This is a genomic window from Dactylosporangium vinaceum, assembly GCF_019904175.1.
GTDB lineage: Bacteria > Actinomycetota > Actinomycetes > Mycobacteriales > Micromonosporaceae > Dactylosporangium > Dactylosporangium vinaceum.
The window spans coordinates 1,551,271-2,012,643 of record NZ_CP061913.1; the positions used below are offsets into that span (position 1 = coordinate 1,551,271).

Genomic DNA, 461,373 nt, shown 5'->3' on the forward strand with positions numbered 1-461,373 from the left:
TCGTCCCACACGAACGCGGCGCCGTCGGGGTGCTCGCACCAGCGCTGCAGCCGCTCGGCGATGTTGGTTTCCGCCTGCGGATGACCGTCGCTCTCCAGGAGCCGGGCCACCTGGTCGGTGTCGTCCGGCGCGAGCCTGCGCACCCCACGGGCCACCTGCTGGCGGTAGCTGTGCAGAACATCAGCGGTCATGAGTGCACTGTAAAACCGCAGGGGCGGACCGTGCCTGCCGGAAAATAGTCACTCACGTTCACGATGGTCTATCCACCGCTTGACTGTGCGCCCGTGGGGCCTAGAATTTGCCGCCGCTCAGATCGCGCACGAGTCGTCGGTGCACTCGCCGGCGGCCGCGCTCGCGGTGCCCTCCGGCGCCCGCAGGAGCGTCAGCGACGACTGGGCCAGCGCCTGCTCGAACACCTCGAGCGGCTGCGCGCCGGAGACCCCGATGCGCTGGTTGAAGACGAAGAACGGCACGCCGCTGATCCCGTACGCCCGCGCCTGCGCGATGTCGGCGTCGACGTCCTCGGCGTAGGAGCCGTCGGTCAGGGCCTGCTTCGCGGCGACCTCGTCGAGCCCCACCTCGGCCGCGAGGCCCGCGAGCACCGTGTGGTCGGCGACGTCGGCGCCCTCGGTGAAGTACCCCCGCATCAGCCGCTCCTTCAGCTCGCCCTGCCGGCCGTGGGCCTTGGCGAAGTGCAGGAGCCGGTGGGCGTCGAGGGTGTTGGCGGTGCGGGCGCGGTCGAAGTCGAAGTCGAGGCCCTCCTGCGCCGCGATCGCCGTCACGTTGGCGAACATGCCCTTGACCTGTGCGGCCGTGAACCCCCGGCGCGCGGCGAGCGACTCGCCGACGGTCCGCGGGTCGCCGGTGGGCGTCGACGGGTCGAGCTGGAAGCTGCGCCACTCGACGGACACCTCGCCCGGAAACTTCGCCAGGGCGCCTTCGAGCCGGCGCTTGCCGATGTAGCACCACGGGCAGACGACGTCGGACCAGACCTCGACCTGGATCATGTGCACTCCCTCACCGCTGTTTGACGCTTCAACAATAGCGGCGGCAGAAGATCTGACAAATGCCCGATTATCTGGTACTTCGACAACCCTCGATATCATGAAATGGCGCTACAAGTCCGGCGACACGAAGCACGCAACGCCGGACTTTTCGTGAGGAACAGCACCGGTCGGCAACGTCACTCATGTGGAGTATGCCGTTACGGTGTGATGACCGTCGTTGGGGTGGAGGGTGCTCGGTGGACGCTGAGTTGGTGGCGCTGGCGACGAACGCGGCGTCGGCCGTGGTCGGTGCCATGGCCACGGACGGATGGCAGGCCCTGCGATCGCGGGTGGCCCGGCTGCTCGGGCGCGGCGACCCGCGGGCGGAGCGGGACGCGCTGGAGACGCTCGACGAGGACGCCGCCGGCCGGACCCCGGACACCGAGCGTGACCTGGTCGCCGAGTGGAGGGGCCGGCTGCGCGACCTGCTGCGCACCGACCCGGCCGCCGCGGCGGCGCTGCGCGAGCTGCTGCAGGACGCCCGGGTCGCCGGCCCGGCATCCGGCTCCCTGGTGGCGGCGAGCCACATCGGCGCACCGCTGACCACCGGGTTCCCTACGCCGCCGGGAACGGATCGGGTCTGACCGTTCCCGGCGTACTGCCGAGACCACGTCCGGGCGATGTGGTGGCCGATCACGGTGGGGTGGCGGTCGGCACGCTGCTGTATCGGCGGCGGGTGGCCGCCGGGGAGCCGCTGCGCCTCGATCCGCGGCCGGTGCCGGTGGTGGGCCGGGAGAAGCTCCTGGGCAGCATCGCCAAGCGGTCCACAGTCGTGCTGTGCGGGCCCGGCGGCGTGGGCAAGACGACGGCCGCCCTGGAGTACGCCTACCGCCACCTCGACGAGTACGCGCTCGTCTGGATGTTCCGCGCCGCCGAGGCCACCGCGCTCCTGGCGCAGTTCCACGAGCTGGCCGAGCGGCTCGACCCGACGGGCATCGGGGAGCGCGCCGACCCGGTCGCCCGCGTGCACGCCGCCCTCGCCCGGCAGCGCGGGTGCTGGCTGCTGATCTTCGACAGCGCCCGGGACCACGCCGCGGTCCGGCGCTGGCTGCCGCCGCAGGGCTCCGGCGACGTCCTCGTCACCACCCGGGACGGCCGGTGGCCACCCGGCCGGACGCTGCCCGTCGACGGCCTGAGCACCGACGTGGCGGCGCAGTTCCTGCTGAACCAGACCGGCGAGTTCGACACCGGGTCCGCGGAGGCGATCGCGCGGCGGCTGGGCGGCCTCCCGCTGGCCCTGGCCCAGGCGGCCGCGTTCGTGGCCGGGACCGGCGGCACCCTGGCCGGCTACCTGCAGCTGCTGCGCCGGGAGCGCCCCGGGCTGCTGCCGGCCGCGGCGACCTGGCGACCGGCGTTCGACGACCTGCGCGCCGCCGGCCCGGGGCCGATCGCGCTGCTGCGGCTGCTGGCCTGCCTGGCGCCCGAGGACATTCCGGTCCGGGTCCTCCTGAGCGCACCGCTGCCGGCCGCCGTCCCGGAGGAGATCCGGGCCGAGCTCCGGCCGCTTGTCGAGCGCCCCTCCGGCCTGGACGCCGCCGCCCTGGAGCTGCGCCGCTATCACCTCATCGGCCCGCCCGGCGATCTGGTGTCGGTCCACCGGCTGGTCCAGGCGGTCACGCTCGACGCGCTGGAGCCGGGCCGGCGGGCGGCCTGGCGGGCGGCCGCGGCGGCGCTGGTGGAGGCGGCGGTCCCGGCCGACGTGACGGTCGGCGAGTCCTGGCCGGTGTGTGCGCTGCTGCTGCGGCACGCGCTGCTTGTCGTCGACCCGCTCAGCCGGTCGATGGGGCGGCTGGCCCGCTCACCGGGCCACGCCGGTGACTACGCCACCGCCCGGGGTCTCTGGCAGATCCTCGCCGAGTCCCGCAGTGCCCGCCTCGGCCCCGGGCACCCGGACACGCTCGCCGCCCGGGACGGCCTCGCCTACTGGAGCAGCGTCGCCGCGGGGCCACATGGCGACCGCGACGGCGCCGAAGACCAGCAGCAGGGCGGCTAGCACCCGGTAGCCGATCGCGATCCCGGCGGTGAATGAGGTCGTGGAGTTCAGGACCGAGCCGATCACCGCCACGCCCAGCGCGGCGCCCACCTCGCGGGCCGCCGAGTTGAGGCCGGAGCCCAGGCCGGCCCGGGCCGGGGGCAGGCCGCGCAGCACGCCGGTGGTCAGGGCCGGCGCGCACAGGCCGAGGCCGGCCGCGGTGACAAGCAGGCACAGGGCGTACCACGGGTACGGGGTGCCGGCCCGCACGAACGACAGCAGGACCAGGCCCAGCGCGATCAGGCCCATCCCGGCGGCGATCGTGACGCGCCCGGCGCCCGTGCGCCCGGCGAGCGCCGACATGACGAGCATGCCCACGGCCAGGGGGAGGATCGCGAAGCCGGTCAGCAGCGGGGAGTACCCCTTCACGTCCTGCAGGAACTGCGCGTTGACGAAGAACAGGCCGAACAGCGCCAGGAAGCTCGCGGCCACGCCCAGGGTGCCCGCGCGGACCGACGCGATCGCGAACACGCGCGGGTCCAGCAGGGGGCTGCGGCCGTGCCGGCCGCGCCACACGAACGCGGCCAGCAGGGCCAGCGCCAGCCCGAACGCGCCCAGGACGGGGCTCGACGCCCAGCCGTGCTCCGGGCCCTCGATGATGCCGAACAGGAGGGCGAAGAGCCCGCCGGCGAGCACGACGGTGTCCACCGCGGACGTCCGGCTCGGGAAGCGCGGCACCTGCGGTACCAGCAACGCCGTCAGCACGAGGACGACCACGGCGGCCGGCACGAAGGCCCAGAAGAACCAGGGCCACGCCGCCGAGCGCAGGACCGCGCCCGCGATGAGGTTGCCGGCGACGCCGCCGACGCCCAGGGCGACCGTCCACAGCGTGACCGCGCGGGTGCGGGACTCCTTGTAGACGGCCAGCAGGACGCCGAGGGTCGCCGGCTGCGCGAGAGCGGCCGCGGCGCCGCCCAGGGCGCGGCCGAGCTGCAGCGTGAGGACGTTCGGGGCCAGGGCGCTGATCGTGCAGCTCGCCGCGAACAGGGCCAGGCCCCAGACGACGGCGCGCTTGCGGCCGATGCGGTCGCCGAGGGCGCCGAGGGGGATGAGGAGGGCCGCGAACACGAGCACGTACGCGTCGACGACCCAGACGAGGTCGGTGTGCGACGGGTGCAGGCCGCCGGCGGCGAGCGACGGGATGGCGAGGTTGATCCCGGCGACCATGGCCTGGATCAGGACCACGGTCAGCAGCATGAACAGGAGGGTCACCCCTCGATCGTGCGGGCCGGGTCAGCTGACTTCAAATGCATAGTTCGTACCGGAATAATGCGCCCCATGCATCTGGACCTGAACCTGCTCACGGCGCTCGACGCCCTGCTGGAGGAGAACAGCGTCACCGCGGCGGCGGCCCGGCTGCACCTGTCCGAGCCGGCCATGAGCCGCACCCTCGCCCGCATCCGCACGGCGCTGCACGATCCGGTGCTGGTGCGCTCGGGGCGGCGGATGGTGCCGACCCCGCGCGCCGTGGCGATCCGGGCCGAGGTGCGCGAGCTGCTGCACCGGGCGCACGCCGTCTTCGCCGCACCGGCCGAGCCGGACCCGGCCACGCTCGAGCGCACGTTCACGATGCTGGCCGGCGACCTGGCCGTCTCGGTCGCCGCGCCGCTCATCGACCGGATCGCCGCGGAGGCGCCCGGCGTGCGGCTGCGCTTCCTCGGCGAGACCCCGCAGACCGACACGCCGGCCCTGCGCTCGGGCGAGGTCGACCTCGACATCGGCGTCGTCAACGACCCGCCGCCGGACATCCGCACCGAGGTACTGCTCCGGGAGCGCCTGGTCCCGATCGTGCGGGCCGGGCACCCGCTGACCCGCGGGCGGCTGACCCTGCGGCGCTTCGCCGACGCGGTCCACGTCAGCGCGTCGCGGCGGGGCCGGCTCACGGGGCCGATCGACGACGTCCTGGAGCGCCACGGTCTGCGGCGGCGGGTCGCGCTGTCCACGCCGACCTTCGCGGCGGCGATGCTCATGGTGGCCCAGACCGACCTGGTGGGGCTGGGCGCCGAGCGGTTCGGCCGGTCGACCGCCGCCGCGCTGAACCTCGTCACCCTCGACGTGCCGGGCCTGGACCTGCCCCCGATCGAGCTGGCCCAGGCCTGGCACGCGCGGTTCGACGCGGACGGGGCTCACCGCTGGCTGCGCACCCGCGTGAAGGAGGTCGTCGTCACCAGCCTGAGTTGACCCCGCCCGTGCCGAGGATCACCTGGTCGTAGCCGTTGCCGTCGCTGTCGTCGGTGTACGCGACCGAGAACCCGCCCCACGGGTCGACGGCGACCCCGATCTGCTCCTGCCGGCCCGTGGCCACCTGGCTGCTGCGCTGCGCCGGGAAGCCGCTGCCCTGCGCCCAGACGTCCTGGCCCGCGGTCCAGGCGACGACGGAGCCGTGCTGGGCGTCGACGCCGATCGCCGGGTTCGTCCCGCCGTCGGCGACGAGGGTCTCGGGGCCGCGGGCCACGGCGCCGGGGGCGAAGGAGCGGGTCCAGACGCCCGCGGTACCGGTGTGGTCGGACTCCCACGCCACCGCGAAGCCCCCGGTGAAGTCCTCCGCGATCGCGGCGTGGCGCTGCTGGCCGTCGCCCAGGCTGTTGGCGGTGCGCCGCGACAGGTTCACCGCGCCGTTCGCCCTGGCCAGGCCGACCAGCCCGATGTTGTAGTAGCCGTTGGCGTCGGCGTCCTCGTCCCACACGACACGAGCGTCGCCTGACGCGTCGACGGCGACGTCGGGCCGGTGGTGCTGCCCGGTCTGCTGGGACGCGAAGACCTCGTACGCCTTCGTGGCCGGCCCGGTGTAGCCGGCCGCCTTGACGGTGTACACACCGCTCTGCACGTCCTCCCACACCACCGTGAACGCGACGGCGCCGCCGGCCGGGGCGCCGTCCGGGTCCACCGCGACCTTCGGCAGGATCTGGTCGCCCGCGGGGCCGGCGTTGGCCCGCCCGGACGCGGTGACGGTACCGGCGGGAGAGATCACCCGGTACTGGATGTTGAACACCCCGTTGCCGTCGCCGTCCTCGGCCCAGACCACCACCGCGTTGCCGCTGTCGTCGATCCCGACGTCGGGCGTGAGGTGGGTCCAGTTCGCGCTCCCGCCGGCCGAGAGCTTCGTCTCGTACTTCGCCGCGCCGTTGGTGAACAGCCGGATCCACACGTCGTCGTGCAGCCCGTCGCGGTTGTCCTCCCACACGACGGCGGTCTGGCCGTAGCGGTTGGTCGCGATCGCGGCCGTGTCCTGGTCGCCGGTCGCGGTGGAGTTGGCCGTCGTGAACGTCAGAGAAGCCGCAAGTGCCAGTGCCAGTGCCTGCATGGGTACTCCTAGAGGCTCTGGAGGCCGGGACGGCCGTCGAGGACGGCGAAGGACTGCAGCGTGCTCGCGGCCGCGCCGTGCTCGGTCACCGTGGCCACGCCGCGGAAGTCGGCCGTCACCCGGGCCGGCGTGATGCTCGTGCGGACGTAGCCGCGCCGGTTGGAGTAGAAGCGCAGATGCGGGTTCGTCGCGGCGTTGGGGATCGTCGTGTCGGCGGTACCGTTGCCGCCTGAAGTGATGGACGTGCAGACCAGCTCCGTGCCGATCACCGCCGAGTCGGGGTCGGCGTAGTCGGCCTTCAGGTTGTTGGCCCACGCGGCGTGCACGTCGCCGGTGAGGATCAGCGGGTTGCGCACGCCCCGGTCGACCCAGCCCTGCTGGATGGGGGCCCGCGACGCGCGGTAGCCGTCCCAGGCGTCCATGTTGCCCGCCCCGGCCGCGTCGAACTGGCGCGCGAAGAACACCTGCTGGCCGACGATGTCCCACTTCGCCAGGTGCTGCCCGAGCCCGTCGAGCAGCCACGCCTCCTGCGCCGTCCCGGGCAGGCTCCGGGTCGCCAGGTCCGCGTCCGCGCACACCTTCCAGCCGTCGCCGCACGCCTGATCGTTGCGGAACTGCCGGGTGTCGAGCATGTGGAACACGGCCAGCTGCCCCCACTGGACGCGCCGGTAGAGCGGGATGCTGTTGCCGCTTCCGGCGTTGGCCGGGCGCAGCGGCATGTTCTCGTAGTACGCCTGGTAGGCCGCCGTGCGCCGGGCCGTCCACTGGGCGGTGGTCAGCGCCGGGCTGCTGTCGGCCCGTACCATGTTCGCGTAGTTGTTCTCGACCTCGTGGTCGTCGGGCACCACGAGCCAGGGCGCGGCGGCGTGCGCGGCCTGAAGGTCCGGGTCCGACTTGTACTGCGCGTAGCGGCGCCGGTAGTCCGCCAGCGAGACGATCTCGGCGCCGGCGTGCAGGCGCACGGAGCCGGCCGTGGCGGCGTCCTCGTAGATGTAGTCGCCCAGGTGCAGGATCAGGTCGGGGCGGTCGTCGGCCATGCGGCGGTAGGCGGTGTAGTACCCGGACTCGTAGTGCGCGCACGAGGCGAACGCCATGACGAAGTCCCGGCCGAGCGTGCCCGGCGCGGGTGCGGTGCGGGTCCGCCCGACCGGCGAGATGTGCCCCTGCGCGCGGAAGCGGTAGGAGTACTCGGCGTCGGGCTGCAGCCCGGCGGCGATCACGTGCACCGAGTGCGCGGCGGCGTAGCGGGCCGTGAACGTGCCCGACGCGACGAGCGTCGCGAACGTGTCGGTGGCGGACACCTGCCAGTCGACGGCCACGTCGGCGGTGGCCATGCCGCCCTGCCCGTCGGCGTTGAGCGGGGCGGGTGCGAGGCGGGTCCACAGCACGACGCTCGTCGCGTCCGGCTCGCCCGAGGCGACGCCGAGCTGGAACGGGTACGGCACTGCGGCGCCGGCGCGCTGCAGCGGAGCGACGGCGGCCCCGGTGGCGGCGAGCCCGCCGAGGACGAAGGTGCGGCGGCTGAGCCTGTTCATGGGGCCACCTTCGGGTCCGCGCATGAACACCGCATGGCCGCCCCTTGTATAGATCTCTACAAATGTGTACGGACCTGGCTGGGTGTCTGCCCGAACGCCCGCCGGAACGCGCGGTGGAAGCTCGCCACGTTGACGAAGCCCGCCTCGGTGGCGATGTCGATGACCCGCAGGTGTGACAGTGCCGGATCGCGCAGGTCCCGGGCCGCCTTCTCCAGCCGCAGTCGCCTGACCGTGCTCGTGTAGGACCCGGGGCTCTCGGCGAACAGGCCGTGCACGAATCGGACCGACACGCCCAGTCGCTGCGCGGTCGTGGCCGGGCTCAGGTCGTCGTCGCCGAGGTGCTCCTCGATGTCGGCCAGGGCCGCGGCGTAGGTCCGGGGCGCCTTCACCGCCCGGTCCGGGCGCAGGATCGCCGGGTCGAGGGCCACCGCAAGCATCCCGGCCGCGTGCACCGCGAGCCGCTCCGGTCGCCGCAGGCCCGGCACCGACTCGAGCGCCAGCCGCACCGCCGCCCCCACGCCCGCACGCGTCGCGACGGCGGCCGCGGTCGGCACCGGCCCCGGCAGCAGGGCGCCCGGGATGAAGAACGAGAGCTGCTCGAAGTCCGACCCGAACGCGAAGCGGAACGGCCGCGTGGTGTCGACGAGCCCCAGCTCGCCGGGGTGCAGCAGGGTGGTGCGGTCGCCCTGGGCCATCACGCTGGTGCCGCGCACCTGGAGATTCGCGTAGTACCCGTGCACGGGCGTCCGCGCGATGTCGTCCTCGGTGCGCCGCACGGTCTGGCGCTGCGACGCGATGCGGGCCAGCGCGAGGCCGCCGAGCGGCCACTGGGTCACGTCACCGGCGAACCGGCTCCTGAGGTCCGACTCCGGCGTCAGGGCCAGGAACGCCGTGCAGATGAGCTCCCGCCAGTAGGCGAACTGCTCACCCGGCGCCTCGTCCCGGGTCGACCAGTGCGTTCGCTTCGGGTTGTCCGCCGGCTGATGGTTCGCGTCTGCCGTGGGCCGGTCCATCGGCCCCCTCCTGTCGGGTTCCTGCCTCTGCACGCAATGCAACGCCGCCCTGCACGGTGGGCAACATGGTTGCGACGGTCTTCCGACACGGTTGACCCATGAGGACACGATTCACCGAAGCGTTCGGACTGACCACGCCGATCGCCCAGGCCGGGATGGCGTTCGTGGGCATGACCCCGGACCTCGCCGTGGCCGTCAGCAACGCGGGCGCCCTGGGCTCCCTGGGCGTCGGCCTGATGCCCGCGCCCGCCCTCACGCACACGATCGGCCTGATCAAGGCCGGCACCACCGGCCCCCTCAACGTCAACTTCATCACCATCTTCACGACCGACGAGCAGATCGACGCCGTCTGCGCCGCGGGCGTGGCCGTCGCCTCCTTCCACTGGGGCCACCCGCCGCAGCAGTGGATCGAGCGCCTCCACGCCGCCGGCGTGAAGGTCTTCGAGCAGGTCGGCTCGGTCACCGCCGCCGTGGAAGCGGTCGACGCCGGCGTGGACGTCGTCGTCGCCCAAGGCCTGGAGGCCGGCGGCCACAACTTCGCCACCCTGCCGCTCTTCGCCCTGCTCCCTCTGGTGGCCGACGCCGTGGGCGACCGCGCCCTGATCCTGGCCGCCGGAGGCATAGCCGACGGCCGCGGCCTCGCCGCCGCGCTGCTGCTCGGCGCGGACGGGGCCTGGGTCGGCACCCGCCTGGTCGCGACCGAGGAGTCGGCCGCCCACCCCGGCTACAAGGACCGCCTGGTGGCGGCGGCCGCGGAGGAGACGGTCCGCACGTCCCTGTTCGGCCCGGAAACCCCGACCTTCAACCCCATGCGCGTCCTGCGCAACCGCGTGGTCCGCGAGTGGGCCGGCCGCACCGCCGACATCCCGGACACGCCTCTACCGCTGATCGGCGAGACGATCCTGGGCGGCGAACGCGTCCCGATGCACCGCTTCTCCAACCTGGTCCCGATGCGCGACGCCACAACCGGCGACCTGGAGGAGATGGCCCTGCTCTCCGGCCAGGGCGTGGGCCTGGTGACCGAGGTCCTCCCCGCCGCCGACGTCATCGCCCGCATGACGAAGGAGGCCGAGTCCCTCCTGGCCGCCGCCGCGCCGCCCGAGGGAACCGCGTAACCGCCGCTCTCGCATGCCTGCGTCGGCCACGACCGCCGCGACATCGAGCCCCACAGGCCGCTTCGCAACACCGTCGACGGCCGGCCGTAAGGAGATCCGGGCCCGGCCCCAGCGGCCGGGCCCGGTTTGCCTGCCGCCGCCGGCGAGCCGGCCGCGAGTGGGAACCCCCGCCCCGCGGCTGCGCGGAGTCAACCCTGTGCGCCCGGTAGGACTCGAACCTACGACCTTGGGATTAGAAGTCCCCTGCTCTATCCACTGAGCTACGAGCGCATGTCGTCGCACAGGCTACCTGCATCCTGCGCAGCCTTGCTTGAAGACCTGCCTAAGAACAGCATGCGGCCGGGGAGTGGGCAACCGGGTTGGCGGCGGGCCGGGGCTTCGGGTCGGGGAAAACCCCCGCGCCGGCCCGCCGCCGGTGGTCAGACGCCGGCCGGGATGCGGGGTCTCGGGCGGCGTCTGCCCCGCGGGCCCGCGGGCTCGTCCGGCCGCGCTGTTGTTGCGGCGGCGGCCTGTTCCTCGTCGTCCTCCAGGGCTTCGAGGGCCTCCTCGGCGTCGGGGTCGGGTTCTTCGTCGCCGGTCATGGCGGTGGCGGTTTCGAAGGCGGTCTTCAGCTCCTCGTTGTTCAGGGCCGACAGGATGTCCTCGGCGAAGGGGTCGCCGTCGTCGACAAGGGTGACGACGCCACCGAGCTCCTCGTCGTAGGACTGGCGGCGGGGCAGGTTGTTGATCTCGTCGACGGGCTCGGTCGGGGCGTCGGCGATGTTCAGGTCGGCCAGTTCGTCGTCGATGGCGGTGGTGCCGGTGATCGCGCGGATGCGGGCGAACTTGCCGCGGCCGCGGGACAGGTCGTGGCCGACCGCGTGGGCGTCGAGCTCGTAGCTCACCCGGCGGACGTGGTCCTCGCTCTCCCAGTCGCGGCTGTACAGGCGGCCGGTGATGATGACCGGGTCGCCGACCTGGATGCTGCGGGCCACGTTCTCGGCGAGCTGGCGCCAGCAGTTGACGCGCAGCCGCAGGCTGTTGCCGTCGACCCAGTTGCTGTCGTTCCGGTCGTACCGCCGCGACGTCGACGCCACCTTGAACGTCGTCACGAGCGTCTGGGTGCCCACGAGCCGCCGGCACTCCGGCGCGTTGAGCACGTTGCCGATGATCGTGACCTTGGTCTCGAACATTGTCGATCTCCTCCCGGGTTGTGCTTGTGCGTTCGGGAGGAAGCGTGCACCGGATCGGCTGCGGGCCGCGGCGGCGAGGGGCCGGATCTGTGGATAACCATGTGCTTGTGGACGGGGTCGCGTACCACCGGATGATCTGCTAGGGGCCCACCTCTGACCTGGACTGATGGCCGACGGTCCGGGACCGCCCCGCAGGGCGGTCCGTAGCAAGAAATCCGCTACCGCCCCCGGACGGTGAGGCCACGGGAGTGACGGTCCGGACCACCGCGGACGCCGCGGGAGCCCGCCTGCAGCTTCGGCGGTCGCGGTGAAAGGCCCGGAAAAAGTATGGAGACCGGCATCCACGGGGGAAGATGCCGGTCTCGGGAGAGATGTTAGTTGCTCACGCAGCTATCCGCCAGACCCAATTCGAGTAGGTGGGCGGGCGTGAAAGGTTCGGTCCGGCGGGGCTGACAAAGCGGGGCGAGCCGGGCGGTGGCTTGCCCGGTGGGGGCGGATCGGACGAGCTTGCCGATCGAAGCGATTCACTTCCTCGACTGAGAGGTCCGCCATGCCCCAGGGTTCAGTGCGCCGCGCCGCTGGTGCGCTCGCGCTGTTCGTCGCGGCCGGTGCGCTCGGCAGCATGCCGCTGTCCGATGCGTACGCCGATCCCGCCCCCACCAACGTCACCGTCAACACCAAAGCGGGGCTGGCCACCGTCGCCGACACCGCGCTCGGCGTCAACCATGCCATCTGGGACTCGCAGCTCGGCACGCCCGCCGTGTCCGACCTGCTCGGCGCGGCCGGCGTCGGGATGCTGCGCTACCCCGGGGGCTCCTACGCCGACATCTACCACTGGCAGACGCACACGGCGCCCGGCGGGTACGTCGCGCCGAACACCGACTTCGACACCTTCATGGCCGGCGCCCAGCGCGTCGGTGCCCAGCCGATGATCATCGCGAACTACGGCACCGGTACCGCGCAGGAGGCGGCCGACTGGGTGCGGTACGCCAACATCACCAAGGGGTACCACGCCAACTGGTGGACCATCGGCAACGAGAACTACGGCAACGGTCACTACGGCACCGCGTGGGAGGCCGACGACCACGCCGACAAGAGCCCGAAGCAGTACGCGCAGGAGGTCGTCGCGTACGCGCAGGCGATGAAGGCGGTCGACCCGAACATCAAGGTCGGCGCCGTGCTGACCACGCCGGCGAACTGGCCGGACGGGCTGGTCGGGGCCGGTGACGCCGGCACCTGGAACCAGGTCGTGCTGTCCATCGCCGGGCCGTCCATCGACTTCGTCGACCTGCACTGGTATCCGGGCGGCGGCAGCGAGGCCGACGCGCTCGCGAAGCCGGCCCAGATCGACGACATCATGTACGTGGTCAAGGACCAGATCGCGAAGTACGCCGGGGCCGGCTCGTCGCGCATCGGCATCAGCCTCACCGAGACGAACGTCGGCGTCGGGCAGAACACCCAGCCGGGTGCGCTGTTCCTGGCCCAGACCTACAGCAACATGCTGGAGAACGGCGTCTTCACCGTCGACTGGTGGGACGTCCACAACGGCATCGGCACCGTCTCCACCATCGGCGGCCAGACGGACTACGGCGACTTCGGAATGCTGTCGAGCGGCAACTGTACGTCCGACGGCACGGTCTGCCAGCCGCCGATGAACACCCCGTTCGCGCCGTACCACGCGCTCAAGCTCATGCACTCCTTCGTGCACCCCGGCGACCAGCTGATCCGGGCGGGCACCGACAATCCGCTGGTCGCCGCGCACGCCGCGCGCCGGGCCAACGGGGATCTGACGGTGCTGCTGGTCAACATGGACCCGGCGGCGAGTCACGCGGTGAAGATCGCCTATGACGGGTACACCCCCAGCACTGCGGCACCGGTGGTCGAGACGTTCCTCAACGGCGCCGCGGGCATCACCAGCGCCCAGTCCGGCTCGGCGGCGGCGCAGAGCCTCGCCCCCTATTCGCTGACGGTGCTGACGCTGCACCCGGCCACGTCGGCGTCGGGTGCCCCCAAGGCCCCCGGCCGCCCGTCGGTCTCCGCGGTCACCGACCGCACCGCCACCCTGACCTGGCCGGCCTCGACGACGACAGGCGTCAAATATGAGGTGTACCGGCAGGTCGGCGCCCGCAGCGAGCAGCTCGGCGAGACCACCTCGACGTCGTTCACGGCGGGCAACCTGACGCCCGGGACGCGGTACACGGTCACCATCGTCGCGCGCGACGGCTCCGGCCGGGCCAGCTGGTCCTCGCCGCCGCTCACGTTCGCCACGGGCTCGCCGGCCACGAGCACGTGCAGTGTCCGCCTCACGGACACCAACGACTGGGCCAGCGGGTACGTCGGCAACATCGACATCACCAACACCGGCACCGCCGCCATCAACAACTGGACGCTGACCTTCACCTGGCCGACGCCCTGGCAGAGCCTCAGCTCCGGCTGGAACGGCACCTGGACCCAGACCGGCGCCACGGTCAAGGTGACCCCGGCCGACTTCAACACCAACCTGGCTCCGGGCGCCACCGCGAGTGTCGGGTTCGTGGGGGCGTACAGCGGACCGAACATCCTCCCGGCCGCCTTCACCCTCAACGGCAACGTCTGCACTGTCGCATAGTTTTTCGAGCAACAAGCAACGGCCCGCGGTGGTACTGCCCACCGCGGGCCGAACGCGCTGAGCCGGGCGGAGCCGTGATCGGGCCGCGGGTGGTCTCGTCCGGCCCGCTGGACCGGGTCGTGGTGAGATCGCGGGTGGTCTCGTCCGACGCGCTGAACGGGTGGTGATCGGGTCGCGCGTGGCCGGGCCGGAGGGTCACTGTCGCGTCGCGGCCTGGCGGGTCAGTTCGGTCAGGCGGGTCCATCCCGGGGAGTTGAGGCCGGCCGCGGCCGAGACCAGCTGCGCGATCGCCGGGTCGAGGGTCGTCGGCCGCTCGGGGCGGCGGCGCAGCCAGGCGGCCGTGCGCTCGGCGAGGGCGGGCAGCCGGGGATCGTCGGGGCGCCACAGGAAGGCGGCGTCGTAGTCGACGTAGATGGCCCGGAATTTGGGGTCCGCGAACGAGTCGAGCTTGTCGGCCAGCCAGGTCCGCGCCTCGCCCGGCTCCACGGACTGCAGCAGGATCCAGATGTCACGCTCCATGTGCACCGTGCGCTCGCTGACGCCGAGCTCCAGCAGCGACTCCAGGAGCCCGGCCACCTCCGCGGACACGAACAGCCGGTCGCCCGACCCGAGCCGCCCGATCCGTTCCCGGGCCCGCTGGAGCTCCAGCTGCTTGCGCTCCAGGCTCCGGTCGATCTCGGCGATCGCCTGCCGGAGCTGCTCCGGATCGGCCGCGAGCAGCTCCTGGATGCGGGCGAGCGGCACGCCGGCCTCGGCCAGGGTCCTGATCTTGACGAGCGCTATCGCGTGCTCGGCACCGTAGCGCCGATAGCCCGAAGCGTCCCGCTCGGGCTCCTCCAGCAGGCCGCGCTCGTGGTAGTGGCGCACCGCTTTGATCGTGACGCCCGCGTAGGCCGCGAGCTGCCCGATGGTGATCAACGCTTGCGGGCCCCGCCTTTCGCGTCGGCCCGGCCGTCCAGGCTCGCCCGGCCGTCCAGGTTCAGGGTGTCCGTCGGGTCGCTGTGGACTCCGCCGGACCCGACGTGCTTCCCGGGGATCTTCGCACCGTTCTTGATCACATGCACCAGCGCCATCGCGTGCCCGCGCCCGACGCCGTAGTCCTCCCGCAGCCACTCGATCACCCCGGCCGCCTTGACCTGCGGCCCCTCGAACCCACGCGCCGCCGCCGCCGCGAGCAGCGCGCGCGGGGTCATACCGGTCTTGATCTCGAGCGCGTCGATGTACGCCTGGAACGACATGGCCGTACTCCTTCGTCTGGGCCTGCCTGCTTGCTCTCACCCCTGCGTCGAGGACCGGTCGCGCGCTTCGACAAACACGCGCAAAGATTTTTCCGCCCGTACTGTTGGCACCATGGACGAGCGCCGCCTGGACGACACCCGCAACGCGATAGGCGTGCTCACGCTGCTGTTCCAGGCTCCGCACGACAGCGAGACGCGCAGCGGATACCTCCAGCAGATGATCGGCGACGACGACGCCGTCGCGGACGTCGGCCGCGCCTTCACCGGCATGACGAACCTGGCCGCCCTGGTCCTGCTCGACCACTCCCGCCGCACCGGCGAGCCGGTGGCCGACATCCTCCGCCGGATCGCCGCCTCGCTGGCCACCTGAGGGTTGTATCCCGGGCTTTCGCGATGTGCGCACAGGCGGGGTCGGGGCCCGGCGCAGGCCGGCAGTGATCGGGTCTAGGGGATGGTGAGGCCGGCCCGGATCGCCATGACGGCCAGCTGGGCCCGGTCGCGCGCGCTCACCTTGAGCATCGCCCGCCCGACGTGGGTCCGCACCGTCGCCGGGCTGCACGCCAGCTCGGCCGAGATCTCCTCGTTTGACCGCCCCGTCGCCACCCAGGCCGCAACCTCCCGCTCCCGCTCGGTGAGCAGCTCCATGCGCGCGTCGTCCGGCTCGGCCCGAGCACCGTGCAGCCGCCCGATCACCCGCCGTGTCACCGACGGCGACAGCAGCGCCTCACCCCCGGCGACGACCCGGATCGCCCGGATGAGCTCGGCGGGCTCGGCATCCTTGAGCAGAAACCCAGCCGCCCCCGCCCGCAGCGCCGCGAACACGTTCTCGTCGTCCTCGAACGTCGTCACCACCACGACCCGGGTCCCGGCACCGGCCGTCGACCTCGCGAGCTCCCGGAGCACCCCCAGCCCGTCCAGCCCGGGCATCCGCAGGTCGACGAGCGCCACGTCCGGCTCGACCGCCCGGATCAGCTCGAGCGCCGCCTCCCCGTCGGCCGCCTCCCCGACCAGCTCCAGATCAGCCTCCCGGGCAATGAGCAGCCGCAGCCCCCCGCGAATGAGGGCCTCGTCGTCGACCACGACGACCCGGATGCGCCCACTCATCGCGGAACCCGCGCTTCCACCGTGAACCCCCCGTCGACACGCACCTCGAACACCCCGCCGGCGCTCTCGACCCGGTCGCGCATCCCCTCGATCCCACGCCCCGGCCCGTCTACCCCGGGTGGGCCCGCACCGTCTGCCCGATGTGTCCCCGGACCGTCTGCCCGATGCGGGCCCGGACCGTCCTCCCGGTGTGGCCCCGCATCTTCTGCCTGTTGGGGCACCTGATCATCTGCCCGGTGCAGGACCGGACCGTCCTGCCGGTGCGGGCCTGCACCGTTGCTGACCAGCACCGCCACGTCGGCGCCGGCCATCCGGACCGACACCCGGGCGCCCGCGCCGGGCGAGTGCTTGACCACGTTGGTGAGCGACTCCCGTACCACCTCGAACGCGATCCGCCGCTGCCGTTCACTGGCCTCGCCCAGCCCGTCGTACTGCAGCTCCACCACCACGCCACCGGCCCGGGCCTGCTCGACGAGCTTCGCGATGTCCGCGGGAGCGTCGATGTTCTCGATGACCGCCCGCAGCTCGTCGAGCGCCGCCCGGCTGGTGTCCCGGATGGCGGTGAGCGCCTCCCGCGCCTGCTGCGGCTGCTCGTCGAGCACCACCAGCGCCGCCCCGGCCTGCATGGCCACGACCGCGAACCCGTGCCCGGCCACGTCATGCACTTCCCGCGAGACCCGGATCCGCTCCTCGAGCAGCGCCACCCGCACGATCTCCCGCCGCTCCCGCTCCAGCGCGAGCCTCCGCACGTACACGAGCGCGCCGAGCGACCAGGGCACCGCCAGCCACCAGACCCCCCACAACACGAGCCCGAGCGCCAGCAGCTCAAGATGCCCGCCGACCCGGGGGAGCACCGCGAGTCCGGCCACGACAGCACTGACCCCGAGCGCGACAGCGGAGGAGCGCAGGGGCCGGCGCCGCGCGTACTCGAACATGGCCCACACCAGCGTCAGCAGCACGGGTCCGAACGGGTACCCGAGCAACAGGTACACCGAGCTGCCCCCAACCGCCCCGACAAGCGGCAACACCGGCCGGCTCCGCCTCCACCCGAGCGAGAGCGCCGCCACCCCCATGAGCGCAAACCCGCCGGCGTCAAGCCCCCGCGGCGCCTCCTGCACCAGCCCCGCCAGCCACCCACCGACGGCCACCCCGCCCGCAAACAGCCCCGCCAGCAGCCAATCCCGCCGCACACCCAGATCGTAACGGCCCAGGCCCCCCGACCCCCGCCGTCGCACAGCCCCCACTCAGCTGCCACCGCTTCGCGCCCGGCCACCCTTGCCGCCCGGTCCGTCGGAGGCGGGCCGTGTGGCGACCGCGCTCGCCGTACGTTGAGCGCCGCCGTGTGGTGGGCGTAGTCATGTGGCAAATGCTGCCGAGTGGCGTCGCGGTGCCGTGGCTTCGGCGGTGTCAGCACGTGCGCAATGGCTCGGTGGTGACGTCGCGATGCCCAGGTTTCCGCGGCGGGTCGGTTAGAAGAGGGTGCTGGAGTACTCGGCTTCGGGGGTGCGGGGCTGGTTGGGGACGTACGGCTCCCAGATGCCCCGGCGGCGCACGAGGAGCTTGCGGGACAGGAGGTGGCGGTCGCCGGCGAAGAAGACGCGGTCGACGGCTCGGCGGACCTTGGCCAGGCCGGGCGGGGACTGGGAGCCGGTGACGATGACGACGTCGCGGGCGGGGACGCCGACGACGAGCTCGCCGGGCACGGAGCGCTCAAGGCTCGCCCACAGGCCCTCGGCGAGGAGGAGGGTGGAGGCGATGCCCTCGAAGTTGAGCATGAGCGCGGGCGGCTGGCCGTGAACGCCGACGGCGTCGAGCCGCGCGTCGAGGTTGTCGGCAGCCTGGCGGCGCAGCACGCGGCGGGGAAGCTCCATGCGCTGCAGATCGGCCCATGTCACGAGCCGCTGACCGTACGGCGGGCCGTAGCTGTAGCCGACTCCCAGCCCACCCAGGAACTCATCGAGCACAGGCGAATGCACATCGTCGCGACGGAACTCGCGGAGCGATGTAAGCACGGGTAGGAGCGCGAGCGGCACGAGCAGAAACTAAGTCTCTGACTGATGTGAGACAAGCTCTTGTTTTTGCGCCATCTGCTTGCTAGTGGGCCATCCACCGCACCGTCCCCCGCTCACGTCCACTCATATGTGTCCATATTCACCTCCGTCGCCGCGCTCCGTATTCAAATTGTGTCCTTCGGTCGCCGGCCTCTCACCTCGGCGCGAACCCCGAGCCCACGCCCGTCGACCGCCCACGCCCGTCGACCGCCCACGCCCGTCGACCGCCCACGCCCGTCGGCCAGTCGCGTCCGTCGGCCAGCCGCGCCCGACGGCATGATTGGCCGGCGACGTCATCTGGCCGATGCGGTCGCATTGGCGGCGTGGCCACTAATCGCTGCGTTGTCGGCGGTGCGTGGCGTGATCGCGGTCGGGAGTGCGTGGTGTGGTCGCGGCTGACGGTGAGTGGCGGGCGGTGTGTGCCGTGATCGCGTTCGGCGGTGCGTCGCGCGGTCGCGGCCAGTAGCGAGTGGTGTGGTGCGATCGGCGGTGAGTGGCGTGGTCGCGGTGGGTGGCCTGGTTGGTGGGGTTATGTGGTCAGCGGCGGATGGGTTTTCGGCGGCGGCGGGTCGTGGCCAGGCGAACCGCGACGGCCAGGGCTGCTGCGGCGGCGCCTACCGCCGTCGTGAGGGTGGCGGCCCGGCGGACGTCGGCCGGGGTCGGGGGCCGGCCGTCGCCCAGGTGCGGGCGCTGCTCGACGCGGGTGCCGTAGACGTTGCGGCCGCCCAGGCGTACGCCCAGGGCGCCGGCGGCGGCGGACTCGCACTGGCCCGAGTTGGGGCTCGGGTGGTGGCTGCCGTCGCGGCGCCAGATGCGGAAGGCCTCGGACGGGCGGCCGCCGACCAGGGGGGCGGCGGCGACCGTCAGGGCCGCGGTGAGGCGGCTCGGGATCAGGTTCGTCGCGTCGTCCAGGCGGGCACTGGCCGTACCGAAGCGGGCATATCGGTCTGAACGGTGACCCACCATGGCATCGAGTGTGTTCACCGCCCGGTAGCCGACGATGCCCGGCACTCCGGCCACTGCGGCCCAGAAAAGTGGGGCCACCACGGCGTCGGAGGTGTTTTCGGCCAGGGATTCGACGGTGGCCCGGGCCAGTTCGGGAGGCCCGAGGGCGGAAGGGTCGCGGCCGCACAGGTTCGGTAGTTGGGCACGGGCGGCGGACAGGTCGCCGGCGGATAGCCTGGCGGCCATGACGCGGCCCTCGCGGGCGAGGCTGGTGCCGCCCAGGGCGGACCAGGTGGCCGCGGCCATCAGTGCTGTCCTGGCGATCGGGCGGTCGCGGGTGAGGCGGGTGGCGGCCAGTGCGGCCAGGACGGGTGCGCCGACCGCCACGGCCGTGAACTTGGCGCCGGAGGTGCGGTTGTCGGCGTAGAGGCGGCGCTCAAGTGCGCCGGCGAACCGGCCGAAGCCGGCTACCGGATGCCAGCGCCGCGGGTCGCCGAAGAGCGCGTCGAGGACGGCTCCGAGCGCGATCCCGATGGCGTCGGGGCGGGTGGCGGCCAAGGTTTTCATGGGGCCGAAGGTACCGGGAGGCTCTGACACTTTTCGGGGCGGCTACGAATTCGTGACGCTGCGAAGTTTTTCGACTACCGATTGCCGTCGAGCGGATTTTCTGTCGTACCGCCGGGCCAGAATGGCGGCGTGGAACGAAACGGTGGTCTGCTCGTCGCGGGAACGACGTCGGATGCGGGCAAGAGTCTGCTGACGGCGGGGATCTGCCGGTGGCTGCATCGGCGAGGGGTGAACGTGGCGCCGTTCAAGGCGCAGAACATGTCGAACAACTCGGCGGTGGCGATCGAGCCGGACGGCACCGGCGGCGAGATCGGGCGGGCGCAGGCTTTACAGGCGGTCGCGTGCGGGCTCGCGCCGAGTGTGCGGTTCAACCCCGTGCTGCTGAAGCCGGGGTCGGACCGGCGCAGCCAGGTCATCGTGCTCGGGCAGGCGGTCGGGCACATCGGCGCGGCGAACTACGCGGAGATCAAGGACCGGCTGCGCGGGACGGTGCTGGAGACGCTGGCGGACCTGCGGCGGCGGCACGACGTGGTGATCTGCGAGGGGGCGGGCAGTCCGGCGGAGATCAACCTGCGGGCGATGGACCTGGCCAACATGGGGCTGGCGCGGGCGGCGAACCTGCCGGTGATCGTGGTCGGGGACATCGATCGGGGTGGAGTGTTCGCGGCGCTGTTCGGGACCGTGGCGCTGCTCGACGCGGAGGATCAGGCGCTGGTCAGCGGGTTCGTCATCAACAAGTTCCGCGGCGACGCCGGGCTGCTGCGGCCGGGAGTGGAGCAGTTGACGCAGCTCACGGGGCGCCCGACGTTCGGGGTGCTGCCGTGGTCGTATGACCTGTGGCTGGATGCCGAGGACTCGCTCGCATACGACGGTCGCGTGCTGGGGCGGCCCGGACCGGCGCGGGGGAGCCAGTGGCTGCGGGTGGCGGTCGTGCGGCTGCCGCGGCTGTCGAACGCCACCGACGCGGAGGCGCTGGCGTGTGAGCCGGGGGTGCAGGTGCGGCTGACGGTGGAGGCGGCCGACCTGGCCGACGTCGACCTGGTCGTCATCCCGGGCAGTAAGTCCACTGTGGACGATCTGGCCTGGCTGCGGGAGCGCGGGCTGGCCGACGCGATCGTCCGGCACGCCAAGGCCGGGCGGCCCGTGCTGGGGATCTGCGGCGGGTTCCAGATGCTCGCCGAGCGCATCGACGACGAGGTGGAGAGCCGGCGCGGGACCGTGGCCGGGCTCGGGCTGCTGCCGGTCGACATCGCGTTCGCCGAGCGCAAGACCCTGGCGCTGCCGGAGGGGACGGCGTTCGACGGGGTGCCGGTCAGGGGCTACGAGATTCATCACGGGCAGGTGACGCGGGGTGCGCAGCAGCCGTTCATCCGGCTGCCGGACGGCACCGGCGAGGGAGCCGTGGCCGAGAACGTGTCCGGGACCCACTGGCACGGGGCGTTCGAGTCGGATCAGTTTCGGCGGGCGTACCTCACCGAGGCGGCCCGGCTCGCCGGACGGACCGGGTTCCAGGTGGCACCGGACACGTCGTTCGCCGCGCTGCGGGAGCGGACCGTGGACGTGCTCGGTGACCTGGTCGAGGAGCATCTCGACACCGAGGCGCTGTGGCGGCTGATCGAGGACGGCGCGCCCGCGGGGTTGCCGACGATCACGGCGGGGCTGCGATGAGCAGGGGGACCTACGAGGAGCTGGCCGCGCTGGTGCTGGAGCGGCCGGCCCGGCTCGGGGCGGTGCGGCTCGTCGGAATCGACGGGCGGGCCGGGTCCGGGAAGACGACGTTCGCCGGGCGGCTGGCCCGGGCGCTGGGGCGGACCCGGCGGGTGACCGTACTGCACACCGATGACCTGCTCGACGGCTGGTCGAAGCTGCTCGCCTGGGAGCCACGGATGCGCGAGTGGGTCCTGGAACCGCTGCGCCGGGGGCAGGCGGGGGCTTACCGGCGGTACGACTGGGAGCTGCAGCGGCTCGTCGACGAGTGGACGCCGGTCGAGCCGCCGGACGTGCTCGTGATCGAGGGCGTGGGCAGCGCGGCGGCCGGGATGCGGGCCGACCTGACGCTCGGGGTGCTGGTCACGGCGCCACGGGACCTGCGGCTGCGGCGGGGTCTGGAGCGCGACGGCGAGGCGCTGCGGGGCGAGTGGGAGCGGTGGATGGCCGCCGAGGACGGGCATTTCGCCGAGGACCGGACCGCGGAGGCCGTGGACGTGCTTGTCGACGCGGCGCCGGTGGAGGTCCATGATGCAGAGATTGAGTACATCACCGGCCCGGGCGGGTTGTCGGCCCGCGCGACACTGGAAGACGATCCGGTGAGCGGGCCGGACGGGGAGGAGCAGAGCGAATGAGCACTGACGAGGCGCAGAGCGGCAATCCTCCGGCCCGGCGGCGGGTCGTGCTGACCGGGATCAGCTCGCGGGCCTGGGAGCACCCGGCCGACCGGGGCGCCCTGGTCGCGCTGCGGGAACTGCGCGGGTTCGACGACGTGCTCAAGTCGCTCCACGCGCTGTGGAACGAGCGGGCGTGGCGGCTGCAGTTCCTGGGCAACGCGATCCGGGTCGACCACCGACAGTATCCGCGGGTGCACCGGCTGCTCGCCGAGGCGGCCGCGTCGCTGGACCTGGCCGAGCTGCCGGAGCTGTTCGTGCAGCAGGACCGGTCAATCAACGGCATGTGCATCGGCATGTCGAAGCCGTTCATCGTGGTCAACTCCGGCTCCGTCGAGCTGCTCGACGACGACGAACTGCGCTGCATGCTCGGGCACGAGCTCGGGCACCTGATCAGCGGACACGCGGTGTACCGGACGATGGTCATGATCCTCACGGACTGGGCGATCCGGCTGGCCTGGCTGCCCGTCGGCTCGATGGTGCTGCGGGCGATCGTGGCCGCGCTCATGGAGTGGTGGCGCAAGGCCGAGCTGTCGGCCGACCGGGCCGGGCTGCTGGCCTGCCAGGACCCGGCGGCGTCGCTGCGGCTGGCGATGAAGCTGGCCGGCGGCGGTGATCTGTCCGAGGTCGACACGACGGCGTTCCTGGAGCAGGCGGCCGAGTTCGACCGGGCCGGCGATCTCCGCGACAGCCTAATCAAGATCCGCATGGTGACCGCCCGGTCTCACCCGATGCCTGTCGCGCGGGCCGCGGAGGTGCGGGCGTGGATCGACAGCGGGGAGTATGCGCGGATTCTCTCGGGCGACTACCCGCGCCGCGACGACGACGGCAGCGCCTCGGTGACCGAGGAGATCAAGGCGGCGGCGGCCTCGTATCGGGAGTCGTTCAGCCGGTCGCAGGATCCGCTGGTGTCGCTGCTGCGGAAGCTGGGGGACGGGGCGGCGGACGTCGGCGGATGGGTCGGCGCGGGAGCCGGGCGGATGCGCGGCTGGATGCGCGGGAACGGGTCGGACGGCTCGGACGGCGAGAACGGGCGGACCGCGCCGGCATGAGGCAGGCTGCGCCGGAATAGGTGGACTGCGCGGGCCGCGCCGGGCTGGGCGGTTCGCGCCGGGCTGGGCGGACCGGTTCGACCATGGACGGGCTGCGTCGGCATAGGTGGGTCGCGCTGCCCAATAGTGGGTCGTGCTGGCCATGAGTGGGCTGCGCCGACCATGAGTGGGCTGCGCTGGCCATGAGTGGGCTGCGTTGGCGGCGAGTGGGCTGGGGCGGCCGAAAGAGCGGGCTGTGAGGCTGATCGGGGCTGTCGGGACGGGGGAGGGGGATGCGCAGTAAGTTCTGGCTATGACAGTGCGAAGTGAGGAAGAGCTCCGTGCCGCGATCCGGCGCGAGATGCCCGGTGTGCGTGCCGATCTCGAGGCGCTCGTCCGGATTCCCGGGATCGCGTTCGCCGGGTTTGACCACAGTCACGTCGAGCGGTCCGCGGAAGCCGTGGCGGAGCTGCTTCGGAGGGCTGGGCTGCCGGACGTGCGGATCGTGCGCAAGGGCGGGCAGCCGGCGGTCATCGGGCGGAAGCCGGCGCCGGCGGGGGCGCCTACCGTGCTGTTGTACGCGCACCATGACGTGCAGCCCGTCGGGGACCTCGGGCAGTGGCGCAGCGACCCGTTCGAGCCGGTCGAGCGGGACGGACGGCTCTACGGCCGGGGCGTCGCCGACGACAAGGCCGGGGTGATGGCGCACGTTGCGGCGCTGCGGGCGTTCGGGGACGAGCTGCCCGTCGGGGTGGTGGTGTTCATCGAGGGCGAGGAGGAGTACGGGTCGGAGTCGCTGGAGGATCTGCTCCGGGAGTACCGGGACGACATCGCGGCCGACGTGATCGTCATCGCGGACTCCGGGAACTGGGACATCGGACAGCCGGCGCTGACGACCGGTCTTCGCGGCATCGTCAACGGGTTCGTCGAGGTCCAGGTGCTCGAGAACGCCGTGCACAGCGGGCAGTTCGGCGGGGCGGTACCAGATGCGCTCATTGCACTGTCAAGGCTCATCGCCAGTCTGCACGACGACAACGGGGACGTGGCCGTCGACGGGCTGCTGCGCACGCCCTCGGCGCCGCTCGACTATCCCCTGGAGCGGTTCCGGGACGAGGCCGGGATGCTCGAAGGGGTCGAGTTCATCGGGTCCGGGCGGCTCGTCGAGCGGCTCTGGACGCGTCCGTCGATCTCCATTCTCGGGATCGACGCGCCGGCGACGGCCGGGGCGCCGAACGCGCTCATTCCGCGGGCCAAGGCGAAGTTCAGCGTGCGGATCGCGCCGGGCGACTCGGCGCAGCGGGTGTACGAGGCGGTCAGCGACCACCTGCGCCGGCACGCGCCGTGGGGCGCCAAGGTCACCATCGAGCTCGAGCAGCTGGGCGAGCCGTGCACGATCGATGCGACGGGGCCCGCGTACGACGCCGCCCGCGCCGCGTTCACGGCCGCCTGGGACGGGGCCGAGCCGGTGGACATGGGAATAGGGGGTTCGATCCCCTTCATCGCCACGTTCCAGGAGATGTTCCCGAAGGCGGCAATCCTCGTGACAGGCGTCGAGGACCCGGACACGACCGCGCACGGGCCGAACGAGAGCCTGCACCTCGCCGAGTTCGAGCGGGTCTGCATCGCCGAGGCCCTGCTGCTGGCCAAGGTCGCGCAGCTCACCGCGTAAAGCGAAAAGGCCCCGAACCGGGGCCTTTTCCGCGGACCACGCAAATCCCCCGGCGGGGTATAAGTCCGAAATGTCGGGCCTAGCGAAGCGGCCCGACATTTCGGACAAGGCACCCACGCCCGAATCAGCCAGGGGGCCGGCGAAGTAGCCCGGCGTCCCGTAACAAGGGGTGAACAGGTCAGCTCCGGGGCGGCAGTTTCACGACGGAGACGAAGAACTCGTCGATCTGGCGTACCACGGCGATGAAGCTGTCGAAGTCGACAGGCTTCGTCACGTAGGCGTTCGCGTGCAGGGAGTAGCTGCGCAGGATGTCCTCGTCGGCCTGCGAGGTGGTCAGGACCACGACCGGGATGCGGCGCAGGTCCTGGTCCTCCTTGATGACGCCGAGCACCTCGCGGCCGTCGACGCGGGGCAGGTTCAGGTCCAGCAGGATCAGGTCGGGGCGGGGGGCGTCGGCGTACTTGCCCTCGCGGCGCAGGTACGCCAGGGCCTCCTCGCCGTCCTGGACCACGTTGAGCTTGTTGCGGACCTTGTGCTCCTCGAACGCCTCCTGGGTCATGAGCACGTCGCCCGGGTCGTCCTCGACCAGCAGTACCTCGATCGGCAGGGACGACTCGATGGGCGCGGTCATGCGGCGGGCTCCTCAGCAAGGGCGGGAACGGGGGCGGGCACGGGCAGCGTGAACCGGAACAGCGTACCTTCGCGGTGGTCCGGATCGATCCAGATGCGCCCGCCGTGGTACTCGACGATCTTCTTCGCGATGGCCAGGCCGATGCCCGTGCCGGGGTAGGTCTCCTTGGCGTGGAGGCGCTGGAAGATCACGAAGACCTTGTCGGCGAACTCGGGCTCGATGCCGATTCCGTTGTCCTCGACGGAGATCTCGAACTCGCCGTCGTCGAGCGGCCTGCTGTCGATCACGATCCGGGGCGGCACGCCGGGGCGGCGGAACTTGATCGCGTTGCCGATGAGGTTGCTGAACAGGGCGCCGAGCAGGGGCTCCTCGCCGCGCACGGCCGGGAGGTCGGTGAAGATGATCTCGGCCTCGGTGGCTTCGCGCTGGGCGTCGAACTGCCCGGCGGCGTCGAGTACCACCTTGTTGAGGTCGACCTCGGTGAACCCGTTGGTGAGGCGGCCGATGCGGGAGAACGCGAGCAGGTCGTTGATCAACCGCTGCATCCGCTGCGCGCCGTCCACCGCGAAGCCGATGTACTGGTCCGCGCGCTCGTCGAGCTGCCCGGAGTACCTCCGCTGCAGCAACTGGCAGAAGCTCGCCACCTTGCGCAGGGGCTCCTGCAGGTCGTGGCTGGCCACGTACGCGAACTGCTCGAGGTCCCGGTTCGACCTGGTCAGCTCAGCCGCCTGCTGCTCCAGCATGCGGTTGGCCTCCTCGACCAGCCGCCGCGCCTCCTGCACGTCGGTGAGGTCGGCGTTGATGCGGCGGCGCATCGCATCGACGTCACCGGCCAGTTCCGCCAGCTCCGGGGGTCCGGCACTGCGGATCTGGTACTCGTAATCGCCGCCCGCCACCCGCCTGACCTCTCTGGCCAGGTCGGTGACCGGGCGGGTGACGAGCCGCCGGAGCAGCAGGGCCAGCATCACGCCGGCCACCACGACCACGACGGCGGCGAAGATGAGCAGCAGCACCAGCAGGTTGCCGGACGTGCGGACCTGGCCGGCGACGTCGTCGCGGCGCTGCGCGATCCGCTGCGACAGCGCGTTGATCCGCCCGGCGGCGTCGTTGTAGACGGCCCGCGCCTGGTCGGTCGGCGCCGCGGTGTCCTGGTTCACGCCGTTGGCCCGCGTCTGGGCGATGAGCGGCTCGGTGACTTCGCGGCGGTACCGGGCCGTGGCCGCGGCGATGTCCTCGACGGCAGCGAGCAGCCGGGTCTCGCCCGTGAGCTGTCCGCGCGTCTCGGCGAGGATCGCGGCTTCCTGACTCTGCGCGTCACGGTAGCTGTCGAGATCCGAGTCCTTGCCCGTGAGCAGGTACGTGCGCACGCTCGACTGCTGGCGCAGCAGCTGGGAGTACAGCCGCTCGGTGTTGGCGAGGGCGGGCGTCAGGCGGTCCATCACCTGGGTGGTCTCGCTGCGGTTCGCCGCGGCGGTCCCGGTGGCGCCGACCGCGATCACCACGAGCAGACCGGCGACGACGGCGCACAGCATGGTGATGCGCCGCCAGAGGGACCAGCTGGACGGGTTCATGAAGTCCTCGGGGGAGTGGTCGGCACGAGCCCGGCGCACCGGCGTGCGGGCGGCCGCGTGGCGGAGGTCATGCGGTCTGCGGTGACGGGGTGAGCACGAGCACGGCGATGTCGTCGGAGACCGGGCCGCCGTTGTGGGCCTCGGCCTGCAGCGCCAGCCAGCCGGGCAGGTCGCGGGGCTCGGCGCGCACCGGGGTCTCCAGCACCCGGCAGAGGCCCTCGACGCCGAGGCGGTCGCTCGGGTCCGCGTTCGGGCCGGCCATGCCCTCGATCAGGCCGTCGGTGTACATGAGCAGCGACCACTGGCCCGCCGGACCCAGCGGCACCTCGGCGGCCGGGCGGGACATGCCCGGGATGACGCCGAGCACCAGGCCCGGGTCGACGTTGCACGGCACCGCGCGGGCGCCGGAGAGCAGGATCGGCGGCGGGTGGCCGGCCAGGCGGATGCGGGCCGTGTTGGCGTCGAAGTCGACGGTGGCCACGGCCACGGTCGCGAACAGCTCATCGGTGCGGCGCTCGGCTACGAGCACCTGCTCCAGCGAGTCGAGGACCTGGTCCTCGGGGACGCCGGCGAGCACCAGGGCCCGCCACGCCACCCGCAGCGCCACGCCGAGCGGGGCCTCGTCGACCCCGTGGCCGCAGACGTCGCCGATGAGCAGGTGCAGGCGCCGACCGCCGTCGACGCCGATCGCGTCGAAGAAGTCGCCGCCGAGCAGGGCCCGGTCGCGGCCGGGCCGGTAGATGTTGAACAGCTCGGCCGGCACGTCGCGCATCAGCGGCTGGGGCAGCAGGCCGCGCTCCAGGCGGGCCGACTCGGCCTGGCGCATCTCGGACTCGCGCAGGAGCCGGGCCTGCTCGTCGGCCCGCTTGCGCTCGACGGCGTAGCGGACGGCGCGGGCCAGCCCGGCCCCGTCGACCGAGCCCTTGACCAGGTAGTCCTGCGCGCCTTCGGCGACGGCGGCGGTGCCGAGGTGCTCGTCCTCCAGGCCGGTGAGGACGCAGACGGCGGCCCCGGCCACGTGCTGGAGCACCTGGCGCAGCCCGTCGAGGCCGCTCGCGTCGGGCAGCCCCAGGTCGAGCAGGATGCAGTGCACATCGCGGAAGCGGGCCCGCGCCTCGCGCATGGTCTGCGCGATCTCCACGTCGAAGGGCGCGTCGGCCTCCGCGAGCAGCTCGCGGACCAGGAACGCGTCACCCGGGTCGTCCTCGACCAGCAGCACACGGATCCGCTCACCGGCGAGCGGCCCGATCCGCCGGCTGCGAAGATCCACGGTCGTGCTGACGTCGGCCATGCTCACCGCCGCCCGGTGGGGGCAGGAATTTGCCGCGCGGCACACATGAGGCTGATCCTCCCCTACGTCGCGGCTGGCTGCATGTGCGGGTGAAGTCTCTCAGGCCCGCAGGGGTGAACGCACGCGAAGGTCACCCCTGCGCACGGCTGCGCACCGCCCCGCGTGTCGCGCGCGCCACGCGGGGCCGGCGTGCGCGATCGCCGGCCCCGGCGGCCCTGCTCCCACGCGGCCGGCCACCTCCCGCGCCGGCCGCCTCGGTCAGCCGGGTGCCCGCCCGGTCACCGCCCGGCCCTCGGGCCGCCGGCCGCAACTCGCCATGAGGGGCGCCCGTGTGACGGGGGCGATGCTCGGGGTTGTGGTGGGCGTCACTCGTCTCGGTGGCGGTCGGCGGCGTGGATAAGCTTTCGCGCGTGCACGGGCTCGAGAACATTGTTGGACTCATCGCGGTGGTGGTCGCCACCTCGGTTCTGGCGCGGCGGATCGGGGTGCTCTCGCCGATCCTGCTTGTCGTCGTCGGGATCGGGATCTCGTTCGTCCCGGGGCTGCTGGAGATCGAGCTCGACCCGGAAGTGGTGCTGCTGGGAATCCTGCCGCCGATCCTGTACGTGGCCGCGCTGGAGACCTCGGTGCCGGCGTTCAAGTTCAACCTGCGGCCGATCCTGCTGCTCGCGGTCGGGCTGGTGCTGTTCACCACGGTGGCCGTGGGGTTCACGCTGCGGATGTTGCTGCCGAACGTCCCGCTGGCCATGTGTTTCGCCCTCGGCGCCGTCGTCGCGCCGCCGGATGCGGTAGCGGCCACTGCCGTTGCGCGGCGCATCGGGCTGCCGCGGCGGGTGGTGACGGTGCTGGAGGGGGAGAGCCTGATCAACGACGCGACCGCGCTGGTGACGCTGCGGGTGGCGGTGGCGGCCGCGGTCGGTGAGGCCATGGACGGGTGGTCGATCGCCCGGACGGCGTCCATCGCGGTGATCGGGGGCGTGGCGATCGGGGTGGCCGGTGGGCTGCTCATCGGGTTCGTGCACAAGCGGGTCAGCAATCCGCTCATCGACAACGCGGTGTCGCTGCTCACCCCGTGGGTGGTGTTCCTGCCGGCCGAGTCCTTGCACGCCTCGGGCGTCGTGGCCGTCGTCGTCTGCGGGCTGTCGCTCGGCCACCGGATGCCGACGCTGATGTCGGCCGCCTCGCGGCTGCAGATGGACGCGTTCTGGCGGATGGTGAAGTTCCTGCTGGAGGGGTCCGTCTTCCTCCTGGTCGGGCTGCAGCTGCGAGCGCTGCTCGCGGACGTGGAGCGCCCGTTCGCGTTCACCGCGGGTGCGCTGGCCGCTGTCGTCGGCGTGGTGATCGTGGCGCGGATCGTGTGGCTGTTCCCGACCACGTACCTGGCCCGGCTCATCCCGCGGGTCCGCCGGCGGGACCCGTCGCCGTCGCTGGCCGGGCCGGCCGTCATCTCGTGGGCCGGCATGCGGGGCGCCGTCACCCTGGCCGCGGCGTTGGCGCTGCCGGCGACGCTCGCGAACGGAAGGGAGTACCCCCGCGGGCTCTTCGTGATTCTGGCTTTCGGGGTCATCGTGGCGACACTCGTGCTCCAGGGCGCGACGCTGCCGACGGTGGCGCGCTGGCTGAAAGTGCCTGGCGACGACCGGACCGAGGACGCGCTGGCCGAGGCGTCGGTCCAGCACGAGGCGTCACGGGCGGGCAAGGCGCGACTGGAGGAGATCGCCGGGGACGCGCCCGACGGGGTGGTGGAGCGGCTGCGGCAGATGGCCCTCTCGCGCTCGAACATGGCCTGGGAGCGGCTGGGGCGGGCCGACCGGGAAACGCCGTCCGCCGCGTACGCCCGGCTGCGCCGCGAGATGCTTGACGCCGAGCGCGAGGTTTTCCGCCAGGCGCGCGACAGCGGCCGAATCCCCGAGGAGACGCTGCGCCAGGCGCAGCGCGACATGGACCTGGAAGAGTCGTTGCTGGAGCGAGGAGACCTGTGAGCTGCGTGCATCTGTCGGCGGCCGAGACGCTTTCGCCGCCGGTCGTGGAAGGCTGCCCCGAGTGTCTGGAGGGCGGGTTCACCGACTGGGTACACCTGCGGCAGTGCCTGGCCTGCGGCCACATCGCCTGCTGTGACTCCTCGCCGCGCCGGCACGCGACCCAGCATTACCTCCTCGAGCACCACCCGGTGATGCAGTCGATCGAGCCGGGTGAGGCGTGGCGGTGGTGCTTCGTCCACGAGACGCTCGGCTAGTCCTCCGACGTTTCCCACCTGCGGGTATGCGTGTTCACAGCATGCTCAAAGGAGACCCGGGACACAATCGTCTCCAGTTGGGCATGCAGTGGGGTGCAGCCGTGTTGCCATGGTCAACGGGGGAAATGTTCGTTCGGGGGTAGGGAGCCGGCCATGGCGAGTCCCAGATGGTGAGCGCGGTGCTGGATCTCGTGTCCACACCGGGCGTGCTCTACGCCACCGTGCTCGTGCTGCTCACCATCGACGCCTTCATCCCGGTCGTGCCGGCCCAGGCGCTCATGATCGGCGGAGGCATCCTCTCCTCCTCCGGGCACGTCGAGCTGGCCCTGCTCGTGCTGTCCGGTGCGGTGGGGGTGGTCGCCGGCGACCTGCTGGCGTTCCTGGTCGGGCGCCGCCTGGCCCGGCGGGGCGCGCCCCGCGCTCGCACCTCCCGGCTCTCGCGGCGGGCGGCGAAGGTCACCGCCCGGCTCAACGACGCCATGCAGCGCCACATCTTCCTCGCCGTGCTGTTCTGCCGGTTCGTGCCGGCCGGTCGCATGATCACCGCCGTCTACGCCGGGCGTAACGGGGTCTCCACGCGCCGCTTCGCCACGTATGACGTGGTCGCGGCGGTGCTCTGGGCCACGTACGGTGCGCTGCTCGGCCACTTCGGCGGCGAGGCCATCGCCGACTCGTCGTGGCTGCCGCTGCTGCTGATCGCGGCGGCTGCGCTGCTGTTCGTGGCGGGGGCGCCGCTGCTGGGGCTGGTGTCAAGCCTCCGCAAGCGCAGCGCCGCCGCGGCCGCCGGCGCGTCGGTGGCCGCGGCCGCCGAGGACGACGTCGCCGTCGTGGTGGCCGCGCCGGCGCCCGTCGCTATGGGCCCGGTCGCTATGGGCCCGGTCGCTGTGGCCCCGGCGGCCCGGCGGCCCATGCGGATCTGCCGGCGCCGCTCGGCCATGGAGACGCTGGCGGCGGTGGAGCCGCTGGCCGCGATCGAGGTCATGGTGGCGGCGGAGGCCGTGGCGGCGGCTGAGTCGGTGGTGGTCCAGGTCAGCGGGCTGGAGTCGGCCGCGCAGTAGGGCGGCGGGGATCGGGCCGGCCGGTCTCATCATGGGGCGACCGCGCGCCCCCGATTGCCGAGGAACCGACTTGTCGGATGCCTGATCGCTCTCGAGTGACGCCTGCGGGTCAGGCGGAGACGGGGACCGGCAGCGCCATCTTGTGGGCGCCTTCCCACGCCTCGACCACGTCCGGGGTGACGTGGGCGCGGAAGTAGTCGTTGGCGGTCAGCCGGTTGGTGACCTGCTCGTCGCTCTCCGCGAGCAGCAGGCCGCACACCAGGTGTGCGCCGTTCTGCACCGCGGCACTCAGCCGGCGGTGCCCGTCGATCACGTAGTAGTCCTGGCCGCAGTGGCCGATCGTGAGGGGCTCCAGATCGGCCGGGGCGGCCCCGGCGAGCTCCTGGGCCAGGGTCTCGTCGGCGTAGTCGATGCGGCGGGTCGGGTACACCCGCATCGGGTCCAGCAGCAGCAGCGGCGGGCGCTCGCGCAGGATCTCCGCGCCCAGGTGGCCCTCGAAGGCGGCCTGGACGGCGGAGACGACCTCGTCGGGGGTGGCCCGGGTGCTGTCCGCGACCAGGTCGTAGTTGCGCAGCTTGTACTTGTCCGCGCCATACCTGGTCAGGAAGCGCATCCGCTCGCTCTCGCTGCGGCTGTGCAGGTTGCGCTTGGCCTCGTCAAGCGAGGCGTAGTTCTCGACATCGGAGTGCGGGCGGCCCAGGACGCGGCGGGCGGCCTCGGTGGGCTCCGTGATGAGGTGGACCTTGAACGCCTCGTGGAAGAAGAACCAGGCCAGCCGGCTGTCGACGATGAGCTGCTCACCGGACTGCGCGATCTCGGTCTGCAGGTTGTCCACGGCGCTGTCGATGGCGTCGTCGAGCTCGGCGTGGAGGTTGAGCTGCAGGGCGGTCATGCCGCGGCGCTGGGCCATCTCCCGGTACATGTCACCGACGCTGATGCGGCGCAGGCCCAGCCGGGTCGCGAGCTCGACCGACACGGTGGACTTGCCGCTGCCGAGGTCCCCGTTGATGACGACCGACCGGTGATTGCTCATGCGCCAACTCTCCAGGTAGTGAGGCGTCGCGAGCCTAACACGCCCTTGTTGCACCGGCTTTTGCCGTTCAACCCCGAGAAGTACGCATCGGATTCACCCGAATGCGCTGCGCGGGGCGGTAATCCCCAGGAAACATCACAGTGGCACGATCGGCCGCCATCGCCTCGAACGGAGGTCCCGTTGTTCCTGACCCGCCACGAACAGGAGCGCCTGCTGATCCACGTCGCCGCCGACGTGGCCCAACGCCGCAAGGATCGCGGGCTGAAGCTGAACTACCCGGAGGCCGTCGCCATCATCACCGCCTTCCTGCTCGAGGGCGCGCGGGACGGGCGGACCGTTGTCGACCTGATGGAGGCCGGGCGGCACGTGCTCGGCCGCGCCGACGTCCTGGAGGGCGTCCCCGAGATGCTGGTGGAGGTGCAGGTGGAGGCGACGTTCCCGGACGGCACCAAGCTCGTGACCGTCCACCACCCGATCCCGTGATCCCCGGCGAGGTGATCCCCGGCGACGGGCCGGTGGAGATCAACCAGGGCCGGGAGACCCGGACGATGGCTGTGCGCAACACGGGAGACCGGCCGGTGCAGGTCGGCTCGCACTACCACTTCGCCGAGGCCAACGACGCCCTCGAGTTCGACCGCGAGGCCGCCTGGGGCCATCGCCTCGACATCCCGGCCGGCACCTCGGTGCGCTTCGAGCCCGGGGTGGAGCGCCAGATAGCCCTCGTCGCGCTGGCCGGCAATCGAATCGTTCCTGGTCTGCGCGGCCGGGCCGGGGGAGCGCTGTGACACAGATCGAGCGACGGCGGTACCAGAACCTCTACGGGCCGACCACGGGCGACCGCGTACGGCTGGCCGACACCGACCTGTTCATCCAGGTGGAGGAGGACCACTGCGCCGGCGGGGACGAGGCCGTCTTCGGCGGGGGCAAGGTCATCCGGGAGTCGATGGGCCAGGCCCGGGCCACCCGCGCCGACGGCACCCCCGACACCGTCATCACCGGCGCGATAATCCTCGACCACTGGGGCATCGTGAAGGCCGACGTCGGCATCCGCGACGGCCGGATCGTCGGCATCGGCCGGGCCGGCAACCCGGACATCATGGACGGCGTCGATCCGGCGCTCGTCATCGGCCCGTCGACGGAGATCATCGCCGGGAACGGCCGTATCCTCACCGCCGGCGCCATCGACTGCCACGTCCACCTCATCGCGCCGTTGATTCTGGAAGAGGCGCTGGCCAGCGGCGTCACCACCATCGTCGCCGGCGGCACCGGCCCGGCCGAGGGCAGCAAGGCGACGACCGTCACGCCCGGCGCCTGGCACCTGGCCCGGATGTTCGAGGCGCTCGACCCGTGGCCCATCAACGTGCTGCTGCTCGGCAAGGGCAACACCGTCTCCGAGGAGGCGATGTGGGAGCAGCTGCGCGGCGGGGCCGGGGGCTTCAAGCTCCACGAGGACTGGGGTACCACCCCGGCCGCCATCGACGCCTGCCTGCGGGTCGCGGACGCCTCCGGAGTGCAGGTCAACATCCACACCGACACGCTGAACGAGGCCGGCTTCGTCGAGGAGACGCTGCGGGCGATCGGCGGGCGGAGCATCCACGCGTACCACACGGAGGGGGCCGGCGGCGGGCACGCACCCGACATCATCACCGTCGCGTCGCACCCGAACGTGCTGCCGTCCTCGACGAACCCGACCCGCCCGTACACCCGCAACACCCTCAGCGAGCATCTCGACATGCTCATCGTGTGCCACCACCTGAACCCGAGCGTCCCCGAGGACCTCGCGTTCGCCGAGAGCCGGATCCGGCCCTCGACGATGGCCGCCGAGGACCTCCTGCACGACCTCGGCGCGATCTCGATCATCGGCTCCGACTCGCAGGCCATGGGCCGGGTCGGCGAGGTCGTGCTGCGGACCTGGCAGACCGCGCACGTCATGAAGCGGCGCCGGGGTGCCCTGGCCGGGGACGGGGCCGCCGACAACGAGCGGGCGAAGCGCTACATCGCGAAGTACACCATCTGCCCGGCCGTTGCTTCCGGCATCGACCACGAGGTCGGCTCGGTCGCGATCGGCAAGCTCGCCGACCTGGTCCTCTGGGACCCGGCGTTCTTCGGCGTGCGGCCGCACGCGGTGGTCAAGGGCGGTGCGATCGCGTGGGGCGCGATGGGCGACGCGAACGCCTCCATCCCCACCCCGCAGCCGATCCTGTCGCGGCCCATGTTCGGCGCCTACGGGGCGGCGGCGCCGGCGACGAGCCTCGCGTTCGTCGCCCCCGCGGCGATCGAGGACGGCCTGGCCGACCGGCTCGGCCTGCGCCGCCGGCTCGCCGCCGTCGGCAACACCCGCTCGATCGGCAAGGCCGACCTCCCGCGCAACGACGCCACGCCGCGCATCGAGGTCGAGCCGGACACCTTCACCGTGCGCATCGACGGCGAAGTGGTCGACCCGGACCCGGTCGAGGAGCTTCCAATGGCGCAGCGGTACTTCCTGTTCTGAGCCATGCACACCAGTCTTCTGCTCCTGGCCGACGGCCGCTTCCCCTCCGGAGGCCATGCGCACTCCGGAGGGCTGGAGGCCGCGGTGGTCCGCGAACGCGTCCGCGACCTCGACGACCTGCGCGAGTTCCTGCGGGGCCGCCTCCGCACGGCCGGACTTGTCACAGCCGCCTTCACGGCGGCGGCGTGCGCGCGCCCGGAGGACATGGAGCTCCTCGAGGCGGAGCTCGCCGCCCGGACCCCGTCCCCGGCACTGCGCCTGGCCGCGCGCCGGCAGGGCCGCTCGCTGTGCCGGGCCGCGCTGGCGATCTGGCCCGGGGAGTACGTCGCCCGGGCCGACCGGCTCCGCGTCTCCCAGCCCGTCGCACTCGGGATCGCCGCCCACGCGGCCGGGCTGCGGGCCGAGGAGGCCGCGCAGATCGCCGCCTACCACGCGATCTCCGGCCCGGCGAGCGCGGCCGTCCGCCTGCTGGGGCTCGACCCGTACCGCGTCCACGCCCTCCTGGCCGACCTCGGCGCCGAATGCGACGAGGTGGCCCACGAAGCCGCAACATCCGCCCGTGGCCCGGCGAGCGACCTGCCGGCGGCATCGGCGCCGCTGCTCGACGTCTCCGCCGAGGACCACGCATCATGGGAGGTAAGGCTCTTTGCCAGCTGAACATTCGCACCCGCATCCCCACGACGACCCCCACCACCCGCTGCCGCAGACCCGGCGCGCGGTGCGGATCGGGATCGGCGGCCCGGTCGGCTCGGGCAAGACCGCACTGGTGGCCGCGCTGTGCCGCTCGATGTCGGCGGATCTGCGGCTGGCGGTGGTGACGAACGACATCTACACCACCGAGGACGCCGACTTCCTCCTGCGCAACGGCGTGCTCCCGGCCGAGCGCATCCGCGCGGTGGAGACCGGCTGCTGCCCCCACACCGCGATCCGCGACGACATCTCGGCCAACCTCGACGCCATCGAGGAGCTGGAGGAGAGCCTGGGCCCGCTCGACGTGATACTTGTCGAGAGTGGCGGCGACAATCTCACCGCCACTTTCAGCAAGGGCCTCATCGACAGGCAGATCTTCGTGGTCGACGTGGCGGGCGGCGACAAGGTCCCGCGCAAGGGCGGCCCCGGCGTGACCTCGGCCGACCTGCTCGTCATCAACAAGACGGACTTGGCGCCGCTTGTCGGCGCCGATCTGGGCGTGATGGAGCGCGACGCCGCCGCCCGGCGGGGTGACCTGCCGACGGTGTTCTTGTCGCTTGTCGAGGACCGCGCGGCCGGGCCGGTGCAGGACTGGGTCCGCGCCCTGGTACCCGGCGCTGCGGCGTCCGGCGCTCTGTCGCCCGCTGCTGCGGCGTCCGGCGCTACGGCGTCTGCTGTCGCGGCGACTCCCGACTCGGACCCCGACCGGCGGTGAAGGCCGCGGCCCGGATCGTCGCCGAGCTCGAGGCCGGCCGTACGGTGCTGCGCGTGCTCAAGGGCGAGCCGCCGCTGCTGCCGCGACTGACCGGCCCGGGCGAGGTTCACCTCGTGGGCGGCGCGGCCGGCCCGCTGGGCGGCGACGAGCTGAGCCTGGAGATCGAGGTGGGCCCGGGCGCGGCTCTCTGCATCCGCACCGTGGCCGCCTCGATCGCCCTACCGGCCCGCTCAGGCGCCGAGTCGATGCTGACCGTGCACGCAACAGTTGCGGAAAGCGCTTTCCTGGCCTTCCTGCCCGAGCCGATCGTCGCCGCCGCGCGCTGCCACCACCACAATGCGTCCATTGTGGACATTGCCGAGGATGCGGGCCTGGTGTGGCGCGAGGAGGCGGTGCTGGGCCGCTTTGGTGAGGAGCCGGGCCGGCTCCGCCTGTCCACAACGGCCCGCCGCGCGGACCGCCCGTGGTACCGCAGCGACGTCACCGCCGCCCGCAGCCCGGCCGAACTGGGCGACGCCCGCGTCCTGGCGTCCCTCCTGACCACCGCGCCGGCCGACCCGTTCGCGACCACCGCGGGCGACCCGTTCGCGACCACCGCGGGCGACCCGTTCGCCATTTCCGCAGGCGACCGCGGGCGCGACGCTCGACCCAGCGAGCCGTTCAACGGACGGCCCGGCGAGCCTTCCAGCGGACGGCCCAACGGACGGCCCAGCGAACCGCCCGGCGAGCGGCCGCCGGGCGGCGGAGACGCGACGACGGCGGCGACGATGGGCCGCGGTGTCCAGGCCCGGACGGATGCCCAGCTCACCGGCGACCAGCGCGCCATCCCGCCGGGCGACCGCGGCCGCCTCGCGCCGGGCGGCGGGGTGGGGGCGGCGACTGTGACGGCAGCGGTGGCAGCGACGGCGACGGGCCAGGGTCGGATCGCCGCGCCGGTGGACGACCGGGGGTCAGGCCAGGCTCGGACCGCCAGCCCGGGAGCGACCGCCGGCCTGGGAGCGCGGGCAGCAGTCATGGCCCTGGCCGGCGGTGGCGCCGTGGCGACGGCGCTGGGGGCGGATCTTGCGGAGACCCGGAAGGTCACGGATTGGCTGGTGCCGCCGGCGCTGCTCCTGCCGCCCCGCTGACCGACCGATGCCGGCTCAGTGACCGACCAATGCCGGCCCACTGGCCGACCGATGGCGAGAGGTGTGGGTGTGGGTGTGGGTCGACACGGACTGGCGGTCTGCGCGGCCCCCTTTTTCCCTACCTAATCTTACCCTCCGCCTCCTAATCGATCACGCTTCGACGAGCTTGATCGGCTACCCGGAGCGACGGCAACGTGACGGAGTGGCTCGCTAGCGGGACGACAGGAAGAGTGCGCTGATGCGGGGGAGGTGTTTGCGCACGTCATCGTCGTTCTCGTCGTCCCAGTCGTCTTGCAGCTGCGGGGCTACCTGGCCGGTCCGGGCGCGTAGGAGCATCGGGTAGTCGTCGGTCTCGCCGTACAGCTCCTCGGCCAGGTCTTCCACTTCGCGGGGGGCCAGTTCGTGGGCCGGGAGGTCGCCCGCTGCTACCGCGCGTACCGCTGGGTCGTCGGCCAGGGCGTCGGGGTCGGCTACGGCGCGTTCGTAGTGGTCGCGGCCGCGGGCTATCAGGCCGTCCACGAACGCGTCGGCGTAGCGGGCCACGACGCGGCCGGTCGCCCACATGGCGGAGGAGTTGGCGCGGGCCTGGAGGCGGGTGCGGTGTACGTCGAAGTCCAGCAGTTCGCTCTTGTCGAGGGCGGCCAGTCGCATGCGCAGGGCGGCCGTGAACCGTCCGGCGAAGCCGGGCGTGACGCGCTCCCCGGCGGCGGACCGGGCTCCGTCGATGATCGACCAGAAAGTATCGCTGTCCACGGCCACGAAGTCTTTCATCCCGATGCACACCGCGGCCACAGGCAAGCCGAAAGCGACGCCGGGCAGCGCGGCGGAAAACGCCGCCCGCGAGCGCAGCGGCCGAGCCGAAAACGGCGCCGGCGGGCTCAGCGGGCGGGACAAGAACGGCGGCAGAGGCGCAGCAACGGCGGCAGAGGGCTCGCGGCGGCAGTGGCACGTTTCCGGGATTCGACTCGGGGCGGGCGACCGTAACGTTCTCGGTGCAAGGCCAACCACACCACATCCCAAGGGGAGAGCATCATGAGCGACTACGACACCGGCGACACGGGCTACGAGGCCGGCCACGACGGCGGCAACGACGTCGACTACGGCCACTACGAGGCCGGTCAGCAGCACGACGGTCTCGACCAGCTGCACCAGGCGCACGGCAGCGAGGCCGACGCGCAGTCGCAGTTCGGCGTCTACGAGAACGACCACCACGCGCAGGAGTCGACCGACTTCTCGCAGGGTCACCACGTCGAGTACGACCAGCCGGCCGCCGTGCACTACGAGTCGGACGACTACACCAACTACAACCACGACGCGTCCGTCGACGACCACGTCTTCGCCGCCGAGGGCAGCGAGTCCTCGCACCAGGCCGAGTTCAGCGAGCTCGACGCCCTCCAGCAGCGCTTCGACGCCGCCTTCGCCGAGGGCACCCAGTACCACGCGGGTGGCGGCGAGGCCGAGATCGCGTCCAAGTAGTACCGAACTTCTACCCCGGACGAACATGGTGTGGCTTCGGCCGGCCGGCGGATCAGCCCCGCCGGCCGGCGCCCCACCCACACACGTACAGATCAGCCCATACGCGAAGTGCGCGACGCACTCGGTTGTTCGACTTCGTCCGGGTGTCCGGGACCGTCCGGACGTTCCCGGCCGCCCGCGCGAAGTCGGACATCCGGGTGCGTTTTCGCGTGCCTGAACGACGTCATGAGCACCAGCGCGCCGACGGCCAGGGCGGCGGCGACCACATAGGGGTGGCCCGCGGCGACCAGGACGGCCAGGCCGAATGAGCCGCCGAGCCACTGCACGGTCTGCAGCACGCCGGACGCCGACCCGGCCGAGGCGCCCTCCACGCGGGACAGGATCAGCGTGTAGATCGGCACGAACGACAGGCCGCCGCCGATGCCGACGAGGGCCAGCGGGCCCAGGATCGCCGCGTACGAGGTCGCCGGGCCGACCCGGGACAGCAGCAGCTCGGCCGCGGCCAGGCCGACAAGCGCGCCGCCGATCACCCGGCGGGAGCCGAACCGGCCCAGGAGCCGGGCGACGGTCCGGGCCGCCGTGAACAGGCCCAGGGTCATCGGCAGGAACGCCAGGCCGGTGGCGACCGGGCCGAGGCCGCGGACCTGCTGCAGGTAGGTGGTCAGGAAGAAGAAGGGCCCGATCATGCTCGGGCCGATGAGCAGCAGCGAGACGTACCCCGACGCTCGCGCCCGGTCGCGGAAGAGCCCGAGGGGCACGATAGGTGCCGCCGTGCGCCGCTCGATCAGGACGAACGCGACAAGCGCCGTCAATCCGGCGGCCAGCCCGGCGAGGACCCTGGTGTCGGTCCAGCCGGCGGTGGCCGCGCGGATCAGCGAGTACACGATGCCGAGCATGCCCAGCGTGCCGGTGAGCGCGCCCGGCACGTCGAAGCGGGCGAGCCGCCGCCGGCCGGCTGCGTCGACGAGGCCCGTGTCGCCGGCAACGTGGCGGGGTGTCTCCGGGAGGTGCCGCCGGGCCAGCAGGACGATGGCCGCCCCGATCGGGACGTTGACCAGGAACACCCAGCGCCAGCTGACGGCCGCGGTCACCACGCCGCCGAGGACCAGGCCGAGCGAGGCGCCGCCGCTGATCACCGCGGAGGAGATGCCGAGCGCGCGGTTGCGCGGCGGACCCTCGGCGAACGTGGTCGTGATCAGTGCGAGCGTGCTCGGGGAGGCGAGCGCGGCCCCGATGCCCTGCACGGCCCGGGCCGCGAGGAGCTGGCCGGGGTCGCGGGCCAGGGCCGCGGCCAGGGAGGCGGCGGTGAACACGAGGACGCCGGCGATGAAGACCCGGCGCCGTCCGAGGGCGTCGCCGAGACGCCCGCCGAGCAGGAGCAGACCCGCGAAGGTGATGGTGTACGCGTTGAGGACCCACGCCAGCCCGGCGGCCCCGAAGTGCAGGTCCCGGGCGATGCGGGGCAGCGCGACGTTGACGATCGTGCTGTCGATGCCGAGCAGCAGCTGGCACGACACGATCAGCGCAAGCGCTAGTCGAAGCCGTCGCCGGCCTGTCACGCCGCTACCGGCGAGGGCGGTGTCGCTTGATTGCCGGGGCATGGTGAACGTGCCTCTCTACGAGCGAAGGCTAAAGTGGAGGATGTCTCCGTTCTTGGACGACGATACGGAGACAGTCTCCGGTACGCAACACCCGGGAGGATGCATGCCGCCACCGCAGCGGGCCGACGCGCGCCGCAACTACGCGCGGATCCTGGCCGTGGCCGGGGAGGCAGTGGCCGCGAAGGGCGCCGATGCGTCGCTCGACGACATCGCGAAAAAGGCCGGCGTGGGCCCGGGGACCCTCTACCGCCACTTCCCGACCCGCCAGCACCTGCTCGACGCGGTCTTCCACGACCGGATCGTCCGGCTGCGCGACGAGGCCGCCCGGCTGCTCGACGAGGAGCCCGACCCGGTGACCGCCCTGGCCGCCTGGCTGCGCGCGTTCATCCGGCACCTGCAGCAGTACCGTGGCCTCTCCGACGCCCTCAAGGCGATCTACGACCACGAGGACCAGCTCATGATCGAGAGCCGCGACCTCCTGCGCTGGTCGGTCGGCGAGCTGCTGGGCCGAGCCCGGGCGGCGGGCCGGGTGCGCCCGGACATCGACGCCTCCGACCTGCTGCGCCTGGGCCACGGCGCCGGCATGGTGTGCGAGCCCGACGCGGAGGGCGACGCGCGCGCGGAGCGGTTCGTGAGCCTGCTCGTGGACGGGCTTACGGTCAGAACCGCGACCAATCCTTGATCACGGGCGGTGGTGATGGTCCACAATCACCGCCATGGGTCTCGGCGAGTACGTCGGCATGTGGCGGGCGCGGCGGCGGCACCGGCGGATGCAGGAGCAGCACAACCGCCGGCGGCGCCGCGACAGCGACTGCCTGCCGGACTGCGACTTCTGCGACTGTGACTGCAGCCCGTTCATGCTGGGCTCGCTGCTGTCGCTGATGGCGATCCCGGCCCCGCGCCGGGCCCCGAAGCCGAGGGCGACCGGGCCGGGGCGGGCGGGCATCGCGGCGATCCGGGGCTACCAGCGCATGATCTCCCCGCACCTGCCGATCCGCTGCCGCCAGGTGCCCTCGTGCAGCAACTACGGCCTGGAGGCGGTGCGCCGCTACGGCCTCGTCGAGGGTTCCCGGCTCACCGCGGCCCGAATCCGGCGCTGCAACCCGTCGACCCCGCGCGGCACCGTCGACCCCGTGCCGTAGTCACCCTGTGGTCGTGGACGCGGCGCGCACGCAGCGCAGCCCGGAGTACACCATCCAGGCGGGTAGTGACAGCGTGACCGCCGAAGCGGCAATGGTCGGCGCCGAGCCGGTGCCGCCGGTGTGCGGGCTGAACAGGGTCAGCAGCGTGCCGCCCGCGATGAAGAAGGCGACGACCGCGATCGCGCCGAGCCCGGTGGCCCGGACGAACGCCCGGCCGACGGCGACGTAGCGGCTGCCGATCCCGCAGGCGACCGCCGCGAGCAGCGCACCGAGGACGGCGGCGTAGCTGGCGTAGTCGACGGCGCCGGCCAGCCACAGGTAGGCCCGGCTCGGCTCCCAGTTCCAGCCGGGGGCCGCGCTGCGCCAGGCGACCTCCGAGATGATCGCCTGCGTCGCCACCCCGGCCGCGATCAGGAGCCCGGTGCGCCGGCCCTGGGCCAGAGCCAGTTCCCGCTGGTACTCCGGCGCGAGCGCGGCGACCGGCCCGAACTCGGCGACCGCGGCCCGCTCCGCCTCGACCCGGTCCAGACCGTCGGACTCGTAGTGCTCGGCCGCGTCGATCAGGCCGTCGCGGGCCTCGGCGACCAGGTCGGCCTTGGCCGCGCGGGGGCCGCGCAGCGCGCCACCCAGGGCGGTGACGTAGACGTCGATGGGTCCCACCGGCCCAGTTTTGCGCAGGCGGCGGCCCCGGGCAGTCGGGGGTGACCCTGAGCTTTCCCGGGGTTCGCGCCGCGGGCCTGGCGATCCAGGCCTGGCCCAAGGCAGCCTACATGTAGTCGTTCTACATGTAGGGAGACACAACGTGCGCAAGTGGCTGCTGGGTGGCCTGGCCTTGGTGCTCGTGCTGTGCGGGGGCGGAGTCGCGGCGCTCGTGTACTACTTCGCCCGGCCGCCGCTCGATGTGCGGGTGGTGTTCGACCGGGCGCTGCGGGTACCCCCGATCGCGGCTTCCCGCCCGGACGAGCAGGGCCGGCGCGTCTTCGAGCTGCAGGCCCGGCCCGGTGACTCCGACTTCGGGCACGGTGCGACCCGGACGTGGGGCTACAACGGGGCCTACCTGGGGCCGACGCTGCGGGCGAAGCGGGGCGAGGCGGTCGCGGTCAATGTGCGCAACGCGCTCGGCGAGACCACGACCGTGCACTGGCACGGCATGCACCTGCCGGCCGCGATGGACGGCGGCCCGCACCACCCGATCGCTCCCGGCGGCTCGTTCCAGGCGGCGTGGACCGTCGACCAGCCGGCGGCGACGCTCTGGTACCACCCGCACCCGAGCGAGCGCACCGAGACCCAGGTGTACCGGGGCCTGGCCGGGCTGTTCATCGTCGACGACGACGAGCCCGCGCAGCGGGCACTGCCGCACGACTACGGCGTCGACGACATCCCGGTGCTGGTGCAGGACAAGCAGTTCGACGGCGACCAGCTGAGCACGGGCGAGCGGTTCGGCAGCGACATCGGGGTGCTCGGCGACGAGATCCTGGTCAACGGGACGCCCCGGGCCTACCTCGACGTGCGCTCCGAGCTCGTCCGGCTCCGGCTGGTCAACGCCTCGACCGCGCGCATCTACAACTTCGGGCTGGCCGACGGGCGCCCGTTCGCGCTCGTCGGCACCGACGGCGGGCTGCTGGACCGGCCGTACATGACCGATCACGTGCGCCTGTCCGTCGGCGAGCGGGCCGAGATCGTTGTGGCGCTCGAGCCGGGCGAGCGGCTGACGCTGCGCAGCGAGCAGGCCCTCGGCGGGGATCTGGAGAGCAAGTTCAACGGCGGCCGCGACGCGTTCGACATCCTGCAGCTGCGCGCGGGCGCGTCGCTGACCCCGGCGACGCTGCCGAAGACCCTCGTCGCCACGCCCCGGCTCGACCCCGAGCGGGCCGCGCAGACCCGCAGTTTCGTGTTCCAGGGCCGGGAGATCAGCGGCCGGGGGATGGACATGAGCCGCGCGGACGCGGTGGTCGTGAAGGACACGATCGAGGTCTGGAACGTCGCCAACGGCCACGACACGCCGCACAGCTTCCACATCCACGACGTGCAGTTCCAGGTGCTGCTCGTCGACGGGCGGGCGCCGCCGCCGGAGCTGTCCGGGTGGAAGGACACCGTGTTCCTGGCGCCGAAGCAGCGCTACCGGGTGATCGCGCGGTTCGCCGACTACGCCGACCCGGCGACCGCGTACATGTTCCACTGCCACGTCCTCAGGCACGAGGACGAGGGGATGATGGGTCAGTTCGTCGTGGTCGAGCCGGGCCAGCAGCCGCGACTGCACGGGTGAGAGGGTGCCGGGCCCCCCGTGGCGGCGCGGGGCCCGGCACGTCTCGCAAGCGTTCTGTTGTCCCCGTACAACTCAACGAGAACGGCTCTGTGACGGGCACTACACATCGATCAACGCCCCCATGTCAAGGGGTCGGCCAGCCGGGGGTGTCCGGGATCACCGAGGGTCCCCGAGGTCCGTGCGCAATGCAACGGCAAGGTCTCCCTCGGTACCCGTCCAGGCCCGATAGCCGTCGGGACGCACCAGGATGCAGCGGTCGTGCCGCGCGTGCACGAGGCGGTCCTCGTACCCCCGTGGCGCCTGCGGTGCCAGCAGCGCGAAACGGCCGGTGCGCAGCAGCTCGTAGAGGCGCCCGGAGCCGGTTTCGACGTCCGCCTGGCGGGGCGCGTGCGGGTAGTCGATGCCGATCCCCGACACCGTCCCGGTCAGGGCGCGCTGGGCCGGTGGCAGGTGCAGGGCGAGGTTCGCGAGCGCGTCGCGGCCGAGGCGGGCGGCCCGGGACTGCAGCAGTGCCAGGCGGATCAGGCCGCCGCTGGTGCGCAGCACGAGCTTGCCGACGGCGTGGCGCTCGGTGTGGTACGTGTCGAGCAGGCCCGCGGGGGCCCAGCCGGCCGCCGCCGCGGCGAGCTTCCAGCCGAGGTTCGCGGCGTCCTGCAGGCCCGTGTTCATGCCCTGGCCGCCGGCCGGGGAGTGCACGTGCGCGGCGTCGCCGGCGAGGAAGACGCGGCCGGTGCGGTAGCGCTCCACCTGCCGCTCGTCGCTGTGGAACCGCGACAGCCAGCGGCACTCGCCCATCCCGAAGTCGGTGCCGAACGCGGCCCGCACCGTGTCGCGCACCTCGTCCAGCTCCAGCGGCGTGTCGTCGGAGACCTGGTGGCCGCGGTTCCAGGCGAACACCCGATACCACCCGTCGCCGAACGGCGCGATGAACGCGAACGCCGCCCCGACCGCGTTGACGGTGATGGCGTCGGCCGGTGGCTCGGCCATCCGCACGTCGGCCAGCATCAGCGAGCGGACCGCGCCGCGGCCGGGGAAGTCCAGGCCCAGCGCCTGGCGCACGCCGCTGCGGGCACCGTCGGCCCCGACGAGGTAGTCGGCGGCGTAGGAGCCCTGATCGGTGTCGACCGTGACGCCGCGCTCGTCCTGGCGCAGGCCGGTCACCGCGGTGCCGCGCACGATCCGGGCGCCCGCCTTCACGGCCCGCTCCTCGAGGATCCGCTCGACGTTGTACTGCGGGGTGATGAGCACGTAGTCGTACCGCGACGGCAGCGCGCCGAGGTCGACCGAGACGTGGCCGAACAGTCGCAGCCGGGTCACCCGCGTGCCTGTCGCGATGACCTCGTCGGCCAGGCCACGGGCGTCGAGCTGCTCCAGCGTGCGCGCGTGCACGGCGAACGCCCGGGTCAGGTTGGACTCCCCGGCGCGCCGCTCCAGCACGGTGACCTCGACGCCGGCGGCGGCCAGGTCCCCGGCGAGCAGCAGGCCGGTCGGCCCCGCTCCGGCGATCACGGTCTGCATGGGCTTCCTCCTCGCGCGTTTGCCAACATGTGTTGGCAAACAATTGTTGGCACGCAGTCGAGCCGATGTCAACGGGTGCTGAAATACGGCCTCGGCTTGACCTGAACACGTGTTGAAGTGCGAGGTTGGCGGCGTGGAGAACCGACGCACGCTCACCGCCGGCATGGTGACGCTTGTCACGCTCATCGCGTTCGAGGCGGTCGCGGTGACCTCGGCCATGCCGAGCGTCGCCCGGGCCCTCGGCGGGCTCGCGCTGTACGGCTTCGCCTTCGGCGGCGCCCTGGCCACGAGCGTGGTCGGGACGGTGCTCGGCGGCTCCTGGTGCGACCGCGCGGGCCCGGCCCGGCCGACGGCTGTCGGGGTGGCGCTGTTCTGCCTGGGGCTGCTGGTCGCCGGCCTGGCCCCGCAGATGTGGGTGCTCGTCCTGGGTCGGCTGGTGCAGGGCTTCGGCGGGGGCCTGGTGAACGTGGCCCTCTTCGTGATCATCGGGCGGGCGTATCCGGCGTCGCAGCACGCGCGGGTGATCTCGTTCATCTCGGCGGCGTGGGTGCTGCCGGCGATCCTGGGGCCGGCCGTCGCCGGCCTGATCGTGGACACGCTCGGCTGGCGCTGGGTGTTCCTGCTGGTCGTCGTGGCCGCCGTACCGGCGTTCGCGGTCATCTGGCGGCCGGTTGCGGCCATCTCGGTGCTGGCGGGGACGCCGGCCTCCGCGCGGGCGTGGTGGGCGGCCGGGGCGGCGGTCGGGGCACTGGTCCTCTACGTCGGCGGGCACTGGGCCCTGCTCGTGGCCGGCTTCGCGATCGTCGCGGTGTGCGGGGTCCGGCTGCTGCCCCGCGGCACGCTCACCCTCGCCCGCGGCCTGCCGGCGGTCGTGCTCCTGCGCGGGCTGGCCGGCGCCGCGTTCATGCAGGCCGACGTGTTCATCCCCCTGCTGCTCACCCGGGAGCGCGGGTTCAGCCCGGCGCTGGCCGGCCTGAGCGTCACCGTCGGCGCGCTGTTCTGGTCGGCCGGGTCCTGGGTGCAGGCGCGGCAGGGCCAGCGGCTCTCCGACCCGGCCCGGCTGCGGATCGGCGCGGCCTCGATCGCGGTCGGCGTGCTCTCGGCGATGGCCGTGACTGCCGCGGCGGTACCGGTATCCGTCGTCATCGCCGGCTGGTGCTTCGCCGGCCTGGGCATGGGCCTGGTCTCGCCGGGCGCGACGACCCTGGTGCTGCGCCTGTCGCACCCGGCCGAGCAGGGCGCGAACAGCTCCGCCCTGTCGGTGTCCGACGCGCTGCTGACGACCGTCGCCCTGGCCGCCGGCGGCTCGCTGTTCGCCGCGCTCGTCGACAGGGGTCCGGTCGCCTACCTCGTCGCGTTCGCGGTGGCGCTCGTCCCCGCGGCCGCCGGGGTGCTCGTCGCCGGTCGTACTTTCGGCGGATCTGCCGGGCCGGAGGCCCCCTTAGCATTGGCGGGTGAGCGTGCGGGTGCTGGTCGCGGATGATCAGGAGATCGTCCGGACCGGGCTGACGATGATCCTCAACGCCCAGCCCGGCATCGAGGTGGTGGCCGAGGCCCCCGACGGGCGGCGCGCCGTCGACCTGGCCCGGCAGCTGCGCCCGGATGTGTGCCTGCTCGACGTGCGCATGCCCGAGATGGACGGCCTGGAGGCGACGCGGCTGCTGGCCGGGCCCGACGTCGCCGACCCGCTCGCCGTCGTCGTCATCACCACGTTCGACCTTGACGAGTACGTCTACGCGGCCCTGCGCGCCGGTGCCCGCGGCTTCCTGCTCAAGGACGCCGGCCCGGCCCTGCTGTCCCAGGCCGTCCACGCGGCCGCGAACGGCGACGCGCTCATCGCCCCGAGCGTGACCACCCGGCTGCTGCGCACATTCGCCGACGCCGCCCCGGCCCGCCCGCCGCGCCAGCCGGTCGATCCGCTCACCGACCGCGAGGAGCAGGTCCTGGCCCGGGTGGCCCGGGGCCGCACCAACAACGAGATCGCCGACGAGCTGTTCATCACGCTGAGCACCGTCAAGACCCACGTGACAGCGCTGATGCTGAAGCTCGGCGTGCGCAACCGGGTAGAGATCGCGATGTGGGCGTACGAGACGAACCGGGTGCGGCCGGGCGCCTGAGCCGGCCCGGTCGTAGGCGGGAGCCGGACTTTCGGCCGGTTCGCGAGCCGGTCCGCGGACCGATGTGCCGGGCCCGGCCGCAGCCGACCATCGATGCCATGACGACCGTTACCGCACCGAAGCAGCGCCGCCGCCGCCGCGACTGGCCCATCGTCGGCGGCCTGATCCTGCTGGCCTTCGTGCCTTCGATCGCCGGCGCCCTGCGCGTCGCCCAGCTCACCGGCGGCGTCGAGCGCACCGCCGGCAACGCCCGCTTCGTCGACATGCCGGCCCCGGTGATCGTCCACATCGTCGGCGCCGTCACCTACGCGATCCTCGGTGCGCTGCAGTTCGCCCCCGGCTTCCGCCGCACGCACCGCCGCTGGCACCGCATCTCGGGCCGGGTCCTGGTGCTCGCCGGCCTCGCGGTCGCGCTCTCCGGCCTGTGGATGACGACCTTCTACGACCTTCCGGACACCGACAACGCGGCGACGAACGCCACCCGCTATGTCGTTGGCGTCTTCATGGTGGTCGCGATCGTGCTGGGCTTCACGGCCATCCGCCGGCGCGACTTCCACGCGCACCGGGCGTGGATGATGCGCGCCTACGCGGTCGCCATGGCCGCCGGGACGCAGGTCGTCACCAGCGTGCCGCTGCTGCTGCTGCCGATCGAGGCGGGCACGCCGGCGTTCGCCGCCTGGCGCTCGGTGGCCATGATCGGCGCCTGGGTGCTGAACCTGGCGATCGCGGAGGTCATCATCCGCCGGTCCGCGCCGCCCCGGCGGCCGCTTGTCGGTGCGGTGTAGCTGCCGTGTCAGCGGTACCCCACAGCCTTGCCCTCATGAGTTCGCAACTGCCCACTCCAGTCACCATCGTCGGCGCCGGCCTCGGCGGTCTCACCCTGGCCCGCGTCCTGCACGTCCACGGCATCGCGTCGGTCGTCTACGAGGCCGACGCCTCACCGGCCGCCCGCGCGCAGGGCGGCATGCTCGACATCCACGACTACAACGGCCAGGCCGCGCTGGCCGCGGCCGGCCTGGCCGACGAGTTCCGGGCCATCGTCCTGCCCGGCCGCGAGTCCATGCGCGTCATGGACCCGGACGGGACCGTCCGCTTCGACCGGGCCGACGACGGCACAGGCGGCAGCCCCGAGGCGCAGCGGGGCGCGCTGCGGCAGATGCTGCTCGACTCCCTGCCGCCCGAAACCGTCAAGTGGGGCCACCGGCTCAGCGCCGTGCGGCCCCTCGGCGCCGGGCGCCACGAGGTGACATTCGCCGGCGGCACCGTCGCCGTCACGGACCTGCTCGTCGGCGCGGACGGCGCCTGGTCGCGGGTCCGGCCGCTGCTGAGCGACGCCACGCCGGCGTACGCGGGCAACGGCTCGTTCGAGACGTTCCTCCTCGACGCCGACCGCCGTCACCCGGCCACCGCGCGGGCCGTCGGCGGCGGGTCGCTGTTCGTGTTCGACCGGACCGCGGGGAAGGTGTTCCTGGCGCACCGGGAGAGCGACGGGAACCTGCACACGTACCTGTGGCTGGCCCGCCCGGCGCAGTGGTTCGCCACGGCGGACCCGGCGGCGGAGGTGTCAAGGTGGGCGCCGGAGCTGGCCGCCCTGATCACATCGAGCGACACCGAGCCCGTCCACCGCCTCCACCACACCCTGCCGCCCGACCACCGCTGGCCCCGGGTCCCGGGCGTCACCCTCCTCGGCGACGCCGCACACCTGCAACCCCCCAACGGCGAGGGCGCCAACCTGGCCATGCAGGACGCCGCCGAACTCGGCACGGCCATCGCCGCCCACGCCGGCGACGTCGAGGCCGCCCTCGCCGCCTACGAGCGGGACATGTTCCCCCGCAGCGCCGCCGCCGCGGCCGCGGGCGCCGACATGCTCGACCTGCTGCTGGGCCCCGACGGCGCCGAGAACCTGCTGGCCACCTTCGCCGGCTCCTGAGCCCGGCCCGCATGCACCGCCCGCCGCCTGGTTCCCGGTGCCCGGGCGGCGGGCCGGGGAGGGTGAGCGATGATGGGGCGTGCGGATCACGACGCTCGGGGCGCTGGCAGTCGACGGGCGGCCGGTGCGGGGTGAGCGGCTGGCGGCGGTGATCCGGGAGCTGGTCGAGGCGCGGGGGCGGACGCTGACGACCGGCGCGCTCGTCGACGCGGTCTGGCAGGGCGCACCGCCCGAGGACGCGGCAGGGGCGGTGCAGGCGCTCGTGTCGCGGGTGCGGCGGCTCGGGCTGCCGGTGCTGGCGGCACCCGGCGGATATCGCATGCCCGTCGACGCGGTGGAGATCGACGCTGTCACCGTGCGGGAGCTGGTGGACCGGGGGCGGCGGGCGCTGCTGGACGGGGACGCCGGCCGGGCCGGTGGGTGGGCGGACGAGGCGCGGGCGCTGTTTCCGCAGAGCCCGGAGCTCGTCGATGCCGGGCCCGCCCGGCTGTTCGGTGACGTGGTGGCGCTGCGGGCCGAGGCGGCGCTGGCGGCCGGCGGGCCGTTCGAGGAGGCGGACCTGCGGCGGCTGGTCGCCCGGGTCCCGCCCGATGAGCCGGCCGCGGCGCTGCTCGTGCGTGTGCTCGCCGCGCAGGGGCGCGACGCCGAGGCGCTCGACCTGGTCGAGCGGGTGCGGGTCGAGCTGGCTGAGCGCTACGGTGCCGACCCCTCGCCGCGGCTCGTCGAGGCCCACCTGGCGCTGCTGCGCGGGCAGCTCAGGGCACCCGCGCCCCCGGCGGGGCCGCGCGGCGCTGTGCCGGCCGCGTGGCGGCGGGCCCTCACGCCGCTGGTGGGGCGCGGCGATGAGCTGGCCGCCCTGCGGCGGGCGATGGCGCAGGCCGCGCTGGTGACGGTGGTGGCGATCGGCGGGGCGGGCAAGACGCGGCTGGCGGCCGAGATCGTGCGCTCGCTCAGCGGGTCGCGGCCGGTCCGGGTCGTCGAGCTGGCCGGCATCCGCGAGCCGGCCGAGGTTCGGCCCGCCGTGCTCGCCGCGTTCTGCGCCGACCATCCGTCGGGCCCGGCGAACCGGGTCCAGGACGTGAGCCCGGCGCTCGACGGGCTGCTGGTGCTCGACAACTGCGAGCACGTGCTCGCGGCCGTGGCGGATGTCGTGGGCGAGCTGCTCGCGCTGGCGCCGGCCGGGTTCGGGGTGCTGGCCACCAGCCGGGCGCCGCTGGGGCTGGTCGGGGAGGTGGTCCACCGGCTGGCGGCGCTGCCTGACGACGAGGCACTGGGGCTGCTCGAGGGGCGGGTGCGGGCCGGGGGCGGGGTGGTGGCGGGGCCGCGGGAGCGGGTGTTGGAGCTCTGCCACCGGCTCGACAACCTGCCGCTGGCGCTCGAGCTGGCGGCGGCGCGGCTGCGGCACATGCCGATCGACGACGTGCTGGGCGGGCTCGGTGACCGGTTCGGGCTGCTCGACGACGCGCTGCGGGGGCTGCCCAACCGGCACGCGGGGCTCTGGGCGATGGTCGACTGGAGCCGGGAGCTGCTCGAACCAGGCGAGCAGGAGATGCTCGAGCGGCTGGCCGTCATCCCGGGGCCGTTCACCGCGGAGCTGGCCGAGGCCGTGTCCGGGCGGGGGCGGCGGGATCTGGCCGGGCTCGTCGAGCAGTCGCTGCTGCGGCTGGAGCCGGGGGACGGCGGTGCACTCGGAGCCGAGCCGGCGTCCGCGGGCACGGCGCGGTATCGAATGCTGGAGACGGTCCGCGAATACGGGGAGGCTCGGCTCGACGCCGCCGGAGGGCGGGCGGGTGCCGTGGCCGGGCTCGTCGGCTGGGGCGCGCGGCATGCGGTCGATCTGGGCGCCGCGTTCATCGGGCCCGGGCAGATCCGGGCACTGGAGTCCATCGCCGCCGACCAGGACAACCTTGTGGCGGCGCTGCGCTGGGGGCAGTACAGCGGCGCGGAGGCGCAGGCCGTCGACATCGCCCTGGCGCTGTTGCAGCTGTGGACGGTCCGCGGTCGTCACCTCGAGGCCAATGCGGTAGCGGGCTCGCTGCTGCACGCCGACGACCCCGGCGCGCGGCGGCGCTCGGCGATCCTGCACGGACGGGCGGCCGGGCAGGCGCTGCCGCACGCCGATCGGCTCGCGTGGCTGTGCATCCTGATCTCGGTGAACGCCGGCAACGGCGGCTCCATGCGGCTCATCGCCCTCGCCCGGCGCGCCCTGAAGGCGCTGTTCGCCGAGCGGGCGGCGGAGGTCTCGGCCCGCAGCACCGCGCTGGCCGCGGCGCTGCCCGGGCTGGAGCGGGCCGATCCCGACCGGAGCCTCGCCGACGCGGCCGTGCTCGTCGCCCACCCCGACCCGTACGTGCGGGGCATGGGCCACTTCATCCGGGCCGTCCTCATCGACAGCGCGACCGGCCGGGCCGATCCGTCAGGCGACGCCGAGCTCGCCTACCGGCTGTTCGAGGCCGTCGGCGACCACTGGGGCATGGGCATGGCGGCCCACGCCGCCGGGCACTCGAGCGCCGCCGGCGAGTGGCTGCGCCGCAGCGAGCGGCACCTGGAGCTGGTCGGCGCGGAGCAGGACGCGCGCACGACCCAGGTGCTGCTCGACATCCACCTGGCCCAGTCCGGCGATCGGGAGGCGGAGCGCCGCCTGCACGCGGCCCTCGCCGCGGAGGACATCGACACCGCCGGCCAGGCGCGGCTGGGCCTGGCCGAGCTGGCCTGGCGCCGCGACCGGCCCGAGGAGACCCTGGCCCACACCGAAGCGCTCATCGGGGCGATCGCCGAAGCCGCCCCGGACCGGCCGGTGGCCGTCCTGCGCGTCGCCGTGGCCGTGCTGCACCTGTGGGCCGCCGACGTCCAGCCACCCGGCGCGGCCGCGGCCCGCGCCGCGGAAGTGCTGCGCCGGTCCCGGCCCGAGGTGCTGGCCGCCCACGACCGGCCGCTGCTCGGCGCCTGGGCCATGGGCGGCGCCGAGCTGGCCGCCACCCGTGGGGACGTGGCAACCGCCCGGGAGCTGTGGGCGCTGGGTACCCGGGTCGGCGCCGCCATCAGCCGCTTCTTCCCCGCCGGCCGGGGCCCCCGCCTGACCGCCGCCCTCGGCGACGACGAGGCCCGCGACCGCCTGCTGGCCACGGCCGCCGCCCTCTCCGGCCCGGTCATCCACAGCCGCGTCACCGCCCTGATGGCCGACCTGCTGGCCCAGGTGCCGTGACCCGTGCGGCGGCCCGGCCGAAGCCTCCGACCGCCGCGCCGCCGGTGCCGGGTCGTGGGCTGCGCCGATGCGGTCGGCGCGCGAACGCGGTGGGTGCCGGGCGAGGGCAGCGGGTAGCGTCTCGATCATGTCGAGCCTGACGCGCCGGGAGGCGGTGGAGCGTGCGCGGCTGGTCGCCGTGCGCTCCTACGTGATCGAGATGGATCTCACTGCCGCCGATTCGTTCACCTCGCGGACGGTTGTCGAGTTCTCGTGTACCGAGCCCGGCGCCGAGAGCTTCGCGGAGCTCAAAGGGGCACAGACGGCCCACGTGACGCTCAACGGCGCCGACGTGCCGGTCGTGGACGGGCGGGTGAAGCTGGCCGGGCTGGCAGCCGAGAATCGGCTCGAGGCCCGGTTCACCGCGCGGTACTCCCCGAGCGGCGAGGGCATCCTGCGGTTCGTCGATCCCGAGGACGGCCAGACGTACCTCTACGGCCAGGCGCCGCTCGACGACGCCCAGCGGATGTTCGTGTGCTTCGACCAGCCCGACCTGAAAGCGCCGATGACGCTCACCGTGCACGCGCCCGGGGAGTGGACGGTCCGCGGGAACGCGGCGGTGGCGCGGCGGGACGGGGGGCGGTGGGAGTTCGCGCAGACGCCGCCGCTGTCGACGTACCTGTTCAGCTTCATCGCCGGACCCTGGCACCGGCTGGAGCGCGAGCACGACGGCATCGCGCTCGGGCTGCTGTGCCGGCGCAGCCTCGCGGCCGGGCTCGACGCCGACGCCGACGCGCTGTTCGCGGCCACGGCGGCCGCGTTCGACAGATACCACGAGCTGTTCGGGGTGCGGTACCCGTTCGGCAAGTACGACCAGGCGTTCGTCCCCGGCTTCGCCGGCGGCGCGGTCGAGAATCCGGCGCTCGTCAACTACCGCGAGGAGTTCCTGTTCCGGGCCGGGGCCACCGACAGCGACAGGCATCGGCGCTTCGTCGTGATGGCCCACGAGATGGCGCACATGTGGTTCGGCAACCTGGTGACGCTGCGGTGGTGGGACGATGTCTGGCTCAACGAGGCGTTCGCCGAGCTGATGGGCTGGCGGGTGGCCGGCGAGACCGGGCGGCACCCGGCCGCGGCCGCCGACTTCGCGATCTGGCGGGAGCGCTGGGGCTACCTCGCCGACGAGCGGCCCTCGACGCATCCCGTCGCGCCGGACGATATCGCCGACGCCGCCGTTGCGTTCCAGAACTTCGACGGCATCTCCTACGCCAAGGGCGCCGCGGCGCTGCGCCAGCTCGCGGTGCACCTGGGCGATGAGGTGTTCCTCAGCGGGCTGCGCGAGTACTTCCGGCGCTACCGGTTCGGCAACGCCGCGCTCACCGACTTCCTCGCCGTCATCGGTGACGCGGCGGGCCGCGACCTGACCGGCTGGGCCGAGCTGTGGCTGCGCAGCACCGGCGCCAACACCCTGCGGCCGCTGCCCGCGCGCGCGGCCGGCGGGCCCGCGGGGCTCACCGTCGAGCAGTCGGGGCGGCCACTGCGACCGCACCGGCTGACGGTCTCGGCGTTCGCCTCCGACGGTTCGGTACTGCGGGTCCCTTTCACCATCGACGCCGCCGCGACGACAGTCCCCGGCATCGCCGCCGCCCCGGCCGGCACCGTGCTGCTGCTCAACGACGGCGACGACACGTACGCGAAGGTCCGCTTCGACCCGTTCAGCCGCGCCGCCCTGCCCGCCGTGCTGCCCGATCTGGAGGACCCGCTCGCGCGGGCGGTGATCTGGGCATCGGTCATGGACGCGGTGCGCGACGGCGGCGAGATCCCGCCGTCGGAGTTCCTCGCGCTGCTCGTCGCGGCGCTGCCGGCCGAGCGGCAGGAGGGCATCTTCGAGGAGGTCCTGACGTTCGCCCGGGAGTCGCTGGCCCAGCGCGGGCTCATCCCGTTCGGGCCGCTGGCCGAGGTGTGCACGGCCGCTCTCGCTGCCGCGGCGCCCGGATCGGGCCGGCAGCTGGCGACGGCGCGGGCCCTGGCGGGCGTGGCTGGAGTACCACTGCTGCGGTCGTGGCTCGGCGACGACGCACCCGAAGGACTGGTGATCGACGCCGACCTGCGCTGGTCCCTGCTGCTGCGGCTCGCGGCGCTGGGCTCGGCCGACCCGGACGAGATCGCGGCCGAGGAGCGGCGCGACCCGAGCTCGACGGGTGCCGAGCGGGCCGCCGCGTGCCGGGCCGCGTTCCCGTCGGCCGAGGCGAAGGCGGCCGCCTGGGAGGCCCTCGTGCACGATTCGAACCCGCGCCTGGCGATTGCCAACGCGGAGGCGTTCTGGCAGGCGGGGCAGGAGGCGCTGACCGACGGCTACGCCGAGCGCTACTTCACCGACGTCCCCGCCATGCTCGAGGGCCGCTACCTGCCGGCCGCGCTCAAGGTGGTGCGGTTCGCGTTCCCGGTGTACAGCCCGCGCGCCCTCGCCTCGGCCGACGCCCTCCTGCGCACCGACCTCGACCCCCTCCTGCGCCGCGAGATCGCCGACGGCGCCGACGAGCTGCGCCGCTGGAGCTAGGCCCCGTCCCGGGCCAGCGCCTCCAGGCGGCCGACGACCTCGTCCGGGGGCGGCATCGACTCGGCCTCCTCGCGCAGGGCCGCGGCGTTCGCCGCGAACGCGGGGTCGGTCAGGACCGCGTGCAGGGCCGCCTCCGCGTCGGCCGGCGTCGCGTCCACGGCGTCCAGCACCAGCCCCAGGCCCAGCTCGGCGACCCGGTCGGCGTTGGCCGGCTGGTCGGCGCCCATCGGCACCACCACGAGCGGCACCCCGTGCGCCAGCGCGCCGATCACCGTACCCGAGCCGCCGTGCGAGACGACTGCCGCGCAGCCGGGCAGGAGCTCGGCCTGGGGGACGAAGCGCTCGACCCGCACGTGCGGCGGCTGCGGGCCCAGCTCGGCCGGGTCGATCGCGGCGCCGACGGTCACCACGAGGCGGACCGGAAGCCGGCGCAGCCCCGTCAGGAGCCGGCCGAACAGGTCCCCGGACTCCGTGTTGAAGATCGTGCCGAGGGTGAAGTACACCATCGGCGGCTCGGTCTTCTGCCGTGGGACCGGCGGCATCGGCCGCATCGGCGCCCCGCCCGGGCGGAACGTCGGGGGGACGGGGGAGATCACCAGGTGGCGGTCGAGCATCCCGAGACCCGGGTCGGGCGGCAGGCCGTGCAGTGCCCGGGTCTCGTCCAGGAGCAGCGCCAGACCCGCGGGCCTTCCGAAGGTGCCGGCGGCCAGCACCACGACCGAGACGTGCGGGATGCCCAGGGACTCCGCGGCGATCATGCTGCCGAAGTCGGCCTCGTCGCACACGATGACGTCCGGGCGCCACTCGGCCGCGGCCGCGCGCGTGCTCGCGGCCCGCTCCCGCGCGATCCAGCCGCCGAAGCCGTGCAGGAAGTCGTGCTCCTCCCGGGCCCGGTCGAGGCGCTGCAGCGGGCGGCGCTCGCCGGAGTCGTCGGCGCCGGCCGGGAAGCCCGGGAAGCCGGCCGGCAGCCCGCCCGGGCGGCCGGTGAACGCGACGTCGTGGCCGCGCGCGGTCGCGGCGCGGGCCAGCGGGAGCAGCGGCTCGAGGTGGCCGCGGCCACCGGCGAACCCGAACAGCAGGCGCATGGAAACAATCTCCAATGGGTCTGTCGAAGACGTCGAGGCTCGCTCGACGCGATAGTGAAGGCACCCAGCAACCGGCCCGGGGCCAGCTCTGAGGAGGACTCGCAATGCGGTACATGATGATGCACAAGCTGAACGACTCGAACCCCGCGCACTGGACCCCGACGCCGGAGTTCTTCGCGAAGTTCGCAGGCTACATGGACGCGGTCAACAAGGCCGGTGTCCTGCTGGCCGCCGAGGGCCTGCTGCCGAGCTCGGCCGGCGCGGCCACGATCACCAAGCGCAGCGGCGAGACCACCGTCGTCGACGGCCCGTTCGCCGAGGCCAAAGAGGTCATCGGCGGCTTCGGCATCGTGCAGGTCCGCGACCTCGCGGAGGCCGTCGAGTGGGCGAGCCGCTTCGCCGAGCTGTTTGACCACGACATCGAGATCGAGGTGCGGCGGGTTTCCGAGTACGAATAAATTGCATGGGTGACTGATGCCCACGCCGCGGTCGAGGCGGTCTGGCGGATCGAGGCGGCGCGCGTGATCGCGGGCGTCGCCCGGCTCGTCGGCGACGTCGGCCGGGCCGAGGAGTTGGCGCAGGACGCGCTTGTCGCCGCGCTGGAGCAGTGGCCGGCCGAGGGCGTTCCGCGCAACCCCGGCGCGTGGCTGACAACCACCGCGAAGCGCCGGGCCATCGACACGATCCGCCGCCAGCAGGTGCTGCAGAAGCATCTGCCGCTCCTGGCGGCCGACGACCGGCTCGACGATCCGGCGTTCGAGCTGGTCCTCGACCAGGAGCCGATCGAGGACGACGTCCTGCGCCTGATGTTCACCGCGTGCCACCCGGTCCTGAAGCCGGAGGCCCGCGTCGCCCTGACCCTGCGCATGCTGGGCGGCCTGTCGACCGACGAGATCGCCCGCGCGTTCCTGGTCCCCGACGCCACCGTCGGCCAGCGCATCAGCCGGGCCAAGAAGTCCCTCGCCGACGCCAAGGTCCCCTTCGAGCTGCCCGTCGGTGCGGCCCGCACCGAGCGGCTGGCCTCCGTCCTGGAGGTCATCTACCTGATCTTCAACGAGGGGTACTCCGCGACGGCCGGCGACGACTGGATGCGCCCGGCCCTGTGCGAGGAGGCCATGCGCCTGGGTCGCGTCCTGGCCGCCCTGATGCCGGCCGAGCCGGAGGTCCACGGCCTCGTGGCCCTCCTGGAGATCCAGGCCTCCCGCGCGGCCGCCCGCACCGCCCCCGACGGCTCCCCGATCATGCTCCTGGACCAGGACCGCCGCCGCTGGGACCGCCTGCTCATCACCCGCGGCCTGAAGGCGCTGGCCCGGGCCGAGGAGCTGGGCGGCGGCCCGTACACCCTGCAGGCCGCGATCGCCGCCGGCCACGCCCGCGCCCGCACCGCCGCCGAGACCGACTGGTCCGACATCGCCGCCCGCTACGCCCAGCTGGCCGCCCTCACCCCGTCGCCGGTCGTGGAGCTCAACCGCGCCGTGGCCGTCGCGATGGCCGACGGCCCGGCCGCGGGCCTCGAGGTGCTCGAGCCCCTCCTGGAGGACAAGGCCCTGCGCGGCTACCACCTCCTGCCGTCGGTCCGCGCCGACCTCCTGCTCCGCCTGGGCCGCCGCACCGAGGCGAAGGCCGAGTTCACCCGGGCCGCCGACATGACCCGCAACGAACGCGAACGCACCCTCCTGCTGACCCGCGCCGCCGCCTGCGACTGAGCGCCGAGCGGACAGGCGCACGCCGTCGGGGATTCAACCGCGGGCGGTAGCGTCGCCGGGTGCACCACGTGGACGGGTACTGCGAGCGCCTCGGGCCGGGGATCTGGGCGGAGCCGTTCAACGCCGTGTCCAACGTGGCGTTCCTCGCCGCCTGCGTGCTGCTGCTGGTGCAGTCGCGGCGGCGGACGCTGCCGGTTCGTGGACGGGCTGCTGGCGCTGGGCGGGAGGGAGTACACCCTGGGCGGGTATCTGCCGGCGCTGCTCGGGCTGGCCGGGTTCGCCGTCGCGCTGCGGTCGCGGGACCTGGTGCTCGCGGCCGTGGTGTTCGCCGTGTCGCTCACGCTGCGGACACTCGACGGGCCGCTCTGCGCGTCGGTGCCGGTCGGGCTGCGCTGGGGGTGGCACCTGCTGAACGCCGTGGTGCTGTACCTCGTCGCCCGCGACGTCGACCGGCGGATTCGGTAAAGGTTGTCGCATAGGTCGGCGTCGACGACCGGACCGGCGACGTGCGCATCGGTGCGCGACTTCCTCACCGGGCCGCGCTGACCCGCAGCGCCAGGCGGGCCGCGCCCAGGGCCGGGTCGGCCGCGGTGCCCACGGTGGTGCCGCGGCCGGTCAGGTGGTCCAGGACGGCTCGGCGGACCGGGGTCTCGGCGGTCAGCAGGCCGCCGCCCAGCACCACCGGGGCGGCGGGGGCGTTCAGCTCGTCGAGGGTGGCGACCAGGCGCCGGGCCGCCTCGGTGACGATCGCCGTCGCGTCCGGGTCGCCGGCCTCGGCGAGTGCGCAGACCATCGGGGCGAGGGCGCCGAACGGGGGGAGCGCCTGGGCCCAGCGCACGAGCGCGTCGGGGGTCGCCGCTGCGGCGTGCGCGGCGACGCGACGGCCGAGGGGCGTTTCGAACCTTCGAGCCGCCTGTCGTACCGCCTGCAGCCCCAGCCACAGCCCGGAGCCCTCGTCGCCGAGGAGCCATCCGAGCCCGTCGGCCACGCGGACGACCTCGAGCCCGTCGACGAGCGCCGCCACCGCCCCCGTACCGCTGATCAGCACCGCCCCCGCCGCCCAGTCCCCGCCGGCCGCGAACGCCGTGACCGCGTCGCCGACGATCCGCATCGGCACCCGCAGGCCCACGGCGTCCCACTGCGCCGCGAACGCCGCCGCGATCGCCGGGTCGGCCAGGGCGCTGGCTCCGGCGACGCCGACCACCCCAGAGGTCACCGCCGCCGCGTCCCGCACCCCGGCCGCCCCCAACGCCGACCGCAGCGCCGACCCGATGGCGCGCACGGCCGCCGCTCCCGTGGCCGACGGGTTGCCCGGCCCCGCCGCCCCGCGACCCAGTTCCCGCCCCGCCGCGTCCAGGACCACGGCCTTCGACGCCGTCCCGCCCGCGTCCACACCCACTACGACAGCCATGGCACCGCTCCCGGATCGCGCCCGCCGGCCGGGGTGCCCGGTGCCGCGGGCGCGGGCCACCGGGCGAGGCCGTCGGCGCGGCCATCGACGCTTGTCGCGGCCCGCGGCGGGCGGTCGCCGGGTGCGCGTGCGGAAGCCACCACAACCATGGCGTCGATGGAAACATAGAAAGTTCTTATTGACTAGAAGTTGAAGTGGTCGTAATTTTCATCGCCAAGGCGGAACGATGAAAAGGATGACCGACAGTGACAGGTGAGAGCGGCGGGCTGCTCGGCCGGCTTCGCATGGAAGGCCCCAGCATGCCGGAGGCCCTGGCGAAGATCGCCGAGACGATCCTCGAGGACCCCGAGACGGCGGCGCACGCCAGCATCGTGGACCTCGCCGAGCGTTCGGGGACCTCGACCGCCACCGTCACGCGGTTCAGCCGCACGCTCGGCTTCAAAGGGTACGCGAACCTGCGGGTGGCGATCGCCACCGAGACCGGGCGGGCCGAGCAGGCGCGGTGGGAGACCGACATCAGCGGCGACATCGCGCCCGGTGACCCGCTCACCGACGTGCTCGGGGTGATCACCGCCGCCGACACGCGGGCGATCCAGACGACCGCGGCCGGGCTCGACGTCGCCGCGGCCGAGCGGGTGGCGGCGGCCATCGCCGGGGCCGGGCGCGTCGAGATCTTCGGTCTGGGCTCCAGCGGTACCGCCGGAAGAGAAATGGCTTTTCGACTGGAACGGATCCGGGTCCCCGTCTGGTACCGCTCCGACAGCCACACCGCCCTCACCAACGCGGCGCTGCTCGGGCCCGGGGACGTGGCGATCGGCCTGTCGCACTCCGGGCGCACCCGCGAGGTCATCGAGACGATGGCGGAGGCGGCCGATCACGGGGCGATGACTGTCGCGGTGACGTCGTTCGGGCGCTCGCCGCTGGCCGAGATCGCCGACGTCGTGTTCACCACCTCGGTCCACGAGACCACGTTCCGGGTGGCGGCCCTCTCCGCGCTGCACTCGCAGCTGCTGGTCCTGGACCTCATCTACGTCGCGGTGGCGCAGCGCACCTACGAGCGCACCGCCGAGGCCCTCGAGCTCACCGTGCGCGCCGTCGACGCGCACCGGGTGCCCGACACGAACAGCAACCGCAAGCGACCACGGAGGGAAAAGCCGCTGTGACCATCAGAAGTGCCGACTACGTCGAGGTGATCCGGGCCGCGATCGAGCGCGTCGGGACCACCCAGGGCGACCGGGTGGCGCACGCCGCCGACCTGATGACCGCGACGATCCAGGCGGGCGGAGTGATCCAGGCGTTCGGCTGCGGGCACTCCGAGGCGCTGGCCATGGAGATCGCGGGGCGGGCCGGCGGGCTGGTGCCGACCAGCCGCATCGCCCTGCGCGACATCGTGCTCTACGGCGGCGAGCCGCTCAGCGCCCTGGCCGACCCGCAGCTGGAGCGCACCCCGGCCGTCGCGCACAAGCTCTACGACCTGGCTCCCGTCAAGCCCGACGACACGTTCGTCATCGCCTCCAACTCCGGCGTCAACGGCGCTGTCGTGGAGATGGCCCAGCTGGTCAAGGACCGGGGCCACGCGCTCATCGCGATCACGTCGCTGGAGCACTCCGGGCGGGTGGACTCGCGGCACGCGAGCGGGCTCAAGCTCAGCGACCTCGCCGACGTGGTGCTCGACAACGGGGCACCCTACGGCGACGCGTCGCTGCCGTTGCCGGGGGGCGGCGCCGTCGGGGCCGTCTCCTCGATCACGGCGGCGCTGCTGGCCCAGCAGATCGTCACCGAGGTGGTGGCGCGCCTGCTGGCGCTCGGCGTCACGCCGCCGGTCTACCTGTCCGACAACGTCCCGGGCGGACGGGAGCACAACGCAGCACTCGAGGCGCGGTACGCCGGGCGCATCCGGCGTACCGCATAAAAAGAGAGCGAGCCCCTTTATGCCAACCTATCCCAGCCGTCGCTCCCTATTACAGGGGGCCGCCGGCATCGCCATCGCCGCGCCCCTGCTCAGCGCCTGTGTGACAAGTGGTGGCAACGACGACAAGCCGGCCGCGAACACCGGCAACAAGAGCGCCGACAACCCGCTCGGGGTCAAGGACGACGCCCCGCTCGAGGTCGTGATCTTCAAGGGTGGGTACGGCGACGACTACGCCAAGCACGCCGAGGACCTCTACAAGGGCAAGCACGCCAAGGCGACGATCGACCACAAGGGCATCCAGAAGGTCGGCGAGGCGCTGCAGCCCCGGTTCGTGGCCAACACGCCCCCGGACGTCGTCGACAACACCGGCGCCGGCCGGCTCGACCTGGCGACGCTCGTCGGCGCGAAGCAGCTGTCGGACCTCACCGAGCTGCTCGACGCACCGTCCTTCGACGACGCGAACACGAAGGTCCGCGACACGCTGCTGCCCGGGGTCGTCGACGACGGTACCTTCGACAAGCAGGTCCTGACCCTGAACTTCACCTACACCGTGTGGGGTCTGTGGTACTCCAAGCCGCTGTTCGCGAGCAAGGGCTGGACGTATCCGAAGACCTGGGACGAGATGCTCGCCCTCTGCGCCACGATCAAGGCGGCCGGCATCGCGCCCTGGACCTACCAGGGCAAGTACCCGGAGTACATCAACGACCCGCTGCTGAGCATGGCGGCCAAGACCGGCGGCGAGGCGCTGCTCAAGAGCGTCGACAACCTCGAGCCCAACGCGTGGAAGTCCGACGCGCTCAAGGCCGCCGCCGAGGCGTTCGCTGAGCTCGCGGCCAAGGGCTACATCATGAGCGGCTCCGAGGCGCTCTCCCACACCGAGTCCCAGGCCGCCTGGTGCCAGGGCAAGGCCGCGTTCATCCCCTGCGGCTCCTGGCTGGAGAGCGAGCAGAAGGGTGTCGCGCCGAGCGGCTTCGACATGGCGATGGGCCCGGTCCCGGCGCGGACCTCGAGCGACAAGATGGGCCCGGCCGCGGTGCAGGCGGCCAGCTCCGAGTCGTTCATCGTGCCGGCGAAGGCCAAGAACGTCGCCGGGGGCATGGACTATCTGCGGATCCTGTTCTCCAAGCAGTCGGCGAAGGCGTTCGCGCAGTCGGCCGGCACCCTGCCCGCGGTGGCCGGCGCGACCGACGGGCTGACGCTCAGCAGCGGCCTCGGCTCCACCCGCGACGCGATCAAGGCGGCGGGCAAGGAGGCGTTCACGTTCCGGTTCCGCACCTGGTACGCCGAGCTGGCGAAGGCCGTCGACGACGCGACGGGCGAGCTGGTGAACAAGCGCGCCACCGCCACCGAATGGGCCGACCGCATTCAGAAGGCGGCCGATGCCATTGCGAAGGACTCCGGCGTCAAGAAGTACACCCGCTGATGAAACACGGTCGGCTCCGGTTCCTTCTCGGTGCGCTCGTGCCCGCACTGGTGCTGCACGTGCTGTTCGTGCTGTCCCCGTACGCGCAGGCGTTCTACCTCTCGCTCACCGACTGGACCGGCGTGGCCGGCGAGGCGCATTTCGTCGGGGCGGGCAACTACGCCCGTCTCGGCGGCGACTCCCTTTTCCTGGACGCGGTGCGCAACAACGCGGTCATGCTCGTGGTGATTCCGCTGGCCACCATCGCACTCGGGCTGTTCCTCGCGAGCATGCTGCACCTGGGCGGGCGCGACGGGCGTCGCGGGATCGCGGGCTCCAGGGTGTACCAGATCGTCTATTTCTTTCCGCAGTTGCTCTCGCTCGTCGTCATCGCCGTGCTCTGGCAGTTCATCTACAACCCGAACAACGGCCTGCTCAACGGGGCGCTGCGAGCGGCCCGGCTGGGGTCGCTGGCCCGCAGCTGGCTGGGCGAGCCGGATCTGGCGCTGCCGTCGGTGATGGCCGTGCTCGTGTGGTCGTCGGTCGGGTTCTACATGGTGCTGTTCAGCGCGGCCATCGACTCGATTCCGAAAGAGCTCTACGAGGCGGCGCTGCTCGACGGCGCGAGCAACTGGGCCACATTCCGCAAAGTCACCCTGCCGCTGGTGCGAGACACGGTGCAGGTGGCTTTCGTGTACCTCGGGATCGGTGCGCTGGACGGCTTCGCAGTGGTGCAGGTGATGACCGTCGGACCGGGCGGCCCCGACGGCGCGACCGAGGTCATCGGCCTTTCGCTGTACCGCAACGCCTTCACCTTCGGCCGGTTCGGCTACGCGTCCGCCATGGGTGTCGCGCTGTTCTTCGCGACGCTCACCCTCGCCGTGCTCGCCCTGCGCGCCGGCCGCAATGAGCGGGTGGAGCTGGCATGAGCGGTACGGAGCGAAGCGGAGTGGCCGCTCATCGGAAGTGCAGGGTGGGGTTCGTGCCGGCGCCGGAGCTTGCGGAGGTGTCGGCATGAAAAGGGTCCTGCCGCATTTCGCGATGCTCTGTTGGGGTGTCGTGACCGCGCTGCCGTTGCTGTGGGCGGTGATGAGCTCGTTCAAGACGGACAACGAGATTCTCAACTCACCGTGGTCGCTGCCTTCTTCACCACAGTTCGGCAACTGGTCGCGGGCGTGGAATCAGGCGGACATCGGGCGGTACTTCCTCAACAGCCTCATCGTCGTGGGCGGCGCACTTGTCGTCACGATGCTGCTCGGCGCGCTGGTGTCGTATGCGCTGGCGCGGTACGAGTTCCGGGGCAACCGCCTCATCTACTACGTGTTCGTCGCGGCCATGTTCTTCCCGGTGTTCCTGGCGCTCGTCCCGCTGTTCTTCGTCGTGCAGCAGCTGCATCTGCTCGGCACCTATCAGGGCCTGATCCTGGTGTATGCGGCGTACGCGATCCCGTTCACCGTGTTCTTCCTGCACTCGTTCTTCCGCACGCTGCCCGGCGAGGTCGCCGAGGCCGCGTTCATGGACGGGTGCTCGCACGCGGGCGTCTTCTTCCGCGTGATGCTGCCGATGGCCCGCCCGGGGCTGGTCGCCGTCGGCATCTTCAATTTCCTCGGGCTCTGGAACCAGTACCTGCTACCGCTGGTTCTCAACCCCGACCCGGACCGGTACGTCCTGGCGCAGGGATTGGCCTCCCTGTCGGTCAGCCAGGGGTATCGCAGCGACTGGAGCGGTCTGTTCGCCGGCCTCACGATTGCCATGCTGCCGGTGCTCATCGCCTATGTCGCGTTCCAACGGCACATCCGCGCCGGAATGACCGCCGGCGCGGTCAAGTAACCCCTCGTTCGTGCATTGTGGGGAGGGCTCCATCCATGTCCATCGGTAAACGTCGATCAATAGTGATCGCGTCCGCCATCGCGTTGGCCGGCGCGCTCGGCGGCGTCGCACTCACCGCGGCCAGCGTCGGCACGGCCAGCGCCGCCGCGAACAACTGCGGCTACCTGTTCGACGACTTCAACTACAGCTCGTCGAGCGACTCGTCGCTGACCGCCCACGGGTGGGTGCCGCGCACCTACTCCGGCGGCCCGGGCGTGCCCGGCGCCACCTGGTCGGCCAACAGCATCTCCTTCCCGACCAACGGCGGCCAGAAGGTCATGCAGCTCACCGCGTCCACCGACGGCACCGGCGGCGGCACCAACCAGGCCGAGCTGTACACGGCGCAGAAGCGGTACCTGGAGGGCACCTACGCCTCCCGGATCCGCTTCACCGACACGCCGACCGGCGGCAACGACGGCGACCACATCAACGAGACGTTCTTCACCATCAGCCCGCTCAACGGCGATCTGGACCCGACGTACAGCGAGCTGGACTTCTCGGAGTACCTGCCGAACGGCGGCTGGGGCGAGACCGGCCCGATCAACTACCAGACGACCTGGTACACGTACCGCAACGACCCGTGGTACGCCGACAACGTCCACTCGGAGGAGCGCCAGAGCTTCGACGGCTGGCACGACCTGGTCGTCACCGTCTCCGGCGGGCACGTCATCTACTACATCGACGGCCAGCAGGTCGGCGACCACTCCGGCAAGTTCTACCCGCGACAGACGATGACCATCAACTGGAACCTCTGGTTCATCGACACCGCGGCCCACTCCGGCGGCCTCTCGACCTACATCCAGCAGGTCGACTGGGTGCTGTACGCGAAGAACCAGGTCCTCACCCCGAGCCAGGCGACGGCCCAGGCGGCCGCCTACCGCGGCGCGGGCAACGCGTTCACCGACACGGTGGACTCGTCCGGCCCGTGCGTGACCCCGTCCGGCTCATCCTCGCCGTCGCCCTCCGCGTCGGCCTCGAAGTCCCCGTCGTCGTCACCGTCGCCGTCGACCTCCACGCCGCCGGCCACCAGCTGCGCGTCCGCGCCCGAGTGGTCGATCAACGGCATCTACACGACCGGCCAGACGGTCAAGCACGAGAAGAGCGCCAACGGCAACCCGAACGGCCCGGGCTCGGGCCAGGGCAAGCATCTCTGGCGCGCGAAGTGGTGGACGCAGGGCTCCGAGCCCGGCTGGACCGCCAACTGGGAAGACCTCGGCCACTGCTGAGCCGCTTCCGCTGCACCCGGCGCCCCCGTCGCACCATGACGGGGGCGCCGGCCTCGCGATCACCCAATCGCACCCGGATGCGGCCAGAAGCTGACCGCATCCGCCGTTACCGTCCTCGGCGTGCGGATCACCACGCGAACCCAGAACCGGACATACCTGCGCCGGCAGCTCCTGCTCGACGGCGGCGCAGCCGCGGGTGTGGCCGACGTGGTGCGGCGCGTAGTCGCGGTCCAGGCGCAAGACGCCGACGCCCCGTACATCGGCATCTGGGCGCGCTCCCGCGAGTTCGCCCACGATGACCTCACCGCGGCGCTCGAGGACCGATCCCTGGTCCGCGGCGCCCTCCTGCGCGGCACGCAGCACATCGCGTCCGGCGCCGACTACCGCTGGCTGCGCCCCCTCATCAGCGCACGCATGGGCGCCACCGGGCTCTCGCCCTTCCGCCGCCAGCTCGACGGCATCGACCTCACCGAACTGGCGGCCGCGGCTCGCGACGCCCTGCACGGCACGACAATGACACGGCCGCGCCTGGCCAAGGCGCTCGGCGAGCGCTACCCCGGCCGGGAGTCCATCGCCCTGGCCTGGGCGGCCCAGCATCAGCTGGCCCTCATCCACCCACCGCCGACCGGAACCTGGCGGCGCCGCGGACACGTGCACGTCGCCCTGGCCGACGAGTGGCTCGGGGCCGCGCTCGAAGAACCACCCACAATCGAAAGGCTGCTTCGGCGGTACCTCGAAAGCTGCGGCCCGGCCTCGATCGCGGACTTCCAGAACTGGTCAGGGCTCCGGCGGCTACGTCAGGAGGTGGAGGCGCTGCGCCCACAGCTTCGCACCTACATCGACGACAGCGGACAGGAGCTCTTCGACCTGCCCGAGCTCGAACTCGCCGACGCGGAGCTGGACGCGCCCGTGCGGTTCCTGCCCGCCTTCGACAACCTGGTCCTCAGCCACGCCGACCGGTCCCGCATCATCGCCTCCCCGGCCGACCAGGCAATCATCTGCCCCGGCCTGTCCGCCGTCCTGCCCACCTTCCTGGAGGACGGTTTCGTGGCCGGCACCTGGGAGGTCCGCCCCGGGACGCTGGAACTGTCACCCTTCCGAAAACTGCGCAACCCGGCCGCAGTCCACACCGAGGCCGAGCGACTCCTGACATTCCTACAACTGCCGAGCGCCACCACCATCAACCTCTGAACACCCCCAAAGTCCTTTGGGCGCCGCAACCATCCCCACGACGCCGAGCGGCCAGCACGCCGCCGAACCCCGCCGCGCTCGCGCGCCTGGGGGCTGGCGCGACCTCGGGCGGTGTGCGAGCGGGCGTTTTGTGGTGTCGAGCGGCCAGCACCGACGTGGAAGCTCGTCGCGTCCGCGCGCTTACGGGCTGGCGCGACCTCGGGCGGTGTGCGAGCGGGCGTTTTGTGGTGTCGGGCCGTCAGCACGGCGTCGAAGCTCGTCGCGTCCGCGCGCTTGGGGGCTGGCGCGACCTCGGGCGGTGTGCGAGCGGGCGTTTTGTGGTGTCGAGCGGCCAGCACGGCGTTGCAGCCCGTCGCGTCCGCGCGTTTGAGCCAGCGCCAGCGGCGCCCGAGCGACGCCTCGGCGCCCGGCCCACACCTGTCCGCAGCGTCCCCGGCTCCCACCCGGCCGCCAGCAACCTGCTAGCCGTCAAGACGAATCACGGAGGCCCCCGACGCTCGGACGCGACGACTCCTTCGCGGCCCGGCCCAAACGCAACGCGCAGCGTCTACAGTCCCGCACGCGGTCGCCGGCGCAGATTCTCCAACGCTCGGATGCGACGGCGCCTCCGTGCCCGACCCACGTCCAGCCGCCTCGTCGCCCGCGCCCGCGCGTCTGCGGGCCTCAGAGTCCCCCGCGCTCGGATGCGACGGCGCCTCCGTGCCCGGCGCACGTTCAGTCGCAACGTCGCCTGCGCGCCTGCGGGTGGCCGCGTCCGCGTCCGCGCGCCTGCGGGTGCCCGGCGCTCGGACGCGATGACGCCTCCGTGCCCGGGCACACGTTCAACCGCAGCGTCGTCGGTGCCTGATCCGCGCCTCCGCGCCTCCGCGCCTCCGCGCCTCCGCGCCTCCGCGCCTCCGCGCCTCCGCGCCTCCGCGCCTCCGCGGCGCTCGGACGCGGCGACGCCTTCGCGCTGCGCGCGTCGCCGGCTGCGGACTCCTCAGTGCTCGGGCACGGTGGCCGTCGCGCGGTGTCGGGGCTGTTGGGGGTGATGTCGCACGCGTCCGCGCGCCCGACCCCCTCAGCGCGGCCGGCGCTCGAAGGCGGCCGTAACTCAATGCGCGGGCTCAGCGGAGCGTGCGGAAAGCGGCGCGCACCTCCGCGACCCACAGTTCCGGGCGTTCCAGTGCGGCGAAGTGGCCGCCGTGGGCGGGTTCGCCCCAGTGGACGATCCGGGGGTACCGCCGCCGGGCCCACCGCTGTGAAGGGCGCGGCAGATCGCGCGGGAACACCGTGCACGCGGTGGGCACCGGGACGGTGTCGGCGGTGGACGTCGTGAACCACGCCTGCACCTGGCGGAAGCTCTCCCAGTACAGCCGCGCGCTGGAGGTGGCCGTGCCGGTGAGCCAGTACAGCGTCACGTTGTCCAGCAGCGCGTCGCGGTCGATGCGGGCCGGGTCCTCGCTCCACGCGACGAACTTCTCGGCGATCCACGCGCACAGGCCGACCGGCGAGTCGTTGAGCGCGTAGCCGATCGTCTGCGGCCTCGTCGACTGGACGAGCGAGTAGCCGTCGCCGTCGCGCTGGGCCGCCTCCAGGTCGGCCAGCGCCGCGCGCTCGGGCGCGGTGAGGTCGTCGTCGAGGACGGGCGCGGCGATCGGCGGGCAGACGTGGATGCCGGCCAGGTGCCCGGTGTCGTGCAGGCCCATGGCGGTCGTGACGCTCGTGCCCCAGTCGCTGCCCATCGCGCCGTAGCGCGCGTAGCCCAGCCGGTCCATCAGCTCGGCCCACGCGCGGGCGATCCGCTCCACGTCCCAGCCGGGCTCGGCCGGCGCGTCGCTGAAGCCGTACCCGGGCAGCGACGGCAGGACGACGTGGAACGCGTCGTCCGGGTCGTCCGGATGTGTGAGCGCCGCGACGACACCCAGGAACTCGACGATCGAGCCGGGCCAGCCGTGGGTGACGACGATCGGCAGCGCGCGCGGATGCGGCGACGGCGCGTGGACGAGGTGCACACCGAGGCCGTCGATGGAGGTCCGGAACTGCGCGAAGCCGTTCAGCCGCGCCTCGAAGCGCCGCCAGTCGTAGCCGTCGGCCCAGTACGCGCACAGGTCCCGCAGGTACCCCTCCGGCACGCCCTGAGCCCAGCCGGGCACGGGCGCGGGGCCGGGCCAGCGGGTCGCGCGGATGCGGCGCCGGAGGTCGGCCAGGGCCTCGTCCGGCACCGCACACTGGAACGGGGTCATGTCAGGTCGTGGCCGGCCGTGCTGTCGACGTGGGCCGGGATGTCGCCGGCCGTCGCGTCGCCCGTCGTGAGGGTGCCGCTCGGCTCGAACATCAGGATCGAGCCGCCGGGGGAGGAGGGTTTGTGCTCGGTCCCGCGCGGCACCACGTACGTGTCGCCGGGGTGGAGCACGACGGTGTGCTCGTGGCCGTCCGGGTCGCGCAGGGCGATGTCGAAGCGGCCGTCGAGGACGAGGAAGAACTCGTCGGTGTCGGCGTGGGCGTGCCAGACGTGCTCGCCGCGGGTGTGGGCGACGCGCACGTCGTAGTCGTTCATGCGCGCGACGATGCGCGGGCTGTACACCTCGGTGAACGACTGGAGCGCCTCGGCGAGGTTCACGGGCTTCGCGGTCATGGCCCGATTGTCGTCCCCATCGCGTCCGCGCGCATTGTACAAATTGCACATGGAAGAGCGATGGCAGCTGGACCCCGACCCGGCGCTGCGCCCGGTCGCGCGGACGCCCGAGGTGCGGTTCGACTCACAGGGAGTACCACTGCTGGGTGTGTTGCACCTGCCGGCCGGGCCGGGGCCGCATCCGGTGGTCGTCCTGCTGCACGGCTTCCCGGGCAACGAGCGCAACTTCGACCTCGCCCAGGCGCTGCGGCGGGCCGGATACGCGGCGCTCGTCTTCCATTATCGCGGGTCGTGGGGGGTGGGCGGCGCGTACTCCTGGTCGAACGTCCTCGCCGACGCCGCCCGCGCGGTCGCGGTGGCCCCGCGGCTCGACCCGTCGCTCGACGCCGCGCGCGTCGCGGTGGTCGGGCACAGCCTCGGCGGGTTCGCGGCCCTGCACACCGCCGCGGCCGACCCGTCCGTGCGCGCGGTCGCGGCCCTTGCCTCCTTCGACTTCGGTGCGACTGCCGAAGAGCCGGCGGATGTACTGCAGCAGGCCCGCGCGATGTTCGCCGGCGATCTGCTCCCGCTGCAGGGCACCAGCGGTGACGCGCTGTTCGAGGAGATGATGGCCAACGGCAGCGCGTGGCGCCTGGCCGACCTCGCGCCCCGGCTCGCGGGCCGCCCCGTGCTGCTCGTCGCCGGCGAGCACGACACGGTCGCGCCCCCGGCCCGGCACCACCGGCCGCTTGTCGAGGCCTACCGCCAGGAGGCGCTGACGTTGCCGTCCGACCACGCGTTCTCCGGACACCGGATCGCACTCACCCGCGCGGTCATCGAGTTTCTGGATCGCTCCATGTAGGCGCGCGGTGGCGGGCGGGGCGCTCCAGGCGGATGGTGCCGTCGGGGTTCTCGGCCGCCGGGACGTAGCCGGCGTGGCGCAGCGCGGCGAGCGTCTCGGCCGGCGGGAGCGCGCTCGACAGCACGGTCGGGGCCAGCTCGGTCAGCTCCAGCGGGGCCAGGCTGCGCACCCGCTGGAGCTCGCCCAGCAGCGCCCGGTCGGCACTGTGCAGCACGCACCCGACGGTGCGGACGCGGACGCTGCCGTGCCGGCGCCCGACGTCGGCGATCAGGTACTCCACCGGCTGCGGCACCCGCCCGCCCGCCGCCGCCGCGCGGACGCGGGCGAGCAGCTCGTCGGCGCTCGTGCCGGCGTCGAACGCCCGGCGTACCGAGGACTCGGTGAACCGCCAGGTCGAGCCGCCGCCCCGGGACTCGCGGTCGGCGGCCAGGTCCAGCAGCGCGCTGAGTGCAGCCGAGGGGGTGCCGGTGGCGATCGCGGTGAGGTCGCCCTGGAGCAGTACCGTCTCCACGGCCGCGGGCACGAACCCCTGCACGACGTCCAGGAGACGCCGGCGGTCACCGGCGGCCAGGGCGTGGCACAGGGCCGTGGGGGCGAGGTGGGCGCCGACGCCCATGAGCTCGTACTCGCGCCAGATCGCGGTGGCCAGCGGTACCACCTCATCGGCGTCCCCGGCGATCAGCGGGCGCAGGTAGGCCAGCATGCTCGCCAGCCCGGCCAGGCTCGCCGCCCCGCGCCCGCGCGGCAGCGACGCCAGCACCGCGGCGAGGGTCGTGCGCAGCATCGCGCTGCCGGCGTCGTGCTCCGACCCGACGAGCGCCGGGCGGCCGTCGAGCAGCAGCGGCGCGGCCGGCATCTGGAACCAGCCGTCGAGCAGCCAGCCGAACTGCCCGGCCGGCTCCAGCTTGAGCCAGTTGTCGAACTCGGTCGACGGGGCCACCCGATCGCCCACGATGCCCAGCAGCCCGTTCATGCCGGCGACGGTGAGCCAGAACCGCACGCCCTCCTCGTCGGAGTCGATGAGCCGGGCCAGCTTGCGCAGCTCCCGGGCGCTGATGCCGCCCGCCTTGAGGATCGGCACCGGGGTGCGGCCGCACTCGTCGAGCAGCGTCTGCACGGACGCGATGGCCGCCCCGGCCGCGGCCGCGCCCCCACGATCGACCGCCTCGACGGGCGCGGCGAGCGTCGGCGGCGCGGGCGGGACCGGGTCGAAGCCGGCCGTGAACCCCTCGCGCAGCGCGACTCCCACCTCGCTGGGCATGGTGATGGTGCCGTAGTAGGCGTTGAAGACGAGCAGGCCGCGGTCGACGGCCCAGCGCAGCGGGGCCCGCCGGTTGGTGCGCAGGGCGAGCGAGAGGTCCGGGTCCGACAGCTGCGGCGAGCCGTCGGCCATGCGCTGCATGACGTCCTGGGCGGGCCGCGGGGCCTGCCGGAACAGCGTGCGGACCAGGTCCGGGTCGGCCAGGGCGGTGCTGATGTGGCGGATCAGCGCCTGCTGGGACTCCTTGTAGCTCGGCAGGCCCAGCTCGCCGGCGATGCGCTGCAGCTGCTCCAGCGGGATGAAGGTCAGCTCGTGCGCGGCGACCCGCCCGAACCCGTAGGTGTTGGCCAGCGCCTTGTTCAGCTCGACGGTGCGGACCCAGTCGCCCTCCGGCCGGACCAGGCCGGCCTCGAACAGCACGCGCAGCGCATCGGTGAGGTTCGGGTCGTCGGGCGCGACATTCAGCGTGCGCGCCAGGTCGCGCAGCCGCGTGCCCGCCGCGCGCAGTGACAGGACCTCCGCGACCTGTATCTGCGGGAGCGTGAGCAGCGACGCGAGCTCCAGAATCCGCGCCGTTTCCACCGGCGCGATCCTAATGCTGCAATTCCGGTAACGCTTTCGTGACGCTCTGTGTTGTATTCGCGCAGCCGGAACTTCTTCTTATGGTGTAACCGGTTCACGCCATCGAGTGATTAAGGGAAGCATAGATCTTCATTATTTTCGCGGACGATTTGGACATATGCCACCGTTTTGGAAAATTTCACGGTCCTACGACTGTCGCGCGACAAGTAATCGGCTCTATCTTGTGTCGTCGCTAAGTTCCACCCTGTAGGAGACGACGTGAAGAACCCGCTGTTCAGGAGGGCTGCCGTCGGCACTTTCGCCGCGGCCGCCGCCATCGGCCTATCGACCCTCTTCGTTACACCGGCCAGTGCGCACAGCGCCGGACCCGCTGGCTCTGCGGATTGTGGCGATAACGGGCAGTACACGGTGACCTGGACGGTTAAGAACGACTTCAACAAACCGGTCACACTCAGCAACATCAAAATCACGCCGAATGCCGGAAACGGCAATGTCCCGGCGACGATCCAGCTCCAGGCCGGCGCCGGCAGCTCCTTCAAGACGACGTTCGCCGGCACCACCAAGGCCGACCTGGTCCTCAGCGTCGACGGCCTCTGGCAGGACGGGCCGGGCAAGACGTGGCCCGACAACGGCAAGCCGAAGACCTTCACCAGCGAGCCGGTGAAGCTCAAGGGCGACTGCAAGCCGACGGGCTCCTCGCCGTCCCCGTCGCCCTCCCCGTCGCGGTCCGCCTCGAAGCCCCCGACCCCGGAGGCGTCCCACCCGGCGACGCCGACGCCGTCGCAGTCCTCGACCCCGGGTCTGCCGGTCACCGGCTCCAACACCACCCTGCCGATGGTGGGCACCGGTGCAGCCCTGGTCGCGGGCGGCGCCGCGCTGGTCTTCACCCTGCGCCGCCGGCGGCGGGTGACGTTCACCGCCGAGTAGGTCACTGCTCCAGGAGGCGCCCGCCGGTTCACGCCGGCGGGCGCCTTCGCCGTTCTCGTAGGCTTCTCGTCGTGCTCCCACCCGCGCTGCACGTCGGCTGTGCCATGTGGACCCTCAAGCCGTGGCAGGGCCGCTTCTTCGAGCACCCGCTCCCGGCCGGCCGGCGCCTGCACGCCTACGCGGGACTGCTGAACGCGGTGGAGGGCAACACCACCTTCTACGCCACACCGTCGCGCGCGACGGCCCAGACGTGGGCCGACCAGACCGAGCCCGACTTCCGGATGGTGCTGAAACTGCCGAAGCCGGTCACCCACGAGCACCGCCTCACGGGCGCCCTCCCCGAGATGCGCACGTTCCTCGACGCCATCGAACCCCTGGGCCCGCGCGTGCACGCCCTGTGGGTCCAGCTGCCGGCGTCGTTCGGCCCGGAAGACGTCCGCACGCTTGCCCGCTTCCTGCGGCGCATGCCCGCGCACTACCGCTGCGCCGTCGAGGTCCGCCATCCCGCGCTGTTCACAGACCCTGACCTGGAGGGGGTACTCCGCGCAGCCCGCGCCGAGTGGGTCCCGTTCGACACCACCGCCTTCTTCGCCGCGCCTCCGACGAGCGACGCCGAGCGCGACGCCTGGGCCAAGAAGCCCCGCACCCCGCGGCGCGCCGAGCCCCTGACGGCGCACCCGATCGTCCGCTACCTGGGCCGCGACAGCGAGGCCGAGACCGTGGCCGGCTGGCAGTTCTGGGTGGAGCGGGCCGTCACCTGGCTGGGGGAGGGCCGCAGCCCGACGTTCTTCATCCACACCCCCGACAACGCCGAGGCCCCGCGCATGGCCCGCGCCTTCCACGCCGCCGTCCGCGCCCGGGTCCCGGCGCTGCCCCCACTGCCCGAACCACCCCGGCTGACCCTCTTCTAGCGCGGCCGCGCTCAGTCCTGCAGGTGCCGCTCGACGCTTGTGACCTTGCTGTCGAGCCGGCCGAGGGGACCGTCGCGCCAGTCGACCTTGATCACGGTACTGGTGCGGGGGCTTCGGCTCTGCACCACCGCGACGGCCGCCTGGACGACACCCATGACCTCCTCCCACGTCTCGCCCTCGACGGTGGTGAACATCGCATCGGTCCGATTGGGCAGCCCGGAGGCTCGCACCACCCGGACCGCCGCGGCCACGAGCTCCCCGACATCCGGCCCGCCACCGAGCGGCGTAACGCTGAACGCAACAAGTACCGACATGAGGCCTATTCTCGCCTCGTGCGATTGCTGATCACCAACGACGACGGCATCCGGGCCCCGGGCCTGCGCGCCCTGGCCCTCGCCGCCGCGCAGGCCGGCCACGACGTGACGGTCGCCGCCCCGCACCAGGAGCAGAGCGGCGCGGGCGCGGCGCTGTCGGCCGTCACCGACCAGGGCCGCGTGATCCTGGAGCCGGTGCCGTTCGACGGGCTGCGCGCGTTCTCGGTGGCCGCCTCCCCGGCGTACATCGCGGTCCTGGCCGCCCTGGAGGTCTTCGGGCCGGCCCCTGACGCGCTGCTCTCCGGCATCAACCGCGGCGCGAACGCGGGCCACGCCATCCTGCACTCCGGCACCGTCGGCGCCGCCCTGACCGCCGCGAACGAGGGCCTGCGCGCGCTGGCCGTGTCGCTCGACGTCCTGACCTCGCTCCCGAGCGCCTCCCAGTCGGTCCAGGAGTTCTTCCGCGAGCGCGAGGGCGAGGTCCTGCACTGGTCCACCGCCGCCACCCTGGCCGTCCGCCTCCTGCCCCGCCTCGCCGCGGCACCGCCGTCGACGGTGCTCAACCTGAACGTCCCCGACCGCCCGCTGCCCGAGCTGCGCGGCCTGCGCCGGGCCACGCCTGCCCCGTTCGGCCAGGTCCGGATGGCGGTGGCCGAGGCCGCGGCCGGCTTCGCCCGCATCACCGTCGAGGTCCGCGAGGACGCCTCCCCGCCCGGCACCGACCTGGCCCTGCTGACCGACGGCTACGCCACCCTGACCGCCCTGCGCCCACCCAGCGAGGACCCGGACCTCCTCGTTGTGGAGGACCTCGGCGACGGGCAGGCAAGCGGCCGTCCATGACGGGACGAGGGCGCCCAGCACCGCGGTCCCGACGCCGGCCAGGGCCACCAGCGCCACCGCGCCCGGGTTCCCGACGCGCAGCAGCGCCGCCGCATTGCCGAGCAGCGGCCGGGCCAGGCGCAGGCCGGGCAAGCGGTGGCTGCGACAGGCACATACCCGCCGAGCAGCACCTGGCAACACGCGCAGACCTGCCGAGCAGCGGCTGCGACAGCCACGGACCCGCCGGCCTGCTGCACCCCCCCCGGACCACTCAGTCAACGAGTAGCGAACGCCGGACCCGGCCTACCGGGCATCCAGCCTCAACACCGCGTTCGTCGTATGCCGGCAACTCGTCATGGACCCCGGACCGGCCCCGCGACCTTCGAATATCGACTCGCCCCTCACCATGCCCACAGCCTAGGTTCGGGGTACGACAAAAATCGGGGGTGCACTGTGGACGATCTGCCGGTGTTCGAGCTCGGCTTCCCGGGGCCGCTGCGGGATCGGCTGGTGGCGGCCGTGCTCGACGGCAGCAAGACGACGACCGCGGGCCTGGCGCAGGACTACGAGATCGAGGGGGAGCCGTTGCCGGTCCCCGGGCGGCGGGCCGCGGTCATCGACTCGGCCGGCGCGCGGGTGGCGGTCATCGAGATCGTCGACGTGCGCGTGGTGCGCCTCGACGCGGTCGACCTCCGGCACGCCATCGACGAGGGTGAAGGCGACGAGTCGGTGGCGGACTGGCGGCGGGGGCACGAGGGTTTCTGGCACGGCGCGGATTACCGGGGCTGGCTCGGCAACCCCGAATTCACCGTCGCCGACGACACCCCGGTGGTGCTGCAGCGGTTCCGCGTCGTCGATCAGACGCCCGAAATCAGGGAGTGACCGCCCACCGCCGCGGCCGTCGCTGAAGCCAGCGCAGGAATGTCGTGCGTCGACAGCGAAGAAATGGTGATACGAATTGCCGGTGGTGTCGCCAGGCGATACAGCGCGCCCGGCGCCACCGCATATCCGGCCTCCCGCAGCCGCGCCACCGCCACCGTTTCGTCAGGCACGGCGACCCACACATTGAGCCCGGTGCGCCCGGTGACCGAAAGCCCGGCACTGCGCAAGGCAAGAACAAGGGCCGAGCGCCTTCTCTCGTACTGCGCTGAAGCCGCCGACACCGCCGAGGCGACACGAGGATCGGCCCACATATCGGCGACGAGACGCTGGAGGACGAGCGACACCCAGCCCGTGCCGAGTCGCTGCCGGCCGGTGAGCCGCCCGATGCTCGTCGCGTCACCGGCGACGACAGCCAACCGGAGATCCGGTCCATAGGGCTTGCTGACCGAGCGGACGAAGCCCCACGCGCGTGTGGTACCCCCCAGATGGAAAAGCGGTTGCACCGACAACTCGGCGGCGTGGTCATCCTCGATGACCAGGACGTCGGCCTGGGCCTCGAGCACGGCCCGCAATTCCGACGCGCGATCGGCGGTCACGCTCGCGCCTGTCGGATTCTGCGCGCGGCTCGTGAGCACAAACGCCCGCGCGCCGGCCCGCAATGCGTCGGCCAGCCGCTGCGGATCGGGGCCGGATTCGTCGACGGGCACCGGAACGGGCCGCAATCCCAGCGCCGCCACGAGATCGAGCAGATTGGCCCATCCGGGGTCCTCGACCGCGACCCGATCACCGGGCAGCATGTGCGCATTGAGGAGCCGCTCGATTCCGTCGAGCGCACCCCCGGTCACCGCCAGTTCGGAAGCGTCGACACCATCCCGCTGCAATGCCGCCCGCGCGGCGTCGAACAATGGCGGAAAGCCGGCCGCTGCCGCATATCCGGTGGGCACCGAAGTCGCGGCGATCCGAGCCAGCCCGGGCCCGACATCCGGCAGCAGCCGCGGATCCGGCCCGCCCGTGGCCAGGTCGAGCACCCCATCCGGCACCTCGAGCCGAAACTGCCCGCGCGCCGGCGCCACCGCCGGCCGCGGCCGCACCCGAGTGCCCTGCCGCCCGGCCGACTCGGCGATTCCACGCTGCCGCAGCGCCTGGTACGCCGCCGCGACCGTCGCCGGGCTGACCCCCAACTGCGTAGCGGCCGTCCGGATCGGCGGCAGCGCGGCGCCCGCCGGCAGCGCCCCGGAGCGCACACCCGCCTCGACGACGGCCGAAATCTCATTCGCCGTCCGCCCCGCCAGCGCAAAGCCCGAATTCACCCTACGACCCTAAGCGACACTCAGACGAGATGAGTACAAGCGCGGATGCCCGGGTGGCGCCCGTACAGGACCCTGTATGACATGCGTGGGACCAAATGGTGGTCGGTCGTGGTCGTCGGCGCCGCGATGGTGTTGTTGTTCGCCTGGCTGGGCAAGCTGGCCGGCGTCTCCATGGAACTGCTCTGGACGGTGGCCGCCGCATTCGGCGCCCTGACGTGGACCGTGATTCTCGTGTCCGGCCCCTGGAACCTGTACTTCGGCGCCCGGCAGGTCGTCGCCGACATCGCGATCTCCCGCGAGCGCGGCATCGCCGTGAAGGAAGGCCACGAGTCCGAGGCCCGCCGCATCGCCGCACGAATGCTGCTCTTCGCCATCGGCGGCCACATCACCACAGCGACCATCGCCGCCGTAGCCGGCGCGGTGACCGGGCGGGTAGTCGGCTACTACGTGGCCGGCTTCTACCTCCTGACCATCCTGCTCCGCCCGGCCGCCGCATACTTCGCCCGCCTACGCCACCGCATAGCAGCCATGACCCGCGAGGTAACCCACCCCCGCGAGGACGTAGTCACCCTGCGCCAGGCCGTCAAACAACTCCAGGACCAGGTAACCGCCCTGCAACAACAGGCCCAAGAAGCCCACACAACCGCCGACACCGACCGCACCGCCGCCCGCCAACGCGACGACGCCCTACGAACCTCAATCGACCGCATGATCCGCCGAATCGACGAAGCAGTCGACGGCATCAGCGACCACCAGGATCTGATCAAAGGTCTACGAGCACTGACCCGAATGCTGAAAACCGACCCCGACTAACACCAAACCCGCACCACTGGAGCCACGCTTCTGGTACTCACGGCGTTTCCGAGCGGGTACGGCGATGTTTGGGCGCGGCATATTCCACCGACCAACGGCGAAGGAGTTAAGTGTGCAGGAGGCCGCAAAGTCGTCCTGCTCGTCTGCGCGGTTATCGCGGCGACCGCACTCATTTGCTGCGCAGACTCGGCCGCGTACCGGTTGATGTTCCAAGACGGTCCGTTCGCGCGAGGCCCTCGTCCTGCAAACAACAAGCCCTGGGCCGCATCACTGCCGGTTCAAGGCTTCGTTTTGGCTGGTCAGAGATGATGCTTCCGGGCCGGATTCGAACCTGCGCCCCCGTCTCGACGGCGCGGAGCCCTACGCGGGCAATGAGTGGACCGACAGCCGAGAACCGCGATCGCCGCCGGCTCACGCAGCGCGAGATCGGCGAAAGCCGTCCCGTGCCGTGCCGTGCCTCCGGAGCTGACAGCAAATAATCCATGCCCATATCCGCGAGTTCAGCGTCGGACCTGAAGGTCGTATCTTCACCGGGGAGTGCAACGGCAACGAGATGCCAAAGCCTACGATCGTGCGCGTGTAGAAGCGTGCTCGCATAAACATCTTTGCACAGGACGTTGTCTCGTCGGCGCTGGCGGAGCGACCTTACGACTTGCGCCATGCGGCTGTCTCAACCTGGCTCAACGGTGGAGTACCAGCGACGCAGGCAGCCGAGTGGGCGGGGGCAATCCGTCGAGGTTCTGCGGATCTATGCCAAGTGCCTCGACGGCGGGGCAGCGCAGCTGCGTCAACGGATCGAGATGGCACTCGGTGGATAATATCGGGCCACTATGGTTGAGTCGAAATAGAGTTTCATTTTCTGGCAGTGTTACTAGGCGCTGATGTCCCGTTGGTCGCGGGTGGAGCATCGATAACCGGAGTAAACGAAAAGCTCGCCACAGATTCTTCGTCGAGTGTGCCGTCGGTGAGCAGAAGGGATAGAAGCTTGCCGCGGATCTGTTCATCGGCAAGATTGGCAGGACGGGGAAGGGAGAGGCTATCCCATACTTTTAAATGATGAAGATCGAACATCACTGCGAGAGATATACAAAAACGACGAGCGCCGGCGACTGCGGACTTATACGATAGCCACGCAAATATGTAGCATGCCACGGGAACGAAGAGCCAGTAATCGTAGCTTATTAGGAGGCCAATGGTAATGGGGACCGCGGCAAGTCCAAGGGCTGCCATGCGCAGAGACGCATCCATCTGGTTGCGAAGATCCGCCACCTGGGATCGGTCGGCCTCTGGTAGAACCCGAACAAGTCGTGCCCAGACGGCTTTGGTGTTCATCCCGTAACGCTGGCCCGCGCGGTCTTCGCCAGATCTCATTGTGTTGCCAAATGCGGTGGGGAGTACTAACCGTGGGTCTCCTGGAATCCATCGGATTTGCTCGTATGCTGCTTCAATCGTCGGTGCTGGGACGCCTTTGCGCAACCCATGAATGAGCAGCCACTCGAAGTGTTGGCGCCGCAGCCGCTCGTTGTGTATTGCGGCCTCACGAATGCCATCCATGAATGGAAGACTAAGCCAGTAACCTTCAATCATTTGAACCATTGCGTAGTTCAGTGGATAGGTGGCTATTGAGAAAGCTCCAATACTTGCTATCACTAATGCCATGCCGCTTAGAGATAGGCCGCCGATGTTAGCCTCAAGAATGTGTAGAGAGGGTCGCTGACCCGGTGCTCCGGCCGCAATGGGTAAGCCTACAATCCCGGCGAAGATCAAATTTGGTACGAGTGTAACTATAATTATCCTTGTGCCGATGCGAATTGATAAAAGGTCAGTAGGCATAAATTTTCCGCTACGGGATGAAGACGTCGATGTCGGGCGAGTTGTTCGGATCAATTAAATCTGCGAGTGCCATTGGCGTTGGCGTGTGGCCGGTACGACAAGAAAGCTTGCCGCTAGAGGCCCATGCGTGGCGATGACAGCGAGGGCAGGTGAAGGAGTTCCAAGGCACACCGTCGCCATTGGATGTACTGGGATCATCGTCCCAGATCCGTACGGTCATCCCAAGGGCAATGATCAAAAGAAAGAGTTGCAACTGAGGCCGCTGAAACCGGCGCAGCGCCATGGCGAATCCCTCCGCTGGGTACCGTCATGGTAGGCGCGACGTCGCCGGAATGTAATCGGATGACCCGGTCGTGTTGTCGATACTGACGCGTGTCGCTACGTGGTCCCCGCGAGGCCGCCGTGCAGGATGAGACTCATGCCACTCGACGACGGCAGCCAATCCCCGCGAGGTCGCCTCTCTCCCTGGTTGATCGGGTTCCTCGTGGTGGGCTCTCTGGTCGCCATGGCGGTCGTCTACCCCGACACGCGACTGGTGTTAGGGGTTTGGGTCCTGACTGTCATCTCGGTATTGCTTATGGTGCGTCGCCGACCGGGCGGGCAAACCCGTCGGCCGCTCGCCGTTGAGGCTTCCACCATGGCCGAAAGCCCGCCGACGGGAGCTAATACTGCGATGGTGGCGCCGTCGAGCGGTGTGGTCGGCGGAAGGCTGCCCGACGTGATGACACTTGAAGAAGTCGCTGAGTTGCTTCGCGTGGACCCGGATCAAGTGACCAAAGCGATCGAGGATGGGCTGCTTCCCGGTAACCGTATTGGTGAACACTGGCGTGTGAGAAGCGAGTCGCTGTTGGCCTGGCTTGATGGGCCATACAGGTCTGCCGCAGTTGGCACTGCCAGGACGGCGCGGCGTGGTGCGACAACGCGGGCGCGTACCTGACCCCAACATGGGACCAGGTGGGGAACGGATAGCCGATCAAGGCCATTGGGGGCGGGCGACGGCCAGACGCTACAAAGAAGCCCCTGACCGCGTTCACGCTGGTCAAGGGCTTGTTTTGGCTGGTGCCCCCGGCAGGATTCGAACCTGCGCCCCCGCCTCCGGAGGGCGGTGCTCTATCCCCTGAGCTACGGGGGCCTCTCGTACGGCCACGCAAAGACTAGCAGAACCCCCCGCCGCCCCGCGCACTGGTTCCCCTGTGGCGTCTGTGGCTGCCGAGATGCGCCCATAAGAGGTGCCAGAACCAGGTCAGACCAGGTGCGCGATGGTCAGCAGAGGCCCGGGCGGGAACCGCCCGGGCGAGGCGCAAGGAGGCCGACCCAATTGGGCCTGAGCCCAAGGCGCAGCTCATGAGGGGGTGCGGGTGGAGGCGAAGCCTCCCCCGCCGCGAGCCTGCGAGCCATTAAATCGGCTTCGCGCCCAGGTCGGTCAGTTTTTCGGTCAGCTGGGAGATGTCGTAGGACTGGGAGACGCGGATCTTCTCGGCGGCGTCGCGGACTTCCTGGTCCTCGGCGTCCTTCGCGGCGATCTCGGCCATGTGGATACCGCCCAGGTGGTGGCGGAGCATGAGCTGGCACCACAGGATGTCGAAGTCCTTGCCCGTCGACGACTTGAGTCTCTTGAGCTCGTCGGCGGAGGCCATGCCGGGCATGCGGCCGTCGGACTGCAGGGTGTTCATGCCCGCGGGCATCCAGGCCATGGGGTGGTTGGAGGACGAGGGGGACAGGTGCCACTGCGTCAGCCAGGTCTGCATCTGCCCGATCTGCCACTGCTGGCTCGCGGCGATGTCGTAGCCCAGGGTGCGGATGTCGTCGGTGGTGCCCAGGCGGTACGCGAACATGCCCATCTCCACCGCCTGTGCGTGGTGGACGCTCATGTCGCGGGCGAAGCCGGCGTCGATCGAGTCGTCGCCCGGGCGGTTCAGCGTGGGGATCAGGTAGCCGATCGCCACGCCGGTGACGAGGAGGAGGACGGCGGCGAGCACGCCCATGGTGAGGCGTGCCCGCCGTGAAAGTTGCGCGAACACGGGGCTAGTTGCCCCCGCCCATCTCGGTTGCCGAGCCGTCCTTGCCCAGGTCTCGCGGCGTGGTACCGGTCTCGGTGATGATGTCGCCGCTGGAGCAGGGGGTGCCGGCCTCGAGGCTGGCGTTCTGGCGCAGCGCCTTGATGAACTCGTCGATGCGGCTGTCATCGGCGTTGTCGACCTTGAGCTGGAAGCCCCACGCCTGGAGGGAGATGGGCTTGTCCAGCTTCTCGAACGGGCTCATCAGCATGTAGTCGTTGCCGCGGACCCGCTTGGCCAGCTTCTCCACCTGGTCGGCGGGGAGGCTCGGGTTGTACGTGATCCAGACGGCGCCGTGCTCCATGGAGTGCAGGGCGTGCTCGCTGGCGATCGGGGCGGTGTAGACGTCGCCCAGGCAGCGCTGCCAGTTGGCGTTGTGGTTGCCGGCGACCGGGGGGTTGACCTTATAGGTCTGCGGGCCCCACACGTGCTCGCGCTGGCCGACCATCGCCTTGTCGATCTTGTAGTAGTCCTGGATGCCGCTGATCTGGTCCGCGCGGTCGTGCCAGCCCAGGCCGTTCTCGTAGACCTGGTAGCCCGCGAAGCCCACGATCCCCAGGGCCAGCACGCCGACCGTGGCGAACAGGGCGATCGGGCCCCAGGAGACGCCCTGCTTGACCTTGACCGGGGCGATCTTCTTGACGGCCGGGCGGGTGGCGGTGGCGGGCCGCTTGCCGGCGGTCGTGGTCTTGCGAGCCGGGGCTGACTTACGGGGATTCGCCTTGGGCTTCGCGGTCCTGACCGGAGCCTCGGCGGCGTCGTCGTCCTCGACCGAGGAGTCGACGTCCTCGACGGAGGAGTCCTCCAGGAGGTCGGCGTCCTCCACGGGGTCCTCGTCGCCGCCCTGCTTCGGCTTCGCGCCGGAGACAGCCTTGGTGGACGGCTTACGGTTGCCGCCACTGTGCTGGGTGCTCATGCTCATCTCGTCGCCTCGCAACGCTCAGCGTTGTGCTCGCTCATCGGGCCTCGTCTGGTCAACGGTCGGGGGTCGCGGCAGGTACTGCTCCAGCGGGTCGCAGCCGGAAGCAACTCCCAGGAGGGAGCGGCCCCGAAATGAGACCCCGCCGTCCCGCATTGTGACCAGCACAACGGGCCGCCGCCAAGTACCGGAGTCTACCCCCGATAGCATTTGTCGGTGACTCCCGCTGAACTCGCCGTAGCAGTCCTCGCCGCCGCCCGGGCGGCCATCACTGAGCGTGACCTCGATGTGTCAGCGCTCCCGGCGACGACCAGCGTGGAACGACCCAGAAACCCGGAGCATGGTGACTATGCGTCCAATATCGCCCTGCAACTGGGCAAGAAGGTCGGCCTGAATCCGCGTGATCTGGCCGCCGCGGTCGCGAAAAACTTGCAGGAAACTCCCGGGATCGCGAGCGTGGAGATCGCCGGGCCGGGCTTTCTGAACATCCGGCTCGCGGCCGGGGCCGTGGGCGAGCTCGCCGGGCTGATCCTGCGGGCCGGCCGGCAGTACGGCCGCAGCGAGACCCTGGCCAAGGAGAAGATCAACCTGGAGTTCGTCTCGGCGAACCCCACCGGCCCCGTCCACCTCGGCCACACCCGCTGGGCGGCCGTGGGCGACGCGCTGGGCCGCATCCTCTCCGCGGCGGGCGCCGACGTGACCCGCGAGCACTACATCAACGACGCCGGCGTGCAGATGAACCGGTTCGGCGAGTCGGTGATGGCCGCCGCGCACAACCAGCCGACCCCGCCGGACGGCTATCCCGGCGAGTACGTCCAAGATGTCGCGAAAGCCGTAGTCGCCGCGAATCCCGGCATTCTGGACCGGCCGGAGAGCGAGCAGAAGGACAGGTTCCTGAGCGAGGGCTACAAGGCCATGCTCAAGGAGATGCAGGACAGCCTCGAGCGCTTCGGCGTCCACTTCGACGTCTGGTTCTCCGAGCAGACCCTGCACGCGGGTGGCGCCGTCGAGCACGCCCTCGACGAGCTGCGCAAGCAGGGCCACGTCTTCGAGCAGGACGGCGCCGTCTGGCTGCGCACCACCGACTTCGGCGACGACAAGGACCGGGTGCTGATCCGCTCCAACGGCGAGAAGACCTACTTCGCCGCCGACGCCGCGTACTACATCAACAAGCGCGAGCGCGGCTTCGAGCGCTGCATCTACATGCTCGGCGCCGACCACCACGGATACATCGGCCGGCTCAAGGCGATCGCCGCCTGCGCCGGGGACGACCCGCAGCGCAACATCGAGGTGCTCATCGGCCAGCTGGTAAGCCTCCTGCGCGGCGGCGAGCCGGTGCGGCTCAGCAAGCGGGCCGGCACGCTCATCACCCTCGACGAGCTCCTCGACGCCGTCGGCGTGGACGCGGCCCGCTACTCCCTCGCCCGCTCCTCCACCGACTCACCCCTGACGCTCGACATCGACGTCATCACCCGGCAGAAGAACGACAACCCGGTGTTCTACGTGCAGTACGTCGGCGCCCGGATCTCCTCCATCGCGCGGAACGCGGCCGACAAGGGCTTCGAGCGCTCCGAGGCGTACGACGCGGCTCTGCTGGTACACGAGAAGGAACTGGATCTTCTGAAGGCGCTCGGAGACTTCCCGGGTGTCGTCGCCACCGCGGCGGAACTGCGCGAACCGCACCGTGTCGCCCGCTACCTGGAGGACCTGGCCGGCGCGTACCACCGGTTCTACGACAACTGCCACGTGCTGCCGAAGCTCGGCGACGAGGAGTTCACGGAGACGCACCGGGCCCGGCTGTGGCTCAACGACGCCACCCGGCAGGTCATCGTCAACGGCCTGGACCTGCTCGGCGTCTCGGCGCCCGAGTCGATGTAAGGGAAACGATCATGCGCGCACACGAGGCTGGGGCGCTCCACGCGGACCTCGGCTCCAACGGCCCGTCCTGGCTGCGGACGCCGGCCGACGTCAACGCATTGGTCCCGATCCTGTGGCCCTCCACCGTCAGAAGGTCGCAGCACGGAGCGCTCGAGGTCGGCGGCGTCGACGTGCACGCCATCGCCCGGGACCACGGCACTCCCGCCTACGTCTTCGACGAGGAGGACTTCCGCCGGCGCTGCCGCACGTTCAAGGCGGCCTTCGGCGGGGCCGAGGTCTATTACGCGGGCAAGGCCTTCATCGCCACAGCGGTCGTCAAGATTCTGGTCGAAGAAGGACTGAGCCTCGACGTCTGTACCGGTGGTGAGCTCGCGATCGCCATCAGGGGCGGCATGCCACCGCAGCGCATCGGCCTGCACGGCAACAACAAGTCGGCCGAGGAGCTCACCGCCGCGGTCGAGCACGGCGTCGGGCGCATCATCGTCGACTCGTTCGACGAGATCGAGCGACTCACGCGGATCGCCCGGGAAACCGGGAAGCGGCCGAGCGTCATGGTCCGGGTGACTGTCGGCGTGGAGGCGCACACCCACGAGTTCATCGCCACCGCCCACGAGGACCAGAAGTTCGGCTTCTCGCTCTCCGGCGGCGCCGCGGCGGAAGCGGTGCAGCGAATCCTGGCCGACGGCGTCCTGGACCTGCGCGGCCTGCACTCGCACATCGGCTCGCAGATCTTCGACGCGGCCGGGTTCGAGGTCGCCGCCCGCCGCCTGCTGAAGCTGCACGCCGAGATCGCCGAGCGGCACGGCCGGGAGCTGCCCGAGCTCGACCTCGGCGGCGGCTTCGGCATCGCGTACACGACCCAGGACGAGCCGGCCGACCCGCAGGAGCTCGCCGGCGACCTGCTGCGGATCGTCAAGCAGGAGTGCGCCGCGCTGCACCTGAGCGTCCCGCACCTGTCGGTCGAGCCCGGCCGGGCGATCGTCGGCCCGTCCATGTTCACCCTCTACGAGGTCGGCACGGTCAAGGACGTCGACGGCATCCGCACGTATGTTTCAGTCGACGGCGGCATGAGCGACAACATCCGCACCGCGCTCTACGACGCTGCGTACTCGGCCACGGTGGCCGGCCGGGCATCCTCCGAACCGCCGATTCTCGCCCGCGTGGTGGGAAAACATTGTGAGTCCGGGGACATCGTCGTGAAAGATGAATTCCTGCCGGCCGACGTGAAGGCCGGAGATCTTCTTGCGGTCCCGGGCACCGGTGCCTACTGCCGCAGCATGGCGAGCAACTACAACCACGTCCCCCGCCCGCCGGTCGTGGCGGTGGCCGACGGCGCCTCGCGCGTCATCGTCCGCCGGGAGACCGTGGACGATCTGCTGAGACTGGACGTGGGGTGACAGATGCCGCAATCGGTGAAGGTAGCGCTGCTGGGCTGCGGGACCGTCGGTTCTGAGGTGGTCCGCCTGCTGCACGAGCAGGAGCACGACCTCACGGCCCGCATCGGCGCGCCGCTGGAGCTGGTGGGCGTGGCCGTGCGGCGGCTCGGCCGGGCCCGTGAGCTGCCGATCGACCCCGGCCTGTTCACGACCGACGCCCTCGGCCTGGTCGCGCGCGACGACGTGGACATCGTGGTCGAGGTCGTCGGCGGCATCGAGCCGGCCCGCACCTGGCTGCTCGAGGCCCTGCACGCCGGCAAGAGCGTGGTGACCGCCAACAAGGCACTGCTCGGCGAGGACGGCGCCACCCTGCACAAGGCGGCCGCCGACTGCGGCGCGGACCTCTACTACGAGGCGTCGGTCGCCGGGGCCATCCCGCTGCTGCGCCCCCTGCGCGAATCCCTGCACGGGGACCGGATCACCCGGGTGACCGGCATCGTGAACGGCACCACGAACTTCATCCTCTCCTCGATGGACGAGACCGGGGCCGGCTACGCCGAGGCCCTGGAGGAGGCGACCGCGCTCGGCTACGCCGAGGCCGACCCCACGGCCGACGTCGAGGGCTTCGACGCCGCCGCGAAGGCCGCGATCCTGGCCTCGATGGCGTTCCACAGCCGCGTCACGTCGGCCGACGTCTACCGCGAGGGCATCACCGAGGTGACCGCGGCCGACGTGGCCAGCGCCAAGGCGATGGGCAGCACCATCAAGCTGCTCTGCATCGCCTCCAAGGCCAACGGCGCGGTGTCGGTACGCGTCCACCCCGCGATGATCCCGCGGACGCACCCGCTCGCCGGGGTCAGCGACGCCTTCAACGCGGTGTTCGTCGAGGCCGAGGCGGCCGGCCAGCTCATGTTCTACGGCCGCGGCGCGGGCGGTGCCCCGACGGCGTCAGCGGTGCTCGGGGACGTCGTCGCCGTGGCCCGCAACCGCCTCGCCGGCGTGCGCAGCGCCTCCGAGTCGGCCTACGCGGACCTGCCCGTCTCACCGATCGGGGACGTCCTCACGCGGTACCACATCAGCCTGGACGTCTCCGACAAGGCGGGCGTTCTCGCGGCGGTCGCGGGTGTCTTCGCCAAACACGGCGTCAGCATCGCGACGGTCAACCAGTCGGGCCGCGGCAACCAGGCCGTGCTCGTGATCGTCACGCACGCCGCGCCGGATCGGGCCCTCGCCGCGACCGTCGCCGAGCTGCGGGCTCTGGACATTGTTCGCGCTGTTGCCAGCGTCCTGCGGGTCGAAGGGGAGTAAGGCGCCATGTGGCGTGGGTTGATCGAGGAATTCCGGGACCGCCTGCCGGTCGGGGCGCAGACGCCGGTGGTGACGCTGCACGAGGGCAACACGCCGCTCCTGCCGGCGCCGGAGCTCTCCGCACGGACCGGCTGCGACGTGTACCTCAAGGTCGAGGGGGCCAACCCCACCGGCTCCTTCAAGGACCGCGGCATGACAGTCGCCGTCTCCAAGGCCCTCGAGGAGGGCTCCAAGGCGATCATCTGCGCCTCGACCGGCAACACGTCGGCGTCGGCCGCCGCGTACGCCGCCCGCGCCGGCATCACCTGCGCCGTCCTGGTCCCGACCGGCAAGATCGCTCTGGGCAAGCTGGCCCAGGCCCTCGTCCACGGCGCCCGCCTGCTGCAGGTCAGCGGCAACTTCGACGACTGCCTGGCGCTGGCCAGCAAGCTCGCCCTCGACTACCCGGTGTCGCTCGTCAACTCGGTGAACCCCGACCGGCTGCAGGGCCAGAAGACCGCCGCGTTCGAGATCGTCCAGGCCCTCGGCGACGCCCCGCACATCCACTGCCTGCCGGTCGGCAACGCGGGCAACATCTCCGCGTACTGGATGGGCTACCAGGAGGACCACGCGGCCGGCAACGCCACCCGCAAGCCGCGGATGTTCGGCTTCCAGGCGTCCGGCGCCGCCCCGATCGTCAACGGCGCCGTGGTGCGCGAGCCCAGCACCATCGCCACCGCCATCCGCATCGGCAACCCGGCCAGCTGGACCAAGGCGACCGACGCCCGCGACGAGTCCGGCGGCCTGATCGACGCCGTGACCGACCGGGACATCCTGCAGGCGTACCGGCTGCTGGCCCGCTCGGTCGGCGCCTTCGTCGAGCTCGGCAGCGCCGCGAGCGTGGCCGGCCTCCTGCAGGCGACCGCCCAGGGCCGCATCGACCCGGGCCAGACGATTGTCTGCACGGTCACCGGCCACGGCCTCAAGGACCCCGAGTGGGCGATCTCCACCGCCCCCGCGCCGACCACCATCCCCGCCGACCCGCTGGCGGCGGCGAAGGCCCTCGACCTGGCGTAGCCGGGGCCGGCCTTCCGCGTCCGCGGTGCGGCCGGAGAACGCATCAGGCGACCGCGGCAGCCGCCTTCAGTACCACCTCGGCCACCTCGGCCGGGCGCGAGACGGTCAGCGCGTGCGAGGCCCCGGCCAGCTCCACCGTGTCCCGGGCGCCCGCCCGCGCGGCCATCTCCCGGTGCATCGCGACCGGGATGTTCAGGTCGGCGTCGGGGAACACGAACCACGACGGCAGCGACGGCCAGGACGGCGGGCCCGATGCCTCGTTGAGGGCGACGTCGCGCAGCGGCCGCTGGGTCGCCGCGAGCACCGCCGCCTCCGCCGCGGGCACGTCGGCGGCGAACTGGGCCGGGAACAGCTCCTGGCGGATGTACAGGTCGGTGCTGCCGTCCGGCAGCGGCACCGGGTGCAGGGTCCCGCCCAGCGTGCTGCCCGGGAGGCGGCCGCTGAGCTCGGCGATGCTCTCACCCTGCGCCGGCGCGAATGCGGCAGCGAACACCAGGCCCCGCACGTTGTCGCCGGAGGCGTTGCTGATGACCGCGCCGCCGTAGGAGTGCCCGACCAGCAGGACCGGCCCGGAGATCTCCCGGACCACGGCCGACACCGCCGCCGCGTCGCCGGACAGGCTGCGCAGCGGGTTGGCCACGGCGACCACGGTGTGCCCGGCCGCCCGCAGCGGCGGCACGACCCCGGCCCAGCTCGCCGACTCGGCGAACGCGCCGTGCACCAGAACAATCGTGAGATCAGACATGGGGTGACCGTATGCGCCGCCCGGCCCGGGGCGCTTGCGTCAATCGACGTAACGCAGCAGGCGATCCACTACGGTGTGGAACGTGCCACCTGCCCTTTCGGTCCTTACCCGCAACCGCGACTTCCGCAGCCTTTTCACCGCTGACCTGATCGGCCTCGGGGCCGACTGGTTCGTGATGATTCCGCTGCTCACGCTACTGCCGCAGCTCACCGGCTCGGGGCTGTGGGGCGGGCTGGCACTGGCCGCGGACCAGGGGCTGATGGCGCTGCTGCTGCCCTACACCGGCACCATCGCCGACCGCTTCGACAGGCGCCGGATCCTCATCGTCGCCGACCTCGCCATGGCCGCCTGCGCGCTGCTGCTGCTCCTGGTCCGCACGGAGGCGACGGCCTGGATCGCCCTCGTCGCGGTGGGGGCGATCGCGGTGGCCAAGGCGTTCTTCAGCCCGGCCGCCCAGGCCGCCCTGCCCAACGTCGTCGACGCCGAGGACCTCCCGGCGGCCAACACCCTGGCCGGCTCCGCCTGGGGCACGATGCTGGTGATCGGCGCGTCGCTGGGCGGCATCGCGTCGGAGGCGTTCGGCGCATACCCGTGCTTCGCCCTCGCCTCCGCCCTGCTGCTCTTCTCCGCCGTCCAGGTGTGGCGGGTCCGCCGCCCCCTGCAGGCCGAGCGCACCGGCGTGCCGGCCCCGGCGTTCGCGGCGATCGCGGAGGCGCTGCGCTACATCCGCCGCCACCCGCGCATCGCCTCGCTCGTCACCGTGAAGTCCGCCGTCGGCCTGGGCAACGGCGTCCTCACCGTCTTCCCGCTCCTGGCCCCGCTGCTGGGCGCCGGACCGCTCGGCACCGGGCTGCTCTTCGCGGCCCGCGGCCTGGGCGCCCTGATCGGCCCGATCGTGCTGCGCCGGGCGCTGTCGCACCGGGCGTGGCTGCTGCCCGGCCTGGCGGTGTCGATGTCGCTCTACGGCCTGGCCTACCTCGGCGTCAGCCTGGTCACCTGGTTCCCGCTGGTGCTGGCCGGCGTGGTGCTCGCCCACCTGGCGGCCGGGGGCAACTGGATGATGTCCAACTACGTCCTGCAGGCCGAGGTCCCCGACGAGCTGCGCGGGCGCGTGTTCGCCACGGACTTCATGCTGGCCACCCTCTCGGTCGCGGTGAGCCAGCTGGCCGTCGGCGCGTTCGTCGACCGCATCGACCCGCGCGTCCTGATCGCCGCCTGCGGTGCGGTGACACTCCTGTACTCCGGCGGGTGGGCCCTGGTGGCGCTGCGCCGGCCGCCGGAAGTGGAAGTTTCGCGGGGTTGACGCCCGGGGCTATCGTAGTGATATCACTTAGATAGCCCCTCAAGGAGTAGCCATGGAGCGACGGGCGTTTCGGATCAACGGGTTCTTGATGCTGCTCGTGCTGCTCGCCCTCGTCGCCGCGGCCGTCGGGCTCGGTGCCCGCCTGCAGGAGGGGCCGGCCTCCGGCGCGATCGGGCTGGTGGTGCTGGCCGCGGTCCTCGTGCTCAGCGGGTTCGTCGTGGTCAACCCCAACGAGGCGCGGGTCATCCAGTTCTTCGGGCGCTACGTGGGCACGGTCGCCGACGCCGGCTTCCACTGGACGGTGCCGCTGAGCAAGAAGCGGGGCCTGTCGCGGCGGGTGCGCAACTTCGAGACCGAGCGGCTCAAGGTGTCCGACGCCGACGGCAACCCGGTCGAGATCGCGGCAGTGGTCGTATGGCGGGTCGTCGACACGTTCAAGGCGTCGTTCGGGGTCGACGACCACATCTCCTACGTCGCCGTGCAGTCCGAGGCGGCGCTGCGGCACCTGGCCACCAGCTACCCGTACGAGTCGCACGGTGACGGCCGGTCCAGCCTGCGCGAGGGCAACGTCGTGAGCGAGGAGCTGACCACCGAGCTGGGGGAGCGCATCGCGCTGGCCGGCGTCGAGGTGCTCGAGTCGCGGATCACCCACCTGGCCTACGCGCCCGAGATCGCCCAGGCCATGCTCGCCCGGCAGCAGGCCAGCGCGATCGTCGGCGCCCGGTTCAAGATTGTCGAGGGGGCCGTGGGCATGGTGCAGAACGCACTGGAGCGCCTGGCCGAGCTGAACGTGGTCGAGCTGGACGAGGAGCGCAAGGCGCAGATGGTGGCCAACCTGCTCGTCGTGCTGTGCGGCGACCGCAACGTCCAGCCCGTGGTCAACACCGGCACCCTGTACGCCTGACGTCGTGCCGGAGCGCAAGAAGCTGCTGCTGCGGCTCGACCCCCAGGTCTACGACGCGGTCGCGCGGTGGGCCGGCGACGAGCTGCGCAGCGTCAACTCCCAGATCGAGTTCGCCCTGCGCCTGGCGCTGCGCCAGGCCGGGCGCGAGCCGAGACGGGGCCGGGAGGACGGCGGCGCGGCCGCGGGTGACGGTGCGGACGAGCAGGACCCCAGTCCCGAGGACTAGGAGCCGCCGTCCTCATGGTGAGATGTCGGGCATGGCCTTCCTGCCCTCTCCCGTCGTCGTGCGCGTGCCGGCGACGAGCGCCAACCTCGGGCCCGGCTTCGACGCGCTCGGGCTCGCGCTGACGCTGTACGACGTCGTCGAGGCGCGGGTGACCGGCGGCGGGGTGAGCGTCGAGGTGAGCGGCGAGGGGGCCGGTGACCTGCCGTCCGACGAGAGCCACCTGGTCGTGCGGGCCATGCGCCGGGCCTTCGAGGTGCTCGGCGAGCGCCCGGCCGGGCTGGCGCTGCGCTGCCGCAACGGCATCCCCCAGGCCCGCGGCCTCGGCTCCTCCTCGGCCGCGATCGTCGCCGGGATCGTGCTGGCCCGGGGGCTCGTCACCGACGGGGCCGCGCGGATGGACGACGCCGCGGCGCTGGTGCTGGCCGACGCGATCGAGGGTCACCCCGACAACGTGGCGCCGTGCCTGCTGGGTGGCTTCACGATCGCCTGGACCGGGGAGCGGGGCGCGTCGGCGGTACGCCGCGAGCCCGACCCGCGGATCCGCCCCGTCGTGTTCGTGCCGGAGGAGCGCGGGCTCACCGAGACCGCCCGGGCCGCCCTGCCCAAGACCGTCCCGCACGCCGACGCCGCGTTCAACGCCGGGCGGGCCGCGCTGCTCGTCCACGCGCTGACCGGCGATCCGGACCGGCTGTTCGCGGCCACCGAGGACCGGCTCCACCAGGACTATCGCGCCGACGGCATGCCGTTCACGGCCGACCTGGTGGCCCGGCTGCGCGGGGAGGGCGTGGCCGCCGTCGTGTCCGGGGCCGGGCCGAGCGTCCTGGCGTTCGGCGTCGACGGCCGGACCCCGCCCGCGGTGCCGGGCTGGCGGGTCCTGCCGCTTGACGTCGATGTCGTGGGCGCCCGCCTCGGCGGCGCGGCATGAGCATCCCGCGGCTCGCGGCGGGGCCGCTCGGGCGGCGGGGCAGCGTGTATGTCGGCACCGTAGGTGCCTTGGGGATGCCGGCATGAGGTACGCTGGAACACGCCGAGCGGGGCCCTGTTGCCGCTGGCTGGCGGAGTTGATTACTCTCTAGTCTTAAGCAGCCGCTCTGTGCGGCGATCTCATGCGGGTCGGCGTGCTCCGAATTCCGTGGCACCCCTTGCGCACGCCCGGCCGCCAACCCGCGTTTCCTGTGGTCGCGCGCGCACGGCTGGGCCCGAGACGCAAATTGTGGCGTCGAGGCCCACCGGCCCGGCGCTGCACACCTCCCTCGCTTCGCACCGTCGATGTGAAGTGAGACGCACAACCCCCGGCTTCCGGGGCGCACGACCCCCGAATCACAGGCAGGACCGGGGAAGCACAACCTTCCGCGTCGTACGACGAGGCGGAAGTAGCCGTGGGCCGCCCGGCCACCGACTGTCGAACGCGGGCCGGCTCCGGACCTAACGAGGGAAGGAATCCATTGAGCGACACCACCGACGTCACGTCGGATGTCTCAACCGATCGCACCGCGGTCGAGGCCGACGGCGCCGAGGCCGGCGCGACGCGTCGGCGGCGCTCGGGCACGGGGCTGGCCGGCATGCTGCTTCCCGAGCTGCAGAGCCTGGCCGCCTCGTTGGGCATCTCCGGAACCGCCCGCATGCGCAAGGGCGAGCTCGTGACCGCGATCCAGGAGCGGCAGGCGGGTGACGCGCGCCCCGCGGCCGAGCCGAAGGCCACCGCGGCGGCGCCCGCGACCCGCACCAGCCGCGCCCGCAGCACCGAGACCCGCGCCGCCGAGGCCCCGGAGGCCGAGTGGCCGTCGGCGACCGAGGTCACCGAGGCGCCCGTCCGCTCCCCTCGTCGGGCCACCCGCGCCGCCGGTCCGCCGGAGCCGCGGGCCGCGCGCGAGGAGACCGCCGCACCCGCCGCCGAGCCGGCCGCCCAGGCCGAGACCGCGGTGGCGGAGCCGGTCGCCGAGCGGGCCGAGCGCCCCCGCCGCGAGCGCGGCGAGCGCACCGAACGGGCCGAGCGCACGGAGCGCGCCACCACCGACCGCGCGGAGCGCGGCGAGCGGGCCGAGCGCTCCGAAGGCGGCGCCCGGACGGAGCGGACCGAGCGCAGCGACCGGACCGAGCGGGCCGAGCGGCCGGAGCGGGCCGAGCGCGGCGAGCGCACCGAGCGGGCCGAGCGCACCGAGCGCCCGGAACGGGCCGAGCGCGGCGAGCGGACGGAGCGCGGCGAGCGCTCCGAGCGCAACGACCGGGGCGACCGCGGCGAGCGCACCGAGCGGGCCGACCGCAACGACCGGGCCGACCGGACCGACCGCGGCGACCGCAACCAGCGCGGCGGCGGCGGGTTCGCCGACGACGAGGACGACGACGGCACGGGTCGGCGCGGACGGCGCAGCCGGTTCCGCGACCGCCGCCGGGGCCGCGACCGCGACGGCGTCGAGGCGCCGGCCGGGGCCAGCCGGGGCAGCGAGCCGCAGGTCAACGAGGACGACGTCCTCGTGCCCGTGGCCGGCATCCTCGACGTGCTCGACAACTACGCGTTCGTGCGCACCACCGGCTACCTGTCCGGCTCGAACGACGTCTACGTCGCCATGTCGCAGGTCAAGCGCTACGGCCTGCGCCGCGGTGACGCGGTCACCGGGGCCGTGCGCCAGCCGCGCGACGGCGAGCAGCGGCGGGACAAGTACAACCCGCTGGTCCGGCTGGACACCGTCAACGGCATGGACCCGGAGGAGGCCAAGCGCCGCCCCGAGTTCTACAAGCTGACGCCGCTGTACCCGCAGGACCGCCTCCGCCTGGAGACCGAGCCGCACATCCTGACCACGCGCGTCATCGACCTGGTGATGCCGATCGGCAAGGGCCAGCGCGCGCTCGTCGTGTCGCCCCCGAAGGCCGGCAAGACCATGGTGCTGCAGGCGATCGCCAACGCGATCACCCGCAACAACCCCGAGTGCCACCTCATGGTCGTGCTCGTCGACGAGCGGCCCGAAGAGGTCACCGACATGCAGCGCTCGGTGAAGGGCGAGGTCATCGCCTCGACCTTCGACCGGCCGCCGACGGACCACACGACCGTCGCGGAGCTGTCGATCGAGCGGGCCAAGCGCCTGGTCGAGCTCGGTCACGACGTGGTCGTGCTGCTCGACTCGATCACCCGGCTCGGCCGCGCCTACAACAACGCGTCGCCCGCCTCCGGCCGCATCCTGTCCGGCGGTATCGACTCGACGGCGCTGTACCCGCCGAAGCGCTTCCTCGGCGCGGCCCGCAACATCGAGAACGGCGGCTCGCTGACCATCATCGCCACGGCGCTCGTCGAGACCGGCTCCACCGGCGACACGGTCATCTTCGAGGAGTTCAAGGGCACCGGCAACGCCGAGCTCAAGCTCGACCGGAAGATCGCCGACCGGCGCATCTTCCCGGCGATCGACATCGACCCGTCAAGCACGCGCAAGGAAGAGATCCTCCTCGCGCCCGACGAGCTCGCGATCGTCATCAAGCTGCGCAAGGTGCTGCACGCCCTCGACTCGCAGGAGGCGCTCAACCTCCTGCTGGACCGGCTCAAGAAGACCCGGACCAACGTCGAGTTCCTCATGCAGATCGCCCAGACCACGCCGGGCGAGTAAGCACCCCGCACCACCTGGACGCCCCCGGAGCCGCGTGCTCCGGGGGCGTCTGCCGTCAGGCCCCGCGGCGACCGGCCGGGCCCGTGTCTCCCGGCCGCGGCTGGGTAACCGGAGGTCATGAAGAACTTCCGGCGCGGCAACAAGGTCCGGTGGCGCTCGCACGGCGTCACGGTGCAGGGCACTGTCGAACGCAAGCTGACCCGGCGCACCGAGGCCGCCGGCCGCACGGTCGCCGCGTCGAAGGACGAGCCGCAGTACCTCGTGAAGAGCGACAAGACCGGCCGCGAAGCCGTGCACAAACCGGAGTCGCTGCGCTAGCGGCCCCGGATCAGGCGTCGACGTCCGGCGGCTCGAGGATCTCGAAGATCTCCACCATGCCGCTCGTGCGCAGCAGCCGGTACACGCCCGGGCCGGGCTTGGCCAGCAGCACCCGCACCCCGGCGCCCAGCGCGTACTTGTAGCCGCTGATCAGCACTCCGAGTGCGCTGGAGTCCAGGAAGGACACCGCGCCCAGGTCGATCACCACCCGGGCCGGGCGGCCGTCGACGGCCCGGACAATGGCCTCGCGCAACGCGGGCGCGGTGGCCACGTCGACCTCGCCCTGCACGGCGAGGACCGCACCGCCCTGGAAGTCGGGCAGCACGCGGATCGGGAAGTCCGCCACACCAGCAGTATCGGGCGTCTTGTCCACTACGGCCAATCGGGGTACGTGTCTGACTTTTGCGGACTTTTCGCGCCTGGCGAAAGCGCCAGCGGGTTTCCAGTGACGCATCTCTGGCGTACGGTGACGCAGATCAGTATGGACGCCCCTGCCGGGTCGCCATGGCCTGCGCGCAGGTCCGGACCCGGCGCCGCGGATGAAGGGCAGGCGCGGCCGTGAGCATGCTGGGCGGATCCGTCCTGTCGGCGATGGCTGCGGCCCTGGAGGGCGAGCGCCCGGACGTGCCGTCCCTGCGGACCGCGGTGGAGGCCGAGCTGGGCCTGCCGCTGGCCGCGCCCTCCTCCGGTGAGCCCGCGGAGCTGCTGCGCCAGTGCGCGGAGGTTCCCGGCGCGCTGCACGTCCTGGCCGAGCTGCTCGGCCCCGGGGCCGCGGACTTCCGGCGGCAGTTGCGGGCGGTCGCAGTACCACTGCTGCAGCCTTCGGAGCGCCGGCGCCTGCTCGCGCTGATCGCCCGGGCGAACGACCTGCCGGCCGCCGGGCCGTATCGGGCCGCGGTCGGCGCGGCCGGACCCGGTGATCCGGTCGGCGGGGTCGACGCCGCGCTCCTCGTCCACCTGGAAGGGCTGCTGCGCCCGCCCGAGCAGCCACCGGCGCTGCTCGCGTTCGTGGCCGCGCTGGCCGCCGAGGCCGGGGCCGGGCTGCGCGGCGAGCTGCGGGCCTGGCTGGAGGAGCACCTCGAACGCACGGACGCGCCGGCCGACTGGCTGGCCGCGCTGAGCCCGGGTGCGGCCCGCGGGTCCCGCACGATCCTGGTCCTGCGCATCGAGCCCGACTGGGCCGGCGACGGATACCGGGTCTCCGCCTGGTCGCAGGCCGAGATCCAGGCCGGTGACGACCCCGGCCTCGCCCTCGCCGCCGCCGAGACCGCCGTCGCCGCGGCCGACCTGCCGGCCGAGGTCGACCGGCACCTGGCCACCGTGCTGGCCGCGCACGCCTCCGACGCCAACGACGTGCTCGTCGAGTGCATCCTGCCCAAGACGCTCGGCAACCTCCCGGTCGACCAGTGGCCGGTGGGGCCCGCGCTGGGCGCCGAGCCGCTCCCGCTCGGCGTCCGGCACTCCGTGGTGCTGCGCTCGTGGGAGCGGGGGGTGGAGCGGGAGCTGCGGCCGTACTGGAGCCGCAAGTCCAAACGCCTGCGCGCCCACGGCCACCTCAGCGACGCCAAGGCGGTGTTCTTCCTCGACCGGCCCGAGCCCAACCTCGCCGCGCTCGGCGCGCAGCTGTGGGAGGAGCCGCGGATCTGCTTCATGCAGGAGTTCCCGCCCAGCGAGGAGCCCGGCCTGGCCGCCGACGAGCTCGGCGTGGCCCTCACCATGGGCCTGCCGGTGGCGGTCTGGTGCCGGCCCGGCTTCGACCCGCGGACCGCCGGCCGGCTCGACGAGATCCTCGACGTCTCCAGCGTCGCCGAGCTGCCCGGCCTGGTCCACCGGCTGCGTCGCGAGGCGTTCGGCGGCGGTGAACACCCCGGCCGCCACCTGGCCCTGCTCTGGGACGAGGCCGGTCGCTGGCCCGACGACCCCGCGGCTCGCTGGCGGGCCCCCGACGCCGAGGACCGGGGATGAACCGCGCCGACCTGACACCGCTGGCCGCGCTGGGCTTCGACGAGCTCACGCTGCTCGTCGACCCCGGCCCGTCGATGGCCGTCTGGGAGTCCGCCCTCGCCGACCTGCGCGCCGCGGCCGTCGCGGAGCACCCGCTCGCCCCGGACCTGGACCTGCCGCCCGCCCACCGCCTCACGCTGATCGTCACCGACGGCGTGAGCCCGGCCTGGGAGGGCGCGTTACACCCCCTGCTGGAGCGGCTGGGCGCGGCCGGTCCGACGGCGATCCTGCAGCTCCTGCCGTCGCGCATGTGGCGACGCACCCGCCAGCCGCTGGAGCGGGTCGAGCTGAGCGGGCCCAACACGGCACGCGACGGCCGCCCCGCGATCCCGGTCCTCGACGCGCGCTGGGTCGCGCTCGTCGCCGGTGCCGCCGACGGCCCGATCCCCGTCGCCGCCCTGCTCCCCGGCCGCCCGGCGCCCGGGCCCGCCACCGCCGACCCCCCGCCGCCGCTCGCGCCGCTGAGCGCCGACCGGCGGGTGCGGGCGTTCCGGTCCGCGGTGTCGCCGACGGCGTACCGGCTGGCCGGCCTCCTCGCCGCCGCCCCGCTCACGCTGCCGGTCATGCGGCTCGTGCAGGCGGCCCTCCTGCCGGACTCGCGCCCCGACCACCTGGCCGAGGTGTTCCTGGGCGGGCTGCTGCGGGAGGCTCCGGCCGGCTTCGACTTCCACCCGGGGGTGCGCGAGGCGCTGCTGCCGTCACTGCAAACCGCAGAAGCCTTGGCGGTGGTACGTCTGGTCGCCGATCACCTCGCCGGAGCCGACCTCGACCAGGCGGTCGTCGCGGGTGACCCGGCCCCGCTGAGCCCTCTGGGCCCGGCGTTCGCCGCGGCCACCGCGCCGGTGCTGCGAGCCGTCGGCGGCGCGCACGCGGAGCTGGCCGAGGCGCTGAGCGGGGCGGCAAGCGCGGCCGATGGTTCTGGCCCTCTGGCCGGAGGCGGCGCGCCCGACGGTAGCGGCAGTGTGACCGAGGTCGATATTGCGGAACGGTTCGCCGGGCCGGGGGCCGAGCGCGAGGGGGACGGTACAGCTGGTGGCGGGGCAGCAAGCCGCGGTGATGCGGCCGGGGAGCGACACGTGCAGGTGAGAACGCCACAACAGGTGCGCAACGCCGTGCCGCCGCGCAACTCCGGATTCATCGGGCGCGACACCGTGCTCGACGAGATCGGGCGGAAGCTGGACTCGGGCATCGTCACGCTGCTCCCCGACGCCAAGCACTCCCTCGGCGGCACCGGCAAGACGCAGCTCGCGCTGGAGTTCATGCACCGGTACGCGGGGGAGTACGACCTCGTCTGGTGGGTGCCGGCCGAGCAGGTCGCGCCGATGCGGGTGGCCCTGGCCGGGCTGGCCCGGGCGCTGAAGCTGCGGGAGAGCGGCGACCTCAACCGCACGCTCCAGGCGCTTCGCGAGACTTTGGAGCGGGGCTCGCCGTACCGACGCTGGCTCCTGATCTTCGACAACGCGAGCCGGCCCGAGGATCTGGGCCCCTACCTGCCCCGCGGCACCGGCCACGTGCTCGTCACCTCCCGCAACCCGCGGTGGGCCGACATGGGCCACACCATCGAGATCGGCGCGTTCACGCGGGCCGAGAGCGTGCTGCTGCTGACCCGGCGCACGCCCGCCGTCCGCGGCTCGCAGGCCCACACCCTGGCCGCCCGCCTCGGCGACGTGCCGATGGCGATGGAGCAGGCCGCGGCCACCCAGAACGCGACCGGCTGGACGGCCGCGGAATACCTGGAGCGCTACGACGAGCTGCGCCGGGGCATGGGCGGCACGGCGGACCGGCCGGAGTACCCCAGCCCCATCGTGGTGACCTGGAACCTCGCCTACGCCGAGCTGGCCGAGCGCAACCCCGGCGCGGCCCGGCTCCTCGACGTCTGTGCGTTCCTGGCCGGTGAGCCGGTCTCCTGGAACGTGCTGTGGGAGAGCCGCGGCGCCGGGCTGCCGGCCCCGCTGGGCTCCCTGGTGCGCGTCGAGAAGGCCCTGCGCACGGCGCTGCGGGAGCTCGCGCAGTTCGGGCTGGCCCAGGTCGATCCGGCGCTGCAGTCGGTCCAGGTGCACCGCCTCGGCCAGCTGCTGCTCCTGGAGCGGTTGGGGGTGAAGGAGTACCCCATCTATCAGCAGGCCGCCCACGACGTCCTCACCGCCGCCGACCCGGCCATCCCCGACGACCCGGCCTCGTGGTCGCGCTACGAGGAGCTCAGCGCCCACCTGCTGTACTCGGACCTGCTGGCCGGCGCGACCGACGAGTCCCGCCAGCTGATGCTGCACTACGTCCGCTTCCTGTTCGTGCGCGGCGACCACGACAGCAGCCGGACCGTCGCCCAGCACGCCTTCGACCGCTGGCGGCTCAGCCTCGGCGAGGAGCACGAGGACACCCTCGCCGCCGCGTATCACCTGGCCAACGCCATGCGCGCGGGCGGCGACGCGGGCGAGGCGGCCAAGCTCAACCAGCAGACCCTCGCCAGTCTCCGGCGCGTCTTCGGCGACGACGACGAGTCCACGCTCATGACCGCCAACAGCGTCGGGGCGGACCTGCGCCTGCGCGGCGAGTTCGTGGCCGCCCGCAACGTCGACCTGGACAACCTGGACCGCTACCGCCGCCTCTTCGGCGAGGCGTATCCGCGGACCCTGCGCTGCGCCAACAACCTGGCCGTCGACATGCGCCTGCTCGGCGACTTCAAGCAGGCCCGGGTCATCGACGAGCAGACGCTCATGCACCGCCGCCGGGTCCTGCCCAACCCGCACCCGGAGACGCTGTGGTCGCTGATCTCGCTCGCCCACAACCGCTTCGGGCTCGGCGAGCACGAGGTGGCCATCGAGATCCTCACCGGCGCGCTGCCCGGCTACGCCGACGCGTTCGGTGAGGACCATCCGGGCGTGCTGACGGGGATGCGGTACCTGGCCATGGCCCTGCGCCGCGCGGGCGCCTACCCGCGGGCCCGCAAGGAGGCCGAGGCGACCATGGCGCTGTGGCTGGAGAAGTACGGCGACCACAGCGCCGACTCCCTCTCCGCCGTGCTCACCTACGCCAACTGCATCCGCGCCTGCGGCGAGTTCGCCCTGGCCCGGGCGGCGGCCCAGCAGGCGGCGGACGGCTTCACGACGATCCTGGGCGAGCGCCACCCGTTCACGCACGCGGCCCAGGCCGCCCTGGCCGCCGCCCTGCGCGCCGAGGGCGACGCGTCGGCGGCCGCGGAGCTGGACCGCCACGCCCTGGTGGGCCTGGCCCACTCCGTCGGGGCGGAGCATCCGTTCGCGGTGGCCTGCGCCATCGGCTACGCCTCCGACCTGGCCATGGCCGGGCAGAGCGCCGGCGCCGTCATCGCCTCCCGCGACACGGTGCGGGTGGCCCAGGCGTTCGGGGCGGCGCATCCGGCGCTGCTCGTCGCCTCGTTCAACCACGCCCTGGACGTGCGGGCGGCCCACCCCAACGGCGACGACCGCGGCACGGTCGCCGCGGCGGCCGAGGCCCTGCGCCGCCGCCTGGGCGACACGCACCCGGCGACGCTGACGGCCTTCGGCGGGCGGCGCCTGGAGTTCGATGTGGAGCTGCCGGCGACCTGAGGCTTCGCCCCCGGGCCGGCTCGGGTGGCTTACGGCCGCGCGTACTGGGTGCGGTGGGCGGCCAGGGTCTGCCGGGCGCGGTGGTCGGCGTCGGCCGGGACGTGGTCGGGCAGCCACGAGTCGAGGCGGGCGCGCATGCCGTCGACCAGGCGCTGACCGGCGGGGCTCAGGGAGTCGGAGGCGTCGAGCGTCTCCAGGGTCTCGGCGACCGCCACGCGCCAGCGGGTGAACTCGACGGCCGAGAGGTCGTCGCCGGTCCGGATGAACTCGGTGCGCCAGAAGTCGGCGATGGCGAGGTGGGCGTAGCAGCCGTGCAGGAGCGCGCCCGCGGGCCGGGGGTCGGTGCGCCACGGGGCGTAGTAGCGGCGGGCCGGCGGGTCCGGGCGCAGCATGTCGTGGAACAGCAGGAGCGCGTTGAGCTTGCCGTGCTGCTGCTCGTGGACCAGGCCGGCGGCCAGGCGCCGGGGGTCCGGCGGGCGAGCCAGGGCGGCGGCGCCGAACGCGTCGCGGGAGGTGGCGCTGCGCCCGGCCGCGGAGAGCGGCACGACGGAGGTGAGGCAGCGGGACATCGACAGCGTGTGCCAGGGGTGGTGGGCGGCCAGCAGGGCGCCGGCCGCCGCCGTGTCGGCCCGCCAGTGCTCGGCGTCCTCGGGGGACAGGCGCCCGGTCAGCTGGAGGTCGTAGACGTCGCGGTAGGGGTCGAGGTCGTCGAGGTACAGGCGGGTGTTGCCGGCTTCCAACGACCGCAGGCCCAGCCAGCCCGGCCCGTCCTGGGAGGGGTCGGCCGGGACGTCGACGGCGCCCGCGCGGATGCGCCCGTCGCGCACGGACACCGCCACGGCGGCCCCGCGCTCGACAAGTGCTGTGCCGAGGGCCGGGATCGGGAGGCGGGGCCGGGGCAGTCCGGCGGCCCAGCTCGCGTCGAGGCCGGCCCGGGCGGCGGCGGCCGCGGCGATGCCGTGCAGGTGATCGAGGTCCTCGGGGGTGACGGCGCCGGTCAGGCAGTGGATCGCCCAGGCGCCGATCTGCGGATGGCCGAGCAGCGCCCGGGTGGCGGCCGGGTCCTTGGCGTCGGCGGCGGCCAGCACCTCGACGGCCGCGGTGACCCGGCCGCGGGCGGCGTGGGCGACCTCGCGGACCAGCAGAACGTGCTTGGTGATCTGACCGGCCCGCAGCGTGTCGAGCACCCGCTCCCCGCCGCGGCCCGTGGCCAGCTCGTCGAGGTCCTCGGGGCCGATCACCAGCGACTGACGGCCGGCCCCGGTCTCACCGGGCCGGGCCGGGCCGGGGTCCGGGCGCCGAGGCCGCGGCGCGGTCGGAGCCGGCCGGGGGGCCGCGGCCGGCGGGTGGGGTGCGGGCGCGGTCGTGGGGCGAGGCTCGGGTGGCTGGGCCTGTGTGTCCAGGGTCGGCTCAGATGCTCGAGTTGAAGCCGGCGACGGTTTCGTGGGGCTCGTCGACCTCGCCCAGGACGCGGCGGATCGTGTGAGCCAGGACACCGTCACCCAGGGCGGCCAGACGGGACGGATCGCGGAACGCATCGACGAGCGAGTCACTACGCTCCGCAATCAACGTGATCGTGGCGGAGTCTCGTGGACCGTGCGGATTGTCCGAAAGATCGGTTAATGCCGCGTAAAGACGGTCCAGAGTGTCCGATTTGCTGCCATCCCCCACAAGGCCTGCCTTCACTGGGCGTCACCTATGTCTATCATCCGCGGCGCCGGCCCGCGCGCCCGCGGTGGGCGTCAGGGCCCGAGGATTGTGCACGAACGGGCCTTCCACAGCAATTGATGCACGTTGCCACCAGCGGTTGTGCCAAAAAGCTTAGAGCCCGGCAACAAGAAGTCGCCCCCGGCCGCGCGGCGGGCGCGGCGGCCGGAATCGAACACCTACCGGGAAGACCGTTCAGCGGCACTGTGACGTTGTCCCCGAGCGCCTGGGAGATCGCTGAGAAATTGTGCAGGACCGTCTTAAAAGTCGCCCTCGGCCACCTGGAACACCGTCAGGCCGAGCGCCCGCCACATGCGCACGACCTGCTGGCGGTCGTCGAAGACGCCGATGACGTGGTACCGGCTGCGGATCTCCTTCTCGAAGATCTCGGCCTTCACGACCGAGTCGCGGCGCACGTCGCCGAACTGGCGCATGAACAGCGCGCGGTACGGCACCCCGACGTGCTCGGCCAGCCAGGCCTCGGTGGCCTCACGGGAGTCGTCGCTGCGCCCGGAGCAGAACACGATCTCGTGGCCGGCCGCGTGCATGGCCCGGACGGCGGCGATCACCGGCTCGTTGGGGCGGTCCTCGCCGACCCGGGACATGTCGTAGGGGCTGCGGCCGTTGAAGAGGGCCACGGTGCCGTCGATGTCGACAAGGACGGTGCGCGGCGCGTCCGGCGGCGGCTCGTAGTTGACGCCGGTGGTCTCCTCGATCACCGGCAGGGGGAGGGGCAGGGCGCGGCCGGCGAGGTACCGCTGGTGCATCGAGCGGATCGCCTCCTCGCCGACGTGCCCGTCGCCCGTGCGCTGGGCGTCGCGGCGGATGCACTCCTCCACCGGCACGTCGGTGAAGTCGCGCACGGTGAAGTGGGCGCCGCAGCGGGCGGCGATCTCGGCGAACTCGCGCACGACGCGGCTGCGCAGGTTGGTGTCGTCGCAGACCACCGACGCGCCCGCGCGCAGCAGCGCCTCGACCGCGGCGTGGTGGGCCACCGTCACCTCGCGCTCGGCCCGGCCGCGCTGCTGCTCGTCGGCGACCCGGCCGCCGTGCATCATGCGGCGCAGGTCGTCGCGGTTGACCCGGGTCAGGTGCGGCTGCTCCTTGGCCCAGGTGGTCTTGCCCGACGCGGGCAGGCCACGGGTGATCGTCAGGGTCGCCGTCACGCGGCCTCCTCGTCGTCGCGCGGTGTGCTCACCGCGGGGCGTACCTGCTGCCAGAGCAGCGGGGTGTAGTCCTTGTCGTCGAGGCGCAGGAACAGGCACCCGCGCCGCGGGCTCCCGGCGACGGCCAGCGCGAAGTCCTTGCGCGTCCAGCCGGCGGGCAGGGCGGCGACGACGCCGGCGTACTCGCGCTCGACCGCCGCGGCCAGCCCCTCGACCTCGGCCCCGAGCTGGGCCGCGATGCCTGTCGCCCAGGCGTGGAACTCGTCGGGCAGCGGCTCCAGCAGCTCGTCGAGCCGGCCGGCGAGCAGCGCCTCCCACACCACGCGGGCGTTGAGGCCGGTGACGATGCGGTGCAGGCGGACGTACTCGCTGTACTTGATCTTCAGCCGCGCGTCCGACGCTGTGAAGTGCACCACCAGGCCCTCGCGGTTGTCCCGCGGCGGCGCGGCCAGGGCCTCGGCCAACGTGGCGTACGCGAACGTCTCCACCACGGGCCCCGGCCAGCCCGGCACCGCGGACGGCCCGTGACTGCGGCCGGTCGCGATGTCCACCGCGCCGAGCAGCACGAGATCGTCCAGGTCGCCGTAGTCCAGGACGATCCGGTTCTCGGGATAGATGATCTCGAAGAGCGGGGTCAGCCCGGCCGGCGGCTCGAAGCGATGGGCGTACCGCGAGCGGAACACCTTCGTCGCGTGGCGCGCCTGGTCGGAGTCGAAGGAGCCGCGGGTCGCCACCGCCCAGCCGTCAGGCGTCGGGAAGAGGATCCCGAGCGAGCCGTCGGCCTTGTCGGTGACCGTGACCGGCCCGTCGAGGTCCAGGTCGGGGGCGCCCGGCTGGCCGTGGTTGAAGAACTTCGCGAACGGCCGGGCCAGCACCCGCCCCTCGGCGGACACGACGAGCCCGCGGCACGCGAGTGTCGCCGCGTTCCACACGCCCTCGTACTGCGTCTTCTCCGTGTAGTTGTGGATCAGCAGCGGCAGCGAGGGGTGGGTCTGGGTGCGGATGTACCCGCCGGTGACCATGTCGGCCAGCAGCTTCGGGTCGCAGAGTTCGTCGATGTGGAGGCTCATAGCGCCGATCAGCGTAAGCGAGCCGCGCTCGGGAATGCAGTCGGTTTAGTCGGCGTTATGCAGGCCGGTTGGGTCACCAGGGCACGCTCATGGCAGACTTGACCGACGGCCAGACAGGTTCCGGTTCACGTCCACGCGACGACCCGGCGACCGACGAGGGAAAGGACCAACGGCCATGAAGCCGGACATTCACCCGCAGTACGCGACCACCGAGGTCACCTGCTCCTGCGGCAACTCCTTCACCACCCGCAGCACCGCCAAGGGCGGTCAGATCCACGTGGAGACGTGCTCCGTCTGCCACCCGTTCTACACGGGCAAGCAGCGCGTGCTCGACACCGCGGGCCGGGTCGCGAAGTTCCAGCAGAAGTACGCGAAGGCCGCGGCCAAGAAGGCCGAGTCCGGCAAGTAGCTGCGCTTCCGGCGCCCGCTCCGCGCCTCCTCCGGGAGGCTGCGGGCGGGCGCCGATTTCGTGTGCCGGGACTTTTGCAGGAGCTTTCGCAACCAGGAGGGGACATGACCGCCGACAACCGGCTCGCCACGCTGTTGGCGGAGTACAACGAGGTCGAGCAGATGCTCGCCGACCCCAGCATCCACGCTGACCAGGCCCTGGCCCGCAAGACCGGCCGCCGCTTCGCCGAGCTGTCGCCGATCGCGAAGACGTCCGGCGAGCTCGACCAGGTCCGCGCGGACCTGTCGGTGGCGCGCGAGCTGGCCGCCGAGGACGCCGCCTTCGCGGCCGAGGCCGACGAGCTCGAGGAGCGCATCCCGGTGCTGGAGGGGCGGCTCGCCGAGCTGCTCGCACCCCGCGACCCCAACGACGCCAAGGACGTGATCCTGGAGGTCAAAGCGGGCGAGGGCGGCGAGGAGTCGGCGCTGTTCGCGGGTGACCTGCTGCGGATGTACCAGCGCTACGCCGAGCGGCACGGCTGGGCCACCGAGATCCTCGACTCGCAGGAGTCGGACCTGGGCGGCTACAAGGACGTCGCGATCGCCATCAAGACTCGCGGCATCCCCGACGGCGGCAACGGCGTCTGGTCCCGGCTCAAGTGGGAGGGCGGCGTGCACCGCGTCCAGCGCGTGCCGGCCACCGAGTCGCAGGGCCGCATCCACACCTCCGCGGCCGGCGTGCTCGTCACCCCCGAGGTCGAGGAGGCCGGCGACGTCGAGATCGACCAGAACGACCTGCGCATCGACGTGTTCCGCTCCTCCGGCCCGGGCGGCCAGAGCGTCAACACGACCGACTCCGCGGTGCGGATCACCCACCTGCCCACCGGCATCGTGGTCTCCTGCCAGAACGAGCGCTCGCAGCTGCAGAACAAGGACCGCGCGATGCGGATGCTGCACGCGAAGCTCGTCGCCCTGGCCGAGGAGCAGGCAGCGGCGGCCGCCGGAGACGCGCGCCGCTCCCAGGTCCGTACGGTCGACCGGTCCGAGCGCATCCGGACGTACAACTATCCGCAGAACCGCATTTCGGACCACCGCATCGGTTACACGGCGTACAACCTCGACATTGCTCTTGGCGGTGAGCTGGACAGCGTCCTGGACGCCCTGGCCGACGCCGACCGCAAGGCCCGCCTCGCCGGCGAGGACCAGCTCAGCCGAGGGTGACGGAGGTCTAACGCCGATGTCACATCCCGGAAATGGTGCAGGGGCACGCTGGGTTCCGGTAGCGTTTCGCGCGAGCGAGATTGCACCCAGCGTGATCGCCACCACACTCGTCTCCGGGAAAGGCAGGACCGCCATGCCGTCGACGTCGTCCGCCGTGGACATCTCCGCCGCCCCCCGCGCCGTGGTGAGCACCGCCGCCGAGCTGATCTACAAGGTGGGCCGTTCGGTGCTGGGCGCCGACCGCGTCCCGACGGCGAAGGCGAACGCCTGGGCGGCGGTCTGCGCCGACCAGGAGCGCGCCCGCATTCGCGAGGAGAACGCCCGGATCATCCTGGCGCCGGAGCTGTTGACGCGCGGTAGTCGTACCATCATCAAGGCGTGACATAAGATCGTCAGATTTGAATGGCCGTGGTAAGCTAGGTCAGGGATAAAACGGGGCGGCCGGCCGACTCCAGGCTCGTATTCGGCCGTTGCGGTTCGTCCGTCTTGTTGTGCCGCTACTCCCGGCTCGTCTCGTCTCGGGTCGTCTCGGGGTCGGGTCGTCGCCAGCCGGTCCATCGCCACCGGGTTGAGTGCCGATCGATGTCGACCAGTGGTTCGATCTTGGCAAGGATGGGCTGGAACGCGGCTTCCTGCTGGTGAACATGGTTGTTGTTCGGCGGGAGACGTACGGTCGCTGGCTAGGGTCTGTGCTGCCGATCATGAAAGCCACATGATCGCGGCGATGGGCAGCCGGCTTGCTTGGTAGATGGCGGCGCGTTTGGCGTAGCGGGTGGCTAGGTCACGCCATTGCTTGAACCGGTTGAAGCAGCGGTCCGCGACGTTACGCCGCTTGTACGCGACGCGGTCGAAGGCCTAGAGGTCGGTGGGCGCCCACCGTTGCTGCCCTTGGCGGCGCGGCGGGCGACCGCTGCCATAGCGCGCGGCGTGTCGAGTCGTGGGCGTAGCCCTTGTCCGCGATCGGCAGGTCCGGTCGCTTGCGCGGCGCACCAGGCTCGGTCGGGTTGATCGCGATGTGGTCCAGCAGCGCTGGCAGTTGCGGGTTGTCGCCGGCCTGACCTGGGGTGAGCAGGATCGACAGCGGCCGGCCGTGGCCGTCGACGGTCAGGTGAGGCTTGGTGCTCAGCCCGCCCCGGGACCGGCCGATCGCCTCACCGATCTGTGCACTCACCGCCGGGCCGGCGCGATGACCGGCTCCTGTAACGAGTCGACACTGACCACCCAATCCACCGGCTGGCCGTCGTCATGGACCTGGACCGCGGTCAGGATCCGCTACCAGGTGCCGTCAGCGGTCCACCGCCGCAGCCGCTCATGACAGGTTTTCCACGGCCCATACCGTTCCGGCACATCGCGCCACGGCGAGCCGGTGCGCAGCTTCCACAGGATCCCATTGATCACCTGCCGGTGATCACGCCATCGTCCCGAACGCGACCCAGCCTCTGGCAACAACGTCCGGCAGTTTTAGACCTAGCCGGCGGCATGCGGCGGCGAGTTTTGCAGGAAGCGTATCCTCCGCGCTCGGCCGGTCTAAGCGTGGTCGCGGCTGTCGGTGTCGTCGGCGGTGATCGTTTCGGCCCGGGTCGCCTTGGCCTCGGCCTCAGGGGCGGTCTCGGCGTTGTTCGGGTCGGACGGATGCTTCCATGGCCCTCGACTGCTTCTTCGGCCCTCGACGCGGTGGCCGTGAGCAGGCCGTAGATGGTCGTGAATGGTCGCGAACGCCACGGCTGCGCGCGGCCCTGCGCGGCGGCAAAGTGGCTGCTCGGCTTGGGTGTAGGCGTCGGGCGGTGGGCGGCGAAGGGCACAGCAGGGCGGGGACGGGCGGGTGTGAGGTCAGGACGCTGCGCGGGGGCGGGGGGTTTTGGCCCTCAGCATGGCGTGGTCGGCGGCCTCGAAGGCTTCGGCCACGGTTTGGAAGTCCTCGCCCGACAGGCCGGCCCAGCCGATGGTGACGCCGACCGGTGTGCCGGGTACCAGGGACTGCCAGTCCTCGCCGGCGACGGCGGCCTCGATGCGGCGGGAGATTTCGCGGGCCTCGCCGGGGGCGGTTGTCGGGAGGACGACCACGAACTCGTCGCCGCCGTAGCGGGCCACGAAGTCGCCCTTGCGCATGACGCGGTTCAGGACGCCGGCCACGCGCTGGAGGACCAGGTCGCCCGACAGGTGGCCGTGGATCGTGTTGACCTCCTTGAAGCCGTCGAGGTCGCAGACGCCGATCGCGGCGTGGTTGCCGGCCGCGACGAGCTTCGTGATGTGCTCCTCGAGGTACCGGCGGTTCGGCAGGCCGGTCAGCGGGTCCGTCTGGGCCTCGCCGCGGTGGAAGTCGACCTTGCGGACCAGGTCCTCGTGGTCAAGCAGCGCGGCCACACCGTCGACGAAGAGGTCGCGGAGCAGGTCGAGCTGGGTGTTGGCGGCGCGGTAGGCGAGGCGGTCGGCGTGGTACGCCGAGCGGTAGTCGGCCGCGCCCAGGTGGGCCAGGGCGCGCAGGCGGGGCAGCTCGGCCGGGCCCAGCGAGTCGTCGCTGACCCGGGCCGTCTCCAGGCGGGCCACGGCCTCGATCGGGCGGCGCTCGGCGATCGCCTGGCAGGCCAGGCCCAGGGTGCGGAAGTCGGCGGCGCGGCGCGACGGGCCGGCCGACTCCAGCAGCGGCCACGGGTCGACGTCAAGCGGGGCGCCGCCCAGGGTGCCCAGGCGGACCAGGGCATACCCCATCGCGCCGCGGGCGATCGGGCGCAGGCGGCCCACCTCGTCGTCGGCGACGCGGCGCACCAGGTCGGCGCCGATGTCGCGCAGGATGCGCAGGCAGCCCTCGCTGTCGCCGCGATGGTCGAGGTCGACGGCCAGGCGCAGGCGGATCTGCGGCGCGGCGAAGTCGGTGCCGGCCGTGGGCACGCCGACCTGCACCGCGACCTCCCGCGCGCGCTCCACCGCGCTGAGGGCGTGGCCGTGGAAGCCCGTGTACGAGTACGCCATCGCCAGGTTGTGCCAGCCCCACGCGGTCGTCTCGCTCAGCAGCTCGACCGCGTTCAGCGCGCGGGAGCCGTGCACGAGGGCGCGCACGCAGCGGTCGAGGGAGCCCGCCCGCAGCGCGACGATCGCGGCGAGCGCCTGCAGCTCGCCGTACTGCCCCGGGTCCTGCAGCACCCGCGCCGCTCCCAGGCCCGCGTCGAGCGCCGCCGCGTACTCCTCCGGCCGCCCCAGGTTGATGAGCGTGATGAGCCGCAGCTTGAGCGCCTCGACCCGCTCGGCCGGCGAGACCGACGCCTGGCTGCCCGCGAGGACGCGCTCCACGAGTGTCAGCGCCTCGTCGAGGCGGTCGTCGAAGATCAGCCGCCGGGCGCGTATCAGCGCCGACGAGTGGTCGCCCACCGGCCTTCGCCCCCCTTCCAGCGCGCCCCATGATTATGAGGTGCACCGACTCGAAGATGTCACGCCGGAACGCGAACTGCCCACGCTTTCCACGTCCCTCACCGCGGCGACCGGCGAGCTGGCGTCGGCGGGCGTGGCCTCGCCGCGGGTCGATGCCGAGCTGCTCGCCGCGCACGTCCTCGGCGTGCCCCGGTCCCGCCTCGTCGGCAAAAGCCTCACCCGGGAGCAGCTGGGCATTTTTCACGATCTGGTGCAAAAGCGAGCGCTGCGAGTACCGCTGCAGCATCTGATGGGGACAGCGCCGTTCTACGGCCTGGACCTGGCGGTGGGCCCTGGGGTCTTCATCCCGCGCTTCGAGACCGAGCTCCTGGTCGAGTGGGCCCTGCAGCAGCCGGCGACGACAGTCGTCGACCTGTGCAGCGGCTCGGGCGCCATCGCCGTGACCATCGCCGCACGGCGCGCGGACGCGACGGTCGCCGCCGTCGAGCGGTCCGAGGCGGCCTTGGTCTGGCTGCGGCGCAACGTGGCCGCGCTGGCCCCGCAGGTCCGGGTCGTGAAGGGCGACATAGCCGATCCGGGTGTACTCGCAGAGCTCAACGGCACCGCCGACCTGGTCCTGTGCAACCCCCCGTACGTCCCCGAGGCCGCACCCGTCGACGTGGAGGTGGCCGAGCACGACCCGCGCGAGGCGGTGTTCGCCGGCCCCGACGGCCTCGCCCTGATGCCGGCCGTCGCGAGGACCGCCGCGCGCCTGCTGCGCCCGGGCGGGCGGCTCGGCATCGAGCACGACGACACCCACGGCGAGACGCTGCCCGCCCTGCTCCGGGCCACAGGCGACTTCGACGGGATCGAGGACCGCCGCGACCTGGCGGGACGCCCGCGGTTCGCGACCGCGCGGCGGGTGGCAAACTAGCTCCTCGTGATGCTCTACGACTGCAGCGTCCTCGCCGAGCGCGAGCGCGGGATCGCCGCCGCCATCGAGGCGGTGGGGCGCGGCGACCTCATCGTCATGCCGACCGACACCGTCTACGGCATCGGCGCGGACGCGTTCAAGTCCTGGTCCGTCACCGCGCTCAACAACGCCAAGGGCCGCACGACGCCGGTGCCGGTGCTCGTCGGCTCGCGGCACACGCTCGACGGGCTGGTGTTCGGGCTGCCCCAGAGCGCGCGCGACCTGGTCGACGCGTTCTGGCCGGGCGCGCTGACCATCGTGGTCGAGCATGCCCCGAGCCTGCAGTGGGACCTGGGCAGCACCGACGGCACTGTCGCGGTCCGCATGCCGCTGCACCCGATCGCGCTGGAGGTGCTGCGCGAGACCGGGCCGATGGCCGTCGCTTCGGCCAACAAGGTCGGTCAGGCGCTGCCGCAGACCGCGGAGGAGGCCCGCGACCAGCTCGGCTACTCGGTGAGCGTCTACCTGAGCACGCCGGCCGAGCTCGACAACGTCACGAGCACGATCGTCGATGTGACGGGCCCGACCCCGCGCGCGCTCCGCCTGGGCAGCATCGGCCTCGACCAGCTGCGCGAGGTCGCCCCCGACATGCAGGGCCCGGCCGAGCAAGGGTGAGCGGCGCGATGGCGGCCTTCGCGAAGACCGGTGCCCACGAGGGCCCCGGGCGCATCGTCGCGGCCGACGCCGAGGGCATCCGGCGGGCGGCGGAGCTGTTGCGGCGCGACGCCGTGGTGGCGTTCCCGACCGAGACCGTCTACGGGCTCGGCGCCAACGCCCTGTCGGCCGCGGCCGTGGGCGAGATCTACCGGCTCAAGCGCCGCCCGGCCTGGAACCCGCTCATCGCGCACGTGCCCGGGCCGGACGAGGCCCGGGCGCTCGTCGACGAATGGCCGGCGACCGCGCAGGATCTGGCCGATCGCTTCTGGCCGGGCCCGCTCACGATCGTCCTGCGGCGCTCACCCGCGGTGCCCGCCGCCGCGGCCGCCACGACCGAGCTGATCGCGATCCGGGTCCCGGCCCACCCCGTCGCGCTGGAGCTGCTGCGGGCGTGCGGCCTCCCGCTCGCGGCGCCGAGCGCCAACCGGTCGGAGAGCGTCTCGCCGACGACCGCCCAGCACGTGCTGCGCAGCCTGCCCGACGTGCCGCTGGTCCTCGACGGCGGGAGCTGCCGGCTCGGCATCGAGTCGACGATCGTGGACCTGTCGCGGCCGCGGCCGCGGCTGCTGCGCCCCGGGGCGCTTCCGTTGCGGGCGATCCGCGCGGTCGTCGGCGAGGTCGACCTGCCGCCGTTCGACCTCGACGGTGCGGTCAGCGCGCCCGCGCCCGGGATGGCGCGCCGGCATTACGCCCCGCGGGCCCGCCTCCTGATCCAGGACGAGCTGGACGTGGCCGCGGCCGCCCGCCCGGTCGGTGTGCTCGCCCATCGGACGCCGGCGCCGGTCGCCGACCACGTGGAGCTGCTGCCGAACGATGCGGCCGGGTACGCGGCCGACCTGTACGCGGCGCTGCACCGGCTCGACGACGCCGCCGTGGCCACGATCCTGGTCGAGCGGCCACCGCCCGGCGAGGACTGGATCGCCGTGCACGACCGGCTGAAGCGAGCGGCGGCGTGAAGGCCGCCCCGTTCAGCGTGCTCTGCGTGTGCATGGGCAACATCTGCCGGTCGCCGATGGCGGAGCGGCTGCTCGTCGCCGACGCGCTGGCGCTCGGCGGGACCGCCGACGACCTCTACGTGCACGGCGCGGGCGTCGGCGGCTGGCACGCCGGGGAGCCGATGGACGCGCAGGCGGCCCGGCAGGTCGTGGCCCGGGGCGGCGACGTCGCCGGGTTCAAGGCGCGCAAGCTGCTGGCCGAGCACGTGGACGCCTCCGACCTGGTGCTGACCGCGACGATCGAGCAGGTCGACTACGTCGCGGAGCTGCGCCCGGACGCGTCCGCGCGCACGTTCGTGTTCGGCGAGTTCGGGCGGCTGATCCGCGACGTCCGGCTGCCGGGCGACCTGGCCGATCCGTACGCCCGCGGCGTCGCCCTCGTCGAGGCGGCCGACAGGCTCAGGGCGGGGGAGCCGGCCCGCGACAGCGACGAGCTCGACGACCCCTGGGGCCGGCCCGACTCGTACTTCAGCCGCGTCGCGGACGAGATCCACGCGACGACGCGGCCACTGGCGCAGGCACTCTTCGCACGACAGCGGTAGCCATCCGCCCGAAGACCCACCGGTGCAGCGGCGCGACGGCCCGCCAGTACAGGTGCCCGGCCAGGCCCTGGGGGCGGAACACGACCCGCTGCTCGTAGACGGTGCGCTCCTCCTCGTCGACGGCGCACCACAGCTCCAACCACGCCTGCCCGGGGATGCGCCGCTGGAGCCGCAGCCGGACGACCTCCTCCGGCACCACCTGCTCCACCGCCCACGTGTGCCGGTGCGCGGCGTCGACGGTGTCCTCGATGGCCAGCCAGAGCCCCTGCGGGGTGCCGTCGACGTAGTGGGCCCGCTCGTCGCGGTACGCGGTGGCGCCGGACCACCGCGGGTCGCTCGGGAGCGGGTCGCTGGGCGCGGCGCCGGACCAGTGGGTCTCGACGTCGGCGTCGCGGATCCGGCGCAGGGCCAGGCGCACGGCGGCGTCGAAGCCGGTCAGGCCGTCGTGGGGGTCGGGGACGTATCCCGCGATGTCGTGCTCGGCGCAGACGGCGGCCCGGCACAGGCCGCCGACGAGCGGCCGGGCGACGCGGCCGGGGAGCGGGGTGACGAGGCCGATCCAGTGCGACGAGAGGGCCGGGGCGGCGGCGGCCACGGGCACGAGGACCCGCCGGGGCAGGCCGGCGATCCGGGAGTACCCCTGCAGGAGCTCGTCGAATGTCCGCACGTCCGGCCCGCCGATGTCGAAGGCCCGGTTCACCGGGGGCGGGAAGACGGTGGCCGCGGAGACCAGGTAGCGCAGCACGTCGCGGATCGCGATCGGCTGGACGCGGGTGCGCATCCAGGCGGGCGCGAGCATGGCCGGGTGCCGCTCGGCGAGGTGCCGCAGCAGCTCGAAGGAGGCCGACCCGGAGCCGATGATCAGCCCGGCCCGGAACACTGTGGCCGGCACCGCGCAGCGCAGGAAGATGTCGCCGACCTCGCGCAGCAGGGGGCCGCCGAGGTGCACGATCCGGTCGACACCGGCCGCCTCGGCGGCGATGGCGAAGTTGAGCGCGCTGAGCCGGTCGGCGTCCTCGAAGTCCTCGCCGCCCTGGGCGTGCACGAGGTAGTACGCGACCTCGACGCCCCGCAGCGCGTCGGGCAGCCCGGTGTCCTCCAGGACGTCGCCCTCGGTGATCTCCACCCGGCGGGCCCACGGGACGTCGCGCAGCCGGCGTGCGTCGCGGGTCAGGCAGCGGACCTCGTGCCCGGCCGCGAGCAGGCGCGGGACCAGACGGCCGCCGACGTAGCCGGTCGCACCGGTCACGAGACAACGCATGACTTCATGCTTACCCTGCGCAATCGGCCCCTAGACTCATTTCATGGCCGACACGTACTGGGGGCCCGACTTCGACGCGCTGCGGGAGACCGATCCCGAGATCGCCGACGTCGTCCTCGACGAGCTGGCACGCCTGCGCGGCGGGCTCCAGCTGATCGCGAGCGAGAACCTGACCTCCCCGGCGGTGCTCGCGGTGCTCGGCTCCGCGCTCACCAACAAGTACGCCGAGGGCTACCCCGGGCGCCGGTACTACGGCGGCTGCGGCGAGGTCGACCGGGCCGAGGCGCTGGGCATCGAGCGGGCCAAGGCCCTGTTCGGCGCCGAGCACGCCAACCTGCAGCCGCACAGCGGGGCCGGCGCCAACCTGGCCGCCTACGCGGCGCTGCTGATGCCGGGCGACACCGTGCTGGCCATGGAGCTGCCGCACGGCGGGCACCTCACCCACGGCAGCAAGGTCAACTTCTCCGGGAAGTGGTTCGACACCGTCGGCTACCCGGTGCGCAAGGACGACGAGCTCATCGACTACGACGAGGTCCGCGACCTGGCGCTGCAGCACCGGCCCAAGATGATCATCTGCGGGGCCACCGCGTACCCGCGCCTCATCGACTTCGCCCGCTTCCGCGCGATCGCCGACGAGGTGAGCGCGTATCTCATGGTCGACGCGGCCCACTTCATCGGCCTGGTCGCGGGCGGGGCGATCCCGTCGCCGGTCCCGCACGCCGACGTCGTCTGCGCCACGACGCACAAGGTCCTGCGCGGCCCGCGCGGCGGCATGATCCTGTGCCGGGAGGGCCTGGCCCAGCGCATCGACAAGGCCGTGTTCCCGTTCACGCAGGGCGGCCCGCTCATGCACGCGGTCGCGGCGAAGGCGGTGGCGCTCAAGGAGGCGGCCCAGCCCGCGTACGCCGACTACGCCCGGCAGGTGATCGCGAACGCGCGGGCGCTCGCCGCGGGGCTGGAGGGCGAGGGGATGCGTCCGGTGTCCGGGGGTACCGACACCCATCTGGCCCTCATCGACCTGCGGGCGCTGCGGATCACCGGTCGGGAGGCCGAGGAGCGCTGCGACGCCGCGGGCATCACGCTCAACAAGAACGCCATCCCGTATGACCCGGAGAAGCCGATGACCGCGTCCGGCATCCGCGTCGGCACACCGTCGGTGACCACGCAGGGCATGAAGGAGCCGGAGATGCGGCGGATCGCCGCGCTCATCGCCGCGGCGGTGCGGGGCGAGCCGGTGGCGGAGCAGGTGCGCGAGCTCACGGCGGCGTTCCCCGCGTATCCTTCCCCGTGATGAAGAAGCGGCTGAACCATCTCCCCGCCCAGCTCCTCGCGATGGTGATCGTGCTGGTGGTGACCGTCCCAATCGCGCTGTGGCGCGACGGCGGCACGGGTGCGGCCGCCGATGTGGCGGGCGTGGCGCTGGTGACGCTGAGCTATGTGGTGTCCAGCCTGGTCATCGCCTGGACGGACCTCAAGAACCGCCAGCTGCTGCTGCCGGTGGCGCTGGGGACGTACGTCATCAAGTTCACGATCATCGGCCTGGCCATGTGGGCGGCGCTCAACACCGGGTGGGCCGGCCTGCCGTGGATGGGCGTCGCGGTCATCGTGGCCGTGATCGCCTGGATGACCGCGCACGCCGTGTGGGTCTGGCGCGCCAAGATCCCCTACGTCGAGATCCAGTAGGAGCGCGGGACGCGGAGGGTTCCGCCGCCCGCACCCGCGCTCGCCAGGTCGCCGGCCGCCGCGTGGCCGGGTGTCACCGGCACGGATTGCGACGCTCCGGGCCCAGCGCCGAGCCGGTTCGACCGCCGTTCACCGACCATTCCGCAGCTGTTCGATATGCGCCGTCGGCACAGGCCGCCGAGACCTGCCGGCTCCGCTGAGCTGCGGGTACGGAGCGCAACGTCTCGCCCTTCGCCGCGGTGAAGGTCTGCTCGGCGACGGATTTCCAGCCGGCATCGGTACTGTGCTGCAGCCGGACCGTCAGCGCGAACCGATCGGGGCCGGGCGGGTCGCAGTGGAACTGCGCCGCGGCGAGCAGTTTTCCGCTACTCTCGGTGACACGCTGCGGTGATATGGAGCACAGTGTGCCCGTGATTCCGCTCACGGGCCGTGGTGTCTGGTCGCGGCCGGTCTTCGTGACGACGACGGCCGCCAGAATCAAGAAGAAAGCGATGACGGCGTTGCGCAAGGTCATCACCCCTACACGGAGGGTTAAGCTGGGACATTCAGCTAACGCCCAGGGGGTGACCGTGCGCAACATTCACTCACGAGTCAGTCGTGTAGTTGACCCTCCGTGGGCATTCGGAGGAGTAGCGTTGTCGACCGCCGGTTGATGGCCCCGGCCCGATAAGCAACCCCCGCGCGATGAGCACGCGGGGGTCGATGCACGGGTGCTCCCGGCAGGCTGATATGGTCACCGCGTCATGGCGGACAACCAGACACCCAAGCAGTCCGGTGCGGCTGGCGCCAACACAGGTTGGGCCGCCGTCGGATACCTCATCTCGGGCATTGCCGTATGGGGCTTCGTCGGCTGGCTCATCGATCGTTGGGTCGGCTGGGACGGATACGCCACCGGAGCGGGATGTGTCATCGGCGCGGCCGGCGGCATTTATCTCGTCGTCAAGAAACTCGGCGCCTGAGTCGGTGGCATCGACATATATTTCGAAGGGAACACGGTGAGCGGTCAGGTTCTGGCGGAGGTGCCTTTCCCGCCCAGTGTGGACGACATCTACCCGCCGGCGCTGGTGGGCGGTGCGGAGTGGCTTACCAAGTTCAGCCTGTTCCTCTGGCTGGCCGCGCTGATCGTCATCGTGTTCTTCCTGGTCGCCTACCGCAGCCCGAAGATCGTGCCGACGAAGGGCCAGTGGCTCGCGGAGAGCATCTACGGCTTCGTCCGGGAAGGCGTGGCCAAGGACGTCATCGGCCACCACGGCCTGAAGTTCGCGCCGTATCTGGCCAGCCTGTTCTGCTTCATCCTGGTCGGCAACATCTTCTCGATCGTGCCGTTCATCCAGGTCTCGCCGATGGCCCACATCGCCTTCCCGCTGATGCTGGCACTGTGCACGTACTTCCTGTACCTGTACCAGGGCTTCAAGAAGCACGGGTTCTTCGGCTACCTGAAGCACGCGACCTACCTGCCCGCGCCGTGGTACATGCAGCCGCTGCTGCTGCCGATCGAGGCCCTGCAGACGTTCATCCTGCAGCCGGTCACGCTGGCCCTGCGACTCTTCGCCAACATGTTCGCCGGCCACATGCTGCTGCTGGTGTTCACGCTCGGCGGCTTCGCGCTGCTCAACGCGGACAGCCTGTTCCTCAAGCCGATCTCCATCGTCTCCTGGGTGATGACGATCCTGCTCACGTTCTTCGAGCTGCTGATCGCCGCCCTGCAGGCGTACGTCTTCACGCTGCTGACGGCCAACTACCTCGCCGGCACCCTGGCCGACGAGCACTAGCCGCGGGCGTCCACTTCGTCACCGACCAATTCGTCACACCCGCGCCACCCCGCTTCGGTCTTCGAAAGCGTTGCCGCTCCACCCTTTTCAGTTGTCCCGCGTGAATCGGTCACGCGAGATCCCAGGAGGATTCACAAATGGCTCTGGCAGAGATCACCGGTTCCATGGCCGCGGTCGGTTACGGCCTCGCCGCGATCGGCCCCGGCATCGGCGTCGGCATCGTCTTCGCCTCCTACATCCAGTCGACCGCTCGCCAGCCCGAGTCGGCCGGTCTGACCCGTACGTACATGTTCCTCGGCTTCGCCGTGGTCGAGGCGCTCGCCCTGCTGGGTATCGCCTTCGGCTTCGTGTTCGGCAAGTAGCCCTCCCTCCTCCGATTCAACCGGGAGGTTTCCCATGCTGAATTTTGCTGCCGAGGCAGAGCACAACCCGATCATTCCGATCTGGCAGGAGATCCTCGTCGGAGGCATCGCCTTCGCGATTCTCGTGTTCGTACTCGTGAAGTTGGTCTTCCCGCGCATGGAGGAGACCTTCCGGGCCCGGGTTGACGCGATCGAGGGCGGCATCAAGCGTGCCGAAGAGGCGCAGGCCGAGGCGAACAAGCTCCTCCAGCAGTACAAGGAGCAGCTCGCGGAGGCCCGCACCGAGGCGGCCCGCATCCGTGACGAGGCGCGCGCCGACGCGACGGGCATCCGCGAGGACATCCTCGCGAAGGCCCGCGAGGAGAGCGACCGCATCATCGCCGCGGGGCGTGAGGCCCTGCAGACCGAGCGGCAGACCATCGTCCGCCAGCTGCGGGCCGAGATCGGCTCGCTCGCGGTGGACCTGGCCGGCCGGATCGTCGGTGAGTCCCTCGAGGAGGAGGCCCGCCGCCGTGGCACGGTCGAGCGGTTCCTCGCGGAGATCGGCGAAGGCAACGGCGACTCGGCCGCCGCCGGACGGCGCTGATGGACGCACTCTCGAACAACGCCAACCGCCAGGCCTACGGGGCCGCGACCGACAAGCTCGCCGAGTCCTCGGCGAGCGCTGACGTCGCTGCGATCACCACCGTCGCCGAAGAGATCCTGGCGGTCGCCGGCCTGCTGCGGCGGGAGCCGCGGCTGCGCCGGGCCCTCGCGGACCCGGCCCGCTCGGGCTCGTCGCGCACGGAGCTGATCAGCTCGATCCTGTCGGGCAAGGTCAGCGCCGCCACGATCGACCTGCTCGGCGTGCTGGTCTCCGGGCACTGGTCCGGTCCGGGCGCGCTGCTCGACGGCGTCGAGCGGCTCGGCGTCGACGCCCTGCTGACCGCGGCCGACCGCGGCGGCGACCTGGCCGACGTGGAGGACGAGCTCTTCCGCTTCAGCCAGATCGTCTCCGGTGACCCGCGGCTCGCGGGCGCGCTCGGCGACTCGACGGCCCCGGTCTCCGCCCGCTCGGAGCTGGCCGCGAACCTGCTCGCAGGCAAGGTCAAGCCGGCCACGCTGGGCCTGGTCCAGCTGGCCGTCGCCGGCTTCGGCGGGCGCGGCTTCGACAGCTCGCTCACCCGCCTGGTCGAGCTGGCCGCGGCGAAGCGGGACCGGTCGGTGGCCTACGTGACCACCGCCGTCGCGCTCACCGACGCCGAGGAGCAGCGGTTGGCCGACCGTCTGGCCGAGCTGTACGGTCGGAATGTCTCCATCAAGGTGGACGTCGATCCGCGCATCATCGGTGGCGTGCGGGTCAAGGTCGGCTCCGACCTCTACGACGGCACGGTCGCCCGGCGTCTCGCCGAGGCGAAGACGGCGCTCTCGAAGTAATTACCCCGAAGCTTGATACTCCAGATAGAAGGTTGAGGATGGCCGAGCTGACCATCTCCTCGGACGACATTCGGGGCGCGCTCGAGCGCTACGTCTCGTCCGTTGACGCAAAGGTCTCCCGTGAGGAGGTCGGCGTCGTCTCGTACGCCGGCGACGGTATCGCCCAGGTCGAAGGCCTTCCCTCGACCATGGCCAACGAACTGCTCGAGTTCGAGGACGGCACGCTCGGTCTCTCGCTCAACCTCGACGTCCGCGAGATCGGCGTCGTCGTGCTCGGCCCGTTCGCGGGCATCGAGGAGGGCCAGCAGGTCAAGCGGACCGGCCGCGTGCTCTCGGTCCCGATCGGCGACGCCTTCCTGGGCCGCGTGGTCAACCCGCTGGGCCAGCCCATCGACGACCGCGGCGACATCGCCAACGAGGGCTTCCGCGAGCTCGAGCTCCAGGCGCCGAACGTCATGAACCGCCAGCCCGTCAAGGAGCCGCTGCAGACCGGCATCAAGGCGATCGACGCCATGACCGCCATCGGCCGCGGCCAGCGCCAGCTGATCATCGGCGACCGCAAGACCGGCAAGACCACCGTCGCGCTGGACACGATCCTCAACCAGCGTGACAACTGGCGCTCCGGCGACCCGAAGAAGCAGGTCCGCTGCATCTACGTCGCCATCGGCCAGAAGGCGACGACGATCGCCGCGATCCGGGGCACCCTCGAAGAGCAGGGCGCGATGGAGTACACCACCATCGTGGCCTCCCCGGCGGACGACCCGGCCGGCTTCAAGTACCTCGCCCCCTACACCGGCTCGGCCATCGGCCAGCACTGGATGTACGGCGGCAAGCACGTCCTGATCGTCTTCGACGACCTGACCAAGCAGGCCGAGGCGTACCGCGCCGTGTCGCTGCTGCTGCGCCGCCCGCCGGGCCGTGAGGCGTACCCGGGCGACGTGTTCTACCTGCACTCGCGGCTGCTCGAGCGCTGCGCCAAGCTCTCCGACGACCTCGGCGGGGGCTCGATGACCGGTCTGCCGATCATCGAGACGAAGGCCAACGACATCTCGGCCTACATCCCGACGAACGTCATCTCCATCACCGACGGCCAGGTCTTCCTCGAGTCCGACCTGTTCAACCAGGGCGTCCGCCCGGCGATCAACGTCGGCACCTCGGTCTCCCGGGTCGGCGGTTCGGCCCAGGTCAAGGGCATGAAGGACGTCGCCGGCCGGCTCCGGCTGGACCTGGCGCAGTACCGCGAGCTCGAGGCGTTCTCCGCGTTCGCCTCCGACCTCGACAAGGCCTCGCGCGCCCAGCTGGACAAGGGTGCCCGCCTGGTCGAGCTGCTCAAGCAGCCGCAGTACTCGCCGTTCTCGGTCGAGGAGGAGATCGTCTCGGTGTGGGCCGGCACGACGGGCCAGCTCGACGACATCGCCGTGGGCGACATCCGCCGCTTCGAGACCGAGTTCCTCCAGCACCTGCGCTCCAGCCGCAAGGAGCTGCTGGACGCGATCGCGGAGAGCAAGAAGCTGGAGCAGTCGACCATCGACGGGCTCACCGACGCGATCAAGAACTTCAAGCAGGTCTTCTCGGCCAAGGGTGACGAGGTCAAGGTGAACGAAGCCGAGGCCAAAGCCCTCGAGGGGGAGCAGCAGCGCGAGACCGTGACCCGCCAGGTCCGGAAGTCGGGCTGACGCATGGCCGGTCAAGTACAGGCACTGCGCCGCCGGATCCGGACGGTCAAGTCGACCAAGAAGATCACGAAGGCGCAGGAGCTGGTCGCCACGAGCCGCATCGGCAAGGCGCAGGAGCGGGTCGCCGCCGCCCTGCCCTACGCCGAGGCGATCACGGACGTGCTGACGGCGCTGGCCAGCAACGCGAACGTCGACCACCCGCTGCTGGTGCCGCGCAAGACGGTCCACCGGGCCGGCGTGCTCGTCGTCACCAGCGACCGGGGGCTGTGCGGCGGCTACAACGCCAACGCACTGCGGACCGCCGAGCAGCTGATCGCGAGGCTGCGCGGGGACGGCAAGCAGGTCGCGCTGTATGTCGCCGGCCGCAAGGGCGTCGCGTACTACCGGTTCCGGGGCCGTGAGGTCGCCGGGAGCTGGACGGGCTTCTCCGAGCAGCCGCGCTACGAGAACGCGTCGGACATCGGCGAGGCGCTGATCGAGGCGTTCGTCAACGGCGCCGACGACACCGCCGACGGCCCCGGTGCCGACAGCGTGCACGGCATCGACGAGCTCTACATGGTCCACACGCAGTTCCGCTCGCTCATGACCCAGACCCCCGTGGCGCGCATCGTCGCGCCGATGGAGGTCGAGGAGACCGAGGTCAGCGGGCCGCTGCCGGCCTACGAGTTCGAGCCCGACGCCGAGACGCTGCTCGAGGCGCTGCTGCCGAAGTACATCAACTCGCGGATCTTCGCGGCGCTGCTGGACTCGGCGGCAAGTGAGTCGGCCGCCCGCCGGCGCGCCATGAAGAGCGCCTCCGACAACGCCGACGACCTGCTCAAGCGGTACACCCGCGAAATGAACTCCGCACGGCAGGCGGCGATCACCCAGGAAATCAGCGAGATCGTCGGCGGCGCCAACGCGCTGGCGGCGGCGGGAAGTGATGTGTGATGACTGCACCAGCAGACACGAAGACCGCGGTCGGCCGCGTGGTCCGGGTCATCGGCCCGGTCGTCGACGCCGAGTTCCCGCGCGACGCCATGCCCGAGATCTACAACGCGCTCCACGTCGACGTGACCCTCTCCGAGGGCACGAAGACGCTGACGCTCGAGGTTGCGCAGCACCTCGGCGACAACATGGTGCGCGCCATCTCCATGCAGCCGACCGACGGCCTCGTCCGCGGCACCGAGGTGCACGACACCGGCTCCGGCATCTCGGTGCCCGTCGGTGACGTCACCAAGGGCCACGTGTTCAACGCCCTCGGCCAGGTCCTCAACGCCGACGAGTCGACGCTGGAGATCAAGGACCGCTGGGAGATCCACCGCCCGGCGCCGAAGTTCGCCGAGCTCGAGCCGAAGACCGAGATGCTGGAGACCGGCATCAAGGTGCTCGACCTGCTCGCGCCCTACGTGCGCGGTGGCAAGATCGGCCTGTTCGGCGGGGCCGGCGTGGGCAAGACGGTGCTCATCCAGGAGATGATCACCCGTGTCGCCCGCAACTTCGGTGGTACGTCGGTGTTCGCCGGCGTGGGTGAGCGCACCCGCGAGGGCAACGACCTCATCCTGGAGATGGAAGAGGGTGGCGTGCTCGACAAGACCGCCCTCGTGTTCGGCCAGATGGACGAGCCGCCGGGCACCCGGCTGCGCGTCGCGCTCTCCGCGCTGACCATGGCGGAGTACTTCCGTGACGTGCAGAACCAGGAGGTGCTGCTCTTCATCGACAACATCTTCCGGTTCACGCAGGCCGGCTCCGAGGTGTCGACGCTGCTCGGCCGTATGCCGAGCGCCGTCGGTTACCAGCCGACCCTGGCCGACGAGATGGGCCTGCTCCAGGAGCGCATCACCTCCGTGCGGGGCAAGGCCATCACCTCGCTCCAGGCGATCTACGTGCCCGCCGACGACTACACCGACCCGGCGCCGGCCACCACGTTCGCCCACCTGGACGCGACGACCAACCTCGAGCGGTCGATCTCGGACAAGGGCATCTACCCGGCCGTCGACCCGCTGGCGTCCTCCTCGCGCATCCTGGCGCCGGAGTTCGTCGGCATCGAGCACTACACCGTCGCGCGTGAGGTGCAGCGGATCCTGCAGAAGTACAAGGACCTGCAGGACATCATCGCCATCCTCGGTATGGACGAGCTGTCCGAAGAGGACAAGGTCACGGTCAACCGGGCCCGCCGGATCGAGCGCTTCCTGTCGCAGAACACCTACGCCGCCGAGCAGTTCACCGGCGTCGCGGGCTCGACGGTGCCGCTCAAGGAGACCATCGAGTCGTTCAAGAAGATCAGCGAGGGGGAGTACGACCACTTCCCCGAGCAGGCGTTCTTCATGTGCGGCGGCCTCGAGGACCTCGAGAAGAAGGCCCACGAGCTGATGAAGGACTGACGTTCGTCGGTCTTTGGTCGGTTGCTTGGAAGGGCGCGCCGCTCACGGGTGGTGCGCCCTTTCTTTTCGTTACGGGAATCTGAAATTTTCGGCAAAGACACTGCGCGGGGCGGTGACGTGGGTCACGCTCTGAAGTGTTCGGACCGAGGTGGCGCGTGCGGCGCGATCGGCCTGTTCACCAGGTGTGCCAACGTGGTGAGGCCCACTGCTCCCCGCGCCCGATGATTGACTAGACTCGTCCAAACCGGATCGCGCACACGAGGAGTAACTAGCGTGGCGAGGCAGCTGAACGTCGAGCTCGTAGCCGTCGAGGAGAAAGTGTGGTCCGGCGACGCGGACATGGTGGTGGCGCGCACCACCGAGGGTGAGCTCGGTGTGCTCTACGGCCACGAGCAGCTGCTCGGCCAGCTCGCCGAAGAGGGCCAGGTGCGCATCAAGCAGGGTGGCCGGGAGATCGCCTACGACGTGTTCGGCGGGTTCATTTCCGTCACCGGCACCGGCGTGACGATCCTCGCCGAGAGCTGCACCCCCGCCACCGCCTCCTCCGCAGCCCACTAAAGCGACCGGGCGGCGCAGGTGAGGATCGTCGAGGGCATCGGCATCGCGGTCCTGGTCCTGCTCGCCGCCCTGGCGGTGCTGTTTCTGCGCCGTCTCGTGATCGCCCGGCAGGGCGGCACCATCGAGCTCGGCGTCCGCCTGAGCACCATGGTCCCCGGCCGCGGCTGGTCCGCCGGCCTGGCCCGGTTCGCCGGCGACGAGCTGCGGTGGTATCGCATCTTCAGCTTCTGGCCGGGCCCGCGCCGGGTCCTGACGCGGCGCGGGCTCGCCGTCGAGCGCCGCCGCATCCCCGACGCGGCCGAGCTGCTCGTGCTCCCGCCCGACTGGGTGATCGTCCGCTGCATCAACCGCCAGGCCCCGGTGGAGATTGCCATGGCCGAGCGTGCGCTCACCGGCTTTCTGTCCTGGGTCGAGGCCGCGCCTCCAGGAGAGTCCACCCCGGAGACGCGGCCCTATCGCTACAAGACGGGCTGACCGCCCGGCACCCACTTGACGTCGCCCCCTGGGTTTGCGGACCGGCACAGAATGAAGAGCAGGTCCGAAAGCCGGTTGAGGTACTCCAGCGCGACGACGTTCGTCCGGTCCGCGTCGACCTCCCACAGGGCCCAACCGCTGCGCTCCGCGCGCCGGGACACCGTGCGGGCCACGTGCAGCAGCGCGGCGCCTGGGGTGCCGCCGGGCAGGATGAAGGAGTCCAGCTTGGGCAGCTCCGCGTTGAACTCGTCACACCACTGCTCCAGCCGGGTCACCTGCTCCGGCGTGACCCGCAGCGGCGGGTGCGGCGGGTCGGCGGACACGGGGTTGCACAGGTCCGCGCCGACGTCGAAGAGGTCGTTCTGGACGGCGCGGAGCACCGCCGCGATCCGCTCGTCGAGCGCACCCAGCGCCAGCGCGGCGCCGATCGCCGCGTTGGCCTCGTCGACATCGGCGTACGCGACCAGGCGCGGGTCCGTCTTGGACACGCGCGAGAAGTCGCCAAGTCCAGTGGTACCGGTGTCGCCGGTCTTCGTGTAGATCCGCGTGAGGTGAATGGCCATGGTTTTCACGGTACGGAATCCCCCTACGATGACGGACGTGGACGTGATCCGTGTGATGGGCGGGACCCGGCTGGCCGGGGACGTATCCGTGGTCGGGGCGAAGAACTCGGCCCTCAAGCTGATGGCGGCGGCCCTGCTGGCCACCGGCCGCAGCGTGCTGACGAACGTGCCGCGCATCACCGACATCGCCATCATGGCCGAGGTGCTGCGCCGCCTCGGCTGTGACGTCGAGCAGGACGAGGACCGCGTCGTCATCGACGTGCCCGACGAGCTGGGCACCGAGGCCGACTACGACCTGGTCCGCCGCCTGCGCGCCTCGATCTGCGTCCTCGGCCCGCTCGTCGCCCGCCGCGGCCACGTCCGCGTGGCGCACCCCGGCGGCGACGCCATCGGCTCCCGCGGCCTGGACATGCACGTCGAGGGCCTGCGCCGGATGGGCGCCGACGTCTCCGGCGAGCACGGCTTCGTCATCGCCACCGCCCCCAAGCTCCACGGCGCCACCATCTGGCTGGACTTCCCGAGCGTCGGCGCGACGGAGAACCTGCTGATGGCCGCCGTCCTCGCCAACGGCCGCACCGAGATCGACAACGCGGCCCGCGAGCCGGAGATCGTCGACATCTGCCGCATGCTCACCGACATGGGCGCCGACATCGAGGGAGCCGGCTCCTCGCGGCTGGTCATCCAGGGCGTCCCGGAACTCCGCCCGGTCGAGCACCGCACCATCGGCGACCGCATCGTGGCCGGCACCTGGGCCTTCGGCGCCGCCATGACCCGCGGTGACGTGACGGTGCACGGGATCGACCCGGCGTTCCTGGAGATCGCCCTGGACAAGGTCGTGACCGCCGGCGGTGAGGTCACCACCAACCCGGACTCGTTCCGGGTGGTCATGCCCTCCCGCCCGAAGGCCGTGGACATCGTGACCCTCCCGTTCCCCGGGTTCGCCACCGACCTGCTCCCGATGGCGGTGGGCCTGGCCGCGGTGAGCGAGGGCTCTTCCCTGGTGACCGAGAACATCTTCGACGGCCGCTTCATGTTCATCAACGAAATGTCCCGCCTGGGCGCCGACATCCGCACCGACGGCCACCACGCGGTCGTCCGCGGCAAGGACCGCCTGTCGGGCGCCCCGGTGACCGCCACCGACATCCGAGCCGGCGCGGGCCTGGCGATCGCCGGCCTGTGCGCCGACGGGATCACCGAGGTCCGCCACGTCCACCACATCGACCGCGGCTACCCGAGCTTCGAGTCCGATCTGCGGGGCCTCGGCGTCCAGGTGGAGCGGGCCGTAGCGCCACCGGACCAGTTCGACTTCTGACCCCGGGCCCGGCCCACCCGGGCGCCGAACGCGAGAGCGCGGCCCGGGTGGGTGGGGGTGACGGTCTGCCCCGTCGGGGTCAGGGGGCCGGGCGGTAGCCCTGGGCGGCGGCCCACTTCGCGGCGGCCTTCTCCTCCTTGCGGCGCTTGCGGCGGCGCATGAGCCAGCCGAACGACACGAAGATCAGCAGGACGAAGAGCAGGACGATCAACGGGAAGACGATGGCCAGCACCGACAGGGCCACGCTGAAGAAGTCCTCGATGGTGCTCACGATCGGGGCGCCGACCCCGACTGTCGTCGCGTTGATGACCGGGCGGGCCGCGGCCTTCATGCCGTGGACGCCGAGCGATATGGCGCCGCCCACCACTATGGGTACCCATTGATGGCTCGTGAAAAATGATCCCGGGTCCGTCACCGTGACCGTCTCCGAGCTCGACGCGGCGCCGAAGGCCAGACCGCCCGCCGTGGGGCGGATGAAGGTCTGGATGACGTCGTTCACGTGGTCGAGCATCGGTATCTTGTCCGCGACGAACTCGATCGCGAGCAGGACCGCGACGATCGTCAGGGTCCAGCCGTTCTCCATCCACGCCCAGTTGGACGGCAGCGTGATCAGGTCCGAGTAACGCGCGAGCAGGCCGATGGCCATGAGCGGGATGTACGCGTTGAGCCCGGCCGATGTGGCGAGGCCGAGACCCGTCAATGACTCCAACACTCCTAAAGCATGACATCGGGGTGCCAGTCCCACAGCCTGGGCGGTTAGGCTGTCCGCCGTGCGTCTCGTCATCGCCAAGTGCTCGGTCGACTACATCGGCCGGCTCACGGCCCACCTCGCGCCCGCGACCCGCCTGCTGCTCATCAAGGCGGACGGGTCGATCTCGATCCACGCCGACGACCGGGCGTACAAGCCGCTGAACTGGATGTCCCCGCCCTGCCGGCTGGAGGAGACCGAGGGGCTGTGGCGGGTCGTCAACAAGGGCGGCGAGGAGCTGCGGATCACGATCGAGGAGATCCTGCACGACAGCTCGCACGAGCTGGGCATCGACCCGGGCCTGGTCAAGGACGGTGTCGAGGCGCACCTGCAGGAGCTGCTGGCGGCCGCGCCGGAGACGCTGGGCAGCGGGTTCACGCTTGTCCGGCGCGAGTACATGACCGCGATCGGGCCCGTCGACCTGCTCTGCCGCAACGGCGAGGGCGCGACCGTGGCTGTGGAGATCAAGCGCCGGGGTGAGATCGACGGCGTGGAGCAGCTGACCCGATACCTCGAGCTGCTCGGCCGCGACCCCCTGCTCGCCCCGGTGTCGGGAATCTTCGCGGCGCAGGAGATCAAGCCGCAGGCCCGCGTGCTCGCCGAGGACCGGGGCATCCGCTGCGTCGTGCTCGACTACAACGCCCTGCGCGGGGCGAAGAAGGACGAGCTCACGCTGTTCTAGCCGCGCAGATCACGCTCACCAGCTCATCGATCACGTCCGTGATCGCGAAGTCCTTGGGCGTGAACACCCGGGCCACCCCGGCGGCCAGCAGCGTCTGCGCGTCGGCGGGCGGGATGATGCCGCCCACCACCACGGGCAGGTCGGCGAGCCCGGCCGCGCGCAGACCCGACAGCACGGACTCCACCACGGCCAGGTGCGATCCCGACAAGACCGACAAACCTACTAGATTGACGTCCTCCTCCACGGCCGCGGCCACGATCTGGGCCGGCGTCAGGCGGATGCCCTGGTACACCACCTCGAACCCGGCGTCGCGGGCCCGCATGGCGATCTGCTCGGCCCCGTTCGAATGCCCGTCGAGCCCCGGCTTCCCGATGAGCAGGCGCAGCCGGCCGGTTCCGAGCTCCGCGGCGGCCCGGCGGACCCGCTCCCGCACGGCGGTCAGGTCGCCGGCGGGGACGGATGACGTGTTCCCCAGCCCGGTCGGCGCTCGGTACTCCCCGAAGACCTCCCGCAGCACCCCCGCCCATTCGCCGGTCGTCACACCTGCGGCAACGCAGTCGAGCGTCGCCGCCATCAGGTTCGCGTCGCCGGCCGCGGCCGCCCGCAGGGCCGCGAGCGCCGCCGTCACGTCGCCGCGCGCCGCCCGCCAGGCGACGACCGAGTCGACAGCCGCCCGTTCGACACCGGGGTCGATCAGCTCGATGCCGGCCGCGGTCAGCGGCGACGGCTCCGTCTCGGTGAAGCGGTTCACCCCGACCATGACGTCCTCGCCGCTCTCCAGCCGGGCCCGCCGCGCGGCCAGCGACGCCACTAGCGAGCGCTTGAGATACCCGGACTCGACGGCGGCCACCACCCCGCCCATCGACAGCACCCGGTCCAGCTCCTGCGAGGCCTCGGCCACGACCCCGTCCACCAGCGCGGTCATCACGTGCGAGCCCTCGAACAGGTCTGGGTACTCCAGCAGATCCGACTCGAAGGCCAGCACCTGCTGCATGCGCAGCGACCACTGCTGGTCCCACGGCCGCGGCAGTCCAAGTGCTTCGTTCCAGGCCGGCAGCTGTACCGCCCGAGCCCGCGCCGACCGCGACAGTGTCACGCCGAGCATCTCCAGGACGATCCGCTGGACGTTGTTCTCCGGCTGGGCCTCGGTCAGGCCGAGCGAGTTGACCTGCACCCCGTAGCGGAACCGGCGCGCGGCCGCGTCCCGCACCCCGTAGCGCTCGAGCGTGATCCGGTCCCAGAGCACGGTGAACGCCCGCATCTTCGCCGTCTCCTCGACGAAGCGCACGGACGCGTTGACGAAGAACGACATCCGGGCCACGACCGACGCGAAGCCGGAGTCCGGCACCTGGCCCGACGAGCGCACCGCGTCCAGCACGGCGATCGCCGTGGCCAGGGCGAACGCGACCTCCTGCACGGGCGTCGCCCCGGCCTCCTGCAGGTGGTACGAGCAGATGTTCACCGGGTTCCAGCGCGGGCAGTTCGCGACCGTCCAGGCGATGGTGTCGGTGGTGAGGCGCAGCGACGGGCCGGGCGGGAAGATGTGCGTGCCCCGGGACAGGTACTCCTTCACGATGTCGTTCTGCGTGGTGCCGGCCAGGGACGCGAGGTCGACGCCCTGCTCGCGGGCGCACGTGACGTACAACGCCAGCAGCCACATCGCCGTCGCGTTGATGGTCATCGAGGTGTTCGCCCGCCCGAGGTCGATGCCGTCGAACAGGGCGCGCACGTCGCCGAGGTGCGCGACAGGCACGCCGACCCGCCCGACCTCGCCGCGGGCCGCTTCGGCGTCGGGGTCGTAGCCGGTCTGGGTCGGCAGGTCGAACGCCACCGAGAGGCCGGTCTGCCCCTTGGCCAGGTTGCGGCGGAAGAGGGCGTTGGAGGCGGCCGCCGAGGAGTGGCCGGCATAGGTGCGCATGACCCACGGGCGGTCGCGTTCGGGGAGCCTCTCGGTCACCATGCGAGTACCCTACTGAACGGTAACTAGGGGAACCCGGTGAAAGTTGTCACCGCTCTATAGTGAACGCCGTGGCGGATGCGATCACGGTGCGCGGCCTGCGCAAGGCGTACGGGAAGGCCTTCGCCGTCGATGGCGTCGACCTCGACGTCCGGGTCGGCGAGGTCTTCGCGCTCCTCGGGCCGAACGGGGCCGGCAAGACCACGACGGTGGAGATCCTCGAGGGCTTCCGCCGCCGCACGTCGGGCGAGGTGGCGGTGCTGGGCCTCGATCCCCAGCGCGCGGACAAGGCGTGGCGGGCCCGGGTCGGAGTGGTGCTGCAGAGCACCGGCGAGTTCGACGACCTGACCGCCCGCGAGGTGGTCCACCACTTCGCGAACTACTACCCGGGCGCGGCCGACCCCGACGAGATCATCACGCGGGTCGGGCTGGCCGAGAAGCAGCACGACCGCACCCGCACCCTCTCCGGCGGCCAGAAGCGCCGCCTCGACGTGGCGCTCGGCATCGTCGGCCGCCCCGAGCTGCTGTTCCTGGACGAGCCCACGACCGGCTTCGACCCCGAGGCGCGGCGCGAGTTCTGGGCCGTCATCCGCGACCTGCGCGGCGCGGGCACGACGATCCTGCTCACCACCCACTACCTGGACGAGGCCGAGGCGCTGGCCGACCGGGTCGGCGTGCTCGCCGGCGGCCGGCTCATCGCCGTCGACACGCCCGCACAGCTCGGCGGGCGCGGTGAGGGCGGCGCCACCGTCGCCTGGACGAGCGAGGACGGCCCGAAGAGCGAGCGCACCGACGCCCCGACCGCGCTCGTCGCCCAGCTGTCCGAGCGGTTCGGCGGCGAGGTGCCGGGCCTGACCGTGACGCGACCGAGCCTCGAGGACGTATACCTGCGGATGATCGGCAGCCCCGAAGAAGTGACAGCGGCATGAACACCCTGCGGCTCGGCCTCCTGCGCGGCGGCCTCGAGATCAAGCAGTTCCTGCGCAGCCGCGAGTCGGTGGTCTTCACCCTCGCGTTCCCGCTGATCCTGCTGTGCGTGTTCGGCGCGGTGTTCGGCGGCGAGATCGCGCCAGGTGTGACCTTCACGCAGTACTTCGCGGCCGGCATGATCGCCGCGGGCCTGCTCTCGACGGGCTTCCAGAGCCTGGCCATCCAGATCCCGATGGAGCGCGAGAAGGGCATCCTCAAGCGCCTGCGCGGCACGCCGATGCCGCGGGCCGCCTACTTCATCGGCAAGGTCGTCATGGTCCTGGTCATCGGCCTGGTCGAGACCGTCCTGCTGGTCACGGTGGCCGCGCTGTTCTTCGGCGTGAAGCTCCCGGCCACCGGCGAGAAGTGGCTGACGTTCGTCTGGGTGTCGCTGCTGGGGATCACCGCCTGCACGCTGTGCGGGATCGCGTTCTCCTCGCTGGCCAAGACCGGCCGCAGCGGCCCGGCCGTGGTGACCCCGGTCGCGATCGTGCTGCAGTTCATCTCGGGCGTCTTTTTCCAGTACTCCCAGCTGCCCGACTGGATGCGCGGCGTCGCCTCGGTCTTCCCGCTCAAGTGGATGACCCAGGGCATGCGCTCGGTCTTCCTGCCCGACTCCTTCGCGATCCGGGAGACCTCCGGCGCGTGGCAGCACGGCACCATCGCGCTCGTCCTGGGCGGCTGGATCGTGCTGGCCCTCGCCCTGTGCCTGTTGACGTTCCGGTGGACCGAGCGCGACTAGGAGTACGACCGAAGGGGCTCCTAGGAATTGATCAACCGCCGGGCCCGGTCCAGCTCGTCGGCGAAGACCAGGATGCGCACCATGCCGTCCGGCCCGGTGGCCAGCGTCGCGCGGACGCCGTTGGAGCGCAGCCGGTCCCGCACCTCGCGGGCGAACGCCAGGTCGCCCACCATCGACACCGAGCGCAGCAGCCCGTAGTCGGGCGTGCCGGGCGGCGCCGGGGGCAGTGCGGTGCCGTACTTCAGCAGACGGATGATGAGCAGCAGCGCGGCCAGCACACCGGCCGAGGCGGCCCATCCGGCAAGGTACATGAGGGGCACGTTGACAGTCTGCCACCAGTTGATCACGCGGTGGCGGCTTCTACACGTACTCGTGGGCGTCCACGGCCGCCGGCACCACCGGGACCGCGGCCGGGATCGTGAAGCTGAACCGGCTGCCCCCGCCGGGGTTGTCGGTCACCGCGATCGTCCCGCCGTGCCGGTCCACGATCCGACGGCAGATGGCCAGGCCGAGGCCGGTGCCACCGTAGGACTGGCCGGCGTGCGCGCGGTGGAACGACTCGAACACGTGGGCCTTGTCGGCGTCCGGAATGCCGATCCCGCGGTCGGCGACCTCGACGCGGACCCAGCCCGGTCCGGCCGTGTGCGCGCTGATGTCGATCTTCGGGACGCGCCCCGGCCGCACGTACTTGAGCGCATTGCCGACCAGGTTGTCCAGCACGTGGCGCAGCATCGCCGGGTCGGCCTCGACGTGCGGAAGCGCACCGATGTACACGTCCGGCTGCACCCGCAGGTGCCCGACCCGCTCGGCGACGACGTCGGCCACGAGCCCGGCCAGGTCGACCTCGCCGGGCTTCAGGGCGGCGTCGCGCGCGGTCACGTAGGCCAGCAGGTCGTCGATCAGCCGCCGCATCCGCACCACGCCCGACCCGACCCGCTCCAGGCTCTCCAGGGCCTGCTCGGGCTCGTCCGGCAGCGCGTCGCGGGCCATCTCCGTGTGGGCGCCGATGACGGTCAGCGGGTTCTTCAGGTCGTGGGCGACGATCCCGGCGAACGCCGCCAGGTCGGCCTCGCGCTCCCGCGCCTCGGTGATGTCGTGGAACACCACGATCGCCCCGCGCTGCCCGTCGTGGTCGAGCGGCCGCCCGCTCACCGACAGCAGGACGCCGTTGATGACCATCTCGACCCGGTCGGTCGACTGCCCGGCCAGGGCCCGCACCATCGGCTGCTCGTGGTTGGGGAACGGCGTGACGCCGTCGGGCAGGTAGACCTCCTCGGCGCCGAGCATCGCCTGGGCGGCCGGGTTGTGCACCAGGAAGTGTCCCTCGCCGTCGACCACGCCGACGCCGTCGCTGATGCGCTCCAGGATGCCGTTGAGCAGCGCGACCTGGTGGTCGGCAATGCGCCTGGCGGCCCGCAGCCCCGCGGTCGCGGTGACCACCTTCGCCTCCGCGCGCCCGCGCGCCCCGGCCAGCGCCCACAGCATCGCGCACACGAGCAGCGTCAGCAGCGTGCCGCCGAGCCCGACCACGAGCGGCAGGGCGGGCGTCGACCCGCCGAGCCGAGCCGCGTCGGCCGACACGACGAGCCGCCACTCCCGGTTGGCGATCGCCACGTGCAGGTCCCGGTGCAGATCCGGATGCGTCCCGGCCTGATGCAGCCGGGCCACCCGCGCCTCCACCCCGCCGCCGTTCTGCGCCCACAGCTCGGCGTCGGCCTGGCCCTGGGTCGCGCGCGTGAGCACACCGCCGAGGAAGTCCTGCCCCCGCAGCCCGAGCACCACCCAGCCCTTGAAGTCCCGCCGCCCGTCCGGCGTCGGATCGCCGTAGGAGGGTGCGGCCAGCACGAACGACAGCTGCTGCTGCCCGGCCGGCAGCTTCCGGTCGCGCAGCAGCACGTAGGTGTCGGAGGCCGCCGCCTCCCCGGAGCGCCGCGCCTCCCACAGCGCCGCGGTCGGCTCGGCCGCCTGCGACAGGTCGGTCCCGGCGGGCAGGACCGCGGTGTCGTCGAGGGGCCGCGTGAAGATCGTGAAGAGGTGCTCGCGCCCGGTGCCCATCGGCTTGAGCTCCAGGCCGGCGACGCCCTGCCCGCGCCAATATTCCTGTGTGGCCGCCACCTGCGAGTCGTCGGCCGCCACCAGGAACACCAACGACGTCGCCCCGACCAGCCCGGCCTCCCGCAGCGGCGCGGTGGTCGACGCGAAGTCCTCGGCGGTCAGATCGCTCTGCGCACCGACCGCCGCCGCCACCGTGCGCAGCGTGTCGAGGTACCGGTGGATCTCCGAACGCACCGACGCGTCGGACAGCCCGGCCGCCCGGTCGAGCACGGCCTGCGCCCGATCCTGCTGCCCCTGCCGGATGGCGTGCGCGGCCTGCCAGGACGCCCCGAGCCCGACCGCCAGCACGACCGCGATGGCCAGCGCACCGGCCCAGCCGACCTGGCGGACCGCACTGCCGAGCCGACCCGTCACCCAACGCTGATCGGCAGGAGAGATTCGAGATTAAGGACAAAGGCCGTGACTCGGGTCCGCGCTGCTTGCGGTCCGCTCCTCCCGCGAGGCACCGGTCGGCGCCTGGGGCGCCTCCCTTCGGCGTCCGCGTCGTGCAGCGCCCTGTCGTGCCTGGACGGATTGCGCGCGGATGTGTCGTGCCCCGGACGGGTCGCTCGGATGCGTCGCGCTCGGACGCGTGGCGCGGATGCGTGGTGCTCGGATGCGTCGCGCTTGGACGCGTGGCGGTGGATACATGGTGCTCGGATGCGTCGCGCTCGGACGCGTCGCGCTCGGATGCGACACGCTTGAATGCATCGCGCGGATCTGTGACGGTCAGACGCCTCTCAGATCGCTCGGGCGGGTCGCGCTTAGATGAGGTCGCGCTCGGACGCGTCGTGCTCGGACGCGACGCGCGGACGCGTTGCGCTCGGACGTGTTGCGCTCGGACGCGTGCGGGATGGTCCGCCGGGCATCGGGCGCTGGCGGGCATTGCGTTCCGTCCGCGGGGCCATGAGCGTGCGCGCCGGGCGTTCAGTCACATCGCCGGCCCGCGCGCGCCCGGACGCGTCTCAGGCTGGCCGCTCGGTCGCGCACCGATTGCCTTGCACGCGCGGACGCGAATTGGGCCGGCCGCTCGGTCACGCATCGCCCCCTCACGCGCGCGGACGCGTATCGGGGTGCGGCTCGGCCGCGCGTCGCTGGTCCTGCGCGCGGACGCGTGGCTGCCGGCTTCGGCCGTAGTCCTGCGCGCGGACGCCTGCCGTCGTCCCACTCGCGGACGCGTGCCGGCCGTCGTCCCACTCGCGGACGCGTGCCGGCCGTCGTCCCACGCGCGGACGCGTGCCTGCCGTCGTCCTACGCGCGGACGCGTGCGTCCGGCGGGCGGGCGCGGACGCGGCTGTGGCGCGCGCGGCGTGTGCGTGAGCGGGGTTGCGGTGACCTGATGACGCTGGCGGTAGTGGCTACTTGGAGCGGCCGTGGACCAGGCGGACCACGCGCAGCATCTGGGAGATGGTCTTCTCGGTTCGGTCGAACGTCGTGGCGGCCAGCAGAGACGGAGCGCGGCGCTTCACGATGGACTTCGGGCGGGTGAACTCGCGCAGGCCGTCGTCGCCGTGAATGCGGCCGAAGCCGGAGTTGCCGACGCCGCCGAAGGGGAGTGCGGGCATGCCGGCGAAGGTCAGGGCCGAGTTGACCGATGTCATGCCCGAGCGGACCTGGCGGGCCAGACTGAGGCCCTGAGACTTCGAGAAGATGGCGCCGCCCAGGCCGTAGCCCGTGCTGTTCGCCAGCCGTACGCCCTCGGCCGCGTCGCGGACCCGGCTGACGGTCAAGGTCGGGCCGAAGGTCTCCTCCTGGACGGCGGCGGCGTCCTCCGGCACGTCGACCAGGATCGTGGGGTTCACGAACGGTGGCTGGACCGCCTCCGCGCCGCCCAGCACGGCGCGGCCGCCGCGGGTGAGGGCGTCTTCGATGTGGCGGCGGATGATCTCGATCTGGGACGGCATGGTGATCGGGCCGATGTCCGAGGAGGGCTCGGCGCCCACGGTGAGCTTGGCGGCGCGGGCCACGACGCGGTTGAGGAAGTCGTCGAAGATCGGCTCGGCGACGTACACCCGCTCAATGCCGACGCAGGTCTGGCCGGCGTTGGTCAGGCCGCCCCAGACACAGGCGCTCGCGGCCTCGTCCAGGTCGGCGTCGGCCGCCACGACCATCGCGTCCTTGCCGCCGCACTCCAGCAGCACGGGCGTGAGGGACTCGGCCGCCACGGCCATGACCTTCTTGCCGGTGGCCGTCGAGCCGGTGAAGGCGATCTTGTCGACCCCGCTGCGGCAGAGGGCCGCGCCGACGTCGCCGAGGCCGTGGACGATCTGCAGGACCGGGTGCTCGGGGACGACCTCGTTGAAGCGGTCGACAAACCATTGACCCACTGCCGGTGTGTACTCGCTGGGCTTGAACACCACCGCATTGCCCGCGGCAAGCGCGTAGGCGATCGACCCCATCGGCGTGAGAATCGGGTAGTTCCAGGGCCCGATCACCCCGACCACGCCCAGCGGCAGATATTCGAGGAACGCCGCGTGCTCCTTCAGCAGCAGCGAGCTCCCGACCCGCCGGCGCCCGAGCACCTTGCGGGCCCGCTGCGCCGCCCACGCGATGTGGTCGACCGCCGCGATCGCCTCGACCAACGCGTCCGCGCGCGGCTTGCCGCCCTCGCGGTTCATGAGCGCGGCCAGCTCCTCGAGGCGGTTGGTGAGCACGCTGCGGAACGCCAGCAGGCGCTGCTTCCGCCCGGAGAATCCGAGTCCGGCCCACCATGCGGCCGCGTCACGCGCCCGGGCGACGGCGGCGGTGAGAGAATCGGTGGAGGCGACCGGGAAGCGGCCGACCTCCTCGCCCGTCGCGGGGTTGGTCGAGATCAGCGAGCCCTCGTCGATGGCGGGGACGCCGGGCGTTCGCGTGGCGGTCATGGCGCGAGTGTAAACCCGGAAATTACTCACGAGTAAGCCCCGAGCGGCCCCGCGATGTCGAAAACCCGGTGCGCACTCCGACCAGTGGGTGGACACAGGCCCAGGAGGAACGGATGAAGATCGAACAGCTCAAGGTGCCCGGCGCGACGTTGCACTACGAGGTCCGCGGCAGCGGGCCGGTCCTGCTGCTGATCTGCGGCGGGATCTACGACGCCGAGGGGTTCGAGGCCCTGGCCGATGAGCTCGCCGGTGAGCGCACCGTGGTCACCTACGACCGGCGCGGCAACTCCCGCAGCCCCCTGGACGGCCCGCCGTCCGAGATCATCCTGGAGGAGCAGGCCGACGACGCGTACCGGCTGCTCGGCGCCGTAGGCGTCACCGAGGACGAGCCGGCCGACGTGTTCGGCAACAGCTCGGGGGCGGTGATCGCGCTGGAACTCGCCGCGCGGTACCCGGGCATGGTCCGCACCGTCGTCGCGCACGAGCCGCCGCTGTTCGAGCTGCTACCCGACTTCGACCGCTTCCGCGCGGTGTTCACAGAGGTGGCCGCGGCGTACCGCGAGCACGGCACAGAGGCCGCCATGGGAGTCTTCGGCGCGGCAATGGCCATGCACGGTGACGACGACACCCCGAGCGCACCGCCGACGGCCGAGTCCGGGGCGCGGATGCAGCGCAACATGGAGTACTTCATCGCGTACGAGGTGCCGCCCATCGCCGCGGTCGTTCCCGATCTCGAGGGCCTGCGCTCAGGGACAGTGCGAATCGTGCCGGCCGTCGGCGCGACGAGCGCGGGAGAGCCGCCGAACCGCGCCGGCCGCGAGCTGGGAGCGCGGCTGGACGCGGAGGTCGTCGAATTCCCACATGGGCACGGCGGGTTCGGAGACGCCGGCCCCTTCGCGGCGAAGCTGCGCCAGGTGCTGGCCGCACCGTAAAGCACACGCAGACCAACCGAGCCGCAAGCCCAACACCCACACGCGCGGACGCGTGCCCGCGCCCGCGCGAGGCCGTGCCCGCGCGAGGCCTGGCCCGCGCCCGCGTCCGCGCGAGACGCGGCACACGCGCGGACGCGGGCGGCTGGCATGCGCGGACGCGGGCTGGCCCATGTGCCCCCGCTGACGTGGACACGCGGGCGAGGCGCGGCACACGCGCGGACCCGCGAAGCGCGGCACACGCGCGGACGCGGGCGGCTGGCATGCGCGGACGCGGGCTGGCCCATGTGCACACGCTGACGCGGACACGCGGGCGAGGCGCGGCACACGCGGGCGCGGACCCTGCACATGGCCGGATGCAAGCGGGCGTACGTGCTGGCGCGGCTCCACACACGCGCGGACCAGCCCACACACGCGCGGACGCGAGCGCGGCGCACGCGGGCTTAGCTCACGCACACGCGCGGACGCGCCCACGCACACGCACACGCACGGACGCGAGCGCGACGCATGCGGGCTCAGCCCAGGTACACGCGCGGACGCGAGCGCTGGCAGGCGCGACCGCTCCCTGCCCGGGGCGGAAGCGAAGTGGCCAGGAACCCGGAAGCTCGTTAAGAGGCGTGTTCCTTGAGGATGCGCTCGGCGACCGCGAGAGGATCGGCGAGGCGCCCTTCGGCGTGGGCGTCGACCCACCGTTGCCGGCCCGGGAAGTAGGCGCCGGACGTGGCGGCGCGGCGGATGTTCTCCTGCATGCCGGTGTCCATCTGGCCGGGGTCGACGTTGGTGATCGAGATTCGTTCGTCCTCGCGGACCTGGGAGGAGAGGACGTCGAAGAACGTCTCGCCGGCGGCCTTCGTCGTGCAGTACAGCGCCCAGCCGTCGATGACCCGGTGGGCGGCGCCGGAGGAGATGAACAGGATGCGCATCCGCGCGTCGGGCGGGGCGGCGCGCAGGAATGTGTTGGTGAGGACCACCGGGGCCGTGAGGTTGACCGCGATCGAGTTGGTGATCGCCTGGGTGGTGAGGCGGCCGATCTCGCCGATCGGCTCGACGACTGCCGCGTTGTGGATCAGTACCACGTCGTCGGCGTCGCGCAGGAACGCGCGCAGCGTGTCGTGGTCGGGGAGCCAGTGGGCGTCCGCGAGGTCGGTGGAGAAGAGCGTCACGTCGCCCGGGTGTTCGTCGCGGAGCTGCTGTTGTTCGGGGCTGAAGTGCCGGCCGACCGCCAGGATCCGATCGCCGCGTGTGGTGGACACGTCGAAGAGGGCGGCGCCCAGGCCGCGGGAGACTCCGGTGATCACGACGGCACGCATGGGGTCACTCTATTCCTGTGCCGGGATCATTTATATGGCCCGTGTGCCGCCCGCGGGTGGTCCCTTCGGCGCACCCGGGCACGAGTCGCCGAGCTTCCCCGCGACGGCCTCGAGCGCGTCGGCGAGGGCGGCCGTCTGCGCCTCGTCGAGGTGGTCGAAGATCAGCCGGCGGACGTCGGCCACGTGCTCGGGCGCGACGCGCTCGGCGAACGCGCGGCCGGCGTCGGTGATCCGGGCGATGCTGACCCGGCCGTCGCCGGAGTCGGGGGCGACGTCGACGTACCCGAGCTCGACGAGCTTGCGCATGCGGTGACTCAGCCGGCTCGGCGACATGTTCATCTGCCCGGCCAGGTCGGACAGCCGTAGCCCGTCGCCGGCCTCGCTGAGGGCGGCCAGCAGCCCGTATTCGACGTGGACCAGGCCGTGCGGGCGGAACGTGCGCTCCAGCTCGGGAAACCCGACGAGCACGACGGCCAGCAGCGACAGCCAAGCCCGGCGCTCGGTGTCGTCCAGCCATCGCGGCTCGTCCGTCATGCCCACCACAGTAAGTTCAGAATCGGCCGATCGCGATGATCACCGCGAGGGCGCCGAGGACGAGGTTGACGACGATCATCGGGTACTCCTTCGCCCGCGCGTGATCGACGATCGCCAGCAGCATGATGATCGCCAGGCCGACAGCGGCGAGCGGGGTCAGGATCGGTGCGATCCCGGTCGCCCACGGCAGGATCAGCCCGAGGCCACCCAGGATCTCGACGATGCCGATGAACCGGACAGTGCCCTTGCTGTACCGCGGCACCCAGGTCATCTTCTCGGCCAGCTTCTCCACCGGCTGGGTCGCCTTGGTGACGCCGGCGCCCACGAATGCCACGCCCAGCAGGCACTGCAGTACCCACAGAAAAATATTCATGGCCCGAGACTGTACTTGAAGCTTCAAGTTTCTAGAAGGCACCCGGCGCGGGCGAGGGCCGATCATTCGCCGGGCGTCGATCGTGCAGGGTATGGAGACCTTCCGGCGCCCGTTCGGGGCCAGCCTGATGATCGTCATCGGCATCTTCCAGGTGGTCGTCGGGCTCACGGCGATCTTCCAGCGGGCCTTCTACATCCTGGCCGGGAGCTACCTCTTCGGCTTCTCCGTCGTCGGCTGGGGCTGGACCCATCTCGCGCTCGGCGTGCTGCTGCTGCTAGCCGGCGGGGCCGTGCTCGCCGGGCAGCTGTGGGGCCGGGTCGTCGGGATCGTGCTGGCTTCCCTGAGCGCGGTCGCCAACTTTGTGTTCCTGCCGTACTACCCGCTGTGGTCGATGCTGATCATCGCCGCTGACGTCGCGGTGATCTGGTCGCTGACGAGGTATGGCCGGGAGGAGGCCGTGCTGCGCTGAAGGTGTGTGGGCCGCCCACATGTGACAGGCCCACAGGCGGTGCGACCATGCGGTGATGCACGTCACGACCCAGGGGCCGGACAGCGGCCCGACAGTACTGCTCATTCACGGCAACGTGTCCGACTCGACATATTGGGAACCGCTCGTCCGGCACCTGCCGCCGCATTGGCGCGTGGTCCGGCCCGACCTGCGCGGATTCGGCAAGAGTGAGGCGCTCGGCATCGACGCCACCCGCGGGCTGCGCGACTTCGCCGACGACCTCGAGCCCCTGCTCGGTCCGGACCCGATCACGGTGGTGGGCCACTCGATGGGCGGCGGCGTGGCCATGCAGCTGCTGCTGGACCACCCCGAGCGCATCGGCGCCTTAGTGCTGGAGGCGCCCGTCTCGCCGTACGGCTTCGGCGGCACCCGCGACCTCGACGGCACGCCGACCACCGCCGACCACGCGGGCTCGGGCGGCGCGTCGGCGAACCCCGACTTCGTCCGGCTCCTGCAGGCCCAGGATCGCGGGACCGCAGAGCAGGCCAGCCCCCGCAACGTGCTGCGCGCCTTCTACGCCGCCCCGGGCTTCGACTTCGGTGCGGACGAGGACCTGCTCGTCGACAGCATGCTGTCCACGTCGATCGGCGAAGATCAATACCCCGGCGATGGTACGTCCAGCCAGCAGTGGCCGGGCCTGGGCCCCGGCACCAAGGGCGTCCTCAACACCATGTCGCCGCGCTGGCTGGACCTGTCCGGGATCGCCGACGTGCCGGTGAAGCCGCCGATCACCTGGGTTCGCGGCGACCAGGACGTGATCGTGTCGGACGCGTCGCTGTTCGACCTGGCCCAGCTGGGCAAGCTCGGGCTCGTGCCCGGCTGGCCCGGCGAGGAGGCGTGCCCGCCGCAGCCGATGATCGGACAGACAAGGGCGGTCCTTTCACGGTACGCCGACCGCGGTGGCTCCTACCGCGAGGTCGTCTGGACCGGCGTCGGGCACAGCCCGCACGTGGAGCGCCCGCTCGACTTCGCCGCCGTCCTGCGCGAGGTCGTCGGCGCGTGATCGGTCCGTCCGGAGCGCCGCGAACGGGCGTGGGCGGATGCGCCGGGCCGCCGCGTGCTGCACAGTGTTGCGTGTGAATGTGACCGACAGCGGCGGCCTGGTCTCCATCATCGCGCCGATCTGCGTCGTCGTGGGCATCATCGGGGTGCTGGTCCCGATGATCCCCGGCCTCCTGCTGTGCTGGGCCGGCGTCGCCGCGTGGGCGGTCTTCGGCGGCCACGGCGCGACCGGCTGGGCGGTCGGGATAGCGGCGACGGTGGTGCTGGCGCTGGGCTTCGTCGCGAAGTACCTGGTGCCGGGGCGCAACCTGAAGCGGGCCGGCGTATCGAACCTGACGCTGTTCCTGGGCGGGGTCGGCGGCATCATCGGCTTCTTCGTGATCCCGGTCGTCGGCCTGATCGCCGGGTTCATCCTCGGCATCTACCTGGTGGAGCTGGCCCGGCAGTCGAACGCCGCGAGCGCCTGGCAGTCCACGAAGCACGCGCTGAAGGCGGCGGGCCTGTCGATGCTCATCGAGCTGGCCACGGCGTTCATCATCGCCGGGATCTGGATTGCCGGAGTTTGGCTCGGTTAGCCCCCTCGTCGCCCTCCTCGTCCGTCCGGTAGCCGTCTTTTTTTGTCGTACCCCTGTGGCACTGTGTCGGCATGGAGATCGGTCGGCATGTTGACGCATTGGAGCGCGCCGGACTGGATCTCGTCGATGCCGCGGAGAAGGCCGGCTTCGACGCCCCGGTTCCGACCTGCCCGGAGTGGACCGTCCGCGAGCTGGTGCAGCATGTCGGCTACGTCCATCGATGGGCCGCCGCCTACGTCCGCACCGGCCGCTCGGCGATCCTGACCGACGACGAGGAGGCCGACGCGGTCGGGCCGTTCCCCGAGGACCCCGCGCTGCTCGACTGGTTCCAGGCCGGCCACACCGCGCTCGTCGACGTGCTGCGGGCGGCCCCGGCCGACACCGCCTGCTGGCACTTCCTGCCGGCCGAGTCCCCGCTCGCGTTCTGGGCCCGCCGCCAGGCCCACGAGACCACGATCCATCGGGCCGACCTGCAGGGCGCGGTCGGCTCCATCGCCGGTGTGGAGGCCGATCTGGGGCTCGACGGGATCGACGAGCTGCTGATGGGCTTCTACGGCGCCCGCGGCCGCCGGCTGCGCAGCGAGGTCGACTGCACGCTGTCGGTCCACGCGACCGACGGCGCGTCCGCCGACGGGCCGCACGCGTGGACGGTGACCATGACCCCGGTCGGCGCCACCATCGTCCGCGGCCTCTCCGACGACGCCGACTGCACCCTGCGCGGCCCGTCGAGCGCGCTGTACCTGGCGCTGTGGAACCGGCGCACCACCGAGGATCTCGACGTGCAGGGCAGCGCGGCGGTGCTGGAGGTGTGGCGGGACCGGGCGACGATCCGCTGGACGTAGGTAGCCGCCACGATCGCCGGCGCGGCGCGGCGCGGCGCGGCGCTGCGGGGCAGGGCGCGGCGGGCAGGGCGCTGCGGTGCGGGGCGCTGCAGGCAGGGCGGTGCAGTGCGGTGCGCTGCAGGCAGGGCGGTGCAGTGCGGTGCGCGGCGGGGCAAGGCGGTGCGCGGCGGGCAGTGCGGTGTGCGGCGGTGCAGTGCGGTGCGCGGCGGGGCAAGGCGCGGCAGGAGAGATGCTCGGCGCGGCAGGGCGGCAGGGCGGCGGGGCAAGGCGCGGCAAGGCGGTGCGCGGCGGGGCAGTGCGGTGTGCGGCGGTGCAGTGCGGTGCGCGGCGGGGCAAGGCGCGCCAGGAGAGATGCTCGGCGCGGCAGGGCGGCGGGGCAAGGCGCGGCAAAGCGGTGCGCGGCGGGGCGGTGCAGTGCGGTGCGGTGCGCGGCAAAGCGGGCGCGGCGGTGCGGGGCAGGGCCGGGTATGGCAAAGCAGTGCGGAGTGGTGCTGGGTGGCGGGGCGGGGTCGAAGGGGCGTGGCGGAGCGTAGGAGCCGGGGCCGGTACACCATGGGCACAGGGGCATTTGCCACAGGGCGGGGATCGATGGGGGTCGGCGTGGCAGACTCGCCCTTGGCCTGAATGAGCGTTTAGGAGGGGTGGCGATGGGGCGCGAGTTTGCATCCGTGGGCGTGGTGGGGCTCGGGACCATGGGCGCCGGCATCGTCGAGGTGTTCGCCCGCAACGGGATCGCCGTCCTGGCTGTCGAGATCAACGAGGCGGCGCTGCAGCGGGGCCGGGACAACCTGCGAGGGAGCGTCGACCGGGCGGTGCGCAAGGGGAAGCTGTCCGAGGCGGACCGTGACGCACTGCTGGAGCGGGTCACGTTCGCGGTCGGGCTGCCGTCACTGCACGCCGTCGACCTGGTGATCGAGGCGGTGCCCGAGCAGCTCGAGCTCAAGCAGCGGCTCTTCGCCGACCTCGACGGCGTGTGCAAGGCCGACGCCATCCTGGCCACCAACACCTCGAGCCTGTCCGTCACCGAGATCTCGGTCGCCACGGGCCGGCCCGACCGGGTCATCGGCATGCACTTCTTCAACCCGGCCCCGGTCATGAAGCTCGTCGAGGTCGTCCGGACCGTCGTCACGGCCGATGACGTCGTCACCGACATCGAGGGCCTGTGCGCGCGGCTCGGCAAGGTCGACGTCACCATCGGCGACCGGGCCGGGTTCATCGCGAACGCGCTCCTGTTCGGGTACCTCAACCAGGCAGTCTCGCTGCTGGAGGCCAGATACGCCTCGCGCGAGGACATCGACGCGGCCATGAAGCTGGGCTGCGGGCTGCCCATGGGCCCGCTCGCGCTGCTGGACCTGATCGGGCTCGACACCGCCTACGAGATCCTCGACACCATGTACCGCCGCGGCGGTAGGGACCGTCGCCACGCCCCAGTGCCGCTCATCAAGCAGATGGTCACCGCCGGGCTGCTGGGGCGGAAGTCGGGCCGGGGCTTCTACGCGTACGAGAAGCCCGGCTCACCGGTCGTCGTGGACGGCGTGGCCGCGACCGCGACGGAGTCCGAGGCGCGGACGATCGCGAAGGTCGGCGTGGTCGGCTCGGGCACCATGGCGACGGGCATCATCGAGGTGTTCGCCCGGGCCGGGCTCGAGGTCGTCTCCGTCACCCGGGGCGCCGAGCAGTCGGGCCGCACCGGGGAGGCGCTGAAGACGTCGCTCGACGAGGCGGTCGTGCGCGGCACGCTCGACGAGGCCGCCCGGGACGCGGCGCTCGGCCGGGTCACCTGGTCGGCCACCATCGAGCACCTCGCCGACGTCGACCTGGTCGTCGAGGCCGTGGTCGAGGACCTCTCGGTCAAGAAGGCGCTGTTCGCCGCGCTCGACGAGACCTGCAAGCCCGGCGTCGTGCTCGCCACCACCACGTCGAGCCTGCCGGTCATCGAGCTCGCGGTCGCCACCCGGCGCCCGGCCGACGTGGTGGGGCTCCACTTCTTCAACCCGGCCCCGGCGGTGGGGCTGGTCGAGGTGGTCCGCACGATCCGTACCTCCGACGCGACGATCGCCACGGCCACCGCCGCCGCCCGCGCCGTGGCGAAGCACCCGGTCGTCTGCGCGGACCGGTCGGGCTTCGTGGTGAATGCGCTGCTGTTCCCGTACCTCAACGACGCCGTCAAGATGGTCGAGGCCTCATACTCGACGGCCGACGACATCGACGCCGCGATGAAGCTGGGCTGCGGTTACCCGATGGGCCCGTTCGAGCTGCTCGACGTCGTCGGCCTGGACGTGGCGCTGGCCATGCAGCGGAAGCTGTACCTGGAGCTGCGCGAGCCCGGCTTCGCCCCGGCCCCGCTCCTGGAGCAGCTGGTCACCGCCGGCTACCTGGGCCGCAAGGTGGGGCGCGGCTTCCGTGACCACTCGGAGCGCTGACCTCGTGAGCGTTGCGGCGCGCCCGCTGCTGGGGCGCCTGGTCACCGTCGGCCGCGGGGGCCGCAAGGTGGGGCGCGGCTTCCGTGACCACTCGGAGCGCTGACCTCGTGAGCGTTGTGGCGTGCTCGCTGCTGGGGCGCCTGGTCACCGCCGGCCGCCTGGGCCGCAGGGTGGGGCGCGGCTTCCGCGGCTACTCGAAGTGCCTGCCACGTTAGTCTTGGAGCGTGTCCCCCCGGCGCAACCACCCCAAACGCGACGAAGACCCGCCGCCGCTCGATCTGGACCGGATCAAGCGCGGCGTCGGCAGCGTGCAGCAGTGGAGCGACGGCGAGTGGCAGGTCCGCAACATCCCCGCCGGGGCCGCGACGAAGGCGTACCGATGCCCGGGCTGTGACCAGGAGATCGCCCCAGGCGTGCCGCACGTGGTCGCCTGGCCCGCCGACGAACGCGGCGACCTCACCGACCGCCGCCATTGGCACACAGGCTGCTGGCGCGCCCGCGATCGCCGCGGTCCCAACACCCAGCGCAGCCGAAGCGCTCCTCGCTACGGCTGACCTCGCTCCGCCCAGCCACCGCCGCGGCCCATCCCGCTGCCCCTCCGCGGCGTCGCAACCCACACCCACCGCCGCGGCGCCGCCCGCAAGCTGATCCGCCGACCGGCCCATCGAATCGTGGTGCCCGTCCGCCGGCAGCGAAGCCGCGCCGGCACCTTCCCCAACAGTGCATTCCCGCGCCGTCACACCGCCGCGCCCCTCACACCCCGCGCTGCGTTGACCTGGCCGATGCTGTTGCGGGCAGTGGGTGGTCGGTGGCGGCGCTATGGCTGGGAGAGGTCGCGGTGGAGTGCGGGGGTGCGGCTCTTCTGGGGCGGGACGAAGGGCATCGGTTCGGTGGTGTCCAGCCAGGACTCGCGGCGGCGCCAGATGGAGAGCCAGGGCTCGCCAGTGGCCGAGCGGAGCCAGGCGGCGGCGGTCAGGATCAGCCCGGCGGCCCGCTCGCGGGACGGGGTGAAGTGGCGGTGGGCGTAGGCCATCCGCTCCGTCAGCAGCGCCGTCGTCACCAGGCGGGCCGGCGGGCGGGGGAGCTCCGGTGCGGCATGGCGGCCGGTCGGGCGCTCCGGTGGGATGGCGGCCATCTGCGCGTCCGGGACAAGTGTCGGGCGGGCTCCCAGGGCCTTTGCGCGCACCGACAGGTCGGCCGTTGGCAGGCGCTCGTCGAAGCCGCCCAGGCGGTCCCACAACGCGCGCTCGATCAGCAGCATGCGGGGAGTCAGGGCCGGTACGGCGCCGCCGATTGCGCGGTCCAGCCGGGGGAGGCGCTCCGGGTCGAAGGGGAGGCCCGCGGCCAGGCAGACGGTGCCCAGCAGGGTCGGCGGGGACTCGATCGTGCGGCCGTCGTCCACTCGGCCCGTCGCCGGGCGGCGGCCGGTGGGGATGAGGCGGTCGCGGACGGTGCGGATGACGCGGCGTGCCCGGCGGCCCGTATGGGGCCAGTAGTACGGCCGCGGAGCCAGGCGGTCGCGCAGCGTACGGCCGGTGCAGAGGCGGTCGGACGGGTGGGAGCCGGCGTGCTCGACAAGGGTGCGGATCGTGTCGCCCAGCGGCTCGAGGCCGGGGTCCAGGAACAGCAGCCACGGCGCCTTCGCGGCCGCGGCGCCCAGATTGAGGGCGGCGGGAGCGGGCAGCGGCTCGTCGCGGCGGATCACGTTCACCGCGCGGAAGGCGTGGCGGACCGCGGCGGCGGTGTTGTCGGTGGAGGCGTTGTCCACGACGATCATCTCGGTCGGCACCTCGGTGCTGCGCTGCACCGCGGCCAGGCCCTTGAGCAGGCCCTCGCGCGAGTTGTGGGCGACGGTGACGATGCTGACGACCGGTCCTGTGCTGTGGCTCACGAGGGGCTCCCACGGCTGCTCGTGCCTGCTCCGGCTCCAGCGGCGGGGCTGAAGCTTCCCGGATAGTACCGGCGGTCGGGGTGAATGGACCGAAAGTACCGGGTGAAGTCCGCCGAGAGGCCACCGCAGAACCCGACCAACGGGGCCTGCGAGCTGCGAAAACGATCATTCCGGACATGAACTGACCTCGGATCCGCCTGCCGCCAGGTGGCCCTGCGCTGCTATCCTCTCGTCGGCGGAGCAGGAAAGCCCGGACAGTTATTTGCGCACATGCATTGAAATGTTCCTCGCACCATTGCCGAGTGGCCCCGAAATCGGGCAGTGCTCGGATAGCGGGGACGACGCAATGGGCGGAAGTGGCCGGGGGCGGCGGCTTGATGGTGACGCTCGGTTTTTGCTCCTGCGGTGAGTGACGAAGATCGAACGGACGGTGATCATGCCGGTGTCCTCGGCGATCAAGCGTTCGACCTGGCTGGACCGGTCGGGCCCGATTGACTCCTGTCACTCCATCAACTTTTAAGTCCGGCATAGAACTTCATTAAGGCGACGCAGCGTGATATTCGACAAGGATTTTCGAACGCCGCGCCGTCTTGTCCTTTTTTCCCTTATTCGACGACGCTTTGCGCAAAGGTGCAGCACCGTGGGTGTCAATAGCACCTTCAGCCACGTCGGAAATGCGGCACGACGCTACCGGCCAAACTTCGCACCCGGTACCTTACCGCCGGGGTTCGACTGTGCACGGGCAGTCGCGGCCCCGCACAACACCACATTTCACCTTCGATAAGTGGATCTGAGCAGCACGTAAGGGGGTTGGGATGGTTCTGGCGGATTCGGCCACGGTCGAGACCGCGGTGATGGCGGCGTTCCCAGGGGTCCAACGACGCCGCCTCAGGTCGACCGGGCGCAATCTGTCGGTCGCCTTTCTCGGTGACGTCCTCGCCGTGACGATCGCCATCATGACTGTCGTCCTGTTCATGGCCGGCGATCTGATGGGCGGTGCCTTCGTGGCGCCCGGCGAGGGCGTGCGGCCCGCCTTCTCCGTCATCACGTTCGGCCTGTTCTGGCTGCTGCTGCTGGCCGGCAGCCGGATGTACGACCGCTGGTTCCTGGAGAACCGCACCGGCATGATCTACCGGAGCCTGCGCGCCGCGGTCGTCGCGGTCGCGATCCTGGCGCCGATCTGCGTGCTCTTCGACATGCTGTACCTGCTCAAGCCGATCATCGTCGCGGTGCCCGTCGCCGCCGCACTCACCATCGCGGGCCGCTACACCACCCTGGCCGTGCTGCGGACCGTGCAGCGCGAGTACGTCCGCCAACGCGCCCTGGTCATCGGCCCCGCCGACTCGGTCGTCACGCTGCTCACCGCGCTGCAGCGGGACCGCTCCTACGGCCTGCGCGTCGCCGGCGCCTGCATCACCGACCTCGACCAGGCCCGCAAAATCACCGCACAGAACATTCCGGTGTACGGCGATCTCAAGGACGTCGCCGGGACCGCACTCGGCGCCGGCTGCACCGCGGTGCTCGTCGCGCTGCCGCTGGAAATGGACCCGTACAAGATGCGCCGGCTGGCCTGGGAGCTGTCGGACAACGACATCGAGCTCCTGGTCGCGCCGGCGCTGCCCGAGGTCGCGCCCGAGCGGGTCGCGGTGCTGCCGAGCGGCGGCGGCCCGCTGCTGCACGTGCGCGCCCCCGTGCTCACCGGCCCGCAGCGGGCGGTCAAGAACGTGCTCGACCGGCTGCTGGCCACGATCCTGCTGATCCTGGCCGGCCCGTTCATGATCTTCACTGCGATCATGATCCGGGTCACGACCCCGGGGCCGGCCCTGTTCCGCCAGCCGCGCGCCGGGATCAACGGCAAGGAGTTCACTGCTACAAGTTCCGCACCATGGTCAAGGATGCGGACAAGAAGCGGCAGGAGATCGAGCACCTCAACCAGAACGCCGACGGCCTGCTGTTCAAGATGAAGCGGGACCCGCGGGTGACGAAGGTCGGCTCGATCCTGCGCCGCACCTCGCTCGACGAACTTCCGCAGCTGCTCAACGTCATCAACGGCACGATGTCGATGGTGGGCCCCCGCCCGCCGCTGATGTCCGAGGTCGCCGGATACGACGACGACGTGCGCCGCCGTCTGCTGGTCAAGCCGGGCATGACCGGCCTGTGGCAGGTCAGCGGCCGCTCCGACCTGTCGTGGCAGGAGTCGGTGCGCCTCGACCTCAACTACGTCGACAACTGGTCGCCGCTGCTCGACCTGCGCATCCTGGCCCGCACCGCCAACGCCGTCATCCGCGGCACCGGCGCCTACTAGCAGCACACCCCGACAACGGACATCCCCCGCAACGAACAACGCCCCGCACGGACAGCGCCCGCAACACGGACAACGCCCCCGCAACGACAGCGCCCCGAAACGGACAACGCCCCGCAACGACAGCGCCCCGGTGAGGTTTTCACCGGGGCGTTCTTATTGCGCGAAAACGGTCACAGCAATTTGTTCACGATGGGCGCGACCGCGAGCGGGTTGCCGCCCAGGTGGATTTCGGAAATGCCGGTTTCGTCGCGCAGCTCCAGCAGGACGTCGGCGCAGCGGGTGACGTCGCCGTCCAGGGCCAGCGGGGACCTGTCGTAGACGCCCTCGGGCAGCCAGCTCAGCAGGCCCGAGGACCAGTGGTGCTCGGCGATCCGGACGTCGAGCATGCTGACCTGCAGCCGCAGCTCGTCGGGGTCGCGGCCGGCGGCTGCGGCGGCCGTGCGGACCAGCTCGACCTTCTCGCGCAGGCCCTCGCTGCTGAGCTCGTGCTCGATCCGCTCGATGGACAGGTCCTTGCTGAGCCGCGGGTTGATGTTCACGACGTCGGCCTCGCGGGCAGCCAGCTCCAGCATCCGCCGGCCGCCGCCGCCGATCATGATCGGCGGGTGCGGGCCCTGGACCGGCCGGGGTGCCCCGGTCAGGCCGCTGATGCGGAAGTGCTCGCCGGCGAAGTCGAACCGCTCGCCCGCGAAGAGGCCCTTGAGCACCGCGATGGACTCGGCCAGCCGGGCGATGCGCACCGGGGCGGGGTCGAACGGGACGCCGGAGACCTGGTAGTCGGTGAGCCGGTAGCCGGCCCCCAGCCCCAGCGTCACCCGGCCTCCGGAGAGCACGTCGAGGTTGCTTATCGAACGGTGCAGGTGGACCGGGTGGTAGAAGTCGTTGCACAGCACGCCGGTGCCGACCCGCAGGGTGGTCGTGGCCTCCGCGGCGCTCGCCATCGTCAGGAGCGGGTCCATCGACCAGCCGTCGCCCAGGTGGTCGGAGACGGCGACGGCGTGAAAGCCGAGGTCCTCGATCTGCCGGAGCCGGTCCCTCCAGCCGGCCAGTGGTGGCCGCAGCACGGGCATCCCGGTAATGAAATGAAACGGGCGTGTTTGCGCGGTCACATGACCCCCCAAAAATGGTCGTGGCCGTCGGACGTCCGGTGCCGAACTTAACTGATACCCTCGGACCCGAAAAGAGGCGTCATAAATCTGTCATATTCCTCGGCGGCGCTCTATGGTTGCGTAGAGTACGCGCGTCCGGGGAGTCGGATAAGAGGCGGAGTGTGCAATGGCGGGCATGGGCGGCGGATCGGCAAGAGCGGCAACGATGCCGTTCGGGCGGCGCTGAAATGCCGGATTCCGCATTGTCCGTCAGTTTTGGTGGCACGGGCTTGCGGCAAACGACCGCAACTGTTCACCGCGAGGTGAGCGAGTGGTCGCGGGCCGTGGTCCCAGGGCGGGGTGACATGGCCGGGAAGCGGCCGTGAGCAGGGCGATCGCGAAAGTTACAAGGTCTGTTCAGTAGGGGTAGTGCCGCGGCGCGCCGCGAGCAGCTGACGGAGGCAGTCTGACGTGCAAACGCAATCCACCAAACAGGGCGAATTGCTTGACCTGAAGACCGGCGACCTGGTTGAAGTGCGCAGCGAGGAGGAGATTCTCGCCACACTCGACGAGCAGGGTGAATTGGATGCGCTGCCATTCATGCCGGAAATGCTGCAGTACTGCGGCAAACGTTTCCGAGTGTACAAATCGGCACACAAGACGTGTGACACCATGCAGCGCTCGGGCATGCGGAAAATGGAGCACGCGGTCCATCTCGTGGGCCTGCGCTGCGACGGTGGCGGCCACGGCGGATGCCAGGCCGGCTGCCTGCTGTTCTGGAAGACGGCCTGGCTGAGCAAGGTCGACCCGGCCGACGCGGGGCAGGCGACACAGGCCACGACGGGAACGATGCAGTCGGCCCGCGGCGGCTCCGCTGATGATCCCGCCCCGGTCGTCGCCGCCCCGGCCGCGTCCCGGCTGCTGCCGCTGGTCGTGCGCAACGCCCAGGGCCCGGCCTTCGAGGACGGCACCGAGCGGTTCCGCTGCCAGGCCACCGAGCTGCTGCGCGCGGCGCCCGAGGTGCTGCCGCTGCTGGAGTTCGGTCAGTTCAGCAAGGACGTGCGGACCGGCAACTTCGGCGTCGGCTGGACCGCGCGGGCGATCGGCGTGGGCGTGTACAACCGCATCCAGCGCGCCTCCAACAAGACCCTGCCCCGCTGGGCCCGCATCCGGGGCGGCAAGGACTGGGGCTACCTGCGCGGCCGGGCCCAGGGCAAGACGCCGACCGGCCGCACCGGCATCGAGGTCGGCGACCTGGTGCGGGTCAAGTCCCGTAAGGAGATCGAGCCGACGCTGAACGAGAACCTGCTCAACCGGGGCATGGGCTTCGACGCGGAGATGGCCCGGTTCTGCGGCAAGACGGCCCGGGTGCTGCGCAAGGTCGACCAGATCATCGACGAGTACACCGGCAAGATGATCTACATGAAGAGCCCGTGCCTGGTGCTCGAGAACGTGGTCTGCGAGGGCGCGTTCAACGCGAACTGCCCGCGGGCGATCACGCCGTACTGGCGCGAGATCTGGCTGGAGAAGCTCGAGGACGGCGCCGAGGGCCGGCCCCAGACCCCGGCCCAGAGCGCGGCGAACTGACCTTACGCAGCGTGACGAAAAAGGCCGCCGCACCTGGGTGCGGCGGCCTTTTCAACGCGCGAATTCATCTGGTCGTCATATGCGGCCCGGCCCGCACAACGCTTTGATGACAAGGGCTCTATCCGGTGGGTACCGCCTCAGGACCGCCCGAACCGCCCGGCCAGGCTGTTACCCATAGACAGCAGCTCCCGCAGCTGGGTGCGGTGGGCCACGCGCAGCACGGCGAGGGCGGCGGCCACGGCGGCGATGAGGCCGGCGATCAGCACGATCAGGTCGTGCCCGTCGATCGCCACCGCGATCGCGAGGTAGACGACGACCATCCAGAAGCCCACGTGCAGCCCGGGCCCGAGGGTCGCGATCTGGCTGCGGACCGTCATCCCCACCAGCCGGCGGCGGACCACCCACTCGACCGGGACCAGCGCGACGGTGGCGATCGTGTAGCCGATGGCCACGCCGATCGCGCCGAACGGCAGGCCGGCCACGATGCCGACCGTCGACACGATCGTCGTGAGCCAGGCCAGCTTGAGGTTGAGCCCCGCCTCGCCGAGACCCAGGACCAGCGGCGCGTGCGACGGCGTGTAGATCGCCTGGAACGCCCCGGCCGTCGCCAGGACCTGCACGATGGGCACCGCCGGCAGCCAGTCGTGCCCGAACAGCAGCAGGACGATCTGGGGTGCGGCCGCGGCGACCAGGGCCATCGCCGGAAGTACCAGTGCCGCCAATGCCCGTGTTGCTTTTGCCGTTTCCGACGCGAGCGCCGTCAGGTTGCCGGCCAGGCGGGAGAACGCCGGGAAGAGCACGGTGCCGATCATCGTGCTGGCCAGCTGGACCGGCAGGAGCAGCAGGCGGTAGGCCAGCCCGTAGAACGCGAGTTGCTCGGGGCCCTGGAACCGGCCGACGAGCACGTTGTCGATGTTGCGCGACACCGAGTTGATGAGCAGGCCCGCGGCGAACGCCCGCCACGAGAAGCCGGCGATCTCCTTGAGCCGGTGCATCCGCAGGTTTGGCCAGCGGCCCGCGCCGGCCAGCAGCATCACGACGGCCAGCACGATGTCGGTGGAGAGGATCTGCGCGACGAGGGCCCAGTAGCCGCCTCCGAGCGCCGCGTAGGTGACGCCGACCGCGCCGCCGAGGGCCGCGCTGGTGATGTCGGCGATGCCGATCTTGCGGAACTCCATGCCGCGCAGGAGCATCGCGCGCGGGGTGATGGCCAGGGAGCGGATGAACAGCGTCGGAGCCAGCGCCATGAGCACGCCGGTCAGCGCCGGGGTCTCCATGAACAGGGCCCACGCGGGGGCGATCGCGACGGTGATGACCGCCAGCAGCGCGCCGATGCCGAGGTTGACGGTGACGACCGCGCCCGGCATGTCCTTCTCGACGATCGGGCGCTGGATCAGGGCGCTGGAGAAGCCCTGGTCGAGCAGGAGGCCGACGACGCCGATGTACACGGTCGCCTGGGCCACGATGCCGAACGAGTCGGGCCCGACGATGCGGGCCAGGACGATCGTGAACAGCACCGTGAAGACCTGGCGGCCGGCCATCGAGATGCCGCTCCAGCGCATCCCGGAGGAGAGGCCGCCGCCCTGGGGGGCGCTGCCGGTGACCGTCGCGGGGTCGATCTCGACGGTGGGCGAGTCGTCGGCCGGTCGGCGCTGCTCGACCGTCGGCGAACCGTCGACGTCCGCGCCGCCGATGACCGAGGACTCCGCGCCGGTCTGATACCGCCGGTGCTCCACGGTCGGGGAATCCTCGATTGACACTGGTCTCCCTGCCGCTGGCGCCATCGGGTATACCGAATATTCGGACGAATGAGTCCGGCGGCGGCTCGCGCGCGCGTTACGGAAATGATCACCGAAGGCCGACGCGCAGGCAGAGTAACAAACGCGCCAACGCTGTGTACAGGTCACTCCAGGAAGTCGGACAGTGACGGTTCTTCCACGTATTTCGGCGGGTTCGAACAATGATCCGCTGTGGTAGCGTGCAGCCCGTCCGCGGGGCCGAGGCAGGAGAGACCGTTGACCCACAAGGCTGATGTCGTCTTCACATTTTCGTACGAAATGTTCGAGGACTCCGTCGCGCGTGAATTCTGTACGCCGGCCGACCAGACGCTGCTCGCCCTCGCCGCCGACGACCGCATCGGCAATCTGGTGGTTTCCGACCCCTTCCGCTCGTATGTCCTGTCCGCCGCCCGTGGCCGCACGACGAGCCTCATCGAGCCGTTCGAGGTCGGCGGCCGCACCGCGATGCGCGCCCGTCCGCATCGCCTGCGCCGCCACGATGCGACAGACGTGGCGACGGTGGAGAAGGCGTACCAGAAGTTCGGCGAGATCCTCGGCGACGCGCTCGCCCAGACCCGCGGCGAGCCCTCGCCCCGCCCGGACTCGGCGACCCTTGTGACGTACCACCCCTTCGCCGCCGCCTGGTGCGACGCCCCGTGGATCAGCAAGATCGTGTACTTCGGCCAGGACGACTGGGCCACCGGCGAGGGCGTGCGCCGCTGGTGGGACGTGTACAAGGCGGCGTACCAGCGGATGGAGGAGCGCAAGGTCGAGATCTTCGCGGTCTCCCAGGAGCTGTGCAACCGCATCTCCCCGCGCGCCCAGGTCGTGCCCAACGGCGTCATCGCCGACAAGTGGCGCCCGCTGCGCCCGGCGCCGGCGCGGATCGCGGAGCTCCCCGGCCCGCGCGTGATCTACACCGGCTCGATCGGCCCGCGCCTCGACAAGGACCTCGTCGAGCTCACCGCGAAGATGGCCGGATCGCTGATCTTCATGGGCCACTTCGGCGACGCCGGTGTCATCTCCTGGCTGCGCACCCTGCCGAACGTCCACGTCTTCGACCGGGTCGGCCAGGAGGAGCTGGCGGCGACGACCCAGGCGTGCGACGTGGGCGTGATCCCGCACCGCGACCAGGCGGGCATTGCGGCCATGTCACCGCTGAAGCTGTACGAGTACCTCAGCGCGGGGCTGCCGGCGGTGGTCATCGACCTCCCGCCGATGCACGGTGTGGACGACGAGCGCGTGCAGATCTGCTCGCGCGACAAATGGGCGGAGGGCCTGCAGCGGGCGCTCGCAATGGGCCGGGCCGACGAGCAGCGCCGCCAGCGCTTCATCGACGAGGTGTCGTGGCAGACCCGCATGGCGCCGGTGGTCGAGGCCTCCGTCAGCTGAGGCGGCCGCACACACTTCGGCCGGTTGGCCCGGGATCAGCACCGGCCGCGGCCCCCTCTACAGGAACCAGCGCGTCGTCGACGTGCGGATGGTGCGGGCCGGGTGGGTCAGGCGCCAGACGGTGCCGCACAGGCCGCACATCAGGGCCAGGGTCATGACGTACGTGCCGTAGCTCAGGCTCATCGAGTCGAACGTCGCCGAGACGGCCAGGGCGATCAGCTGCGTCGAGATCAGCGCGGCGCACAGGTGGCGATCGGCGCGCTCCGTCGAGCGGCGCAAGGCCAGGGCGGCCAGCCAGATCCCCGTGATGTGCAGGAGCGAGATGGTCGCCGCGCCCACGTAACCCGTGCTGAGCAGGGTGATGAGCCACTGGTTGTCCATGACCTGGTACTGCGGGGGAATCCAGGTGCCGGTGCCGCGGCCGAACCAGGGGCGCTGGGAGATGTAGTGGAAGGCCATCGGGTAGCGCTCGGTGCGGGCGTTGATCGACGAGTTCTGGTCGGCGTTGTCGAACAGGCCGAAGATGGTGCGCACCAGGCCGGAGCTCACCGCGCCCAGGCCGGCGATCAGGCCGATCGCCATGACGCCGATGTTGAAGCGGGTGCGCCACTTCCAGACCGGGAACAGCGAGACGAAGACGATGCCGACGGCGATGATGCCGGTGCGGGAGAGGGTCACCATGACGCCGGCGGCGATGATGACCGAGAAGACGGCCGAGGTGCGGCGGCGCTGGGGGGTGCCGGCGAACATCGCGAAGTGGATCGCGAAGGGCAGGACCATGGCCAGGAACGCGGCCAGCTCGATGTAGTGGGTGGTCGTGCTGGCGACGCGGATGCCGCTGCCGCGGACCTCGAAGCCGACCTCGGGGTTCTTCACCTGCAGGCCGGGGATGTTGAGGTACAGCGTGTAGTCGACCTTCGTGACGTACTGCAGCAGGCCGATGAGCGCGACGACCGCGGCGCACGCCACGAGGACCTTCAGGACGCCGCGCATGCGAATCCAGTTCGGCACGCCGTCGGCCGCGGTCAGCAGGACGCCGGAGAAGGCGGCCAGATACAGCATCATGCGGTCGGCACCGTTGGACTCGATTGTCGTCAGCCCGCGCATGAAGCCGATGGCGTAGGAGATGAGCGCCGAGACCAGGAAGATCATCAGAGCCCAGCGCATCGGCTGGGGGCCGGTCATCGACAGGCTCGGGGTGAAGCGGGCCAGCACCCACCACAGGAACAGTCCCAGGGCCAGCACCAGCCCGGGCCGGCCGACGTCGGTCATGCCGGGCACGATCAGGCGGGCCGGGATCACGGTGATGAGGAAGATGGTGATGCTGAGCATCACCGCCGCGTCGATACGGGTGACGCGGCGGCGCGTGACGTAGGTCTTACCCGAGACGTACGACGGTTCCAGGTCCGCGGAGATGTACTCCTCGGTCGCGATCGTCACCGAGCTGCTCCAGCGCTAATGGTTCTTGCCGCGCTTGGCGGAGGCCGGCCGGGGCGGCATCGCGGCAAGCGGGATGACCACCGTCGACTCCGCGTCCGGCATGATGATCGCGGTCTCGTCGCCGGAGGGCTTGCGTTCGCCGGGCTTGGTGTCCTTGCCGCCGGCCGTGGCGCCGGTCGCCGGTCGCTGGTACTCCACCGTCAGCCCGTGTGAGTCGGCCCCCGTCACCACCGGCACCGAGCGGTGGATGGTGCCCGCGTTGACGGCCCCGGCGGCGGTGCCCGGGCGGCGGTCCATGCCGCGCTGCGCGGTAAGCGGCGCGGTGGCCGCGGTGTCGTCGGCGGCGTCGTCGAGCAGCGGCTCGCCCGGCTTGCGGCGGCGGCGCAGCCAGGCGTCGACGCCGATCGTCGTGCCGGCGGTCAGCAGCAGCCCGGCCGCGGCGACCGCGACGAGCGCGCGCTTGACCTTCGAGCTCGACTTCTTGACGTTGCCACCGGCGTCGAGGCGGGTGCCGGTGATCATGATTGCCTTGTTGCTGACGCCGTTGTCCTTCTGGAGCTTCTCGACGCTGTCGGTGAACTTGGTGACGAGCGCGTCGGTCGTCTCCTTGGCCTGGGCCTTGGAGGAGCCGGTGACCTCGAACGTCACGAGCGGCGTGCTCTCGCCCATGGTCACCGTGTAGGTCTCGGCGTAGCCGTTCTTCTTGAACTCGTCGGCGACTGTCTGGTCCATCACCTGGACGATCGCGGCGTTGCCGAGCGTCTGCAGGCCCAGGCCGATCCACTGGTTCTGCTGGTCGGGCGTGATCGCGCCGGGCTCACGGTTGCCCGCGTTGGGCGACACCAGCTGGACGTACGCCGTCGCGACGTAGTCCGGCTTCACCTGGCTCATGGTGACGGCCGTGATGATGACCGACAGCAACAGCATCGGGAGCGCGATCTGCCACCGCCGGACGAGCAGCTTCGTGATGTCCCAGAAGTCCAACGTCGTCCTCTCGATGACCGCTTGGCCGGCGCCGCCACTGTACTGTCTCGAAGCTTCGCAGCCTATCGGCCGCAGCGCCTGCAGCGAACTCCAGAAGAGCTGAAGAAAACCTGAAAAAAGTACGCTTGTCCGGTAGTAGACAATACCTCTGCCCATTCAACCGATGACCTCGGCCGTGGTGGCCATAAAAGATCCCAGGCGTCAACAACGGGAGGACAGGCCGGCATGCCGACCTCGGTCGTCAACATCAACGTGCACGGAATCGGATCGGCCGCTGCGTGCCCACGCCCGCTCGATCCGGGCGAAGAGCACATCTGGGTCAGCGTCGAGCAGTTCGAACAGGTGCTTGATGCCGCAATGGGCCGTGACGACGTCCGGATCACGTTCGACGACGGCAACACCTCGGACGTCGAGATCGGGCTGCCGCGGCTGCTCGAGCGCGGCCTGAAGGCGCACTTCTTCATCCTGGCCGGTGAGCTCGGCGCACCCGGCCGGCTCGACCGCGACGACGTGCGCGAGCTGCTCGGGGCCGGGATGGCTGTCGGCTCGCACGGCTGGGCCCACCGTGACTGGCGGCGCCTCACCGACGCCGAGGCCGAGCAGGAGATGGTCGACGCGCCGCGGGTCATCGGCGCGCTGACCGGCGAGCCGGTCACGACCGTCGCGATCCCGTTCGGTTCCTACGACCGGATCGTGCTCAATCGTTTGCGAAAAGCCGGAATGCGCCTGGTGTACTCCAGTGACGGCGGCCAGGCCCATACGGGCCAATGGCTCCAGGCCCGCAACAGCGTCAACAAAGACACCGACGCCGAGTGGATTCGCAATACCCTCGCCGGCCGGGCAACGCCGGCTGTCCAGGCCCGCCGTATGGTCGCCCGCCGCGTCAAAAAACTTCGTGGAGCGCCGTGAACCAGCCTCGCATCGCAGTCGTCATCGTCACCTACAACAGCGCGGATGTGATCGGCGGAGCCCTGCGCTCCCTGGTGCCGTCCGAAGGGGTCGAGATCTCGGCAGTTGTGGTGGTGGACAACAACTCCAGGGACGACAGTGTCGCCCTGACCAAGGCCACGGCCGACGTGCTGCCGGTGCAGTCGGTGCAGACCGGCCGCAACGCGGGCTACGCGGCCGCGATCAACGCGGGGCTGGTCGCCCTGCGCGAAGTACCCTATGACGCCCTTTGGGTCATGAATCCGGACGTGCGGATGCGCCCGGACACGCTCGCGGTCCTGTACAAGGAGCTGCAGGCGCCGGGGCGCGGCATGACGGTGCCGAAGATGCTGAACCCCGACGGATCGCTGCAGCCGTCCCTGCGCCGGATGCCGACCGTCGGGCGGGCCATCGCCGAGGCCGTCATCGGGGGCCGGCGGGCCGGCCGCATCGGGAGCCTGGGCGAGCTCATCACGGACCCGGCCGACTACGAGCAGGCCGGCGAGTGGGCGTGGGCCACCGGCGCCGCGCTGCTCATCGCGGCGGACGTGGTCCGCGCGCTCGGCGACTGGGACGAGTCGTTCGTGCTCTACTCCGAGGAGACCGAGTACATCCTGCGCGCCCGCGACCACGGCTGGCGGCTCTGGTACACGCCGGATGCCGTGGTCGAGCACATCGGCGGCGAGTCGGGCTTCAACCCCACGCTCGCCGCGCTCGTCACCCTCAACAAGGTGAAGCTCTTCCGGCGCCGCCGCGGTGCGGTCGCCGGCGCCGCCTACTACGGCGCGGTGCTGCTCGGCGAGTCGGTGCGCGCCGTGGGGGGCAAGCAGATCGCGAAGGCGTCGTTGGCGGCGCTCATGCACCCGTCGAAGCCGCCGCGGCTGGGCGACTGATGGAAGCCGTCCCGTTCGACAGGCTCGGCCCCGAGCACCTCGACGCCTGGCACGCCCTGCGCAACGCCAACCCACTGCTCGACAGCCCCTACTTCCACCCCGGGTTCGCCGCGGCCGTCCACACCAGCGGAAGAGCTGTGCAGGTGTACTGCGAGCGCAGCGCGACAGGCGCGATCGCCAGCCTGTTCCCGGTGGTGCGCGAGGGCTCCCTGCTGCGCCCGGTCGGCTGGCCCGGCGCCGACTTCCAGGGCCCGATCCTCGCCCCGGGCGCCGCCTACCCGGTCACGAAGCTGCTCACCGGCGGCGCGACCGCGCTCGAGTTCGACCACCTGCTGCCGCTGGCCGGCGAGTTCGAGGAGTGGACGGCCACGACCCGCGAGTCGCCGTTCGTGGACACGACGGGCGGGATGGACGGATACCTCGCCCGCGCCTCCAAGTCCGGCCGGGACAACATGGGCCAGGCCCGCCGCCGCACCGCGAAGGCCGAGCGCGAGATCGGCCCGGTCAAGTTCGAGGCCGACGTTGTCGACGAGGCCGCGCTGGCCGAGGTGATCCGCCTCAAGCGGGCCCAGTACGCGGCCACCGGGGCCAGGGACTACTTCGCCGAGCCCGACCGCGAGCGGCTGCTGCGGGCGCTGCTGCACACCCGCGGTACCGACTTCGCGGGGATCCTGTCCACTGTGTACGCCGGTGACCGATTGCTCGCGGCGCACTTCGGCATCCGCTCCGGCCCGGTGCTGCACTGGTGGTTTCCGGTGTACGATCCGGCCCACTCGGCGCTCGCCCCGGGCTGGATCCTGCTGCGGGAGCTGGTCATGGCGGCGCCGCAGCTCGGGTTCACCCGGATCGACCTGGGCCGGGGTGACGACGAGTACAAGCGGCGGGCGAAGACCGGGGAGACGTTCGTCGGTCAGGGCCTGGTCACCCGCAGCAACACCCGGCTCGCGGTCCGGCGGGCCCGCGAGCAGCTCGTGGCCGCGGCGAAGGCGTCGCCGCTCGGCCCGCACCTGCGCAAGGTCGTTCGCCGCTTGCGTTCGAGATAGAAGGAGGCGTCAGGAATGGCCGGCAGAAGTGCACTCATTCTGGTCGAGAATCTCTCAGTCCCGTTCGACCGGCGGGTGTGGCAGGAGAGCCTGGCGTTGCGGGACGCGGGCTGGGACGTGAGCGTGATCTGCCCGCAGGGGACCAAGCGGGACACCGAGTCCTACGCGGAGATCGACGGCATCAAAATCCACAGGTACCCGCTGGAGGCGGCGACCGGCGGCCCGCTCGGCTACGCGAAGGAGTACTCGTCGGCGCTGCGGCACACGCTGCGGCTGGCCAAGCAGGTCGGCCCGGTCGACATCGTGCACGCCTGCAACCCGCCGGACATCCTCTACGTGGTGGCCAAGCGCCTGCGCAAGCACGGGACCCGGTTCATCTTCGACCAGCACGACCTGGTGCCGGAGCTGTACCTCTCCCGCTTCAACCGCGGCAAGGACCTGCTCTACCGCGGGGTGGTGCGGGCCGAGAAGGCGACCTACGACGCGGCCGACGTGGTCATCGCCACCAACGAGAGCTACCGGCAGGCGGCGCTGACCCGCGGCGGCAAGCGGCCCGAGGACGTGTTCGTGGTCCGCAGCGCGCCGGTCGTCGAGCGGTTCCACCACGTGCCGCCGGACGAGTCCATCAAGCGGGGCAAGCCGTATCTGCTGTGCTACCTCGGCGTCATGGGCCCGCAGGACGGCGTGGACTACGCCCTGCGCGCGCTGGCGAAGCTGCGCGACGAGGTCGGCCGCACGGACTGGCACGCGGCCTTCGTCGGCGCCGGCGACACCTTCGAGCAGATGCAGCAGCTGGCCGTGGAGCTCGGGCTGGGCGACTCGGTCACGTTCACCGGGCGCATCCCGGACGAGGACCTGCTGCGGTACCTCTCCACCGCCGACGTCTGCCTCTCGCCCGACCCGCTCAACCCGCTCAACGACGTCTCCACGATGAACAAGATCATGGAGTACATGGCCATGTCGAAGCCGATCGTCTCCTTCGAGCTGCGCGAGGCCCGGGTGTCCGCGGGGGAGGCGGCCGTCTACGCGCCGGCCAACGACGAGTCGGCGTTCGCGAAGCTGGTGTCGGCCCTGCTCGACGACCCGGACGAGCGCCGGCGCATGGGCGAGCTCGGGCAGGCCCGGGTCAGCGGCCCGCTGTCGTGGGAAAACTCGAAGATCAACCTGATAGCGGCCTACGAGCGGGCCTACGCCAAGAAGCTCGGGACCTCAATCCCCGCTCAGCGCACCGGTGGCGCGGGAGCTGGCGTCACTGCCCCAGGCGTTGTCATCCCGCCGCAGCCGGCTCGCGGCGCGGTCGATGACCAGGACACCGAGGAACGCGGTGGCGTCAACGGGGCTCACGGACCGGCTGCGCACTAGCCGCACGAGCGCGCCGAGGCCCAGCGGGGCCTCGGCCGCACTGCCCTGCATCGCGGCCAGCTGCCGGTTGCCCCGGCGCACCCGGACCCGGCGGTTGAGATGGGCCTTCAGCGTGCGGGCCGGGCGCACCAGCGAGCGCGCGCCGGCCACCGCGACGCGCTCGTGCGGCCCGAAGCTGGCGTGCACGTAGCCGTCGTCGGAGAGCACGTCGGGCATCGGGAAGACCCGCGCGTGCCCGGCCTCCGTGAGCATGTAGACCCCGGCCCCGGCCAGGACCCGGCTGGGCGCCATGAGCCGGTCGTGGACGCGGTGGACCCGGCGGACGATCCGGCCCACCTTCGCCATGTCCAGCTCGGGCACCGGCGAGCAGGCCAGCACGCCGGGCTGCGCGCACGCCGCGACGAGCGCGCGCACCGAGTCGGCGGTGAGCTCGACGTCGGCGTCGAGATACATCCGGGGAAACGTCGTGCAGTGCTCGTCGCCCAGCCGCATCGCGGGGACCTTGCCCGCCACCGCGGACTCGACGACGCGCACACCCGGCACGGCCGCCGCGACCGCGGCGGTGTCGTCATTGCAGGCGTTCGGCACGACGATGACCTCGAACTCGCCCGGTGCGGTGCCGGCCAGCAGCTTTCGCAGGTTGTGCCCGATGACCGCGGCCTCGTTGTGGGCCGGGACGACAATGCTCACGATCGGGATCCGCACGGCGCCACGATAGCGTGAAGAGACGCGAAAACGGTTGACGGATAACCGATCGACCTATTGGTACCGCGATTGTGGGCCCGATAGGTTCGGGCTCCTATGAGCGCCTTTCTCGCGGTCTCGATCGCACCAAACGCAGCCGAGCGTCTGCGCCACCCGGTCGAGGCGGCGATCGCGTGCCTCGCCGACGGCGGCTCCGTCGAGCACCGCGACGTCGCCGCGGACGGCTGGATCGCCTCCACCGAGCCGGTCGGCCCGGGCGCCTTCACCGTGTCGCTCAGCAGGCTGCTGCGCACCCGGGACACCGACCTCAACGCCGCCGACCTGGTGCCGCTGCTGGCCGGGTCGGGCTCGGGCCTGACCGACCTGCTGCCGCCCTTCGCCGCGGCCCACCGCGCGCACGCCGGCGGCCCGATCACCGTCGCCAACGACTGGCTCGGGTTCCGCCAGCTGTTCTGGTGGCGGGGTGACGGCGTGGCCGCCGTCTCGACGAGTGCCCGAGCGCTGGCCGTGCTCGCGGGGGCCGGACTGGACCTCGACGGGCTCGGCACCCAGGCCATGATGGGTTGGCAGATCGCCGACCAGACCATCTATCAGGGCGTCCGCGCCTGCCCGCCCGCCACGATCGCCACGCTGTCCGGAGGGTCGCTGGAGATCCGGCAGTATGCGGCGGACGTCAGCCAGGCCGGCCCCGCCCCGCGGCTGGAGGACGCGGTCGCCGAGATGGCCGACATCCTGGCCCGCTGGCAGACCGCCTACATCGAGGCGCACCCGGAGTCGGTGCTGCAGCTGACCGGGGGCCACGACTCGCGGATCCTGCTCGGCGCGACGCCGGAGAAGCTGCGCAACGGCCTGCGGGCGCTGACCCTCGGCTCCGACACCAGCCCCGACGTCGTCATCGCGGCCCGGCTGGCCAAGCGGTACGGCATCCGGCACGAGGTGTACCGCCTGGACGAGCACGCCCCGCCGTCCCCGGCCGCCGCGCACGCCCTCGCGCTCGAAGCGGCCAAGGCGCTGGAGACGCTCGGGAGCCCGATGGCCCTCGCGCCGCTGCTGAGCGTCGAGGCGCAGCTCGACCAGGGCCACCGGCTCTCCGGGCTCGGCGGCGAGGTGGCCCGCGGCTTCTACTACGCCGGGCAGCCCGTCGGCGCGCAGACCACGCCCGCGCTCGTCGACCGGCTGGCCCGCTGGCGGCTGTTCAGCAACGAGTCGGTCGACGCGGCGGCCCTGGACAAGGACTTCCACGCCGCGGCGTCCGCGCACACGCACGCGACGCTCAAGACGCTGTTCCCGGCGGGCGACTGGCTCCGCGCGACCGACCACTTCTACCTGTACCACCGGATGCACCGCTGGTCCGGCGCGCACGGGACGGCCGCCGCGGTGCGCCGCCACTTCGTCAACCCGATGTTCGACAGGCGCTTCATCGAGCTGTCGCTGGGCGTGGCCCCGGCCGACAAGCGCGACTCGCTGCTGCTGGGCCGGATCATGAGCCGCCTCGACGCCGAGCTGGCCCGCATCCCGCTCGACACCGGCCTGGTGCCGGCCCGCCTCGGCACCCGCAGCGTCGCGACGCGCGTCACGGTGGCCACGGCGACGGCCCGCAAGGTGGCCGGGAAGGTGCGCCAGCGGCTCACCAACGCCCGCCGCCCGCAGCTGGGCGCGGCCGAGTTCAGCGACCTGGTGGTCGAGCACTGGCGCAGCGACGCGTCGGTCTGCGCGCCGCTCTACGACATGCCGGTCGTCGACCGGCAGTGGCTCGACGGGCTGCTCAGCGGCGCTCACGGGGCCCCGGCCACGACCGTCACGTTCCTGGTGAACCTGCTGGTCGTGGCCGAGCGCCGCTAGGCGCGCACCCGCCGCCGGCCGCGGCCGGCGGCCACCGACCGGGCCTGTGTCGCCCGGCAGAACAACGCCCAGCAGTTGTAGACCCAGCCGGGCTGCCTAGCCGGGCTGCTCCGCCGTGTTGCGGCCGCCCAGGCCCACCACCTGGGCCAGGCGGCGGCCGCGGCGGCTGAGCACGATCTGCTGCCGGTCGAGGTACCACTTGCGCACCGCGGCGCGGGCCTGCCGCCGCTGCTCGGGTGTGAGGTCGGCGCCCTCGTTGACCCAGCGGAGCATCTCCCGCCCCTGCAGGGTGTTGGCCGCGCGCGCCGTCCAGACCGGCACGCCGAGGCGCCGGGCCAGCTGCGGGCGGCGCTCGTCGCGCTGGAATCCGCGGCGGTACAGCACCTCGTTCACGTGGCCCCACGGGCCGGCCAGGGCCAGCTTGGACGAGTACACCTGGTCCTCGCGGAGCATGTTCTTGCGCGGGATGCCCACGATCGCCTCACGGCGGATGACGCCGTAGAGCGGGTCGAGGAGCAGGTAGCTGTCGTTGAGCAGGCGCAGCATCTCGGTGAGCCGGACGATGGGATCGTCGGAGAGCAGTTCCTCGCGGTGGTACTCCGACGTCCGCACGACGCCGTCGTCGCCGTGGAACTCGCACGCCGCGGTCACCATGATGAGCCGGGGATCCTCGGCGAACCGGTCCAGGCTCCGGGAGATGCAGTTCGGCTGCATCGCGTCGTCGTCGCCGATCCACCGCATGTAGGTGCCGGTGGCCCGGTGCATCGCGGAGACGAAGTTGTTGAGCAGGCCCACGTTCTCCGGCTGCCGGTAGTACTTGACGCGCGGGTCCTCGGCGGCCAGGGCGCGGGCCACCTCCTGCGTCTCGTCGGTCGAGGCGTTGTCGGAGATGACGAGCTCGAGGTCGGTGTGGTCCTGGGCCAGCACGGAGCGGGCCACCGCCGGAATCCGCTTGGCGCCGTTGCGCACCGGGAGACAGACGGAGACGAGGACGTCCTGCATCGATGAACTCCAGATTTCAGTTCTCCGGATTGACCGGAGTGCCGTCTTCCCAGGTGTTGTTGTGCCAGACGTTGCCGGAGCCGTTCACGTTGAACCCCGCGACCGCACCGTACGCCGCGCACTTCTTGTTGGTGCCGAGCGCGAACACGTTGTTGATGATCTGCACCTTGTTGGCGTTCGGATACGGCTTGCTCTTCGTGTCGCCACCGTAGAGGCAGTACGACGAACCCGTGTTGGCGCCCAGGAAGTTGCTGTCGACGACGACGTCGGAGATGACCGCGAAGTCGCCGAACAGGTTCAGGTCGCCGGTGCAGCCCTCGCCGGCCGAGTTGACCGGGGCGTCGCAGACGATCGTGTTGTGCTTCACCCGGATGTTGTGGCCGCCGTTGGACAGCAGGCCGCCCAGGTGCCAGTTCGCGTTGTCCGGGATTCGCTGGCCGTGCAGCCACGAGTCCTGGATGGTGCAGTACGAGCCGCTCTCGCCGCACTGCACGCTTGTCTGGCCGCCGTGGATGTTGCTGCGGATGATCGTCATGTTGCCGTAGCTGACGGCGGCGTTCTGCCGGGTTCCCGCGTCGACCTCGGAGTCGGACAGGGTGTAGGACCAGCTTCCGGAGCCGGACTGGTCGGTGTCCAGGACCACCGCGCCATTGATCTTGCTCTTCTGGATCTTGACGTTCTTGGCCTTGATGCCCAGATCGCAGTTGACGGTCTTCGAGTCGATGACCGTGTTGTCCTTGTCGATCGTGCAGGGGCCGCTGTACGCCGTGAGCGTCGTCCCGCCCGGCACGCCCGTGCTGCCGGGGCCGGGGAACCCGCCGGGGACGCGCCCGGGGATGTTCGCGGTGCTCTTGGCCGCCGCCGAGGGGTTCTTCGAGGCCGATGCGGAGCCGGAGGGGCCGGCGCCCAGCCCGGCGTTCGGGTCGACCTCACCCATGCCGCCGCCGTTTTCGCCCGCCTCCGGGGCCGTGCTGGTGGACGCCTCGTTGCCGGCCGCCTGCGGGCTTCCGGCGCGCACCCAGCCGATCACGAAGACCGCCCCGACGAGCAGCACGATGACGGCGGCGCCGACCAGCCAGACCCACGGCCGTCGCCCGGCGCCGCGCGGCGGCGGCACCGGCGACAGGGCCGGCGCCGGTGGCCGGGCCGGGCGCTGGAACTGGCCCGTGTCGCGGATCTCGCCGGTGTTGCGGATCGCGCCCGTGTTGCGGATCTCGCCCGTGTTGCGGATCTCGCCAGTGTGGCGCTCGGGCGCCCGGAACTCGCCGGTGCGCCGTTCGGCGCGCTCGGCCCGGGACAGGTCGCCGGTGGAGTCCTCGGGCCACACCGGCGGGCGGAACTCGCCGGTGGGGGGACCCTGGCGGGGGTTGCGCGGCGGAGGGGTGGGTTCTCCCTCGGACCTCGGCCGGTCCGGCGGGCGAATCGCGGGCATCTTGCTCCTTCCTCCGTGAAGCTCCGAAGTCCCGATACGACCCCGAACACCTCCTGAAAGTCAGCGCGCTTCACGGACGTTACCGAAGTCGCGGTGACGGCGGCAACCGACGTCCGGACTACGACAAAACGCCGCCCGGGTTGATCCCGGGCGGCGTTTGTGCCGTTTTCAGTGGACGATTCCGGTCAAAGCTCGGGCCTTTACTCAGGCCGGTGGATGGAAAAGCACCCCGGTGCCATTTCTGATCACCGGCTGATTCAGTGAGTATTGCAACGCCACCGTGCCGGTGGCGTTCTCGATACCGATTGTCGCCGACGAGCCCTGCTCGAAGGTCGTGCCGTCGACGTCGGCCCAGGCGACAGCGATGTCGCCGTTCTCGGAGAACACCACCTCGAACGACGCGCGGGCGGTCGTGTCCTCGAAGAACTGGGCGTTGCGCCACTCGATGACGAACTGCCGGTTCGGCGCGCTGCCCGTGACCGCGGTGCGCACGCTTGCCGACGCGTCGATGTTCAGGTCCTCCCAGAACGGGTAGATCGCCGCGTTCGCCTTGTTGGAGGCGGCCGCCGACGGGATCGCCGAGTGGTTCCAGGCCGAGCCGGTCGGCTGCACGAACGTCACCACGCCGTTGGTGTCCACCCACGCGGTCGTGTAGGTGGTGCCGTAGAACTTCACCGGGAACGGCAGCGTGACCTGCTGGTAGTAGTCGTCGCCGGTGAGGCTCAGCACTGTCTGGTCGGCCCGGATGAAGCCGCGGGCGCCCGGGGTGGCCGTGTAGCCGAAGGAGTCCTGCAGCGGGACCCCCAGGTTGAGCGTGGCCCCGCCCGAGCCGGTGAGCACCGCGTTGCCGGTGGCCACCTGGCCGCCGGGCGCGGTCGCGGTGACCGCGTAGGTGCCGGCGGCCAGGCCGTCGATGCGGTAGGTGCCGTCGGCGCCGGTGACCGCGGTGGCGGTGCCCGGCGACAGGGCGATCCGGGTCCCCGGCAGCGCCGCGCCCGAGCCGGACGCGCTCACCTTGCCGGTGAGCGTCCCGCCGGTGGGCGGGGGCGGGCCGGACGGCGGGTGGAACAGCACACCGTTGCCGCTGCGCAGGGTGGGCTGGTTGAGCGAGTACTGCAGCGCGATCGTCCCGGCCGCGTTCTCGATACCGACCGTCGACGCGGAGCCCTGCTCGGTGGCCAGTGTGTCGATGTCCTTCCAGGCCACCGCCACGTCACCGTTCTCGCTCAGGACCGTCTCGAACGACACCCGCGCGTTCGCGTTGTCCCAGAACCGCACGTTGCGCCACTCGACGACGAACTGCCTGTCGGGTGCCGACCCGCTCAGCTGCGTGCGCACGCTCGCCGAGGCGTCCACGTCCAGGTCGGACCAGAACGGGTACACCGAGGCGTTGGGTTTGTTCGCCGCCGGGGCCGAGGGGATCGCCCCGTGGTTCCACGACGAGCCGTTGGGCGCGGTGAAGCTGAGCACGCCGTTGGTGTCGATCCAGGCGCTGCTGTACGTCTGCCCGTAGAACGCCATCGGGAACGGCAGTGCCACCTGCTGGAAGGCGTCGTCGCCCTTGAGCGTCAGCACCGTCTGGTCGGCCGGGACGAACGTCCGGGGCCCGGCGCTGCAGGTGTACCCGTACGCGTCCCCGCACGCCGGTGCGCTGCCCGTGTACGTGGCCGTGTACGTCGTGGCCGTCGCGGGCGCGGTGATGACGTGGGTCTGGGCGCCGGCGTCGGACCAGGACGTGAAGGAGTACGACGTCGAGCCCTGGGATTGTGGCGTGGGCGCACTGACGGAGTTCGTCGAGCCCTGGATCACGGTGAGGCTGAACGGCGTGGTCTTCGTCGCCGAGCCGACCGTCAACTGCAGCCCGGCCGGGCTGGAGGTGAACGCCAGGTTCACGGTCTTGGGCTGCACCGAGATGCTCGACGTGCTCGTGAGGCCGCCGGAGTCCGTGGCCGTGAGCTTGAACTCCACATAGGACGGATACTCGTGGTCGGGCGCGGTGATGGAGCCGCCGGCCACGCCCGTGAAGGTGTTCATCGGGTGCTCGTGGCAGTTGTCCGGCGTGATGCAGTGGTGCAGGATCACCTGCCAGCTCAGCGCCGAGGCCGGCAGCGCACCCTGCTGCGGGTCGGTCGCGTGGCCGGAGAACGCGATGGTGTCGCCGGCCGCCCACGTGGCCGTGGCCGCCGGGGTGTCGATGAACGCCGTCGGGGCGTCGTTGCCGGCCGTGATGGTGACCGTCTTGCTGTTCGTCGCCCCGGCGGTGTCGGTCACGGTGAGCTTGGCCGTGTAGGTGCCGGCCGTCGCGTACGTGAAGTTCGCCGTCACGGCGGTCGAGTCGGTCGTGCCGTCGTTGGTGAAGTCCCAGGCGTACTTCAGCAGGCCCGCGTCGGCCGGGTCGGCGTCGGAGGACGTGCCGGCGTTGAAGCTCACGGCCAGCGGGGAGCTGCCCGACGTCGGCGTCGCGGTGAACGCGGCGACCGGCGGCTGATTGTTCGGGTAGTAGCGGATGCGGCGGATCTGGTTGCTGCCCAGGCTCACGTAGTACAGCTCCCCGCCCGGGCCCATCTGCAGGTCGGCCGGGCCGCTGGCGCCGCCGTCGAACGTGATGATGTTCGCCGGGTCCGGCAGGCCGCCGGCGCCGGGCATCATGGCCCAGATGCAGTTGCGGCTGTAGTCGGAGAAGAACAGCGCCCCCGCGTAGCCGGCCGGGTAGGAGCCGCCGGTCGTCGGCGCGAAGGCCAGGCCGGAGATCGACGAGCCGCCGGACGGGCAGCTCTCGCCGGCCACGACCTTGGCGCCGTGGTTGTACGTGTAGTACGGGGCGCTCTGCCCGGCCCCCGCGTACAGGTTCTCGCACAGCGGCCGGTCGGCGCTGTCGTACCCGCTCTGGCGCGCGTTGCCCTCGTAGCACGGCCAGCCGAAGTTGGTCGGCCCGGTCGTCGGGGTGACGACCCGGTCGATCTCCTCCCAGGTGTTCCAGCCGACGTCGCCGGCCCAGATCTCGTTCGTGCCCGGGCGGACCGTCATGCGGAACGGGTTGCGCAGGCCGTGGGCGACGATCCGGCGCGCGTTCGCGTCGGGCGAGGCGGCGAGCGGGTTCGTCGGCAGGGCCGCGCCGGTGTTCGGGTCCAGCCGCAGGATCGAGCCGTTGAGCCCGGTCGGGTCGGCGGTGGTGAGCACGTCCTGGGAGCGCAGCGCGCCGCCCTCGTTCGCCGGGTCGCCGCAGGGGTTGGCCGGCGAGCCGAGCTGGCCGTAGTCGACGACGTTGAAGCTCGCGCCGTCGCCGCCGGAGACGTAGAGCGCGCCGTCGGCCCCGAACTTCAGGTCGCCGATGGAGTGGCTGGGGTACTGCTGGCACCAGTCGGAGATCAGCGGCTGCTCGGTGCCGGTCATCTGGTTGCCGGCCGCCGTGAGCTTGGAGAGCCGGGCCGAGACCACGCACGCCCCGCCGTTCGCGTCCGCGCACACGTCGTTGTAGACCGGGGCGGTCTGGCCGAGCTTGGCGTCGTACGTGTACAGCACGTAGACCGACGGATCGGTCGGGAAGTTGGGGGCCAGCGCGAGCCCGAGCAGGCCGCGGTCCCACTGGTTGTGCACGGCCACGGACAGGTCGGCGAACACGTCAGGGGTCGGGTCGGCGAGGTTGTCGAAGACCTTGATCTTGCCGCCCTTCTCGGCGACGAAGATGCGGCCGTCGGGGGCGAACTCGATGTTCGTCGGCTGGCTGAGCCCGCTGAAGACGACCTGCTCCTGGAATCCGGTCGGCAGGGCCGCGGTGGCGGCCTCGCTGCCGGCGATCGGCGTGATGACCGCGGCGATGAGGCTCGCGACCAGGGCCGACCGCAGTGCGCTTTTGGAGCGCGACATACGGCCTCCAATGTGGGAATTTTGGCGGCGGGGAAGCGTCTGGGTGGTGGCGTCAGAGTAGCCAGTGACAATGCATTTGGATCTGTCGCGTTCCTGACGGCTTCCCGGCATACGAAAAACCCCGGCATCCATACGGATACCGGGGTTTTTGCGGTTTTTCAGGCGACGAGGATTTCCGCCGTCACGCCCAGATCGGCGAGCGATTTCCCGATTTCTTCCCGGTACGCCGGGTTCGTGATGATCACGGCCTTCGGCTGCAGTGTGGTGAGCGTCGACGGCGGCTCCACCCGGTGCCCGGTGACCGGCAGGAATCGGCCCCACTTGCGCGGGTTGAGGTCCACGACCCCGGCCAGCGCCAGCTCCCGGTCGGCGAGGGTGAGGAACTGCACGCCGCGCGACCCGGCGCCCCACAGCACCGGCTTGGCGCCCTCCGCGTCGAGGCGGGCGATGGTGTCCCGCCACCGCTGCCGCTCGGCGTGGTGGCGTTCGGCGAAGCCGGCGATGGCGGCCAGCTGCTTGTCCCGCGCCCGCAGTGAGGGAAGCTCGCCGGTGTACGCCGCGTGCCCCTGCGAGCGCGGGCGGTTCGCCGACACCTCGATGTAGCGGAACATGCCGGAGAACAGCGTGCCTGTCGACTCCACTGTCCAGCCGGCCCGGCTGAAGATCATCGCGAGGCTGTACGCGTCGAAGTACGACACGTGCGGGTAGATGACCTCCCAGCCGGCGGTGGCCAGGTCGTACACCGCGTCGGGCACCTCGACGTAGCCGAACACCTCGCGCCCGTTCGCCTGCTCCCGCAGGTCGACCAGGAACTCGTAAGGGTCGTCGATGTGCTCGAACCAGTGCCGGGAGGTGAAGAAGTCGTACGCCGGCAGGCCCGACCCGCGCGGCGCGAACTCGGCGTGGAACGTCGCGCCGTCCTGCTCACCCTCGACACCCGCGTACATGGCGTCGTAGCCCACCCCGCGCCCGCCGCTGACGTGGACGAGCTCGCGCAGGAACTCGCCCTGCCCGCAGCCGATGTCCAGGACCAGCTTGCCGGCCAGGTCGTACCGGTCGTTGAGGCTCTCGACCAGCTCGGCCGAGAACTTCTGGAACGCGGGGGAGAAGTGCAGGTTGGTGTCCATCGTCGTGTCGTAGACGAGCTTCTCCGGCTCGAACGCGACGTTGCGCACGTAGGCGCAGCGCGGGCACGCGGCCAGCTCCATCCGCCCGACCGGCGAGGCGACCGCGTCGCCGTGGGCTTCCCAGTGCACGCCGCACAGCACCGGGATCTCGCCGAGGTCAGCGAACGGGACGAGCCGGTCCTCGCCGCAGGCGTCGCAGAGCCGGTGGTCCTGCTGGGCGTTCACGCGTTGGTCCAGCGCAGCTTGTCGTCCAGCTTGCCCGCGTCCATCAGCGCCTGGATCCGCTTGATGCGCTGGTGGGTCTGGCTCTTGAACTGCTCGATCGTCAGCCCGTAGCGCTGGTAGTTCTCGACCAGCTGCTCCACGCCGAGCTTCACGTTCCACTTCGGCTGAAACTCGGGGATCTCGCGCTCGATCAGGTCGCACGTGACCCGGTAGTTGCGCAGGTCGGCCCCGGCGCCCTCGGCGAACGTCGGCACGCTGCCCGGCACCGCCTCGGCGACCAGGCTCGCGACGTCGCGGATGAGGTAGTTCTCACTGGTGCGGCCGATGTTGTAGGCCTTGGCGTGCATGCGCTCGCGGTCGACCTCCAGGAACGCCAGGAACGCGGCCGAGATGTCCTCGATGTGGATCAGCGGGCGCCAGGCCATGCCGTCGGAGAGCAGCACCACCTGGCCGGTCAGCAGCGCGTGCGCGGCGAAGTCGTTGACGGCCAGGTCACCGCGCAGCCGCGGGGAGAAGCCGTAGGCCGTGGAGTTGCGCAGGAACACCGGCGAGAAGTCGTCGTCGGCCAGCTCCAGCAGGCCCTGCTCGGAGAGGATCTTGGACTCGCCGTAGGGCGTCACCGGGTTGAAGCCGGCCGTCTCGTCGAGCGGGGTGTCGTCCTCGCCCTTGCCGTACAGCGAGCAGGACGACGAGAACAGGAACCGTTCGACACCGGCGGCCTTCGCGGCGCGGGCCAGCCGCAGCGTCGAGCGGTGGTTGATGTCGTAGGTCAGGTCGGGGTCGAGGTTGCCGAGCGGGTCGTTCGACAGCGCGGCGAGGTGGATCACCGCGTCGAAGCCCGTCACGTGCTCGGGCTCGACGTCGCGCAGGTCGACGCGGAGGGTCTTCACCTCCTCCGGCGCCGGACCGAGGATGCAGTCCGCGAACAGCCCGGTGTCGAGGCCGACGACCTCGTGCCCGGCTTCGCGGAGTATCGGCACCAGCACGCTGCCGATGTATCCGTCGTGGCCAGTGACGAGTACGCGCATGAGCTAGCTCCCGGACGTTCGGCGGGTGGAAGACGAGTCTAGAAGCCGCGAATTTCGGCCCTGGAGTCGTCTGTCGGACTTTTTACTTTGTCGTTTACCGTCGGGCGCGACGAGCCGCTAGTTTCTTTCGCGTCGCAGCTAAGCTTGCGCGTCGCACGGGGTCGTTTGTCACGGCGCTTGGGTTGTGCTGTCCGGCGTGCAGCCTAGCGCGACCGACTTTGAGGGGGAACGCATGTCCGCTGTCTCGTGCCGCCTGTGTGGGGCGGAACTCACCGAGACCTTCGTCGACCTGGGGATGTCTCCCCTCTGCGAAAGCTACGTACCGGCGGACAAGGTGGACGCGGCGGAGACGTTCTACCCGCTGCACGTGCGCATCTGCACGGAGTGCCTGCTGGTCCAGCTGCCGGCGTACGTCGCCGGGGAAGCGATCTTCTCCGACTACCTGTACTTCTCGTCGTACTCGACCTCGTGGGTCGAGCACGCCCGCCGCTACGCCGTCGCGATGACCGAGAAGCTCGGCCTAACGGCCGACAGCCTGGTCGCCGAAGTGGCCAGTAATGATGGGTACCTTCTGCAGCATTTTGTGGCCGCCGGTATTCCGGTGATCGGCGTTGAGCCCGCCGGAAATGTCGCAGCGGTCGCCCGCGAAAAGGGCGTTCGGACGGAAGTGTGTTTCCTCGGGCCGGACACCGGGGCGGCCGTCGCCGACCAATACGGACGGGCGGATCTGGTCGCCGCCAACAACGTCTACGCGCATATTCCGGACATCATCGGGTTTTCCCAGGGCCTGGCCAACCTGGTCAAGCCGGACGGTCTGGTCACGCTGGAGTTCCCCCACCTCCTGCGGCTCATCGAGCGGCGGCAGTTCGACACGATCTACCACGAGCACTACCAGTACCTCTCGCTGCTGACCGCCTCGCGGGCGCTGGCGAAGGGCGGGCTCACCGTTGTGGACGTCGAGGAACTGGCGACGCACGGGGGCTCACTGCGGGTACACGCGAAACACACCGAACAGGCCGGGGAGCCGTCGCTGGCCGTCAAGGCGCTCCTGGAGGCCGAGGCCGCGGCCGGTCTGCACACGTTCGAGGGCCACAAGGGCTTCGCCGACGAGGTCTTCACGATCAAGAAGGACCTGCTGACCTTCCTCATGCAGGCCCGCGCCGAGGGCAAGCGGGTCGTCGGCTACGGCGCCCCGGGCAAGGGCAACACGCTGCTCAACCACTGCGGCATCCGCGAGGACCTGGTCGAGTACACAGTCGACCGCTCGCCGCACAAGCAGGGCATGTTCCTGCCGGGCACGCACATCCCGATCCACGCGCCGGAGCGCATCGAAGCCGACCGGCCCGACTACGTCCTGGTCCTGCCCTGGAACCTGCGCACCGAGATCAGCGCGCAGCTGTCCTACGTGAAGGACTGGGGCGGCAAGCTCGTGTACCCGATCCCCGCACTCGAGGTAGAGGGGTAAACCCGGCCATGAAGGTCGTTCTGTTCTGCGGTGGCCTCGGCATGCGCATGCGCGAGGGCGGCAGCAACGTCCCGAAGCCCATGGCACTCATCGGCGACCGGCCGCTGCTGTGGCACGTCATGCGGTACTACGCGCACTTCGGACACACCGACTTCATCCTGGCCCTCGGCTACGGCGCCGCGGTCGTCAAGGACTACTTCCTGCACTACGACGAGACGCTCTCCAACGACTTCACCCTCAACGGCAGCGACCGCGACGTCCAGCTGTTCTCCACGGACATCACCGGCTGGAACATCACGTTCATCGACACCGGCCTGAAGGCGTCGATCGGGGAGCGCCTCATGCGCGTGCGCAAGTACGTCGAGGACGAGCCGATGTTCATGGCCAACTACGCCGACACCCTCACCGACGCGCCGCTGCCCGAGATGGTCGAGCGCTTCCGTGCGTCCGACGCGACGGCGAGCATGCTGGCCGTGCCCACCGTCTCGACGCACCACGTCGTGGAGATGGACCCGGACGGCGCGGTCACCCAGGTCCGCGACTTCAAGGAGCTGCTGACCTTCGAGAACGGCGGCTACTTCATCATGCGCCCGGGCATCTTCGACGTCCTGCGCGAGGGCGAGGACATGGTCCCCATGGCCTTCGACCGCCTCATCCCGGAGCGCAAGCTGCTGGCCCAGCAGTACGACGGCTTCTGGCGCGCGGTCGACACCTTCAAGGACCGCGCGGAGATGGAAGAGGCGTACAACAGCGGCGACTGCCCGTGGATGCTGTGGGACACCATGCGGGGCCCGGCGTCGTGATCGGCTTCAACCTGGCCGGCGTGCGGTCCGTCGTCGCCCTGGGCGCCCACCCGGACGACATCGAGATCGCCGCCGGCGGCCTCCTGCTCTCCCTCCCCGCCGGCGTCACCGTCGACTACGTCCTGGCCACCGGCGCCCCCACGCGCCAGGCCGAGGCCCGCGCGGCCGCGTCGGCCTTCCTCAGCCAGGCCGCGGCGCTGAACTTCCACCTGCACGCCCTGCCCGACGGCCGGCTCCCGGCCCACTGGAACGAGACCAAGGAGATCGTCGAGGCGGCGGCCTCCCTGGGCGTACCTGACCTGGTCCTCGCGCCCGCAACCGACGACGCGCACCAGGACCACCGGCTGCTGGCGACGCTGGCGTCGACGGCCTTCCGCAACTCGCTGGTCCTGCACTACGAGATCCCGAAGTGGGACGGCGACCTGGGCCGGCGCAACATCTACGTGCCGCTGACCCCGGACCAGGGCCGCCGCAAGGTCGCCCTGCTGCACGAGCACTTCCCGTCCCAGAAGGCCCGCGACTGGTGGGACGACGAGGTCTTCCTGGGGCTGGCCCGGATCCGCGGCATGGAGTGCCGGTCGCATTACGCGGAGGCGTACACGGTGACCAAGGCCGTACTCGCGTTCTAGCCGCTGCTTCGCTGTTTGTCCTTGTCCGGTCCTGCTGGTGGCCCGGCTCGTCTTTTCGGCGGCCGGGCTTCTTGCTGCTGTCGTTGGCCACTGTTGCCGGCTCGGTTGTGGGCTCCGAAAAATCATGACTCGTTCCTCACTACGATTTTTCGGATTTATACCTTATTTCGGGTTTGCTGGATTGCGCGGCTATTGGCAGAGGGGCGTGATATCGCCGGTGCATGCGCATCGGACTGGTGCGTAACAAGCCTGGGCCAACGCAGCGCGTGACGAGCCGGTGATGACGAGCGACGGCAGGCATCGATCCAGCGCCCCACCAACGCGACAGCCATCCCCATGCGGACAACACGCACCCGCACACTTGCTGAACATCAACCGCGGGCGTGCGCGCGCCTGTGTGCTGCTTGGATGCCGCCGTGTGCCCTATGTCGTGGGCCGTGCGTCGTGTGCCGTGCGCTCTGGGCAGCGCGCCGTGGAGGCTGTGCGCTCTGGGCAGCGCGCCGTGGGGGCCGTGCGCCGTGGAGGCCGTGCGCTGCGGACCGTGCGCCTGCGCGCTGCCGGATGTCATCGCGGGCTGTGGGCCTTTGTGCTGGCGGATGTCGACGCAGGCCGCATGCGGATGCGGCTGGTGACGCGGGCGATTGCTGGAAGCTGCCTCGCGCGGACGCGGCTGGTGGTGCGGCGGTTGGTGGGCGCTGCCACGCGCGGGCGCGTGCGGCGGATCGAGCAGCGAGGTGGGTTAGGACGAGGGAGCGCCGGTCTGCGATGGGTGGCCACGCGTGGGGCGGAACTCGGGATTGGAGCGCGGGGAGAGGCTGAGCCGGCGCCGGGCTGTGTTGTGGACACGCGCGGGGGCGGGGAGGTGTGTCTGTACGGCGACGGCCGCGGCGCGGGTGCGCGGCGGCCGTCGGGAGTCTTTGGCGGGCTTGTGTCCGGTGGGTGCCGGAGGTGGGTCAGCGGGTGCCGTTGGCGGTTGCTGTGGTGAGTTCCTCGCTGGCGGCGGGCGGCTCGGGGTCGGTGGCGTCCGGGGCCGTTGTGGTCGCTGCGGTGGCCTGCTTCGTGGGGGGCTGGGGCTTCGCTTTGGGCTTGCCGCCGTTCGCGGTGACCTTGGCCTCCACGTTCTCGACCTTCGCCCCGTCGACCTTCGCCCCATCGGCTTTCGCGCCGTCGACCTTCACGCCGTCCGTCTTCGCTCCATCGACCTTCGCGCCGTCGATCTTCGCTCCATCGACCTTCGCGCCGTCGATCTTCGCCCCGTCGACTTTCGCGCCGTCGATCTTCACCGCGTCGGTCTTCGGCTCGGCGGGCTTTGCGTCCGCGGGCTTGTTGGCCTCGGCGGCCTTCAGGGCTTCTGCGGCCTCGGTCTTGGCCAGTTCCAGGGCGGCCTGGGCGGCGCTCGACTCGGCTTCCAAGGTGGCGATCCTGGCCTTCAAGGTCTCCGCGTCGGCCTTGGTGGTCTCGGCGTCGGCGGCGCTCGACTTGGCCTCGGCCAGCTCGGCCTCCAGCGTGGCGACCTTGGCCTTCAAGGTTTCGGCCTCGGCGGCGGTCGCGCGCAGGGAGTCGGCCTCCGCGGCGGTGGCGCGCAGGGTCTCGGCGTCGGCCGCGGCGGCGCGCAGGGAGTCGGCCTCGGCCTCCAGGGCGGCGATGCGGGCCTTGAAGGTCTCGGCCTCCTGGTCCGCGGCGGCGCGGATCTCGGCGGTCTCGGCCTCGGCGGCGGCCCTCGCGGCCTCGGCGGCGGCGCGGGCGGCGTCGTCCTTCGCCTTCGCCTCCGCGCGCAGGGTCTCCGCTTCGGTGGCAGCCTTGGTGCGCAGGTCGTCGGCGTGCGTGGCCGCCTCGGCGCGGACGGACTCGGCGTGGGTGGCCGCCTCCGCGCGCAGGGAGTCGGCCTCGGTGACCGCTGACGTGCGCAAGGTCTCGGCCTCGGTGGCGGCGGTCGTGCGCAGGGTCTCGGCCTCGGCCGCGGCGGCGGCGCGGAGGGAGTCGGCCTCGGTCGCCGCGGCCGCGCGCTGCTCGGCCAGCTCGGCCTCGTGGGTGGCGCGGAGCTCGGCGAGCTGCTGCTGGAGTGTCTCGCGGTGGGCGGCCACCTCGGTGTCGGCGGCCTGCTTGGCGACGGTGGTGTCGGCCTCGAGCTGGAGGCGGGCCTGCTCGGCGGCCTCCGCGGCGGTCGCCTCGGCCTGGGCGATCAGGGCGGCGGCGGCCTCCTGGGCCTGCTTGGCGATGGTGGCGGCGTGCTCCTCGGCCCGCTTGGCGACCGCCTCGGCGGCCTCCTGAGCCTTGGCCGCGACCGCGGCGGCGGTCTGCTGGGACTGCGCGGCGAGCGTGTCGGCCTCGTGCTTGGCCTGGGCGGCGAGCGTGGCCGCCTGCTCCTGGGCCTGCGCGATCAGCGCGGCGGCGTGGGACTTGGCGCCGGCGGTCTCCTGCTCGGCGGCCGCGCGCACGGCGTGGGCGTGCTGGTCGGCCTCGGCCTTGACGGCGGCCGCGTGCTGCTCGGCGGAGGTGCGCACGCTGTGTGCGTGCCGCTCGGCGTCGGCCCGGGCCTGCTCGAGCTGGGCGTTGGTGGTCTGCGTGATGCGCTGGGCCTCGGCCTGGGCGGCGGCGATGAGGCGCTCGCCCTCGGCGCGGGCCTGGGCGGCGCGCTCCTCGATGGCGCGGGCCTCGGCGTCAAGCGACTGGCGGCGGTGGGCGACCGAGCGCTCCTCCTCGGACCGCCGGGCGGCCAGGGCGAGCTCGAAGTCCTCGTTGGCCTTGGAGGCGCGGCTGCGGGCCTCGGCGAGCAGCCGCTCGGCCTCGGCGCGCAGGCCGGAGATCTCCTGGACGGCGTTGCCGCGGATGTCGGCGGCCTGGTCCTCGGCGAGGGCGAGGATCTGCTCGACGCGCGGGCCGAGGTGGCGGAACGAGAGGACCTCGCCGCGCCCGGGCGCGTGCCGGCGCAGCTCGGACAGCTCCATCTGGAGGTCCTGCACCTGGGAGGCGAGCGCCTGGACCTGACCCCAGACCTCCTCGTTCTCCACCTTCAGCGCGGCGATCTCGTTCTCGGACTGAGTCCAGTACTTATCGACCTGGTCGCGCCGGTAGCCCCGGATCGCCGTCTCGAAGTCGGGTTCCGAGGACACGCCCGTGCCCGAGTTGAAGAGGTCGCCGTCTGACATAACACCTATCCTCACACGCAACGTCCCGCCACGCGCAATTACACACTGCGCGTGACGGGACCTGCGATCGAACTCCCCGTGAACCAGCTATGAATCCGCGCCGGACCTGAACGGTCGTTACGCCGTGACCTTCTCGCCGTCGCCGGACTTGCCCTTCTTGGCGTCGCCGCCGCCCTGGGCCTGCCCGACCGTCGGCATGATGCCGGCGAGGCCGGAGAGCATCTGCCCGAGCTGCGACGTGACCGCGTCCTTCTGGCGCGTGAGGTCCTCGACCTCGCGACGGGCCCGGTTCGTGGTGTCCTCGGCCTCGGCCCGGGCCTCGCTGAGCTGGCGGTGCGCCTCGGCGCGGGCCTCGTTGACGGTCTTGTCGGCGAGGTTCTTGGCCTTGTCGATGGTCTCGGCGGCGGCCCGCTCGCTCTCGACCCGGCGGGTCTCGGCGCGCTGCTCGATCTCCTTGGCCCGGTCCTCGGCCGCCCGGGCGCGCCCCTCGGCCTCGGTGACCAGCTTCTGGGTGGCGGCGACGGCGGAGGCGTGGCGAGCGGACTCCTCGCGCTCGGCCTTCTCCTGCCGCTCGGCGATCTCCAGCGCGAGGGACTGCAGGTCCTTGTCGCGCTTGTCGCGGGCGTCGGTGAGCAGCTTCGTCGCCTCGGCGCGCTTCTCCTCGGCCTCGCGCGCGGCCTTGGCCCGCAGCTGGGTGATCTCCCGCTCGGCGGTGGCCCGCAGCGTCGCGACCTCGCGCTCGACTGTCGCCTTGAGCTCGGCGACCTCGTGCGCGGTGGCGGTGCGCAGCTGCTTGGTCTCGCGCTCGGCGTCGGCCCGCAGCGTGTCGGCCTCGCGCCGGGCCTGCACCCGGACCTCGGCGGCCTCCCGCTCGGCGGCGGTGCGCAGGTTGCCCGCCTCGCGCTCCGCGGTCGCCTTCATCGCGGCCGACTCGGCGCGGGCCTTGTCGGTGATCTCGCGGGCCTCCAGCCGGGCCGCGGAGATGATGCCCTCGGACTCGCGCTTGGCCTCGCCCCGGTGGTCGTTCGCCTGCTCCTCGGCCAGGCGCAGGATCTGCTCGACCCGGGTGCCCAGGCCCGACAGCGTCGGCCGGTTGTTCTCTTCCAGCTGCTTGTTGGTGTCGCTGAGCTTCTGCTCCATCGAGCCGAGCCGCTGCTCGGCCTGACGGACCCGGCGCTGGGCCTCGGCGAGGCGGCCCTCGGCCTCTTCGCGGGCCTGACTGGCCTGCTGCAGCTGCGCGTTGAGGCGCTGCAGCTTGCTGTCGACCTGCTGACGGTCGTAACCGCGCAGGACGACACTCAGCTCTTCGTGATCAGAGCCGTTCTGGAAGAAATCAACCGAGGACTGCTGCTGGGGCATTGGCACATACTTGCAGACCACCCGGGGGAGTTCGCAAGGGTGGAACGGCTATCTTCCGTACGGCTCTCATGGTCAACTTTCCCTGGCCAGGACACGCCGCGTTTTTGTCACGCTTTATGGGCGTGTCGGTACACCCGGACGAACGGTCCCTAACGGTTTCGAAACCGGTTGATCGCGGCCTCGTGCCGGGCCCGCAGCTGTGGATCACGAACGCCGAGGCCCTCGGCCGGGGCCAGGCCCAGGACGCCGACCTTGCCCTGGTGCAGGTTCCTGTGCACGTCCGACGCGGCCTGGCCGGTCTGCTCGAGGCAGTACACCCGCGAAAGCGTCGGGTGGACACGACCGCGCATGATCAGCCGATTGGCCTCCCAGGCTTCCCGGTAGTTCGCGAAGTGGCTGCCGATGATCCTTTTGAGGTGCATCCAGAGATACCGGTTGTCGTACTGGTGCAGGTACCCCGACGTCGAGGCGCAGGTCACGATCGTGCCGCCGCGCTTGGCGACGTACACGGACGCGCCGAACGTCTCCCGGCCCGGGTGCTCGAAGACGATGTCGGGGTCCTCGCCGCCGGTCAGTGCCCGGATCTCCGCGCCGAACCGTTTCCACTCCGACACGTCCTGGGTCTGCTCGTCGCGCCAGAAGCGGTACCCGGACCTGTCGATCACCAGCTCGGCGCCCATGGCCCGGCACAATTGCGCCTTCTGGGGGCTCGAAACCACACAAACGGGGGTCGCCCCACCGTTGAGTGCGAACTGCACCGCGTAGGAGCCGAGGCCCCCGGAGGCGCCCCAGATCAGCACGGTGTCGCCCTGCTTCATCCGGGCGCCGTGGCGGGAGACGAGCTGGCGATACGCGGTCGAGTTCACCAGCCCCGGGCACGCCGCCTCCTCCCACGACAGGTGGACCGGCTTGGGCATGAGCTGGTTGGCCTTGACCAGGGCGAGCTCGGCCAGGCCGCCGTAGTTGGTCTCGAAGCCCCAGATCCGCTGCTGCGGGTCGAGCATGGTGTCGTCGTGGCCGGCCGCGTCCTCCAGCTCGACGCTCAGGCAGTGCGCCACCACCTCGTCGCCGGGCCGCCATCTGGTGACACCGGGGCCCACTCGCAGTACCACTCCAGCTGCGTCTGAACCGACGACGTGATAGGGGCGATCATGCCCCCGTCCGTAACGGCGCAGGAACGCGAAGGTCGGGACCGGCTCGAAGATCGACGTCCAGACGGTGTTGTAGTTGACGGCGGAGCCCATGACCGCGATCAGGGCCTCGCCGGGCCCGACCTCTGGTGTGGGGACCTCCTGCACATGCAGTGACTTGCGCGGGTCCTTCTCCCGGGTGTCGAGCCCGTCGAACATCGCCGCCTCGGCGGCCCGCACGACGACACCCCGATAACTCTCGGGCACCGGCAGCGCGGCCACCGCCCGGAGCTCGGCCGCCGGATCGGCCGCCCCCTCCGCCTGCATGATCGCATCGAGAATCTTCTGCATGGGCCGGAGGTTACTGACCGGTAGCTTATCGGCGGAACGGCCTAGTGAGAAATTGCATCAGCGGGCTGGACCAGCTCGACAAGGACCCCTCCGGCATCCTTGGGATGCACGAAATTAATGCGACTTCCGGCTGTACCGCGACGAGGCGCGTCATACAGCAGCCGCACCCCGCGTTCACGCAGTGCTGCGCACGTGGCATCGACATCGGTGACCGTATAGGCGAGCTGCTGCATCCCCGGCCCGCTGCGCTCGAGGAACTTGGCGATGGTCGAGCTCGGCGACAGCGGCGCCAGCAGCTGCAGGCAGCCGCCCTCCGTGGTCGGGCCGACGGAGAGCATGGCCTCGCGCACGCCCTGCTCCTCGTTCGTCTCCTCGTGCACGCAGCGCATCCCGAAGACGCGGGCGTAGAACTCGATGGCCTCGTCGAGGTCGGCCACGGCGATGCCGACGTGATCGATCCGCTGGATGCCGATGGGTGATATATCCAACTTCGGGGCGGCGGTGTCCATGGCGATATTCTGGGCTTATCCAACGTTCAGGTCGCGACGAGGCGGCTGTGAACCTTCTCTCGGAGGCCCTTTAGCGATGATTCAGTCGGTGATTGTCAACGGCGCCCGCACGCCGATGGGTCGCCTGCTCGGTGCCCTGAAGGACTTTCCGGCCACGAAACTGGGTGAAGTCGCGATCCGGGCCGCGCTGGAGCGCTCCGGGGTCGCGCCGGAGCAGGTGCAGTACGTCATCATGGGCCAGGTCCTGCAGGCCGGCGCCGGGCAGATCCCCGCGCGCCAGGCCGCGATCGGGGCGGGCATCCCCATGAGCGTCCCCGCGCTCACGATCAACAAGGTATGCCTGTCGGGCCTCGACGCGATCGCCCTGGCCGACCAGCTCATCCGGGCCGGCGAGTTCGACATCGTGGTGGCCGGGGGCATGGAGTCGATGACAAACGCGCCGCACCTGCTCCTCGGGCAGCGGCAGGGGTACAAGTACGGCGACGTGGTCGTCAAGGACCACATGGCCCTGGACGGGCTGACCGACGCGTACGACCAGGTGTCCATGGGTGAATCGACCGAGCGGCACGTCGCCCGGCTCGGCATCACCCGCGAGGCCCAGGACGCGTTCGGCGCGGCCAGCCACCAGAAGGCCGCGGCCGCGCAGAAGAACGGCCACTTCGCCGAGGAGATCACCCCCGTCGCCATCCCGCAGCGCAAGGGCGAGCCGTTGCTGGTGACCGAGGACGAGCAGATCCGCCCCGAGACGACCGTCGAGACCCTGGCCAAGCTGCGCCCGGCGTTCACCGCGGACGGCACGATCACGGCCGCCACCTCCTCGCCCATCTCCGACGGCGCCTGCGCGGTCGTCGTGATGAGCCGGGCCAAGGCCGAGGAGCTGGGCCTGGAGTGGATCGCCGAGATCGGCGCCCACGGCAACGTCGCCGGCCCCGACAACTCGCTGACCAGCCAGCCCTCCAACGCCATCAAGCACGCCCTGACCAAGGCCGGCCTGGGCGTCGAGGACCTGGACCTGGTCGAGATCAACGAGGCGTTCGCGGCCGTCGGCGTGCAGTCCACGGCCGACCTCGGCATCGACCCGGCCATCGTCAACGTCAACGGCGGCGCGATAGCCCTCGGCCACCCGATCGGCATGAGCGGCGCCCGCCTGGCCCTCACCCTGATCCTGGAGCTGCGCCGGCGCGGTGGCGGCCTGGGCGCGGCGGCCCTCTGCGGCGGCGGTGGGCAGGGCGACGCCCTCCTGTTCCGCGTACCCAAGCGGTGACCCTCCGCCGCTCCCGCGACGTACCCACCCTGGTCGCCGCCGCCCGCGACGGCGACCCCAGGGCGGTGGCCCGGCTCATCAGCCTGGTCGAGGACGGCGACGAGGCCCTGCCCCGCATCGCCGCCGCCCTCGCCCCGCACACGGGAGCCGCCGCCGTTGTCGGCCTGACCGGCGCCCCCGGCGTGGGCAAGTCGACGACCACGAACGAGCTGGTCACCGCGTTCCGCAAGGCCGGCCGCCGGGTGGGCGTCCTCGCGGTGGACCCCTCGAGCCCCTTCACCGGCGGCGCCATCCTGGGCGACCGCGTCCGGATGCAGGACCACGCCACCGACCCGGGCGTGTACATCCGCTCCATGTCCAGCCGCGGCCACCTGGGCGGCCTCTCCGCCGCCACCCCCCAGGCGGCCCGCGTCCTCGCCGCCGCCGGCTGCGACCCGGTCGTCATCGAGACCGTCGGCGTCGGCCAGGCCGAGGTCGAGATCGCCGGCCTGGCCGACACCACGGTGGTCCTGCTGGCCCCGGGCATGGGCGACGCCATCCAGGCCGCGAAGGCCGGCGTCCTGGAGATCGCCGACATCTTCGTCGTCAACAAGGCCGACCGCGACGGCGCCGACGCCACGTACCGCGACATCCAGGGCATGATCGGCCTGGGCACCCGAGCCCCGGGCGACTGGCGCCCTCGCGTGGTCCGCTGCGTAGCCGCCCGCGGCGAAGGCATCGCGGACCTGGTCGCCGCCATCGACGAGCACCGCGCCCACCTCGCCGCTTCGGGCGCGCTGACTCTGCGCCGCATCCGCCGCGCGGAGGCGGAGATCGAGGCGATCGCGCTCGGCGTCTTGCGCGCGCGGATGCAGGACCTGCACAGCGGAGACTCACTGACAACCCTGGCCCGCGAGGTGGCGGAGGGCCGGACTGATCCGTACGCGGCGGCCGACACCCTGCTGGCGCAGCTCAGCTGACTTCCGCGCCCGCGCGGCCCGAACCCTGCGCCCGCGCCGCTCCGCATCCCGCACCCCGCGCGTCGTCCTCCCTTTCCACGCGCAGGTTGCCGCTCTCGGCGCCCGCTCCCCGCCTCGCGCCCGCGCGTGGCCTCGCGCCCGCGCGTGGCCTCGCGCCCGCGCCCGCTCCCCGCCTCGCGCCCGCGCGTGCTGTTTCGCCGCGCCCGCGCGATGACGTGCTTGCTTGCACCCGTGCGTCGCGCCCGCGTCGCGGTTGTTGGCGCGTCGCGGTTCGTGCCGCGCCCGCGCGCTGCGAAGCCTTGCCTGCGCGTCCGCGCGATGACGCGCTTGCTCGCGCCCGCGCGCAACTTGCCGCGTCCGCGCCGCACCGAGCCCATGTCCGCCCTAGGCCCGCTCCAGCCTGCGCCCGGCCCGCGCCGTGCCCGTGCCCGCCCGTCGCCTCGCTCCCGACTGTCCGCGCCCGTGCCCGTGCTCGCCCGTCGCCTCGCTCCCGACTGTCCGTGCCCGCGCCCGCGCCCGCGCCCGCGCCCGCGCCCGTGCCCGCGCCCGCGCCCGTGCCCGCGCGGTGCTGCTTGCCTGCGCGTCCGCGCGATGACGGGTTTGCTCGTGCCCACGCGCAGTTTTCCGCGTCCGCGCCGTGCCTGCGTCCACGGGTCGCCTTGCTCCCGCTGTCCGTGCCCGCGTCCCTCCCGGTGACGCTTGCGTGCACGCCCGCACGATGAAGCGCCCCGTGCGCGCTGTTGTGCTGCGCCCGTGCGCCGTGAAGCTTGCCTGCACGTCGGCGCGATGACGCCCCCGAGCGGGCCCGCGCGCAGCTTTCCGCTTTCCGCGCCCAGGTATCGCATCGCGCCGGCTGCTCGTGCCGTGCCCGCGCGCTGACGTGCATGCTTGCGCGCCCGCGCGATGACGCTCATGCGCCGCGCCCCGCGCCCGTGCCGCGCCTTGCGTCCGCGCGATGACGCTCGCGCGCCGCGCCTCGCGCCTGCTGTTCATGCCGCGCCCGTGCGCCATGGCGCCTGCCTACGCGCCCGCGCGATGACGCGCTTGCTTGCACCCGCGCGTCACGCCCGCGCCCGCGTCGCGGTTCGTGCCGCGCCCGTGCGCCATGACGCCTGCCTGCGCGCCCGCGCGATGACGCGCTTGCTTGCACCCGCGCGTCGCGCCCGCGCCCGCGTCGCGCCCGCGCCCGCGTCGCGCCCGCGCCCGCGTCGCGCCCGCGTCGCGGTTCGTGCCGCGCCCGTGCGCCGTGGCGTCTGCCTGGCGCCCGCGTGCGCTGTTGTGTCGCGCCCGTGCTTGGTGACGTTCGCCTGCGCGTCCGTTCGATGACGTGCCCGCGCGCGGCTTTCCGCTCTCCGCGCTCGCGTGCGTCGCCTCGCGCCCGCTGTTCGTGCCGCGCCCGTGTGCGATGACGCTCCCTGCGCGTCCGCGCGATGGCGCCCTGTGCGCGCTGCTGTGCCGCGTCCGCGCGCTGTGACGATTGCCTGCACCTCCGCGCGATGACGCGTCCGCGCGTCTGTGTACTGCTCTGCGTCCGCGCGTCTGTGTGCTGCTCCGCGTCTGCGCGCGGTTACGTTTGCCTGCGCGACCGTGCGTGGTGATGTTTGCCTGCGTGTTCGTGCGATGACCCGCTTGCTCGCGTCCGCGCGCCGCTTGCCGTCGCCTCCTGTGTTCGCATGCGTGCCGTGTGTGACGCGACCGCGCTTGGTTTTTTGTGGCCGAGGGAGCGTTCGCTCCAGTGGTGCGCTTGTGGGTGATGCGCGTCCCTGCGTCTGCCATGGCGCGGCCGATAGCGCGCTGGTGCTGCCCGAGACTGCTCAGAGCGCCCTCCGCTGGCATCGGAGGATTGGGACGTCCTGCGTTTGCCTTGCGCACTGGGCCGGCGCGCTTACGGGGTGCTTCCTGCCGGCATCGCTTGCTGTCCGCGCGCTGCTTTCCTATCCGCGCGTCGCTTGCTGTCCGTGTGTTGCTTCGCGTCCGCGCGTTGCTTGCTGTCCGTGTGTTGCTTCGCGTCCGCGCGTTGGTCGGGGGCCTGTCGTCGCGCAACCTCGGGATTGGCCCGGTGCGTGGTTGTTTGGGCGGTTCTCGACGCGTCCGCGCGTGGAGGTGTGGTCGCTTTGTGCGGGCGTGGGAAAACGGCGCCTCCCCGCTCGCTCCAGGAGGGCTCCAGCTCAGACCCCCTATACGGCCGCGCCCCGAACCGGCGTCGAGCGTGGGCCGGTCCCGTTTGAGGTGGCGACCCGCTGGTGTGGTCCAGGACTCAGCGCATTCGTAGCCATAACTCCCCCGGCCGGATTGGAAGGGGGCCCAGAGAAGGGCGTCGGCCTCTGGCTGGTGTTAAAGAAGCACAGCTCAGCTAAGGTCTGCGCGTCAACCTTCCGGCTTGATCAGCAATTGGGGGCAGGCGTGACGGCGTGGACCGTCATGTTGCGTGGCATCAGGTATCGGGGCGGGCGGTCGTTCGTGGTGTTTTTGCTGGCCGTCATGGCCACCACGGCGGCTGTGCTCGTGCCCGCGTACAGCAGGGCTGCGCAACAGTCCGTGCTCACCGACGGGCTCGCGGCCGCGTCCACCGACGCGACCGGGCTCACCGTGGGGGCTACGGGCACGAAAGAGAGTGCCGCGTACATGGACCTGGCCGAGATCCGGCTGGCCGTGAACGCCGCCCTCGACAAGGACGGCCGGCTCAACGAGCGGCTCGACCGGCCCGTCGCGGCCATGGACACCGAGGTCACCTACGCCGAGGCCGGCGGCAAGCTGGCCTTCCGCCAGGACGTCTGCCGGCAGCTCGAGATCGACGGGGCCTGCCCGGACAACCCGGGCGAGGTCGTTGTCAGCCGCCGGACCGCCGACGCGCACCATCTCAAACCCGGCGAATTCGTCACCGTCCACCTGGGGCCGGTCACGGGTGGCAAGGACAAAAGCTTCAAGATCTCCGGTTTGTACTCCCCAAAAGCCCCCAACTCCCCCTACTGGGGACGCACCGCCTACTTCAGTGCGGGCGCCGACAGTGAGGGTGAGCGCGCGGACGCGCTGTTCAGCCTCACCGAGGACGATCTGCGCGCCGAGCCGACGGCGACCCTGGCGACGCGGCTCGAGTACCCGCTGCGAAGCGACCGGGTCCACCTCGATGATGTCGCGGGGCTGCGGGTGGACCTGCAGGCGCTCGCGGACAACTTGCGCGGGCGCGAGCTCGAGGTGACGAGCGCGCTGCCGTCGGTCCTGCGCGATATCGACCTGGATCAGGGGGCCATCGCGCGGACGGCGCCCGTCATCGCGGTACCGACGCTGCTGTTGTGCTGGTTCGTGCTCTTCCTGCTCGTCGCGTCGCTCACGGAGGAGCGGGGGCCGGAGATCGCGCTGGCCAAGCTGCGCGGGTATCCGGCCGGGCGGGCGGCGCGGTTCGGGCTCGGGGAGATCCTGCTGCTGACGGCGGCGGCGGTGCCCGTCGGGCTGGGGGCCGGGTTCGGGCTCGTCGAGCTCGCGGCGCGCACCCTGCTCGCGCCCGGGGTGCACGCGGAGGTGCGGTGGCCGGTGTTCGCGGCGGCCGGGATCGCGCTCGTGGCCGGGGTCGTCGCGGCGCTGCTGGCCGCGCGGCGGACCCTCGCGCGGCCGGTTCTGGGGCTGCTGCGGCGAGTGCCCGTGCGCGGTGGCTGGCGCGCGGGCGCGGCGGAGGGGGTGGTCGTGGCGCTGGCCGCGGCGAGTCTCGTCGCGGCCGCCGGAGACCGGGCCGCGCCGCTGGCGCTGCTTGCCCCGCCGCTGCTGGCCCTGGTGCTCGGGATCGCGTCCGCGCGGCTGCTCGGGCTGTGGTCGGCCGCGCGGCTGCGGCTGGCCCGGCGCAGCGGGCGGATCGTGCCGCTGCTGTCCGCGGCGCAGCTGTCGCGGCGGCCGGGCGGGCAGCGGCTCGTCGTGGTGGTGACCGTGGCTGTCGCGCTGCTGGCGTTCGCCGCGACCGCGTGGGACGTGGCCGCGCGGGCGCGGGGCGACGTGGCCGAGGACGCGGTCGGGGCCGAGCGGGTGTACACGGTCAACGCCGCGCACCCGGGCGCGCTGGAGGCGGCGGTGGCCGCGGCTGACCCCTCGAAGCACTCGATGGCGGTGGTCCGGGCCAGCCAGCGCTTCGACAACAGCCCCGTGGAGCTGCTCGGCGTGCAGGCCGACCGGCTCGCCGACGTCGCGGCCTGGCGCGGGCACGCCCGCGAGCAGGTGGGCGGCATCGCGGCCCGGCTGCATCCGGCGGCGGCCGAGCCGCTCACGCTGGGCAAGGACCTCAGCGCCGAGGTGACAGTCGACGCGCTGCCGGCCCGGCCCGCGCTCCGCCTGGCCGCCGTGGTGGCCGACCCGGGCCGGCCGCCGCGCACCGTGACGCTGGGGGCGCTGGCCAAGGGCACGCGGACGTACCACGCGGCGCTGCCTGGATGCGCCGGTGACTGCCGGCTCATCGGGCTGGCGGTCGGGCGGGCGGCCGGCGGCAGCGACCCGTATGCGGTCACGGTGGCCGTGCGCTCCCTCGCGACGGGCGCCGGACCCCTTGACGCCGGATTCGACGTGGCCGGGCGCTGGCAGGCCCGGCCCGCGGCGGCCGGCGCGACAGTCGCCGTGCGCGCGGGCGCGGCGCTCGGCGTCGACGTCTCCGGGGCCGACCCGGCCGACGCCGTGGTCGAGCACGTGGACACGCCGGACGCGCTGCCGGCGGTGCTGGCGGGCGGGGCGCCGACCGACGATGCCCGCGCGGTCGCGTTCAAGCTGCCGGGCTTCTCGGACCAGCCGCAGCCGTTCACGGTCGCGGCCCGCACCGACAGCCTCCCGCGCGCCGGCCGCCGCGCGGTCATGTTCGATCTCGACTACGCCACTCGGATGGCCGAGCGCGGCTCCAGCCTGGCCGACAATGGCTCGCTGCGCTACGAGGTGTGGGCGGGCGCGGGCGCGCCCGCGGACCTGGCCGCCCGCCTCGGCACCCAGGGCATCCAGGTGCTGCAGACGGAGTCGATCGCGGGCGTCACCGACCGGCTGGCCCGGCGCGCGCCCGCGCTCGGCCTGTGGCTGTATCTGCTGGCCGGGGGTGCGGCGATTCTCCTCGCGCTCGGTGTGGTGCTGCTGAGCGCGTACGTCGGGGTGCGCGCCCGCCTCTACGAGATGGCGGCGCTGCGGGTCGCCGGGGTGCGGGCCGGGCAGCTGCGGCGGGCGGTGCTCCGGGAGTACCGGGCGCTGCTGGGCCTGCCGCTCCTGGTCGGCCTGGCCGCGGGGATCGCCGGCGCGCTCGTCATGCTGCCGGGGATACCGCTGGTGACGGTCGGCGAACCGGCGGGCTCGTTCTCCTACGAGCCGGCCCTCGGCGCACTGCCGGTCGCCGTGGTGCTGACGGTGCTCGGCCTGTCGCTCACGGTGCTCTTCGTCCTCCGGCTCTTGAGCCGGGCGACACCGCTGCGGCTTCGCGACGGTGCGCAGTGACGGCGGGGCTCAGCGTGGTGTGCCGGGGGCTGGTGTACATCTATCGGCTGGACGGGTACGACATCGTGGCGTTGTCCGGGGTTGATCTGGACATCTCGGCCGGCGAGTCGGTGGCGTTGCTGGGGCCGTCGGGCTCGGGCAAGTCCACGCTGCTGGCACTGCTGGCCGGGCTGCTGGCGCCGTCGGCCGGGCGGCTCACCGTCGGCGAGCACGACCTGGTGCGGGCCACTGCGGCCGAGCTCCAGGCGATGCGGGCGGCCGATGTCGGGGTGGTGCTGCAGGGGGCGGGGCGTAACCTGCTGCCGTACCTGACCGCGGAGCAGAACGTGCGCTTCGCCCAGCGCGGCGTCCCCGCCGAGCGGCGCCGGTCGCTGCCCGACCCGCGCGAGGTGCTCACGACTGTCGGCCTCACGGGGCGCGGACGCAACCGGCAGCGCCCGCAAAGACTCTCTCCTGGTGAGCGTCAGCGGTTGGCGCTCGCCGTGGGACTGGCCGGCCGGCCGGGCCTGCTGCTCGCGGACGAGCCGACCAGCCAGCTCGACACCCGGGCGCGCGACGAGGTACTGCTGGCCCTCGACGCCGTCCGCCGGGCGGGCACGACCGTGGTGGTCGTGACCCACGACCCGGACGTGGGGCGCCGGATGGGCCGGACGGTCACCATCCGCGACGGCCGGGTCGGAGCGGAAGGGCGCCGCGGAGAGGACTACGCGGTCGTGGGCCGCGACGGTACGGTGCATCTGCCGCAGGACGTGCTGCGCATGTTGCCGCCGGGCACGCTGGTGGGCGTCGAGCCCCAGCCCGACGGCACGGTGCTGCTGGTCCCGGCTCGAGCCAACGTGGAGGGTGTGCAGTGAAGACGCTGACGGTCGACGGGGTGACGGTCGCGTACGAGCGGGACCACCCGGTCCTGAACGACGTGTCGGTCGTGGTGTCCCCGGGCCAGATCCTGGCCGTGACGGGACCCTCCGGCGCGGGCAAGACGACGCTGCTGTGGGCGATGGCGGGCCTGCTGCGCCCGGCCGCGGGCAGCGTCTCGGTCGACGCCACCCCCCTGCGCGACCGCGATCACGCCGTGGCCGAGCGGGTCGTGCTGATCCCCCAGGACAACGGCCTGGCCGCGATCCTCACCGCCCAGGAGAACATCCAGGTCGCCATGATCGCCGGCGGCTCGCCCCCGGCCGACGCCCGCCGCGCCACCGTGGCCTCCCTGGAGCGCCTCGGCCTGGCCGGCCAGGCCGACCAGCTGGTCGAGGAGCTCTCCGGCGGCCAGCAGCAACGCACGGCGATCGCCCGCGGCATCGCCCTGCACGGCGACATCCTCCTGGCCGACGAGGTCACCAGCGAGCTGGACGCCACCAACCGCCAGAAGGTCATGGAGCTCCTGCAGGAGGAGGCCCGCCGCGGCGCCGCGGTCGTCTTCGCCACCCACGACCCCGAGGCCGCGGCCGCCTGCGACCGCGAACTGCACCTCTCCGACGGCACCGCCGAGCTGATCCGCGGCTGAGGCCGCACGCGCAGCCGGTCGACCGCGCGTCCGGCATTGCCGCGGTCGACCGGGCCGGTGGCCGGGGCCGGTGGCTGGGGCCGCGGGCCGGACAAGGCCCGCGATCCGGGCACCGGGGGACTTCTCGGGAGCAATCACAGCGTATGGTGAGCGACGTTTGTGAATGCCTGAAACGGGAGGTCCGGCATGCGGAAACGGATGTTCGTCGCGGCTGCGGTCGCCGCGCTGGGGGTCGGGGTCGTTGCGGTGCCGGAGGCGCTGGCGGCGGCCGGGCCCGCGGTGCTGCCGGCCGGGCAGTTCACGCTCGCGGCCGACTACCACAGGTACGACGAGCTCAACAGCGCGCTCGTCGCCAAGCTGGGGACGGCGGCCGTGCACACGGTCATGGACAACGCCAACCACGACCGTGGTGCGATCACTGACTCGCTCGGCGTGGCCGGATACCAGACCGGGTTCACGTTCGACAGCGGCGACAACAGCGACTGTGCCAACTACCCGCAGGGCATCACCACCAGCCGGGATGCCGTCGGCACGGCGAACGGTGGCAACTACGACGGGCATCAGCTGGTGCTCGTGAGCTGGTACACCAAGGACGGCTGCGACGGCGCGTCCGCGCGCAGCCGGATCACGCTCGTCGACTGGGACGCCACCTACCCCAACAAGTACCGGAAGATCCTGCTCGTCGAGGCGACCGGTACCGCCGCCGCGCCGAACTTCCGGGACGTCAAGGTCCATGCCGGCGGGGTGTCGTGGTACGGGGACTACCTGTACGTCGCCGACACCGGGCACGGGATGCGCGTGTTCGACATGCGCAAGATCCTGAAGACGGACACCGGCGGGAGCGCGGAGCAGATCGGGCGGCAGGCGGACGGGTCGACGTACTACGCGCACAACTACGCCTACGTGCTGCCCCAGGTCGGCACCGTCACCGCGGCCACGACGTCCGGCACGCCGCTTGCCTGGTCGAGCATCTCGCTGGACCGGGTCAGCCGGTCGATCGTGATGAACGAGTACACGTGCGCGTCCGGCTGCACCGACTACCCCAACCGGGCGCCGCGGGCCGTGCGGTTCCCGTTCGCGGCGGGCGCGACGACCTTCGCCGCGGCCACGAGCGCTTCGGAGGCGCTGCAGCTGCCCTGGTACAGGCTGAACGGCGTTGCTTCACACAACGGTCGCTGGTGGTTCAACTCCTCGGGCTCCAAGCAGCTGTACTACTGGACGCCGGCCGACGGGGCGCACACGTACGCGTGGGTGAGCGGCGGGGAGAGCATCAGTTACTGGGAGGATGCGGACTCGGCGGACCTGCTCTGGTCGCTGCAGGAGAGCGTCGGGCACCGGAATGTCTTCGCTGTGACTCAGGCGACCTACGGGGCCTGATTCGCGAGTACGCTCGCGTCGTTTTCAGGACCTGGGTGACGATGGGGAGAGAACGGCATGAGCGAGACCACGGCCGGGTTTCCGGCCCGCACCGACATCGACGATCCCGATCTGACCGGTGACGCACTGTCCACGGTCGAGCCGGCGTCGGGTGTGACAGTACCGTCGCAGGGCGGCGCGCCCGAGCAGGAGCAGTCGCGCTTCGACGAGGCGGCGGAGAAGGTCGGCGCGTTCGCCTCCACCACCGCGGACCGGGTCGGGGAGTTCGCGACGAGCACCGCCGCCGCGTCCGGGCGGGTCGCGTCGCAGGTCGTCGACCGGCTGCGCAACAACGCCGAGCTGACCGCGGATCGCGGCACCACGACGATCGCCGACGAGGTCGTCGAGAAGATCGCCGGCATCGCCGCGCGGAAGGTCGAGGGCGTGTACGACCTCGGCGGCGACGTCGCCCGGGTGTTCGCGGCCGTGCGGGACCGGATCGGGCTCGGCGACGACGAGAAGGAGAACGGCAACCGCGGCGTCACCGTGCGTCTCGAGGGCCGCAACGCGACCGTGCGGGTCACGCTGGTGATCGAGTACGGCTACGTCGTGTACTCCGTCGCCGAAAAGGTCCGGGCCCAGGTCATCACCTCGGTCGAGAACCTCCTCGGACTCGAGGTCACCGCGGTGGACATCGTGGTCGACGACGTGCACGTGGACGATGAGGACAAAGAGCCGAAAGCCGCCTGAGGGGGTACCGCACGCGCCCGCGCCGGGGATCCGGCGCGGGACCTTAGCGATCGTTCAGGTGGACCGCTAGCATCGTGGGTATGGACGCCCACGACATCGCCGCGGGGCGCGCCCGCTGGCAGCGCCGATACGACGATGCACGCAAGCGGGACGCCGACTTCACCACGCTGTCCGGCTCGCCGGTGGAGCCGGTCTACGGGCCGCCCGAGGGCGTCGAGGTGCCCGGGTTCGAGCGGATCGGCTGGCCGGGCGAATACCCCTACACCCGCGGCCTGCACCCGACCGGCTACCGCGGCCGCACCTGGACGATCCGCCAGTTCTCCGGGTTCGGCAACGCCCAGCAGACCAACGCGCGCTACAAGATGCTGCTCGGCGCGGGCGGCGGCGGGCTCTCCGTGGCCTTCGACATGCCGACGCTCATGGGCCGCGACTCCGACGAGCCCCAGTCGCTGGGCGAGGTCGGGCACTGTGGCGTGGCGATCGACTCCGCGGCCGACATGGACATCCTCTTCGACGGCATCCCGCTCGCCGACGTGACCACCAGCATGACCATCTCCGGGCCGGCGGTGCCGGTGTTCTGCATGTACCTGGTCGCGGCCGAGCGGCAGGGCGCCGACCTGAGCAAGCTGGACGGGACGCTGCAGACCGACATCTTCAAGGAGTACATCGCCCAGAAGGAGTGGCTCTTCCCGCCCGAGCCCCACCTCCGGCTCATCGGCGACCTGATGGAGTACACCGGAGCGAACATCCCGCGCTACAAGCCGCTGTCCGTGTCCGGGTACCACATCCGGGAGGCGGGCTCGACCGCCGCGCAGGAGCTCGCGTTCACCCTGGCCGACGGGTTCGGGTACGTCGAGCTCGGCCAGTCGCGGGGCCTTGACGTCAACGCGTTCGCGCCCGGGCTCAGCTTCTTCTTCGACGCCCACGTCGACTTCTTCGAGGAGATCGCCAAGTTCCGGGCCGCGCGGCGGATCTGGGCCCGGTGGCTGCGCGACGTCTACGGCGCGACGAACGAGAAGGCGCTGTGGCTCAAGTTCCACACGCAGACCGCGGGCGTGTCGCTGACCGCGCAGCAGCCGTACAACAACGTCGTGCGCACCGCCGTGGAGGCGCTCGCGGCCGTGCTCGGCGGCACCAACTCGCTGCACACCAACGCGCTCGACGAGACGCTGGCGCTGCCGACCGACGAGGCGGCCGAGATCGCGCTGCGCACCCAGCAGGTGCTCATGGAGGAGACCGGGGTCACGAACGTCGCCGACCCGCTGGGCGGCTCCTGGTACGTCGAGGCCCTCACCGACCGCATCGAGGCTGAGGCCGAGGCCATTTTCCAGCGGATCCGCGACATGGGCGCGAACGACACCAACGGCGGCGGGACGATCACCGCGGGCATCCTGCGCGGGATCGAGGACGGCTGGTTCATGAGCGAGATCGCCGACTCCGCCTTCATCTACCAGCAGGCCTTGGAGAAGGGCGACAAGCGGGTCGTCGGCGTCAACGTGCACACCGGCTCGGTCACCCGCGACCTCGACATCCTGCGCGTCTCGCACGAGGTCGAGGTCGAGCAGAACCGGCTGCTCAGCGCCCGCCGGGCCGGCCGCGACAACGCGGCGGTCAAGGAGCGGCTCGAGCGCATGGTCGCGGCCGCGCGGGGCGGGGAGAACATGATCCCCGCGATGCTCGACGCGTGCCGGGCCGAGGCGACCCTCGGCGAGATCTGCGGTGCGCTGAAGGCCGAGTGGGGCATCTACCGCGAACCCGCCCGTTTCTGAACCATAACCGCGTTACAGAACCGCAATACAAGACCGCAACCGGCTTCACCCCCCGCTGGTCTTCTAACGACGACCTTGACCAACGGGGGAGGGGCTTTGCTGGCTCTCGTGCTCGCAGCGTTGCGTGCCCGGCGCGTCCAGGCACTGACGTTGGTGCTGCTCAGCACCCTCGCCGCGGCCGCTGCGGCGGCGTCGCCCTGGTATGTGCTGGCCTCCACCGAGCGGATCGCCACGCGGCACGTGGAGAGCGCCCCGATCCAGGAGCGGTCCCTCGAGGCGATCGGTGAGGGTGTGGTCGAGGGTGGGTCGGTCGAGGCGCAGCTGGACGCGACCGCCCACCTGACCCAGCGCATCGTGGGGCTGCCCGGCTTCGTGACGTACACCGAGGCGTACCTCTCCGGGCAGGCGACCACCGGCAGCGGCAAGTCCAGCGGCGGCGCGGCCACCGGCGGCACCGACGCCCGCAGCACCGACTCCCAGCTCGTGGCCCGCACCGACGCCTGCACCCACGCGACCTTCGAGGGCCGGTGCCCGGCCGCCGCGGACGAGGTCGCGGTCAGCTACCGCACCGCCCGCTGGCTGCGGGTCAAGGCCGGCGACACGCTCTCCTACGCCGCGTCGGGGCTGCCCCGGCCGCTGGAGCTGAAGATCGTCGGCGTCTACCGGCCCGACAACGCCAACGCCCCGTTCTGGACGAGCAACAACGACCTCGTCGCCAAGTCGCTGCCGACGAGCGCCGCCCCGGAGATCACCGAGCCGGTCGACGACGCCATGCTGTCCGCACCCGCGCTGTTCGACAAGAGCCTGGCCACCGTCTCCATCCGCACCGCCGTCGACATGGTCGCGCAGCCGTCGCTGCTCGTCGACAACGCACCCGAGGACGTCGCCGCGCGCATGGCCGGGGCCACCGTCGAGGCCGGCAACAACCGGCTGACCCTCAACACCCAGCTCCCGGCGACGATCGACAAGGTCGAGCGGGACCGCCGGCTCGTGTCGCTGGGCGTGCCCGTCGGCGCGTTCCAGCTGCTCGTGCTGTGCTGGTTCGCCCTGTATCTGGCGGTCAAGTACACCGGCGAGGAGCGGCGCCCGGACATCGGGCTGGTGAAGCTGCGCGGCGCCACCCGGCTGCGCACCTGGGCCCTGGTGAGCGGGCAGAGCGCCCTGCCGATGCTGGCCGGGGCGGTGCTGGGGCTGCCGATCGGGTACGCCGCCGCGACCGCCGTCACCGGCACCATCAAGGACGCCGGCGTCAACGCGCAGGCGGCCGAGCTGTCCGTCGGCGCGGCCGCGGTGGCCGTGCTCGGCGCGCTGCTGGCCGCCCTGCTGGCCGAGCGGCGCGCGCTGTCCTCCAGCGTGTCCGAGCTGCTGCGCCAGGCCTCGGCCCGCTCCCGGGTCTGGCGCGACCTGTTCGACCTGCTGCTCGTCGCGCTCGCGATCGTCGCGGTCTGGCAGGTCAAGAACCGCGCGTCGGGTGACGCGGCCGGCCTGGCGCTGCTCGCGCCCGGGCTCGCCGCGCTGGCCTTCGCGCTTGTCGCGGCCCGCGTCATCACGTTCAGCGCGAGCCGGATGGTCGAGGGTGCGCTGCGCCACGGGCACCCGGCCCGCGCGCTCACCGCCATCTACCTGGCCCGCCGCCCCGGCGTCCACCGGCTCGCGGCGCTGATGATCGCGACCGTGGCCCTGCTGACCACCTCGGCCCTGACCTGGAACACCGGGCGCGTCGCCGGCGAGACCCGGGCCGAGATGGAGGTCGGCGCCGACCGGGTGCTGACCGTCCGGGCCGAAAACCGTCTGGCCCTGCTCACCGCGGTCCGGGCGGCCGACCCGGGCGGTGAGCACGCGATGGCCGCGGTCGAGTCGGTGCTCAGCGGCAACGACCGCGTCCTGCTCGTCGACAGCCCGCGGCTGGCCAAGGTGGCGACCTGGCGCCCGGAATACGGCCTCAGCGCCGAGCGCACGGCGGCGCTGCTGCACCCCGAGGCGCCCGCCCCGATCACCGTGACCGGCGGGGACCTGTCCGTCGATCTGACGACGCACTTCACAACGACAGAGGCGAGCCGTCTGGTGTACCTCGATGTCGTGCTGGCCGACCCGAAGGGTGCGCGGGTCGCGGCGCGCCTCGGCCCGCTCGCCGAGGGGCAGCAGACCCTGAAGGCGTCCCTGCCCGGCTGCGCGGCCGCGCCCGGGTGCCGGCTCAGCTCGCTGCAGATCACGCAGACCACCCAGGACCAGAAGATCTTCTTCGCGGCCCGGCCCGGGGTCGACCTGACAGTGCACGCGATGACCGCGGGCGGCCGGCCGGCGCTCAGCAAGGAGCAGCTTGTCGACCGCACCCGGTGGCGCCTCGGCGTCAACGGCAACCCGCCGAACCTCATCGCCGGCCCGGCCGCCGACGGGCTGCAGTTGAGCGTCGCCCCGATCCGCAGCAGCGGCATCAGCGACCCGGGCGTGTACCCGATCGACACCCCGGCCCCGCTGACCAGCCTGCGCGCCACCAAGTTGCAGACGCGGCTGGTGGGTGACCAGCGGGTCAGCTTCGGCTCCGTCTCGATGTCCGAGCAGATCGCCGGCATCGTCCCGGCCCTGCCCCGGCTGGGCACCAAGGGCGTGCTGCTCGACCTGGAGTACGCGGACCGGCTCGGTGCCGACTTCGGCGCCGGGGAGTCCCTGCAGGTCTGGCTCAACGCGGGCGCACCGGCCGACATCGTCAAGCGGCTGCAGGACCAGGGGCTGCTCGTGCTCGGCGACGATTCGATAGCCGGCGTCACCAAGCAGTACGCCTCGTTCGGCCCGCCGCTGACCCTGCAGTTCATGCTGCTCTCGGCGATGGTCGGGCTGATCCTGGCCATCGGGACCGTGTCGGTCGTCGCCGCCGTCGAGCGAAGGCCGAGAGCCCGGGAGCTCGGCGCGCTGCGGGCCCAGGGCGCCCCGGCCCGGCTGGTCGCGCGGGTGGGCCGCGAGGGCTACCTGGTGCTGGCGATCACCTCGCTCGTGTTCGGCCTGATCCTGGCCGCCGTGATCCGCGCCTACATCGGCGACGTCCTGCCCTACTTCGCCGACGGTTGGAGCAAGCCGTGAGGGGTTCCGAGCGCAGCGAGGAGGCCCCTCACCAGGGACACAGTTGGGTGCTCGCGTCGGCACCGGAGCTTGCGGAGGTGGCGGCGTGAGGGGTTCCGAGCGCAGCGAGGAGGCCCCTCACCAGGGACACAGTTGGGTGCTCGCGTCGGCACCGGAGCTTGCGGAGGTGGCGGCGTGATCGGGCTCGTGCTGTCGATGGTCCGGGCCCGGCCGGGGCAGGCCCTGACCGCGTTCCTGCTGTCGGTGTTCGCGCTGGCGGCGGCCGTCAGCGCGCCGGTGTACTCCGCGACCGCCGACCGGGCCGTGGTGCACAGCGAGGTCCAGTCCGCGCCCGTCGGGGACCGGGTCGTGCAGGCCCGGCGGACCTCGCCGTCGCCCACCGACCGCGACTTCGAGAACGTGCTGCCCCAGCTGTTCACCGGCAACGGGTTCAGCAGCGTGTTCAGCACCGAGTTCGACACGCTCATCGAGCCGGCGGCCCCGGACGGCGCGGAGATCGCGCCGCGGTTCGTCTACCGTGACGACCTCTGCGCGCACGTGCGGATGACCGCCGGGCGCTGCTTCATCAGCGAGACCGAGGTGATCCTCAGCCCCGCCCAGGCCGACAAGCTCAAGCTGCGCGTCGGGGCCACGTTCCCGGCGACGTTCGCGAAGATCTCGGGGGAGGGCGACTACGTCGCGGCCGGGCCGCCGCTCGTGCTGACCCTCGTCGGCACCTACGAGCCGCTGAACAAGTCCGAGCAGTACTGGTCCGACCTCGACTACTTCAACCCGCGCGCCAGCAACCGCTACACCACCGAGCCGATGTTCGCCGGCCGGCTCACGCTGGAGGCGGTGCCGCAGCACGGCCCGGAGAAGCAGGCCCTCGACGTCGTCATCGACGACTCGGCCATCAGCCGGGAGTCGCTCGACGCCATCAACGCCCAGGTGCAGACCGGCAAGGAGAAGCTGGAGGCGCTGCCCGGCCGGCCGGTCGTCAGCACCGGGCTGCCCAACCTGCTCAAGCGGATCGACGGCGACCGGAGCCTCGTCGCCCAGGTCGTGCCCGTGGCGGCGGTACCCCTCGTGCTCCTGTGCTGGTTCGTGCTCTTCATCGCCGTGGCCGCCGCGACCCAGGAGCGGCGCCTGGAGCTGGGCCTGTTCTCGCTGCGCGGCATCACCGTCTCGCGGCGCTGGTGGCTCGCGGCCGGCGAGAGCATCGTGCCGATCCTGGCTGGCGCCGTCGCCGGCTTCTTCCTCGGGCACTACCTGGTCCGGCTGGCCGCGTACCTGCTGCTGAGCGCCTCGTCCGACGTGCCGATCGGGGCCGGCCTCAACCTGTGGGCGTTCGTCTCCCTCGCGGGCGTGCTCGTCGCCGCACTGCTGGCCCAGCGGGCCGAGCTGGTCAAGCGGACCGTCGACCTGCTGCGCAACGTGCCGAGCCGGGCCTCGCGCTGGAACGCGCCGGTGTTCGAGGTCGTCGTCGTGGTGCTGGCCGTCGTCGCCGTCGTCCAGCTGCGCCGGGGCGGCGGCGGGCTCACCGGGTTCGCGCTCGTCGCCCCGTCCGCGGTGGTCATCGCGGTGGCGCTCGTCGCGGCCCGGCTGGTGCTGCCGATCGCCGAGGTGATCGGCCGCCGGGCCGCGCGCCGCGGGCGGATCGGGCCCATGCTGGCCGCCTACGCGCTCTCCCGGCGCCCCGGCACCCAGCGGATCCTCGCCCTCTTCGTCGTCGCGATAGGCCTGACCGTCTTCGCCGCGACGGCGGCCGGCGCGGCCGGCGACGCCCGCACCCGCCGGGCCCAGGTCGAGCTCGGCGCGCCGCGGGTGCTCAGCGTCGACCCGCTCAGCCGGTCCTCGATGCTGGCCAAGGTCCGCGCGGTCGACCCGGACGGCAAGTTCGCGATGGCCACGGCGATGCTGCCGGTCTCCGAGGACAACGTGCCGCCGATGCTGGCCGTGGACAGCCGCGCGCTGGCGTCGGCGTCGCTGTGGAGCGACCCGAAGATGTCCGCCGAGCAGGCCCACGAGCTGCTGCACCCGGGCACGCCGCGCGACTCGATAATCGTCGACAACAAGGAGCTCGCCCTCGACGTCACCATCACGAGCCTCGGCGACGCGTTCCGGGTGCACTGGGTCGCCGTCGTCGTGCCCGAGGACGGCACCGGCGTCGGCCGGGTGGACCTGGGCAAGGTGGTCGCCGGGCGGCAGACGTACGTGCGCAACCTGCCGATGTGCGTCAACAAGTGCCGGCTCGCCGCGCTGGAGCTGGAGCAGCCGGAGGGCCGCGGCTTCGACGCCGACATGGTGGTGCACAGCCTCAGCCAGCACGGTGACAAGCTCGTCGACGAGGCCGCGTTCGCCCGGGCCGACGACTGGCGGGTGCCGGAGACGCCCGGGCCGAAGCTCCTGGTGCCCGAGCTGGCCGGCGTCCAGGACGGGCTGCGGGCGACGATCTCGGGGTACAAGGGCGCCGACACCGCTTTCAAGATCTTGCCGACCGACGTGCCGAGCCCGCTGCCGGTCATCGCGGCCCGCACCGCCGGAGTCGGCGACCACATGACGGGCTTCGACGAGTCGCGGCAGGCGATCGACATCGTCGGCGAGGTCGAGACCGTGCCGCGGCTGGGCTACAGCGGCGGCATCGTCGACATGGAGTACGCCGAGCGGCTGTCCACGGACGGCGGTGACACGGAGTACGCCCAGATCTTCCTCGGCCCGAACGCGCCCGCGGACGTCGTGGACCAGCTGCGTAAGCAGGGCATCACGGTGAGCGGCGACCGGTCGATCGGGCCGGTCCGCGACGTGCTCGACGAGCAGGGGCCGGCGATCGCGCTGCGCTTCCACGAGATGGCCGGCATCCTCGCGGTGATCCTGGCCGTCGGCGCGCTGTGGCTGGTCTCGAGCCTCGACCGGCTGCGCCGCGCGGGTGAGCTGCGGGCGCTGCGGGCCCAGGGCATCGCCCGCCGCGACGCCGCGGCCAACGGATATCTGGCGCTCGTCGGCACGGCCGCGGTGCTGGCACCGTTCGCAGCCCTGGCGAGCTGGCTCGTGGTGCGCGAGTATCTTCCGGTGTTCAGTGACAACCCGGAGGGCTTCACGGCGTCATACTGGCCGTCACCCCTTCCGGTCGCCGTCGCCTGGGCAGCGGGCTCGGCGCTGCTCGTCGTCGCGGCGGTCGTCGCCGGGATACGCCTGCGATCCGCGACACAGCGCCGGCGATAGGGGCGGGGACAATGGGCCGGTTCACCGGGGAAGGCGCGACACCCACCGCGGCGTCGCGCCCGCGCGGCGACCGTCCCGGCGGGGTGGTCATCGCCGATCGTGTCGAGGGTGAGGCGGACGTGGTGAGCGCCGAACGCCGGCGATCGGTGAGGCTGAGCGAAGCGATGAGGGCTGAAGGGATGGGGACGCGGTGAACGGATTGGCGGTCGCCTGCCGGCGGGTCGTGCACATCTACCGGGCCGAGGCGGGTGACGTCGTTGCCCTGGCCGGTGTGGACCTGTCGATCGGGCCGGGGGAGACGCTCGCGCTCGTCGGGCCGTCCGGCTCGGGCAAGTCGACGCTCATCGCGCTGCTCGCCGGGCTCATGCGCCCGTCGGCCGGCCGGGTCAACATCGGCACCTACGACATGGGCAAGCTCTCCGACGGCGAGATCGCCCGGCTGCGCGGCACCGAGATCGGCGTGGTCCTGCAGGGCGCGGCGCGCAACCTGCTGCCCTATGCGTCGCTGCACCGCAACATCTGGCTGGCCCAGCGGCGGGCCGCCCGCACCGAGGGCATCAAGCTCGACGACCCCGACCGCATCCTCGACCTCGTCGGCCTGCCCGGCCTCGGCCGCGCCCGGATCGACGAGCTGGCTCCCGGCGCCCGGCAGCGGGCCGCGCTCGCGGTCGGCATCGCGGCCGGCCCCGGCCTGCTCCTCGTCGACGAGCCCACCAGCCAGCTCGACACGCACGGCCGCGACGAGGTCCTCGAGGCCCTGGAGACGGTCAACCGGGAGCGCAACACCACGATCGTCGTCGTCACGCACGACAGCGACGTCGGCACCCGGCTCGGGCGCGCGGTGACCATCCGCGACGGGCGGGTCGGCGCCGAAGGCCGCGACGGGCAGGACTTCGCGGTGGTGGCGGGAGACGGCACGGTACAGCTGCCGCCGGAGGTTCTTGGAGACTTCCCGCCGGGAACGCTCTTCACCGTCGAGCACATCGACGGGTCCGTGACACTGGTGGCGGGTGGATCCGACCGGTCGCTTGCGGCAGATCACCACGGGCACGTGCAAAACTAGGGCCATGACCGACCCACGCCAGTCTCAGTCGATCTTCACCCGCGGGGCGGTGGACCTCGGCGCCCTGGCCGCGAGGAACACGGCCGCCGCGCAGCGGCCCGCCCCGTCCGATACTCCGGCGACCCCTGCGGGGGCCAACGTGATCGAGGTCACGGAGGCCACCTTCCAGGCGGACGTGATCGAGCGTTCGCTCACGGTGCCGGTCGTCATCGACTTCTACGTCGCCGGCAGCGCGCCGGATCTGCAGTTCTCGCCGCTGCTGGTCAAGCTCGCGACCGAGAGTGCGGGAGCGTGGGTGCTCGCCCGGGTCGACGTCGAGACCAGCCCGCGGCTGGCCCAGATGTTCCGCATCCAGAACATCCCGTTCATCGTGGCGATCGTCGGCGGGCAGCCCGTCGACGCGTTCAACCAGGCACTGCCCGAGCCGCACCTGCGCCAGTGGATCGACGCGGTGCTCAAGGCGGCCGGCGTCGAGGTCGAGCAGCCCGAGGACCCGCGGATGCTCGCGGCCGACGACGCCATGGCCGAGGGCGACCTGGAGGCGGCCGAGGCGGCCTACCGCAAGATTCTCGACGAGACCCCCGGTGACATCGTCGCCGAGTCCGGCCTGGCCCAGGTCGGCCTGCTGCGCCGCACCGACGGCGTGGACATCGCCGGCGCGCTCGGCGCGGCCCAGGCCGCCCCGGACGACGTCGCGGCGCAGCTGCTCGCGGCCGACGTCGAGGTCCTGACCGGCGAGGCCGACCAGGCGTACGCGCGCCTGGTCGCCCTCATCCGCCGCACGGCGGGCGACGACCGCGAGACAGTGCGCAAGCACCTCGTCTCGCTGTTCACCGTCGCCGGCCCCGACGACCCCGCGGTCGCCAAGGCCCGCCGGGCTCTGGCGAGCGCGCTCTTCTAAAGGCGCCCGCCGTGCGCCGGATCGCCGTCGTCGACGCGCCGAGCAACCTGGGCCTGCGGCCACCGACCGCGAGCTCGGTGCCCGGCTGCGCCAAGGCGCCCGGCGCACTGCGCGACCACAACCTGCTGGCCCGCCTCGGCGCGCGCGACGCCGGCTGCATCACCCCGCCGCGGTACGACCCGGCGGGGTGGCAGCCGGGCGACGGTGTGGCCCAGTCGGCCGAGATCGCCGTCTTCGTCAAGCGCCTGGCCGACCGCATCGGCTCGGTGCTCGGCGCCGGCGACTTCCCGCTCGTGCTCGGCGGGGACTGCTCGATCCTGCTCGGCGCGGGCCTGGCCATGCGCCGCTTCCAGCACGAGGCCGGCGGCCGGATCGGCCTGGTCTACGTCGACGGGCACTCCGACTTCCGCCACGAGGGCAACGCCTCCTACGTCGGCGCCGCCGCGGGTGAGGCCCTCGCCCTCGCCACCGGCCGCGGCCAGGCCAACCTCGCCTCGATCGAACAGCGCCGGCCGTACTTCCGCGACGTCGACGTGGCCCTGCTCGGCATCCGCACCCACGACGAGTACCGCCTCGACCTCCAGGCGGCCGGCATCGTCGCCCGGGCCGTGCCGGAGCTCCGCTCGGACGGGGCCGCCCGGTCCGCCCAGTGGGCCCGCGACCAGCTGCGCGACTGCGCCGGCTTCTGGGTCCACATCGACGTCGACGTCCTCGACCCGGCCGTGATGCCCGCCGTCGACGCGCCCGACGTGGGCGGCATCGCCTACCGGGAGCTGGAGATCCTCATCTCCGGCCTGGTCTCCGACCAGCGCTGCCTCGGCGCGCAGGTGACGGTGTTCGACCCGGACTACGACCCCGACGGGCAGTACGCGGCCGAGGTCGCCGACGTGCTCGTCGCCGGGCTGGAGCCGCTGATCACGTCATCGGCCCTGGTCGCCGCCTCACCCGACCCGGTGATCTCGGCGCCGCCGTTCGCGGCTCCGATCTCGGCCCCGCCGATCTCCGCACCGCCCCTGTTCACCCCCATGGCCAGACCGATACCCCCGACCGTCGCCCCACCCCGACCGGCACCCGAGCCCGTCACGCCGCCCGAGCCTGTCACGCCGCCCGCGCCACAGCCCGCCACCTCGTCGCCGCCTCAGTCCGGCACGCCGATCGAGTCGCCACCACAGCCGGCCACCCTGTCGCGGCCGGCCCCCGAGTCCTTCACGCCGTCGTGGTCGGCGCCCGCGTCCGTCCGGCCGCTGGAGCCTGTCGCCCCGTACGAGCCGGCACCGGAGCCGGTCACGCCGGCCGAGCCCACGCTGAGGGCCGTTCCGCCGCCCGCCGCGCCGACGCCTACCGCCGCACCCGTTGCCGCGCCTGCGCCGGTTTCCGCGCCGTCGTCTCCCGGGCCCGGTGCTCGGTGGCGTGAGTCGTCTGCGTCGAGCGAGGAGGGGGATGACTCGGTCGCGCCAAGTGCGGCGTGGGGCGAGTCGTCCGCGTCTGCGCCGTTATCTCCTGCGCCCGGGCTGCCGGCGTCCGATGCGGAGCCGGACGAGTCGTCTGCGGGCGGTGTCGAGCACGATGGGTGGTCTGCGTCTGGTGCCGAGCACGATGGGTCGCCTGCGGGCCGGGCCGAGCAGGACGAGTGGTCTGTGGGCGGTGTCGAGCCCGACGAGTCGTCTGTGGGCGGTGCCGAGCGCGGTGGGTGGTCTGCGGGTGGTGGTGAGCGGGGCGAGTCGCTTTCGGGTGGTGGTGAGCAGGGTGAGGCGGGGTTCTCGGGCGGGCGCGAGGAGTCGGCGGCGGGCTTCGGCTTGCGTGGTGGCCCGGGCCCTGGTGAGCCGGCGGGTGCCGGGCAGCCCGACGAGAACGACATTTCCGAATTGTCGGGCATCTGGATCGCCGATCAGCCGGCGCCGATCGAGGTGGAGGACGACGAAGCCGACGGGGCTGAGGCTGAGGAGCTCGGGGTCGACGAGTTCGCGGTCCTCGACGGGCGGGGTGGGGCCGACTTCGGGGTTGTCGGCTCGCTCGATGATGTCGAGCCGGCGCGGGATGGGCCGGTGCCGAGGGCTGAGAAGCCGGCGTGGTTCCTGAGGGGGTACAGCCGGAACAGCGCCTTGTCCTTGGACGGGCTGCCCAGGGACTCGGTCGGGCCGGGCGGGCTCGGGCCGCGCAACGGGGCGTTCGTGCCCTCGCAGGCGGCTCGGCGGGACGGGGCGGAGCTGCCCGAGTCGCCGTTGACGGATGTGGTGCCCGCGGCCCGTACTCCGGTTGAGGAGGACGAGACCGCGGGCTGAGCGTGAGGGTTGGATCAGCCGGTGGTCTGGAAGAACTTGCCGGCGATCGGGACGGCGGCCGCGGTTGAGGCGCCGCCGTTCTCGACGAACACGCAGAAGGCGATGTCGCCGCGGTAGCCCATGAACCACGAGTGGGTGTGGGCCGGGTCATTGTCGTACTCGGCCGTGCCCGTCTTGCCCCGCAGGTCACCCGGCAGGTTCTTGAGCTGGCTGGCCGTGCCCTCGGTGACGACCTCGCGCATCATCTGCCGCAGCGCGTCCAGGGACGCCTGGTTGAGCTGCGGGCCGTCGGCGGCCGGGCTCTTCGGCGCGGGTTCGAGCACCAGCTGCGGCTGCTTCCACTGGCCGCGGGCGACGCCGGCCGCCGCGGCCGCCATGACGACCGGGGAGACCAGGTTGGTGCCCTGGCCGAACGCGGCCGCCGCCTGCTCGGACTTGCTGCCGTTCACCGAGATCTTGCCGGTGAACACGTCGGCGCCGAGGTCCCACGGGATGCCCAGGCCGAGCGTGGCCGCGGTCTTGCCGAGGCCGTCCGGGGCGATCTGCGGTGCGAGCGAGGCGAACGCGGTGTTGCACGACTTGGAGAAGTCGGTGCGCAGCGGGACGTTGCCCAGCTCCTCGTCATGGGAGTTCTTGAACGTGCGGCCGTCGACCGTGAGGTTCTTCGGGCAGGCCACGACGGACTCGCCGGTCATGCCCTTGTCCAGCACCGCGAGGGCGGTGACGGTCTTGAGCATCGAGCCGGGCGGGGTCTGCCCGACGAGGGCGAAGTTGTTCGGCGCCGCGCCCGGGCCGTTGGCCACCGCGACTATCGAGTTGGTGCTGACCCGGATGGCGACCAGGGCCGAGCGCCGCTGCTCGCCGGCGAGGGCCTGCTCGGCCGCGTTCTGCATGCCCTGGTCGATAGTGATCTTGATGCCGGTGCCGGTGGTGGGATCGGTGGTGAACAGCTCCTTGTCGGGCGTGCCCTGCGGCATGGAGACGATCACCTTCACACCCGGCTTGCCCTGCAGGACCGAGTCGTACTTCTGCTGGAGGCCGGCCAGCCCCACGACGTCCCCGACCTGGTACTTGCCGGGGTTCTTGTCCATGATCTCCTTCGTCACCTCGCCGGTCGTGCCCAGCAGGGCGCGGGCGAACTGGGCCGAGGGGGCCAGGGACTGGGTCGACTTGCGGGTGATCACGCCCGGCGTCGAGTTGAGCTTGTTGGCGATCTGGTCGTAGACCTCCTGACGGAGGGTGACGATCTGCACGAACGCGTCGGGCGCGGCCGCCTTCACCTTGGCCGGCAGGCCGGACACGTCGACGTCGACCTTCGCCGCCGAGAACGCGTCTGTCAGATTTTTGACCACGATGTTGATGTCGGTGATCGAGCGGGGCTGCACGCCGACGATCACGACGGGCTTGCTGCTCACGATCGGCTGGCCGGAGCCGTCGAGGATGCTGCCGCGGGCGCCGGCCGTCTTGCGGATCGAAAGCTTGTCGGTGGCCTCAAGCTTGGGATTGATGGTCTTGGCGTCGAAGACCACCGTCCACTCCTTGTCGACGCGCTTGGCGTTGACGGTGGTGTCGTACTCCCAGGACGAGTCCGCGACCGGCCAGGCCACGTGCACGACCGACGTGCTGTTGTCGTCCTTGACCACCGGCGCGCCCTTGGCGGTAAGCGTCGGCGGCTTGGCCGCCAGGTCGCCCGCGACAGTCGTCCACAGCTTCTGCGCCGCGTCGCCGGAGAGCGCTTTACCGTCCGGACTCAGGAACTTCAGGCCGGCGATGTTGCCCTTCTGCCAGGCCTCCAGGAAGGTCTTGAGTGAGTCGTCCGGCGGCTTGCTGGAGCACGCCTGGAGCGTGCCGAGCATCGCCAGGGCGGCGACGAGTGCGGTGACGCGACGGATTGAAACGGCCATGTGGGCGATTCTGCGCCATGAAAGCACGGAACCGCATTCCCAAGATCGCAACAAGTAGGACAATTCTGTGCGCCGATCTCCGCTTGATCGGGTACACGACGATGGTGAACCGGACTGAGGCGGTCCCCCCTCCGGCATTTTCTGGGCGGACTAGCCTGGCGCATGGACAACCCACAACGTCGTGGGCGAGGGGAGAACAACCGATGAATCGGCCTGGGGCAACCCCGGTGAAGGACGGCACGCAGGGTTTACGCGACGGGCGGAACCCGGATGCGATCGAGGACGACGAGCTGGAGCAGTCAGTGCCCAACGCGGAGCATCTCGTCGCGGAGGCGGTCGTACTGGCCACCGCGCAGAACGCCGATCCGGAGCTGGTCGCGGCCTACTGGCGCCTGGTGCCCGACGAGGAGCTGGCGGGCTGCAACGTCGTCAAGATGGTCGCGGCCACCCAGTCGCACCTCGAGCTCGCCCAGCAGCGCACCCCCGGCGAGCTGAAGCTGCGCCTCGGGCTGAGCGTCACCGGCGGCACCTCGGTGGAGATCGTCACCGACGACATGCCGTTCCTGGTCGACTCGGTCACCAGCGCGCTGTCCTCGCGCAACATCGACGTCAACCTCCTCGTGCATCCGCTGGTGGTCGTGCGGCGGGCCCCGCTCGGTGCGCTCGAGGCGATCCGCATCGGCGTCGAGCCCGAGGACGCGCTGCCCGGTGACGTCGTCGAGAGCTGGATCCGCATCGAGGTCGACCGCATCCGCGACGAGGCCGAGCTGGAGGAGCTGCGCACCGACCTGACCCGGGTGCTCGTCGACGTCCGCGAGGCCGTCGAGGACTGGGGCAAGATGCGCACCCAGGCCCTGGCGCTGGCCGACGAGCTCGGCTCCGCGCAGCTGCCCGTCCCGGACAAGGACATCACCGACTCCGTCGAGCTCCTGCGCTGGCTGGTCGATGACCACTTCACGTTCCTGGGCTTCCGGCAGTACAAGCTGATCAAGGGCGAGCACGGCGAGGAGCTGCTCCAGGCGGTCCTGGGCACCGGCCTGGGCATCCTGCGGGCCGACCAGGTCAGGCCGCGGGCGCTGTCGTCGATGACGGCCGAGGCCTACGCGAAGGCCCTGGAGAAGCGGCTGCTGATCATCACCAAGGCCAACTCCCGGGCGACGGTGCACCGCTCGGCGTATCTGGACTACATCGGCTTCAAGATGTTCGACACCGACGGCAACGTGATCGGTGAGAAGCGCTTCCTGGGGCTGTTCTCGTCCGCGGCGTACCGCACCAGCGTCCGCGACCTGCCGGTCGTCAAGCGCAAGGTCGCCGAGGTGGTGGAGCGCTCCGGCCTGTCGCCGCGCTCCCACTCCGGCAAGGACCTGATGGAGACGCTCGAGACGTATCCGCGCGACGAGCTCTTCCAGATCGGCACCGACGAGCTCTACAAGGCCGTCATGGGCGTGCTGCGGCTGGCCGGCCGCCGCCAGCTGCGGGTCTTCCTGCGCCGCGACGCCTACGGCCGGTTCATCTCCTGCCTGGTCTACCTGCCCCGGGACCGGTTCACCACGGCCAACCGGCTGCGCATCCAGCAGATCCTGCTGGCCGAGCTCAACGGCGTGGGCGTGGACTACACCACCCGGGTCAGCGAGTCGAAGTTCGCGCGCGTGCACTTCATCGTGCGCACCGAGCCCGGCAACCCGCCCGGCTGGGTCGACGTCGACGACCTCACCGAGCGCCTGTCCGAGGCGACCCGCCTGTGGGACGACGACTTCCGGCTCGTCCTGGAGCGCAAGCTCAACGACGAGCACCAGGCCAAGGTCCTCTACCAGCGCTACGGCGGCGCGATCTCCGACACGTACAAGGACGAGCACACGCCCTACGAGGCGGTGAAGGACGTCGCCAAGCTCGAGCTGCTCGACGAGCCCGGGCAGCTGGTCATGCACGTCTACCGCCGCCGCCAGGACGAGTCGGACATCCGCTTCAAGGTGTTCCGCTACGGCGAGCCCATGCTCCTCTCGGCCGTCCTGCCCGTGCTGCACTCCCTCGGGGTGCGGGTCACCGACGAGCGCCCCTACGAGGTCGTGCGGGCCGACGGGACCATCTACCTGTACGACTTCGGCCTCCAGCTGCCGCCGGACTCGCGGGCGATCGCCGACGTGCGGCCCCACCTCGAGAACGCGTTCTCGGCGACCTGGCGGGGTGAGGCCGAGGTCGACAACTTCAACTCCCTCGTGCTCAAGGCCGGCCTGACCTGGCGCGAGGTCGTGGTGCTGCGGGCCTACGCGAAGTACCTGCGCCAGGCCGGCACTGTCTTCTCGCAGGACTACATGGAGACGACGCTGCTGGCGTACCCGGCGATCGCCTCCAAGCTCGTCGCGCTCTTCGCGGCCCGGTTCGACCCGCGGCTGCAGCTGTCCGAGGCGACCCGCTCGGTGCAGTCGAAGGAGCTCGTCGCCGCGATCCACACCGAACTCGATGAGGTCACGAGCCTCGATCAGGACCGGATCCTGCGCTCGTTCCTGCACCTGATCCAGGCGACGCTGCGCACGTCGTTCTTCCAGCGGGGCGACGGCGGCCGGCCGAAGTCCTACACCGCGATCAAGCTCGACCCGCAGTCCATCCCCGACCTGCCCGCTCCCCGGCCCCGCTTCGAGATTTTCGTGTACTCCCCCCGCTTCGAGGGCGTGCACCTGCGCTTCGGCTCCGTGGCCCGGGGCGGCCTGCGCTGGTCCGACCGGCGCGAGGACTTCCGGACCGAGATCCTCGGGCTGGTCAAGGCGCAGATGGTCAAGAACGCCGTGATCGTGCCGACCGGTGCCAAGGGCGGGTTCGTGCTCAAGCAGAACCCGGGCGACCGCGACGAGGCCGTGGCCTGCTACCAGCTGTTCATCTCGGCCCTGCTCGACGTGACCGACAACCTCGACGGCGGCAAGATCGTGGCGCCGCCGGACGTGGTGCGCCACGACCCCGACGACCCGTATCTCGTGGTCGCGGCCGACAAGGGCACGGCGACGTTCTCCGACATCGCGAACGAGATCTCGGTGCGGTACGGCTTCTGGCTCGGCGACGCGTTCGCCTCGGGCGGGTCGGCCGGCTACGACCACAAGAAGATGGGCATCACCGCCAAGGGTGCCTGGGAGTCGGTCAAGCGGCACTTCCGCGAGCTCGGCGTCGACACCCAGACGACCGAGTTCACAGTGGTCGGCGTGGGCGACATGTCGGGTGACGTGTTCGGCAACGGGATGCTGCTCTCGGAGCACATCCGCCTGGTGGCCGCGTTCGACCACCGGCACATCTTCATCGACCCCTCGCCCGACGCGGCCACCTCGTTCCAGGAGCGGTCCCGGCTCTTCGCGCTGCCGCGATCGTCCTGGGACGATTACGATAAATCGCTCATCTCGCCCGGTGGCGGCATCTTCTCGCGCGCGGCGAAGTCCATCGCGCTGTCCGACGAGGCCCGGGCCGCGCTCGGCATCACCGCGACCGGCCCGCTCACGCCCAACGACCTGATGCACGCGATCCTGGCCGCGCCCGTCGACCTGTTCTGGAACGGCGGCATCGGCACCTACGTCAAGGCGACGAGCGAGTCGCACGTCGAGGTGGGGGACAAGGCCAACGACTACATCCGGGTCAACGGCCGGGAGCTGCGGGCCAAGGTCGTCGGCGAGGGCGGCAACCTGGGCCTGACCCAGCGCGGCCGCATCGAGTACGCCCTTAACGGCGGCCGCATCGCCACCGACTTCATCGACAACTCGGCCGGCGTCGACTGCTCCGACCACGAGGTCAACATCAAGATCCTCCTCGACCGCGCGGTGGCCGCGGGCGAGCTGGCGTCGGCCGACCGCAACCCGCTGCTGGCCGAGATGACCGACGAGGTCGGTGAGTTGGTCCTGCGCGACAACTACGACCAGGCCACGGCCTTGGGCAACGCGCGCGCCCAGTCTCGCTCGCTGCTGCCCGTCCACAAGCGGCTGATCGCCGACCTGGAGCGCCGCGGCCAGCTCGACCGCGCCCTCGAGGGCCTGCCGACCGACGAGCAGCTCGACGAGCGCGCCGCCACCGGCGTGGGCCTGACCTCGCCGGAGTTCGCGGTCCTGCTCTCCTACGTCAAGATCGTCCTGGAGCACGAGATCCTCGACTCGGAGCTGCCGGACGAGGCGTGGACGACCGAGGTGCTCGTCGAGTACTTCCCGACCGCCCTGCGCGAGCGCTTCGCCGAGGCGATGGCCGAGCACCCGCTGCGCCGCGAGATCGTCACCACCGCGGTCGTCAACGCGGCAGTGAACCGGGGCGGCACCTCGTTCTTCCACCGCGCCTCCGAGGAGACCGGGGCGGGCGCGGCCGACATCCTGCGCGCGTCGGTCGTGGTCAACGAGGTCTTCGGCCTCAGCGAGCTGCGCCGCGCGGTCGAGTCGCTCGACAATGTGATCCCGACCCAGTCGCAGACCGCCGTCTACCTGGAGATGCGCCGCCTCCTGGACCGGGCGGTGCGCTGGCTGGTCTCCAACCGCCGGCTGCCGATCGACGTCCCCGCCGAGATCGCCCGCCTCAAGCCCGGCATCGCCCGGCTGCTCCCGCAGCTGGACACCCTGTTCCGCGGCCGCGAGCGCGACGCCCTGCGGGCCAACGCGGAAGGCCTGCAGGAGCTGGGCCTGCCGGAGGAGATCGCCGACAGCACGACCCGCATCATGTACGGCTTCGGCCTCCTCGACATCGTGGAGGTCGCCGCCACCACGGGCCGCGACGTGAACGAGGTGGCGACGGTCTACTACCTGCTGTCCGAGCGGTTCCGGGTCGACGACCTGCTGTCGCGCATCTCGGACCTCCCGCGCGAGGACCGCTGGCAGACGCTGGCCCGGATGGCACTGCGCTACGACCTGTACGCCGCGCTGGCCGCCCTGACCGCCGAGGTCCTCAACGCCACGTCGCCGGAGCTCGACACCGAGGCCCGGGTGCACGAGTGGGAGCAGAGCAACGCCACGTCGATCGCCCGGACGCGCAACGCGATAGGCGAGTTCGGCGAGTCTCCCGGTGATCTGGCCGCGCTGTCGGTGCTGCTGCGGCAGATCCGCACGCTGGTGCGGGCGTCGGCCGCGTAGTCCGGTGACGGCCCCGGCGCTCTCTGGTGCCGGGGCCGTCCCAGGCCGGCTCTCCGGTTGCCGCGGTTTCGGCTCCTCCGGTCGTCGCGGTTTCGAGTGCTCCGGTCGTGGCGGTGCCGGGTGCTGCGGCTGGAGGGGCACCGCGTTGTGGGCTCGGCCGATGGGAACCACCGGATTAGCGTGGGCGCGGTCGTAGTCTGGCTGCGGTGCATCGGCAGGGTTCCGTGGGCCGGCGGCGGGTCCGTCGTGGTCGTCATTCGGTGGTGCCGGGCCGCGGCGCCTGCGGCGGCAAAGGAGATTCCGGCTCGTTGTCGGTAGCGTTTCGAGCGCCTGGAGGCACAGTTCTTGGAACAGTCCGAGGATTGTCGTGCCGGCGGCGCGCGCAGGAATTTTGCGGCCCGAACCGAATAGGAAACCGTACGCTGCTTGTATCGCCGCAGGCGCCCACGAGCCATTGCCACCGAACGATGACCACGGCGGGCCCGGCACGACCCCGCCGACCCCTGCCGATGCGCGGCGACCGGACAACGGTCCGGACCACGCTACCCGGTTCTTGGCCCGCGCGGACGTCACGTTTTGCGGTGCCGGTCCGGCCGGGCTCTCTTCTCGCGCGAACTCGGCATCCGGTGCAGGCGCGGCAGCAGCACTCGGCGCCTCGGTCGGCGAAGGCGAAGCATCACGGAGGCGCCGGAGCTCGGCCCCATGCCGCTGCGCCGGCTCCCAGTCCCGATGCCAGGCATGGTCCCGGCGAAACTCCTTGTGCAACGGAGAGCCATTCCGCGCCCGAGTGCGGTCGCGCAGCAAAGCGGTTGCCGCCCGATCGAACAAACTCAGCTGCCCAGCCACACGGCAATCGTCGCAGCCCCGATGTTAACCGGGCGTTAGCGAAGTTTGCGCCATTGCAAATGGCGCAAGCCTTATGCCTTAAACCTTTTTCACTACGGACGCCGAAGGGAGGCGCCCCAGCGCCGACCGCTTCGCCTACTCTGGCTCGATGGGCTTCGCATTGACCGACCCAGAGCAGGCGCTGACGGGAGCAGCGGACCGCAAGAACCGCGGACCCGAGTAAAAATCCTTCGCTTGCTCAGGCCGCCAGGCCAAGCGTTTCAGCCGCTGCGCGGCCGTTCGCGTGGCTCGCCCCCCACGTGGTGATGAAGGCGCGCGCCCCCGCCGGCCGCCACGAGGATGGCCAGCCCATCTCGACCACCGTCACCGCGTGGGTCGAGGCCAGCGCGTCGACGAGCGTCCGCGCGCCCGGCAGGCGGTGGACGTTGCGGCCCACGACCACGATCGGGCGGCTGCCCGCGCGGGTGCGCAGGGCAGCGAGGTCGGCCTGGGCGGCGACGACGCGGATCTGCTCCGTGCCGTTCACGTGCGGGCCCAGGCCCCACGGCACGCGGCCGGCGGCGATCGAGGACTCGGACTCCAGCTGGACGATCAGCGGGGCGGCGGCGCGGTCGTGGCTGCCCTCGATGCGGACGGCGCCGAGGGCCGCGGGGTAGCCCAGGCCCGGCTCCTCGCGGTCGGTGCGGTCGCCGCTGGTGGTCCAGGCGGCCAGGTCGGTCACGCGGGCCACGGCCTCCTCGACGCGGGCCAGCGGGAGGCGGCCGTCCTGGACGGCGGTGACGATCGCGTCCGCGCAGGCGTTGGTGACGGCCTCGTCGATGTCGGCGCCGATGCAGAGCAGGTCGGCGCCCGCGGCCAGGGCCAGGACGGCGCCCTGGGGGATGCCGCCCGCATACTTGGCCGCGCCGACCATCTCCAGCGCATCGGTCACGACGACGCCGGTGAAGCCCAGCTCGCGACGCAGCAGGTCGTCGAGGACGCGCGGGCTGAAGGTGGCCGGGGCGTCGCCGGTGAGCGCAGGGACGCGAATGTGCGCGGACATGATCGACTTGGCGCCGGCCTCGATCGCGGCGATGAACGGGGGGAGCTCGCGGCTGCGCAGTTCCGCGGCGGTGATGTCGACGGTCGGCAGTTCGCGGTGGGAGTCGGCGAGCGTGGCGCCGTGGCCCGGGAAGTGCTTGGCGCAGGCGGCGACGCAGGCTCCCTGCAGGCCCAGGACGGCGGCGGCGGTGTGGGTGGCGACGACGATCGGGTCGGCGCCGAAGCTGCGGGTGCCGATGATCGGGTTGTCGTCGGCCGTGTTCACGTCGACGGTCGGGGCGAGGTTCAGGTTGATGCCCAGCGCTTCGAGCTCGGCGCCGATGGTGCGGTACACCCGCCGCGTCACCGCGGGATCGCCGAGCGCGCCCAGTGCGGCGTTGCCGGGGTAGGGGCTGCCCGCGCGGTGGGCCAGGCGGGTGACGTCGCCGCCCTCCTCGTCGATGGCGATGAGGACGCCGTCGCGGGCGGCGTGCAGGCTCTTGGTCAGCGCGGCGACCTGCTCACGCTCGACGATGTTGTAGCCGAACAGCACGTGGCCGGCCATTCCCTCGGCGAGGAGGTCCACGGCCCAGGCTGGGGCCTGTTCCCCGCGGAAGGCGCCGAGCAGCGTGCCCAGGGCCAGGCGGCGGAGTCCGGGATCGGTCGACACGTTGTTCCCCCCTCAGCCCGTCCGATCGCTACCACGATCGTAGGAGCTTCATGACCGGTTGGGCGTAGGCCGACCGGTTGCTCGGCCGTACGCTCTGTCCTAATAGGTTGCGAGTGGCACGCTAATAGGAAAGTTTCCTAAATACTAGGGGTCTTCGTCACCATGAGTTCCACCCGACTGCCCGGCACGCCTCGCCTGCTGCGCGCCCTCAACGACCGTGCCGCCCTGGAGCTGCTGCTCAGCCGCGGCCCGCTGACTCGCGCGCAACTGGGCGAGCTGACCGGGCTGTCCAAGGTCACCGCGTCCCAGCTTGTCGAACGGCTGGAGGAGCGCGGGCTGGTGACGCGCGTCGGCGAGCAGGCCGGCGGCCGCGGGCCCAACGCGCAGATGTATGCGGTCGTGCCGGCCACCGCGTTCGTCGTCGGCGTTGATGCCGGGCCCGGGCACGTGGTGGCCGGCGTGGCCGACATCACGGGCAACATCGTCGGGCGCACCGACGTCGCCATCGGCGAAGGCGACGACCCGGTCAAGGTCGTGCACGCCGCGGTCGTCGAGGCCGCGGGCGCCGCCGGGGCCCCGATCGACCGCATCCGCCGCATCGTGCTCGGCACCCCCGGCCTGGTCGACCCGGGCAGCGGCGAGATCACCTTCGCCTGGGACCTCCCGCGCTGGCACCGCGGCCTGCTCACGGCCCTGCGCGACGACCTCGGCCGGCCCGTCATGTTCGAGAACGACGTGAACCTGGCCGCCATCGCCGAGCAGCACTCCGGCGCCGCTGTCGGGACGAAGGACTTCGTGCTGGTCTGGCTGGACCGGGGCGTCGGCACCGCCGTCGTGCTCGGCGGGCGCCTGCACCGGGGCGCGGCCGGGGCGGCGGGCGAGATCGGGTACCTCCCCGTCGCCGGCACCCAGGTCAGCCGCGACGTGTCGCGCCGGTCGAAGAACGGCTTCCGGACCCTCGTCGACGCCGCGGCCGTGCGCGCGATCGCCAAGACCCACGGCTTCAAGTCCACCGGCGCGGCCGACGCGGTCCGGGCCGCCATCGCCGCCGGCACCGCGGGCAGCCCGTTCCTGGACGAGCTGGCCCGCCGGATCTCGCTGGGCGTGGCCTCGGTCGGGCTCGTGCTCGACCCGGAGCTGGTGGTCCTGGCCGGCGACGTCGGGCAGGCCGGCGGGGCGGACCTGGCCCAGCGGGTGCAGCACGAGGTCGCGGCGATCGCCGTCGTCTCGCCCCGCGTGGTGCCGACCGAGGTGGGCGCGGAGCCGGTCCTGCACGGGGCGATCCTGACCGGGCTCGACGCCGTCCGGGAAGAGGTGTTCGGCTCGACGGCGTGAAAGTTTCGGGTTCTACCTCGCGTCGCGGCGGTTCATGGCGAGAAATGCGACGGCCGCGACGGCGAGCGCCGCGAGCGCGATCACCGCGCCGGACGCGCCCCAGCTCGGCTCGAACCGGGGCCGCAGGGTGCCGCCCTCCACGTTCTGCGTGACCTTGTCCAGGCCCATGCGCAGCCAGGAGTGGGCGTAGGTGGACAGGCGGTACGGCTCCGCGTAGTCCCGGGGCGTCTGGACCACGGTGAAGACCAGGGTGCTGCCGAGCTCCCACAGCAGCAGGTACGAGATCCCGACCCCGAGCGCGGCCGACGTGTGCCGGCCGATCGAGGCGATCGAGAAGCCGAGGGCCGCGCCCGCCATCGCCAGGAGGATCACCCGCAGGGCGGTCAGGGCCAGGGAGCCGAACTCGCCCGCCGTGAACCCGGCGGCGTCGCCCGCGGCCGCGATGGCGATGAAGGCCACGGTCCACAGGGTGAGGTACACCGCGGTTATGGTGCCGACCCCGGCCATGGCGGCCAGCAGCTTCGCCCCCAGGACCCGCGAGCGGCGGGGCGCCCACAGCAGCAGCCCGGCCATGCCGCCGGAGCTCCACTCGACGCCGACGAACGACGCGCCGAGCACGAACCCGGCCAGCGTCAGCAGCAGCGCGGCGCCGTAGAACAGCGACGGCCACTGGCGCTGGAACGAGAAGCCGTAGTCCAGCAGCGAGTCGCGGGTCGGGCGGGGGCCGTAGTCGCAGTTCCTCGGCAGGTCCTCGTTCGGCCCGGCCTGCTCCAGGCCGCTCTGGACCTTGCCGCAGTGGTCGGTGCGCTGGTCCCACAGCTGGCCCAGGCTCACCGCGCGCTCCGCGGCCCTCGCCTGCTCGGCCGGGGTGGGGGAGCTGCCGGTCAGGGTGTATCCGAACGTGAGGAAGGCCAGGGCCGTGCCCACCAGGATGAGCGTCACGAGCGTGACCCGGCGGCTGAACAGGCGGGTCCACTCCGCGGCGAACAGGTGCGTCATGATGCCCGGTGCTCCTCGGGGGTCCAGTCGGAGTTGTCGACGGGGCGGAAGGCGCCGGGGCGGGGGCCGCCGCCGGTGATCGTGAGGAACGCGTCCTCCAGCTGGGCGACCGGGGCCAGCTCACGCACCCACATGTCGTTGACGCCGAGCGTGTGCGACACCCAGGCCGGATCGGCCAGGTCGTACACCACGATGTGGTCGCCGGCGACGCTCACCTCCGCGCCCGCCCCGGCCAGGATCTCCGCGGCGCGCTGGTGGTCGTCGACGCGCACGCGGTACGCCCCCTTGTCGGCGACCGCGAGGACCTCGGAGACCGGGCCGGCGGCGACGGTACGGCCGCGGGAGATGATCGTGACGGTGTCGCAGATCTGGTGGATCTCGGCCAGGATGTGGCTGGAGATGACGACCGTCTTGCCCCGGTCCGCGTGGCCGCGCAGCAGATCGCGCATCTCCCGCACGCCGGCCGGGTCGAGCCCGTTGTTCGGCTCGTCCAGGATCAGCAGGTCGGGGTCCTTGAGCAGGGCCGACGCCACCGCGAGCCGCTGGCGCATGCCCATGGAGTAGGACCGCACCAGGTCTTCGGAGCGGTCCGACAACCCGACCTGATCAAGAACAACCCCGACCCGCTGCTTCGGTACCCCACCCGCCTTCGCCAGCAGCGAGAGCGTCTTGTACCCGCTGAAGTTGCCGAAGAACGCGGGCGCCTCGACGATCGCACCCACCCGCGGGGCGACCTCGGCCTGCCTGCGGGGCACCGGCTCGCCGAAGATGGCCATCCGCCCGCCGTCGGCTCGCAGCAGCCCCAGCAGTGTCTTGAGCGTCGTGGACTTGCCGGAGCCGTTCGGGCCGAGGAAGCCGTGGATCTGCCCCGGCTCGACCACCATGTCCAGGCGGTCGAGGGCGGCCCGTGGCTTGCCGAACACGCTCTGGTAGGTCTTGACCAGACCGTCGATTTCCAGTGCCGGTGTCATCGCAGCGCACAATACGTCCTCGCCCACGCGCGCGGGGCCCCGGCAGCCGTCGATATCTCCGGCGTGGTTGGATTGGCATGTGTCAGATGACCTTGTCATTGCGGTGGAGCACGCGACCGTCACCCGCAACGGCAACCACCTCATCCATTCGGTGAGCTGGCAGGTCGAGCTGGACGAGCGCTGGGTGATCCTCGGCCCGAACGGCGCCGGCAAGACCACGCTGCTCAACCTCGCCGGCGCGCGCCTGCACCCGACCCGCGGTACCGTCGACGTCCTCGGCGAGCGCCTGGGCCGCACCAACATCGCCGAGCTCCGGACCCGCCTCGGCTTCACCTCCAACGGCCTGCCCCTGCCGGCCGAGGAGACCGCCCGCAACGTGGTCATGACCGCCTCGTGGGGCGTGGTCGGCCGCTACCGCGAGCGCTATGACCGCCTGGACGAGGGCCGCGCGCAGGCGCTCCTGTCGCAGCTCGGGGTCGCGAACCTGGGCGACCGCCTCTACGGCACCCTCTCGGAGGGCGAGCGCAAGCGGGTACAGATCGCGCGGGCCCTCATGACCGACCCCGAGCTCCTCCTGCTGGACGAGCCCACGGCGGGCCTGGACCTGGGCGCCCGCGAGGACCTCGTGCGCCGCCTGTCCGAGCTGGCCGAGGACCCGGACGCCCCCGCCATCGTCCTGGTCACCCACCACGTCGAGGAGATCCCCCCGAGCTTCACCCACGCCATGCTCATGCGCGACGGCGCCGTGGTGGCCCAGGGGCTCCTGCGCGACACGATCACGGCCGACAACCTCTCGACGGCCTTCGGCCTGCCGCTGAAGCTGTCGACCATCGACGGACGGTTCCACGCCCAGGCGGCCTGATCACGAGGGGGAGGCTTCGCCTCCACCCACACCCCCTCACGATCTCCGCCGGCAGTTCCAGGCCGCAGAGGTCGTCCTGCTTGCGCATCGCCTAGGCGGGAGGTGCCACGGGCGGCTGCGCACCATTGTGATTTCGGAGCTTTTGGAACAGCGGTGAGCGCCTTCCGACGCCGAAGGCGTCATACACGTCATTCAGAACCTTCTCGCTGTAGCAGATCATCACTGACGCATCGGCCACCACGATGACTGCCGCGGTCGTGAACGTGATCCATGGCCCGAGGCTGTGGGGACGCTCCCGTCAGTGCGAACGTCGCGAAAGCGATCCACCAGGCGACCGGGCGCTGCAGAAGGTAGGCCGGAACGATCTCGGCCACACCGAGAGCGAATGGTATGGCGGTGTCGCGAAACGTCGGCGCCCATCGTGCGATCGTTGTGAACCACAGATATTCGTACGATACGATGATCAGCCCGGCTAGGTTCAGAGCCGACTGTGCAAGGGCAGGCGCCATCGCCGTCGGTGAAATGGAACTGATGTACCGGGTGGACTCGCTGACGATCGCTGCCAGTGCTACGCCCTGAATGATGCTGATGATCATCAGGTAGCCCTGTGGGAAGATCTCGATCGAGCGCCGCACCAATGTGTCGGTATCGAGGGGTTCGAGGATGCCGGCCCGGATCCGATCTGCGGGCTGCTGCTCGGCTTGCCTCATCGCAGTTGCGATGGACTCCGCGCTCGCCGCCGGCGGTGCCGTCTTGACGCCTTGGGCGCGATAGGTGGGGTATCCACCCGCGGACCACGAGCTCAGTAAGGAGAATGCGGCGACCGCGGTCAGGCTGACCGCCGGCACTGCATCACTGATGTGATGATCGCTCGAGGTCAAGGTGATCTGGGCGGCGGCGCCGATCAGTGAGATGAGGGCGAGCCCGATGGCAAGCTGGGTGATGACACGAACGCTGGCGGTGCCGGCTTGTCGCTTGATGGACCGGACCTTGCGGATGGTCAGAGCCAGGATTGCAACCGATGTGAGCACACTGGCGGAATACCAGTCGAGCCATTGATGGAACGGGCTCGACTCCTGATGGTTCTGATGCAGGTGGTCGGCTACCCCCGCCCACATCAGGAGGACGACGAGTGGTGGCAGTACCCAGACGAGGATGTTCCGGAGGAGCTCAACTGACTCTGATCCGATGTCGTTCGCCCAGGTGTCGTCCTGCTGGAGGTCGGCCATCAGCGCCAACATCGAATAGAAGAGCATGATGCCGGCGACCGAGAACCCCAGGCCTGCGGTCGTCTGGAGCGACGCAACGCGCGATGTGCCCTGCGGCTCACCGGAAAGCAATGCAAAGTCAAGACTGGAAGCAACTAGCCCGACGAAAGCGCCGAGCAGAGGTGCGATGCTGCGCAATGGTTGCCGGCCGGCCCGGTTGCTGCGGCGTTGCATCGTCAGCAATGCAGTGAGGCCCGCGAATGAGAATCCGGCCAGAAGGCCGGCCAGTTGAGAATAGTAACCGGCGACCTGCGGCAGATTGTTCGGAGGATCGAACAGCAGAAGCTCGCGCACGGCCGCCTCGCCTCGTGTCACTGCTCAGAATTTCGACACGCATCAGAACCATCACCTCTGGCGAGGCGTTGTCCGCTATAAAGGTATCGAAATACGTGCTGGAATCCGTCCTCCTGATGGTCGACGGTGCTCGACTGTACGTTTGGATCCGCTCCCGGCATCGAGTGCTCCGACGAGCGCAAAGCTTGGGCACGAAGGCGGGACCGCCCGAGGCGAGGCGCGGCCTCCCGCCGCGAGCGATCCCGCCGCTGGCGGAAGTCTCAGCGGCCCTTGAAGGTGGGTTTGCGCTTCTCGACGAAGGCGCTCATGCCCTCGGCCTTGTCCTCGGTGGCGAAGAGGCCCGCGAAGAGCTGGCTCTCCCAGGTCAGGGCCGAGGCCAGGTCCATCTCCAGGCCGCCGTCGACGGCCAGCTTCGCCGCGCGCAGGGCCAGGGCCGGGCCGTTGACGTAGGGGCGGACCAGGTCCACGGCGGCCGCGTACACGTCGTCCTTCGGCACGACGCGGTCGACCAGGCCGATGGCGAGGGCCTCCGGGGCCGCGACGAAGCGGCCGGACATGATGAGGTCCTTCGCGCGGGCCGGGCCGATGAGGCGGGACAGGCGCTGGGTGCCGCCGGCGCCCGGGATGATGCCCAGGGTGATCTCGGGCTGGCCGAGCTTGGCGTCCTCGGCGGCCACTCGCCAGTCGGCGGTCAGGGCCAGCTCGCAGCCGCCGCCGAGGGCGAAGCCGGTGATCGCGGCCACCACCGGCTTGGGGATGCGGGCCACCGCGTCGAAGGCGGAGGTGAGCCGGCCCGCGCGGGCGGACATCTCGGCGTAGCCCATGCCGGCCATCTCCTTGATGTCGGCGCCGGCCGCGAAGACCTTCTCGCCCCCGTAGACGACCACGGCGCGCACGTCGTCGCGCGCGGATGCGTCCTCGGCGGCCGCCCGCAGCTCCTCCTGGAGCTGGATGTTCAGGGCGTTCATCGGCGGCCGGTCCAGCCGGATGGTGCCGATGCCGTCCGCGACCTCCAGCCGCACGAGCGGGGTCTTCGAGTCCACGAGTGTCTCCTCAACGTCGTTGTCGTTGCCCGGAGCGTATTCCGCTGTACCTTCAGAGGTGCCATGGCCACCACGTACTACCGCGACAACGTGGTGCACATCAGCTCCGGCGGTGTGCGCGTCGCTGAATCCTGGTATCCCCTCGACAGCCTCACCTACATCTGGCACGAGCGCACGGGACGGCTCCGCCACGGGTTCTACATGCTCGGCACGCGCGGAGGCGCCATCCTGCTGGTGCTCGGCCTGCTGGTCGCGGCCGGGATCTTCGCCCGCCGGCTGGACTTCAGCGGCGAGAAACGCACCATGTACATCGCGGGCGGCATCCTCGCCGTGGTCGTCGTCGGCGGCATCCTCGCCTTCGCCCTGGAGGGCCTGCTCGACCTGCTCGATCGGGCCCATGACCACGGCAAGGGAGTACACGAGATATGGGTCCGGACCACATCGGGTGACGCAATGATCTATTCGACGACGGATTCCCCCAAGTTCGGGCAGATCTATCGCGCGCTCCAGCGGGCGGTCGAGCAGTCCGCCTAGACTGCGGCGCATGGTGGCCTTAGGGGTGGACTTCGGCACGTCACACACCGTGGCGGTGGCCCGATGGCCCGACGGGCGGGCCCGGCCGCTGCTGTTCGACGGCTCGCCGCTGCTGCCCTCCGCCGTGACGCTCGAGGAGCAGGGGCTGGTGGTCGGGCGCGATGCCGTGCACGCGGCGCGGCGCGCGCCCGAGCGCTTCGAGCCCAACCCCAAGCGGCGCATCGACGACGGTGCGGTGCTGCTCGGCGACAGCGCGGTACCGGTGCCGGAGATGGTCACAGCCGTGCTCCGGCGGGTGCTGGGGGAGTTCACCCGGACCGCCGGAGGTCCGCCCGACGCGGTGACCGTGACGCACCCGGCCGGGTGGGCCGCGACGCGGCGGGCCACGCTCGCCGAGGCGGTCCGGCAGGCCGGGCTGCCCGCGGCCGCGCTGGTGCCGGAGCCGGTCGCCGCGGCCACGTACTTCGCGCACGTCCTGCGCCACCTCGTGCCCGTCGGGTCCGCGGTCGTGGTGTACGACCTGGGCGCGGGCACGTTCGACGGCAGCGTGGTCGCCCGCACGGACGCGGGGTTCGACGTGCGCGCGGTCGGCGGGCGGGACGATCTCGGCGGCCTCGACTTCGACGAGCTCGTGGTCGGCCTGATCGCGAAGGCCCTGCCCGCGGCCGACTGGGCTCGCGTGAGCGGGGATCCGCGTGTGTACCGCCAGCTGCGCGACGAGGCGCGCGAAGCGAAGGAGCGGCTGTCCCGGGCCGCGTCAGTCACCGTGCTGGTGCCGGGGCTCGATGTGGACGTACAGCTGACAAGGGACGAATTCGAGGCCTCCGCGCGCCCGCTCGTCGAGCGCTCGGTGGCGTCGCTGGCCGAGACGTTGCGGCTGTCGCGGCTGACGTCCGAGCAGGTCGCGGGGATCTTCCTGGTCGGCGGGGCGAGCCAGATGCCGCTTGTCGCGACCGAGCTGCACCGCGAGTTCGGGCGGGCGCCGGTGACGATCGAGCAGCCGGAGCTGGTCGTGGCCGAGGGCAGTGTGCTCGTCGCCGCGCCCGCGCCCGCGCGTTTGCCCGCGCCCGCGCGGGCGCCCGCGCCCGCGCGGGCGCCCGAGCCGAGGACCGCTCCGACGCAGCCGGTCGCCACCCCCTCCGGCACCACGCCGTCCGTCGCCACGCCCTCCGTCTCGGCCCTGCCGGTCTCGCCGGGGCCCGTCGCGCCCGTGAGCCCCCTGCCGGTCAGCCCGCCGATGCTGCAGCGGCAGCCCTACCCGGTGCCGTCGCGGCCGGTCTACCTGCCGCCACCGCCGCCGCCTCAGGTCCTGTACTACCCGGTGGTGCCGCCGCCGATGATGCCGATGATCCCGCTGCGGAAGGGCCCGTGGTCCATCCGGTGGCCGGCCGGCTTCATGACGGCGTACGCCGTGGTGCTGTACGTCGGCGGCGGTCTGCTCCTGCTGTTGGCGGGTGTCCTGAACCTGTTCAACCCGCCGCCGGACGAGAACATCAGCGCGGAGGACATCGAGCGGTTCAAGGTCGACGGCCTCGAGTGGGGCGCGATCGGGCTGGTGGCGGCGACGCTCCTGATCAACGCGGCCGCGCGGGCGCGCCGGCCGGCCCGCGGGCATCACTGGTATCCGCTGGCGCTGTGCGTGATCGTGGCGGTCAGCAACCTGGCGCTGTCCGCCCAGACCCGCCAGGCCGGGTTCCTGATCGCCGCTGTGATCTTCATCCTGTCCACGGCGATGCTGCTGCTGCCCGGCTCGCGCCGGTGGATGCGCCGCCCGCCCAGGCCGCCGCAGGCCCCGGCCCGCTCGTAACGGCCGCCTAGACTCTGGGCCATGCCTACGCCAGGAATCCGGCTCGGGGTCGACTTCGGGACCTCGAACACCGTCGCCGTCGTACGGTGGCCGGACGGGCGCTCCCGGCCGCTCGTCTTCGACGGGTCGCCGCTGCTGCCCTCGGCCGTCTACGCCGAGCCGGGCGGGGCGATCATCGTCGGCCGCGACGCCGTGCACAGTGCCCGGCTCGAGCCGGCCCGCTTCGAGCCGAACCCGAAGCGGCGCATCGACGACGGAACCGTCCTGCTCGGTGACCGTGAGATCCCCGTCGGTGAATTGATTGCGGCGGTACTGCGGCGGGTCCGCGACGAGTGGGCGCGCAGTGTGGGCGGGGCCGCACCGGACGTGACGATCACCGTACCGGCCTCCTGGGGCGCGACCCGGCGCCTCCAGGTCGCCGACGCCGCGGTGGCCGCAGGCCTCGGCCAGGTCCGGCTGGTCCCCGAGCCGGTCGCCGCGGCGGCCTACTTCACCCAGGTCCTGGGCCACGACGTGAAGGTCGGCTCGGTCGTCGTCGTCTACGACTTCGGCGCCGGCACGTTCGACGCCAGCGTTGTCGCGCGCACCGCCGAGGGGTTCGAGGTGCTCGCCGTCGACGGGCGCGACGACATCGGCGGCATCGACTTCGACAACGCGGTCGTGAAGCACATCGGCACCATCTGCGAGCCGCGGGCGCCGCAGGAGTGGGGCCGCCTGATGAACCCGCAGACCGTCGAGGACCGCCGGCACCGCCGCCTGCTCTTCGACGACGCGAAGGTGGCCAAGGAGCGCCTGTCCCGCCAGCCGGCTTCGGACCTGACGATCCCGCTGCTCAACTTCGACGTGCACCTGACCCGGGAGGAGCTCGAGCGCCTGGCCCAGCCGATGATCGAGCAGACGATCCGGGTGACCAAGGGCGTGATGCGCTGGGCCCAGCTGAGCGAGGGCGCGGTCGCGGGCGTGTTCCTGGTCGGCGGCTCCAGCCGGATGCCGCTCGTCGCGACGCTGCTGCACCGGATGCTTGGCACCGCGCCGACCGCCATCGAACAGCCCGAGCTCGTGGTGGCCGAGGGCAGCATGCTGGCCGGCTCCCGGCCCACGCAGGCGACCGCGAAGCCCGCGCCCGGGCCGGCTACCGGCGTGCTGCCGCAGGTGCCGGGCTTCGAGTGGCAGCGCCCGGAGCCGGGTTCGGCCCCGCCGGTTTCGGCGCCGCCCGTGTCCGCGCCGCCGGTGTCGGGGTCTCCGGCCTTCTCCACGCCTCCGCCGAGCAGCCGGTTCGGCTCGCCCGTCTCGGCTCCTCCGGTCTCCACCCCTCCGGCGTCCACCCCTCCCGTCTCCGCCCCTCCGCTCTCCGCCCCTCCTGTCTCCACCCCTCCCGCGAACGGCCCGGTGTGGCCGCAGCACCAGCAGGCGGTCGCTCCGGTGTCCGTCCCGCCGCCGGTGTCCGCGCTGCCGCCGGTGTCCGCGCCGCCGGTCTCGGCGCCCCCGAACCGGCCGGTCAGCAGCGGGCGGGTCTACCAGAGCACACCGGAGCCCTCGACCCGATACGACGAGTACGGCCGGCCGTTCAATGCCGACGCCGCGTCGCCTCCGCGCGCGACGCCGCCCACGAGGCCACCGGCGAGGCCGTCCCAGGCCGCGACCCGCCCGATGCCGCCGCGGTCCGAGCCGCGGGTGCAGGCGCCGCCGCCCGCCGACTACGCGAAGGTGTACGAGGGTGGCCGCCGCCCCGGCCCGGGCGTCCGCGCGCTGCGAACGCTGCTCGTGATCGTGCTGCTGGTGACCGTGCCGCTGGCCGCCGGCATCGTCTCGTTCTACTTCACCACCGACCACTGGCCCGCGTTAGTCCAGGACTGGCTCGGCGGCAGCACCCCGTAGCACGGCAAAACGTGAGTAGGATTCGCGCATGACGACGATCGACGGGCACGGCGGGGATCTCGCGCTGGCGGCGCTGCGCGGCTTCGGGGTCAACGAGATGTTCACGCTCTCCGGCGGGCACGTCTTCCCGCTGTACGACGCGGCCAAGCGGGCCGGCGTGCGCATCGTCGACGTGCGCCACGAGCAGTCCGCCGTCTTCGCCGCCGAGGCGGTCGCCAAGCTGCAGCGGCGCCCCGGCCTGGCCGTGCTCACCGCCGGCCCCGGCGTCACCAACGGCGTCTCCGGCCTGACCAGCGCCCTGTTCAACGGCGCGCCGGTCGTCGTGCTCGGCGGCCGCGCGCCGCAGTTCCGCTGGGGCTCCGGCAGCCTCCAGGAGATGGACCACCTGCCGATCGTGCGGGCGGTCACCAAGCATGCCGAGACGATCTTCTCGACCGACGAGGTCTACGCGCGGATGCGGGCCGCGGCCCTGACGGCGCTCACCCCGCACCGCGGCCCGGTCTTCGTCGACCTGCCCCTCGAGGTCGTCTTCTCCACTGCCGACGGCATCGAAGTGCAAGACGCAGCGGTGGTACCGCCACAAGAAGCGGACCCCGACGAAATCCACCGCGCGGTGAGTCTGCTGGCCGCGGCCGAGCGCCCCGTCATCGTGGCCGGCTCGGACGTGTGGGCCGGCGACGCCACGGCCGCCCTGCGCGAGGCCGCGGAGGCGCTGCGCATCCCGGTCTTCGCCAACGGCATGGGCCGCGGCTCCCTCCCGCCGTCACACCCCCTGGCGTTCGCGCGGGCGCGCAAGCCCGCCTTCGGCGGCGCGGACGTCGTCGCGGTCATCGGCACGCCGCTGGACTTCCGCCTGAACTTCGGCGACTTCGGCGGCGCCCAGGTCGTCCACGTCACCGACGCCCCGTCGCAGAAGGCCGGCCACGTCACCCCCGCCGCCGCGCCCGTGGGCGATCTGCGGCTGGTGCTGTCGGCTTTCGCGGGGTACACCGGGATGATCGCGGACCACGAGGAGTGGATCGCCACCCTGCGCGCCGCCGAGAACGCGGCGAAGGGCCGCGAGACGGAGGCCCTGGAGGCCGACACCGACCCGATCAAGCCCAGCCGCATCTACGGCGAGCTGCGCAAGGTGCTGGCCGAGGACGCGGTGACCATCGGCGACGGCGGCGACTTCGTGTCCTACGCCGGCAAATACCTGGAGCCGTCCCGCCCCGGCACCTGGCTCGACCCGGGCCCGTACGGCTGCCTCGGCACCGGGATGGGCTACGCCATGGGCGCGCGGGTGACGTACCCGGACCGCCAGATCTGCGTCCTCATGGGCGACGGCGCGGCCGGCTTCTCCCTCATGGACGTGGAGTCCCTGGTCCGCCAGAACCTGCCGGTCGTCATCGTCGTGGGCAACAACGGCATCTGGGGCCTCGAGAAGCACCCGATGCGCCAGATCTACGGCTACGACCTGGCCGCCGACCTGCAGCCCGGCCTGCGCTACGACGACGTGGTGAAGGCGCTCGGCGGCGCCGGAGAGACGGTCGAGAAGCCCGGCGACCTGGCCGGCGCCCTGGGCCGCGCCTTCTCGGCCGGCGTGCCCTACCTGGTGAACGTCCTGACCGACCCCGAGGACGCCTACCCACGCTCGTCCAACCTGGCCTGACCGCCAGCTCCACCCAGACCCCGCCCCGACGCTGTCCCTAGGACGCCTGCGTCCCGACCTGCCTCCCGCCGCCGGACAGCACAGTCACGACGCGACGCGGACGTCCACCCGCCTGGGCGTCCGCACGTTCGCCCGCGCGTTTGTGCGCCCGCCCGCTACGCGTCCGCCCGCTACGCGCCCGCCCGCTACGCGTCCGCGCGTTCCCCCGTGCTTGTGCGTCTGAGTGCCTCGCGTCCGAGCTGCCTCGCGCGCTACGCGTCCGCGCGCTACGCGTCCGCGCGCTACGTGTCCGCGCGCTACGTGTCCGCGCGCTACGTGTCCGCGCGCTACGTGTCCGCGCGGCGTCTGCGTGCCTCGCGTCCGGGCGTTCCCCCGCGCTTGTGCGTCCAAGCGCGTCGCGTCCGTGCACCTGGCGTCCGTGCACCTTGCGTGGTTCGCCCGCCCGCTTACGCGTCCGCGCGCTACGCGTTTACGTGCCGCGCGTCCGCGCGTCCCCCCGTGCCTGTGTGTCCGAGTGCCTCGCGTCCGAGCGTCCCGCGTCCGAGCGTCCCGCGTCCGTGCGCCTCGCGCGTTGATCCGCCCGCATACGCGTCCGCGCGCTACGCATTCGCGCAGCATCTGCCTGCCTCGCGTCCGCGCGCATCGCATCCGCGGGCTACGCGTCCGTGCGCCTCGCGCGTTCGTCGTCCGAGCGCTCGCGTCCGTGCGCCTCGCGCGTTCGTCGTCCGCGCGCTACGCGTCTGAGCGGCGTCTGCGTGCCTTGCGTCCGCGCGCTACGCGTCCGAGCGCTCGCGTCCGAGGGCCTCGCGCGGTCGCCCGTCCGCTTGCGCGTTCGCGCGCTACTCGTCCGCGCGTTCGCGGGGTGCGGGTGTTGTTTCTTCGGGCGTGCGCGGTTTGGCGTCCGCTTGGCTGGTCGTCGCGCGTCCGTGCGGTTTGGCGTCCTTATGGGGCGGGCGTGGGGTGTCGCGTGTTCGGGTGCCGGCGTGGTCGGGCGGCTGCTGGTTGGGCTACTCCAGGCCCAGTAGGCGGGGTAGGGAGCCGATCGAGCCGATGACCTCGTGGGCGCCGGCGGAGTGCAGGGCCTGGCGGTCGCCGGCGCCGGTCAGGACGCCTACCAGGAGGCCCGCGCCCGCGCGTTGGCCGGCGATGAGATCTAGGGGAGTGTCGCCGACCACGACCATGCGGCGGACGTCCTCCACGCCGAGTTTGAGGGCGGAGACCAGCATGAAGTCGGGGAAGGGACGGCCGCGACCGGCGTCGGCCGGGGACAGGACCAGGTCGACCTGGCCCCACCAGCCCAGGGCGTCGATGATGGCCTCCTGGGTGGCGCGGGCGAAGCCGGTGGTGAGAGCCACCTTGATGCCGTTGGCGCGCAAGGTCTTGATGGCCTCGATGGCGCCCGGGATGGGCAGGACGGCGCCCTCGTCGACCAGCAGGCCGTACGCCTCCTCGAACGTCTCGTTCGCGGCCTGGGCCCGCTTCTCGTCGCCGTCCAGGAGGAGGCGGAACACCTCGATGCGGCTCTGGCCCATTGTCTTGCGGACTACGGCGAGCATGCGCTCGTGCTGAGGGGTGCCCGGAGCCACGCCCTCGCCGGCGAACGCCACTGTGAATGCCTGCTCGACAAGGCCTTCATCACGCACCGTAGTGCCTGCCATGTCGATGCAGGCGAGTTGCCACGCGGTCATCACGCGATATGAGCACGGCCAGAAGACCGGAGAGTGAACGGCACAAAACCGTCAGAATTCATCGGTTCGCCGCATGGGGCGCGGCCGGCCGTCGGGGTCGTGGACGAGGCGGTACAGGACCCCTGACCACTGGCGGGTCCACCAGGTCAGGCTGGGTGCGTCGTACCGCAGCACGCGGCCGGGTGGTCGATCACCTACCTTTCCGGCGGCGTACCAGTTGGAAAGATTCGCGGCCGCTTGCTCGAACGCGGCGATGAACGTTTCGGGGTCATCATCATCAATGTCGATACCGAGGTGCTCGCGCGCGAGGCGGCGCCGCAGTGACCGTGTGTACTCGCCGGTAGGGTCGGCGACGGCGCAGGTGAGCTCCGAGTCGTGCGTCCACGAGCGCAGGCTCACGTTGTCGGAGCCCACGGTGGCCCAGGCGTCGTCGGCGATGCAGACCTTGGCGTGCACGTAGATCGGTGTGCCGTGGGCGTTCTCGGGGCTGAAGACGTGCACCCGGTCCCCGCCCGCCGCGTTGATCATGGCGAGGGCGCGCTCGCGGCCGTACAACTGCGGCGTCTTGGCTATTTTGCCTGGCGCGTCGGGATGGCGCGGGACGACGGCGACCAGGTGCAGGTCCGGCGACGTGCGCAGGGCGTCGGCGAAGCACTCCGCGACCTGGGGTGACCACAGGTACTGGTCCTCGACGTAGATGAGGCGCCGCGCGCGTCCGAGCGCCTTGCGGTAGCCGCGGGCGACGGTGCGCTCGCCGTCGGGGGCGAACGGGTACGCGCCCGTGCGGCGGTGCGGATAGGTGCGTAGCAGCTGTACGGCCAGGTCACCCGCGGGTGGTGGGTCGGGGAGCTGCTCGGGGAGGGGGTCGGCGTGCGTGTCCTCGCGGTAGATCAGGTCGTGCAAGCGGAAGAGCGGGTTGCGCGACAGCGGCGTCGGGTCGGTCCAGCGCTCCCGGAAGGTTGCCTCGACCTGCCCGACCGCGGGGCCGCGCAGCTCGACCTGGACGTCGTGCCAGGGCGGGCGCGGGCCGTACACGGGCGCCATGGGCACTGCCTGCGGGTCGCCCTCGTGCTCGCTGGAGTCGCCGCGGCCGTGGCAGAGGTCGATCCCGCCGACGTACGCGACGTCGTGCTCGGGGCGGCCCGGGTGGCGCAGCACGATGAACTTCTGGTGGTGTGAGCCGCCGGTGCGCACCCGCATGTCGCGCAGGCACTCGCCGCCCGCCTTCTCGATCTCCTCACCCAGGTGCTGGTTCTCCTCCTCGCTGAACTGGAGCCGGTCGAGGTGCGAGCGCCAGATGAGGCCCTTGACGATGACGCCCCGGCGGGCTGCGTCGCACAGCACCTCCCGGATCTCCGTGCCGGGGCCGTCGAGGCGCTGATCGGGGTCGCCGCGCCAGTCGGTGAACAGCAGTAGGTCACCGCGCTGCATGCGGCGTACGGCGGGCAGGAGCGCCCCGTAGTACTCGCGGCCGTCGATCAGGGGCCGCGCGGCGTTGCCTTCGGTCCAGGCTTCGAGCTTCGAGTGGGGGTTGCCGCGCTCCCGCGCGGTCAGGAACCAATCGGTCATGGAGCGATCACCGCGTTCGGGCTCGGGTTCGGGCTCGGGCTTTGGGCCGCCCTTGTGGTCTCACTTGGGCTCGGACTTTGGATTGTGCTCTCGCTCGGGCGCGTCCGCGCGGGAGCGGGCTCCTCGGCCAGGTCGTGGTTGGGGCGCAGCAGCCACCAGGCGGCGAACACCCAGAGGCCCGCGAGGACGCAGCTGCCGAGGATGTCGGTGGGGTGATGCATGCCGCGGTACATCCGCGAGACCGCCACCCACAGCGGCATCAGCACCGCCGCCGCCACGGGCAGCCAGCGCCACCACGCGCGGGTGCGCGGCATGACCAGCACGGCCGCGACGAGCCAGATGCAGATGGTGGCCGCGACGTGCCCGGACGGGAAGCTCGACGTCGGCATCGGCCCGTCCATGTTCTCCACGTCCGGCCGGGCCCGCCCGACGATCGCGGCGCTGCCCAGGAAAAGGCTGAGCTCGCCGAACATGACAGTGACCAGAAAGACGACCGGCCGCCAGCGGCGTATCACGGCCAGCGCCAGGGCCCCGATCGCCAGGCCGATGGCGAGGATGGCATGGGTGTTGCCGACCTCGCTGCCGACGATTGTGACGTGTCCGAGCGCGTCCGTACGGTGCCCGGCGAACCAGTGCGGGATCGTGCTGTCGCCCAGAATGTTGCCGTTGCCGGCGCGGTAGCGGGCCAGCGGGACGCCAAGCCCGACGAGCGCGCCGAACGTCAGCACCCATGCCACGCCGAGCCCGGCAACAATCCACCCCCGCCCACGCCTGCTCTCGCTTCCGCGCGGCGTGCCGCTTCCGCGCATGGGGTCGCTTCCGCGCGTGGTCGCCGCGTCGCCGTCCGTGCGCGCGGCGGCGAGGTCGCTTCCGCGCGGCGTGCCGCTCCCGCGGGTCAGGCCGCTTCCGCGCGGCGAGTCGCTCCCGCGCGTGGTCGCCGCGTCGCCGTCCGCGCGCGCGGGAGCGTCGTCGCTTCCGCGCGAGTGGAGGAGCGGCAGCTCACGCTCGGGGATGGGCGGGTGCGACGAGGTCAGCTGGAGGTCGTCGGCGGCCTCGGGCGCCAACCCCACGACCAGCGGCGCGGTGACCTGCTCGCCGCGCTCGTACCGCCACAGCTCGAACGCCCCCGCGCACAGCCCCACCCAGGCCACGGCCAGCGACCAGCCGCCCAGGACGTCGGAGAGGAAGTGCACGCCGAGCGCCAGCCGGCTGAACCCGATGAGGGCCACCAGCGCCCCCACCGCGATGAGCAGCGGCCGCCGCCACCGCGCGGGCAGGGCCGGCAGGAAGACCAGGACCAGCGCCGCATAACAGATGAACGAGTTCAGCGAGTGGCCGCTGGGGAAGCTGTTGCCGCCCCCGTGCGCGACGGGCTGCTCGACGACGGGGCGCAGGCGGCCGACCGCGATCTTGAGTACCGGGTCGAGGACGAGGCCCCCGAGCGAGGTGGCCAGCAGGAAGAGGGCCAGGCGGAATTGTCGGCGCACCAGCAGTACCACCGAAGCAATGGCAATGAACCAGCCGAGCACGCCGAAGCTGCCGAGCCGGCTGATGCCGCCCATGAGCTGGACGAGGGCGTCACTCGGCGCGACCAGGCGATTCAGGCTGTTCGCGACGCCGCGGTCGATCGACTCCATCGGCACCCAGCGCACCCGCACGGCGATCACCAGCACGGTGAACAGCAACGCCGCGGCGCTGAACGCGGAGATGCGTAGAAGTGTCGCCTTGTCACGTCTCACGTTTGATGGCATGCCCAACCTGGGGATTGGCAGAACATGAGGAACAACGATCTGCTCAAGTACCTGACAAGGGTGGGGTTCACCGGCTATGGGCTCTTGCACCTCGCGCTCGCCTGGGTCGCCGCGCAGATCGCGTTCGGCGGCGGCGGCGAGGAGGCGGACCAGTCGGGTGCCTTCCAGAAGCTCGCCGACCAGCCGTTCGGCGCCATCCTGCTGTGGTTCGTGATCGTCTGCCTGGTGGCGCTCGCGGTGTGGCAGGCGATTCTCGCCATTTGGGGTCATACGGACTCGCACGGCAAAGAGCGCATTTTCGAGCGGGTCGCCTCCGGCGCTCGCGTGATCGTCTACTGCGGCCTCGCGTGGACGGCCGGCAAGGTGGTCCTGGGCACGCCGTCCTCCAGCGCCCAGCAGCAGCAGGACGCGGCCGCGGGCATCATGGCCAAGCCGGCGGGGGAGTGGCTCGTCGGGCTGGCCGGTCTCGTGGTCATCGGCTTCGGCATCGGCATGATCTACTACGGGTACAAGAAGAAGTTCGAAAAGAAACTGCAATTTGCTGCGGGGGTACGTCACCAGGCCGCCGTCCGCGCGGGCCAGATCGGCTACGCGGCGAAGGGTGTGGCGTTCGGCATCGTGGGGTACCTGCTGCTCGACGCCGCGATCACGAACGACCCCGGCAAGTCGCGGGGCCTGGACGCGGCGCTGCACACCCTCGCCGGGCAGCCCTACGGCAAGTTCCTGCTGCTGGCGGTCGCGCTCGGGGTGGCCGCGTTCGGCGTGTTCTGCTTCTTCCAGGCGAGATACCGCAAGGTGGGGTCATGAGCGACGCCGGCGAGCCCGGGGTGAAGGCCGCGACGACGCGGGCGGGGGTGCCGGCGTGACCGTCAAGTCCGCGATCGTCATCAACCCGTCAAAGGTCCTCGATATGGACGAGCGGCGGCGTGAGCTGTTCGGCGCGGTCGCGGACGCGGGCTGGCCCGAGCCGCTCTGGCTGGAGACGACGCCCGAGGACCCCGGCTGCGGCATGGCCCGCGCGGCCGCGGCGGAGGGGGTCGAGGTGGTGCTTGTCTGCGGCGGCGACGGTACCGTCATGGCCGTCGCCGGCGAGCTGGCCGGCACGGACGTCGCCGTCGCGCTCATCCCCTCCGGCACCGGCAATCTGCTCGCCACCAACCTCGGCATCCCGCGCGACGTCGCGGAGTCGGTCGCCGTCGCCATCACGGGCAAGCGGCGCCGGATCGACGTCGGCGAGGTCGACGGGTGCGGCATCTTCACGGTCATGGCCGGGATGGGCTTCGACGCGGCGATGGTGGGCGACACGCCCGACTCGGCCAAGGCGAGGTTCGGCTGGGCCGCGTACGTCGCGACCGGGCTGCGCAACCTCACCCGGCGCCGCGCGTCGGTGCGCATCCGGCTCGACGGCGGCAAGTGGCTGCACCGGCGGGCCAGCACCGTGCTGGTGGCGAACGTGGGGCGGCTGCAGGGCGGCCTGCCGCTGCTGCCGGACGCCGAGCCGGACGACGGCTGCCTGGATGTGGCGGTGCTGACGCCGCGCCATGTCGGCGACTGGCTGCGGCTGGCCGGAGGGGTACTGCTGCGGCGCGGAAATGATACTCACGGACTGGAGACGTTCCGGGCGCAGTCGGTCGAGGTCCAGGCGGCCCGGGACGAACCGCGGGAGCTCGACGGGGACGTCATCGCGCCCGCGCGGCAGCTGACCGCCCGGGTCCGGCCCGGGGCGCTCGTCGTCTGTGTGCCTGCGGACTAGGGCTCAGGGCGGCGGCGCGGGCGCGTCAGCTATTTGCCTGGATTGTCATCATCCGGGCGCTTCAGGTCTTCTTCCCAGCTGCGCAGCAGCTCGGCGTCGCGGCGCGACTGCGCGGTGTCGATCCCGCGCAGGAAGTCCGGGTCGTCGTCCGGCGCCGTGACCTTCTTGCGGCTGCGGCCGCCGGCGACCACGCCCGCGCGCTGCTCCAACGACACCGGCCGACCGGCGAAGAACCAGGCCACCGGGCCGATGACCGGCACGAGCAGGATGATCAGAACCCAGACGGTCTTGGGCAGCCCGCGGATGTCCTCGCGCTCCGAGGACAGACAGTCGATCAACGCCAGCAGCGTCGCGACAAGCACGATCAAGAAGGGCAATGCACGTCCCATGGCGCAATGATGACTCAGCCGAGGGGGTCATGACACCAGCAACAGGGTGCCCATCGCGCAGTACAGCAGGATGAGCCCGACCAGGGCGGGCAGTTCTCGCCCGACGGGGGTGGTCATGCGGCTCGTCCGGTGCCGGCTGAGCGCGACCGCGCCCGCCCACACGAGCCCCGTGGCGGCGACGACGAGCCCGGCCGCCATCGACTCCAGGTGTACCGCGGACAGGCGGGCCAGCAGCAGCGCGACGACGGTCATCGAGATCAGCGTGCGGCGCCACGAGAGCTGGGTGCGCTCGGTCTGGGTCTCCTTCACGCGAGCGTGGCGATCAGCAGTGCGACCGCGCCCGCGGTGATCACGAGGGCAAGGGCTGCGGGGAAGCGGGACGGGGGCAGCGCCGCGCCCGTGCGCATCGCCTTCTCCGAGCGAGCCCAGTGATCGACCGCCCGGATTGCGACGAGGGCGCCGAGCGCAAGGAGTGCCACCGCGATCACGACGCGTAACCGGTGCTCAGGAAGGAACTGCGCGACCGCGAGACCACCGCCGATCAGCGCCAGCGCGGTGCGCAGCCAGGCCAGGAAGGTGCGCTCGTTGGCCAGGGAGAAGCGGTAGTCCGGTGTGGTCCCGACCGAGCGGACCTCGTCAGGGTCGAACCAGAGGCGAACCGCGGACCACATGGACATGAACTGTCAGACTCCCTCAGTACTCTCGGCTCGTGCTTCGAACGACGCTCGCCGGACTGCGTGCTCACAAGGTACGTCTTGTGCTGACCGCCGTCGCCGTGATGATCGGTGTGGGATTCCTCGCGGGGACCCTCGTCTACGGCGACACGGCGCGCGCCGCCTTCTACGACGACCTGGCCCGGGCGGCCCGCAACGTCGATGCGTCGGCCGGGCCGGAGCGGGTGCCGTTCGGCGACCAGACATCCGGCTTCACCGAGTCCAGCCGCCGCCTCGGCTTCGACGACCTCGACGCGGTCCGCGGCCTGCCGCAGGTGCTGCGCGCGGACGGGCGGATGGCCGAGCGGCTGTCGATGCTCGACCCCGGGGGTCGCCTGATCGCTAACTTCGGCAAGGTCGGCTGGGCCGTGTCCACCCCCGGCGATCACGCGCTGAGCATGTTCGACACCGCGACCGGGCGGCTGCCGCAGCGGGACGGCGAGATCGCCATCGACTCGGTGACGGCGGAGGTGTACCACTTCGGCCCCGGCGCGTCCGTCGACGTCATCGGACCGGACGGCCGCCAGGTCGCCCTGACCCTGGTCGGCACCTTCGACCTCGGCGCCAACAAGCGCTTCGCCGGCCTGAGCGTCGCCGCCCTCACTCCCGGCGACATGCGCGCGGTCGCGGGCGCGACCGGCTACGCCGAGGTCGTCGCGTCGGCGCGCCCGGGCGTGACCGAGGCCGCCCTCGCCGCTGCGATGCGAGAGCGCCTCGGTGCCGGCCCGCGCGTGCTGAGCGGCGAGCGGCTGCGCGGCATCTACGCGACGGCGGCGGCGAAGTACGTCAACGGCTTCCTGGTCGTGCTCTTCGCATTCGGCCTCGTCGCGCTGGCCGTGTCGGTCTTCGTGATCGCCAACACGTTCGCCATCCTCGTCGCCCAGCGGGTCCGCGAACTGGCCATGCTGCGCTGCGTGGGCGCCTCGCGGACGCAGCTGTTCGGCTCGGTGGTCCTCGAGGCGTTCGTCGTCGGCCTCGTCGCGTCCGTGGGCGGCCTGGTGGCCAGCGCCGGGGTCGGCTGGGTGCTGCTGGTCGGCCGCGACGCGCTCGGCAAGTCCATCCAGATCGACCGCCTGGTCGTCGCGCCCACCACCGTCGCCGTCGCCCTGACCGCCGGCACCGTCTGCACCGTGCTCGCCTCGCTGCTGCCCGCGCTGACCGCGAGCCGGGTCCCGCCCATGGCCGCGCTGTCCGCCGCGCCGGTGGAGGCGGTCCTGCCGGGGCACCGCCGGCTGCGCCTGGGCGGTGCCTGGACCCTGGCGGGGGCTGGCGCGCTGCTCATCGCGGGCGGCACGCAGGCCCCGGGCTTCTTGGGTGTACCCGTAGTGTTTCTCGGCGCCATCTCGCTCTTCGCGGCCGCGGTCGCCGCCGGCCCGTTCGTCATCGGCCGGGTCACCGCGTGGGCGGGCTGGCTGCCGTCCCGGCTGTTCGGCGCGCCCGCGCGGCTGGCCGTCCAGGGCGCCCGGCGCAACCCGAAGCGCGTCGCCGCCACCACCGGGGCGCTGGCGGTCGGCCTGGCGCTGATGAGCCTGTTCGCGGTACTGCTGGCCACGACCAGGGCCCAGTCCGAGCGCGAACTCGACGAGAACTTCGCGGTCGACTACGTGGTCACCGGCGGCTTCGTCTTCAACGAGCGCACGCCGGCCATCCCCGCCACCGTCGTCACCGCCCTGCATGCCCGCACCGAGTTCGCCGCCGTGTCCGGCGCCCGCAGCAGCCGCACCGACGTGGACGGCCGCCCCACCGAAGCCTGGTCGATGGAGCCGGGCGCGCTCGGCACCGCGCTGCGCCCGGAGGTCATGCGCGGCTCGGTCGCGCAGTTCGGCCCCGGCGACGCGGCCCTGAAAGGCTCCCTGGCGTCCGCCGTGGGCGCCGAGGTCGGCTCGAACGTCACGCTGGAGGGCCGGACGCTGCGCGTGGTGGCCATCTACGACGACGCCCCGTCAACCGGCGAGATCCTGCTGGACTGGACCGACTTCGCCACCGCCTTCGGCGCCCGCGGCCCCGACTCGGTGCTTGTCAAGGCCGCGGAAGGCGTTCCGTCGCAGACCTCCCGGGCCGCGGTGGACGACGCCGTACGCCAGGAGCCGCGCCTCCAGGTCTCCAGCCAGGCCGAGTGGCGGGCCAAGGTCACCGAGACCCTCGACCGCCAGCTCCTGGTCTTCTCGGCCCTGCTGGGCATGTCGATAGTCATCGCCCTGACCGGCATCGCCAACACGCTGGCCCTGTCGGTGCTCGAGCGCTCCCGCGAATCGTCATTGCTGCGAGCGCTCGGCCTGTCGCGAGCCCAGCTGCGGTGGACATTGATCCTGGAGTCGGTCCTGATGGCCGTCGTCGGCGCCGTGGTCGGCCTCGGCCTGGGCGTGGTGGCCGGCGCGGCGGCGGCGGTCGGCCTGATCCGCCAGTACGGCCACGGCTACCCGGTCATCCCGGTGGGTCAGCTGGCGCTCTACGCGCTGCTGGCCACGGCGGCCGCGGCCCTGGCTGCCCTACCCCCGGCCCGCCAGGCGATGCGAACAACCCTGCCGTGACGCTCCCGGCGACGCATCCGCGCGGCTCAACGCAGGGCCGGTGGGCGGCCCGCTCAGTGAGATTCGTCCAGGTGCCAGAGTTCGCGGATCGTGTCGGAGACGCAGGCCTCGCGGGGTCGTCCGCAGGTGCAGAGGTGCTCGTCCGGGTGGTCGCGGCGGCGGTGTGTGACCAATTCCGCAGCGTGCTGGGCGACCGCAGCCGACAGCGGACGCTGGACCTCGATGATGACGGATTTTTGCGACAATTCCTCCACCCCCGCGTCTCATCGTGCGCCCGGTTCGTGATGCTTTTCACCGCCATCCTGAACCTACTCCTGAGTAACATCGTGGAGGCGAACCTGTTTCGGCTCGGTGTGAGCCGTAACGTGGGGCGCATGTCGCCAGCGACGGCGCGGTGACTGTCAAGCAGGAGGACCTCGGACCACGATGAAGATCGTCGTACTCGTCAAGCAGGTGCCGGACTCCGGCGCGGAGCGCAACCTGCGCAGTGACGACAACACCGTCGACCGCGCGTCGGCGAACAATGTGATCAACGAGATGGACGAGTACGCCATCGAGGAGGCGCTGCGCCTCCAGGAGGCGCACGGCGGCGAGGTCGTCGTCCTGACCGTCGGCCCGGACCGCGCGACGGAGTCCATCCGCAAGGCCCTCTCCATGGGCCCGGACTCGGCCGTCCACGTGACCGACGAGGCGCTGCACGGCTCGTGCGCGGTCGCGACCTCGAAGGTGCTCGCCGCGGCCATCGGGCAGCAGCAGGCGGACCTGATCATCTGCGGCGCCGAGTCGACCGACGGCCGCGTCCAGGTCCTGCCGCACATGATCGCCGAGCGGCTGGGCATCGCCGCGCTGACCGGCGCCCGCAAGGTCACCGTCGAGGGGTCCCAGCTGACCATCGAGCGGCAGACGGATGAGGGCTACGAGGTCGTCACCGCCGCGACGCCGGCGATCGTGAGCGTCTGGGACACGATCAACGACCCGCGGTACCCCTCCTTCAAGGGCATCATGGCCGCGAAGAAGAAGCCGCTGCAGACCCTGTCGCTGGCCGACCTGGGTGTCGCGGCCGACAAGGTCGGCTCCGCCGGTGCGACGAGCGCCGTCGTCGAGCACAGCAAGCGGCCGCCGCGCCAGGCCGGCAACAAGGTCGACGCGGGCGACGACGGTGGCGTGAAGCTCGTCGGGTACCTCGCTTCCGAGAAGTTCGTGTAGGGGAGACGTCACTCATGGCTGAAGTTCTGGTCGTTGTCGAAGCCTCCTCGCAGGGCGGCATCAAGAAGGTCACGCTCGAGATGCTGACCCTCGCCCGCACGCTGGGCGGCGACGTCTCGGCCGTCGTGTTCGGGGACGTCTCCGCGGTCGAGGCCAAGCTCGGCGAATACGGCGCCACCAAGATCTACAACGCGACCGGTGCCGACCTCGACGAATACCTGGTCGCGCCGAAGGCCACCGTCCTGGCCGCGCTCATCCAGCGGGTCTCGCCGTCGGCGGTGCTCGTCGCCTCCTCGCAGGAGGGCAAGGAGATCGCGGCCCGGGTCGCGGTCAAGCTCGACAACGGCATCCTGACCGACGTGGTGGCGCTCGACGCCGACGGTACCGCCACGCAGGTCGTCTTCGCCGGCTCGACAATCGTGAAGTCCAAGGTCACCAAGGGCCTGCCGATCGTCACGGTGCGCCCCAACTCCCTCACCCCCGCGCCCGCGCCCGCGACCCCCTCGGTCGAGGCGGTCGAGGTTGCCGTCGAGGACAAGGACCGGCTGGCGAAGGTCGTCGAGCGCAAGGTCGAGGCCAAGGGCGCCCGCCCCGAGCTGGCCGAGGCGTCGATCGTCGTCTCCGGCGGCCGCGGCGTGGCCAGCGCCGACAACTTCAAGCTCGTCGAGGAGCTGGCCGACCTGCTCGGCGGCGCGGTCGGCGCGTCGCGGGCCGCCGTCGACTCCGGCTTCTACCCGCACCAGTTCCAGGTCGGGCAGACCGGCAAGACGGTGTCGCCGCAGCTGTACCTCGCGCTCGGCATCTCCGGCGCCATCCAGCACCGGGCCGGCATGCAGACCTCGAAGACGATCGTGGCGGTCAACAAGGACGCCGAGGCGCCGATCTTCGAGCTGGCCGACTTCGGCGTGGTGGGTGACCTGTTCAAGGTCGTCCCGCAGGCCGCCGAGGAGATCCGCAAGCGCAAGTAGTCGCGCACGCTCGGAAGCGCCCGCCCGGTCCCCGGCCGCGGCGGGCGTTTCGTTTACAGCAGCGTCCGTGCGTCCGTGGCGGGCCGGAGTGGGGCTTCAGCGGCTCTTGGTCGCCGCGCGATGGGCCCGCTCGACCCGCGCCCGGCAGGGCGGCCACCAAGGCGTCCACGTCGGCCGTAGTGGGCCGGAGTGGGGCTTCAGCGGCTCTTGGTCGCCGCGCGATGGGCCCGCTCGACCGCACCCGGCAGGGCGGCCACCAAGGCGTCCACATCGGCCATCGTGGAGGTGTGGCCGAGCGTGAAGCGCAGCGACGAGCGCGCCCGCGCGTCGTCGGCGCCCATGGCCAGCAGGACGTGCGACGGCTGCGCCACACCCGCCGAACAGGCCGAGCCGGTCGAGCAGGCGATGTCCTGAGCGTCCAGGAGGAGCAGCAGCGCGTCGCCCTCGCAGCCCGGGAAGGAGAAGTGGGCGTTGCCGGGGAGGCGGTCGGTGGGGTCGCCGTTGAGGATCGCCTCGGGCACCGTGGCCCGCACCCGCGCGACAAGCGCGTCGCGCAGCCGGCCGATCCGCTCGGCCGACTCCCGCTGCGTCTTGACCGAAAGCTCCAGCGCCACCGCGAACGCCACGATCCCGGGCACGTCGAGGGTTCCGGAGCGTACGTCGCGCTCCTGCCCCCCGCCATGCGCCAGCGGCGTGCAGTCGACCTCACGGGCGAGCAGGAGCGCGCCCGCGCCGATCGGACCGCCGAGCTTGTGGCCGCTCACCGTGAGCGCGGCCGCGCCGCTGGCCGCGAAGTCGACAGGCACCTGGCCGACAGCCTGCACGGCATCGGTGTGGAACGGCACCCGCGCGGCGACGGCCAGGGCGGCCAGCTCGGCGACGGGCTGGATAGTGCCGACCTCGTTGTTGGCCCACATGGCGGTGACCACCGCGACGTCACCCCCGGCCAGCACCTCGGCCAGGGCCTCCGGGTGCACGCGCCCGGCCGCGTCGACCGGCAGCCAGGTCACAGCGGCGCCCTCGTGGGACTCGAGCCAGGCCACCGAGTCGAGGACGGCGTGGTGCTCGACCGAGGTGGCCACGACACGGTTGCGGGCCGGGTCGGCGGCGCGGCGGGCCCAGAAGATGCCCTTGACGGCGAGGTTGTCGCTCTCGGTGCCGCCGCCGGTGAAAATCACCTCCGACGGCCGGGCCACAAGCGCGGCGGCGATCCGCTCCCGCGCCTCCTCGATCCGGCGACGGGCGTGGCGCCCGGGTGCGTGCAGCGATGAGGCGTTGCCGACTTCCCGCGCGGTCGCGGCGTAGGCGTCGAGCGCCTCCGGAAGCATCGGCGTGGTGGCAGCATGGTCGAGGTACGGCATCGGGGCCAAGCCTAACGGCCTGCCACCCCTTACCACCTCTCCGGTATGGCAGCGTTCGCGCCACTCCCGAACCCACCGGGTCCATGACCGCACCGGTGACGGCACCGGGCGTAACGGGCGTGCCGCAATCATCGGCCGGCAGCGATACTGGTCGGCCTGCCGAAAGCGCCCGGGCACCGCCATCCGCCCACTACTGAACGTGATTGCGTAGGGGCGATGTGCCACGTTCCTGAAAATGTCCGATGCGGTGCGCATCGACGCAATTACGAATAGCAAGTTTCTCGCCAGGTGCATCCAACGGCGGGCCAGACTCCGAAACATCCTCGAGAACGACCATCGTTACCGCACTCACTCCAGGACGTGCCCGTGCGACGGCGGCGATCGCAGCCACCGAGCGGACCCCGGACAGCACCCGGGCGCCCGCTGGACAACCGCGCCCGGCGAGGGCCACGCAAGCGCACCCGCCTGACACCGCTTTCGAGCGCCGCGACGCCACCGCGTCCGAGCGCTTGGCCGCCGCTTCCGAGCGCCGGGCCGCCCCCGTGCGCCATTGCCTGGCCTGCGTCGCGTCCGAGCGTCGAGCCGGCGCCGCGCGCCATGGCCTGGCCTGTGTCGCGTCCGAGCGTCGAGCCGGCGCCGTGCGCCAGCGCGGAGCTTGTGTCGCGTCCGAGTGGTGGGCCCGTGTCGCATCCGAGCGCTGAGCTGACCTCGCGCGCCCGTGCCCGTGCCCGTGCCCGCGCCATCGCCATCGCCATCGCCGAGCTTGCGGCGCGTCCGAGCGCCGGCGCGACGCTGCGGACAAGCGCCCGGTCACCGCGGCACGACGGCATCCGCCCACTGCCGCACATGAGCCTCCACCCACTGCCGCACATGAGAGTCAGCCCAGTGCCGCACATGAGCGTGTGCCCCGAGACGCCCGGTAGCGCCCACCGCAAGCCCCGGGGCCGCCGGTGACCGCCGAATACACCGACAACGGTCGCCAGCGCGACGGGCGCGACGGCGACGTCTCCGACGACGGCTTCACCGACCTCTTCAGGGCGGGCGACGAGCGCGCGCTGCGGATGGCGTACGAGCGCTTCGGCCCCGCCGTGTACCACCTCGCCGTCCGCGGGGTCGGCAGCGTCACCGACGCCGAGGACGTGACCCAGGCGGTGTTCGTGGCGGCGTGGCTCGGACGCGAGGGCTTCGACCCGGACCGCGGCTCGCTGCTCGGCTGGTTCCTCGGCATCGCCCGGCGAAAGGTCGTGGACCAGATCCGCGCGTCCGCGCGCGACGGCCGCATCACCGAGGAGGTCCGCCGCCTGGCCGGGCCCGTGCGCGAGGGCGCGGGCGACGCACCACCGGACCGGATCATCGACCGGCTGGTGCTGGCCGACGAGATGGCCCACCTCCCGGGCGAGCAGCGCCGCGTGCTCGAGTTGGCGTTCTACGACGACCTGACCCATGCTCAGATCGCCGCCCTCACCAGGCTGCCGCTCGGCACTGTGAAGAGCCACCTGCGGCGCGGGATGGCCCGGCTGCGCACCCGATGGGAGGTGGACGGTGCCGCATTTGGAACCCGAGCGGCTGGTACTCCTGGCGCTCGGTGAAGAGGCCCTGGACCAGCACGAGACCGGACACCTGGACACCTGCGAGCAGTGCCGCACCGACATGGACTCGCTGCGCAATGTCGCGGGCCTGGCCCGGCAGACCTCACGCCTCCGCGCGCTCCCACCGCCGCCGGAGTACGTCTGGCAGCGCATCCGCGCGGAGCTCGCCGCTTCCGGGCGCAACACGCCGCCACCGGCTGTCGGCCTGTTCACTGACCCTCCGGGGGAAAACCACAAACCGGCAAATCTGGCATTTGTACTGCCACAGCGTCGCAAGCCCACCTGGAGAACCACTGTCGCCATCGCCGCCGCGGCCGCGGTCCTCGCAGCCGCAGGAGCGACGGTTGGCACGGCCCTCTGGCTGCGACCGAGCCGGACCGGCACCACCGACGTGGCCGACTGCCGGCCCCAGGACAGGCGCGTCGAGCTCCAAGCGCTCCCGGAGGCCCCAAACGGCGCCGCGGGCTACGCCTGCCTGCGCATCGTCGACGGCGAACGCACCCTCGTCGTCCACGCCGCCGGCATGCCCGCCCAGCCGGACGGCGACTACGAGGCGTGGCTGCTGAACCGCGACCAGCCGACCCGCATGGAGGCGCTCGGCATACTCGGCCGCAACGGCGCGTTCAACGTCCCGGCGAAGCTCGACCTGTCGGAGTACAACATCATCGACATTTCGGTGGAGCCCCACGACGGGAACTCGACGCACTCGGGGCACAGCATGCTGCGGGGCACGCTGCCGTAGACCACAACCACCCGGCCCGCGGGCGCACACACCCGATCTCCCGCATACACGCGGACGGGCGCACCGATGCTGGCTGCGAGCTCTCGCCGACGCGCGGACGCGGGCACTGATGCTGGCTGCGAGCTCTCGCCGACGCCCGGGCGTAGGTGCTGGAAGTCCGCCGACGCGCGGACGCGGGTGCTGGGAGTCTGCTGGCGCGCGGACGCGGGTGCTGGGAGTCTGCCGGCGCGCGGTCGCGGACACGGCTGGTGGCTGCGAGCGCCCGTCGCCGCGCGGATGTCTCACCCTTTCGCCAACGCGCGGACGCGGGGCGCGGGCGCTGCCGGCTTCTGCCGCGGCGCGGACCGCCTCCGCACCGGCGCTGCCAGCTCCTGCCACCGCGCGGATTGCCTCCGCGCTGGCGCTGCGGTCCCCTCCGCGCGGCGCTTTCGGTGGGGCTGCCGAGTGGGTAATCGCGCGGGCGCGGGATGGGGAGAGGGGGCGAAACAGGGCATCGTCGGGCTGGCGGAACCGGTCGCCGACCGGATGAAATGGCATCATCTGAACGGCTATGACCCCGGGTGAGCTACCGGTGAGGAACGCCGTACGTGGTCGGTCGACGGGGTGAATCCGATCGGGTGAATTAATACCGAGCCTCACCGATATGACCAGCTAGCGCCACGGTGGATTTGGTTACGGCCATTCTTATTCGTTTTTCCTGCGGCTTAAGTCGGCCGCTCACCCTATGTTTGCGCGGTGCCAGTCGAAACCACTTCCATGGATGAAGCCACCGAGATCATTGCGGTCAACGATCTCTCGTCGCCGGTATTCGTCGATGCTTCGGGTCGCCGGGGAAGGCGAATCCGAATTGTTTTCGGCGCGCTCGGTGCGGCGACGCTTGTCTATGGCGCGCTGGTCGCCACGAGCCTTGTCGGCGGACCGCTGAAGCCGCAGCAGCTGCTGCCGTTCCCGGAGCTGGTGAACAACCTGCCGGGCGTCGAGCAGCCGCCGCCCGCGGCCCAGCCCGGGTCCAACAACCAGGCCGTCAAGCCGCCCGCGGTCACGACGGCGAAGAAGATCAAGAACGCCAACAAGCCGGCGCAGAGCGGTGCCATCGCGGTGCCGTCGGCGACGTCTACCGGCGCGCCGGTTCCCGGTACCACCACAACCACGGCACCGCCGCCCGCGGAGGCCACTGTCGCCCCGCCGACGGCGCTTCCGAGCGCCACGCCGACCAAGGCGGCGGACCCCGGCAAGAGCCCGACCGGTGGTCCGGGGACCGATCCGACCGGGACGCCGACGCCCACGGCGACCCCGGCCAGCGAGGGCACGGCGTTCCCGGGCGGGAACGCCACCGGCTCGGGGGCGAAGCCGTCGGCGGACACGGTGCCGGTCGGAGAGACCCAGACCCAGACGCAGCCTCCGGCCGCGACGCCGGCCGCCACCAGCACGGGTGGCGGCGGCACGGGGACCAGAGGCACGGGGTCCGGCGGGACGGGTACCGGTGCCACGCCTAGCGCCACCGCGAGCCTGGGCCCGGCGTGAGCCGTCCGCAGCGGACCGGAACGACCGCCCGCCGGCGGCTCGGAGCTGAGCTCGCACCGGCGAAGGAGCTTGCGGAGGTGGCGGCGTGAGCCGCAAGAAGAAGGACGCGCGGAAGCGTTTCTCGTTCACCCGGCTGATCTTCGGCATCGTCCTGCTGACCATGCTCGCGGGCGTGCTGTTCGTCGAGGCGTACGTCAACGCCGAGTTCCACCCTGATCACAGCGAGAGCGCCGGCAAGCAGACGACGGTGCCGCAGTCGGTCATCGACGGCGGCCCGATCATCGACACCCGCAACAACCAGGTGCACTCGTACTCGCTGCCGAAGAAGACCATCGCCCTCACCTTCGACGACGGCCCCGACCCGCAGTGGACGCCGCAGGTCATGGACGTGCTGCGCAGGCACAACGTGAACGCGACGTTCTTCGTCGTGGGCACCCAGGTGACCCGGCACGCCGACCTCGTCTCCGAGCTCGCGCGCGGAGGCGACGAGATCGGCATCCACAGCTTCACGCATCCGCGCCTGGACCAGCTCTCCCAGTGGCAGCGCGAGCTGGAGTACTCCCAGACCCAGCTCGCCGTCGTCAAGGCGACCGGGCAGAAGTCGGCCCTCCTGCGCCTGCCCTACTCCTCCAGCGCCGACGCCATCGATGACGCCAACTGGCCCTTGATCAAGGAGGCCGGTCGCCTCGGGTACCTGTCGATCATGACGGACACCGACAGCCGCGACTGGAGCCTCCCGGGCGTGGACAAGATCGTGCAGGGCGCGACGCCCGAGGGCGACAAGGGCTCGATCGTCCTCATGCACGACGCCGGCGGCGACCGCCGGCAGACCATCGAAGCGCTCGACCGGTTCATTCCGATAATGCAGCAGCGGGGGTACTCCTTCACGACCGTCTCCGGCGGCCTGGCCAAGACGCTCTCAGGCCAGAACATCGCGTTGGAGGCGCCCGCCACAGTGCGGGACCAGCGCCGGGCCTTCGCGCTCGTGACGGCCGTCGGCGTGGCCGACTGGATCATGGAACTGCTCCGCGTGCTGTTCCTGATCGTCGGAATCCTCACCATCGGCCGCACTGTCGCGCTGTTCCTGCTGGCCGGTCGGCACGCGCGGAAGCGTCGCGACAAGGCGTGGCAGTGGGGTCCGCCGGTCGAGGAGCCGGTGTCGGTGATCGTGCCCGCGTACAACGAGAAAGAGGGCATCGAGGCCGCCGTACGCTCCCTCGCGGGCGGCGACCATCCCGGCGGCATCGAGGTCGTGGTCGTCGACGACGGCTCGACCGACAACACCGCGGACCTGGTTGCCGCGATGCACCTGCCAAACGTCCGCGTCGTGCGCATTCCCAACGGCGGCAAGCCGAACGCGCTGAACGTCGGCGTGGCGATGGCCCGGCACGACCTCATCGTCATGGTCGACGGCGACACCGTTTTCGAGCCGGATGCGGTACGCCACCTTGTCCAGCCCTTCGCGGACCCCACGGTCGGCGCCGTCGCGGGCAACGTCAAGGTCGGCAACCGTGACACCATCGTCGCGCGGTGGCAGCACATCGAGTACGTCATCGGCTTCAACCTCGACCGCCGGCTGTACGACATCCTGCAGATCATGCCCACGATCCCGGGTGCCATCGGAGCCTTCCGCCGCCGGGCCCTGGCCGACATCGGCGGCATCAGCCACGACACGCTCGCCGAGGACACCGACGCCACCATGGCCCTGTGCCGCACCGGCTGGCGCGTCGTCTACGAAGAGCGCGCCCGCGCGTGGACGGAGGCGCCGAGCAAGCTGCGCCAGCTGTGGCTGCAGCGGTACCGCTGGAGCTACGGCACGATGCAGGCGATGTGGAAGCACCGCCGGTCGATCGTGGACCGCGGTCCCTCCGGCCGCTTCGGCCGCTTCGGCCTGCCTTTCATCGCGTTCTTCGGCATCGCCCTGCCGCTGCTGGCCCCGCTTATCGACATCCTGCTCGTCTACGGCCTGTTCTTCTCGAGCTGGAAGATCACCACGGCCGCCTGGCTGGCGATGTTCACGATGCAGCTGGTGACCGCGATCGTCGCGTTCCGCCTGGACAAGGAGAAGCTCCGCCCGCTCTGGGTCCTGCCGCTCCAGCAGTTCGTGTACCGCCAGTTGATGTACATCGTCCTGATCCAGTCGATGGGCACGGCCCTGACCGGCGCCCGGCTCCGCTGGCACAAGCTGCACCGCTCGGGCTCCGCGGGCGCGAGCGCGGGAATCGCGATCGACCCCACAACCCCGCCGTCGTCAATCACGCCACGGACCACCTCCTCTGCCGCGACCCCGAGCGCCACGGCCTCGAGCACCACGTCCTCAGCCGGCGCGTCCGCGCCGGTGACCGTGTCGTCGGGCCGCACGTCGGCGGCGCCGGTCGAAGCTTCGGGTCCCGTATCTACGTCGGCGACCGTGTCGTCGGGCCGCACGTCCGTGCCGGCGGTTGACGCTTCGGGCCGCGGATCTGCGTCGGTGACCGTGCCCTCCGGTCGTGCATCTGCGGCGATGGGCGGGGTCTCAGGCCGTTCACCGGCGGCAGGAGAGGTTCCGGGCCGCGCATCTGCCCCGGCCACCGAACCGGCTCCGGCTGGTCTCGCGGCCTCGCTGGGCGCTGGCGCGTTCGACGATGGCGGCCCGATGGTCGGCGACGGCTTCGCCTCCGTGAGCCGCGACGTGGTCGCGTCCGCGCGTGGCAGCGAGTACCGGACCGCACGGTCGGCAACCGACGCGCCCGCGCGCAACGAAGGCATCGGCTACGTGCCCAGGGGCCGCCACACATCCGGTCGCAACGACGCGCTCGGCTACCCGTCCGACAGCCGCCCACCCGCCGGCCACGACCCCCGCGCAGGCCACGATCGCCGCGCAGGCCACGGCCACGGGCGCGACGGCCGCGACGATCATGACGACCGCGACGGCGGTGGCTACGACGGCGGTCGCGGCTACGACGCCGGTGATGGTCACGGTCGCGGGTCCGGCAACGTCCACGGTGACGAGCAGCGGAATGGCGCGTCCGAGCGTGGCGCGTCCGAGCGTAGGGCGTCCGAGCGTGGCGCGTCCGCACGTGACATGGGCGGGCCGGACGCGTCCGAGCGTGACATGGGCGGGCCGGACGGGTCCGCGCATGATGCGAACGCGTGGAACGCATCCGCGCGTGGCGCTACCGGGCGTGGCGCGGCCGGGCGTGGCGCGTCCGCGCGGGATGAGGCCGGCGATGGCGCGGCTGGGTTCGGGGCGGAGCGCAACGAGGCGCAGCACAGCCGTGGGGTGGCGCAGGTGCCGCATGCGACCGCGCCCGAGCACCGGGTGTCCGAGCACACTGCGGTGCTGTACGCCGTCTCGCACTCCTCGGTGCTGCGGTCCGGTGCGGCCGCGCCCGGCGAGGAGGAGGACTGAGTGCCGCGTACTGCTGCGCGGTCGGTTCCTGGTGTTGCGGGGTTCGTGATGGCTTCGGTGGCTGGCGTGTCGTTCGCGGTTCGCGCGGCTGAGTCCGGTGAAGGGGAGGGCTAGTGCGGCGCGTTTCGACTCGGCGGGTGCTTGGCGTTGCGGCGTTCATGGTGGCCTCGCTGGCCCTTGCGTCGCTGGCTGTGCGCGCGCCCGAGCAGGGGGATGACGAGTCGGCCGGGCCGACGGCGGTGAACGCCTCGCCGGCGATCGGGCACGCGCCGGCGGACGACGGCGGGCTGCCGGCCAGTCCCGACGGGCGCCGTGCGGTGCGGGTCGGGCCGAACCAGAAGCTCCGCGGCGACCTGTCTGATCCGCAGAAGAAGGACATCGCCATGCGTCTGGTCTCCAGTGCGGAGAACTCGACGCTCGACTGGACCGCGCAGTATGCCTACATCGAGGACATTCAGGACGGCCGCGGGTACACGGCGGGCATCGTCGGCTTCTGCAGCGGTACCGGCGACATGCGCGCGGTCATCGAGCGCTACACGACCGCGGTGCCGGGGAACAAGCTCGCCACGTACCTGCCGGCCCTGAAGCGTCTCAACGGCAGCGCCGCGCACACCGGCCTGGACCCGAACTTCACCGCCGACTGGAAAGCGGCCGCGGCCGACCCCGCCTTCCGCGCCGCCCAGGACGCGGAGCGCGACCGCATGTACTTCAACCCGGCCCTCAGTCAGGCCAAACAGGACGGGCTGCGGGTCCTCGGCCAGTTCGCGTACTACGACGCGATCGTCATGCACGGCGCAAACGGCCTGGCCAAACTTCGCCGCACCGCAGCCGAGACGGCCCCGCCACCCGCGCGCGGAGGCGACGAGGCGGCGTACCTGGAGGCGTTCATGAACGCCCGGGTGGCCATGATGCAGCGCGAAGAGGCCCACGACGACGGCAGCCGCGTCGACGACGCCCAGCGCGTCTTCCTGGCCGCCCGCAACTTCGACCTCGACCCACCCCTGCGCTGGCGCGTCTACGGCGACTCCTACGAGATCTCCGTCTGACCCGCCTCCGCGCGCGGCCCACTGCCGCCCGATCTCCGCACGCCTGCCACTTGCGCGCCAGCCGCGTCCGCGCGGGCGGCGTCCGCGCTGGCCGCGTCCGCGCCTGCCACCTGCGCGCCAGCCGCGTCCGCGCGCCGTCCACGGCTACGTGGCGGCTGCGTCCGCGCGCTGCCCACGGCTACGTGTGGGCTGCGTCCGCACGCCGTCGACGGCTACGTGTGGGCCGCATCCGCGCCGCCCACGGGGGCTACGTGGGGGCCCGCGTCCGCGCGCTGCCCACGGGGCTACGTGCGGGCCGCGTCCGCGCGCCGTCCACGGCCACGTGCCGGCCGAGTCATCCGGTTTCGGCCCAACTGGCTCCGGCAATCTGCGCGCTGAGGGGCGCGCGCCCGGGCGCCGGTACGCTTGGGGCGTGAGAGTGCTTGCGGCGATGTCCGGTGGGGTCGACTCGGCGGTTGCGGCTGCCCGGGCGGTTGCGGCCGGGCATGATGTGACCGGGGTGCACCTCGCGCTGGCGCGCAATCCGCAGACGTACCGCACGGGCGCGCGCGGGTGCTGCACGCTCGAGGACTCGCGGGACGCTCGGCGCGCGGCCGACGTGATCGGGATTCCGTTCTACGTGTGGGACATGGCCGAGCAGTTCCACGAGGATGTCGTCGACGACTTCGTGGCTGAGTACGCGGCCGGGCGCACCCCGAATCCGTGCCTGCGGTGCAACGAGAAGATCAAGTTTGCCGCGGTGCTCGATCGCGCGGTCGCGCTCGGGTTCGATGCCGTTGTGACGGGGCACCACGCGCGGCTCGGGAGCGACGGGCTGCTGCGGCGGAGTGTCGACCTGGCCAAGGACCAGTCGTACGTGCTGGCCGTGCTCACGCGGGCGCAGCTGGATCGGGCGATGTTTCCGCTCGGCGACTCGACAAAGGCGCAGGTGCGCGCGGAAGCGGCCGAGCGCGGGCTCGCGGTGGCCGACAAGCCGGACAGTCACGACATTTGTTTCATCGCCGACGGCGACACCAAGCGCTTCCTCGCGGAGCGGCTCGGGTCGGCGCCCGGCGACATCGTTGACGCGACGACCGGGGCGGTGATCGGGCAGCACGAGGGGGCCTACGCGTACACCGTCGGGCAGCGCCGCGGCCTGGATCTGCGGGTGTCCGCGCCGGACCGGCAGCCGCGCTACGTGTTGTCGATCACGCCAGTGACGAACACGGTGACCGTCGGGCCGGCCTCGTCCCTGGATGTGACGGGCGTCGTCGGAGAGCGGCCGGTCTGGACCGTGCCGACCGAGGGCGCTGTCGCGTGCGAGGTACAGATGCGGGCCCACGGGGAGACGCTGCCCGCGACCGTGCGGCTCGAGGACGGGCGCCTGGTCGCAGCGCTCGGACGTGCAGCGCGCGGGATCGCGACCGGGCAGGCCATCGTCTGCTACGAACCCTCGCCCGACGGTGACATCGTGCTCGGCTCAGCCACCATTTCGCAGACCTCCTGATCTCGGAGTATCGGCAGTGACGTCATTCCCCTGGCCGGCCGCCGCGGCGACCGGCATCGGCTCCATGCCCGGCACCGACATCGTCGAGGCGCAGCGCATCGTCCTGGGCGAACTGCCCGACCTGCCGCACCTGCCGGAGCTCCCCGCGCGGGGGCCCGGGGCGGACATGATCGGGCGCGGGGGCGTGTTCCTGACCGAGATGCCGATCGAGTTGTACGCCGCGCGGTGGCGGGTGGCCGCGCGCCCCGGACATGACCTGCGCGTCGCGCGTGACCTGCTCGAACGCGACCTGGACGCGATGACGGAGCGGGCGGGTGACTTCGAGGGCACCTTCAAGGTGCAGGTGCCCGGGCCGTGGACGCTCGCGGCGTCGCTCGGGCTGCCTATCGGCGGGCAGGTGCTGCGCGACTGGGGCGCCGCGCGCGACCTCGCGGGGTCCCTCGCCGACGGCGTCCGCGCGCACGTCGCGGAGGTGCAGGCCCGGCTTCCGCGCGCGAAAGTCCTGCTGCAGCTCGACGAGCCTTCGCTGCCGGCGGTCCTGGCCGGGCGGGTGCCGACGGAGAGCGGGTTCGGGACGCTGCGGTCCGTGGACCCCGCCGTCGCGCGGTCGGCCCTGTCGGCGGTCATCACCGCGGCCGCCGTGCCGGTCGTGGTGCACTGCTGCGCTGCGGCGGTACCGCTGCAGCTCCTTCGGGAGGCGGGCGCGGTCGCGGTGGCCATCGATCTGTCGCTGCTGCACGACCTCGACCCGCTGGGCGAGCAGCTGGACTCCGGGATGGGCCTGTTCGCCGGAGTCTCCGGGCGCACGGCCGCAGAGCAGGCGGATCAGGTCCGCGACATGTGGCGCAAGCTCGGGTTCTCGCTGAAGGTCCTGCCGGAGCAGGTGGTGGTGACGCCGCCGTGCGGGCTGCCCGAGGAGGCGAAGGTCACCGCGGTGCTGACGTCGGTGCGCGAGGCCGGCCGCCGGTTGACGGCTGACCTGGGCTGACGCATTTTTTGTCGTACCCCTGGAGTAACTTCCTTGCCATGACCGACGCCGAGTCCGAACCGACCGTCGAGGCGCGTGAGCGGCACGCCGAGCTGGCCCGCGAGCTGGACGAGCACCAGTACCGCTACTACGTCCTGCAGTCGCCCGCGGTCGACGACTCCGTCTACGACGCGCAGATGCGGGAGCTGGAGGCGCTCGAGGCGCAGTTCCCGGCGCTTGTCACCCCGGACTCGCCCAGTCAACGCGTCGGCGGCACGTTCTCGACCGAGTTCGCCGCCGTCGACCACCGCGAGCGGATGCTCAGCCTCGACAACGCGCTGAACGAGCCGGCGCTGGAGGCGTGGGCCGAGCGGATCGAGCGGGATGCCGGGAGTCAGCCGCGATACCTGTGCGAGCTCAAGATCGACGGACTGGCGCTGAACCTGACGTACGAGAAGGGCCGGCTCACCCGGGCCGCGACCCGTGGCGACGGGCGCACCGGCGAGGACATCACCCTCAACGCCCGCACGATCCGGGAGATCCCCGAGCAGCTGGCCGGCGACAACGTGCCCGAGCTGCTGGAGGTGCGCGGGGAGGTCTTCTTCACGCTGGAGGGCTTCCAGGAGGTCAACGCGGCTCAGGTGGCGGCCGGGGAGCGGCCGTTCGCCAACCCCCGCAACGCGGCCAGCGGCAGCCTGCGGCAGAAGGACCCGCACATCACGGCGGTGCGGCCGATGCGGATGCTGGTGCACGGGTTCGGCGCGCGGGAGGGGTTCAACCCGGCGAGCCAGTCCGAGGCGTATGAGCTGATGCACGCCTGGGGCCTGCCGACGTCCGAGCGATACCGGGTGTGTGCGGACCTGGCCGGGGTGCGGGCGTACATCGCCGAGTACGGGGAGAAGCGCCACAAGCTGGAGCACGAGATCGACGGCGTGGTCGTGAAGGTCGACCAGATGTCGATCCAGCGCCGGCTCGGCTCGACGAGCAAGGCGCCGCGGTGGGCGATCGCGTTCAAGTACCCGCCCGAAGAGGCGATGACGAAGCTGATCGGCATCGAGGTCAACGTGGGGCGCACGGGGCGCGTCACGCCGTTCGCGGTGATGGAGCCGGTGTTCGTGGGGGGCGTCACGGTGCAGCAGGCGACGCTGCACAACGCGCAGGAGGTCGTGCGCAAGGGGGTGCTGATCGGCGACACCGTCGTCATCCGCCGGGCCGGCGAGGTGATTCCCGAGGTGCTGGGGCCGGTGGTGGACCGCCGCGACGGTACTGAACACGCGTTCGTCATGCCCACCGAGTGCCCGTCGTGCAAGACCCCGCTCGCGCCCGGCAAGGAGGGCGACGTCGACATCCGCTGCCCCAACGCCCAGTTCTGCCCGGCGCAGCTGCGTGAGCGCCTCTACGGCCTGGCCGCACGCGGCGCTCTCGACATCGAGGCCCTCGGCTGGGAGGCGGCCGCGGCGCTGCTGGAGTCGGTGATCCCCAACGAGAGCGAGCTGTTCGACGTCGACGCGGAGCGGCTGGCGCAGTCGCCGTTCTTCGTCAACAAGAACGGGGCCCTCGGCTCCAACGCGCTGAGCCTGCTGGCCAACCTGGAGGAAGTCAAGCAGCGGCCGCTCTGGCGGGTGCTCGTCGCGCTCTCCATCCGGCACGTCGGGCCGACCGCGGCTCAGGCGCTGGCCAACTCGCTCGGCTCCATGGAGGCGATCGCCAACGCCACGACCGAGGAGCTCGTCGCCGTCGAGGGCGTGGGGCCGACGATCGCCCGCGCCGTGCACGAGTGGTTCGCCGTCGACTGGCACCGGGACTGGGTGGCGCGGTGGACGGCGGCGGGCGTGCGGATGGTCGAGGAGCGGGTCGACACCGGTCCGCGGCCACTGGAAGGGGTGACGGTGGTGGTGACGGGGTCGCTGGAGCGGTACTCGCGGGATCAGGCCACCGAGGCGGTCACCTCGCGCGGGGGCAAGGTGTCGGGGTCGGTGTCGAAGAAGACCGGGTTCGTGGTCGTGGGGGAGGCGCCGGGGTCGAAGGCGGAGAAGGCGGCCTCGCTGAAGGTGCCGATTCTGGACGAGGCCGGGTTTGACGTGCTGCTGAACGAGGGGCCGGAGGCGGCCCGGGCGGTGGCCCAGCTCGGTGACGAGGAGGCGGCGGGCGACGGTCGGGCCGTGGACGGTGGACCGGCGGACGGTGGGGTCGCTGATGGTGGGGCGGCGGCGGAAGCGGCGGCGGCGGATGCCAAGGCGATCCAGGAGGCGGATGCTGCCGCGGCTGAGTAGTGGTGATGCCTGGCCTGAGCCGCGGTGCTCTGGGGTTGGGCGGGCGCTGGTGTCGTTCGCCCTGAGATGACCGCCGGATCCCCTGTATGGCATGGGTGGCTGGGGTCGGGGCTGCCGGCGGCCGTCCGGGTGCCCCCTGCGTTGAGATGGCGGTGGCAGTGGGCCGTGTCGGCGGCGTCTCGTCGGGCGGCGAGGTGTCCATCGTGGAGGGTGCGGGGGTGGGATGGTGACCGCTCAGAGGAGCCGCGTGCGTGTCGGGGCGCGTCCCGGTGGTTCCGGTCGATGGGCGTCCATCGTGGAGGGTCCCGGAGTGGTGGGCGTAGAGATTATGTGTGAGGGCTCTTGAGCTGCGGGTTCATCCAGCGATGGTGGCGTGGAAGTAGCGTGAAAGAACGCTCCGGTGGCTTAGCGTAGGTCGATGATGCCCCGCTGTAATGGTGTGCTGCGGGTGATGGGCGTCAATGTGGTGCCGTGACGGAAAGTTCGCCTGCCGTTACGTAGCACCGATATTCAAGCTGATCTGTCCATTGTGGGATCGCCCGGTCGGTTGAATCGCTGGCGGTTGTGCATCGATTCTGCATCCTTTCCGGAAATTTCCCTTGATCAGGGTGCAGGCTCGCATGGCGTCCGAAACGGGGTGGGGCGGCCTCTCGAGAGAGCGGGGAACGGATGGAGCAGAGCGCGCTGCGCAACGTGGCGCCGCCTCGGCATCGTCGTCGGTTCTTTGCGTACGTCATCGTGGTCGTGGCGGTGGCCGGCGTGTGGTTCGTGAGCAGCATCGTGCGCGAAGGACTGCAGGTCGACGCCGCGTTCTGGGTGTTCGCCGGGCTCGCCGTCGTGGCCGACACGCCGTTGTTCGTGCAGGGGTCGCGGGACGAGAACATTCCGACGTTCCCCTCGATCGCTTTCACCTTCGCGATCATGGTCGCCTATGGGTGTGCGCCCGCGGTAACGGTGCAGCTCGTCGCCGTCGCTGTCGCGGCGGTGTGGCTCAAGCACCGGCCCTGGCGGGCCGCGTTCAACGCCGCGCAGTTCATGCTGTCGTTCCAGGCGGCGGACACGCTGCTGCCCGAAAGCAACGTCGGGTCGATCAACGACGTCCACGAAAGGCTCGACACCACCGGCATACTGTGGGTGCTCGCCAGCGCCGTGACCTGGTTCGTGGTCAACAACCTGCTCGTCGCCACGGCGATCTGGCTGCGCTTCGGGGGCAGCTGGCGGGTCGTGTTCAGCCGGGCCGTGAAGAACGATGCGCTGCCGAACGGCGCGCTGCTGCTCTCCGCCCCGGGGCTGGTCGCGGCCGCGCACGTCGACGTGCTGCTGGTACCACTGGCGCTCCTGACGCTTTTTGCCATCCGCAGGATGACCAGGCTCGCGGCTCAGCGGGCGCAGGCCGGGCGGCTGGACCCGCTGACCGGGCTCCCGAACCGCAGGACCCTCGAGCGCGAGGTCGCGGCGCGGCTGCAGGAGCACGCCGAGCGGGCCGAGGGCGGGGCGGCCGAGCGGCGTCTCGCCCTGCTGCTGCTCGATCTGGACGCGTTCAAGCAGGTGAACGACGCACTCGGGCACCGGGTCGGGGATCGGCTGCTGGTCGAGGTGGGGCAGCGGCTGATCGCGGCCGCGGAGGCGTCAGGGCCGGACAATCTCGTGGGGCGGCTCGGTGGCGACGAGTTTGCGGTGGTGGTACCCCACTTGCGCGACACCGCCGACGCCCGCCGCGCGGCCGCCGAGATCATGTCGGCGCTCGCGGAGCCGGTGCAGCTGGACGGCCTGCCGATCGACGTCGGCGCGTCGGTCGGCGTCGCCGTGTACCCCGAGCACGGCACCGACTTCGCCGAGCTCATGCAGCACGCCGACGTCGCGATGTACGACGCGAAGGGCCGTGGCGACAACCTCGCCGTCTACGCCCCCGAGTCCGACCACAACACGCCCGAGCGGCTCAGCCTGCTGGCCGACCTGCGCCAGGCATTGAAGAACACGTCCGACGGCGTCGAGCTGTACTACCAGCCGCAGGTCGGGCTGGCCAGCGGGGCGGTCGTCGGGGTCGAGGCGCTGCTGCGGTGGCGGCACCCGACGCGCGGCCCTATCGACCCGGAAGAGCTGATCAAGGTCGCCGAGCACAGCCCGGTCATGCGGCTGCTCACGCTGCGGATCATCGACGAGGCGATCGGCCAGCTCGCCGCCTGGCGGGCGCTGTCGCCGGTGGCCGACCGGGTGCGGGTCGCGGTGAACGTGAGCGTGCGCGACCTGCACACGGGCGAGATCGCGGACCGGATCGCGGCGAAGCTGGCCCAGGCTGACGTCGACCCGTCGCGGCTGGAGCTGGAGATCACCGAGAGCGCGCTGATGGCCGACCCGCGCCGGGTGCTCAGCACGCTCGCCCGGCTCAAGAAGCTCGGCGTCGCGATCGCCCTGGACGACTTCGGCACCGGGTACTCCTCCATGGTCCACCTGCGCCGCCTGCCACTCGCCGAGGTGAAAATCGACCGCTCGTTCGTGCTCGGCCTGGCCACTGACCCGGACGACGCGGCGATCGTGCACTCCATGATCGACCTGGCCCGGGCGCTCGGCCTGCGCGTCGTCGCGGAGGGTGTCGAGGACGAGCGGACCTGGCGGATGCTCGTCGAGGCGGGGTGCGACGTGGGGCAGGGCTGGTACTTCGCCCGGCCGATGCCCCCGGACCGGCTGCTGGACTGGCTGTCGAAGACTGCCGCACGGCCCGTCATCAGCACGAAATAGACTCGTCGGGTTGACGCACGGATGTCACGCTGCGTTCAAAGCCGACGACCTGAAGGAGAAGCGCGCCGATGGCCACGATTTCCCGCGACGAGGTGGCGCATCTCGCGCGTCTCGCGCGGCTTGCCGTCACCGATGAGGAACTCGACACCTTCGCCGGGCAGCTCGACGTGATCCTGCAGGCCGTGGCCCAGGTGGGCGAGGTCGCCGCCGTGGACGTGCCGCCGACCTCGCACTCGGTGCCGCTGACGAACGTGTACCGCGACGACGTCGTCGTGCCCGGCCTCACGCGCGCGGACGCGCTGGCCGGTGCGCCCGACGCCGAGGAGAACCGCTTCCGCGTTCCGCGGATCCTGGACGAGGAGGCCTGAGCCGTGAGTGACCTGACGAAACTCTCCGCGGCCGAGCTCGGCCGCCGCCTTGACGCCAAGGAGGTTTCGGCCGTCGAGGTCGCGACCGCGCACCTGGAGCGCATCGACGCCGTCGAGGACCGGATCCACGCCTTCCTGCACATCGACCGCGAGGGCGCGCTCGAGGCCGCCCGGGCGACCGACGAGCGCCGGGCCACGGGCGCCGCGCTCGGCCCGCTCGACGGCGTGCCGATCGCCGTCAAGGACGTCATCGCCACCCGCGGCGTGCCGACGACGGCCGGCTCCAAGATCCTCGAGAACTGGCGCCCGCCGTACGACGCGACGATCACCACCCGGCTGCGTGAGGCCGGGCTGGTCATGGTCGGCAAGACCAACATGGACGAGTTCGCGATGGGCTCGTCGACGGAGTACTCCGCCTACGGCCCCACGTACAACCCGTGGGACACGGCGCGCATCCCGGGTGGCTCCGGCGGCGGCTCGGCGGCCGCGGTCGCCGCGTACGAGGCGCCCCTGGCGATCGGCACCGACACCGGCGGCTCCATCCGCCAGCCGGCCGCTGTCACCGGCACCGTGGGCGCCAAGCCGACCTACGGCGGGACCTCGCGGTACGGCCTGATCGCCTTCTCCTCGTCCCTGGACACCCCCGGCCCGTGCGCGCGCACCGTCGAGGACGCGGCGCTGCTGCACGCGGTCATGGGCGGCCACGACCCGCGCGACTCCACCTCGATCCCGCAGCCGGTCCCGGACGTCGTCGCGGCCGCGCGCCTCGGCGCGACGGGCGACCTCAGCGGGGTACGCCTGGGCCTGGTCAAGGAGTTCGCCGGCGAGGGCGCCGAGCCCGGCGTCGTCGCGGCGTACCGCGAGTCGGTCGACGCCCTGGTCAAGCTGGGTGCGGAGATCGTCGAGGTCTCGTGCCCGAGCTTCAAGTTCGCGCTGCCGGCGTACTACCTCATCGCGCCGAGCGAGTGCTCGTCGAACCTCGCGCGCTTCGACGGGGTACGTTACGGCCTGCGCGCCGGTGACGACGGCAAGCACTCCCTCGAGGAGGTCATGTCGATCACCCGCGACGCCGGCTTCGGCCCCGAGGTCAAGCGCCGGATCATCCTCGGCACCTACGCGCTCTCGGCGGGGTACTACGACGCGTACTACGGCCAGGCGCAGAAGGTCCGCACGCTGATCACCCGCGACTTCCAGGCCGCGTTCGAGGTCGCCGACGTGCTCCTCGCGCCGACCACGCCGTTCGTGGCGTTCGAGCTCGGTGCGCGCACGTCGGACCCGTATCAGATGTACCTGGCCGACCTCTACACGATCCCGTCGAACCTCTACGGCGGCCCGGCGATCTCGGTGCCGTCCGGCCTGTCCGAGGGGCTGCCGGTCGGCCTGCAGATCATGGCTCCGACCATGGCGGACGACCGGATGTACCGAGTGGCGGCCGCGCTCGAATCAGCGCTGCCGCCACTCACCCCGCCGTCGCTGTGACGCCGAGGACCTGCTCAGCCCCGGCTGCCCTGACGCCAGGAGAACGGGCCGGGCAGGTCCACGCGGTTCTTCTTGCTCCGCGAGTTCCACGACCAGGGGCCCAGCTTGAAGCTCCACGAGGAGAATCCATCCTGCGTGAAGTGAAAAATGAACGGGCCGAACTTCTTGCTCTTCCGAAACTGCACCGGCATGGCGTTGCTCCCTCCAGGTGAGCGATGGATACCCAATGTCGTGCGTTGATACACCAAGGCTGAAAGCAGGCATCATGAGCACCGTGACGCAACTGTCGTACGAGGAGGCGGTGGCCGCGTTCGAGCCGGTCATCGGCCTGGAGACGCACGTCGAACTCGGCACCAACACCAAGATGTTCTGCGGCTGCCCGACCGCCTTCGGCGCCGAGCCCAACACGCAGGTCTGCCCGGTCTGCCTCGGCCTGCCCGGCGCGCTCCCGGTGGCCAACCGCGCCGCGATCGAGGCGACGATCCGCATCGGCCTGGCCCTGAACTGCTCGATCGCGCCGTGGGGCCGCTTCGCGCGCAAGAACTACTTCTACCCCGACATGCCGAAGAACTTCCAGATCAGCCAGTACGACGAGCCGCTGTGCGTGGACGGGTACCTCGATGTCGAGATCGACGGCGAGACGGTCCGCATCGGCATCGAGCGGGTGCACCTGGAGGAGGACACCGGCAAGACGCTGCACGTCGGCGGCGCGACCGGGCGTATCCACGGCGCGACCGAGTCCCTCGTTGACTACAACCGGGCCGGCATCCCGCTCGTCGAGATCGTGACCAAGCCGGTCCCGGGCACGGGCGCCCGCGCGCCGGAGATCGCCCGCGCCTACGTCACCGAACTGCGCGACGTCATCCGCACGCTCGACGTCTCCGACGTGCGCATGGAGCAGGGCTCGATGCGCTGCGACGTGAACACCTCGCTCAACCGCCCGGGCGCGGAGTGGGGCACCCGCACCGAGACGAAGAACGTCAACTCCCTGCGCTCCGTCGAGCGCGCGGTCCGCTCCGAGATCATCCGGCAGGCCGGCGTCCTCACCGACGGCGGGAAGATCATCCAGGAGACCCGGCACTTCCACGAGGAGACCGGCGACACCAGGTCCGGGCGCAGCAAGGAGACGGCGACCGACTATCGGTACTTCCCGGAGCCCGACCTCGTCCCGCTCGCCCCGGCCGCCGAGTGGATCGCCGAACTCAAGGCCGCCCTGCCCGAGCTGCCCCGGGTCCGCCGGGCGCGGCTGCAGTCCGAGTGGGGCTTCACCGACCTCGACATGCAGTCGGTCGTCAACGCGGGCGCCGTCGAGCTCATCTCGGCCACCGTCGAGGCCGGCGCGACCGCCGCGTCCGCGCGCAAGTGGTGGCTGGGCGAGCTGGCCCGCCGCGCCAACGAGACCGAGACCGAGCTTGACGCCCTGGGCGTCACGCCGGCCGCGGTCGCGGAGCTGCAGGGCCTGGTCGACGCCGGCAAGATCAACGACAAGCTGGCCCGCGTCGTCCTCGAGGGCGTCATCGCCGGCGAGGGCACGCCGACCGAGGTCGTGGCCGCCCGGGGCCTCGAGGTCGTCTCCGACGAGGGCGCCCTGACCAAGGCCGTCGACGACGCCATCGCCGCCAACCCGGACGTCGCGGCGAAGGTCCGCGACGGCAAGGTGGCCGCCGCGGGCGCCCTGGTCGGCGCGGTCATGAAGGCCACTGGCGGCAAGGCCGACGCCAAGACGGTCCGCGAACTGATCATCGCCCGCTTGTCGTAGCGGTATCTGGAAGGGGCCCTTTCTCCGAAGGGCCCCTTCCAAGGCAAGGCTTCAGTGCGTGACTCGGGTCCGCGGTGGGCGCGACCGCTGCTCCCGTCAGCGCCTGCTCTGGGTCGGTCAATGCGAAGCCCACCGAGCCAGAGTGGGCGAAGCGGTCGGCGCTGGGGCGCCTCCCTGCCGGGTCCGCGATTGCGGACCTCACCCCCTACAACGCACTACCAGCACCAACGCCCTCGGGCGCGAGGACAACACGCATCGGACGGGGCGCGCGGTAGCGCGCCGCGATCGAGCGGCGGACGTCCCCAGCCTCTCGTGTCGTTGCACAGCGAGCACCGTCCCGGCGCCGGAAGATCGAGGCGGGCTTCGGCGACCGGGCGGGGGTCGCGCGGAAGCGTGCGCGTCGTGTCGCGGCCGGGCGCCGGGTGATCAGCCCGTCGGGGACGGCGAGGCCGAGGGGGAGCCGGACGGGGAGCCCACGGTCGAGGGGGTCGGAGTCGGGCCGGCCTTGGTGTCGGGCTGCACCAGATGCCGCTGGAGCGCCACCTCGGTCAGGCCGGTCCCGCCCACCTGGATGTCGTCGTAGGCGGACAGGTGGCGGTTCTCATCGAAGTACAAGATCGAAAGCGCAAGTGGCAGCGGCTTCGACTTCTCCAGGCCGCGCAGCCCGGCACCGCCGGTCGAGCCCTCGACCATGAGCAGCGTCCGTTCCTGCAGCGCCTTGACCGCGGCCGGCGACTCCGAGGTCGACGGGGCCACGACGGGCGCGAGTGCGGGGGCGGCGTTGGCCGGGTTCGGATTGAGGCGGGCGATCGAGCGCTCGTGCTTGTGCCCGGCGAGCACCAGCGGGCACAGTCCGGCCAGCTGCTGCGCCGCGACCGGGTCGTGCACCATCGCGATGTCGACCGGCTTGGCGCTGCTGCGGATCTTCGCGGCGAGCACGTTGCCCGCCTCGACGACCTCCTGGTGCTGCTGCTCATCCGTCTCGTCGGTCGACTTGTCCGGGGTGAACCGCGGGTCGCCGATGCCGGCGAAGGTGAGGCCCTCGACGGTGGCGACCGTGTCGTCGAGGACTGTGGCGTTGGGCTGGCGGGCGACCGCGGCCGCGGTGACGGCGGAGTCGTGGTTGCCGCGGACGTAGAGGTACGGCACCTTGAGGTCGCCGATGACGTTGACGTATGACGCCTCGGGCTCCGAGCCCCAGTCGTTGATGTCGCCGGTGTCGACGATGATGTCGATGTCGAACTGGTCCGCGACCGAGCGCACCACGCCCCAGGCCGCCGGGTTCAGGTGCATGTCCGAGATGTGCAGGACCTTCGTGGTGCTCGTGTCCGGCTCGTACACCGGCAGCGCCGAGATCGTCCCGTACAGCTTGCTCACGTTGAGCACCAGCTTCTGCAGCTGGTCGCGGTACTCCTCGAACCGGTCGGTGATCCGCTTCGCGTCACCGATGATGGCCGGGGCGTTGACGAGCAGGCCGCGGTACGTGGGCTCCTGGATCGCCGCCGGCTTGAACGTCAGCAGCGTCGCCGCCCCGGTCGAGGCCAGCACGGCGATCACCACGAAGCCCGCGATCGCCGTCTCCCGCCGGGCCCGGAACACCAGCATGACCAGGATCATCCCGCCCAGCAGCCCGAAGCCGGCCGTCTGCATCGCCAGCCGCCGCACCCCGAGGTTGAGCTGGTCGACGGCGTCGTGGCTGATCTGCTCGAGGTTGCCGGACTTCGCCGCGAACGCGCGGGTGCGCGCCTCGTCGAGCGACTCCAGCCGGATCCGCAGGTGCGCCGGCCCGTCGTGGCTGTCCAGCTCCAGCGAGCCCAGCGGCGGGATCTCCACCGACGTGTCGCCGGTGAACGAGGGCGTCAGCGACAACTGCGCGCGGAAGGGCCCGATGTCCTGCGTCGTGCTCCCGCCCAGCGAGACGCCGATGAGCATGCCGACGATCGCGACCGCGCCGACCAGCAGCCCGCGCCCGAACCGCCGCAGGCGCTGGTGCTTCTTGGGCTTCCGGCTCGGCGGATGCTTCCGCCCGGCCGCCATCAGGATGGCGCGTCGCCGCGCCCGTGCGGCGGCCAGGGCGACGCGGCGCCGGAACAGCGATCTCAACTCTTGCCGGCCTCGCCGACGTCGCTGATCACAATGCGCAGGATCTGGTCGTCGTCCGGCTTCGGCTGCCCCTGCCCGTCCTTGTTGGACGTCGTCACCCAGAGGCTCCCGTCGGGCGCGACCGCTGCCGCGCGGAGGCGTCCGTACTCGCCCTGGAGCAGCGGCACCGGCGCGCCGAGGAGCGTTCCGGAGTCGGTGACCTGCATGACGTACAACCGCTGCCCCTTGAGACAGGAGGTCACGAGGAACCCGCTGAGATAGGCGAGGCCGGCGCAGGAGGCGTCGGCCGGCTTCCACGTCTGGATCGGGCTGGTGTACTTCGGGTCGCTGCCCTTGCCCTCCACCGCGGGCCAGCCGTAGTTCTTGCCCGCCTCGATGACGTTGAGCTCATCGGCGGTGTCGGCCCCGTAATCAGTCGCGTACATGCGCTGGTTCTTGTCCCACGCGAAGCCCAGCACGTTGTGGTGCCCGTAGCTGTACACGGCCGTGCCGAACGGGTTGCCGGGCGCCGGCTTCCCGTCCGCCTGCACCCGCAGGATCTTCCCGCCCAGGCTGGTGAGGTCCTGCGCCGTCTCGGGCTTGTTCCCGTCGCCGGTCCCCACGTACAGGAACCCGTCCGGCCCGAACCGGATCTGCCCGCCGTCGTGGTTAGTGGCCTTCGGGATGCCGGTCAGGATCGGCGTGGGCGGCTGCCCGAGCGTCAGCTTGGCGACGCGGTTGTCGTCCTGGGCGGTGTAGTACACGAACACCGTCTTATCCGTGTCGTACTGCGGCGAAACCGCCACCCCGAGCAGCCCTCCCTCACCGCCCGGGACCGCCGCGTCGATCTTCTGCAGCTCGGCGACGAGCATCCCGTCTGACGTGGTCTCCTTGCCGACCTTGAGCAGCCGCTTGCTGTCCCGCTCGGTCACGAGCGCAGCACCGTCGGGCAGGAACGCGACCCCCCACGGCACCGCCAGCCCCTTGGCCAGCACGGTCACCGAGACCTCGGCCCCACCCTCGTCGCCGCCACCCGAGCTGGACGGCGACGGATACGGCGAGAGCTTCGGGGGCGACCCGAGCTCATCGGGGGGCGGCGGCCCGAACGAGCAGGCCCCGAGACTGAACACCGCCAGGGCCGCACAGAGGCCAGCAACACTCCGGCCGGCGGTACGGCCTGCAAAACGGTACGTCCGGGCGCTCACCCGGCCAAGCGTAGCGTTGCCGCCTGGGAGCCACCTTTTCGTACCGCACTTCCGCCCCCAACTCTCCCAAACCCCTCCAAGCCTCACCACCCGTCCGCGCCTGCACCCCGCGCGGCCGGCTCGTCACGCGTCCGCGCGGCCGGCTCGTCACGTGTCCGCGCGTCGGTCTCGTGCCAGATCCGCGCGGCCGGCTCGTCACGCGTCCGCGCGTCGGCCTCGTGCCACACCCGCGCGGCCGGCTGCGTGCCCGTGTCCGCGCGTTAGGCCACGTCCGCGCGTGCGTGGGTGTGGTGCCGTGTCGCGTGGCCAGCTGCGTGCTGTGTCCGTGCGTCCGTCGTGGGCTTGTGCCGCAACTGCGCGTTGTCCAGGGCCGCACCCGTGCGTCGTGCTGCGTCCGCGCGGCAGGCTGTGTCGCGTCCGCGCGGCGGGCTGTGTCGCGTCCGCGCGTCAGTGGTGGTGCTTGGCTGCGACTTGCGCGTTGCCGCAGGCGTGTCCGTGTCGGGAGGCGTCCGCGCGTCGCGTTTCGTGCCGCGTCCGCGCGTTGGCCGGGGTCCGTGCGTCCGTTCGGGAAGTCGTGCCGCACCTGTGCGTCGGGCCCGCGCCGCGTCCGCGCGTTGTGCCGCGTCTACCTGCCACTCCGCGGGGCGTGCCTTATGCCGCGTCGGCCTGCCACTCCGCGGGGCGTGCCTTGTGCCGTTGCGCCGCATCTGTCGGCCGAGCCGCGGGTCGCACGGTGGGTTTGTGTCGCGTCCGCGCGTGGGCTGCGTTGAGGTCGGGCTGGAAGTTACTTGGTTGGCTGGGCCGTCGTTGCGGTCGTCTGGGGCTGAGGCGTGGAGTCGGCCGCGGCGGGGTTGAGGGCGGTTGAGTCCTCGGTGCTCGGCTCGGGGGCGTCGCGTTCGGCGGTGTCTTCGGAGTCCTCGACCGTGTCGGTCGGGCTCGTGGGTGGGTTGGCGGGCTCCTCGTCGAGGATTGGTGCGGCATCCGTGGGGCTGTCGGATTCCAGGTCCTGGCCACTGGCGCTGATCAGGCGGGGGAGGTCGGCCGGGCGTACTGCGTCCAGGGGCACCAGGTGGGCGTTGGCCAGGCGGGCGTGGACCCGGTTGCCGTCGGATACCAGGCCGTCGACGGCTTCCCACAGGACTCGGCGGCTTCCGAACAGCGCGCGGACCGTGAAGCCGCGCTCGTCCACGTCTGTGCCGGCGCGCCAGGCCCAGACGGCGATGGCCAGGGGGATCAAGAGAAGAGGCAGAAACCAGACACTCTCGGCCAGTATCGGGATGCCGCCGATCACCGTGATCGCGCCCGCCACGGCAAGGGCGGCGCTGCGGCGGAACTTGACCTTGATCTGGTTGCTCACACAGCTATCCTCCCACCTTTCGAGGAACTGCCTCCGAGCGCCTGGGCGGGCATACTGAGCGCCGTGGGGGATAAGAACGGCCGCACTTCGCCGGCGGCGGCGGCCGGGGTTACGCTCGGTGCCGTGCTTGACGAGATCGCGACTGGCCGGGGGGCTGGCCGGGCGATCGACGAGGATATGTCCAGCTTCGTCGGCTTCCCCGGTGGTCGCCGTCTGTCGCGGGCTGAGGTGTCCGTGATCGTGCGGGGGGCCGGCTCGGGCTTCCGGCCGGCCGGGGAGTCTGTGGGTGTGGGCTCGGGCTGTGGTGACCTGGCTGGGGAGCGCACTGAGTTTCCCGTTCGTCGCTGTGCGTGGTGTGGCTCGCGGGTTGCGGGCGAATGTCGGGGGGATGGCTGTGGCGGGGGCCGCATTGGCTTTCGTTTCCCGGTTGCGGCGTGGGACGCTTGGCGATCCGCGACCGTGCGGGCTGTCGCTGCCGGTGTCGGAGACGTTCCATATGTCCGGCTTGGCGGGTACTGCCCGTGGCGGGAGGCTAGGACGTGACCACCACATTCCGGCGGGACGCGCCCGCCTCGTGGGTCGACGGCGTCAAGCGCAGTAAGCGCGTCGCGGTGCGGCCTACGGGGCTCGTGGCCGGCGCCCTGCTGGGCGGTGCGGTGCTCGCGGGGGTCGGCGTGGCCGGCTGGGGGATCACCGAGCTCAGCATCCTCTGGGGTGTCGCGGCGCTCGTGGCGCTCGCCGGTGTCGTGGTGCTTACGCTGCGTGGCTTCCCGCTCTTCGCCATGCTGACGATCGTCGCGGGCGCTGTCGCGTGGGGTGCGGCTACGCGCGGCCGGCTGCCGGACAGCTGGTTCGACATCCTCGGTGTGCTGGGCTTCATCGGGGTCAATCTGGCATTTGTGGTACCCCTGGCCGGATCTTTTCTTTCGGCTCTTCTGCTCGATGCCCGTCGCGTGTCCCGGCTCTCGATCGACGAGGCCGTGAGCGGGCGCCGGTGGTGGGGCAAGCCGGACGATCATCTGCCCCGCCTGAAGGAGCTCGAGGCGATTCCGAGCGCTCGCTTCTTCGCGCTGGGTGAGGGCGGGTGCACGCATCTGGTCGCGGCCGGGCGGCGGGTGGCGCTGTTCCTGCCGACGGTGTGGCCGCACGGTGAGTTCACGATGGACGCCGCGGGGCAGGTGCTGCGCGGCGGGCGGCTGTTCGTGCCGGGCTCCGAGGACGTCGACGGCCTGGCCGCCGAGGTGCACACGTGGCGTGAGCAGCTGGCGAAGGTGGGCGGGTCGGTCCGCGGATACCTGGTCGTCGCGCCCTCGCGTGGCGACGTGTCCGAGGACCTGGTCATCTCCGTCGCGCCCGGAGAGCACCTGCACCTCGTGCACGCCCACGAGATGGTGGACGCGGCGGGGCGGTGGCTGTCGGAGGAGCCGTACCGCGTCGATCTGCACGTGATGGAGCGCCTCCTGGTGCTGGCGGCCGGGAACGAGCTGCCCGAGCCGCTGTCGCTGCCGCGCACCTTCGCCCGTGAGGCGGACGAGGCTTCGGCTGAACGGTCCACGTCACCCACTGACGCCGCGTTCGCGGCGGCTGCGTCGGCGCCGGCCGCGTCCGCGCCTTCGGGCGGGGTGGCGGCGGGAGGGCCTCCGTCGGTGCTGGGCGGTGTCGCGGCCGATGCGGGCGGGACGACCACTGCGTGGCGGCCGGGCAGCGGGGCCATGCGGGCCAAGCTCGGCCGGCTGGCCCGTGTCGGGGCGGCGCGCGCGGACGCGCACGAGCCGGCCGCGCAGGAGTCGGACACGCGGGAGCCGGCTGGGCGGCACGGGACCACCGAGCACGAGGCGGCGGCGGACAGGCCGGCCGCGGGGATGGCCGACTCGGCTGGTGCTGGCTCGTCCTTCGCGGACGCCGGCGACGGCGATCGGCGCGAACCTGGTGCCGGCGATCGCGGTGACGCCGGCGGTCGCGACTCCGGGTTCGGGTCCACACTCGGGCTCGGTCGCAGTGGCGGCGCCGGTGGAGCTTTCGGCTCGGGCGAGGACGCTGACCTGGGCGGCCCGCTGTTTGATCATGATGACGACCTCGGTGGTCGCGCGCGCCTTGATCGCATGTCCGATGATGGGGCTGCTTCGGGATCAGGTGACGGTTCTCGGTCTGCTGCTGAGAGCCGTACCGGTCGCGATGGTGACGGGCGTTCGCGCTTCGAACGTGAGTTGGACCGGATTGACCGCGACTCCGGTGCGTCCGCGCGCCGGGGTTCCGACCTTGGAGATGAGTCGTTGACGCGCCCTTCTGGCGAACGGAACGATCACGAGCAGGCCGGCGAGTCGAGTGCCTCCTGGGAGGCGCGGGCTACTCGCGAACTGGTGGGGGACTGGGACAACGACTCCGCCAGCCGCATCGCGGCCTGGGCCGCCGAAGGTGCCACCGACCCGGAGTCCCGCTCCGGTGTCCGGCGGTCCTGGTCGCCGATGGGGGGCGAGACGCCCGGGCCGGATGACCGCTTCCAGTGGAGCAGCGAGGCCGATGACGCCTCCGCGCAGCACGAGGCGGGCGGATGGTCGGGCTCGCCCGGAAGCGCGCCGTCGCCGAACACGGAGAGCGACCGCATGGGTGCGGAGTCGTGGAACGGCTCGTCGCGGGGCGGGTCGGCACCGGCTGGTGAGTCGTGGCGGGACCGCCGCGCGGCCGAGCCGGCGGCCGAGTCCTGGACGGATCGGCGCCAGCCCGAGCCGGTGGCGGACTCGTGGTCACAGCGGCGCGCGCCCGAGCCGGTGGCCGAGTCCTGGACGGATCGGCGCCAGCCCGAGCCGGTGGCGGACTCGTGGTCACAGCGGCGCGCGCCCGAGCCGGTGGCCGAGTCCTGGACGGATCGGCGCCAGCCCGAGCCGGTCGCGGATTCGTGGTCGCAGCGGCGGACGCCGGAGCCGGTCGCGGACTCGTGGGCGGAGCAGCGGGCGCCGGAGCCGGTGAACGGTTCGTGGACGGACCGGCGGCAGCCCGAGCCGGTGGCCGACTCCTGGTCGGACCGGCGCCAGCCGGAGCCGGTGGCCGAGTCGTGGTCGCAGCGGCGGGCGCCTGAGCCCGTGGCCGACTCCTGGCGGGATGGGCGGGCGTCCGAGCATGGGCGCGCGTCCGAGCGCGGGCGGTCGGGCGACGAGCAGCGGTCGGCCGTCGAGTGGCCGCCGCCCGCGGAGAGCGGCGCCCGAGCCGAGCGGCCCTCGGTTGAGTGGCGCTCGGCGGGGGAGCCGGGACCGGGGGTACCGCAGGCCGGGGCTTCACGGGCCTCCGCTGACTGGCGTAACGGGGCCGAGGCCGGCCCGAGTGAGCGACCCTCCGTCGAGTGGCGGGCCGGGTCCACGAGCGGGGCGGCTGAGCGGCCGTCGGTCGAGTGGCGGTCCGGGGCTTCGGCCGAGGGCTCGTCGGCCGGGCTGTCCGAGCGCGGAGCCGGCGAGAGCGACGGGCCGTCGGCCGGGGAGCGGCGGCGCGGGGAGCGGGGAGTGTTCGGCGGGAGTCTCTTCGACGGGGATGCGCCCGAGCTGGTGGCGCAGCCGCTCGAGCTTCGGCGGAACTGGGACTCCGATCCGGCTGCGCGGTCCATCCGGCGGCGGGATCGAGGGCAGCACGGGGACGGCTCCGAGACGGAGCGCGGCGACGAGGCCCGAGCGCGCGACTGGCGCGCGGGCGACGGCGGCGAGGCGCGCGACTGGCGCGCCGGCGACGGTGGCGAAGCGCGGGACTGGCGGGCCGGTGAAGGCGAGACGCGCGACTGGCGGGCCGGCGAAGACGCTGGGGCGCAGGACCGCTGGGCCGGTGACGTAGCCGGAGAGCGGGACTGGCGGGGCGATGCCGGCGGCTCGGCGGCCGGGGACGTCGGGGGCTTCTCGGGGGCCGGGGTTCCGGTTGCCGGCGGGCGGCCGGCTGATCTCGGCGCGGGCGGGAGCTGGACGAGTCCGGCCGAGCCGGCCGCGGGGCCCGGGCGCGGATGGGCGGATGCGCCAGGGGTCGCGGATGCCGGTGGGTATCGCGGCTGGGGCGAGGCCGGGGCGGTTCCGGCCGCTCAGGACTGGGACCAGCGCGGTGGCGAGAGCCCTGCGAGCGGGTCCGGCTGGGGCGATCAGCGTGACGCGGGGCCCGTCGCCGGGCGCGGGCGGGCCGAGGTGTCCGGTGGCGCGGTCTCCGGCCGGCCGGGCTGGGGTGAGCAGGGCGATGGGGCGCCTGTCGCCGGGAGTGGGCGGGCCGAGGTGCCCGGTGGGCGCGGGGACGGCAGCGGGGCCGGGTGGGCCGGGTATGCCGACAGTGCGCCTCCGCCGCCGCCCGTGACCGGTGCCGGTGCGGGCTGGGGTCATCACGATGCCGGCGCGCCTGTGGCCGGGAACGCGCCCGGAGCGCCCGGCTGGGGTGATCGCGGGGACAGCGGCCCGGCGGCCGGGCGTGGGCGGGCTGATCAGCCCGGCACAGCGTCGAGCTGGGGCCAAGGGGCGGCGGGTCAGGCTCCTGCGGGGCCGGCACCCGCGGCTCAGGGGCCGGCCGGCGCGGCCGAGGACGCCTGGTGGGCGGCGGGCCCGGCCGGTGGGGGCGGCGACGGTCAGGAGAAGGGCAAGAAGTCCCGGTGGGGGCGCAACAAGGACAAGGATGCCGCGCCGGCCGCTCGGGACGAGAGCGACGACTGGGCCGCCGAGGCGACGACGCGGTGGGACCGGAGTGCGGCCAAGAGCGACGAGCGGCCCGCTCGCCAGGATGACTGGCGCAACGACGATCGGCGCATCGAGCGGGAGCCGGCCCGGCGCAACGACGATGCGGCCGGGTGGGGCAACGGTCCGCGGAGCGAGGCGATCCCGGAGCAGCGCAAGCGCGAGATCGGGGCCTTCGAGGACCTGGCACCGCTCGAGCTGAATCTGGACGAGGAGCCCAAGGAGAAGACGTCGCGGAGGTTCCTGCGGCGCAAGTAGCTTGACTCTCCAGCGACTGGAGACATCAGGCTGGTTGGCATGACGATGAACCTGACACCGGATGAGCGGCGGGAACTGTTCGGGGACAGCGACCCCGAACAGTACGCCGGGGAGGCCCAGGAGCGCTGGGGCGACACCGAGGCGTACAAGCAGTCGGCCCGCCGGACCGCGCAGTACACCAAGGCCGACTGGGAGCGGATCAAGGCGGAGGCGGCGGCGAACACCGAGGCGTTCGCGGCGGCGTTCACCGGCCAGGTCCCGGCCGAGGACGCGGCGGCGATGGACCTCGCCGAGGCGCACCGGCAGCACATCGGGCGGTGGTTCTACGACTGCCCGGTCGAGATGCACCTGGGGCTGGGCGAGATGTACGTCGCCGATCCGCGATTCACGGCGAACTATGACACGGACCATCCCGGACTGGCGCAGTACATCCGGGATGCGATCCGGGCCAACGCGGCTCGCCAGCGCGCATAAGGGCCCGCCAAGGGCCGGACCCCGGCCCGAGACGCACGACCTGGGCAAAAAGAAAGGCCCCCCTTGCCACAAGGGGGGCCTTTCCCACGTGCAATCAGGCGGTCTCGGTGATGGGCCGGTCGACCCAGCTCATCATCGAGCGCAGCTGCTTGCCGGTCTCCTCGATCGGGTGGTTGGCACCCTGCTCGCGGTACTTGGTGAAGTTCGGGCGGCCCGCGTCGTCCTCGGCGATCAGCTCGCGGGCGAACTCGCCCGACTGGATCTCGGAGAGGATGCGCTTCATCTCCTCCTTGACCCGGGCGTCGATGACGCGCGGGCCACGGGTGTAGTCGCCGTACTCGGCGGTGTCGGAGACGCTGTAGCGCATGCGGGCGATGCCGCCCTCGTACATCAGGTCCACGATGAGCTTGAGCTCGTGCAGGCACTCGAAGTAGGCGATCTCCGGGGCGTAGCCCGCCTCGGTGAGGACCTCGAAACCGGTCTGGACCAGGGCCGACGCGCCGCCGCAGAGGACTGCCTGCTCGCCGAACAGGTCGGTCTCGGTCTCCTCCTTGAAGGTGGTCTTGATCACGCCGGCGCGGGTGCCGCCGATGCCGGCCGCGTAGGCCAGCGCGAGGGCCTGCGCGTTGCCGGTGGCGTCCTGCTCGATCGCGATGAGGCAGGGCACGCCCTTGCCGTCGACGAACTGCCGGCGGACCAGGTGACCCGGGCCCTTCGGGGCGACCATGCACACGTCGACGTCCGCGGGGGGCGTGATGAGCCCGAAGCGGATGTTGAGGCCGTGGCCGAAGAAGAGCGCCTTGCCGGCGGTCAGGTTCGGGGCCACGTGGTCGGCGTACAGGGAGCGCTGGACCGTGTCCGGGGCGAGGATCATGATGACGTCCGCCTCGGCGCTCGCCTCGGCGGGGGAGAGGACGCGCAGGCCCTGCTCCTCGGCCTTGGCCCGGCTCTTGGAACCCTCGGGCAGGCCGATGCGGACGTCGACGCCGGAGTCGCGCAGGCTCAGCGCGTGGGCGTGGCCCTGGCTGCCGTAGCCCAGCACCGCGACCTTGCGGCCCTGAATCAACGACAGGTCGGCGTCGTCGTCGTAAAACACCTCGGCGGGCATTGACTTTCCTCTCAAAACGGTCAAAGCGAACAAACGATCCAAATGGCCGAGCGGCTACCCGACCACGCGGTCGAACGGCCGGGTGGCCAGACGGCCGAGCGACAAGCTCAGGCGGCGGCGCGCAGCGCCGGGCCCGTCGTGATCGAGCGGGAGCCGCGGCCGATGGCCACGACGCCGGACTGGACCATCTCCTTGATACCGAACGGCTCCAGGTCACGAAGCAGCGCGTCCAGCTTTTCCGACGTGCCGGTCGCCTCGATGGTGAGGGCGTCCGCGGCGACGTCGACCACGCGGGCCCGGAACAGGTTCACGGTCTCGAGGACCTGCGAGCGCACCGGGCGTTCCGCGCGCACCTTCACCAGCAGCAGCTCGCGCTGCACGCTGGCGGTGGTGTCGAGTTCGACGATCTTCAGGACCTGCACGAGCTTGTTGAGCTGCTTGGTGACCTGTTCCAGCGGTGATTCGTCCGCGTTGACCACGATCGTCATCCGGGAGACCTCGGGGTGCTCGGTCTCGCCGACGGCCAGGGAGTCGATGTTGAACCCGCGCCGGGCGAAGAGCCCGGCGACGCGGGCCAGTATTCCGGGCTTGTTCTCCACCAGGACGGAGAGCGTGTGCTTGGCCATGGTTCGCAGTCTCCTACACGTCGTCCTGGTCGAACGCGGGACGGACGCCCCGCGCGAAGAGAATCTCGTCGTTGCTGGTGCCGGCCGGGACCATGGGCCACACCATGGCGTCCTTGCCGACCACGAAGTCGATGACCACGGGCTGGTCGGTGACCTTCATCGCCGCCTCGATGGTGGCGTCGACGTCCTGCTTCGTCTCACAGCGCAGCCCCACGCAGCCGAGCGCGTCGGCCAGCTTCACGAAGTCCGGGATGCGGTGCTTGTGGGTGCCGAGCTCGGTGTTGGAGTACCGCTGGTCGTAGAACAGCGTCTGCCACTGCCGGACCATGCCCAGGTTGCCGTTGTTGATGACGGCCACCTTGATCGGGATGCCCTCCAGGGCGCAGGTGGCGAGCTCCTGGTTGGTCATCTGGAAGCAGCCGTCGCCGTCGATCGCCCAGACCACCTTGTCGGGCCGGCCCACCTTGGCGCCCATCGCGGCGGGGACGGCGTAGCCCATGGTGCCCAGGCCGCCGGAGTTGAGCCAGGTGGCCGGGTGCTCGTACTTGACGAACTGGGCCGCCCACATCTGGTGCTGCCCGACGCCGGCCGTGTAGATGGCGTCCGGGCCGACGATGGCGCCGATGCGCTCGATCACGTACTGCGGGGCCAGCGTGCCGTCGGACGGCTCCTCGTAGCCGAGGGGGTACCGGCCGCGGATGTCGTCGAGGGTCGCCCACCAGTCCTTGAGGACCGGCTTGTGGCCGGCCTGGTGCTCGGCCGTGACGGCCGCGATGAGCTCCTCGATGACGTGCTTGGCGTCGCCGACGATCGGGACGTCGGCGGTGCGGTTCTTGCCGATCTCGGCCGGGTCGATGTCGGCGTGGATGACCGCCGCGTTCGGCGCGAACGTCGACAGTTCGCCGGTCACCCGGTCGTCGAAGCGGGCCCCGAGGGTGATGAGCAGGTCGGACTTCTGCAGCGCGTAGACCGCGCCCACCGTGCCGTGCATGCCGGGCATGCCCATGTGCTGCGGGTGGGAGTCGGGGAACGCGCCGCGGGCCATCAGCGTGGTGACGACCGGGGCGCCGGTCAGCTCGGCCAGCTTCAGCAGCACCTCGGAGGCGTGGGCCTTGATGACGCCGCCGCCGACGTAGAGGACCGGGCGCTTGGCCCCGGCGATCAGGCGGGCCGCCTCGCGGATCTGCTTGCCGTGCGGGTGCAGCGTCGGGTGGTAGCCGGGCAGCTCCATCGTCGGCGGCCACTTGAACGTCGTCTGCTTCTGCAGCACGTCCTTGGGGATGTCGACGAGGACGGGCCCGGGGCGGCCGGTGCCGGCCAGGTGGAACGCCTCGGCGAGCACCCGGGGCAGCTCCTCGCCCGACTGGACCAGGTAGTTGTGCTTGGTGATCGGCAGCGTGATGCCCGCGATGTCCGCCTCCTGGAAGGCGTCGGTGCCGATGGAGGCGGAGGCGACCTGGCCGGTGATGGCGACCATCGCGACCGAGTCCATATAGGCGTCGGCGATCGGGGTGACCAGGTTCGTCGCGCCCGGGCCGGACGTGGCCATGCACACGCCGACCTTGCCGGTGGCCTGCGCGTAGCCGGTGGCGGCGTGGCCGGCCCCCTGCTCGTGGCGGACCAGGATGTGCCGGACCGCCTCGGAGTCGAACAGCGGGTCGTAGGCGGGGAGGATCGCGCCGCCGGGGATCCCGAAGACGACGTCGGCGCCGAGCGCCTCGAGCGAGCGGACGAGTACCTGCGCGCCGGTGAGCAGCTCCGTCGCGGCCGCGGGCGCGGCCTTCTTCGGGTCGGCCGCCGGCGGTGTGGGATGCGCTCGGTGGGCGAGGACTTCTGGCGTGGGTCTCGTCATCGCAGTACGCACTTTCGCTCGAAGGTGTCGGGGCAAAGACTCCGGACATGAAAAAACCCCACGTGCTCGGCACGGGGGGCTAGCGCGCTGACGGCGGGCGTCGGCGCGCTAGATGATAAGTACTCGGAGCGACCTCGACGACATGTGCCCACTTTGGCGCATCTCATGGCCTGAGTCAACCTATCCCAGCATGCGGAACGTGTCAGACTCGCAGGTATGCCCGAGCTGCGGTCCAAGACCTCTACATCTGGTCGCAACATGGCCGGCGCACGCGCCCTGTGGCGCGCCACCGGCATGACCGACTCCGACTTCGGTAAGCCGATCGTCGCCATCGCCAACAGTTTCACGCAGTTCGTGCCGGGCCATGTCCACCTCCGCAACCTCGGCATGATCGTCGCCGACACGGTTGCCGAGGCGGGTGGGGTCGCCAAGGAGTTCAACACCATCGCCGTCGACGACGGCATCGCGATGGGCCACGGCGGGATGCTGTACTCGCTGCCCAGCCGCGAGCTCATCGCCGACGCCGTCGAGTACATGGTGCAGGCCCACTGCGCCGATGCCCTCGTGTGCATCTCCAACTGCGACAAGATCACGCCCGGCATGCTGCTCGCCGCCCTCCGCCTCAACATCCCTACCGTCTTCGTCTCCGGCGGCCCCATGGAAGCCGGCAAGACGGTCGCCATCGAGGGCGTCGTCCACGACAAGGACGCCAAGCTCGACCTCATCGACGCGATGATCGCCTCCGCCAACGAGGCCGTCACCGACGAGCAGCTCGGCCAGATCGAGCGCTCCGCCTGCCCGACGTGCGGCTCGTGCTCCGGCATGTTCACCGCCAACTCGATGAACTGCCTCACCGAGGCGATCGGCCTGGCCCTGCCCGGCAACGGCTCGACGCTTGCCACCCACGCCGCCCGCAAGGCGCTGTTCGAGCGGGCCGGGTCGCTGATCGTCGAGCTGGCCAAGCGGTACTACTTCGAGGACGACGCCTCCGTGCTGCCCCGGGCGATCGCGTCCCGGCCCGCGTTCGAGAACGCGGTGGCGCTCGACGTGGCGATGGGCGGCTCCACCAACACGGTGCTGCACCTGCTCGCGGCCGCGCGCGAGGCCGAGCTCGACTTCTCGGTGGCGGACATGGACGAGATCTCGCGCCGGGTGCCGTGCCTGGCCAAGGTCGCGCCGAACACGCAGAAGTACCACATGGAGGACGTGCACCGGGCCGGCGGCATTCCCGCCATCCTGGGCGAGCTGTCCCGCGGGGGGCTGCTGCACGAGACCGTGTGGTCCGTCCACTCGCCCTCCCTGGAGACCTGGCTCGACAAATGGGACATTCGCGGCGAGAACCCCGCGCCCGAAGCGATCGAGCTCTTCCACGCCGCCCCCGGGGGTGTGCGCACCACGGAGCCGTTCTCCACGCAGAACCGCTGGAGCTCGCTTGACACCGACGGTGCCGACGGCTGCATCCGCTCCGTCGAGCACGCCTACACCAAGGACGGCGGCCTGGCCATCCTCTTCGGCAACCTCGCGCCCGACGGCGCCGTGGTGAAGACGGCCGGCGTCCCCGAGGAGAACCTGACCTTCTCCGGCTCGGCCCGCGTCTTCGAGTCCCAGGAGTCCGCCGTCGACGGCATCCTGGCCAAGGAGGTCGTCGCCGGTGACGTCGTGGTGATCCGGTACGAGGGGCCGAAGGGCGGGCCCGGCATGCAGGAGATGCTGTACCCGACGAGCTTCCTCAAGGGCCGCGGCCTCGGCCGGGCCTGCGCGCTCATCACCGACGGCCGCTTCTCCGGGGGTACCTCCGGCCTGTCGATCGGCCACATCAGCCCGGAGGCGGCCGGCGGCGGGCTCATCGCGCTCGTGCAGACCGGCGATCGGATCGACATCGACATCCCGAACCGCTCGATCCAGCTCGTCGTGCCCGACGAGGAGCTGGCCGCCCGCAGGATCGCCCAGGAGAAGCGGGAACGCCCGTACACCCCGCAGGACCGGGAGCGGCCCGTCTCGGCGGCGCTGCGGGCCTACGCGTCGATGGCGACCTCGGCCAGTGACGGTGCTTACCGCCGGGTGCCGTAAATACCGCTAGGATGTGCGTCAGTCACGCGACTGGCGCACATCAAGGTGGAGTCAACCACCGGGGAGCTTCCGCGATCGTGGCACCGCGCGCCTGGGTGCCATCGCAGAGGAGGCCCCTGTGCACGATCAGCGAGTAGCCGAGCTCATCGGGCTCGAGACCGAGCGCCAGCGCGACACACTGCGGATGATCGCCTCGGAGAACTACGTCTCCCGCGACGTTCTCGAGGCGACCGGCTCCGTCTTCACGAACAAGTACTCCGAGGGCTACCCCGGCAAGCGCTACTACGAGGGCCAGCGCTTCGTCGACCCGCTCGAGGAGCTGGCCATCGAGCGGGCGAAGGCGCTGTTCGGGGTCGATCACGCCAACGTCCAGCCGTACTCCGGCTCGCCGGCCAACCTCGCCGTCTACCTCGCCCTCGCCAAGCCGGGCGACACCGTGATGGGCATGGCGCTGCCGATGGGCGGGCACCTCACGCACGGCTGGCCGGTGTCGGCGACCGGCGCCTGGTTCCGCCCGGTGCAGTACTCGGTGCGCCGCGAGGACGGCCGCATCGACTTCGACGAGGTGCGCGACCTGGCGCTGCGGGAAAGGCCGAAGATCCTTTTCTGCGGGGGTACCGCCATTCCCCGCACGATCGACTTCCCGCGCTTTGCGGAGATCGCGCACGAGGCGGGGGCGGTGCTCGTCGCGGACATCGCGCACATCGCCGGGCTCATCGCGGGCGGCGCGCACCCGTCGCCGGTGGGCCACGCCGAGGTCATCTCGACCACGACCCACAAGACGCTGCGGGGCCCGCGCGGGGCCATGCTGCTGTGCGACGAGCGGCACGCCAAGGCCGTCGACAAGGCGGTCTTCCCCGGTCTGCAGGGCGGCCCGCACAACCACACCACGGCCGGGATCGCGGTCGCGCTGGGCGAGGCCGCGCAGCCGTCCTTCCGGGACTACGCCCACCAGGTCGTCGCCAACGCGAAGGCACTGGCCGCGGCGCTGCTCGAGCAGGGCTTCGACCTGGTGTCGGGCGGCACCGACAACCACCTGATCCTGCTCGACCTCACCGGCAAGGGCATCGGCGGCAAGCCGGTCGCGAAGGCACTGGACCGGGCCGGCATCGAGACCAACTACAACACCGTGCCCTACGACACCCGCAAGCCGTTCGACCCGTCCGGCCTGCGTATCGGCACCCCCGCGCTCACCACTCGCGGCCTGACCGAGGCGCAGATGCCGCAGGTCGCCGCGTGGATGTCGCGGGCGGTGGACGCGGCGCTGAAGTCGGACGACGCCGCGCTGGACGCCATCGCGGGGGAGGTCCGGGAGCTGCTCTCGGCCTATCCCGTGTAGCGATCGTCGCGAACGGCCCCGGCGGGCAGGGAGTTCCGCGCCGGGGCCGTTCTGTCTTCGGGGCGCGGTCAGTAGCGGGCGTAGTCCTTGCCGTCGCCCTCGTACGCCTGCTCGCCTGCATACGCCTTGTCCTCACCGGCGTGGTCCTTGGCGTCCTCGTCGTAAGCCGGCTTGTCGTCACCCGCGTACGCCTTGTCGTCGCCCTCGTAGCCCCGGTCGCCCTCGTCGTGCCTGTCCTCGTGGCCCTCATAGCCCTTGACCTGGTCCTCGATGCGCTCGATGGCGTCGTGGACCCGGTCCTGGATGTCCTCGTGGCCGTACGCCTGCCGAGCGTGGTCGTCGTAGGCGTTCTCATGGCCGTGCTGCTCGTAGGTGTCGTGGCCGTGGTCGTCGTGGGTGTCGTCGTGACCGGCCGCGTAGCCGCCGTCCTCGTAGTCGTCGCTCATGGCCGAAGACACGGGGCAGGCCCGGCCCCGGGTTCAGGACGAACCGGTCAGGAGTGCGACAGATCTATCCGGTCTGTGATCGCGCTCACGCAAATGAGTCACAAGGCGGTCGATCGGCGGGCCTACCATCGCCTGAAGAGGCCGTCCGCCCGGCCCCGTCGCGGTTCCCCCAGTGCGTGGCGGGCAATGTCGCGCGCCCCGCGAACCGACGCCAACCGAAGCCTGGAAGTCGAGGTCCCATGACCCTCCCTCCTGATCGCCCGGTGGTGCTGATCGCCGAGGAGCTGGCCCCGTCCGCTCTCGAGGTGCTCGCCGACGACTACGAGGTCCGTCACATCGACGGCACCGATCGACCCGCCCTGCTGGCCGGCCTCGCCGACGCCAGCGCCGTGATCGTGCGCAGCGCCACCCGCATCGACGCCGAGGCTGTCGCCGCGGCCCCCAGGCTCAAGGTCGTCGCCCGCGCGGGCGTCGGCCTCGACAACGTCGACGTGCCCGCCGCGACCGCGCGCGGCGTCATGGTCGTCAACGCGCCGACGTCGAACATCGTCTCCGCGGCCGAGCAGGCCGTCGCCCTCCTGCTCGCCGTCGCCCGCAACACCGCCGCCGCGTCCGCCGCGCTCAAGGCGGGGGAGTGGAAGCGCTCGAAGTACACAGGCGTCGAGCTGAGCGGCAAGGTCGTCGGCGTGGTCGGGCTCGGCCGCATCGGCGTGCTCTTCGCCCAGCGGATGGCCGCGTTCGGGGTGCGGCTCGTCGCCTACGACCCGTACGTGCAGCCGGCCCGGGCCGCGGCTCTGGGGGTACGACTGCTGGGCCTTGACGAACTGCTCAAGGAGAGCGACTTCATCTCGATCCACCTGCCCAAGACGCCGGAGACGGTCGGGCTCATCGGCGTGCGCGAGCTCGGCCTCGTGAAGCCGGGCGTGCGGATCATCAACGCGGCCCGCGGCGGCCTCGTCGACGAGCAGGCCCTGGCCGACGCGATCGCCGACGGGCGGGTGGCGGGGGCGGGTATCGACGTGTACAGCAAGGAGCCGTGCGTGGCCTCGCCGCTGTTCGCGTTCGACAGCGTCGTGGCCACCCCGCACCTGGGCGCCTCCACGGTCGAGGCACAGGACAAGGCCGGGCTGGCCGTCGCCCGCTCGGTCAAGCTGGCCCTCGACGGCGAGTTCGTCCCCGATGCGGTGAACGTGCAGGCCGGCGGCGTGGTCGCGGAGGAGGTGCGCCCGCTGCTGCCGCTCGCGGAGAAGCTCGGCGCCGTGTTCACCGCGGTCGCCGGCGGCATCGCGTCGGCGGTGACCGTCGAGGTGCACGGCGAGGTGGCCAAGCACGACGTGTCGGTCCTGAAGCTGGCCGCCACGAAAGGGTTGTTCGGCAGCGTGGTCGCGGAGCAGGTGACGTACGTCAACGCCCCGCATCTGGCGGCCGACCGCGGGGTCGAGGTAGCACTCGCGGTCTTCACCGACTCATCCGACCAGCCCAACCTGGTGACCGTGCGTGGAGCCCTGCCGGACGGGCGGGTAGCCTCGGTATCCGGTACGTATGTCGCGGGCCCGCGCGAGGCGCTGAAGCTGACCGAGATCGACGGCTTCAGTCTCGAGCTGGCGGCCGACGGCGTGCTGCTGTTCTTCCGCTACGCCGACCGCCCCGGCGTGGTGGGCACGGTGGGGTCGATACTGGGTTCGGCGGGGGTCAACATCGCCGCGATGCAGGTCGCCCGGCGCAAGGCCGGCGGGGAGGCGCTCATGACGCTGACCGTCGATCAGGTGGTGGCCGCGGACCTGCTCGGCGAGGCCGGGCAGGCGATCGGGGCCACCGCGGCGAGCACGGCGGACCTGTCCGTCGGCTAGGGACTTTCCTCTCACGAGGGTGGGGAGCGTGGCGGCGCTCCCCACCCTCATTTCTTTCCCCGCGGTCTCATTGGACGGGACACGCGTCCACCAATTAGGACGGCGGCGTACGGTTAACGCGGTCTGAGGAGAGGGGTCCAGAGGTGGCGAAGATCGCGGTGGTGGCCGGGGACGGCATCGGCACCGAGGTGGTGGCGCAGGCGCTGAAGGTGCTGCGCGTGGTCCTGCCCGGCGTCGAGACGACCGACTACGACCTGGGCGCCGCCCGGTACAACCGCACCGGCGAGGTCCTGCCCGACAGCGTCCTGGAGGAGCTGCGCGGCCACGACGCCATCCTGCTCGGCGCGGTCGGCGACCCCAGCGTCCCGCCGGGTGTGCTGGAGCGGGGCCTGCTGCTGAAGCTGCGCTTCGACTTCGACCAGTACGTCAACCTGCGCCCCTCGCGCCTGTGGCCGGGCACGACAAGCCCGCTGGCCGGGGTGAAGCCGGGCGAGATCGACCTCGTCGTCGTCCGCGAGGGCACCGAGGGCCTCTACGTCGGCGCCGGCGGCAACCTGCACCCGGGCACCGCGGCCGAGGTCGCCACCGAGGAGAGCCTCAACACCCGCCACGGCGTCGAGCGGGTCATCCGCGACGCGTTCGGCCGGGCGGCCAAGCGCCCCCGCCGCAAGGTGACGCTCGTCCACAAGACAAACGTGCTCACCCACGCCGGCGGCCTGTGGGCCCGCACCTTCAACGCGGTCAAGGCCGAGTTCCCGGACATCGAGACCGAATACCAGCACGTCGACGCGGCCGCGATGTTCCTGGTCAGCAACCCGCAGCGCTACGACGTGGTCGTCACCGACAACCTGTTCGGCGACATCCTCACCGACATCGCCGCCGCCGTCACGGGCGGCATCGGGCTGGCCGCGAGCGGCTCCATCAACCCGGAGCGGGCGCACCCGTCAATGTTCGAGCCGGTGCACGGCTCGGCCCCCGACATCGCGGGCAAGGGCGTCGCCGACCCGTCGGCCGCCGTGCTCTCCACCGCGCTGCTGCTCGACCACCTCGGCCACCCCGAGGCGGCGGCGAAGGTCACCGAGGCCGTCGGCAACGAGGTCGCGGCCCGCACGCCCGGCTCGGCCATCTCCACCGAGGCCATCGGCGATCGTCTCGCGACAGCTGTCGCGTAGATCCTGCGAATTGAACGTCCGTTCGGGTAGGTTGGCGGCACGGCACGGCGAATGATGAGCGTGCCGCTCCTACCTTTTTTGTGGAGGCGTGCATGAACGGCGGTGAAACGCTCGATTTCGAGATTCGTCGGAACCCGCAGCCCGTAGCCGCCGCGGAGCGATCCGCGCTGCTGGCCAACCCGGGCTTCGGCCGGATCTTCACCGATCACATGGTGACCGTTCGCTATGCCGAGGGCAAAGGCTGGTACGACGCGCGGGTCGAACCCCGCGGGCCGATCGCGATGGACCCGGCGACCGCGGTGCTGCACTACGCGCAGGAAATCTTCGAGGGGCTCAAGGCATACCGCACGGCCGACGGCGGCGTGAGCATGTTCCGCCCCGAGGCCAACGCGGCCCGGTTCCGCAGCTCCGCGCAGCGCCTGGCGATGGCTCCGGTGCCGGAGCGGCTCTTCATCGACTCCCTGGAGGCGCTCATCCGCGTCGACCAGGACTGGGTGCCGACCGACCCGGAGGGCAGCCTCTACCTGCGGCCCTTCCAGTACGCCAGCGAGGTCTTCCTGGGCGTGAAGCCGTCGTCGGAGTACCTCTTCCTGATCATCGCCTCGCCCGTCGGCAACTACTTCAAGGGCGGCGTCCAGCCGGTCAAGGTCTGGGTCTCGCGCGACTACACGCGGGCCGCCCCGGGCGGGACCGGCGCCGCGAAGTGCGGCGGCAACTACGCCGCGAGCCTCGTGGCCCAGGCCGAGGCGATGGAGCACGGCTGCGACCAGGTCGTCTTCCTCGACGCGGTCGAGCGGAAGTACGTCGAGGAGCTCGGCGGCATGAACGTGTTCTACGTCTTCGACGACGGCTCGATCACGACGCCGCCGCTGACCGGCTCGATCCTGCCCGGCATCACCCGCGAGTCGGTCCTGCGGCTGGCCGCGGACCGGGGCCACGCGGTGCGCGAGGAGCAGTACTCGTACGAGCAGTGGCGTGCCGACGCCGCCTCGGGCCGCCTGCGCGAGGCGTTCGCGTGCGGCACCGCGGCCGTGGTCACGCCGATCGGGACGGTCCGCGACGGCGACGGCGAGTTCACGGTCGGCTCCGGCGAGGCCGGCGAGACGACGATGGCGCTGCGGGAGCAGCTCGTGGCGATCCAGCGGGGCACGGCCCCGGACCCGCACGGCTGGGTGCACCGGGTCCTGTAACAGCGCGTTCACAGCGGCGCCGGTTTACGCGTCCGGCGCCGCTTTGCACAAATCCGGCAAAGACCCTACGCCGACCAGCGGCCGAGGTTGGAGTTGCGGACCGCGGCCGGGCGGCCACCGCGCACGTGCCGGTCGTAGGCCAGCTGCAGCGCCTCATCGGCCAGCTGCGCGTCCGCGCACGGCCAGAACGCCTTGCACTCGCAGAAGTTGTCGGTCCGCGGCCGGTGCGCGTCGTGCAGCGCCCGGGCGACCCGCCACAGCATCGGATCGGCACAGCCGAGGGGAGGGTCGAGCGGCGGCTCGGCCGGTTCGCGCGGAACTCCGTCGTCCATGATCTCTCCCCAGGAAACGTGCACTGCCCGTACTGATCCATACGGTAGACGTCCGGCCGGTTCGACCACAGACACGTTGTGCGCAACTTGCACGGGCGGATGAGGCCAATTGCAGCGGGTACAGCGCACCGGGTACCGAATGCGAAGCAACACCCGCGCGATGCGCACAGGTCCGGAAAATGCGTACGGGTGCCGGGGCCGCCACCCCGACACCCGTACAAGAGGAAAGCTCCTAGAAGGAAGCCGCCTCTGCATCGAGGGTTACCGCCAGCGCGTGAACAACCGCGGCGACGCGCAACACCTCGTCGACCACTTCGCGGGACACCCCTGCACCACGAAGTGATCTTTCGTGCGATTCCAGGCACACCCCGCACCCGGTGATCGCGGATACTGCCACTGACCACGCCTCGACGTCGGCGGCGCCGACCCCGGGCGTGGAGGAGACCTGGCGGCGCAGACGCGCGGGCAGGCCCTCGAACGCCTCGTCACCGATCAGGTGCTTGGCGCGGAAGTAGATGTTGTGGATGGCCATCCGCGACGCGACGGCCTTCGCGGCCTCGATCGCCTCCGGCTTGAGCCGGTCCCCGGCCTCCGCGGCGACCGCGCGGATCACCGTCGCGCTGCGGGTCGTCATCGCGCAGGCGAGCACGGCGCCCCACAGCTGCTGCTCGCTGAGCAGGTCCGTGGCGAGGACGGAGTCGAGGTTGAGCCGAAGATCCCGCGCGTACGGCGGAACCGCCGCCTTCAGCGTCTCGATGCTCACTTCCCCACCCCCTCACCATCGGTGATCGACGTTCCCGATCGGGCGCGCCGTCCTGCGTGGCTCCAACAGTGACCGACGCTCGTTACAAGGACGTGACGAACAGGGTGAATCGTGAAGCAGATCACGCCCGATCTCAAAATCCGGAATCACGTGCCACGGACGGCCCACGCGTGGCAAGCTACCGAACGTGACTCGGCTCATTATTGGCCCCTAGCGCGCCCGGCACCCATCCGCCGGACGCGCAGACCTCCCGCATTTCGCGGGGGGTCTTTTTGTTAGCCAGGGTCTTTTTGTTGGCCAGGGTCGGTTCGTCGGCCCGAGCACGCCGAGCCCGGCCCCCCATCCCGCCAGAAGGAGCACAGACATGCAGGTGTACGACACAACGCTGCGCGACGGGGCCCAGCGCGAGGCGATCAGCTACTCCGTCGTCGACAAGCTCGCGGTCGCCCGCCTGCTCGACGAGTTCGGCGTCGGCTTCATCGAGGGCGGCTGGCCCGGGGCGATGCCGAAGGACACCGAGTTCTTCCGCCGGGCCCGCACCGAGCTCAACCTCAAGCACGCCGTCTTCGTCGCGTTCGGCGCCACCCGCAAGGCCGGGGTCCGCGTTCAAGACGACAAGCAGGTCCGGGCGCTGCTCGACGCCGATACCCCGGCCGTCACGCTCGTCGCCAAGTCCGACGTCCGCCACGTCGAACGGGCGCTGCGCACGACCCGCGAGGAGAACCTCGCGATGGTCCGCGACACCGTCCAGTACTTCGTCTCCGAAGGCCGGCGGGTCTTCCTCGACTGCGAGCATTTCTTCGACGGGTACCGCTTCGACCCCGACTACACCGCAAGCGTCGCCGCCGCCGCCCTCGCCGCGGGCGCCGAGGCCGCCGTCATGTGCGACACCAACGGCGGCATGCTGCCGTCCCTGATCACCCGCACGGTCCTCGAGGTCCGTGACCGCCTCGCCGTCGCGCTCGGGGTCAGCGCCGCCGACGCCGTCGCCCGCCTCGGCATCCACTGCCAGAACGACACCTCGTGCGCGGTCGCCAACACCGTCGCCGCGGTCGAGGCCGGCGTACCGCACTTCCAGTGCACCGCCAACGGCTACGGCGAGCGCCCCGGCAACGCCGACCTGTTCGCCGTCGTCGGCAACCTCCAGCTCAAGCTCGGGATGCCCGTCCTACCGGAGGGCTGCATCGAGCAGATGGTGCGCGTCTCGCACTCCATCGCCGAGATCGCCAACATCGCACCCGACACCCACCAGGCCTATGTCGGGTCGTCAGCGTTCGCTCACAAGGCGGGCCTGCACGCGAGCGCGATCAAAGTGGATCCCGTGCTCTACAACCACATCGACCCGGTCGTCGTGGGCAATGACATGCGGATCCTGGTCACCGAGATGGCCGGCCGGGCCAGCATCGAGCTCAAGGCGCGCGAGCTCGGCGTCGACCTGGCCGGCAATCCGGAGGCCCTGTCCCGGGTCACGAACCGGGTCAAGGAGCTGGAGGCCCGCGGCTGGTCGTTCGAGGCCGCCGACGCCTCCTTCGAGCTGCTGGCCCGGGCCGAGCTGGCCGGGCACTCCCAGGACGGCGCCATGCCCCGGCCGTTCGCGCTGGAGTCCTACCGCGTCCTGGTCGAGCACCGCGAGGACGGCGCCGTCGTCTCCGAGGCGACGGTGAAGGTCCGCGTCCGCGGCGAGCGGGTCATCGCCACCGCCGAGGGCAACGGCCCGGTCAACGCGCTCGACGAGGCGCTGCGGGTGGCGCTGACCAAGCACTACCCGGAGCTGGGCCGGTTCCAGCTGGCCGACTACAAGGTCCGCATCCTGGAGGGCAGCCAGGGCACCGGCGCCGTCACCCGGGTGCTCGTGGAGACCCACGCGACGGGCGAGGACTGGACCACCGTCGGCGTGCACGAGAACGTCGTCGAGGCCAGCTGGCAGGCGCTCGTCGACGCCCTCACCTATGGCCTTTCCCACACCGTGCGGGTCTGACGTTCGTTGCCGTAGGGCCCTCTTTCGAGGGCCCTACCGCGTTAAGGGCACTTGTTCTGCCGGTAGGCGGTCAGCGCCGCCGCGTCAGGTTCGAACTTCCAAGCCCCGTTCTGGTACTTCACCGTGCTCTGCCCCGGCGCCGCGCTCGCACCGGTGGGCGGGACGTGCGTCCACTTGATCGTCGCCGTCGAGTCGTTGACCGGCGTCACCGCGGTGACCTGGTATTGGCCCTGCTGGCCCGTGCAGGTCGAGACCAGGTCGATGTAGGCGTCCTTGCCGATAGCCGACTTGGCCTCGTCCGTCCACAGGTCCCAGGCACCGGCCCAGTCGCCCTCCGACAGGTTGTCGAACACCTGCTCGGCGGTCACCTGTGCCGACTGCGCGTCCTGTGGCTGCGCGGTCACCTCCACCGTCGGGCGGTCGGACGCCGGGTCCGCCTTGTCGCCCTGCTTGTCCGAGCACGCGGCCGCCGCACTCAGGACCAGCGGCACGGCGATGGCGAGCGCGAGGCCGCGAAACGTTCGTGTCACCCATCTGCTCCAACGTGGTTCCCGTTCGGGCGGGGGCCCGATCCGTACGTGAAGGTACTCCCGGCCAACGAAGCTCGTATAGCCGGAGGTACGCCTTCGCTTGTCAGGCCTTGGGAAGAACCAGCTCGGCGAAGACCGCTTTGTGGTCGCTTTGCGGCATCTGGTGTACGGACACCTTCCCCACGCCGACCCGCCGGTCCGCCACCACGTGATCGAGCACCACGCCGGGGATGAACCAGCGCTCGTCATACGGCCAGGAGGCGTCGAAGCCGGCGCCGGCGACGTCCGCCGCGTCGCGGTAGCCGGTGTCGAGCAGCTCCCGGAACTTCTCGTGGTCCAGGGTGGCGTTGAAGTCCCCGAGCAGAAGGCTCACCGCCCCGTCCGGGGTCGCCGCCGGCTCCAGCGCGATGTCCTTCTCCCAGCAGTGGCTCAGCCGCGAGGACGCGGGCGCGCACGGGTGCACCGACTCGACCCGCACGTCCTTGGCCCCCGGCACCGCCACCGACGCCCGGGCCTGCCCGAACGTCGACGGGAACTGCCGGTAGCCGAGATCGGTGACCGGGAAGCGGCTGTACACCGCGGAGCCCGTCACGCCCGGCTTCGGATACGCCACGGCGTTGGGCAGCACGGCCTCCAGCCCGGCCGCGCGCAGCGCCGACTGCGCCTCCGGCGTGTACTCCTGCAGCGCCACGAGGTCGACGTTCAGCTGCCGGACCAGGCCGACGATCGCGCCCGGGTCCGCGCCGCCGAAGAGCATGTTGACGCTGAGCACCCGCAGCCCCGGCCCGCCCGGCTCGGGAGAGCTGTCGGAGATCCAGCGGGGCAGGACGCAGGCGGCCAGCGCGACAGTGGCGACGGCGGTGACGACGGCCGGCCAGACCCGCCTGGTCACGAGGGCCACGAGCAGCGGCACCAGTGAGGCACCCGCGACATAAGGCGTGAAAGCCATCAGTTGTACGGCCGGAAAGCCCGACTCCAGCCCGAAGACCCGCATCGCCGCCCAGGCCGCGAACGGCAGCACCAGCAGCCACACCACGGCGCCCCACCACCGGCGGCGCCCGCGCCTGAGCGGCTTCTCGGGCGGCAGACGGAGCGTGTCTTCCGTGACGGCCATCCCGCCAGGGTATGGGACCCCCGCAACGCCGGGCGCCTTCGTCACACGATCTTCACGTGTGGATGGCCGGATGGCATTAGGCTCGGCCCCCGTGCACCCGGTGATCATACGGATCGGTCCGGTGGCGATCCTGTCCCACGACGTGTTCGTCGCGCTGGGCATCGTGGTCGCCTCCGTCGTGCTGCTCTGGGAGATCCGCCGGCGCCGGGCCCAGGACGAGCGCCTCTGGTACGTGCTCGCCGGTGCCCTGGTCGGCGGGGCGCTCCTGGCCCGGCTGGGGACCTGGGCCCAGCACCTGGACCCGCGGGACAACGCGCCGCTGCTGGAGCAGTGGGCGTACGGCAACCGCAGCATCCTCTCCGGGCTCGTCGGCGCCTACCTGGGCGCTCTGCTCGGCAAGCGCATCTCCGGCTACCCCCACAAGACGGGCGACCTGTTCGCGCCCGCGGTCGCGGCCGGAATGGCCGTCGGCCGGATCGGCTGCCTGCTCGCCGAGCCGCCCGGCACGCCGACGAGCCTGCCGTGGGGCATCCGCCTGGACACGGCCCACGCCGCGGCGATGCACGTGCCCGCCCACGTACCGCTGCATCCGTCGTTCGTGTATGAGATCTTGTTCCATCTCGCGGCGTTCGGCGTCCTGCTGGCCGTCCGCGGGCGTCAGTGGTTCGTGGAGAAGCCCGGACGGTTGTTCACGGTGTATCTGGCGGCCTACGCCGCGTTCCGCTTCGGGGTCGAGTTCGTGCGCGGCAACGAGGTGGTGTGGGCCGGCCTGACCCGGTCACAGCTGTTCCTGCTTGCCCTGCTGCCGCTCTCAGGCCTGCGGTTCGCGTTGTCCCATCGTTCGAAAGAGGTGCCGGCATGAGTGGTGCGTCGCGGAGCGGCGGGGCCGCTCGTCAGTGTCGCAGGGCGGGGCTGAGGCCGGCGCCGGAGCTTGTGGAGGTGGCGGGCATGAGCGGTGCGGAGCGCAGCGGAGTGGCCGCTCATCATGGGTTCAGGGCGGGGCTCAGGCCGGCGCCGGAGCTTGTGGAGGTGGCGGGCATGAGCGGTGCGGAGCGCAGCGGAGTGGCCGCTCATCATGGGTTCAGGGCGGGGCTCAGGCCGGCGCCGGAGCTTGTGGAGGTGGCGGGCATGAGCGGTGCGGAGCGCAGCGGAGTGGCCGCTCATCATGGGTTCAGGGCGGGGCTCAGGCCGGCGCCGGAGCTTGCGGAGGTGACGGCATGAGCTGGACCGTGCCCCCGCCCCCGCCGCCGCCTTCCAAGCCGCCGATTCGGACCGGGCGGGTGTTCGGCGGCATCGGCATCGCGTTCGGGGCGCAGGTCGTCGCGGTGCTGATCGGTGTCGGAATCGCCGCCGCGGTGGGGTTCGCCGGGCTGTGGGTGGAGATCGTGCTGCAGGTCCTGCTGTGCATCGCCTGCATCGTCTTCGGCACCCTCTGGATCGCCCACCGGGACCGGGGCATCGGCCTGGGCGTCCTCATCGGCTGGGGCATCAGCGTCCTGGTCTTCCCCGTCATCGGCATCGGCGTGTGCATCGCGCTGATCAACAACCAGGGAACGGTATGACGACAGGCATGCAGCTGCGGGGCGACCGCATCCACCGCTACGTCAACGCGTTCTGCCCGACGTGCGCCGCCGAGGCGGACCTGCCCGACGTACAGCGCCTCTCGGGCTGGCTCGCCGAGCGGGACGGGCGCATCTGGCTGGAGCGCGGCTGCCCCCGCCATGGGCTGATCCGCACCCTCTATGACGAGAACCCGGAGATTTTGCGGTACCTCGAGCAGTGGACCGCCCCCACCAAGGTCCACGTGCCCGACCTGGCCGGCAACTTCGCGCCCGTGCCCGCCGCCTACCTCAACGGGCTGCCGGAGATGCAGACCCAGCACACCTGCATCCTGCTCGCCGACCTGACCGACAGCTGCAACCTGCGCTGCCCGACCTGCTTCACCGACTCCTCCCCGGCCATCGAGGGCGCCGTGCCGCTCGCCGACGTCCTGGCCTCGGTCGACACGAAGCTGTCGCGGGAAAACGGCCGGATCGACGTGCTCATGCTCTCCGGCGGGGAGCCGACGCTGTACCCGTGGCTGGCCGAGCTGCTCGACGAGGTGTCGGCCCGCAACGTCGTCCGAGTCCTGATCAACTCCAACGGCGTGAAGATCGCCCGGGACGATGCGCTGCTGGACCTGCTCGCTTCCCATCGGGAGCGCGTCGAGGTGTACCTGCAGTACGACGGCGTGTCCGAGCGCGCCGCCCGCCACCACCGCGGCGCCGACCTGCGCCGGCTCAAGGACCAGGCCGTCGACCGCCTCTCCGCGCGCGGCATCTTCACCACGCTGACCATGACCTGCGCCCTCGGGGTCAACGACGACGAGATCGGCGCGGTCGTGAAGCGGGCCCTGGACACCCCGTACGTCGGCGGCGTCTCCCTGCAGCCCCAGTTCGGCTCCGGCCGCTCGGGCGCGATCGACCCCCTCGACCGCCTGACCCACACCGGCGTCCTCGCCCGCCTGGGCCCGCAGACCGGCGACGTGGTCACCTGGCGCGACCTCACGGCACTGCCCTGTTCGCACCCGCACTGCTGCTCGGTCGGCTACATGCTGCGCGACGACGCGGGCGAGTGGCAGTCGATGACGAAGCTGATCGGCCACGACCGCCTGCTGGAGTTCCTGGACCTGGCCCCGGACGTGGTCGCCAACCGCATCGCCGACGTGCAGCTCCCGGCGATGTTGAAGAACGCGGTCAAGGACTCCCTCATGGGGCTGCTGTCCGAGCAGTCGTCGCTGTCGCACCCGGACGTCGGCAACCTGTGGCGCGACATCTGCGAGAACTGCGACCTGGGCATCTCGACGCTGACGACACTCGTCTCGGCCTCGCTCCCGGGCGGGCGCAACCGGCTGCGCAAGATGCTGGGGGAGCGGGTCAAACGCATCACGGTGAAGCCGTTCATGGACCTGCACACGATGATCGAGGAGCGGCTGCTGCAGTGCTGCGTGCACGTCGCGACCAGGTCGTCTGCTCCTGCCACCGCCTCCGGCCCGCCGTCCGCGGTCGATCAGTGCGCGCCGTTCTGTGCGGTGCAGGCCTGGCCCGCGCTGTCGGCGCAGCGCCTGCCGCGCGCCGTCGCGGCCGCGCGGCCCGTGCCGGTGGCGACGCCGGTCGTGCGATGAACAATTCGGCACCGTACGACCCGCTGCGCCTGTGCATCTACGCCACGATCGCCGCCGTGGCCTGGCTGCTCGGGCCGGTCGCGGTGGTCGGGTTCGCGGCGCTGGGCTTCGCCGGGTACCTCCGCGCCCGCCGGCAGGGCCTGACCCGCTCGAAGTGCATCCTGCGCGACACCCGCCTCGTCCTGGCGTACCTGGGCGTCCTCGCGCTGGCCGGGACGGTGGCGATCGGCTGGCGGGTGTACCAGCTCCTGGCCTGACGGGCCGCCACCTGCTGTACTGCGGCGCCTGCTGTCTGTCGCGCGTGCCGTTCTGTGGCGCCTGCTGTTCTGTGGCGCCTGTTGTTCGGCGGCGGCTGTTCGGTTCCCGGGTTCGTGGTTGCTTTTTGGGTTCATGGGTCTACGGTTGCTCTCCGTGAGCGATCTTCCGCCCCCGTTGGACCTCGGGTCCGACGGATCATCCAGGCCCGGCAAGCCGCTGCCGGGCTGGCTGCGCCGCACGGAGGCGGAGCAGCGCTGGCCGGCCGCCCTGGTCATCGCGATCGCGATCGTCATCCACCTGGTGCTGCCACCCGACCTGGCCCCGCACCCGCGCTGGCTCCTGCCCGGCCTCGAGGGCGCCATGCTGCTCACGATCGTGGTGGTCAACCCGCTGCAGATCAACCGCGAGACCCGCATCCTGCGCCCGCTGGCCCTCGCTCTGGTCGGCGTGCTGACGCTTGTCACGATCTGGTCGGTCGGGCTCCTCGTACGCGCCCTGTTCACCTCCGGCCCCTCCGTGGCACTCCCGGCCCACCTCCTGCTGTGGGGCGCCGCCATCTGGCTGACGAACGTGATCGTCTTCGCCCTGTGGTTCTGGGAGACCGACCGCGGCGGCCCGGCCGCCCGCGCCGACGGCGACAACCCGCACCCCGACTTCCTGTTCACCCAGATGCAGGTCCCGGAGCTGGCGCACAAGGACTGGGAGCCCGGCTTCTTCGACTACTTCTACCTGGCTTTCACGAACTCCACCGCCTTCAGCCCGACCGACACCCTGCCGATGTCGACCTGGGCGAAGATGCTGATGCTCACCGAGTCGGCCATCTCCCTGGTCACCGTCCTGCTGGTCGTGGCCCGCGCCGTCAACGTGATCGGAGGCTGAGGGTGTCTTCCGCCCGTCCGGCACCCCCCACCGCCTCGAACCGGACCAGGATCGCTCCGAGCCCGCCCGCCACCGCTTCTTGCCGGACCGCCACTGCTTCGAGCCCGCCCGCCACCGCTTCTTGCCGGACCGCCACTGCTTCGAGCCCGGCCACCACTGCTTCTTGCCGGACCGCCACTGCTTCGAGCCCGGCCGCCGTCGCTTTGAGCTCGGCCATCACTGCTTCGAGCCCGGCCGCCGTCGCTTTGAGCTCGGCCATCACTGCTTCGAGCCCGGCTGCCACCGCTTTGAGCCCGGCTGCCACCGCTTTGAGCCCGGCCGCCACCGCTTCGGGCACGGCCGCCGTTGCTTCGCGTCTGGCCGCGACCGGTTTGCATTCGGACACCGTTGCTTCCAGCCCGGACATGGTCGTCTTGTGCTCGACCACCTCTGTTTCGAGCTCGGCTGGTGCGCACCCGACCGGCCGGTCGGCGCAGGTCGACGTGAGTGGCGGCTGAGGTGGCGTTCGTCGATCCGATCACCTGCCTGGCCGCGCCGGCCGCGTGGCTGCCCGAGGGGCTTTTCGTCGACGGGGTGCGCATCCTGTCCCGGTGGGACGTCCTGGTCGACGGCGCCGCCCCCACGCCCGTGTCGTCGCATCGCGCGGGCGCGTCGTCGGCGGTGTTCTCGGCGGTCGCGGCCGGGCCGGAGCTGACGGTTGTGCGCCGCCGCCTGGCCGAGCCGATGGGCGGGACGGAGACCATCACGCTGTCGAACGCCGCCGATGTGCCGATGACCGTCACGGTGACGGTGCTGGCCGAGGCGCTCGCGTCCGCGCGCATCGAGACGACGCCGCCCTGTGCCGGCACGCCGTTGACCTGGACGGCGGAGGTACCCCCGCGCGGCTCCTGGCAGGTCGAGGCCCGGATCACCCGCACCGACATCCCGCCGACAGCCCGTCCGAAGCGCTTCAGCACGCTCCGGGTGACCGCGGACGACCCACGCCTGGACGCACTCGTCCGCGCGGGAGTCCAAGACCTGGACGCGCTGCGCCGAACCGCGGGCCCGGACGCGTACTACAGCACCAGCAGCCCTTCGCACCTGACCCTGTCCCCACGCGAGGCTCTGTGGGCCGCCCGCCTTGCACTCCCGCTGGGCCACGACGTCGCGGCGGGCACGCTACGCCTGGTAGCCAACGCGATCACGGCCGACCTGGCGCCGCTGTTCACGGCCACCCGGGCCGCGGCGATCCGCTGGGGCATGCCACCTGACGCTGCCCCGCCCGGCCCTGCTTCGAACCGCGCCCCGGCTTCGAATCCCGCCCCGGCCGGGACTTCCGGGAATTCGGTCGATCCGGCGGCGGTCGTCGGTGACCGGGCCTCCGTCTTCGGGGCCTCGGATGCGGTCTCCGAGGGCGGGGACGCGGGCTCCGGGCGCGCGGACGCGGGCTCTGTGGGCGGGGACGAGGGCTCCGGGCGCGCGGACGCGGGCTCTGTGGGCGGGACGGGGCTCCGGGCGCGCGGACGCGGGCTCTGTGGGCGGGAACGTGGGCTCCGGGCGCGCGGACGCGGGCTCTGTGGGCGGGAACGTGGGCTCCGGGCGCGCGGACGCGGGCTCCGTGGGCGGGAACGTGGGCTCCAGAGGAGCGGACGCGGGCTCCGTGGGTGCGGACGCGGTCTTCGAGGGCGCGGATGCGGTCGTCGGCGACCGAGCGGCAGTCGTCGCCGACCTGGACGCGGTATTCGGGAAACTGGCCGCGGTCTTCCGGGACTCGGCCGTGGTGTTCGAGGACCCATCGGTGGCCTTCCGAACCCCAGCCGTGATCGCCGATCTCCTGGCCGCGGCGGAGCGCCTCGACTACCGCCTGCCGACGTTCGACGGCACCGCGTCCGCGCGTCCCCATGCGTGCGGCGCCGCGATCGCCCCGGCGATCCTGGTCGCGCTGCTGGGCCTGGACGTGGACGTGCCCGGGGGTCGGATCACGTTCGACCCGCTGACCCCGTCCCCGGTGGGCACTTTCCGCGTCCGCGGCCTGAAGATTGCCGACGGCTTACTTGACGCTACCCTCACTGCAGGGGGCACACTGACGGTCCACAATGGACCACTCGGTGTCACCTTCCACAACGCGGACGGTAGCCCCGCGCGGATCGCCTGAGTGTCAGCCGGCGCGCGGAGGCGTCAGGCGCAGGACGGTACCCCCGGCGTCGTCGCTTATGAGAATGGTGCCGTCGGTGTCTATGGCGGCGTCGACCGGGCGGCCCCACCACTTGCCGTCGGCGCCGACGAAGCCGGTGGCCAGGTCGACCGGGTCGCTCGGGCCGTTGGCCGTCCAGGGTACGTAGAGGACCTTGTAGCCGGCGGGCTTGGTGCGGTTCCAGGAGCCGTGCAGGGGGACGATCGCCGCGCCGTTGTAGAAGGTCAGGCCGAGCGGTGCGCTGTGCGCGGGGAGGCCGAGGTCGATCGGGTCGGCCTTGGTGCAGTCGGCCTTGGCACCGTCGCGGTTGAGCTCGTAGTCGCGCAGGAGGCCCATGTCGTGCAGGCCCTTGCCCGGGTCCGGGTTGCAGAACGGCCAGCCGTAGAAGCCGCCGTCGCGGACCTTGATGAACTCCTCCGGCGGGTAGTCGTCGACGAACTGGGCCATCTTCTTGCCCTTGTCGGACTGCCCGTCGCCGTCGACGTCGCGGTCGTCCGGCACCAGTGTGTTGTCGCGGTTGTTGACGACGATCCAGAGCTCGTCAGTGCCCGGCCGGAACGCGAGCCCCTCGGCGTTGCGGATGCCGCGGGCGAGGAGGTGCCGGGACGCGTTCGTGCCGCCCGCCGCGTACGTGTAGATGGCGGCCCGCTGGGGGTCGCTCACCGTGTCCTCGACGCAGGCGTTGCAGGTCGAGGCGATGGACACGTACAGCGTCTCGCCGTGGACCGCGATGTTCTTGAGCACGTGCGCGTAGGCGCCGCGCAGCTCCGGCGTGCTGGTGTCGGGCAGCCCGTCGACGACGACCTGGCCGTCGTGGGCTTTGAGGTCACCGTTGCTGTACGGGTAGCGCACGACCCGGTTCGACTCCGCGATGAACAGGAACATCTGCCCGCCGACCGGCGCGAACACCATGTCGTGCGGCTGCCGCAGCCCGCCGGCGAACTCCGACACCGCGCCCGCGCGGACGAGCTGGACCTTTCCGGCGCCGGGCTGCGACACGAGCAGGTCACCGCTCGGCGTGAGGGCCATGAACCGCGCCTTGTCGACGCGCGCGTAGACGGCCGCTTTCCAGCCGGTGGGCAGCTGGAGGTACCGGTCCTGGTTGAACGGCGCGGCCGCGAGCCCGGACGGCACCTCGACCTTGACCCGCACCGGCGCTCCGAGTCCACCGGTTGACCCGCTCGCTGTCGGCGCACCGTTTGAGCCCTCGGGGCGCGCGGGCGCGTTCTGGGCACCCTCCTGCCCGGCATCCGAGCAGGCCGTGAGGGCCAGCGTGGCGACGAGCAGGAGTGCGGCGAGCTTGCGCATGGCATCGACGCTACCTCGCTCCGGGCGGGCGCGGCGCTGCTCAGCGGTTCAGAGCCGCAGGCGCTGGCAGCCTCGGGGCGCCTGCTCGGCGGCCTCGACCGGGCCGCCCGGCAGTCCCGGGGACGCCTGCTCGGCGGCCTTGGCCCGGCCGCCCTGCAGCCTCGCGGTGCCTGCTCGGCAGCTTCGGCCCCGCCGTTCGCAGGTCCGGGCCGTCCGCTCGGCGGCCTTATCGCATGCGCTGGCTGCCTCGGACCGGGCGTCTGCCGCTCATGCACGTCGCCTGCTTGGTGCCGCGCGGGGGCGTGGTTCGGTCCGCGCGGAGGCGCGGTTCGGTCCGTGCGGTGGTGTTCGCGGAGCGTTGCCGCGATGCTGTGCCGCGCGGACGCGTGGCGGTGGCCGGGCTGTGGTGTCGTGCGCGGACGCGTTGGTGTTGGCCGGGGTGGTTTGGTGTCGTCGCGCGGTGGCGCGGCGTGGCGTTGGCCGGCCCCGGGGGCCCTCGCGCGGAGGCGTGGTTCGGGCTGCGTGAGATCTGTTCGTAAGCTTGTCGAGTGCAGCTCACCGTTCTGGCCCGCCCGACCTGGGAGGCGCGCCGTGCCGCCCATGAGGCGCGCGTGGACGCGTGGATCGAGCCGCACCTGGCCCGCCGCCGGCTCGGTCGCAAGCACCCGGTCGAGGACTTCCTGTTCACGTACTACTCGTATCGCCCCGCCCAGCTCCGCCGCTGGCACCCGGGTGCGGGCGTCGTCCTGTCCGACGCGGACACGCCCGCCTGTGCAGAGGCGGTCATGGTGCCGCCCCGCCGCGCGGAGGCGATCGCCTGGGTCCGCGACCTGCTGATCGCGACGGCCGCGCGGACGCCGCACCTGGGGTGCTTCGGCCTGCACGAGTGGGCGATGGTGTACCGCCAGACTCAGGATGAGATCCGCCACAACGCCTGGCCGCTGCGCCTCGGCCCGGCCGGCACCGACGCCGTCGTCGAGGCCAGCCGCATCCGCTGCAGCCACTACGACGCCTTCCGGTTCTACACCGCGCCCGCGCGGCCGCTGAACCTGCTCCAGCCGACCCGTGAGACCCAGGCGGCCAACGAGCAGCCGGGCTGTCTGCACGCGAACATGGACCTGTACAAGCACGCGTACAAGCTGGCCCCACTCGTCCCGTCCGAGCTCATCGCCGACTGCTTCGAACTCGCCCGCGACGTGCGCACACTGGACATGCAAGCCTCGCCGTACGACCTGGCCGACCTCGGCTACGCCCCGGTACGCATCGAAACCCCCGAGGGTCGGGCCCGCTACATCGAGGCCCAACGAACCTTCGCCATCCGCGCCGCCCCGCTGCGAGCCCGCCTGATCGCCGAGTGCGACCGACTCCTGGCCGCCGTAGCCGAGTAGCCGCCCGCGAGTGTCACGCGCGGATGCGGCGCAACGACGGCATCGCGTCCGCGCGCGGGCGCAGCGCAACGACCGCACCGCAACGACCGCACCGCGTCCGTGGGGTGCACTCGAAGGCGGCGGCTGCCAAGGCTTCCGCGCGCGGGTGTGCTCGAGGGTGGCGGCCGGCACGGCATCTGTACGCGGAAGTGCTGCATGGTGGCCGTCATCGCCGCGTCCGCGCGGGCGCGCGGGAGCGGGTCTCGTGGCGTCGGTTTGTCCCGCCGAAGGTCGGCCGGTTCGCCGGGTGGGAGAGGCTCCTGGCGGCCGTTGTCGGATGACCGCTGGGAGGAGTTCGCGCGCGGGCGCCTAGTGTATAAGTCGGGTTCATGTTCTGGCGGGAACTCGGGTCCGGGGAGTGGCAATGAGTGAGGTTCGGCGGCGTCTGAGGTCCCTTTTGGGCATGTGGGACACCGTCGCCACCGTGGACGGCAAGGTCACCATGCGCGGCTGGGCGAGCTTCGCGTGGGCGGACGACGGAGAGTTCCTGGTCCAGCGCGCGGACGCGGACCCGCCCGCCGACGACACACCTCGCGAATGGATCGAAAACTCGCCGTTCCCCACCACATCGGTCATCGGCTATGACGATGGAAGCAAGATCTTCACGATGCTCTACTCCGACCACCGCGGCGTCCTCCGCGTGTACGGCATGGATGTCGACGGCAGCACCTGGCGCATCTGGCGCGCGGCCGAGGGCTTCAACCAGCGGTTCACGGCCAGCATCGCCCCGGACGGCAAGCGCATCGACGCCTACTGGGAGATGTCCAAGGACGGCCTGAAGTGGTCGAAGGACTTCGACCTGACCTACACGCGCAACTGACCCTCTCCACGTACCGCCAGTTCCTGTGGACCGAGCCGCAACAGCGCCGGCGCAGCCACCCACCGCTGCCCGTCATACGCGACCGCGCGTCCCGAGACGGCTGGCCATGACGCGGATCAGCAGCCGGCCAAGAGCTCGGCGACGGTGGCGTAGATCGTGACCTCCGCTGATTGCAAACCCGCGTCCGCGCGTTGGCTGCCGGCCCTGCGCGCTGGTTGCCCGTTGAGGCGCCCCGTCGGTGTGGTCGGTGACGTTCTCGTTTCCGCAAGCTTGTGGGCGACGCCTCCGCGCGTCAGCTGGATGGTGGGACAGTTGCTGTGGCAGTACCACCGGGGCGTTGTGTCTTTGCTTGTCGCGTGGCATGGCGAGAGTCTCAGGCGACCAGGCCGGCCACCTCGTCGGCGCAGCCCCAGGAGAGTGTGACGCCCGCGCCGCCGTGCCCGTAGCAATGCACGAGCCGTGTCCCGCTCGGAAGCGGCTCCGGAGCCACCTCGAGCCGAGGTCCGCCCTCGCGGGCCGGCCGCAGCCCCGCCGCCTCCCACAGCGGCTGCGCACCGGCCAGTTCCGGCACCAGCTCGGCGCACCGCTCCAGGATCGCCGCGGTGGTCGCCGGATCGGGCGTCTGATTCCAGTCCCCGGGCTGAAAGGTGCCCCCGAGCACGACGTCCCGCGACCGCGGATGGATGTACGCCATGCCGCCCGGATGCCCCTCGTCCCGCACCGACGTCACGAGACCCGGATTGGCGACCCCCACGATCTGCCCTCGAGCCGGGAAGACCGTCGAGTCGCCCGCGAGGACGCGCGAGGCCAGCCCCGTCGCATTGACGACTGTGCCGGCCCGCCCGCCCAATTCACGCAACGAAGCCACGCGTCCGCGCGCCACAACGCCACCTCGGGACTGGACAAGAGCGACGAGCCAGCGGGTGTACTCCTGCATCTCCACGGATGGGACAGTGAAGCGCCATTCGCCGGGGTACGCCGCGAAGTCCGGCACCGCCGCCGCCCACCACGGCGTCCCCGCCTCGCCGTCACGGATCACCATCCGCGTGGGCCTCCGCGCGACGCCGGGCACTCCGTCGGCGGCCTGCCTCATGAACTCGTCGTACGCCGCCCGCGCCCACGTCAGAACCCGCGGATCGGCCGCGGTCCGCGTCGGGTACCAAACCGCCGCCGCGAGCCGGGACACCGTCGTCTCCGGCGCATCAGCGGTCAGGACCCGCACCCGCGCCCCGGCTTCGAGGAGCCGAACCGCACAGGTCAAGCCGATGACTCCAGCACCCAGCACGATGACGTCATCCATGACCTCAGGCAACCAGCGCCGGCCGGTATTTGTCCAAGTCGGGCGGGTTACCACGCGATAGGTCCCGCTTATGGCGCCCGCCGGCCCATGCCCGGTCGCCGCGCCCCGTCGCCTCGCCGGCCCCTACATGCCTGCGGCATATGCTCGTTCGATGGAACCGCTGGATCTGCGGCGGCTGCGGTATTTTGCAGTGCTCGCCGAGGAGCTGCACTTCACCCGCGCGGCCGCGCGGTTGCGGATCGCGCAGCCGGCGCTGAGCCAGCAGGTCCGGACGCTGGAGCGGGAGGTCGGCGCGCGGCTCGTCGAGCGCGGCGCGGGCGCGTGTGTGCTCACCCCGGTCGGCGCGGTCGTGGCGGCGGAGGCCGCGCTGCTGCTTGCGCAGGCCAGCGCCGCGCGGGAGCGCATCGAGGCGGCCGCGCGGGGGCAGGGCGGGCGGATTCGGCTGGCGTATACGCGATCGGCCCGTGGCGGGCGGGTCGACGCCCTCGTCGAGCGCTTCCGGGCGCAGAACCCGCTCGTCGAGGTGCTGCCGGAAACCGGATGGCACGCGCCGAACGTCGCCGGGTTAATGGCCGGGCGGTACGACGCGGCGTTCGTCCGGCCGCCGCTCGACGAGCCCGGCATCCGGTGGCGGCTCGTCGACACCGAGGAGCTGCGCCTCGCCCTGCCCGCCGGGCACCGGCTGGCCCGTCTTCGCCGCGTTGCCCGGGAGGAGATCGCGGGGGAGCCGGCGGTGATGTGGCCACGCGAGAACGGGCCCGGGATGTTCGACCGCATCGTCGCGCAGGTGTGGCCGGCCGGCATCAACCTGGCCCGCTACGAGCCGGACGACGAGCAGCTCCTGCGCGCGGTCGCGGCCGGTGGTGTCGTCGCGGCGGTGCCCGAGGGCCGCGCGAAGGCCCTGCGCCTGCGCGGAGTGGTACTGCGCCGCCTCACCCCTCCGGTGCCGACCGTCGACATCGGGCTCGCCTGGAACGACCGCGCCGCGACACCCGTCGTCCAGCGCCTCCTCGCGACGCTTGACGAGCTCGACTGACAGTGCAGGCTGGGCATCTGAGACGCTTCCGCGCGCGGCCTCAGCGGCCACAGCGAGCCGGTGCTGCACCTCGCCGGTTGAGTGGCGCATGGGTTGCTGCTGACGGAGCGTGGTGCCTGAGGTGCGTCCGCGCGGGAAGCAGCCGACCGGTCCGGCGGGACGGCTTCAGTCCTCGATGAAAGCGAGCAGGTCCGCGTTGAATGCGGCCTCGTAGGCGCCGCTGATGCCGTGGGGCGCACCGGGGTACACCTTCAGGCTTGCGTTCTTCAGCAATCGCACCGTTTTCACGGCCGAGGCCTGAATCGGCACGATCTGGTCGTCGTCTCCGTGCGCCACGAATGCCGGGATGTCGATGCGTTGGAGGTCCTCGGTGAAGTCGGTCTCCGAGAACTCGCGCACACAGTCGTACGCGGCCTTGAGCCCCACCTGCATGCTCAGCCGCCAGAACTGCTCGCGCAGGCCCACCGAAACGGTGCTGCCGGGGCGGTTGGCGCCATAGAACGGGGCGCTGAGGTCGCGATAGAACTGTGCCCGGTCCGCGAGCATGCCGGCGCGGATCTCGTCGAATGCAGCGCGCGGAGTGCCCTCCGGGTTGGTTTCGGTCTTGAGCATGAGCGGCGGTACCGCGCTCGCCAATACCGCTTTGGCGACGCGTGACGTGCCGTGGCGGCCGAGGTACCGGACGACCTCGCCGCCGCCCGTCGAATGTCCGACCATGATCGCGTCCGAGAGGCCGAGCTGGTCCATCAGCTCCGCGAGATCGTCGGCGTAGGTGTTCATGTCGTTGCCCGTCCACGTCTGCGTGGATCGCCCGTGGCCGCGGCGATCGTGCGCGACCGCGCGATAGCCCTGGGACGCCAGCAGCATCAGCTGGCTGTCCCAGGTGTCTGCGTTGAGGGGCCAGCCGTGGCTGAACACGACGGGGCGGCCGGAGCCCCAGTCCTTGTAGAAGATCTGGGTGCCGTCGGGCGTGTTGATGAAGGGCATGGCGTCTCCTCGCAGGACTGGGTACGAGCGGGTCGGCTACTCCTTCGGGGTCTGACCGCGGCGCGGGCGATCAACCTCGCCCGCTCGGGTGGCGCGCGGGCGCGGGCGCCCCGGGGCAGAGGCGTGACCTGGGCGAAGACGCGACCTGTCGCGCGGTCGCGGGCGGTGTCTTAACGGGCGGTCAACCGCAGCTCAAGTGAGAGCGCTCCATCGACCGATATTCATAAAGGTTATTTACTGTTAACAATCCTTCCCTTACATTGGGCGGCATCACCCCCTGCTGGAAGGAGCGATTGGATGCGCAAAGCGATCGCTGCGATACCCCTGACGCTGGCCGCTGTGGCCGCCGCGCTCGTTGCGACGGCGTCCCCGGCGTCCGCGCACGGGTACATCTCCTCACCGCCCAGCCGCCAGGCGATGTGCGCCCAGGGCCGCGTGGCCAACTGTGGCCAGATCGTCTACGAGCCGCAGAGCGTCGAGGGGCCCAAGGGCCTGACGAGCTGCAGCGGCGGCAACAGCCAGTTCTCGCAGCTCGACGACCCGAACAAGGGCTGGCCGGCGACGTCGGTCGGCAACACCGTCACCTTCAACTGGGTGTTCACCGCTCGCCACGCCACGGCGAACTTCGAGTACTTCGTGGGCGGCACCCGCATCGCCAACATCGACGGCGGGAATCAGCAGCCGCCCGCGACCGTCTCCCACACGGTGAGTCTCGGCGGCCGCACCGGCCGGATCCTGGTGCTGGCCCGTTGGAACATCGCCGACACCGGCAACGCGTTCTACTCGTGCGTCGACCTGCAGGTCGGCACCGGCGGCAACCCCACGCCGACGCCCACGCAGCCGTCGCCGTCCCCGACGCGTCCGAGCCCCACGCCCACCACCTCGCCGACGCCCACGCAGCCGCCTGCGGGCACGACCACCTGGGCTGCTGGCACCGCGTACAAGGTGGGCGACCGGGTGACGTACAACGGCGTCACGTACCAGTGCCGCCAGGCCCACACCGCCATCGCCGGCTGGGAACCGCCAAACGTCCCGGCCCTGTGGCAGCGGGTCTGATCCGCCGATATCGCTGAATGAGGTGGCGCCCCGACCGACGGGGCGCCGCCCCCGCGCGCAAGGAGACCCATGAAACGCTTCGCGCTCCTGCTCGCGGCGTTCCTGCTGGCGGGCTGCGCCGCCGCCCCGGAGCAGCCCGCCCCGGCAGGCACCGAGCAACGTGTCTTCAACGACACCGACGTCATGTTCAGCCAGATGATGGTCGCTCACCACGCTCAGGCGCTGGAGATGGTGCGCCTGGCCCGCACCAAGGCCGTACGCGAGGACGTACGCACCCTCGCGGCCGCGATCGACGTCACCGAGACCGACGAACTCAAGACGATGCAGGTCTGGCTCAGCTCCTGGGGCCGGCCACCCACGGCCGACGCGTCCGCGCACGCCGGCCACGGCGGCGCCCACGGCACCAGCCCTGACGATCTGCAGGCGCTACAGGCCGCGACGGGCAGCGACTTCGAGACGAAGTTCCTGAACCTGATCATCGCCCACCAGCACAACGCGATCGAGATCGCTCGCCTGGAGACCGGCAGCGGCGTCAACCCCGGCGCACTTGACCTCGCCAAGCGCATCGACGAGTCGCGAACAGCAGAAATTCAACAGATGCTGCGGTACCTCAACGAACCCGCCTGACACCGCCCGCTCCAACCGACGCGTCCGCGCGTCCCCGGCTCCGGTCCCGCGCCGGCCGGACTGCGCTCAGCGCCGCCACAGGCCGGTGCGGCCGAGACTGACCGGCGCGCCCGAGTCCTCGCGACGGGCGCTACGTCTACGCGCCCGAGCCCCTGGGACAGGCGCTACGTGTACGCGCTCGCGGCCCCGGGGCGTGGGCTGCTCGAGGTGGCCGGGCGGCGCGAAATCGGCCGACGTGAACCGCGCGGAGGCGTGCCCGATAGCGCTGGGGCACGCCTCCGCGCGTGGATGGGTGGCGTCAGCCCGTCACTCGCAGCCGATGCCGTCGTGGTCGGTGTCGAGGCCGTACGGGTCGCTGCCGATGACCTTGACGGGGCCCTGCACGTAGGACGGGCCATTGCCGGAGCCGCCCGCGCAGTCCACGTCGACCGGGTCGTTCGGGACGCAGGGCGTGTAGTTCGGGTTGCAGTTCTGCGCCGGCGGCTTGGTCGTGGGCTTCGTTGCCGGCTTGGTGGTCGGGGGCTTCGTCGTCGGAGCCTTGGTCGCCGGCTTCGCGCCAGTCGTGGCCGCGGGCGCGGGAGCGGTGGTCGTCGTCGGCGCGGGCGCGTCCGTGGTGGGCGGTAGGGCGGTCGTGGCCTGCGCATTGGCGGCCGGCGCGGCCGACGGTGACACGGGTACTTCGCTGACCGGGGCGCCCAGTGCGCCGTTGCGGGCGACGTCCTGGGACTTGGACGGCTTTTCCTGGTTGCCGGCGGCGGCGACCACGATGCCGCAGAAGACGAAGACGCCGAGGACCGCGGCGGCCAGGACGAGGTACCAGCCGTGCTTCTTCGGGCCGCGGCCGACCGGCGCGCCGCCCAGGGGTGGTTGGCCTCCATGCGGACCGCCGGCTGCCGTTGGACCGGCCCACTGGCCACCGGGGAGCGGGCCCGCGCCGTAAGAGCCGATCGGCAGGGGCGCGGTGCTCCAGTCCGCGGCCGCCGCCGGAATTCCAGAGGTCGGTGGTGCACTGTGCGGGCGGCCCGGCACGTAGAACGATGGAGAGCCGGTCCGGGGGCCACCCGCTGGTCCGTATGGCGGGCGCGTCGTCGGGCCGGGCGCGTCCGCGCGTGGGCCGCCCGGTCCAGGCGCGGCCGCGGGCGCGCCCTGTGGGTGATCCGGGTGATCGGCGGCGGGGTCGGCGGAGCCTGATCCCGTGGCGGCAAGGCCCGGCCGGCCGGGCGCGGAGGCGGGGCGACCGGGCTGCCCTGGCCGCCAGGGATCGGTACCTTGCGGTGGCTGAGAGGTCACGAGCCGAAGTCTGCGCGGGCGCCGGACGCGAGGGAACGGCCGAATGGCCCTCTCCAACCTCGTTCGGTGGTGAACAACCCACATTCGGTCGCGGCCGGATCGGAAGATCGGCTGCCGGGGATCGGCCGACAGTCGGCGAATTCCGGATCGTGTCGCTGTGGGTACTGCCCGCCGGCTGTGATCCGGACCCGCGCCACCGGCCCGCCACCGTCCGATGCGCACATCAGCCACGCCAGCCACTCGCCCGCCGTCGCGCAGCGGCCGCTGTTCGCCACCGCGGCCTGCTTGCGCCTGCGGCGGGCTGGCGCCTGCGGTGAGTTGGCGCCTGCGGTGGGTTGGCTCCGGCGGGCGGGCTTGCGCTCGCGGCGGGCTCGCGCCTGTAACGGGCTCGCGCTTGCGGCCGGCTTGTGCCTGTTCGGGCGATCCGCCGCGCGGTCGCCTCTATACGCCTGCCGGCCGCCTGCGTGCCACGGGCCGCCACAGTCGTGCCTCTGCCCGCTTCGCTTCGGTATTCCGCGATCCTTCCGCGCGTGGAGGAGCCGGCTTCCCGGGACCGGGGCGTCGCATTTCCCGGGGCCGAGGCGTCGCGTCTCTTGGGGCCGAGTCTTGGGGCCGAGGCGTCGCTGCTCGCGCGCGGAAGCGTCGGAGATCGGCTGGAGTCGTGGCGTAGTGGGCTGCCTGGCGTTTTGGCTGGTGGATGCCCTGTGCCGCGGGGCGTGATCGAGCGGGAGCGGCGCGCGGAGGCGCGGGAGGGGCGGGGTCGTTACCGTGGCTGGCAGGACCGGGCTTGTGAGGTGGAGGCGGCTAATGGGCGAGCGGTTGCGGAACTGGGCCGGAAACATCGAGTTCGGCGCGGCGCGGGTGCATCGGCCCGGAAGCGTTGAGCAGGTGCAGGAGATCGTGGCGGGGGCGGACAAGGTGCGGGTGCTCGGGACCGGGCACTCGTTCAACACGATCGCCGACACCGAGGCCGACCTGGTAAGCGTGGCGGGGCTGCCGGCCGACATCCGGATCGACGCTGCGGGCGGGACGGTAAGTGTCGCGGGCGGGGTGCGCTACGGGGAGTTGGCGCGGAAGCTCGACGCCGAGGGCTACGCGCTGCACAACCTCGGATCGCTGCCGCACATCTCCGTGGCGGGCGCGGTCGCGACAGGGACGCACGGGTCGGGTGTGCGGCTCGGGAACCTGGCCACCGCGATCGCCGGGGTCGACATCGTGGCCGGCGGTGGCGAGTTGGTGTCCCTGCGGCGCGGGGACGCGGACTTCGACGGGGCCGTGGTCGCGCTCGGGGCGCTCGGGGCCGTCGTGCGGGTGACGCTCGACATCCAGCCGCGGTACCAGGTCAGCCAGCACGTCTATGAGCGGCTCCCGCGCGCGCAGCTCGACGCGCACTGGGACGAGATCGCCGCCGCCGGGTACAGCGTCAGCCTCTTCACCGGCTGGCGTGGCGACACCGTCGACCAGGTGTGGGTCAAACGGCGCGACGACGACGCGCCCGCGCCCGCGGAGCTGTTCGGAGCGGCGGCCGCCGGCGGCAAGCGGCACCCCATCGCCGTCATGTCTCCGGAGCACTGCACGGAGCAGGGCGGCGTCCCGGGGGCGTGGCACGAGCGGCTGCCGCACTTCAAGCTCGAGTTCACGCCGAGCAGCGGAGAGGAGCTGCAGTCGGAGTACTTCGTGGCGCGCGCGGACGCGGTGGCGGCGTTCGCGGCCGTGGAGCGGGTCCGGGACCGGGTGACGCCGGCCCTGCAGATCTCCGAGGTCCGTACGATCGCGGGGGACTCGCTCTGGCTGAGCCCGCACTTCGAGCGCGACAGCGTGGCGCTGCACTTCACATGGGTACCGAATCAGGAGCTTGTGCTTCGGGCGGTTGACGCGCTTGAAGAGGCACTCGCGCCGTTCGCTCCGCGGCCGCACTGGGGGAAGGTCTTCCGAAGCGCTCCCGCGTATCCGCGCGGGCGCGACTTCGCCGCCCTCGCCGCGCGGCTGGACCCGGCCGGGGTGTTCCGGAACGCGTTCGTGGAGCGCTACGTCCTCGCCGGGTAGCTCGCAACCGCGCGGGCGCGGCTGCATCAGCCGGGGCCGTTGCGGAACACGCGGTGGAGCGGGATCGGCTTCCGGCCCGCCTCGGTCGCGCGGTCGCGCGGCCAAATCCGGTCCGGGCACTTCACCAGGTGGCTGCGGCGTCGCCGCGCGGGCGCGACCGGTCGGACCCGGCCGGGGTGTCCCGGAACGCGTTCGTGGAGGGGCGCGAGGGCGCGGAGTAGATTTCCACCCGTGCGTATCGCTCGTTTCGCCCACAGCAGTGGCATGTCGTTCGGAGTCGTCGAGGGTGAGCCGTCGGCCGGGTTGTCCGGGCTGACCGTTGCCGAGATCGACGGCCATCCGTTCGGGGAGATCAAGTTCACCGGCCAGCGCTGGGCCGTCGCCGACGTGCGGCTGCTCTCGCCCATCCTGCCCAGCAAGGTGGTGTGCGTCGGGCGCAACTACGCCGACCACGCGGCTGAGCTGGGCAACGACGTGCCGAAGGAGCCGCTGCTCTTCCTCAAGCCCTCGACGTCGATCATCGGCCCCAACGACGCGATCCGGCTGCCCCCGCAGTCGCAGCAGGTCGAGCACGAGGCCGAGCTCGCCGTGATCATCGGGGTCACCGGCGCGCGCCGGGTCGATCGCGCGGGCGCGGCCGCGGCCATCTTCGGGTACACCTGCGCAAATGACGTGACCGCGCGCGACCTGCAGCGCAAGGACGTGCAGTTCACGCGCGCGAAGAGCTTCGACTCGTTCTGCCCGATCGGCCCGTGGATCGTGACCGGCGTGGACGTCAGCGACGTCGAGGTGCGCTGCGAGGTCAACGACGAGGTCCGTCAGCTCGGCCGGACCAAGGACATGGTGTTCGACGTGCCGACTCTCGTGTCGTACGTGTCACATGTCATGACGCTGCTGCCCGGCGACGTGATCCTCACCGGCACCCCGGCCGGCGTCTCCCGGATGGTCAACGGCGACGAGGTCGTGGTCTCGATCGAGGGAGTCGGAGCGCTCAGCAACAAGGTTCTGACCTTGGAATAGGCGTGTTGCCGACAACCGATTTGGCGTGGCGCGAGAGCTCCGGTAAAGTTCCCTTTCGGCGCGGTAAGCGCCAATGGGGTATGGGGTAATTGGCAGCCCGACTGATTCTGGCTCAGTTAGTCTAGGTTCGAGTCCTGGTACCCCAGCACCGCAGCAAGATCGCGGTGCTGTATGGTTCGACCGCACGTTAGCACGAAAGCACGTACTGGGGCCCCGTCGTCTAGCGGCCCAGGACGCCGCCCTCTCAAGGCGGTAGCGCCGGTTCGAATCCGGTCGGGGCTACCACGTGTGACAGCCGCTCCGAGGTGCCAGACCTCGAAGCGGCTGTTGTGTTTTCGCTTCCGGCACGGGCCCCGAGGTCTCCCTCGGGGCCCGTTCGCCGTATCCGGCGCCCGGCAGCAGGCTGGCACCGCCATCCGCGGCAACGGCCCGGCCGCGGCGCCGCGATTCGCTCGCGGTGCCGCGGTCCAGCCGATGCCGGTCCGGGCGGCCGGCCCTCTGCCGACCGCGTTAGGCCAAGATCAGCCGGGCGTGCAGGACCATATCCGCGCCCGCGCGTTCCGCGGTCACGCCGAGCGCCTGGACGGGCCCGCCGATCGAGTCGCCGGTGAAGTACGCCGCCGCCACCGGGCTCGCGACCGCGCCCGCCATCGCGCGTTTGAACAGCGGATTGTCGGCCAGCCGCGACGTCGCGCCCGCGTATGCCGGCGAGCGCACCACCACATGCTCCTCATGCTGCTCAACTGTCGTCTTGCTGACCTTCGTCAGATCGGCGAGCTCCTGGCGCGTCCGCGCGGCGGTGGCGGCATCCGCCATCCGCAGATCGAGCAGCAGCGGCGCCCCCACCGACTCGTCGCCCGACTTGCCGGCCACCGTGAACGTCACCGTCTGCGCCGCACCCAACCCCGACCCCAGCGAACCGGCCAGCTTGTCCAGCTCGGTCGCCGGCTGCAGCGCCTTGAGCTCGCCCGGGTCGATGATCTTCACCGAGCCGCCGTTCTCCAGATCCTGGAAGATCTCCGGATGCTCGTCGATGTACTTCTGCAACTCCCCGTCGTCAAGCGTGAACTCCGACGGGGCGTCCTGCGTCAACGGAGCCAGGTTCAGGGCCCCGAACAGGCCCAGCGGGAGATACCCGATGTCCGCGCCCAGGAGCTTCGACAGGTCCCCTATCGGCCCCGCGAGGACACCCGCGGCAGAGGCATCCCCGGTAAGGGCGCCGAGAGCGTTCACCACATCCGTTTTTCCTTGGGGGGTACTTCCGGGAAGCCCGTCGACCCCGACGAGTCGCACGGTCGCCTCGAGCGCGTCGTCAGCCGCGTGGACACCGACGACCGCGACGCCGTTCAGCTCCGGGAACGGCCTGACGTCGGTCAGCGCCGGCCCCGCGCTCGGACCCGCACCCAGGTCGCCGCCCACGCCCGCGCGCAGCTCCGCGGCGTACTCCTCGTCGATCTCCGGGCTGAGCCTGCTCGCCGCTGCCAGGTCCGCCCAGCCGAGCAGCGGTTGATCGCCCGGGAGCGTCCCCACCGAGGTGCGGAACACGCCGTTCTGTGACAGCGGTGCCCGCTTCGTCTCGGCGGCCGCAGCCGTCGCACTGCCCTGGGCGTCCAGGTCGTCGAACGCCATCAGGACGTACCCGTCCGCGACCACGAAGCCCACCCGGTCCGTGCCCCGCTTCTGCTGGAGCGCCGTCAGCGACTCCTGTGCCTTCCTGGCATCCTTCGCCGACGCCGCGACAAGCGTCACCGGGCGGTTCGGGCGCGCGGGCGCGGCCCACAGCGCCACTCCGATCCGGTCGTCGAACCAGGGCGCCACGTCCGAGTACGCGATCGGCGCCTCCAGCTGCTCGAACGCCTCGCGCTTCACGTCTTCGAGCTGCGGCCCGCCCGCCGACTTGCGCAGCAGCTCCTCGAACTTGACCCGCTGGCCGAGACCGGGGGACAGGTTGATCCGCGCGAACGCCGCGACGGAGCCCGGGAGCCACTCCTCCGGCAGCGCGCCGGACGGCTTCTCCCAGCGCTGCATCACCGCGTACGCCGTCCCGGCCGCAAGCACCGCCACCACCGCGGCCACGGCGCCGAGCACGAGACCCAGCCGCCGCCGCGGACGCGCGGGCGCGTCGCCTCCGAAGGTCACGACGTCCGCGGCCAGGGCGCCGGTGAGCGCGGCGTCGACAGGCGTGAAGGTGCCGGCGGGGACGATCTCGAGGCGCGGCACATCAGCGGCCGATGGGCCAGGGATGGGGGCCGTCGCGTCCGCGCCTCCGGTCAGCGACGGCTCAGAGGTGGCGGATTGCTGGGCGTCTTCCCCCGGTGAGGCTTGTCCAGCGGTGCCTTCGCGCGCGGCCTGTTCGCTGAGGGCCACTTCGTCGACCGAGTCTTCGTCGACTGCGTCCTGGGCCGGTGCGCTTGCGTTGGGTGCGTTCTGCTGGCCGGCGTGCGGCGCGGATGCGAGTGGTTCGCGCTCCGGCTGGACCGGCTCGTACGCGCCGCCGCTGCTGCCGCTGGCGAAATGCGACGGATTGTCCGTCGGTGACATGGTTTTGCCTCCCCCGCTGATGTGAGCGAGATGCTAGCGGGGGATGGGCACGGTCATGAATCCGCTGAACCGGCCGCTTCCGCGCGGACGACTCGGCTTCCTCGGAGAGGGCCCTGCTTCCGCGGCGCTCTGTTCGCGCGGACGCGTGCGCTTCCGCGCGGGTCCCCTCCGCGTGGACGCCTGCGGTTCCACGGAGAGGCCCTGCTTCCGCGGCGCTCCGTTCGCGCGGACGCCCGCGCTTCCGCGCCTCGGTGCGCCCCGCTTCCGCGCGCTGGCCGCTTCCGCGCGCTGGCCGCTTCCGCGCGCTGGCCGCTTCCGCGCGCTGGCCGCTTCCGCGCGCTGGCCGCTTCCGCGCGCTGGCCGCTTCCGCGCGCTGGCCGCTTCCGCGCGCTGGCCGCTTCCGCGCGCTGGCCGCTTCCGCGCGCTGGCCGCTTCCGCGCGCTGGCCGCTTCCGCGCGCTGGCCGCTTCCGCGCGCTGGCCGCTTCCGCGCGCTGGCCGCTTCCGCGCGGGCGCGCCAGTCCGTGGGCCTCGTGGCGGGCGCGCAATCCAAGCGACAGCGCCCATGAACGGGGCCGTGAGAAGCAAGTTCGGGCGGCGGCGGCGCTGCCGCGGCGACGAAGCCTTGAGGTTGGGGATCGGGCTATGGTCGGCCGTGGCAGCGCGCGGTCGCGTCGTGATGGTGCTGTGGTCGATCCGCGGTGGCGAGTTCGATCTGCTGCGGCGGAGCGGTTGGCCGATGCTCTACCCACGTCAGGGGTACCCCGCGTGGTGCTCAGGGGCCAGCCGCACGCCGCGACCGAGGGCTTGCCGACGGTGGAGCTGAACTGACGCCTCGGGCTACAGCTGAGTGGCGATGCCGAGGATCGCGGCGATGAGCACGACCATGGCGATGATCACCGACATGCAGCCGCTGCGGCTGCCGCCTCCGGACTGGGGCTGCGGCTGGACCTGGGGCTCCTGCGGCGTCGAGGGGGAGTCGGGCGAGTCCGGGCCGGCCGGGCCGTGACCGGGCGGGGTGGCCGGCGTACCGGACGAGGGGGAGGAGTGCAGACCCGCCTGGCCGTCCGGCTCGGGGCTGGCTGGTGTTGTCGAATCGGGCACTGGCGTTCCTTCCAGCTGATGCGCTCCGGGACCGCGCCCCGGATTCGCCGATGCAGTACGCGCCCGCGCCGGTACACCCGGAACTCCGCACGGCACGCCCCGCCGATCGTATGCGCGTCCGCGCGCCGCGCAACCCGCACCACCCACTCGCTCCATCCACCCACGGCACCCTGGGCCTCCGTCGATGCAGTTCGCAGTAGCCCGGACCGCCTCCCGCCCCTGCGCCGCGCCCGCCCGCGCCCCGCCTCCAGCGCCCACGCCCGCGCTCCGCTTCCCGCGTGCCCGCGCGTCGAGCTCCGCCTCCAGCGCCCCTGCCCCGCGCCTGCGCTTCGCCTCCCGCGTGCCCGCGCGTCGAGCTCCGCCTCCAGCGCCCCTGCCCCGCGCCTGCGTTCCGCCTCCCACGCGCCCGCGCGTCGAGCCCCGCCTCCCACGCGCCTACTCATGAAGCCGCCCCGCCCGCGCAGGAGCCGTCCTCCCGCGGGCTGAGTTTGCGCCCCGCGCCCGCGCGCGTAGAGCCGTAGCTTGTCCTCCCGCGCGCCGAGCTGCGCCTCCCGCGTGCCCGCGCGTTGAAGAAGCAAGTAGCCGTCCTCCTGCGCGCCCGCGCGTCGTGCTGCTCGTTCTGCGCGCCCGCGCGTCGTGCTGCTCGTTCTGCGCGCCCGCGCGTCGTGCTGCTCGTCCTGCGCGCCCGCGCGTCGGCCGGCGCCCACGGTGCGTCCTTGCTTCCGGCGTTGCGCGTGCGCGGAAGCTCGGCGCGACGAAGCGAGCAGTCAACTGGCAAGCGGCGGGCCGGGGCGTGGTCGAACAAGACAAGCGGCCAGGCCGAAGCCAAGCCGCCTGTCGAAGTACGAAGCACCTGAGCCGCCGAAACGAAGCCAAAACCGACAGCGAGACCAAGAGCCGAGACCAAGAGCCGAGACCCGGAGCCGAGATCGAGAGCCCCAAACCGCTGCCGAGCAGGAAGTCTGCCCAGCACGAAGACCGGCCAGTAGAAAAGACGAACCGGCCAACGATTCGGCAAGCAGAAACGACCAGCCCGCAGCAGGAAGCTGAAGCCCTACAGGCCCGACAACCGCTGCCCCGCCCGCACCACAGCCATCGCGTGCCGATCACCCGGCCGGCGCCCCAGACGCTCTATCGGCCCCGACACGCTGATCGCCGCGATCACCCTCCCCGTGCGATCGCGGATCGGCGCCGAAACGCTCGCCACCCCCGGCTCGCGCTCGGCCACGCTCTGCGCCCAGCCCCGGCGGCGAACCTCCGCCAGGGTGCGGCCGGTGAACTTGCACCGCGGCAGCAGCGGCATCACGGCCTCCGGCGGCTCCCAGGCCAGCAGCACCTGAGCGGCCGAGCCGGCGGTCATGGGCAGCACGGCGCCGATCGGCACGGTGTCGCGCAGGCCGCTGGCGCGCTCGGCCGCGGCGACACAGAGGCGCTCGTCGGCGCGGCGGAGGTACAGCTGCGCGCTTTCGCCCGTCGCGTCACGCAACGCGGTGAGCATCGGCTCCGCGGCGGTCAGCAGGACGTCGGGGGCGGCGTTGGCCAGCTCACCCAGCCGCGGGCCCGGGCGCCAGCGTCCCTGTGCGTCACGAACCAGTAAGCGGTGGATTTCCAACGCCTGCGCCAGGCGGTGTGCGGTGGCGCGCGGAAGCTTGGTCCGCTCCACCAATTCCGCCAGGCTGGCGCCGTCGACGCAGGCGGCAAGGATGACTACCGCCTTGTCGAGCACGCCGACACCGCTCATACTGTGTCCCACAGACCGAAACATACCTCCCAAACTTTAGGATGTCCAGATGGTGGGAGAAGCACAGCCGCAAGCTCAGGAGCAGCCGCGCACGCTCGCGGAAAAGGTGTGGGACGCGCATGTCGTGCGCTCCGCCGACGGTGAACCGGACCTGCTCTACATCGATCTGCACCTCGTGCACGAGGTCACCAGCCCGCAGGCGTTCGACGGCCTGCGGATGTCCGGGCGGCCCGTACGCCGGCCCGAGCTCACGATCGCGACCGAGGACCACAACACGCCGACCGACAACCTGCTGACGATCAGCGACCCGGTCTCCCGCACGCAGATCGAGACGCTGCGGCGCAACACCGAGGAGTTCGGGATCCGCGTGCACTCGCTGGGCGACGCCCAGCAGGGCGTGGTCCACGTCATGGGACCGCAGCTGGGCCTCTCCCAGCCCGGCATGACCATCGTGTGCGGCGACTCGCACACCTCCACGCACGGGGCGTTCGGCGCCCTCGCGTTCGGGATCGGCACCTCCGAGGTCGAGCACGTCCTGGCGACGCAGACGCTGTCCCAGGCGCGGCCGCGCACGATGGCGGTGAACGTCGTCGGTGAGCTCGGCCCCGGGGTCACCGCCAAGGACCTGGTGCTGTCCCTGATCACCCAGGTCGGCACGGGTGGCGGGCGCGGGCACGTGGTGGAGTACCGCGGTCCCGCGATCGAGGCCATGTCCATGGAGGGTCGGATGACCATCTCCAACATGTCGATCGAGTGGGGCGCCAAGGCCGGCATGATCGCGCCGGACGAGACGACGTTCGCCTACATCGAGGGCCGGCAGTACGCGCCGAAGGGGGCGGACTGGGACCGCGCCAAGGCGTACTGGCAGAGTCTGCGCACCGACGAGGGCGCCAAGTTCGACACCGAGGTGACGCTGGACATCTCCCAGCTGACCCCGTTCGTCACCTGGGGGACCAACCCCGGCCAGGGCGCGCCGCTCGGCAGCGTGGTGCCCAGTCCGGAGGACTTCACCGAGAGCGCGGATCGTGTCGCGGCGGAGAAGGCGCTGGAGTACATGGCGCTGACCCCCGGCACCGCGCTGCGCGACGTCGCGATCGACGTGGTGTTCCTGGGCTCCTGCACCAACGGGCGCCTCGAGGACCTGCGCGCGGCCGCGGACGTCCTGCGCGGGCGCCGGGTCAGCGACAGCGTCCGGATGCTCGTCGTCCCCGGCTCCGCGTCCGTGCGCGCGGCCGCGGAGGAGGAGGGCCTCGACAAGGTCTTCACGGAGGCCGGCGCGGAGTGGCGTTTCGCGGGCTGCTCGATGTGCCTGGGTATGAATCCCGACACACTCAAGCCCGGTGAGCGCTCCGCTTCGACCTCGAATCGCAACTTCGAGGGCCGCCAGGGGCGCGGTGGCCGCACCCATCTGGTGTCGCCTCCAGTGGCCGCGGCAACCGCCGTAGCCGGTCATCTCGCGGCCCCCGCCGACCTGAACTAAAAGGGACAACGGACACATGGAGAAGTTCACCGTCCACACCGGCACCGCTGTTCCGCTGCGCCGGTCCAACGTGGACACCGATCAGATCATCCCCGCCGTCTACCTCAAGCGCGTCACCCGCACCGGGTTCGCTGACGGGCTCTTCAACGCCTGGCGCTCGGACCCGGAATTCGTCCTCAACAATCCGGCGTACGAGGGCGCGTCGATCCTCGTCGCCGGCCCCGAGTTCGGCACCGGCTCGTCCCGTGAGCACGCAGTTTGGGCCTTGCAGGACTATGGTTTCCGGGCTGTCGTCTCGCCGCGTTTCGGCGACATCTTCCGGGGCAACGCGCTCAAGGGCGGCCTGCTGCCGGTCGAGATCGGCAGTGAGAACGTCGAGGCGCTGTGGTCCGCGATCGAGGCTGACCCGAAGCTCGATGTAACGGTCGACCTCCAGACCCGCCAGTTGCGTGCGGGTGACCGGGAATGGGACTTCCCGCTGGACGATTTCAGTCGCTGGCGGTTGCTGGAAGGACTCGACGACATCGGTCTCACCCTTCGCCACGAGGGCGCTATCACCGCCTTCGAACAAGGCCGTCCGGAGTGGACACCCGTCGTTCGCTAGCCCCCGCAGGGCGTCTCGATGAGCCTCCGGCCAGATCCGTTACTCCACAACGATTTCTTTTCCGTCATATGTTTGTATCCTGTGTGCGTTGGGATACCTTGCCCACAGGGACTTCAATTTTCTGTACGGGAGGAAACGTGAACAAGGCCGAGCTCATTGAGGCGCTCAGCGCTCGCCTGGGCGACAAGAAGTCGGCGAACGCGGCGCTTGACGCGGTGCTGGCTGAGATCCAGGCTGCCGTGACCAAGGGCGACAAGGTTGCCATCACCGGCTTCGGTGTCTTCGAGAAGCGCGTCCGCGGTGCGAGAACCGCCCGCAACCCGCGCACCGGTGAAGCGGTGAAGGTGAAGAAGACGTCGGTCCCCGCGTTCCGCGCGGGCGCCAGCTTCCGTGAGATGGTGGCCAGCGGCAAGGTGCCGAAGGTCGCCGCCGCCAAGAAGACGACCACCGCCGCCGCCACGAAGGCCACCACGGCCAAGGCGACGACCGCCAAGGCCACCACGGCGAAGGCGACGACGGCGAAGGCCGCTCCGGCGAAGGCCGCCGCGACCAAGACCGCCCCGGCCAAGGCCACCGCGACCAAGACGGCCCCGGCGAAGAAGGCCGCCACCAAGACGACCCGCGCCGCGGCGTCGACGACGGCTCGCAAGACCACGACGGCCACCACGGCCGCCGCCAAGAGCACCACCGCTGCGAAGAAGGCCCCGGCCAAGAAGGCCGCCGCCAAGTAGGTGCAGCAAACGAAAAGGGCGACGCCGCAATCGCGGCGCCGCCCTTTCGGCATTCCGGCAAGGCGCTATCGCAGGGTCACCGGCGCCAGCCGGTCCCGGCCGGCTATGCGCCCCTCGGAGAAACACAGCACCCAGCCCGCGCCCTTACGCGTGTGGAAGTCGACGTCGGCCCGGCCGGTGAGCGCCTTGAGCAAAGGCGGGATGAGTTTGCCCTGACTGCAGATCACGGTGGTACCGCCACGCCGCGCCAGCGCCGCCAGCGCCTCCGCGGCCGGGCCGGGCTCCGCGTCCTCGTCGAAGGCCGGCTCGAGCGCAACCGGCAGGCTCAGCGGCTCCACCGTCTGCCGGCAGCGCAGCGGGGTTGCCGACACCACCCGATCCGGCCGCAGCAGCGTCAGCAGGCCGCTCAGCCCCTGCGCATCGCGCTCCCCGGCCGCCTCCAGCGGTCGCTCGGCGTCCGGGCCGGACCACTCCTTGCGCTTGCCGGCCTTCGCGTGGCGCACCAGGGCCACCACCGAGGTCACCGGCGGCACGTCGAGGAACGCGCGCACGACGCCGCGGTCGTGGGCGTAGCTCAGCATCGTGTGCGCCTCGGTCGCGGGGACCCACCGGGCCTCCTCGATCTCGTGGTCGGCCGGGCGGGGCGCCCACGCGACCGCGCGCATCGACCAGAAGTCCACGCTCTTCTCGACGCCCGGCTCGCCGGTCAGGTACCGCACCGACGGCAGCCGCACCTGTGGCGCCCCCTCGACCGACGTCTCCTCGAAGACCTCCCGGACCGCGGCGGTGAGCTCGTGCTCACCCGGATCGAGCTTGCCCTTCGGCAGCGACCAGTCGTTGTACCGCGGCCGGTGCACCAGCACGATCTCGGTGACCCCCGTCTCCGAACGGCGCCACACCACACCACCGGCCGCGCGGACCAGCGAGTTCACCTCAGCCATGCGATGTTCTTTTCCTCCATGACCATCTCCCACACTGCCGGGAAGTCCGCGCGGGCGCGGGTCACCGTCGCCCGCTCGCGCTCGAAGAGCCGTCCGGCCGTCACCGCGAGGGCGTGGTCGTCCGGCGCGGCCGCGGCCGCCTCCAGCCACGCGTCCCCGGCGATCGCCGCGTCCTGGTGCTCACCCAGCACACCTTGCGCCCGCGCGACCGCCTTGGCCAGCAGGCGCGCCTCGGAGCCCAGCACCGCCGACACGGCGTCGGCGGCGTAGCGGGCGCGCTTGGCCCGCTTGCGCACCTCGTGCCAGTCGTAGTCGGGCAGGTCCGGGGTCAGCGCACCCGCCCCGACCACCTCGTCGTTGCCGTCGACGAGACGCCGCCAGGGCTTGCGCACGATGCCCGCGAGGACATCCTGCGCCGGCTCCCAGGCCAGGGGCGCCAGGCGCGGCTCCTCGACCGCCGCGACCAGGGCGTCGAGCAGCTTGACGTACCGCCGGGAATGCAATGCCTTGTCCAGGACCCGCAGCGCCGAATCCTGCTGCCGGGCCAGTGCCGCGTCGATGCGGGCGACCGCGCGCGGGTCGACCGGCGCCAGCGGGTCGGCGGCGGCCGTGCGGAACAGCCGCTCGCGCAGCACCTCCACGTCGCGGGCGCCTCCGAGCGCGCCGGCCAGCCAGGCCAGCTCCTCGCGCAGCCGGGCCGTCCACCGCGGGTCCAGCAGCGCCTGGAATGTCTGCAGGTCGCTACGCAGCCGCCGGGTGCCGACCCGCATCTGGTGCACCGGGGTGTCGCCGTTCGGCATCGTCTCGCGCATCCGCGCGAACGGGTCGTGCTTGAGGATCCGTGCGACGTCGCGCCGGATCGCCTCGATGACCACGTCGCCGGCGTGGGCCGTGCCTGGACGCGCCCGCGCGGCCAGCAGCGGCGCCTCCACCGACCCGAGCGCCTCCAGGGCCCGGACGTGTTTGGGCACGAACGCGTCCGCGCCGGTCCCCGCCCGTGCCCCCGCCGCCAGCAGCAGCTTCTCGACCTCGTCCAGCACCGCGCGGTCGCCGTCGACCAGCTCGACCTCGATCTCGCGGAATCGCAGTGCGACGTCGCGCCCGTCGAGCACGCTCACCGAGTCGTCGGCGACCTCGGCCAGCAGCCGCCCGTCGGCCCCGCTCACCTCGTACACGGTGCGCACCGTGCGCAGCACCGCGGCCGGAGCGAGCGGGCGCCCACGCCGATAGGCCGTGACGAGGTCCAGCAGCGACGGTGGGACCACACCCGCGCCCTGCGACGGTCGCGAGTACTCGAAGCGCACGCCCGCCCGCGACGACGGCAGCTTCACCGTCCACACTTTGGCCGCGACGTCGCCCTTGCGGTACCGAAGCGAAATCCCATGACGGGTCAGGAGCCGCTCGGGGGTGTCGTAGTAGGTGGCCCGCAGCGTGACCGGCTCCCGCGCGCTCACCCGCCCGGCGGCGCCGAGGTCGGGCATGGTGAACCCGTCGCCGGCCAGGTACTTGCGCTCTTCCTCCAGCATCCAGCCACCCTAGAGAGGTCGGCCCTGATCACTCCACCCGGTCGACGATGCGACGCAGCAGCGCCTCCTGGGGGTTCTTGCCCGGCCGGCGGTGCCACACCCCGCTGCCCGACAGCTCGAACGCGCCCGTGTCGTCGCTCATCATGAGGCTCAGCACCCGGTGCAGTTCGTCCGTCGAGGCCGGGTCCGTGACCTGGACCAGCGCCTCCACGCGGCGGTCGAGGTTGCGGTGCATGAGGTCGGCCGAGCCGATCCAGTACTCCGCGCGGGCGCCGTGGCCGAACCGGAAGACCCGCGAGTGCTCCAGGAACCTGCCCAGGACCGATCGAACCCGGATGTTCTCCGACAGGTCCGGTACGCCCGGGCGCAGCGCGCAGATGCCCCGCACGAGGAGGTCGACGCGCGTGCCCGCGCGGCTCGCCCGGTACAGCGAGTCGATGATCTCCTCGTCGACCAGCGAGTTGACCTTGATCTGGACGAGCCCGTCCGCGCCGTACGCGACCTCGCGTTCGATCCGCTCGATGATGCCGCGGCGGACCCCGTGCGGGGCGACGAGCAGTCGCCGGTACGACGTCTGCCGGCTGTAGCCGGTGAGCACGTTGAACAGGTCGGTCAGGTCGGCGCCCACCTCGGGGTCGGCCGTGAGCAGCCCGTAGTCCTCGTACAGCCGCGCAGTCTTCGGGTGGTAGTTGCCGGTGCCGATGTGGCAGTAGCGGCGGATGTGGTTGCCCTCCTGGCGCACGACCAGGGCCGTCTTCGTGTGCGTCTTGAGACCGACGAGCCCGTACACGACGTGGCAGCCCGCCCGCTCCAGCGTCCGCGCCCAGCCGATGTTCGCCTTCTCATCGAAGCGCGCCTTGACCTCCACGAGCACCACGACCTGCTTGCCGGCCTCGGCCGCGTCCACGAGGGCGTCGACGATGGGGGAGTCGCCGCTGGTGCGGTACAGGGTCAGCTTGATGGCCAGCACGTTCGGATCGGCCGCGGCCTGCTCGACGAAGCGCTGCACGCTCGTGGAGAACGAGTGGTACGGGTGGTGCACGAGGATGTCGTGGTCACGCAGCCGCGCGAAGACGCTGCGCGGCGTCTCGCCTTCTGCGAAGTGCGGGTGCGTTGCCGGTACGAACGGCGGGTCCTTCAAATCGGGACGGTCGACGCCGTTGTAGACCTCCCACAACGCGGTCAGGTCGAGCCACCCGGGGACCCGCAGCACGTCGTGGGAGTCCATGTCGAGCTCGCGGACGAGCAGCTCCAGCACGTGGTCCGAGATGGACGCCGCGACCTCCAGGCGCACCGGCGGCCCGAAGCGCCTCCGCGCGAGCTCGCGCTCGAGTGCCTGCAGCAGGTCCTCGTCGCGATCCTCGTCGAGCTCGACCTCAGCGTTGCGCGTCACCCGGAACAGATGGTGCTCCAGCACCTGCATCCCGGAGAACAGCTGGCCGAGGTGTGCCGCGATGAGCTCCTCGACGGGCAGGAAGCGCATGACCCGCGCTCCGTCGCGCGCGGCGTGGAGCGCGAAGAATCGCGGCACGTTGTTCGGCACCTTGATCCGCGCGAACAGCTCCGGCCCGCCGTCCTTTTCCCGCACCACGACGGCGAGGTTGAGCGACAGCCCCGAGATGTACGGGAACGGGTGCGCCGGGTCGACCGCCAGCGGCGTCAGCACCGGGAAGATCTGCTCGCGGAACGACGCGCGCATCCGCTCGCGCTCGGCCGGGTCCAGCTCCGCCCAGCGAACAATGTTGATGTTTTCCCGGGCCATCGCCGGCGCGATCTCATCGGCGAACACCCGTGCCTGCCGCGCCATCAGCCCCGACGTGCGCTCCGCGATCTGTTCGAGCTGCTCCGTCGGCGGCAGGAAGCCCGGCAGCCGCCGTACGGGCAGCCCCGTCTGCAGGCGCCGCTTCAGACCCGCAACCCGCACCATGTAGAACTCGTCGAGATTGCTGGCGAAGATCGCGAGGAACTTGGCCCGCTCCAGCAGGGGCGTCGCCGGGTCCTCGGCGAGGGTGAGCACCCGCGCATTGAAGTCCAGCCAGGAGAGCTCACGGTTGAGATACCGGTCTTCCGGCAGCGGTTTTTCCTCGTCTTGTACTTCCACAGCGCCCCCTTCCGACCCGAACCACTCCGCATCCGCGCCGTCGACCCCACCGGCCCGCTCAGCGGCCGACGACGTCTTGGGGTTACCCAGATCGGCGGCCGGCTGATCCAGCGGCGCGGATGCGCTCTGACCCGGGCCGGACGCCGTGGCCACCCGCGCGGCCGCGCCGGACGTCGCCTCGGCCTTGGCCGCGCCGGGCGTCGCGCCGACCGCGGGCTTGGCGGGTGCCGCCTCGGCCTTGACCGTCGCGGACGTCGCCTCGGCTGCGGGCTTGCTGCTCGTGGCCGGGGTCACCGGCTTGCCGTTGGCGGCCGGCCCGGCTGCCTTCGCGCTGGTGGCCGGGGTCGCGGGCCGGGTCGAGACCGGCGGCGTCGTCGCCGGCTGGCCGTTGGCGCGCGAGGTAGCGGCCGGGCGGGTGGCTTTGACAGGGCCGGCTGAGGTGGCGGCCTTGGTCCCGGCGGCTCCGGGCGCGGACGCGGTCGGCCCCGCGGGCTCGCTCGACGTCGTGGCCTGCTGTGCGGCGGGTTGCCGTGCCGGCTGCGACTGCGGCGCGGGCTGCGGTTTCTCGACGGGCTCGGCTTTCTCGACGGGCTCCGGCTCGGTCGCGGCTTCCGGGGCCGGGTCGGTCTTTTGCACCGGATCAACCTTTTGCACCGGTCTTGCCACCGGCGTGGTCGGGGACTTCTGCGCCGGCACCCGCTCGGATGCCTGCGCGGATTCTGTCGTGGCCTCGTTCACCGTGACCTCGCTCACCGTGGCTTCGTCGGCCGGCGCCGTGGGCGCGGCCTTTGTGGCTCGACGAGCCCGTGCCGGGGCCCCGCTCCCACCGGACCTCGTCGTCTTGGGCGGCGCACTCGCCGGTTCGGGCCGCTGGGCGGCACTGCGCGGGCGGCTTCGACCGGTCGTGCTCTCGTCCACCGGATCATCATGGCCTGTTTGTGCTGGTCTGAACATGAACTTCCCGCTGCTTGGCCGCTACGGAAAGGTGGGCAGAGTGACCTTCGTGATCGTCCCCACGTCGTCGTGGTCGAGCCGGACCCGCTGACCGAGCCGCAGGTGGCGCAGCCCTGACGCATCGAACGCCGCCGCCGGGAAGGCCACCTCGACTCCATCGTCGAGCAGCACCGTCCCGGTGCGACTCCCGTCATCGAACGTCGCGACCGTGCCCTGCATACCGATCACGCTACCGTGCAGAGCACCTGTCCGGTATGTGCGCCGAGTCCCAGCCGCGCCGCGGCGTCGAGATCGGCCGCGGTGTCCACGTCCCGCCGAAGGCTGGGCCAGTCACCGTCGAGCCGCACCGCGCCCGAGCGCTGATGCGCCGCCGCCGAGCCGGGCCCGAACTGGGGCGCGAGGGCCTCACCGGCGGGCGCGGCGAGCAGTACCGTGCCGGTGCCCTCCAGGTCCGGCACGAACGCGCGCCGCCCGGCCCGCGCGGCCGCGACCAGGGCGGCCTCCAGGTCTTCGGGGCGCATGGCGGGCAGGTCAGCGGTCAACGCCACCACCGCGACGCCGACTCCGCGCGACGTCTCAACGCCTCCACCCGACGGCCCCGCGCCACCGGGCGATGCCTCTGCTCCTCCGCGCCGGGCGCCGGCTGTCTCGGGATCCGGTGCGTCCGCGCGTCCGCGCGGATCGACGGCCTGCCCAGCGGCCAGGGCACCATAGGTCAGCGCGGCGTTGAGACCGGCCGCGGGTGTGTCAGGCAGGCACGATGCGCCCAGTTCGGTCAGCTCTGCGCACACCGCCGGGTCGTCGCAGACGACCACGACGCGGGCGACCGCGCGGCAGGCGAGCGCGGCGGCTACCGTGTCGCGTGCCATGGCCAGGACCAGATCGGGGTGCACGGCCTCGGGCACCGCGCCGCGCAAACGCGTCTTGGCCGCCGGCAGCGGCTTGACCGGGACCACCGCCACCCAGGCGGCCGTCGGCTCGGGCGCCGTCGGCTGGGTCGTCGACTGGCCGTGGCAGTGCATGAGCCATCCTGACACGGCCACCGGGCGCCCGGCAGTGGCATGATTCGCAGCAGAACCGTGAGGGGAGGGTGAGATGGTGCGCCGGAGGCTCGGCTTTTGGCGGCGTTTCGCCGTCATGACCGTCAAACCCATGATCAGGGTGCTGACCCGCCGCACCTGGCGCGGGATGGAGCACATCCCGGCCGAGGGCGGGGTGATCATCGTGGTGAACCACATCTCTCACGCCGATCCACTGGCCGTCGCGCACTACATCTACGACGCCGGACGGTGGCCGTCGTTCCTGGCCAAGTCCGGCCTGTTCGAGGTGCCGGTGCTCGGCTACCTGCTGAAAGAGGTCCACCAGATCCCGGTACGCCGCGGCACCACCGACGCCGTCAAGGCACTCGAGGCCGCGCGGGCTGGCGTGCGGGCGGGCGAGGCAGTGGTCATCTACCCCGAGGGCACCACGACGCGCGAGCCCGACCTGTGGCCGATGCGCGGCAAGACCGGCGCGGCACGGCTGTGGCTGGACACCCGGGCGCCGATGATCCCGATCGTCATGTGGGGCCCGGAGGAGATCTACGACCCGCGTTCGAAGAAGCTCAAGCTGTTCCCGCGGGCCCAGGTGACGATCGTGAGCGGCGAGCCCCTGGACCTCTCGGCCTGGGCCGACGCTCAGCCGACGGCGCAGGTCCTCAACGAGATCACCGAGCACATCATGCTGCACCTGCGCGACATGCTCGTCGAGATTCGCGGCGGCAGCGCGCCGCCGCTGTGGACGCCGAAGCGGCCCGTCCAGCGACCCGAAGAGCAGGCGGCATGAGCATCCAGCGCGCGGCCGTCCTGGGGTCGGGTTCGTGGGGTACGGCGTTCGCCAAGGTCCTCGCCGACGCCGGCACGCCTTCCGTCACGGTGTGGTCCCGGCGCCCCGAGCTCGCGGCCGCCATCCGCGACGAGCATCACAACCCCGACTACCTGCCCGCCATGTGGCTCCCGGACGCGGTCACGGCCACCTCCGACGCGTTCGAGGCGATCGACGGGGCCGACCTCGTGGTCCTGGCCGTGCCGTCACAGACCCTCCGCGCCAACCTGACCGCCTGGAACGGCGCGATCGGCGCGGACGCGACGCTCGTGAGCCTCATGAAGGGCATCGAGCTCGACACCCTCAAGCGGATGAGCGAGGTAATCGTCGAGGTCGCCGACGTCGAGCCGGACCGGGTCGCCGTCGTCACCGGCCCCAACCTCGCCCCGGAAATCGCCGCCGAGCAGATCGCCGGCACCGTCGTGGCCTGCCGGGACATCGGCCGCGCGGAGCTCGTCCAGCGGGCGATCAGCACGCGCTACCTGCGGCCGTACACCAACGACGACGTCGTCGGCTGCGAGCTGGGCGGGGCCGTCAAGAACGCGATCGCGCTGGCCTACGGCATGGCCTCCGCGCTCGGCTTCGGCGACAACACCAAGGCCACCCTGATCACCCGGGGTCTGGCCGAGACCGCCCGCCTGGGCGCGGCCCTGGGCGCCAACCCGATGACCTTCGCGGGCCTGGCCGGCCTGGGCGACCTCATCGCGACGTGCTCGTCTCCGCTGTCGCGCAACCGCTCGTTCGGCGAGCGCCTGGGCCGCGGCGAGACCCTGGAACAGGCCCAGGCCGCGACCCGCCAGACCGCGGAGGGCGTGAAGAGCTGCCTATCGATCCGTGATCTGGCCCACAGCGTCGGCGTCGAGATGCCCATCACCGAGCAGGTCGAGCAGGTCTGTCACGAGGGCGTGGACCCCTTGAAGGCCCTGGCCGCCCTGATGGCCCGGGAGACGAAGCCGGAGCGCCCGGGCGTTCCGTCGTCGACCGGTCAGTGATCGCTCGGGCGACCGCGCGGGAAGCGAGGCGCCCGCGCGGGACCGGGTCGCGTCCGCGCGTGGGTGACGTGGTTGAGGAGACAGCAGTATGAGTGCAGGTAGCGGCGAGCTTTTCGGCGCCGACGACGCTTCCGCGCCCGCGAACATGGCGCGCGTAGATGAGGCGCCCGCGGACGAGGCGCCCGCGGACGAGGCGCCCGCGGACGAGGCGCCCGCGGACGAGGCGCCCGCGGACGAGACGCCCGCGGACGAGACGCCCGCGGACGTGGCGCCTGCGAGCGAGGCGCCTGCGGACGTGGCGCCCGCGAGCGAGGTGGGCGGGGAAACGACACACGCGAACGGAGCGCGCGGAGGCGAGGCGGACGGGAGCGGCGCGCGCGGAGCCGGGGCGCCCGCGGACGGCACGGGCGGCGACGGGGCGCGCGGGAGTGGAACGCGCGGAGACGGGACGCGCGGGGACGGGACGCGGGTTGTGCACGCTGGAGTGCCGGCGGCCGTAGCGGGGGAGCCGTTCCTGCCGTCGCCGGTGTTCGGGGCGCCCTATCACCTCGATCCGGTCGCGGGCCCCCAGGCCGGCGTGAACGGGTACGGGCGGACGGACAACCCGACGTACCGGAGCCTGGAGCAGGCCATCGGCGAGCTCGAAGGCGGCGAGTGCGTCGTCTTCGCGTCCGGGATGGCGGCGATCTCGGCGGTACTGCTCTCCACCCTGCGCGCGGGTGACACCGTTGTGCTGCCCTCCGACGGATACTTCCTGACCCGGGCCTTCGCGACCGAGCACCTGCCCGCACGTGGAGTCGAGGTGCGGACGATGCCGACGCCGGGGCCGTACCCGGCGCTCGATGACGTGCGGCTCCTGCTCCTCGAGACCCCCTCGAACCCCGGGCTCGACGTGTGCGACATCGCCGACCTCGCCGCGCGGACGCGTGCCGGCGGCGGTCTGGTCGCGGTCGACAACACCACCCCCACACCGCTCGGGCAGCGACCGCTCGACCTCGGGGCAGACTTCTCGGTCGCCTCGGCCACCAAGGCGCTGACAGGCCACTCGGACATGCTGCTCGGCTACGTCTGCGCCCGCGACCCGGAGCTCATCGCGGCCATCCGCACCTGGCGCGGCCGGACCGGCGGCATCCCGGGAGCGTTCGAGGCGTGGCTGGCCCACCGGTCGCTCGGGACGCTCGACCTGCGCCTGGCCCGGCAGACGGCCAACGCGGCAGCCGCGGCCGAGCTGCTGGCCGGCCACCCCGCGGTCGCGTCCGTGCGCTGGCCCGGGCGGGCGGGCGACCCCGCGTACGCGGCCGCGGCCCGGCAGATGCGCCGCATCCCGGGCGTCGTGACGTTCGTGCTGGCCGACAAGGCGGCGGTGGACCGCTTCCTGACCACCTCCGACCTGGTGTTCGCGGCGACGTCGTTCGGCGGCCTGCACTCCTCGGCCGATCGGCGGGCCCAGTGGGGCGACGACGCGCCCGAGGGCCTGGTCCGCCTCTCGTGCGGCGTCGAGGACACCGAAGACCTGATCGCGGACGTGCGCCGCGCTCTGGACGCCGCAATTGCCTGACCGCCGCCGCGCGGATGCGTGACGGCGGTCCCGGCGATGGCGCGGCCGTCGCGCGAAGCCGGCGATGACCACGCGCCCCGCTGCGGCAGCGTCTGGCGGATGGCGGGCACTCCCATGGCGAGGACCGCCCCGGCCAAGCGTGGTCGCGGCCGGGGCAGTGGTGCGCGCGGGAGCGGTGGCGCAGGCGGCCGGCGCGGGCGAGGCGAGGGCTGGGCGGTGGCCCGGGTCAGCAGTGCAGGTCGCCGGTCGGGGCGGTCGGGACCGTCGCCACGATGGTCGGTGAAAGATTCACCAGCCAGGACCCGTCGGCGGCCTTCGGGACGACGACGCTCAGCGGCACCTGGCGGTCGATCGTGTGCCAGACGGTGCGCCCGGACTGCTCTTCCGGATACCAGCAGACGTCCGACAGCCCCAGAAGCTGCGCATCCGCGGGCACGGACGGTGCCGGGCCGCCGCAGGACAGGACAATCGGTGGGTCGCCGAACGCCGCGTTCTGCTCGCCGCCCGCCGTCACCTGGCGGCGGTGCAGGCCGCCGAGCTCCTGGGGCAGCCGAGCGACCAGGGCCCGGCACACCGCGGCCGGAGTGGGGGCGAGCTGAGGGGCTTCCGCGGGTACCGGCGAAGAGTCCGGACTTGAAGGGAAGCCGCCCAGCACCCAGAAGGATGCGATGCCGACCACCAGCGCGATGGGTATCGCCGCGAAGGTTGCGATCCTGGCCGGACTGGGGGCCGGGCGCGCGGGCGCGTTCGCGGGCATCAGGCAGGCGCCGTCACGAGAGCGCTGTCACTGACGCACCAGCACGGGACCGCCATCACGGTGGCCGAGCGTAGTGGGCGCTACAAGTGCACCACCGAGCAGGTGACGGTGCGTGTGATGCCGGGCACCAGCTGGACCTTGGACACGATGAGCTGGCCCAGCTCGTCGATGCTGCGGGCCTCGGTGAGGACCACGACGTCGTACGGGCCCGTGACCGCGTCGACGCGCACCACACCGTGCAGGCCTTGGATGGCCGTGGCCACATCGCGGGCCTTGCCGACCTCTGTTTGGATCAGGATGTATGCCTGTACCACGACACGACTCCCTCCTGCGTCGTCCGCGCGCTGGTCAGGCGTCAACCTACCGCAAGAATGAAACCGGCAAGTCAACCGCCGTGCGTGATCATGCCATGACTCGCGGCTTCGGCGACACTATCGAGCATCAGGTTGGAGGACGGGTGACCGTAGCAACCGCCGGGGAGTTCGGGCTCATCTCACGGGTGACGGCTCGGCTCGGGGCGGCGTCGCCCTTGGTTCTGCTCGGGCCGGGGGACGACGGGGCCATCGTCGCCACCCCGGATGCGCGCGTCGTGGCCAGCACCGACGTGCTCGTCGACGGGCGCCATTTCCGCCGTGACTGGTCCAGCGCACGCGACGTCGGCCATCGCGCGGCCGCGGCCAACCTCGCCGACATCGCGGCCATGGGCGCGCGGCCCACGGCGCTCCTGGTGGCCCTCTGCGCCCCGCCGGACCTCCAGATCTCCTGGGCCGAGGAGCTCGCCGACGGCCTGGCCGCGGAGGCGGTGAAGACGGGGGCGACGGTCGTGGGCGGGGACACGTCGTCCAGCCCCACGCTGACGATCGCGGTGACCGCGCTGGGCGATCTGGCCGGTCAGGAGCCGCTGGTGCGCTCGGGCGCGCGTCCGGGCGACGTGGTGGCCGTGGCCGGGCGGATCGGTCACGCGGCCGCGGGGTACACCATCCTGTCCCGGGGTTTTCGCTCACCGAAGGTGCTCGTGGATGCGTTCCGGCGGCCCGATGTGCCGTACCACCTGGGGCCCATTGCCGCGCGGATGGGCGCCACGTCCATGATCGACGTCTCCGACGGGCTGCTGGCCGACCTCGGGCACATCGCCGTGGCCAGCGGCGTCGGCATCGATCTGCGCCGGGACGCGTTCCAGGTGCCGGAGGCCATGCGCGCCGCCGCGACCGCGCTGGGCGTCGACCCGTACGGCTGGATCCTCGCGGGAGGCGATGACCACGCGCTGGCCGCGACGTTCCCGCCCGATGTCGAGCTCGGCGACGACTGGCTGGTCGTGGGCTCCGTCCTGGCCGCCGACGTGTTCACGGCCGGGGAGGGCGTGACCGTGGACGGCCGGCGCTACGCGGGGGGCGCCCCGGGCTGGGACCACTTCCGGTAAGGGGCAGTACGCTTCACGCTCGTGACTGAGATCGACATCCGGCCGACCCGCTACGGCTCGCGGGTCGCCTCCGCGCTGACCGCGGCCGCGCTCGCCGACCTGGGCGAGCGGTACGGCAGCGATGGTGACTCCACCCCTATCGAACCCGGCGAGTTCGATCCGCCCGCGGGCGCGTTCTTCGTCGCGTACGTCGACGGCAGCCCGGCCGCGTGCGGCGGCTTCCGCACGTTCGCGGAGGACGAGACGACGGCCGAGCTCAAGCGGATGTACGTCGCGCCGCAGTACCGCGGGCTCGGCCTGGCCAAGGCGCTCCTGCGGGCCACCGAGGACGCCGCGCGGGCGGCCGGGCGCAAGCGGGTCTGGCTGGAGACCGGCACCGCACAGCCGGAGGCGATCGGCCTTTACGAGCGGTGCGGCTACGTGCGGATCGAGGACTTCGGGCACTACAAGGGCTACGAGTCCGTGCGTTCCTACGGCCGCGACCTCTGACAGCCCACGACAAAAGGCCCCGTGACAAGGTCACGGGGCCATTTCGGTGCTCGGGTCAGCCCCGGACGACCTTGCCGGCCTTGAGGCAGGAGGTGCAGACCTGCATCTTCCGCGTGGTGCCGCCACCGGCCGGGGTGCGCACCGTCTGAATGTTGGGGTTCCAACGGCGGTTGGTCCGCCGGTGCGAGTGGGACACGTTGTGGCCGAAGCCCGGTCCCTTGCCGCAGACGTCGCACACGCTAGCCACGGGGATCTCCTGGGTTGATTGCTGTCCTGGGCCGGAACGATGTTCCGGGGCATCGCCGACCGGGTGACCGGCGGGCAACCTGGCAAGGTTACCTGATCCGACCCCGCGACACCCAATCGGCCCGGTCGGGGCCGCATCGGTGGGGAATCGTACCTGTCACCGTTAGGCTCTGGCGCGTGCCAGACAGTGTGGACGCGTCCGTCGTCCGCCGGTGGTGCGCCGGCGGCCTGGCCGCGCTGCGGCGCCATCAGGCCGAGATCGACGCGCTCAACGTGTACCCCGTGCCCGACGGCGACACCGGCACCAACCTGGTGCTGACGATGTCCTCGGCAGTCGCGGCGGCCACCGGTGCGACCGCTGCCGAGACGATGCGCGGGGCCGCCCGCGGCGCACTGCTCGGCGCGCACGGCAACTCCGGCATCATCCTGGCCCAGCTCTTCAAGGGTCTCGCCACGGGACTGGAACGCGCGGGCGCGGCCCCGGTGACGGGTGCGGTGCTGGCCGGGGCGCTGGACGAGGCGGCGCACGGGGCGTACGGCGCGGTCGCGGCGCCGGTCGAGGGCACCGTGCTGACCGTCGGGGTGGCCGCGGCCAAGGCCGCCGTCGAGGCCGCGACGCGCGGAGGCGTGGCCGCCGTCGCCCGGGCCGCGGCCCAGGGCGCGCGGGAGGCGCTCGTGCGAACGCCCGAGCAGCTGCCGGCACTGGCCCGGGCCGGGGTGGTCGACGCGGGCGGGCGCGGCCTGGTGGTCCTCCTCGACGCATTGGTGGAGACGCTGACCGGCGAGGAGCCGCCCGACGGTCCCATTTCGGCGGTGGTACCGGCTGGAGGCCGCCCGGGCGCGACCGTGGCCCGGGAGACAGGATCGGCTGACTACGCGTACGAGGTGCAGTACCTCCTCGAGGCCCGCGCGGAGGCGGTGGCCACGCTGCGCGACGCGCTGGTGGTGCTGGGCGACTCGCTGGTGATCGTGGGCGACGAGCCGACGTGGCACGTCCACGTGCACGTCAACGACGTCGGCGCGGCGATCGAGGCCGGCATCGAGGCGGGGCGCCCGAGCCGGATCACCGTGACGCGCTTCGAGGACCAGGTCGCCGCGCAGACGCCGCACGAGGACGACGGAGCGACGCGCGACCGCGCGGTGGTGGTCGTGTGCAGCGGCCCCGGCCTCGCCGCGCTGCTCGAGTCCGAAGGCGCGACGGTGCTGACCGGCAACCCCTCCACCCGCCAGATCCTCGACGCCATCCTGCGCTCGGGCGCGGAGCGCGTCGTGGTGTTGCCCAACGACGCGAACGTGCTGGCCGTGGCCACCGCCGCCGCGAGTGAGGCGCGCTCCGCGGGCGTCCGCGCGGGCGTCGTGCCCACCCGCTCGCCCGTCCAGGCCCTGGCCGCGATGGCCGTCCGCGACGCCACCCGGCGCTTCGAGGACGACGTGATCGCCATGGCCGAGGCGGCCGCGCGCTGCCGGTCGGCCGAGCTCACCATCGCCCAGCGGGAGGCGCTTACCGTCGCCGGCCGCTGCCAACCGGGCGACGTCCTGGCGATCGTGGACGGCGAGGTGAACCTCATCGGGCAGGATCTGCCGGAGACGGCCTGCCTGCTGCTGGACCGGATGCTTGGGGGCGGCGGTGAGCTCGTCACCCTCATCGCCGGCCGTGACGCCCCTGATGGCCTCGGGGCGGTCATCCGGGCCCACGTCGAGGGCACTTGGCCGTTCGTCGAGGTGCAATGTTACGAAGGGGGCCAGCCGCACTACCCACTTCTGGTGGGCGTCGAGTAGAGGAAGCCTGAATCTTGGCCGACATCGACCTGACCACACCGCTCGCGAAGGTGCTCGGGGGCAACGGCGCGAAGCTGCTCGCCGAACACCTCGACCTGCACACGGTGGGCGACCTCGTGTACCACTTCCCGCGCCGCTACGAGGAGCGCGGCGAGCACACCGACATCCGCGCGCTGGAGATCGACACCGACGTCACCGTGTTCGGGCAGGTCAAGCGCGTCAACTCGCGGCAGTTCGAGCAGAAGCGGGGCAATACCCGGGGCAAGCGCGGCTCCCTGGTCGAGGCGGTCATCGGCGACGACGGCGGCGGCGAGATCAGCGTCACGTTCTTCAACCAGCCGTGGCGGGAGAGCCAGCTGCGCCCGGGCCGGTGGGGGCTGTTCTCCGGCAAGGTCGGCCGGTTCAACAACAAGCTCCAGCTCAATCAGCCGGACTACGTCCTGCTCGACGCGGGCGAGGGCGAGGAGGCGGTGGAGGAGTTCGCCGGGGCGATCATCCCGGTGTACCCCGCGACCGCGCGCGTGCCCACCTGGCGCATCGCCGCGGCCGTGCGCACCGTCCTCGACGTCCTGCCGCCGACGCCGGACCACGTGCCGGCCGCGACGCGCGCGAGCCGGAAGCTGAGCTCGCTGGACAAGGCGCTGCGGGAGATCCACCGGCCCGAGTCGCAGCAGTCCCTCGCCATCGCGCGGAGGCGCCTCAAGTGGGACGAGGCGTTCGCGCTGCAGTTGACGCTGGTCCAGCGCAAGAAAAGAGCAGAGGACTGGCCGGCGGTACCGCGCCCGCGCCGGACCGACGGCCTGCTGGCCACCTTCGACGCCGGCCTGCCGTACGAGCTCACCCGCGGCCAGCGCGACGTCGGCGAGGAGATCGCGGCCGACATGGAGCGGGCCCACCCGATGCACCGCCTGCTGCAGGGTGAGGTCGGCTCCGGCAAGACGCTGTGCGCCCTCCGCGCGATGCTCCAGGTCGTCGACGCCGGCGGTCAGGCCGCGATGCTCGCCCCGACCGAGGTCCTGGCCGCTCAGCACCACCGCAACGTCACCGACCTGCTCGGCACGATGGCCCGGGCGGGCGAGCTGGACGCCGCGCCCGAGGCGACCCGGGTCGCGCTGTTGACCGGATCTTTGGGTGCGGCCGCGCGGCGCAAGGTCCTGGAAGAAATTCGCGGTGGTACTGCCGGTGTCATCGTCGGCACCCACGCGCTGCTCTACGAGGGCGTGGACTTCGCCGACCTCGGCCTCGTCGTCGTCGACGAGCAGCACCGTTTCGGCGTCGAGCAGCGCGACGCCCTGCGGACCAAGGCCGACCAGCCGCCGCACGTGCTCGTCATGACGGCCACCCCGATCCCACGCACGGTCGCGATGACGGTCTTCGGTGACCTGGAGACCTCCGTGCTCAGCCAGCTGCCGCGCGGACGCTCACCGATCGCCTCGCACGTCGTGCCGGTCACCGAGAAGCCCGCGTTCCTGGACCGGGCCTGGCGCCGGCTGCGTGAGGAGGTGGCGAAGGGGCACCAGGCGTACATCGTGTGCCCGCGCATCGGCGACACCGGCAAGGCCGACGGCGAGGACATGGCGCCCGTGAACGACGACGGCCGCCGCCCTCCCGTGGCGGTGCTGGACGTTGCGCCCCAGCTGGAGGAGGGCCCGCTGCACGGCCTGCGGATCGGGGTCCTGCACGGGCGCCTCCCGGCCGACGAGAAGGACGCCGTCATGCGCACCTTCGCCGCCGGTCAGCTCGACGTCCTCGTCGCCACCACCGTCATCGAGGTCGGCGTGGACGTGCCGAACTCGACGATGATGATGATCCTCGACGCCGACCGCTTCGGCGTCTCCCAGCTGCACCAGCTGCGCGGACGCGTCGGCCGGGGCAGCGCGCCGGGCCTGTGCCTCCTGGTCACCGAGTCCGGCGAGGGCACCCCCGCGCGGGCGCGCCTGGACGCGGTCGCCTCCACCACCGACGGCTTCAAGCTCGCCGAGCTGGACCTGGAGCAGCGCCGCGAGGGCGACGTCCTGGGCGCCTCCCAGTCGGGCCACCGCTCCCATCTGCGCCTGCTCTCCCTGCAGCGCGACGAGGAGCTGATCCGCGAGGCCCGCGCGGAGGCGACGGAGCTGATCGCGGAGGACCGGGAGCTCGAACGGCACCCCGCCCTGGCCGCGACGATCGCCCGGCTCGTGGACGAGGAACGGGCGGAGTACCTGGAAAAGGGGTAATTCGCCGCGTCCGCGCCCTCACTCCGCCGCGCCTCACGCCGCGGCGCCCTCACGCCGCGGCGCCCTCACGCCGCGGCGCCCTCACGCCGCGGCGTCGGCACGGTGCCCGCATCGCTACGGTGCGGTGCTCGCATGTCCTTCATGTGCTGCCGCGCCGCGCGTCCGGGCCGTGCTCGCGCGGGGTCCATCGCGTCCGTGCGCCGGGAAGCGGCGACGCATCGCGACCGCGCGGCGCGGGAGTGGCGTACATCACGTCCTACTCTGGAGCGTGTGACGCGGATCGTGGCCGGGGTGCTCGGAGGACGGCGGCTGACTGTGCCGGCCGGGCAGGGGACCCGTCCCACGTCGGACCGGGTGCGGGAGGCGCTGTTCAGCAGCCTGGACAACCTCGTCGACCTGGACGGGGCGCGGTTCGCCGATCTCTACGCGGGCTCCGGGGCCGTCGGGCTGGAGGCGTGCTCGCGCGGGGCCGCGCACGTGCTGCTCGCCGAGAACGACGCCAAGGCGGCCCGGATCATCCGGGGCAACATTGCCGCACTCGGTGTCGCCGGGCGAGTGCGATTGGTGACCGACAAGGTCGAGCGGCTCCTCGCGGGGGAGTCGGACGGGGCGTTTGACGCGGTGTTCATCGATCCGCCCTACGCCGTGACGGACGAGCGCGTCCGCGCGGTGCTCGACGCCCTGGTCGCGCGGTGGTTGGCACCGGACGCAGTCGTGGTGGTCGAGCGGTCCAGCCGCGGAGCGCCGATGGCCTGGCCGGACGGGCTGCGCGCGGTCGCGGAGCGGCGGTACGGCGAGACTGTGCTGTGGTACGCCCGACGCGAGCAGGACGGCTCGCGCACGAGTTAAGCGAACCTTTGGTACGGTCCCCGCTCATGAGGTTTGGGCTGGTGCAATGAGGCGCGCGGTCTGTCCGGGTTCGTTCGATCCGGTCACGAACGGGCACCTGGACATCGTGGGTCGGGCATCGCAGATGTTCGATGAGGTCGTCGTTGCGGTACTGATCAATCAGAGCAAGGCGGGGCTGTTCACGGTCGACGAGCGGCTGGAGATGCTCGCTACGGTGACCGCGCCGTACGCCAACGTCCGGGTCGACGCCTTCCAGGGCCTGCTCGTGGACTTCTGCCGCTCCAGCGACATCAACGCGATCGTCAAGGGCGTGCGGGTGGCCGGCGACTTCGACTACGAACTGCAGATGGCGCAGATGAACTACGGCCTGGGCGGCATCGAGACGCTGTTCATGCCGACCAACCCCAAGTACTCCTTCGTCTCGTCGAGCCTCATCAAAGAGGTCGCCAAGTGGGGCGGCGACGTTTCGCCACATGTACCCGATCTTGTGGCGAATCGCCTGAGTGAACGATTCGCCTCGGCGCGAAAGTAACTGCAACACCCGAGTGGCGAGAAGCGGCTACGGGGTCCGGGCCGCATGATGGTTACGTCGTTCGACGTTGGAACAGGAGTGACCGCAGGTGGATCCGCTCGAGAGCATCGACCAGATCATTGCGATGGTCGAAGGTGCGCGGTCGGCGCCGATGTCGCGGAGCAACTTCGTGTTCGACCGCGCCGACATGATCAATCTGCTCGACCAGCTACGCGCCGATCTCCCCGGTGAGCTGCGGCGCGCGAGCGCGCTGCTCGACGAACGGGACAAGATCGTCGATGCGGGCCGGCGCGAGGCGGAGCGGATCATCGCCGAGGCCGAGGCCGAGCACACGCGCCTGGTGTCGATCAACGAGATCGTGGTCTCGGCCGAGCACGAGGCGTCGCGCATGATGCAGGAGGCCCGCGCGGAGACGCAGCGGCTGCGCGACGAGGTCGACGACTACGTCGACACGGCGCTGGCCAACTTCGAGCAGTTCCTCACCCGCTCGCTCGCCTCCATCGAGCGTGGGCGGGACAAGATGCACGCCCTGCGGGAGATCGGCTCGTTCAACCCGTCACAGGAGGACGACCGCCCGCTGCCCTTCTGACCCACCCCGCTCCCGCGCGCCCGGTCGGCGCGTGGGGCCGGGTCTTTCACCCGGTACGGTGGGTACGACCCCCGTCAGTCGCTCTCACGGGCACGGTACTGTTGGGGCGATTCGACGGAAGATCTGCCGCTCGGGTATTCTTGTCCGTCGGCCCTGTCTGGCCGGAGTCTGAAAGATGCCACACCAACAGCAGCACCCGCACCTGGATCCCCGGTCGCCGCTGGTCCTCGAAACGAGAGACCTCCCACGCCGACCGGGCGCTCTGCATGCGGTCTCGCGGAAGGTGCCGGCACCTCAGGACCTCGGTCTGGAGCTGATCGGCGTGCCCCAGGGCGCCGAACTCGACCTCCAGCTGCGCATGGAGTCGGTTTCCGAAGGCGTGCTCGTCTCCGGTACCGTCACCGGCCCGCTGACCGGCGAGTGCGGACGCTGCCTACGCCCGATCAGCGACACGCTGGACGTCCCGTTCCAAGAGTTCTATGCCTACGAGCACAGCACGACGGACGAGACGACGGACGAGGACGAGGTCGGGCGGCTGCAGGGCGACCTGATCAACCTGGAGCCGGCGCTGCGGGACTCGGTGGTGCTCTCTCTGGCCGCCAACCCCGTGTGCCGTGAAGACTGCCCGGGTCTGTGCCCTGAGTGTGGGGTACCGATAGATGAACTGCCTGCCGGTCACACTCACGATCAGGTCGACCCCCGCTGGGCCGCCCTGTCCCAGATCAAGACGTCAGAGGAGTAAGTCCCGTGGCCGTTCCCAAGCGGAAGATGTCGCGCAGCAACACCCGGGCCCGCCGGAGCCAGTGGAAGGCCGTCGCGGTCTCCACGCAGCCGTGCCCGCAGTGCCGCTCGCCCAAGCTGCCCCACGCGGCGTGCTCTGTGTGCGGCACGTACAACGGCCGCCAGGTCATCGAGGTCTGACAACCGGGTCCGGGTGACGCGATCCGACCGATCGCCGCACGGCGGGGAACACCCGTCCGGCGTCGCGCGGATCGCCGTCGACCTCCTCGGCGGGGACGGGGCTCCCGCCGTCGTGGTTGACGGCGCTCTGCGCGCATGCAGCGCCGATCCAGACCTCCACCTTCTCCTCGTCGGCCCACAGCACGTGGCCGACGAGGTCATTGGCGCGCTCCCGGTCGCTGACCGCGAGCGCGTCAGTGTCATCGTCGTCGACTCCGCTGTCGGCATGGGTGACGCGCCGCTGCGCAACGTCCGGCGCTCCTCATCGGTCCGTGCGGCCGCGGAGGCGGTCTACACCGGCCGCGCGGACGCGATGGTCTCCGCGGGCTCCAGCGGCGCCGCCGTCGCCGCGTCCGCGCATGTCCTCGGGCGCCTGCGCGGCGTGCGCCGGCCCGGCCTGGCCGCACAGCTGCCGACCGAGCGCGGCCCCGTGCTGCTCATCGACGTCGGGGTGACCCTCGACGCCACGATGCTCGAACTCGTGCAGCACGCCGTCCTGGGCGCCGCCTATGCCGCGGTCGCGCTGGACATCCCGCGCCCGCGCGTCGGGCTGCTCTCCATCGGCAGCGAGCCCGGCAAGGGTGATCGGCTGCGCCGCGCGGTGTCGATCGCACTGTCGGACGTCCCGTTGCCGGCCGGCGCTCGCTACGTCGGTCTGGTCGAAGGCTTCGATGTACCGCGCGGAGGCCCGGCCGACGTCATCGTGACCGACGGATTCACCGGAAATGTCCTGCTCAAGGGCATCGAAGCGGCGATGGCCACGGCCCGGCGGCTGATCCGCGGTCACCAGGCGGCGGCCGGCGGCCACGATGCCGGCGACGGTCGCGAAGCCGGCGACCGCCATGGGGCCGGCGACCGCCTGAGGGTCGTCGACAGTCCCTCGGCCGTTGACGCTCACCCGGCGGGCAGCGATCACGTGGCCGGCGGCGATCACGTGGCCAGCGGCGATCACGTGGCGGGCGGCGGTCACGTGGCGGGCGGTGCTCACCGAGACGGCGACCAGGCTGTTTCCGGCGGCGGCGACGAGCTGAACGATGGCTTCGGGGTGGCGGACGGCCTCGAAGCGGTTGCCCCCAGCCAGCGGACCACGTCCGAGCGCAGCCTGGCCGCGTCCGAGCGCAGCCTGGCCGCGTCGGAGCGCAGCCTGGCCGCGTCCGAGCGCAGCGGGCCCGCGTCCGAGCGCAGCGTGAGCTCGGCTGAGCCGCCGGTGGCCGTATCGGGCAGCGTGGCCGCTCCCGCGCGCGACCTGGCGGCTCATCTGCGCGACGGGGAGATCCAACCGCACGACGGGCCCGCCTACAGGTCCGAGGTCCCGGCCCACCCGGGCGACGGGGCCGGCAGCCTGCCCGGTGGGGCCGATGATCAGCACGACGCTGCCGCGCCTCCGCGCGGTGGTGCGGTATCGGAGGGCGATGGTGCTGCGCCCGGGCGCGAGGAGATGGCGTCCGGAGACAGCGAATCGCGCGCGGACGACGCGGCTGTGCCCGCGTCCGCGCGTGACGGGGCCGCGCTCGGAGGTGCCGGAGGCAATGGGGCCGCAGTCGGAGGCAGCCCTGCGCTGTACGAGGCCGCGGCCGTCCTGCTCGGCGTGGCGGGCGACGTCGTCGTCTGCCACGGTTCGGCGGGCGGTGCCGAGATCGCCGACGGCATTGCCCTGGCTGCACGACTTCACCGCGACCGCATCACCCCGGCGGTCGCGGGACTCGCTGATGACCTGCTGGCCGAACTCTCCTCGGCCGGCGGCCTCACCATCCGTGACGCACTGGGAGAGCGCTCGTGAAGAACCAAAACAGCCTCGAGGCCGCCTTCGGTGTCGAGTTCGACCCGGACATGCTCAAGCGGGCACTTACCCACCGCTCGTTCGCGTACGAGAACGGCGGGCTGCCGACCAACGAGCGGCTCGAATTCCTCGGCGACGCGGTGCTCGGCGTGGTCATCACCACCGCCCTGTTCCAGAATCACCCGACGCTCGCCGAGGGACAGCTGGCCAAGCTGCGCGCCAGTGTGGTCAACATGCGCGCCCTCGCGGACGTCGCGCGGAAGCTGGGGCCGGGCGGCATCGGGCCCTACCTGCTGCTCGGCCGCGGCGAGGAGGCGACGGGCGGGCGCGACAAGGCCAGCATCCTCGCGGACACGCTGGAGGCGCTGATCGGCGCCGTCTACCTGCAGTACGGGCTCGACACCACCGCGCTGGTGATCCACAAGCTCTTCGACGGGCTGATGGCCGAGGCGGCGATGCGCGGGGCCGGGCTGGACTGGAAGACCAGCCTGCAGGAGCTGACCGCCGGGCGCGGGCTGGGGGTGCCCGAGTATCGCATCGACGAAGAGGGCCCCGACCACGCCAAGCGGTTCACGGCCTGGGTCATCGTCGCGGGGAAGCGTTACGGCGGCTCGCAGGGCGGCAGCAAGAAGGAGGCCGAGCAGCTCGCGGCCGAGGCGGCCTGGCGCGAGCTGTCGGGCGTCCTGCCGGAGTCCGCGGCGTACGCGGCCGAGCCCCCGGCCAACGCCTCGGCGCCGGTGGACGGGTCTGGAGCGCGCCGAGACGCGGAAAGCACGCGCAAGGAAGGCGACCGCGCGCGCCGCACCACGAACGGTCCGCGCCGCGAAGCCGACGCGTCCGCGCCGTCGAACCGGGCGCAGCACGATGCAGACGGATCACGGAAGAACGCCGACCGCACCCGCGCGGACGCGACCGGCCCCAACGGCGACACGAACGGGCCTGCCGCGGGCGCGGAGCGTGAGGATGCGGGCGTCGGCGCGGAGCGCGGGCGCAATGGCGCCGGGCGCGGGGCCGCGGGCAGCGGCGGGATGCGGGACCATGGGGGCACGGACGCGGCCGGCGCGACGTCGCGCAAGGATGCGGATATCACCGAGACGACCGACACCGCCGAGGAACCGCCATCCTATGACCACGATGACGCCGGTCAGTGAGATCGCGCAGCGCGCCCGGACCACGCTGATTGCCTTCCCGCTTGGCATCTATGCCCTGAGTCGCCTGGTGCAGCTCCTGCTGCTCTGGTGGATGGCCCCCGACGACAAGATCCGGGACCGCCTCCTCGCGTGGGACGGCGGGCATTTCGTGCGCGTCGCCGAGGAGGGGTACCCGGCCGGCTACAGCTATGACGTCGACGGGCACCTGACCGGCAACGGCCTGGCCTTCTTCCCGGGCTACCCGATGACGGTGCGCTTCGTGCACTACCTGACCACGCTCGAGTACGGCACCTCGGCGATCACGGTCTCCTGGATCGCGGGCGCGGTCGCGGCGGTACTGCTCTGCGCGCTCGGGACGCGGCTGTACGACGAGCGGACCGGCCTGGCCCTGACCGCACTGTTCTGTGTGCAGCCGATGTCGATGGCACTGTCGATGGGGTACTCCGAGGCGCTGTTCACCGCGTTCGTCGTGGGCATGCTGCTCTGCGCGCACCGGGGCGCCTGGCTGCTCGCCGGGGTCCTCGGGCTCCTCGCGGGGCTGACCCGGCCGACGGGCGCGGCCGCGGCTGTCGCGCTCGTGGTGGCTGCCGGGATCGCGGTGTACCGCCGGTGGAAAGATCTCCAGGTCCGCGCGGACGCCATGGGGCCCGAAGGTGACGAGCAGGTGCGCGCGGACGCGATGGCGGCGTCCGAAGGCGGCAACCAGGTGCGCGCGGACGCGATGGCGATGTCCGAAGGTGGCAAGCAGGTGCGCGCGGGCGGGAAGGCGGCGTCCGAAGGCGACAGGCAGGTGCGCGCGGACGCGGTGGGGTCGACCGGCGGCGACGGGGACGTCGCGCGACCGGGGAGCACCGGCAGTACACGCGAAGGGATCTGGAAACCGATTCTCGGCGCCGTGATTGCGCTCGTGGGAGTGCCGGCCTATCTGCTGTGGGTCGGGCTGCGCGTGGGCGATCTGCACGCGTGGTTCGACATCCAGACGGCGGGCTGGGGCACGACGTTCGACTACGGTGACTCGACCCTGACGTTCCTGCACGACGCGTTCAAAGCGGGCGACGGCTGGATTCAGGTCAGCATCGCGTGGATGGTGCTCGCGGTCATCGCGGCGGCCGTGATCGCGGTGGTCCGGCGGGTGTGGGCGCCGCTCACGGTGTACGGGCTCATCGTGCTCGTGCTGGTGCTCGGGCAGGCCGGGTACTACCACTCCAAGCCGCGCCTGCTCGTGCCCGCGCTGCTGATCCTGGTGCCGCCCGCGGTCGCCCTCGGACGCGCGCGGCCGCGCACCGCGGGGCTGGTCCTGGCGGCGTGCGGCGCGTTCGGACTCTGGTACGGCTCGTATCTGATCACCGTGTGGCACTACGCGATCTAGAGGGGATCCATGCCTGAACTGCCCGAGGTCGAAACCGTCCGGCGCGGCCTCGACAAGTGGGTGGCCGGTCGGCGCATCGCCACGGTCGAGGTGCTGCATCCGCGCGCCGTGCGCCGCCACGTCACGGGCGCCGAGCACTTCGCCGGCCTCCTCGCGGGGCGGCGCGTGGGCTCGGTGATGCGCCGCGGGAAGTACCTCTGGCTGCCTCTCGACGACGAGGACGCCCTCATCGGCCACCTCGGCATGTCCGGGCAGCTGCTGCTGCAGCCGGTCGAGGCGGCCGCGGAGACGCACCTGCGCGTGCGGTTCTCGTTCGACGACGACGGGCCGGAGCTGCGCTTCGTCGACCAGCGCACGTTCGGCGGCCTCAGCGTGTCGATCGGCGGCGCGGTGCTGCCCGAGGAGCTCGCGCACATCGCGCTCGACCCGGTCGACCCGCTGTTCGTGGACGACGCGTTCATCGAGCGGATGCGCAAACGGCGGACCGAGGTCAAGCGGGCCCTGCTGGACCAGACGCTGATCTCGGGCGTCGGCAACATCTACGCGGACGAGGCGCTGTGGCGCGCGCGGTTGCACGGTGCGCGGGACACGTCGCAGCTGTCCCGCCCAACGGTGCGCCGCCTGCTCGGACACGTCCGCGACGTCCTCAACGAGGCGATCGGCCAGGGCGGGACGAGCTTCGACGCGCTGTACGTCAACGTCAACGGGGAGAGCGGATACTTCGACCGGTCGCTGAACGCGTACGGGCGCGAGGGCCTGCCGTGCCGCCGCTGTGGGAGTCCGATCCGGCGGGAGGCGTTCATGAACCGCTCGTCGTTCTCGTGCCCGCGTTGCCAGCCGCGTCCGCGCGTCCGCGCGCTGGCCTGAGTCGAACAAGCGCTTGGCCAGACAAACGGCGGCCGGGCGCTCAGCGCGATAAGTGGCGAGCAAGCGCTTGATTCAACCTGCGCGGTGGCGCAAGCACTGCGAGGACCGCGAGCAGTGACCGAGCATGTCCTCGGACGATTCATCGCGAACCTGAGCAAGCGCTTGTTCAGGCGGCCGGGAAGTCCAACCGCACCCGCAACACAAGCAAGCGCTACCTACGCACCCGTGCAAACGCAACGCGCCTGCGCGAACCGCCACCTGCGCGCCCGCGCGAACCGCCACCGAAGCGCCCCCGCCAACCGCCACCTACGCGCCCGCGCCAGGCGCCACCTACGCACCCGCGCGCCAGGCTCCACCTACGCGCCCGTGCGAGCGCTACGTGCCCCGTCCCGCACCCCGCTCAACGCCCGATAGGGCCGAGGCCGCCGAGGCGCCGGCGTAGGCCGCTCCGCCCCCGCCTCCAACGCCGCCAACCCCGGCACCAGCCCGCACCAAGCAGGCAGATCGGCGTACGGATTCGGCGCCCCGAGGTCCGTCACAAGCCCGAACCCGGCCCCCCGCGCCACCTGCAGCCGCGCCGCCTCGTCCAGCTCCCAGGGCGGCACCGCATGCACCAGGTGCCCGTCGCCCGGTCGCGACCCCGCGCCCGACCACCGCCGGTACTCCCGCCAGCTCCCGTCGAACACACAGATCGGCAGCCCCAGGTCGCGATACGCGTCGTCCGGCGGGGAGCCAGGGTTCAGCACCACCTCCGGCAGATCCGCCCGCACGGCCGACTGCGCGACGACCGCGACCGGCCCGATCGCATACGGCGAGACCGGGGTGCGGTCGAGGAACACGCCGCCCACCGGATACCCGCTCCACCGGTACACGTCCGCCCGGATCTGCGCGACCGGGCGCGTGCCGTAGTCAACGTCGACGTACCCGAGCAGGCGCACCCCGGCCGCGGCCAGCCGGCTTATGGCCGCCGTCCACAGCGGGTCCCGCCCGCTCCCGGGCCCGTTGGCGACGTCGACGACGACCGTGAACGCCGGCCCGTGCGAGGCGACGATCTCCCATGCGTGTGGACGGGCCAGCGGATGCGCTCGCAGTGGGAGGAGCGTCGCAACCCGGTCCACGACCGGACTAACGATGCTGGGCCCCCTCAAGCACGGCCCGTGTCCACGGTCCAGTAGGGCGTCCGGCCGCGCAGTGCGGCTCCGACGCCGATCGATGTGATGTCGCAGTCGAGCAGCATGTCGTGCGCGTCGTCGTCGCGCATCCAGTGTTTGACGACGTCGCCCGGGTCGCCGCCGCGGGCGGTCAGCTCGTCCTCGAAGCCGCCGAATCCGGCCGCGGCGGCGCGGTCCTGGGGCGAGCTGCCGTCGCTGCCGCGGGCGCCGGTGAAGTCGCCGGCGGCCATGTCCGCGGCGTGCGTCCGCGCGGCCGCGCGCAGCTTGGCGTCGACCCGCATCGGCCCGCACCGCTCCTTGCGCCGCTCGCCGTTGATCAGCTGGACGACGCGGTCCTCGTAGTCGCCGTTGAAGTTGGCCGCGACGAGCGTGGTCTTCGCGGCGTTGGGCGTCGTCGCGGCCGGCTCGCTGGTCGGCGGCGCACTGGGCGGGGCGGCGAACTGCGGCGCGGCGACGGACGGGGTGAGGCCGGGCGCGGGCGCGGCGGTCGAGGAGTCGCCACCCCCGCCGGCGGCCGCCGGGATGATCACGGCGCCGAGCCCGAAGAGGACCAGGATGCCGGTGACGGCGGCGGCGATACCGGTCGGGCCGAGCCTCGTCAGGAGACCGGGCTGCGGTGCCGTCATCGCACTCTCCCGGTCGCGTGAGCCTCAGAATTTCCGGAGATGACGCTACTTTGCAGTGGCGCCGCTGGGCAACCGGTGGCACACTGCCACGATCGGCGCGCCGTGATGATCACGCACCCGGGTGAGTGAGAACACCCTGGCCAGGACGTTTGGCGTGCCTCCGCGCTTGACTAAGTCGCGCGACAGACGGAACATAGAGGGGTCGCCAGTCGCGCCCACTCATGCCCTTGTGCTTCGGTCGCGGGTGCTGGGCGCGCGTTTGCCGGAATCGACCGGCTGCGCTTAACAAGGAGACGATATGGCTAAGGCCCTCTACGGCCACGTAGGCAGCGCGCCCGACCGGCGCCTTGTCGACGAGGTCACCCAACTGCGTGCCAAGGTTCGGGCGCTCGAGTTCGAGGTCGTTCGGCTGCGTGCCGAGAATGACCGGCTCGCCGCGGCGGTCTCGGAGACGGACCACCTGGTCCGGCTCGCCGAGCCGGCGATGGCCTGAGGAACTCAGGCCTCGTAACCAGCGCAGAACTGCACAGTAAACCCGCGCGCCGACATCCTCTGGGTCTCGGCGCGCAGTCATGTAACGACCCGGTCGTCCGGTTGGTTACTGGTGGGGCCTGAGTGGGCGCTGTGCCCACGACACGCGCATTATGGTGTGCGGTACTGCGGGGAAGGGTAGGGTCCCGGCGGTAGCCTGCCCGGTACACACCTCGACACCGTGGAGATCCGTGCACCTCAAGACCCTGACGGCCAAGGGCTTCAAGTCCTTCGCGTCCACCACCACGCTGAAGCTCGAGCCGGGCATCACCTGTGTTGTCGGGCCGAACGGCTCCGGCAAGTCGAACGTGGTCGACTCGATCGCCTGGGTCCTCGGTGAACAGGGCGCGAAGGCGCTGCGCGGCGGCAAGATGGAAGACGTCATCTTCGCCGGGACGGCCAGCCGGGCCCCGCTCGGACGCGCCGAGGTCACGCTCACGATCGATAATAACGACGGTGCGCTGCCGATCGACTACACCGAGGTGTCAATCACCCGGCGGATGTTCCGGTCGGGCGAGAGCGAGTACGAGATCAACGGCAACTCCTGCCGCCTGCTCGACATCCAGGAGCTGCTCTCCGACTCCGGCATCGGCCGCGAGATGCACGTGATCGTCGGCCAGAACCGCCTCGACGGGGTGCTGCACGCCCGGCCCGAGGACCGCCGCGCGTTCATCGAGGAGGCGGCCGGCGTCCTCAAGCACCGCAAGCGCAAAGAGAAGGCCATCCGCAAGCTCGAGGCGATGCAGGCCAACCTCAACCGCCTCGGTGACCTCACGACCGAGCTGCGCCGCCAGCTCAAGCCGCTCGGGCGCCAGGCCGAGGTCGCCCGCCGCGCCGCCGGCATTCAGGCCGACCTGCGCGACGCCCGGCTGCGCCTGCTCGCCGACGACCTGCACACGCTGCGGGAGACCCTCGACCGTGAGATCGCCGACGAGACCGCACTGCGGGCCCGGCGCGAAGAGGTCGAGGCCGAGGTCGAGACGATCAACGAGCGGCTCGCCGCGCTGGAGGCCGAGCACGCCGCGGACGCGCCGGCGCTCGCCGCGGCCCAGGACACGTGGTTCCAGCTGTCGACGCTGCAGGAGCGGTACCGCTCGCTGCACCAGCTCGCGGCCGAGCGCCACCGCAACCTCTCGGCCGCCCCCGTGGAGGAGCGGCCCGGGCGCGACCCCGACCAGCTCACCGCCGAGGCCGACAAGGTCCGTGAGCAGGAGGAGGAGCTGCGCGCCGCGCTGGAGGCCAGCCAGGAGCGCCTGGCCGAGGCCGTCGAGCGCCGCCAGGACCTCGAGCGCCGCCTGGCCTTCGCCGAAAAGGCCATCGTCGCCGCCCACAAGGCCATCGCCGACCGCCGCGAGGGCCTCGCCAAGCTCACCGGTCAGGTTGAGTCCGCGCGCTCCCGCGCGACCGCCGCCGCCGACGAGATCGAGCGCCTCTCCGTGCAGCTCGCCGAGGCCGAGGCGCGCGCGGAGGCAGCGCAGAGCCTCTACGACGAGGCGAGTGCCGGCGCGTCGGTCGCCGACAACGCCAACGCCGACCTGGAGATCCGTCACCAGGAGGCGACCCGCGAGCTCGACGCGATCAACAACGAGGTGCGCCAGCACAACGACGCCGAACGTGCGGCCGAGAAGGACGCCGCGCAGTGGAAGGCCCGCGAGGAGGCGCTCGCCATGGGCCTGCGCCGCAAGGACGGCGCCGGCACGCTGCTGGCCCGCTCCGACCGGGTCCCCGGCCTGCTCGGCAGCGTCGCCGCCCTGCTGTCGGTCCAGGCCGGCCACGAGGCCGCCCTGGCCGCCGCGCTCGGCGCGCTGGCCGACGCCGTCGCCGTGTCCGGTGTCGAGGGCGCGGTCGCGGCCGTGGAGATGCTCAAGCAGGACGACGCCGGCCGCGCCGCGCTGCTCATCGCTTCCGCGCCGATGCTCGACGCCCCGCCGGTCGAGCGCGTGCCGCTGCCCCCGGGCGCGGCCTGGGCCATCGACCTGGTGCGCGCCCCCGACGAGCTGCGCCCCGCCCTGGAGCGCGCCCTCGGCGACGTGGTCTTCGCCCCCGACCTCGCGACCGCGCGCCGCATCGTCTCCTACGCGCCGGCGCTGCGCGCCGTCACGCCCGACGGCGACGTCATCGGCGCCTACGCCGCGGCCGGCGGCTCCGGCAAGCAGCACAGCTTCATCGAGGTGCAGGCGGCCGTCGAGGAGGCCCGGCAGCAGAAGGTCGACGCCGAGCACCGCGTCGCCGAGGCGCGGGAGCTGCTCGGCCTGGCCCGAGGGGCGGCGAGCGCGGCCAAGCAGGTTGTCGCCGAGACCGCGGCGGCCAAGAAAGAGGCCGACATGGTCCGCAACGCGGCCGCGCGCCGCCTCGCCGAGCTCGGCGCGGCCGCCAAGTCGGCCCGGGCCGAGGTCGAGCGGCACGCCGCCGCCCGCAACAAGGCCGAGGCGGCCCGCGAGTCCGGCCGCACCAGCCTGGCCGAGCTGGAGGAGCGCCTCGCCGCGGCCGAGGAGACCCCGATCGACGAGGACCCGTCCACGCTGGAGCGCGACGACCTCGCCGGCGAGGTGCCCGTCGCGCGGCAGCAGGAGATGGAGGTCCGCCTGGCCGTCCGCACCGCCGAGGAGCGCGTCGGCGCCCTCGCGGGCCGCGCGGATGCGCTGCTGCGCCAAGCCGCGGCCGAGCGGTCCGCGCGGGAGCGCGCCGCCGCCCGCAAGGCCACCCGGGCCCGCAGCGCCCGCGTCGCCGAGGTCGTGGCCGAGGGTGCCGCGTTCGCCCTGGAGCGCCTGGCCGACTCGATCGCCGAGGCCCAGGAGACCCGCGACACACTCGCCGCCACCCGGGCCGAGCGTGAGTCAGCGCTCACCGACGTGCGCTCCCGCGCGAAGCAGTTCACGGCCGAGCTGGACCGGCTCACCAACGCGGTGCACCGCGACGAGGTGGCCCGGGCCGAGCAGCGGATGCGCATCGAGCAGCTGGAGGCCCGCTCGGCCGAGGAGTTCGGCCTGGACGCCGACACGCTCGTCGCCGAGTACGGCCCGCACCTGCCCGTCCCGCCGACCGCGCCCGAGGTGGCCGCGGCCGAGGCGGACGGGCGGCCCGCGCCCGAGCCGGTGCCGTACGACCGGGCCACGCAGGAGAAGCGGTCGGCCAAGGCCGAGCGCGAGCTCAACCTCCTGGGCAAGGTCAACCCGCTGGCCCTGGAGGAGTTCGCGGCGATGGAGGAGCGCTTCAAGTTCCTCTCCGACCAGCTCGAGGACCTCAAGGCCACCCGCCGCGACCTGCTCACCGTGGTCAAGGACGTCGACGACCGCATCCTCGAGGTGTTCACCAGCGCATACCACGACACCGCGCGGGAGTTCGAGCAGGTCTTCTCGGTGCTGTTCCCGGGCGGCGAGGGCCGCCTCGTGCTGACCGACCCCGACGACATGCTCACCACCGGCATCGAGGTCGAGGCCCGGCCGCCCGGCAAGAAGATCAAGCGGCTGTCGCTGCTCTCCGGCGGCGAGCGCTCGCTGACCGCTGTCGCCCTGCTCTGCGCGATCTTCCGCGCCCGCCCCTCGCCGTTCTACATCATGGACGAGGTCGAGGCCGCGCTCGACGACGTCAACCTGGGCCGCCTCATCACCCTCTTCGAGCAGCTGCGCGAGCGCAGCCAGCTCATCATCATCACGCACCAGAAGCGCACGATGGAGGTCGCCGACGCCCTCTACGGCGTGACCATGCGCCAGGGTGTGACCGAGGTCATCTCTCAGCGCCTGAAATCGGAAGAGGCAGCGTGACTCAGCGGCCCACGGCCCTGCTCATCGACTTCGACGGGGTCCTGCGCACGTTCGACCCGTCGGAGAACGCCAAGATCGAGCAGCGGTACGGCCTGGCCCCCGGCACGGTCCTCGACACCGCGCTCGAGTGGGACCGGCTGCTACCGGCGATCACGGGCCGCATGACGCGCGCCGAGTGGCTGGCGACCGTCGCCGCCGATCTGGCCGACCGCGTGGGCGGCCTCGAGCGCGCCACCGAGCTGATGGAGCAGTGGCAGGTCTATCCGGGCGTCATCGACCCGGTCGTACTCGCATTCGTCCGCGACGTCCGCGCCGCCGGCCTGCCCGTGGGCCTGGCCACGAACGCGACAATCGAATTCCGCGACGTGCTCGAGGACTTCGGCCTGAGCGGCGAGTTCGACGCGGTAGCCGTCTCGGCCGAGCTCGGCGTCCACAAGCCGGCCAAGGAGTACTTCATGGCGGCGTGCGGCCTCGTCGACACGGCGCCCCCGCGCTGCATGCTCATCGACGACACCGACCGGATGATCCGCGGCGCGCGGGCGGCCGGCCTGTCCGGGTACCGCTACACGCCCGGCGACGATCTGTCGTATCCCCGCCGGGCGCTGGGTCTGTAGCCGGGCGTCAGAGGCTGGCCTGCACGGCCTGCACGACCTCGTCGGACTTGGGCTCGGTCCGCGGCCCGAACCGTGCCGCGACGCTGCCGTCCTTGCCGACCAGGAACTTCTCGAAGTTCCACCGGATGTCGCCGGTGTGCCCCTCACCGTCGGCGACCGGGGTGAGCAGGTCGTAGAGCGGGTGGCGCCCCTCGCCGTTCACCTCGACCTTCTCGGTCATGGGGAACGTCACACCATAGGTGGTGCTGCAGAACTCGGCGATCTCCTCGGAGGTCCCCGGCTCCTGGCCCGCGAACTGGTTGCAGGGCACGCCCAGGACCGAGAAGCCCTGCCCCTCGTACTCCTTGTGCAGCGCCTCGAGATCGGCGTACTGCGGCGTCAGCCCGCACCGGGACGCCACGTTGACCACCAGGACCGGCCGGCCGCGGAACTGCCCGAGATCGAGCGGCTTCCCTTGCAGGTCGGCGATTTCGACGTCGTAAAAGCTCATGGACTTAAGGTTAGGCGTGACCGGTCGACAGCTCGCGGTGGGCGCCGTTGTGCGCCGTGGCAAGGATGTCCTGCTGATCAGCGATCCACCGGACTGGGCGCTCCCGGGCGGCGCCGTCGAGCCCGAGGAGCCGCTGCTGGCCAAGGTGGCCAAGGAGTCCGGCTACAGCTCGGTGCTGGCGGAGCGGCTCGTGTGGGTCGCGCGCTATCCGGCGGGCGGGGTGGAGTACGAGATGCTGGGCTTCGAAGTGACAGGCGTCGGCCCGCACGACGGCTCGGGCGCGTGGGTGCCGATCGAGGAGGCGGTGGAGCGCCTGGGCCGGATGTGGTTCGCACCGATCCGTGAGCCGGCTGTGGCATTTCTCACCGGCCGCGCCCGCGTGGCCACGCTGTGGACCTGGACGGACCTCAACGAGCCCGGCGTGACGCATCCGCGCGTCAGCGCCGCCTGAGACAGTCCACGGCCGCGCCGCCCGGGAGTGACAGGCGGTCGGGCTGTCACTCGAAACGCCACCCGCGTCAGCTCAGCTTGAGCGACGCCACGTCGGCAAGCGTCTTGTCCGGCTGCGTCCCCTGGATCCGCACGTGCGCCGACCGCCCGTCCAGCAGCATGGTCCCGACCGCGTTGCCGAAGTACGGCCCGGCGGTCTTGCGCCACCGCACGACCGGCTTGCGCAGCCCGACCGAGCGGGCCAGCGACCGCATCATCCGGGCCGCCGGCGGGTTCCAGCCGAACTTCATCGCCGGCCGGACCAGCTTCGGCATGTCGTTGTGCACCGGGGAGCAGGTGAGCTGGTGCACGGCGCTGACGACCTCCGGGCCCAGGTCGGCGCGGGCGGCGTACGAGTGGTGAACGTCACCCGACAGCACGCTTATCGAGGCCGGGGCCGGTGAGACGCCGCCCTGGCCCGACCCGATCTGGGTCAGCAGCGCGCTGAGGGCGTCGAACGACCGCCCGAACGCGGCCCAGTGCTCGAGGTCCACCGCCTGGCGCAGCTTCTCCCCGAACCGCCCCACCCATCCGCGCGGCGACTCCGCGAGCCGCTCGGTCGCGGCCTCCAGGTGGTGGATCGCCGGCGGCAGCAGCCAGGGCAGCGAGGAGCCGATCAACAGGTGGTCGTAGTCGCCCGGGAGCTGCTTGGCCAGCCACGCCCACTCGCTGTCGGCGAGCATCGCCCGCTTGCCCTGCTCCAGCTCCCGCGCGGCCCGGTTGTCCACGACGATGAGGCGGGTCCGGTCGATGTCGAGGGCGTAGCTCCAGCGGTACGCCTGCGCGCGGTCGCGGTCCGCGCGGGAGCCGAAGTCGTCGAGGATCTCGGTGGCGTCACCCGTTGAGGTGACGGCGGCGTAGATGGGGCATTCGGCCAGGGCGGACGGGGCCAGGTTGCCCATGTGCTGGTAGACCCAGTACGACGACAGCCCGGCCTGGATGCGCTGATCCCACCAGCTCAGCGACTGCATCTGCTCGCGCCAGCGCTGGGAGGTGTTCCAGTCGTCGATGATCTCGTGGTCGTCGAAGATCATCACGCTCGGGACGGTGGACAGCAGCCAGCGGATCTCCGGGTCGCCCCAGGAGTCGAGGTACAGCTTCGTGTACTCGTGGAAGTCGACCACCTGCGTCGTCGGCGCGTCCGCGCGGCGCTGCCGGCGGCGGCGCTTGAGCCAGCGCTGGATCTTCTCCGGGGTCTCGTCGGCATACACCTGATCGCCGAGCAGCACCATGAGGTCAGGCCACTCGGTGGGCCCGTCCGCGCGGATGGACTCGATGAGCCGCCCGGCAAATGCATCAAGAGCATCCGGTGGGTACCGCGTCACGCTGAGCGGGCTCGCCTCGCGGCACGAACCGAAGAGGAGCCGCACCGGCGCGCCCGCGCGGCGAGTGCGGATCACCGGGGGAGGGCACTTGTCGTCCGGGAGCGGCCAGACCTCGGCACCGTCGATCCTGACCCGGTACGGCGTGACGGAGTCCTCCGGCAGCCCGGCCACGACGACCAGGGCGTAGTGGTGGCCGTGGACGGTGAACGTCCGGGCCGCCCCGCTCGCGGGTGCCGCGTCGACCTCGACCCAGCCCGGGCGCGCCGTCTCAACCCAGATCGTCGCCCGGTCGCCCTCGACCCGCCGCAGGACGGGACCCAGCACGAGCGGCCCGCGGTCGCCGTCGAGTTCGGTGTCGGACATAGTGCTGCGACCTCCCAGGGCCGGCCGGTGTGCGGCGGAGCGTGCACCCCGAATGATCCTGCCCGGCCCGACTCGGCGCCAGTGCAGGCCGACCGGGGCAACGTCTGGGAGGATTCCTGCCATGGAGTCGTACATCGTCTTCGGCCTGGTGCTGCTGGTCATCGTGATCGGGGCCACACTTGCGCTGATCGCGCCCCGTTACCGCAAACGTCCGCCGCTTCCCCCGACCCCGCCGTCGGTCACGAAGGAGGCGGAGAAGCCCCAGCCCCCGACGGTGGTGACCGAGGCGCCCGCGTCGGTGGTCGAGGCCCCACCCAAACCCGTCGAGGCCCCCGCGCCCGCGCCTGCGCCCGTCGTCGAGGCGCCGCCGCAGCTGGAGACGCCCGAGCCGACACAGAACCGCCTCACCCGCCTCCGCGCGCGCCTGAGCCGCTCCCAGAACGTGCTCGGCAAGGGGCTGCTCGCCCTGCTGTCCCGGGACAAGCTTGACGACGACACCTGGGACGAGGTCGAGGAGACGCTCATCGGCGCCGACGTGGGGGTGCAGGCGACGACGGAGATCGTGGCGAAGCTGCGCGAGCGCGCCCGCATCCACGGCACCGCCACGGCCGCCGAGCTGCGCGGCATGCTGGCCGCCGAGCTGGTCGCGGCGCTGCAGCCGGACCTCGACCGCTCCCTCGCGGCCACGCCGCGTGACGGCCGCCCGGCGGTGCTGCTGGTCGTCGGGGTCAACGGGGCGGGCAAGACCACCACCTGCGGCAAGATCGCCCGGGTGCTCGTCGCCGACGGCCACACCGTGGTCATGGGCGCCGCCGACACCTTCCGCGCGGCCGCGGCCGAGCAGCTGGCGACGTGGGGCGGGCGGGTCGGTGCCGAGGTCGTGCGCGGCCCCGAAGGGGCGGATCCGGCCTCGGTCGCGTTCGACGCGGTCAAACGGGGTATCGATGCGGGCGTGGACACGGTGCTCATCGACACGGCGGGCCGGCTGCAGAACAAGGTCGGCCTGATGGACGAGCTCGGCAAGGTCAAGCGGGTCGTGGAGAAGCACGGCCCGGTCGACGAGACGCTGCTCATCCTCGACGCCACGACCGGCCAGAACGGCCTCGAGCAGGCACGGGTGTTCACCGAGGTCGTCGACGTGACAGGCGTCGTGCTGACCAAGCTGGATGGGACCGCGAAGGGTGGCATCGTCATCGCGGTTCAGCGCAAACTCGGCATTCCGGTCAAACTCGTCGGGCTCGGCGAGGGCCCGGATGACCTTGCTCCGTTCGATGCCCGACAGTTCGTCGACGCGCTGGTTGGCGCGGACGCGTAACCTCGGACGGTACCTTGGGACGGTAAGGCGCGACCGCGCGTTTCGGGCGGCCGGGAATACGGTACTTCAGCAGGGCTCCTCCTTGGTTCGGGTCAGCGAAGGACAACAGACGTGACGCAGCAGGAGATCCCGCTCCACGGTGGGAACACCTCCGTCGTGGTGCGCTCGGGCGACACCGTGCGCCGCAACGCGGGGCCGTGGACGCCCGCGGTGCATGCGCTGCTGCGCCACCTCGAGTACGTCGGGTTCACCGGTGCGCCGCGCGCATTCGGCATCGACGAGCGCGGGCGCGAGGTACTGCAGTACCTGGAGGGGGAGTGCGGGGAGTATCCGCTCGCCCCGCACTGGGTGACCGACGAGGCGATGGTCACCGTGGCGACAATGCTGCGGATGTTCCACGACGCCCAGGCGGGCTTCCGGCCGCCGCCCAACGCGGTGTGGCGCTCGTTCGGCCCGCCGCCCCCGGACACCGAGGTGATCTGCCACCACGACGCCGCGCCGCACAACGTCATCTGGCGCCCGGACGGGACCCTGTCGCTCATCGACTTCGACCTGGCCTCGCCCGGGGCGCGGATCTACGACGTCGCCTACGCGGCGTGGACGTGGGTGCCGCTGTTCTCCGACCGCGACTCCTACACGCTGGGCTGGAAGCGGCCCAACCGGCCGCGGCGGCTGCGCATGTTCGCCGACGCCTACGGGCTGACGCCGCGCGACCGGCATCGCCTCGTCCGCGTCATTCGGAAACGAATCGTCGACCACATCGAGGGCATCCGGCGCATGGCGGCCGCCGGCGACCCCGCATTCGTGCGCATCGTGCACAAGGGGCATCTCCGGCGTCCGGTGCGTGACCTGCGCCTGATCGACTACGAGCGGCACACGCTCGAGTACGCGCTTCGATAGATAGGTTTCAGTGTGTGAGCGTTTCTTCACACGCTGGAAACATGACGTGACGCGGTAGAAACCGCGCAGCGCCGGTGCGTGAAACGTGGGCCCGACAAGCTCTCGCGCAACCGGCTGGAGGGCGACGCTGCCTCGAAGGTCGGGAGGGAGGATCTCGACTACCAGGAGGCCCCGCGTGCCTGAAGCGACCATTAATACGGGCCACACCGCGTGGCTACTTGTTTCAACGGCCCTGGTGCTGCTCATGACGCCGGCACTGGCCCTGTTCTACGGGGGCCTGAACCGCAATAAAGGCGTCCTCAACATGATGATGATGAGCTTCTCGACCATCGGGCTCGTCAGCATCCTGTGGCTTTTCTACGGCTTCAGCGCCTCGTTCGGCGCCGACTCCGCCGGCGGCCTGTTCGGCGACCTCGGCCAGTACTTCGGCAGCAAGACCTATATCGACCAGATGTGGCTCGCCACCACTGACAACCCGAGCGGCAACGGCATCCCGACGTACGTCTTCATGGTCTTCCAGATGACGTTCGCCGTGATCACCGTCGCGCTCATCAGCGGCGCGATCTCCGACCGGGCGAAGTTCGGAGGCTGGCTGCTGTTCGCGTTCGGCTGGGCGACGCTCGTGTACTTCCCGGTCGCGCACAACGTCTGGGGCGGCGGCTGGATCTTCCAGCACCTGCACCCGCTCGACTTCGCCGGTGGTACCGCCGTCCACATCAACGCCGGTGCGGCCGCGCTCGGTGTCGCCCTGGTCCTCGGCAAGCGCGTCGGCTGGCCGCGGGAGAGCATGAAGCCGCACAACGTGCCGTTCGTCGCCCTCGGCGCCGGTCTGCTGTGGTTCGGCTGGTTCGGCTTCAACGCCGGCTCCGAGCTGACCGTCGACGGTGTCACCGGCCTCGCGTTCGTCAACACCCAGGTCGCCACCGCCGCCGCCGTCCTCGGCTGGGTCATCGTCGAGTGGATTCGCGACCGCAAGCCCACCCTCGTCGGCGCCTCCTCGGGCGCGGTCGCGGGCCTCGTGGCGATCACCCCCGCCTGTGGCTTCATCGACTCCTGGGCGGCCGTCCTGCTCGGTCTCGTCGCCGGTCTCGTCTGCGCCCTCGCGGTGAGCCTGAAGTACCGCTTCGGCTTCGACGACTCGCTCGACGTGGTCGGCGTCCACTTCGTCGGCGGGTGGATCGGCTCCCTGTCGCTCGGCCTCTTCGCCAACGACAAGCTCAACTCGGCCATCAGCGACCCGGCGCTGCTGGGTGCCAAGAACGGCCTGTTCTTCGGCGGCGGCGCGGGTCAGCTGGGCGCTCAGGCCGGTGCGAGCGCTATCGTCACGGTCTACTCGTTCGCCGTCGCCTTCGCGCTCGCCTTCATCATCCAGAAGACGATCGGCTTCCGGGTCAGCACCGAGGCCGAGGTCGAGGGCATCGACATCGCGGAGCACGCGGAGAGTGCCTACGATCTCACTCCGGGCACGGGCAGCAGCGCGGGCGCGTTCGCCCTTGCGGGTGTCGCAACGAGCAAGGCCCCCGCGCCGGTGGCGGAAGCCCCGGCGTCGGAAAAAGTAGCCGGTTAGCGTCGAGGGATGTCGGAGGGAATGGGCATGAAGCTGGTGACCGCGGTCATCAAGCCGTATCAGCTCGACGCGGTGAAGGAGGCGCTCCACGCGCTCGGCGTGGCTGGCCTCACCGTGAGCGAGGTGCAGGGTTACGGCCGTCAGAAGGGCCACACCGAGGTGTACCGCGGTGCGGAGTACACGGTGGAGTTCGTCCCCAAGATCCGGGTCGAGATCGTCACCGACGAGCTCGACTTCGAGAAGGTCGTGGACGCCATCGTGACCGCCGCCCGCACGGGCAAGATCGGTGACGGCAAGGTGTGGGTCACCTCGGTCGACGAGGTGGTTCGCGTCCGCACCGGCGAGCGCGGGCTCGACGCTCTCTAACCGTCGCAGATAACTATCCTCATCACATGACCCAGACGTCGGCGCCCGCTCCGGTCCTATCCACCGGGGCGGGCGCCGACGCGCGGGCGCAGCGCTCGGACGCGATCGACGAGTGGCTCGAAAAGCTTTTTTTCAAGGCCTGCGATGGTACGTCCAATGCCGCGCTCGTAGCCGTCGGCGGCCTCGGTCGCCAGGAGTGCGCTCCGCGCAGCGATCTGGATCTCGTGCTGCTCCACCCCGGCGGCCCCGGCGACGAGGCGGCGGCCGACGAGATCGGCAGTCGCCTCTGGTATCAGATCTGGGACGCCAAGTTCGCCCTCGACCACTCCACCCGCAGCCCCGGCCAGGCCCTGGACCTGGCCCGGCAGGACCTCAAGGTGGCCCTCGGCCTGCTCGACGCCCGCCTGATCGCCGGGAACGCCGACCTCCTGGCCGGCCTGCACGCCGCCGCCGTCACCCAGTGGCGCCGCGAGGCCCGCCACCTGCTCCCCGCCCTGCGCACCCTGACCGCGCAGCGCTGGAAGGCCCACGGCGAGCTGGCCTTCCTCCTGGAGGGCGACGTCAAGGAGTCCCGCGGCGGGCTGCGCGACTTCGGCGTCCTGCGGGCCATCGGCTTCGCCGGCGTGGCCGACGGCCCCCGCCCGGCCGTCCGCGGTGCCCACCGCACCCTCCTGGACGTTCGTGACACCCTGCACGCCGTGCGCGGGCGCCGCGTCGACCGCCTCCTGGCCCAGGACCGCGACGAGGTGGCCGAGCTGCTCGGCCTGGGCGACCGCGACGAGGTGCTGCGCCGCATCGCCGAGTCCGCCCGCACCATCGCCTACGCCAGCGACGACGCCTGGCGCGCCGTGGAGCGCTGGTCGGCCCCGAGCACCCGCGGCCACCAGGAGCGCCGCCCCCTGGCCCGCGACGTCGTGGAGCAGCGCGGCGAGGTCGTCCTGGCCCGCGCGGCCGTGACGCCGCGCCCCGAACCGTCCCTGCCGCTGCGCGTGGCCGCGGCCGCCGCCCGGGCCGACCTGCCCATCTCCCACGCCACCCTGGAGTGGCTCGGCGGCTTCGCCGGCCCCATGCCCGACCCGTGGCCCACGCCCGCGCGCGCCGCCCTGCTGACCCTCCTCGGCAGCGGCCCCTCCATGATCGAGGTCTGGGAGGCGTGCGACCGCTACGGCCTGGTCGTCAACTGGCTCCCCGAGTGGGCGCGGGTGCGCAGCCTGCCACAGCACAACCCGGTCCACCTGTTCACCGTCGACCGGCACCTGGTCGAGACCGCCCGCCAGGCGGCCGGCCTCACCCGCGACGTCGACCGCCCCGACCTGCTGGTCCTCTGCGGCCTCCTGCACGACATCGGCAAGGGCCTCCCGGGCGATCACAGCATCGTGGGCGCCCCGATTGCGGCCGCCGTCGCCGAGCGCCTCGGCCTCGACGCCGCCGACGTCGCCCAGGTCGAGAAGGTCGTCCGCCTGCACCTGCTGATCCCTGACACCGCCACCCGCCGCGACCTGTCCGATCCCCAGACCATCGCCACGGTCGCCGGCGCGGTCGGCGACGCCTCGACGCTGTCGCTGCTGCACGCGCTGGCCCGCGCGGACGCGGCCGCCACGGGCCCGGCCGCCTGGTCGGACTGGAAGGGCCGCCTGATCGGCGACCTGGTCCGCCATGTCGATCGGGCCCTGGACACGGGCGTCGTGGCACCCCCACCGTCGCCCGCGGCCGCGCTGACGGTGCCGAAGCAGCTACCGGCAGTACAACTGGAAACTGATCTTGTGTCTGTGACAGCAACCGACCGGCGGGGTCTCCTGGCGGCTGTGGCCGGCTGCCTGTCGCTGCACCGGCTCGACGTCGTCACGGCCGACACCGCCACCGTCGACGGCGTGGCCCGCATGGTCTGCGCCGTCCAGCCCCGCTACGGCGGCGAGGTCGACCGCGAGGCGGTGGCCTCCGACCTGCGCCGCGCGGTCACGGGCGACCTTCCGGTGGCCGAGCGCCTGGCCGCCCGGGAGCGCTCGACCCGCCGCAGCGGCGCCGGCCTGGCGCCCCCGCGCGTGGTCTGGCAGCCTTCCTCGGCCGCGACCGACGCGACGGTCCTTGAGCTGCGCGCCACCGACACCCCGGGCCTGCTCTTCCGCGTCGCGAGCGCCCTCGAGGACCTCGGCGCGGACGTCCGCTCGACCCGGATCTCGACGCTCGGAGGCGAGGTCGTGGACGCGTTCTACCTGGCCGGAGAGCTCGACGCCGACGCCCGCAGCCGCGTGGCGGCCGCCGTCCTGAGTGCCGCGACGGCCGCCTGACCTTCCTGCACACGACCGCACTGCCGGCGGTCGCGTACCCTTCAAGGGACTCCTACACCGAGGACGGATGCGTCGTGTTTGACACCCTGAGTGACCGGCTTTCCGGAATCTTCTCGAAGCTGCGGAGCAAGGGGCGGCTCACCGACGCCGACATCGACGCGACCGCGCGTGAGATCCGCCTGGCGCTGCTCGAGGCCGACGTCGCGCTGCCGGTGGTCAAGGCGTTCATCGCCCGGCTGAAGGAGCGGGCCCGCGGCGCCGAGGTGTCACAGGCGCTCAACCCGGCCCAGCAGGTCATCAAGATCGTCCACGAGGAGCTCGTGGAGACGATCGGCGGCGAGGCGCGCCGGCTGCAGTTCGCCAAGAACCCGCCGACCGTGATCATGCTCGCCGGTCTGCAGGGCTCCGGCAAGACCACGCTCGCCGGCAAGCTCGCCAAGTGGCTCAAGGGCCAGGGCCACCAGCCGCTGCTCGTCGCGGCCGACCTCCAGCGCCCCAACGCCGTCAACCAGCTGCAGGTCCTCGGCGGCCGCGCGGGCGTCGAGGTCTACGCGCCCGAGCCCGGCAACGGCACCGGCAACCCGGTCCAGGTCGCCCGCGACTCGATCGAGCACGCGAAGCGCCAGATGCGCGACATCGTGATCGTCGACACCGCCGGCCGCCTCGGCATCGACACCGAGATGATGCAGCAGGCCCGCGACATCCGCGACGCCGTGGACCCCGAAGAGGTCCTGTTCGTCATCGACGCCATGGTCGGCCAGGATGCGGTCACCACGGCCGAGGCGTTCCGCGACGGCGTCGGCATCACCGGCGTCGTGCTCTCCAAGCTCGACGGCGACGCGCGCGGTGGCGCCGCGCTCTCCGTGCGCCACGTCACCGGCCAGCCGATCATGTTCGCCTCCACCGGTGAGAAGCTCGAGGACTTCGACGTCTTCCACCCCGACCGGATGGCGTCGCGCATCCTCGGCATGGGCGACGTGCTCACCCTCATCGAGCAGGCCGAGCTGGCCTTCGCCGACGATGAGAAGGAGCGGATAGCGGCCAAGCTCATGGGCGGCCAGGAGTTCACGCTCGAGGACTTCCTAGAGCAGCTGCAGGCCGTGCGGCGGATGGGCCCCATCGCCAACGTGCTGGCCATGATGCCGGGCATGGGCCAGATGAAGGACCAGCTGGCCGAGATCGACGACAAGCACTTCGACCGGGTCACCGCGATCATCCGCTCGATGACCCCGAAGGAGCGCTCCAACCCGAAGATCCTCAACGCCTCCCGCCGCGTCCGCATCGCCAACGGCTCCGGCGTCTCGGTCACCGACGTCAACCAGCTGCTCACCCGCTTCGCCGACGCCCAGAAGATGATGAAGCAGATGGGCGGCATGATGGGCCTCCCCGGCGGCCGCCGCAAAGCCACGAAGTCGCCGAAGAACAAGCGCAAGGGCAACAAGGGCGGCAACCAGGGCGCCGCCCGCCAGCCCCGCCTGGGCGGCGGCCTGCCCCAGCTCCCACCCGGCTTCGACCCGGCCGCCATGGACCCCAACGCCGCCGGCCTGCCCCCGGGCTTCCGCCTCCCGAAGATCGACTTCAACAAGCTGCAGAAGCGCGACAAGGACAGCTGACCCCGCCTCCGACCGATCTCTTCGTCGGCCTTCCCCCCGGTCGCGGCCGAACTCCCCGACCGGGGCGGAGCGCTTCGGGTCTGACGGTGCTCGCCGAGCCGGAGCGAACCGCCGGGCGGGAAGGCATGATCTGTCCATGACCTCGCCCTCCGACACGGCGTCCGCGTCGTCACCGGCTCCCGAACCCGCCCCGGCGCTGCACGTACGGGGCACGCTGCTCCCGTCCGGCGAACGGCGCGATCTCTGGCTGGTCGGCGACCGCGTGACGTTCAGCCGGGTGGCCGGGGCGATCACTGTCGCGGACGCCGGGTACATCCTGCCCGGGCTCGTCGACGCCCACTGCCACCTGGGCATTCAGCCCGGCGGGCGCCCCTCCGAGGGCATCGACCAGGCCCGGAGCCTGGCGGTCGTCGACCGGGAAGCCGGCATTCTGGCCATCCGCGACGCCGGGTCCCCGATCCCGTACGCCTCCCTCGACGACGACCCCGACATGCCCCGCCTGGCCCGCGCCGGCCGGCACGTCGCCCCGCCCAAGCGCTACCTGCGCGACATCGGCGTCGAGGTCGGCGAGGCCGATCTCCGCGACGAGATCACCCGCCAGGCCGGCCAGGGCAACGGCTGGGTCAAGCTGGTCGGCGACTGGATCGACCGCGGCGTCGGCGACCTCGCCCCCGCCTGGGACGTCACCGCGATGGCCGGTGCGATCGAAGCCGCCCACGCCGCGGGCGCGCGGGTGGCCGTCCACACGTTCGCCGAGGAGTCGGTGGCCGCCCTGGTCCGCGCGGGCGTCGACTCCGTCGAACACGGCACCGGCCTGAACGAGTCCGACATCGACGAGATGGCGAACCGCGGCACCGCCCTGGTCCCGACCATGATCAATATCAAGACATTCGGTGGCATCGCGGCCCAGGCCCAGGACAAGTTCCCGTCGTACGCCCAGCACATGCTCACCCTGCGCGACCGCTTCCCGTCGATCGTCCGCGCCGCCTACGAGGCCGGCGTCCCGATCTACGTGGGCAGCGACGCGGGCGGGGGCATCGACCACGGCCTGGCCGCGCAGGAGATGCTGCTCCTCCACGAGGCCGGACTGCCGGCGGAGGCCGTCCTGCGGGCCGGCTCCTGGGGCGCCCGCGAGTGGCTGGGCTTCCCGGGCCTGGTCGAGGGCGGCCTGGCCGATTTGGTCGTCTACGCCGAAGACCCGCGAACCGACCTGACCACCCTCCTCCGCCCGCACCGCATCGTCCTCCGCGGCCGCGTGGTCCGCTGACACTCAGCGCATGCCCGCGGGTCGCGCCCGCGCGCCGCGCCAGCGTCCGCCGATGCCCGCAGGGCGTGGTTGAGCGCCCTCCCGCCCGCCACTCTCAGCCGCCCATGTGCGCGGGCCGCGCGTCCGCGCGTTGGCGGGTGGGCGTGGGTTGGTGGTGGGCCTGGGCGGGGCGGCGTTGAGCGCCCTCCGAGGCTGCCACCCTCAGCTGCCCATGTGCGCGGGCCGCGCGTCCGCGCGTTGGCGGGCGCGTGGGTTGGTGGCGGCCTGAGTTGGGCAGTGTCGAGCGCCCTCCGAGCCCGTCGCTCTCAGCCGCCCATGTGCGGGCCGCGTCCGCGCGTTGGCGGCGGGCGTGGGTTGGTGGTGGGCCTGGGCGGGGCGGCGGGGGTCTTGATGATGGATACACTTGGCGGCGTGCCGTTGCGTCCCGGAAGACCGGTCCTGCACCGGCACTTCACCCGTGAAACGCTTGTCTGGGCGCCGTTGACGCGCGTGGTCTCCGATGATGAGCAGGGCACTCGGCTCTGGCTGGCGACCGGGAGCCCCGTGATCCGGCAGGTCAGCGAGGACGGCCAGGGTCCGCGCGGGATGCCCTTCGAGCAGTGGGTCGAGCTGCCGAAGAAGATCATCCAGGACGTGTACCGGGGCCCGAACACGTTGAAGTTTCATCCGCGCGGGGCTGCGTACTCGGTGTGGTGGCTGTTCGACCCGGAACTGCGCTTCCGCGCGTGGTACGTCAACCTTGAAGAGCCGGGCGTGACCTGGGACGACGGTGCCGTTGCCGGGGTTGACCTGACCGACCAGGACCTCGACATGTGGGTCTGGCCCGATCTGCGGTGGGGCTGGAAGGACGAGGACGAGTTCGAGGAGCGCCTGGCCTTTCCGGACGCCTACTGGGTGGACGACCCCGACGCGGTCTGGGCCCAAGGGCGGGCGATCGTGCCGCTGATCGAGGCGGGGGCGTGGCCGTTCGACGGCACGTGGACCGACTTCCGGCCGCCCGGCGAGTGGGATGTCCCAGAGCCCGTCACCGACGGCTGGGACCGGCCTCGGCAACGGGCGTGATCCCGCCGGCCGTCCGCAGCGGCTGTGCATCGCCGACTCGGCCCGGTGCGCGCGGACGCGTGGGACTGTCGCCGCCTGCCGGTGGTCCGGTTCGGGCCGGCGCACACGCCCGTGACCTCGCGGGCCTCGGCGATGCGGCGGTTCGGCGTAAGTGCAGGCTCCGGTCGAAGCGGGCATCGGGTCCGGCTGACGCCCCGCCAGTTGTTCGACGCGGTGGCGTGGTCGCGTCGGGCGGTGGCCGGTGCGCGCTTCCGCGCGTTGTGGTGTGTGAGCGGTATGCGTGTTGTTGATGTCCGTGCCCTTGCGGATGGGCTGATTTAGGGAGTGTTCGGTTGAGCGTCGTCTTCACGCCGGGCCAGGTGATCATGCATCGGAACGTGCGGCGCGGGCGGATCGGGTGGGTGCGGCCGGCGCGGGTGGTTGCTGATGATGACCGTGGCCTGTTGTTGTGGATCGACCGGCACACGCCGGTTGTGAATGAGGTCTCCGGCGATGGGCGGGGCATGCGGACGATGCCGTTCGCTGAGTACGTCACGCTCGGCAACTCGCTGAAGCACGGAACCTGGAACGGGCCCGGGGTCCTCAAGCTGCACCGGCCGGGCGATCCGGCGCACTCGGTGTGGTGGTTTCACGACGACGCGGGGGATTTCAAGGAGTGGTACGTCAACCTCGAGCGCCCGGCGATCCGCTGGAGCGACCCCGGTGGCGCCTCCGGTGTCGATGTGACCGACGAGGACCTGGACATCGTCGTCGCGCCCGACCGAAGCTGGAAGTGGAAGGACGAGGAGGAGTTCCTCGAGCGGCTGGCCCTCCCCGAGCACTACTGGGTCGAGGACGAGGCGGCCGTGCGCGAGGAAGGGCTCCGGGTCATCAAGGAGATCGAGGCCGGCACCTTCCCGTTCGACGGCACCTGGACCGACTTCCGCCCGCCGCCCGAGTGGGAAGTGCCCAGGCTGGAACCCGGCTGGGACCGCCCGCCGCTGCGCTGAAGTTTCCACCGCCTCGCGGCACGCGCTCGAACGCGACTCGCCCGTTCAGCCGCGTCCGCGCGTTGGCTGGCGTGGCGCGTGCGCGCGGTTGTTGAGTGACGTGGTGCACGGCGGCCGGTGCTTGTCGCCGCGGATCCGGGCGGTGCTGCTGGCGGTCCGCGCGAGGCTGACGTGGCTGCGTCCGCGCGAGGCTGACGTGGCTGCGTCCGCGCGAGGCTGACGTGGCTGCGTCCGCGCGAGGCTGACGTGGCTGCGTCCGCGCGAGGCTGACGTGGCTGCGTCCGCGCGAGGCTGACGTGGCTGCGTCCGCGCGAGGCTGACGTGGCTGCGTCCGCCCGAGGCTGACGTGGCTGCGTCCGCGCGAGGCTGACGTGGCCGCGTCCGCGCGAGGGCTGACGTGGCCGCGTGCGCGCGTGCGTTGCGGTGTGGCATTTGGGGTGATTCTTTCGGTCCGCGTCCGCGCGTAGGCGGCGAGCCGTGTCCGCGTGCGGATGGCCTGCCGCGTCCGCGCAGGTGAGGTTCCGCGTCCGCGCGGGTGGTGTGTTGTGTCTGCGCTTGCGGTGAGTCGACGGGGCCGGGCGTGGGCGCGGGGTGGGCGGAGGTGTTGGGGTGGCACGAGTACTGGCGAAAGGGGTTAATCGGGGGAAATTGGGTGACTTGGGGCGGGAGAATGTCGGGGCGGGGTCGTTTTTGCGCACGGTAGCGGGTCTGGCACAATGGTTGGCTGGTATCCGGTGTGCGTCCGAGCCCTCTAACCCGGCGTAGCGCCAGTCCAATAGAGCAGCCGACACGGCACCAACCCCACGGTGTCGGGCGGTCGCTCGGCTTCTACACAGATCCAGGAGCGAGCAACCAAGTGGCCGTCAAGATCCGGCTCCTGCGGATGGGCAAGATCCGCAACCCGCAGTACCGCATCGTCATCGCCGACTCGCGCACCAAGCGTGACGGTCGGGCGATCGAGTTCGTCGGGCTGTACCACCCGAAGGAGGAGCCCTCGCGTATCGAGGTCAACTCCGAGCGTGTCCAGCACTGGCTCTCCGTCGGCGCGCAGCCGAGCGAGGCCGTGCGGGCCATCCTGTCCAAGACCGGCGACTGGCAGCAGTTCAAGGGTCTGCCCGCCCCGGCCGAGCCGCTGAAGGTTCGTGCCGCGGCGCCCGACCGCCGGGCTGCGTACGAGGCTGAGGCCCAGGCTGCCGCCGGTGTGGCCGACACCCCGAAGGCGGCGAAGAAGACCGCCGAGCCGAAGAAGAAGGCCGAAGCCGAGGCTCCGGCCGCGCAGGCTGAGGAGCAGTCCGGTGCCGGCGCCGGCGCGGAGGCCTGACGTGCTGCGCCCCGCGCTCGAGCACCTGGTCAAGGGCATCGTCGACAATCCTGACGATGTCCGCGTGCGCATGGTCGACTCCCGCCGCGGTCAGCGGCTGGAGGTCCGGGTGAACCCGGAGGACCTCGGCACGGTGATCGGGCGCGGTGGCCGCACGGCCAAGGCGCTGCGGCAGGTCATCACGTCGATCGGTGGCCGCGGCGTGCGCGTCGAGATCGTCGACGCGTACTGACGGCATGCTGCTCGTCGTCGGTCAGATCTTCCGCGCGCACGGCGTCCGGGGCGAAGTTGTCGTGGACGTGCGCACGGACGCGCCGGCCGAACGTTTCGCCGTCGGGTCGGTCCTGGTGACCGACTCGACGGCGGTTCGGCATCTACAGACCGTCCCCGCGGGCGCATGGCGGCCCCCGGCGACGCTGACCATCGAGTCGGTCCGCCCGCACCAGGGCCGCCTGCTGGTGGTCTTCGAGGGCATCTACGACCGCAACCTCGCCGAGGACATGCGCGGCGTCCTGCTGTGCGTGGACAGCGACACGATCCCCGCCAGCGACGACCCGGACGAGTTCAACGACCACGAGCTGGTCGGGCTCGACGTGGTGGACGCCGCGGGGGAGCGCCTCGGCGAGCTGCTGCGCATCGACCACGCGCCCGCGCACGACCTGCTCGTCGTGAAGCTGACCGACGGGCGGACGGGGCTCGTACCGTTCGTGCGCGAGATCGTTCCCGAGGTCGACGTGCCCGGGCGCCGCATCGTCGTCACCCCGCCGGAAGGCCTGTTCGACCTATGAGGGTCGATGTTGTCACGATTTTTCCGGAGTACCTCGCGCCGCTCGAACTGTCGCTTATCGGCAAGGCACGCACCAGCGGGACGCTGGAGCTGGCGGTGCACGACCTGCGCCAGTGGACCCATGACGTGCACCGGACCGTCGACGACACGCCGTACGGTGGCGGGCCGGGCATGGTGATGCGGCCCGAGCCCTGGGGTCAGGCGCTCGACGCGCTCGCGGGGCCCGACACGCACCTGATCGTGCCCAGCCCGGCCGGGGCGCCGTTCACACAGGCGACCGCGCGCGCCCTCGCGGAGGACAAGCACCTGATGTTCGCCTGCGGGCGGTACGAGGGCATCGACCAGCGGGTCTTCGACCATGCGGCCGCGCGGATGCGGGTGAGCGAGGTGTCGCTCGGCGACTACGTGCTGTTCGGGGGCGAGGTCGCGGTGCTTGTGGTGCTGGAGGCGGTCACCCGGCTGCTTCCGGGCGTGCTGGGCAACGCGGACTCGCTGCTCGACGAGTCGCACGCGGACGGGGTGCTCGAGGCGCCGATGTATACCAAGCCGCCAAGCTGGCGGGGGTTGGACGTGCCCGAGATCCTGCGCTCCGGTGATCACGGTCGGATCGCGCGGTGGCGGCGGGAGCAGGCGCTGGAGCGGACTGCCGCGCGCCGGCCCGATCTCATCGCCGCGCTGGAGCGGTCCCGTCCGGAGCACGAGGCGAGCTGATCGCCGTCCGCGCGTCCGCGCGTGCTGCGTCTCCGCGCGTGCTGCGTCTCCGCGCGTGCTGCGTCTCCGCGCGTGCTGCGTCTCCGCGTGACCGCACGTGGGCTGCCTTTCCTCGCGTCCGCGCGGGCGCAATGAAGCCCGCCGGCGGCGATCAAGGAGCCTGATTTCAGGTTCGGCGTGTCGATGTGGCAAAGTAGTGAGGTTGCCGCGGCCTGTTGTGCCCGACGACCATGATCACAAACCCTCGCGCGCCACAGAGATCGGGCGTGCCTTGAGTGACGAGGAACAGCCGCGATGAACACGCTGGACGAGCTGGACGCACAGTCGCAGCGGACCGATATACCCAGCTTCCGCGCCGGTGACACCGTCAAGGTGCACGCCCGGGTTGTCGAGGGCAACCGGTCCCGGGTCCAGGTCTTCCAGGGCGTCGTGATCCGTCGCCAGGGCGCCGGCCTGCGGGAGACTTTCTCGGTCCGGAAGGTGAGTTTCGGCGTCGGTGTCGAGCGCACCTACCCGGTCAACAGCCCCGCCGTCGACCGTATCGAGGTCGTCACCCGCGGTGACGTCCGCCGGGCCAAGCTCTACTACCTGCGTGACCTGCGGGGCAAGAAGGCCAAGATCAAGGAGAAGCGCGAGACCAAGGTCAGCAGCTGACCTTCGCTTCGCCGGATCGCGAACGGGGAGGGGCGCGGTGCGCACCCTCCCTGTGCCACGTTCGGGATCGGGTCTTTCGGTCATCTGGAGCCGGTCTCCCCAAAGTGGTCTTGTGCATCTAGGCTGACGCCGATGGCAAGTGACCCCTACGGCCGCGATGGTTACGACGATCGCGCCGACGACCAACACCCACGCGACCGCCGCTTGGACCAGGCGGGTGAGTCGCGTGGGCAGCAGCAGCCCTTCGGCGGAGTCAGCTACCCGGGCCACGATTACTGGTCCACGACGGGTCGGCCGGACGCCGAGGAGGTCCAGCGCGTCTACGACGGCGGCTGGCAGGGCGGTGACGGCGACGCCTACGGGCGGCGCGACGTCGCGCCCGCGCCCGCGCCCGGACGCGACGTCGTACCCGGCGGTGGCCGGGACGTGGTGCCGGGGCGCGGCCCCGACCCGCGCGGTGACCGGGGTCGCGGTGATCAGGGCCCCGCGGGCCAGGCCAATGGCTGGGGTCGCGAACCTGAGCGCGGCTGGAGCCGGGGCGACGACCCCGGCGACTGGCAGCGCGGCCGCCGGGACTGGGACGACCCGTACGGCTCCCGGCGCGGTCAGTGGGGCCGTGACGAGCCGCCGATGGTGCGCGACCGCGCGTTCGAGCGCGAGGAGCAGTACGACGACTCCGGCTTCGACGATTCGCGGGACCGTCGCGAACGCGAGCGCGCGGACAGGTACGAACGCAGCTATGACCGCAATGAGCGCTCCACGGGGTCAGGATCGGGGTCGGGGTCGCGTCCCCGCCGGGGCGGCTCGTATGACGACGATTCCGCGTCGAACTCCACCTGGCGGACCAAGGTTCGCCGCAAGCGCAAGAACATGCCGCTGTGGCAGGAGTTGCCGCTGCTGCTGATCGTCGCGTTCTGCCTGGCCGTGCTCATCCGCACCTTCCTGGTCCAGGCGTTCTTCATCCCGTCCGGCTCGATGGAGCAGACGCTCCTCGTCGGCGACCGGGTGCTTGTCAACAAGGTGCTGTACGACGTGCGGGAACCCGAGCACGGCGAGGTCGTCGTATTCACGGGGCCGGACACATGGGCGCCGGAGAACCAGGTCGACAAGGACGCCGGCTTCTTCGCCGAGCTCGGCCGCACCGTCGGCGACCTCGTCGGGTTCTCCCAACCGGGTGAAAAAGACTTCATCAAACGGGTGATCGGGCTCCCGGGCGACACAGTCGCGTGCTGCGACGTCGAAGGGCGCGTCACCGTCAACGGCTATCCGCTGGACGAGTCGTCGTACCTGTACGACAACTCCCCGCTCGACGCCGCCCCGAATCCGAGGCAGTGCACGGCGCGCCGGTTCGGGCCGATCAAGGTCGAGGCCGGCCAGATGTTCGTCATGGGCGACCATCGCGGCGTCTCTCAGGATTCACGGTGCCAGGGCCAGGTGCCGATCGACAACGTGATCGGGCGCGCGTTCGTGGTCCTGTGGCCGAGCAGCCGCTGGGCCTGGCTGCCCGTGCCCGACACGTTCAAGAACATCCCGAAACCGGCGGCTCTGGCGCCTCCGGGTCCACATGTCACGCGCGCACCGAACGTCCCGTTGGTGCCGGATGTGGTACTCGTCCCGATCGCTGTCGCGGCCTCGCTTTCGACCCGATCGGCGCGTCAGGACCGGTTGAGGCGTCGCCGATGGTGACGAACACGTACCCTTCAGGGCGTGATTGACGAGCAGACCAAAAAGCCCAGTAGCTTCTGGCGCGAATTGCCGGTGTTGCTGGGCGTGGCGATCATCGTCGCCGTCGTCGTACGCGCCTTCGTGCTGCAGACGTTCTACATCCCATCGGAGTCGATGGAGAACACGCTGCTCATCAAGGATCGCGTCCTCGTCAACAAACTCGTGTACGACTTCCGGTCCCCGCATCGCGGCGAGGTCATCGTCTTCACGGCCCCCGACTCCTGGCGCAACGACCCGTCCGAAGAAGACTTCATCAAGCGCGTCATCGCGGTCGGCGGGGACCACGTGCTGTGCTGTGACGACAAGCAGCGCATCACCGTCAACGGCACGCCGCTGGATGAGACGTACATCTACGCGAACGCCGACGGGCTGCAGGACCTGCCCAGCGAAGAGCAGTTCGACATCACGGTGCCGCAGGGGCGCCTGTGGGTCATGGGCGATCATCGGTCGCGGTCGGGCGACTCGCGGTACAACTTCATCCGCACGAAAGACCCGAACCAGGCGACGATCGCTGAAGATGCCGTGATCGGCCGGGCGTTCGTGGTCTTCTGGCCCTTCAACCGCGCGAAGTGGCTCAGCGTCCCCGACACGTTCGACAAGGTGCCGGATCCGACGTCCAAGTGATTGCGTCGTAGTCTCGTCGTATGACGGAGGCAGCGGCAGACATCGACCGCCGGGCGGCGCGGGTGCTGCTGCTCGACCCGTCCGGGCGCGTCCTGCTCCTGCGCGGATGCGACCCGGCCCGGCCCGAGCACCGCTACTGGTTCACGGTGGGCGGCGGCCTCGAGCCGGGGGAGTCGCTCGCCGACGCGGCCGTGCGCGAGGTGTTCGAGGAGACGGGGCTGCGCATCAGCCCGGGCGACCTGGCCGGACCCATCCGCACCGACGAGGTCAACTTTCCTTTCGATGGTCGTTGGTACTCGCAGGAGCAGTCGTTCTTCGTCGTTCGCACGGATGCGTTCCAGCCGGACCTGTCGCACCTCGACGAGTACGAGATCGAGAGCGTGGACGCGACGCGCTGGTGGTCGCCGGACGACCTCGACGCGACCGAGGAGCGCTTCTACCCCGCGGATCTCGCCGCGTTGCTGCGGGAGGTGGGCTGATGCTCGCGCCTCCGCGCACGGTGGTCCACCGCGCCGCCGGCCTCTGGGCCCTGGAGCGGGCGCTGCAACGGCGCGGCTTCGATCGGGTCGCCGGGGCCGACGAGGCGGGCCGGGGCGCCTGCGCAGGCCCGCTCGTGGTCGGGGCCGTGATCCTGCCCCAGGGCCGCCGCGGCGAGATCGACGAGCTCAACGACTCCAAGCTGCTGACGCCGGCCGCGCGGGAGCGCATCTACGAGCAGGTCGTCCGGCGCGCGGAAGCGTGGACCGCGATCATCATCCCGCCGGGCGACATCGACCGCCGTGGCCTGCATGTGTGTAACCTCGCCGGGATGCGCCGCGCCCTCGCGGGCCTGTCGGTGCGCCCGGACTACGCCCTGACCGACGGCTTCAAGGTCGACGGCTTGGGCATCCCCGGCCTCGCGGTGTGGAAGGGCGACCAGGTCGCGGCCTGCGTCGCGGCGGCGAGCGTGGTGGCGAAGGTCACGCGGGACAGGATCATGGAAGAACTGCACGAGTCGTACCCGCAGTACGGCTTCGACGAGCACAAAGGGTATTCGACACCGGATCACGGCGCGGCTCTGGCGGAGCACGGCCCCTGCCCCGAGCACCGTTTCTCCTACGCGAACGTGGCGGCGGTGGGGCGTCCGGGCGCACGGCGCGGTAACGTCGGCGTGGCGCCCGGCGAGGCCGCACGGGTTCCGGCGCAAGTGGGCGACAATGTGGCTATGGAAGGCGGACCGCGATGAGCGCCGAAGATCTCGAGAAGTATGAAACCGAGATGGAGCTGCAGCTCTACCGGGAGTACCGCGACATCGTCCGCCAGTTCTCCTACGTGGTGGAGACCGAGCGCCGGTTCTACCTGGCCAACCAGGTCGACCTGCACGTGCGCAACTCCGACGGCGAGGTCTACTTCGAGGTCGAGATGCACGACGCCTGGGTGTGGGACATGTACCGCCCTGCCCGGTTCGTGAAAAATGTCCGGGTCATGACGTTCAAGGATGTCAATGTCGAGGAGCTCGAGAAGCCTGACATCTCGCTGCCCGACAACGGCTTCGGCGGATAAGTTTTGACGCGGGCCCGGCGGCCATCGCCGGGCCCACCTGCGCTTTGCTGTTTTCGAGTTATCCACAAGCACTGAGTTATCCACAGATTTGCATGATCGCGTCTGCAGCGGCCGACGGTTTGAGCAATGCTCGCCGCCATGTTCAAGACACTTGCCCGGGTCGGGCTTCTCGTTGTTGCCGCCACTGCCATCGCCGCCGCCTCCGCGGCCATCGCCGCCGTATCCGCCGCGCTCACTCCGGCGAGGTCCGCCTCGGCCCGGGAGGAGGGCTCCGCGCCCTTCGAGGCGCCGCTGGACGGGCCGGTGACGGTGACGCGGGGGTTCGAGCCGCCTTCGGACCGGTACGCGGCCGGGCACCGCGGTGTGGACCTGGCCGGCGCTCCCGGGCAGATCGTCAGGAGTGCCGGCGCGGGCACGGTGATCTTCGCGGGGAACGTGGGAGGGCGGCCGATCGTGAGCGTGGCGCACGCCGACGGGGTGCGGACCACGTATGAGCCGGTTGATCCCTCGGTGAAGCGGGGGCAGGCGGTGGCGGCGCAGACGCCCGTCGGACGACTGAGACCCGGGCATCCGGACTGCCCGGCGGATGCGTGCCTGCACTGGGGGCTGCGAACGTCGGACAACGTGTACCTGGATCCGCTGAGCCTGCTGCGGCCGCCGCGGGTGCGGCTCTATCCGATGGCGTAGGCCGGCAGCTCTCGGCCGGCCGTCCCCGCCCGCGTAGCTCGGCGCTGCTACCGGCTGGTGGCTCGTCCTTCGATGAGCGCGGGGAGGCTGGCCGCCAGCCGGTGGTAGTCCTCGGGGCGGTTGTAGATCTGCGCGGACAGCCGTAGGTAGCCGCGTCCGCGCCACGCGGTCAGCCCGACCTCGGCGGCGAGATCGTCGGAGATCCGGCGGCGCAGGGCGACCGCTGCCTCCGCGTCGCCGGCCACGCCCAGGGGCAGCGGGATCAACGTCATGGGCAGCCCGGTCGCGGGCGGCAGCTCCGCGCCGATCGCCGCCGCGACCGCGCGCTGCCCGTACTCGGCCAGCGCAACGTTGTGCCGCCGGACCGTCTCGATGCCGAGGGTCCGGAGCGCGAACAGGCCCGTGGGCGCGGCCAGCCAGGGCGTGTAGTCGTGGGACGCCACCCACTCCAGGCTGGCGGGGAAGCCGGCCTCGGCCGACCACGACAGCACCAACGGGCGGATGCGGGTCCGTCGCGCGGGCGCGACGGCCAGCAGGGCGGTGCCGCGCGGGGCGAACGCCCATTTGTGCAGGTTGCCCACCCAGTAGTCGGCGCCAAGCGCGCCGACGTCGGGATCGAGGATGCCCGGCACGTGGGCGGCGTCCACGAGCACCGCCGCCTGGTCACCCCACCGCTCGCGCACCGCCTCGACGATGCGCCGGACCGGGAACAGGCGCGCGGTCGCGGCGGTGATGTGATCGACGATGACGAGGCGGGTCCGGGCTGTGGTCGCCTCGAGTACCGCCGCGGTGATCGCCGCATCGTCCGCCTCCAGCGGCACCCGGGCGACCCGGTGGACGGCTCCGGTTCGGCGGCACGTGGCGGCGACCGCCAGATCGACGGCGCCGTATCCGTGGTCGGTGGTGACGATCTCGTCCTCGGCAACCAGGTCGAGGCTTCCCAGGACGATCGAGGTCCCCGTGGAGGCGTTCTCCACCAGGGCTGTGCCCTCCGGGTCGGCGCCTACGAAGCCGGCCAGGTGGCGCCGCACGTGGGCGACGCGTTCCTCGAGTCCGACGGCGAAGAATCGGTGGGGGTTCGACTCCATCTCTTCGCGCACCCGCTGCTGAGCCCGCTGCACTGCGACCGGCACCATGCCGAAGGCCCCGTGGTTGAGGTGGGCGACGGCTGCGTCGTGGGAGAACAGCAGCCGGGCGCCGGGGATCGGCTCGGGTGGGGACACATCCACGATCTTAGGGCTCCTGGGCGGGCTCCCGCGCCTTCTTGCTGCGGAGCCACCCGGTCCGTCGCCTTCGGGGCCGGTGCGTGGCCGCTGATCGGGGTTGCGTCGCTCGGTCGCGTGGTCGTTCGGACGTGACCGCCGCGCTGTCGTCGGAGGTTGTCGCTCGGACGCGTGGTGGTGCGGCATTGGGATGGGTTCCGGGTGGGCGGCGTCGGCTTCAGGCGCGTGGATGCGCCTGCTCGTACGCGCTGCGTAGGCGTTCGATCGATACGTGGGTGTAGATCTGCGTGCTGGACAGCGATGCGTGGCCGAGCAGCTCCTGGACCGATCGCAGGTCTGCGCCGCCTTCCAGCAGGTGGGTGGCCGCGGAGTGGCGCAGGTCGTGGGGGGACGTGTGCGGCAGGCCGGTGGCCCTTGCGTATGCGTCAACGATCCGCCGCGCCGCGCCGGCTTGGAGCCGGCCTCCGCGCGCGCCGAGCAGCAGGGCCGATCCGCTGTTCGCGGCTTCCAGCGCCGGGCGGCCGTGCCGGAGCCAGGCGGTGAGAGCCTCGTCGGCGGGCAGGCCGTACGGCACCGAGCGCTCCTTGTTGCCCTTGCCGACGACGCGTACTACCCGCCGCATCCGGTCCACGTCGCCCAGGTCCAGGCCGCAGAGTTCGCTGACGCGGATCCCGGTGCCGTACAGCAGCTCGAGCACCAGCCGGTCGCGCAAGCCGGCCGCGTCCGCGCGGCCCGAGGGTGCGGTCACCAGCGTCTCGGCCTGGTCCGCGCGGAGAACCGTCGGCAGGTCCCGGTGTGCCTTCGGGCTGGCCAGGCGCTGTCCCGGGTCTGTCTCGATACGCCCTTCCCGCTTGGCCCAGGCGGTGAACGTCCGCGCGGCCGCGGCGTGCCGGGCCAGGCTTGTACGGGCGTCTCCGGCCGCACGCCTCCGCGCGAGCCATCCGCGCAGGATGGGCAGCGTCAGATCAGCGGGCGCGTCCGCGCCTCCGGCCGCCGCGTGGTCGAGGAGCGACACGACGTCGCCGATGTAGGCCCGCACCGTGTGCACCGATCGGTTCCGCTCCGCGGCGAGGTAGCGGGCGAAGTCGTCCACCGCGTCCCGCAGGCCCGGTGGGAGGTGCTCGTGCATCCCGGCGGTGGTGCTTGGCGCGGGGGCGTCGGCCTGCCGCTTGCCGCCGATGCCGCCTGTCGCACCGTGGCCGGCTCCGCTGCGGCTCTTCCGGCCGGCGCCGGTAGCGCTCGGACGCGGGGCGGCAGGAGTCGCCTCGCCGCGCGCGGTCGCGTGGTCGCCGCGCTCGGGCGCGTTGTGGCCGGAGGCGGTCGCGTTGTTCGGGTCGCTTCGGGCCGGTCGGTCGCGCGCGGTCGCCTCGTCGCCGGCGGTGGGCTGGTGGGGTGGCGTCGCTCGGTCGCGTGGCTCTCCGCGGTCGGGTGGCTCTGCGCGGTCGCGTGGAGGTATGTGGCCGCGTCGGGGTGTCGCGCCTGACCGCGGGAGCGTCGCTACGTCGCGCAGACGCTCGGACGCGTGTCCGCTGTGCGGGGCCGTGCCGCTGGCCGTCTGAGCGCTGGCCGTCTGGGCGCTTGCTGTCTGAGCGCTGGCCGTCCGAGCGCTAGTCATCGGATTGCTGGCGGCCGCGTCGGTGGTTGTCGCGTCGCCCGCGATCGGATCAACGGCTGTCGCATCGTCCGCCGTCGGGTCGCCGACCGTCGAGCCGGCCGCCTGGTCGTCTGGCGTGGTCAACGGCGTTGCTGGTCTTCGAGGAATCGCTCGATCAGCCCCCGCACCACGGCCGCCATCGTGAAGCCGTGCTCGGTGCACCAGGCGCGCAGCTCGGCGTGCCGCTCGGCCGGGAGGCGGAACGTGACCAGCTGGCTCTCCTCGCCGGCCGGCAGCGAGCCGCCGAGCAGGCCGTGCGAGCTCGCATCCGCGCGGAGGTCGGGCGGGCCGATGAGGCTGTGCCCGCGCAGCGCCGACGACGCGAGCAGCGCCCGCCTGTCGACCGGGGTCGTGCGCCCGAGAAGCCAGGCGGTGATCTCCTGACGTGTTTCGGGCGGGAGCGTCTCGAGCAGCTCCACGAGCTTCTCGGCCGGAGCGGTCATACCTTCACGATAGCGCTCGATATCCCGCTATCGCTATCGACGGACACGATCGACACTACGCGTACCCCCTGAATTTCTTCGAGGAGCTCCGGCAGCATGCGGTCAATCACGGGGCCGGGCACAGTGACCGTGAATTCGTCGATCGCCACGGAGCCGTCGCGGCCGAGCACGCGCATCTGGCGGATGTCGACGCCGAGGCGGCCGAGCAGGGTGGTCACCTGGCCGAGGGAGCCGGGCCGGTCGGGAAGTTCGACGGTGACGTGACGAAGCGACATGAGGGCAGCCTGACGAAGCCGCATTTCCCGCCCGTTACAACGCCACGTCGGTGACCTTTCCGAAAGATCGTTGACAACGTCAATGAATCTGATGACGATGTCAACTATGACTATCGAGCCAGTCGCAACCTTCCGGCGGTTCAATCGCTTCTACACGAATCTCATCGGCGTGCTGCGGGCCGGGCTGCTCGACTCGCCGTACTCGCTGGCCGAGGCGCGGGTCCTGTACGAGCTCGCCGCCGCGCCCGCGCGTGTGCTCGACGTGGCCGAGCTGCGGCAGGGCTTGGACATGGACGCCGGGTACCTCAGCCGCATCCTCGGCCGCTTCGAGGGCGACGGACTCGTCGTGCGGGAACGCTCGGACGCGGACGCGCGCAAGCAGCGCATCAGGCTCACCGACGCCGGCCGCTCGGCCCAGGCCGAGCTCGACAAGCGCTCGGACGCGCAGGCCGCGAAGCTGCTCGGCCAGGTGACGGAGCTGGACCTGCGGCGCCTGACCGGTGCCATGAACGCCATTGAGACGATCCTCGGCGGGGGTACCGCATCCGCGCCCACAGTCGTGCTGCGTCCCCCCGGCCCGGGCGACCTCGGCTGGGTAGTCCAGCGCCATGGGGCGCTCTATGCCGCGGAGTACCAGTGGAATGAGGAGTTCGAAACGATGGTCGCGCGCATCGTCGCCGACTATGCCGAGTCGCACGATCCGCGCTGGGATCGCGGCTGGATCGCCGAGGTCGACGGTGAACCGGTCGGGTCGATCTTCTGCGTCCGGGCGGACGAGGGCGTCGCGAAGCTCCGGCTGCTGCTCGTCGAGCCCAAGGCCCGCGGTCTCGGAGTCGGTGGTCGCCTGGTCGACGAGTGCGTCCGTTTCGCCCGCAGCGCCGGTTATCGGGAGATGGTCCTGTTCACCCACGACATCCTCGACGCGGCCCGCCGCATCTACCAGCGCGCCGGCTTCGTGCTCGACAGCGAAGAGAGCAAGCCGGCGTACGGCAAGAACCTCGTGCACCAGCACTGGCGGAAAATTTTCTGACGCCGCTCCGGTAATAGCCCCATGGCGTCCGGCCTGCGGCGGGCCCGGTACGCATACCAAAGTCAAATAACCTGTCCGAATTTATCCACAAGCACTGGGTTATCCACAGAACGGGCTTTGCCGTCCCGCATTGATCGTCGAATTCGGCCACAGTCGCTCGCATGAACCGCAAACAGCTCCTGGGCGGCTTCGGCGAATGCGTCGCCTGCCGATATCTCGTGGGACAGGGCCTTGTCCTGATCGATCGCAACTGGCGCAACCGGTCGGGCGAGCTCGACGTGATCGCCCGTGACGGCGCCGACCTGGTGTTCGTCGAGGTGAAGACCCGCAGCAGCGTGCGGTTCGGCGACCCCGTCGAGGCGCTGGTGCCGGCCAAGGTCCGCCGGATCCGCCGGCTCGCCCGGATGTGGCTGGCCGCCAACGAGGTGCATTACAAGCACGTGCGGTTCGACGTGATAAGCGTGCTCGTCGGCCGCACTACGTCGCTGCGGCACCTGCGCGGGGCGTTCTGATGGGCTACGCGAAGGTCCGTTCCGTAGCCCTCCATGGCGTGGCCGGCGAGGTCATCGTCGTCGAGGCCGACGTCGCACCCGGCCTGCCCAGCCTGGTCGTCTCCGGCCTGCCCGACGCGGCCCTGAGCGAGGCCCGCGACCGTGTCCGCGCGGCGGTCCACAACTCCGGCGCCCACTGGCCACAGGCGCGCATCACCGTCAACCTGCTGCCGGCGCATGTGCGTAAGCACGGCTCCGGCTTCGACGCCGCCGTTGCGATCGCCGTCCTCGCGGCCGGCGCGGACCTGCCCATTGCTCGCCTCATGAACACCGTCATCCTGGGCGAGCTCGGCCTCGACGGCACCGTCCGCCCGGTGCGCGGTGTGCTGCCGGCAGTATTGGCGGCGAGCCGGGCGGGGTATCGATTCGCGCTGGTGCCCTTAGGGAATATCAGCGAGGCGCGCCTCGTGCCCGACATCGATGTCCGGGCCACCGACAGTCTCGGGCGGATCATCGGTTACCTGCACGAGACCGAGAATCTTCTGGACCCGGTCGCGGAGCCGCTGCCGCCGCAGGCCCCCGCGCTCGATCTCGCGGACGTGCTCGGTCAGGAGCGTGGCCGTCGCGCTATCGAACTCGCTGCCGCGGGGCGTCATCACGTTGCGATGTTCGGGCCGCCCGGCGCCGGCAAGACCATGCTCGCGGCCCGTCTGCCCGGCGTGCTGCCACCACTCAATGATCAGGAGGCGATCGAGGTGACCGCACTGCACTCGGTGGCCGGTGCCCTGATGCCCGGCAGCGGACTGATCCGGCGCGCGCCGCTCCAGGCGCCGCACCACACGGCCTCGGTTGCGTCCCTGGTGGGCGGGGGTAGCGGACTGGCGAAGCCGGGCGCGATCAGCCTGGCCCACAACGGCGTGCTCTTCCTCGACGAGTGCGCGGAGTTCGCCAGCGGTGCCCTGGAGGCGCTGCGGCAGCCGCTGGAAGAGGGCGAGGTCAGGCTGCGGCGGGCTCAGGGCGAGACCGTTTACCCCGCCCGCACCCAGCTCGTCCTCGCGGCCAATCCGTGCCCGTGCGCGAAGCCGGGCGGCAAACACATGTGCGAGTGCCCGTCGATCGTGCGGCGGCGATATCAGGCGCGGCTGTCCGGACCGTTGATGGACCGGGTGGATCTGCAGGTGGACCTGGACCCGGTGAGATCGGCGGCGCTGGTCGCGACCGAGCCGGTCGAGCCGACGGCAGTGGTCGCCGGTCGCGTGCTGAGGGCTCGTGCGGCGGCGATCGAGCGGTGGGGGCCTCACGCTGCGTCGAACGGCGAGGTTCCCGGCACGCTGCTGCGACATCACCGGTTCCGGCTCCCGCGACCGGTCGTGCGACCGCTGACCGACGCGATGGACCGCGGCCGGCTGTCGGCGCGTGGATTCGATCGGGCGATACGGGTGGCCTGGACCGTCGCGGACCTCGAAGGGCGGGAGCGGCCGGACGTGGGGGATGTGCGTGAGGCACTTGAGCTGCGATCGAGGACTGCCCGGTGAAGAAGCTGAGCGAGGAGCAGAAGGCGCGGATGGCGCTCGCGGTGCTTGTCGAGCCCGGCTGCCGGGAGCTGGGTCAGCTGGTGCGGACCGTCGGGCCGGTGGAGGCGCTGGAGTGCCTGGTGCAGGAGCGCGGCATATCGGTGGCGCTGGCTGGTGCGGCGCGGGCGCGGCTGTACTTGGCCGGGGTGCGTAAAAGTCAGGACGTCGGCACTCAGCTTGCGCAGCGGATGGCCGAGCGGGCGGAGCACATCGGGGCGCGGATCATCACCGCGGCCGACGACGAGTGGCCGCCGGCGCTCGATGACCTGGTCAAGGCCAGCCGGACCGGTAGCGCGCTGCGGCGGGACACCGATCCGCCGCTCTGCGTCTGGCTGCGCGGGCCGCTGCGGTTCGCGGAGACGCTCGAGCGGTCCGTGTCGGTGGTGGGGGCGCGGGCGGTCACGGGGTACGGGGCGTACGTCGCCTCCGAGTTCGGGTACGGGCTCGCGGAGGAGGGGTTCACAGTCGTGTCCGGGGCGGCGCTCGGGGTGGACGTGACGGCGCACCGGGGGGCGTTGGCCGGGGGCGGGCCGACGGTCGCGGTGATGGCGTGCGGGATCGACAAGTCCTACCCGGCGGCGAACGCGGGGGTGATCGAGCAGATCGCCACCGAGGGCCTGCTGGTCACGGAGTGGCCGCCGGGCACGGAGCCGCACAAGACGCGGTTCCTCACCCGCAACCGGGTCATCGCCGCGGCGACGCTTGGCACGGTGATCGTCGAGGCCGGGTCACGCAGCGGGGCGCGCAGCACGCTCGGGTACGCCCGGCTGCTCGGACGCAAGACGATGGTCGTGCCCGGGCCGATCAACTCGGCGATGTCGATCGGGTGCCACATGGAGCTGCGAGAGCCGGGGACCACGCTGGTGACCCGGGTCGAGGAGATCGTCGAGGAGATCGGCAGCATCGGTGAGCTGGCGGAGCCGATCGTGGGCGGTTTGCGGCCCGAGGACGTGCTCGACTCGCTGCAGGCGCGCATCCTCGACGCGGTCCGGCCGCGCAAGGCCGCGACGGCGGAGTACATCGCCGCCGTGGCCGGGGTCAGCGGGCGCGACGCCCGGCGCAACCTGCCGCTGCTGGTGGAGCTCGGGTTCGTCGTGTCGACGGCCGACGGGTATCGGCTCAGCAGCACGCCCAAGGCCGCGATCAGCGCGGAGGAGGGGAGATGAACGGTTCAGAGCCGCTGCAGCCGGGCCACCGCCTCGTCGAGGACCTCGTCGCGCTTGCAGAACGCGAACCGGATGAGCCGGCGGCCGGCGTCGACGTCGTCGTAGAAGACCTGCGTCGGGACCGCCACGACGCCGCAGCGCTCCGGCAGGGCCAGGCAGAAGTCGACACCGTCGGTGCCGCCCAGAGGAGTGATGTCGGCGGTGACGAAGTAGGTACCTTCGGGCTGCAGTACCGAGAAGCCGGCTTCTGTCAGTCCTTTGCACAGTTGGTCGCGCTTGCGCTGCAGGTCGTCGCGGAACTCCTGGTAGTAGGACGGCGGCGACTCCAGGGCCACGGCTATGGCGGGCTGGAGCGGGCCGGCGTTGACGTACGTCAGGAACTGCTTCACCCGCGTCACCGCCGAGACGAGCGGGCGGGTGCTGCAGACCCAGCCGATCTTCCAGCCGGTACACGAGAACGTCTTGCCGGCCGAGGAGATCTGCACGGTCCGATCGCGCATGCCCGGGAGCCCGGCGAGCGGGACGTGCGGGGCGGTCGCGTCGCTGAACACCAGGTGCTCGTAGACCTCGTCGGTGACGGCGAGCACGTCGTACTCGACGCACAGCTGCGCGATCTGGGCGAGCTCGGCCGCGGTGAAGACCTTGCCGGTCGGGTTGTGCGGGGAGTTCAGCAGCACCAGCCGGGTCCGCGGCCCGAACGCGGCGCGCAGCTCGGCGGGGTCGAAGGCGTAGCGGCCCTCGGCGGCCCGCAGTGTCACGGGGCGGCGGACGGCGCCGGCGAGCGCGATCGAGGCGGCGTACGAGTCGTAGTAGGGCTCGAAGCAGACGACCTCGTCGCCGGGCTCGCACAGGGCCAGGATGCTCGCCGCGATCGCCTCGGTCGCGCCGGCGGTCACGAGGATCTCGCCGTCCGGGTCGTAGTCGAGGCCCCAGAACGCGCGCTGGTGCGCCGAGATCGCGGCGCGCAGCTCGGGGATGCCCGGGCCCGGCGGGTACTGGTTGCGGCCCCCGTGGATGGCTGCGGCGGCCGCGTCGAGCATCGCGGCCGGGCCGTCGGTGTCGGGGAAGCCCTGCCCGAGGTTGACGGAGCCGGTGCGCACGGCCAGGGCCGACATCTCCGCGAAGATCGTCGTGCCGAACGGGCGCATGCGGGCGATGAGCGGATCACGCGTGGCGTCAGTCACCCACCGAGTATGCGACCGGCCGGGGCGACGAGCCCGCGCGGTCCGGGGCGCCGGTGCGAACGGCCGGCTGACCGAAACCGGTCGGAAGCCCGACACGGTAGAGGTCGGCGCCGATGGAGGACATCGCTGCCGGGTGGCGGGGATCTTGCGGAGGGCCTAGCGTGACGGACCGTGGATGGACGCCGGAACTTCTCCCCGGACCCGGATGCGGATTCCCGCTGGTACCCGGAGGACCGTGGCTACGACGACCGCGGGTACGACGACCGCCGAGACGACCGGGGCGGCGACGACCACGGGCGTGGCGAGCGGGGTTCGCGCGGGCGCAACGAGTCGGAGCGCGGATACGGCGACGACCGCGGGTACACGCCGACGCGGTATGCGGACGAGCGGGAGCCCGACGACGGTGGCTACCGGGTTCCGGACCCGCGGGGCGCCGGGCGCGGCTACGGTGCCGACGGCCTGAGCTACGGCGACAGCCCCAGCGGGCAGTTCAGCGCCTCCTCGGCGTTCGGGGCGGGCGCCGGGCGTGGTCCGCAGCGGGCCGGAGACTCGGGCGAGTTCTCGGGGGAGTACACCGGGCGATCCCGGCGGTCCGAGGCGATCGACCGCAGCGCACTGCAGCGGCCGGCGCCGGGCGGCAGCGGCACGGCCGGCAGCTACCCGACAAGCGGCTTCCCGGCCGGCGCTCCTGCGACCGGTGGGTTCCCGGCCGGCGGGCCGGTGACCGGCGGCTTTCCGGCCGGCGGGCCTGTGACCGGCGGCGTCGTGGCCGGCGGTCTGCCGACAAGCGGTGCTCCCACCAGCGGCATTCCTACGAGCGGCGTCCCGACAAGCGGGCCCGCGACCGGTGGCTTCTCGAGTGGCGGGCTCGCAACCGGAGCGCCGATCCCCGGTCTCACCACTTCCGGGTCGCCGATCCAGGGGCTGCCGACCGTCACCCCGTCGGGGCCGGTGTCGGGCGGCCCGGCCGGTATGGGGGCCGCGCCGGGGACCAGCGCGTTCGCCGCACCGACAGCGCTCACCGCCGCCGTGCCGCCGCCCCAGCAGCAGCCGCGGCTGCAGTTCGGGGTGGGCGAGGACCCGGGCGGTGCCGTGTACCGGAGCAAGCGGCCCGGGCTCGCCATCGCCCTCGGGCTGCTGACGGCGCTGTTCGAGGTACCGGTGCTGCGGCTGTTCTTCGAGGCGATGACGGCCAAGGACATTCCCGCGAGCGGCACACTGGCCGGGATGTTCATGATTCCGGCGCTGCCGATGTTCGCGCTCGGCCTGTACGGGCTGATCGGGGGAGCGGCGGCGGCCTCGCCCGGCATCCGGCCCTGGCTGCGGACCCCGCTCGCCTACCTGCCCATCGCGCTGCTGCTGTTCATGGCGGCCGGTCTCGCCGCGTAGGGGGACTCGGCGTACAACCGGCGGCCCCGGCACGGCGTGGCCGGTCGCGGGCGACGCGCTGGACACGAGCGCGAGCGACCGGCGGCCGGCGGCAGAGGGGTACGCAAACCGTCGAAACGCGTCCGCCGATGTGTGCGCAGCCGAAATCCACCACCAATGCACTGCGCGAGCAACGCGGCACCACAGCGCATGGCAAAGCCGACAAACCCGGGCGAACTACACGTCAGTGGGGGCATTCGTAGGAGCCCGGGCCCTGCGCGTACACTTTCCACCGGCGACCGCACACGTGCGGTCGACCTCGCGCGCCCTCCCAAGCCCGCCGCATATCTATCGCGCCGGGCGAGCTGCAAGGGGCGGCGGCCGCCCTGGTCCCAAGTGAACACGCGGTGCACCACCGCGTGTGCAAAGGGTGAGACGGCCGACGACCGGGCGCCAGGACGACGGGCCGCCCGGCTCGTCGTGTTCAACCAGGAGGGGTCCACCAGAACATGTCCGTGTCCATGCGTCAGCTGCTCGAGAGCGGCGTCCACTTCGGTCACCAGACCCGCCGCTGGAACCCGAAGATGAAGCGCTTCATCTTCACCGAGCGCAACGGCATCTACATCATCGACCTGCGCCAGACGCTCGACTACATCGAGAAGGCGTACGCGTACATCCGCACGACTGTCGCCGAGGGCGGCTCCGTGCTGTTCGTCGGCACCAAGAAGCAGGCCCAGGAGGCGATCGCCGAGCAGGCGACGCGCGTGGGCCAGCCGTACGTCAACCACCGCTGGCTGGGCGGCATGCTCACCAACTTCCAGACGGTGTACAAGCGGCTGCAGCGTATGAAGGAGCTGGAGAGCCTCGACCTCACCGGCACCGCGCAGGGGTACACCAAGAAGGAGACCCTCCAGCTGTCCCGCGAGCAGATCAAGCTCAGCCGGACCCTGGGCGGCCTGCGCGACATGCAGAAGCTCCCGTCGGCGATCTGGGTCATCGACACCAAGAAGGAGCACATCGCGGTCGACGAGGCGCGCAAGCTGGGCATCCCGGTCATCGCCGTGCTCGACACGAACTGTGACCCGGACGAGGTCGACTTCCCGATCCCGGGCAACGACGACGCCATCCGCTCCGCGGCGCTGCTGACCCGCGTGGTCGCCGACGCGGTCGCCGACGGCCTCATCGCGCGCTCCGGGCGGGCCACCCGCGGCGACCAGAAGCCCGAGCAGGGCGTCGTGGCCGGCGGCGAGCCGCTCGCCGAGTGGGAGCGCGAGCTGCTCGAGGGCGGGGCCAACGCCGCTCCGGCCGCCGCAGCCGCTCCGGCCGCCGCGCCCGCGCCGGCTCAGGCCGAGACGCCGGCCGAGACTCCGGCTGAGACCCCGGCTGCGGCCGTCGAAGAGACCACCCAGGCGTAACCCACAGAGCGAGAGAGAGTCATGTCCAACTTCACCGCCGCGGACGTCAAGCGGCTCCGCGAACTGACCGGTTCCGGCATGATGGACTGCAAGAAGGCGCTCGATGAGGCCGAGGGCGACTTCGACAAGGCCGTCGAGCTGCTGCGCATCAAGGGCGCGAAGGACGTCGGCAAGCGCGCCGGGCGTACCACCGCGAACGGCCTCGTCGCGCACTCCGGCTCGGGCCTGGTCGAGATCAACTGCGAGACCGACTTCGTCGCCAAGAACGAGGCGTTCGTCGAGCTGGGCCAGAAGCTGGCGGCCCACGTCGACGCGACCAAGCCGGGCGACGTCGAGGCGCTGCTGGCCTCCAAGCTCGGTGACAGCACCGTCGCCGACCTGATCCAGGCCGAGTCGGCCCGGATCGGCGAGAAGCTCGTGATCAACCGCATCGCGGTGCTCAAGGAGCCGGTCGCCGTCTACATGCACCGCAAGAGCCCCGACCTCCCGCCGCAGGTCGGCGTCGCGGTCGAGTTCACCGGCAAGGACGACGAGGCGGCGCTCGCCGACGCCCGCGGTGTGGCGATGCAGATCGCCGCGATGCGGCCGAAGTACCTGACCCGCGACGAGGTTCCCGCCGACGTCGTCGAGTCGGAGCGGCGCATCGCCGAGGAGACGGCCCGCGAGGAGGGCAAGCCCGAGCAGGCCCTGCCGAAGATCATCGAGGGCCGGGTCGGCGCGTTCTACAAGGACTTCGTCCTGATCGAGCAGCCGTCGGTGAGCGACAACAAGAAGACGGTCAAGAAGGTGCTGGAAGAAGCCGGCATCGACGTCACGCGCTTCGTGCGCTTCGAGGTCGGCCAGGCCTGACCGCGGTACAAGAGCAATAGTGAGGGGGTCACGGTCGACTGAATGGAGACCGTGACCCCCTTTCCACAAGAAGACAGAAGGGTGCCCACATGACGAACACCGCCGTGGAAGCGGCCAGGCAGTCCCTGACCCCGGCCCCGATCGGGGTGCGGCGTGTCGTGCTGAAGCTCTCCGGTGAGGTGTTCGGTGGCGGCGCCGTCGGCGTCGACCCCAACGTGGTGCGCGGCATGGCGCGCCAGATCGCCACGGTGGTCCGCCGCGGCGTCCAGGTCGCCGTCGTCGTCGGCGGCGGCAACTTCTTCCGCGGCGCGGAGCTCTCCCGGGCCGGGATGGACCGCTCCCGCGCGGACTACATGGGCATGCTGGGCACCGTCATGAACAGCCTGGCCCTGCAGGACTTCGTGGAGAAGGAGGGCATCGAGACGCGCGTGCAGAGCGCGATCACGATGGCCCAGGTCGCCGAGCCCTACATCCCCCGGCGGGCGATCCGCCACCTGGAGAAGGGCCGCGTCGTCATCTTCGGCGCCGGCGCCGGCCTGCCGTACTTCTCCACCGACACGGTCGCGGCCCAGCGCGCGCTGGAGATCCACGCGCACACCGTGCTCATGAGCAAGAACGGCGTCGACGGCGTGTACACCGCCGACCCGCGCACCGATCCGACCGCCCGCAAGCTGGACCACCTCACGTTCGCCGAGGCGCTGCTGCAGGGCCTGCGGGTGGTGGACCAGACGGCGTTCAGCCTCTGCCAGGAAAACGCGCTGCCGATGCTGGTCTTCGGCGCCGAGGGGGAGGACAACGTCGCCCGCGCGTTGATTGGTGAGAGGATCGGCACGCTCATCACCGCCGAGCCAGTTTCGGATCGAGGAGGACAGACCCCGTGATCGAAGAGACGCTCTTCGAGGCCGAAGAGAAGATGGAGCGTGCGATCGAGCACGCCAAGGAGGAGTTCGCGGTCATTCGGACCGGCCGCGCCACTCCGGCGATGTTCGGCAAGGTGATGGTCGACTACTACGGCACGCCGACCCCGCTGCCGCAGATGTCCTCGATCGCGATCCCCGAGCCGCGCATGGCGATCATCAAGCCCTACGACGCCGGGCAGCTCGGCGCCATGGAGCGGGCCATCCGCGACTCCGACCTGGGCGTGAACCCCAACAACGAGGGCACCCAGATCCGCATCCTGCTCCCTCAGATGACGGAGGAGCGGCGCCGCGACATGATCAAGGTCGCCCGCAACAAGGCCGAGGACTCCCGCGTCGCGATCCGCAACGTGCGCCGCAAGGCCAAGGAGGAGCTCGACCGGATCGTCAAGGACGGCGAGGCCGGCGAGGACGAGGTGCGCCGCGCCGAGAAGGAGCTCGAGGACGTGACGCACAAGCACGTCGCGCTCGTCGACGAGCTGCTCAAGCACAAGGAAGCCGAGCTACTCGAGGTCTGATGGCCCACACCCCCAGGGCTCCGAAGGTCCCCGGTCCGTCGTCGGTGCGGGCGCGGCAGGAAGAAGCCGCGCCCCCGCCGCATGCGGAAGAGCCACAGGCGGAGGGCTCCGCGCCCCCTGCACCCGAGTCGCTCGACCCTTCAGCACCGAGTGCCGGCCCCACCACCCCCGACCCCAACCCCGAGCCCGCGAAGCGCAAGAGCCGCGCCGGCCGCAACCTGCCCGCCGCGATCGGTGTCGGCGCCGGCATGGGCGGGGTCGTCCTGTTCTCCCTGTTCGTCTGGAAGTGGCTGTTCCTCGGCCTGGTCATCGGGGCCGTGTCCGTGGCCGTCTGGGAGATGGTGCGCGCGGTCGCGGTACAAAAGGCGCGCCCTCCGCTCGTCCCGCTGCTCGTCGGCGCTCCGCTCATGGTGTGCCTGGCCTGGTTCGGAGGCGCCGAACGGCTGCCGCTGGGCCTGCTGGCCACCCTGCTGCTGGTCTTCGTCTGGCGCTTCGCCGACGGCGTCGCCCACTACCAGCGCGACGTCACCGCCGCCGCCCTCATCGCCGTGTACGTGCCCTTCCTCGGCTCCTTCGCCGCCCTCCTCGCGTATCCGGCCCACGACGGTGCGGTCCGGGTCCTGGTGACGATTCTCGCGGTGGTGTTGTCGGACACGGGTGGGTACGCAACGGGGGTCTTTCTCGGTAAGCACCCGATGGCGCCCTCCGTCAGCCCGGCCAAGTCGTGGGAGGGCTTCGCCGGCTCCGTCTTCTGGACCGGGGTCGGCAGCGCCGTCGCCCTGCCCCTGCTGCTCGACGACGCCGTCTGGTGGCACGGCGCGATCTTCGGCGTGGCTGTGTCGATCGCCTCAGTTCTCGGCGATCTCGGCGAGTCGCTGATCAAGCGGGATCTCGGCGTGAAGGACATGAGCAATCTGCTCCCGGGCCACGGCGGCCTGATGGACCGGCTGGACTCCGTGCTCCTGGCGCTGCCCACCGCGTACGCCGTCCTGGCCTTCCTCGTCCCCTGGAGCAGGTGAAACGGCCACCGCCAGTCGCCCGGCCGTGCTGGGCAGCGGTCTTGGGGATCGTGCGGCCCGGCATGGGACACTGGAAACGTCATGACGCAGCTGCCCGTACTGAATCTGTCCTCCACCGCGGCCGGGACCACTCCCGACGGCCGCCGTGCCGCCCTGCCTCCGCGCCACCTCGCGGATCTCGATCTCGCGGCGCGCCGGGCCGCGGTCGCCGAACTCGGCGAGCCCGCCTTCCGCGCGCAGCAGATCTCCGCGCACTACTTCGGCCGGCTGGTCCGCGATCCGCAGGAGATGACCGACCTGCCGGCCCGCACCCGGGAGGCGATCACCGGCGCGTTGCTGCCGCGCCTGCTCAACCCCGTGCGGGAGCTCGCCACCGACAACGGCACCACCCGCAAGACGCTGTGGCGCCTGCACGACGGTTCGCTCGTCGAGAGCGTCCTGATGGGGTACCCCGACCGCGTCACGGTCTGTGTCTCCAGCCAGGCCGGGTGCGGCATGGCGTGCCCGTTCTGCGCCACCGGACAGGCGGGCCTGACCCGCAACCTGTCCACGGCGGAGATCGTCGATCAGGTCGTGTGGTTCGCGGGCCTGGCCGCCCGCGGCGCGCTGCCCGGCTGCCCGGACCGGCTCTCCCGTGTCGTGTTCATGGGCATGGGCGAGCCGCTGGCGAACTACAACCGTGTCATTGCGGCAGTCCGCCGGCTCACCGACCCGGCCCCCGAGGGCCTGGGACTGTCCCAGCGGCACATCACCGTGTCGACCGTGGGGCTGGTCCCGGCCATGCGCCGGTTGACGCAGGAGGGGCTGTCGGTGACGCTTGCGCTGTCGCTGCACGCGCCCGATGATGATCTGCGCGACACGCTTGTACCGGTCAACCAACGCTGGAAGGTCGCCGAAGTGCTTGATGCCGCGTTCGAGTATGCGGCTCGCACCGGTCGGCGCGTGTCCATTGAGTACGCAATGATCCGGGATGTGAACGACCATCCGTGGCGGGCGGATCTGCTCGGCCGGCTCTTGTCCGGCCGTCTGGCGCATGTCAATCTCATCCCGCTCAATCCGACACCGGGCAGCAAATGGGATGCCAGCCCCAAACCGGTCGAGCGGGAGTTCGTCCGGCGCCTGCGGGCCGCCGGTGTACCCACTACGGTGCGTGATACCCGGGGTCGGGAGATTGACGGTGCCTGCGGGCAGCTTGCCGCCTCCGGAGGTGGCATGGTGGGAGAGCGTGAGGACGGCTTGCTAGCACGGCGAGCGAACGAGGAGACACAGTGAGTCAGGGTCAGCGGTTCCGGCGCCGTGCGATGCGGCGGGGATACAAGGTCGACGAGGTCGACTCGTTCCTCGACCGGGTGGAGGCAACCCTCTCCGGAGACTCCATGGGCGCTCCCGTCAGCGCGCAGGAGGTCCACGACGTGGTCTTCCGCGTCCGCTTCGGCGGATACGACGAATGGCAGGTCGACCTGCACCTCGACCGCGTGGAGCGCCAGCTGGCCGAGCTGGAGGAGCGCGGCAGCGGCGGCAACTTCGGCCGCGCCCTCGACTCCCGCAGCGGCGAACTGCGCATGGCCCCCGACCGCATGGCGCCCGACCGCATGGGCCCCGGCCCCGACCGGATGGGCCCGGGCCCGGACCGCATGGGCCCGCCCGGCGGCATGGACCGCATGGAGCCGCAGCGCATGCCCGACCGCGTCGGCATGGCACCGCCGCCGGACCGCATGGGCCCGCCTCCGGGCGCGGACCGCATGGGTCCCGGCCCCGACCGCATGGGCCCCCCGCCCGGCCCGGACCGCATGGGCCCGCCCGGCGGCATGGACCGCACGGGTGGCATCGACCGGACGGGTGGCATCGACCGGACGGGCGGCATCGACCGGACGGGCGGCATCGACCGCACCGGTGGCATGGACCGCCCTGGTGGTCCCGGTGGCCCTGGCGGCATGGACCGCATGGGCCCCCCGCCGATGGACCGCCCAGCCGACCGCACGATGGGCATGGACCGTCCCGTGGACCGCACCATGGGCATGGACCGCCCGGTCGACCGCACCATGGAGCGCCCCGCCCCGCCGCCGCCCGGTGCCCCGCTGCCCACGCGCCCGATCCAGCCCCCGGCCGGCCCGCCTCCGGGCATGGGCGGTCCGGGTGGCCCCGGTGGCGGCCCCGGCTACGGCCGCTACGACGAGCCGACCTACGGTGGCGCCTTCGACGACGATCGCGGCTACGACCAGGGCCCCGGACCCGGCCCGCGTCGCCAGCCGGCCGACATGACCGCCGAGATTCGCATGGAGCGCCCCGAGCCTCCCGCGTACGGCGCCCCGGACCGCGGCCCCGACCGCGGCGATCCGTACGGTGCCCCGCCCGAGCGCGACCCGTACGGCGCCCCGCCGGACCGCGACCCGTACGGCGCTCCCAGCGGCGACCCCTACGGCGCCGGCGCCCCGTCCGCGCCGCACCAGTCGACCGAGGTCGCCCGCATCGATCAGCTGCGCCGCACCTTCCAGCTGCGCCGGTTCGGCAGCGGCTACGACCGCGCCCAGGTCGACCGCCTGTTCGAGGGCGTCATGGGCTCGCTCACCGGCCGCGGTGGCCCGCTGACCGACGGCGACCTGGACCCGTCGCACTTCAACCTGGTCCCGGGCGGCTACTTCGAGGCCGAGGTCGACGCCGCCCTGAAAGAGGTCCGCGACATCATCACCAGGCGCCGCTGACACCTCGACGCCACCCACGAAAGGGCGCGCCCGGCCGGTCCGGACGCGCCCTTCGTTGTCGCACAGTGCAAAACATGACACTTCCTCGCGCCCGCCAAGCCGCTACCGAGCGTCACCCCCTAGGTACGGCAGAATGCGCGAAACCTCGCCGAATCGACATACCGCCTGCCGAGGTACAAATCCGATACGGCGACGAGCGACCGCGTGCAACCGCCGAAAAGCATGAAGAGCCAGAGCCTGAGGATTCCGAGGCCGCTTCGCTCCCGCCCCGGGTAAGGGGGCTCCCGCCCCCTCTGGACCCCCTGCCGAGTACCCGCGTACGCCGAAGCGGCCGGACGGGTTTGTGATTTCGGCGCATCGGGAATTTCCGGCTGAGTGAGTAGTACCAGGCAGGTGCCGGAGACCAGCTCCATGTCCCGGGACGAGCTCTCGGCCGACGACGCGTGGCAGGCGTTGCGGCACCACGGGGGTTGGACGTTGGTGCGGGAGGCGTTCCTGCGCTTCCGCTACGGCGACGGCTTCAGCCACGCGCGGGCGCTCGGACTGCAGCTATGCCTGGCCATCGTGCCGTTCCTCATCGCCCTGTCCGGCCTGGCCGGCAAGCTCGGCGTCAAAGAGGGCGGCGACGTCGTGGCCGACACCGTGCTCGCCCTCACCCCGGGCGCCAGCGAGCAGGTCGTCCACGATCTCCTGGCACCCGGCGACCGCGGCGAGGACGCGGGCGAGCTGGCGTTGGCCCTGGGCCTGATCACGGGCCTGCTGGCGCTCGCCACCGCGATGGCCCAGATCGAACGGGGCGCCAACCGCATCTACGGCGTCGAGCGCGACCGTCCGGCTCACCTGAAGTACGCCCGCGCCGCCATCCTGGCCGCTGTCGCGGGCATCCCGGCCCTGACCGGCTTCCTGATGCTGGTGGCCGGCGACGCCATGGGCGCGTCCGTGCGGACGCGGTACCCCGGCTGGGGCGACACCGTCGAATCGATCTGGACGGTGGCGCGCTGGCCGGCCAGCATCCTGCTGGTCGTGACCGCGGTAGCCGCGATCTTCCGCTTCGCCCCCCGCCGTCGCCAACCGGCGTTCTCGTGGCTGCTCTTCGGCGCCGCCCTGTCCACGGCCCTGTGGTGGGGCATCAGCGCCCTCCTGGCCCTGTACGTCCAGGGCAGCGGCGCATTCGGCGCCACCTACGGCGCCCTGACCGGCATCATGGCGCTGCTGCTGTGGGCGAACGCGACGGGCATCGTGCTGTTCCTGGGCATCGCCTTCAGCGCCCAACTGGAGGCCTACCGCGTAGGCGTCCCCGGCCCGATCAAACCCGACACCTGGGCGCCCCCAGTCCCCGCCGACCGCTGACTACACCGCGTCCGCGCGCACTCCCGCGTTTGCGCGCACCACCGCGTCCGCGTGCACCACCCCGCCCGCGCGCACAACCGCGTCCGTGCGCACCACCCCGTCCGAGACCCGCCCCGCCCGCGCGCCCCGCCGCGTCCGCGCGCCCCGCCGCGTCCGCGCGCACAACCGCGTCCGTGCGCACCACCCCGTCCGAGACCCGCCCCGCCCGCGCGCCCCACCGCGTCCGCGCGCACAACCGCGTCCGCGCACACCACCCCGTCCGAGACCCGCCCCGCCCGCGCGACCCACCGTGTCCGCGCGTTCCACCTCACCCTCGCCGATCCAAGAGGCGCGGACGCGTCCCATCGACCCGCGACTTCTCGTGCAGGCGCATCCCACCGCCCGCCCGCGCGGACGCGTCAAGCCACCCCAGGCACGGCAGCGCACGCGTTCCACCGCCCGACCGTGCATGCCTCCCCTCGCCCAAACGCGCGGATGCGCCAGCGTGCGGGGTGGCACGGTGATCCGTGATCTATTCCCGGCATCCGACGTGCGGCTCGGCGCTCGGACGCGTGCGCAATCCGGGCGCGCGGAGGCGTGAGCATGGCTCGGACCCTCGGACCCTCGGACGCGTGGGCGGTCTGGACGCTCGGAAACGTGGGCGCGGCCGGGAGGCGCGGGCGCGGAGACGGCCCGGGCGCTCGGAGGCGTCGATGTGGTTCAGACGCTCGGACGCGTGCATGGTCCGCACGCTCGGAGGCGTCGACGTGGCCCGGGCGCTCGGACGCGTGGAGGGTCCGCACGCTCGGACGCGCGGGTGGTCCGCACGCTCGGACGCGCGGCGCGGCCCGGGGTGCTCAGATGCGTGGCGCGGCCCGGGCGCGCGGATGCGTGACGCGGCCTGCACGCTCGGATGCGCGGCGCAGCCTGCACGCTCGGACGCGTGGCGCGCCCTGGGGCGCTCGGACGCGCGGCGCGACCCGAGCGCTCGGACGCGCGGCGCAGCCTGCATGCTCGGACGCGTGGCGCGCCCTGGGGTGCTCGGATGCGCGGCGTGACCCGAGCGCTCGGATGCGCGGGCAGGCGTTACGGAAGGTGTGTGGAGAGGGAGGTAGGGCTTCAGGGCCGGCCGGTTACCTGGGCTCTGAGGCGGGTCTCAACCCGGACTGCACCCAGGTCAGCCCGGTGACCAGCGGTGTTGCCGGCTTCGAAGCCACCGCCGGTCAGGCGACGCCGGCGGCCGGCCTGGACGTTCGGGTACTCGGCTTCCACGGCCAGATCCACCGCGCGTTCCCGGTCGGCCAGGACCAGGGCGGTGCCGGGCGGCGGCGGATCTTCAGCCTGAGCCGTGGCGGCGGCGAAGCGTTGCTGGACCGCTGAGCCGAAGCCGATCAGCCACGAGCGGCGCCACGCGGCGGGCTGCTGGCCGGGTGGGATCGATTCGCGCAGCAGGCCCCGGGCGGCCTGGACCAGGAGCGATGCGAAGAGCAGCTCCACCCCGGCCACGTCGGACTCGAAGCCGAACAGATGGACCGAGACGCGCAGGCCGTCGGTGGTACGGCGTTCCAGGCGGATCGAGCGGCAGCGGAGCGCGGCGGCCACCACGTGCAGCAGGTACGCCTTCTCCCGCAGGTACGGGGCGGTCAGCTCCACGAGCCGGTTGCCGACCGCCTGGTTCCGCTCCGTGCGCGCGTCGATCAGGGCCTGGTCGATGCCGTACTTCGCGATGAGCATTGCGGCCTTGGCGGTGAGCGCCTCGGCCTCCTCCGGGGTGCAGGCCGGGTCCTCCGCCTTGGCCAGGAGTTTGCGGACCTTGTCGAGCAACCGCTACTCGCTCACGGTCGCGCTACCGGGCGGCGCCCCGGCCGCACCAGAGGCCGACGAACCAGCCATACCGGCGCCGGTACCGCCCGCATGAGCGCCGCCCGCCGCAGTGGCACCGGCCTCGGCGGCGCCGACCTCGGCGGTGATGACGGCCCCAGGAGTGGCAACCGCCGCGCCCGCGGGCGTCCCCGACGGGTCGGACCCGGCGGCCGCCGGTGGAGGGGTCCCGGCCGGGCGGGAGCGGAGTTCGTGGCCCACGCTCGTCAGGCAGCGGCCGCTGGGCAGGTCGAACTTCCAGCCGTGCAGCTGGCACGTCAGGGTGTTGCCGTCCACGATGCCGAAGCGGGTGAGGTCGGCCTTCAGATGGGGGCAGCGGCGCTGGACGATCCAGTCGCCCAGTTTGACGTCCTCGGCGTCGGGCTTCTGCTCGGCGTACCAGCCCTCCGCGTACTGCAGCCGCTCCTCGGAGAGGCACTTGAAGAAGGCGTAGACGAACTCGTTGTACTGCCCGATGCGCGTGGCCTTGAAGCGGCACGACAGGAACAGGGAGTTGACCCAGTCGACCTCCTCGATGAACAGGAGGTGCTCGACGAGGGCGCGCTCGGTACGGAAGCGGTAGCGGACCTTCTCGTCGGCGTACGTGCGGACCTGCTTGCCCGGGAAGTCGACAACGATCGACTCGACCGACTCGCCGTCGTAGCCGACGAGGTCGAAGCGCACCGGGCCGCCGACGCCCTTCGCGAGGTACACCGACTCGTCGAGCAGCGGCTCGATGCGGCGCTTCATCTCCTTGAGCACGTCGATCTCGGGGTGGCGCCAGGTCGCCTTGGCCGCGTCGATCACGGGGCGCTTGCGCTCGCGCATCTCCTCGAGGTGCTCGCGCTTGTGCGCGAAGAACTCCTCGACGTCCGTGGGGTGCGTGGTGACGGCCGAGTCGGCGGTGAGCTCCATCACCGAGCCGGGCAGCAGCACCGTCGAGTTGGTGCCGCCGACCTTCGCGTACTCCTGCTGGAACACCCACTGGTCCGGGAAGATGTTGCCCTCGTCGCCGAAGATGTCGTTGAACTGCCACAGCTCGTCGTCGAGGAAGCACGGTGGGCCGGCGACCGGGATGACGTTCGACGCCTTGAGGTCGTCGATGTAGCGGAACGTGCGGTCGAACTGCCGATCGCGCTTCTGCTTGCCGAACGCCCGCTTGGCCGCCTCCGGCAGCTCGTACACCATCGGATACCAGATGGCGCCCGAGAACTGCAGCAGGTGCGCATGCACGTGACCGAGCGCGTGGAACGTCGTCAGATCGGTCGGACGGGCGTCATTTTGATTCAAGATCCGGATTCCGTCGTACTCGACCCAGAGCGACGAATCCCCGATAGGCCCATCGGTGGGCGAAGTCAAAGCCTGAATCATGATCTTCAGGCCGCCGTCGAGCTCGTGCACCTGCTCGGTCTTCGTCTCCAGGAACCGCGTGAACCCGAGCGCCTCCAGCTCGTCGCGCATCTCGCTGGTCGGGAAGTCGGGGAGCAGCACCGTCGCGCTCTTCGACACGAACCGCTTGAGGTGCTCGGCGTCGAAGTGGTCGCGGTGCAGGTGGGAGACGTACAGGTAGTCGCAGTCGCCGAGGACTTCCCAGTCGAGCAGCGAGTTGTCCGGAAACGGGAACCACGAGGCGAAGTACGCCGGGTTGACCCAGGGGTCACACAGAATGCTCCCGGCCGGCGTGTCGATGCGCAGACTGGCGTGGCCGGTCCCGGTGATCCGCACCGCTCTGTCCTCCTCGATCAGAACCGCAAACTCGATCAGTACCGCAACATCTCGATCAGTACCGCAACACTGCGCGCCCGACGCTACCCGACCGACCCGCAACCGTCCGGGCCGGTGCCGCATGCCAGACTTTGCGCAGAAGCTTCACGCCGTTTTGCGGAAAGGACGACCCGTGTCCGAGCACGAGCCAGTGACCTCCCCCGACCAGCACAAGCCGGGTCACCCGCGGGCCGCCCGCATCGGCGCCGCCGTCTCCGCCGTGTTCCTGCTGACGATGCTCGTGGGCAACCACCACGGCCACGTCGAGGACATTTTCCTGATCGTCTGCGCCGGCCTGCTGGTCCTGGCCCTCGTCGGCGACTGGGTCCTGCGCCGCAACGGCCTGCGCTGACCCCGGCCGGCCGCGCCGCCCAGCCCGCCGCAGCCGCCTCCGAGGCCGCTGCTCTGCTCCGCGACCGCGCTCTGCTCCGCGACCGCGTCCTGCTCCGCGACCGCGTCCTGCTCCGCGACCGCGTCCTGCTCCGCGACCGCGTCCTGCTCCGCGACCGCGTCCTGCTCCGCGACCGCGTCCTGCTCCGCGACCGCGTCCTGCTCCGCGACCGCGTCCTGCTCCGCGACCGCGTCCTGCTCCGCGACCGCGTCCTGCTCCGCGACCGCGTCCTGCTCCGCGACCGCGTCCTGCTCCGCGACCGCGTCCTGCTCCGCGACCGCGTCCTGCTCCGCGACCGCGTCCTGCTCCGCGACCGCGTCCTGCTCCGCGACCGCGTCCTGCTCCGCGACCGCGTCCTGCTCCGCGACCGCGTCGTATCCGGGTGACAGCGCCGTGCCGGGGCGGCGGCGTTCTGCTCCGCGACCGCGCCGTGCCGGGGCGGCGGGGTTCTGCTCCGCGACCGCGCCGTGCCCCGGTGACCGCGCCATACCCACGCGGCGGCGCATCGCGCCTGCATGCCGCATCCGCGCGTTCGCGTGCCACGTCCACGTCACGCATGCGCGATCGGGTGGCGCCTCTGCGTGTGGTGGATATTTGCGTGGCGTTGGTCTCGCTGGGCGGCCACACTTGAAGGTGCGAAGCGGGCGGGTGACGACCGCCGCAGTGCCTGTCCACGGCCGTGGCGGGGGAGCGCCGGATCGTGTCGGCAGTGCTCCCGGCCCGGCGGGGCGTGAGGGCTGAGCGCTTCGTCGCGTGGCCCGGCGTGCACGGGCGAGAGGCCGCGACACGCTCGTCGCGGCGAAGGTGTGGTGGCACCGCGACCGGCCCCATCGCCCACACCTCCGGGGAGCGTCACTTCCCAGGAGGTGTTTCATGTCGTACCGCGTGCTGTCATCCGACCTCGCCGAGCACTCCGGAGCCGAGATCAGGCTGGCCGGATGGGTCCATCGGCGCCGCGTCCTCGCGCGGGTCACGTTTCTCATCTTGCGCGACCGCGCGGGGCTGGCCCAGGTCGTGGTGCCGGCCGGAGTCGCCGTCCCGCCGGAGGAGTCGGTGATCGAGGTCACCGGGACCGTCGTGGCCAACTCGGCGGCGCCGGGCGGGTTCGAGGTCGCGTACACGGCGATCGAGGTGCTGGCCGAGGCCGAGGCGCCGCCGGTCGAGCTGTTCCGGCCCGAGCTGGAGGCCGGGCTGCCGGCGCTGCTCGACCACGCCGCGGTCAGCCTCCGGCACCCGAGCCGCCAGGCCGTGTTCCGCGCGGGCGCGGCAGCGGTGGCGGCGTTCCGCGCCACCCTGGACGGGCTCGGGTTCACCGAGGTCTTCACGCCGAAGATCGTCGGGAGCGCCACCGAGAGCGGGGCGAACGTGTTCGCGCTCGACTACTTCGGGCGGCCGGCGTACCTGGCACAGTCGCCGCAGTTCTACAAGCAGACGATGGTCGGGGTGTTCGAGCGCGTCTACGAGGTCGGGCCCGTGTTCCGGGCCGAACCGCACGACACGTCGCGTCATCTCGCCACGTACACGTCGCTCGACGCCGAACTCGGGTTCATCCGCGACCATCGCGACGTGATGGAGGTCCTGACCCGCGTCATTCGGGCGATGGTGGGGGCGACCGGGCTCAGCGGAGTACAAATGCCGCCGGTTTTTCCGGTTTTGCACTTCAGCGAAGCCCTCGAACTCTGCGAGGCCGACCCGGGCGAGCCCGACCTCGCGCCCGAGCACGAGCGGGCTCTGGGCGCGTGGGCGCTGGAGGAGCACGGGTCGGACTTCGTGTACGTCGAGGGCTACCCGATGGCCAAACGGCCCTTCTACACGCACCCGCAGCCGTCGGACCCGCGCTGGTCCAACTCGTTCGACCTGCTGTTTCGCGGTATGGAGCTGGTGACCGGCGGGCAGCGACGCCACCGATACGCCGACTACGTCACGGCGCTCGGACGCGACGCAGCGGGGCTGGAGGGGTATCTGGAGGCGTTCCGCCACGGGATGCCGCCGCACGGGGGGTTCGCGATCGGGCTGGAGCGATTCCTTGCCCGGCTCACGGGGGCAGCCAACGTACGCGAGACGACCCTGTTCCCGCGCGACCTGCACCGTCTGGCGCCGTAGCTCCGGAGCCAGCGCTCGGACGCGTCCGAGCGTCACGCCTCCGCGCGCGATGCCTCCGCGCGTGATGCTCGGGGGCTCGCCGCGGGGACATGGATCGGTCGGACGTGTCCGCACCCCACGCCTCCGCGCGCGATGCCTCCGCGCGTGATGCTCGGGGGCTCGCCGCGGGGACATGGATCGGTCGGACGTGTCCGCACCCCACGCCTCCGCGCGCGATGCCTCCGCGCGTGATGCTCGGGGGCTCGCCACGGGAACGTAGATCGATCGGACGCGTCCGTACCCCACGCCTCCGCACCCCACGCGTCCGCGCGTAATGCCGTCACGCGACGCGTCACGCGTCCGCGCGACACGTCCGCCCGTCACGCGTCCGCGCGTGATGCCCTTGGGGCTCGCCACAGGGACGTGGATCGACTGGGCGCGTCCGCGCGTCACGCCTCCGAGCGCGGTGCCCTGGGGATCGCTACCAGTGCGGGGTCGGTCGGGCGCGTTCGCGCCTCCGAGCGTCACGCCTCGCGCGTCACGCGTCCGAGCGTCACGCCTCGCGCGTCACGCCTCCGAGCGTCACGCCTCCGAGCGTGCGCCCGGAGGCTCGCCGCGAGGTCGTGGGTCGGGCGGGCGCGTCCGCGCGTGGTGCCTTCGCGCCCGGCTGGGAGGTGTGCGTCGGGCGGCACTGTCCCTCGCGGCGCGCCGGCCGTGACCTTCCCGCGTGGTGCCCTTGGAGCTCGCCGCGAGGGGAGTAGGCCGGTCGGCGCGTCCGCCCGCGGTGCCCTTCGGGCCTGGCCGGGGCATGGGTCGGCGCGTCCGCGCGTGGCGCTTAAGGCTTGGCTGGGGTATGCGTCGGGCGCGTCCGGGCGTGGTGGCTCTGACAGTGGTGGCTAGCGGCGGGTGCGTCCGCGCGTAGTGCGTCTGTGCGTGGTGCATCCGTGGCGGTGCCTCCGCGCGGTGTATCGGTGGCGGTGCGGGCATGGGCGGCGCGTTCGTGCGTGCTGCGTCCGTGGGCCGGTGCGTCCGTGCGTGGTGCCCTTCGAACCTGGTCGGAGCATGGGTCCGGCGCGTCCGTGCGTGGCACGTCCGTGCGTGGCGCGTGCGTTGGCGGCGTCACCGGGTCTGGTCGGAGAGGGGCGTCGGTCGGCGGGAGGAGCCCTCGTTGGCCTGGGCGGTCCAGCTTCATCGCGACCGGGCTGTCCAATGCCGAGATCGCGGCGACGCCCGTCTGTGGCGGGTCAAGCGGGCGTCTCTGTGCCTGTCGCCTCCGTGCCCTGTCGTCTCCGTGGCTGTCGCCTCTGAGCTCGGCTTCTGCGTGCCCGTCGCCTCTCCGGGCGCGGCGTTCGTCGAAGCCGAGGATCGCGGTCGGGCCGAGGTCGGTCCGGTCGGTGCGTGGCGCTGCTTGAGGGGCCGTTGTTCGGGGCCGGGCGGAGGCGTAAATCGATTGCCGGTGATCAAGAGATGATCTATAATTAATACATGCGTACGAACGGGGACGGGATCTGGGATTCACCGCGCTAGCAAGTGGGGGCACGCGCCGCGTGTGACACAAAGGCCGAGCTCAGACCGCTGTTGAGGGACGTCCGGCGGGAGCAGGAAAGGCCCTGAGGGGATGCGGCCGGCGGGGGGAAACGTCGGCCGCATTCGCGGGTAGATCCACTTAGGACATACATTTCGGTGTACCGATAGTGAACGTTTGCCGCGGGAGGTGTGCGGGCTTCGGACGCGCTCCGGGGCGGCCTGACACAATGGGGGAGTGACCCCCCGCGAGATCGTGCTGCTGGGCTCGACCGGTTCCATCGGGACGCAAGCCATCGACATCGTGCGGCGCAATCCGGACAGGTTCCGCGTCGTGGCGATCGGTGCCGGTGGCGGCAATGTCGCGCTGCTCGCTGCGCAGGCCCTCGAGCTCGGCGTCGAGGCGGTCGGCGTTGCTCGGGCCAGTGTCGCCCAGGACCTGCAGCTGGCCTTCTACGCCGAGGCGCAGCGCCGCGGCTGGGCGACCGGTGACTTCAAGCTGCCCAAGATCCTGGCCGGGCCCGACGCGATGACCGAGCTCGCGCAGTGGCCGTGCGACACGGTGCTCAACGGTGTCGTCGGCTCGCTCGGGCTCGCGCCCACGCTCGCCGCGCTGCACGCCGGGCGCACCCTCGCGCTTGCCAACAAGGAGTCGCTTGTCGCGGGCGGTCCGCTCGTGCGCGCCGCCGCCCGGCCCGGGCAGATCGTGCCGGTGGACTCCGAGCACTCCGCGCTCGCGCAATGCCTGCTGGGCGGTACCAGAGCAGCAGTGAAAAGGCTTGTCCTGACCGCCTCCGGAGGGGCTTTCCGCGGCCGGAGCCGGGAGCAGCTCAAGGATGTCACCGTCGCGGACGCGCTCGCCCACCCGACCTGGGACATGGGGCCCGTCGTCACGATCAATACCGCGACCCTGGTGAACAAGGGGCTCGAGGTGATCGAGGCGCACGAGCTGTTCGGGGTGGCGTACGCCGACATCAAGGTCATGGTCCACCCGCAGTCGGTGATCCACTCCATGGTCGAGTTCGCTGACGGCTCAACGCTCGCCCAGTGCAGCCCGCCCGACATGCGGATCCCGATCGCTCTCGCGCTCGGGTGGCCCGACCGGGTCGCCGACGCCGCGCCCGGGGTGGACTGGACGCAGGCACACACGTGGGAGCTCAAGCCCCTCGACGAGCAGGCGTTTCCCGCGGTCGCGCTGGCCAAGGCGGCCGGTGAGGCCGGGCGGTGCCGGCCCGCGATCTTCAATGCGGCAAACGAGGAGTGTGTGGCCGCGTTCACAGCGGGTGACCTTCCTTTCCTGGGCATCGTCGAGACGCTCGAGCGGACCCTGGCGGAGGCTCCGGATTTCGCGGAACCAGGTACCGTCGAGGACGTGCTCGCCGCCGAGTCCTGGGCGCGGGCCCACGCCCGTGCGCTGATCGCCGCGGGCGCCGACCGGGAAGGGACCGAATGACCTTCGTAGTGGGAATCGTCGTATTCGCGCTCGGCATCCTGATCGCCGTCGCGATTCACGAGGCCGGCCACTTCTGGTCCGCTCGCTGGTTCGGTATGAAGGCCACCCGCTACTTCATCGGCTTCGGGCCGACGATCTTCGCGTGGAAGCGCAACGGGGTCGAGTACGGGCTCAAGGCGCTCCCGTTCGGCGCCTTCGTCAAGATCGTCGGGATGACGCCGCAGGAGGAGGACATCGACCCCGAGACCGGCAAGTCGGGGGCCGACGACCCGAAGGCCATGTGGCGATACCCGGTCTGGAAGCGCACGATCGTCATGGCCGCGGGCTCGATCACCCACTTCGCGCTCGCCCTGATCACCCTGTGGATCCTGTTCTCGTTCGTCGGCATCCCGGACGGGAGCAAGGCCAACCAGGTGCCGGTGCGGGTCGGGACGATCAGCCAGTGCGTGAGCCCGACGTACCAGTACGACCCGTCGACGAAGAGCCAGAAGGCGTGCGACCCGAACACCGATCCGAAGAGCCCGGCCTCCCAGCTGGGGCTGCGGCCCGGTGACATCATCCTGGCCATCGACGGCAAGTCCATCGGCGGCAACCAGGCGCTGCGCGACGAGCTCAAGGCCGACGTCGGCAAGAGCGTGACGGTGCAGTACAAGCGGGGCGAGCAGACCCTCACCGGCACCGCCCAGATCCCCGAGGCCCAGCGGGTCAAGTCGACGATCGACCCCAGCAAGACGGCCGACCAGATCACCCCGGACGACCTCGAGCGCGGGGGCATGCTCGGCATCACCGTCGACATCCGCTCCAGTGACCTGCCGACCCTGCGCTACGGCGCGGTCGACGGCGTCGGTCAGACCGCGTCGGCCACCGCCACGCTCGTCGACCGCACGTTCGAGTCGTTCAAGCAGATCCCCGAGCGCATCCCGAACCTGTTCAAGGCCATCTTCGGCGAGAAGCGCGACCCCAACACGCCGGTCAGCGTCGTCGGCGCCAGCCGGATCGGCGGCGAGCTGTTCGAGCTCGGCGACTGGGCCTCGCTGCTGTCGCTGTTCGCCACGCTGAACCTGTTCTTCGGGATCTTCAACCTGTTCCCGCTGCTGCCCATGGACGGCGGGCACATCGCGATCATCTGGTTCGAGAAGGTCCGCTCGTGGATCGCGTCACTGCGCGGCAAGCCCGACCCCGGCCGCGTCGACTACTACAAGCTGGCGCCGCTCACGCTCGGCGTGATCGGCATCCTCGGCTTCTTCGTCCTGCTGACGGTGACGGCCGACTTCGTCAACCCGATCACATTGAAGTAAGGGTAGGACTTTTTCCCATGACCGCAGTCAGCCTTGGCCTGCCCGCCGTCCCACCGCCCCCGCTGGCCCCACGGCGCAAGTCCCGCCAGATCATGGTGGGGTCGGTGCCCGTCGGCGGCGGCGCGCCGGTGTCGGTGCAGTCGATGTGTACGACGCTCACGGCGGACGTCAACGCCACCCTCCAGCAGATCGCCGAGCTCACCGCGTCGGGCTGCCAGATCGTGCGCGTCGCCGTGCCGAGCCAGGACGACGTGGAGGCGCTCCCCGCGATCGCCAGGAAGTCGCAGATCCCGGTCATCGCCGACATCCACTTCCAGCCGAAGTACGTCTTCGCCGCGATCGACGCCGGCTGCGCCGCGGTCCGGGTCAACCCCGGCAACATCCGCCAGTTCGACGACAAGGTCAAGGAGATCGCGAAGGCGGCCTCCGACGCCGGCGTGCCGATCCGCATCGGCGTCAACGCGGGCTCCCTCGACAAGCGGCTGCTGGAGAAGTACGGCAAGGCGACCGCCGAGGCCCTGGTGGAGTCGGCGCTGTGGGAGTGCTCGCTGTTCGAGGAGCACGGCTTCCGCGACATCAAGATCTCCGTCAAGCACAACGACCCGGTCGTCATGATCCGGGCGTACCGCCAGCTCGCCGAGCAGTGCGACTACCCGCTGCACCTCGGCGTCACCGAGGCCGGCCCGGCGTTCCAGGGCACGATCAAGTCCTCGGTCGCGTTCGGCGCGCTGCTCGCCGAGGGCATCGGCGACACGATCCGGGTCTCGCTCTCCGCGCCGCCGGTCGAGGAGATCAAGGTCGGCCAGGCCATCCTCGAGTCGCTCGGCCTGCGTGAACGCGGCCTGGAGATCGTCTCGTGCCCGTCCTGCGGGCGGGCGCAGGTGGACGTGTACACCCTCGCTGAGCAGGTCACGGCGGCACTCGACGGCTTCCCGGCGCCGCTGCGGGTCGCGGTCATGGGCTGCGTCGTCAACGGGCCGGGCGAGGCTCGCGAGGCCGACCTGGGCGTGGCCTCCGGCAACGGCAAGGGGCAGATCTTCGTCAAGGGCCAGGTCATCAAGACGGTGCCCGAGTCGCAGATCGTGGAGACCCTTGTCGAGGAGGCTCTGCGCTTGGCCGAGGAGCAGGGCGTCGATCTCCCCGAGGAGCTGCGCGGTCTCACCGGGCCGACGGTGACGGTGCACTAATCCTTCGGGATCACTGGGTGTGGGTATGTAGTGCCCTCCTTTGCGAGATCTGGCAGGCTGGTGGACATGCTGACGGTGGCTGCGCGCCTGCTCGGCGACGCTGAACGGGGATCGGTCGAACGCCTGCTCGATCGGGACCCGTTCGGAGGTGCCCAGGTGGCCGAGCGGGTCTCCATGGCCGGGCTCGCGTGGTGGCGGCAGGACGCCCGGATCTTCGGGTACGGCTCCCGGCGCAACCTCGAGTCCCTGTGCTGGGTCGGCGCCAACCTGATCCCCGTGCACGCCACGACCGCCGCGATCGCCGCCTTCGCCGAGATGGTCGCCGGCGAGCCCCGCGGCTGCTCGTCGATCGTCGGCTCGGCCGAGGCGGTCCTCGGGCTCTGGTCGCACCTGGCCCCGACCTGGGGCCCGTCCCGCGACGTGCGCCCCAACCAGCCGCTCATGGCGATCTCCAACCCGTCGCCCATCGCCCCCGACCCCGGCGTCCGCCTCGTGCGGCCCGACGAGATCGACATGCTCTTCCCGGCCGCCGTCGCCATGTACACCGAGGAGGTCGGCGTCTCCCCGACCGCCGACGGCGGCGAGCGCTCCTACCGCGAGCGGATCGCCGAGCTGATCCGGGCCCGCCGCGCGTACGCCCGCTTCCACAACGGCCGCGTCATCTTCAAGGCCGAGCTCGCCGTCGTCACCAAGCACACCGCCCAGATCCAGGGCGTCTGGACCGACCCCGAACTGCGCGGGCACGGCCTGGCCACGGCCGGCATCGCCGCCGTCGTCCGCGATGCGTTGCGCCGGGTCGCACCATCGGTCAGCCTGTATGTGAACGATTACAATCTGCCCGCCCGCCGCGTCTACGAGCGCTGCGGATTCCAGCAGGTCGGAACGTTCGCGACAGTGCTGTTTTAAATTGCCTTTTGTCCCATTTGGTACGGCGAGAGCGTGCATGATCGCGATGGGGCCCGCAAAGGCCGGGCTCCGGGTGACTTTGGAGTTGTCGCATGGGCCAGATGATCCGGCAGATCGGGCCGAACACGACTCGCTACTACTGGTACCCGGGTGACAAGAAGGAGTGGCTCCGCGCCCTCGTCGCCATCGGGGCGGGCGGGGCCGTGCTCGGTCTCACGTACTTCCTCAGCCGGAACTGGCTCATCTCCACCACCCTCGGGCTCTCCGTGGCCGCCGGCGTCGCCGGGTTCAACTTCGGCCGCCGCGACCTCGCCGCCGCCGACACCCTCAACGCGCGGACGCCGCGCCGCGACGTCGCGGGCGCCACGGGCCGGGCCGCCTGGCGCGGGCTCGCGCAGGGCTTCGTGGTCGCCTTCTCGGCGCTGGTGGTCGTGCACCTGTCGGCGGACGGCTTCGTCGCGGACTGGCTCCTGCCGCTGGCGCCCGGGATCGCCTTCGGCCTCGCCTGGCAGGCGTCGCTGATCGCCGGGCGGCTGTCGCACGAGTCGACGAAGGTCACCGAGTTCGTGGGCCCGGACGCGTCTCGCCGGGCCGACGACGACCTGACCCGGCGCCTCGACGCCGACTCGACTGAGACCGTCGCGCACCCGGGCCCGCTCGCGGAGGCCACCGAGGACGTCCGCCGGTCGTGAGCCGGGTCGTCGCCGCGTCGTTCGCGGTGGCGGCTGTTGCCAGACGCTTGCTGTCCGCGGGGTCGTTGAGGCGGCTGCGGTGGGTCAGCGGAGAGCGATGCCGCGTCGTTCGTGGAGGCGGCTGCGGTGGGGTGGGCAGGGGCGTCGCCGCGTCGTTCGCGGTGGCGGCTGTTGTCAGACGCTTGCCTGCTCGCGGAGGCCGTTGAGGACGCCGGCGGTGCGTGAGCCCGGGGCGGCGGTGTAGAACACGACCCGCTGGCCGCCCTCGTCGGCGTGGAGAACCTGGCACTCCAGCTCGAGCTCGCCGTACACGGGATGCGTCAGGGTCTTCACCGTCGTCCGCCGCACGCACACGCGGTGCTGGTTCCAGCGGCGGGTGAACTCGGGACTGGCCGCGCGGAGGCGGGCGATCAGCGCGCGGATGCCCTCATCGTCCGGGTAGCGCACGGACGCCGCCCGCAGATCCGCCACCGACTCGTCCGCGAACGACTGGAACTCGGCCGGCGCATCCTCGGACAGCGGCATCGGCCCGCAGAACGCGTTCCAGATCATGTTCGGCTCGGGTGGGGGATCGCCCATCAGCCGCACCGCCATACCGTTCCAGGCGAGCAGGTCGTACTTCGCATCGATCACGAACGCGGGCGTGTCGTCGAGCCGCTCCAGCAGATGCCTGATCCCGGGCGACACCTCCCGGCTGAGTCCACGGGGCGGCCCCGGCTGCTCCCCGGCGAGCCGGAACAGGTGCGCCCGCTCGTCCTCGAACAGCCGCAGCGCGCGTCCGAGCGCGGCCAGCACCTGCCGCGACGGGTGCGGCCCCCGCCCCTGCTCCAGCCGCGCGTAGTAGTCGACCGAGATCCCCGCGAGCCGAGCCACTTCCTCCCGGCGCAGCCCGGGCGTCCGCCGCCGCGTCCCCTCGGGTAGCCCGGCCTCGGACGGCCTGGTCCGCGCGCGGCGATCCTTCAGAAACTCGGCGAGCAGTACCCGGTTCATCCCCCCATGCTCCGCGATCGCGCGCGTCCTATCCAGGGACCACGAGTCCGACGTTCACCCGCCGCGCTCTCCTCCCACTCGGCGCCGCCCTCCTTCCCTGCCCCTCCCCGCTCCTACTCCGTCCCGGTTGCCTGCCCCGCCTCGCCTGCCCCGCGCTGCCTCCCTTTTCGCCCTGCGCTGTCTCCTTTTGTGTCCTGCGCTGTCTCGCTTCCTGCCCGGCGTTTGTCGTCCTTTCCGCCCTGCGCTGCCTCGCTTGCTCGCCCTGCACCGGCTTCTCGCTCGCCCTGCACCGGCTCCTCGCTCGGCCTGCTCTGCGGTCGCTGTCGGCGGCGCGGTCGCGATGGCCTGTCCAGGGACTGCCGATCCGATGTTCAAGGCGTCTCTCCCGCCGCGCGGTCGCGACGACGACCGTGGAGCCCATGACGACCAAGACCGCCCTCGTCACGGGGGCCAACAAGGGCATCGGCCTGGAGATCGCCCGAGAACTGCGCGCCCTCGGCATGCACGTGCTGGTCGGCGCCCGCGACCCGATCCGCGGCAAGGAGGCCGCCGAGTCGATCGGGGCCGAGCTCCTCCAGCTGGACGTCACCGACCCGGCCTCGATCGCCGCCGCGGCCGCGCAGGTCGAGGTCCTGGACGTCCTGGTGAACAACGCCGGCGTCCTCCTGGAGCGAGGCGCCCTCCCGACCGCCACGCCGGTCGACCTGCTGCGCGAAACCTACGAGGTGAACGTCTTCGGCGTGGTGGCCGTGACCAACGCCTTCCTGCCGGCGCTGCGAAGGTCCCCGGCGGCCCGGATCGTGAACATGGGCAGCGGCCTGGGCTCACTGCACTTCGCCTCGGACCCGCAGCACCCGTACGGCCAGAACCCCCTCCTGGCCTACAACTCCTCGAAATCCGCCCTGACCGCCATAACCCTCTCCTACGCCGCCGAACTCCGCGCGACCCCGATCAAAGTCAACGTCGCCGACCCGGGCTACTGCGCAACCGACCTCAACTTCCACTCCGGCCCACGAACCCCGTCCCAGGGCGCCACCGCCGCCGTCCGCCTGGCCACCCTGCCGGCCGACGGCCCGACCGGCGGCTTCTTCGACGAGGACGGCCCCGTCCCCTGGTAAACCCCACCGCCACCAATCGCAGGCGCATCCGCGCGTGCTTCTCTCACGCGGGAGGCGTCACGCGCGGGTGCGTTGGGTTGGGTTGGGTTGGGTCGAGAGCATCCGCGTGTGCCGTTCCCGCGTGTGCCGTTCCCGCGTGTGCTGTTCCCGCGTGTGCTGTTCCCGCGGGTGCCGCGTCCGTGGCGCTCCAGCGCGTGCCGCTCGCGCGGGTGTCGCGTCCGTGCATGCCGCGCCGCTCCCGTGCGTGCCGCTCCTGCGCGTGCCGCATGCCGCTCCCGCGGGTGTCGCGTCCGTGCGTGCCGCGTCCGTGGCGCTCACGCGGGTGTCGCGTCCGTGCGTGCCGCGTCCGTGGCGCTCACGCGGGTGTCGCGTCCGTGCGTGCCGCGTCCGTGGCGCTCACGCGGGTGTCGCGTCCGTGCGTGCCGCGTGGCGCTCCCGCGCGTGCCGCTCCCGCGCGTGCCGCTCCCGCGCGTGCCGCTCCCGCGCGTGCCGCTCCCGCGTCCGTGCGTGGCGCGTCCATGCGTTCGCGTGGCCGGGTGTTTGCGTGCCTGGGCGGAGGCGAGGTTTGGTCAGAGGTAGCTGCGGGCGTGGTCGAGCCAGGCCACGGCGGCGGGGCTGGGTGGGCCGCCCTGGCGCCAGGCTAGGCCCAGGCGGCCGCGGAGTTCGGGTTCGATGATTCGGAGTGGGTGGAGGTGTTCGCGGTGGCGGGCTATCGACTCCGGCAGGATCGCTATGCCCAGGCGGCGGGCGGCGAGCTGTTCGATCACGGTGGGGGAGCCGGCCTCGAAGGCGACCCTCGGTGTGAAGCCCGCCTCCGCGCATGCGGCGTCGAGGACTGCTCTGATGCCGCCTCCGCGCGGGAGGCACACCAGCGCGCGGTCGCGTAGGTCGGTCAACCGGATCGTCTCGCGCGCGGCCAATTCGTGGCCAATCCAAACGGCGGCGTCGATCGCCTCGTCGGTGACCACGTGGAGGTCCAGGCCTTCGGGCTCCTGCGCGTACGCGACGATCGCCGCGTCCAGGCGGCCCTCCCGCACGGCGTCGGCCAGCCGCCCGGACGCGTCCTCGACCAGGGTGATCTCGATCCCGGGCCACCGGGCGTGGAAGTCGGCGAGGATCGTGGCCAGGTCGACGGTGTGGGAGTTGACGGTGCCGACGGCCACACGGCCGCGTTTCAGGCCGGACAGCTCGTCCGCGACCTGGCGCGCTCCTTCGACGGCCGTCAGTGCGGCCCGGGCGAACGGGAGTACTGCTTCGCCGGCCGCGGTGAGGCGCACCGACCGCGTGGTCCGGTCCAGGAGCGGCAGGCCGAGTTCGCGCTCCAGCTTCCGGATCTGTGCGCTGACGCCGGGCTGTGCGACCCGCAGCCGCGCGGCCGCGCGTGTGAACCCCTCCTCGTCGGCTACGGCCACGAAGTACTCCAGCTGATGCAGTTCCATAACGGCTGATTATAGGTATCGTCATGCATTGGTCTTGGAGTTCTGAATCGGGGCGAGGCACGGTGGACTCATGAGTGCGAAGAATCCGGAAGACCTGTCCCGGCTGTTCGTCGAGCGTGCCAACGCGGGTGACGCCGCCGGGCTCGCCGCGCTGTACGAGCCCGATGCCGTCCTCGCCTACCCGCCGGGCAGCACCACTGTCGGGCGCGCGGCGATCCAGGCGGTGTGCGAGCAGATGCTCAAGCACGTGCCGCACTTCGACGTCGAGGAGGCGCTGCCCACCATCCACCACGGCGACCTGGCTCTGACCTCGACCAAGGCGAAGGACGGCACAGGCGGCCGCGTGCAGATCGTCCGCCGCCAGCCCGACGGCACCTGGCTTCGCGTGATCGACCGGCCCGAGAACGCCGGCTGACCACCGCCAACCCGGCCTATGAGCGCTGACCGGCGCCCGCGGATGCGCACCGCACCCCACCGCGTCCGAGCGGCGTCGGTCTCCTGCCCGGACTGGTGCAGACAAGCCCACGCAGACGCGCGGGCGCACCGGTCCGAGCGGCCTCATCCATCTGGTGCCGAGACGTTCAGCACGCGCGGACGCGCACAGCACAGGCCCGGATAGGACGCGGTGCTCGGACAGGGACGGCCAGCGCGCGACCGCGCGTGCTACGCGACCCCGCGGTGTACGCGACCGCGCGAGGTAGACGATCGCCCCGGGTAGACGGCCGCGCAAGCTACGCGACCGCGCAAGGTAGACGGCCGCGCGGGGTAAACGATCGCGCGGGCTACGCGACCGCGCGGGCGCGAGTGGAGGTGGGCGGGGACATGCTGCTCCTACGCTCGGATGCGCGACATCTTGGGGTCGTACAGCGGATCCTGCCGGACCACCGCCGGCACCCAGCGGTCGAAGACGCCGACCTCCACCGGAGTGCCGGTCGGCACGTCGCCGGGCAGGTAGGCGTACGCGATCGAGGCGCCCACGCGGTAACCGAACCCGCCCGACGTCACCCGGCCTGCTGGTACGCCGTTGATCCGGACCGGCTCGCTGCCCAGGCAGACGGTGCCCGGGTCGTCCAGAACCAGGCAGCGCAGCACGCGCGGAGGCGGGCCGGCGTCGCGTTCGGCCAGCAGGGCGTCGCGGCCCAGGAACGGCTTGCCCCACTGGACGAACGTCGCCAGCCCGGCCGCGATGGGACTCGTGTCCGTCGTGAGATCGCTGCCCCAGACGCGGTACCCCTTCTCCAGGCGCATTGAATCGATCGCGCGGTAGCCCGCCGGACGCATCCCGTGCGGGCGCCCCGCCTCCTGCAGGAGGTCCCATAGGGTCAGGACGTACTCGGTCGGGGCGTACAGCTCCCAGCCCAGCTCCCCGACGTACGTCACGCGCTGCGCCAGCACCGGCACCGGGCCGACGAACAGGTTGACGGCGCGCATGAACTTGAAGTCCGCGGGCGCGAGCGACGTGTCGGTCAGCGGCTGGAGGATGTTGCGCGCGCGGGGGCCCCAGAGGCAGAGGCAGCCGTACGCGCCGGTGACGTCGTCGACGATCACGTCGAAGTCCTCGGCGAGGGCGTGCTTGCGGATCCAGTCCGCGTCCCTGACCCCGCTCGCAGTGCTTGTGACCAGGCGAAAGTGCGATTCGCCGAGCCGGGTGACGGTCAGATCGGCCTCGATCCCGCCGCGGGTGTTCAGCATTTGGGTGTACGTCAAGCTGCCCGTCGGTCGCGCGACGTCATTGGCGCACAGGCGCTGCAGCAGGTCCAACGCGTCGCGTCCGCGCACGTCGAGCTTGGCGAACGAGGACTGGTCGAACAGGCCCGCGGCGCGCGCGGTCGCGGCGACCTCACCGGCGATCGCGGGCGACCAGTTGCGCCCGGCCCAGCCCTTCGGGCGCTGCGCCTCCGGGGTCAGGTCGGCGTTGGTGCCGAACCAGTTGACCCGTTCCCAGCCGGCCTTCTCGCCCAGCGCCGCGTCGAGCTCGCCCAGCCGCGGCCAGACGGCGGAGCGGCGCAGCGGTCGCGCGGTCGCCCACTCCTGGCCGGGGTAGACGACGTCGTAGTACCGCGAGTACCCGTCCAGCGCGCGGGCGCCCGCCCACCGCCGGCTCCCCGCATACCGGCCGTACCGCCGCACGTCCATCGTGGACACGTCGTACTCGGGCGTGCCGTCGGCGATCCATTCCGCCATGACCTTGCCGACGCCCCCGGCCGCGGCCAGCCCGTGCACGCAGAATCCGGCCGCCACCCAGAACCCCGCGACAGGCGTCTCGCCGAGCAGGAACTCGCCGTCGGGCGTGAACGCCTCCGGGCCGTGCACGACGCGCGCGATGTCCAGGGCGCGCAGCTCGGGGACGCGGTGGCGGGCGTTGGCCCACGACTCCGCGAACTTCGCCATGTCCGGCTCGAACAGGGTCCGCGCCCGGTCCAGCGGGGCGCCCGCCTCCGGCTGCCAGGGGGAGGGGTCACGCACATACCCGCCGACGAGCAGCCCGGTCTCGTCGGCGCCGCGGAAGTACACGATGCGGTCCGGATCGCGCACGGTCGGGATGTCCATCGTGGACGCGTCGGACAGCGGCGCGGACACGACGTACTGGTGCTTGATCGGCACGATCGGCAGGTCCACGCCGGCGAGCCGGCCCACGTGGCCCGCGGCCGCGCCGGCCGCATTGACCACGACGTCAGCCGCGACCGCGCCCGCGTCGGTGACGACCCCGCGCACGCGCCCGCCCTCGACCGTGACACCGGTGACCCGCGTGCCCGTGACGATGCGTACCCCGAGCCGCTCGGCGCCGGCCGCGAGCGCGGTGCCCAGCCGGGCCGGCTCCAGCCACCCGTCGCCCGGGAGCCAGCCCGACAGCCGCACGTCGGCCACGTTGAGCAGCGGCAGCCGATCGACGGTGGCGGCGGGCCCGAGCAGCTCCATCTCCAGCCCGTACGTCGCCGCCGAGCTGGCCTGCCGCCGCAACTCCTCGACCCGCTCCGAACTGGTCGCCAGCCGCAGCCCGCCGACCCCCCGCCATCCGGGGTCAAGCCCGGTGAGCTCCCGCAACTCGGCGTAGAGCCCCGACGAATACATGATCATGCGAGTCTGGCTGACCGTTGACCGCAACTGCCCGACAAACCCTGCCGAGTGCCACGTCGTTCCCTCGGTCAACTCGTGCTGCTCGATCAACAGAACGTCGGTCCACCCGAGCCGCGCAAGGTGATAGGCAATCGAGCACCCCGCAACCCCGCCCCCGATCACCACAGCCCGCGCCGAAGCCGGCAACGCGTCACCCACCACATCCCTCGCATCCGCGCGCACTGCCGTAGGCCGATCCGCGCCCGCGCCCCCGCGGACTGCCGCAGCACGGTCCGCGTCCGTGCGCACTGCGGCAGGTCGGTCCGCGTCCGCGCGCTCCGCGTCCGCGCGCTCCGCCGCAGGCAGATCCGCGCCTGCGCGCACTGCCGCAGCATGGTCCGCGTCCGCGCGCGCTGCTGTAGGTCGCTCCGCGGCCGCGCGCTCCACGTCCACGCCTGCGTCCGCGCGCTCCGCGTCCACGCCTGCGTCCGCGCGCACCGCGGCAGGCTTGTCCGCACCCGCACCCGCGTCCACGCCCGCGTCCGCGCGCACTGCGGCAGGCTTGTCCGTGTCCACGCCCGCGTCCGCGCGGACGGCGGCGGGACGATCCGCGCCCTCGCCCGCGCGCACCGCCGCGGCACGGTCCGCGTCCGCGCGCACCACGGCAGGCGGGTCGGCGTCCGCGTCCGCGTCCGCGTGCGCTGCGGGAGGTCGGTCCGCGTCTGCGCGCGCTGCAGTAGGTCGGTCCGCGTCCGCGCGTACTGCGGCAGGTCGGTTTGCGCCCGCGTCCGCGTCCGCGGGTGACGGCGCGGGGTGGGGAGTGGACGCGTCCGCGCGTGACGGCGTCGGAGGGGGTGGCGGTGTGGTTGAGCTGGGTGCAGGCGTCGGTGTGGTCGGGCGGGGTGAGGGGGATGGCGTGGACGCCCCTGTGGGGATGGGGGGCTGGGGTGGGAGGTTCAGGGCCGAGGGCTTCTCCGCGGGCGGCTGTGGCCGCGGGGGCGTCTCGATCGACATCGTGTGATTGTGGCCCAATACCACACGGCGGAAAAGGTCTGAACATGTGCCACTTGTTTCCGGGGAGTAAACGTGAGGATCGCTCTTGACGTGCGCCTGACGGCGGCGTTAACTCGGTGCCACCATGACGCCGATCACTAGAGAACAGCCGGGCTAAAGGACTGGCTTCGTCTCTATTCGGCCGGCGGATCGCGGCGAAGGGGCCCGGAGCCATGAGTGCGGTGCCGTCCATCGCGGACCTGCTGGAGCGGGTTCCGTCGTGGGTGGGGCGCGCGGTCGAGTGGCAGCGGTTGCAGGGCGGGCTTTCCCATCACGTGTACCGGGTCGATGTCGATCAGGTGCCCTATGTGCTGCGGGTGCTGGAGCCGCAGGTGTCCGCGGTCGGGCTCGGGATCGCGCCCGCGCGGGAGATCGCCAACACCGAGACGGCCGCGGAGAGTGTCGGGCCGCAGGTGTACGCCACGCTGCCCGACGTCCCCGCGATTGTGCTGGAGTTCCTGCCCGGGCGCACGCTCGCGGCGGCGGACGTGCGCCGGCCCGTGGTGATTCCTGCGCTGGCCGAGGCCTGCCGGCGGTTGCACGCGGGGCCGGCGTTCGGCAACGACTTCGACATCTTCGGCAAGCGGGCGGAGCTGCTGGAGGTGTGCCGGCGCAACGACCTGCCGCTGCCCGACGGCTACCGCGACGGGGACTCCACAGTGGACGCGGTGCGGGAGGCGCTCGACGAGCGTCCGCTCAGAGCCGTGCCCTGCCACAACGACCTGCTCGCGGAGAACTTCATCGCCACGTCCAGCGGCGTGCGCATCATCGACTACCAGCTCTCCGGCAACAACGACCCAGCGTTCGAGCTCGGCGACATCGCCGCCGAGGCGGATTATGACCCGGACCTCACCGGCCTGCTCGCCGAGGCGTACTTCGGCGAGGAGCTCAGCCCTGCGCTGCTGGCGCGGGTCCGGCTGTTCCACATCGCGTCCAACGTGACCTGGGCCCTGTGGTTCACCGTCCACCATGGACTCCTCGCCGCCGCCCGCGGTGAGGACCTGGCGGGCTTCGACTACGCGGCGGAGGCGGCCGACAAGTGGGGGCAGGCGCGCGACGCGCTCGCCGACCCCGCGCTCGGGCGCCTGCTGGGCACGGTGACCGGAAGGAACACCATCACCCCCTAAATTCCTCACCGAGGAGGTGCCATGTCGGCATCGCCGACCCAGGCCGGCCTACCGATCCCGGACGACGACGAGAAGCGGCTCGCCGAACTGGGTTACAAGCAGGAACTGCGGCGCAAGTGGAGCGGGTTCTCCAACTTCGCAATCTCGTTCTCCATCATCTCGATCCTCGCGGGCTGCTTCACGACGTTCGGTCAGGCCTGGATGAACGGCGGCCCGATCGCCATCTCATGGGGCTGGCCGCTCATCTCGATCTTCATCCTGATCATCGGCTTCTGCATGTCGGAGCTGGTGTCGGCGTTCCCGACGGCGGGCGGCATCTACTGGTGGGCCGCCAAGATGGGCAAGCCGGTGCACGGCTGGTTCACCGGCTGGCTCAACCTCGTCGGGCTGGTCGCGGTCACCGCGTCGGTCGACTACGGCTGCGCCACGTTCCTCAGCTACGTCCTGGACGCCTACAGCGGCTGGGACAGCACCAACCTCAACCTGACGTTCCTGCTGTTCGTGGTGATCCTGGCCGCGCACGTGGCCATCAACATCTGGGGTCACCAGATCATCGACGTGCTGCAGAACGTGTCGGTGTGGTGGCACGTGGCGGGCGCGGCCGCGGTCGTGCTCATCCTGGTCCTCGTGCCCGAGCGGCACCAGAGCCTGTCCTTCGTGTTCACCGAGCGATTCAACAACTCCGGCTACTCCGACAGCACCTACTGGTTCCTCGTCCTGCCCTTCGGGTTCCTGCTCACGCAGTACACCATCACGGGCTTTGATGCTTGTGCCCACGTCTCCGAGGAGACGATCGGCGCCTCGAAGGCGGCCGCGCGGGGGCTGTGGCAGTCGATCTTCTACTCGGCGATCGGCGGCTGGATCCTGCTGCTGGCGTTCCTCTTCGCCGCGACGAACGTCGACGCGATCAACGCGGCCAGCGGCAGTTCGGTCGCCGTCTTCGCGACGTCCCTGAGCCCCGGCTTCTACAAGGCGGTCATCCTCATCTCCACCATCGGGCAGTTCTTCTGCGGCATGAGCTGCGTGACGAGCATGTCCCGGATGACGTACGCGTTCAGCCGCGACCGCGCCGTGCCGGGCTGGCGGCTGTGGTCCAAGGTGGACCGCAACGGCACGCCGGTCAACGCCATCATCGGCGCGGCGATCGCGGGTGGCGTGCTGACGCTGCCCGCGCTGTACAAGAGCCCGACCGGCGCGCCGACCGCGTTCTACGCCGTCGTCTCCGTCGCCGTCATCGGGCTGTACGTCGCGTTCCTCATCCCGATCTACCTGCGGCTGCGGATGGGCGACCGGTTCGTCCCCGGGCCGTGGACGCTCGGCAGCAAGTACAAGGTGCTCGGCTGGATCGCGGTGGCGGAGATCGTCGTCGTGTCGATCTACTTCATCCTGCCGTTCACGCCGACCGCGATCCCGGGCAACGAGGGCTTCACCTGGACCGCTGTCAACTACGCACCGCTGGCACTGCTCATCGTGATCGGCGGCGCGGCGGTGTGGTGGTTCGCATCGGCGCGGCAGTGGTTCAAGGGCCCGATCCGGACCATCGACCAGGCCCTGGCCGAGGACACCGCGGTGGCGGCGGGCGACGCGCCCGCGCCGAACGAGCACTAGGGGATGATGGTCTTCGGGCCGGTCCTTCCGGGCCGGCCCGCAGACCTATCGGGGAGGTCGGATGCCGGTGGCGACGGAGCCGCTTTCGGGCGTGCCGATGTGGCGCCCGGTCCGGGGCGGCAACGCCTTCGAGATCACCGTCGCCCGGCTGGCCCAGGCGATCCGGCTCGGCCTCGTGCCGGTCGGCGAACGGCTCCCGCCCGAGCGGGAACTGGCCGAGCGGCTGCAGGTCAGCCGGGTGACCCTGCGGGAGGCGATCGCGGCGCTGCGCGAGGCCGGGTTCCTGGAGTCGCGCCGCGGCCGCTCCGGCGGCACGTTCGTGGTCCGGGCGACAGGCGACGCCGGCGAGCCCGGGCGCGAGCGCAACCCGGTCCAGGACGCGGCCACGCTGGCCCGGGAGATGGGCGACGCGCTGCACGACGCGCTCGACTTCCGCCGGGTGCTGGAGCCGGGCGCGGCCGCGCTGGCCGCCACCCGCGCGCTGTCGGCATCCGACCGGCAGCACCTGGTCGCGTGCCTGAGCGCCGCGCGGACGCGGGACCCGCTGACCCGCCGGGTCAACGACTCGCGGCTGCACCTGGCGATCGCGGCGGCCGGCGGCTCCACGTCGGTGGCGGCGTCGATCGCGGACGTGCAGCTGCGCCTGGACCGGCTGCTGGCCGCGATCCCGGTGCTGCGGCGCAACCTGGACCACTCCGATGCCCAGCACGAGCGGGTGGTCGAGGCGATCCTGGCGGGCGACCCGGCGGTGGCCCGCATCGAGATGGAAGAGCACTGTGACGCCACCGCGGCGCTGCTGCGCGGTCTGCTGGGCTGAGCGCGCGGACGCGTACCAAATATTGCGCGGTTTGTTGGGTTGAGCTTATGGTTTGTTTCTAGACCTTTTAGGGGTAGCGGATGTTGAGCGTTGAGCAGCTGCGCATCGCCGTGAACGATGGCGATATCGACACTGTCGTCGTGGCGGTCACGGACATGCAGGGGCGGTTGCAGGGCAAGCGCTTCCACGCCGCGCACTTCCTGAACGACGTCGTCGCGCACGGCACCGAGGGCTGCAACTACCTGCTGGCCGTCGACGTCGACATGAACACCGTCGACGGCTACGCGATGTCCTCCTGGTCCGGCGGCTACGGCGACTTCGCGATGATCCCGGACTTCGCCACGATGCGGCGCGTACCCTGGCTCCCGGGCACCGCGCTGGTCCTCGCCGACCTGCAACTGCTCGACGGCTCGCCGGTCACCGTGTCGCCGCGGCAGGTGCTGCAGGCCCAGCTGGGCGCGCTGCGCGAGGCCGGGTACTCCGCCTACACCGGCACGGAGCTGGAGTTCATCGCGTTCCGGGAGTCCTACGAGGACGCGTTCCGGCAGGGGTACCGCAACCTCACGCCCGTGACGCTGTTCAACTCCGACTACTCGCTGCTGCAGACGGCCCGGGTCGAGCCGCTGCTGCGCCGCATCCGCAATGACATGGCGGCGGCCGGGCTGACCCCGGAGAGCGCGAAGGGCGAGTGCAACCTCGGGCAGCTGGAGATCGCCTTCCGGTACGACGCCGCGCTGCCCAACGCCGACGGGCACGTGCTGTACAAGAACGGGGCCAAGGAGATCGCCGCTCAGGAGGGCGTCTCGATCACGTTCATGGCCAAGCCGAACGCGCGGGAGGGCAACTCCTGCCACATCCACTTCTCGCTGCGCTCCGTCGGCGGTCCCGCTGACGGGCGCCCCGCGGTCGCGGGCGACGGCGAGCACGGCGTGTCCCCGATGTTCCGCAGCGCGATGGCCGGGATCCTCGCCACGATGCGCGAGTTCACGCTGTTCTACGCGCCCAACATCAACTCGTACAAGCGCTTCCAGGCCGGCTCCTTCGCGCCGACCGCTGTGCGCTGGGGCCTGGACAACCGCACCTGCGCGCTGCGCCTCGTCGGGCACGGCCCGGGCATGCGGGTCGAGAACCGGGTGCCGGGGGCGGACGTGAACCCCTATCTCGCCATCGCCGCCCTGTGCGCGGGCGCGCTGCACGGCATCCGCAACGGCCTGGAGCTCGAGGACGTGTACACCGGCAACGCCTACGAGGACGCGTCCGCGCCCCGGGTGCCGGCCACGCTGCGCGAGGCGCTCGCGCTCTGGGAGGACAGCGCGGCCGCGCGGGAGGCGTTCGGGGAGGACGTCGTCGCCCATTACGCCAACATGGCGCGCATCGAACTGGCAGCGTTTGATGCGGCGGTCACGGACTGGGAGCTCACGCGCGGTTTCGAACGGCTCTAGGCCCTCCGTTCGAGGGTCTGGCTTCATGAGGGGTTGGCATCACCATGCACGACGTCATCTCGCCGGTCGATGAGCAGGTCGTCGCGACGGTACCGTCGCTGACCGAGGCTGAGACCGACGTCGCCATCGAGCGCGCGCACGCCGCGTTCGCCACGTGGCGGGCCGTGTCGCCGGGCGACCGCGCGCGCCTGCTGCGCCGCTTCGCCGCCGTGGTCGATGCGCACAACGAGGAGCTGGCCCAGCTCGAGGTCCGCAACGCCGGGCACACCATCGGCAACGCGCGGTGGGAGGCCGGCAACGTCCGCGACGTCCTCGACTACTACGCGGGCGCGCCCGAGCGGCTCAGCGGCCGCCAGATCCCGGTCGCCGGCGGGCTCGACGTCACCTTCTACGAGCCGCTCGGCGTCGTCGGCGTCATCGTGCCGTGGAACTTCCCGATGCCGATCGCCGGCTGGGGCTTCGCGCCCGCGCTGGCCGCGGGCAACACCGTGGTCCTCAAGCCGGCCGAGCTCACGCCGCTCACGGCGATCCGCATCGGCGAGCTGGCCTTGGAGGCGGGTCTTCCCAAAGACGTTTTGACGGTACTTCCGGGAAAAGGGTCGATCGTCGGGCAGCGCTTCGTCACCAACCCGCTCGTGCGCAAGGTGTGTTTCACCGGCTCAACCGAGGTCGGCAAGCGGATCATGGCCGGCTGCGCCGAGCAGGTGAAGCGGGTGACGCTGGAGCTGGGCGGGAAGAGCTCCAACATTGTCTTCGCCGACGCCGATCTGGCCCGGGCCGCCGCGTCCGCGCCCGGCTCCGTGTTCGACAACGCCGGCCAGGACTGCTGCGCGCGGTCGCGGCTGCTGGTGCAGGCGAGCGTGTACGACGAGTTCATGGCCCTCCTGGAGCAGTCAGTGAAGGCGTTCCGGTGCGAGGACCCCTCCCTGGAGTCGGCGCAGATGGGCCCGCTGATCTCGGCCGGCCAGCGCGACAGCGTCCGCTCCTACGTGGACGACTCCGCGGTGGCGTTCCGCGGCAGCGCGCCCGAGGGCCCCGGCTACTGGATGGCGCCGACAGTGCTCACCGCCGCGTCCGCGCGCGACCGGCACTGGCGCGAGGAGATCTTCGGGCCCGTCCTGTCGGTGCTGCCGTTCGCCGACGAGGAGGAGGCGGTCCGGCTGGCCAACGACACCGAGTACGGCCTCTCCGGCTCGATCTGGACCCGTGACCTCGGCCGCGGCATCCGCGTGGCCCGCGGCGTGGAGACCGGTGCGCTCAGCGTCAACTCGCATTCGTCGGTGCGGTACTGGACCCCGTTCGGCGGCGTCAAACAGAGCGGCCTCGGCCGCGAGCTCGGCCCGGACGCGGTCGCCGCGTTCTGCGAAGTCAAGAACGTCTTCTTCAGCACGGAGGTATAGGTGCAGCCACGTCTGCAGGACCGCGTCGCGGTCATCACCGGCGCCGGCAGCGGCATCGGCCTGGCGACCGCCCGGCGTTTCGCGTCCGAGGGCGCGAAGGTCGTCGCCGTCGACCTGAACGAGGCGGCCGGCAAGGCGGCCGCGCAGGAGGTGGGCGGCGAGTTCGTGGCCGTCGACGTCGCCGACGAGGCCGCGGTCAAGGCCCTCTTCGACGGCGTCGTCGAGCGCCACGGCCGGCTGGACATCGCCTTCAACAACGCCGGCATCTCACCTCCCGACGACGACTCAATCCTGGACACCGGGGTCGAGGCGTGGGAGCGCGTGCTGAAGGTCAACGGCACGAGCGTGTACTTCTGCTGCAAGTACGCGATCCCGCACATGCTCGCGCAGGGCAAGGGCTCGATCATCAACACGGCCAGCTTCGTGGCGCTGCTCGGCGCGGCCACCTCGCAGATCGCCTACACCGCCTCGAAGGGGGCTGTCCTCTCGATGACCCGGGAGCTCGGCGTCCAGTTCGCGCGGCAGGGCATCCGGGTCAACGCCCTCTGCCCGGGGCCGATCGCGACGCCGCTGCTCATGGAGCTGTTCGCGAAGGACCCCGAGCGGGCGCAGCGGCGGCTGGTGCACGTGCCGATGGGGCGGTTCGGGACGCCGGAGGAGATCGCGGGGGCTGTCGCGTTCCTGGCGAGCGACGACGCGTCATTCATCACGGCCTCGACGTTCCTGGTGGACGGCGGCATCACGGGCGCTTACGTGACGCCGCTGTAGCTGCCTGCGCGTCCGCGCGGACGCGCGGACGCGCGGCTTGTGGGCGTGGGCGGCTTGGTATGTCGGTGAGGCGCCAGGCCGCGATGCCGGCACGTCGTCGCGGTGCCGGGGTCGCCGTAGTCGCAGGGGGCTCGCGGTGCCAGGTCATCGCATCGCCGCGTCGTCGCTGCCCCGCTAGACCCGCTGTCCCGCTGTTCCGCGGCGGCGTGGTCTCGCGGTCTCGCGGTCTCGCGGTTTGCGGTCCCGCGGTCTCACGGTTTCGCGGTCTCGTGGCGGCGCGGCGTCGTGGCCGCGGCGTCGCGGTGTGCGGTGCGGTCTGGTCGTGGTCCCGGTGGCTTTTCGTGCGTTGACTGCGACATATGGGACAAAATCGAAGTCGGTGGCTCGGCGGGCCGGGGCGTTACGTACGAGAGAGATGTGAACCAGGATGACCAGGCCGATCATTGGGATCACCGCGTACGCGGAGCAGGCGCGCTGGGGTGTGTGGGACACCCGGGCGGTGCTGGTGCCGGAGGCGTACGTGCGGATGGTGCGGGCGGCCGGCGCGCGGGCCGTCGTGATTCCGCCCGATGACCTCGGTGGGCGCGAGGACGCGGCGGGGCTGGTCGAGCGGCTGGACGGGCTGCTGCTGGCCGGGGGTGCCGACATCGAGCCTGGGCGGTACGGCGCGGAGGCGCATCCGAGCACCGTCACGCGGCCCGATCGCGACGCGGGGGAGCTGGCCGTGCTGCACGCGGCGCTGGCGGTCGACCTGCCCGTGCTCGGGGTCTGCCGCGGGGCGGAGCTGCTGGCGGTCGCGTACGGCGGGTCGTTGATCCAGCACCTGCCCGACGTGCTCGGCAACGGGCGGCACCAGCCGGCGCCCGGGGTCTACGGGGTGCATCCGGCGCGGTTCGCCGCCGGGTCGTGCGCGGAGCGCGTGTTCGGGGCCGCGGACGAGGTGAACTCCTACCATCACCAGGGCATCGACTCGGCCGGCGGGCTCACCGTCACCGGATGGGCCGATGACGACGTGGTCGAGGCGGTCGAGGATCCGGCGCGGCGGTTCGTGCTCGGCGTTCAGTGGCACCCGGAGGAGATGGGCGACGTCCGGCCCTTCGCTGCCCTCGTGCGCGCGGCCGCGAGCCTGGAATCCCCGATCCCCGCCCACTGAACCGCCGCCCGGTCGCGCCGGCGGCCCTCGAGTCGGCGGCTCTTGCGCCGGCGGCCCTCGCGCGCGGTCGCGCTGGCAGCCCTCGCGCGCGGTCGCGGAGGTTCGGGGCGGCCGCTGGTCGGTGAATGGCGCCCCCGCGCGCTGTCGCAAGCCGCGCGCGGTCGCGAGAGATGTTGGTTTCGGATGGTTCGGGGAGTTGGTCTGGTGGGTAGGTTTGGCCCATGCGGATCGGGTTCGGGCTGCCGGTGTCGGGGTCGTGGGCTACGCCGGAGCGGTTGGGACGGGTGGCGGTCGCGGCGGAGCGGGAGGGGTACGACTCGCTCTGGTCGTTCCAGCGGCTCTATGTCGGGGCTGAGCAGGAGCTCGACCCGTTCTATCGCAGCGTGCTCGACCCGCTCGTCGCGCTCGGGTACGCCGCGGCGCTCACCGAAACGATCCGGCTCGGCGTGGCGGTGGTCAATCTGCCGTTCGTGAGCCCCACGTACCTCGCCAAGCAGGCGGCCACCCTCGACGTCCTCAGCGGCGGGCGGGTGGATCTCGGGCTCGGGACCGGGTGGTCGGAGGCCGAGTTCACGGCCGCGGGGGCCAGCGCGGAGCGGAGAGCGGCGCGGACGCGGGAGTTCGTGGCGGTACTGCGGACGCTGTGGCGTGACGAGGTCAGCGAGTTCGCCGGCGAGTTCTTCACCGTGCCGCGCGGGCGCATGCTGCCGCGGCCGGTGCAGGAGGACGGGGTGCAGATCCTGCTCGGCGGGTCGGTTCCGGCGGCGCTGCGGCGGGCCGGGGAGATCGCCGACGGGTGGGTCAGCCGCAGTGCGCACGACCTGACGCAGATAAGCCGGGACGTCGAGCTGGTGCGCGAGGGCGCGGAGAAGGCCGGGCGCGATCCGGACAGGGTGCGCATCGTGTGCCGCGGGGCGCTGTTCCGGCCCGGGCGCGGCTTCCTCGACGGGTCGTGGGAGAAGATCCGCGAGGACGTGGCCTGGCTGGGGACCCAGGGGGTCACGGAGATCTTCTATGACCTGAACTTCGACCCCTCGATCGCGGCGCCCGAGGTGGACGCGGACGCGGCTGAGGAGCGGGCCCTGGACATCCTGCACAACCTCACACCGCGGGGACTAAGTTGAGGGAATGTCGCGACCGGTCATCGGCCTGACCACGTACGCCGAGGAAACCCGCTTCGGGCTCAACGACACGTTCTCCGCGGTCCTGCCGCTCTCCTACGTGCACGCCGTGCACAGCTCGGGCGGCCGCGCCGTCCTGGTGACCCCGGACGACCCCGACGCCGACGTCCTCGACGGGCTGCACGGGATCATGTTCACCGGCGGTTCGGACGTGAACCCTGACCTGTACGGGGAGCCACCGCACGCCACCACCAAGGTCAAGCCCGAGCGCGACGCCGCCGAGCTGCTGCTCATGCGGGCCGCCCTCGAAGCCGACCTGCCGCTGTTCGGGATCTGCCGCGGCATGCAGCTCATGTGTGTCGCATACGGCGGGCGCCTCCACCAGCACCTCCCCGACGTCCTCGGCCACCACAACCACCGCCCGGTGAGCGGCCCGAAGTTCGGCGAGCACCCGGTCCGCCTGACCCCGGGCTCCCGCACGGCCGCGATCCTGGGCGAGGCGGTGATCGTCAACTCGTTCCACCACCAGGGCTGCGCCGACCCGGGCGGCCTGGTGCCGACCGGCTGGTGCCCCGAGGACAACCTGATCGAGGTCGTGGAGGACCCGGCGCGCAGCTTCGCGATAGGGGTGCAGTGGCACCCCGAGGACACGACGGATTTCCGGCTGTTCGAGGCTTTTGTCGAGGCTGCCCGCATGCGCCGCGATCAGGTGGCCGCCAAGCGCTGAACGATATTGGCCGAGTGGCCGCTCCTTGCGCACCTGGCGACGCGCCGCCCGGCTGGGGCGTTCACCAGACGAAGCGCCAGGATGATGCGGCGCCCCGGGTCGCAAAGCCGAGACGCACCGCGAGCGTCGCTGCGCTCGGATGCGTCGCTGCGCTCGGATGCGTCGCGGGCCGTGCTGAGTGCAGAGGCGCCCGGGCGGCGCTGCGCTAGGAGGCGGCCTCGTCGGAGGTGCGGTGCTCGATCCGCAGGTCCGGGGCCGTTTCGCGGTACTCTTCGCGGTCGTCGGAGTCTGCCAGTACAGCCGCAGCCTGGGCTTCTGGATCGTCACTGCCGGCCGCGAGCTCTTCGGGCAGCAGCGCGGCGCGGTCGTGGATGCGGTCGTCGTCGTCGATCATGCCTGGGTGGTTACCCGGACAGGCCCGTGTTGATGCGCGTTAGGCTTCTGGCCATGAAGGTTCGCGCTCCCCTTGCCCCCGGCACGCAGACTCCGTGGCGTCAGGTTCCCGCCGGCATTGCGCGGCCCGAGTACGTCGGGAAGCGGGCGCCCGCCAAGCATCGCGGGTCGGACGTGCAGACACCGGAGGTCATCGCGCGGATGCGGGTGGCGTCGAAGCTGGCCGCGCAGGCGACCGCGCTGGCCGGGGAGCACGCGCAGCCGGGTGTGACGACCGACGAGATCGACCGGGTGGTGCACGAGTTCCTCTGCGACAACGGGGCGTACCCGTCGACGCTCGGCTACAAGGGCTTCCCCAAGTCGTGCTGCACCTCGCTCAACGAGGTCATCTGCCACGGTATCCCCGACTCCACGGTGATCGAGGACGGCGACATCCTCAACGTCGACGTGACAGCGTTCATCGGCGGGGTGCACGGCGACACCAACGCGACATTCTGCGTCGGCGACGTGGCCGAGGAGGACCGGCTGCTGGTCGAGCGGACCAAAGAGGCGATGATGCGGGGCATCCGCGCGGTCGCGCCCGGGCGGCCGCTGAACGCGGTCGGGCGGGTCATCGAGGCGTACGCCAAGCGGTTCCACTACGGCGTCGTGCGCGACTTCACCGGGCACGGCATCAACGAGGTCTTCCACACCGGGCTCTACGTGCCCCACTACGACAATCCGCGGCTCACGACGATCATGGAGCCGGGGATGACGTTCACCATCGAGCCCATGATCACGCTGGGCACGCACGAGTACGACATCTGGAAGGACGGCTGGACCGTCGTCACCAAGGATCGCAAGTGGACGGCCCAGTTCGAGCACACGATCGTCGTCACCGAGGACGGCTACGAGATCCTGACGCTGCCCTAGTCCACGATCAGCGGTTGTACTCGCCCGAGCCCGCGAGCCCGAGTGTCGGCAAGCCCGGCGGCTGCGCTCGGAAGCGGCGGCGGCCGGGTCGTACGGTCGTCCGGTCGGGTGCCCGTGGCCTGAGCCGTCCCGGGGGTCCATGGCTCCCCGAGACGGCAGGCTCACGAGACGGCGAATTGGTTGGGAACGACCCGTCGCTTATCGCGGCTGGATCGTCGGACCGGCCCACGCGGTGCGGCGCATGTCTGGCCCTCCTCTCGTCTAGACGCTCGTGGCGTGATGCAACGATCGTCGCGGAGCGGACAGCCCCATGGGGTGACGCCGACTTGCTGTGGCACAAGTTCGGGAGTATCAGCGTCAGACGGTTTTGCCGGGGAAGGCGGCCACCAGCGGGGTAAGGCTGCCGGCCTTGCGGAACGCGACCGCGCGCGTGGTGCAGTCGACGAGCGCATCGAGGACGGTCTTGCGCAGGTCGCCGTCGGTGGCCGGCAGGGCCAGGCGCCACTGGGCCGCGGTGCGGTCCTCCAGCTGGACGGCGAGCTTCAGCGCGGACGCGCGGTCGGTGACCGCGAACGGCAGCTGATAGGACGGTGCGGTCGGGGGCGGGGTGATGCCGTCGCTCGTGAGGCGCACGAGCAGCGCGTCCCGGCGGGTGCGGTGCGCGTTGTCGGCCGCGCGGGCCAGTGCGATGGTCGTGCTGTCGAGCTTGGGTCCCAGCACGCCGTACCCATAAACAGCTGCGTGTTCTGCTGTCAACGCGGCGACCAGGCGCTCGTCGGCCGGCTTCATGCCAGCACCTCTCCGTGGCCGGCGCGGCACGCGGCGATCGAGCCCAGGAGCTCGGCCCGATACGACGGGGCGGCCAGGCAGGCGCCCTCCGCGTCCTGGCGGGCGTCCTTCTCCAGCTGCCCGAGGTCCTTCAGCGCGGCGGCCTGGTCCGACGGGACCGGCGCGGCCGAGCCCGTGACGGCCGGGGAGCCACTGGGCGCGGGGAAGGGGCCCTGCTCGGGCACGCCGATCTCCCGGGCCAGCGCGATCACGTGCTGATCGTGGTTGTCCTTGAGCGGGCCCAGACGGTCCTGGAGGGCCGGGACGGCGGCCAGCACGGCGACGTAACGGTCACGCAGCGCAACCGTGCGGGTCAGCAGCGGCATGAGGGCGTCGCCGGTCGGGTCGTACTTCGGCGCGGGCGGGTCGCCGCCGAGGTCGCAGGCCGCCAGCGACCCGGTCGTGACCGCCGCGGCGGCGGCGAGCAGAGCGCGTCGGCGGAGGAGCACCGGCCTAGTGAACACCATCGGCGGGCCCGGCCGCGCACCCGCCCTCTGAAGGCCCTGGTAAATGCCGGTGCGTGGCGCGGGCGGGTGGCGTTCGGAGCGCCGCCGGGACGTCCCGCGGCCCGTCGCGTTACGCTCTGCACGAGCCGCCCGCGCAACAGAACGCAGGCGGCGTTGAGGCGTGCGCCCGTGCGGGTGCCTGAAGGAGGGGTGTCGATCTATGGCGCAGCAGCATCGACAGAGCCTCCTTGCGGTGGTCGAACCGATCGTCACAGCCGGTGGTTTCGACCTCGAAGATCTCTCCATCACCCGGGTCGGGCGCAAGCACCTCCTGCGCATCGCGGTCGACAGCGATGAGGGCGTCGACCTGGACAAGGTGGCCGAGCTGTCCCGGAGCATCTCCACGGCGCTGGACAAGGCCGAGGCCGAGGGCGACGAGCTGATCGCGGGGGAGTACGAGCTGGAGGTCGGCTCGCCCGGTGTCTCCCGCCCGCTGACCCTGCCGCGACACTGGCGGCGCAACCGCAGCCGGCTGGTCAAGGTCAAGGTGGCCGGTCGCGAGGTGACCGGGCGCATCATTGCCGCCGACGACGCCGGGGTGACCCTCGACGTCGACGGCACGAAGACGAAGCATGTGTACACCGACCTCGGACCCGGGAAGGTCGAGGTGGAGCTGAAGCGGCTCGCCGAGCTTCCCGACCCCGAGGACGAAGCGACCGACGAGGACGACGACGAGGAAGAAGGGGAGGACGGGGCATGAACATCGACCTTGCGGCCCTCCGCGCACTGGAGCGCGAGCGCGAGATCCCGTTCGAGACCATCCTCGCGGCGATCGAGACAGCCCTGCTGACTGCCTACCGGCACACCGACGGGGCCAACCCGCACGCGCGGGTCGAGATCGACCGGAAGACCGGCGCCGCGTCGGTGCTGGCCCAGGACATGGACGACGACGGGGCGATCGTGCGCGAGTACGACGACACCCCGCACGACTTCGGGCGCATCGCGGCGATGACGGCCAAGCAGGTGATCCTGCAGCGGCTGCGCGAGGCCACCGACGAGGCGCACTTCGGCGAGTACGTGGGGCGCGACGGCGATCTGGTCACCGGCGTGATTCAGGCGCACGAGGCGCGGGCCGAGAAGGGCATCGTCACCATCGACCTCGGCAAGATCGAGGGGATGCTGCCGGCGGCCGAGCAGGTGCCCGGGGAGCGCTACGAGCACGGTCAGCGGATCAAGGCGATCGTCGTCCACGTGGTCAAGGGCTTCCGCGGCCCCCAGGTCACCCTGTCGCGCTCGCACCCGAATCTGGTCAAGCGGCTGTTCGCTCTGGAAGTGCCGGAGATCACCGACGGTACTGTGGAAATCGCCGCGATCGCGCGAGAAGCCGGACACCGGACCAAGATCGCGGTGCGCTCGACGGTCGCCGGGGTGAACGCGAAGGGGGCCTGCATCGGCCCCATGGGGCAGCGCGTCCGCGCGGTCATGAGCGAGCTGCACGGTGAAAAGATCGACATTATCGACTGGTCCGAGGACCCTGCGCAGTTCGTCGGAAATGCCCTTTCTCCCGCAAAAGCGCTCAACGTCGAGGTCGTCGACGCGGCCAACCGGGCGGCCCGGGTGACGGTCCCGGACTTCCAACTTTCCCTGGCCATCGGCAGAGAGGGCCAGAACGCACGGCTCGCCGCGCGGCTCACCGGATGGCGGATTGATATCAGACCGGACAACGCTCCGGACGGCAACGTCGATCACGTCACCGGACCGGGCGCGGCGCGCGCCGAAAGTGCAGGGTAGACTTCTTGACGGTACGTCGCACGCCCCCGGCTGGCATGCCCGCGAACTCGGCCCTGCTCATAACTCGGCCGGTCCGCACGTGCATTGGATGCCGGAAGCGTGCGTCATCCTCCGAGTTGCTGCGATTTGTCGCGATCGAGAGTGGTCCTGACCAGTTCAGGGCCGTCCCCGATCCGGCTCGCAGACGGTCGGGCCGGGGCGCCCACGTGCATCCCGATCCGGCCTGCCTCGCGCTAGCGGAGCGCAGGCGCGCCTTCGGGCGGGCCCTGCGCATCTCCGGGGTCCTGGACACCGGCCCGCTGGCCGAAGCCGTCGCCACTGCCGCACACGGGCAGGGCGTGGCGGTGACGGAGCCGGAGCATACGCAGTGACTGGAACCGCCGGTGGTGGGAGCGCGACGCCCCACCCGGACACGCTAGGTAGGACGACGGACATGAGCACACGATGAAGTCCCTGAGATGACCAGGCTTCAAGTGCACGAGTGAGGTCGGAGCGGAACTTGCCGCCCGGCCTCGAGGTGAGGAGTGTAGTGGCAGGCAAGGCCCGCGTACACGAGCTTGCAAAAGAGCTCGGGGTCGAAAGCAAGACCGTACTCGCGAAGCTGCAAGAGCTCGGTGAGTACGTGAAGTCCGCATCCAGCACGGTCGAGGCGCCAGTGGCGCGACGGCTGCGAGCGAGCTTCGAAAACGGTGGAGGGTCGTCTTCGGCGCCCTCGGCACCCGCAGCCCCGTCCGCGTCGGCTCCTTCGTCGACGCCGGTACCGGCGGCACCCCGTCCGGCGCCGTCTCCGGCGGCGAAGCCCTTTGCGCCTCCGAAGCGGCCCGCGCCGCCCGCAGGTGGCGGATCCGGTGGTCCTGGAGGCGGAGGCCGCGGCCCCGTGCCCGGCCCGCCGCGTCCGGCCCCCCCGGCGGTCAAGCCGACGAGTGCGCACGACATCGAGGTGGCGGCCGCCGAGCAGCGCGCCGCCGCGCTGAAGGCTGAGCAGGAAGCGGCGATGAAGGCCGCCCAGCAGGCCCGTCAGCGGGAGAACACCCGGCGCGACTCGCCGCAGCCGCCCAGCGGCGGCGGCCCCGGTGCGCCCTCGCCCGGTCCCCGGCCCGGCCCCGCGCCCAGCTCGGACCGCGGTGCCCCCGGCTCGGGCGCTCCGCGCCCCGGTCAGGGCCCCCGGCCCGGTGGCGGGCAGCGTCCGCCGCGGTCGCCGGGCAACAACCCGTTCGGTGTGTCGGGTGGCGCCTCGCCGCGCCCGCCGACACCCGGCAACATTCCCCGGCCCAACCCGTCCTCCATGCCGCCGCGGCCCAACCCGGCGTCCATGGGCGGCCCGCGGCCCAACCCGTCGCAGATGCCGAGCCAGCGGCCCGGTCGTCCCGCCGGCGGACCCGGCGGTGACCGTCCGGGTCGTCCCGGTGGCGGCGGCGGAGGCTTCCGCGGCGGCCCCGGTGGCGGTGGCGGCGGTGCCGGTCGTCCCGGCGGTCCCGGTGGCGGCGGCGCCGGTGGCGGTTTCCGTGGCGGTCCCGGTGGGGGCGGCGGCGGTGGCGGCTTCCGTGGCGGCCCCGGTGGGGGCGGCGGTGCCGGCGGTGGCGGTGGCTACCGTGGCGGCCCCGGTGGCGGTGGCGGTGCCCCAGCGGGCGCCGGTGCCGGTCGTCCGGGCGGCGGCGCGGGCGGTCGCGGCCGTGGCGGCGGTGCCGCGGGTGCCTTCGGGCGTCCCGGTGGCCGGCCGACGCGTGGCCGCAAGTCGAAGAAGCAGCGCAGACAGGAGTTCGACAACCTCTCCGCGCCCACCATGGGCTCGGGCGCCCCGCGGGGTCAGGGTCAGGCGATCCGCCTCCCGCAGGGTGCGTCGCTGTCGGACTTCGCCGACCGGATCAACGCCAACCCGGGCTCGCTCGTCCAGGAGATGTTCAACCTGGGTGAGATGGTGACGGCTACCCAGTCGTGCACCAACGAGACCCTGATGCTGCTCGGTGAGCACCTCGGCTTCGACGTGCAGATCGTCAGCCCCGAGGACGAGGACCGCGAGCTGCTGGCCCGCTTCGACATCGACCTCGACGCCGATGTCGACGAGGAGCGCCTGGTCGTCCGGCCGCCGGTCGTGACCGTCATGGGTCACGTCGACCACGGTAAGACGAAGCTGCTCGACGCGATCCGCCAGACGAACGTCGCGGGCGGTGAGGCCGGTGGCATCACCCAGCACATCGGTGCCTACCAGGTGCACGTCCAGCACGAGGACGAGGACCGCGCGGTCACCTTCATCGACACCCCGGGTCACGAGGCGTTCACCGCCATGCGTGCCCGCGGTGCGCAGGCCACGGACATCGTGGTCCTGGTGGTGGCGGCCGACGACGGCGTGATGCCTCAGACGATCGAGGCGCTCAACCACGCCCAGGCGGCCGAGGTGCCGATCGTGGTCGCGGTGAACAAGATCGACAAGCCCGAGGCCAACCCGGCCAAGGTGCGGCAGGAGCTGACGCAGTACGGCCTGGTCGCCGAGGAGTACGGCGGCGAGACCATGTTCGTCGACATCTCGGCCAAGAGCCGGATCAACATCGACGGACTGCTCGAGGCCATCCTGCTGACCGCCGATGCCGCGCTCGACCTGCGCGCGCCCATCGACGGCCCGGCCCAGGGCATCGCGATCGAGTCGCACCTCGACCGCGGCCGCGGCCCGGTCGCCACCGTCCTGGTGGAGAAGGGCACGCTCAACGTCGGTGACTCGATCGTCGCCGGCCGCGCCTACGGACGCGTCCGCGCGATGCTCGACGAGAACGGCAAGCCCGTGCCGCACGCGGGTCCGGCCCGTCCGGTCCTCGTGCTCGGCCTGACCTCGGTGCCCGGTGCCGGCGACACGTTCCTCGCCGCCGACGACGACCGCACCGCGCGTCAGATCGCCGAGCAGCGGCAGGCCCGCCGCCGCGCGGCCGAGATGGCGGCGCGCACCGGCCGGGTCACCCTGGAGACGCTGTTCGACCAGCTCAAGCAGGGCGAGAAGACCACGCTCAACCTCATCCTCAAGGGTGACGGCTCGGGCTCGGTCGAGGCGCTCGAGGACGCGCTGGTCAAGATCGTCGTCTCCGACGAGGTGCAGCTGCGGATCATCCACCGCGGCGTCGGTGCGGTCACGCAGGACGACGTCAACCTGGCCAGCGCCTCGGACGCGATCATCATCGGGTTCAACGTGCGGGCCGAGGGCCGCACGCGCGACCTGGCCGACCGCGAGGGCGTGGAGATCCGGTACTACACCGTCATCTACCAGGCCATCGAGGAGATCGAGTCCTCCCTCAAGGGCCTGCTCAAGCCGGTCTACGAGGAGGTCGAGCTCGGCTCGGCGGAGATCCGCGAGGTCTTCCGCTCGTCGCGCTTCGGCAACATCGCGGGCTGCATCGTCCGTACCGGCCTGATCCGGCGCAACACCAAGGCGCGCCTGGTCCGCGACGGTGCGGTGGTGAACGACAACCTGACGATCGCCGGCCTGCGCCGGTTCAAGGACGACGCGACCGAGGTCCGCGAGGGCTTCGAGTGTGGTATCACGCTCGGGACCTACAACGACATCCAGATCGGCGACGTCATCGAGACGTGGGAGCTTCGCGAGAAGCCGCGCGTCTGATCGACAGCGGTAACTGAGGGGGCCGTGGCGTTCGCGCCGCGGCCCTCGCGCTTTACGCCGCTTTTGCGCCTCTTCGCGCGGCTGCCTGCGCCCCGATTTTGTCCTTTGGGTTCCCCCGCGGGCGGGGGTAACGTGAATCACATTATGGAGCTGCAGTGGTGGTCGATCGAGGTGCGCGACGGGGAGTACCCCGCGCGACTCTGGCGTGATGCACACAGCGCGGCCCTGATCGAGGCCGCGCTGACCCACGGGGCCCGCGACTGGTCCTGGCGTTCCGAGGACTTCGGAGTCGTGTTCGAGCTCGGCTTCGACGACGCCGGCGACTGGGCCCGCTTCCGCGCTCTGCCGGCGGTGACCGCCGCCCTGGACGCGGTCGCCCCGGACTCCCTCTACGTGTACCGAGGTCGCGGCGGCAGCGCCGGCGCCGTCCACCCACGCAGACGGGGGCCGTTGCCGGCGGTGGGGGCGGCGGCGATCCCGATCGAGCCGGAGCCGCCGATCGTGGCTCGACCTCCGCTGGAGCCATACGTGCCGGGACTGGTGGCCTGAACCTCCGCCTTCTCGGAGCCTGCCGCTGACCCGGCCTCGCCCGCGCCCGCGCGCCCGGTCCGCCTGCGCCCGCGCGCCCGACCCGCCTGCGCCTGCGCGTCCTGCCCGATTGCGCCCGCGCGTCCTGCCCGACTGGGTCCGCGCGTCCGACCAGGCTGCGCCCACGCGTCTGGCCCGACTGCGTCTGCGCGTGGGTTGCCCGCGCGACCGAGCCCTGCGCGCCCGCGTCCGGCCCTTCCGGATTTGCGCCTATGTGTCCACGTTTCTGGGCTATCCGCGCCGGCATCCGCCGGGTCCGCGCTTCCGCGCTTCTGCGCTTCCGCGCCTCCGCGCCTCCGCGCGTGCCACCTCCGCGAGCGCCGTCTATGCGCCGCGCGTGCCGCCTTCGTGCCGCGTCCGCGCGTGCCGCCTTCGTGCCGCGTCCACGCGTGCCGCCTTCGTGCCGCGTCCGCGCGTGCCGCCTCCGTGCCGCCTCCGTGCCGCCTCCGTGCGTGCCCGCCTCCGCGCCGCGTCCGCGCGTGCCGCGCGTGCCGGGCGTTTGCTGCGTGTCGGACACCCGAGGCGCCGGGCGGTGCAGGTTTTTCGTTCTGACCTGTTGTTGCGCGGACGCCGAAGGGAGGCGCCCCAGGCACCGAGCGCTTCGCCCACTCTGGCTCGGTGGGCTTCGCATTGACCGACCCAGAGCAGGCGCTGGCGGGAGCAGCGGTCGCAGGCACCGCGGGCCCGAGTCATAATGGGGTTTAACGGCGCGCGGAAGCGCGGTTCAACGGATAGGATCTTGCGCCGTGTACACGGGAACCGCGGTCTTTGACCTGATTCTGCCGGGCGACTCGCGATCGTTGAAGGCCAAGCGCGGCTATGTGCGGCCTTTGATCGCTTTTCTGCGCAAATTTGAGGTGTCCGTGGCGGAGGTCGGGGCGCTCGAGCTGACCGGGCGGGCTGAGATCGGCATCGCGGTCGTGGCGGCGGAGGCCGGGCATGTGCGGGAGGTGCTCGACACGTGTGAGCGCGCGGTCGCGGGGCGGCCCGAGCTCGAGTTGCTGTCCGTGCGTCGGCGGCTGCATGGTGACCACGACGAGTAAATCTGCCTTTCGGTGCGCGGCCTCGCGAGCGGGGCGCGGGTACTGTCAAGGCGTTGGTCAGATCTTCAGGTCCCGCAGGTCGGCCCCAGGGTGGCCGGCGGGCCGTTTGGCTGCGGAGGTGTTCGAGATGACGGATCCGGCGAAGGTGCGGCGGCACGCGGAGCGCGTGCGTGAACTTGTCGCATCGGTGGTGCGGACGCAGATCAAGGACCCCCGGCTCGGCATGATCACGATCACTGATGCTCGGATCACGGCCGACCTGCGTGAGGCGACCGTGTTCTACACGGTGCTCGGCGATGCGGCGGCGCAGGCCGGCACCGCGGCCGCACTGGAGAGCGCCAAGGGTCTGCTGCGCTCGACCGTCGGCAAGGCACTGGGGCTGCGGCACTCGCCGAGCCTCGCGTTCGTGCGCGACGACGTGTCCGAGCAGGTGAAGCACATCGACGAGCTGCTGGCCAGCGCGCGCAGCGCGGACGCGGAGGTCCAGCGGCTGGCGGCGGGCGCGCACTATGCGGGCGACCCGCAGCCGTACAAGATCGAGGATGACGAGTCCGATGACGATCTCGAGGCCGACGGGGCCGACGACGAGGTCGTCGTGGGCCAGGACCGGCGGTGAGCGACGCGGCCGCCGCCCCGCTGCCCCCTGAGGCGGAGTGGGCGGCGGCCGTCGCCGCGCTGCGTGCGCTTCCGCGCGGCGCGAGGGTCCTCCTGGCCTGCCACGTGAACCCCGACGGTGACGCGCTCGGAAGCATGCTCGGGTGCGGCCTCGGGCTGCGCGCGGTCGCGGACGAGCTCGGGATCGGGCGGCTCACCGCGACGTTCCCGGGGCCGCTGGTGCTGCCCGCGCCGTTCGACACGCTCCCGGGCACCGACCTGCTCGTGGCCGAGGAGGACGCCGATCCGGCGCCAGACGCGATGCTTGTCTTCGACGTGGCCAGCAGCGAGCGGCTCGGAGGCCTGGCCGACCGGCTGCGCACGGCGCCCGTCGGCATCGTGCTCGATCACCACGTGTCGAACCCCGGCTTCGGCCGGATCAACCTCGTGGACCCAACGGCCGCGGCGACGTCGGTGCTGTCCGACGGGCTGCTGCGGCGCCTCGGCGTGCCCCTGGACCCGGCCATCGCCGAGTGCCTCTACGTCGCGCTGTCCACCGACACCGGCTCGTTCAAGTTCGCGTCCACGACGCCGGCGGTGCACGAGTTCGCGGCCCGGCTGATCGCCGCCGGCATCCAGGTCGGCGAGATCTCGCGGCGCCTGTTCGACACGCGGCCGATCGGGGCGCTGCGGCTCTTCGGCGTCGCGCTGGCCCGGATGGTCCTCGAACGCGCGGGCGCGGGCGGGCTGGGGTTCGCGTGGACGTACCTCACGCTCGATGAACTGGCCGCCCACGACCAGAAGCCGGCCGCCGTCGAGGCGCTCATCGACACGGTGCGCAGCGTCGCCGAGGCCGACGTCGCGTGCCTCGTCAAGCCGGTGAGGCCGGGGGAGTGGTCGGTCTCGCTGCGCAGCAAGGGCGCGGTCGACGTGAGCGCGGTCGCGGTGGCGCTCGGGGGCGGCGGGCACCGGTTCGCGGCCGGGTTCAGCGCGACCGGGCGGGTCGAGGACGTCGTCGACGCGGTCCGCACACTCCTGCCCGCCCCCTCGGATGTCAGGGTTAACTCCGGGAGAACATCGGGGCCATAACGGCTGGCCCGGACACATCCACTGCGGTGACAATCGATGGATGGACCGACCCGAGCTGGTTGCGGAGGTCGACCGGGCCTGGGCCCGGCCGGTGGTAATGACCCCCGTCTTTGCGCTCATCGCCCTGGTCGGCGGCGCCTCGCCGTCCTTCGGCCTGCGGGCCAACCTGCTCGTCCTGACCACCGGCGGCGCGCTGTTCTGGCTCGGGATGTCGCCCCACGCGCCCCGGCGGACGTCGCCTCCGCGCCTGGCCCGCGGCGCCACCTGGTGGCTGGTGCCGCTGCTGCTCTTCGGCGTCGTGGAGGGGGCGACGTTCCTCAACGGGACGTACGCGTACCCGACGCTGTCCCGTCTGGCCGACCCCGTGCTCGAGCACTACTGGGCCCGCGCGGGCGCGTACTACGGCTGGCTCTGGGCGTTCTGGGCCATGGTGCGGCGGTGAGCGCCGGCCAGGTGCTCGTCGCCATCCTGTACACCGTGGCCATCGGGCTGTTCGCCGCGGTCGAGATCGCGTCGCGCCGCGAGGGCTCGCGCGTGCCGTCCCTCGGCGATGTGTGCGGCGTCGTCATGCGCTACCGCGTAGGCCCCCTCCCCGTCGGCCGGATCGCCATGTTCAGCTTTTGGTGGTGGCTCGGCTGGCACTTCCTGGCCCGCTGACGGCACCTTTTCGACCCTGCGGCAGCGGCGGATTCCGGGGCCGCTTCGCGCCCGCGCCGGATCGGGCGTACTCCGCCTCTGCACCCCGTCCGGCCTGCTGAGCTGCGCAATCGATCGCTCGTTCGAGGGAATTTGGCGTTCCAGATTGCGGGATGGCGTCGCACATCGTGAAACTGAACGATAGCTTAGGAATATGCGCACAGTACGAATTCTTCGCTGCCCGCCCCGGGCGAACCGCTAGCGAGCGGGTCCCGGCGGCGGGTGTCAACGGCCCGCACCATCACGCCGGAAGCGAGGAATCACGTGCGCAGCCCAACAGTGTCAACAGGCCGACACCACCCAGGTCGGTCTCCTTGGCGTGCTTTGTGCGTGTCTCCCGGTGACCCCGGCGCGACCCACCAAGTACTGACCACAGCACCATGCAACAGAGGAGACCTTCGTCATGCCTGAGCAGCAGAAGCCCCAGCCCAAGCCGCAGGAGCCGGCCACCGACACCCGCGAGCGCGCCCGCGCCGCACTGCAGATGTCGATGGACCGCCGCGGCTGACCTTTGTAAGCGCCCATAAACCGTTCCGCCCTTACTATGGGCGGGTGACGGTCGATCAGGCACCCACGATGCGTCGGGTGGCCGCACTGGCCCTCCCGGCGCTCGTCGTACTCGCCGCCGAGCCCCTCTACGTCCTCGTCGACACCGCCGTCGTCGGCCACCTCGGCCGCACCCAACTGGCCGGCCTGGCCATCGGCGGCTCCGTGATGAGCCTCGCCGTCTGGCTGGGCACCGTGCTCGCCTACGGCACCACCGGCCGCGCCGCCCGCCGCTTCGGTGCGGGGCAGCGCGCGGAGGCGGTGGAAGAGGGCGTGCAGGCGTCCTGGCTGGCGCTGGCCGGCGGGTTCACGATCCTGCTGGTCCTGGAGGCCGCGGCCGGCCCGCTCTCCCGCGCCCTCGCGGGCGGCCCGGGTGACGTCGCCGCCAACGCCGAGCACTGGCTGCGCATCGCCGCCCTGGGCGCACCCGGGCTCATGCTCGGCACCGCGGGCAATGGGTGGATGCGCGGCGTACAGGACACCCGGCGGCCGCTGTACTACGTGCTGGCCGCCAACGCGCTCTCCGCGGCGCTGTGCCCGCTGCTGGTGTACCCGGCCGGCCTGGGCCTCATCGGGTCCGCCGTCGCCAACGTGACAGCCCAGACCGTCGTGGGGCTGCTGTTCGTGCGGGCGCTGGTCTCCGAGCGGGTGGCCCTGCGGCCCAGGCCCGCCGTGATCCTGAACCAGCTGACGCTCGGACGCGACCTGCTGCTGCGCGGCGCGGCGTTCCAGGCGTGCTTCCTCTCCGCGTCGGCCGTGGCGGCCCGCTTCGGGGTCGCCGCGCTGGCCGCGCATCAGATCGCCATCCAGCTGTTCTTCTTCACCGCGTTGGCCCTGGACGCGCTGGCCATCGCCGCGCAGTCGCTGGTGGGGGCGGCGCTCGGAGGCGAGCGGGTGGCCGAGGCGCGGCTCCTGGCCCGGCGGATCACGCTGGCCGGCCTGGTCGCGGGCGGCCTGTTCGCCGGGCTGGTGGCGCTGGCGCTGCTCGCGGTCCGGCCGTGGTTCGGCGCGGACGCGCAGGTGTACGCCGAAGCCCGGCACGCCTGGTGGTTCTTCGTCGCGATGATGCCGGCGGCCGGCGTCGTGTTCGCGCTCGACGGGGTGTTCCTCGGGGCGGGCGACGTGGGGTACCTGCGCAATCTCACGCTCGTCAGCGCACTTGGCGGGTTCCTGCCGGGGATCTGGCTCGCGTACCTCGTCGATGCCGGGCTGCGCGGCGTCTGGATGGCGCTGACACTGTTCATCGCGCTGCGGCTGATCGGGCTGCTGCACCGGCTGGCGGGGGACCGCTGGGCGGTGGCGGGCGCCGTACGATGACGCCGTGTTGACCCCGGCCCAGCTCGCCGCCGTCGAGTTCGTGCGCGGACGCGGCCATGCTGACACGCCGCTGGAGTCGTCGGCGCCGATCACGATCAACTTCCACCCCGATCGGCGGGTCGGCGACGGCACGGTCCTTGACGGGCTGCTGGCCGACGGGCGGTTCCGCAGCCAGTTCGAGACCGGCATCTCGAACGGTGGACTCACGGCGTTTCCGGGCGGCGATCGCGACCGGTGGGAGGCGCAGATGTTCGGCGGCGTCTACCAGCGACCGGGCGTCACGGCGGCGGAGCGGCCCAAGTACGGCGCGCTGAACCTCTTCCACCACGACGACGGAGCGGCGCCGCGGTTCGGGTCGGCGCATCTACGCCTGCGGCCGCACGTGACGCGCTGGGCGACGTTCACGTTCGGGGACAGCTTCCACGAGCCGACCGAGGTGGGCACGGCGGACGCGTTCGGGGCGGTGCTGGCCGCGCTGGAGGCATTGCACGGCGCGGACGTGTTGCGCCGCGCGGACGCGTCACGAGGCGCTGCCGTGTTGCGCCGCGCTTATGCGTTGGGCGACGCGGATGTGGTGGGCGACGCGGATGTGGTGCGGCGCGCGGACGCGTCGCACGGCGCTGAGTTGTACGGCGCGGGGGTGGGGGACGGCGCGGATGCGTCCCACGGCGCGGACTTCTTGCGGCGCGCGGACGCGTCGCTCGCTGCCGATGTCTCGCCGCGCTCGGACGCGTCGCTCGCTGCCGATGTCTTGCCGCGCTCGGACGCGTCGCTCGCTGCCGATGTCTTGCCGCGCGCGGACGCGTCGCACGGTGCCGATGTCTTGCCGCGCGCGGACGCGTCGCACGGTGCCGATGTCTTGCCGCGCGCGGACGCGTCGCACGGTGATGATGTGCTGCATGGCGCGGAGGTGTTGGCGCGACCGCGCGTGGGTGGGCCGGGGCGGGCGCTCGACGACTACGTCGAGGCACAGATCCACGGACCTGTCCGCCTGGCCGACGACGTCGAGGCGCTGGTCTTGGACAGCTCCTTTCAAAGCAGCGGATGTGGTACCGCGGAAGCCGCCGACCTGCTCGCAAAGCGCTACGGGCTGCGGGTCGAGTGGCGGGCCGGCTTCCGGCTCGCTCCGTGCGACATTCCGGAGGCGTTCCGCGGGGCGGAGGTGCCGGCGCTGGCTTCGGCGGTGTGCGAGCGCTTCCGCGCGTCAGCTGTGGACGCGGCGCTCATCGGCGCGGCCGCGCGGGAGCCGGAGCTTTGGGCGGCGTGGGGAGAGCGGGCGGAGGTGCTGCAGCTGTTGAAGTACCTGTGGCATTGCCTGGTGCGGTTCGGCTGATTCGGGCGGTGGCGGGGTACTGGCAGCGAACGCCGTCGGGCCCGCGGTTATGGTGTCGCGCATGGCGCAGAAGACGGCGACCGCGGGCGGCCTCGTCGTCGTCGACAAGCCCGGCGGAATGACCTCGCACGACGTGGTGTCTCGCATGCGCCGCCTCGCGCGGACGCGGCGGGTCGGCCACGGCGGCACCCTGGACCCGATGGCCACCGGCGTGCTCATCGTGGGCGTGGAGAAGGCGACGCGGCTGCTCACGTACGTGATCGGGAGCACGAAGCAGTACACCGCGACGATCCGCCTCGGCGAGTCCACGATCACCGATGACGCCGAGGGTGAGGTCGTCGCCCGCGCGGACGCGTCGACCCTGACCGATCTCGAGATCGAGACCGGCCTGACCCCGCTGCGGGGCGACATCCTCCAGGTGCCGAGCTCGGTGTCAGCGATCAAGGTGAACGGCGTCCGCTCCTACCACCGCGTCCGCTCCGGCGAGGAGGTGGCGCTGGCGGCCCGCCCGGTGACCGTGTCCAGGCTGGACGTGCTGGCGCTGCGCCGCGCGGGCACGCACGTCGACCTGGACGTGGACGTAGCCGTGTCCTCCGGCACCTACATCCGAGCCCTGGCCCGCGACCTGGGCGCCGCACTGGGCGTGGGCGGCCACCTCACGGCGCTGCGGCGAACCGCAGTAGGCAACTTCACCCTGGCCGAAGCGGCGACACTTGACGAACTGGCCATGCGCGAGGACCCGGTCACGATGCCCTTGCCGGCCGCCGCCGACCGCTGCTTCCCGCGCCGCGACGCCACCGCCGAAGAGGCCAAGACCCTGTCCCACGGCGGCCCCCTGACCGCAATCGGCCTCACGGACCCGTACGCCGTCTTCGCCCCGGACGGAACCGTCCTGGCGATCGTCCAGGAACGCGACGGCAAAGCCCGCCCAGAGATCGTCCTCGTCCCCTAAGCACCGCACCACCGCGCCGCCACCACCGCGCCGCCACCACCGCGCCGCCGCTACCGCGCCGCCGCTACCGCGCCGCCGCTACCGCGCCGCCGCTACCGCGCCGCCGCTACCGCGCCGCGGCCACCGCACCGCACCACCACGCCGCCGCTACCGCGCCGCCGCTACCGCGCCGCCGCTACCGCGCCGCCGCTACCGCGCCGCGGCCACCGCACCGCACCACCACGCCGCCGCTACCGCACCGCCGCGCTGCCGCTACCGCCATCGCGCCGCCGCTACCCCACCAACGCACCGCCGCACCGCGCTACGGCGCCACCACTGCGCCGCCGTCACCGCGCTGCCGCGCTGCCGCTGCCGCGCTGCCGCGCTGCCGCTTGCCGCCGTCACCGCGCCAACCCGCCACCGCGCGCACCAAACCCGACGGCACGGCGCGTCCGCGCGGCACGGTGCGTCCGCGCGGTGATGGCAGATCGCCGGCACGCCAGGGCGCGTCCGCGCGGTGCTGGCGGCGGCGTACAGCGGCTACGCACTCGCACTCGCACTCGCGCAGCGGGGCGGGCGGGGCGGGGTGCAGGAGGGAGTCCGGCCCGCCGATGGGGAATTGGTGGTGTGTCGGGTTCTGGGTCGGCCGAAGGGCGGGGCAAGGACAGGCAGTACGCTCGGGACCATGCAGCGTTGGCGGGGGACGCAGGCGGCTCCTGGTGGATGGGGACGCGCGGTCGCGACGATCGGTGTGTTCGACGGGGTTCACCGGGGCCACCAGCAGATCATCGGGCATGCCGTGAAGCGCGCTCATGAGCTCGGCGTGCAGTCCGTCGTCGTGACGTTCGACCCGCATCCGGCCGAGGTCGTGCGGCCCGGGTCGCATCCGGCGGTGCTGACGGAGCCGGGGCGCAAGGCCGAGCTGCTCGAAGCGCTCGGCGTCGATGTGCTGTGCGTCATTCCGTTCACGGCTGAGTACTCGCGGCTGTCGCCTGAAGAGTTCGTGCACGATGCGCTCGTCGAGCGGCTGCACACCGCGCTCGTCGTCGTCGGCGAGAACTTTCGGTTCGGGCACAAGCAGGGCGGTGACGTCGCGCTGCTGACGAAGCTTGGGCGGACGTTCGGGTTCGCGGTCGAGGGGGCGCCGCTGGTGGCGGACGAGGGGACGGTGTTCTCCTCGACGTACATCCGCAGCTGTGTCGATGCCGGCGACGTCGTGGCCGCGGCGCGGGCGCTCGGGCGGCCGCATCGGCTCGACGGGGTGGTCGTCCGGGGTGATCAGCGGGGGCGTGAGCTGGGTTTTCCCACCGCCAACCTGCTCGTGCCGGCCAATGCGGCGGTGCCCGCGGACGGGATCTACGCCGCGTGGTTCGTGCGGGATCGCGACGGGGCGCGGCTGCCGTCGGCGGTTTCGATCGGGAGCAATCCGACGTTTTCCGGCACGGAGCGGCGGGTCGAGGCGTTCGTGCTCGACTTCGAGGGTGACCTGTACGGGGAGCGGGTGAGCCTCGACTTCGTCGACCGGCTCCGTGAGCAGCGCGTCTACCAGGGCATCGAGCCGTTGATCGCGCAGATCGCGGAGGACGTCGAGCAGACCCGACAGGTCCTGCAGCGCGGTCCGATGCAGGGGTGAATTGGCAAGTCTGTTAGCCTTGGGTTGACGCCGGGTGACCGGCGGGGGTCAGGCTGCCTGCACGACGCCGCGGGGCCCGGCCGGACGAATCCACGGTAAAGGGAGAACATGGCGCTCGACTCTGCGCAGAAGACCGAGATCATGGGCAAGTACGCCACCGCCGAGGGCGACACCGGTTCGCCGGAGGTCCAGGTGGCGATGCTGACCAAGCGGATCGCGGACCTCACCGAACACCTCAAGCTCCACAAGCACGACCACCACAGCCGGCGCGGCCTGCTGCTGCTGGTCGGCCGCCGTCGTCGTCTGCTGAACTACCTGCAGAAGAACGACATCGCCCGCTACCGCTCGCTGATCGAGCGGCTCGGCCTGCGGCGATAACAACACGCTCGTGAACGGGGGGGACGCCGAACCACCCGGGTCGATTCTGTGGTGCGTCGCAAGACACACGATCGCCTCGGGGCCCGGTTATCGGCTCTCCCCCGTCGAGTAGTGACACACTGGAATGGCAGCGCCCCGCCGAGTTGGTCGGCGCACCGGTCCTCGGTAGTGGCTCCCGGGTGAGTACCACCCCGTGAGCTTCGATCGAAGACCGGCCGCGGACAGCTCCGCCGAGGGTGAACCAACAACCCAAAAGGGAGCAACAATACACATGACCGAGCAGAGCAATCTCGGTACACACACCAGCAAGGCCGTCATCGACAACGGCTCGTTCGGCACCCGGGAGATCACCTTCTCCACCGGGCGCCTCGCGCGTCAGGCGGCCGGCTCGGCCCTCGCGCAGCTCGGCGAGACCGTGGTCCTCTCGGCCACGACCGCCGGCAAGCAGCCGAAGGAGCAGTTCGACTTCTTCCCGCTGACGGTGGACGTCGAGGAGCGCATGTACGCGGCCGGGCGCATCCCCGGCTCGTTCTTCCGCCGCGAGGGCCGGCCCAGCGAGGACGCGATCCTCACCTGCCGGCTCATCGACCGGCCGCTGCGCCCGAGCTTCGTCAAGGGCCTGCGCAACGAGGTCCAGGTCGTCGAGACGGTCCTGGCGCTCGACCCGGCCCACCCGTACGACGTCGTGGCCATCAACGCCGCCTCGCTCTCGACGAAGCTCTCGGGCCTGCCGTTCTCCGGCCCGATCGGCGCGACCCGCATGGCCCACATCGACGGGCAGTGGGTGGCGTTCCCGACCGTCGAGGAGCTCGGCCGGGCCACGTTCGACATGGTCATCGCCGGCCGGGTCCTGCCCGACGGCGACGTGGCGGTCATGATGGTCGAGGCCGAGGCCACCGAGCACACCGTGGCCCTCGTGGCCGGCGGCGCGCCCGCGCCGACCGAGGAGGTCGTGGCCGGTGGCCTGGAGGCCGCCAAGCCCGCGATCCGCGAGCTGTGCCGGGCCCAGTCCGAGCTGGCCGACGTCGCCGCGAAGCCGGTGCAGGAGTTCCCGGTCTTCCTGGACTACCAGCCCGACGCCTACGAGGCCGTCGCCGGTGCCGTCAAGGACGAGGTCACCGAGGCCCTGCGCATCGCCGGCAAGGCGGAGCGCGAGGAGGCCCTCGACCGGATCAAGGAAGCCGCGTTCGAGCGGGTCGGCAGCCGGCTCGAGGGCCGCGAGAAGGAGATCGGCGCCGCGCTGCGGTCGCTGACCAAGAGCGAGGTCCGGGCCCGCGTCCTGCGCGACCAGGTCCGCATCGACGGCCGTGGCCCGAAGGACATCCGGCCGCTGACCGCCGAGGTGCAGGTCCTGCCGCGGGTGCACGGCTCGGCGCTGTTCGAGCGGGGCGAGACGCAGATCCTGGGCGTCACCACGCTGAACATGCTGCGCATGGAGCAGACGCTCGACACCCTCGCGCCCGAGAAGTCCAAGCGCTACATGCACAACTACAACTTCCCGCCGTACTCGACCGGTGAGACCGGCCGCGTCGGCGCCCCGAAGCGGCGCGAGATCGGCCACGGCGCGCTCGCCGAGCGGGCCCTGATCCCGGTCCTGCCGACCCGCGAGGAGTTCCCCTACGCGATCCGGCAGGTCTCCGAGGCGCTGGGCTCCAACGGCTCGACGTCGATGGGCTCGGTCTGCGCCTCCACCATGGCGCTGCTATCGGCCGGTGTGCCGCTGAAGGCGCCGGTCGCGGGCATCGCGATGGGCCTGATCTCCGACGAGGTCGAGGGCAAGACGCAGTACGTCACCCTGACCGACATCCTCGGGGCCGAGGACGCGTTCGGCGACATGGACTTCAAGGTCGCCGGCACCCGCGAGTTCGTCACCGCGCTGCAGCTGGACACCAAGCTCGACGGCATCCCGTCGGACGTGCTGGCCGGCGCCCTGCAGCAGGCCCACGACGCGCGGCACGTCATCCTCGACGTGATGGCCGAGGCGATCGAGTCGCCGGCGGGCATGAGCCAGTACGCGCCGCGGGTCACCACGGTGCGCATCCCGGTCGACAAGATCGGCATGGTGATCGGGCCCAAGGGTCAGACCATCAACGCGATCCAGGACGAGACCGGCGCGGAGATCAGCATCGAGGACGACGGCACGATCTACGTCGGCGCGACCGACGGCCCGTCGGCCGAGGCCGCGGTCGAGCGGATCAACGCGATCGCCAACCCGACGATGCCGAAGGTCGGCGACAAGTTCCTCGGCACCGTGGTGAAGACGGCCGCGTTCGGCGCGTTCATCTCGCTGCTGCCGGGCCGCGACGGCCTGCTGCACATCTCCAAGGTGGGCAACGGCAAGCGGGTCGACAAGGTCGAGGACTTCCTCAACGTCGGCGACAAGGTCGAGGTCCAGATCGCGGACATCGACAACCGCGGCAAGATCTACCTGGACAAGGTCCTGGCCGAGGGCGAGGTCGCCGTGGCGGCCCCGGCCGAGGGCGGCGACCGTCCGCCGTCGCGCGACCGCGGTGACCGCGGCGGCGACCGTGGCCCGCGCCGTGACCGCGGCGGCGACCGTGGTGGCGACCGCGGCGGCGAGCGGGCCCCGCGCCAGGCCGCCGAGGGCGGCGAGGCCGCTCCGGCCGGCGGCGGCGACGAGGGTGGCGAGGGCGGCGAGGGCGGCGAGTTCCGCCGCCGGCGCAACCGGCGCGACTGACCGATGACGAGCCGAGCGCAGACCCAGACGCTGTCCGACGATCCGCTGGGTGGCACGGTGCGCCGCACCGTGCTGCCCAATGGGCTGCGGATCCTGACCGAGGCGATTCCCGCGATGCGGAGCGTCTCGTTCGGGGTCTGGGTCGGCATCGGCTCGCGGGACGAGACGCCCACCCTGTCGGGCGTCTCGCACTTCCTCGAGCACCTGCTGTTCAAGGGCACCAAGCGGCGCAGCGCGCTTGACATCTCCGCGCAGATCGAGGCGGTCGGCGGGGAGACAAACGCGTTCACGGCCAAGGAGTACACGTGCTACTACGCGCGGGTGCTCGACGCCGACCTGCCGCTGGCCATCGACGTCGTGTGTGACCTGGTCACCGACTCCGTCCTCACCGAGGCGGACGTGGAGACCGAGCGGGGCGTGATCCTCGAGGAGATCGCCATGCACGACGACGAGCCCGGCGACGAGGTGCACGACGTCTTCACCGAAGCCGTGTACGGCAACCACCCGCTCGGCCGTCAGATCTCCGGCTCCGTGCCGACGATCTCGGCGCTGACCCGCAAGCAGATCGACGGCTTCTACCGCCGCCGGTACCGCCCCGAGACAATGGTCATCGCCGCGGCCGGCAACCTCGACCACGCCAAGGTGGTCAAGGCCGTGCGCGCGGCGTTCGACCGGGCCGGCTGGTCCGACACGGCGGTGCCGACCGCCCGGCGCTCGCGCACTGCGAAGGTGCCGACCCGCTCCGGGCAGGTCGTGGTCCGCAACAAGGACACGGAGCAGGCGCACCTGGTGCTGGGCTGCACGGGGTACCCGCGCCAGCACGACGACCGCTTCGCCCTCGGCGCGCTCAACAACGTCCTCGGCGGCGGCATGTCCAGCCGGCTGTTCCAGCAGATCCGGGAGCAGCGCGGCCTGGCGTACTCGGTGTACTCCTTCACCTCGCAGTACAGCGACTCCGGTCTTTTCGGGGTGTACGCCGGCTGCGCGCCCGGGAAGGTCGAGGAGGTCCTCGCGATCACCCGTGAGGAGCTGGCCCGGGTGGCGTCGGACGGCCTGACCGCCGAAGAGGTGGAGCGCGGTAAAGGCATGCTCAAGGGTGCCGTCGTGCTCGGCCTGGAGGACACCGGTTCACGGATGAGCCGCCTGGGCAAGGGGGAACTGCTCTACGACGAGCTGCTCACCGTCGACGACGTGCTGCGGCGTGTCGACGCAGTCACGCCGGAGCAGGTGCGGCGGGTCACCGAGGAGCTACTGGCCCGGCCGATGTCGCTGGCGCTGATCGGCGACTTCGACGACGGGGCGTTCGCGGACGCGCTCGGCTGAGCCGGGCGCACTGCACCCGGGCGGGTGCACCGTTGGGCCGGGGGCGTGGAGCCCCCGCACTTCGGGCGGGACGCTGCCCGGGGCGGGAGCGAAGCGGCCGCGCAAGCCGCTAGGTTGTTTGCGTGAATGACGCGAAGATCCGGGTCGGCGTGCTTGGCGCGCGCGGCCGCATGGGCACCGAGGTGTGCGACGCCGTGACCGGCGCGGGGGACATGGAGCTCGTCGCCACGATCGACGACGGCGACGGCTTCGACCCGCTCGCGACCGCGCAGGTGGTCGTCGACTTCACCACGCCCGACTCGGTGCTCGGCAACATCGACTGGTGCCTCGAGCACGGCGTGCACATGGTCATCGGCACGTCCGGCTTCACGACCGAGCGCATCGAGCTGGTGCGGGACCGGCTGGCGACCCGGCCCGACCTCGGGATCGTCATCGCGCCGAACTTCGCCGTGGGTGCGGTACTGCTGATGGAGTTTGCGGCGAAAGCCGCCCGGCACTTCGAGTCCGTCGAGATCGTCGAGATGCACCACCCCAAGAAGATCGACGCGCCGAGCGGCACCGCGCTGCGCACGGCGCAGATCATCGCCGAGGCGCGCGCGGAAGCGGGGCTCGGCGCGGTGCCCGACGCGACAAAGGAAGAGCTGGCCGGCGCGCGCGGGAGCGACGTCGAGGGCGTGCGCGTCCACGCGATCCGGGCCACCGGGCTCGTCGCCCACCAGGAGGTCCTCTTCGGCACCGCCGGCGAGACACTCACACTGCGGCACGACTCCTACGATCGCGCTTCCTTCATGCCGGGGGTACTGCTGGCAGTGCGCTCTGTGCTGAGCCGGCCCGGACTCACCGTAGGGCTGGGGTCACTGCTGGGCTAGACGTCCAAATGGTGGGACGCCAGGGCCACCGTTAGGCCGCAACAGCATCACGCGGCGGTAACGGGAGCCTGTTCCAGGGATACGTGCCAGCGGATCTGCGGCACCAGCAGGTCATCGACGTCGAGCGATCGACCGGCGCCGTCGGGGGCCCACCCGCTGCTCTCCAGAAATCGACGCGTCACGTTGTCGTCGGTGAACGTCCACGCAAGAGCTGTCGTGAATCCGTCAGAACGCCACAAATCAACACTCGCCGCCAGCAAACGGCTGCCGTGGCCGCGCCGTCCCCACCGGGGCTCGACCAGCACGTCCGTGACGGCGGCGGCCGAGGCAAACGCCTTGTCAAGGGCGGTGTGATCTTCGTCCGGGGCAAGGGCGGTGTCGTCTGCCGGACCTGACGCGGCAAACCCCACGACGTATGCTGACTCTGGCTGGGAGCCGGGCGAATCGACCTGTTCTACCGCCACCAGGACGCGGTGGGCCGGGCTCGGCGGCTCCGCGATTGCCTCCCGCCAGCGGCGGGTAATCCAGTCCTCGTCCAGCCGGTCGAGGACGTGTTTGGGCAGCAGCCGCCGATAGGCGACCCGCCACGTCGTGAGTTGGATGCGCGCGATCTCGACGACGTCGTCGAGCCGCGCCGGACGGACGAACCCGAGCGTCATGAAGCAGCAGCCTACGGATTTTGTGTGAAGTCGAACTCGGCGGGGTAGCGCCCGCACGTCACAGTTGCACAGGTGTGAGCGTTAAGCCGTCTGTGACGCAACGCTGAGGCATTGATGGCACTGTCCGGTAGCGGCGAGTGATCAGGAGGGCAGAACAGGTGGCGGAGCGAGGACGGGAGCTCGCGTCGACGGCCGTCCGGCCCCGACTGCGGCCCGGATTCAGGAAGGCGCTCATCGTGGTGGGCGTCTGGGCCGTCGTGTGGGCCTTCCTGATCGCCGCGGCGGCGCGCAACGGGTTCTTCGACCTCAAGGTCTACTACGGCGCGATGGACTACTGGGTCAACCGCGGCGGCGACATCTACGACTACCTGACGCCCGGCACGCCCTACGGCTTCACGTACCCGCCGTTCGCCGCCGCGCTCATGTCGCCGATGTCGCTCATCAGCTGGAACGTGGCCCTCGTCATCAGCGTGACCATGAACGTCCTGGCCATGATGGCGATCCTGACGATGCTGCTCGACCCGATCTTCAAGCGCCAGGGCTGGTCGTACTGGTACGCGATGGGTATCGCCATGGCGCTCGCCGCCGCGTTCGAGCCGGTCCGCGAGACGGTGAACTTCGGGCAGGTCAACATCCTGCTGGTGTTCCTCATCGTCGCCGACGTGATGCTGCTGGTGAAGGGCGGCCACAAGCTCGGTGGCATCGGCATCGGCCTGGCCACCGCGATCAAGCTCACGCCCGGCGTCTTCATCGTCTACCTGGTGATCACCCGCCGCTGGCGCGCCGCCGCCGTCTCGGCCGCGACCGCCACCGCCGCCACCTGGGCCGCGGCGACGTTCGCCCCCGACGCCTCCCGCGTCTTCTGGACCGACGCCGTGTGGAACACCGACCGGGTGGGCTCGCCGACGTTCGTGTCCAACCAGGCGCTCACCGGCCTCGTCGGGCGGATCTTCAACCCGGAGCCGATGAAGCCCCTGTGGCTGCTGCTCGTGCTGATCACCCTCGCGGTGTGGTACTGGCGCGCCCGTCGCGCCGTCAAGCACCGCGACGAGGTCGCCGGCCTGGCACTGACCGGCCTCGTCGGCTGCATGGTGAGCCCGATCACGTGGATTCACCACCTGGTCTGGACCGTCCCGGCGATCATCATCCTGTTCGACTACGCGACCGACCGCTCCCTTGACCCGCGGCGCCGGCGCAACCTGGCCATCGCGTTCGGCTTCTCGTTCGCGCTGCTGTGCAGCCGCACCCCGTGGGCCTTCCACGCCAAGTTCGACGGCCTCGGGCTCGTCGGCAGCAACGCGTACATCCTGCTGATGATCGGTCTGCTGTTCGGCCTGCCGATCCGTGAACCGGCCGACACCGGCGCCGATCAGCGGCCGGCGGGGGAGCCGGGGGAGGCCGGCGGACCGAACGTCGAGGACGTGCCCGACCTGGTCGACATCGACCGCAAGGTGACGGCGGCCTTCGACGCGAAGGACCCCGACGGGTCGGTTCGCACGGAGTCCGGATCGGGGCTGGGTCCGCGTCGCCCGCTCGTGGGCGCATAGACATTCCTGCTCAACCTGGCGGCGACCCTGTTTCACCGGGGCGCCGCCAGGGTCATGTCCGGGGCCGGGCGGGACCCGATAGGGCAGCGGCGATTTTTTGTCGTACCCCGGGGTTAGCCTGCTGGCGATGAGTGAGTACCTGACGCTGACGCAAGCCCGCCGGGTCGCCCTTGCCGCGCAAGGCTTCGCCGATCGGGCGCCGGGAGCCGTGCCCGAGCGCCGGCACGTGCGGCGGGTCCTGGAGCGCACCGGGCTGCTGCAGATCGACTCCGTGAACATCGTCCAGCGGGCGCACTACCTGCCCGCCTACAGCAGGCTCGGGCCGTATGACCCGGCGCTCCTGGACCGGTTGGCATACCGGCGGCCGCGCGAGGTGTTCGAATACTGGGCGCACGAAGCCTCCCTCGTCTCCGTCCACCTGCACCCGCTGCTGCGCTGGCGCATGCGCTCCGGCGGTGCCTGGGGCAGCATGGTCCGCATCGCCCGTGAGCAGCCCGACCTGGTCCGCTGGGTGCTCGAGGAGATCCGGGCCAAGGGCCCCATGAGCGCCGCCGAGGTCGAGGGCGACCTGGCCCAGCCGCGGCGCAAGGACCACTGGGGCTGGAACTGGTCCGACACCAAGACCGCGCTCGAGTGGCTCTTCTACACCGGCGAGGTGAGCGTGGCCCGCCGCAACTCGTCGTTCGCCCGCGTGTACGACGTCCCGGACCGCGTCCTGCCGCCGGAGATCGTCAACGCGCCCACACCGTCGGACGAGGACGCATATCGCGAGCTGGTCCGCGTCGCCGCCCGCGGCCTCGGCGTGTCGGCCGAGCCGGAGCTGCGCGACTACTTCCGGCTGCCGCTCGCCGGCGCCCGCCAGGCCATCGCGGAGCTGGTCGAGAGCGGCGAGCTGGTCCCGGTCGAGGTCGAGGGCTGGAAGCTTCGGGGGTACCTCCACGCCGACGCCCGGATTCCGCGCCGCATCACGGCGGCCACGCTTGTCAGCCCGTTCGACCCGCTCATGTGGGAACGCGGCCGGGTGCAGCGGCTGTTCGGCTTCAACTACCGCATCGAGATCTACGTGCCGCCGGCGCAGCGGCTGTACGGGTACTACGTCCTGCCCTTCCTCCTCGGCGACCGGCTGGTGGCCCGCGTCGACCTCAAGGCCGACCGGAAGGCGGGCATCCTGCAGATCCCCGCCGCCTGGATCGAGCCGCTCACGGGGCGCGGGGTGCCCGGCGAGGCCGAGGTGGCGGAGGCGCTGGCGGTGGAGCTGTGCCGGTTCGCCGGGTGGCTGGGGCTGGAGGAGGTGGATCTGCCGCAGCGGGGAGACTTCGCGGTGCCGCTGGCCAAGGCGTTGACGTCGACCGAGCTCGTGTGACTCCCGGCCCAGCGGCACCAGCTCAGCAGCACCGGCTCAGTGGCACCGGCCCGGCGGCACCGGCTCAGCGGCACCGGCTCAGCGGACGGTGACCACCGACAGCCGTTCGGAAGACCGGGCACCGTCCGCGTCGCTGCCCGCTAGGCACCGTCCGCGTCGCTGCCCGCTGGGTGCCGGAGGGCCGGCCCGGGATTGGGTTGAGGTGCGTGGTGGCGACGGGTCGGCCGTTCGGGGTGGGGCGGTGGAGCTTTCGGGCAGGTCGACCTCTGGCGGGGGCGGTGTAAGTTTGGATCGTGACGTCACCGATGTCGGCCCCTGCGCCCGGGTCACTCGAAGGAGTGCTTCCTGAGGTGCCGCAGCTCGGCGTGCCAGTGGTGCACGAGGGCGTGCCGATGCCGCCCATGTACCACTACGCGTACCAGCCGCCGAAGGGGAAGTTCCAGCGGCTCATCGAGCGGCTGCCGCGGTGGGCGGGGCCGGCCGGAGTCGGAGCGCTGATCTCGGGCGGGGTGGCGTACACGCTGCTCATGCGGCCTACGTCGGCCGGCGCGGCCGATCAGCCCACCTGCATCATGAAGCTGCTCACCGGGTTCGACTGCCCGGGGTGCGGTGGGACGCGGGCGGCCTGGTACATGCTGCACGGGGACATCCCGGCGGCGGCGCATCACCACGCGCCGCTGGTGTTCGCGGCGCCCTTCCTGGCGTACCTGTACGTGGCCTGGACGGTGAACCGGCTCGGGCTGCCGTTCAAGCTGCCCATGCTGCAGATCTCGAACAAGGCGCTCGTCATTTTCCTGGCGGCCTGGCTGGCGTTCAGCGTGCTGCGCAATCTTCCGTGGACGCCGTTCACCTACTTCTTCGTCTGACCCGGAGACCGTGACCCCGAGACCGTGACCCGGAGACGCCGGTCCGGAGACGCCGATCTGGAGACGCCGATCTGGAGACAGATCACCCGCGCCGGCTGACCGGGGACGGCTGAGCCGAAGGCGGCGGCGCCGCCGCGGCCTTGTAAGCTCGGCGGATGCTCTCCGTCAAAGCCATCGCCTGGACGCACTTCGAACCCCCGGCCGACGTCCCGTGGGAGACCGATGCGGACGGCGGCGAGGCTCTTGCGGAGTTTGCCGGGCGGGCCTGCTACCAGTCGTGGAGCAAGCCCAACCCGGCCACCGCCACGAACGCCGGATACCTCCAGCACATCCTCGAGGTGGGCCACCTCAGCGTCCTGGAGCACGGCACCGTCACGTTCTATCTGACCGGTGTGTCGCGCTCGTTCACGCATGAGCTGGTCAGGCACCGGCACTTCTCGTTCTCGCAGCTCTCCCAGCGCTACGTGCCGGGGCGCGAGCAGGCAATGGTCGAGCCGGCCGTGATCGCGGAGGACCCGGCGCTGCACAAGACGTTCGTTGAGGCGGGCGAGGCGGCGCTGCGGGCCTACAACGAGCTGCTCGAAGGGCTCGAGGCCAAGTTCGCCGACGTCGAGAACAAGACGTCGCGGCGCAAGCAGGCGCGGCAGGCGGCGCGGGCGGTGCTGCCGAACGCGGCCGAGACGCGCATCGTGGTCACCGGCAACTACCGGGCCTGGCGGCACTTCGTCACCATGCGGGCGAGCGAGGGCGCCGACGTCGAGATCCGCGAGGTCGCGGTCGCCTGCCTGCGGGAACTGCAGCGGATCGCGCCGAGCGTGTTCGGGGATTTCACGATCGCCGAGCTGCCCGACGGCACCGAGGTGGCGTCCCCGCAGTACACCTGGGAATCTTGAGAAATGCTTCCCAGAGCCTTCCGCTAGGTTGTCCGTATGACACGAACCGGTTCCGTCCCCGGCCGGCCGTTCGGCCGGCTGCTCAGCGCGATGGTCACGCCGTTCCGGCCTGACGGTTCGCTCGATGTCGACGGCGCCGCCCGGCTCGCCGCCCACCTGGTCGACGAGCAGGAGCACGACGGCCTGGTGATCAACGGTACGACCGGCGAGTCGGCGACCACGAGCGACGCGGAGAAGGACCAGGTGCTCCGCGCGGTCGTGGAGGCCGTGGGCGACCGGGCGACGGTGATCGCCGGGGTCGGCACCAACGACACCGCGCACTCCGTGGAGCTCACCCGGGCCGCCGAGAAGGCCGGCGCCGACGGGCTGCTCGTGGTGACGCCGTACTACAACAAGCCGCCCCAGGCGGGGCTGGTCCAGCACTTCCGGACCGTCGCCGACGCCTCCGGGCTGCCGGTGATGCTCTACGACATCCCGGGCCGGGCCGGTACGGCGATCGAGACCGACAGCCTGTGCCGGCTGGCCGAGCACGAGCGCATCGTCGCGGTCAAGGACGCGAAGGGCGACCTCGGCGAGACCGCCTGGGTGCTCAAGCGCACGGACCTCGCGTACTACTCGGGTGAGGACAAGCTGACGCTGCCGCTGCTTTCCGTGGGTGCGGTCGGCGTGGTCGGAGTACCCACACATGTGTTTGGTCCGGAAACGAAAGCAATGATCACCGCGTATGAATCGGGCGACGTGGCCCGGGCCCGCGACCTGCATCTCCAACTGCTTCCGGCGTTCTGTGGCTTCTTCCGGACGCAGGGTGTCATCCTGACCAAGGCCGCCCTGACGCTGCTGGGCCTGCCCGCCGGGCCGGTCCGGCCGCCGCTGGTGGGGGCGAACGCCGCGGAGCTCGGTCGGTTGCGGGAGGATTGCGCGGAGGCGGGCCGGACCGTCGGCACCGCTGACCAGATGGCGCACCACAATGAACTCGGAGTGGCCCTATGACGGTGGCGCACGTCGAGCTCGATCCGCCGCCCCCTGCGGGGCCGAACACCCTGCGGGTCACCCCGCTGGGTGGGCTCGGCGCGATCGGCCGCAACATGACGCTGCTGGAGTACGACGGCAAACTGCTCGTCATCGACTGTGGCGTGCTGTTTCCCGACGTCGAGCAGCCCGGTGTCGATCTCATCCTGCCCGACTTCTCCTCGATCCTCGACCGCCTGAACCAGGTTCAGGCGATCGTGCTCACGCACGGGCACGAGGACCACATCGGCGCGGTGCCCTACCTGCTGGCGCACAAGCCCGACATCCCGCTCGTCGGCTCCAAGTTCACGCTCGCGCTCGTCGAGGCGAAGCTGGCCGAGCGGCGCATCGAGCCCTACTCGCTGACCGTCGCCGAGGGGCAGGTGGAGCGCCTCGGGCCGTTCGAGTGCGAGTTCTTCGCGGTCAACCACTCGATCCCGGACGCGCTCGCGGTCGCGGTGACCACCGGCGCCGGCACGCTGCTGCACACCGGCGACTTCAAGATGGACCAGCTGCCGCTCGACGGGCGGATCACCGACCTGGCCGGGTTCGCGCGGCTCGGCGCCAGCGGCGTCGACCTGCTGCTGTCGGACTCGACGAACGCCGAGATCCCCGGCTTCGTCACCCCGGAGCGCGAGATCGGCCCGGTGCTGGAGCGGATCTTCGGGCGCGCGACCGGGCGCATCATCGTCGCGTCGTTCGCGTCGCACGTGCACCGCGTCCAGCAGGTGTTCGACGCGGCCGCCATGCACGGGCGCAAGGTGGCCCTGATCGGCCGCTCGATGGTGCGCAACATGGGCATCGCCCGCGACCTGGGCCTGCTGCGCATCCCGCACGGCCTGGTCGTGGCGATCGACGAGGCGATGAGCCTGCCGCCGGAGCGGGTGGTGCTCATGTCCACCGGGTCGCAGGGCGAGCCGATGAGCGCGCTCGGACGCATGGCCAACGGCGACCACCGGCACATCGTGATCGGCGAGGGCGACACCATCGTGCTCGCGTCGTCGCTGGTGCCCGGCAACGAGACAGCGGTCTACCGGGTGATCAACCAGCTCTCCCGCGCGGGCGCGATAGTCGTGCACAAGGATGTCGCCAAGGTCCACGTCTCCGGGCACTCGCCCGCCGGGGAGCTGTTGTACCTGCTCAACGTGGTCAAGCCGCGCAACTTCATGCCCGTGCACGGCGAGTGGCGCCACCTGCGCGCGCACGCCCAGCTGGCCCGAGAGGCCGGGGTGCCGGACGAGCGCGTCGTGCTCTGCGAGGACGGCGACGTGGTCGACCTGGTCGACGGCGAGGCTCGGCTGGTCGGGCACATCCGCTCGCGCTACGTGTACGTCGACGGCCTGGCCATCGGCGACGTCGGCGAGTCGCTGCTGAGCGAGCGGCGCATCCTCGGCGACGGGGGCTTCATCGCGGCGACGGTGGTGATCGACTCCGTCACCGGCAAGGTGGTGGCCGGCCCGACCGTCTCGGCGAAGGGGTTCTCCGACGACCCGGCGGTCTTCAACGCGGTGCTGCCACTCGTCACCGAGGCCCTCAACAAGGCCGCGACCGAGGGCATCACCGACCCCCACCAGCTCCAGCAGATCGTGCGGCGCACGGTCGGGCGGTGGGTGAACGAGGCGTACCGGCGCCGTCCCATGATCGTGCCGACGGTGGTCGAGGTCTGACGTGTACGCGGCGCTGGCCACGACGGTTCTGGTGCTGCACTTCGGCTACCTGGCGTACCTGGTCCTGGGTGGCTTCCTCGTCTGGCGGTGGCCAAGGGCCTTCTGGCCCCACCTGGCCGCCGCCATCTGGGGGCTGCTCGTCGTCACGATCCCGCTGACCTGCCCGCTCACCGTCGCCGAGCACTGGGCGCGGCGCAAGGCGGGGCAGTCGGTCCAGGACAAGGGCTTCATCGACGTGTACATCGAGAACGTGCTCTACCCCGAGAAGTACACCCACTATCTGCAGGTCCTGGTCGGCCTGATCGTCGTGTTCTCCTACGCGGTCGCCGTGCTGAAGCTGCGCCAACGGCGTGCCGAAACTACATCCGCGTAACTACCCGATACGGTGTGACCATGGCGGGTCGCACCTCCCAGGCCGGCCGCGGCGGAGGCACGTCCAACGCGCGCGGCGGTTCGAACACGCGTGCTACTCCCCGTTCCCGCGCGGCCGCACCCGCCAAGGCCACCGCGACGAAGGCCACCGGGGGCCGATCCACCGCCACGAAGGCGTCCACGCGCGCCCGCGCGGCGAACCCGCGGACCACGCCGGTTCGCCGGCGTCGCTCGGGGGCCGTGGTCGCCACGCCGCTCGGCTACGTCGGCAAGGGCATGATCGCGGTCTGGATGGGCCTCGCGCACAGCGTCGGCTGGGGCGCCCGCGCGATCGGCCGCCAGGCCGCGACCGCGCGTGACCTCGACCCCGAGCACCGCCGCGACGGCGCCGGCCTGGCCGTCATCGGGCTCGCCGTGCTGCTCACGGCGGCGCTGTGGTTCCAGGCCGCCGGGCCGGTCGGACGCTGGCTGGCCAACCTCTGCCACACATTCATAGGCGCCGCTTCGGGAGTACTGCCGGTCCTCCTCATCATCGGCGGCGTCCGCATCATGCGGGCGGGCGGCGACCCCGACGAACACCGCGGGCGCGGCCTGGTCGGCTGGGGCGCCCTCTTCCTGGGCGGCACCGGCCTCATGCACCTGGCCGCCGACAGCCCGACGCTCCCGGCGAAGATGGACCGGGCCGGCGGCCTGCTCGGGCGCGGGGGCGGCGGCCTGCTCGAGATGGCGGTCACCGCCTGGGTCGCGGTACCCCTCCTGCTCCTGCTGTTCGTGTTCGGCCTCCTGGTCGTGACGTCGACCCCGATCAGCCGCCTCCCGCAGCGCTGGCGCCAGCTGCGCGACCTCGCGCTCGGCCGCGTCGAGGACCCGACGCTCGTCGACGACGAGGAGGAGTTCGAGGAGCTCTACGACGAGCCCGAGGAGCGCCCGGCCCGCCGCGCGCCCGCGCGCCGCCGCCAGGGCGCGAAGGGCGGCGAGCCCGAGCCGCTGCCGCACCCGCTGGGCCTCGACCCCGACGAGATCGACTTCGACGCGGCCGCGCCTGACCTCGACCCGGACATCGTCCACGACACCGTGGTCCTGCAGCGGATGCCGGCGCCCGGGCGGAAGAAGAAGGAGCCGAAGGCGGCCGCCGAGAAGGAGCCGCCGGACCACTCGCCGATGCCCACCCGGGCCGAGCAGCTCGCGCTCACCGACGCCGACTACAAGCTCCCGCCGCCGAACCTGCTCGGCACCGGCGACGCCCCGCGCGGGCGCACCCGGGCCAACGACGAGATCATGCACGCGCTGCAGGGCGTCTTCGAGCAGTTCGGCGTCGATGCCCTCGTCACCGGCTTCACCCGCGGCCCAACGGTCACCCGCTACGAGGTCGAGATCGGCCACGGCGTCAAGGTCGAGCGGATCACCGCGCTGTCGAAGAACATCGCCTACGCGGTGAAGTCGGCCGACGTACGCATCCAGAGCCCCATCCCGGGCAAGAGCGCGGTCGGCGTGGAGATCCCCAACTCCGACCGGGAGAACGTGGCCCTCGGCGACGTGCTGCGCTCCCGGGCCGCGACCTCCGACCAGCACCCGCTGATCGTGGCGCTGGGCAAGGACATCGAGGGCGGCTTCGTCGTGGCCAACCTGGCCAAGATGCCGCACATCCTGATCGCCGGCGCGACCGGCGCGGGCAAGTCCAGCTGCCTCAACAGCCTGCTGGTGTCGATCCTGACCCGGTCCACGCCGGACGAGGTCCGGCTGCTGCTCGTCGACCCCAAGCGCGTGGAGATGACCAGCTACGAGGGCATCCCGCACCTGGTCACCCCGATCGTGACGAACCCGAAGAAGGCCGCCGACGCCCTCGACTGGGTCGTCGGCGAGATGGACATGCGCTACGACGACCTCGCCGCCAACGGGGTCCGCCACATCGACGACTTCAACCGCAAGGTCCGGGCCGGGCAGATCACCGCGCCGCCCGGGAGCGAGCGGGTCATCCGGCCGTACCCGTATCTGCTGGTCGTCGTCGACGAGCTCGCCGACCTCATGATGGTCGCCCCGCGCGACGTCGAGGACTCGGTCGTGCGCATCACCCAGCTGGCCCGGGCCGCCGGCATCCACCTGGTCCTGGCCACCCAGCGCCCGAGCGTCGACGTCGTCACCGGCCTGATCAAGGCCAACGTCCCGTCCCGCCTCGCCTTCGCCACCTCCAGCCTGGCCGACTCCCGGGTCATCCTCGACCAGCCCGGTGCCGAGAAGCTCATCGGCCGCGGCGACGGCCTGTTCCTGCCGATGGGCGCCTCCAAGCCCGTCCGCATCCAGGGCGCCTGGGTCAGCGAGACCGAGATCAACGACGTCGTCAAGTTCTGCAAGGACCAGCGCGAGCCCGAGTTCCGCGAGGGCGTCACCCAGAAGCGCGACGAGGGCAAGAAGAAGATCGACGAGGAGATCGGCGACGACCTGGAGCTCCTGATCCAGGCCATCGAGCTCGTCGTGACAAGCCAGTTCGGCTCGACGAGCATGCTGCAGCGCAAGCTGCGCGTCGGCTTCGCGAAGGCCGGCCGCCTGATGGACCTCATGGAGACCCGCGGCATCGTCGGCCCCTCGGAGGGCTCGAAGGCCCGCGACGTGCTGATCAAGCCCGACTCCCTGGCCGAGGTCCTGGGCGCCCTCAAGGCCGCCGAGGACGACTGACAGCCGCTTCGTGCTCGCCGCGTTCGTGCCGATCTGGGCCCTCACCGCAGTCGGCTTCCTCACCGGGCGCACGGGCGTCCTGGGCCCGGCGGCGGTGGACGTCCTCGGCCGCTTCGTGTTCTACGTCGCCATGCCCGCCGCGCTGCTCAACACCCTGACCCGCCAGCCGGTCGGCGGCCCGGCCGGCCGCGCGGTCGCGGCCTTCGCCCTGGCCACCGCGCTCATCGGGGCGGCCGGATTCGCCGCCGCCCGCTGGATCTTCAAGCGCCCCCTGGCCGGGCAGACGATCGCCGGCATGGCTTCCGGCTACGTCAACGCCGGCAACCTCGGCATCCCGGTCGCGGTGCAGGTGCTCGGCGACGCAGGCTTCATCGCCGTCGTCCTGCTCATCCAGACGACGATCCTGACCCCGCTCATCCTGGGCACCCTCGACGTGGCGCAGAGCGAGCACGCGTCCGGGCGGTGGCGGCGCCTGTTGACGGTGCCGCTGCGGAGCCCCGTGATGCTGGCCTGCCTGGCCGGGGTCGTCCTGGGCGCGCTGCACGTCCACCTGCCCCGCCTCCTGGGCGACGCGGTGGCGCTGCTCGGCAATGCGGCAGTACCCTCGGCGCTCGTTGCATTGGGCCTTTCCCTGGTGCCGCGAGAGCCCGGCGCCGGCGAGCCGAGGCGGCCGGTCGAGGTGACGCTGTCGGTACTGCTCAAGTCGCTCCTGCAGCCACTGCTGTGCTTCGTCCTGGCCCGGTTCGTGTTCGACCTGTCGGGGGCGGCGCTCCTGGCGGTGGTCCTGTGCTCGGCGCTGCCCACAGCCCAGAACACGTTCGTCTTCGCCCGCGCATACGGGGTGGACGGCACGTTCGCCCGGGACGTGATCGTGGCGTCGACGGCGCTGTCCATGGCCACGCTGACGGTGGCCGCGACGCTGTTGCAGTAGATCGCCGCTCGCGGTCCTGCGTCGCCGCGGACCGTGAACCGCTGCGGTCTGCCTCATATGTCGGGCGCGCTGGTGGGGACGATATGTCGGGCGCTGGCGCGCCACGACATATCGGACTTATCGCCTGTCGGGAGATTTGTCGGTTTTCTCTGATGAGCGAGGTTCTCGGCCGCGGTGGCTGCGGGAGAGTCTTGACACCTTGGTGACACCTGGGGGCTGGGAGACTTGGGGTGTGGCGGATGAGGAGATGGATGTGCTGGCGGCTCTGGCCGATCCGCGGCGGCGGGCGGTGTACGAGCTCGTGGCCGCGGCCGGCGACGACGCAGTCAGCCGGGACCGGGTCGCGGAGGCGCTCGAGATCGGGCGCAACCTCGCCGCGCACCATCTCGACAAGCTGGCCGAGGCCGGGCTCCTGGAGGTGGAGTTCGCGCGGCTGAGCGGGCGCAACGGGCCGGGGGCTGGACGACCCTCGAAGTTGTACCGCCGATCGGCCACCGAGCACTCGGTGAGCCTGCCGCCCCGGGAGTATCGGGTGCTCGCTGAGGTCTTCGCGGAGGCCGTCGCGGAGGCGGGTGTGGAGCCGGTGCTCTACGCGGCCGCGCGCCGGACCGGGGCTCGCATCGCCCAGGAGGCGATGGCTGCGGCGGCCAGGGCGGACTCGGGGGCGGCGTCGGTGGTCGGTTCGGACTCGGCGCTGTCGCCGCGGTTGGCGAGCAGCTCCGGATCTGGAGCGGGGCTCGTGCCGGTGGAGGCGACGCTGCGCGAGCTGGGGTACGAGCCCTATGCCGATGGGGCGGTATGGCGGCTGCGGAACTGCCCGTTCGACTCGGTGGCGCGGACGCACCCCGGGGTGGTCTGCGGGGCGAATCTGGCGCTGCTGCAGGGTGCGTTCGGGGATCGGGTGCGGATCGATCCGGGGCCGCTGGGGTGTTGTGTGGTCGTGGATCGGGCGGAATCGGGGGCGGAAGGGGGTACTAAAAACAATGGTGATTTGTTTTAGAATGCGGCCATGACTTCTCAGCTGGCTCAGCTCAACGTCGGTGTCCCCGTGGGGCCGCGGGACGATCCGCGCATGGCGGGGTTCTACGCCGACATCGACCGGATCAACGAGATGGCCGACGGGTGGCCGGGGTTCGTGTGGCGGCTCGTCGACGAGTCGGGAGCCGATGCGACGTCGCTGCGGCCGTTCGGCGGGGACCTCATGGTGAACATGTCGGTGTGGACGTCGCTCGAGGCGTTGCGCGAGTACACCTTCCGTAGCGGGCACTTGGACGTTCTGCGACGGCGGCGGGAGTGGTTCGTGCCGCTCGGCGAGGCGCATCACGTGATGTGGTGGGTGCCGGAGGGGCACCGGCCGACGCTCGGTGAGGCGCGCGAACGACTTGACCTGCTGCGCAGTGCGGGCCCCACGGAGAAGGCGTTCACGTTCCGGGACACGTTCGCGGCCATCTGAGGGCGGATCCGCTCCGCAAAATGTCAGCCCTGGTCGGTACCCTCGACAGCATGTCCACCAACGCTGACCGTCGCGTAGCCCTGCTCACCCTGGGCTGTGCCCGCAATGAGGTGGACTCCGAGGAGCTCGCCGCCCGGCTCGCCGAGGGTGGCTGGGCGGTGACCACCGATGGCACCGACGCCGACGTGGTGCTCGTCAACACGTGCGGGTTCGTGGCCAAGGCCAAGCAGGACTCGATCGACACGCTGCTGGCGGCGTCCGACACCGGGGCGAAGGTGGTGGCGACCGGCTGCCTGGCCGAGCGGTACGGCGACCAGCTGGCGGGAGAGCTGCCGGAGGCCGACGCGGTGCTCGGGTTCGACCACTATCCGGACATGGCGGCCCGGCTCGACGCGATCCTGGCCGGCGAGAAGATCGCCTCGCACGCGCCCCGCGACCGGCGCACGCTGCTCCCGCTGACCCCGGTCGCCCGCCGCGAGGCCGCCGTGATCACGCCGGGGCACCTGCCGGCCCACCTGCGGGGGGTCATGCGGCAGCGGCTCGAGCACGGCCCGGTCGCGCCGCTCAAGCTGGCCAGCGGGTGCGACAGGCGGTGCGCGTTCTGCGCGATCCCGTCGTTCCGGGGCGCCTTCGTGTCGCGGACGCCCGACGAGATCCTGGCCGAGGCCGAGTGGCTCGGGCAGCACGGCGTGCGCGAGCTGGTGCTCGTGAGTGAGAACTCCACGTCCTACGGGAAGGATCTCGGCGACCCGCGCCTCCTGGAGAAGCTGCTGCCCCAGCTGGCGACGACCGCCGGGATCGTGCGGGTGCGCGTCTCCTACCTGCAGCCGGCCGAGACGCGGCCCGGGCTGATCGAGGCGATCGCGACGACGCCGGGGGTCGCGCCGTACTTCGACCTGTCGTTCCAGCACTCCAGCGAGCCGGTGCTGCGGCGGATGCGCCGGTTCGGGTCGACGGAGCGGTTCCTGGATCTGCTGGCGACGGTACGGAAGCTGGATCCTGAGGCCGGAGCGCGCAGTAACGTCATCGTCGGCTTCCCGGGCGAGACCAGGCAGGACGTCGACGAGCTCGCGCGGTTCCTGACCGAGGCGCGGCTCGACGCGATCGGCGTCTTCGACTACAGCGACGAGGACGGCACCGAGGCGGCCGGGCTGCCGGACAAGGTTTCGGCGGCGACCGTCAAGAAGCGGTACGACTGGATGAGCGCGCTCGCCGAGGAGCTCTGCGCCCAGCGCGCCGGCGACCGCATCGGCTCGATCGTCGACGTGCTCGTGGACACCGTGGAGCGCCACCCCGACGGCGTCGACGTCGAGGGCCGCGGCGCCCACCAGGCCCCCGAGGTCGACGGCTCGACGACCCTCGTGGCCGGCGGCAACCTCGACCCGGCCTCCCTGCGCCCCGGCGACCTCGTCCGGGCCAAGGTCACGGAGAGCATGGGCGTCGACCTGATCGCCACCCCGACCGAGCTCCTCAGCCCGGCGGCGCCATGACCGTTCCGGAGCCGAGCGGGGGGGCCTTGGCCGGTCCAGACCGCAGCGGAAGGATGGGAGCGCTCAAGCCCGTCCCGCTGCTCAACGCGGCGAACGTCCTGACCGTCGCGCGGATGGTGCTCGTACCCGTCTTCGTCCTGTGCGTCGTCGCCAGCCGCATGACCCACGACGGCTGGCAGCTCGCCGCAGGTCTGATCTTCATCGTGGCCTCCGCCACCGACTACGTCGACGGCTGGATCGCCCGCGCCCACAACCTGGTCACCTCGTTCGGCAAGGTCGCCGACCCGATTGCCGACAAGGCCCTGACCGGCGCCGCCCTAGTCCTGCTGTCCTTCTACGACCGGCTGCCCTGGTGGGTGACCGCCCTCATCCTGGTCCGGGAGTGGGGCGTGACCGCGCTGCGCTTCTGGGTGCTCCGGCACGGGGTCATGCCGGCCAGCCGGGGTGGCAAGGCGAAGACGGCGCTGCAGATCCTGGCCATCGGGTGGTACCTCACGCCGCTGCCCCATGCCCTGGCGCTGATCGGCCCCTGGCTGATGGCCGCGGCGGTCATCGTGACGGTGCTGACGGGCGCCGACTACGTCCTGCGGGCGATTCGCATCCGCCGCGACTCCCTGGCCCGAGGCGGTTCCATGCCCCCGATCCCGAACGCCGCTCCGGCCGTCGCCCCGCAGGCGGACGAGCCCGTCGCTTAAGCCGATCGCGTTGGCTGCGGGCTCGATATGTCGGGCGCTGGCGCGCCTCGACATATCGGATTTATCGCCCGTCAGGAGATTTGTCGTAATTTTAGCCGTCGCCAGCCAAGATCACCGCTGGCGGCGCCGGTTCGGGGGTTGACGTACCGATGATCCATCCGGGGGAGTAGAGAGGAACCGGGTGGCCGCGGCTTCGGGAGGAGATCGGGTGCACGCAGAGCGGATCTTGGCAGCATTGCGGGACCGGGGCGAGACCCTGGCCGTGGCCGAGTCGCTGACAGGAGGCCTGCTGGCGGCGGCCTTCGTCGAGGTACCGGGCGCGAGCCGAGTGTTCCGCGGAGGCATCGTGGCGTACGCAACAGAGCTCAAAGCAAAACTCCTGGGGGTACCGCCACCGCTCCTTTCATCCCATGGGCCCGTCGACCCCGCGGTCGCCGCGGCGCTCGCGGCCGGCGCGCGGGAGCGCTGCGGAGCCGACTGGGCCGCCGCCACGACCGGGGTCGCCGGACCGGACCCACAGGCAGGTCAGCCGGTCGGCCGGGTGTACGTCGCAGTCGTCGGACCGCCCGCCTCCCGCGGCGAACCGGACCGCGTCGAAGTGCGGGAACTCACCCTTCCGGGCGACCGCGCGGCCATCCGGGGCGGTGCCGTGGACGCCGCGGTGGGCCTGCTGGCCGAGACCCTCGCCCTCGTCTGAGGCTGCCGGAGGGTCTTCGGAACGGCGGGGCAGGGTGTCGATCGGCTCCGCACCAGGTACCGTGGCGGGTACCAGTTTTTCGCGGTCTTGCCAGCTGCGTCAGAGGGGGTGCCACCGTGCTGCTTCGTCGGGTGATCGGTGACGCGCTGCGCGCGCGACGGCAGGCCCAGCATCGGACCCTCCGCGAGGTGTCGACCGCGGCGAACGTGAGCCTCGGCTACCTGTCGGAGATCGAGCGCGGGCAGAAGGAAGCGTCGAGCGAGCTGCTGGCCGCGATCTGCGAGGCGCTGGGCGCCGCGCTGTCCGAGGTACTGCGCGACGTGAGCGACACCCTGGCCCTGAACGAGGACCTCCCACCGGTGCTCGTCCCGGTCGGCGCCCCGGACCCGACCTCGGACTCCGCCTCAAGCGCAGCCGACCAGTCCGCCGCGCCCGTCACGACGCCCGCGGCCGCTCCGACCAGCACTCCGGCCGCCACCCCCGAGCCGGTCCCCGCCGGCGCAAGCGCGTCCGCCTCGGCCTCCACCGACGCTCCGCAGGCCCGCCTGATGCGCGGCAAGCCCAAGGCCAAGCTCTCGACCGACGCCAAGATCTCGGTAGCCGTCCACCACGACGGCCCTCTGAAGACCACCCTGCGCGCCACCCGAGGCCCGGCCGACCGCGAACGCGACGTCGTCTACGCGGCCTGACCAGCACATTCTTAGCCTGTTCCCGCGGCGCGGTTCGTTCCTGGGGTCTGCGCGCCTGAACCGGCTGGGGTCAATTGGGCCGTGGTTGACCTTCCGCGTGTGAGCTACGAGTCGTCGAGATTGCCGCCGCCGCTCGAAGCCGAGAGGCCGGCCGTGCTGCGCCCCTGATTCGTCTGCATGGTTCCTGCTCAGCCACATCCATCCATGCCCAGCTCACAGTGCCTCATGCCGCGCTCGATGCCCGCGCGTCCGCGCGGCAGCGACCCGTCGGGGACGAGCCGGGTCAGGCGTCGTCCACGCCTGTGCGTCCACGCAATCTCTGAGACTCACGTGCCGTGCATCGTCCGCGCCCCCACGCCAGCCTGGGGCTCATGCGTCCGCACGTCGTCCACGCCTATGCGCCCACGCGGACGTGCTCACGCGTCCGCGCGCACGACTGACTCACGCTTCCGCGCGTCGCCAAGACACCCAACCCCGTCGTCCCAGGGCCGCGCTGCTCGTCTACGCCTCCGCAGGCGAGCCCCTCATTGACGCGTCCGATCGCACCGTCCGGCCCGCGTTTCCGACCGTGTCGCATGGTCTGAGCGTTCGAGGGCGCCGTGGGGTCTGCACGTTCGGGAGTGCCCCAGGAGTCGCGCGTCCGAGCATGCCCAGGAGCCCCGCGTCCGCGCGCGTCGCCTGGCCTGCGCGTCCGCGCACGCCGCACGAGCCGCGCGTCCGCACGAGCCGCGCGTCCGCACGAGCCGCGCGTCCGCACGAGCCGCGCGTCCGCACGAACCGCGCGTTGCGTGGCCTGCGCGTCGTTTGCGATGCAAGGATGCGCGTCCGAGCGAGCCGCACGAGGCGCGTCTGAGCGCGTCGCACGTGCCCCGCATCTGAGCCAGCCGCAAGTGCCGCGCGTCCGAGCGAGCGGCAGGAGTCGCGCGTCCGGGCGTTGCTTGGCCTGCGCGTCGGGCATGGTGCACAGACGCGCAGCTGAGCGCGCCGCACGGGCTGGGCGTCCGCGCGCGCTGTGGGAGCCGTGCGTCCGAGCGCGTCGCACGAGCCGCGCGTCTGAGCGTGCAGCAGGAGTCGCGCGTCCGAGCGTGCGGCAGGAGTCGCGCGTCCGCGCGTTGCATGGTCTGCGCGTCCGAGCGGGCTCCAGGGCTGCGCGTCCGAGCCGGTCGGTGATGGCTGTGGTCGGCGTGAGGTCTAGCCGGCGCGGGGTGGTCAGAGGCTGGCGGCTGAAGGCGGAGGCTGCCACGTGATCCGAGGGGACGGTCAGGTGCCGTCGGGATCTGGCGGTTTGGTGGCTTTTGAGGTGGGTCGGTACCACCGGAGTTGGAAGGTTTCGGGTCGTGGGGGAACGAGATCGATTCGGCTCGACCTGACCTGGCACACTGGTGGCGGCGTCCGGCGGGGGCGCGGGAATGGGCGGCACGGGCGGCGCGGAGGCGAGTGACCGTGGGGTATC

385 protein-coding genes, 4 tRNA genes, 7 pseudogenes and 1 riboswitch (1 of these 397 only partly in view) are annotated in these 461,373 nt (G+C 71.8%); of the genes and pseudogenes, 269 read left to right on the plus strand and 127 right to left on the minus strand.

Annotation, left to right across the window (positions count from 1 at the left end; genetic code table 11):
* Both Dvina_RS06740 and Dvina_RS06745 read right to left on the minus strand, forming a co-directional pair.
* On the minus strand, positions 1 to 191 hold the 5' end (the start) of the coding sequence (locus Dvina_RS06740; protein WP_223101483.1) for a GNAT family N-acetyltransferase. 286 nt of this gene lie to the left of the window's left edge; the window shows 191 of its 477 coding nt (coding positions 1-191); its start codon is at positions 189 to 191; its stop codon lies off the left edge, out of view.
* 117 nt (positions 192 to 308) lie between these two features.
* The gene (locus tag Dvina_RS06745) at positions 309 to 1,007 is read right to left on the minus strand and encodes a DsbA family oxidoreductase (protein WP_246656076.1); all 699 of its coding nucleotides are present in this window, start codon (positions 1,005 to 1,007) and stop codon (positions 309 to 311) included.
* A gap of 236 nt (positions 1,008 to 1,243) precedes the next feature.
* On the opposite strand from Dvina_RS06745, the gene Dvina_RS06750 reads away from it, so the two are divergent.
* Complete coding sequence (locus Dvina_RS06750) at positions 1,244 to 1,630, plus strand: hypothetical protein (RefSeq protein ID WP_223101484.1); 387 nt, start codon at positions 1,244 to 1,246, stop codon at positions 1,628 to 1,630.
* A 1,214-nt stretch (positions 1,631 to 2,844) separates the two neighbouring features.
* Here the strand turns inward: Dvina_RS06750 and Dvina_RS06755 are convergent.
* Positions 2,845 to 4,290 (minus strand): MFS transporter, encoded by a 1,446-nt coding sequence (locus Dvina_RS06755; protein ID WP_246656077.1) that lies wholly within the window; start codon positions 4,288 to 4,290, stop codon positions 2,845 to 2,847.
* A gap of 66 nt (positions 4,291 to 4,356) precedes the next feature.
* Here Dvina_RS06755 and Dvina_RS06760 point away from each other — a divergent pair, with 66 nt between their 5' ends.
* Positions 4,357 to 5,259 carry a LysR family transcriptional regulator gene (locus tag Dvina_RS06760; RefSeq protein WP_223101485.1) on the plus strand — a complete coding sequence of 301 codons (903 nt, stop codon included), beginning with the start codon at positions 4,357 to 4,359 and terminating at the stop codon, positions 5,257 to 5,259.
* On the opposite strand, the gene Dvina_RS06765 is transcribed toward Dvina_RS06760, so the two are convergent.
* From Dvina_RS06765 to Dvina_RS06775, 3 genes are read right to left on the minus strand one after another with little or no spacing between them, the layout of a single operon-like run.
* Positions 5,243 to 6,382 carry a hypothetical protein gene (locus Dvina_RS06765; RefSeq protein WP_223101486.1) on the minus strand — a complete coding sequence of 380 codons (1,140 nt, stop codon included), beginning with the start codon at positions 6,380 to 6,382 and terminating at the stop codon, positions 5,243 to 5,245. The genes Dvina_RS06760 and Dvina_RS06765 overlap by 17 nt on opposite strands.
* An 8-nt stretch (positions 6,383 to 6,390) precedes the next feature.
* Positions 6,391 to 7,917 carry an alkaline phosphatase D family protein gene (locus Dvina_RS06770; RefSeq protein ID WP_223101487.1) on the minus strand — a complete coding sequence of 509 codons (1,527 nt, stop codon included), beginning with the start codon at positions 7,915 to 7,917 and terminating at the stop codon, positions 6,391 to 6,393.
* A 56-nt stretch (positions 7,918 to 7,973) separates the two neighbouring features.
* Positions 7,974 to 8,930 (minus strand): AraC-like ligand-binding domain-containing protein, encoded by a 957-nt coding sequence (locus Dvina_RS06775; RefSeq protein WP_223101488.1) that lies wholly within the window; start codon positions 8,928 to 8,930, stop codon positions 7,974 to 7,976.
* A gap of 98 nt (positions 8,931 to 9,028) precedes the next feature.
* On the opposite strand from Dvina_RS06775, the gene Dvina_RS06780 reads away from it, so the two are divergent.
* Entirely contained in the window at positions 9,029 to 10,045 is a 1,017-nt protein-coding gene (locus Dvina_RS06780; RefSeq protein ID WP_223101489.1) for an NAD(P)H-dependent flavin oxidoreductase, read from the plus strand.
* Between the two features lie 197 nt (positions 10,046 to 10,242).
* Here the strand turns inward: Dvina_RS06780 and Dvina_RS06785 are convergent.
* Both Dvina_RS06785 and Dvina_RS06790 read right to left on the minus strand, forming a co-directional pair.
* A tRNA-Arg gene (locus tag Dvina_RS06785) sits at positions 10,243 to 10,315 on the minus strand.
* A 149-nt stretch (positions 10,316 to 10,464) separates the two neighbouring features.
* Positions 10,465 to 11,217 (minus strand): single-stranded DNA-binding protein, encoded by a 753-nt coding sequence (locus Dvina_RS06790; RefSeq protein WP_223101490.1) that lies wholly within the window; start codon positions 11,215 to 11,217, stop codon positions 10,465 to 10,467.
* 550 nt (positions 11,218 to 11,767) lie between these two features.
* Here Dvina_RS06790 and Dvina_RS06795 point away from each other — a divergent pair.
* Entirely contained in the window at positions 11,768 to 13,825 is a 2,058-nt protein-coding gene (locus Dvina_RS06795; protein ID WP_223101491.1) for a cellulose binding domain-containing protein, read from the plus strand.
* 195 nt (positions 13,826 to 14,020) lie between these two features.
* On the opposite strand, the gene Dvina_RS06800 is transcribed toward Dvina_RS06795, so the two are convergent.
* Positions 14,021 to 14,743 (minus strand): MerR family transcriptional regulator, encoded by a 723-nt coding sequence (locus Dvina_RS06800; RefSeq protein ID WP_223101492.1) that lies wholly within the window; start codon positions 14,741 to 14,743, stop codon positions 14,021 to 14,023.
* On the minus strand, positions 14,740 to 15,063 hold the full coding sequence (locus tag Dvina_RS06805) for a DUF4287 domain-containing protein (RefSeq protein ID WP_223101493.1): 324 nt from the start codon (positions 15,061 to 15,063) through the stop codon (positions 14,740 to 14,742). Before Dvina_RS06805 ends, Dvina_RS06800 begins: the two co-directional genes overlap by 4 nt.
* Positions 15,064 to 15,175: 112 nt before the next feature.
* Here Dvina_RS06805 and Dvina_RS06810 point away from each other — a divergent pair, with 112 nt between their 5' ends.
* A complete protein-coding gene (locus Dvina_RS06810) occupies positions 15,176 to 15,433 on the plus strand; it encodes a hypothetical protein (protein WP_223101494.1) in 258 nt (85 codons plus the stop codon).
* Between the two features lie 74 nt (positions 15,434 to 15,507).
* On the opposite strand, the gene Dvina_RS06815 is transcribed toward Dvina_RS06810, so the two are convergent.
* The 4 genes from Dvina_RS06815 to Dvina_RS06830 form a co-directional block, all read right to left on the minus strand.
* Positions 15,508 to 16,167 carry a response regulator gene (locus Dvina_RS06815; protein ID WP_223101495.1) on the minus strand — a complete coding sequence of 220 codons (660 nt, stop codon included), beginning with the start codon at positions 16,165 to 16,167 and terminating at the stop codon, positions 15,508 to 15,510.
* Positions 16,164 to 17,357 carry a sensor histidine kinase gene (locus tag Dvina_RS06820; protein ID WP_223101496.1) on the minus strand — a complete coding sequence of 398 codons (1,194 nt, stop codon included), beginning with the start codon at positions 17,355 to 17,357 and terminating at the stop codon, positions 16,164 to 16,166. The genes Dvina_RS06815 and Dvina_RS06820 overlap by 4 nt, the downstream gene beginning before the upstream one ends.
* Before the next feature lie 279 nt (positions 17,358 to 17,636).
* The gene (locus Dvina_RS06825) at positions 17,637 to 18,131 is read right to left on the minus strand and encodes a DUF1444 domain-containing protein (protein WP_223101497.1); all 495 of its coding nucleotides are present in this window, start codon (positions 18,129 to 18,131) and stop codon (positions 17,637 to 17,639) included.
* Between the two features lie 624 nt (positions 18,132 to 18,755).
* Positions 18,756 to 19,730 carry a cobalamin biosynthesis protein gene (locus tag Dvina_RS06830; RefSeq protein WP_223101498.1) on the minus strand — a complete coding sequence of 325 codons (975 nt, stop codon included), beginning with the start codon at positions 19,728 to 19,730 and terminating at the stop codon, positions 18,756 to 18,758.
* A gap of 129 nt (positions 19,731 to 19,859) precedes the next feature.
* Between Dvina_RS06830 and Dvina_RS06835 the strand changes: the two genes are divergently transcribed.
* From Dvina_RS06835 to Dvina_RS06850, 4 genes are all read left to right on the plus strand, one after another.
* The gene (locus tag Dvina_RS06835) at positions 19,860 to 21,398 is read left to right on the plus strand and encodes a cobyric acid synthase (protein WP_223101499.1); all 1,539 of its coding nucleotides are present in this window, start codon (positions 19,860 to 19,862) and stop codon (positions 21,396 to 21,398) included.
* Positions 21,395 to 22,072: a uridine kinase family protein gene (locus Dvina_RS06840; protein WP_223101500.1), complete on the plus strand. Its 678-nt coding sequence runs from the start codon at positions 21,395 to 21,397 to the stop codon at positions 22,070 to 22,072. Before Dvina_RS06835 ends, Dvina_RS06840 begins: the two co-directional genes overlap by 4 nt.
* Positions 22,069 to 23,163, plus strand: a complete 1,095-nt coding sequence (locus Dvina_RS06845) for a M48 family metallopeptidase (RefSeq protein WP_223101501.1) — start codon at positions 22,069 to 22,071, stop codon at positions 23,161 to 23,163. Before Dvina_RS06840 ends, Dvina_RS06845 begins: the two co-directional genes overlap by 4 nt.
* A 292-nt stretch (positions 23,164 to 23,455) precedes the next feature.
* A complete protein-coding gene (locus Dvina_RS06850; protein WP_223101502.1) occupies positions 23,456 to 24,811 on the plus strand; it encodes a dipeptidase in 1,356 nt (451 codons plus the stop codon).
* Between the two features lie 178 nt (positions 24,812 to 24,989).
* On the opposite strand, the gene Dvina_RS06855 is transcribed toward Dvina_RS06850, so the two are convergent.
* From Dvina_RS06855 to Dvina_RS06865, 3 genes are all read right to left on the minus strand, one after another.
* The gene (locus tag Dvina_RS06855) at positions 24,990 to 25,442 is read right to left on the minus strand and encodes a response regulator (RefSeq protein ID WP_223101503.1); all 453 of its coding nucleotides are present in this window, start codon (positions 25,440 to 25,442) and stop codon (positions 24,990 to 24,992) included.
* The gene (locus Dvina_RS06860; protein WP_223101504.1) at positions 25,439 to 27,013 is read right to left on the minus strand and encodes a sensor histidine kinase; all 1,575 of its coding nucleotides are present in this window, start codon (positions 27,011 to 27,013) and stop codon (positions 25,439 to 25,441) included. The genes Dvina_RS06855 and Dvina_RS06860 overlap by 4 nt, the downstream gene beginning before the upstream one ends.
* A gap of 67 nt (positions 27,014 to 27,080) precedes the next feature.
* Positions 27,081 to 28,304: a PP2C family protein-serine/threonine phosphatase gene (locus Dvina_RS06865; RefSeq protein WP_223105372.1), complete on the minus strand. Its 1,224-nt coding sequence runs from the start codon at positions 28,302 to 28,304 to the stop codon at positions 27,081 to 27,083.
* Between the two features lie 410 nt (positions 28,305 to 28,714).
* Between Dvina_RS06865 and Dvina_RS06870 the strand changes: the two genes are divergently transcribed.
* The 3 genes from Dvina_RS06870 (at position 28,715) to Dvina_RS06880 (ending at position 31,598) form a co-directional block, all read left to right on the plus strand.
* On the plus strand, positions 28,715 to 30,286 hold the full coding sequence (locus Dvina_RS06870; RefSeq protein ID WP_223101505.1) for a Na+/H+ antiporter: 1,572 nt from the start codon (positions 28,715 to 28,717) through the stop codon (positions 30,284 to 30,286).
* Positions 30,283 to 30,540 (plus strand): UBP-type zinc finger domain-containing protein, encoded by a 258-nt coding sequence (locus tag Dvina_RS06875; protein ID WP_223101506.1) that lies wholly within the window; start codon positions 30,283 to 30,285, stop codon positions 30,538 to 30,540. Before Dvina_RS06870 ends, Dvina_RS06875 begins: the two co-directional genes overlap by 4 nt.
* A 179-nt stretch (positions 30,541 to 30,719) precedes the next feature.
* The gene (locus Dvina_RS06880) at positions 30,720 to 31,598 is read left to right on the plus strand and encodes a DedA family protein (protein WP_223101507.1); all 879 of its coding nucleotides are present in this window, start codon (positions 30,720 to 30,722) and stop codon (positions 31,596 to 31,598) included.
* Between the two features lie 109 nt (positions 31,599 to 31,707).
* On the opposite strand, the gene Dvina_RS06885 is transcribed toward Dvina_RS06880, so the two are convergent.
* Positions 31,708 to 32,631, minus strand: a complete 924-nt coding sequence (locus tag Dvina_RS06885; RefSeq protein WP_223101508.1) for an AAA family ATPase — start codon at positions 32,629 to 32,631, stop codon at positions 31,708 to 31,710.
* A 180-nt stretch (positions 32,632 to 32,811) separates the two neighbouring features.
* Here Dvina_RS06885 and Dvina_RS06890 point away from each other — a divergent pair, with 180 nt between their 5' ends.
* The 6 genes from Dvina_RS06890 to Dvina_RS06915 are packed head-to-tail and all read left to right on the plus strand — an operon-like array spanning position 32,812 to position 37,654.
* Positions 32,812 to 33,114, plus strand: a complete 303-nt coding sequence (locus Dvina_RS06890) for an urease subunit gamma (protein WP_223101509.1) — start codon at positions 32,812 to 32,814, stop codon at positions 33,112 to 33,114.
* Positions 33,111 to 33,416 carry an urease subunit beta gene (locus tag Dvina_RS06895; RefSeq protein ID WP_223101510.1) on the plus strand — a complete coding sequence of 102 codons (306 nt, stop codon included), beginning with the start codon at positions 33,111 to 33,113 and terminating at the stop codon, positions 33,414 to 33,416. The genes Dvina_RS06890 and Dvina_RS06895 overlap by 4 nt, the downstream gene beginning before the upstream one ends.
* A complete protein-coding gene (locus Dvina_RS06900; protein WP_223101511.1) occupies positions 33,413 to 35,122 on the plus strand; it encodes an urease subunit alpha in 1,710 nt (569 codons plus the stop codon). The genes Dvina_RS06895 and Dvina_RS06900 overlap by 4 nt, the downstream gene beginning before the upstream one ends.
* Positions 35,123 to 35,125: 3 nt before the next feature.
* Entirely contained in the window at positions 35,126 to 35,779 is a 654-nt protein-coding gene (locus Dvina_RS06905; protein ID WP_223101512.1) for an urease accessory protein UreF, read from the plus strand.
* Positions 35,769 to 36,527 carry an urease accessory protein UreG gene (gene ureG / locus Dvina_RS06910; protein ID WP_223101513.1) on the plus strand — a complete coding sequence of 253 codons (759 nt, stop codon included), beginning with the start codon at positions 35,769 to 35,771 and terminating at the stop codon, positions 36,525 to 36,527. Before Dvina_RS06905 ends, ureG begins: the two co-directional genes overlap by 11 nt.
* Positions 36,524 to 37,654 (plus strand): urease accessory protein UreD, encoded by a 1,131-nt coding sequence (locus Dvina_RS06915; RefSeq protein ID WP_223101514.1) that lies wholly within the window; start codon positions 36,524 to 36,526, stop codon positions 37,652 to 37,654. The genes ureG and Dvina_RS06915 overlap by 4 nt, the downstream gene beginning before the upstream one ends.
* 210 nt (positions 37,655 to 37,864) lie before the next feature.
* On the opposite strand, the gene Dvina_RS06920 is transcribed toward Dvina_RS06915, so the two are convergent.
* On the minus strand, positions 37,865 to 38,425 hold the full coding sequence (locus tag Dvina_RS06920) for a DUF4240 domain-containing protein (RefSeq protein WP_223101515.1): 561 nt from the start codon (positions 38,423 to 38,425) through the stop codon (positions 37,865 to 37,867).
* Positions 38,426 to 38,686: 261 nt separating this feature from the next.
* Here Dvina_RS06920 and Dvina_RS06925 point away from each other — a divergent pair, with 261 nt between their 5' ends.
* The gene (locus Dvina_RS06925) at positions 38,687 to 39,130 is read left to right on the plus strand and encodes a hypothetical protein (RefSeq protein WP_223101516.1); all 444 of its coding nucleotides are present in this window, start codon (positions 38,687 to 38,689) and stop codon (positions 39,128 to 39,130) included.
* A 92-nt stretch (positions 39,131 to 39,222) separates the two neighbouring features.
* Here the strand turns inward: Dvina_RS06925 and Dvina_RS06930 are convergent, their stop codons facing one another.
* The gene (locus tag Dvina_RS06930; RefSeq protein WP_223101517.1) at positions 39,223 to 40,647 is read right to left on the minus strand and encodes an MFS transporter; all 1,425 of its coding nucleotides are present in this window, start codon (positions 40,645 to 40,647) and stop codon (positions 39,223 to 39,225) included.
* Positions 40,648 to 40,834: 187 nt separating this feature from the next.
* Here Dvina_RS06930 and Dvina_RS06935 point away from each other — a divergent pair, with 187 nt between their 5' ends.
* Positions 40,835 to 41,413: a TetR/AcrR family transcriptional regulator gene (locus tag Dvina_RS06935; RefSeq protein WP_223101518.1), complete on the plus strand. Its 579-nt coding sequence runs from the start codon at positions 40,835 to 40,837 to the stop codon at positions 41,411 to 41,413.
* A 34-nt stretch (positions 41,414 to 41,447) separates the two neighbouring features.
* Positions 41,448 to 41,873 (plus strand): membrane protein insertion efficiency factor YidD, encoded by a 426-nt coding sequence (yidD, locus tag Dvina_RS54055; protein WP_246656078.1) that lies wholly within the window; start codon positions 41,448 to 41,450, stop codon positions 41,871 to 41,873.
* Here the strand turns inward: yidD and Dvina_RS06945 are convergent, their stop codons facing one another.
* On the minus strand, positions 41,874 to 42,533 hold the full coding sequence (locus Dvina_RS06945; protein WP_223101519.1) for a permease prefix domain 1-containing protein: 660 nt from the start codon (positions 42,531 to 42,533) through the stop codon (positions 41,874 to 41,876).
* A gap of 142 nt (positions 42,534 to 42,675) precedes the next feature.
* On the opposite strand from Dvina_RS06945, the gene Dvina_RS06950 reads away from it, so the two are divergent.
* Positions 42,676 to 44,139, plus strand: a complete 1,464-nt coding sequence (locus Dvina_RS06950) for a multicopper oxidase family protein (RefSeq protein WP_246656079.1) — start codon at positions 42,676 to 42,678, stop codon at positions 44,137 to 44,139.
* Positions 44,140 to 44,295: 156 nt separating this feature from the next.
* Here Dvina_RS06950 and Dvina_RS06955 read toward each other — a convergent pair whose 3' ends face one another.
* A complete protein-coding gene (locus Dvina_RS06955; protein WP_223101521.1) occupies positions 44,296 to 45,657 on the minus strand; it encodes an FAD-dependent monooxygenase in 1,362 nt (453 codons plus the stop codon).
* A gap of 133 nt (positions 45,658 to 45,790) precedes the next feature.
* Here Dvina_RS06955 and Dvina_RS06960 point away from each other — a divergent pair, with 133 nt between their 5' ends.
* From Dvina_RS06960 to pepN, 6 genes are all read left to right on the plus strand, one after another.
* Positions 45,791 to 47,140 carry an MFS transporter gene (locus Dvina_RS06960; protein ID WP_246656080.1) on the plus strand — a complete coding sequence of 450 codons (1,350 nt, stop codon included), beginning with the start codon at positions 45,791 to 45,793 and terminating at the stop codon, positions 47,138 to 47,140.
* On the plus strand, positions 47,112 to 47,774 hold the full coding sequence (locus Dvina_RS06965; RefSeq protein WP_223101522.1) for a response regulator: 663 nt from the start codon (positions 47,112 to 47,114) through the stop codon (positions 47,772 to 47,774). The genes Dvina_RS06960 and Dvina_RS06965 overlap by 29 nt, the downstream gene beginning before the upstream one ends.
* Before the next feature lie 98 nt (positions 47,775 to 47,872).
* Positions 47,873 to 48,559 (plus strand): DUF2306 domain-containing protein, encoded by a 687-nt coding sequence (locus Dvina_RS06970; protein WP_223101523.1) that lies wholly within the window; start codon positions 47,873 to 47,875, stop codon positions 48,557 to 48,559.
* Between the two features lie 35 nt (positions 48,560 to 48,594).
* Positions 48,595 to 49,704 carry an FAD-dependent oxidoreductase gene (locus Dvina_RS06975; RefSeq protein ID WP_223101524.1) on the plus strand — a complete coding sequence of 370 codons (1,110 nt, stop codon included), beginning with the start codon at positions 48,595 to 48,597 and terminating at the stop codon, positions 49,702 to 49,704.
* Between the two features lie 79 nt (positions 49,705 to 49,783).
* Positions 49,784 to 52,909 (plus strand): ATP-binding protein, encoded by a 3,126-nt coding sequence (locus tag Dvina_RS06980; RefSeq protein ID WP_223101525.1) that lies wholly within the window; start codon positions 49,784 to 49,786, stop codon positions 52,907 to 52,909.
* Between the two features lie 127 nt (positions 52,910 to 53,036).
* Positions 53,037 to 55,448: an aminopeptidase N gene (gene pepN / locus Dvina_RS06985; RefSeq protein WP_223101526.1), complete on the plus strand. Its 2,412-nt coding sequence runs from the start codon at positions 53,037 to 53,039 to the stop codon at positions 55,446 to 55,448.
* On the opposite strand, the gene Dvina_RS06990 is transcribed toward pepN, so the two are convergent.
* Positions 55,445 to 56,533, minus strand: a complete 1,089-nt coding sequence (locus Dvina_RS06990) for a glycosyltransferase (protein ID WP_223101527.1) — start codon at positions 56,531 to 56,533, stop codon at positions 55,445 to 55,447. The genes pepN and Dvina_RS06990 overlap by 4 nt on opposite strands.
* Before the next feature lie 104 nt (positions 56,534 to 56,637).
* On the opposite strand from Dvina_RS06990, the gene Dvina_RS06995 reads away from it, so the two are divergent.
* The 3 genes from Dvina_RS06995 to Dvina_RS07005 all read left to right on the plus strand — a co-directional run bounded on the left by Dvina_RS06995 (position 56,638) and on the right by Dvina_RS07005 (position 58,704).
* A complete protein-coding gene (locus tag Dvina_RS06995) occupies positions 56,638 to 56,991 on the plus strand; it encodes a YciI family protein (protein WP_223101528.1) in 354 nt (117 codons plus the stop codon).
* A gap of 9 nt (positions 56,992 to 57,000) precedes the next feature.
* Entirely contained in the window at positions 57,001 to 58,239 is a 1,239-nt protein-coding gene (locus tag Dvina_RS07000) for an RNA polymerase sigma factor (RefSeq protein WP_246656081.1), read from the plus strand.
* Between the two features lie 198 nt (positions 58,240 to 58,437).
* Positions 58,438 to 58,704, plus strand: coding sequence for a hypothetical protein (locus Dvina_RS07005; protein WP_223101529.1), 267 nt, complete (start codon positions 58,438 to 58,440; stop codon positions 58,702 to 58,704).
* A gap of 64 nt (positions 58,705 to 58,768) precedes the next feature.
* On the opposite strand, the gene Dvina_RS07010 is transcribed toward Dvina_RS07005, so the two are convergent.
* Positions 58,769 to 59,650, minus strand: coding sequence for an N-acetylglucosamine kinase (locus tag Dvina_RS07010; RefSeq protein ID WP_223101530.1), 882 nt, complete (start codon positions 59,648 to 59,650; stop codon positions 58,769 to 58,771).
* 245 nt (positions 59,651 to 59,895) lie between these two features.
* Here Dvina_RS07010 and Dvina_RS07015 point away from each other — a divergent pair, with 245 nt between their 5' ends.
* The 7 genes from Dvina_RS07015 (at position 59,896) to Dvina_RS07045 (ending at position 67,250) form a co-directional block, all read left to right on the plus strand.
* A complete protein-coding gene (locus Dvina_RS07015) occupies positions 59,896 to 60,813 on the plus strand; it encodes a MurR/RpiR family transcriptional regulator (RefSeq protein ID WP_223101531.1) in 918 nt (305 codons plus the stop codon).
* 26 nt (positions 60,814 to 60,839) lie between these two features.
* The gene (locus Dvina_RS07020; RefSeq protein WP_390891069.1) at positions 60,840 to 61,562 is read left to right on the plus strand and encodes a sugar isomerase domain-containing protein; all 723 of its coding nucleotides are present in this window, start codon (positions 60,840 to 60,842) and stop codon (positions 61,560 to 61,562) included.
* A gap of 19 nt (positions 61,563 to 61,581) precedes the next feature.
* Positions 61,582 to 62,985, plus strand: a complete 1,404-nt coding sequence (gene ngcE, locus Dvina_RS07025; protein ID WP_223101533.1) for an N-acetylglucosamine/diacetylchitobiose ABC transporter substrate-binding protein — start codon at positions 61,582 to 61,584, stop codon at positions 62,983 to 62,985.
* Positions 62,985 to 63,893, plus strand: a complete 909-nt coding sequence (locus Dvina_RS07030) for a carbohydrate ABC transporter permease (RefSeq protein WP_223101534.1) — start codon at positions 62,985 to 62,987, stop codon at positions 63,891 to 63,893. The genes ngcE and Dvina_RS07030 overlap by 1 nt, the downstream gene beginning before the upstream one ends.
* A gap of 85 nt (positions 63,894 to 63,978) precedes the next feature.
* On the plus strand, positions 63,979 to 64,794 hold the full coding sequence (locus Dvina_RS07035) for a carbohydrate ABC transporter permease (protein ID WP_223101535.1): 816 nt from the start codon (positions 63,979 to 63,981) through the stop codon (positions 64,792 to 64,794).
* Between the two features lie 35 nt (positions 64,795 to 64,829).
* A complete protein-coding gene (locus tag Dvina_RS07040) occupies positions 64,830 to 66,059 on the plus strand; it encodes a glycosyl hydrolase (RefSeq protein WP_223101536.1) in 1,230 nt (409 codons plus the stop codon).
* Positions 66,060 to 66,179: 120 nt separating this feature from the next.
* Positions 66,180 to 67,250 carry a winged helix DNA-binding domain-containing protein gene (locus Dvina_RS07045; protein WP_223101537.1) on the plus strand — a complete coding sequence of 357 codons (1,071 nt, stop codon included), beginning with the start codon at positions 66,180 to 66,182 and terminating at the stop codon, positions 67,248 to 67,250.
* 1,106 nt (positions 67,251 to 68,356) lie between these two features.
* On the opposite strand, the gene Dvina_RS07050 is transcribed toward Dvina_RS07045, so the two are convergent.
* Both Dvina_RS07050 and Dvina_RS07055 read right to left on the minus strand, forming a co-directional pair.
* Positions 68,357 to 69,475: an epoxide hydrolase family protein gene (locus tag Dvina_RS07050; protein WP_223101538.1), complete on the minus strand. Its 1,119-nt coding sequence runs from the start codon at positions 69,473 to 69,475 to the stop codon at positions 68,357 to 68,359.
* Positions 69,472 to 69,867 (minus strand): cupin domain-containing protein, encoded by a 396-nt coding sequence (locus Dvina_RS07055; protein WP_223101539.1) that lies wholly within the window; start codon positions 69,865 to 69,867, stop codon positions 69,472 to 69,474. The genes Dvina_RS07050 and Dvina_RS07055 overlap by 4 nt, the downstream gene beginning before the upstream one ends.
* 49 nt (positions 69,868 to 69,916) lie before the next feature.
* On the opposite strand from Dvina_RS07055, the gene Dvina_RS07060 reads away from it, so the two are divergent.
* Entirely contained in the window at positions 69,917 to 70,708 is a 792-nt protein-coding gene (locus Dvina_RS07060) for an alpha/beta hydrolase family protein (RefSeq protein WP_223101540.1), read from the plus strand.
* On the opposite strand, the gene Dvina_RS07065 is transcribed toward Dvina_RS07060, so the two are convergent.
* A complete protein-coding gene (locus tag Dvina_RS07065) occupies positions 70,680 to 72,551 on the minus strand; it encodes a helicase-associated domain-containing protein (protein WP_223101541.1) in 1,872 nt (623 codons plus the stop codon). The two genes, Dvina_RS07060 and Dvina_RS07065, sit on opposite strands and share 29 nt — an antisense overlap.
* Before the next feature lie 408 nt (positions 72,552 to 72,959).
* Here Dvina_RS07065 and Dvina_RS07070 point away from each other — a divergent pair, with 408 nt between their 5' ends.
* Both Dvina_RS07070 and Dvina_RS07075 read left to right on the plus strand, forming a co-directional pair.
* Positions 72,960 to 73,478 carry an LPXTG cell wall anchor domain-containing protein gene (locus tag Dvina_RS07070; RefSeq protein WP_223101542.1) on the plus strand — a complete coding sequence of 173 codons (519 nt, stop codon included), beginning with the start codon at positions 72,960 to 72,962 and terminating at the stop codon, positions 73,476 to 73,478.
* Positions 73,479 to 73,582: 104 nt separating this feature from the next.
* Positions 73,583 to 74,389 (plus strand): DUF72 domain-containing protein, encoded by an 807-nt coding sequence (locus Dvina_RS07075; RefSeq protein ID WP_223105376.1) that lies wholly within the window; start codon positions 73,583 to 73,585, stop codon positions 74,387 to 74,389.
* 11 nt (positions 74,390 to 74,400) lie between these two features.
* Here Dvina_RS07075 and Dvina_RS07080 read toward each other — a convergent pair whose 3' ends face one another.
* Positions 74,401 to 74,703 (minus strand): thiamine-binding protein, encoded by a 303-nt coding sequence (locus tag Dvina_RS07080; protein WP_223101543.1) that lies wholly within the window; start codon positions 74,701 to 74,703, stop codon positions 74,401 to 74,403.
* Between the two features lie 18 nt (positions 74,704 to 74,721).
* On the opposite strand from Dvina_RS07080, the gene surE reads away from it, so the two are divergent.
* Together surE and Dvina_RS07090 are read left to right on the plus strand one after the other, a co-directional pair.
* Positions 74,722 to 75,543 carry a 5'/3'-nucleotidase SurE gene (surE, locus tag Dvina_RS07085; RefSeq protein WP_223101544.1) on the plus strand — a complete coding sequence of 274 codons (822 nt, stop codon included), beginning with the start codon at positions 74,722 to 74,724 and terminating at the stop codon, positions 75,541 to 75,543.
* A gap of 432 nt (positions 75,544 to 75,975) precedes the next feature.
* Positions 75,976 to 76,404: an ASCH domain-containing protein gene (locus Dvina_RS07090; protein ID WP_246656082.1), complete on the plus strand. Its 429-nt coding sequence runs from the start codon at positions 75,976 to 75,978 to the stop codon at positions 76,402 to 76,404.
* Here Dvina_RS07090 and Dvina_RS07095 read toward each other — a convergent pair.
* Positions 76,380 to 77,714: an aminotransferase class I/II-fold pyridoxal phosphate-dependent enzyme gene (locus Dvina_RS07095; protein WP_223101546.1), complete on the minus strand. Its 1,335-nt coding sequence runs from the start codon at positions 77,712 to 77,714 to the stop codon at positions 76,380 to 76,382. The two genes, Dvina_RS07090 and Dvina_RS07095, sit on opposite strands and share 25 nt — an antisense overlap.
* Before the next feature lie 108 nt (positions 77,715 to 77,822).
* On the opposite strand from Dvina_RS07095, the gene Dvina_RS07100 reads away from it, so the two are divergent.
* The gene (locus Dvina_RS07100) at positions 77,823 to 78,527 is read left to right on the plus strand and encodes a coiled-coil domain-containing protein (protein WP_223101547.1); all 705 of its coding nucleotides are present in this window, start codon (positions 77,823 to 77,825) and stop codon (positions 78,525 to 78,527) included.
* 852 nt (positions 78,528 to 79,379) lie between these two features.
* Here the strand turns inward: Dvina_RS07100 and Dvina_RS07105 are convergent.
* Together Dvina_RS07105 and Dvina_RS07110 are read right to left on the minus strand one after the other, a co-directional pair.
* Positions 79,380 to 80,294 carry a hypothetical protein gene (locus Dvina_RS07105; protein ID WP_223101548.1) on the minus strand — a complete coding sequence of 305 codons (915 nt, stop codon included), beginning with the start codon at positions 80,292 to 80,294 and terminating at the stop codon, positions 79,380 to 79,382.
* 76 nt (positions 80,295 to 80,370) lie between these two features.
* Positions 80,371 to 80,643 (minus strand): hypothetical protein, encoded by a 273-nt coding sequence (locus tag Dvina_RS07110; protein WP_223101549.1) that lies wholly within the window; start codon positions 80,641 to 80,643, stop codon positions 80,371 to 80,373.
* Between the two features lie 135 nt (positions 80,644 to 80,778).
* Here Dvina_RS07110 and Dvina_RS07115 point away from each other — a divergent pair, with 135 nt between their 5' ends.
* Positions 80,779 to 81,297, plus strand: coding sequence for a helix-turn-helix domain-containing protein (locus tag Dvina_RS07115; RefSeq protein WP_223101550.1), 519 nt, complete (start codon positions 80,779 to 80,781; stop codon positions 81,295 to 81,297).
* A 120-nt stretch (positions 81,298 to 81,417) separates the two neighbouring features.
* On the opposite strand, the gene Dvina_RS07120 is transcribed toward Dvina_RS07115, so the two are convergent.
* The 3 genes from Dvina_RS07120 to Dvina_RS07130 form a co-directional block, all read right to left on the minus strand.
* Positions 81,418 to 81,492 (minus strand) — tRNA-Arg (locus Dvina_RS07120).
* Positions 81,493 to 81,757: 265 nt separating this feature from the next.
* The gene (locus tag Dvina_RS07125) at positions 81,758 to 82,345 is read right to left on the minus strand and encodes a DUF305 domain-containing protein (RefSeq protein ID WP_223101551.1); all 588 of its coding nucleotides are present in this window, start codon (positions 82,343 to 82,345) and stop codon (positions 81,758 to 81,760) included.
* A gap of 40 nt (positions 82,346 to 82,385) precedes the next feature.
* Positions 82,386 to 83,333 (minus strand): thioredoxin-like domain-containing protein, encoded by a 948-nt coding sequence (locus Dvina_RS07130; protein ID WP_223101552.1) that lies wholly within the window; start codon positions 83,331 to 83,333, stop codon positions 82,386 to 82,388.
* Positions 83,334 to 83,552: 219 nt separating this feature from the next.
* On the opposite strand from Dvina_RS07130, the gene argS reads away from it, so the two are divergent.
* From argS to thrC, 4 genes are read left to right on the plus strand one after another with little or no spacing between them, the layout of a single operon-like run.
* Complete coding sequence (gene argS / locus Dvina_RS07135) at positions 83,553 to 85,214, plus strand: arginine--tRNA ligase (RefSeq protein WP_223101553.1); 1,662 nt, start codon at positions 83,553 to 83,555, stop codon at positions 85,212 to 85,214.
* Between the two features lie 11 nt (positions 85,215 to 85,225).
* Positions 85,226 to 86,611: a diaminopimelate decarboxylase gene (gene lysA, locus Dvina_RS07140; protein ID WP_223101554.1), complete on the plus strand. Its 1,386-nt coding sequence runs from the start codon at positions 85,226 to 85,228 to the stop codon at positions 86,609 to 86,611.
* A gap of 15 nt (positions 86,612 to 86,626) precedes the next feature.
* Entirely contained in the window at positions 86,627 to 87,898 is a 1,272-nt protein-coding gene (locus Dvina_RS07145; RefSeq protein ID WP_223105377.1) for a homoserine dehydrogenase, read from the plus strand.
* Between the two features lie 6 nt (positions 87,899 to 87,904).
* The gene (gene thrC, locus Dvina_RS07150; RefSeq protein ID WP_223101555.1) at positions 87,905 to 88,954 is read left to right on the plus strand and encodes a threonine synthase; all 1,050 of its coding nucleotides are present in this window, start codon (positions 87,905 to 87,907) and stop codon (positions 88,952 to 88,954) included.
* A gap of 43 nt (positions 88,955 to 88,997) precedes the next feature.
* Here the strand turns inward: thrC and Dvina_RS07155 are convergent, their stop codons facing one another.
* On the minus strand, positions 88,998 to 89,699 hold the full coding sequence (locus Dvina_RS07155) for an alpha/beta fold hydrolase (RefSeq protein ID WP_223101556.1): 702 nt from the start codon (positions 89,697 to 89,699) through the stop codon (positions 88,998 to 89,000).
* An 82-nt stretch (positions 89,700 to 89,781) separates the two neighbouring features.
* Between Dvina_RS07155 and Dvina_RS07160 the strand changes: the two genes are divergently transcribed.
* From Dvina_RS07160 to Dvina_RS07185, 6 genes are all read left to right on the plus strand, one after another.
* Positions 89,782 to 91,002 carry an MFS transporter gene (locus Dvina_RS07160; RefSeq protein WP_223101557.1) on the plus strand — a complete coding sequence of 407 codons (1,221 nt, stop codon included), beginning with the start codon at positions 89,782 to 89,784 and terminating at the stop codon, positions 91,000 to 91,002.
* Positions 91,003 to 91,054: 52 nt separating this feature from the next.
* Positions 91,055 to 91,906: an SPFH domain-containing protein gene (locus Dvina_RS07165; RefSeq protein WP_223101558.1), complete on the plus strand. Its 852-nt coding sequence runs from the start codon at positions 91,055 to 91,057 to the stop codon at positions 91,904 to 91,906.
* Between the two features lie 4 nt (positions 91,907 to 91,910).
* Complete coding sequence (locus tag Dvina_RS07170; RefSeq protein WP_223106266.1) at positions 91,911 to 92,132, plus strand: type II toxin-antitoxin system antitoxin; 222 nt, start codon at positions 91,911 to 91,913, stop codon at positions 92,130 to 92,132.
* A gap of 31 nt (positions 92,133 to 92,163) precedes the next feature.
* A complete protein-coding gene (thrB, locus tag Dvina_RS07175) occupies positions 92,164 to 93,057 on the plus strand; it encodes a homoserine kinase (RefSeq protein ID WP_223101559.1) in 894 nt (297 codons plus the stop codon).
* A gap of 520 nt (positions 93,058 to 93,577) precedes the next feature.
* Complete coding sequence (rho, locus tag Dvina_RS07180; protein ID WP_223101560.1) at positions 93,578 to 95,728, plus strand: transcription termination factor Rho; 2,151 nt, start codon at positions 93,578 to 93,580, stop codon at positions 95,726 to 95,728.
* Between the two features lie 117 nt (positions 95,729 to 95,845).
* Complete coding sequence (locus tag Dvina_RS07185; RefSeq protein WP_223101561.1) at positions 95,846 to 96,046, plus strand: hypervirulence associated TUDOR domain-containing protein; 201 nt, start codon at positions 95,846 to 95,848, stop codon at positions 96,044 to 96,046.
* 10 nt (positions 96,047 to 96,056) lie between these two features.
* On the opposite strand, the gene Dvina_RS07190 is transcribed toward Dvina_RS07185, so the two are convergent.
* The gene (locus Dvina_RS07190) at positions 96,057 to 96,392 is read right to left on the minus strand and encodes an STAS domain-containing protein (protein ID WP_246656083.1); all 336 of its coding nucleotides are present in this window, start codon (positions 96,390 to 96,392) and stop codon (positions 96,057 to 96,059) included.
* 218 nt (positions 96,393 to 96,610) lie between these two features.
* Between Dvina_RS07190 and Dvina_RS07195 the strand changes: the two genes are divergently transcribed.
* Positions 96,611 to 98,011 (plus strand): VMAP-C domain-containing protein, encoded by a 1,401-nt coding sequence (locus tag Dvina_RS07195; RefSeq protein ID WP_246656503.1) that lies wholly within the window; start codon positions 96,611 to 96,613, stop codon positions 98,009 to 98,011.
* Complete coding sequence (gene fxsT, locus Dvina_RS07200) at positions 98,008 to 101,616, plus strand: FxSxx-COOH system tetratricopeptide repeat protein (protein ID WP_223101564.1); 3,609 nt, start codon at positions 98,008 to 98,010, stop codon at positions 101,614 to 101,616. The genes Dvina_RS07195 and fxsT overlap by 4 nt, the downstream gene beginning before the upstream one ends.
* A 29-nt stretch (positions 101,617 to 101,645) precedes the next feature.
* On the opposite strand, the gene Dvina_RS07205 is transcribed toward fxsT, so the two are convergent.
* The 4 genes from Dvina_RS07205 to Dvina_RS07220 form a co-directional block, all read right to left on the minus strand.
* The gene (locus Dvina_RS07205) at positions 101,646 to 102,857 is read right to left on the minus strand and encodes an aKG-HExxH-type peptide beta-hydroxylase (RefSeq protein ID WP_223101565.1); all 1,212 of its coding nucleotides are present in this window, start codon (positions 102,855 to 102,857) and stop codon (positions 101,646 to 101,648) included.
* Between the two features lie 169 nt (positions 102,858 to 103,026).
* Positions 103,027 to 103,302 carry an FxSxx-COOH cyclophane-containing RiPP peptide gene (fxsA, locus tag Dvina_RS07210; RefSeq protein WP_223101566.1) on the minus strand — a complete coding sequence of 92 codons (276 nt, stop codon included), beginning with the start codon at positions 103,300 to 103,302 and terminating at the stop codon, positions 103,027 to 103,029.
* A 281-nt stretch (positions 103,303 to 103,583) separates the two neighbouring features.
* On the minus strand, positions 103,584 to 104,489 hold the full coding sequence (locus Dvina_RS07215; RefSeq protein ID WP_223101567.1) for a phosphatase domain-containing protein: 906 nt from the start codon (positions 104,487 to 104,489) through the stop codon (positions 103,584 to 103,586).
* Positions 104,486 to 105,559: an RNA ligase gene (locus Dvina_RS07220; RefSeq protein ID WP_223101568.1), complete on the minus strand. Its 1,074-nt coding sequence runs from the start codon at positions 105,557 to 105,559 to the stop codon at positions 104,486 to 104,488. The genes Dvina_RS07215 and Dvina_RS07220 overlap by 4 nt, the downstream gene beginning before the upstream one ends.
* A 175-nt stretch (positions 105,560 to 105,734) precedes the next feature.
* Here Dvina_RS07220 and rpmE point away from each other — a divergent pair, with 175 nt between their 5' ends.
* From rpmE to Dvina_RS07240, 4 genes are all read left to right on the plus strand, one after another.
* Positions 105,735 to 105,968 (plus strand): 50S ribosomal protein L31, encoded by a 234-nt coding sequence (gene rpmE / locus Dvina_RS07225; RefSeq protein ID WP_223101569.1) that lies wholly within the window; start codon positions 105,735 to 105,737, stop codon positions 105,966 to 105,968.
* A gap of 104 nt (positions 105,969 to 106,072) precedes the next feature.
* Positions 106,073 to 107,167, plus strand: coding sequence for a peptide chain release factor 1 (gene prfA / locus Dvina_RS07230; RefSeq protein ID WP_223101570.1), 1,095 nt, complete (start codon positions 106,073 to 106,075; stop codon positions 107,165 to 107,167).
* Between the two features lie 91 nt (positions 107,168 to 107,258).
* Positions 107,259 to 107,549 (plus strand): hypothetical protein, encoded by a 291-nt coding sequence (locus Dvina_RS07235; protein ID WP_223101571.1) that lies wholly within the window; start codon positions 107,259 to 107,261, stop codon positions 107,547 to 107,549.
* Between the two features lie 190 nt (positions 107,550 to 107,739).
* Entirely contained in the window at positions 107,740 to 107,883 is a 144-nt protein-coding gene (locus Dvina_RS07240) for a hypothetical protein (protein ID WP_223106267.1), read from the plus strand.
* On the opposite strand, the pseudogene Dvina_RS07245 reads toward Dvina_RS07240, so the two are convergent.
* Both Dvina_RS07245 and Dvina_RS07250 read right to left on the minus strand, forming a co-directional pair.
* Positions 107,867 to 108,616: pseudogene (locus Dvina_RS07245) on the minus strand (IS5 family transposase). The gene Dvina_RS07240 and the pseudogene Dvina_RS07245 overlap by 17 nt on opposite strands.
* Before the next feature lie 381 nt (positions 108,617 to 108,997).
* Complete coding sequence (locus tag Dvina_RS07250; RefSeq protein ID WP_223101572.1) at positions 108,998 to 110,533, minus strand: GGDEF domain-containing protein; 1,536 nt, start codon at positions 110,531 to 110,533, stop codon at positions 108,998 to 109,000.
* A 40-nt stretch (positions 110,534 to 110,573) separates the two neighbouring features.
* Between Dvina_RS07250 and prmC the strand changes: the two genes are divergently transcribed.
* From prmC to Dvina_RS07270, 4 genes are read left to right on the plus strand one after another with little or no spacing between them, the layout of a single operon-like run.
* Positions 110,574 to 111,446: a peptide chain release factor N(5)-glutamine methyltransferase gene (gene prmC, locus Dvina_RS07255; RefSeq protein WP_223101573.1), complete on the plus strand. Its 873-nt coding sequence runs from the start codon at positions 110,574 to 110,576 to the stop codon at positions 111,444 to 111,446.
* Positions 111,447 to 111,455: 9 nt separating this feature from the next.
* Positions 111,456 to 112,100 (plus strand): L-threonylcarbamoyladenylate synthase, encoded by a 645-nt coding sequence (locus Dvina_RS07260; RefSeq protein ID WP_223105378.1) that lies wholly within the window; start codon positions 111,456 to 111,458, stop codon positions 112,098 to 112,100.
* A gap of 8 nt (positions 112,101 to 112,108) precedes the next feature.
* Positions 112,109 to 113,098: an L-threonylcarbamoyladenylate synthase gene (locus tag Dvina_RS07265; RefSeq protein ID WP_223101574.1), complete on the plus strand. Its 990-nt coding sequence runs from the start codon at positions 112,109 to 112,111 to the stop codon at positions 113,096 to 113,098.
* A 32-nt stretch (positions 113,099 to 113,130) separates the two neighbouring features.
* Positions 113,131 to 113,679 (plus strand): arsenate reductase/protein-tyrosine-phosphatase family protein, encoded by a 549-nt coding sequence (locus Dvina_RS07270; RefSeq protein ID WP_223105379.1) that lies wholly within the window; start codon positions 113,131 to 113,133, stop codon positions 113,677 to 113,679.
* Here Dvina_RS07270 and Dvina_RS07275 read toward each other — a convergent pair.
* The gene (locus tag Dvina_RS07275; protein ID WP_223101575.1) at positions 113,606 to 114,940 is read right to left on the minus strand and encodes a DUF2867 domain-containing protein; all 1,335 of its coding nucleotides are present in this window, start codon (positions 114,938 to 114,940) and stop codon (positions 113,606 to 113,608) included. The two genes, Dvina_RS07270 and Dvina_RS07275, sit on opposite strands and share 74 nt — an antisense overlap.
* Positions 114,941 to 114,983: 43 nt before the next feature.
* Here Dvina_RS07275 and Dvina_RS07280 point away from each other — a divergent pair, with 43 nt between their 5' ends.
* Both Dvina_RS07280 and Dvina_RS07285 read left to right on the plus strand, forming a co-directional pair.
* Complete coding sequence (locus tag Dvina_RS07280) at positions 114,984 to 116,231, plus strand: serine hydroxymethyltransferase (protein ID WP_223101576.1); 1,248 nt, start codon at positions 114,984 to 114,986, stop codon at positions 116,229 to 116,231.
* On the plus strand, positions 116,231 to 116,623 hold the full coding sequence (locus tag Dvina_RS07285) for a hypothetical protein (protein WP_223101577.1): 393 nt from the start codon (positions 116,231 to 116,233) through the stop codon (positions 116,621 to 116,623). Before Dvina_RS07280 ends, Dvina_RS07285 begins: the two co-directional genes overlap by 1 nt.
* Before the next feature lie 73 nt (positions 116,624 to 116,696).
* On the opposite strand, the gene Dvina_RS07290 is transcribed toward Dvina_RS07285, so the two are convergent.
* Positions 116,697 to 117,137, minus strand: a complete 441-nt coding sequence (locus Dvina_RS07290; RefSeq protein ID WP_223101578.1) for a hypothetical protein — start codon at positions 117,135 to 117,137, stop codon at positions 116,697 to 116,699.
* A gap of 229 nt (positions 117,138 to 117,366) precedes the next feature.
* Between Dvina_RS07290 and Dvina_RS07295 the strand changes: the two genes are divergently transcribed.
* The 10 genes from Dvina_RS07295 to Dvina_RS07340 all read left to right on the plus strand — a co-directional run bounded on the left by Dvina_RS07295 (position 117,367) and on the right by Dvina_RS07340 (position 125,244).
* Complete coding sequence (locus Dvina_RS07295) at positions 117,367 to 117,582, plus strand: AtpZ/AtpI family protein (protein ID WP_223101579.1); 216 nt, start codon at positions 117,367 to 117,369, stop codon at positions 117,580 to 117,582.
* Between the two features lie 36 nt (positions 117,583 to 117,618).
* Positions 117,619 to 118,395, plus strand: a complete 777-nt coding sequence (gene atpB / locus Dvina_RS07300; protein ID WP_223101580.1) for a F0F1 ATP synthase subunit A — start codon at positions 117,619 to 117,621, stop codon at positions 118,393 to 118,395.
* A gap of 137 nt (positions 118,396 to 118,532) precedes the next feature.
* Entirely contained in the window at positions 118,533 to 118,757 is a 225-nt protein-coding gene (gene atpE / locus Dvina_RS07305) for an ATP synthase F0 subunit C (RefSeq protein WP_223101581.1), read from the plus strand.
* Between the two features lie 37 nt (positions 118,758 to 118,794).
* Positions 118,795 to 119,343 carry a F0F1 ATP synthase subunit B gene (locus tag Dvina_RS07310; RefSeq protein WP_223105380.1) on the plus strand — a complete coding sequence of 183 codons (549 nt, stop codon included), beginning with the start codon at positions 118,795 to 118,797 and terminating at the stop codon, positions 119,341 to 119,343.
* Positions 119,343 to 120,173 (plus strand): F0F1 ATP synthase subunit delta, encoded by an 831-nt coding sequence (locus Dvina_RS07315; RefSeq protein ID WP_223101582.1) that lies wholly within the window; start codon positions 119,343 to 119,345, stop codon positions 120,171 to 120,173. Before Dvina_RS07310 ends, Dvina_RS07315 begins: the two co-directional genes overlap by 1 nt.
* Positions 120,174 to 120,211: 38 nt before the next feature.
* On the plus strand, positions 120,212 to 121,849 hold the full coding sequence (gene atpA / locus Dvina_RS07320) for a F0F1 ATP synthase subunit alpha (RefSeq protein ID WP_223101583.1): 1,638 nt from the start codon (positions 120,212 to 120,214) through the stop codon (positions 121,847 to 121,849).
* A gap of 3 nt (positions 121,850 to 121,852) precedes the next feature.
* Entirely contained in the window at positions 121,853 to 122,779 is a 927-nt protein-coding gene (locus Dvina_RS07325) for a F0F1 ATP synthase subunit gamma (RefSeq protein ID WP_223101584.1), read from the plus strand.
* Positions 122,779 to 124,212 carry a F0F1 ATP synthase subunit beta gene (atpD, locus tag Dvina_RS07330; RefSeq protein WP_223101585.1) on the plus strand — a complete coding sequence of 478 codons (1,434 nt, stop codon included), beginning with the start codon at positions 122,779 to 122,781 and terminating at the stop codon, positions 124,210 to 124,212. Before Dvina_RS07325 ends, atpD begins: the two co-directional genes overlap by 1 nt.
* Before the next feature lie 273 nt (positions 124,213 to 124,485).
* Entirely contained in the window at positions 124,486 to 124,770 is a 285-nt protein-coding gene (locus Dvina_RS07335) for a F0F1 ATP synthase subunit epsilon (RefSeq protein ID WP_223101586.1), read from the plus strand.
* An 18-nt stretch (positions 124,771 to 124,788) separates the two neighbouring features.
* Positions 124,789 to 125,244, plus strand: a complete 456-nt coding sequence (locus tag Dvina_RS07340) for a DUF2550 domain-containing protein (protein ID WP_223101587.1) — start codon at positions 124,789 to 124,791, stop codon at positions 125,242 to 125,244.
* On the opposite strand, the gene Dvina_RS07345 is transcribed toward Dvina_RS07340, so the two are convergent.
* On the minus strand, positions 125,229 to 125,807 hold the full coding sequence (locus Dvina_RS07345) for a cob(I)yrinic acid a,c-diamide adenosyltransferase (RefSeq protein WP_223101588.1): 579 nt from the start codon (positions 125,805 to 125,807) through the stop codon (positions 125,229 to 125,231). The genes Dvina_RS07340 and Dvina_RS07345 overlap by 16 nt on opposite strands.
* 28 nt (positions 125,808 to 125,835) lie before the next feature.
* Here Dvina_RS07345 and murA point away from each other — a divergent pair, with 28 nt between their 5' ends.
* Positions 125,836 to 127,119 carry a UDP-N-acetylglucosamine 1-carboxyvinyltransferase gene (gene murA, locus Dvina_RS07350; RefSeq protein ID WP_223101589.1) on the plus strand — a complete coding sequence of 428 codons (1,284 nt, stop codon included), beginning with the start codon at positions 125,836 to 125,838 and terminating at the stop codon, positions 127,117 to 127,119.
* Positions 127,120 to 127,198: 79 nt separating this feature from the next.
* Here murA and Dvina_RS07355 read toward each other — a convergent pair whose 3' ends face one another.
* Complete coding sequence (locus Dvina_RS07355) at positions 127,199 to 127,831, minus strand: DUF4126 domain-containing protein (RefSeq protein WP_223101590.1); 633 nt, start codon at positions 127,829 to 127,831, stop codon at positions 127,199 to 127,201.
* A gap of 58 nt (positions 127,832 to 127,889) precedes the next feature.
* On the opposite strand from Dvina_RS07355, the gene nucS reads away from it, so the two are divergent.
* Positions 127,890 to 128,549, plus strand: coding sequence for an endonuclease NucS (gene nucS / locus Dvina_RS07360; RefSeq protein ID WP_223101591.1), 660 nt, complete (start codon positions 127,890 to 127,892; stop codon positions 128,547 to 128,549).
* Here the strand turns inward: nucS and Dvina_RS07365 are convergent.
* Entirely contained in the window at positions 128,536 to 130,509 is a 1,974-nt protein-coding gene (locus Dvina_RS07365) for a protein meaA (protein WP_223101592.1), read from the minus strand. The genes nucS and Dvina_RS07365 overlap by 14 nt on opposite strands.
* A gap of 68 nt (positions 130,510 to 130,577) precedes the next feature.
* Between Dvina_RS07365 and Dvina_RS07370 the strand changes: the two genes are divergently transcribed.
* Positions 130,578 to 131,435, plus strand: coding sequence for an ABC transporter ATP-binding protein (locus tag Dvina_RS07370; protein WP_223101593.1), 858 nt, complete (start codon positions 130,578 to 130,580; stop codon positions 131,433 to 131,435).
* Positions 131,432 to 132,217, plus strand: a complete 786-nt coding sequence (locus tag Dvina_RS07375; RefSeq protein ID WP_223101594.1) for an ABC transporter permease — start codon at positions 131,432 to 131,434, stop codon at positions 132,215 to 132,217. The genes Dvina_RS07370 and Dvina_RS07375 overlap by 4 nt, the downstream gene beginning before the upstream one ends.
* A gap of 20 nt (positions 132,218 to 132,237) precedes the next feature.
* Here the strand turns inward: Dvina_RS07375 and Dvina_RS07380 are convergent, their stop codons facing one another.
* From Dvina_RS07380 to Dvina_RS07390, 3 genes are all read right to left on the minus strand, one after another.
* A complete protein-coding gene (locus Dvina_RS07380) occupies positions 132,238 to 132,528 on the minus strand; it encodes a hypothetical protein (protein ID WP_223101595.1) in 291 nt (96 codons plus the stop codon).
* 49 nt (positions 132,529 to 132,577) lie between these two features.
* Positions 132,578 to 134,686 (minus strand): ATP-binding protein, encoded by a 2,109-nt coding sequence (locus Dvina_RS07385; protein WP_223101596.1) that lies wholly within the window; start codon positions 134,684 to 134,686, stop codon positions 132,578 to 132,580.
* Between the two features lie 983 nt (positions 134,687 to 135,669).
* Complete coding sequence (locus Dvina_RS07390; RefSeq protein WP_223101597.1) at positions 135,670 to 137,175, minus strand: aldehyde dehydrogenase family protein; 1,506 nt, start codon at positions 137,173 to 137,175, stop codon at positions 135,670 to 135,672.
* A 113-nt stretch (positions 137,176 to 137,288) separates the two neighbouring features.
* Here Dvina_RS07390 and Dvina_RS07395 point away from each other — a divergent pair, with 113 nt between their 5' ends.
* On the plus strand, positions 137,289 to 138,107 hold the full coding sequence (locus tag Dvina_RS07395) for an alpha/beta fold hydrolase (protein ID WP_223101598.1): 819 nt from the start codon (positions 137,289 to 137,291) through the stop codon (positions 138,105 to 138,107).
* 605 nt (positions 138,108 to 138,712) lie between these two features.
* On the opposite strand, the gene Dvina_RS07400 is transcribed toward Dvina_RS07395, so the two are convergent.
* Genes Dvina_RS07400 through Dvina_RS07410 form a run of 3 tightly spaced genes read right to left on the minus strand, consistent with a single transcriptional unit; the run spans position 138,713 to position 140,321 of the window.
* Positions 138,713 to 139,414, minus strand: a complete 702-nt coding sequence (locus Dvina_RS07400) for an SDR family NAD(P)-dependent oxidoreductase (protein WP_223101599.1) — start codon at positions 139,412 to 139,414, stop codon at positions 138,713 to 138,715.
* A gap of 30 nt (positions 139,415 to 139,444) precedes the next feature.
* Positions 139,445 to 139,948 (minus strand): MarR family winged helix-turn-helix transcriptional regulator, encoded by a 504-nt coding sequence (locus Dvina_RS07405; RefSeq protein ID WP_223101600.1) that lies wholly within the window; start codon positions 139,946 to 139,948, stop codon positions 139,445 to 139,447.
* A 16-nt stretch (positions 139,949 to 139,964) separates the two neighbouring features.
* On the minus strand, positions 139,965 to 140,321 hold the full coding sequence (locus Dvina_RS07410; protein ID WP_223101601.1) for a DoxX family protein: 357 nt from the start codon (positions 140,319 to 140,321) through the stop codon (positions 139,965 to 139,967).
* A gap of 91 nt (positions 140,322 to 140,412) precedes the next feature.
* On the opposite strand from Dvina_RS07410, the gene Dvina_RS07415 reads away from it, so the two are divergent.
* The 6 genes from Dvina_RS07415 to Dvina_RS07440 all read left to right on the plus strand — a co-directional run bounded on the left by Dvina_RS07415 (position 140,413) and on the right by Dvina_RS07440 (position 146,225).
* Positions 140,413 to 140,790, plus strand: a complete 378-nt coding sequence (locus tag Dvina_RS07415) for a DUF7144 family membrane protein (RefSeq protein ID WP_223101602.1) — start codon at positions 140,413 to 140,415, stop codon at positions 140,788 to 140,790.
* Positions 140,791 to 140,845: 55 nt separating this feature from the next.
* Entirely contained in the window at positions 140,846 to 141,832 is a 987-nt protein-coding gene (locus tag Dvina_RS07420) for an alpha/beta fold hydrolase (RefSeq protein WP_223101603.1), read from the plus strand.
* A gap of 73 nt (positions 141,833 to 141,905) precedes the next feature.
* Positions 141,906 to 142,406 carry a DUF456 domain-containing protein gene (locus Dvina_RS07425; protein ID WP_223101604.1) on the plus strand — a complete coding sequence of 167 codons (501 nt, stop codon included), beginning with the start codon at positions 141,906 to 141,908 and terminating at the stop codon, positions 142,404 to 142,406.
* A gap of 71 nt (positions 142,407 to 142,477) precedes the next feature.
* Positions 142,478 to 143,248, plus strand: a complete 771-nt coding sequence (locus Dvina_RS07430) for a maleylpyruvate isomerase family mycothiol-dependent enzyme (protein ID WP_223101605.1) — start codon at positions 142,478 to 142,480, stop codon at positions 143,246 to 143,248.
* Positions 143,249 to 143,895: 647 nt separating this feature from the next.
* On the plus strand, positions 143,896 to 145,671 hold the full coding sequence (locus tag Dvina_RS07435) for a 3-hydroxyacyl-CoA dehydrogenase family protein (protein ID WP_223101606.1): 1,776 nt from the start codon (positions 143,896 to 143,898) through the stop codon (positions 145,669 to 145,671).
* 278 nt (positions 145,672 to 145,949) lie between these two features.
* Positions 145,950 to 146,225 (plus strand): hypothetical protein, encoded by a 276-nt coding sequence (locus tag Dvina_RS07440; protein WP_379992997.1) that lies wholly within the window; start codon positions 145,950 to 145,952, stop codon positions 146,223 to 146,225.
* A gap of 263 nt (positions 146,226 to 146,488) precedes the next feature.
* Here Dvina_RS07440 and Dvina_RS07445 read toward each other — a convergent pair whose 3' ends face one another.
* Positions 146,489 to 147,562, minus strand: coding sequence for a glycosyltransferase family 2 protein (locus Dvina_RS07445; protein WP_223101608.1), 1,074 nt, complete (start codon positions 147,560 to 147,562; stop codon positions 146,489 to 146,491).
* A gap of 1,124 nt (positions 147,563 to 148,686) precedes the next feature.
* On the opposite strand from Dvina_RS07445, the pseudogene Dvina_RS54060 reads away from it, so the two are divergent.
* Positions 148,687 to 149,867, plus strand: a pseudogene (locus tag Dvina_RS54060) (sugar transferase).
* A 170-nt stretch (positions 149,868 to 150,037) separates the two neighbouring features.
* On the opposite strand, the gene Dvina_RS07460 reads toward Dvina_RS54060, so the two are convergent.
* Positions 150,038 to 150,937: a TIGR03621 family F420-dependent LLM class oxidoreductase gene (locus Dvina_RS07460; protein ID WP_223101611.1), complete on the minus strand. Its 900-nt coding sequence runs from the start codon at positions 150,935 to 150,937 to the stop codon at positions 150,038 to 150,040.
* 489 nt (positions 150,938 to 151,426) lie between these two features.
* On the opposite strand from Dvina_RS07460, the gene Dvina_RS07465 reads away from it, so the two are divergent.
* A complete protein-coding gene (locus Dvina_RS07465) occupies positions 151,427 to 152,542 on the plus strand; it encodes a hypothetical protein (RefSeq protein WP_246656084.1) in 1,116 nt (371 codons plus the stop codon).
* Between the two features lie 137 nt (positions 152,543 to 152,679).
* Here Dvina_RS07465 and Dvina_RS07470 read toward each other — a convergent pair whose 3' ends face one another.
* Positions 152,680 to 154,302, minus strand: a complete 1,623-nt coding sequence (locus Dvina_RS07470; protein ID WP_223101612.1) for a lipopolysaccharide biosynthesis protein — start codon at positions 154,300 to 154,302, stop codon at positions 152,680 to 152,682.
* Between the two features lie 297 nt (positions 154,303 to 154,599).
* Between Dvina_RS07470 and Dvina_RS07475 the strand changes: the two genes are divergently transcribed.
* The gene (locus tag Dvina_RS07475; RefSeq protein ID WP_223101613.1) at positions 154,600 to 155,712 is read left to right on the plus strand and encodes a glycosyltransferase family protein; all 1,113 of its coding nucleotides are present in this window, start codon (positions 154,600 to 154,602) and stop codon (positions 155,710 to 155,712) included.
* A 57-nt stretch (positions 155,713 to 155,769) separates the two neighbouring features.
* Here the strand turns inward: Dvina_RS07475 and Dvina_RS07480 are convergent, their stop codons facing one another.
* A complete protein-coding gene (locus Dvina_RS07480) occupies positions 155,770 to 157,152 on the minus strand; it encodes an O-antigen ligase family protein (protein WP_223101614.1) in 1,383 nt (460 codons plus the stop codon).
* 15 nt (positions 157,153 to 157,167) lie between these two features.
* On the minus strand, positions 157,168 to 158,136 hold the full coding sequence (locus Dvina_RS07485; protein WP_223101615.1) for a YveK family protein: 969 nt from the start codon (positions 158,134 to 158,136) through the stop codon (positions 157,168 to 157,170).
* Between the two features lie 225 nt (positions 158,137 to 158,361).
* On the opposite strand from Dvina_RS07485, the gene Dvina_RS07490 reads away from it, so the two are divergent.
* Genes Dvina_RS07490 through Dvina_RS07505 form a run of 4 tightly spaced genes read left to right on the plus strand, consistent with a single transcriptional unit; the run spans position 158,362 to position 162,361 of the window.
* Positions 158,362 to 159,045, plus strand: a complete 684-nt coding sequence (locus Dvina_RS07490; protein WP_223101616.1) for a polysaccharide deacetylase family protein — start codon at positions 158,362 to 158,364, stop codon at positions 159,043 to 159,045.
* Complete coding sequence (locus tag Dvina_RS07495; protein ID WP_223101617.1) at positions 159,042 to 159,956, plus strand: glycosyltransferase family 2 protein; 915 nt, start codon at positions 159,042 to 159,044, stop codon at positions 159,954 to 159,956. Before Dvina_RS07490 ends, Dvina_RS07495 begins: the two co-directional genes overlap by 4 nt.
* Positions 159,956 to 160,999, plus strand: a complete 1,044-nt coding sequence (locus Dvina_RS07500) for a GNAT family N-acetyltransferase (protein ID WP_223101618.1) — start codon at positions 159,956 to 159,958, stop codon at positions 160,997 to 160,999. The genes Dvina_RS07495 and Dvina_RS07500 overlap by 1 nt, the downstream gene beginning before the upstream one ends.
* Positions 161,000 to 161,014: 15 nt before the next feature.
* A complete protein-coding gene (locus tag Dvina_RS07505; RefSeq protein WP_223101619.1) occupies positions 161,015 to 162,361 on the plus strand; it encodes a glycosyltransferase family 4 protein in 1,347 nt (448 codons plus the stop codon).
* A 429-nt stretch (positions 162,362 to 162,790) separates the two neighbouring features.
* Here the strand turns inward: Dvina_RS07505 and Dvina_RS54065 are convergent.
* A pseudogene (locus tag Dvina_RS54065) lies at positions 162,791 to 163,066 on the minus strand (glycosyltransferase family 2 protein); the annotation flags it as partial.
* 96 nt (positions 163,067 to 163,162) lie between these two features.
* Between Dvina_RS54065 and Dvina_RS07510 the strand changes: the two are divergent.
* On the plus strand, positions 163,163 to 164,908 hold the full coding sequence (locus Dvina_RS07510; RefSeq protein WP_223101620.1) for an asparagine synthetase B family protein: 1,746 nt from the start codon (positions 163,163 to 163,165) through the stop codon (positions 164,906 to 164,908).
* 96 nt (positions 164,909 to 165,004) lie between these two features.
* Here the strand turns inward: Dvina_RS07510 and Dvina_RS07515 are convergent, their stop codons facing one another.
* The 5 genes from Dvina_RS07515 to Dvina_RS07535 form a co-directional block, all read right to left on the minus strand.
* Complete coding sequence (locus Dvina_RS07515) at positions 165,005 to 165,910, minus strand: glycosyltransferase family 2 protein (RefSeq protein ID WP_223101621.1); 906 nt, start codon at positions 165,908 to 165,910, stop codon at positions 165,005 to 165,007.
* 16 nt (positions 165,911 to 165,926) lie between these two features.
* The gene (locus Dvina_RS07520; RefSeq protein WP_223101622.1) at positions 165,927 to 167,342 is read right to left on the minus strand and encodes a hypothetical protein; all 1,416 of its coding nucleotides are present in this window, start codon (positions 167,340 to 167,342) and stop codon (positions 165,927 to 165,929) included.
* Positions 167,343 to 167,546: 204 nt separating this feature from the next.
* On the minus strand, positions 167,547 to 171,209 hold the full coding sequence (locus tag Dvina_RS07525; protein ID WP_223101623.1) for a PQQ-dependent sugar dehydrogenase: 3,663 nt from the start codon (positions 171,207 to 171,209) through the stop codon (positions 167,547 to 167,549).
* Positions 171,210 to 171,367: 158 nt separating this feature from the next.
* Positions 171,368 to 172,561 carry a class I SAM-dependent methyltransferase gene (locus Dvina_RS07530; protein WP_223101624.1) on the minus strand — a complete coding sequence of 398 codons (1,194 nt, stop codon included), beginning with the start codon at positions 172,559 to 172,561 and terminating at the stop codon, positions 171,368 to 171,370.
* Positions 172,558 to 173,589 carry an NAD-dependent epimerase/dehydratase family protein gene (locus Dvina_RS07535; RefSeq protein ID WP_223101625.1) on the minus strand — a complete coding sequence of 344 codons (1,032 nt, stop codon included), beginning with the start codon at positions 173,587 to 173,589 and terminating at the stop codon, positions 172,558 to 172,560. The genes Dvina_RS07530 and Dvina_RS07535 overlap by 4 nt, the downstream gene beginning before the upstream one ends.
* A gap of 232 nt (positions 173,590 to 173,821) precedes the next feature.
* Here Dvina_RS07535 and Dvina_RS07540 point away from each other — a divergent pair, with 232 nt between their 5' ends.
* From Dvina_RS07540 to Dvina_RS07550, 3 genes are read left to right on the plus strand one after another with little or no spacing between them, the layout of a single operon-like run.
* Positions 173,822 to 175,054: a class I SAM-dependent methyltransferase gene (locus tag Dvina_RS07540; protein ID WP_223101626.1), complete on the plus strand. Its 1,233-nt coding sequence runs from the start codon at positions 173,822 to 173,824 to the stop codon at positions 175,052 to 175,054.
* Between the two features lie 8 nt (positions 175,055 to 175,062).
* On the plus strand, positions 175,063 to 175,857 hold the full coding sequence (locus Dvina_RS07545; RefSeq protein ID WP_223101627.1) for a sugar phosphate nucleotidyltransferase: 795 nt from the start codon (positions 175,063 to 175,065) through the stop codon (positions 175,855 to 175,857).
* Complete coding sequence (locus tag Dvina_RS07550; RefSeq protein ID WP_246656085.1) at positions 175,818 to 176,486, plus strand: PIG-L deacetylase family protein; 669 nt, start codon at positions 175,818 to 175,820, stop codon at positions 176,484 to 176,486. Before Dvina_RS07545 ends, Dvina_RS07550 begins: the two co-directional genes overlap by 40 nt.
* 953 nt (positions 176,487 to 177,439) lie before the next feature.
* Here the strand turns inward: Dvina_RS07550 and Dvina_RS07555 are convergent.
* The 4 genes from Dvina_RS07555 to mce all read right to left on the minus strand — a co-directional run bounded on the left by Dvina_RS07555 (position 177,440) and on the right by mce (position 182,984).
* Positions 177,440 to 179,635, minus strand: coding sequence for a coiled-coil domain-containing protein (locus tag Dvina_RS07555; protein ID WP_223101628.1), 2,196 nt, complete (start codon positions 179,633 to 179,635; stop codon positions 177,440 to 177,442).
* A gap of 117 nt (positions 179,636 to 179,752) precedes the next feature.
* Positions 179,753 to 180,994, minus strand: a complete 1,242-nt coding sequence (locus tag Dvina_RS07560) for a coiled-coil domain-containing protein (RefSeq protein WP_223101629.1) — start codon at positions 180,992 to 180,994, stop codon at positions 179,753 to 179,755.
* Between the two features lie 149 nt (positions 180,995 to 181,143).
* The gene (ccrA, locus tag Dvina_RS07565; RefSeq protein ID WP_223101630.1) at positions 181,144 to 182,475 is read right to left on the minus strand and encodes a crotonyl-CoA carboxylase/reductase; all 1,332 of its coding nucleotides are present in this window, start codon (positions 182,473 to 182,475) and stop codon (positions 181,144 to 181,146) included.
* 41 nt (positions 182,476 to 182,516) lie between these two features.
* Positions 182,517 to 182,984, minus strand: coding sequence for a methylmalonyl-CoA epimerase (mce, locus tag Dvina_RS07570; protein ID WP_223101631.1), 468 nt, complete (start codon positions 182,982 to 182,984; stop codon positions 182,517 to 182,519).
* A gap of 79 nt (positions 182,985 to 183,063) precedes the next feature.
* Between mce and Dvina_RS07575 the strand changes: the two genes are divergently transcribed.
* The 13 genes and pseudogenes from Dvina_RS07575 to Dvina_RS54070 form a co-directional block, all read left to right on the plus strand.
* Entirely contained in the window at positions 183,064 to 184,248 is a 1,185-nt protein-coding gene (locus Dvina_RS07575) for an acetyl-CoA C-acetyltransferase (RefSeq protein ID WP_223105384.1), read from the plus strand.
* Complete coding sequence (gene meaB, locus Dvina_RS07580) at positions 184,245 to 185,207, plus strand: methylmalonyl Co-A mutase-associated GTPase MeaB (protein ID WP_223101632.1); 963 nt, start codon at positions 184,245 to 184,247, stop codon at positions 185,205 to 185,207. The genes Dvina_RS07575 and meaB overlap by 4 nt, the downstream gene beginning before the upstream one ends.
* Positions 185,208 to 187,688: 2,481 nt before the next feature.
* Positions 187,689 to 190,655 (plus strand): FtsX-like permease family protein, encoded by a 2,967-nt coding sequence (locus Dvina_RS07585; RefSeq protein WP_223101633.1) that lies wholly within the window; start codon positions 187,689 to 187,691, stop codon positions 190,653 to 190,655.
* A complete protein-coding gene (locus tag Dvina_RS07590; RefSeq protein ID WP_223101634.1) occupies positions 190,652 to 191,509 on the plus strand; it encodes an ABC transporter ATP-binding protein in 858 nt (285 codons plus the stop codon). Before Dvina_RS07585 ends, Dvina_RS07590 begins: the two co-directional genes overlap by 4 nt.
* Positions 191,506 to 192,159, plus strand: a complete 654-nt coding sequence (locus tag Dvina_RS07595; protein ID WP_223101635.1) for an ATP-binding cassette domain-containing protein — start codon at positions 191,506 to 191,508, stop codon at positions 192,157 to 192,159. The genes Dvina_RS07590 and Dvina_RS07595 overlap by 4 nt, the downstream gene beginning before the upstream one ends.
* A 186-nt stretch (positions 192,160 to 192,345) precedes the next feature.
* Positions 192,346 to 193,536: a hypothetical protein gene (locus Dvina_RS07600; RefSeq protein WP_223101636.1), complete on the plus strand. Its 1,191-nt coding sequence runs from the start codon at positions 192,346 to 192,348 to the stop codon at positions 193,534 to 193,536.
* 57 nt (positions 193,537 to 193,593) lie between these two features.
* Positions 193,594 to 194,265 carry an Asp23/Gls24 family envelope stress response protein gene (locus tag Dvina_RS07605; RefSeq protein ID WP_223101637.1) on the plus strand — a complete coding sequence of 224 codons (672 nt, stop codon included), beginning with the start codon at positions 193,594 to 193,596 and terminating at the stop codon, positions 194,263 to 194,265.
* A gap of 80 nt (positions 194,266 to 194,345) precedes the next feature.
* Positions 194,346 to 196,034: a coenzyme B12-dependent isobutyryl-CoA mutase large subunit gene (icmA, locus tag Dvina_RS07610; protein WP_223101638.1), complete on the plus strand. Its 1,689-nt coding sequence runs from the start codon at positions 194,346 to 194,348 to the stop codon at positions 196,032 to 196,034.
* A gap of 108 nt (positions 196,035 to 196,142) precedes the next feature.
* Positions 196,143 to 199,112: an FtsX-like permease family protein gene (locus Dvina_RS07615; RefSeq protein WP_223101639.1), complete on the plus strand. Its 2,970-nt coding sequence runs from the start codon at positions 196,143 to 196,145 to the stop codon at positions 199,110 to 199,112.
* A 174-nt stretch (positions 199,113 to 199,286) separates the two neighbouring features.
* Positions 199,287 to 202,313 (plus strand): ABC transporter permease, encoded by a 3,027-nt coding sequence (locus Dvina_RS07620; protein WP_223101640.1) that lies wholly within the window; start codon positions 199,287 to 199,289, stop codon positions 202,311 to 202,313.
* A gap of 190 nt (positions 202,314 to 202,503) precedes the next feature.
* Positions 202,504 to 203,376: an ABC transporter ATP-binding protein gene (locus tag Dvina_RS07625; protein WP_223101641.1), complete on the plus strand. Its 873-nt coding sequence runs from the start codon at positions 202,504 to 202,506 to the stop codon at positions 203,374 to 203,376.
* 4 nt (positions 203,377 to 203,380) lie between these two features.
* Positions 203,381 to 204,277 carry a tetratricopeptide repeat protein gene (locus Dvina_RS07630; RefSeq protein WP_223101642.1) on the plus strand — a complete coding sequence of 299 codons (897 nt, stop codon included), beginning with the start codon at positions 203,381 to 203,383 and terminating at the stop codon, positions 204,275 to 204,277.
* An 11-nt stretch (positions 204,278 to 204,288) separates the two neighbouring features.
* Positions 204,289 to 205,416 (plus strand): annotated as a pseudogene (locus Dvina_RS54070) (arginase family protein); the annotation flags it as partial.
* A 1,157-nt stretch (positions 205,417 to 206,573) separates the two neighbouring features.
* On the opposite strand, the gene Dvina_RS07640 reads toward Dvina_RS54070, so the two are convergent.
* Complete coding sequence (locus Dvina_RS07640) at positions 206,574 to 208,463, minus strand: penicillin-binding transpeptidase domain-containing protein (protein WP_223101644.1); 1,890 nt, start codon at positions 208,461 to 208,463, stop codon at positions 206,574 to 206,576.
* Positions 208,464 to 208,666: 203 nt separating this feature from the next.
* Here Dvina_RS07640 and Dvina_RS07645 point away from each other — a divergent pair, with 203 nt between their 5' ends.
* The gene (locus Dvina_RS07645; protein ID WP_246656086.1) at positions 208,667 to 213,547 is read left to right on the plus strand and encodes an NAD-glutamate dehydrogenase; all 4,881 of its coding nucleotides are present in this window, start codon (positions 208,667 to 208,669) and stop codon (positions 213,545 to 213,547) included.
* A gap of 1,084 nt (positions 213,548 to 214,631) precedes the next feature.
* Here Dvina_RS07645 and Dvina_RS07650 read toward each other — a convergent pair.
* Positions 214,632 to 216,083, minus strand: coding sequence for a glycoside hydrolase family 3 protein (locus Dvina_RS07650; RefSeq protein WP_223101645.1), 1,452 nt, complete (start codon positions 216,081 to 216,083; stop codon positions 214,632 to 214,634).
* A 162-nt stretch (positions 216,084 to 216,245) separates the two neighbouring features.
* On the opposite strand from Dvina_RS07650, the gene Dvina_RS07655 reads away from it, so the two are divergent.
* A complete protein-coding gene (locus Dvina_RS07655) occupies positions 216,246 to 217,418 on the plus strand; it encodes an ROK family transcriptional regulator (RefSeq protein WP_223101646.1) in 1,173 nt (390 codons plus the stop codon).
* 12 nt (positions 217,419 to 217,430) lie between these two features.
* On the opposite strand, the gene Dvina_RS07660 is transcribed toward Dvina_RS07655, so the two are convergent.
* Together Dvina_RS07660 and Dvina_RS07665 are read right to left on the minus strand one after the other, a co-directional pair.
* The gene (locus Dvina_RS07660; protein ID WP_223101647.1) at positions 217,431 to 218,417 is read right to left on the minus strand and encodes an ABC transporter permease subunit; all 987 of its coding nucleotides are present in this window, start codon (positions 218,415 to 218,417) and stop codon (positions 217,431 to 217,433) included.
* Complete coding sequence (locus tag Dvina_RS07665; protein WP_223101648.1) at positions 218,414 to 219,388, minus strand: ABC transporter ATP-binding protein; 975 nt, start codon at positions 219,386 to 219,388, stop codon at positions 218,414 to 218,416. Before Dvina_RS07665 ends, Dvina_RS07660 begins: the two co-directional genes overlap by 4 nt.
* Between Dvina_RS07665 and Dvina_RS07670 the strand changes: the two genes are divergently transcribed.
* Positions 219,387 to 220,250 carry an ABC transporter ATP-binding protein gene (locus Dvina_RS07670; RefSeq protein ID WP_223105386.1) on the plus strand — a complete coding sequence of 288 codons (864 nt, stop codon included), beginning with the start codon at positions 219,387 to 219,389 and terminating at the stop codon, positions 220,248 to 220,250. The genes Dvina_RS07665 and Dvina_RS07670 overlap by 2 nt on opposite strands.
* A gap of 188 nt (positions 220,251 to 220,438) precedes the next feature.
* On the opposite strand, the gene Dvina_RS07675 is transcribed toward Dvina_RS07670, so the two are convergent.
* Both Dvina_RS07675 and Dvina_RS07680 read right to left on the minus strand, forming a co-directional pair.
* Positions 220,439 to 221,812 carry a hypothetical protein gene (locus tag Dvina_RS07675; RefSeq protein ID WP_223101649.1) on the minus strand — a complete coding sequence of 458 codons (1,374 nt, stop codon included), beginning with the start codon at positions 221,810 to 221,812 and terminating at the stop codon, positions 220,439 to 220,441.
* 260 nt (positions 221,813 to 222,072) lie between these two features.
* The gene (locus Dvina_RS07680; RefSeq protein ID WP_246656087.1) at positions 222,073 to 222,855 is read right to left on the minus strand and encodes an enoyl-CoA hydratase/isomerase family protein; all 783 of its coding nucleotides are present in this window, start codon (positions 222,853 to 222,855) and stop codon (positions 222,073 to 222,075) included.
* 63 nt (positions 222,856 to 222,918) lie between these two features.
* On the opposite strand from Dvina_RS07680, the gene Dvina_RS07685 reads away from it, so the two are divergent.
* From Dvina_RS07685 to Dvina_RS07700, 4 genes are read left to right on the plus strand one after another with little or no spacing between them, the layout of a single operon-like run.
* Positions 222,919 to 223,389, plus strand: coding sequence for a DUF6232 family protein (locus Dvina_RS07685; protein WP_223101650.1), 471 nt, complete (start codon positions 222,919 to 222,921; stop codon positions 223,387 to 223,389).
* Between the two features lie 10 nt (positions 223,390 to 223,399).
* Positions 223,400 to 225,196, plus strand: coding sequence for an Hsp70 family protein (locus Dvina_RS07690; RefSeq protein ID WP_223101651.1), 1,797 nt, complete (start codon positions 223,400 to 223,402; stop codon positions 225,194 to 225,196).
* Between the two features lie 21 nt (positions 225,197 to 225,217).
* Positions 225,218 to 227,074, plus strand: coding sequence for an Hsp70 family protein (locus Dvina_RS07695; protein ID WP_223101652.1), 1,857 nt, complete (start codon positions 225,218 to 225,220; stop codon positions 227,072 to 227,074).
* A 28-nt stretch (positions 227,075 to 227,102) separates the two neighbouring features.
* On the plus strand, positions 227,103 to 228,725 hold the full coding sequence (locus tag Dvina_RS07700; RefSeq protein WP_223101653.1) for an acetolactate synthase: 1,623 nt from the start codon (positions 227,103 to 227,105) through the stop codon (positions 228,723 to 228,725).
* 1,007 nt (positions 228,726 to 229,732) lie between these two features.
* On the opposite strand, the gene Dvina_RS07705 is transcribed toward Dvina_RS07700, so the two are convergent.
* The 3 genes from Dvina_RS07705 to Dvina_RS07715 are packed head-to-tail and all read right to left on the minus strand — an operon-like array spanning position 229,733 to position 233,721.
* Positions 229,733 to 230,413, minus strand: coding sequence for a phosphonatase-like hydrolase (locus Dvina_RS07705; RefSeq protein ID WP_223101654.1), 681 nt, complete (start codon positions 230,411 to 230,413; stop codon positions 229,733 to 229,735).
* A 51-nt stretch (positions 230,414 to 230,464) separates the two neighbouring features.
* On the minus strand, positions 230,465 to 231,982 hold the full coding sequence (locus tag Dvina_RS07710) for a phospholipase D family protein (RefSeq protein WP_223101655.1): 1,518 nt from the start codon (positions 231,980 to 231,982) through the stop codon (positions 230,465 to 230,467).
* On the minus strand, positions 231,979 to 233,721 hold the full coding sequence (locus tag Dvina_RS07715; RefSeq protein ID WP_223101656.1) for a phosphatase PAP2 family protein: 1,743 nt from the start codon (positions 233,719 to 233,721) through the stop codon (positions 231,979 to 231,981). Before Dvina_RS07715 ends, Dvina_RS07710 begins: the two co-directional genes overlap by 4 nt.
* Positions 233,722 to 233,757: 36 nt before the next feature.
* On the opposite strand from Dvina_RS07715, the gene Dvina_RS07720 reads away from it, so the two are divergent.
* Positions 233,758 to 234,540, plus strand: a complete 783-nt coding sequence (locus tag Dvina_RS07720; protein ID WP_223101657.1) for a DUF1206 domain-containing protein — start codon at positions 233,758 to 233,760, stop codon at positions 234,538 to 234,540.
* A 55-nt stretch (positions 234,541 to 234,595) separates the two neighbouring features.
* Positions 234,596 to 235,486, plus strand: coding sequence for a diacylglycerol/lipid kinase family protein (locus tag Dvina_RS07725; protein ID WP_223101658.1), 891 nt, complete (start codon positions 234,596 to 234,598; stop codon positions 235,484 to 235,486).
* Between the two features lie 29 nt (positions 235,487 to 235,515).
* Here Dvina_RS07725 and Dvina_RS07730 read toward each other — a convergent pair whose 3' ends face one another.
* Genes Dvina_RS07730 through Dvina_RS07740 form a run of 3 tightly spaced genes read right to left on the minus strand, consistent with a single transcriptional unit; the run spans position 235,516 to position 236,546 of the window.
* On the minus strand, positions 235,516 to 235,875 hold the full coding sequence (locus Dvina_RS07730) for a PLD nuclease N-terminal domain-containing protein (protein WP_223101659.1): 360 nt from the start codon (positions 235,873 to 235,875) through the stop codon (positions 235,516 to 235,518).
* Positions 235,876 to 235,902: 27 nt separating this feature from the next.
* Positions 235,903 to 236,184 carry a DUF202 domain-containing protein gene (locus tag Dvina_RS07735; protein WP_223101660.1) on the minus strand — a complete coding sequence of 94 codons (282 nt, stop codon included), beginning with the start codon at positions 236,182 to 236,184 and terminating at the stop codon, positions 235,903 to 235,905.
* On the minus strand, positions 236,181 to 236,546 hold the full coding sequence (locus Dvina_RS07740) for a YidH family protein (protein ID WP_223105388.1): 366 nt from the start codon (positions 236,544 to 236,546) through the stop codon (positions 236,181 to 236,183). The genes Dvina_RS07735 and Dvina_RS07740 overlap by 4 nt, the downstream gene beginning before the upstream one ends.
* 86 nt (positions 236,547 to 236,632) lie before the next feature.
* Here Dvina_RS07740 and Dvina_RS07745 point away from each other — a divergent pair, with 86 nt between their 5' ends.
* From Dvina_RS07745 to Dvina_RS07760, 4 genes are all read left to right on the plus strand, one after another.
* Complete coding sequence (locus Dvina_RS07745; RefSeq protein ID WP_223101661.1) at positions 236,633 to 239,119, plus strand: ABC transporter permease; 2,487 nt, start codon at positions 236,633 to 236,635, stop codon at positions 239,117 to 239,119.
* Between the two features lie 134 nt (positions 239,120 to 239,253).
* Positions 239,254 to 239,517, plus strand: a complete 264-nt coding sequence (locus tag Dvina_RS07750; protein ID WP_223101662.1) for a hypothetical protein — start codon at positions 239,254 to 239,256, stop codon at positions 239,515 to 239,517.
* A 28-nt stretch (positions 239,518 to 239,545) separates the two neighbouring features.
* Positions 239,546 to 240,325 carry an electron transfer flavoprotein subunit beta/FixA family protein gene (locus Dvina_RS07755; RefSeq protein WP_223101663.1) on the plus strand — a complete coding sequence of 260 codons (780 nt, stop codon included), beginning with the start codon at positions 239,546 to 239,548 and terminating at the stop codon, positions 240,323 to 240,325.
* 14 nt (positions 240,326 to 240,339) lie between these two features.
* A complete protein-coding gene (locus Dvina_RS07760) occupies positions 240,340 to 241,293 on the plus strand; it encodes an electron transfer flavoprotein subunit alpha/FixB family protein (protein ID WP_223101664.1) in 954 nt (317 codons plus the stop codon).
* Between the two features lie 197 nt (positions 241,294 to 241,490).
* On the opposite strand, the gene Dvina_RS07765 is transcribed toward Dvina_RS07760, so the two are convergent.
* Positions 241,491 to 242,654, minus strand: coding sequence for a cysteine desulfurase family protein (locus Dvina_RS07765; RefSeq protein WP_223101665.1), 1,164 nt, complete (start codon positions 242,652 to 242,654; stop codon positions 241,491 to 241,493).
* A 1,061-nt stretch (positions 242,655 to 243,715) separates the two neighbouring features.
* Here Dvina_RS07765 and Dvina_RS07770 point away from each other — a divergent pair.
* The 11 genes from Dvina_RS07770 (at position 243,716) to gatA (ending at position 260,258) form a co-directional block, all read left to right on the plus strand.
* Positions 243,716 to 244,243, plus strand: a complete 528-nt coding sequence (locus tag Dvina_RS07770) for an RNA polymerase sigma factor (protein ID WP_223105389.1) — start codon at positions 243,716 to 243,718, stop codon at positions 244,241 to 244,243.
* Complete coding sequence (locus Dvina_RS07775) at positions 244,206 to 244,985, plus strand: anti-sigma factor (RefSeq protein ID WP_223101666.1); 780 nt, start codon at positions 244,206 to 244,208, stop codon at positions 244,983 to 244,985. Before Dvina_RS07770 ends, Dvina_RS07775 begins: the two co-directional genes overlap by 38 nt.
* Positions 244,986 to 245,741: 756 nt before the next feature.
* Complete coding sequence (locus tag Dvina_RS07780) at positions 245,742 to 246,509, plus strand: hypothetical protein (protein WP_223101667.1); 768 nt, start codon at positions 245,742 to 245,744, stop codon at positions 246,507 to 246,509.
* Positions 246,510 to 246,594: 85 nt separating this feature from the next.
* A complete protein-coding gene (locus Dvina_RS55500; RefSeq protein WP_343217154.1) occupies positions 246,595 to 249,900 on the plus strand; it encodes a glycosyltransferase in 3,306 nt (1,101 codons plus the stop codon).
* 137 nt (positions 249,901 to 250,037) lie between these two features.
* Entirely contained in the window at positions 250,038 to 250,946 is a 909-nt protein-coding gene (locus tag Dvina_RS07790) for a chitosanase (RefSeq protein WP_281428379.1), read from the plus strand.
* Between the two features lie 412 nt (positions 250,947 to 251,358).
* A complete protein-coding gene (mnmA, locus tag Dvina_RS07795; RefSeq protein ID WP_223101668.1) occupies positions 251,359 to 252,432 on the plus strand; it encodes a tRNA 2-thiouridine(34) synthase MnmA in 1,074 nt (357 codons plus the stop codon).
* Between the two features lie 64 nt (positions 252,433 to 252,496).
* Positions 252,497 to 253,420 carry a uroporphyrinogen decarboxylase/cobalamine-independent methonine synthase family protein gene (locus Dvina_RS07800; protein WP_246656505.1) on the plus strand — a complete coding sequence of 308 codons (924 nt, stop codon included), beginning with the start codon at positions 252,497 to 252,499 and terminating at the stop codon, positions 253,418 to 253,420.
* A gap of 38 nt (positions 253,421 to 253,458) precedes the next feature.
* Positions 253,459 to 255,672, plus strand: a complete 2,214-nt coding sequence (gene ligA, locus Dvina_RS07805; RefSeq protein WP_223101670.1) for an NAD-dependent DNA ligase LigA — start codon at positions 253,459 to 253,461, stop codon at positions 255,670 to 255,672.
* A gap of 669 nt (positions 255,673 to 256,341) precedes the next feature.
* Positions 256,342 to 258,411: a putative bifunctional diguanylate cyclase/phosphodiesterase gene (locus tag Dvina_RS07810; protein WP_223101671.1), complete on the plus strand. Its 2,070-nt coding sequence runs from the start codon at positions 256,342 to 256,344 to the stop codon at positions 258,409 to 258,411.
* A gap of 68 nt (positions 258,412 to 258,479) precedes the next feature.
* On the plus strand, positions 258,480 to 258,779 hold the full coding sequence (gene gatC / locus Dvina_RS07815) for an Asp-tRNA(Asn)/Glu-tRNA(Gln) amidotransferase subunit GatC (RefSeq protein WP_223101672.1): 300 nt from the start codon (positions 258,480 to 258,482) through the stop codon (positions 258,777 to 258,779).
* A 3-nt stretch (positions 258,780 to 258,782) separates the two neighbouring features.
* A complete protein-coding gene (gatA, locus tag Dvina_RS07820) occupies positions 258,783 to 260,258 on the plus strand; it encodes an Asp-tRNA(Asn)/Glu-tRNA(Gln) amidotransferase subunit GatA (RefSeq protein WP_223101673.1) in 1,476 nt (491 codons plus the stop codon).
* 14 nt (positions 260,259 to 260,272) lie between these two features.
* Here gatA and Dvina_RS07825 read toward each other — a convergent pair whose 3' ends face one another.
* Positions 260,273 to 260,449: a DUF4236 domain-containing protein gene (locus tag Dvina_RS07825; protein ID WP_081971544.1), complete on the minus strand. Its 177-nt coding sequence runs from the start codon at positions 260,447 to 260,449 to the stop codon at positions 260,273 to 260,275.
* 74 nt (positions 260,450 to 260,523) lie between these two features.
* Here Dvina_RS07825 and gatB point away from each other — a divergent pair, with 74 nt between their 5' ends.
* On the plus strand, positions 260,524 to 262,017 hold the full coding sequence (gene gatB / locus Dvina_RS07830; protein WP_223101674.1) for an Asp-tRNA(Asn)/Glu-tRNA(Gln) amidotransferase subunit GatB: 1,494 nt from the start codon (positions 260,524 to 260,526) through the stop codon (positions 262,015 to 262,017).
* A 426-nt stretch (positions 262,018 to 262,443) separates the two neighbouring features.
* Here gatB and Dvina_RS07835 read toward each other — a convergent pair whose 3' ends face one another.
* From Dvina_RS07835 to Dvina_RS07845, 3 genes are all read right to left on the minus strand, one after another.
* Positions 262,444 to 264,120 carry a metallophosphoesterase family protein gene (locus Dvina_RS07835; protein WP_246656088.1) on the minus strand — a complete coding sequence of 559 codons (1,677 nt, stop codon included), beginning with the start codon at positions 264,118 to 264,120 and terminating at the stop codon, positions 262,444 to 262,446.
* Positions 264,117 to 265,304, minus strand: a complete 1,188-nt coding sequence (locus Dvina_RS07840) for a PQQ-dependent sugar dehydrogenase (RefSeq protein ID WP_223101675.1) — start codon at positions 265,302 to 265,304, stop codon at positions 264,117 to 264,119. Before Dvina_RS07840 ends, Dvina_RS07835 begins: the two co-directional genes overlap by 4 nt.
* Before the next feature lie 784 nt (positions 265,305 to 266,088).
* A complete protein-coding gene (locus Dvina_RS07845; protein WP_223101676.1) occupies positions 266,089 to 266,661 on the minus strand; it encodes a PH domain-containing protein in 573 nt (190 codons plus the stop codon).
* A 539-nt stretch (positions 266,662 to 267,200) separates the two neighbouring features.
* Between Dvina_RS07845 and Dvina_RS07850 the strand changes: the two genes are divergently transcribed.
* The gene (locus Dvina_RS07850) at positions 267,201 to 271,607 is read left to right on the plus strand and encodes a hypothetical protein (RefSeq protein WP_223101677.1); all 4,407 of its coding nucleotides are present in this window, start codon (positions 267,201 to 267,203) and stop codon (positions 271,605 to 271,607) included.
* Between the two features lie 39 nt (positions 271,608 to 271,646).
* Positions 271,647 to 272,081, plus strand: coding sequence for a TipAS antibiotic-recognition domain-containing protein (locus Dvina_RS07855; protein WP_223101679.1), 435 nt, complete (start codon positions 271,647 to 271,649; stop codon positions 272,079 to 272,081).
* Positions 272,082 to 272,175: 94 nt separating this feature from the next.
* Here Dvina_RS07855 and ilvC read toward each other — a convergent pair whose 3' ends face one another.
* From ilvC to Dvina_RS07870, 3 genes are all read right to left on the minus strand, one after another.
* Complete coding sequence (ilvC, locus tag Dvina_RS07860; RefSeq protein WP_223101681.1) at positions 272,176 to 273,189, minus strand: ketol-acid reductoisomerase; 1,014 nt, start codon at positions 273,187 to 273,189, stop codon at positions 272,176 to 272,178.
* Positions 273,190 to 273,296: 107 nt separating this feature from the next.
* Positions 273,297 to 273,815 (minus strand): acetolactate synthase small subunit, encoded by a 519-nt coding sequence (ilvN, locus tag Dvina_RS07865; RefSeq protein ID WP_223101686.1) that lies wholly within the window; start codon positions 273,813 to 273,815, stop codon positions 273,297 to 273,299.
* 13 nt (positions 273,816 to 273,828) lie between these two features.
* Positions 273,829 to 275,667 carry an acetolactate synthase large subunit gene (locus Dvina_RS07870; RefSeq protein ID WP_223101688.1) on the minus strand — a complete coding sequence of 613 codons (1,839 nt, stop codon included), beginning with the start codon at positions 275,665 to 275,667 and terminating at the stop codon, positions 273,829 to 273,831.
* A gap of 216 nt (positions 275,668 to 275,883) precedes the next feature.
* Between Dvina_RS07870 and ilvD the strand changes: the two genes are divergently transcribed.
* Positions 275,884 to 277,737 carry a dihydroxy-acid dehydratase gene (gene ilvD / locus Dvina_RS07875; RefSeq protein ID WP_223101690.1) on the plus strand — a complete coding sequence of 618 codons (1,854 nt, stop codon included), beginning with the start codon at positions 275,884 to 275,886 and terminating at the stop codon, positions 277,735 to 277,737.
* 16 nt (positions 277,738 to 277,753) lie between these two features.
* Positions 277,754 to 277,841: riboswitch (ZMP/ZTP riboswitch) on the plus strand.
* A 14-nt stretch (positions 277,842 to 277,855) separates the two neighbouring features.
* The gene (locus tag Dvina_RS07880) at positions 277,856 to 279,076 is read left to right on the plus strand and encodes a serine hydroxymethyltransferase (protein ID WP_246656090.1); all 1,221 of its coding nucleotides are present in this window, start codon (positions 277,856 to 277,858) and stop codon (positions 279,074 to 279,076) included.
* A gap of 68 nt (positions 279,077 to 279,144) precedes the next feature.
* Here the strand turns inward: Dvina_RS07880 and Dvina_RS07885 are convergent, their stop codons facing one another.
* The gene (locus Dvina_RS07885) at positions 279,145 to 279,522 is read right to left on the minus strand and encodes a hypothetical protein (protein ID WP_223101691.1); all 378 of its coding nucleotides are present in this window, start codon (positions 279,520 to 279,522) and stop codon (positions 279,145 to 279,147) included.
* A gap of 239 nt (positions 279,523 to 279,761) precedes the next feature.
* Between Dvina_RS07885 and serA the strand changes: the two genes are divergently transcribed.
* The 3 genes from serA (at position 279,762) to Dvina_RS07900 (ending at position 283,734) form a co-directional block, all read left to right on the plus strand.
* Positions 279,762 to 281,372, plus strand: coding sequence for a phosphoglycerate dehydrogenase (gene serA, locus Dvina_RS07890; protein ID WP_223101692.1), 1,611 nt, complete (start codon positions 279,762 to 279,764; stop codon positions 281,370 to 281,372).
* A gap of 143 nt (positions 281,373 to 281,515) precedes the next feature.
* Entirely contained in the window at positions 281,516 to 282,544 is a 1,029-nt protein-coding gene (locus Dvina_RS07895; RefSeq protein ID WP_223101694.1) for a 3-isopropylmalate dehydrogenase, read from the plus strand.
* 92 nt (positions 282,545 to 282,636) lie between these two features.
* Positions 282,637 to 283,734 (plus strand): branched-chain amino acid aminotransferase, encoded by a 1,098-nt coding sequence (locus Dvina_RS07900; protein ID WP_223101695.1) that lies wholly within the window; start codon positions 282,637 to 282,639, stop codon positions 283,732 to 283,734.
* A 65-nt stretch (positions 283,735 to 283,799) separates the two neighbouring features.
* Here Dvina_RS07900 and Dvina_RS07905 read toward each other — a convergent pair whose 3' ends face one another.
* Both Dvina_RS07905 and ahpD read right to left on the minus strand, forming a co-directional pair.
* The gene (locus Dvina_RS07905) at positions 283,800 to 284,066 is read right to left on the minus strand and encodes a hypothetical protein (protein ID WP_223101696.1); all 267 of its coding nucleotides are present in this window, start codon (positions 284,064 to 284,066) and stop codon (positions 283,800 to 283,802) included.
* A gap of 232 nt (positions 284,067 to 284,298) precedes the next feature.
* Positions 284,299 to 284,829, minus strand: a complete 531-nt coding sequence (gene ahpD, locus Dvina_RS07910) for an alkylhydroperoxidase, AhpD family (protein WP_223101698.1) — start codon at positions 284,827 to 284,829, stop codon at positions 284,299 to 284,301.
* Between the two features lie 364 nt (positions 284,830 to 285,193).
* Between ahpD and cimA the strand changes: the two genes are divergently transcribed.
* Positions 285,194 to 286,807, plus strand: a complete 1,614-nt coding sequence (gene cimA / locus Dvina_RS07915; RefSeq protein ID WP_223101699.1) for a citramalate synthase — start codon at positions 285,194 to 285,196, stop codon at positions 286,805 to 286,807.
* Positions 286,808 to 286,848: 41 nt separating this feature from the next.
* Here the strand turns inward: cimA and Dvina_RS07920 are convergent, their stop codons facing one another.
* The gene (locus Dvina_RS07920) at positions 286,849 to 287,337 is read right to left on the minus strand and encodes a hypothetical protein (RefSeq protein WP_223101701.1); all 489 of its coding nucleotides are present in this window, start codon (positions 287,335 to 287,337) and stop codon (positions 286,849 to 286,851) included.
* Positions 287,338 to 287,440: 103 nt separating this feature from the next.
* Complete coding sequence (locus tag Dvina_RS07925) at positions 287,441 to 288,331, minus strand: endonuclease/exonuclease/phosphatase family protein (protein WP_246656506.1); 891 nt, start codon at positions 288,329 to 288,331, stop codon at positions 287,441 to 287,443.
* A 241-nt stretch (positions 288,332 to 288,572) separates the two neighbouring features.
* Here Dvina_RS07925 and Dvina_RS07930 point away from each other — a divergent pair, with 241 nt between their 5' ends.
* The 5 genes from Dvina_RS07930 to Dvina_RS07950 all read left to right on the plus strand — a co-directional run bounded on the left by Dvina_RS07930 (position 288,573) and on the right by Dvina_RS07950 (position 292,751).
* Complete coding sequence (locus tag Dvina_RS07930; RefSeq protein ID WP_223101704.1) at positions 288,573 to 289,313, plus strand: prolipoprotein diacylglyceryl transferase; 741 nt, start codon at positions 288,573 to 288,575, stop codon at positions 289,311 to 289,313.
* Between the two features lie 355 nt (positions 289,314 to 289,668).
* On the plus strand, positions 289,669 to 290,013 hold the full coding sequence (locus Dvina_RS07935; RefSeq protein ID WP_223101706.1) for a hypothetical protein: 345 nt from the start codon (positions 289,669 to 289,671) through the stop codon (positions 290,011 to 290,013).
* A gap of 8 nt (positions 290,014 to 290,021) precedes the next feature.
* The gene (locus Dvina_RS07940) at positions 290,022 to 291,614 is read left to right on the plus strand and encodes a radical SAM protein (RefSeq protein WP_223101707.1); all 1,593 of its coding nucleotides are present in this window, start codon (positions 290,022 to 290,024) and stop codon (positions 291,612 to 291,614) included.
* Positions 291,611 to 291,871 carry a hypothetical protein gene (locus tag Dvina_RS07945; RefSeq protein WP_223101709.1) on the plus strand — a complete coding sequence of 87 codons (261 nt, stop codon included), beginning with the start codon at positions 291,611 to 291,613 and terminating at the stop codon, positions 291,869 to 291,871. Before Dvina_RS07940 ends, Dvina_RS07945 begins: the two co-directional genes overlap by 4 nt.
* Positions 291,872 to 292,025: 154 nt before the next feature.
* Positions 292,026 to 292,751: a hypothetical protein gene (locus tag Dvina_RS07950; RefSeq protein ID WP_223101711.1), complete on the plus strand. Its 726-nt coding sequence runs from the start codon at positions 292,026 to 292,028 to the stop codon at positions 292,749 to 292,751.
* Here the strand turns inward: Dvina_RS07950 and Dvina_RS07955 are convergent.
* Complete coding sequence (locus Dvina_RS07955) at positions 292,732 to 293,178, minus strand: hypothetical protein (RefSeq protein ID WP_223101718.1); 447 nt, start codon at positions 293,176 to 293,178, stop codon at positions 292,732 to 292,734. The two genes, Dvina_RS07950 and Dvina_RS07955, sit on opposite strands and share 20 nt — an antisense overlap.
* 146 nt (positions 293,179 to 293,324) lie before the next feature.
* Between Dvina_RS07955 and Dvina_RS55655 the strand changes: the two are divergent.
* A pseudogene (locus Dvina_RS55655) lies at positions 293,325 to 293,495 on the plus strand (hypothetical protein); the annotation flags it as partial.
* An 895-nt stretch (positions 293,496 to 294,390) separates the two neighbouring features.
* Positions 294,391 to 294,885: a hypothetical protein gene (locus Dvina_RS54080; protein ID WP_246656091.1), complete on the plus strand. Its 495-nt coding sequence runs from the start codon at positions 294,391 to 294,393 to the stop codon at positions 294,883 to 294,885.
* Positions 294,886 to 294,888: 3 nt separating this feature from the next.
* Here Dvina_RS54080 and Dvina_RS07965 read toward each other — a convergent pair whose 3' ends face one another.
* Positions 294,889 to 296,232, minus strand: coding sequence for a PQQ-dependent sugar dehydrogenase (locus tag Dvina_RS07965; RefSeq protein WP_223101722.1), 1,344 nt, complete (start codon positions 296,230 to 296,232; stop codon positions 294,889 to 294,891).
* Positions 296,233 to 296,780: 548 nt separating this feature from the next.
* Here Dvina_RS07965 and Dvina_RS07970 point away from each other — a divergent pair.
* Both Dvina_RS07970 and Dvina_RS07975 read left to right on the plus strand, forming a co-directional pair.
* Entirely contained in the window at positions 296,781 to 297,620 is an 840-nt protein-coding gene (locus Dvina_RS07970; RefSeq protein ID WP_223101724.1) for a 3-methyladenine DNA glycosylase, read from the plus strand.
* Between the two features lie 442 nt (positions 297,621 to 298,062).
* Positions 298,063 to 298,479 carry a hypothetical protein gene (locus tag Dvina_RS07975; protein ID WP_223101725.1) on the plus strand — a complete coding sequence of 139 codons (417 nt, stop codon included), beginning with the start codon at positions 298,063 to 298,065 and terminating at the stop codon, positions 298,477 to 298,479.
* Positions 298,480 to 298,852: 373 nt separating this feature from the next.
* On the opposite strand, the gene Dvina_RS07980 is transcribed toward Dvina_RS07975, so the two are convergent.
* Positions 298,853 to 299,779, minus strand: coding sequence for an FAD-dependent oxidoreductase (locus Dvina_RS07980; protein ID WP_223101732.1), 927 nt, complete (start codon positions 299,777 to 299,779; stop codon positions 298,853 to 298,855).
* A gap of 151 nt (positions 299,780 to 299,930) precedes the next feature.
* Between Dvina_RS07980 and Dvina_RS07985 the strand changes: the two genes are divergently transcribed.
* On the plus strand, positions 299,931 to 300,815 hold the full coding sequence (locus Dvina_RS07985) for a LysR family transcriptional regulator (RefSeq protein ID WP_246656092.1): 885 nt from the start codon (positions 299,931 to 299,933) through the stop codon (positions 300,813 to 300,815).
* A gap of 165 nt (positions 300,816 to 300,980) precedes the next feature.
* On the opposite strand, the gene Dvina_RS07990 is transcribed toward Dvina_RS07985, so the two are convergent.
* Complete coding sequence (locus Dvina_RS07990) at positions 300,981 to 301,802, minus strand: alpha/beta fold hydrolase (RefSeq protein ID WP_223101735.1); 822 nt, start codon at positions 301,800 to 301,802, stop codon at positions 300,981 to 300,983.
* A 297-nt stretch (positions 301,803 to 302,099) separates the two neighbouring features.
* Between Dvina_RS07990 and Dvina_RS07995 the strand changes: the two genes are divergently transcribed.
* Both Dvina_RS07995 and Dvina_RS08000 read left to right on the plus strand, forming a co-directional pair.
* On the plus strand, positions 302,100 to 302,858 hold the full coding sequence (locus Dvina_RS07995) for a lytic polysaccharide monooxygenase (RefSeq protein ID WP_223101737.1): 759 nt from the start codon (positions 302,100 to 302,102) through the stop codon (positions 302,856 to 302,858).
* 69 nt (positions 302,859 to 302,927) lie between these two features.
* Complete coding sequence (locus Dvina_RS08000; RefSeq protein ID WP_223101743.1) at positions 302,928 to 303,485, plus strand: DUF305 domain-containing protein; 558 nt, start codon at positions 302,928 to 302,930, stop codon at positions 303,483 to 303,485.
* 306 nt (positions 303,486 to 303,791) lie between these two features.
* Here the strand turns inward: Dvina_RS08000 and Dvina_RS08005 are convergent, their stop codons facing one another.
* The gene (locus Dvina_RS08005) at positions 303,792 to 304,514 is read right to left on the minus strand and encodes a hypothetical protein (protein ID WP_223106268.1); all 723 of its coding nucleotides are present in this window, start codon (positions 304,512 to 304,514) and stop codon (positions 303,792 to 303,794) included.
* Between the two features lie 1,068 nt (positions 304,515 to 305,582).
* Here Dvina_RS08005 and Dvina_RS08010 point away from each other — a divergent pair.
* The 4 genes from Dvina_RS08010 to Dvina_RS08025 all read left to right on the plus strand — a co-directional run bounded on the left by Dvina_RS08010 (position 305,583) and on the right by Dvina_RS08025 (position 308,126).
* Complete coding sequence (locus tag Dvina_RS08010; protein ID WP_223101749.1) at positions 305,583 to 306,821, plus strand: FAD-binding protein; 1,239 nt, start codon at positions 305,583 to 305,585, stop codon at positions 306,819 to 306,821.
* 231 nt (positions 306,822 to 307,052) lie between these two features.
* Positions 307,053 to 307,841, plus strand: a complete 789-nt coding sequence (locus tag Dvina_RS08015; RefSeq protein WP_223101751.1) for a fumarylacetoacetate hydrolase family protein — start codon at positions 307,053 to 307,055, stop codon at positions 307,839 to 307,841.
* A 74-nt stretch (positions 307,842 to 307,915) separates the two neighbouring features.
* Positions 307,916 to 307,987: transfer RNA gene (locus Dvina_RS08020), tRNA-Gln, on the plus strand.
* A 63-nt stretch (positions 307,988 to 308,050) separates the two neighbouring features.
* Positions 308,051 to 308,126: transfer RNA gene (locus Dvina_RS08025), tRNA-Glu, on the plus strand.
* A gap of 225 nt (positions 308,127 to 308,351) precedes the next feature.
* Here the strand turns inward: Dvina_RS08025 and Dvina_RS08030 are convergent.
* The 3 genes from Dvina_RS08030 to Dvina_RS08040 all read right to left on the minus strand — a co-directional run bounded on the left by Dvina_RS08030 (position 308,352) and on the right by Dvina_RS08040 (position 313,225).
* Complete coding sequence (locus Dvina_RS08030) at positions 308,352 to 310,061, minus strand: hypothetical protein (protein WP_223101753.1); 1,710 nt, start codon at positions 310,059 to 310,061, stop codon at positions 308,352 to 308,354.
* A gap of 1,159 nt (positions 310,062 to 311,220) precedes the next feature.
* Positions 311,221 to 311,484, minus strand: coding sequence for a hypothetical protein (locus Dvina_RS08035; RefSeq protein ID WP_223101755.1), 264 nt, complete (start codon positions 311,482 to 311,484; stop codon positions 311,221 to 311,223).
* A 1,054-nt stretch (positions 311,485 to 312,538) separates the two neighbouring features.
* Complete coding sequence (locus tag Dvina_RS08040) at positions 312,539 to 313,225, minus strand: IclR family transcriptional regulator (RefSeq protein WP_223101757.1); 687 nt, start codon at positions 313,223 to 313,225, stop codon at positions 312,539 to 312,541.
* Between the two features lie 49 nt (positions 313,226 to 313,274).
* On the opposite strand from Dvina_RS08040, the gene leuC reads away from it, so the two are divergent.
* From leuC to Dvina_RS08055, 3 genes are all read left to right on the plus strand, one after another.
* A complete protein-coding gene (leuC, locus tag Dvina_RS08045; protein WP_223101758.1) occupies positions 313,275 to 314,705 on the plus strand; it encodes a 3-isopropylmalate dehydratase large subunit in 1,431 nt (476 codons plus the stop codon).
* A gap of 16 nt (positions 314,706 to 314,721) precedes the next feature.
* Entirely contained in the window at positions 314,722 to 315,309 is a 588-nt protein-coding gene (leuD, locus tag Dvina_RS08050) for a 3-isopropylmalate dehydratase small subunit (RefSeq protein WP_223101759.1), read from the plus strand.
* A 137-nt stretch (positions 315,310 to 315,446) separates the two neighbouring features.
* Positions 315,447 to 316,040, plus strand: a complete 594-nt coding sequence (locus Dvina_RS08055) for an HU family DNA-binding protein (protein WP_223101761.1) — start codon at positions 315,447 to 315,449, stop codon at positions 316,038 to 316,040.
* A gap of 65 nt (positions 316,041 to 316,105) precedes the next feature.
* Here the strand turns inward: Dvina_RS08055 and Dvina_RS08060 are convergent, their stop codons facing one another.
* From Dvina_RS08060 to Dvina_RS08080, 5 genes are all read right to left on the minus strand, one after another.
* Positions 316,106 to 316,981, minus strand: coding sequence for an NUDIX hydrolase (locus Dvina_RS08060; RefSeq protein WP_223101763.1), 876 nt, complete (start codon positions 316,979 to 316,981; stop codon positions 316,106 to 316,108).
* Positions 316,969 to 318,507: a CYTH and CHAD domain-containing protein gene (locus Dvina_RS08065; RefSeq protein WP_223101764.1), complete on the minus strand. Its 1,539-nt coding sequence runs from the start codon at positions 318,505 to 318,507 to the stop codon at positions 316,969 to 316,971. Before Dvina_RS08065 ends, Dvina_RS08060 begins: the two co-directional genes overlap by 13 nt.
* Positions 318,508 to 318,535: 28 nt before the next feature.
* Positions 318,536 to 320,902, minus strand: a complete 2,367-nt coding sequence (locus tag Dvina_RS08070) for an RNA degradosome polyphosphate kinase (RefSeq protein ID WP_380028691.1) — start codon at positions 320,900 to 320,902, stop codon at positions 318,536 to 318,538.
* A 681-nt stretch (positions 320,903 to 321,583) separates the two neighbouring features.
* The gene (locus Dvina_RS08075) at positions 321,584 to 321,781 is read right to left on the minus strand and encodes a S1 domain-containing protein (RefSeq protein ID WP_223101766.1); all 198 of its coding nucleotides are present in this window, start codon (positions 321,779 to 321,781) and stop codon (positions 321,584 to 321,586) included.
* Positions 321,782 to 321,786: 5 nt separating this feature from the next.
* A complete protein-coding gene (locus tag Dvina_RS08080) occupies positions 321,787 to 322,584 on the minus strand; it encodes a glycosyltransferase family protein (protein WP_223101767.1) in 798 nt (265 codons plus the stop codon).
* Positions 322,585 to 322,657: 73 nt separating this feature from the next.
* Between Dvina_RS08080 and Dvina_RS08085 the strand changes: the two genes are divergently transcribed.
* From Dvina_RS08085 to Dvina_RS08095, 3 genes are all read left to right on the plus strand, one after another.
* Positions 322,658 to 323,386: a lysophospholipid acyltransferase family protein gene (locus Dvina_RS08085; protein ID WP_223101768.1), complete on the plus strand. Its 729-nt coding sequence runs from the start codon at positions 322,658 to 322,660 to the stop codon at positions 323,384 to 323,386.
* The gene (locus tag Dvina_RS08090) at positions 323,383 to 324,417 is read left to right on the plus strand and encodes an NAD(P)H-dependent glycerol-3-phosphate dehydrogenase (protein WP_223101770.1); all 1,035 of its coding nucleotides are present in this window, start codon (positions 323,383 to 323,385) and stop codon (positions 324,415 to 324,417) included. The genes Dvina_RS08085 and Dvina_RS08090 overlap by 4 nt, the downstream gene beginning before the upstream one ends.
* A 472-nt stretch (positions 324,418 to 324,889) precedes the next feature.
* Positions 324,890 to 325,975 carry a cystathionine gamma-lyase gene (locus Dvina_RS08095; RefSeq protein WP_246656093.1) on the plus strand — a complete coding sequence of 362 codons (1,086 nt, stop codon included), beginning with the start codon at positions 324,890 to 324,892 and terminating at the stop codon, positions 325,973 to 325,975.
* A gap of 226 nt (positions 325,976 to 326,201) precedes the next feature.
* On the opposite strand, the gene Dvina_RS08100 is transcribed toward Dvina_RS08095, so the two are convergent.
* Positions 326,202 to 326,732, minus strand: a complete 531-nt coding sequence (locus Dvina_RS08100; RefSeq protein WP_246656094.1) for a DUF3515 family protein — start codon at positions 326,730 to 326,732, stop codon at positions 326,202 to 326,204.
* A gap of 80 nt (positions 326,733 to 326,812) precedes the next feature.
* Positions 326,813 to 327,046 carry an Lrp/AsnC ligand binding domain-containing protein gene (locus Dvina_RS08105; RefSeq protein ID WP_223101773.1) on the minus strand — a complete coding sequence of 78 codons (234 nt, stop codon included), beginning with the start codon at positions 327,044 to 327,046 and terminating at the stop codon, positions 326,813 to 326,815.
* 143 nt (positions 327,047 to 327,189) lie between these two features.
* On the opposite strand from Dvina_RS08105, the gene Dvina_RS08110 reads away from it, so the two are divergent.
* Both Dvina_RS08110 and Dvina_RS08115 read left to right on the plus strand, forming a co-directional pair.
* Positions 327,190 to 328,152, plus strand: coding sequence for a thiamine-phosphate kinase (locus tag Dvina_RS08110; protein ID WP_246656095.1), 963 nt, complete (start codon positions 327,190 to 327,192; stop codon positions 328,150 to 328,152).
* A 21-nt stretch (positions 328,153 to 328,173) separates the two neighbouring features.
* Positions 328,174 to 328,641: a GNAT family N-acetyltransferase gene (locus Dvina_RS08115; RefSeq protein ID WP_223101776.1), complete on the plus strand. Its 468-nt coding sequence runs from the start codon at positions 328,174 to 328,176 to the stop codon at positions 328,639 to 328,641.
* Positions 328,642 to 328,696: 55 nt separating this feature from the next.
* Here Dvina_RS08115 and rpmB read toward each other — a convergent pair whose 3' ends face one another.
* Positions 328,697 to 328,888, minus strand: a complete 192-nt coding sequence (rpmB, locus tag Dvina_RS08120) for a 50S ribosomal protein L28 (protein WP_223101777.1) — start codon at positions 328,886 to 328,888, stop codon at positions 328,697 to 328,699.
* A 176-nt stretch (positions 328,889 to 329,064) separates the two neighbouring features.
* Here rpmB and Dvina_RS08125 point away from each other — a divergent pair, with 176 nt between their 5' ends.
* From Dvina_RS08125 to mutM, 11 genes and pseudogenes are all read left to right on the plus strand, one after another.
* Positions 329,065 to 330,666: a DAK2 domain-containing protein gene (locus Dvina_RS08125; RefSeq protein WP_223101779.1), complete on the plus strand. Its 1,602-nt coding sequence runs from the start codon at positions 329,065 to 329,067 to the stop codon at positions 330,664 to 330,666.
* An 11-nt stretch (positions 330,667 to 330,677) separates the two neighbouring features.
* Entirely contained in the window at positions 330,678 to 332,882 is a 2,205-nt protein-coding gene (gene recG, locus Dvina_RS08130) for an ATP-dependent DNA helicase RecG (RefSeq protein WP_223105396.1), read from the plus strand.
* A gap of 270 nt (positions 332,883 to 333,152) precedes the next feature.
* Complete coding sequence (gene rsmD / locus Dvina_RS08135) at positions 333,153 to 333,731, plus strand: 16S rRNA (guanine(966)-N(2))-methyltransferase RsmD (RefSeq protein WP_223101781.1); 579 nt, start codon at positions 333,153 to 333,155, stop codon at positions 333,729 to 333,731.
* A gap of 46 nt (positions 333,732 to 333,777) precedes the next feature.
* Positions 333,778 to 334,263: a pantetheine-phosphate adenylyltransferase gene (gene coaD, locus Dvina_RS08140; protein ID WP_223101782.1), complete on the plus strand. Its 486-nt coding sequence runs from the start codon at positions 333,778 to 333,780 to the stop codon at positions 334,261 to 334,263.
* An 88-nt stretch (positions 334,264 to 334,351) separates the two neighbouring features.
* A complete protein-coding gene (locus tag Dvina_RS08145; protein ID WP_223101783.1) occupies positions 334,352 to 334,852 on the plus strand; it encodes an ATP synthase subunit B family protein in 501 nt (166 codons plus the stop codon).
* 175 nt (positions 334,853 to 335,027) lie between these two features.
* Positions 335,028 to 335,594, plus strand: coding sequence for a YceD family protein (locus Dvina_RS08150; RefSeq protein WP_223101785.1), 567 nt, complete (start codon positions 335,028 to 335,030; stop codon positions 335,592 to 335,594).
* Positions 335,595 to 335,599: 5 nt separating this feature from the next.
* The gene (gene rpmF, locus Dvina_RS08155) at positions 335,600 to 335,773 is read left to right on the plus strand and encodes a 50S ribosomal protein L32 (RefSeq protein WP_223101792.1); all 174 of its coding nucleotides are present in this window, start codon (positions 335,600 to 335,602) and stop codon (positions 335,771 to 335,773) included.
* A 13-nt stretch (positions 335,774 to 335,786) separates the two neighbouring features.
* Positions 335,787 to 336,836: pseudogene (locus Dvina_RS08160) on the plus strand (hypothetical protein); the annotation flags it as partial.
* 806 nt (positions 336,837 to 337,642) lie between these two features.
* Positions 337,643 to 338,323: pseudogene (rnc, locus tag Dvina_RS08170) on the plus strand (ribonuclease III); the annotation flags it as partial.
* A 403-nt stretch (positions 338,324 to 338,726) separates the two neighbouring features.
* Entirely contained in the window at positions 338,727 to 340,112 is a 1,386-nt protein-coding gene (locus Dvina_RS08175) for a mannosyltransferase family protein (protein WP_223101793.1), read from the plus strand.
* A gap of 9 nt (positions 340,113 to 340,121) precedes the next feature.
* Complete coding sequence (gene mutM, locus Dvina_RS08180; RefSeq protein WP_223101800.1) at positions 340,122 to 340,979, plus strand: bifunctional DNA-formamidopyrimidine glycosylase/DNA-(apurinic or apyrimidinic site) lyase; 858 nt, start codon at positions 340,122 to 340,124, stop codon at positions 340,977 to 340,979.
* A gap of 356 nt (positions 340,980 to 341,335) precedes the next feature.
* Here the strand turns inward: mutM and Dvina_RS08185 are convergent, their stop codons facing one another.
* A complete protein-coding gene (locus tag Dvina_RS08185; protein WP_223101801.1) occupies positions 341,336 to 342,097 on the minus strand; it encodes a spherulation-specific family 4 protein in 762 nt (253 codons plus the stop codon).
* A 26-nt stretch (positions 342,098 to 342,123) separates the two neighbouring features.
* The gene (locus Dvina_RS08190; protein WP_223101803.1) at positions 342,124 to 342,777 is read right to left on the minus strand and encodes a CAP domain-containing protein; all 654 of its coding nucleotides are present in this window, start codon (positions 342,775 to 342,777) and stop codon (positions 342,124 to 342,126) included.
* A gap of 298 nt (positions 342,778 to 343,075) precedes the next feature.
* On the opposite strand from Dvina_RS08190, the gene Dvina_RS08195 reads away from it, so the two are divergent.
* The 3 genes from Dvina_RS08195 to Dvina_RS08205 all read left to right on the plus strand — a co-directional run bounded on the left by Dvina_RS08195 (position 343,076) and on the right by Dvina_RS08205 (position 347,686).
* Entirely contained in the window at positions 343,076 to 343,270 is a 195-nt protein-coding gene (locus Dvina_RS08195; RefSeq protein ID WP_223101804.1) for a hypothetical protein, read from the plus strand.
* Positions 343,271 to 343,499: 229 nt separating this feature from the next.
* Positions 343,500 to 347,072 (plus strand): chromosome segregation protein SMC, encoded by a 3,573-nt coding sequence (smc, locus tag Dvina_RS08200; protein WP_223101806.1) that lies wholly within the window; start codon positions 343,500 to 343,502, stop codon positions 347,070 to 347,072.
* Positions 347,069 to 347,686 (plus strand): HAD family hydrolase, encoded by a 618-nt coding sequence (locus Dvina_RS08205; protein ID WP_223101808.1) that lies wholly within the window; start codon positions 347,069 to 347,071, stop codon positions 347,684 to 347,686. The genes smc and Dvina_RS08205 overlap by 4 nt, the downstream gene beginning before the upstream one ends.
* A 7-nt stretch (positions 347,687 to 347,693) precedes the next feature.
* Here the strand turns inward: Dvina_RS08205 and Dvina_RS08210 are convergent, their stop codons facing one another.
* Complete coding sequence (locus tag Dvina_RS08210) at positions 347,694 to 348,176, minus strand: glutathione peroxidase (RefSeq protein WP_223101809.1); 483 nt, start codon at positions 348,174 to 348,176, stop codon at positions 347,694 to 347,696.
* Positions 348,177 to 348,192: 16 nt separating this feature from the next.
* Between Dvina_RS08210 and Dvina_RS08215 the strand changes: the two genes are divergently transcribed.
* Positions 348,193 to 348,627 (plus strand): NUDIX hydrolase, encoded by a 435-nt coding sequence (locus Dvina_RS08215; RefSeq protein ID WP_223101814.1) that lies wholly within the window; start codon positions 348,193 to 348,195, stop codon positions 348,625 to 348,627.
* A gap of 67 nt (positions 348,628 to 348,694) precedes the next feature.
* Here Dvina_RS08215 and Dvina_RS08220 read toward each other — a convergent pair whose 3' ends face one another.
* On the minus strand, positions 348,695 to 350,353 hold the full coding sequence (locus Dvina_RS08220; protein ID WP_223101820.1) for an alkaline phosphatase D family protein: 1,659 nt from the start codon (positions 350,351 to 350,353) through the stop codon (positions 348,695 to 348,697).
* Positions 350,354 to 350,474: 121 nt separating this feature from the next.
* Here Dvina_RS08220 and ftsY point away from each other — a divergent pair, with 121 nt between their 5' ends.
* The 20 genes from ftsY to Dvina_RS08320 all read left to right on the plus strand — a co-directional run bounded on the left by ftsY (position 350,475) and on the right by Dvina_RS08320 (position 369,771).
* A complete protein-coding gene (ftsY, locus tag Dvina_RS08225; RefSeq protein WP_223101821.1) occupies positions 350,475 to 351,668 on the plus strand; it encodes a signal recognition particle-docking protein FtsY in 1,194 nt (397 codons plus the stop codon).
* A 111-nt stretch (positions 351,669 to 351,779) separates the two neighbouring features.
* A complete protein-coding gene (locus Dvina_RS08230) occupies positions 351,780 to 352,568 on the plus strand; it encodes a phosphotransferase (protein WP_223101822.1) in 789 nt (262 codons plus the stop codon).
* A 175-nt stretch (positions 352,569 to 352,743) separates the two neighbouring features.
* A complete protein-coding gene (locus Dvina_RS08235; protein WP_223101823.1) occupies positions 352,744 to 354,135 on the plus strand; it encodes an ammonium transporter in 1,392 nt (463 codons plus the stop codon).
* Between the two features lie 27 nt (positions 354,136 to 354,162).
* On the plus strand, positions 354,163 to 354,501 hold the full coding sequence (locus tag Dvina_RS08240; protein WP_190249674.1) for a P-II family nitrogen regulator: 339 nt from the start codon (positions 354,163 to 354,165) through the stop codon (positions 354,499 to 354,501).
* Positions 354,502 to 354,527: 26 nt separating this feature from the next.
* A complete protein-coding gene (locus Dvina_RS08245; RefSeq protein ID WP_223101824.1) occupies positions 354,528 to 356,789 on the plus strand; it encodes a [protein-PII] uridylyltransferase in 2,262 nt (753 codons plus the stop codon).
* A gap of 74 nt (positions 356,790 to 356,863) precedes the next feature.
* Entirely contained in the window at positions 356,864 to 358,402 is a 1,539-nt protein-coding gene (gene ffh / locus Dvina_RS08250; RefSeq protein ID WP_223101825.1) for a signal recognition particle protein, read from the plus strand.
* Positions 358,403 to 358,538: 136 nt separating this feature from the next.
* On the plus strand, positions 358,539 to 359,669 hold the full coding sequence (locus Dvina_RS08255; protein ID WP_223101826.1) for an amidohydrolase family protein: 1,131 nt from the start codon (positions 358,539 to 358,541) through the stop codon (positions 359,667 to 359,669).
* 393 nt (positions 359,670 to 360,062) lie between these two features.
* Positions 360,063 to 360,731, plus strand: coding sequence for a ribonuclease FAU-1 family protein (locus Dvina_RS08260; RefSeq protein WP_223105397.1), 669 nt, complete (start codon positions 360,063 to 360,065; stop codon positions 360,729 to 360,731).
* Between the two features lie 365 nt (positions 360,732 to 361,096).
* On the plus strand, positions 361,097 to 361,720 hold the full coding sequence (locus Dvina_RS08265) for a ribonuclease FAU-1 family protein (RefSeq protein WP_223105398.1): 624 nt from the start codon (positions 361,097 to 361,099) through the stop codon (positions 361,718 to 361,720).
* An 856-nt stretch (positions 361,721 to 362,576) separates the two neighbouring features.
* Positions 362,577 to 363,041 carry a 30S ribosomal protein S16 gene (gene rpsP / locus Dvina_RS08270; protein WP_223101827.1) on the plus strand — a complete coding sequence of 155 codons (465 nt, stop codon included), beginning with the start codon at positions 362,577 to 362,579 and terminating at the stop codon, positions 363,039 to 363,041.
* Positions 363,016 to 363,273, plus strand: a complete 258-nt coding sequence (locus tag Dvina_RS08275; RefSeq protein ID WP_033357826.1) for an RNA-binding protein — start codon at positions 363,016 to 363,018, stop codon at positions 363,271 to 363,273. Before rpsP ends, Dvina_RS08275 begins: the two co-directional genes overlap by 26 nt.
* 7 nt (positions 363,274 to 363,280) lie before the next feature.
* Positions 363,281 to 363,829, plus strand: coding sequence for a ribosome maturation factor RimM (gene rimM / locus Dvina_RS08280; RefSeq protein ID WP_223105399.1), 549 nt, complete (start codon positions 363,281 to 363,283; stop codon positions 363,827 to 363,829).
* Positions 363,826 to 364,539 (plus strand): tRNA (guanosine(37)-N1)-methyltransferase TrmD, encoded by a 714-nt coding sequence (trmD, locus tag Dvina_RS08285; RefSeq protein ID WP_223101828.1) that lies wholly within the window; start codon positions 363,826 to 363,828, stop codon positions 364,537 to 364,539. Before rimM ends, trmD begins: the two co-directional genes overlap by 4 nt.
* 294 nt (positions 364,540 to 364,833) lie before the next feature.
* Entirely contained in the window at positions 364,834 to 365,193 is a 360-nt protein-coding gene (rplS, locus tag Dvina_RS08290) for a 50S ribosomal protein L19 (protein ID WP_223101829.1), read from the plus strand.
* Between the two features lie 870 nt (positions 365,194 to 366,063).
* Positions 366,064 to 366,879, plus strand: coding sequence for a signal peptidase I (lepB, locus tag Dvina_RS08295; protein WP_223105400.1), 816 nt, complete (start codon positions 366,064 to 366,066; stop codon positions 366,877 to 366,879).
* Positions 366,880 to 366,900: 21 nt separating this feature from the next.
* The gene (gene lepB / locus Dvina_RS08300) at positions 366,901 to 367,542 is read left to right on the plus strand and encodes a signal peptidase I (RefSeq protein WP_223101830.1); all 642 of its coding nucleotides are present in this window, start codon (positions 366,901 to 366,903) and stop codon (positions 367,540 to 367,542) included.
* A 20-nt stretch (positions 367,543 to 367,562) separates the two neighbouring features.
* A complete protein-coding gene (locus Dvina_RS08305) occupies positions 367,563 to 368,021 on the plus strand; it encodes an NUDIX hydrolase (protein WP_223101831.1) in 459 nt (152 codons plus the stop codon).
* Positions 368,021 to 368,767: a ribonuclease HII gene (locus tag Dvina_RS08310; protein ID WP_223101832.1), complete on the plus strand. Its 747-nt coding sequence runs from the start codon at positions 368,021 to 368,023 to the stop codon at positions 368,765 to 368,767. The genes Dvina_RS08305 and Dvina_RS08310 overlap by 1 nt, the downstream gene beginning before the upstream one ends.
* A complete protein-coding gene (locus Dvina_RS08315; protein WP_033357832.1) occupies positions 368,764 to 369,084 on the plus strand; it encodes a DUF2469 domain-containing protein in 321 nt (106 codons plus the stop codon). Before Dvina_RS08310 ends, Dvina_RS08315 begins: the two co-directional genes overlap by 4 nt.
* A 138-nt stretch (positions 369,085 to 369,222) precedes the next feature.
* Positions 369,223 to 369,771, plus strand: coding sequence for a M23 family metallopeptidase (locus tag Dvina_RS08320; RefSeq protein WP_246656098.1), 549 nt, complete (start codon positions 369,223 to 369,225; stop codon positions 369,769 to 369,771).
* 47 nt (positions 369,772 to 369,818) lie between these two features.
* Here Dvina_RS08320 and Dvina_RS08325 read toward each other — a convergent pair whose 3' ends face one another.
* The 4 genes from Dvina_RS08325 to Dvina_RS08340 all read right to left on the minus strand — a co-directional run bounded on the left by Dvina_RS08325 (position 369,819) and on the right by Dvina_RS08340 (position 373,366).
* Positions 369,819 to 370,994 carry an aminotransferase class V-fold PLP-dependent enzyme gene (locus Dvina_RS08325; protein WP_246656099.1) on the minus strand — a complete coding sequence of 392 codons (1,176 nt, stop codon included), beginning with the start codon at positions 370,992 to 370,994 and terminating at the stop codon, positions 369,819 to 369,821.
* Positions 370,995 to 371,211: 217 nt separating this feature from the next.
* Positions 371,212 to 372,123 carry a tyrosine recombinase XerC gene (locus Dvina_RS08330; protein WP_223105402.1) on the minus strand — a complete coding sequence of 304 codons (912 nt, stop codon included), beginning with the start codon at positions 372,121 to 372,123 and terminating at the stop codon, positions 371,212 to 371,214.
* Positions 372,124 to 372,728: 605 nt separating this feature from the next.
* Positions 372,729 to 373,091, minus strand: coding sequence for a hypothetical protein (locus Dvina_RS08335; protein WP_223101834.1), 363 nt, complete (start codon positions 373,089 to 373,091; stop codon positions 372,729 to 372,731).
* Positions 373,088 to 373,366 (minus strand): ACT domain-containing protein, encoded by a 279-nt coding sequence (locus Dvina_RS08340; RefSeq protein ID WP_246656100.1) that lies wholly within the window; start codon positions 373,364 to 373,366, stop codon positions 373,088 to 373,090. Before Dvina_RS08340 ends, Dvina_RS08335 begins: the two co-directional genes overlap by 4 nt.
* Before the next feature lie 106 nt (positions 373,367 to 373,472).
* Here Dvina_RS08340 and Dvina_RS08345 point away from each other — a divergent pair, with 106 nt between their 5' ends.
* The 4 genes from Dvina_RS08345 to dprA all read left to right on the plus strand — a co-directional run bounded on the left by Dvina_RS08345 (position 373,473) and on the right by dprA (position 377,627).
* Entirely contained in the window at positions 373,473 to 374,396 is a 924-nt protein-coding gene (locus Dvina_RS08345; RefSeq protein ID WP_223101836.1) for a bifunctional helix-turn-helix transcriptional regulator/GNAT family N-acetyltransferase, read from the plus strand.
* A gap of 161 nt (positions 374,397 to 374,557) precedes the next feature.
* Positions 374,558 to 374,908 (plus strand): YraN family protein, encoded by a 351-nt coding sequence (locus Dvina_RS08350; RefSeq protein WP_223101837.1) that lies wholly within the window; start codon positions 374,558 to 374,560, stop codon positions 374,906 to 374,908.
* The gene (locus Dvina_RS08355) at positions 374,908 to 376,422 is read left to right on the plus strand and encodes a YifB family Mg chelatase-like AAA ATPase (protein ID WP_223101838.1); all 1,515 of its coding nucleotides are present in this window, start codon (positions 374,908 to 374,910) and stop codon (positions 376,420 to 376,422) included. Before Dvina_RS08350 ends, Dvina_RS08355 begins: the two co-directional genes overlap by 1 nt.
* Complete coding sequence (dprA, locus tag Dvina_RS08360; protein ID WP_246656101.1) at positions 376,419 to 377,627, plus strand: DNA-processing protein DprA; 1,209 nt, start codon at positions 376,419 to 376,421, stop codon at positions 377,625 to 377,627. Before Dvina_RS08355 ends, dprA begins: the two co-directional genes overlap by 4 nt.
* Before the next feature lie 5 nt (positions 377,628 to 377,632).
* Here dprA and Dvina_RS08365 read toward each other — a convergent pair whose 3' ends face one another.
* Complete coding sequence (locus Dvina_RS08365; RefSeq protein WP_246656507.1) at positions 377,633 to 378,775, minus strand: pyridoxal phosphate-dependent aminotransferase; 1,143 nt, start codon at positions 378,773 to 378,775, stop codon at positions 377,633 to 377,635.
* Between the two features lie 207 nt (positions 378,776 to 378,982).
* Here Dvina_RS08365 and Dvina_RS08370 point away from each other — a divergent pair, with 207 nt between their 5' ends.
* The 9 genes from Dvina_RS08370 (at position 378,983) to Dvina_RS08410 (ending at position 388,949) form a co-directional block, all read left to right on the plus strand.
* Complete coding sequence (locus Dvina_RS08370; RefSeq protein WP_223101840.1) at positions 378,983 to 380,200, plus strand: hypothetical protein; 1,218 nt, start codon at positions 378,983 to 378,985, stop codon at positions 380,198 to 380,200.
* 488 nt (positions 380,201 to 380,688) lie between these two features.
* Entirely contained in the window at positions 380,689 to 381,594 is a 906-nt protein-coding gene (gene rpsB / locus Dvina_RS08375; RefSeq protein ID WP_223101841.1) for a 30S ribosomal protein S2, read from the plus strand.
* A gap of 21 nt (positions 381,595 to 381,615) precedes the next feature.
* On the plus strand, positions 381,616 to 382,443 hold the full coding sequence (tsf, locus tag Dvina_RS08380; protein ID WP_223101842.1) for a translation elongation factor Ts: 828 nt from the start codon (positions 381,616 to 381,618) through the stop codon (positions 382,441 to 382,443).
* Between the two features lie 89 nt (positions 382,444 to 382,532).
* Entirely contained in the window at positions 382,533 to 383,324 is a 792-nt protein-coding gene (pyrH, locus tag Dvina_RS08385; RefSeq protein WP_223101843.1) for a UMP kinase, read from the plus strand.
* Complete coding sequence (gene frr, locus Dvina_RS08390; protein ID WP_223101844.1) at positions 383,321 to 383,878, plus strand: ribosome recycling factor; 558 nt, start codon at positions 383,321 to 383,323, stop codon at positions 383,876 to 383,878. The genes pyrH and frr overlap by 4 nt, the downstream gene beginning before the upstream one ends.
* Positions 383,878 to 384,897, plus strand: coding sequence for a phosphatidate cytidylyltransferase (locus Dvina_RS08395; RefSeq protein WP_223101845.1), 1,020 nt, complete (start codon positions 383,878 to 383,880; stop codon positions 384,895 to 384,897). The genes frr and Dvina_RS08395 overlap by 1 nt, the downstream gene beginning before the upstream one ends.
* 81 nt (positions 384,898 to 384,978) lie before the next feature.
* The gene (gene rlmN, locus Dvina_RS08400; RefSeq protein WP_223101846.1) at positions 384,979 to 386,169 is read left to right on the plus strand and encodes a dual-specificity RNA methyltransferase RlmN; all 1,191 of its coding nucleotides are present in this window, start codon (positions 384,979 to 384,981) and stop codon (positions 386,167 to 386,169) included.
* Complete coding sequence (locus Dvina_RS08405; RefSeq protein WP_343217155.1) at positions 386,166 to 387,599, plus strand: DivIVA domain-containing protein; 1,434 nt, start codon at positions 386,166 to 386,168, stop codon at positions 387,597 to 387,599. Before rlmN ends, Dvina_RS08405 begins: the two co-directional genes overlap by 4 nt.
* Positions 387,600 to 387,974: 375 nt before the next feature.
* On the plus strand, positions 387,975 to 388,949 hold the full coding sequence (locus Dvina_RS08410) for a YihY/virulence factor BrkB family protein (RefSeq protein ID WP_223101847.1): 975 nt from the start codon (positions 387,975 to 387,977) through the stop codon (positions 388,947 to 388,949).
* A 1,098-nt stretch (positions 388,950 to 390,047) separates the two neighbouring features.
* Here Dvina_RS08410 and Dvina_RS08415 read toward each other — a convergent pair.
* Together Dvina_RS08415 and Dvina_RS08420 are read right to left on the minus strand one after the other, a co-directional pair.
* Positions 390,048 to 390,752, minus strand: a complete 705-nt coding sequence (locus Dvina_RS08415; RefSeq protein ID WP_246656102.1) for a DUF2786 domain-containing protein — start codon at positions 390,750 to 390,752, stop codon at positions 390,048 to 390,050.
* A 3-nt stretch (positions 390,753 to 390,755) separates the two neighbouring features.
* Positions 390,756 to 392,507: a Rieske 2Fe-2S domain-containing protein gene (locus tag Dvina_RS08420; RefSeq protein ID WP_246656509.1), complete on the minus strand. Its 1,752-nt coding sequence runs from the start codon at positions 392,505 to 392,507 to the stop codon at positions 390,756 to 390,758.
* A 127-nt stretch (positions 392,508 to 392,634) separates the two neighbouring features.
* Here Dvina_RS08420 and Dvina_RS08425 point away from each other — a divergent pair, with 127 nt between their 5' ends.
* The 7 genes from Dvina_RS08425 (at position 392,635) to Dvina_RS08455 (ending at position 402,085) form a co-directional block, all read left to right on the plus strand.
* Entirely contained in the window at positions 392,635 to 392,904 is a 270-nt protein-coding gene (locus tag Dvina_RS08425) for a DUF2631 domain-containing protein (protein ID WP_223101848.1), read from the plus strand.
* A gap of 912 nt (positions 392,905 to 393,816) precedes the next feature.
* On the plus strand, positions 393,817 to 395,046 hold the full coding sequence (aspS, locus tag Dvina_RS08430) for an aspartate--tRNA(Asn) ligase (RefSeq protein ID WP_223101849.1): 1,230 nt from the start codon (positions 393,817 to 393,819) through the stop codon (positions 395,044 to 395,046).
* A gap of 1,759 nt (positions 395,047 to 396,805) precedes the next feature.
* Positions 396,806 to 398,002 (plus strand): 1-deoxy-D-xylulose-5-phosphate reductoisomerase, encoded by a 1,197-nt coding sequence (dxr, locus tag Dvina_RS08435; RefSeq protein ID WP_223105405.1) that lies wholly within the window; start codon positions 396,806 to 396,808, stop codon positions 398,000 to 398,002.
* Positions 397,999 to 399,300: a M50 family metallopeptidase gene (locus Dvina_RS08440; protein ID WP_223101850.1), complete on the plus strand. Its 1,302-nt coding sequence runs from the start codon at positions 397,999 to 398,001 to the stop codon at positions 399,298 to 399,300. The genes dxr and Dvina_RS08440 overlap by 4 nt, the downstream gene beginning before the upstream one ends.
* Before the next feature lie 17 nt (positions 399,301 to 399,317).
* Positions 399,318 to 400,487 carry a flavodoxin-dependent (E)-4-hydroxy-3-methylbut-2-enyl-diphosphate synthase gene (gene ispG, locus Dvina_RS08445; protein ID WP_223101851.1) on the plus strand — a complete coding sequence of 390 codons (1,170 nt, stop codon included), beginning with the start codon at positions 399,318 to 399,320 and terminating at the stop codon, positions 400,485 to 400,487.
* 66 nt (positions 400,488 to 400,553) lie between these two features.
* Complete coding sequence (locus tag Dvina_RS08450) at positions 400,554 to 401,393, plus strand: GNAT family N-acetyltransferase (protein WP_223101852.1); 840 nt, start codon at positions 400,554 to 400,556, stop codon at positions 401,391 to 401,393.
* A 92-nt stretch (positions 401,394 to 401,485) separates the two neighbouring features.
* Positions 401,486 to 402,085, plus strand: coding sequence for a hypothetical protein (locus Dvina_RS08455; protein WP_223101853.1), 600 nt, complete (start codon positions 401,486 to 401,488; stop codon positions 402,083 to 402,085).
* A gap of 174 nt (positions 402,086 to 402,259) precedes the next feature.
* Here Dvina_RS08455 and Dvina_RS08460 read toward each other — a convergent pair whose 3' ends face one another.
* Positions 402,260 to 403,075, minus strand: a complete 816-nt coding sequence (locus Dvina_RS08460) for a helix-turn-helix transcriptional regulator (RefSeq protein WP_223101854.1) — start codon at positions 403,073 to 403,075, stop codon at positions 402,260 to 402,262.
* Positions 403,076 to 403,494: 419 nt separating this feature from the next.
* Here Dvina_RS08460 and Dvina_RS08465 point away from each other — a divergent pair, with 419 nt between their 5' ends.
* Entirely contained in the window at positions 403,495 to 404,193 is a 699-nt protein-coding gene (locus tag Dvina_RS08465) for an SDR family oxidoreductase (protein ID WP_223101855.1), read from the plus strand.
* 569 nt (positions 404,194 to 404,762) lie between these two features.
* Here Dvina_RS08465 and Dvina_RS08470 read toward each other — a convergent pair.
* On the minus strand, positions 404,763 to 405,632 hold the full coding sequence (locus Dvina_RS08470; protein ID WP_223101856.1) for a LysR family transcriptional regulator: 870 nt from the start codon (positions 405,630 to 405,632) through the stop codon (positions 404,763 to 404,765).
* Positions 405,633 to 405,702: 70 nt separating this feature from the next.
* Here Dvina_RS08470 and Dvina_RS08475 point away from each other — a divergent pair, with 70 nt between their 5' ends.
* Complete coding sequence (locus Dvina_RS08475) at positions 405,703 to 406,047, plus strand: YybH family protein (protein WP_223101857.1); 345 nt, start codon at positions 405,703 to 405,705, stop codon at positions 406,045 to 406,047.
* A 416-nt stretch (positions 406,048 to 406,463) separates the two neighbouring features.
* Here Dvina_RS08475 and Dvina_RS08480 read toward each other — a convergent pair whose 3' ends face one another.
* The gene (locus tag Dvina_RS08480) at positions 406,464 to 409,703 is read right to left on the minus strand and encodes a GcvT family protein (protein ID WP_246656103.1); all 3,240 of its coding nucleotides are present in this window, start codon (positions 409,701 to 409,703) and stop codon (positions 406,464 to 406,466) included.
* A gap of 212 nt (positions 409,704 to 409,915) precedes the next feature.
* Here Dvina_RS08480 and Dvina_RS08485 point away from each other — a divergent pair, with 212 nt between their 5' ends.
* The 9 genes from Dvina_RS08485 to Dvina_RS08525 all read left to right on the plus strand — a co-directional run bounded on the left by Dvina_RS08485 (position 409,916) and on the right by Dvina_RS08525 (position 419,905).
* Positions 409,916 to 410,869, plus strand: a complete 954-nt coding sequence (locus Dvina_RS08485; RefSeq protein ID WP_223101859.1) for a choline/ethanolamine kinase family protein — start codon at positions 409,916 to 409,918, stop codon at positions 410,867 to 410,869.
* Between the two features lie 21 nt (positions 410,870 to 410,890).
* Positions 410,891 to 412,477: an amino acid permease gene (locus tag Dvina_RS08490; protein ID WP_223101860.1), complete on the plus strand. Its 1,587-nt coding sequence runs from the start codon at positions 410,891 to 410,893 to the stop codon at positions 412,475 to 412,477.
* A gap of 61 nt (positions 412,478 to 412,538) precedes the next feature.
* Positions 412,539 to 413,294, plus strand: a complete 756-nt coding sequence (locus tag Dvina_RS08495) for a FadR/GntR family transcriptional regulator (RefSeq protein WP_223101861.1) — start codon at positions 412,539 to 412,541, stop codon at positions 413,292 to 413,294.
* Between the two features lie 80 nt (positions 413,295 to 413,374).
* A complete protein-coding gene (locus tag Dvina_RS08500) occupies positions 413,375 to 414,736 on the plus strand; it encodes a glutamine synthetase family protein (RefSeq protein ID WP_223101862.1) in 1,362 nt (453 codons plus the stop codon).
* Positions 414,737 to 414,780: 44 nt separating this feature from the next.
* The gene (locus Dvina_RS08505) at positions 414,781 to 416,136 is read left to right on the plus strand and encodes an aldehyde dehydrogenase family protein (protein ID WP_223101863.1); all 1,356 of its coding nucleotides are present in this window, start codon (positions 414,781 to 414,783) and stop codon (positions 416,134 to 416,136) included.
* Positions 416,137 to 416,904: a 3-oxoacyl-ACP reductase gene (locus Dvina_RS08510; protein WP_223101864.1), complete on the plus strand. Its 768-nt coding sequence runs from the start codon at positions 416,137 to 416,139 to the stop codon at positions 416,902 to 416,904.
* Positions 416,905 to 417,331: 427 nt separating this feature from the next.
* On the plus strand, positions 417,332 to 418,057 hold the full coding sequence (locus tag Dvina_RS08515) for a gamma-glutamyl-gamma-aminobutyrate hydrolase family protein (protein ID WP_223101865.1): 726 nt from the start codon (positions 417,332 to 417,334) through the stop codon (positions 418,055 to 418,057).
* Between the two features lie 221 nt (positions 418,058 to 418,278).
* Positions 418,279 to 419,181 carry an LLM class flavin-dependent oxidoreductase gene (locus Dvina_RS08520; RefSeq protein WP_223101866.1) on the plus strand — a complete coding sequence of 301 codons (903 nt, stop codon included), beginning with the start codon at positions 418,279 to 418,281 and terminating at the stop codon, positions 419,179 to 419,181.
* A gap of 4 nt (positions 419,182 to 419,185) precedes the next feature.
* Positions 419,186 to 419,905: a gamma-glutamyl-gamma-aminobutyrate hydrolase family protein gene (locus Dvina_RS08525; RefSeq protein WP_223101867.1), complete on the plus strand. Its 720-nt coding sequence runs from the start codon at positions 419,186 to 419,188 to the stop codon at positions 419,903 to 419,905.
* Positions 419,906 to 420,110: 205 nt separating this feature from the next.
* Here the strand turns inward: Dvina_RS08525 and Dvina_RS08530 are convergent, their stop codons facing one another.
* A complete protein-coding gene (locus Dvina_RS08530) occupies positions 420,111 to 420,299 on the minus strand; it encodes a hypothetical protein (protein WP_223101868.1) in 189 nt (62 codons plus the stop codon).
* A gap of 53 nt (positions 420,300 to 420,352) precedes the next feature.
* Between Dvina_RS08530 and map the strand changes: the two genes are divergently transcribed.
* Positions 420,353 to 421,210: a type I methionyl aminopeptidase gene (gene map, locus Dvina_RS08535; RefSeq protein ID WP_223101869.1), complete on the plus strand. Its 858-nt coding sequence runs from the start codon at positions 420,353 to 420,355 to the stop codon at positions 421,208 to 421,210.
* Positions 421,211 to 421,567: 357 nt separating this feature from the next.
* Here map and Dvina_RS08540 read toward each other — a convergent pair whose 3' ends face one another.
* Complete coding sequence (locus tag Dvina_RS08540) at positions 421,568 to 421,999, minus strand: ferritin-like domain-containing protein (protein WP_223101870.1); 432 nt, start codon at positions 421,997 to 421,999, stop codon at positions 421,568 to 421,570.
* Entirely contained in the window at positions 421,996 to 422,487 is a 492-nt protein-coding gene (locus Dvina_RS08545) for a hypothetical protein (protein WP_223101871.1), read from the minus strand. Before Dvina_RS08545 ends, Dvina_RS08540 begins: the two co-directional genes overlap by 4 nt.
* 250 nt (positions 422,488 to 422,737) lie before the next feature.
* On the opposite strand from Dvina_RS08545, the gene rimP reads away from it, so the two are divergent.
* From rimP to dapB, 18 genes are all read left to right on the plus strand, one after another.
* The gene (gene rimP, locus Dvina_RS08550) at positions 422,738 to 423,244 is read left to right on the plus strand and encodes a ribosome maturation factor RimP (protein WP_246656104.1); all 507 of its coding nucleotides are present in this window, start codon (positions 422,738 to 422,740) and stop codon (positions 423,242 to 423,244) included.
* Positions 423,241 to 424,275 (plus strand): transcription termination factor NusA, encoded by a 1,035-nt coding sequence (gene nusA, locus Dvina_RS08555; RefSeq protein WP_223101873.1) that lies wholly within the window; start codon positions 423,241 to 423,243, stop codon positions 424,273 to 424,275. The genes rimP and nusA overlap by 4 nt, the downstream gene beginning before the upstream one ends.
* Before the next feature lie 35 nt (positions 424,276 to 424,310).
* Positions 424,311 to 424,646 carry a YlxR family protein gene (locus tag Dvina_RS08560; protein WP_223105406.1) on the plus strand — a complete coding sequence of 112 codons (336 nt, stop codon included), beginning with the start codon at positions 424,311 to 424,313 and terminating at the stop codon, positions 424,644 to 424,646.
* 158 nt (positions 424,647 to 424,804) lie between these two features.
* Positions 424,805 to 427,879, plus strand: a complete 3,075-nt coding sequence (infB, locus tag Dvina_RS08565) for a translation initiation factor IF-2 (RefSeq protein WP_223105407.1) — start codon at positions 424,805 to 424,807, stop codon at positions 427,877 to 427,879.
* Positions 427,880 to 428,023: 144 nt separating this feature from the next.
* Entirely contained in the window at positions 428,024 to 428,428 is a 405-nt protein-coding gene (locus Dvina_RS08570; protein ID WP_223101874.1) for a hypothetical protein, read from the plus strand.
* A gap of 785 nt (positions 428,429 to 429,213) precedes the next feature.
* Positions 429,214 to 429,510, plus strand: a complete 297-nt coding sequence (locus Dvina_RS08575) for a DUF503 domain-containing protein (RefSeq protein ID WP_223101875.1) — start codon at positions 429,214 to 429,216, stop codon at positions 429,508 to 429,510.
* 127 nt (positions 429,511 to 429,637) lie between these two features.
* Positions 429,638 to 430,126 carry a 30S ribosome-binding factor RbfA gene (rbfA, locus tag Dvina_RS08580; RefSeq protein ID WP_223101876.1) on the plus strand — a complete coding sequence of 163 codons (489 nt, stop codon included), beginning with the start codon at positions 429,638 to 429,640 and terminating at the stop codon, positions 430,124 to 430,126.
* Positions 430,123 to 431,193 carry a DHH family phosphoesterase gene (locus Dvina_RS08585; RefSeq protein ID WP_223101877.1) on the plus strand — a complete coding sequence of 357 codons (1,071 nt, stop codon included), beginning with the start codon at positions 430,123 to 430,125 and terminating at the stop codon, positions 431,191 to 431,193. Before rbfA ends, Dvina_RS08585 begins: the two co-directional genes overlap by 4 nt.
* A gap of 40 nt (positions 431,194 to 431,233) precedes the next feature.
* Entirely contained in the window at positions 431,234 to 431,635 is a 402-nt protein-coding gene (locus Dvina_RS08590) for a hypothetical protein (protein ID WP_223101878.1), read from the plus strand.
* An 11-nt stretch (positions 431,636 to 431,646) separates the two neighbouring features.
* Positions 431,647 to 431,850 (plus strand): DUF6186 family protein, encoded by a 204-nt coding sequence (locus Dvina_RS08595; protein WP_223105408.1) that lies wholly within the window; start codon positions 431,647 to 431,649, stop codon positions 431,848 to 431,850.
* 615 nt (positions 431,851 to 432,465) lie between these two features.
* Entirely contained in the window at positions 432,466 to 433,752 is a 1,287-nt protein-coding gene (locus tag Dvina_RS08600) for an MATE family efflux transporter (RefSeq protein ID WP_223105409.1), read from the plus strand.
* A gap of 4 nt (positions 433,753 to 433,756) precedes the next feature.
* Positions 433,757 to 435,085: a DUF3626 domain-containing protein gene (locus Dvina_RS08605; RefSeq protein ID WP_223101879.1), complete on the plus strand. Its 1,329-nt coding sequence runs from the start codon at positions 433,757 to 433,759 to the stop codon at positions 435,083 to 435,085.
* 61 nt (positions 435,086 to 435,146) lie between these two features.
* Entirely contained in the window at positions 435,147 to 436,037 is an 891-nt protein-coding gene (gene truB, locus Dvina_RS08610; protein ID WP_246656105.1) for a tRNA pseudouridine(55) synthase TruB, read from the plus strand.
* 664 nt (positions 436,038 to 436,701) lie between these two features.
* Positions 436,702 to 437,649, plus strand: coding sequence for a bifunctional riboflavin kinase/FAD synthetase (locus tag Dvina_RS08615; protein WP_223101881.1), 948 nt, complete (start codon positions 436,702 to 436,704; stop codon positions 437,647 to 437,649).
* A gap of 108 nt (positions 437,650 to 437,757) precedes the next feature.
* Positions 437,758 to 438,027: a 30S ribosomal protein S15 gene (gene rpsO, locus Dvina_RS08620; protein ID WP_223101882.1), complete on the plus strand. Its 270-nt coding sequence runs from the start codon at positions 437,758 to 437,760 to the stop codon at positions 438,025 to 438,027.
* Between the two features lie 271 nt (positions 438,028 to 438,298).
* Positions 438,299 to 440,725 (plus strand): polyribonucleotide nucleotidyltransferase, encoded by a 2,427-nt coding sequence (locus Dvina_RS08625; protein WP_223101883.1) that lies wholly within the window; start codon positions 438,299 to 438,301, stop codon positions 440,723 to 440,725.
* Positions 440,726 to 440,728: 3 nt separating this feature from the next.
* Entirely contained in the window at positions 440,729 to 442,048 is a 1,320-nt protein-coding gene (locus tag Dvina_RS08630) for a M16 family metallopeptidase (RefSeq protein ID WP_223101884.1), read from the plus strand.
* A gap of 170 nt (positions 442,049 to 442,218) precedes the next feature.
* Entirely contained in the window at positions 442,219 to 442,917 is a 699-nt protein-coding gene (dapB, locus tag Dvina_RS08635; protein WP_223105410.1) for a 4-hydroxy-tetrahydrodipicolinate reductase, read from the plus strand.
* A 47-nt stretch (positions 442,918 to 442,964) separates the two neighbouring features.
* On the opposite strand, the gene Dvina_RS08640 is transcribed toward dapB, so the two are convergent.
* Positions 442,965 to 443,576 (minus strand): GNAT family N-acetyltransferase, encoded by a 612-nt coding sequence (locus tag Dvina_RS08640; RefSeq protein WP_223101885.1) that lies wholly within the window; start codon positions 443,574 to 443,576, stop codon positions 442,965 to 442,967.
* A 206-nt stretch (positions 443,577 to 443,782) separates the two neighbouring features.
* Between Dvina_RS08640 and Dvina_RS08645 the strand changes: the two genes are divergently transcribed.
* The 15 genes from Dvina_RS08645 (at position 443,783) to Dvina_RS08715 (ending at position 459,920) form a co-directional block, all read left to right on the plus strand.
* The gene (locus Dvina_RS08645; protein ID WP_380027122.1) at positions 443,783 to 445,123 is read left to right on the plus strand and encodes a glycosyltransferase 87 family protein; all 1,341 of its coding nucleotides are present in this window, start codon (positions 443,783 to 443,785) and stop codon (positions 445,121 to 445,123) included.
* Between the two features lie 121 nt (positions 445,124 to 445,244).
* Positions 445,245 to 446,486: a winged helix-turn-helix domain-containing protein gene (locus tag Dvina_RS08650; protein WP_223105411.1), complete on the plus strand. Its 1,242-nt coding sequence runs from the start codon at positions 445,245 to 445,247 to the stop codon at positions 446,484 to 446,486.
* Positions 446,487 to 446,878: 392 nt separating this feature from the next.
* Positions 446,879 to 447,352 (plus strand): DUF2752 domain-containing protein, encoded by a 474-nt coding sequence (locus Dvina_RS08655; RefSeq protein WP_223105412.1) that lies wholly within the window; start codon positions 446,879 to 446,881, stop codon positions 447,350 to 447,352.
* 155 nt (positions 447,353 to 447,507) lie between these two features.
* Positions 447,508 to 448,245: an FAD-dependent thymidylate synthase gene (gene thyX, locus Dvina_RS08660; RefSeq protein ID WP_223101887.1), complete on the plus strand. Its 738-nt coding sequence runs from the start codon at positions 447,508 to 447,510 to the stop codon at positions 448,243 to 448,245.
* 36 nt (positions 448,246 to 448,281) lie between these two features.
* On the plus strand, positions 448,282 to 449,235 hold the full coding sequence (dapA, locus tag Dvina_RS08665) for a 4-hydroxy-tetrahydrodipicolinate synthase (RefSeq protein WP_223101888.1): 954 nt from the start codon (positions 448,282 to 448,284) through the stop codon (positions 449,233 to 449,235).
* Positions 449,232 to 450,920 carry a ribonuclease J gene (locus tag Dvina_RS08670; RefSeq protein WP_223101889.1) on the plus strand — a complete coding sequence of 563 codons (1,689 nt, stop codon included), beginning with the start codon at positions 449,232 to 449,234 and terminating at the stop codon, positions 450,918 to 450,920. Before dapA ends, Dvina_RS08670 begins: the two co-directional genes overlap by 4 nt.
* Position 450,921: 1 nt before the next feature.
* Positions 450,922 to 451,293 (plus strand): DUF2784 domain-containing protein, encoded by a 372-nt coding sequence (locus Dvina_RS08675; protein ID WP_223101890.1) that lies wholly within the window; start codon positions 450,922 to 450,924, stop codon positions 451,291 to 451,293.
* A gap of 20 nt (positions 451,294 to 451,313) precedes the next feature.
* Complete coding sequence (locus Dvina_RS08680) at positions 451,314 to 453,965, plus strand: FtsK/SpoIIIE family DNA translocase (RefSeq protein ID WP_223101891.1); 2,652 nt, start codon at positions 451,314 to 451,316, stop codon at positions 453,963 to 453,965.
* 10 nt (positions 453,966 to 453,975) lie between these two features.
* Entirely contained in the window at positions 453,976 to 454,896 is a 921-nt protein-coding gene (locus Dvina_RS08685; RefSeq protein WP_223101892.1) for an AEC family transporter, read from the plus strand.
* Between the two features lie 232 nt (positions 454,897 to 455,128).
* Positions 455,129 to 455,896, plus strand: coding sequence for a helix-turn-helix transcriptional regulator (locus Dvina_RS08690; RefSeq protein ID WP_246656107.1), 768 nt, complete (start codon positions 455,129 to 455,131; stop codon positions 455,894 to 455,896).
* A gap of 9 nt (positions 455,897 to 455,905) precedes the next feature.
* Positions 455,906 to 456,349, plus strand: coding sequence for a DUF3291 domain-containing protein (locus tag Dvina_RS08695; RefSeq protein ID WP_223101893.1), 444 nt, complete (start codon positions 455,906 to 455,908; stop codon positions 456,347 to 456,349).
* A 50-nt stretch (positions 456,350 to 456,399) separates the two neighbouring features.
* Positions 456,400 to 457,839, plus strand: a complete 1,440-nt coding sequence (rimO, locus tag Dvina_RS08700; RefSeq protein WP_223101894.1) for a 30S ribosomal protein S12 methylthiotransferase RimO — start codon at positions 456,400 to 456,402, stop codon at positions 457,837 to 457,839.
* Between the two features lie 53 nt (positions 457,840 to 457,892).
* Positions 457,893 to 458,534, plus strand: a complete 642-nt coding sequence (gene pgsA, locus Dvina_RS08705; RefSeq protein ID WP_246656108.1) for a CDP-diacylglycerol--glycerol-3-phosphate 3-phosphatidyltransferase — start codon at positions 457,893 to 457,895, stop codon at positions 458,532 to 458,534.
* A 208-nt stretch (positions 458,535 to 458,742) separates the two neighbouring features.
* Entirely contained in the window at positions 458,743 to 459,231 is a 489-nt protein-coding gene (locus Dvina_RS08710) for a CinA family protein (RefSeq protein ID WP_246656109.1), read from the plus strand.
* Positions 459,232 to 459,347: 116 nt separating this feature from the next.
* Positions 459,348 to 459,920, plus strand: a complete 573-nt coding sequence (locus tag Dvina_RS08715; protein WP_223101897.1) for a helix-turn-helix domain-containing protein — start codon at positions 459,348 to 459,350, stop codon at positions 459,918 to 459,920.
* Positions 459,921 to 461,373 lie beyond the last annotated feature (1,453 nt).

Coding starts and splice junctions, on each gene's coding strand:
- Dvina_RS08470 (WP_223101856.1), bottom strand. CDS start 405,632: ATGGAACTGCATCAGCTGGAGTACTTCGTGGCCGTAGCCGACGAGGAG.
- Dvina_RS06780 (WP_223101489.1), top strand. CDS start 9,029: ATGAGGACACGATTCACCGAAGCGTTCGGACTGACCACGCCGATCGCC.
- Dvina_RS08465 (WP_223101855.1), top strand. CDS start 403,495: ATGACGACCAAGACCGCCCTCGTCACGGGGGCCAACAAGGGCATCGGC.
- Dvina_RS08480 (WP_246656103.1), bottom strand. CDS start 409,703: ATGTCGATCGAGACGCCCCCGCGGCCACAGCCGCCCGCGGAGAAGCCC.
- Dvina_RS07755 (WP_223101663.1), top strand. CDS start 239,546: ATGAAGATCGTCGTACTCGTCAAGCAGGTGCCGGACTCCGGCGCGGAG.
- serA (WP_223101692.1), top strand. CDS start 279,762: ATGACCCTCCCTCCTGATCGCCCGGTGGTGCTGATCGCCGAGGAGCTG.
- prfA (WP_223101570.1), top strand. CDS start 106,073: ATGACCGCCGACAACCGGCTCGCCACGCTGTTGGCGGAGTACAACGAG.
- leuC (WP_223101758.1), top strand. CDS start 313,275: ATGGTGGGAGAAGCACAGCCGCAAGCTCAGGAGCAGCCGCGCACGCTC.
- Dvina_RS07265 (WP_223101574.1), top strand. CDS start 112,109: ATGGCGGCCTTCGCGAAGACCGGTGCCCACGAGGGCCCCGGGCGCATC.
- Dvina_RS07585 (WP_223101633.1), top strand. CDS start 187,689: ATGGCCACCACGGCGGCTGTGCTCGTGCCCGCGTACAGCAGGGCTGCG.
- Dvina_RS08495 (WP_223101861.1), top strand. CDS start 412,539: ATGCCGGTGGCGACGGAGCCGCTTTCGGGCGTGCCGATGTGGCGCCCG.
- Dvina_RS07945 (WP_223101709.1), top strand. CDS start 291,611: ATGAACAATTCGGCACCGTACGACCCGCTGCGCCTGTGCATCTACGCC.
- cimA (WP_223101699.1), top strand. CDS start 285,194: ATGCAGGTGTACGACACAACGCTGCGCGACGGGGCCCAGCGCGAGGCG.
- Dvina_RS08065 (WP_223101764.1), bottom strand. CDS start 318,507: ATGCTGGAGGAAGAGCGCAAGTACCTGGCCGGCGACGGGTTCACCATG.
- Dvina_RS07940 (WP_223101707.1), top strand. CDS start 290,022: ATGCAGCTGCGGGGCGACCGCATCCACCGCTACGTCAACGCGTTCTGC.
- Dvina_RS07400 (WP_223101599.1), bottom strand. CDS start 139,414: ATGCGTGCCGTCGTGATCACCGGAGTCTCCCGCGGCCTGGGCGCCGCC.
- Dvina_RS07035 (WP_223101535.1), top strand. CDS start 63,979: ATGAAAAGGGTCCTGCCGCATTTCGCGATGCTCTGTTGGGGTGTCGTG.
- rplS (WP_223101829.1), top strand. CDS start 364,834: ATGAACACGCTGGACGAGCTGGACGCACAGTCGCAGCGGACCGATATA.
- Dvina_RS06855 (WP_223101503.1), bottom strand. CDS start 25,442: ATGACCGCGCCCATCGAGTCGTCCCTGCCGATCGAGGTACTGCTGGTC.
- lysA (WP_223101554.1), top strand. CDS start 85,226: ATGCGCGCACACGAGGCTGGGGCGCTCCACGCGGACCTCGGCTCCAAC.
- Dvina_RS08150 (WP_223101785.1), top strand. CDS start 335,028: ATGCCACACCAACAGCAGCACCCGCACCTGGATCCCCGGTCGCCGCTG.
- Dvina_RS07660 (WP_223101647.1), bottom strand. CDS start 218,417: ATGACGCACCTGTTCGCCGCGGAGTGGACCCGCCTGTTCAGCCGCCGG.
- Dvina_RS08075 (WP_223101766.1), bottom strand. CDS start 321,781: ATGCAGGGCACGGTCGCGACGTTCGATGACGGGAGTCGCACCGGGACG.
- Dvina_RS07195 (WP_246656503.1), top strand. CDS start 96,611: ATGCTGGGCGGATCCGTCCTGTCGGCGATGGCTGCGGCCCTGGAGGGC.
- Dvina_RS08395 (WP_223101845.1), top strand. CDS start 383,878: ATGGCCCACACCCCCAGGGCTCCGAAGGTCCCCGGTCCGTCGTCGGTG.
- Dvina_RS06805 (WP_223101493.1), bottom strand. CDS start 15,063: ATGTCGTTCCAGGCGTACATCGACGCGCTCGAGATCAAGACCGGTATG.
- Dvina_RS07505 (WP_223101619.1), top strand. CDS start 161,015: ATGGCCGGCAGAAGTGCACTCATTCTGGTCGAGAATCTCTCAGTCCCG.
- ispG (WP_223101851.1), top strand. CDS start 399,318: ATGACCGCAGTCAGCCTTGGCCTGCCCGCCGTCCCACCGCCCCCGCTG.
- Dvina_RS08525 (WP_223101867.1), top strand. CDS start 419,186: ATGTCGCGACCGGTCATCGGCCTGACCACGTACGCCGAGGAAACCCGC.
- Dvina_RS08460 (WP_223101854.1), bottom strand. CDS start 403,075: ATGAACCGGGTACTGCTCGCCGAGTTTCTGAAGGATCGCCGCGCGCGG.
- Dvina_RS07700 (WP_223101653.1), top strand. CDS start 227,103: ATGACGACGATCGACGGGCACGGCGGGGATCTCGCGCTGGCGGCGCTG.
- Dvina_RS06840 (WP_223101500.1), top strand. CDS start 21,395: ATGAGCAGGGGGACCTACGAGGAGCTGGCCGCGCTGGTGCTGGAGCGG.
- Dvina_RS06860 (WP_223101504.1), bottom strand. CDS start 27,013: ATGAACCCGTCCAGCTGGTCCCTCTGGCGGCGCATCACCATGCTGTGC.
- Dvina_RS08345 (WP_223101836.1), top strand. CDS start 373,473: ATGACTATCGAGCCAGTCGCAACCTTCCGGCGGTTCAATCGCTTCTAC.
- Dvina_RS08515 (WP_223101865.1), top strand. CDS start 417,332: ATGACCAGGCCGATCATTGGGATCACCGCGTACGCGGAGCAGGCGCGC.
- Dvina_RS07435 (WP_223101606.1), top strand. CDS start 143,896: ATGGGGCGCGAGTTTGCATCCGTGGGCGTGGTGGGGCTCGGGACCATG.
- Dvina_RS08505 (WP_223101863.1), top strand. CDS start 414,781: ATGCACGACGTCATCTCGCCGGTCGATGAGCAGGTCGTCGCGACGGTA.
- Dvina_RS06760 (WP_223101485.1), top strand. CDS start 4,357: ATGCATCTGGACCTGAACCTGCTCACGGCGCTCGACGCCCTGCTGGAG.
- Dvina_RS07185 (WP_223101561.1), top strand. CDS start 95,846: ATGAAGAACTTCCGGCGCGGCAACAAGGTCCGGTGGCGCTCGCACGGC.
- Dvina_RS08590 (WP_223101878.1), top strand. CDS start 431,234: ATGGACCGACCCGAGCTGGTTGCGGAGGTCGACCGGGCCTGGGCCCGG.
- ilvC (WP_223101681.1), bottom strand. CDS start 273,189: ATGCCCGCCGAGGTGTTTTACGACGACGACGCCGACCTGTCGTTGATT.
- Dvina_RS07695 (WP_223101652.1), top strand. CDS start 225,218: ATGCCTACGCCAGGAATCCGGCTCGGGGTCGACTTCGGGACCTCGAAC.
- Dvina_RS07980 (WP_223101732.1), bottom strand. CDS start 299,779: ATGGATGACGTCATCGTGCTGGGTGCTGGAGTCATCGGCTTGACCTGT.
- Dvina_RS07810 (WP_223101671.1), top strand. CDS start 256,342: ATGGAGCAGAGCGCGCTGCGCAACGTGGCGCCGCCTCGGCATCGTCGT.
- Dvina_RS08220 (WP_223101820.1), bottom strand. CDS start 350,353: ATGTCCGACACCGAACTCGACGGCGACCGCGGGCCGCTCGTGCTGGGT.
- Dvina_RS07925 (WP_246656506.1), bottom strand. CDS start 288,331: ATGCGGGTCTTCGGGCTGGAGTCGGGCTTTCCGGCCGTACAACTGATG.
- Dvina_RS07055 (WP_223101539.1), bottom strand. CDS start 69,867: ATGACCGCGAAGCCCGTGAACCTCGCCGAGGCGCTCCAGTCGTTCACC.
- Dvina_RS06795 (WP_223101491.1), top strand. CDS start 11,768: ATGCCCCAGGGTTCAGTGCGCCGCGCCGCTGGTGCGCTCGCGCTGTTC.
- Dvina_RS08630 (WP_223101884.1), top strand. CDS start 440,729: ATGACGAGCCGAGCGCAGACCCAGACGCTGTCCGACGATCCGCTGGGT.
- Dvina_RS08315 (WP_033357832.1), top strand. CDS start 368,764: ATGAGCGCCGAAGATCTCGAGAAGTATGAAACCGAGATGGAGCTGCAG.
- Dvina_RS08265 (WP_223105398.1), top strand. CDS start 361,097: ATGCATCGGAACGTGCGGCGCGGGCGGATCGGGTGGGTGCGGCCGGCG.
- Dvina_RS07380 (WP_223101595.1), bottom strand. CDS start 132,528: ATGTACCTTGCCGGATGGGCCGCCTCGGCCGGTGTGCTGGCCGCGCTG.
- Dvina_RS07110 (WP_223101549.1), bottom strand. CDS start 80,643: ATGGCGCTGCGCCGGTTTCAGCGGCCTCAGTTGCAACTCTTTCTTTTG.
- Dvina_RS07870 (WP_223101688.1), bottom strand. CDS start 275,667: ATGACGAGACCCACGCCAGAAGTCCTCGCCCACCGAGCGCATCCCACA.
- Dvina_RS07415 (WP_223101602.1), top strand. CDS start 140,413: ATGGAGACCTTCCGGCGCCCGTTCGGGGCCAGCCTGATGATCGTCATC.
- Dvina_RS08440 (WP_223101850.1), top strand. CDS start 397,999: ATGACCTTCGTAGTGGGAATCGTCGTATTCGCGCTCGGCATCCTGATC.
- ngcE (WP_223101533.1), top strand. CDS start 61,582: ATGCCAACCTATCCCAGCCGTCGCTCCCTATTACAGGGGGCCGCCGGC.
- Dvina_RS06845 (WP_223101501.1), top strand. CDS start 22,069: ATGAGCACTGACGAGGCGCAGAGCGGCAATCCTCCGGCCCGGCGGCGG.
- Dvina_RS08195 (WP_223101804.1), top strand. CDS start 343,076: ATGGCTAAGGCCCTCTACGGCCACGTAGGCAGCGCGCCCGACCGGCGC.
- dapA (WP_223101888.1), top strand. CDS start 448,282: ATGACACGAACCGGTTCCGTCCCCGGCCGGCCGTTCGGCCGGCTGCTC.
- Dvina_RS06765 (WP_223101486.1), bottom strand. CDS start 6,382: ATGCAGGCACTGGCACTGGCACTTGCGGCTTCTCTGACGTTCACGACG.
- Dvina_RS06830 (WP_223101498.1), bottom strand. CDS start 19,730: ATGAAAACCTTGGCCGCCACCCGCCCCGACGCCATCGGGATCGCGCTC.
- Dvina_RS07985 (WP_246656092.1), top strand. CDS start 299,931: ATGGAACCGCTGGATCTGCGGCGGCTGCGGTATTTTGCAGTGCTCGCC.
- ligA (WP_223101670.1), top strand. CDS start 253,459: ATGACCGACGCCGAGTCCGAACCGACCGTCGAGGCGCGTGAGCGGCAC.
- thyX (WP_223101887.1), top strand. CDS start 447,508: ATGCTCTCCGTCAAAGCCATCGCCTGGACGCACTTCGAACCCCCGGCC.
- Dvina_RS08210 (WP_223101809.1), bottom strand. CDS start 348,176: ATGAGCTTTTACGACGTCGAAATCGCCGACCTGCAAGGGAAGCCGCTC.
- Dvina_RS07535 (WP_223101625.1), bottom strand. CDS start 173,589: ATGCGCGTACTCGTCACTGGCCACGACGGATACATCGGCAGCGTGCTG.
- Dvina_RS06935 (WP_223101518.1), top strand. CDS start 40,835: ATGCCGCCACCGCAGCGGGCCGACGCGCGCCGCAACTACGCGCGGATC.
- Dvina_RS07645 (WP_246656086.1), top strand. CDS start 208,667: ATGAATCGGCCTGGGGCAACCCCGGTGAAGGACGGCACGCAGGGTTTA.
- Dvina_RS08010 (WP_223101749.1), top strand. CDS start 305,583: ATGGGCGAGCGGTTGCGGAACTGGGCCGGAAACATCGAGTTCGGCGCG.
- Dvina_RS07760 (WP_223101664.1), top strand. CDS start 240,340: ATGGCTGAAGTTCTGGTCGTTGTCGAAGCCTCCTCGCAGGGCGGCATC.
- Dvina_RS07825 (WP_081971544.1), bottom strand. CDS start 260,449: ATGCCGGTGCAGTTTCGGAAGAGCAAGAAGTTCGGCCCGTTCATTTTT.
- Dvina_RS06850 (WP_223101502.1), top strand. CDS start 23,456: ATGACAGTGCGAAGTGAGGAAGAGCTCCGTGCCGCGATCCGGCGCGAG.
- pepN (WP_223101526.1), top strand. CDS start 53,037: ATGTCGAGCCTGACGCGCCGGGAGGCGGTGGAGCGTGCGCGGCTGGTC.
- coaD (WP_223101782.1), top strand. CDS start 333,778: ATGAGGCGCGCGGTCTGTCCGGGTTCGTTCGATCCGGTCACGAACGGG.
- Dvina_RS07475 (WP_223101613.1), top strand. CDS start 154,600: ATGTTCGAGGACTCCGTCGCGCGTGAATTCTGTACGCCGGCCGACCAG.
- Dvina_RS07765 (WP_223101665.1), bottom strand. CDS start 242,654: ATGCCGTACCTCGACCATGCTGCCACCACGCCGATGCTTCCGGAGGCG.
- Dvina_RS07525 (WP_223101623.1), bottom strand. CDS start 171,209: ATGTCGCGCTCCAAAAGCGCACTGCGGTCGGCCCTGGTCGCGAGCCTC.
- Dvina_RS07515 (WP_223101621.1), bottom strand. CDS start 165,910: ATGCAGGACGTCCTCGTCTCCGTCTGTCTCCCGGTGCGCAACGGCGCC.
- dapB (WP_223105410.1), top strand. CDS start 442,219: ATGGGCACCGAGGTGTGCGACGCCGTGACCGGCGCGGGGGACATGGAG.
- Dvina_RS07030 (WP_223101534.1), top strand. CDS start 62,985: ATGAAACACGGTCGGCTCCGGTTCCTTCTCGGTGCGCTCGTGCCCGCA.
- Dvina_RS08475 (WP_223101857.1), top strand. CDS start 405,703: ATGAGTGCGAAGAATCCGGAAGACCTGTCCCGGCTGTTCGTCGAGCGT.
- Dvina_RS07905 (WP_223101696.1), bottom strand. CDS start 284,066: ATGGACGACGGAGTTCCGCGCGAACCGGCCGAGCCGCCGCTCGACCCT.
- Dvina_RS07630 (WP_223101642.1), top strand. CDS start 203,381: ATGACCGACCCACGCCAGTCTCAGTCGATCTTCACCCGCGGGGCGGTG.
- Dvina_RS06770 (WP_223101487.1), bottom strand. CDS start 7,917: ATGAACAGGCTCAGCCGCCGCACCTTCGTCCTCGGCGGGCTCGCCGCC.
- Dvina_RS06790 (WP_223101490.1), bottom strand. CDS start 11,217: ATGTTCGAGACCAAGGTCACGATCATCGGCAACGTGCTCAACGCGCCG.
- Dvina_RS08100 (WP_246656094.1), bottom strand. CDS start 326,732: ATGCCCGCGAACGCGCCCGCGCGCCCGGCCCCCAGTCCGGCCAGGATC.
- Dvina_RS07280 (WP_223101576.1), top strand. CDS start 114,984: ATGGCCGACACGTACTGGGGGCCCGACTTCGACGCGCTGCGGGAGACC.
- Dvina_RS08425 (WP_223101848.1), top strand. CDS start 392,635: ATGCCAGACTTTGCGCAGAAGCTTCACGCCGTTTTGCGGAAAGGACGA.
- Dvina_RS08240 (WP_190249674.1), top strand. CDS start 354,163: ATGAAGCTGGTGACCGCGGTCATCAAGCCGTATCAGCTCGACGCGGTG.
- ilvN (WP_223101686.1), bottom strand. CDS start 273,815: ATGGCCAAGCACACGCTCTCCGTCCTGGTGGAGAACAAGCCCGGAATA.
- Dvina_RS07510 (WP_223101620.1), top strand. CDS start 163,163: ATGAGCGCCTTTCTCGCGGTCTCGATCGCACCAAACGCAGCCGAGCGT.
- rpsB (WP_223101841.1), top strand. CDS start 380,689: ATGTCCGTGTCCATGCGTCAGCTGCTCGAGAGCGGCGTCCACTTCGGT.
- Dvina_RS06975 (WP_223101524.1), top strand. CDS start 48,595: ATGAGTTCGCAACTGCCCACTCCAGTCACCATCGTCGGCGCCGGCCTC.
- ftsY (WP_223101821.1), top strand. CDS start 350,475: ATGGAGTCGTACATCGTCTTCGGCCTGGTGCTGCTGGTCATCGTGATC.
- Dvina_RS07165 (WP_223101558.1), top strand. CDS start 91,055: ATGGAGCGACGGGCGTTTCGGATCAACGGGTTCTTGATGCTGCTCGTG.
- Dvina_RS07060 (WP_223101540.1), top strand. CDS start 69,917: ATGGAAGAGCGATGGCAGCTGGACCCCGACCCGGCGCTGCGCCCGGTC.
- Dvina_RS06810 (WP_223101494.1), top strand. CDS start 15,176: ATGGACGAGCGCCGCCTGGACGACACCCGCAACGCGATAGGCGTGCTC.
- Dvina_RS06995 (WP_223101528.1), top strand. CDS start 56,638: ATGCGGTACATGATGATGCACAAGCTGAACGACTCGAACCCCGCGCAC.
- Dvina_RS07325 (WP_223101584.1), top strand. CDS start 121,853: ATGGCCGGTCAAGTACAGGCACTGCGCCGCCGGATCCGGACGGTCAAG.
- Dvina_RS07975 (WP_223101725.1), top strand. CDS start 298,063: ATGTGGGACACCGTCGCCACCGTGGACGGCAAGGTCACCATGCGCGGC.
- mce (WP_223101631.1), bottom strand. CDS start 182,984: ATGGACACCGCCGCCCCGAAGTTGGATATATCACCCATCGGCATCCAG.
- mutM (WP_223101800.1), top strand. CDS start 340,122: ATGCCTGAACTGCCCGAGGTCGAAACCGTCCGGCGCGGCCTCGACAAG.
- Dvina_RS07685 (WP_223101650.1), top strand. CDS start 222,919: ATGGCCACCACGTACTACCGCGACAACGTGGTGCACATCAGCTCCGGC.
- Dvina_RS07040 (WP_223101536.1), top strand. CDS start 64,830: ATGTCCATCGGTAAACGTCGATCAATAGTGATCGCGTCCGCCATCGCG.
- Dvina_RS08455 (WP_223101853.1), top strand. CDS start 401,486: ATGGGCCAGATGATCCGGCAGATCGGGCCGAACACGACTCGCTACTAC.
- Dvina_RS08485 (WP_223101859.1), top strand. CDS start 409,916: ATGAGTGCGGTGCCGTCCATCGCGGACCTGCTGGAGCGGGTTCCGTCG.
- Dvina_RS07490 (WP_223101616.1), top strand. CDS start 158,362: ATGCCGACCTCGGTCGTCAACATCAACGTGCACGGAATCGGATCGGCC.
- Dvina_RS07460 (WP_223101611.1), bottom strand. CDS start 150,937: ATGCCCGTGCTGCGGCCACCACTGGCCGGCTGGAGGGACCGGCTCCGG.
- Dvina_RS06905 (WP_223101512.1), top strand. CDS start 35,126: ATGCACACCAGTCTTCTGCTCCTGGCCGACGGCCGCTTCCCCTCCGGA.
- Dvina_RS08000 (WP_223101743.1), top strand. CDS start 302,928: ATGAAACGCTTCGCGCTCCTGCTCGCGGCGTTCCTGCTGGCGGGCTGC.
- thrB (WP_223101559.1), top strand. CDS start 92,164: ATGGCCTTCCTGCCCTCTCCCGTCGTCGTGCGCGTGCCGGCGACGAGC.
- Dvina_RS06970 (WP_223101523.1), top strand. CDS start 47,873: ATGACGACCGTTACCGCACCGAAGCAGCGCCGCCGCCGCCGCGACTGG.
- Dvina_RS08310 (WP_223101832.1), top strand. CDS start 368,021: ATGCTCGCGCCTCCGCGCACGGTGGTCCACCGCGCCGCCGGCCTCTGG.
- Dvina_RS08190 (WP_223101803.1), bottom strand. CDS start 342,777: ATGACGGCACCGCAGCCCGGTCTCCTGACGAGGCTCGGCCCGACCGGT.
- Dvina_RS08560 (WP_223105406.1), top strand. CDS start 424,311: ATGCCCGCGAACTCGGCCCTGCTCATAACTCGGCCGGTCCGCACGTGC.
- leuD (WP_223101759.1), top strand. CDS start 314,722: ATGGAGAAGTTCACCGTCCACACCGGCACCGCTGTTCCGCTGCGCCGG.
- pgsA (WP_246656108.1), top strand. CDS start 457,893: ATGGGAGCGCTCAAGCCCGTCCCGCTGCTCAACGCGGCGAACGTCCTG.
- Dvina_RS07520 (WP_223101622.1), bottom strand. CDS start 167,342: ATGCCCGCGATTCGCCCGCCGGACCGGCCGAGGTCCGAGGGAGAACCC.
- Dvina_RS08670 (WP_223101889.1), top strand. CDS start 449,232: ATGACGGTGGCGCACGTCGAGCTCGATCCGCCGCCCCCTGCGGGGCCG.
- Dvina_RS08305 (WP_223101831.1), top strand. CDS start 367,563: ATGACGGAGGCAGCGGCAGACATCGACCGCCGGGCGGCGCGGGTGCTG.
- Dvina_RS07600 (WP_223101636.1), top strand. CDS start 192,346: ATGCGGAAACGGATGTTCGTCGCGGCTGCGGTCGCCGCGCTGGGGGTC.
- Dvina_RS06920 (WP_223101515.1), bottom strand. CDS start 38,425: ATGAAAGACTTCGTGGCCGTGGACAGCGATACTTTCTGGTCGATCATC.
- Dvina_RS08080 (WP_223101767.1), bottom strand. CDS start 322,584: ATGCACTGCCACGGCCAGTCGACGACCCAGCCGACGGCGCCCGAGCCG.
- Dvina_RS08175 (WP_223101793.1), top strand. CDS start 338,727: ATGACGCCGGTCAGTGAGATCGCGCAGCGCGCCCGGACCACGCTGATT.
- Dvina_RS07260 (WP_223105378.1), top strand. CDS start 111,456: ATGCTCTACGACTGCAGCGTCCTCGCCGAGCGCGAGCGCGGGATCGCC.
- ccrA (WP_223101630.1), bottom strand. CDS start 182,475: ATGCAGAAGATTCTCGATGCGATCATGCAGGCGGAGGGGGCGGCCGAT.
- Dvina_RS08615 (WP_223101881.1), top strand. CDS start 436,702: ATGCAGCGTTGGCGGGGGACGCAGGCGGCTCCTGGTGGATGGGGACGC.
- Dvina_RS06815 (WP_223101495.1), bottom strand. CDS start 16,167: ATGAGTGGGCGCATCCGGGTCGTCGTGGTCGACGACGAGGCCCTCATT.
- Dvina_RS07640 (WP_223101644.1), bottom strand. CDS start 208,463: ATGGCCGTTTCAATCCGTCGCGTCACCGCACTCGTCGCCGCCCTGGCG.
- Dvina_RS07295 (WP_223101579.1), top strand. CDS start 117,367: ATGGCGGACAACCAGACACCCAAGCAGTCCGGTGCGGCTGGCGCCAAC.
- Dvina_RS07995 (WP_223101737.1), top strand. CDS start 302,100: ATGCGCAAAGCGATCGCTGCGATACCCCTGACGCTGGCCGCTGTGGCC.
- Dvina_RS07655 (WP_223101646.1), top strand. CDS start 216,246: ATGAGTTCCACCCGACTGCCCGGCACGCCTCGCCTGCTGCGCGCCCTC.
- yidD (WP_246656078.1), top strand. CDS start 41,448: ATGGGTCTCGGCGAGTACGTCGGCATGTGGCGGGCGCGGCGGCGGCAC.
- Dvina_RS08060 (WP_223101763.1), bottom strand. CDS start 316,981: ATGGCTGAGGTGAACTCGCTGGTCCGCGCGGCCGGTGGTGTGGTGTGG.
- Dvina_RS07345 (WP_223101588.1), bottom strand. CDS start 125,807: ATGGCCATTCACCTCACGCGGATCTACACGAAGACCGGCGACACCGGT.
- Dvina_RS08625 (WP_223101883.1), top strand. CDS start 438,299: ATGACCGAGCAGAGCAATCTCGGTACACACACCAGCAAGGCCGTCATC.
- Dvina_RS07560 (WP_223101629.1), bottom strand. CDS start 180,994: ATGCCCCAGCAGCAGTCCTCGGTTGATTTCTTCCAGAACGGCTCTGAT.
- Dvina_RS08450 (WP_223101852.1), top strand. CDS start 400,554: ATGCTGACGGTGGCTGCGCGCCTGCTCGGCGACGCTGAACGGGGATCG.
- icmA (WP_223101638.1), top strand. CDS start 194,346: ATGGACGCCCACGACATCGCCGCGGGGCGCGCCCGCTGGCAGCGCCGA.
- Dvina_RS07900 (WP_223101695.1), top strand. CDS start 282,637: ATGAACGGCGGTGAAACGCTCGATTTCGAGATTCGTCGGAACCCGCAG.
- Dvina_RS07290 (WP_223101578.1), bottom strand. CDS start 117,137: ATGACCTTGCGCAACGCCGTCATCGCTTTCTTCTTGATTCTGGCGGCC.
- Dvina_RS07155 (WP_223101556.1), bottom strand. CDS start 89,699: ATGTCTGATCTCACGATTGTTCTGGTGCACGGCGCGTTCGCCGAGTCG.
- aspS (WP_223101849.1), top strand. CDS start 393,817: ATGTCGTACCGCGTGCTGTCATCCGACCTCGCCGAGCACTCCGGAGCC.
- Dvina_RS08570 (WP_223101874.1), top strand. CDS start 428,024: ATGGAGCTGCAGTGGTGGTCGATCGAGGTGCGCGACGGGGAGTACCCC.
- pyrH (WP_223101843.1), top strand. CDS start 382,533: ATGACGAACACCGCCGTGGAAGCGGCCAGGCAGTCCCTGACCCCGGCC.
- Dvina_RS07395 (WP_223101598.1), top strand. CDS start 137,289: ATGAAGATCGAACAGCTCAAGGTGCCCGGCGCGACGTTGCACTACGAG.
- Dvina_RS08490 (WP_223101860.1), top strand. CDS start 410,891: ATGTCGGCATCGCCGACCCAGGCCGGCCTACCGATCCCGGACGACGAC.
- Dvina_RS07690 (WP_223101651.1), top strand. CDS start 223,400: ATGGTGGCCTTAGGGGTGGACTTCGGCACGTCACACACCGTGGCGGTG.
- Dvina_RS06990 (WP_223101527.1), bottom strand. CDS start 56,533: ATGCGCCTGCTGTTCGGGTTCGCCGGTGGCCGCGGCCACCTCGAGCCG.
- Dvina_RS07555 (WP_223101628.1), bottom strand. CDS start 179,635: ATGTCAGACGGCGACCTCTTCAACTCGGGCACGGGCGTGTCCTCGGAA.
- Dvina_RS07935 (WP_223101706.1), top strand. CDS start 289,669: ATGAGCTGGACCGTGCCCCCGCCCCCGCCGCCGCCTTCCAAGCCGCCG.
- Dvina_RS08320 (WP_246656098.1), top strand. CDS start 369,223: ATGTTCAAGACACTTGCCCGGGTCGGGCTTCTCGTTGTTGCCGCCACT.
- Dvina_RS07410 (WP_223101601.1), bottom strand. CDS start 140,321: ATGAATATTTTTCTGTGGGTACTGCAGTGCCTGCTGGGCGTGGCATTC.
- Dvina_RS07885 (WP_223101691.1), bottom strand. CDS start 279,522: ATGAGCGACGACTACGAGGACGGCGGCTACGCGGCCGGTCACGACGAC.
- thrC (WP_223101555.1), top strand. CDS start 87,905: ATGTGGCGTGGGTTGATCGAGGAATTCCGGGACCGCCTGCCGGTCGGG.
- Dvina_RS06865 (WP_223105372.1), bottom strand. CDS start 28,304: ATGGCCGACGTCAGCACGACCGTGGATCTTCGCAGCCGGCGGATCGGG.
- ilvD (WP_223101690.1), top strand. CDS start 275,884: ATGCCCGAGCTGCGGTCCAAGACCTCTACATCTGGTCGCAACATGGCC.
- trmD (WP_223101828.1), top strand. CDS start 363,826: ATGAGGGTCGATGTTGTCACGATTTTTCCGGAGTACCTCGCGCCGCTC.
- Dvina_RS08640 (WP_223101885.1), bottom strand. CDS start 443,576: ATGACGCTCGGGTTCGTCCGTCCGGCGCGGCTCGACGACGTCGTCGAG.
- Dvina_RS07130 (WP_223101552.1), bottom strand. CDS start 83,333: ATGAGCACCCAGCACAGTGGCGGCAACCGTAAGCCGTCCACCAAGGCT.
- Dvina_RS07500 (WP_223101618.1), top strand. CDS start 159,956: ATGGAAGCCGTCCCGTTCGACAGGCTCGGCCCCGAGCACCTCGACGCC.
- Dvina_RS08040 (WP_223101757.1), bottom strand. CDS start 313,225: ATGAGCGGTGTCGGCGTGCTCGACAAGGCGGTAGTCATCCTTGCCGCC.
- truB (WP_246656105.1), top strand. CDS start 435,147: ATGGCGCAGAAGACGGCGACCGCGGGCGGCCTCGTCGTCGTCGACAAG.
- Dvina_RS07275 (WP_223101575.1), bottom strand. CDS start 114,940: ATGCGTTGTCTCGTGACCGGTGCGACCGGCTACGTCGGCGGCCGTCTG.
- Dvina_RS08350 (WP_223101837.1), top strand. CDS start 374,558: ATGAACCGCAAACAGCTCCTGGGCGGCTTCGGCGAATGCGTCGCCTGC.
- Dvina_RS08260 (WP_223105397.1), top strand. CDS start 360,063: ATGGATACACTTGGCGGCGTGCCGTTGCGTCCCGGAAGACCGGTCCTG.
- Dvina_RS07080 (WP_223101543.1), bottom strand. CDS start 74,703: ATGTCGGTACTTGTTGCGTTCAGCGTTACGCCGCTCGGTGGCGGGCCG.
- Dvina_RS08085 (WP_223101768.1), top strand. CDS start 322,658: ATGGTGCGCCGGAGGCTCGGCTTTTGGCGGCGTTTCGCCGTCATGACC.
- Dvina_RS08600 (WP_223105409.1), top strand. CDS start 432,466: ATGCGTCGGGTGGCCGCACTGGCCCTCCCGGCGCTCGTCGTACTCGCC.
- rpmE (WP_223101569.1), top strand. CDS start 105,735: ATGAAGCCGGACATTCACCCGCAGTACGCGACCACCGAGGTCACCTGC.
- Dvina_RS07990 (WP_223101735.1), bottom strand. CDS start 301,802: ATGCCCTTCATCAACACGCCCGACGGCACCCAGATCTTCTACAAGGAC.
- Dvina_RS06955 (WP_223101521.1), bottom strand. CDS start 45,657: ATGCAGACCGTGATCGCCGGAGCGGGGCCGACCGGCCTGCTGCTCGCC.
- Dvina_RS07545 (WP_223101627.1), top strand. CDS start 175,063: ATGAAGGTCGTTCTGTTCTGCGGTGGCCTCGGCATGCGCATGCGCGAG.
- Dvina_RS07050 (WP_223101538.1), bottom strand. CDS start 69,475: ATGACCCCGTTCCAGTGTGCGGTGCCGGACGAGGCCCTGGCCGACCTC.
- Dvina_RS07780 (WP_223101667.1), top strand. CDS start 245,742: ATGGATGAAGCCACCGAGATCATTGCGGTCAACGATCTCTCGTCGCCG.
- Dvina_RS08540 (WP_223101870.1), bottom strand. CDS start 421,999: ATGAAGCCGGCCGACGAGCGCCTGGTCGCCGCGTTGACAGCAGAACAC.
- Dvina_RS08695 (WP_223101893.1), top strand. CDS start 455,906: ATGACTTCTCAGCTGGCTCAGCTCAACGTCGGTGTCCCCGTGGGGCCG.
- atpA (WP_223101583.1), top strand. CDS start 120,212: ATGGCCGAGCTGACCATCTCCTCGGACGACATTCGGGGCGCGCTCGAG.
- Dvina_RS07710 (WP_223101655.1), bottom strand. CDS start 231,982: ATGACCGATTGGTTCCTGACCGCGCGGGAGCGCGGCAACCCCCACTCG.
- Dvina_RS08090 (WP_223101770.1), top strand. CDS start 323,383: ATGAGCATCCAGCGCGCGGCCGTCCTGGGGTCGGGTTCGTGGGGTACG.
- rimO (WP_223101894.1), top strand. CDS start 456,400: ATGTCCACCAACGCTGACCGTCGCGTAGCCCTGCTCACCCTGGGCTGT.
- Dvina_RS06775 (WP_223101488.1), bottom strand. CDS start 8,930: ATGGACCGGCCCACGGCAGACGCGAACCATCAGCCGGCGGACAACCCG.
- Dvina_RS07075 (WP_223105376.1), top strand. CDS start 73,583: ATGTGGACCCTCAAGCCGTGGCAGGGCCGCTTCTTCGAGCACCCGCTC.
- Dvina_RS08680 (WP_223101891.1), top strand. CDS start 451,314: ATGGCGGGTCGCACCTCCCAGGCCGGCCGCGGCGGAGGCACGTCCAAC.
- Dvina_RS07605 (WP_223101637.1), top strand. CDS start 193,594: ATGAGCGAGACCACGGCCGGGTTTCCGGCCCGCACCGACATCGACGAT.
- Dvina_RS07270 (WP_223105379.1), top strand. CDS start 113,131: ATGGGCAACATCTGCCGGTCGCCGATGGCGGAGCGGCTGCTCGTCGCC.
- Dvina_RS07365 (WP_223101592.1), bottom strand. CDS start 130,509: ATGGTGACCGAGAGGCTCCCCGAACGCGACCGCCCGTGGGTCATGCGC.
- Dvina_RS07220 (WP_223101568.1), bottom strand. CDS start 105,559: ATGAGCCTCCACATCGACGAACTCTGCGACCCGAAGCTGCTGGCCGAC.
- Dvina_RS07285 (WP_223101577.1), top strand. CDS start 116,231: ATGAAGAAGCGGCTGAACCATCTCCCCGCCCAGCTCCTCGCGATGGTG.
- Dvina_RS07405 (WP_223101600.1), bottom strand. CDS start 139,948: ATGACGGACGAGCCGCGATGGCTGGACGACACCGAGCGCCGGGCTTGG.
- Dvina_RS07115 (WP_223101550.1), top strand. CDS start 80,779: ATGCCACTCGACGACGGCAGCCAATCCCCGCGAGGTCGCCTCTCTCCC.
- Dvina_RS08520 (WP_223101866.1), top strand. CDS start 418,279: ATGCGGATCGGGTTCGGGCTGCCGGTGTCGGGGTCGTGGGCTACGCCG.
- Dvina_RS08530 (WP_223101868.1), bottom strand. CDS start 420,299: ATGATCGACGACGACGACCGCATCCACGACCGCGCCGCGCTGCTGCCC.
- Dvina_RS07010 (WP_223101530.1), bottom strand. CDS start 59,650: ATGGCTGTCGTAGTGGGTGTGGACGCGGGCGGGACGGCGTCGAAGGCC.
- Dvina_RS07740 (WP_223105388.1), bottom strand. CDS start 236,546: ATGTGGTCCGCGGTTCGCCTCTGGTTCGACCCTGACGAGGTCCGCTCG.
- Dvina_RS08655 (WP_223105412.1), top strand. CDS start 446,879: ATGCCGCCCATGTACCACTACGCGTACCAGCCGCCGAAGGGGAAGTTC.
- atpE (WP_223101581.1), top strand. CDS start 118,533: ATGGCTCTGGCAGAGATCACCGGTTCCATGGCCGCGGTCGGTTACGGC.
- Dvina_RS08255 (WP_223101826.1), top strand. CDS start 358,539: ATGACCTCGCCCTCCGACACGGCGTCCGCGTCGTCACCGGCTCCCGAA.
- rbfA (WP_223101876.1), top strand. CDS start 429,638: ATGACGGATCCGGCGAAGGTGCGGCGGCACGCGGAGCGCGTGCGTGAA.
- Dvina_RS07730 (WP_223101659.1), bottom strand. CDS start 235,875: ATGGGACGTGCATTGCCCTTCTTGATCGTGCTTGTCGCGACGCTGCTG.
- Dvina_RS06925 (WP_223101516.1), top strand. CDS start 38,687: ATGAGCGACTACGACACCGGCGACACGGGCTACGAGGCCGGCCACGAC.
- nusA (WP_223101873.1), top strand. CDS start 423,241: ATGAACATCGACCTTGCGGCCCTCCGCGCACTGGAGCGCGAGCGCGAG.
- Dvina_RS07390 (WP_223101597.1), bottom strand. CDS start 137,175: ATGACCGCCACGCGAACGCCCGGCGTCCCCGCCATCGACGAGGGCTCG.
- Dvina_RS08330 (WP_223105402.1), bottom strand. CDS start 372,123: ATGCACGAGCACCTCCCACCGGGCCTGCGGGACGCGGTGGACGACTTC.
- Dvina_RS07665 (WP_223101648.1), bottom strand. CDS start 219,388: ATGACACCGGCACTGGAAATCGACGGTCTGGTCAAGACCTACCAGAGC.
- Dvina_RS07375 (WP_223101594.1), top strand. CDS start 131,432: ATGAACACCCTGCGGCTCGGCCTCCTGCGCGGCGGCCTCGAGATCAAG.
- lepB (WP_223105400.1), top strand. CDS start 366,064: ATGCCGCTGTGGCAGGAGTTGCCGCTGCTGCTGATCGTCGCGTTCTGC.
- Dvina_RS07430 (WP_223101605.1), top strand. CDS start 142,478: ATGGAGATCGGTCGGCATGTTGACGCATTGGAGCGCGCCGGACTGGAT.
- Dvina_RS06745 (WP_246656076.1), bottom strand. CDS start 1,007: ATGATCCAGGTCGAGGTCTGGTCCGACGTCGTCTGCCCGTGGTGCTAC.
- gatC (WP_223101672.1), top strand. CDS start 258,480: ATGGCCACGATTTCCCGCGACGAGGTGGCGCATCTCGCGCGTCTCGCG.
- Dvina_RS07800 (WP_246656505.1), top strand. CDS start 252,497: ATGCCCGGCACCGACATCGTCGAGGCGCAGCGCATCGTCCTGGGCGAA.
- Dvina_RS07125 (WP_223101551.1), bottom strand. CDS start 82,345: ATGGGCGTGCTCGCCGCCGTCCTCCTCCTCGTCACCGGCGTGGCGATC.
- Dvina_RS07540 (WP_223101626.1), top strand. CDS start 173,822: ATGTCCGCTGTCTCGTGCCGCCTGTGTGGGGCGGAACTCACCGAGACC.
- Dvina_RS07770 (WP_223105389.1), top strand. CDS start 243,716: ATGGCGTACGAGCGCTTCGGCCCCGCCGTGTACCACCTCGCCGTCCGC.
- Dvina_RS06885 (WP_223101508.1), bottom strand. CDS start 32,631: ATGAGCAATCACCGGTCGGTCGTCATCAACGGGGACCTCGGCAGCGGC.
- fxsT (WP_223101564.1), top strand. CDS start 98,008: ATGAACCGCGCCGACCTGACACCGCTGGCCGCGCTGGGCTTCGACGAG.
- rpsO (WP_223101882.1), top strand. CDS start 437,758: ATGGCGCTCGACTCTGCGCAGAAGACCGAGATCATGGGCAAGTACGCC.
- Dvina_RS08500 (WP_223101862.1), top strand. CDS start 413,375: ATGTTGAGCGTTGAGCAGCTGCGCATCGCCGTGAACGATGGCGATATC.
- map (WP_223101869.1), top strand. CDS start 420,353: ATGAAGGTTCGCGCTCCCCTTGCCCCCGGCACGCAGACTCCGTGGCGT.
- Dvina_RS07965 (WP_223101722.1), bottom strand. CDS start 296,232: ATGCGCAAGCTCGCCGCACTCCTGCTCGTCGCCACGCTGGCCCTCACG.
- Dvina_RS08245 (WP_223101824.1), top strand. CDS start 354,528: ATGACCCAGACGTCGGCGCCCGCTCCGGTCCTATCCACCGGGGCGGGC.
- murA (WP_223101589.1), top strand. CDS start 125,836: ATGACGGACGTGGACGTGATCCGTGTGATGGGCGGGACCCGGCTGGCC.
- Dvina_RS08355 (WP_223101838.1), top strand. CDS start 374,908: ATGGGCTACGCGAAGGTCCGTTCCGTAGCCCTCCATGGCGTGGCCGGC.
- tsf (WP_223101842.1), top strand. CDS start 381,616: ATGTCCAACTTCACCGCCGCGGACGTCAAGCGGCTCCGCGAACTGACC.
- Dvina_RS08365 (WP_246656507.1), bottom strand. CDS start 378,775: ATGCGCCCGTTCGGCACGACGATCTTCGCGGAGATGTCGGCCCTGGCC.
- rlmN (WP_223101846.1), top strand. CDS start 384,979: ATGACGCAGCTGCCCGTACTGAATCTGTCCTCCACCGCGGCCGGGACC.
- Dvina_RS07855 (WP_223101679.1), top strand. CDS start 271,647: ATGACGATGAACCTGACACCGGATGAGCGGCGGGAACTGTTCGGGGAC.
- Dvina_RS07315 (WP_223101582.1), top strand. CDS start 119,343: ATGGACGCACTCTCGAACAACGCCAACCGCCAGGCCTACGGGGCCGCG.
- gatB (WP_223101674.1), top strand. CDS start 260,524: ATGAGCACCGTGACGCAACTGTCGTACGAGGAGGCGGTGGCCGCGTTC.
- Dvina_RS07720 (WP_223101657.1), top strand. CDS start 233,758: ATGAGGAACAACGATCTGCTCAAGTACCTGACAAGGGTGGGGTTCACC.
- atpD (WP_223101585.1), top strand. CDS start 122,779: ATGACTGCACCAGCAGACACGAAGACCGCGGTCGGCCGCGTGGTCCGG.
- Dvina_RS08340 (WP_246656100.1), bottom strand. CDS start 373,366: ATGTCGCTTCGTCACGTCACCGTCGAACTTCCCGACCGGCCCGGCTCC.
- Dvina_RS07705 (WP_223101654.1), bottom strand. CDS start 230,413: ATGACCGCGTGGCAACTCGCCTGCATCGACATGGCAGGCACTACGGTG.
- Dvina_RS07420 (WP_223101603.1), top strand. CDS start 140,846: ATGCACGTCACGACCCAGGGGCCGGACAGCGGCCCGACAGTACTGCTC.
- Dvina_RS08335 (WP_223101834.1), bottom strand. CDS start 373,091: ATGACCGCTCCGGCCGAGAAGCTCGTGGAGCTGCTCGAGACGCTCCCG.